The organism is Halomonas sp. HAL1, from assembly GCF_030544485.1.
Classification (GTDB): Bacteria; Pseudomonadota; Gammaproteobacteria; order Pseudomonadales; family Halomonadaceae; genus Vreelandella; species Vreelandella arctica.
On the sequence record NZ_CP130610.1, the window covers coordinates 343,139 to 802,978 of the forward strand.

The following is a 459,840-nucleotide window of genomic DNA, read 5'->3' on the forward strand; positions in this document are numbered from 1 at the left end:
CCGGGTTAAAGTCGACGGCGACGTCGTTGCCAAAGACACCATGCTGGCAACAGGTAAGAGCTATGTGATTCAGGCGGGTAAGAAACGTTACGCACGTGTGACACTTATTTGAACTTTCTGTGCTTATTTTTCAACAACCCCATTGCCAACCCGTCAGTGAGATCGTATAGTACGCATCCGCTGCCGGGGACGCCTAGCGTTGCCAGCGGTGAATGAGGTGTAAAAGCCTTGGTTTGTCAGGAAGTTAGCGCATTTTTTATCGCTCGCTTCAGTCGCTAAACACAGCGGTTGACAACCACCAGGAAATGCGTAGAATACGCCTTCCTCGCTGCGGCAGGCCAGTTCAACGGTTCGCCAGTCAAACACAGCGAAACAGCTCTTTAACAATTTGATCAGGTAATTCATGTGGGCGCTTGCTGACGTTGGTGACAAATCACCAAATATCAAGGCAAGCGGTCATGACAATGTAAATTGAAATGAATTCGTTTGAACCTTGAGCCAAGTTTGATCCGCTTTTGCTGCCTTCGGCTAGTCCTTAGGTAGGCGAGTAAGGATCACAATGATTGTAAACTGAAGAGTTTGATCATGGCTCAGATTGAACGCTGGCGGCAGGCCTAACACATGCAAGTCGAGCGGTAACAGATCTAGCTTGCTAGATGCTGACGAGCGGCGGACGGGTGAGTAATGCATAGGAATCTGCCCGATAGTGGGGGATAACCTGGGGAAACCCAGGCTAATACCGCATACGTCCTACGGGAGAAAGGGGGCTTCGGCTCCCGCTATTGGATGAGCCTATGTCGGATTAGCTAGTTGGTAAGGTAATGGCTTACCAAGGCGACGATCCGTAGCTGGTCTGAGAGGATGATCAGCCACATCGGGACTGAGACACGGCCCGAACTCCTACGGGAGGCAGCAGTGGGGAATATTGGACAATGGGGGCAACCCTGATCCAGCCATGCCGCGTGTGTGAAGAAGGCCCTCGGGTTGTAAAGCACTTTCAGCGAGGAAGAACGCCTGTCGGTTAATACCCGGCAGGAAAGACATCACTCGCAGAAGAAGCACCGGCTAACTCCGTGCCAGCAGCCGCGGTAATACGGAGGGTGCAAGCGTTAATCGGAATTACTGGGCGTAAAGCGCGCGTAGGTGGCTTGATAAGCCGGTTGTGAAAGCCCCGGGCTCAACCTGGGAACGGCATCCGGAACTGTCAGGCTAGAGTGCAGGAGAGGAAGGTAGAATTCCCGGTGTAGCGGTGAAATGCGTAGAGATCGGGAGGAATACCAGTGGCGAAGGCGGCCTTCTGGACTGACACTGACACTGAGGTGCGAAAGCGTGGGTAGCAAACAGGATTAGATACCCTGGTAGTCCACGCCGTAAACGATGTCGACCAGCCGTTGGGTGCCTAGAGCACTTTGTGGCGAAGTTAACGCGATAAGTCGACCGCCTGGGGAGTACGGCCGCAAGGTTAAAACTCAAATGAATTGACGGGGGCCCGCACAAGCGGTGGAGCATGTGGTTTAATTCGATGCAACGCGAAGAACCTTACCTACCCTTGACATCTACAGAAGCCGGAAGAGATTCTGGTGTGCCTTCGGGAACTGTAAGACAGGTGCTGCATGGCTGTCGTCAGCTCGTGTTGTGAAATGTTGGGTTAAGTCCCGTAACGAGCGCAACCCTTGTCCTTATTTGCCAGCGAGTAATGTCGGGAACTCTAAGGAGACTGCCGGTGACAAACCGGAGGAAGGTGGGGACGACGTCAAGTCATCATGGCCCTTACGGGTAGGGCTACACACGTGCTACAATGGCCGGTACAAAGGGCTGCGAGCTCGCGAGAGTCAGCGAATCCCTTAAAGCCGGTCTCAGTCCGGATCGGAGTCTGCAACTCGACTCCGTGAAGTCGGAATCGCTAGTAATCGTGAATCAGAATGTCACGGTGAATACGTTCCCGGGCCTTGTACACACCGCCCGTCACACCATGGGAGTGGACTGCACCAGAAGTGGTTAGCCTAACGCAAGAGGGCGATCACCACGGTGTGGTTCATGACTGGGGTGAAGTCGTAACAAGGTAGCCGTAGGGGAACCTGCGGCTGGATCACCTCCTTAAACGATGCGTCACGCGTCAGTAAGCGTCCACAATGAATTACCTGATCAGAATGCTGTTGATACGCAGTGATAAGTGACTCTTTTTTCACGTTAAAAAGAAAAAATAGCTTTTGAATTTTAAAGGTCTTTTCTTTTTTTAATAGGAAAGAACGCTTATCACTGCTTATAGCAGTCGCTCTTTAACAATGTATATCATGCTGACAAGAACACTTCGCAAGAAGTGGTCTTAAATTGTGATACGCGTCAGCGTATCCGGCAAAATGAAACGTGATCATTGCGAGATACCAGACTCCTTCGGGTTATAGGGTCAAGCAATGAAGCGCACACGGTGGATGCCTAGGCAGCCAGAGGCGATGAAAGACGTGGTAGCCTGCGATAAGGCTCGGTGAGGTGGCAACAACCTGTGACCCGGGCATTTCTGAATGGGGAAACCCACCGATCATAAGATCGGTATCGTGCACTGAATACATAGGTGTACGAGGCGAACCAGGGGAACTGAAACATCTAAGTACCCTGAGGAAAAGAAATCAACCGAGATTCCCCTAGTAGCGGCGAGCGAACGGGGACCAGCCCTTAAGCATGTGACTGATTAGGCGAATGCGTTGGGAAGCGCGGCCGTAGCGGGTGATAGCCCCGTAGTCGAAAATCTGATCATGTGAAATCGAGTAGGTCGGGGCACGAGAAACCTTGACTGAAGACGGGGGGACCATCCTCCAAGGCTAAATACTCCTGGCTGACCGATAGTGAACCAGTACCGTGAGGGAAAGGCGAAAAGAACCCCGGAGAGGGGAGTGAAATAGATCCTGAAACCGTGTGCGTACAAGCAGTAGGAGCAGACTTGTTCTGTGACTGCGTACCTTTTGTATAATGGGTCAGCGACTTATATTCAGTGGCGAGGTTAACCGTATAGGGGAGCCGTAGGGAAACCGAGTCTTAACTGGGCGACACAGTCGCTGGATATAGACCCGAAACCGAGCGATCTATCCATGAGCAGGGTGAAGGTTGAGTAACATCAACTGGAGGCCCGAACCAGGATCTGTTGAAAAAGATTTGGATGACTTGTGGATCGGAGTGAAAGGCTAATCAAGCTCGGAGATAGCTGGTTCTCCTCGAAAGCTATTTAGGTAGCGCCTCACGTAGTACCGCCGGGGGTAGAGCACTGTTTCGGCTAGGGGGTCATCCCGACTTACCAACCCGAGGCAAACTCCGAATACCGGTGAGTAACGCGTGGGAGACACACGGCGGGTGCTAACGTCCGTCGTGAAAAGGGAAACAACCCAGACCGTCAGCTAAGGTCCCGAAATCCTGGTTAAGTGGGAAACGATGTGGGAAGGCTCAGACAGCTAGGAGGTTGGCTTAGAAGCAGCCATCCTTTAAAGAAAGCGTAATAGCTCACTAGTCGAGTCGGCCTGCGCGGAAGATGTAACGGGGCTAAACCAGGTACCGAAGCTACGGGTTCATCCTTTGGATGAGCGGTAGAGGAGCGTCGTGTACGCCAATGAAGGTGGATTGAGAAGTCTGCTGGAGGTATCACGAGTGCGAATGCTGACATGAGTAACGATAAAGGGAGTGAAAAACTCCCTCGCCGGAAGACCAAGGGTTTCTGTTCGACGCTAATCGGAGCAGAGTGAGTCGGCCCCTAAGGCGAGGCCGAAAGGCGTAGTCGATGGGAAACGGGTCAATATTCCCGTACCGGACATGGTTGCGATGGGGGGACGAAGAAGGCTAGGTGAGCCAGGCGTTGGTTGTCCTGGTGAAAGTGAGTAGGCTGAGGGTTTAGGTAAATCCGGACCCTTTTCAGGCCGAGACACGAAACGAACTGACCACGGTCAGGAAGTCACTGATGCCACGCTTCCAGGAAAAGCCTCTAAGCTTCAGATCATGTGCGACCGTACCCCAAACCGACACAGGTGGTCAGGGAGAGAATCCCAAGGCGCTTGAGAGAACTCGGGTGAAGGAACTAGGCAAAATGGTGCCGTAACTTCGGGAGAAGGCACGCCGGCGTAGGGTGATGAGACTTGCTCTCTAAGCCCGAACCGGTCGAAGATACCAGGTGGCTGCAACTGTTTATTAAAAACACAGCACTCTGCTAACGCGCAAGCGGACGTATAGGGTGTGACGCCTGCCCGGTGCCGGAAGGTTAAATGATGGTGTTAGCCGCAAGGCGAAGCTCTTGATTGAAGCCCCGGTAAACGGCGGCCGTAACTATAACGGTCCTAAGGTAGCGAAATTCCTTGTCGGGTAAGTTCCGACCTGCACGAATGGCGTAATGATGGCCACGCTGTCTCCACCCGAGACTCAGTGAAATTGAAATCGCCGTGAAGATGCGGTGTACCCGCGGCTAGACGGAAAGACCCCGTGAACCTTTACTATAGCTTCACACTGGACGCTGATGTTGCCTGTGTAGGATAGCTGGGAGGCTTTGAACTTTGGACGCCAGTTCGAAGGGAGCCAACCTTGAAATACCAGCCTGGCATCATTGGCGTTCTCACTCAGGTCCGTTATCCGGATCGAGGACAGTGTGTGGTGGGTAGTTTGACTGGGGCGGTCTCCTCCTAAAGAGTAACGGAGGAGCACGAAGGTACCCTCAGCACGGTCGGACATCGTGCATTGAGTGCAAGAGCATAAGGGTGCTTGACTGCGAGACAGACACGTCGAGCAGGTGCGAAAGCAGGTTCTAGTGATCCGGTGGTTCTGTATGGAAGGGCCATCGCTCAACGGATAAAAGGTACTCCGGGGATAACAGGCTGATACCGCCCAAGAGTTCACATCGACGGCGGTGTTTGGCACCTCGATGTCGGCTCATCACATCCTGGGGCTGAAGTCGGTCCCAAGGGTATGGCTGTTCGCCATTTAAAGTGGTACGCGAGCTGGGTTTAGAACGTCGTGAGACAGTTCGGTCCCTATCTGCCGTGGGCGTTGGATGTTTGAGAAGGGCTGCTCCTAGTACGAGAGGACCGGAGTGGACGACCCTCTGGTGTTCCGGTTGTCACGCCAGTGGCATTGCCGGGTAGCTATGGTCGGACGGGATAACCGCTGAAAGCATCTAAGCGGGAAGCCCCCTTCAAGATGAGACATCCCTGAGGCCTAGAGCCTCCTGAAGGGCCCAGCGAGACCAGCTGGTTGATAGGCACGGTGTGGAAGCGCTGCAAGGCGTTGAGCTAACGTGTACTAATGGCCCGTGAGGCTTGACCCTATAACACCCAAGGGGTCTGGTCGCGATGATGACGTAACATTAAAAAAACCGGATACGCAGCGTGTGGCCTAGCTCAAGAAGAGCCCAGGCGGCACGATGAGACGATCACAATTTAGCAATAGTCAGCATGATGTACATTACCCGTTACGCCTGACGACCATAGCACGCGTGAACCACCTGATCCCTTGCCGAACTCAGCAGTGAAACCGCTTAGCGCCGATGGTAGTGTGGGGTCTCCCCATGCGAGAGTAGGTCATCGTCAGGCACTTATACCGCAGAAAACCCAGCCACCCGGCTGGGTTTTTTGTGTGCGTGGAAGGAAAGAAAAAAACCATGTCATGGCGAGGAGCGCAGCGACGCGGCCATCTTAACCCGTGGCACCATGCCCCCGGAGATTGCGTCACTACGTTCGGAAGGACAAAGCTGTCGTTATTTGTAATATTAAAGCAGTTGTTTTAAATATATCTATAACAATAAGTTGCGTATTAGATATGGTATTGTTGCCACGCAGCATCTAGTATTATGCTGCAGGTACCCAGAAGTAAATTCTCAGGAGGAGAAGCGGTATGATGACGCAAGTAGCCAAGAAGTTAGCAATTGCCCTATTTATGGCTTTGATGGCGGGCGGACTGATCGCTTGTGACGATCAAGGCCCTGCTGAAGAAGCGGGTGAAAACATTGATGACGCCGCAGAAGATGCCGGTGAGAGCATGGAAGAGCTCGGCGAAGATATGGAAGAGTCGGCCGAGAACTAGGCCGAGCATTTTTTTGGTGAGTTAACCGAAGCAGTCGCTGAAAAGCGGCTGCTTTATTGTTTGTATCGCGTCTATTATGGTTCGTCTAAATAACGATAAAAATGAGGTGGCAACGTGCTACTACAACGCGATAAAAGCTTGCTGTTAATGGTCGATTTCCAGGCGGGGTTACTGCCTGTGATCGATGGTGGTCAAGAAGCCGTTAACGTGGCTGCTTGGCTAGGTGAAATGGCGTGCTTGCTTGAGATACCTGTATGGCTAACCGAGCAGTCTCCAGAAAAACTGGGGGGATCCTCGGCGTCACTGCTCGCCTGCCTAAATGACTATCAGCTCTGGCAGAAACAGCATTTTGGGGCCATGGCGGAAACTGAATTTCGTGAAGCGTTAAACGCATCAGGAAAAGCGCAGATTGTACTGTGTGGAACAGAAGCGCATATCTGCGTGCTGCAAACGGGGTTGGGGTTATTAGACGCAGGCTACGAGCTGTACTGGCTGAGTGATGCCTCTGCCAGTCGACGCCCGCAAGAGGCTGCTTTTGCCCGTGAGCGCGCCTGCGCGAGCGGTGCTGTGGCGGTGACGGCAGATATGGTGGCTTATGAGTGGCTTCACCGCTGCGATACAGCGCTGTTTAAAGAGGCGCACCAGCGCTTTTTAAAGCCGCGCGCGTCACGCCCCGTACGTTTCTATTAGGCCATTCGCTCTAGCGATCGGCTTCTTTGCGAGTAAAAACGAAGGTATCACCCTGGGATGCCGATGCATCGAGGCGATAGCCTGCCACATCGAACGCCTTGAGTTCATCTGGATCGTTCACTTGTTCCTGGATAAGCCAAGCGCTCATCAGTCCACGCGCTTTTTTGGCGTAGAAGCTGATGATTTTAAAGGTGCCGTTTTTCTCATCTTTAAACACTGGCGTAATGATCCGGGCATTGAGCTGCTTGGTATCTACCGCTTTGAAGTACTCATTCGAGGCGAGATTAACCAACACGTTGGAGCCGCTTTCAGCAATGGCTTCATTAAGTGCAGGTGCAAGGATGGGCTTCCAATAGGCATACAGATCCTTACCGGCACTGTTAGGCAGCTTGGTGCCCATTTCAAGACGGTAGGCCTGAATCAAATCCAGCGGCCGTAGCAGGCCATATAGGCCAGAAAGTATGCGCAGATGCGACTGTGCGTAACGGTTCTCCGCTTCGCTGAAGCTTTCCGCTTGCATGCCGGTATAAACGTCGCCCTGAAAAGCCTGCGCAGCAGGTTTGGCATTGCTCAGCGTGAAAGGGGGGCGCCACTCCTCAAAGCGCGCTGCATTCAGCCCCGCCAGTTTATCGCTGATGCCCATAAGTTCACTGATTTGCTGGGGCGAGTAGTCGCGCAAAATAGTGATCAGCGCTTGGCTGTGTTTTAGAAAGTCAGGTTGTGTCACCTGCTCTGTGGTCGGTGGGGTTTCAAAATCCAGCGTTTTAGCGGGAGAGATAACGCTCAGCATCGCATGCTCCTAGGGCCATCATAAGTGAACGTAGTATACCAAGCCTCGGCCAAGGCCGAGGCTATAGCTTCGATAGTTCTGGCAGAGCCGCTTACTGCCTGTAGGCGGAGCTCAGCAGCCGCTTAAGGGCAGGGATTCGGCATGCGGCGGTGAATGTCTTCGATTGCCTCTAGCACGTCGTTGTCCAACTTGAGGCTCTCGCTGGCAAGATTGCTTTCCAACTGCTCCATGGTGGTCGCACCAATAATATTGCTGGTCAAGAAGCTGCGCGAGTTAACAAACGCCAGCGCCATTTGCGCAGGCTCTAGCTCATGCTTTTCAGCAAGCGCAACGTAAGCCTGGGTGGCCGCTTCGGCTTCGGGCGAAGTGTAACGCTTAAAGCGCTCATAAAGCGTCAAGCGACCTTTGGGTGGCTGCGCGCCATTCAAGTATTTACCTGAGAGCACCCCAAACCCTAGCGGTGAATAGGCAAGTAGGCCGACTTCTTCACGGTGGGAAATTTCAGCCAAACCAACTTCAAAAGAGCGGTTGAGAAGGTTATAGGGGTTTTGGATAGACGCCACGCGCGGTAAATCCAGCTTATCGGCAAGCTGCAATGAGCGCATCACTCCCCAGGGCGTTTCATTAGAGAGTCCAATAGCTCGCACCTTGCCTGCATCAACCAGCTCTTTAAGAGCCGAGAGCGTTTCTTCTAGCGGCGTCGCATCTTCGTCTTCGCTATGTACGTAGCCCAGCTTGCCAAAGAAGTTGGTTTGACGGTCGGGCCAGTGCAGTTGGTAAAGGTCAACGTAATCGGTGTTCAAGCGCTCCAAGCTTGTGTCGATGGCCTGATGAATCTGCTCACGGGTTAAGCGCGGGCCACCCCGTATATGGTCAAGCCCTGGGCCTGCGGCCTTGGTGGCTATGATCAGATCGTCCCTGGCGCCACGCTGCTTTAGCCAACTGCCGATATAGCGTTCAGTTAAGCCCTGGGTCTTGGCCATGGGGGGGACGGGGTACATTTCTGCGGTATCAATGAAATTGATGCCAAACGCCACGGCTCGGTCAAGCTGCTCATGGGCTTCGGCTTCGCTATTTTGCTCGCCAAACGTCATCGTGCCTAAGCAGAGTCGACTGACCTCCATGCCGGTTCTGCCAAGTGGGCGCGTTTGCATTTTTATCTCCTTACTAAGGCGGAATTGCCAAAAAATAAGCCACCCTGGCAGGGTGGTAAACGGCGTATGCATGGCATGTTAGCGAGGCTCTTGGAAAGCAGCAAATTAATGGGGTTGAGTCGTCGCAAAGGCAGGCGTATGCTTGCCAGCCCATCGATCGGCTAAAGGCCGGTTTCTCGTGTGGTTGGTAGCTATTTTGGTGGCTGCTGGCCCAAGGTTCCAACAGATAGGCAGGGTGGTTTGCCATGCTGCAGGCATCAACGTTGTTTACTCGGCTAGAGTTTCGCCTAGCTGAACGGCTGTTTCATAATCACTGGCTGTTGCCGCGTTCACCGCGCACCCAGCGTTTAACGATGCGCTTGTTTAAGCGCTGTGCGGAAGCGGGTCATCCTGATGCGCTCTCTGTATACGGCCATATGTTGTTTCATCGCAGTCAGACGCCGCAAGACAAGGCGCGCGGTGCGCGATATGTCTTGGAAGCGGCGCATGCCGGGGATGTAAAGTCACAATATCAGGTGGCACAAATCCACGAGCATGGCTGTGCCCAGTACCCGCGCCGTGAAGATTATGCGGTGACCTGGTATGCCCGCGCTGCCCAGTCTGGGCATTTTTTAGCCGCAGAGCGTCTTGCCCGAGCTTATCGCCTGGGTGAGCTAGGCTTGACGGTAGATGATGAGCGAGCCGCTTATTGGCAACGACGGGCCGAACAGCAGCCGCTAGATGACGTGGCCGTCGCATAAGCGCTTTCACGTTTTGATTGAGTGAGGAAGGTTGTGTCCGAGACGCTACCCACAGTACTAGATATTGAAGCCTCCGGATTTGGGCGTGGCAGTTACCCCATTGAAGTAGGCATCGCACGGGCTGATGGAAGCTGCTGCGCCTTTCTCATTCAACCGCTAGATGAGTGGACGCACTGGGATCCAAAGGCGGAGCTGCTGCACGGTATCTCTCGTGAGCGCCTCATTCAGGAGGGCTATCCGGTGCGTCAGGTTGCCCACTGGTTAAATGATGAGCTGCGCGAGTTAGGCAAGGCCTACAGTGATAGCTGGGGCTACGACAACACTTGGCTTTCCCTGCTCTTTCATCACGCGGGTATGCTGCCGCGTTTTCGCCTTGAGGCGCTAAGAATACTGCTCAGCGAAGAGCAGCAAGCGTTATGGAGCGACACCAAAGAAGCAATGATCGCCGAACGCGGCATTCACCGCCATCGGGCAGGTGAAGATGCACGTTTGCTGCAATTAACTTATCAGCATACCCGCCAGCTCACCGAGCGCATGGGTCGCTAGTAACTTCTCCCTCACTCTTCTCTTTTGTCAGTACTACAGCTGAGCTTCTAGTGCATCAAGCAGTTCATTGGATGTTGATGCGTCGAGCAGCATGTCACGAGTGGCGGATGCCAAAAAGCCATGGCTGACAGTGCTGTCTAAAAAGGTCAGCAGCGGTGAATAGAACTCGTCGATGTTAAGCAACCCCATGGGTTTTTCATGCAGGCCCAGATAGCCCCACGTCCATATTTCAAACAGCTCTTCAAAGGTGCCAATCCCGCCGGGTAAGGCAATAAAAGCGTCGGCATTAGCCGCCATGGTGGCTTTGCGTTCATGCATATTACGCACCCGAATCAGCTCGCTTAACCCAAAGTGTGCCTGTTCTCGCTCCACTAAGTGTTCGGGCATTACACCAATGACGTCGCCGCCTGCCTCCAACACTGAATTCGCCAGTTCTCCCATCAGGCCAATGCGTGCCCCGCCATAAACCAGCGTGTGACCACGCTCGGCAAGCGTGCGCCCTAGTTTATTGGTCGCCTGCCGGAAAGCTGGGCTATTACCCTCACGAGAGCCAAGGTAGACACAAATTCGAGCCATTCGTTTTTTCCTAACGCTAAAAATGAGAAGTGACTAATCCGTTGCTTAGGGCAGGCAGCGGTCGACCTGATGGTGTTGATCCATCCACTGCCCTATAACGTTGTTACCACAAAGGTGATGAGCATATTGAGTGTGCAGACAGCGTACTTGGTGCCAATTGCTAATACCGCCAATGCCGCGTTCGGTCATTACGTCGGTATAGCCCAACTGAGCGACTTCTTGGCGCTGGGCATCGCTCATATAGTCCCAGCGAGCAGCCACATAATCACGGTGACTTTGCAAATAAGCCTCAAGAAAGTCTGGTTCTTCCTGCAGCCGCTGTTCGAGCGCTTTGATAACGCCCACCGCTTCAATGCGAGAAATTTCTACTTTAAGTACATCTGAGCAGAGCCAATACAGCGTAGGAAAAGGTTTGCCATCGACGATAGGAGACATGCGTAGCACCAGCGGCGTCCCTTCGCCGTCAGTAGCTGCCACTGCCTCAATGCCACGCGGTGCGCGGCCAAGCTGTTGAGCAATAATAGCGAGCTGACGTTCGTCAGGCGCCTGATTGGTGCGTATCACCATCGGGTTGGTCTCTCACAAATTTGTTTGAGCGGCCAACGGCACGGAAAAAGCAGCGATTGAGCTGTTCGGGCGACGCAACATAGCACCACGTCCGCTCACAGTATTCAGCGGCTCGTGCCATTAGCACATCATAAAGGCGGTTGAAGGGGGCATCATAATCGTAGGGGTCTGCCCCAAACAAGCGGATATGCGGATAGTCGGCGAAGCGCTCAACAAAGTAGTGCTCAAGATCCGCTTCAACGGCACGGTGCTGCGCAACGTTGTCAGGGTCTATCCAGAGGTTGTAGCGGATGGCCATAAGCGTGGCTCCTATTGCTCCGGCAGCGCGGGGCAGCGTCGGTCAGGCGTGTTCATTCAGGGGCATCTTGCAGGTGGGCCGTTAACGCCTCACGTAGATTCCCCTCGATGGGCTTGGCGCACTTAGCCTGATGGTCGTACTGCACCATGACGGTGTGACCCAGGTTAGTAAGTGTGCCGTGCTGGCGCGCCTCTTGGGTCACCGTAAACGAACTGTTGCCCAAGCGTGTTAAATACGTACGTATTTCGATATCGTGACCGTAAAACAGTTCAGCTCGGTAGTCGACTTCCATACGCGCCATAATTAAGCGCCACTTCTGCGGGTTTAAATCAGGCGTGAAGAGTTTGAATAAGTCGTTACGGGCAAGCTCAAACCACGCGGGTAAGCGAGTATTGTTGATATGCCCTAGGGCGTCGGTGTCGTAAAACGCTGGCTCAATGGTACGCGTAAACATGGCATGTCCTTGTTATTAAAGAAGAGTTGTCAATGACTGGTGATTGATGAACGGGATTAGCAGCAGGTCTTCAGGATTAACTCAAGCAAGTGCTTGGTCAAGTAAAGCGGCGTCGGTACCACGCCATTAGTTGCATCCAGCCCAGTAGCCATAGCGTCGCCGCAGCAAACCCTGCCAAGCTGCCCCACAACAGGCCTAGCGTTGGGTAAGTATAGGAAACACATAGGGTATAGCTCAGCAATGAGCCAAGCCCCATCGGGTAATGTTTAATGACAGTGGCTACAGGGGCCGCGCCGTGATTTAGATGAAGAATCAGCAAAAAAGGCAGCATGGTGACCGGAAAGGCGGCCAGCGTTCCCGCCCAGGCGGGCGGAAGCCAATGCGCTAGGCTCGTAATGGCAAATATGATCGCGGCGGCAAGGCAGGCCCGTGCAGCAAGAGCAGGGAGCGAAAACGATCGACTGGGGGGACTTTTTACATCTGGAATAGCGCGGAACAGGCCACTAAATGCGGCAATAGCCCCTAGTGTTACCAGCGTGCCGCTGAGCCGGGTGAAATCAAACTGGGCGAGTAGCGTGCTGGCGGCCAGCCACGCAATGAAACCGCCTAGCACACCGCTGGCCATGCCTTTAACACCTGGTTGACGTCCTGCTACCCAATAACCGGCGCCTAGCGCCATCGTCGCGGTAAACCCAGCCAGCGTATGTAATGCGCTTTGGGTCGCAAAGGCAGGTGAAATTTCTAAGCCGATAAAAAATAGCGCCAACGCCGTGCCTAATGGGTAACCCGCCAGCAGCCCGGCCATGCGTGGACTGGCGCGCACCGCAATCGCCCCTAGCCCCAGTACCATACTGATTGATAGGCCGAGCTTTGCTAGCTGCCAAGTGAGCGGAATTTCTATCATGCGGCGTGTTCCTTGCTGTTATTGTTTTGGTGCTATTACTGGTCGTTGTTTTATTACGCCATTTTAATGGCCTTCACCGTTTCGGTTTTCTAAGCGTGCGTTCTGAAAATTACACTAAACGCAGCCCTTGCTGGTCGCGCCAAGCGGCCTCTAACGCCTCTTGCAGAGGGGCTTTTAGGTGTGCAGGGAGGGCGTCCTGAGCGGCTTGCAATGAATCAAAAGAGCGATTGCGTAGCCAGCAGTATGCCCATGCGCAGGCTTCGGCATCGCTATCGGGGGTCGGGCGAGCGGGCATTTGATTAAGGAGGAATACCGCGGTGCGTGGCGCCCAAAGCGGCATCTCACCGCGCTCATCCTGGCTCCACTCTTCCAGCGTAGCGCCGCTCGGCGTGGCATCGGGCGTACCTAATTTCGCAACCCGGGCCGTTTCGGCCAGAATAAGCGCAAGCTGGTCAGTACTCGCTTGGCCAAGCGAGCGCCACTGCCGCAGCAGCGCCGGCAGCCCTGCCCGCATCTTGGTATAAAAGTCATCTTGCGGCATGCTTGGCAATACCCTTGTTAAATAAGTGAGATTTTTCATGGTCTACGATTTTGCCACGCCTTTGGAGCGACGCCACCCAGAAGGTGGCTGGGCATCGCAAAAATGGCACCGCTACGGCGACGACGTATTACCCCTTTGGGTCGCCGATATGGATTTTCGCTCCCCGCCAGCAGTCGTTGATGCGCTGCAGTCGCGGGTGGCTCACGGTGTTTATGGCTATGGTGAAGTGCCTGCTACGTTAACAGAAACGCTATGCCAGTGGAGCGCCCAGCATTACGACTGGCCCATTCAGCCCGAGTGGCAGCAGTGGTTGCCAGGGGTAGTGCCTGCCTTGCATTTGGCTGCGCTCGCGTTGACCGTGCCAGGTGATGGTGTATTAACAGTCACACCCATCTATCCGCCGTTTCTAGCAGTGGCAGAGCGCACCGGGCGTCTGCCCCAGCAGGCGATGCTCCAAGCGCCTTCGAATCCCGGTGAGCCTTGGCAGCTCGATATTGCCGCCCTGGAGGAGGCGATTACGCCGCTTACCCGCCTGTTGCTATGGTGTCATCCCCACAACCCGACAGGGCGCGTATGGCATCAGGAAGAGCTTGCTGCGCTGGCTGCGCTGGTAGAACGACATGATCTTTGGGTGGTCTCCGATGAGCTTCACTGCGACCTGCTATTAGATGAAGGCGCGTGCCACCGTCCGCTGGTGGCAGCATTTCCTGAACTGGCCAAGCGCACAATCACCCTGTGGGCGCCCTCTAAAACCTTTAATTTGGCTGGGTTGACTAGTGCCTGCGCGGTGATCCCTGACCCTGCTCTGCGTCAGCGCTTTGCAGCCGCAGCAAAAGGGCTACTGCCCGATAGCAACATACTCGGCTTGGTCGCGGCGGAAGCGGCTTATCGTGACGGTGAATCGTGGCGGCAGGAACTATTAAACGTACTACGTGAGCATCGTGCGACGCTGGAGGAGCGGGTGGCTAGCTGGCAGGGCGTTCATTGGAGTGCGCCGGAATCAACGTATCTAGCCTGGCTGGATATGCGCGAGGCGGGCCTGGGCAATGCGCCCCATAAAAGGCTGCTGAACGAGGCGGGGGTGGCTCTTTCAGACGGGACTGCCTTTGGCTGCCCCGGCTTTGTACGGCTTAACTTCGGCACCACCGCTACCCAACTAGAAACGGCATTGTCACGCATGGATGCTGTGCTAAAAAAGCAGTGAGACCCGTTAGTAGAGCATGGCAAATAGTTTACGGCGGTAGGTAACGGTCAGTGGGTGATCGGCGCCTAATGCATCGAACACCTGCAGCAGCGTTTTACGCGCTGCGTCATCATTGTAGGCACGGTCGTGTTTCATCAGCGCCAGCAGTGCTTCCAGGCCTGCATCGTAATGACCGTCAGCCACTTGGCGCAGGGCGCGCTGGTACTGAGCTTCGCTGTCGGTACGATCGCCCAGGGCTGCGATCTCTTCGGCTGAGAGCGCCTGTTCGCCAAACTCAATGCTGGCGCGCACGCCCCGTGCAGGTGCCGCGTCGCGCTCTTCCGGCGGCAGGTTATCGAGCACTTCACGCGCCTCGCTGCCACGCCCTTCGGCTACCAGTACCCGGGCGAACGCGACTTGATAAGCGTAGTGTTCCGGGTACTGGCTCATCAGGGTTTGATAAATTTCGCGCGCGCCCGCGATATCGCCTGCCTGCAATGCTTCTTCCGCCTGCTCTTCGGGGGTGGGGGGCGCTTCGCCGGGGGCGGGGAAGTAACGATTCAACCACTCGCGGACTTCTTTCTCCGGCAGCGCTCCCTGGAAACCATCCACCAAGCCGCCCTGGCTAATCAGCTTCACATCGGGCACTGAGCGCACGCCCAGTTGGCCGCCGATTTCTGCATTCGCGTCTATATCGAGCTTTCCGAGCAAAAAGGCGCCTGCGTATTCCACTACCAGTTTCTCGAGCACTGCGAGCAGGGTGCGACTGCTATCGGTGGAAGGCGAATAGCAACCCATCAGTACCGGCACCTGCATGGACGCTTCCAGCACCTGCTGAATATTGCCTGCGTTCAATTCAATGATGACATCTTCAGGACGCACCGACGCACGCTCATCGGTAGGCGCGGTAGCATCGGTATTTCCAGTATCCGCGGTGAGCGGCTTACCTGAACGGGGATCAATAATCGACATAGGTAGACTCGTCAGCAAAAAATGAATAATAGTTACCCATGATATGCAGGCATGCCCCGGCGGATTCAAGGAAAAGGCAGGAAAATAAAAAGCCATAGGTGAAAAAATCGTACCTTTCGGTAACAGATTTTTCTGGGCGTTTTTACATAACTAGCGGACACAAAAAAACCAACACCCGGTGGATGCAGTCTCTGAGTGCAACGCTACTTAATGAATGGCTGGTGGGCTTTCTTGGTGTTTCGCCAATATTTCGCCCAGCACTTCAACTGGGCACCTGAAGTCAAAGCGCTTTCGAGGCCGCATATTCAGCTGTAATGCAATGGCATCAAGTTCCTCTTGGGTGTGGTGCGACAGATCCGTCCCTTTCGGTAAATACTGCCGTATCAAGCCATTGATGTTTTCATTGCTACCGCGTTGCCATGGGCTGTGAGGGTCACAAAAGTAGATTGCAACACCCGTTGCTTGGGTAATCTGTGCATGCTTAGCCATTTCTCGGCCTTGGTCATACGTCATGCTCTTGCGTGCGGCTAGTGGCATTCGGTTGAGTGCTGCGCTAAATCCCTCAACAGCTGAGGTCGCTGTGGCGTCATGTAATTTGGCGAGGATGACGTAGCCACTGCTGAGTTCAACTAACGTGCCGACGGCAGAGGCATTGTTCTTACCTTTGATTAAATCGCCCTCCCAGTGGCCTGGCATTTCGCGCTTCTCTATCTCCGGTGGACGAAGGTGAATGCTCACCATGTCGGGTATTTGGCCACGGCGATCGACCTGACCACGGCGAGGCTTACGGGTCGATTTGCCTTGGCGCAGGCAGTGAATCAACTCTTTCTTAAGCTGGCCCACAGGCAAGGCGTAAATGGCGTTGTAGACCGTCTCACGGCAGACGTAAGCATCTTCAAAACTGGGCGTCATCATGCGTTTGAGCTTGCCTGCTATTTGTTCTGGAGACAAGCGGTTGCGAAGCATATGAATGACCAGCTCAAAGCGTTCACTCCCCAACAGCAGCTTACGTTTTGGGCGACAAACCATGCGTCGAGCGCAGCGGTGCGTCTGCGCACTATGAGCACAGTAGGCACCTGACTGAGTTTGGTTGCGCCGTACTTCACGGCTGAGGGTAGACGGAGAACGCCTCAACATGTGAGCAATCTGGCGGAGACTCATGCCTTGCCTGAGGCTTACCTGTATGGTGGCACGTTCTTCGATGCTGAGTTCTGAATAGGACATAAATCCAACACCTTACTAAAATTCTTAGGTGTTGCACTCAGTTTCTGCGGCCAAGCCCGTAAAGGTATTGGTTTCTTCTATATTGGTAGCGGGCTAGACGGTTATGAGACTGATGAAATAGGGACATATTATATGTCCTAAAATTACGTTTAATGATCTAAAATCATCATTAGGAAGCGTTTTTCCTGGGTTGCGTTCGTGGAGGTAGCGTCACTTAATAGCACATGAGGGAGCTTATAGTTGGCACAAAGCTTGGGGAAATTGCCTTGGCAGAAAGTGACCTTCAGGCATCTTGTCGGGCTTTGACAAGACAGTGACGACAGGAGTTATCGATACTCCCACGATCAGTTAGAGGAAGTTGATTAGCTGCATGCGTACTGAGAAAATTCTTGAGACGATTGGGTTGTTGATAGAGGCTTGGTGCGACTCTAAAGCCAGAATCTGGAAAGGTATACATTTTCAAGGCAATGATGTCACCCATTGCCTCGCGTCATTTTCTCTGTTTGAGCCTGTGGCAGTATAACTATCTTGTTAATTCTCACTTGACCTCTGGCTAAAGAGATCTTCGAAGAATGTCTTACCGGCATCTGTGAGTACTAGATTGCCCTTGTCATTGAAAAAGGCAATATCACGGTCCACCAGTGCGACCTTGGCAGCATCTGGTAGTGACTGATCCATTTTGCAGGCCTTGAGGATCAGCACCATTGTAGGGTCGCTGCCGATGCTCTCGAGCGTCTCGCGGGAGATGCCCGCTTCCGGTAGCGTCATGGCCTCGAACATGAAACCTTTCTCCAGCACGCCTCGCCCCAGCACCAGCAACACCCCCTGAATCTGGCGAATCGATACGCTGCTTTCCTGATCCCGGCTGTCGTCATCGCCCTGGGATTCTATGAGAGAGCGCACATAGAAGAAGCCTCGGCGTTGTACCAGTTCCATCCCCATGTTGGAGTAAGCCTCTACGTAGTAGCGATCCCGCTCCTTGTAGAGTTCATTGAACAGAGGGTTGGGCGCCAGCTGGCCGTTCACATACTGGGTTTGGTTGATGACCTGTCCAGAGGTCAACTTGCGAAAGGCTTCCTGGCTCAGGCGACGATCGACGACTGGTCGCCCGGGATGTGTCTCTTGAGTGAAGGGAGTGTCGCTCATGCGGTGATCTCCTTGGCGGGGGCTTCCTGGGGAATGAGGGGGTGATACGACAATGCCAGCTCGCCATGGGCAATTTCGTGATGGAGGAAGCGGGCATGGAACTGGAAGTCTGGGAGTGCCATGACCCAGTCCAGGGCTTCGAGAAGATCGTTGAGGGCGTAGCCCGCCAGGTGGCTGCTGAGGTAGTCGTGCAGGGAGGCGTGAAGGTCCTGGCAGTCGCCCGGTATCGTCCATGCTTCGAGTAGCGCCTGAATCTCGTGCTGGCGCAGTTGTTCTCGCAGCTCTGCCTCTGAGAGTCCCGCTCGTGTAGGGTCTACGGTGACAGTCCCGGCGTGGTCCAGCTGGGCGCGCAGCTCTGCTATTCGCCGATCGGTGAACTCCTCAATGTCAGCCCGGTGGTCGATGTCGTGCCATTCCAGGCGGGTAAAACGCATCCGCTTAATTCCTTCGAAGGTGCCGGGCGACTGGATGGCGGGGTGGCGTACCGGGATGTAGAGGTTGCGTAAGTGGTCGTCGTGGCGCTCCTCCGTGGCGAGACGGATGGCATTGAAGGCGCGCTCGATGGCGTCGTACTGCTGGCGCTGCTGCCGATCTTGGCGGACGTAGCGTTCAAGTGAGAGGCGTAGTGCATCGATGTCTTTGACATAGCTCTGGATGGCATTGGCCGAGAACTGCAGCTCTTCATTCAGCGCCGGTTGGTCGCTTTCGGCGGCCAGTTTGGCGATACGGCGTATGGCCGTAATCGCCGGGATGCCCTGCTTGAAGAGCGTCTTGGGATCGAGAAACTCAAGGGCAGGCAGGATGTAGCGCTGGTAGATGCGGTTAATGTGCTCGAGGGCCCTTCGGGTTTCCGCCGAGCCCTCGAGGCTCCCTACGTCCTGCTGCTCCACCAGATCCGCCAGGTGGTCCCCCTGTGCTTCGAGCGCCGCGACGCTCTCCTGCATCTTGCCGAGAGTATCCTGTATCCGACGCCGGAGCAGGCGCAATTCATCGGTGAAGTTGTCGTTTTCCAGGTCGATCGGCTGCTCCTGGAAGGCCACGAGACTCTGGTTGAGACCGTCGCGTAGGCCCTCAAGCTCGGCTTGGCTCAGCCCTCGCATTCGCCCGACATCGAAGTGACGCAGCATGTCTACGACGAAGGGCGCGAGCACCAGCGTGCCGCGGGCAGGGTCTATGCGAATGATAAGCCGTTCACGTAACAGGTTTTCTTCAGCGAGGGTGTAGCGAATTCGCTCGCACTCTCGGTGGTTACCTTGGGCGGCCTCCGCCTTAATGGCCTGGCGCACGATGGAGCGGTAGAGTCGGGAGGGAATCTCCACGTCCCCGTCGTGCTCCTCAATGTAGGCCACCAGTTCGGTGAAGAGTTGTCGATGCTCGATGATCTGCTTGAGTACGAAGGGCGACTTGATGTTCACAGATGGTCCTCCTCTTCAGGGAGGGGCGCTCCTTCGCTATCGGTGTCTGCCGCGCGCACGGTGAGCATCCCTTTCCGGGTGAGAGACTCGCAGAGGCCGTGGTGAACGACAGTGCGATTCTCGGCATAGGCTCGGCTGGCATGGAACAGACCCAGGTGGACGTAGTTGCTAAGTACCTGAGTGATTTTTGAGTCTCGGTTGGGGTTGGCCACGAATAGGCAATAGCCGTGCTGCTCGGCCATCTGGCGGGCGGTGCGCATGTTGCGGGTAGCCAAGGAGCCGAATTCGTCCATGACCAGCGGCATGGTCACCTGGGCATCCCCGTCCATCAGGCGCGACATCAACACCGAGAGCAGGTTAGTGGTGATCATCATGGTGGTGCCGTTGGACTGGGCATTCGTCGTCCAGCCTTCTTTGCCCCGCTTGCGGTACTTGTAGTGCACGCTGGCGAGTATCTTGTCTAGGCTGAGCAGGATGCCGGTACGTCGGGCATCGGCGTTGAAAAAGTCGGCCTGAAACGCTTTGAGCTGCTCGTAGACCTTGCTGTCCTGCAGTTCGTCGCTGAGGAGGTCGGCTTTCTCGAGGTCAGCCAGTAGCTGCTCGAAGCGCGGGTGAAGCCGGTAGTCCACTCGCACTTCCTCAAGGTCGGAGATCGAGAACTGTCCCATCTCCGCGTTGATACGGCTCATGAAGGCAGAGACCTGCTCCTTGGCAGTGCGCAGAATCTCAACCTGGGAGTGTGTCGTCTTGTTATGGCGATCAACCTGATGGCGGTAGTTGGCCTCCTGGGTGTCGAGGTTGTCGAACACCGCCTTCAGCTGGTCGTGGAAGTCTGCCACCTGATCGCCGGTGAAGGATGACAGGTGAGCCTGGCTGTTGGCGTTGGACAAGATGCTCCTAGCGAGAAGCTGGCGGAGTAGTTCGTGCACCTTGTTGCGCAGTGTACTCAGCCCATCGACATCTTGCTCGAGCGCCTCGATGTTGGCCTCGCTGACCTCGCAGGGGGTTGGCGTCAGCACCTTGTGGCGTCCTTCGAGAATGTTATTAGCATCCTTGCCGATGCGATCGAGGCGCTGCTGGATCGAACGAATCTGCTGCGCCTGCTCTTGAAGAATCTTTTGAGCCTGCCGAGCCGTCTTGCGCTGGACATCGACTTCGTTCCAGTCGGTTTCTGCCTTCTCTTGCTGGCGCTGTTGCTCTTCCAGCTTGGCCTCGAGTTCCCGTAGGTCACCCTCTAGGGTCTTCAGTTTCTGGTTGTTGGCGTCCAGGGCGTTAAGGGCGTTCTTGTCATCCTGAGCCTTGATCAGCTCCTGCTCAGCCTGCTTGCGCCGTCTGGTGATCTCCTCGGGGCCCAGGGTCGCCTCTTCCCTTAGCTTATCGCGACGGCTTTGATCGTGAGCGATCGACTCGTTAAGCATATCCAGATTGTTCTGCATTGTCTGGTGGGTCTGCTCGGCGTCATATCGTTGGTGGAGAATGTCGCCGAGAGCGATGCGTTCTGGAGGATGACCCAGCATTAGGTGGCCATCTTCGGAGTGGAACTGCTGACTGAACTGGACGAATGCCTGCTTTTGCTCTGGGGTCAGTGTCCCATGGGTAGTTCCTAGTGAGCGGTTCAAGGAGAAGAGAATATTGGCGTCACGCACGCTGAGATCATCCAGTAGGGTGGGGGCGCGATTGGATAGTTGTTCTTCCAGGTGCTTAGCCTGGCGCGTGTTCTTCTCGAGGCGTTGACAAATCAGGGAGTATTCTTGCTGGGCCACGGCCTTATTGTTGTAACCCTCTATGTCTTTGACCTGCTCGGCGATATGCTCCTCTAGGTTTTCTATGATCTCCTGGCGAGGCGTGCCAGTGGGAAACTCATTCAGAGTGGCGTTGGCGTCGTTGATATCCTTGCGCAGGTTGTCTGCCTGCTTGCCAGTGGCCTTGATCTCCGCGGAAGTGTTGGTGACCGCTTTGCTACTTTCGCGCTTGATGCGCTCGAGGTTCTCTGCCCTATTTTCGGCGTTAGTGAATGTGTTGGAGGCGTGTACCAGCGCCTCCGTCAGCCGTTCCTCCTCGACGGCAACGCTGTCATGCAAGTCGGCATAGGCCTTTGCGGTTTGGCAGCGTAGCTGCTGCTCGTGAAGGAACTGCTCGTGGAAAGTCATCCAGTTATCGGAGGCGTTACGAATGCGCGTGATGCGATCGCCTTCGTCGCGCAGCTGATTGGCTTCCTCCACGATGGCGTTGAGGTCGAGGTTCAGCTCTTCCTGCTTTCTGCTTTTCTGTCCCTCAATGATGGTGGCCAGGGTGTCTGGCAGGGTACGGTCGTTCGATGCCGAAATGTCGAAGGCAAGGTGTACCAGCTTGCGCCAAGCGTCCATTTCTCTCTTGCCGGCACCGTTGCGCAGGGGGAGCAGGCTAAAGCGGCCAGCTTTCTTGTTATAGGGCTGGTTGGTGAACAGGCGCTCCTGAATGGTCTTCCAGTCACTCAGCGGTTCACCACCCATCTCCCGCAATGCCGTTTTCACTCCCTGGAGGGTCATGCTTTCGACTGGGGCTCCGATCCCGCCGTCAGCGCCAGATTTGACGTCCCAGAACAGCGGTTCGAGCTCTGCGTAAGGGCAGGGCACCACCATGCGGGCGTACTCCATCTTTTCGGTGGCACCGCCACGATGCAGGACAATGCAGAAGTCGTCGTGAGAGTTCTCGGCTTCGAGGATGATAAAGGCCCTGTCCTCGGGAAAGTAGTAGCGAAAGCTCGCCATCCCGTCGTAGAGCTTGCCGTTGGTGCCCCGGAAGTTGAACTTGTTGCCGCAGTTTCGGAAGTTGACCTCGGGAAGCAGAAACAGTTTGAGGGCATTGAGCATGGAGGTCTTGCCCAGGTTGTTCTCGCCGAACAAGGCCGTGTGCTGGTCGATGCGAATCTGGGTGTACGCGTAGGCGGCGCTGTTTACGAAGATTAGCTGTTTGAAACGAAAGGTATCAAAGCCCAGATTCATTGGGGAGCTCCGAGGTAGGGGGTGACGAGATTAGGTAGGTTTCCTGTTCGAGGTGCTTGCCGGTCTTGAAAATCAGTCCGCCGACATGGGCACAGGGCGGTGAGCGGCGTATATGCATGGCCAGCTGCTCGCGCTGGTCCTTGTCTATGGTGCGAAGGGAGGCTTCGAGCCGTGCCGGCAGATCAGCTGGCGCGAGGAAGTACAGCGGCGGAAGGTTGCCTCGCTGGAAGAGGGTGTCGCACATGCGAACGCCGCCGATGTCAGGATCGAACAGGCACCCAATCTCCCGGTACTGCTGAAATGCTGGAGTCAGCAGGTGGTTGGTGATGCTGTTGCCGCTACCGTAAATGATGTCAGCGTCCTGCCACTCGGGGCTGAGCCCGCACTCGGGGAGTAGCTCCAGCGTGCCGGTGAGGTTCAGAAAATTTTCGAGGTTCTCCACGATCACTGCGCGCTCAGCGGGCGGGCCGACCGTGCCGGCATTGATGGTACCTTTGGCGTCGATCAGCACTACCTGCGGGTGGGCCTGGCGCTGACTGCGCACCGTGAGCATGACCCCGCTAACCCGTGCGTTGTGGCTGTTGCCCAGTGCGGCCTGATCGATTCGGGGGGAGGCGTGCTCTGTCGAAACTGCGGCTTGCCATTCAGTAATCACAGCGGGGTCGATGCCGGTGAAAACGACGAGGTCACGTTTCACATGCTGACGCTCGGCGCGGTCAAGCAAGGCAGTGATTGCCAGACCAAATTGTTGAGCTGCTTGCCTTAGCCGTTGCTCAGGGACAGGCTGACCTTGCGTCAGCTTGTTCAGGTAGCCGAGAAATTGTGCCCGACTGACACGGCGATGTGGAGCCATAGCGTCTCCCCTTTCGTAGATATAATTGTTTTATTTCAATGTTTTATGTTGCCATGCCTTTCGCCTGGATGCCTCGTTTATAAATTTTAAGTTAGGTTTGGTGCCTGTCGCTACATGTTAGGTTTCTTTTTCTTATATAGTAAAAGGCTATGTAATAAAGAATAAGTCAACATGCCCGTGCAAGCCGAAGCGGTACCAAAAGATGCTAAAAGCATTGAAGATCAGATAAACCGATTTGGCAGCCATTATGCTGTTCTATGCCATTGGGCCGCCCAGCAGGATCTCAGTGGCGCACTGGAGCTTGCTTTCTGGACGTTGGGACTGGATCAGCACATCGTCGCGATTGGCAACCTGGTTAATGAATTTCACCATCCTGAATCAAAAGACATTCTGGCTCGATGGCGGCAAAATCCCACCCTTGCCTCGCTAGATGATCTGGCGAAAGCCATTCGTCAAGATCCCTTGATCAACCCTCAGTATTCTGCATTTCTTCATGCAGGAGACGCTACAAAAACGAAACAAACATATAAAGGCAGCCTTAAAGAGCAAACGTTTCTTATAACGTTAATTACTTACCCGCTGCCTGGGGCGGAGCAATCATCTGAATACGTGTTAAGGCGTGCGCTACGCTTGTGGTTGATCGCGCAGGCGGCGAATCGGGTAGTGACAGAGCATTGCTTAGCGGATCGAAATATCAGTACCGCAGCGCGCTTTTTGATTGCAGACCGCTATAAAGCGCAGTGGCAACTCGTTGATGATGTTTTGCGCCGTGCCCGACGTTACCTGACACCTGATACTTGGACATTTGAACGTTTTACTGACGCGTTGTCTTTGGCAGCTGAGCAGTACAAGCAAAGCCATACATTTGGTAAAAGTGGCACCGCATTCATCAATGCCATTATCGAGATTGCCAGTGGTGATACAAAAGCTTTCACCACTCAGCGCGATTTCCCTCCGCAGCCTTTTGTGCATGCTGAGTTATCTGCACCCATTTCTGAGCCGACACCGTTAATAAGCCTTGATGAGTCATCTGAACAGTTCATAGAAGTATGTCCTAACCCGGCGGGGTTGTTAGATGAAGAGGCTGATGAGGCGATTTACTTACTGCCGGTTGATGCAACAGATACCCAGGCTCAACAAGAACTGACAGGGCGTAGCTTTTATCAACAACAAGCGGAAACGTCCCATTACCTACCGTGGAGCTATTCCAAGCTTTTGCCACCTGAGCGTTTACTGATTGAGCAGTGGATTGCCCAGCAGCTCAAGCATGCTGATCAACGAGAGCGATTGGGCGGAGCGTTAGTGTGGCTCGCGATACGTTTTTCGCGGCCTCTTAGCCAAGTGCTTGCAATGGGCATTGGAGACGAGGCCCAAGGGGAGTGGTCTTTATCATCAAACCTCAAGCAAATGCACCGCCTGCCACCGCGTCGACGTAATGCCTGGAAACCCGATATCGCCGCGCAACCTTACGTGGCAGCTGTTCACGAAAAGCAGCGTATTGGACTAATCCCTGAAGTAAGAGAGGCGCTTTTAATCAGTAGTCAAAGCGTCATCGCTGGCAGAGCTTTGGCAAAGCGCATCACCAGCCCAGAAAATTGAGGTGTGGTTTAATGAATGCATGAGCATAGCGTGCCCACGCGTTACCAGCGGTAAGCTGACTGAGGTATGGGGCCAAACTGTTTTTGATGCCTCAGGCAATCACCATTTCGCGAGGATGCTAACCGCTCACCCCAATAGCGCGTTACCTGGTGCATGTAGCTATGCCAGCTGGGATATCGAGGCGATTGAGCAAGGGCTTGCATTACCTTATCAATTCCAGGGTGCCGAAACGTTACAATCGACGAATCAAGGCAGCTTGTTGGTACCGCTTGAAGCCCAGCTCAATAGGGCGATTAACGAAGCGACTCAGCAGCTCAAAGAAACGTTAGAAGGCAATGATCTGGTGCGTCTACATAATCAGTGGACCAGCTACTGTGTCATGGCCCTCTATGCGGCAACGGGGAGCCGGTACCTTAAAGACCCTTTTGAAAGCCCACGGTTTTTTAATCACGACCTCCCAGCTGTGTTTATTAATGATAAAGCGGAAGGCAGCGGTGTGCGGAATGGTCGTATGGTGCCATTGGCCGATAAGGCGATTAAGTTTGTCGAGGCTTACCTTTCGTACCTCCAACGTCTCGCCGAGCATTTGTTGAGCACCCACCCTGCAATATCCTCACGAATTAACACGCTATTAGAATTGCCTGCGAAGGCTGAACAGCCCCTGTTCTTTTTACTTGATGAGTCGCTCAATTGGCACTCTATGTCAGCGACTGATCTACCAGGTGCCACCTTATTCGACTGGCCACTACCCCCCAATCTTTTCCGTCACCGACTAGCACAGCAATTACCCTTATTAGGCGTCGATAACGAAGTTGTGGATGGTTGGCTGGGGCATGCGGAAAAAAGTGTCGCCACCTATGGCGACACCTCGGCCCGCTGCTGGATGGACGATTGGACAGCATATCGCAAAGAGGTCAACGAACTCTTTGAGCGACTATCGTTTGATTTGCTAGCACCACCTGCCTCATTGCCAGTAGCTGCCGTGAGCAGCTTGCGTGATTCCGCGACATCTTCCCGGGCATTTGGGCAGCGGCTACGCGAAAAAAATCGTCGCTTGGCAACACGAAACGCTATCAGAGCAGCGCTTAACGATATTGAGTTGTTTCTAAAAGGGCGTGATACGGCCACGCTGTCCGCTGATGAGATCAATCAACTGGGGCGGCAAATGTTGCTTCAGCAGGGAAAAACGCCTTACCCCTCTGCAGCCTTACGGTTTAGTGTGCTGACACGCTTGCTAGAGCGGCATGAGTCACCGCATCGCCAAGCGTTTCAGCGCCGTTACATTCCGATGTTGCCGGAAAAAACGCTGATTCATGAGCACGCACCCGCTTACGCTGCATTAATGACTCAATTGACGCATTGGGCATCGACTATGCGTCCATACGCCACCCGAACCCACTGTTCTAAACGCCAGGCATTAGCGCTCGGTGCGTTACTTTTGTGTATTGAAAAACGTATTTGTTATATGCGCCTGCTGAAGGATGTGTGCCAAGGGGACAACTTTCGGCTGTTATATCACCGTAAAACCTATTACTTGGAGTATAGCGAACAGTTAGATAGCACCAGCTGGCAAGCCCCCGTACAGCGGCACACAGTGTCATATCATGTGGCATCACTACTAACTTACGGCCAACGCCTAACATCTACCAAAGCGCTCGACGATCCTTGGACGATCCCAAAACAAGCGCCGCCTTTGCCTGAGGCGTTGATCCAGTGCTGTGAGAGTCAAGAGTGTATAACGATCCAGCAGATACTTGGGCAGGCGGCCGCTATTGTCGATCAAGCCAATCTTCTGAGATTACCGGGCGTATTGGCTGGCGCGTTAGCAGGGCGGACAGTGGCCACCAGCCTCCCTATGCAAGCGCACATTCGTATGGTGCACGGCAAATCGCTGATGTTCCCACCTTCAGCAGTCAACACTGACGATTTGGAGCTCTCGACAGCGTTGCCAGCGCTATTACGAGCTAATGGCGATAAACATGAGCTGCAGCAACAGGCGGTACTTCTTTTTAAAGAGGTGAAGCAAATCTTGGATGGCTACACCAAGGCGCAGGCTAAAATAACGGCAAAAACACTGGAGCAACTAGTAACCCAGCGAAACGGTAAAGTAAGTAGTGCCATCATGCTGTTGGTCATCTGGATCGCGACGGTTATCCGGAGTGGTAAGGGGCGAGCGGGCAGGCGCTTTAAGCCGTTCGAAAGCAGTAGTATTCATCGTTACTGGGGCGCGTTGCGTAAGCTTTTTGAGGAGCTTGCGTACGGTGTCGACCTGATGGCGATCGGTAGTGAAGAAATCACCGCCTTTTATGCAGGTCTGATTGATTATCAAGAAACCCAGTTGAGCGATATGAGCTATTTTAGCCATCGTCTACGCTCTTTTCACCGCGTAGCCGCCTCTCTCGGCGTTGAAGAACCGGATTGGGATGAGCTACCCGTTGTAGAGCAAGGAAGACACGTGCGTGCTGAAATGCTCTCAGAACGAGAATACCTTGAGACACTGAAGCGGATAGAAGCATCGCAACGAGACCCCGATATTGCGTGTTTACTTCAGTTTGTATTGCTATGCGCGTATCGCTTTGGTTTGCGGCTGGATGAAGCGAGAGGGTTGCTCAGGCGAGATTGGTGTGAATCTCATGGCTACTGCTGGGTTTTGATTAGGAACAATCGTTATCGAACATTAAAAAGTGAGGCCTCTCGACGTGCTGTGCCGCTTTTGTTTTCTCTCGAGGCGACAGAGCAACGTATGCTTAACGCTGTGCTTAATCGTCATGATGCGCTACTGGGGGGCGAGGCGTCCCTACCGCTGCTAGGTGAGATACGCGATGGGAAAGTCGAAGTAGCGCTTAGTGCATCAGCAATCAGCGCTGCTGAGATAGATGCGTTACGTCACGTGAGTGGCAGCCCAACACTATCACTACATCACGCCCGTCATGCGTTTTACAATATAACGGCAGCCTCTCTGCTACAGCTAAAAACGCCTGTCGCCACCAAAATAACCCAGCATATAGATAGCGCTGACATTCGTCAGATGGTGATGGGGCAGCAACATTACTGTTCGCGTCGCGTGATGATGGGGCTGGCGCGCTTAATGGGGCACCGCCAGCCATCGACTGGGCTGCTTAACTATAATCATTTAATTCTAGAATGGGCGGATGCGCTGACACCTGTTAAAGGGACAAATGGCAGCATTCTCAAAGAAGCAATCAAGCCGCAGGATTTTAAACGTTACACGCCGGCTGCTGTGCTACCTCAAGGACTTACTTTATTTAACGAGCCAACACCGCATTTATTGATGAAAGCGTTGCGATTAGGCGCGCTACGGCAGAATGTGCGACGATCGAGTGAGGCGTTGGGATTGTCCCCGGTACATGCTGCTATCCTTGAAGGTGTTATTCAGGAAGCTGAAAGCAATATGCGCTTCAAAATTCGGGGAAAAGACCAATGGATAACATCGCAAGAATACCCCTTAGGACTGCTGCGCAGTATCAGCGACGCTGCATGGGATCGCCTGCTCGAGCAGGCTAAAAAAATTGATGGCGAAACCTTAACGATTAATGGGGCACTAGAGCTCAGTGAGTTAGCTTGTCAGGTTGGACGGCACCGGCATCTACTGATGAGTGAAACGAGGCACGTGGCAGTTATCGCTCTTACTGTCAAAGCATTTAAAGTGTCTTCATCCAACTACGTCATTGTTGGAAAAAACTGCAGCGATGACGTAAAGCGAATGCTGCACTCGTATGGGTTGAAAGAGATAAGTGATACGGGTGTTCAGCTAGATATGTTTGAAGTTGTAAAGGGCGGTAGAGAGATGAAGTATCAGCAGTATGCCGGGCTACTACTAGGTAAAAATGAACGCGATATTGTTAGAAATCGGTATGAGTTGGCAGTCGCTTACATAGTGACTGCCACTTATTTGTATATGAATAAAAGGTAGTTTGGCGTTAGCTAGATTGCAGCTGAAAGGTTTCGTACGGATTGTCATCGCTCGCAATAGAAAGAGTAGACAACACATATGTCTTTTGTTTGTTGGGGCCTTTGGGGTTTTCAAAACGATCGCCGGTATAGTATAGAATGTCGTTATTAACTTTTGCACAGGCTAATGTCATTATATGATCAGCATGGTTGCAGATTAGCGTGAAAGGTTTGCTTGATATTTTATTAGTTGAATCGATGCTGTAAAGAGAAATTGTGTTGTCGTATTCATCATATCCTGCTGGTACAGCATACCCTTCCATTGGCGTCGGTTTATGTGTTGAAAACGTTGGTGCACAATACTGACCGCTAACTAGGAGTTCCACTTTTGGTTGTGTTTTGTTATCTATTTCAGGTGATACGGTAAACGGATGCTTAATAGATCGTGCATTTTTTTTGTTAATGAATTTTTCAGAGTGTTCTGTAATAAATGCTTTGTCGTCTGATGATTTTTGATCGGTATAGGTGACGCTTAAAATATCTTTTTGCGTGATAACGGAGTACGTTATTTTGTAAGCTAAGAGGGCAAGCTTATGTGTGAGCGCTTCTTGATGGGGTTGGTTTTCTAAAAACAGCATGCCAATATATTTGTTTTTATGCTCGCCTTCTGTTTCTATGAAAAATTTATTTTCAATGCGGTCTTCGATGTCAGGTGATAGATCTTCGATGTATTTGGTTAAAATACTTTGTAAGTGGTAAGTGAAATCTTTTATTTCAGTATTTGCTAGATTTTCTGGGGTGCATTCGATGCCGTTGATATATTGAAGTTTTATAGCGTCTTCTAAAGAAACTACTTTATGATGAGGTTTTCAGGATACTGAAAATGCGTTTTCTTTTGTTCTTTGGGCATGTTGTTCCTCAATACTTTAGGATCGAAAGGTTTAGGCTCTATGCTAAGGAAAATTGATATTGTGCAGTGAGATGTACTACCGCCTCCTTCTTAATTTTTACTATATATACGCAAAAATAATTTATCAGCTACTACATGTGCTCAAAAGGTTAAATAAACACAGTTTTTAATGCTATTTCCTAATTTAGCAACTATAGCTTCCGTACGCGTGATTAGCGTACATGCGGCAGTTCTTCCCATCGAGTGGTGTAGCTCGGAGTCCGGTGTTCAGAACGTAATGCCCAGGCATCGCCTGCCCGTGGCAACCCTAGCTGTATTGTCCCTTGTCCTAACTCTCGATTGAACTGGTCGACAGTGGCCATCAGCCGATGCTGAGTTTTGCTTCGGCTTCTATTTGCGATGTTTCCGTTAGTGTAAGTTAACAGTTGGCTTTGGGAGAAAGGTCGAGGAGCATGACGTCGGCTTTATGGTAGGCGTAACCCTTACAGCCACAGCTGTCGAAGTCCTTGTGTGGCATGAAACAACTCGCGGCTTTCCCTCGTCGGGCGTTCTGATGTCGCCACTGCTGCTGGGTAAGACCAAGGCTAACGATAGACGTGATTCATGGATAAACGGAACCTAATGGAGCATTGGCACCCCGTAGTTTTCGACATCAAGCTTGAGCTATTTAATTGATGAGTCTATTATATCGGTATTGATATAAATATTATGAAAATTGAGGAGTCAGCGTGGCGCGCAAGAAACCTGTTGCATTCGTCGGAGACTCTAAGGATAGGCTGCGCGACTTCCCTCTGGATGCCAAGAGAGAAGCGGGGTTTCAGATAGACAAAATTCAGTCTGGAGGTCAGTCAGACGATTTTCGTCCGATGCCAAGCGTTGGCTCTGGTGTGATGGAAATCCGTGTTCTAGAAAATAACGGTGCCTTTCGGGTTTTTTACGTGGCCAATCGAGGTGATGTGGTATTTATTCTCCACTGCTTCCAGAAGAAAACCCAAAAGACGTCCCAAAAAGACATCAATTTGGGCAAACAGCGATACAAAGAGCTGCCCTGAGTCCAGCTACTAAGTGAGGTGAGATAATGGCCATTGAGTATTACAACAGTGTGTGGGATGCCATTGAGGATACGCCTGAGGAAGCGTTGAATATGAGGCTCCGTTCCGAGCTCATGGCAAAAATTGCTGGCCGTGTGAGGGAGTGGAACATTACTCAGAAAGAAGCAGCCGACCGATTAGGAATTACTCAGCCGCGCCTCAATGATCTGCTGAACGGTCGCATTAACAAGTTCAGCCTTGATGCCTTGGTCAACCTGACAGGGCCGGCTCACTTCCATCTCGAACTAGAGATTGAAGACGAGAAAGAGGTTGCTGCCTGAGAGTGACCAGCTCAGCGCGCCGTGTTTGTGTATTAGCCATCAGTGGATCGCAATGCACCACGTGGCGTATTTTTATTGCGAGCTACTCAAGCAGAAGGTCATTGAGCCAAGGTTTACGGTCGCCTGTGGGCAATCATTCAGGCGATCGGGTTTGTTGGTCTATCACCCGCTGACTGAAGCGCCATCTGCAGTGGCTTGGAGCTGAAATCAATCTGGATCAGCTCGATAGCTTGGTGGAGGATATAGATATGTTGGCAGAGAACTTAGGTTTTGTACGAAAAGTTGGCTCGCAAGCAACGGTTGATGCACGCTACGCATACCATCGCCTTAAAGCTACTTGCCAGCTTTTCATAACGTGTGGCAATGCGGCGTAATTCTTTAAGCCAGCCAAAGCAGCGTTCTATCGCATTTCGTTGCCGATATTTGGGTTTATCGAACCGCCTGGGTAGCCCCGGCCGGGTTCTTCGGTGCATGTTGCGCTGAGCAATCACGGTTTTCATGCCGTACCTGTCGCAATAATGACGCAACTCATCGCTGTCGTATCCTTTATCAGCCACCATATAGCGACTACGTTTGCGAGGACGCCCGACGCTACTTGGTAAATGAATTCTCTCTAATGTCGAAACGAAGTGCCGAGAATCTGCCTCTTGACCAGAAGACAGCGTGAACGCCAGTGGCCAGCCATGGCGATCACAAACCAAATGAATTTTGGTTGTTAGACCGCCGCGGCTACGGCCGAGCGCGTGGTCTAACGGTTCTTTCGAGCCCCCTTTTTACCGCCTCCGGCGGCAGCGCGCGTGGCTCGCACGGAAGTAGCATCGATCATCCACGTATCCAGGTCCATAAGCCCATCTTCACGTAACTTGAGCTGCAAGCGAGAAAGAACCACTTCAAAGGTGCCGTCATCACGCCACTTGCGGAACCGGTCATACACCGTCGACCAAGGACCATATCGCTCGGGTAAATCACGCCATTTGGCGCCAGAGCACAACACCCAGAAGATACCATTGAGCATTTTTCGGTCATCCCGCCTGGGTCTGCCCATGGTTTGAGGAGGCGACACGTTATCTTCAATCTGTGCCCAGCCGTCGTCAGATATCTCGTAACGTCCGACCATTGCTTTCCCCTATGCTGCTTTTGCATAGGTAAATAAGCAGATAAGGCTTTTCGTACAAAACCTAGTCGGCGTAGGTCTCCAGTAAAGGTATCAAAGCGTCGAACTGGTTGGGGGACCCGGTCTGGGGAAACGCCACAACATGGAAACGGGAACCGATATCTATCGCTGCAGCATCAGGATGGACGATTGTAATTTGTCCCGTCGACGAGAGAAACGGGAGGATTGACGTGCCATGATGTATCTCCTCAGCAACCGTTCAGAACGGAAGGACCAGAGGAGGTGGCGTTGACGACATCTACCTTCCTAACCGGGATCACCTCAGACGGTGTCACCACTTTCAAGTCCAGAACGCCACCCAAGCCACGTTTTTTAACGGGGTCGACCTCCAAAAAGCCAACGGCTGCACCCCTCGTGCCCAGGCTGAGTATAGGCCGCCGTCGGTGTTCTGTACCTACAAGCGGGTGCCAACCCATAACGGTTTTTTAGGATGTCTTTTTCCCTCTCAATGTCACGGATGCGCTTTTCAAACTCGCGAATCTTGAACTGACCGGGTGTCATGGGCGTTGCTTTAGGGCTTAGGCCATCACGCTCTTGGCGGAACTGACGAACCCATTTATCCATGCTCGAATGCCCCACATTCATGGCTTCAGCTGCTTCACGAGCAGTGTAGTGTTGACCGGCAACCGTGAGGTCAGGCCCTGAAGCACGTCAAAAGTTAGCCAATGAATACTAAACCGCTTGATGGTCATCTTATGTGACGTCGCAACCTCGCTTGGACAGCTCGGTTCCGTGCAATCACTTCCAATCCCTCCGCGGGAGAGGGAAGATCAGCCGAGCCCCCTGAAACCCTTAAAGCCAAGTCACGGGTATTTAACGCCGTGGCGAACCCGACCTTCTCGCTCCGTGCATTTATGATGAATCCAATGAATCGAGTTATGCCTCCAGCGTCTCGAGGTTAGTTATGAACTGCGATTTTTGAGTAATCCAGGGTTTCGAATGGGCCTCATTGCCCGGCTCTGCGTCTTATCATCCTTGAAGTTAAAAAAGCATTTAATCACTTTTGTGCTTTTTATGTGGGCTCATAGCTATGATTGCTGGCGCTTTAGACAAAAGTATAATATTACATTGTGATATTTAGCTCTATGAAAAATAATATTGTATTCCTAGCGAGAATCATTTTTTTTGATCCGTTATAAATGGCCTGTATTCGATTTATATATTTGTTATTAAATGATTAATTTGTATATCCTATATGCTTTCCTTGCCTGGGTTCAGCTCGTCAGGATGTTAGTGAATACCATGAGATTAGCAGGAATGACGTCAAGAGATACCAGTTGGTTTGTTATCCATCTATCATATATTGATAAATGAGATTCTTTGAGATAAGTTGGGAACATGAGCTTCACCAGGGACATTGATTTTGCTCGGGTGCGCTAGAAGTGGCTTAGATGGCCGCAACAACAGATTAAGGGCGAGAGAAGATGGCGGATAAAGAGTGCAGGGCCAAGGAGCCCGTCATTCGTTTGGACTCCCACGACAATGTGGTGGTCGCTAGGGTGGCCATCGAAGCGGGCACCGAGATAGTTAGCGAAGGTATTACCTCACTGCAAGACGTGCCGGTGGGTCACAAAGTGGCAGCACGGTTGATCCGTGAAGGCGAGCCGGTGCTCAAATACAACACCGTGATTGGCTATGCCAGCGAGGATATACCGCCAGGTAGTTGGATGCACAGCCACAACATCGCCTTTGGCGAGACCGCGCGCGATTATCGCTATAGCGAAGACTACGTGCCTACCGAGTTGCTGCCACCCGAGCAGCGCGCCACTTTCCAAGGCTTCGTTCGAGAAGATGGCCGGGTCGCAACGCGCAACTACTTGGGTGTATTCATCGTTGGTAACTGTGGTGCCACTGTGGCGCGCAAAATTGCCAACCATTTCACCGATGAGCGTCTTACGGGGTTCCCTAATGTCGATGGTGTGGTGCCCTTTGTGCATGAGATGGGCTGTGGCATGGAAATGACAGGCGAGCCCATGGATCTACTGCGCCGTACCTTGGCCGGCTATATTCGGCACCCTAATACGGGAGGCGCCCTGTTGATCGCGTTAGGTTGCGAGCGCAACAACATCTGGGGATTCCTTGAGCAGGAGGGTTTGAACGAAAACGAAATGCTTAGGACCTTAGTGATTCAAGAGGTCGGCGGAGTCGGCAATGCTATCAAGCAGGGAGTCAGTCTGATCGAAAGCATGCTTCCAAAGGCAAATGAGGCGCGCCGAGAGCCTGTCCCTGCCGAACACCTGGTGATTGGCATGCAGTGTGGCGGCTCTGATGGCTTTTCGGGACTCTCCGCCAACCCAGCGTTGGGGGCAGCGGTGGATATCCTAGTGCGCCACGGCGGTACTGCGATTCTTTCCGAAACGTCCGAGATTTTCGGTGTTGAGCATACTTTGACCTCGCGTTCCGTCACGCCCGAGGTAGGTAGGAAGCTCGTCGAGCGCATCGAATGGTGGCTCGAGTACAACAAGGGGCGCGATACCCAAATTAACGGACGCGTCAGCCCCGGCAATAATGCTGGGGGGCTCGCAAATGTACTGGAGAAATCATTGGGTGGGGCCAAGAAAGGTGGTAATGCGCCATTGATGGAGGTGTACAAATACGCCGAGCCGGTCACGCAGCATGGCTTAGTCTTTATGGACACTCCGGGTTACGACCCAGTCTCGGCGACGGGGCAGATCGCCGGTGGAGCCAATTTGATCGCCTTTACCACTGGACGCGGTTCCTGCTTCGGCTCTTTCCCCGCCCCGACCTTCAAGCTGGCCAGTAACACGCCTATGTATCAGCGTATGGAAGGCGACATGGATATTAATTGCGGCGTTGTCATCGACGGTGATGCCACCATCCAGGAGATGGGGCAGCGCATTTTTGAGCGTCTACTGGCGCATGCTTCCGGTGAAAGAACCAAGAGTGAAGATAACGGCGTGGGCGAAGATGAGTTCGTACCCTGGCCAATTGGTGTGCTGGCTTGATAAAGCCTTTGACGAAAGGCAGTGCCTTGGGCCTGCCGAACGTAATCTGAAACTGCCATATGAGAGTACTCATGATAAATACAATGAAGAAGTGTGCCGCCATCGCGTTTGTGACTGCCGGACTGGGGGGCTTTTCGAGCACCGCCTTGGCTGCCGAGCTCGATTACCCTGTCGACAATTTGCGCCTGTTCGTGCCGGCATCGCCGGGTGGTGGAACCGATGCCTTGGCGCGCGAATATGCCCGTGAATTCGAAGCTCTCACAGGGACATCGGTTGCAGTGGTCAACCAGAGCGGCGGCGGCGGGGTTTCTGCCCTCCAGTCTGTAATTAATGCCAAGCCCGACGGAGGCACGCTGCTCTTCTACCACAGTGCCCTGCACGTGGCGAGCAATTCGGGCCGGTCACCTTATTCTTACGAAGACATGAAGCCCATAGCAACGCTAGGCGACCTTAATGAGGTCTATGTAGTACCGGGCGATGCACCTTATTCGACGCTTAACGAGATGCTGGAATACATAGAGAAGAACGATGAACGCCTAACCATGGGTGTGCAGATGGGGGCTGGTACGCAGCTCAAGGGGCAGGCTCTTGCCGAAGCCGCTGATGGCCAAATTCGCCTGGTTGATGCTGGCAGCGAAGGCCAGCGCGTGCCTATGCTGCTCGGCGGCCAGCTAGACATCAGTGTGTTTAGCATCGCCAACGGCCTGCAGTATGAAGAGAGTGGTGACATTCAGGTTCTGGCCGTGGTCAGCGACAAGGAAGACCCAGCTGCGCCACACTGGCCGACGACTGTCTCTCAGGGCCTCGATATTTCTCTGCCGCTTGTATTCACCATATATAGCCAGAAAGAGTTGAGTGACGAAATTGTGCAGTCCTTAGGTGAAATCAGCGCCATCATTATGGAGCGTGAATCCTTTCAGACAGGCATGGAACGAGTCGGCGTGGTGCCCGCCTTCCGCCCTTCAGATGAAGCCGAGGAGTTCGTCAGCCAGGAAGAGCATATGGTCAGCAAGTTGCTGGAAGAGTAAGCGTTACCTGGACGGCATTGTGAACACTATGCCGTTTTATCCTTCCTGAGCACAATCTACATAACCGTATCGGTGTAATTATGGCGATATATGAACGTGGTACTGGCATTGCCTTTATGCTGCTTGCAGTAGCGGTATTTGTGGTCGCCAGGCAGTATCCCTCCGGCATGATGGGGGATCCCGGTCCGCAATTGATGCCCATCACGATTGCAGTGCTGATGTTTCCACTGGGACTCGTGTTGGCGCTCAAGAAACCTGAACGGCAAGCTTCGAGCCAGGACGAGGAAGTCGGTGACGTTGGTGGTGGTGAAAAGCTTGACCTAGGACGCCTGGTACTGGTCGGTGTGCTGCTGCTCAGTATGGTGGGGTTCGTGTTAATGGTCGAGTACCTCGGTACGATTGTTGCCATCATGATTTATATCTGGATCGCTACACTGCTGCTAGGTGAGCGTTCTCTCAAAGCCGCTGCCCAATATCTAGTTTTTGCGCTAGCTACTGGCGCGGTTTTGTACGCGGTTCTCTATCAATTCTTCAGAATGTCACTGCCCTCGGGCATGTTTTTCTAAAGCGAGGGAGTGACTATGTTCGATATTTTCTTGATCAGCCTTACTGAGCTGATATCCCCCGTCAATCTCCTGTTAATCATGGGGGCATGTATTCTTGGCCTGGTGGTCGGTTCTCTGCCCGGCCTCAACGCGTCGATGGCGGTGGCCATCATGCTTCCGTTAACCTTCAGTTTGTCTCCCGGGGTTGGACTAGCAGTGATGATTGCCGTGTATATCGGCGGGCTTTCCGGCGGTATGGTTTCTGCCGTATTGCTCAATATGCCGGGGACGCCCTCGTCGATCGCCACCACCTTTGAAGGCTACCCGATGGCGCAGCGCGGCGAGGCCGTGAAGGCGTTAGGAACATGTGCGCTGGCGTCATTTGCCGGCGGTCTTTTTAGTCTGCTGTTGTTGGTCATGTTCGCGCCAATCATCTCACGCGTAGCGATCAAGCTGGGCCCGGCGGAGTATTTTTCGCTATCGCTAATGGCGCTGACGTTGGTGGTGGCGCTATCACGGGGTTCGATGATTAAGGGGATGCTAGCCGGTCTGCTGGGCTTGCTGATTGGTACGGTAGGCTTCGCTCCAGTGGACGGCACGGCACGCTTTACCTTCGGCTCGATCAGCATGATGTCTGGGCTTGGCATCATTCCGGTGATGATCGGCCTGTTCGCCATTTCCCAAGTGCTGCGTGATGCCTACGAAAGTAAGGAGTTGCCGAGCATAAATCTGGATATCAAGGGAGTTGGTGTGACTTTGCGCGAAGTGCGCAACAACATAGTGAATGTTATCCGCTCATCGCTGATCGGTGTGGGTATCGGGGTATTGCCGGGTATCGGTGGCACGGCTTCCAACATGATCGCCTACGGCGTGGCGCAGCAGTCCTCTAGGACTCCTGAAAAATTCGGCAAGGGAACCGTCGAGGGGCTGTGGGCCACCGAGTCAGCCAATAATGCCAGTATAGGCGGGGCCCTGCTGCCACTGATTACTCTGGGAATACCTGGCGACGGAGTCACTGCGATTCTGATCGGCGCCTTCATGATCCATGGGCTGCAGCCGGGGCCGCTGCTGTTTGTCAACAATCCGGGCGTCGTGAGTTCGGTCTATGCCGCCTTCATGCTGGCCGTGCTTTTCGTAGTGGTTTTTCAGCTACTGACATTAAAGATATTTCCGCGTGTGCTTAGAATACCCCAGCACTACATGCTGCCTGTTTTGGTAGTGCTGTCGGTTATTGGTGCCTATGCATCCGACTATCGCCTGTTCGATGTCTGGATCATGCTGGCAGTGGGTGTAACCACTGTGGCCATCGGCCTAGCCAAGCTTCCGCTAGGCCCTCTGGTGTTGGGTTTCGTGTTAGGGCCGATCGTCGAGACCAATCTGCGTCGCGCACTGATGCATTCCGACGGAGCAGTGGACATCTTTTTCACCCGGCCGATATCGGTCAGCTTCTTGGCCATCGCGGTGATCGTGGTGACCCTTTCGCTGTTCCCGAACCTGCTCAAGAGTCTGGTGCCCAAGCGCTTCAGGCGTACCAAGACTCACTGACATACTGAGCCAAGCAGCGTGGTTGTATTATGGGCGGCCACGCTTCCGTCCCCTGTCACATCATGCTACGGGTTGAGCGGGTATGGAGTTTCCATTCAATAGGAGTGACAGCATGTCTACGCAACAGAGCATTTCTTCTGATGAGATCAGTGGGGTCAAAGTATCGCTGATCTATCTGCCACTAGCGGCACCGATCAGTGATGCCAAAGTGCTCACCGGACGCCAGAAGCCACTAACCGAGATCGCCTTCGTCTTTGCTGAGATTCGCACAGAAGTCGGCTTCGAGGGGATCGGTTTCGGATATTCCAAGCGCGCAGGTGGTCCCGGCATGTACGCCCACGCCAAGGAGATCGCTGATAACCTGATCGGCGAGGACCCTAACGATATCTCCAAACTATGGGACAAGCTGTGCTGGGCCGGCGCTTCCATGGGGCGCAGCGGCTTGGCGACTCAGGCCATAGCGCCGTTCGATATCGCTCTGTGGGATCTCAAGGCCAAACGTGCCGGCCTGCCGTTAGCCAAGCTGCTCGGCGCCCATCGCGACTCGGTACAATGCTACAATACCTCGGGTGGCTACCTTTCCACCCCGCTGGAGCAGGTATTGGAGAACATTGAAAAATCGTTGGGCAATGGTATAGGGGGCATTAAGCTCAAGGTCGGCCAGCCCGACACCGCCACAGATCTCAAGCGAGTCCAAGCGGTGCGCGAGAAGCTTGGGGACGGCTTTCCGTTCATGGTAGATGCCAATCAGCAATGGGATCGCTCCACAGCGCAGCGCTTCGGAAAGGTGCTCGAGCAGTTCGATCTGACTTGGATCGAGGAGCCGCTGGATGCCTATGATCATGTTGGGCACGCCGCTTTGGCTGCGTCGCTAGATACGCCGATCGCTACTGGCGAAATGCTCACCAGCTTCGACGAGCACAGCCATTTGTTGACTACAAATGCTTGTGATTTCGTACAGCCCGACGCCCCGAGGGTGGGCGGCATAACGCCGTTTCTGAAAATTATGAGTTTGGCCGATTTTCATCGCATCAAGCTGGCACCACACTTTGCCATGGAAATTCATCTGCATCTTGCGGCGGCATTCCCTCAGGAGCCTTGGCTAGAGCACTTCGAATGGTTGGAGCCGATGTTCAACGAGCGTCTTGTACTACGTGAAGGGCGCATGCTGGTACCCAAACGGCCAGGTCTAGGTTTCAGCTTGAGCGATCAGGCGCTGGCATGGATGGTGGATTATCAGTCGTTTGGCAGCTTTGCCTGATATTACTATTTGTTATCCCCCTAAACAGAAGATCCCTGCTGTGATATCGGCGGGGATCTTCTGTTTAGGTAAGCCGCTCAGTCATTGGTTGGCAGCCGGTATAGAGAGCCCGGGATGTGGGTGCTTTCGTCATCAAGTACGGCGTCGAGGTTGGCTCCGGCCAAGTAAATGTGATCACCCACTCGTGCAATTGCGGTGATATGGCATTCGGGAGCAATCAGATAGTCCTGACTACCGGTTTCGATATGAGTCTGGCGAATATAGCGTGCGTGGTCGCCCGTGGTGAACAGCGTCTGGTTATGCAACATCAGACCGCATAAATCGCCAACGCTGGCGTCCTCCCTGACATGTGCTAGAGAGGCGCCGTCGGCAAGCTGCAGAAGCTCGACGCTGGCATCCTCACTATGGCTCACCGCTACCCTGCCTTGGTCGCAGACCATTAGGCGCGGCATATTTGCCAGCATGATAGGAGGTGTTTCGCATTCTGCCGCGACGATGCGCGGTGTATCGCCATCCAGTCCCAGATAGAGTCGTTCGCCATCGAAGGCCAGGGCGCTGATGGCTGACTCCTGCTCGCCTCGCGCGACTAGTGTTTGCGTTGTTGATATCCACTCGAACCATTCACGTCCCCGAGCCAGCATGATCTGTCCGTTGGCGGAGATGGCACCATGGCGAGGTGTGAAAGGGAGTTCTCTGGTTTCGACGAGCATTCCATCCGCCGTGAAGAAGTGCAGCGCCGGCGCCATGGCGTCCATGACTACTAGGTGCTTGCGATGCATGCCGATCGCCAGCGGCTTGAACAGGCCACCTTCGTGCAGGCAGCTGAGCTGTGAGGCAGGAGCATCATAGTGTTGGCTCGGAAGGCTCAGACGCTCTGCCAAGGCGTTGGAGATATGACCGAGCGCGATGGCGATCGTGCGTACACGATGAGGCGGCATGCGGTAGGTAGGAGCCGAGAGGCTGATAGCGCCTATCAGCTCACCTTGCCGACTCAGCAGTGGTTGTGCCACGCAGCGTACGCCTTCGATGATTTCCTCGTCATCAATGGCGTAGCCGCGAGCGCGAATCAATCGCAGCTCTTCTTCTAGGGCATCCTCGTTCTGCAATGTCCGAGGAGTCAGGGCCTGGAAGTGGATACGCTTCATGTGCTGTGAACTTTGCTCGGCAGGCAGGAACGCGAGTGCAACCTTGCCGATGCCTGAGGCGTGAAAGGGGCGCTTACTGCCGCTCGAGGCGCCTACTGTAACCTCATAGCCTAGGCTGTAACGACTGACAATGCGTACTGAATCCTTTTCGGCAATGCCCACAGTGACAGTTTCGCCGGTGCGTGCCGAAAGATTGATCAAGTCATTCTCTATGAGCATCAAAAAGCGATGACTAGAGCGCAGGCTGGTGGTGAGTTCGGCGAAACGTAGGCCCAACTCGTAGGCTTGGTCTCGATTGTCCAGTGACAGCATGCCGCGTCTCACCAGGGCGGCGAGAATGCGATAAGCGGTGGGCTTGGTGTAGCCCATCTCGATAGCGATGTCGTGTGCGGTAAGGCGCTTGTTAGAGTGCGCCACCAACTCGACGATATTGAGAGCCTTGTCGAGTAGTTGTGTGCCTCCGCCGCCGCCGTCGTTAATGGTGGCCTTTTGTGCCCGCTTGGAGGGCGCCTGGATGGCTTGGGTCATGATGAGTGCCTGTTGCGATGTTACCGTGCAGTACTTCATGATACACAGTCGGCACCGTCTCTGTCAGAGTCGATTGATGGTTTAGCGTCGCCCTAAGGCGAGTGTACGAATCAGGAACTCAGCAGGGTGTCCCAGTCGACCCTCTTTACAGGGTAGATCTTCACCTCTTCCCAAACGCCCTCTCGCATGTAGACCTCTTTTTCAAGATAGTCCTCAAGAGCTGCGCGGCTTTCAAAGTCGCAGAATACCGCAGAGCCACACATATGCCCCTCATCATCGAGAATGGCGCCACCGTCGACAATGCTTCCATCAAGCTTATGGGCCTTAATGCCCTGCATGTGCTCTTGGCGAGCCGCTAGGCGTTTTTCCAAGGTGTCTGCCGCTTTAGCATCCTGTGCAATGATCATGAAGTGCATTTTTATTTCCTTGTTTTAAATATATGGTAATGAGCGATACGCATGGTCAAGCCCGACGGTAGCGCGCCAGCACTTCGTGATCGGGAGTAACGCCCAGGCCAGGCCCCTCGGGAAGCAGGAACTGATTATTTTGGCGATGCCCCTCCACGTCGAATAGCCACGCCTTTGGCTCAACAAAGAGGTATTCGAGTTGGATAGCCTGGGGGAAGGCTGCCGCCAAGTGGAGGCTCGCGAAAAGGCCAGGCCCGAAATAGGGCGTATGGGGCATCAAGGCAACGTTAGCCTCTTCGGCTTTACGGGCGATGCTCAGCCATTCGCTGATACCACCCACCTTAGTCACGCTGGGCTGCACATAATCCACCGCCCCCCTCTCGATAGCCGCTGAGAACTGCATGGAGGTACACCAGTTTTCGCCGCAGGCCAAGGCCACACCGCCGCCCCTCACCTCGGCGAGCTTGGCATAGTCTTCCGGTGGGAAAATGGGCTCTTCCAGCCAGGCGATGGATAACTCTTTAAGTTCAGTAAGACGTGAATGAGTTTCCGCTTCGCTCCAACTACAGTTAACGTCCACAGCCATAGGCGTGCTGTCCCCCACGACTACTCGGCAGGCACGAATCTCTTCTAGCGTTATTTCATGTAACTTGAGATCAGTGAAACCACTGGCTAACGCTTTCTGGCATATTTCAGCAGCAAGCGGGCCATCCGCATAGCGAACCAGGCTTGCGTAAACTGGTATTTGCGAACGTGCTTGGTTACTAAAGAGTTGGTGCAAGGGAACTTGTTCGCGCCGAGCTTTAAGGTCCCATAGGGCAATATCGATACCGGAAATGGCGAATAGGGTAATCCCGTAGCGGCCAAATAGATGGAGTCGTTGCTGCAGGGCTTGATTGTAACTAACGATATCCTCGATTGTGGCTCCCACGATAAGAGGAGATATCAACCTGTCGAGAACGGCCTTAACAGCATCGGCGGTGAAGTAGCCAAAGGCCTCCCCCCAGCCGACATTGCCGGCCTCGTCTTCCAGGCGGATCAGAACTGTTTCCAAGCTGTTCCACGTCGTGGGCGTAATGCCAATGCCCTTACCGCCATCGAAAAAAGGGATGTCGACGATAAAGGTATCAAGTGAGCAGATCTTCATGGTGACCTCCTAATCATTTCAGTTGGCTCCCAGCGTAGCCACCGCCAACATAGTCGGGCCCCTCAGCCTCGGTCATGGCATCAAAATTGATGAATTTTGGGTCGATGAAATCCTCAGCATTGTCTTGAGGGCAGTACCCTAACGTCTGGGCAATTGTGTTTTTGAACATGGGGTCGGGGCTGCGTGAAATGCCGTAGACGATGGCATGCTCAAGTTGCTCATGGGTCATGCCGATGTTAATCAGTTGTGCGAGGTCACGGGCGCTGATCCAGAGGCGCCGACGGCGCGCGTCTATAACTCTCGGATCAGCATTGCCAATACGGATAGATAGAGTGGCGATACCGAAACGCTGAGCATACATGGCGCAAGCCGCTTCCCCAAAAGCCTTACTTAGACCGTAGTAGCTGTCGGGTGCGGGTGAAGCATCGTCGCCAGGGAGGGCGTCTGCTCGATATTGGCCTACCACATGGTGGCTGCTGGCGAAAATAAAGCGTCCTACCGCTGCATGTCTGGCGGCTTCGAGTAGTGCGAGAGTGGCACGGTAGTTAACATCCAAAGTGTCGTCAAAATCGAGCTCAGTCCCATGGACGCATGCCAAATGCAGGATGCCATCTACCCCCTGTACGGCTTGCTGGAGAATATCCGAATCGCGTAAGTCGCCAATGATGCCTTCTTCTTCGGAAGTGGTCACCTCGATAGGTTGGGTATCAAGCAGGCGAAGGCGGTAACGCTGGCGAAGAAGAGGACGGAGTATCTTGCCAACGCGTCCCCCTGCACCGGTGATCAGCAGTGTTTTCATAACGATCTTCTTTTCCATTGTTCAAAAGCGGGCCGGAAGTGCGCATTAGTTTATCTTTGTACTGGAGGCTCCAGTGCGTAACCACGGCCAGCGTAGTCGAAACCTTCTAGCTCATTCATTGGGCGTTCCTTGTCCGCTCGTGAAGCATAATAGGCGCGGATCTCTGTAATCAGTCCCGTGTCAGCATCAAATCGGTACCACTCATCGCCACGTAGGGCCTCGCCCAACTTGGTTTTCCAGTGCGTCCACTCAATAACCGCCTCAAGTCCGTCGCTACCCACCAGTACGTTTTCAATAGTCCAACTGGAGCCGAAGTTTTCTACACACCAGACCCATTTCTCTGCAATGGTGCGGGCGCTGCGCCACGGAATATCGGGCAAGCCGGGGGGGAAATAGTGCACGGCATCTTTAGTGAAACATTGCATCATTTTTTCGACATTGGCTTCATTACAGCCATCGAAGTATTTACGAATAATTGCTTCACGCTGTTTGGCTATATCACTCATTTCAGACTCCTTGCTGGCGGGTAAGTGACAGTTCATTCTGCTCTGCACGGTAGCGTTCATACTCGGCGAGAGTCTTGGCATTGGGTGGATAAGTGCCCCACAGCGGTGCACCGGCCTCGATTTTCTTGTGCAGATACTGTTCGCGCTGCTCCTGCTCGTAGGCATCCACGGCCAGGTCGTCGGCAATGCTGCGAGGAATGACCACTACACCGTTCCCGTCGGAGACCACCACATCCCCAGGATAAACAGCAACACCAGCGCAGCCGATTGGCACCTGCATGTCTATAGCACGCAGAAAGGCAGGCCGGGTTGTGGCCGTGTTTTCACGGCTGTAGGCGGGAAGGCCTATTTTGGCCACTTCTGTGCCATCGCGAAAGGCGCCATCCGTTACCGCACCGACGGCGCCACGCTTGAGCAAGCGGGTCAGCAGCATATCGCCAGCGGATGCTGCGCGCGGATCCTGACAGCTGTCGATTATTAGTACTTCACCCTCGCTGACACTCTCTATCGCTTCCCACTGCAGATTGTCCTCGCCTCGCTTGGCAAGATCACCCAGGTCCCAATCCTTATCTTCACGGGAGGGGATAAAACGCAGTGTAAACGCGATGCCTGCGAAGCTGGCAACATCGGGATTCATGGGCCTCAGGCCGACCAGGAATTGCTGTCGGTAGCCGCGCTTGAATAACTGAGTAGTAATAGTGGCGGTACTGCTCTTGACGAGTAGTTCAAGTGTGTCACTTGCCAAGGGTGAAAGATCGCTCATGCTCTGCCTCCTTTATTTATCATAATGTGATTTTTAACGAATAAAATAAGATTGTCAATGATTAGATTGAAAGTCGATCATGCTTCCATTAACCTTTTAAAAGTATCTTTTTAGATTAAATAATTAAATTTATTCAATGACTTATAGTATTTCCGCTTGGAAGGTTATCCTTTGGTCTAATCGTATTGCATAATGATACAGATTGGTTGATATTTATAATGTGATAACAAATCAAGCAGAGAGAGGCAGAAAACATGTGGAAGAAAGCGCTTACAACAGCCGTCATCGGATACATGGTGGGCGGATTGACGTCCGCCCATGCTATGCAACTGAATGTCAGTACCACCCAAACTGCGGATGACCCGCTGATAGCTGGGTTCGAGCTCTTCAAGCAAAACGTGGAGGATCGCACCAATGGAGATATCCAAGTACGTATCTTCCCTAGCTCCCAGCTGGGTGATACGCAGGATGTGATGGAGCAGGCGATGGCCGGCGCCAATACCGCAGCACTGACCGATGCAGCCTATCTCGCGGACTACGTTTCAGAAATTGGAGTACTTAACTCCCCTTACGTCTTCGACGGCTACGAAGAGGCCGCCCGCTTCGTAGAAACGGAACTTTTTAATGAATGGGAGAAAGCGATCGAAGAACAGGCAGGGATCGTCGTTTTGTCTTTTAACTGGTATCAAGGTGCTCGACACATTTTCAGCAAGGAAGAGATCCATGAACCATCAGACTTAGAGGGCATGCGGGTTCGAACTCCTCAAGCACCGATCTGGACGGAGTCCATGGCGGCATTGGGCGCCACGCCAACGCCCTTGGCGTGGGGGGAGGTGTATTCAGCCATGCAGACCGACGTTATCGATGGAGCTGGCGCTCAAATAATGGGGGGATATGGAACTCGGTTTCATGAGGTCTCACCGTACATTTCATTGACACGCCATATTGAATTGATTACAGCACTCGTCGTCGGTAGAGATTGGTTCTATAGCCTACCTGAAGAGTACCAAATAGCGCTAAAGGAAGAAGCTCGAAACGGAGGGCGACATGCATCAGAGGTACTCCTCCAACGTATCGAAGAAGTCAAGAGTGCCATTCCTGAAGAAACGGGCACTCAATTAATTGAGGTAGATGAAGAGGTCTTCAAGCAGTCGGTTTCAGATTACGGCTACTACGACAAGATGGAGCTACAAGAAGCTTATGACGCTGTTCAAGAAGCGCTCTCTTCTTCTCAGTAAATGAGTGGCATTGCCGAGTGGCGGGGGTGTGTCACCGTTGCTCGGCCTAAGTTATAGGGGCTATTAACATGACTGACTTCCTTACCAAGTGTGAGGGTGTAATCACAAAACTGTTGTTCAGCATACTGGTAGCAGTGGTGTTGGTGGGCTCTATCGCTCGCTACTCTGGTTATCCGGTTACCTGGTCGGTAGAACTATCACAATCAATTTTCGTCTGGCTGGGCATACTATCTGCAAATCAAGCCTTACGCCTTCATGCGCATGTAGTCGTGGACCTTTTTAGCGGACTTATCAACAAGGTGCCTCTTGTGGCGGTGTCAATAAACATTATGCACCGATTGCTTATGTTTTCATTCTTGCTTTTTATCGTTATTCACGGCTATCACCTAGTAATCGTTAGCGCGGGAAGAACGGTGTCATCTATCGGCTTTAGTTATGGATGGGTGGTCGCTGCTATTCCGGTGGGGTGTCTACTGTTATTGATAACAATGATGGTGCAATGCGCCACCGATATAAATGAATGGCGCAAGATCCGTAGATCGACAACCCAGGGGAAAGTGATATGACTTTAGTATTCCCAGTTTTTTTGATCTTGCTATTTACAGCAATGCCAGCAGCTTTCGCTATAGGCATTGCGAGCTTACTGTACTACCTGGTAGATAGCCCTATTCCTGTCAGCATTGCCGTTCAGAAACTGGCCACTGCGACACAGTCGTTCCCTTTGCTGGCAATCCCGCTCTTTATTCTTGCTGGCAATTTGATGAACCGAACCGGTATCACTCATCGTTTATTGGATTTTTCCAAAATGCTCACCGGCTGGATGGTCGGAGGGATGGCCCAAGTAAGCATCGTATTATCAACGCTGATGGGGGGCGTTTCGGGGTCGGCAGTCGCAGATGCTTCCATGCAGTCACGGATCCTCGGCGGCCACATGATTGAAAGCGGCTATAGCAAGGGATTTACTGCGGCAGTCATTGCGTATAGCGCCGTTATTACAGCTACCATACCGCCCAGTATTGGCCTGATTGTTTTTGGGTTTGTGGGAAATGTGTCTATCGGTAAATTGCTGCTGGCAGGTATCGTGCCTGGTCTCCTGTTAATGGTTATTTACATGTTCGTTACGTGGGGCATATCCAAGCGTAATAACTATCAACCGGAATTGGAGAGCCTTCCGACGCTTAAAGAGCTAGGGAACTCATTTGTTAGATCCATTTGGGCGCTTATGTTTCCCGTTCTTCTTCTTGTTGGGATTCGGTTTGGCGTCTTTACGCCCACTGAAGCTGGGGCATTCGTTGTTCTTTACTCCTTAATAGTCGGTATTTTTATTCATAAAGAGCTTAATTGGAAAGCCGCTATGGAGGCGCTCCAAGACTCAGTGACTGATGTTGGTGTGGTGACTCTCATCGTCATGACTTCGGCTATGTTGGGGCATGTATTTGTGCTTGATCAAGTACCTCAGACTATTTCCCAACTGATATTAGGCCTCTCGGACAACACCTTGATTGTGTTCTTGTTGATGATGCTGTTCATGATCGTGGTCGGCATGCTGATGGAGGCAACGGTGAATGTGTTGTTACTGACACCAATTTTACTTCCGCTGGCAACAGGCATCGGCCTTGATCCTGTTCACTTTGGGGTGATTTTCGTGACGATGGTCTCTTTGGGGGGGAATACACCACCAGTCGGTGTGTGTATGTACACTGTGTGTGGGCTTTTGAAGGTGAGTACCTGGGATTACTTCGTTGCCTCGATTCCTTTCATATTAAGCTTTTTGGCCCTGATGGTGGTCTTGTTATTGGTTCCGGATTTGGTCATGTACCTACCCAACCAGTTCTCGGGCTTCTGAGCCGTTCATGGACGTAATAAATTAAGAGCGGAGAGAGTCGATGAATCTTTCTTACACAACACTCAACCCTTTGCAGAGCGACGAACTACCAGCGACTCGCAACCTGCTTGAGGGACAGATTCAGGGTGCTACGGTACTCCACCATATGCTTCCGCCTGCCGGGGAACGAGTATTGTCTGAGCGACAAGACAGATTGAGCATTCTGTTCTTGCTGGAAGGGGATCTATCTTGCAAGCAGGCTGATCAGGAGCATGTCCTTTCTGAGCGGGGCGCGCTCGTGCCGTTGCCGGGAACCGATATTCCCTTGGCGTCCATTGATGGGGCTAGTCTTCTTGAAATTGTGCTAGAGCTAACGCAGGGGGAGTGGAATGCTTTACAGCAGGATGCCGACAGCTTTCCTTATTTACAGCTCTACCGCACTAGTGCTCGCTATCGTGATGCCTCAAAGAGTGAGAAAACCACTAGTCGCAAGGTTATCCCCCCAGGTGTAGTGCCACGTTTCTGCATGGGTTCAGTGGAAGCGAGTGGGCCAGACCAGGTTGCATCTCATGCCCACCCCATACTGGATCAGCTATTCCTGGTTTTTCCAGAAAGCCAGATCACCCTACAAATAAATGGAGAGCCACATACGGTCCTAGGTAATTCCCTAGTGCACATCCCTTTGGGATCTGAACATGGCGTCGTCGTAGAGTCTGGGCATCATCTGCATTATTTATGGTTGGACTTTTTTTTTAATCAAGACGACATGTCATTTATTACCCAAAGCCACCAGGAACTCGATCATTAAACACAATTAATTCAACCACCTACTAAAGATGGTGTACTAACTCAGGAGAATATCTGTTATGACGATGATGGGCAAATTACTTATTGGACAGAGTGACGTTAGCGGCAGTGCTAAGCCCATTAACGCTATCAATCCCGCCACTGGTGAAACGCTGGAACCCACCTATGCTGGCGGCAGCAAGGCGGAGGTAGAAAGCGCCTGCGAATTTGCCGAGGCGGCCTTTACTACTTATCACGAAACAACCCTCGAAGATCGTGCTGTGTTTCTTGAGACCATCGCCAGCGAAATCGAAGGTATTGGCAATCAATTGATTGAGCGTGCCATGGCCGAGACCGGCCTGCCCCAGGCACGCCTGGAGGGCGAACGTGGTCGCACTTGCGGTCAGCTGCGCCTGTTCGCCTCGGTGGTACGGGCCGGTGAGTGGCTTGATATGCGTATCGACTCGGCAATGCCGGATCGCCAGCCAATGCCGCGCGCTGATCTGCGTCAGCGCCATATTGGCCTAGGACCGGTAGCCGTGTTTGGCGCTAGCAATTTCCCACTGGCCTTCAGCGTGGCCGGTGGTGATACCGCCTCGGCTTTGGCTGCTGGTTGCCCGGTCATCGTCAAAGGCCACTCTGCCCACCCCGGCACCTCAGAGCTGGTCGGCCGCGCGGTCCAGCGTGCAGTGAAGGCGTGCAATCTGCCGGAAGGCACCTTCTCGCTACTGTTTGGATCGGGCAGGGAGATAGGCCAGGCACTGGTCTCCGATGCGCGCATCCAAGCAGTAGGCTTTACCGGCTCAAGGGGTGGCGGCACCGCTTTAATGAAGACCGCTCAGGCGCGCCCACAGCCAATCCCGGTCTATGCCGAGATGAGTTCGATTAACCCGGTGTTTCTAATGCCTGAGGCGCTCAAGGCGCGGGGCCAGCAACTCGCCGAGGACTTTGTCACTTCGCTCACTATGGGCGCAGGGCAGTTTTGCACCAATCCTGGCCTGGTAATAGCGGTTAAGGGCACCGAGCTTGACGACTTTGTCGAGGCTGCTGGCAAAGCGGTGAAAGGAAGCGCTGCCCAGACCATGCTCACTCCCAGCATCCATAAAGCCTACGAGCAGGGCGTCGGCCGGCTCACAAATAGCTCGAGGGTCAAGGAAGTGGCGCGCGGCCAAGCCGGTGAGTCGGCTCATCCGTGCCAGGCCATGCTATTCGTCACCTCGGCCTCCGATTTTCTCAGTGATCCCGAGCTGCAGGATGAAGTCTTCGGCTCAAGCTCGCTGGTGATCGAATGTAGTGACCAGGAAGAGGTGAAGCAGGTCGCTAGACAGCTCGAAGGCCAGCTTACTATCACGTTGCATATAGATGACGGTGATATCGAAACAGCCAAGGCCCTGCTGCCGATACTCGAGCGCAAAGCCGGACGGATACTGGCCAATGGCTGGCCAACCGGCGTAGAGGTATGCCATGCCATGGTTCATGGTGGGCCGTACCCGGCGACCTCTGATTCCCGCTCTACCTCAGTAGGCAGCGCGGCAATCTACCGCTTTCTGCGCCCAGTATGCTACCAAGCGCTTCCTGAAAGGCTGCTGCCCGAAGTGCTTAAAGACGGCAATCCACTGGGCGTCTCACGGCTGGTGGATGGCAAGCGCGAGCTGTAGTAACACCTTCGGGTCACGTAAAGCCTTTTTAGCGGCCTACCGGCCGCTTTTTTTATTAGCTGTTATCGAGATCGTAGCGCGTATTTTCTGAAACACAATTGGGCCTACCAGCTTTGCCGCAATCTGTAACTGAATAGCCCCGGGTTTCGTAGACACCCCTAGGCCATATACTAAGGCATCTAGGAGGGCCCATAAGCCATCCCCGTTACACTGAAGAATTCAAAATCGAAGCCGTCAAACAGTCGGGTAGTGCCTTCTTTGGGGTCCCGTCCATAACGTTGGAATGTCTTTGTTATCGATCACATGTACGTCAGGAGGGCTGGCTATTGCTATTAAAGCTTCAGTTAAATAAAACAGCCCCGCAGCGGCGGGGCAGAAGCGCATAGCATTAGTTAAACACTAGCGGGCGAATAGCCTTTCTACTAAGCATGCATCAGCCATTCATGGTCGGGATCGTTGTGGAATTTCCACACTCTATTAGGGCCCGCCATCACATTTAAGTAGTAGAGCGAGTAACCATGAGAGGCCCCGACAGGGTGGTAGCCCTTGGGAACCAACACACAGCAGCCGTTCTCCACCGCCATGGTTTCATCAAGGGTTCGGTCGTCGGTATAGACGCGTTGAAAGGCAAACCCCTGTTCAGGGTTGATGCGGTGGTAGTAGGTCTCTTCAAGGAGTGACTCGTTAGGTAAGTTATCCTCATCATGTTTGTGGGGCGGGTAGCTAGACCAGTTACCCGCAGGGGTAAACACTTCCACGACCAGCAGACTATCGGCGGGCTCAGTTTCAGGCAAAATATCATGAACATGGCGAACATTAGTTCCTTGGCCACGGGTACTCTGTTTGACGTTGTCTGGAGCGATCAGTCTTGGGGAATGATTACCCTGCCCAGGAGCGGCGCACACCGCTAGCTCTAAGTCCGTTGTCGCTTCTACCGAGTAACTAACATGGTCAGGCAGATAAACCGCATAGGGGGGAATCTGCTCAAAGATATCCATGCGTTTGCCGATATCATCGAAATGATGCTCGCCGCAGCTCACATTGGCGCGACCAGTCAGCAGCACCAGGCATACTTCCTGATCATCGCTGCTGGCCTCCAGGCGCTGACCCTTGGCGAGTTTATGCACCCGAAAGCCGACATGCTGCCAGCCAGCCGATTCAGGGGTAACGTCAATGACGGTGCCTTGGGTATCTGGGGCGGTGGGGCGTACCAGTAGGGATGACATAGTTCCTCCAATTTCAACTGCGTGTAGGCAGTAGGGATATGTAAAATATTAAGCGGTTTTTAAACGACGACGTTGGCGATATTGATCGATGACCACGGCTGCAATGATGATGGCGCCCTTGACGATGTCCTGGTAGTAAGCATCGACTCCCAGGAAGGTGAAACCGCTTAGCATTACCCCAAGAATCAGTGCACCTATCACAGTGCCAGCAATACGCCCGACACCACCCGCTAGGCTGGTGCCGCCGATGACAGCGGCTGCAATGGCATCAAGCTCGTACATCAAACCCATACCCGCCTGACCGGTGCCCGCGCGAGCCGATGCAACCACACCGGCCAGACCTGCCAGCAGGCCTGCAATGGCATAAACCATGATGAGGTGGCGACGCACATTAATGCCGGAGACACGGGCTGCCTGGGGGTTGGCACCGATGGCATAAGTATATTTGCCGTAGCGGGTGTACTTCAGCGCGATGTGGAAGAGCACTGCTACCGCCAGGAAAATAATCACCGGATTGGCGCCTGAACCGATCCAGGTGAACTGATCAGTCAACATGCTGACTGGCTGGCCATCGGTATAGGCGCGTGCCACGCCACGAGCGCTGACCATCATGCCTAGGGTGGCAATGAAGGGCGGGATCATGGCGAAAGCGATCAGGGCGCCATTGATCAACCCCGCCAATGCGCCGATCAACAGCCCGGCCAATAACGGCAATACCCAAGGAAGGTCGGTGAGTGCCGGGTAGACAGCGCGCAGGTAGTCTGATTGCTGAGCAAAACTAGCGGTGACCATGGCCGTCAACGCAAGTACCGACCCGGACGAAAGGTCTATACCGCCAGTGATGATGACCTGGGTAACCCCGATAGCGATAATGCCGATGATCGACATCTGTAAGATCATGATCAGCAGGCGTTGTGGATTCATCAGGAAAGAGTCGCCACGCACGATCCAGCCGAGCAGCTCGAAGAGTAGTGCAATGCCGACCAGCACCAGGAGAATGCTCACCTCGGTGGGAATCTTTTTCTTGCGCTTCTTGACCACCTCCAGGTGATCAGTGTGTTCCATTGTATTGTTCATTGTTTTCTACCTCATTGGTACCCGTTGCCGGGAAGGTAATTAGGCTTCGACGACCGGTGGTGTCACCGGTGATGAGGCGAGTTGCATGATGTTGACCTGGTTGGCCTCGCTGCGGTCGAGGAAGCCCGTCACTCTGCCTTGGTGCATCACCATGATGCGGTCGCTCATGCCTAACACTTCTGGCAATTCGGAAGAAATCATGATCACTGCCACGCCTTGCTTGACTAGCTCAGTGATCAACTTGTGGATTTCGGCTTTTGCCCCCACATCTACCCCGCGGGTGGGTTCGTCAAGGATCAGGATGCGTGGCTTGGTCATCAGCCAGCGGCCGATCAGTACTTTTTGCTGGTTACCGCCGGAGAGGTTACTGATACGTTCTTCCATGGAAGGTGTTTTGACACTCAAGCGTTCCTTCATCGAGTCGCACTCTTGGTCGAGTCGGCTCTGCTCAACGAACGTGCCGCGGGTATAGCCGTCTCGCAATACGGCCATTTCCATGTTCTCTTCGACCGAAAGGCCAAGAAACAAGCCTGTCTCCTTACGATCTTCAGTGAGTAACGCCAAGCCGCGCAGCATGGCCTGGTGCGGTGAGCTGATGACTTCCTTTTTGCCGTCGATGGCAATGCTGCCGGAGGAGGGCGGCGTCACGCCGAACAGCGTCTCGGCGATATTGGTGCGGCCAGAACCTACCAAGCCCGCCAGGCCGAGTATCTCGCCGGCGCGCACCTCAAAGCTGACATCCTGGAAGACACCATCCAAACAGAGGCTGTCGACCGACAGCACCACCTCGCCGATGGGAACCTCTTCCTTAGGGAACATCTGGGTTACCTCGCGACCCACCATGAGCTTGATAATCTCGTTGGAGGTCATGTCGCGGGCGGCGGCGGAGTGGATGAATTGGCCATCGCGGAAGACCGAAATATCATCAGCGATCTCGAATACCTCATCCATCTTGTGGGTGATGTAGATGATGCCTTTGCCCTGTGCGCGCAGGTCATTGATGATTCGGAATAGCTGTTCCACCTCGCGGTCAGCCAGCGACGAGGTAGGCTCATCCATGATGAGTACGTCAGACTCATAGGAGACCGCCTTGGCAATCTCGATCATCTGACGACCTGCCACCGTGAGGTGGCGCACTTGGGTTTCTGGATCCATATCAATGCCCAGACGCTCAAACAGTGTCTCGGTCATCTTGTTCATCTTGTCGTGATTGACCATGCCGAACGCGTTGAGCGGTTCACGACGAATCCAGATGTTTTCGGCGATGCTCATATAAGGCATCAGGTTGAGTTCCTGATGGATCATGGCAATGCCGGCTTCCAGTGCGTCCAGAGGGCCGTGCAATTGCAGTGGCTTGCCTTTCAGGCGAATTTCGCCCTGATCGGGAATGTAAACGCCAGCGATGATCTTCATCAGTGTCGACTTGCCCGCGCCATTTTCGCCCATCAGGGCATGTACGGTGCCTGGACGTATCTTGAGCTGGACATTGTCCAGTGCCACCACGCCTGGAAAGGTCTTGCGGACATCGGCCACCTCGAGAATGAACTCGGCGGCTTCGGGAGTCAGGTTTTCTGCGGTCATTGACGCCATGCTGGTTTCTCCTGAAACATTAAGACAGACTCGCCGTTAGGCGAGCCTAACGCCTCATTGATTGGCAAGAAATTCTTCAAGCGTCTCGGGGGTGACCAGTTGGAAAGGCACCATTGTGGTTTTCTCGACCTCATTGCCTTCGGCTAGATCGATGGCTGCCTTCACCGCACCGCCGCCCTGGCCGACCGGATCCTGGAAGACGGTAACGGCGAGCTCACCGCTTTGCATGGACTCGAGTGCATCACGAGTGGCATCAATACCCCCTACGATGATCTCTTCAGGGCTGATCCCCAGCTGGCGCATGGCGTTGAGGGCGCCAATCGCCATCTCATCGTTGTTGGCCGCAATAGCATTAATTTCCTGGCCGCCAACGATCCAGTTAGTCATAAGATCGATGGCTTCAGTGCGCTGATAATCTGCGGGTTGTTCTGCAATGATCTCAATACCCGGATACTCGGCAGCGACTTCCTTGACGCCGTTGGTACGTTTATGTGTAGCTCCAGATGCAAGGTTCCCCAACATGATGGCAACGTTACCTTCGCCACCAAGCATCTCGGCCAGTGCCTCCATCTGGAGAGTGCCCGCACGTTTTTGATCCGAGCCGACAAAAACCACGCCGTCGTTATCTAAGTCATCCCCTTCGGGTTCACGGTTTACATACACTAATGGAATGTTCTGCAGTACGGCTTCTCCTGTCATGCGTGATGTTGCTGCCGTATCAACGGGATTAATAATGATGGCATCCACTCCTTGAGCAGCAAGGCTTTGTACTTGGCTAAGCTGACGGCCAATATCCTCTTGAGCATCCAGAAACTGGATATCGTAACCCTGCGCTTCGGCTTCGGCTTCCATCGCCTGGCGCATAGAGGTAAGGAAGTTATCATCGAAACGGGCGACGGAGACGCCGATAGATTGAGCCATGGCAGACGTGCAAGTGACGGCGAGGGCCGCACCGAGTAGCAGGCGTTTCATAAGTATTCTCCTGAGCAACGTTGTTGTGGTTGTTATCATCATTCGAGTGGGTAAGTGTGAACATATCCCTGTTATGGAATTTAGATTCTATTGAGCAGTAAAGCAAAATTTTAATTCCATACTTTGGTATAAATGGAATTTTTGTTTCTTTTTTACGAGGCCGTTTAATTAGCTATTATTGGAAACGTACGGCATTGAAAACGTAAGGTAAGCGACCGGTGAGTGACTGACATATCTATGACAGCTGGTTAATCAGCCACTCTTACCGGCGCTCTTAGAAAAGGGAAAAGCCAGATGCGTCAGTGGCAAGGTGCACCGGTGGGCAGGGGCATTGGTTGCAAAGGTATATCGGTGGACAGGTACATCGGTTGAAAGGGGCAATACGGTATCCGTGGTGCCCGTCATTATGGTGCCCGCCATTAAGGTTGGGCCGGCTGGCTAAGGCTTTTTTGCAAATCCAGTGCTTTGTCTTGGCGAACGCCGAGCGAAATAGCCAGTGTTTGAGTGAGGCACAGCGAAGCGGTCAGCCCTCGGAAGCTCTTCACTTCCGCTTCGTGCACTATGAGGGCTACGTCTGACAAGCGCACCAGTGGGCTGAGAGTTGAATCAGTCAACACCACCAACGGGATGCCTCGCCGATTAGCCTCTTCTGCCACACTGCGGGATTCTTGAGCGTAAGGGGCAAAACTGATAACCAGCAGCGCGTCATGCGTATCCACCGCTTTTATTTGCTCGCTGTACATACCGCCAAGGCCGTTCATCAGGAATGCAGGTTTTTCTATGTGATGAAGGGCATAGGTCATATAGCTGGCGACGACAAAACTGCGGCGAGCGCCCATTACATGGATGGCTTTTGCCTTTTCGAAAATATCCAATACCTGTTCCAGGTGTTCCGGATTAATCCGGTCAGGAAGCTGTTGGAGGACTTCTTGATTGGCACTGGCAAATTCCCATAGCAGCTGGGTGCTGTCCGGTGTTTCCCCTGTCGCTGTGCGTACCGCACGGATGCGTTCGTTGTAATTGGGCAATTCATCAAATAAACGTGCACGAAACAGCTGCTGCATCTCGGAGAAGCCTGAAAACCCAAAGCTATTAGAGAAGCGAATGAGGGTTGAGGGCGTAACGCCCGCTTGTTGGGCTAGCTGAGCAACGGTCGCGAAGGCAACTTCTTGAGGATGATCCAAAAGAAACCGCGCTGTTTGCTGCAAACGACGGCTCAGAGTGGGGTAATCAGCGGTTATACGCTCTTCTAGGGTTGTAAAGCTCTGCGGTACTTGGCTCATAAGGGCTGTCCTGCCGGTCACATTTGATGTTGTCATCGTATAAGTGATCCATAGCGTAGTTAAATGGGAATATAAATTCTATAAATGCTTTTCGATAGCACTAGGGTAATCGCTAGGGTTTTATATGAGCGGTTTTTTTGAGCTTAAAAGATACTGCTTTGGTCGAAGGTGAAGCCTGTGGTTAGCTCAATAAAAACAATAAGCTATTGATTTTATTATTAGTATATAAGCTTGATGCCAAGCAGTGAAAGAATTGAATATTCTGTATGTTGATTGAATGGAATGTATGTTCTATCCTCGTTTTATCGTTGGACGCCCTTGCTTGACTAGCCCAACAGCTGAGCTCGCTGTTTGTCCTATTTTAGAAAAACGCCAAGTTAAGAGAAACACCAGGTTAAGAAAAACAACCAAGCCACATTATTGGAGACCACCATGGCGCAACACACACTTAAATTCGCGCTTAACCACATGGTTAACCCTCGCTGGTCGCCCCAGCAGCTTATCGAGGCCGCCGCCGAAATGGGGTTAGGCGCAGTAGAGTTGCGTAATGACGTGGGCGACAACAGTGTGGTTGATCTTGATTCTGCAAGCAGCGCTGGTCAGCGAGCACGCGAATTGGGTATTGACGTGCTAAGTATCAATGCGCTTTACCCGTTTAATGTATGGAACGACGAGCGCGCGAGCCAGGCAGAGGCTTTGGCGCAGCAGGTCGATGCTGTCGGCGGTCGTGGATTGGTACTTTGCCCCTTGGTAGACGCCCACAATACCGCTACTGCTGAAGAGCGGCGAGCACAGCTAGAACAGGCGCTTAGCGCTTTGGATGCCATACTGGGGCGTTACAATCTGCAGGGCTTTGTTGAGCCACTGGGGTTTCCCATTTCCTCGTTACGCACCAAGCGCGAAGCGGTAGAGGCCATTAAGGCGCTTAACCTGGGGTCTCGTTTTTCGTTGGTACACGATACGTTCCATCACCAGGGTGCCGGTGAAACGGCGTTTTTTGCTGAGAGTACCGGACTGGTGCACATTTCCGGCCTGGAAGATCCCGCCATTACCTTTGAAGACATGTTAGACGAGCATCGTGTGCTGGTTGGTGAGCGTGACAGGCTGGATAACTTGGGGCAATTGAAGCGTTTGCTGGACGACGGCTACGACGGTTATATCTCTTTTGAGCCCTTTGCTGAATCAGTACACAAACACAACGATCCCGTGGCAGCGCTGCGTGACAGCATGGCGTTTATTGAAAGATTCTTGAAGTGAAACCATCGCTGTACTGGCCGCCTCATCAACAATAAAGACAAGGAGCATTCGATGAAAATCGCTCTCGATCCGCATATGCATCGGCATCTTTCGCTGCCAGAAACATGCCGGCTAACCAAAGAGCTCGGTTACGATTACATTGAGCTGTCGCCCCGCCCCGATTTCATGGTGTGGTGGACTCGGCCACGTACTTATCCTGATGCTATCAGGTCATTTAAAAAAGCCATGAAAGAGCATGATGTTGGCCTTGCCACCATGCAGCCGATGTACCGATGGTCCAGCCCCTATCGCGACGAATGGGAAATGGCCATGGATAACTGGAAAAGAATTATCGAAGTGGCGGTAGAGCTTGATAATCCGCTGCTGATTTCCGAGTTCGGGCGCGGCGGTTCAGTGGAGCGTTCTCAGGCAGACCGAGCAGGAATCCATACGCCGGAAGCGTGCGAAAACGCCTTCTGGCGCTCAATGGATGTATTGGTACCCATTCTGGAGCGTGAAGGGCTAACACTAAGCATCGAGCCGCACCCCGAGGATTGGGTTGAAACCATGGCGCCTGCGGCTGAGATCATCAAGACCATTAACTCGCCTGCCATTAAAAGCTCCTATATTGCCCCTCACAGCTTTTTCTACGGTGACGACCTAGCGACCACCATTCGCGCCACCAAAGGTGAGTTGGTTCATGCCCGCGTGGCCGATACGTTTAACCACAAAGCCTCTTCAGAACTGCGCTATATCGTTAATCCCCCTGGCTCCACTGCCCGTGTCCATCAGCACCTTGATATGGGGGAAGGGGAAATAGATTGGGACGTGTTCTTCAAGACGCTGCATGAAATTGGTTTTGATGGCGTGCTTTCCAGCTGTGTCTTTGGCTGGGAAGAGCGGGCGGAAGCCTCCAATCGGTTTATGCGCGGCGAGATTCAGCGCTACGTCGACAAGTACTGGAAATAACAAGGAAAACAACTATGTCCGTTAATATTGGAATCATCGGCACCGGAATGATCGGTGAGGAACACGCTCGTCGTATTACCGAGCAGCTGACAGGCGGCGTGATTGCGGCAGTCACTGACGTGAACCTCGATCAGGCCCGCGATGTGGTCAAACACCTGGGCATTGATGCACAGGTGTTTGAGGACGGCCAATCACTGATTGCCGCTGATAATGTCGATGCGGTGATGGTGACGTCGTGGGGCCCGACCCATGAAGAATATGTGTTGGCGGCGATCAAGGCCGGCAAGCCCGTCTTTTGTGAAAAGCCCCTGGCGACCACGGCCGAAGGCTGCCGCCACATCATTGATGCCGAAATACAGGCTGGCAAGCGGCTCGTCCAGGTTGGCTTTATGCGTCGCTACGACAGTGGCTATCAGATGATGAAAGCAGCGATTGATGGCAACCGACTGGGAGAGCCGTTGATCGTACATGCGGCCCACCGCAACCCGGAAGTGCCTGAGCGCTACGTTACCCCCATGGCGATTCACGACACGCTGATCCATGAGCTGGACACGTTCCGCTGGCTGCTGGACGACGACTACAAAAGCGCGCAGGTACTGTTTCCACGCAAGACACGCCATGCCCACAGCAAAGTGGAAGACCCGCAGATCGTGCTGCTTGAGACAGTGAAAGGCGTGCGCATTGATGTCGAAGTGTTTGTGAACTGTCAGTACGGCTATGACATTCAATGTGAGGTCGTGGGCGAGGAAGGCATCGCTCGCTTGCCGGAACCTCAGTCGTTGCAATTCCGCCAATCCGGACAGCGTTCCAACGAGATATTGATGGATTGGAAAAAACGTTTCGGTGAGGCATTTGATGTCGAGCTGCAAGCGTTTATCGATGGCGTGGCGGCTGGCAACCTTGGCGGCCCTTCATCCTGGGACGGCTATGCGGCGGCTATTACAGGCGATGTGTGCGTCAAGGCGCAGGAGAGTGGCGCTATTGAACCTATCGAGATGCCCGAACGGCCGGCTTTTTACGGATAACCATCAAGTAGCTCCTTTAGACGGCTCCGTTGCTTGGCACGGAGCCGTTTTTGTATGCGTTGGCGTGGTGGGTTTGATGTACAACCAAAGCACTATGCAAAACGTCTTGGATCAATAGTTTCATGACTTGATATTTTGGAATATAAATTCTATATTTAATAAAACGCCAATAAACAACAACGCCCATTCCTGAAAAGCCACAGCAACACGATTTCTCTTTGTGAGTAACGCTGGGTGAAGGACTGGCTACGTGTAGGAAGTGATGCGATGAAAGATAACAAGACACTTGACCTAATCTGCCTCGGGCGAGCGGCCGTTGACCTCTACGGCAACCAAGTGGGTAGCCGTTTGGAAGATATGAGTAGCTTTGCCAAGTACCTGGGGGGGTCGTCGGGCAATATCGCCTATGGCACCGCTCGCCTGGGTCTTAAAACGGCGATGCTAACGCGCGTGGGTGACGAGCACATGGGCCGCTTCGTACGTGAAGAGTTGGCCAGAGCCGGTGTCGACACCAGCCACGTCGTCACCGATAAAGAGCGACTCACGGGGATGGTGGTGCTGGGCATTAAAGACCGCGATACGTTTCCGCTGATCTTTTATCGGAATGACTGTGCCGACATGGCCGTTGATAGTGACGATTTCGATCCTGCCTTTATTGCCTCCAGCAACGCGCTGCTGATTACCGGTACGCACTTCTCGACAGAACAAACCTACAAGACCAGTAAAACAGCGATTGAATACGCCAAAGCCGCTGGCACCAAAGTCATTCTGGATATCGACTATCGCCCGGTGCTGTGGGGGTTAACCACGCTGGGTGATGGTGAAACCCGGTTCGTTTCTGATGAAGGTGTTAGCCGCCATTTGCAGACAATTCTGCCTGACCTTGATCTGGTCGTAGGCACCGAAGAAGAAGTGCATATCGCGGGCAACAGCACCGATACTCTTACCGCACTGAAGCGTATTCGCGAACTCACGGATGCCACCATCGTGCTCAAGCTAGGGGCTCAGGGCTGTACGGTGCTCGACGGTGATATCCCCGGTAGTGAAGAAGACTTCGTGGTGCATACCGGGGTGCGCGTCGATGTGCTGAATGTATTGGGGGCAGGCGATGCCTTTATGAGCGGCTTCTTGCGAGGCTGGCTGCGTAATGAAACTCATGAACGCAGCTGCGCGTATGCCAACGCTTGTGGTGCTCTTGTGGTCTCCCGTCACGGCTGCGCACCGGCGATTCCCAGTGCCGAAGAGCTTGATGATTACCTCTCCAGAGCGGAGTCCATTGCCCGTCCAGACCTGGATGCCCGGCTTAATTACCTGCACCGCGTGACCACTCAGCGCAACCCACAGCAGTGGGATGATCTCTGCATCATGGCGTTTGATCACCGCAAACAGCTCTTTGATATGGCCCGTGAAGAAGGGGCCGATATCGCCAGAATTCCCTACCTGAAGCAACTGCTTGTGAAAGCGACAGAGCGCGGTAGCGAGCAGTTGGGCAACAGCCACGTGGGGGTATTGATTGACGATACGTACGGTCAGGATGCGCTTAACGATGTCACCGGGCGAGGCTGGTGGATCGCCCGGCCGGTGGAGCTGCCTAGCTCCCGGCCCATCGAACTGGAAGGCGGGCGCAGTATCGGCTCACGCCTTCAGCAATGGCCGAAGGAACATATCGTCAAGTGCCTTGTTTTCTACCACCCAGAAGATCAAGTGACCCTGCGGCAAGCCCAGGAAAGACAAGTGATAGAGCTTTATCACGCCTGTGCCGAGTCGGGCAATGAATTATTGCTGGAAGTTATCCCGCCGCGTGACCTGGCTGCCGATGACGATATGTTCATCAATGCGATGCAGCGTTTTTACAATCTGGGCGTGCAGCCTGATTGGTGGAAACTTCCGCCGCAGTCGCCAGACGGCTGGCAGCGTATTGGCAGGTTACTCCAAGCCCGTGCGCCTCACTGCCGCGGTGTTGTGATGCTGGGCTTGGATGCGCCGTTGGATGAGCTTAAAAAAGGGTTAATGGATAGTGCCGGCGTCGATGTGTGTAAAGGCTTTGCCGTTGGTCGCACCATCTTTGGTGAGCCAAGCCGCCGCTGGCTACGTGGCGATTATGACGATGAGCAGCTGATTGAAGCGGTGCTGGCCAATTATATGACCCTGGTTGATGCCTGGCAGATGCGCCAGCGCGCAGCCTAGCGCCTTCCAGTTTATGACAAGTGCATTCCAGTTTATGACAAGAGTGACAAGGCTATGAACACGATTCGACTCACCATGGCGCAAGCGGTCGTGCGCTATATGCTGGCCCAGAAAGTAGACATTGAGGGCGAGATTAAGCCGCTCTTTCCAGGAGTTTGGGCCATTTTTGGTCACGGCAACGTCGCCGGGCTAGGCGAGGCGCTGTACCAGGCGCGCGAGTATCTGCCCACCTATCGCGCGCACAATGAGCAGGGCATGGCCCATGCCGCCATTGCTTATACCAAAACACTCAACCGTCAGCAGGTAATGGCCTGCACCGCCTCGGCGGGCCCAGGCGCTACGAACATGGTGACGGCAGCCGCAGTAGCGCATGTGAACCGCCTGCCGGTGCTATTCCTGCCTGGGGATACGTTTGCCACGCGCATGCCTGACCCTGTCCTTCAGCAGGTGGAAAACTTCCACGATCACACACTGACCTCTAATGATTGCTTCAAACCGGTCAGTCGGTTTTTTGACCGCATTACGCGGCCCGAGCAACTGCTCACCTCGCTGCCCCAGGCGGTGCGGGTGCTAACGGATCCGGTCGAGTGTGGGCCGGTCACGCTGGCGTTGCCACAAGATATTCAGACGTTCGCCTTTGATTATCCCGAACACTTCTTTGCCGAGAAGGTGCACCGGCAGCGTCGCCAGTCAGCAGATCGCCATGAGTTGGAAAGTGCAGTTCAGCTTATCCGTCAGGCCAAAAAGCCGCTGGTGGTGGCGGGCGGCGGCGTGCACTACTCAGGGGCTTTACCCGCCCTTGATGCGTGGGTTTCCCGCTATCAGCTACCTGTCGGCGAGACCCAGGCGGGCAAAGGGGCACTACCGTGGGATCACACCCAGAACGTAGGCACGATTGGCGTTACCGGCGGCGCGGCCGCCAACGCGTTGGCGGCCGAGGCGGATCTGATTATTGCTGTCGGTACCCGGCTTGGTGATTTCGCCTCTGGCTCGCGCGCCATCATCAACCCGAATGCCAAGCTGCTGAGCATCAATGTGGCCTCTTTCGATGCGGTTAAGCACAAGGGGCAGGCGCTGGTAGGCGATGCCAAGCTGACCCTTGAAGAGCTAATCACTGAGCTTGAGGGTTGGCAGCCAGAGGATAGCTGGGTTGAGCAAGCCGCTGGGCTACGTGCTGACTGGAACCAGACGGTCGATAAGGTAACTACCGACCGAGGAACCAACCTGCCCTGCGACGCAGAAGTGGTCGGTGCTGTTAACCGCGCAGCGGGTGAGCGTGACATTGTGGTGTGTGCGGCTGGAGGCCTGCCGGGTGAGCTGCAAAAACTGTGGCGCACGCGGTTTGATCGCGGCTATCACATGGAGTACGGCTACTCCTGCATGGGTTACGAGTTAGCCGGTGGTGTCGGCGTCAAAATGGCCAAGCCCAACTCTGAAGTGTTTGTGATGGTGGGCGATGGCTCTTACCTGATGCTCAATTCAGAAATTGCCACCTCCGTCATGTTGGGTCACAAGATCGTCGCCGTCGTCCTAGATAACCGTGGCTATGGATGCATCCACCGCCTGCAGCAGTTCTGCGGCGGGCCCGGCTTTAACAACATGCTGGATGACTGCTTAACCGTTGATGAAGGCGCCCCCAAGACCGACTTCGCAGCGCATGCGGCCGCATTGGGCGCACTCAGCGAGAAGGTCGGCAATATCCAGGAATTAGAACAAGCACTTGAGCGTGCCAAGGCCGCTGACCGTAGTTACGTGATTGCTATCGATACCGATGGCTCGACCGATACTCAAGACGGTGGTGCCTGGTGGGACGTGGCGGTGCCAGAGGTTTCCGAACGCGCCGAAGTGAATACGGCCCGCGAACGCTATGAGGCGTACAAAGCGCGCCAATTCCAGAATCTTTAAGGCTTTAACACCTACTTATTTTGAACTTTAAATAACAACAGTAACGGAGACCGCCATGAGCGTAAGACTCGGTATTAACCCACTGACCTGGACTAACGATGATATGCCCGCGCTAGGCGGTGATACACCGTTGGATACCTGCCTTGCCGAAGGTAAACAGGCGGGGTTTTCGGGCTTCGAGCTAGGCCATAAGTTCCCCCGGGTGCCAGAAAAGCTTGGCCCCATTCTTGAGAAGCACGGCCTCTCGTTAGTCTCAGGCTGGTACAGCAGCGAATTATTGACCCGCAGTGCCGAGGACGAGATTGAAGCGCTCAAGCCGCACCTGCACCTGCTCAAATCGCTGGGCGCCAACGTCATGGTGTTCTGTGAAGTGACCCACTGCGTGCACGGCGAGCGCGACACGCCTCTCTCGCATTCGCCGCGTATGAGCGAAGCGGACTGGCAGATGTTTATACCGCGTCTCAACAAGGTGGCTGATTACTGCCTGGAGCAGGGGGTGCAAATCGCCTACCACTACCACTTAGGCACAGTGATTGAAACGCCTGATGAAATTGATCGGCTGATGGCCGAAGCCGCTCCTTCGCTTGGGCTGCTGCTGGATACCGGGCACCTGGTGGCGGCGGGCGGCGATCCGGTGGCGTTGCAGAAGAAGTACGCGGATCGCATCAATCATGTGCACTGCAAAGATATCCGCAAAGACGTACTGGCGGACGTGCGTAATCGGGATCTCAGTTTTCTTGACGGCGTGCTGAACGGCATGTTCACCGTGCCGGGCGATGGCTATATCGACTACACCACCTTATTTGAAGGGCTCCGGGATAGTGACTATTCGGGCTGGATGGTGGTAGAGGCGGAGCAGGATCCCGCCGTGGCCCATCCGCTTACCTACGCCTGTTTAGGGCATGACAATTTACGCCGTTTCTGCGCCGAAGCGCGTTTAACCGTAGATGCGTAAACCGAACACCAAGAGGAGTTGAGCGATGAGTATCTTAGGTAATTTTATCAATGGTCAGGCGGTTGCGAGCCAAAGCGGCCGCACCGCGCCTGTCTATAATCCCGCCACTGGCGAGCAGAGCCTGCAAGTGGCGCTCTCTTCTGCGCAGGAGACCCAGGAAGCCGTGCGCGTTGCCGATGAGGCTTTTGCCACTTGGTCGAAAATGTCTCCGCTTAAGCGCTCGCGTATTCTGTTTAAATTCAAGGCGCTGGTGGAGGAACACACCGACGAGCTGGCGCGGCTGATTTCCCGCGAGCATGGCAAGGTATTTTCTGACGCCAAAGGCGAAGTGACCCGTGGCCTGGAAGTGGTTGAGTTTGCCTGTGGCATTCCGCACTTGCAGAAGGGCGAGCACTCCATGAACGTCGGCACCGGCGTTGATAGCTACTCCATGATGCAGTCGCTCGGCGTGTGCGCCGGTATTTCGCCGTTCAACTTCCCGGCAATGGTGCCCATGTGGATGTTCCCCATTGCGCTGGCCTGTGGCAATACCTTTGTTATGAAACCATCGGAGAAGGATCCCTCTACGCCGATGCGATTAGCAGAGTTGCTGAAAGAAGCGGGCTTGCCGGATGGCGTCTTCAATGTTGTCAATGGCGATAAAGAGTCGGTGGATGTGCTGCTGACCGATGAGCGCGTGCAGGCCGTCAGCTTTGTGGGTTCCACGCCTATTGCAGAGTACATCTATGCCACGGCATCAAAACATGGCAAGCGTGTCCAGGCGCTGGGCGGTGCCAAGAATCACATGGTGATCATGCCGGATGCTGATCTTGATCAGGCGGTTGGCGCCCTGATGGGCGCCGCCTACGGCTCCGCAGGTGAACGCTGCATGGCCATTTCGGTAGCGGTACCTGTGGGCGAGGAGACCGCCCAGAAGCTGCGCGAGAAGCTTGAGGCTGAACTCGCGAGCCTGCGCGTCGGGCCTGGCTTGGTCGATGGCCCCGATAACGATATGGGCCCGCTGGTGACTCGTGAACACCTGGAAAAGGTCAAAGGCTATATTCAAACCGGCGTGGACGAAGGCGCTGAACTGGTGGTGGATGGCCGCAAAACGGCGGTGGACGGCGCCGGTGATGGTTTCTTTATTGGCGGCACGCTGTTTGATCACGTCAAGCCCGGTATGCGTATTCACTCTGAAGAGATCTTCGGCCCGGTGCTGGCGATTACCCGCGCGGCAAGCTTCGATGAAGCGGTCAGCATGGTTAACGCGCATGAGTACGGCAACGGCACGGCGATCTTTACCCGTGATGGGGATGCTGCGCGCCAATACTGCGAGCAGATTCAGGTCGGCATGGTCGGCGTTAATGTCCCCATTCCCGTGCCCATGGCGTTTCACAGCTTTGGCGGCTGGAAGCGCTCGCTGTTCGGCCCGCTGCACATGCACGGCCCGGATGGCGTACGTTTCTACACGCGAATGAAGACCATTACCCAACGCTGGCCCAGCGGTATCCGTGAAGAGACCAATCACTTCACGATGCCCACGCTTTAATTTTTTCTTCACTTGCTTTGCGCCGAGCCCTATTGGTTCGGCATTTTTTTTGAGTCCTCTCTTATGTTTCCAAACACTTACCTTACTCGTAACAAGGTAAGCGGCGAAGCAGTGAGCAATATCTCCAGCCTAATGGAACACTTTTTCCACACTGAAAGCGCGTAAAGGCTATCTAGCGACTAAAGTATAGAATAAATAATTTGATTATCTATTTTATAGAATATATGTTCTATTCAGAGGTTAAAACAATTCGGAAATATCCATATCAATAAATACAAAACATACGTACGAGGAAACTCGGCATGAAAACGACTAAGTACAATCTAAGGTACCTACTGACGATATGTGGTGTAGCCGCGTTAGGTGGTCTTTTGTTTGGTTATGACACAGCGGTAATTTCGGGTGCGATTGGACCCATACAGCGTTATTTCGACCTTAGCTCATTTGAGACGGGCTGGGCGGTTTCCAACGTTGCTATTGGTTGTATTATAGGTGCTTTTGCTTCCGGCGCCGTTGCTGCAAAATTAGGGCGCAAAAAAACGCTTATCATTGCCGCATTGTTGTTTACGGTCTCTGCGATCGGAGCCGCCCTGGCGGCCACTTTTTATTGGTTTATCGTCTATCGCTTCATTGGCGGTATTGCTGTTGGTCTCGCCTCGGCTGTTTCACCGATGTATATGAGCGAGGTGTCGCCGAAGAGCCTTCGTGGCCGTGCACTTAGTATGCAGAATATTGCTATTGTTTTTGGCCAAGTTGTAATTTTTGTGGTCAATTACTTGATTGCTAAAGGTGCGTCCGATGCTTGGCTAACCGATGTGGGCTGGCGTGTGATGATTGGCTCAGAGGTTTTGCCCTGTATCTTATTTTGTCTGATTGTATTTTTTATTCCAGAGTCCCCGCGCTGGTTGGTTATGAAGGGCCGTGATCAAGAAGCGCTGAAAACCCTAAGCCGCATTGGGGGGACAGTTTATGCTAAAAGCGTTCTTGTGGAAGTGCATGAGTCGTTGGAAAGTGATCGACTACGTCGCCAGCAGGCTGACCGCAAAAGCGATTTGATTCGTGATCGTCGCTTTTGGTTTATTGCATCCATTGCCTGTTTAATTGCATTCTTCCAACAGGCTAGCGGCGTTAACGTGATGATGTATTTCGCCCCGGTAGTTCTCGGTAATGTAACCGGTAATACCGAAGTCGCTATGTTTCTTACTATCTGGATCGGCGTTGTCCAATTAATTGGCAACCTGATTGGCATGATGCTGATGGATAAAGTTGGTCGTGTACCGCTGTTTCGGGTTGGCACTCTCGGCTGCGTTGTCGGCTTACTGGTAACGTCTTTCTTCCTCTATCGTTCGGCTGGCCTTAGCGGAGATGCGGCTATTGTTCAGGGCTATCTCACTTTGGCCGGCATGTTGATTTTTATGTTGTTTTTTGCGTTTTCCTGGGCGCTGGGGGCGTGGATTATCGTTTCGGAAATATTCCCAAATAGAATGCGTGCGTTTGGCATGTCGCTATCGGTTACTGTACTTTGGATAAGCAACTTCTTAATCGGCCAAGGTTTCCCTGTGTTAAACCAGAATACCTGGCTAAATGAGCAGTTTCATGGGGCTTTCCCAATGTGGATATTCGCTGGTTTGATGGTGCTGGCTTATTTATTTATTCGTCGCTTTCTGCCAGAAACTAACGGGGTTGCCTTGGAACATATGGAAGACCATGTGTTGGCTAAGCGTAGCGGTAGCAGCAACCAACTTCGCGTCAATAACCAAACCCTGGCAGAAGCTGTGCGCTAAATCACAAGTGATAAAGTGGGGCAATGACTGCCTCGCTCATTTAATGGGATTGACGGATGATCAACTCCCCAGGCAAGAGAAGTTGGCGCGTTGCTTCCTTGTTTCCCTCTAAGCGACGAATTGCCTCGTCAACCAACTGCTCTAATGGTTGCCGGTAGGTGGTTAGTGCGTAGTGAGGAGAGGATGCTTCGTCTATATCGTCAAAGCCCACAATACCGATTCTGTTTGAGTTTCCTCTATTGTGCAGCGCGTCAATCGCACCGATAGCAAGAATATCGTTCTCACAAAATAGGGCTTCAATACGGAGACTCCCGCCTAGAGTTGCCAAGTACTGATTCAGCGTATTAAAGCCCGCTTCGCGCCCATAGTGGCCAGCTTCTAAGATTAAATCGACCTCTAGATCATGCTTGGCAAGGCCATCCCGGAATCCTTCTAAGCGGTTGAGCTGCGTCGACTCGCTAACTGGTCCGCTCATATAACCAATACGTTGGTAGCCTTGCCTTGCCAGAAACGTGGCGATCTGGATTCCAGCACTGTACCCGTCGGTTGAAACAACCTGGATATGAGGGGTATTACTGTTGCGATAAAGAACGATCAACGGAATATGCTGAATTTTCTGAGCTAGGTCTACCAGTTCTTCGGTCAAGGCGGTGCCTAGAAAAATTAGCCCATCAATTTGAAATTGGTCAGCAAGTGAAATCTGTTTCTCTTGTTCCCCAAGCTCGGAGATATTGATCAGCATCGAGAGATATCCACGCTTCTGGAGCTTTAAGCTTGTTTCGTTTATCAACCGTAAAAGGTTCGGATTGTCCATTTCATCCACAACTAAGCCAATGAGACGGGTTTTGCGTTTAGTGAGGCTACGCGCCAACAAGTTTGGGCGGTAACCAAGCTCTGTTGCCGCCTTCAGTACTTTTTCACGAGCCTTGGGAGAGATAGAAGCTCCTTGAGAAAAAGCACGAGACACCGTCCATTTGGACACACCTGCCTGTTTTGCTACGTCGCTAGCAGTAACTTTATTCGAATAACCCATTTCACTCTCAGGTTTGGACTTTTTGATCATTTTTTACCCTTGACGGAATTTTTGTTCCAGTCTAGTCTTTTTGCAACCGGGTGCAGCTTGATGGTGAGTTTAGCAAACACAGCGTATTTTCTCAGCAATCACTCCCTATTTGGATTTTATTGCAACCGGTTGCAATAGCTACTCAGTGAGAAAAGAGATTTTGAACATAACAATTGACAAGAAGGTGTAATGCCATGTTAAACGGCGAAAAGAAAATTGAACGTCCACTACGCTGGGGAATGGTAGGCGGTGGCCGCACTGGTCAGGTTGGCTATAAGCACCGTACTGGTGCCTTGCGTGATGGCACCTATCAGTTGGTAGCGGGTGCTTTTGATCTGGATGCTGAGCGCGGAAGAGATTTTGGCACGAATCTAGGGGTGTCCGCAGATCGTTGTTATGCAACCTACCAGGATCTTATCAATGGGGAAGCAAATCGAGAGGATGGCGTTGAAGTTGTTTCCATTGCCACACCCAACTTTACCCATTATGAAATCACTAAAGCGTGCTTGAACGCCGGTTTACATGTGATCTGCGAAAAACCACTGTTCTTCACCGTTGCGGAGTGCGAAGAGATTGCTGTGCTTGCCGACGACAAGAATTTAATCGTAGGCGTTACCTATGGGTTCTCGGGTCATCCTCTAGTGCATCAAATGGCCGCGATGGTACAGAAAGGGATGCTGGGTGATATCCGTATCGTCGACATGCAATATACCCACGGTTTCAACTCTGGAGATGATGCAAACGCCGGGGAAGCCGTTAAATGGCGCACTAATCCTGAAACCGCTGGCCCTACCTTCGTGCTAGGGGATATTGGTACCCATCTTTATTATCTTTCCGAGGTAGTGCTGCCACATTTAAAGATCGAGAAATTACTTTGCGATCGCAAGGCTTTTATTCCGACCCGGCAGCCGCTTGAAGACAATGCCACAGTATTGACTCACTACGATAACGGTGCCCGTGGCCGACTTTGGGTGTCATCAGTTAACGCGGGCCATATGGGCTCTCAGCGTTACCGTTTTGTGGGCTCCACAGCTTCTCTTGAGTGGTCAGATGCTCATCCCGATCAGTTGATCTATGAAGTGCAAGGTGAGCCTCCTCGCACCCTACACCATGGCATGCCTTATCTCGAAGAGGAGAGCCTGGCGATTGATCGCATGGGCGCACTGCATGCCGAGGGTCTGGGCGATAGTTGGGCCAATATTTATCTATGGATTGCCCAGGCTATTGATGCCAAGCAGCGCGGTGATAGTGAGTTTCTTAACACTCACCATTACCCCGGTATTAAGGCGGGGACTGAAGGCGTGCGCTGGCTCGAAAACTGCGTACGTTCTGCTGACGCTGGTTCGGCATGGGTCGATTTCCAATAAAGATAAAGGCTATATCATGAAACTTTCTATTTGTACTGACGTAATGGCGGATCTGTCCTTCACCGATATGCTCGACAAGTGCATTGAACTAGGGGTTGAAGGCATTGAAATGACAGGTGGCGGCTGGTCACCAGCTTCCCATTTTCGTGCTGATGAGCTATTGGCTGACAAGAGTCTTCTGAACAAAAAAATGCGTGAGATTGAAGCCAGGGGCCTCAACATTGCTGCACTTAATTGTTCTGGAAACCCTCTCGATCCCGGTGGACTAGGCGAGAGGCACCGAAAAGAAATTGAACAAACCATCCGTCTTGCTGGCGAGATTGGAATAAAGAAAGTCGTCACCATGTCAGGATTGCCGGCAGCAGCACCGGGCGACAGCGTGCCCAATTGGCTGGTTTACACCAAAAGCTGGCCGGAAGAGATGCCTGAGCGCGACCGCTATCAGTGGGAAGATTGCGCTTTTCCTTATTGGCACGGACTGGTCAAGCTAGCCGATGAAGTGGGGGTTGAGAAATATGCCCTGGAGAATTTTTCGGCAATGCTGGTGTGGAACCCCGAGACGCTTTTCCGTCTACGCGACGAAGTAGGCCCCAAAGTGGGCATGAATCTAGACCCATCGCATTTGTTCTGGAAAGGGGCTTGCCCAATCGCGGCTGCCCGAGCTCTGGGCGATGCCATTCATCATGTCCATGGTAAAGACACTCGAATTGAGCGCGGACTGGCTGATGTGAATGGACTGCTCGAACTGCGAGAGGTCACCGATGTGGTCAACCGCGCCTGGAACTATGTAGCTGTGGGGGCTGGGCATGACCTGCAATGGTGGAAAGAGTTTTTCTCTGTTGTTCGCATGCTGGGCTACAACGACTGGGTTAGCCTCGAAATGGAAGACTTCACAATGTCTACAGAAGCAGGCATTCAGTCTTCGATTGATGCGCTACAGCAAACTATAAGCAAGTAACCACCTCTCATTAAAGAAGACAATAACAAGAGGATTAGACCATGAAAAAGCTAAGTATGATTCCGCTTATGATGACATTGGTCAGTGCGCCGACGTTAGCCGAAGAGCTCAACATTGGCGTAAGTTTCTTTAATCTTGATGAACGCTTCATCATCGGTTTGCGCGAGAGCCTTGAAGAGGCTGCAGAAGCACAGGGCATGGACATAAATGTTGAAGATGCTCGCAACGATATTGGCCGTCAACTTAGCCAAGTACAAAACTTCATTGCAGGGGGAGTCGACGGCATTATTGTCAACCCTGTACATTCTGACTCCACTAGTGCCATGAGCCAAGCTGCTGCCAATGCGGGTATACCACTGGTCTATGTTAATCGTCAGCCCGTCGATATTGAGTCGCTGCCCGAGGGACAGGCTTTTGTCGGTTCTGATGAAAAAGAGTCTGGCACCTTGCAAACTCAGGAGGTCTGCCGCCAATTAGGTGGAGAAGGGGAACTCTTGGTCATGATGGGCACGTTAGGCGACAACGCCGCCGAGGTTCGTACCCAGGATGTGCATGATGTCATCGCTACTCCAGAGTGTAGTGGGCTTGAGATCGTGGAGCAGCAAGAGGCTGACTTCCAGCGGATCGAAGGGAATAACTTGATGACGAATTGGCTGACTTCAGGCCTCGAGTTCGATGCTGTGATTGCTAATAATGATGAAATGGCTATCGGCGCTATCCAGGCGCTAAAAAACATTGGTTACGACATGGATGATGTCATCGTTGCTGGCATCGACGCCACCAGCGACGCATTGTCTGCCATGCAGGCTGGCGAGTTGGATATCACCGTTTTCCAGAATGGCCCAGCTCAAGGGGAGGGAGCTGTCAATACGCTGAACCGGCTTATCGAAGGAGAAGATGTCGATAACGCCGTTTGGGTACCTTTTGAGTTAGTAACACCAGATAACCTAGACGAATACATCGGACGTAACTAAGTTATTGTCGCCAGTGGCATGGGCCAGGTGCCCATGCTTCTTTTTGGGTGCCTGATATTAGATTTGGCGCATTGAAGCCTGCATGGTGGCTGCACAAAATAGAGGCATCCTGCTTGATGCTTTAAAATCGCAAGAATATGTAGTAGTAGCAGTGAGTAATACCGTTTTTATTGTTAAATATCTGATTATTAATAATAATTTTCTTTAATGTGAGGTTAGTAATAACAAGAAAGTGACAGTGAGTGCCGTGAATAACTGTTTTAATAAAGCCTGAATCAGAACCGTCAGGTATAAAAATAATCGTATAGGAGGCACTTAATGAGCATGCAAATCGCCAGCGCGCCTTGTTGTTGGGGCGTCGACGACGTTAATAACCCGAATTTACCACCCTGGCAGAAAGTGCTGGATGAGGCCGCACAAGCGGGCTACCAGGGCCTAGAACTTGGGCCTTACGGCTACTTGCCGCTAGCTCAAGGGCACCTTGGAGAAATGCTTGAGGAGCGTGGTTTGAAAGTCGTCGCGGGTACTATTTTTGATGACCTAGTTGATCCCGCCAATCGAAATAACCTTATTCGTCAGACTCATGAAATTTGTACCTTCCTGAAACAGCTTCCAGAGCTACCAAGTCAGCCAGGCAAAGACTACCCTGCACCCTACTTGGTATTGATCGACCATGTTCATGATGAGCGCAGTCTATATGCGGGCCACTCCGACAAAGCGCCGCGTCTAGATAATGTGCAGTGGGACACCCTCATGGATCATATTCGCATCATTGCTGAGCTAGCTAGCCGCGAGTATGGCATCCGTGCCGTCATTCATCCCCATGCTGGAGGGTACATCGAGTTTGAGGATGAAATACTGCAATTGATGGCAGATGTTTCCTATGACACAGCTGGATTGTGCCTGGATACTGGCCATCTCTACTATTCGGGCATGGATCCCGTAACCTGGATTCGCGACCATGCTGACCGAATAGATTACCTGCATTTCAAAGATATTGAGCCAAAAATCTTTGAAAATGTCATGGCCAGCCAAGTGGACTTTTTTGATGCCTGCGCACGTGGAGTCATGTGTCCGATTGGAGAAGGAGTTATCGACTACGAAGCTATCTATCAACTCCTTCAAGAGATTGGTTATAAAGGCTATATCACGATTGAACAGGAGCGCGACCCTCGCGATGCCGATGGTAGCCTCGCCGACGTTACAGCCAGCTTAGAGTATTTGAAACGCCGGGGCTTTCAGAACGAGTTTTGATGACAGGATACAAGACCATGATACAGGGTGATACAAAAGTGACTGTGCCAGTTCGTTGGGCGATGGTGGGCGGCGGCCAAGGAAGTCAGATCGGTTATATCCATCGTTGTGCGGCGCTGCGTGACAATAGCTTTCAGCTGGTGGCCGGTGCATTCGACATCGACCCAGCAAGGGGTCGTGAGTTTGGCGTGTCGCTACGGCTAGCCTCCGAGCGTTGCTACCCAGACTACCAGACGCTGTTTGCCGAGGAGGCGAAACGAGAGGACGGTATTCAGGCAGTTTCCATCGCAACGCCCAATAACACCCACTTCGCCATCTGTAAGGCAGCGTTGGAGGCTGGCTTGCACGTAGTTTGTGAGAAGCCTCTATGCTTCAATGTGACAGAGGCCGAAGAGCTCCGGGCGTTGGCTACAGAGAACCGCTGCATCGTAGGTGTTACCTATGGTTATGCGGGCCACCAGCTGGTGCGCCAAGCCCGAGAGATGATAGCCAACGGGGCTCTCGGTGATATTCGCATGGTACATATGCAGTTTGCTCATGGCTTCCACAGCGAAGCCGTTGAGAATGCCAGCCCCAGCACCCGTTGGCGGGTCGACCCTCGCTACGCCGGGCCCAGCTATGTGCTAGGTGATTTGGCAACTCACCCGTATTACATTGCAGAAATGATGTTGCCAGAGCTTCGCATCAAAAGGTTGCTTTGTTCTCGGCAAAGTTTTGTCGCCAGCCGGGCACCGCTTGAGGATAATGCTTACGTACTTATGGAATATGAGGGTGGTGCCATGGGGCATTTGTGGGCTTCGGCAGTCAACGCTGGCTCCATGCATGGGCAAAAAGTTCGCGTCGTGGGCTCTCGAGCAAGTATCGAATGGTGGGATGAGCATCCCAACCAGCTGCGTTACGAAGTGCAAGGTGAACCTGTGCGTCTCCTCGAAAGAGGCATGGAGTATCTCTATCCTCAAGCGCGGGAGGATGATCGCATTGGCGCTGGTCATCCAGAAGGTTTATTTGAAGCGTGGGCTAACCTCTACTATCGCTTTGCACTCGCTATGGAGGCGATGGATCGTAATGATGTTGCTGGTGTTGAAGCGCTAGGGGTGCCGGGTATTGATGCAGGGTTAGAAGGCGTGCGTTGGGTAGAGAACTGCGTGCGTTCTGCCGATGCTGGAGCGACTTGGGTCGATTATTTCTGACTTGGCTAGAGTTTGAAGCTACCTTGAGCTACTAGGTTATATTTTAATACCGTTAAGAATAAGGCTAACGCCGTGATTCAGCGCTTTAAGAAACCTAACCGTAGTAGCTCTCTGGTGGTTGAACAGCCCGGTGAGTTGCTCTATATGTGCATGGTTGAAGGCAAGCAGAGCGAGATGCCGCGAACAATGCATCGCCATAGCAACTGTACTGAAATCGTTTTTATCAGCGAAGGGCAGGGAGCCCACATAATTGGCGGCCAGAAGTATGCTACTCAAGACGGCGACGTGCTGATTTATAACAGTGGTACATTACATGATGAGTCTGCTCAGCCAAGCGTCGGTGTTGTGGCCTATTGTTGTGGTTTTCAAGGGCTTAAACTTCGAGGGCTGCCTGCCAACCACCTTATATCTGCGCAGGATCAACCTGTGCTTAGCAGCGGCGAGCATTACGATTCAATTAAAAGTTTGATGCAGTTGCTATATGATCATGTCGAAGTTAGTAGAAGCGCTGATATTTGTCATCATTTGTTGCAAGCGTTGATTCAATTAGTAAATCGTATGACGGTTCAACCTGACGCGCAGCTTAATATTCTAGGTTACGACCTTGGACAGGAAGTAAGACGTTTTATTGATGAGCGATATGCCGACGAGCTTGATCTTCAGGCTCTCGCTAAGCGTTTTAAAGTAAGTCGCTATCACCTTGCTCACTGCTTCAAGGCCTCAGTAGGCTGCTCACCTATCCACTATATGATTCGGCGCCGAATGGGAGAGGCGCAGACTCTCCTTATTAATACAGGTCTGAGTATTACCGAAGTAGCCGAGCAGGTTGGTTATCATTATCCCAGCTACTTTAATACTGCTTTCAAGAAGGTTGTTGGAGTGCCACCTAGTACCTACAGAAAATATTATCTTGGCAAGTAGGGCTGTCACCCCTGAATGCTTCCCAGCTTACATCCATCTTTAATCCTTACTCTATTTCTTGATTATGAAGATACGGTCGCGCCGGCACGCTTAACGCGATCGGCTGTCCGTCGCCAGCAGTACCCCGAAAATAACCAGCAGGCCGCCGAAGATCCTGTCTATCCAGTAACGCGCTACTAGTAAGCGGTCACGGATGATACCCGCTGAAAAGCAAAGTGCCACTAGGCCAAACCATACTATGTGTGCCACCGAGGTAAAGAGGCCATAGCCAGCCTGTACCATGAGCGGCGTCTCTGGCTTCACCACCTGCATAAACAGGCTGACGATAAAAATAGTGGTTTTGGGATTCAGCACGTTTGTCAGAAAACCGGTGCGCAGGGCGGCCAGATCCGACAGGGGGGCAACACGGTTGTCAGACACTGTGCTGCCCGGCTTTGTCCGGAGCATTTTAACGCCCAGATAAACTAGATAAACGGCCCCGGCCAGCTTGATGGCGTTAAACAGCCAGAGCGACTGCTGGATCAACAGACCCACGCCGAGCAGCGTATATGAAACGTGGACGAGAACGCCCAGCCCAATCCCGAATGCCGTGAGCAGGCCCGCACGGCGCGACAGAATGAGGCTGTTGCGAGAAACCATTGCAAAATCCGGTCCCGGGCTGATAACGGCCAGTAGAGTAATAGTGATAACAGCTAGTAATTCAGTCAAAATGGTCTCCGGTATAAATTAATGAATATGCAAGATTGGCGACCTCAAATTCTAAGTGCTCAGGCCATTATGCCGGCAGGCAAATCTCCGCTTTCATGAATGTGGCTGCCTTCCCTTCGATAACTACCCTGTCTTCTTTCAGCTCGCAGGCCAGATGGCCCCCTCTCTGGGAGGCCTGCCAGGCAGAAAGGCACTTTTTATCCAGTTTCTCTGCCCAGTAAGGAACCAGGGTGGCATGTATTGAGCCGGTCACCGGATCCTCCGGGATGCCCGCCCCCGGCGCAAAGTAACGCGAGACAAAGTCATATTGGCTGCTCGTGCTCTGACCCGTGATCACAACGCCGACCGGCCCCAGTCCCGCAAGTGCGCTTAAATCAGGCTGGCAAGCTCTGACCGCATCTTCACCGGACAGCACCACAAAGATATTTTCGAAATTCCTGAACCAGCTCTCAGCCTGATTACTGAAGATAGGGCTGATAATGTCTGGAAGCTGCGCCAAGTCTTCCGGAGGAATGCACGGCAGATCGAGCAGGTAGCCGTTCTCTTTCACCTCAACCTTCAGATGTCCGACGCGGGCTGAAAACGAGAGCGGTCCCGGTATGCCATATTCCGTTACCAGAATATGCGCGGTCGCAAGCGTGGCGTGGCCGCAGAAATCCACTTCCACCGTAGGTGTGAACCACCGCAGGTTCCAGCCGTCACCGGCGCGCTTCACGAAGGCCGTCTCCGCAAGGTTATTTTCTGAAGCTATAGACTGCATCAGGCTGTCCGGCAGCCAGTCTTCAAGTACCAGAACGGCAGCGGGGTTTCCGCCAAAGACCCGGTCAGAAAAGGCGTCAACCTGGTACATCTTAAGGAACATAGTAAGCATTCTCTCTTTGCAATTGGGGTCCATGCCTTTTGGAAATAAGATATTGAAACCTCTGACTACCGTTACCTATTGGTGAAGTTCAACAACGGTCATCATAAAGACAAGCCTGGATTCGCCATCATTAGCGTACAGATGGGGTACGTCCGTCCTTGCCACGGCTGAACAGCCAGTTGGAACGACAAGCTCGGTTTCACCGACTTCTATCCTCAGTTCTCCTTGCTCTACATGAAACAGCTCATACGTTCCATTCGGATGGCTGAGCGCCTTGAATAGCTCCCCAGGTTGCATCTCCCAACGCCACATCTCGATCATATTGGGGCCACTCGTACCCGCAAGCAGCCGAGCGGTGCCTCCCTTGGGGCCCGTCCATAGCGTCGGGATGTCCTGGCTCTCAATAAGGTGCACCGCCGGAGGGCTGGCGACATTCACGATATCTGCTACCGATATGCCGAGTGCTGCTGCTACCTTGCACAAGCTAGCGATACTGGGATTGGCGAGCCCTTTCTCCATCTCGACGAGCATTCCCTTGCTGATGCCCGCACGCCGGGATAGCTCGTCGAGGGAAAGCTTCTGTTCTTTTCTATACGCTTTGAGCTTGGTGGCGACGGCCTGGCTGATGAATTGTGCATCGGCTCCGGGGTCGGTCGTTATATTGACTTTATTGGTCATTGGTCACTATCATAGAATAAAATGGTCACTAGAGTGATTCTCCAATGAATGTTGTCTTACCGTCAATCGATTCAGGGATATCTCGCATCGCACCGGGATTTCGTGCACTTAGCATTAGTGTGGAAGCGGCGAAGATCGCCGACCCAGGTATAGCAACTGAGGCCCTGTCCCGTGCCTGCCGGTCGCTAGCCGAGGGGGATGTTGCCTGGGCCAAGGCACATTCGTCGGCTTGGGCCGACGTGTTCCGTGCCTTCGGCGCCAAACCACAGCGCACCCCCAGCTCCTCCGATGCTCTACGCAAGCGGGTGTTGCGCGATGGCAGCCTACCGAGCATTGATCCCGTCGTTGATCTATACAACGCGATCAGCATTGAGTATGCCTTGCCGGTCGGTGGCGAGAATATTGCGGCCTATGTTGGAGAACCCAGGCTGGTAATTGCCAACGGAACGGAATCGTTCGACACGGTAATCCCCCCATTTATAACCGAAGCGATAAGTAGAGTTGGTTAGGCCGCCATGGCCACCTTCTGTTTCGGTGTTATCCCACCCAATGCCATGTTCGGTCGCTCGTGGTTGTACGTCCAGAGCCAGCGTGTGGCAAAATCCTGTACTTCAGCGATCGAGTCGAAAAGATAATGGCTCAACCAATCATAACGGACTGTTCGGTTGTAGCGTTCAACATAAGCATTCTGCTGCGGATTCCCCGGCTGGATATATCGAAGTTCAATGCCTTCCTGCCTTGCCCAGGTAACGAGCTTACCGCTGATGTATTCCGGGCCGTTGTCACAGCGAATGGCTTTTGGCTTGCCGCGCCATTCGATCAACTGCGTGAGAGAGCGTATTACGCGCTCTGCCGGCAGCGAGAAGTCTGCATCGATGATCAGACCTTCCCGGTTGTAGTCATCGAGCACGTTGAACAATCGATACGTTCGGCCGTCTGCCAACTGGTCGTGCATGAAGTCCATAGACCAACAGCCGTTCAGAACCTGCGGTACCGACAAGGGTTCCGGCTTTTTCCGCACCAGTCGCTTCTTGGGCTTGATCCGCAGGTTAAGCTCCAGCTCCCGGTAAATCCGGTAGATGCGCTTATGGTTCCAGCCGAAGCCCTTCACGTTGCGCAGATACAGGTAACACAGCCCAAACCCCCAGTTACGCTGGTTATGGGTTAAACGCACCAGCCAGTCGGCAATCACCGCGTTCTCATGGCTCAGCTTTGCCCGGTAGCGATAACAGGTCTCACTGATACCAAAGGCCACACAGGCCAGCCGTACACTGCAGCGATCGGCATCAACTGCATTTTTTGCCATCTCTCGGCGTTGAGATGGCTTTACCACTTTCCCTCAAGGGCCTCCTGGCGAAGCTCGGATTTCAAGCGCTCTTCGGCGTACATCTTCTTGAGTCGACGGTTTTCGTCTTCCAGGTCCTTGAGGCGCTTCATCATGGACGCGTCCATACCGCCATACTTCGAACGCCATTTATAAAACGTGGCACTGCTCATACCGTGCTCGCGGCAAAGTTCAGGAACCGGCACGCCAGATTCGGCTTGCTTCAGAATCGCCATGATCTGGCTGTCGGTAAAACGTGATTTTCGCATGTGGAATCTCCTGTCTGTTCAGAGTACAAAATTCCACTTATCACCGCGATTATTTTTCGGGGGGATTACCTCTGTACCTACAAGCGGGTGCCAACCCATAACTGAATCGCCCCGAGTTTCGTAGACACCATTAGGTCTTGTACTTGGATTTTGAGGAGGCTCCCCGGTTGCTTGGCCGGATAATTTGAGCTCTGAGTAAGGATGTTTCATGTAGTAAGGTGGTGTTACATATCATTTCGCTAAACCACCCAGATAGAGCGTACAAAAAGGCCGCCAAGCGAAACTTTAGGCGGCATTAGAACGGTTTAATACGCGGTGCTATTGAGGCTGTGAGGTGGATACTTCTGGCCGCCAGAATAAATTTTGGCCAAGGCGGCTGAAGCCCCAGTGGCTTTTGGTACAAAACGCTCGCATTTGGTTGTCGGCCATTGCACTTTGTCCATCAGCATCACGGATATATCGAGCGAGCGTTATGGCTGCTTTCTGGCCGTAGCGCGCACCAGGTGAGGCGCATGTCCACACATGCCGCAGGATGATGGCAAGGTCAGGGGCGTGCTTATCCAAATACGCCAGCCCATAGGCGCAGGCTTCCAAGGTAAAGGCATCGTGGCTGCAAAGCTTCCAGGCGGCGTTCGGTTTGCCTTTCGAGTCGTAGGTATAGGTCTTCCCAATATCGTGCAATAACCCCGCCACAAAGCATGCTTCCTGCATTAGGCGCGGCATAGTAGGCTCGTTCAGGCGCAGCATTGCTACGGCGTTATTAGCGACGTTCAGCGAATGCTCTAGCAAGCCGCCCGGGTAGGCATGGTGATAATTGACGCTGGCCGGCGCATTCAAAAAAGTTTCAAGACGATCCTTGCGTTCCAGTACCCGCGTTAAAAACTCGCGAAGACAGTCTGATTGAAGCGACTGCACGGTCGCGACTAACTTATCGAATACTTCTGGCATCGGGGAGTACACTCGCGGCAACGACTGCAGTGTATTCAACGTGATCACTTCCTCTCGGGTCGCCTTGCGAAACTCATCAAGTAAGAATTGGCCTGACAAACACTTCACTCCGGAAGCGGTAACAAAGTCTAGATGGCCGATGCGCTCCGGTACCGTTATTTTGCTCAAGTTGAGCACCGCGATTTGATCCCCCACACAATCGCTTAGCCGCAGCTTTAAGAAAGGCGTTTTCGAGTTGTCGAACTCCACCACGCGGCCAGTAAGGCGATAAGTGCCCGTGAAGGTGCGAGACAGGTGAGTAGGGACGTTATCAAGCCGTTTCATGATGCTGCTCCTTCTGGGGCTTGGTAGGCGTGGTATTGCCGAGCAAACGCTCAAAGGCTGAGCCATCCATACGGGTGGCATTGGGGACGTAACGCGAATACACCTTAAACAGCATCTCGGTGGAGCTGTGGCCCAGCATTCGCGCCACCCATTCAGGGTTTTCACCTGAGGCCAGAAAAAGCGTCGCGGCGGTATGGCGCGTTTGGTAAGGGCGCCGCTTGGTCAGCCCAAGAGTCTTCAACAAGGGATACCACACGCGCTTCGTCACGTTATTGTGATCAAGAGGCTGCCCCAACTGATTGCAGAACACGTACTTACTCATATGCCCAGTGGCGGCGTACTGCGTTTTTAGCGCGTCATACACTTGACCAAACATAGGGATTTCACGCTGCGAGCCATCGGTCTTGGTGTATTCTGTTTCGCCATTAATCAGTGTTTCGCGTACCAAGATTTCCCGCTTAGCAAAATCAATATTTGTCCACTTCAACCCATCGACTTCACCGGTGCGCATGCCGGTAAAGAAGCGCACGGTGTAATAGTTGCAATAGTCTGCGCGGACGTTATCGATGATGCGTTGCACCTCGTGTAGCGAAAATGGCTCGATGTGCGTCTTCTGTAGCTTTAACGGCTTGATGTTTTTGTACGGCGTCTCAAAATCGAAACGCTCGGCCGCCTCATCGAGCACCATACGCAAAATGGACATATGGCTGTTGATCGTTTTAGGCGATACCAGCCCCGTGGCACCACGGCCCCTGCGCTTGGCTAGTTTGGTGCGGAACGCCAGGATGTCCGCCTTGGTGATATCTCCGATGTGCTTTTTCCCAAACGCTGGCTTAAGTGAGCTATCCAGGATCGAGCTCACATTGCGTACGTGGGAAGCACGCCATTGGATTTTGCTTTCGTCGAACCACTGATCAGAAAAATCGTTGAAGAGCGGTGTCTCCACAGCCGGTTGAGTGTTCTCGATCTGTGCAGGTTGAAGAGATTGATTTTTAGCGGCGTTATTTAACCCCAGCTTCTGCAAATTTTTACTGCCAGGGAAAAATTCAGCATAGTCGAGATCATCTAGCAAAATTTTTGCTTCTACCTTTGCCAGTAATTGCTCCACCTTTTTTCTGTTAGTAGGCGTGTCTTTCAGTGCAGTTTGCTCACGTAACCGCAGGCCTTGGTAGAAAAAATCCAGATAGAGCTTACCCGTCTCTTTACGTTGGCGAACCTTACCCATGGCTATAGCCTCCATTTGCCATCGGAATGGAAATGTTGCCATGAGCGGCTTTCAGCATTTCTTTTTCAACGGCTTCCCACAAGAACAAAATTTTCCGTCGGCCAAATGGCTTGATGTAGTGGGTGCCCTCGATAAGGACGCTGTCTTTTAGTTGCTGTCGGATAGTACGGCAGTCGTACTTGATGCGCTGGGCAAGCTCTTCGGTCGTGAGATAGGTATAAGATGAATCCATCGAAAACCTCCAGAAGGAGTGGTATTCTGCGTGACTAAAAGGCATTCCAAGTATCAGAATGTCATCCTGAATGACATTTTAGACAGCAAAATACCATTTGCAAGCATTTTTTGCCATTCAGGATGACAAAAAGCATTTACAGGAGATTTTGATGGTTCGTTGTCATCTCGCGCGCTTGATGGGTGAGCACAAAATGAAGATCGTGGATGTTGCGCGTGAAACAGGCCTTAACCGCAATACTGTTACGCTTCTTTATAAAGAAACCGCTCAGCGAATCGAGCTGGATGCATTAGATAAGCTATGCAAACTTTTCAATTGTAAGGTGGGTGATTTGCTTGAAATTCAAGAAGATCATGAGAAAAATGAGAAATGATTAATGCTGACAATCGTTGACTGAAGGTCATAAGAGTAATTTTAAAAGGCAAGCAACGGAGCGAATGTGTCACATATACGTCACAGATGTGTCACAGGAAGTTAGCAGACGAACGAAAACAAAAAAGGCAGATCAGTAAGTAACTGATCTGCCTCTCAAAATATTGGTAGCGGGGACCGGATTTGAACCGATGACCTTCGGGTTATGAGCCCGACGAGCTACCAAACTGCTCCACCCCGCATCAACGTGTGGCGTATTCTACAGAGATCTAGCATGAAGTCAATAGGGGTATTAACACGTTCGGCTTATGGCAGTAGCGAGCATCCTGCTGCAACATGAGAGGAGTGCAGCTATGCTTTAGATAGCCATAACAAAAAGCTTACGTTGGTGCCTTGCTCAAGCCAGTAATGCACTAGGGTAATACAGGCGCAACCGCGCTTATTCACAATGGCTTGTGACACAACCCATATACTTTTAGACCCAAGCCATTTGTCATTTCAGGGAGGTAGTCAATGACCAATCAAGCCCCCGTCGCCTGGGTAACTGGTGGAACTGGTGGTATCGGTACGGCAATTTGTCGTTCGTTGGCAGATGCGGGATATTTGGTCGTCGCGGGTTACCACAACCCCGATAAGGCCAAGACCTGGCTAGAAACGCAGCGTGCTGACGGCTATAACAATATCGAATTGTCCGGTGTCGACCTTTCTGACCACAACGCCTGCCTGGAAGGTGCCCGCGAAATTCATGACAAGTATGGCCCCATCAGTGTACTAGTGAACTGTGCGGGTATTACCCGTGATGGCACCATGAAGAAAATGTCTTACGAGCAGTGGTACGAAGTGCTCGATACCAACCTCAACAGTGTTTTTAATACCTGCCGTAGTGTCATTGAGATGATGCTAGAGAATGGCTATGGTCGGATCATCAATATTTCATCCATCAATGGCCGTAAGGGGCAGTTTGGTCAGGTGAACTACGCGGCGGCGAAAGCTGGCATGCACGGCTTGACCATGTCGCTGGCGCAGGAGACGGCGACCAAGGGGATCACGGTTAACACGGTATCGCCTGGTTATATCGCTACCGATATGATCATGAATATTCCCGAAAAAGTGCGCGAAGCCATTCGGGAAACAATCCCAGTGAAGCGCTATGGCACGCCAGAAGAGATTGGCCGCTTGGTCACTTTCTTAGCCGACAAGGAATCAGGGTTTATTACCGGTGCTAACATTGATATCAACGGTGGTCAGTTTATGGGCTAGTGGTTCGCCACTGGCTGATAAAAACCAGCTCCTTTTACTTAGAGGAGAACGCAAACGGGAGGCGCTCAGCCTCCCGTTGTTATTGATATTTCATCATTTGCTAAGGCAGGGGAATTCTTGCCAAGCGGCTTAGCAGGTTATCCAGCTCTTCTACTTCTTCAGCCCATAGTGCGGCAGGCATCGGTCCCAGTGCCAAAAGCGCGGCTAGAATGTCGGTGACTTCTTCATCACGACTGCGCTCCTGGCTGAAACCCTCGTTCAAGCGTTCTACCTGGATGGCTAGCCGCAGCGGCTCATCGCTTTGCCGCACGCTACCAACAGCCAACATAGAGAGATGTACCCTCAAGCGGGCGAGAGACTCCGCCAGCTTGGCATAGTTATTATCAGATAATGGCACCGCTACACGATGGCGCTGCTGATTGCGGGTGGTGTGTGCCTCTTTAAAGGCCGCCGGAAGGGGGGCGCTGAGCAACACTTGCGCATCCACTTGGGTGAGAGTTCCCTCGCTCAGGTAGTTCTGGTCGGCGGCCAAGTGAGCATTCACTAGCGGCATAATGGCGTGCCACTGCTGAACCGTATTGACGACGGCGAGCCGATTTAAGCGTTCGCGACGTGCCCGCACAATGCCGCTCATGCGTCGCTGCATGCCTTCGCTGCGACGATTGCGTGGCAGCGGCTCGAGCTGGTTGGCCTGGTTTAGAAAGTTATCCAACGTGGAGGCTTCGCTGGCCTCAATGGGCTGCCAGCTATCCATTTGATCGATGAGCGTTTGCATCTCATCAAGCTGCTGTTGTTGGCGTGCCGCTTGCTCATTTTTATGCGCATCGCGCTGGGCAAAAAGCTGGTCACACTCATGTCGAAAGGTTTGCCACAACGTTTGCTCTTCGCCTTTTGGGGCTCGCCCGAGCGCTCGCCACTGCTGTTGTAGCTGTTTGGTGTGGTGAATGCGTTGTGCCAACGGTTGGCTGTCATCACTGCGCAGTGCGGTTACCTGACTGATCAGCTCCCGTTTCTGTGAGGCAATCGTATCGGCACGCTGATCAATTAGTGCCTGTAGCTGATGACGAATAGTGCCAAAGCGGCGACCAACGGCTTCTGAGCGGTCACGGGGGACGGGGCTGTAGTGACGCCATTGGTGGCGTGCCTTGTCGCGAATTTGCCGAAGTACATCGGGGTCGGCGTTTTCAGCTGGCTGGGCCAACAAGCTTTCAAGTTGAGCGCATAGCGCTTCACGGGCTTGAAGGTTAATCTCGCGCTCTTTGCTAAGCTGATCTCGCCAAGGAGCGAGACGCTCATGAATACGGTCCGAGGCGCTGCGAAAACGAGCGGACTGCTCGCGGTTGGCCGCTGCATCACCTAGTGATTTCCACTCTTTAACCAACTGACGATGGTGACGGTCAAGCGCTTCTTCTGCCATGTGAAGGTCGTTGGCTAACGCTTCGATGCTGGCACATAGCTGCTCACGCTTTGGTCCGGCGACAAATCCACGCCAATCGCGTAACTCCGCTAGCCGTGCTGCTAAGTGCTTCAGGCGAGTTTTGAGCGGTTGAGCGGCAGCGCTTTCTAGCCCTTCAATACGAGGTTTAAGCCGCTGGTGTAGGCGGCTGGCGCTTTTGAAGGCGCCACGCTCTAGTAAGTGCTCAAAGGAATCGAGTTCGCCCGCATAGGTCGTGAGTGTGGCTTGATCTTCCGCCGGAGGCGATGGGGCGTTAGTTTCGTCGCTAAGTACCGCATGGGCACGACCCAGCAGCGCGGGGGGCGTTAACGTGTCGGGCCACTGGCACTCGCTAACCTGTGTCGCCAAGGTGGTGTGGTCACCATTAGCCAGCGCCGTTTCCATATTGGCGCTAACCTTGCACCAGCGTTGCCAAGCTTCCAGGCATTGGTCATAGTGTTGAATCGCTACCGTATAACGCTGGCGTATAGTATCGCTCGGCGGATGCATGTCGGAAAGCGCTTGCCAGCGCTGGCCGAGTAGCTGGCGCTGAGCGCGCAGGCTGTCTATATCCTGTACGGTCATGGCAGACGCGTGACGTAGGCCGTCTAGGGTTTCTTCAATCCCTTCAAGTAACTGTTCGCGCGTGGTTTCGGCTTCGTCGCGGCGCTCTGCGCTCTGTTGGCGAGCCTGCTCTTGAGTCTCATGATCGTGCAGTGTTTTGCGGCAATTGAGCAGCGCTTGGTGAAAACGCTGCTCCTGCTCAACGGTTGGTGGTTGAGTGAGTTGTTCCCATTGCCGTTCAAGATGCCGGAAACGACCGCCATAAAGCGGCTCCCACGGCGCGCGAGCATGCTGTTCCAGTTGGCACAGCAGCGTTTCACGCTGCTGTGCTTCAGCTTCTAGCCACTGCGCATCGCTACGTAAGCGGTTAAGGCGTTCCCGCGCTAAACGAGCTACTTGGCGGTCACGGCGTGCTTCTTTCAATAAGCGTTTGAGTCCCTCTTCATCCTCAATGCGCTCAGCAGCCTGGTGACGAACCGCGGCCACGCCGTTATGGCAGGCCTGATGTATCAGGTCGTTCTCATCAGTAAGCTTGCTCAATGCCATTAAGCGTAATGTTAGATTGTCGGCCTGTAAGGCTACCGCGTTTAACGCTCGCGGCTCTTCAACAAGCTCAACCAGCACTTGACGCTGCTGCAGGTCGGTATGGCCTTCAAGCCCGCTTAGCCGTTGGCAAACCGCATTAAACCAGGCTTCATTTTGCTGATGATGCGGATAAGCATCGACTAAGCCTGCGCAGTCATCCAACGCCAGCAGCGCAGCAAGGCGTATCTGGCTATCGGGATCTTGAGAGAGCGACTGCAGCGCTTGGCGCTGTTCTGATTGCTCAGGGTCGAGTCGCTGGAGGGCCTGACGACGTACTTCGGGGTCGGGATGCTGCCACCGAGGTGCGAACAGGCGTCTTAACAGTCCGTGCATGGATCATCCTGCTGGTGCGTAGCGTGAAAAAAATCGTTAGTCAGCAATGCGGCGGTTGCAGTCGCCGGCGCTGTCGCTTAGCTTGGCCTTACTATCTTGTAATAAGCATGGTGTGGTAAGCGACTATTTTCTAGACCACAATGCGTGATAGTACGCTACCTTTATCTTATCTGAACATGACAGGGAGTTCGGCCATGAGCCTTAACGTGGATAGTGCCGCAGTGGCCTTTACCTTCAAAGGCGGCATGCTGCCGATGACCGTCATGGAGCTAAGTAGCGCTGACCCGGAACGAATCCGGCAGCAGTTGGCTGGCAAACTTTCCCAATCGCCTGCTTTCTTTCAGCATACACCGGTTGTGCTCAGCGTGGAAAAGCTAGATGAACCGCACTTAGCCCTTGAGCGTATTTGTGCCGTGTGCCGCGACCATAAGCTATTGCCGGTAGCAGTGCGCGGTGGCGCTGAGCCTGTGCGCCAGTCGGCCTGGGCGCTGGGGTTGGGTTGGTTCCCGCCGGTCGAAGAGGGGCGTCCGCGGGTGCTCGAAAGCGTTAATAGCTCTCCCGTGCAGGAAGTCAGCCGTGAAGAGGCTCCCATAAGCGACGTAGACGCTCCGGCACTTGCCACTCGCCTATACCGTGGTACCGTTCGCTCGGGGCAGCAGGTTAGTGCTTCTGAAGGGGATTTGGTCGTGATTGGGGCGGTAAATGCGGGGGCAGAAGTGCTTGCAGCAGGCAGTATTCATGTTTACGGCGCGCTGCGTGGCCGTGCTCTCGCAGGTATCCATGGCAACACCCAGGCGGGTATTTACTGCCGTGAGCTGGAAGCCGAGTTGCTGTCAGTGGCAGGCAATTACAAACGTTCGGAAGATATTGATGCACAGCTTCTGGGGCGCCCCACAGAAGTTCACTTTACAAAAGAACAGCTTGAAATTAAGCCATTAGGCTAATGTATTGGTATGAGGCTGCGTTGGTGTTTCATGACTAGCGACGCCGAAGACGCTATCCGTTACAGTATGGCTTGTTGATGACATTGACGTTCCCGTTATGCGCAGAGCGGCATAATGACTCGCGCTCGCGAAGAACGACTTCAAGAAGGAAGTGACTCTTGGCCAAGATAATTGTAGTGACCTCTGGTAAAGGAGGGGTCGGCAAAACCACCAGTGCGGCGGCAATTTCCACAGGGCTTGCGCTGCGCGGTAAAAAAACCGTCGTCATCGATTTTGATGTAGGTCTGCGTAATCTTGATCTCATCATGGGCTGTGAACGGCGTGTGGTATATGACTTAGTCAACGTGATTCAAGGCGAAGCGGGGCTTAATCAAGCGCTGATTCGTGATAAACGCGTCGAAAATTTGTTTATTTTGCCGGCTTCTCAAACCCGCGATAAAGATGCCCTGACCCAGGAAGGCGTCGCGGAAATTCTCGAGAAGTTGAAAGAAGACTTCGATTACATTCTTTGCGATTCACCCGCCGGTATTGAGCGTGGTGCTCAGTTGGCGATGTATTTTGCCGATGAAGCCATCGTGGTTACCAACCCTGAAGTATCGTCAGTGCGCGATTCTGACCGTATTTTAGGGCTGCTTGCCTCTAAAACCCGGCGTGCGGAGCAGGGCGAAGACCCTATCAAGGAGCACCTGCTGGTTACCCGTTATAACCCGGAACGCGTTACCTCCGGCGACATGCTGACGCTGGACGATATCCGTGAAATACTGGCGATCAACCTGTTGGGCTTGATTCCTGAGTCAGAAGCCGTACTGCGTGCTTCCAACCAGGGCGTACCAGTGACTCACGATATCGCGAGTGACGCGGGCCAAGCCTATAGCGACACCGTATCTCGCCTGCTCGGTGAAGACATGCCGCTGCGTTTCCACGAAATGCAACGTAAAAGCCTGCTGAGCCGCATGTTCGGGGGAGGTCGTCGATGAAACTGCTGGAGTTCTTGAAGCGTGAGCGCAGGAAATCCGCCTCGGTAGCCAAAGAACGTTTGCAAATTATTGTGGCGCATCAGCGTAGCCAGCGCGGTCAGCCCGACTATATGCCGCTGCTTGAGCGCGAACTGCTTGAAGTAATTCGCCGTTACGTGCATGTAGATGACGATGCCATTCAGATTTCATTGGATAGCGAAGACAACTGCTCCGTGCTGGAGCTAAACGTTACGCTTCCCAAGAGCGGATCTTAAGAGCGTAAGACGCGGCGAAAGGGGTAGCGGGTGTGCTACGCTTGGGCTTTTCATTGCCCAGCGGAGTGTTTGTTCATGGCGCCACCCAATGCTGCCCCTGCCAGTTTTCTCTGGCATGACTATGAAACCTTCGGGGCTGACCCGCGTCGCGATCGTCCAGCCCAGTTCGCAGCCCTGCGCACTGATGCCGAATTGAACGAGATCGGCGAGCCGATTGAGCTCTACTGCAAACCGGCCGATGACTATTTACCGCACCCCGCCGCCTGTTTGATCACCGGCATTACCCCTCAAAAAGCGCAACGCCATGGCTTGGCTGAAGCAGAGTTCGCGGGCGAAATTCAGCGCCATATGAGTGAACCGGGCACCTGCGTAGTCGGCTACAACAGCCTGCGCTTTGATGACGAAGTGTCCCGCCACCTATTTTACCGAAATCTGCTCGACCCCTATTCCCGCGAGTGGCAAAACGGCAACTCCCGCTGGGATTTGATTGATGTGGTGCGCGCTTTTTATGCGTTGCGCCCTACGGGCATCGAGTGGCCGCTGCGCGAAGATGGTGCGCCCAGTTTTAAGCTTGAGCACTTAACGGCAGCGAACGGTATTGCCCATGAGGGGGCTCATGACGCAGTGGCCGATGTGCGCGCAACAATCGCCTTGGCGCGTCTTCTCAAGGAGCGCAATGCGAAGCTGTTTGATTACTTGCTCGGCCTGCGCGGTAAGCGTGCGGTGGCTAAGCAGCTCGACTTGGCCAATGCCAAACCTCTATTGCATATTTCCCGCCGTTATCCCGCTAGCCGTGGCTGCAGCGCCCTGGTGATGCCGTTGGCTGAACACCCGACCAACCCCAACGGGGTCATCGTTTACGATTTAAGCATTGATCCCAGCGATATGCTTAGTATGTCGGTGGAACAGATTCGTGACCGTGTGTTTGTTAGTCAGCAAGATTTGGCCGAAGGCGATGTACGCATTCCGCTGAAAGTGATTCATATCAACCGCTGCCCGGTGGTCTTTCCTGCCAGTGCCTTAAAAGATGTCGATGGGCCACAAAAGGGGGAGTATGGCTCTATCGTTGAACGTTTAGGCTTGGATGTGACGGCCTGTCGGCAGCATTGGAAAACCCTGCGTGATGCCAGCGGTGTGGCTGAGAAGGTCGCAGAGGTATTTAACGCAGGCTATGAAGATGCACCGCAAGACCCAGATCTAATGCTCTATTCAGGCAGCTTCTTTTCCGCCGCCGACCGCCAGCAGATGGAGCGTGTGCGTGAAATGGAGCCGTGGGACTTAGTGGGGCAGCGTTTTGCGTTCCAAGATCCACGCTTGGAAGAGATGTTGTTTCGCTTTCGTGCGCGTAGCTACCCCGACACCTTGGAAGGCGAAGAGCGTGAGCAGTGGGAGGCGTATCGCTGGATGCGCATTAATGACCCTGCGCTAGCGGGCTTTACATTAAAGGCGTTTGCGCGGGAGATCGCTCAGTACAATCAGCAAACGCTTACTGATCGCGAGCGGCAGATTCTGGAAGAGCTGGTCATGTTCGTCGAAGCCATGATGCCAGCTCAGGCGTTTGACGCCTGAGCCGCTATCAATAACGAGTCGTTACAATTAAGTGTTACGGGGTGGCTTGCTGCTCATGCACGCTGGGCAGTGGTGAGCGGGCCTCCCGATAATCGGCGACATCGCTGGGTTCATCGCCTGGATTGAAACGCACGTCTAGCATGTGTTCACGTAGCGATGGCCAAAGGGCCTTGATGTCATCAAGGCTAACGTTAAGGGCTAATTCCGCCAGTTGTTCACGGCGGTCAAAGCGCACGTCTTCCAGAGCCGTGGCCTGCCAGTAGCGGTTGGCCATGCCCGATAAGCTCGTGTCGCGCTGGCGCAGCTGGTCGTGAACTGCTTGGCGGTGGGGCGCTAACGCTTCGTCGCTTAACTGATCGAGTCGCTGGCCAGCGTCCTCAAGAAACGCATCCATCCGCTCGGCGATCGTATCGCTGTCGGCATCTGGCGATTGCACCACTAACGCAATGCCCGGTGCTTCTAGAAGGGGCGAATAGCCAGCGTTAACGATGTAGCCAAGTTGCTGTTCAGTGCGCAGCTGCTGGTAGAACGGCGTATCCAACCACTGGGCAATCACGCTGGTTGTCGCTTGCTCTTCAGGGGTGTGATCACGCGCTTGCAGATAGCGCAGCACCAACGATTCATCTCGCGAGCTATGAGGGTGAAGCACAGTGTGCTCTTTATTTACCGCCAGCGGGGTTAGGCTGGGTATCTCCTCGCGGGTTAAGCGTGGACGTAGTTCGGCGCGTATCAGCTCTGCTTGTTCGCGAGCCAGCTCGGCATCAAGATTGCCGACTGCCATGGCATCGACATAGAGATCATCCAGAAAACGTTGGCGGAAATTCTCTAGGTGGTGACGGTCAAAGCGTTCACTGGCGGCGAGTAGATCCGCAGTCGACCACTGAGGTGTAAGCAAGGCTTCGCCCAGTGTACGGCTGGCTTGGCCATATAACGACGCCTGGGGCGCGTTGCGCCATTCACGCTGCAGCTGGTAACGCACGCGCTCAAAAGCACCGTCGTCAATCTCTGCGTTTTTAAGCTGCTCAATCGCCTGCTCGATTAGGGGCGTTTGCCCGTCCCGCCAGCCTGAGAACGAAAGCGTCATGCCGCGGGAGTGCGGGTAAGCGCTAAACGATTGGCCTGCCAGCCACGCCGGGTAGAGAGATTCATTCAGGCTGTCGTTAAGCCAACTGGCGAGCAGCCGGGTAAGCACTGCCTCTTGGGCGGAGTAGCTAGCGGTTGGGTTTTGCAAGCTGACACGCCACTCGACGCTGGGGGTGTTAAAGCGCGCAGCTTGCATATGCCAGGTAGTAAATGATGGCGTATCGACCAGCAGGCTGGGGTGCTCATCCTGCCCTTCCAGCAAGGTTAAGTCATTGGCGATAAACGGGTTGGGGCCGGGCAGCGCTAAGCCGCTTAAGGCTTGACCCGGCTGGTCGGGCGTTTGCTCGCGCCACTCAGTGTTGAACCAGGGGGACACGGTATCGCTCTCCACGTCCGGCGCTGAGTAGAAGCGCAGCATATTATCCGCCGTTAGTGCGTCCAGGTACTCTTGTTGACGCTCGGCATCAGGGCCATCCATGCGGTAAGCCGCGTACTGCACATCTTCTACCGGGTAGCGCGAGAGGCTCATGGAGAGGCGCGTCGCTTCCTGCTGAGGTGCACCATGCTGCTGGAAACGGAACCCCTGCTCGTTAAGGTCTGCCTGTTCCTCGTAGCGCCACTCGGCGAGGCCGTCGTTACGCAGCTGCTCAATGGCCGCCAACAGGGTGGCTTCAATATCGTCCAGACGCCCGGCGCCCGCCGGGGTCAGACTGATGGAAACAGTGAACAGTGCCTCGTTTCCGTCGCCCCGGCCAACGCCAGCGGAAAGACCGTCGGCAAGCCCTGCATCGCGCAGTACCGCCAGCAGGCTGCCATCGCCTTCATCGCCGAGTAAATGGGCGATCAGTTGTGTTGGTTTTGTACGGTAGTCGTCGGTGGGGTCGGGTACTGGGAAGTAGAAGCGTAGCTGGCGCCGGTTTTGCAGCGATTGGCGTTCGATATAGCGGGGGAGGGTATCCGACTCCACTAACGGCGCTTCTATACTCGGCACGTTCAAATCGTTGTCGGGAATAGCGGCAAAGCGTTCGGCGACCCACTCTTCCAGCTGATCCAGTGGTTGGGGCGCGACAATGGCCAGATTCATGACATTGGCGTCGTAATGCCGGTGATAAAAATCAATCACTCGCTCGCGCAGAGGTGTTTCGCCTTCAGGTGGGCTGGCTAATGTCTCGCGGCTACCGACGGCAAACCCGGTGGTGGGGTTGTCAGGGTTGAGTAGCTGATTCAGGACATCGTTTTCACGCCGCGATTCGTCACGGATCCGCGCCATATACTCCGAGTGAACAATATTGCGCTCGCTTTCCAGGTGATCCGCATTGAACAGCGGCGAAAGGAAAAACTCGCTGAAGCGGTCAAGCGCGCCCTGCAGTGCCGATGGCTCAATATCAAAGAAGTAGTTGGTGTCCTGCTGCGCCGTAAAGGCGTTATGAGAACCGGCGTTATTGGAGATGTAGCGCTGGTAGCCGTCGGATTCTGGATACGGTTCGGTGCCTAAAAACAGCATATGCTCCAGAAAGTGGGCCAAGCCCTGGAGATCATCAGGATCTTGCGCGCTGCCCACGCGGACGTTCATTGACACTGCTGCTTTATCTGCCTCGGGGTCGCTGACCAGTAGCACATTAAGCCCATTTTCAAGCGTCAAAACGCGGTAGTCGCGGCTGTCATAAGGACTGGTAATCGGGGTGACTGTTTCTTTAACAGCGTCTACTGCATCCGTGTCGGCAAGGGCCTCATTGTCAGCGCCTAACGCAAGCGGCGCTACCCAAAGGCTTATGATGACAGCGAGCAGTGCACGCTGAGGCAGGTGATGCCAGTGCTTGAAACAAGGGGATCGCAACATTACAGCTCCTGAGACACAGCCCAGCGCAGCATCGACCCGGTGGGGTGGGCACAAGCCGATGACTGATAGGCGGGATTATTGACATATTTAGATACCGGAAAAGCGCCCAACAGTTCCAAAGGGGCGGGCGCTAGTAGTGAGTTAAGCGTTTCAGTATCGGTATCGGGGTTGAGCCAGGTGGATAGCGCATGATTGGGAATGACCACCGGCAGGCGATCCGTTAGTGGTGATAGCAGAATATTAGCGGGCACGGTAATCAAGGCAGAGGAGTCGGTGAACGCCGTTAAGGTGGTGTGATAGCGGCACCACAAAGCGCCCAGCAGTAGCGGTGCCCGGGACACCTGAGTCACTAGAAAAGGCTGTTTGCTGCGTGATTGGGTTTTCCATACATAGAAACCGCTCACCGGAATAACGCAGCGGCGTGCGCCGAAAGCATCGCGAAACATCGCCCGAGATTCCAGGGTTTCAGACCGGGCGCAGTGGGGTGCGTGATCCAGCACTTCCAGCCAGGGCGGCGTTAGGCCCCAGAAAACCGACGAGAGCCGATACTGGCCCTGCTCAAGGCGAATCGCCGAAATGGGCCGTCGAGGCGCGAGGTTCGGGGATTCAATCAGCGGTTCCTGGAGGCCAAGCGATGGCAATAAACGGGTTAGCGGTAAGTTTTGCACATGCAGTCGTCCCGTCATGCCTATCTCCTTAAGCAAAATCGTCGTGGAAGTGGCCCTGGATGTGAGGGACTTCGCGCAATTAAGCACGAATTGTAGTGTTTTAGTGTCGAAAACAGTGTTCGATGTAAGGTATCCTATAGTAACCCTTACTCCCGCTAAAGTGCAGTGAGGCATTCCTCCTCGTTTGCCGTTGACCTTAAGAGATCGCCATGGCCCGTCCTAGACAGCATGCGCCCGATGCCCTCCATTCGCAGGTCATGCACGCTTGTGATGAGTGGTTGGCTGAGCAGCCAGTCCATGGTCTTTCACTGCGTGCCCTGGCCAGGGAAGTCGGCTGCGCCCCCAGCACGCTACTCAAACTATATGGCAGCTTCAATAACTTATTGCAGCACGTCAATGTGGAAACGCTGGCGCGCTTGCAGCACACCATTACTAGCTTAGTGGATGATGATCCTGAGCCATGGTTACGTTCGCTAGCCCGTGCCTACTGGCTTTTCGCTGAACAAGACTGCTACCGCTGGCAATTACTTTTCGATTACCCGTTAGCAAAAGAGGGTGAGCTTGATCAGCGCCAGAGCGATTTGATTGAAGCGCTGTTTACGCAGGTGGAAGCATCGCTCAAATCCTATCAGCCTGCGTTGGATGACCTTGAAGCGCGTCGATTGGGGCGCACTCTGTGGGGCAGCGTACACGGACTCGTTCAGCTTGGCCTTAATGAGCGCTTGGGCTACTGGCAGGGGCAGCAGTTAAAAGTGGACGAGTTGCTCGACCAACTGATGAGCACCATTCTGGCTGGCTTACGCCACCGTGAGGCGGCAACGTGACGGGGTGGGTCAATGTGACTCGACAAGTGTTGCGCTGGCTGATTTTTATCTCCATGCGCCTGTGCTACCGGCTGCAGGTTCATGGGCGCCACCATATTCCCAAACACGGCGCGGCGCTGGTGGTGTGTAACCACGTAAGCTTTATGGATGCCTTGGTGCTCGGCGGTGCTAGCCCTCGGCCACTGCGCTTTGTTATGGATCAGCCGATTTTTGATTCCCCTTGGCTGAAGTGGTGGTTCCAACTGGTGGGCGCTATTCCTATCGAGTCTGAGCGGCGCAGCCCCGGCGCGCTCAGGCGCGCTTTGGATGACGTGAGCGCAGCCCTTCGTCAGGGTCAGGTCGTGATGGTATTTCCTGAAGGTCGATTGACCCCAGATGGTGAGATTCACGCTTTTCGCCGTGGCTTGGAGACAATCCTGGCGCGGGACGATGTGCCGGTAATCCCTGCTGGATTGGCGGGTCTATGGGGTTCCTGGACGTCTCACCATGGTGGTAAGGCGCTGAAGAAATACCCCAAGCGTTTCCGGGCGCCGGTCAGCTTGCACTTTGGCCCACCGCTCAATCGCCTGGATGCCGATGATATGGCGCTGCGGCGGTTTCTAGAGGCAAGGGTAAGGGCGTTAAAAGCGGCAGCTGACCAGGATCTGGCCAACCGTCATTAACACTTGCTTGTAACTGACTAGCGGCGTGGCAGGCGTATTTTTTGCCAGCAGCGTGCTGAGGTGATGAGATTGTCTCGGATCTCTAGAATCTCCATGCGCATATTGTCGATCTGCAGGCACGCTGGGCCTTCCGGAAAAGCTTCAAGGTGTTCAAGGATTAGCCCGTTAAGCGTCTTGGGGCCATCGGTAGGAAGCTGCCAGCCGAGCATCTTATTAATTTCGCGAATATTGGCGGTGCCTTCGATCACATGGCTGCCGTCGTCCTGCTGGTGAATCTCTTCATCTTCAGAGACATCGGTGGTGAATTCACCAACGATCTCTTCCAGAATATCTTCCAGCGTGACCAAACCCTCAACATCGCCATACTCATCTACCACGATGCCAATGCGCCGCTTCTGCTTTTGAAAGTTGAGCAGCTGGGTATGGAGAGGTGTCGACTCGGGAATAAAATAGGGCTCGCGGGCTTCCTGAACAATGGATGCCTTGGTGACTTCATCCCGAGAGAGAAAGCGTGCCGCATTACGCAAATGCAGCATGCCGATAATATTATTGATGTCGCCTTTATAGACCGGCAGCCGGGTGTGCTGGCTGGTACGAATCTGCGTCAAAATATCCTCAAGCGTGTCATCCAGGTCGATGCCCAGGACTTCATGGCGAGGCACCATAATGTCATTAACCGTAACGTTCTCAAGGTCAAGAATCGACAGCAGCATGGCGCGGTGACGGTAGGGAATCAACGTGCCGGCCTCGTGAACCACCGTACGCAGTTCATCACGCGTTAGGCTGTCACCGCCGTTATCGACGCTTTTAACGCCCACTAGTCGGAGTAGGCCGTTAGACATCACGTTAACCAGCCATACCAGCGGGTAGAGCAGTTTCAGCAGCGGCTCAAGGGCATAGGACGTCGGGTAAGCAATCCGCTCGGGCTTAATCGCGGCGTAGGTCTTCGGCGTCACTTCGGCGAAAATCAAAATCGTGATGGTCAGCAGGGCGGTGGAGATAGCAGGCCCTGATACGTCACCAAAGAAGTGAATGGCAATAATAGTGGCGATCGACGCTGCCAAGTTATTGACGAAATTATTGCCGATCAGGATAACGCCGATCAGGCGGTCTGGGCGTGTGAGCAGGCGCATGACCCGTTTGGCTCTGCGATCCCCGCTATTAGCCTGATGGCTCAAGCGGTAGCGGTTAATCGACATCATGCCGGTTTCAGAGCTGGAGAAAAAAGCAGAAAGCACTATCAGTAAGGCTAGCAGGCCGAACAGTAACCCCAGGGGGAAGTCGTCGCTCAAGTCGAAAAGTCCTTTGTGGCGTATTAGGCTCGATTTGTAGAAGGTAGCGAGTGGTGTGTCAAGACAACCAAAGGCGTGGTGACGCCTAGTTAGCGGTTGAGTAGCTATTGATTGAGTAAAATCTCAAGTACGAACTTACTGCCAAAATAGGCCAGTACGAGGAGGCCGCAGCCACCGAGTGTCCAACGCACGGCACGCATGCCGCGCCAACCAAAGCGATAACGACCAATTAGCAGTGTCGTGAAGATTACCCAAGCCAGCAGCGAAAGCACGGTTTTATGCGCCAAGTGCTGGGCAAAAAAGTTATCCAGAAAAATAAGGCCACTCGCGATGGAGAGCGTTAATAAAATGATGCCCGCCCAGACCAACTCAAAAAGCACTCGCTCCATGGTGGTCAGCGGCGGTAACGACTGCACAATGCCGCGAATATGATGATGGCGTAACGCCTGGTTTTGCAGGCCGACCAGCACGGCTTGTGCGGCGGCAATGGCCAATACGGCAAACGCTAGGGCAGAGCTCACGGCATGTAGCAAAATGCCGGGCGTAAGCCCTGTATGGCCGCCTTGATTCGGTAGCCAAGTGGCGGCAATGAGCGCAATACCTGCTAGCGGAAACAGCGCAATGCCCGCATTAAGCACCGGTTTAAACAGGCTGGCGACCAACACAACATTAACCGCCACCGCCATCAGTAGCGTGGCGCTGGTGGTAAAGCCGGGCAGAAACCCAGGGGACTGGCCGACTAATTTGACCACCACAGGAATATGCAGCAGCAAGCCCAGCACGGCGAGCAGGCGCACCATGCCTTGGCGGGGCGGTACACGCCGGAACAGCGTCATGCCCTGCCAAATAGCAGCGGCAACGTAAAAAACAAAAGCAATCGTGGCGAAAGGGAGCGCCTGCATGATGCTATCCGTGCGCCTTGCAGCGCGTTGCTGTGAATAAATAAACGAATTAAGTGTGATTACGACGAAAATCTATCCAGCTACTATAACTAATCCAAGCGGCGTCGCCCAGCGGGGCAAACGCACGAAAATAGGTAAAGACTCGGAGTAAGTATGCATTAATGCCAGGGAAAGCTGTAAGCAAGGGTCTTTCGCCATGGATGGCGAAAGTAGCGCCCATGGATGGGTTAACAGCGCCCTTGCGTGAGCTTGCCCTGGCAGGATCGCTGGCACTCCCCCATGGAGACTCTAAGCGTGAGCGCGTATAATCTTTTTACTAATTAGTCCAGGGCGTGCGCGCCGACGGCAGTGACGGAGGCAGAGAGGCCCCATGTTCCAGAATCTAAGTGAGCGTCTTTCCCAGACGTTAAAGTCGATTAAGGGTCAGGCTCGCCTGACTGACGACAATATAAAAGACACCCTGCGCGAAGTGCGCCGCGCACTGCTTGAGGCCGATGTAGCACTGCCGGTCATCAAGGAGTTTATCGAGCGCGTTCGCGAGCGTGCGGTCGGGCAGGAAGTGTCCAAAAGCCTGTCGCCAGGGCAGCAGTTCGTCAAAATCGTCCAGCAAGAGCTGGAAGCGATTATGGGCGAAGCCAACGACGGCTTTGTGCTTAAAGGCTCACCCGCCGTTGTATTGATGGCTGGTCTGCAGGGTGCGGGTAAAACCACCTCTGTGGCCAAGCTGGCCCGCTACCTGCGCGAGCGCGAGAAAAAGAAAGTCTTGGTGGTGTCTGCGGACGTCTATCGCCCGGCGGCCATCGACCAGCTCGAAACCCTGGCCAAAGAGGTCGAGGTGGATTTCTTCCCCTCGCGCTCTGACCAGCAGCCGGTAGCCATTGCCGAAGCGGCGATCAAGCACGCCAAAATCCAGTTTCACGATGTCGTGCTGATCGATACCGCCGGTCGTTTGGCGATTGATGAAGCCATGATGGCGGAGATCCAGGCGCTGCATAAGGCAGTCTCGCCTCAGGAAACGCTGTTTGTCGTTGATGCCATGACCGGCCAGGACGCTGCCAATACCGCCAAGGCGTTCAGCGAAGCGTTGCCGCTAACCGGGGTGATCCTCACCAAGGCGGACGGTGATGCTCGTGGTGGCGCGGCGCTGTCGGTACGCCACATTACCGGCAAACCCATTAAGTTTATGGGTGTCGGTGAAAAGGTTGACGCCCTAGAGCCTTTCCACCCAGACCGGGTCGCCTCGCGCATCCTGGGCATGGGCGACATGCTGTCGCTGATCGAGGAAGCCGAGCGCACCGTCGATAAGTCCAAAGCCGAGAAGTTGGCCAAAAAGGTCAAGAGGGGTGACGGATTTGACCTGGAAGATTTTCGCGACCAGCTCCAGCAGCTCAAGAAAATGGGCGGTATGGGTGGCCTAATGGGCAAGTTGCCGGGTATGGGGCAGATGGCCGAGATGGCGCAAGGCCCTGGCCCTGAGAAAGAGCTGGGCAAGTTGGAAGCGCTAATTAACTCCATGACGCCTAAAGAGCGCCGCAAGCCCGATATTATCAACGGCTCGCGCAAGCGCCGTATTGCCTCGGGGGCCGGCCTTCAAGTGCCTGATCTTAATCGTCTGCTCAAGCAGCATAAGCAGATGCAGAAGATGATGAAGAAAGCGGGCCAGAAGGGCGGCATGCAGAAAATGATGCGCGGTATGTCCGGCATGATGGGCGGCGGTGGCCCAGGTGGGCCCGGAGGAATGGGCGGACCCGGCGGCATGGGCGGTATGGGTGGCCCAGGCGGATTGCCACGGCGTTAAAACACTAACAGTAACGTGCTGATGCGCTTGGTGAGGTTGACGGCCTGTGAGTTTTCTGGCTGTCAGGCTTTCCAAGCCGAGCGCATTTGCGTAGAATGCGGCCTCTTCATGCGTGGGTGTTGCCTAAAATACGTTAAAAACGTAGCGGTAATAGTCTCAGTGAAGGCCCTAATGGTACTAAGCATGCCTTATGCGAGCTTAGCGCCAAGAAAACAGCACGAAGAGTGTTCCGATAGCGGTTTGCGCTATAACCACACTCTCGTAACCTCAACCGAAGGATAGTTATCGTATGGTTACCATTCGTTTGGCCCGTGGTGGCGCCAAGAAGCGTCCCTTTTACCACTTGACCGTTACTGACTCTCGTAACGCCCGCGACGGTCGTTTCATCGAGCGTATCGGCTTCTTCAACCCGGTTGCCCGTGGTCAGGAAGAGCGTCTGCGCGTTGACCTAGATCGCGTTGTTCACTGGCAGAGCCAAGGCGCCCAGTTGTCTGGTCGTGTTGCTGAGCTAGTTAAAGAAGCACGCAAACAGGCTTAAGCCTGCATTGTGGGTTCTGTAGTGTGACATTAGATGAATGCTGGGTTAGCTGAGGTCGTCAATGACGCGTTTTGAAATAAGCCAAACTGACGACACGCATGTGGTGCTAGGCAAGCTGACTAGCCCTTATGGGGTGAAAGGTTGGCTCAAGGTGTACTCCTACACTAGCCCGATGGACAGCATTCTCGAATACCCGGAATGGTGGGTGCGCCAAGGTGAAACCCTTAAGCGCATGAGCATTGTTCAGGGGCGTCGACAGGGCAAGGGAATTGTAGTGCAGCTTGAAGGGGTCGATGACCGTAGTGCGGCGGAAGCATTAGCCCAAACGGACATTCTGATGCCTAAAGAAACACTGCCTAAGCTTTCTGACGGCGAATACTATTGGCATGAGCTTGAAGGCATGACGGTCTTCACTCAGGCCGGCGAGCGGTTAGGGCGGGTAAGCTACCTGTTTGAAACCGGCGCCAACGATGTCATGGTGGTTCGCGGCGATTCAGACGCAATCGACAAGCGCGAGCGACTGCTGCCATTTTTGCCAGATGATGTCATTGTTGAAATCAGTTCCCAAGAGGGCCGCATGGTCGTCGATTGGGATCCTGAATTTTGACCAAACTTATGAACAGTTTGAGTAATGATGCATCTCCCGACTCCACTGAGTTGGATAGTGGCAACGCTCCGGAAACGGGGAGTGAAGCAGTAGCGCCTGCGATGTGGATTGGGGTTGTATCGTTGTTTCCCGAAATGTTCGACGCGTTAACGCAACAGGGCGTAGTCGGGCGAGCGGTAGAGAAACAGCGTATCGCACTGGAGTTTTGGAACCCGCGAAATTACGCCACTGACCGCCATCGTAGCGTAGATGACCGCCCTTATGGCGGTGGTCCAGGGATGTTGATGAAAGTCGACACTCTGCGCTCAGCGATCTTTGCGGCTCGTGAGCGGGCGCAACAAGCCACCGGCTTAGTGCCGACGGTGATCTATCTATCGCCTCAAGGGCGCAAGCTGGATCAGCAGGGCGTTCAAGCACTGGCTTCCGCCGGGCCTTTAGTGGTCGTGGCGGGGCGCTATGAAGGCATTGATGAACGCGTGGTGGAGAGTGACATTGATGAAGAGTGGTCGATTGGTGACTATGTGCTGAGCGGCGGTGAGCTGCCAGCGATGGTGCTGATCGATGCAGCGGCAAGGCTGATTCCCGGCGTGCTGGGCCATCAGGATTCCGCTGTCGAAGACTCGTTTAATGACGGTCTGTTAGACTGCCCACATTACACTCGTCCGGAAATAATTGACGGGCGCCAAGTGCCAGATGTGCTGTTAAGCGGTAATCATGCAGCGATCAAGCGCTGGCGATTAAAGCAGTCACTAGGCCGGACATGGCAACGCCGTCCAGACCTATTGGAAGGGCGACCGTTAGACGCCGAACAGCACAAGCTGTTAAATGAGTTTATCGAGGAACACGCTCTGTCCACTAAGTAAGTTGTTTTCAATTAGATTGTTCTCAACTACTTAGGCCAGAGCGGCGGTGCAGGGCGAAAAAGCGCACCTGTGTCACCCATAACGACTCCCGCGAAGCTCGTTTCGAGCGCCGGGATCACGGCTTCCGCCACCCATGATTGAGCGGTCAAGCCAACACGTTATTCAGGAGTATGATGATGAGCAGCAAAAGCAAAGTGATCCAGGCGATCGAATCTGAGCAAATGGGCAAGGAAATTCCTGCCTTTGCCCCCGGCGACACCATTGTCGTTCAGGTTAAAGTAAAAGAAGGCACTCGTGAGCGTCTTCAGGCGTTTGAAGGTGTGGTCATCGGTAAGCGTAACCGTGGCCTGAACTCCGCGTTCACCGTGCGTAAAATTTCTCACGGCGTTGGCGTTGAGCGTACCTTCCAGACCTACAGCCCGCTGGTTGACTCGATTGAAGTCAAACGTCGTGGTGATGTTCGTCAAGCCAAGCTTTACTACCTGCGCGAGCGCAGCGGTCGTTCTGCACGTATCAAGGAAAAGCTGGCTTAAACGCCACTGTTCCATGGGCGTGCGCTGTGCTTCTATATGCGTGGCGCCCAGATACCAAAACCCCGTCACCGCTTTGCGGGGCGGGGTTTTGTTTATACAGCTGCTTGATAATAAACAGCCGGAGACTGCTACCGTATGAGCGTGATTGATGCTTTCCTGGATGCCCTCTGGCTCGAACAGGGCGCCAGTGATCATACGCTAGCTGCCTATCGGCGCGATTTAACCGCGTGGCAATGTCATTTGGAGAGCCATGGCGAAGCGCTGCTAGCGCCACCGCCGGAACGGATTAGCGAATGGTTTGCCAGCCGCCGTGAACAGGGCTATCAACTACGTAGCAATGCCCGACTATTATCGACACTGCGCAGCTTCTATCGTTGGGGGCGCTTAAACAACCAAGTGGAAAGTGACCCACTCACCGACATCAAGCTGCCGCGAGTAATCCCCGGCTTACCTAATACCTTGGAAGAGGATGAGGTGGAACGCCTACTGATGGCGCCGGATACGGAAACGCCTTTAGGCGTGCGCGATCGTGCCATGTTGGAGTTGCTTTACGCCTGTGGCCTACGGGTATCTGAGCTGGTGGGGCTGACCGGCGATGCCGTCAACCTTCGCCAAAACGTGGTGCGGGTGCGCGGTAAGGGTGATAAAGACCGCCTGGTGCCGATGGGGGAAGAGGCCGCGGATTGGATTGCGCACTACATGGCGACCGCACGGCTGGCGCTGATGAGCGACCCGACGCGCCCAGCGCTGTTCCCAGGGCGGGGCGACAAAGCCATGACCCGGCAAACGTTTTGGCACCGTATTAAGGTGCATGCCATCACCGCCGGGATAACCCGGCCACTGTCGCCACATACGCTTCGCCATGCATTTGCGACTCATTTATTGAATCATGGGGCCAATTTGCGGGTCGTACAGCTGCTGCTGGGTCATAGCGATTTATCGACGACCCAAATTTATACCCATGTAGCCCAAGCGCGCTTGGAAAGCCTACATGCAGAACATCACCCACGAGGTTGAATTGATGATGCGTCAACGCCGTTTTTTAGTATTTCCCTTACTGATCGCGAGCAGTCTATTACCGGCTGTCGCTCAGGCTGATGAGATAACAGACCGCCTTTCAGAATCCCTTAGCGTTAATGGTCAGGCGATGCCTGTGGAAGCGGTGACAGAGACGCCCATGAGTGGCGTTTACCATGTGCGGCTGGAGAGCGGAGAGTCTTTCTACTCCAATGCGGACGGTAGCCACTTTCTTGTCGGCGACCTATATGAAAATGCGCCCGATGGGTTGGTCAATTTGACCGAGCAAGAGCAAAACCAAGAGCGTGCCGATGCGTTGGCGGCAGTGCCTGAAAGTGAGCTAGTGGTCTTCCGCGGTGCCGACGAGCCGAAGGCGACTGTCACGGTGTTTACCGACCCCACATGTCCTTACTGCGCCCGCTTACACGAAACGATTCCCGAGCTAAATGAGCGCGGTATCGCCGTTCACTACATGGCATTTCCACGCGCAGGCATGGGTAGCCAAGCCGCCACAACGCTGCAACAGGTGTGGTGTTCGGACAATCGCAGCGAAGCGATGACCCAAGCCAAGGAAGGAGAGGCTATTTCCAGCGCAGCAGACTGCGACAATCCTGTGGCAGGGCAGTATGATCTGGGTAAGGCGCTGGGTGTACAGGGCACGCCAGCGATTATTTTGCCCAATGGGCAGCTAGTGCCGGGTTTTGTGCCCCCTGAGCGACTCTCCGCCATGTTAGGCTTAGATGACGAATAACGTCACATTGAAAGATAATGCAAAGCGCTGAGACACGGTCTTTAAGATCGTATTCAAAACCGTAATTAAGGCCAGCACCACCAGGTGCACAACACGAAAGGGGAAGTATTTTGAAACCGGTAAGAGTAGGTATTTGTGGTTTAGGCACTGTCGGTGGCGGCACCTTTAACGTATTGACCCGCAACGCTGACGATATTTCGCGTCGTGCTGGCCGCCCTATTGTGATTGAGCAGGTTGCTCACCGCAGTATTCATCCTGACTGCGATATTACCGGCATCAATGCTACCTCTGATGTGTTTGAAGTTGCCACCAATCCCAATGTGGATGTCCTGGTGGAGCTAATTGGCGGTTACGATATCGCTCGCGAACTGGTGCTGACGGCGATCGCCAATGGCAAACACGTGGTCACCGCCAACAAAGCGCTGATTGCCGTGCACGGTAACGAAATCTTCAAGGCCGCTCATGAAAAGGGCGTTATCGTGGCATTTGAAGCCGCGGTCGCAGGCGGCATTCCGGTGATCAAATCGCTGCGCGAAGGCTTGGGTGCCAACCGTATCGAATGGGTGGCGGGCATTATCAACGGCACTGGCAACTACATTCTTACCCATATGCGCGACGAAGGCCGGGCATTTGAAGACGTGCTCGCGGAAGCCCAGGCGCTGGGCTACGCCGAATCCGACCCCACGTTTGATGTGGAGGGTATCGATGCTGCGCACAAGCTGACGATTTTGGCCTCGATTGCTTACGGCGTGCCGCTGCAGTTCGAGAAAGCCTTTACCGAAGGCATTTCACGGATTACTGCGGAAGACGTCGAGCAAGCCGACAATCTGGGCTATGTGATCAAGCACTTGGGTATCTCTAAGCGTACCGATCAAGGCCTTGAGCTACGCGTTCACCCCACGCTGATTCCTAAAGAGCGCCTACTGGCCAATGTGCATGGTGTGAAAAATGCCATTGCGATCATGGGCGATGCCGTTGGGCCGACGCTTTACTACGGTGCTGGTGCGGGCGCAGAGCCGACTGCTTCAGCGGTCGTGGCCGATTTGCTCGACGTAGCGCGGGATATCTCCACCGATCACCACTACCGAGTGCCTTACCTGGCGTTCAGCGGCATTGACGAAGATGTCACTCAGCTACCCATCATGCCGATGGAAGATATCATCACGGCGTACTACCTGCGTCTGCTGGCAGTAGACCGCCCCGGCGTGCTGGCGCGAGTAGCAACGATTCTGGCCGAGCAGGGCATCTCTATCGAAGCGCTGATTCAGAAAGAGGCCACCGAGGGTGAACTGGTGCCGATCATTCTGCTGACCCACCGCACCAAAGAGAGACAGATGAACGAAGCGATCCGTGAAATTGAATCGATGGCCGATATCGCCGGGCCGGTAACACGCATTCGCGTGGAAAGCCTGGACGAAGGGGAGTAAGCCAAGATGCGCTATATCAGCACGCGTGGGCAGGCGCCCGCGCTCTCCTTTGAAGAGGTCGTACTCACCGGCATGGCCAGCGACGGCGGACTGTATGTGCCAGAGACGCTGCCGGAGTTTTCCCGTGAGGAGCTCGCCGATATGGCCGGGCTATCCTACGCGGAGATTGCCTTTCGGGTGATGAAGCCGTTTGTGAACGGTGAAATCGACGATGCCACGTTCCACAGCATTGTGACCGAAGCCTACGCGACGTTTAATCACGATGCGGTCGTGCCACTTAAGCAGCTAGATGCCAATCACTTCCTGCTCGAGCAGTTTCATGGCCCGACGCTGGCGTTCAAAGATGTGGCGCTACAGTTGCTCGGCCGCTTGCTGGATCACTTTCTGAAAAAGCGCGGCGAGCGCGCAGTGATTATGGGCGCCACCTCGGGTGATACCGGCTCCGCGGCGATTGAGGGCTGCCGCCACTGCGACAACCTGGATATCTTTATTCTGCACCCGCACAACCGGGTCTCAGAAGTTCAGCGTCGTCAAATGACCTCGGTACTGGCCAATAACGTCTTCAATATTGCCATCGAAGGCAATTTCGACGACGCCCAGGCGATGGTCAAGGCCAGCTTTGCCGATCAAACGTTCCTGAACGGCACGCGTCTGGTAGCGGTCAACTCGATCAACTGGGCGCGCATTATGGCTCAGATCGTTTACTACATCGCCTCAGGCGTCGCGCTGGGTGCACCGCACCGCGAGGTGAGCTTCTGCGTACCGTCCGCCAACTTTGGCAACGTGTTTGCGGGCTATATGGCCTACAAAATGGGCCTGCCGGTGAAGCAGTTCATCATCGCCACCAACGCCAACGATATTCTGCACCGTACGCTGGCCGCCAACGACTTCTCCAAAAAAGAGCTGGCGGCGACGCTGGCGCCTTCCATGGATATCGTGGTGTCGTCTAACTTCGAGCGGCTGCTGTTTGATGCCTATGATCGCGACGGCTTAGCCGTGGCAGCCCTGCTTGAGCGCTTCCAGCAGGAGCCCTCGGCTCTGGCCGATGCGCCGCTGGCCAAGCTGCGCGAGAAGTTCTCAAGCTATAGCGTGGACGACGCAACGATTCTGGAAGTGATTCGTGACGCTCATAAACGCACCGGTGAGATGCTCGATCCGCATACGGCGACCGGTTATATTGCCGCTGAGCGCGCCCGGGCTGATCAGTCAACGCCGATGATTACCCTGGCGACTGCGCATCCGGCCAAGTTTGCCGAGGCCGTGGTAAAAGCGGGTTTCTTAGGCGTGCCGCTGCCGCCACATATGGAAGACCTGCTAGAGCGCGAAGAGCGTTACACCGTGCTGCCAGCAGAGCTTGCCGCTGTGCAGCAGTATGTTGCGGAAAACCGGCGTTGAATGCCCGTTCGTTGAGACAGCGATGACCTCAGTGACCGATTTACCCCATAGCACGCTGACGTCTAGCAAGAGCGAACCGCGTTTAGAGCCTCGTCCTGTGGACGAGGCGCTTTATGCCCGTGCCCAAGCCGAAGGCTTAAGCGAACTGCAGGCACGGCTGCTGGCGTCCCGGTTGCCCGGCTACAGCGGCGAGCTGTTGCCGCTAATCTCGCCTAGCCTGCGCTATCTGGCGCATCCCGAGAAGCTTGCGGACGGTAAGCGCGCCGCCGAACGTATCGCTCAGGCGGTGGCAGAGGGCGAAGCGATCGGTATTCTTACCGACTACGATGTGGACGGCATCACCTCCCATGTGGTGATCCGGCGCACGCTGGTGGAGCTGTTTGGGGTGCCGGAAGGCAAGCTGCACAGTCTGATCGGCCATCGTATTCACGACGGCTATGGGATTAGCCTACCGCTGGTAGAGCGCACCCTTGCGCAAAAGCCGTTTCCGACCCTGGTGATTACCGCCGACTGTGGCAGCTCCGATGAGCCGCGTATCGCACGCCTAAAAGCGGCGGGTATCGATGTGGTGGTCAGCGACCACCATGCGCTGCCTATCGAGGGGCCACCATCTTCTGCTTATGCCTGTGTAAATCCTACTCGCTCGGACTGTGACTACCCTGACAAAACCATCGCCGGCTGTATGGTGGCGTGGCTGTTGATGTCACTGGCGCGCGGTGTGCTGATTGAGTGGGGAGCGCTGTCAGAGTCGACGCCCAAGCTGTCGCCCTGGCTCTCCTACGTTGCGCTAGGCACAGTAGCGGATTGCGTCTCCTTGGGCGGCAGTCCTGCCAACCGCGCGGTGGTCAATCAAGGGTTAAAGCTGATTAATCGCATGGACGCCGCCTGCTGGCGGGCCATGGCCACGCGGCTAGGTGCCGACAGCGTGCCGTTTAACGCCGAGACGTTAGCGTTTCAGATGGGGCCGCGTATCAACGCCCGCTCGCGGCTGGACGACCCCTACGCGGCGCTGCACTTTATGCTGGCCGAGAACGATGGTGTCGCCAATCGTCAGCTCGACGTGCTGGATCAGGATAACCAGTCCCGCAAAGCGATTGAGGCCGATATGGCCGCCGAGGCGCGCACTCTCGCTGCGGCGGCTCTGGACGCCGACGAGCCCGCCGTGGTGGTGCTGCTGGAAGACGGGCACCCCGGCGTACAGGGTATCGTCGCCTCGCGATTGGTGCAGGCCTACGGACGCCCGGCACTAGTGCTAACGCAAGCGTCGGCGCCGGGCATGCTAACCGGCTCTGGCCGCTCGATTGACGGGCTGCACCTGCGCGATGCCCTTCAGCGTACCTTTGAGCTTGCTCCTCAGGCGTTACCGCGGTTTGGCGGCCATAGTGGCGCGGCAGGGGTAGGCGTGCCACGGGATCAGCTTGAGGCCTTTAAAACGGCTTTCTTGCAGGCAGTGGGCGAGCAGTTGGAGGGACGAACGCTCTATCCGCGCCTTTGGACGGATGGCGAACTCTCCACGGCGCAGCTTTCGCTGACGACATTAACGGAGATCGAAACACTCGGCCCCTACGGGCGTGAATTCGACCCACCGCTGTTTGAAGGCCGCTTTATTGTTGAGGCGCTGCGCCCGGTGGGAGCTGATGGCGCGCACCTGATGCTAGAGCTTTCCACTGGCCCCGTGACCTGCAAAGCGATCTGGTTTCGTGCCTTAACACCGGGGGAGCTGCCAGGGTTTAACGTGGGCGATACGCTGCACTGTGCCTATAAGCTCAATCGTAATCGTTGGCGTGGCCGCGAAACGCTGCAGTTAATGGTTGAGCACGCTAGCGCTATCTAAACTAATCACTTGATAACCTCAACAGCCTAAGTAAGGACGCTCCCATGCGTGTTGAAGATTTACCCAAGGATCAACATCGCCCCTATGAAGATGTGATGGCGATGCTGCTGGGCACGTTCTTTGTCGCGCTGGGGGTGACTTTTTACACCCATGCGGTGTTGCTGACCGGCAGTACGGCAGGTTTGGCGCTGCTGCTCAGCTATATGACCAGCAGCGTGACTGGCTGGGGCTTTGGGGTGTACTTTTTTGCCATTAACCTGCCGTTTTACTACTTGGCGGTGAAGCGCATGGGCTGGAGTTTTACCCTACGTACCTTCGCCGCTATTGGTCTGGTATCGCTGTTTTCGGAGCTAACCCAAGGGTGGGTGCAGTTTGACAGCGTGCCCTCAATCTACGCTGCGTTAATGGGCGGCGCGCTGATGGGCATTGGTATGCTGATGCTGTTTCGTCACCGCACGAGCCTTGGCGGTATCAATATTCTTGCGCTCTACTTGCAGGATAAACACGGCTTTCGTGCAGGTTACGTTCAACTGGCGATTGATGGCGTTATCCTGCTGATTGCGCTGACCCAACTACCGCTGGATCGTGTGGGGTATTCGGTACTAGGGGCGCTGACGCTCAACCTGATTATCGCCCTGAACCATAAGCCAGGGCGCTATATTGGGGTGAGCTAAAAGCGTTTAGTCAAGCCAGAACCACCACACTATCAGTGCGATGAGTCCCAGGCCTGCCAAGTTGATCAGTAAGCTCATGAGTACTCCTCCTGGCTAGCTTTCCATAGCCGCAAGCGATTGGCGTTACTCACCACGGTGATGGAAGAGAGTGACATGGCAGCGCCCGCTATCATCGGTGAAAGCAGCATGCCGGTGATCGGGTAGAGCACCCCCGCCGCGATGGGAATACACAGCAGGTTGTAGCCAAAGGCGCCCACCAGGTTCTGTTTGATATTGCGCAGCGTGGCGCGGCTGATCTCTATCGCAGACGCCACCCCGTGCAGCGAACCACGCATTAGCGTGATGCCCGCGCTCTCAATGGCCACATCGGTGCCTTGGCCAATCGCAAAGCCCACATTTGCTCGGGCCAGCGCTGGGGCATCATTAATGCCATCGCCCACCATGCCAACGATTTCCCCCGCCTTTTGACGGCGCTCGATCTCGGCGTGCTTGTCTTCAGGCAACAAGCCCGCGCGAAACTCATCGATGCCCACTTCCCGAGCAATGGCTTTGGCGGTGTGCTCGTTATCCCCGGTTAACATCACGATGGTTAAGCCGTCTTTTTGCAGGCGCTTGATCGCGGCCACGGTATCGTGGCGAAGTGGGTCGCTTATGCCAAAAAGCGCAGCTAGTTTTTCATCCACCGCTAGATAAACCAGCGTGCGGGCCTGCTCCTCCAGAGCGCGGGCCTGCTCTTCACCTGCTTTGAGATCCACCCCCGCCTCGCTTAACAGACGCGCATTGCCCAGCAACAGTGCTTTGCCGTCGGATGTTTGAGCTTTCACTCCGCCGCCGGTCACGCTGTCGAAACCATTAACCTCGGCAGGGGGAGCGTTGTGTTCATCTGCGTAATTCATTAACGCCGCTGCCAGTGGGTGTTCAGAGCCACGCTCAAGTGCGTTCACCAGCCCCAGCACGGTGGATTGCTCCACGCCAAACATCTGTGCATCGGTAACGCTGGGCTTGCCCTGGGTGAGCGTGCCAGTCTTATCGACGACTAGCGTGGTCAGCTTGCTAGCGGTTTGCAACGCTTCGCCGCTGCGCACCAGCACCCCATGTTCTGCCGCTTTACCGACGCCGATCATGGTTGAGATTGGGGTGGCCAGGCCCAGCGCGCAGGGGCAGGCAATGATCAGCACGGTGGTCGCTGTCACCAGCATATGGATCACCTGGGGGGCGGGCCCTAGGTTGAACCACACTAGAGCTGTCAGCACGGCAATAATCATTACCGCAGGCACAAAAACGCTGGAGACCTGGTCGGCGAGCTCGCCAATCGGAGGGCGCGAGTTCTGAGCGCTCGCCACCTGTTCGGTAATTTGGCCCAGCCGGGTATCGGCGCCTACTCGCGTTGCTTGATATACCAGCCCGCCACGGCCATTCACCGTGCCAGCGCTGACATCATCCCCTTCGCGCTTCGCTACCGGTAAAGGCTCGCCGGTGAGCATCGACTCATCTATATAGCTTTCGCCTTCGGTCACCTGACCATCCACAGGCAGTCGTTCGCCAGGCCGCACTCGAACGTGATCACCCGTTTGCACGGCATCGATCTCAATCTCCTGCTCGTGGCCGTCGCGAATAACTCTCGCTGTTCGGCTCTGTAGGTCAAGCAGGCGCTTTAAGGCATTGCTGGTGCGCCCTCGGGCGCGCAGTTCCATGGCATTGCCGAGCAGAATCAGCCCGATCACCATGGCGGAGGCTTCAAAATAGATGCCTTGAGCGACTTCCGGTAACCAGGGCGCGAACAGCACCACCGCCATGGAGTAGAGCCAGGCAGTGCCGGTGCCTATGGCGACTAATGTATCCATATTGGCTTGGCGGTGCTTAAACTGCTTCCAGGCGTTGACGAAAAAGTGCCGCCCTGGGAAGGCCATAATGCCCAGGGTTAATAGACCAATTACCAGCCAGTAGAGACGCCCTAGCCCCATAGGATGAGGGTGGAAAAACAGCATGCTCAACATAAGTGGAATCGCCAGTGCCAACGAGATGGCGCTGCCACGCAGGCGTTTTTGGTATGTCTTGGCATCCTGCTCTGCCCGGGTGCGCTCGGCCTCCCGCATATCCACAATCGGCTCGGCGCCGTAGCCCGCTGACTCAACGGCGGCGATCAATGCTTGGGTCTCGGCACTGCCGAATACCTGGGCGGAGTGGCTGCCAAAGTTGACGCTGGCGGTGTCCACACCCTCGGTACGTTCAAGCGCTTTTTGAACGCTTTTGACACAGCTGGCGCAGGTCATCCCGCTAATCGCCAAGCGCTGCTTTTTGCCTTGGCCATGCCCTTGAGAATGGGGGGGATTACTTGCAGTCTTTTCAGCTTCAGCGGGTGGCGCGTTATCCCGCTGCTTATCAGCATCATTTAGGGCTGTTTCCTCCAGCGCTGCTTCGCCTGGTGGATAGCCCGCCTCGGTCAAGCATTGATCAAGCTCGGTGTCGGTTAACGTCGAAACCACCTCAAGACGTTTTTCGCTAGGCGTGCCGATCACGTCAGCTTTAGGATCGCTACTTTGAATCGCCTCGCGCATACGCTTAACGCAGCCCTGGCAGCTCATGCCGGGGATGGTTCGTGTGGTGGCGCCATTGGCAGTGGTGCTTACGCTTGAGGCGGCTTCGGTGGATTCGATAGAGGAGTCACTCATGGGGCCTCCTGGGTAGATGGTGAGTCTGGGAAGCTTTCAATCAAGCGGCATACGCTATGCCCATCGGGAGTGCCATCGGGCATATGCTGCCAACTGGTCAAGGCATGCTCCATACGTTCAGCCAGAGCTTCGAGCTCAGCAATACGCGCTCGTATTTGTGGCAAACGGCTAGCGAGTAAATCGCGGACTAACGGGCAAGGGGAGTCGCCTTGGTCGGCGTGGGTCAGGATGTCGCGAATCTCCGCCACGCTAAAACCTAATTTGCGCGCCCGTTGAATAAAGCGCAGCCGCTCTAAGTCAGTATCGGAAAAAAGTTGATAGCCATTATCCGGGTGCCGCTGGGGGGCAAGCAGCTGTTCACGAGCGTAATGGCGCACGGTCTCAGCGGTGACGCCGCCTCGTTTGGCAAGCTCATTAACTTTCATGACCTATTCTCCCAGCTCGTTAACTAATGGCTATCTAAGTGTAGAACCTATGGGTAACCCATAGGTCAAGGGTGTCTATGGCTATCAGTTAAAATAACTAAAACACTGATTTAAAACGGCTGTGCGACTAATGTATAAGACAAAAATTAAATAAAACGAACGTTTGCCCTTGAACCTTTGGCTCAGTTGCGAGAAAACAGTCATGTAAAAAATAAAGAGGGTGGATCGTCGGTATCCACTGGATCATCGGGAAGAGAGGCCCACTATGAATAATAAGTTCAATAAGCTCACCCTGGCTGCTGCCATCACAGCCGCCTTCGCCAGCCAAGCCCATGCGGGCGGGTACCAAATCAATGAGCAGAGCGTTAGTGGGCAGGGCTATGGCCATGCAGGCCGAAGCTCGAATGTACATGATGCCACCATCGTATACGGCAACCCGGCGGGTATGTCGTTTTTAGACCGGGCGCAGATTACTGCAGGTGCTACTTATCTAAATGTTAGTACTGATATTTCTAACGCCGAAGCTTCTCGTACTTTAGACTCAGGTTTGGCCACTGGTGTAGGGCCAAGCGGTAGCCAAATTCCTGTAGGCAGTATCCCTGGGGGTAATGATGGAGATATGGTGCCGGGTACAGCGATTCCCTTTGCTTTCTATGCGCACCCAGTCAATGATCAGCTAGCGTTTGGTTTTGGTGTATATGCGCCGTTTGGCTCTAAAACTGATTATGAAGATGATTTCCAAGGCCGCTATTTTGGCAATTACACCGAGCTGACGGTAGTCAGTGCCCAGCCGACGGTTTCTTATCGCTTTAATGAGCAGTGGGCGGTAGGTGTGGGTGTGACCTATAACCAAGTAGAAGGGGAGTTGCGTCGTCAGCTTCCTTCAGAGGCAACGTTTAATCCAGCTAACGACATTGACTCTCGTGTAGACGGTGAAGACGAGGCGTGGGGCTATAATTTGGGGGTAATTTATCGCCCGGCGCCTGAAACAACCTTGGGTTTAACCTATCGCTCGAAAGTTGACTATGAGCTAGAAGGTAATTTTACTGCGACTGACCCGTTAGGAAATTTGGTTCGCGCTGATAACGCAAACTTGGATCTAACGACACCCGAAACTGTTAACTTCTCTCTAACTCAACAGATGACTGACCGCCTTAAGCTGATGTTTGGTGCCTCATGGGTGCGGTGGAGCCAGTTTGAAGAAATCCGGGTTGTTAATGATCAGGGTGGTCCAATTACCGACGAGCAGCAAAATTACGAAAATGTTTGGGCCTTTGCTACCGGCGGCGAGTATCAGCTAACCCCCACATTGGCGCTACGCGCTGGGGTAACGTTAGATTTCACACCATCCAATGATGAAGATCGCAGTGTGCGCATTCCTTCGGATGATCGTCGAATTTTCTCTTTAGGTGCTGGATGGAGTCCAACGCCTGATCTGACGGTTGATGTTGCATACTCCTATCTGACCGAGCGTGGCACTTTTGTTGAGCAAGATCGTAATGACTTGTTGGCAAGCGCTGCTACCGGCGGCGCGCCAGTAGGCGGAGCCTCCTACGCAGCTGACTATAAAAACGAAGCCCACGGCTTCGGCGCGCAGTTAACCTATCGCTTTTAAGACTTAAAGAACCAGTTCCCACCGAAACCCGGCACCCGCCGGGTTTTTTATTGCTTACTGGCAGGCCATTGGATGCGGGGCGTGTCGGCTTTCGTTACACTATGCGCTTTTCTGATCGATACGCTTCTGTACGATCAGGCACAGCAAACGCTAGGGCGACCCCATGTTGGAAACCAACCCGATTCACAACCAGATCAAGGACCTGTCTGAGCGGACAGACGTTCTTAGGGGGTATCTTTGACTATGCCGAGAAGAAAGACCGGCTAGAAGAGGTTACCCGCGAACTGGAAGACCCCAATGTCTGGAATGATCCAGACTACGCGCAGAAGTTAGGCAAAGAGCGCGCCTCCCTCGAAGCCATTGTGGCCACCATTGATGACCTTGAGCAGGGCCTGGGCGATAGCCGGGACCTGCTAGAGCTGGCTGAAATGGAGGAGGATGAAGGCACGGTTGATGAGGTGCGCCAAGAGTTGGACAGCATGCAAGCCGCGTTAGAAAAGCTTGAGTTTCGGCGCATGTTCTCCGGTGAAATGGACCCAAATAACGCCTATCTGGAAATTCAGTCCGGTTCCGGTGGTACGGAAGCCCAGGATTGGGCCAATATTTTGCTGCGCATGTACCTACGTTGGGCAGAGAGCCACGGCTTTAAAGCCGATATCACCGAAATCTCCGCGGGTGAAGTGGCGGGTATTAAGTCAGCGACGGTCCATGTTCAGGGCGATTACGCCTTCGGTTGGCTGCGTACCGAAACCGGCGTGCATCGGCTAGTGCGTAAAAGTCCGTTTGATTCCGGTGGTCGTCGGCATACTTCTTTTGCCTCGGTATTTTTGTCCCCTGAGATTGACGACAGTTTCGAGGTGGAGATTAATCCCTCGGACTTGCGCGTTGATACCTACCGCTCCAGCGGCGCGGGCGGTCAGCACGTAAACACCACCGATTCGGCCGTGCGGATTACCCACGAGCCGACCGGTATCGTCGTGGCCTGCCAGGGCCAGCGCAGCCAGCATGCCAACCGCGATTTTGCCATGAAGCAGTTGAAAGCGCGGTTGTGGGAACACGAGATGCAAAAGCGCAACGCCGCCAAGCAGGAGGCCGAGGACTCCAAGGCTGATATCGGCTGGGGCAGCCAGATTCGCTCTTACGTGCTGGATGATCAGCGCATCAAGGATTTGCGCACCAGCGTGCAGTCCAGTAACTGCGATAAAGTGCTCGACGGGGATATTGATCAATTTATCGTCGCCAGCTTGAAGCAAGGTTTGTAATCTTTTTAGCGTTTGAACATGAACAGGGTGCCCAATGGCTAACCAAGACGCGTCTCCTGCAGACAACGAAAACCACCTGATCGCCGAGCGCCGTGCCAAGCTGACTGCCCGCCGTGAGCGCGCCGCTGAGCAGGGAAAGAGTGCGTTTCCCAATGATTTTCGCCGCGACAGCTTAACTGTCGAGCTGCAAAACGCCTTCGGCGATAAAGACAAGGCCGAGCTTGAAGCGCTGGATCACCATGCCGCTGTGGCAGGTCGTGTGATGCGTCAACGTGGCCCCTTCATCGTCATTCAGGATGTGGCTGGGCAAATCCAGCTCTACGTGGATAAAAAAGGCCTGCCCGCCGACGTGCTTGAAGACGTTAAAAGCTGGGATATCGGTGACATCGTTGCCGCCCACGGGCCGGTGCATAAATCCGGCAAGGGCGATCTGTACGTGATAATGAAGGAGGCGCAGCTGCTCACCAAGAGCCTGCGCCCGCTGCCGGATAAGTTTCACGGCCTCACCGATATGGAAGCCCGCTATCGCCAGCGCTATGTGGATCTGATCATGAACCCGCAGTCGCGTAAGGTGTTTGAAACCCGCGCAGCGGTGATCAGCTCCATGCGCCGCTTCTTTGAAGCCCGCGGTTTTATGGAAGTGGAAACGCCAATGCTCCAGCCGATCCCCGGCGGCGCGGCGGCACGGCCGTTCATTACCCACCACAATGCGCTGGATATCGACATGTATCTGCGCATCGCGCCGGAGCTTTACCTCAAGCGTCTGGTGGTGGGCGGTTTTGAAAAAGTGTTCGAGATTAACCGCAACTTCCGCAACGAAGGGTTATCCACGCGCCATAATCCAGAATTCACCATGGTGGAGTTCTACTGGGCCTATGCGGATTACCGTGACCTGCTGGATATGACCGAAGCGATGCTGCGCACCGCGGCTGAAGAAGTGCTGGGCAGCGCGGTGATTGAGTATCAGGGTGCGAGCTACGATTTCGGTCAGCCGTTTGTCCGCCTGACGCTGCGCCAAGCGATCCTTGATCATGGCGACGGCATTGTCGACGCTGATTTGGATTCGCTGGAAGCGGCGCGGGCAACTGCAGAGAAACTCGGCATCAAGGTCAAAGAGAGCTGGGGCCTGGGTAAGGTGCAAACGGAGATATTCGAAGAGGTTGCCGAGCATAAGCTCGATCAGCCGACCTTTATCACCGAGTACCCTGCAGAGGTCAGCCCCTTGGCGCGGCGTAACGACGCTAACCCGTTCGTTACGGATCGGTTTGAGTTCTTTGTTGGTGGTCGCGAAATCGCCAACGGTTTCTCGGAGCTTAACGACGCTGAAGACCAGGCGGAACGCTTCCGCGCCCAATCAGCGGAAAAAGACGCCGGTGATCTGGAGGCAATGTATTACGATGCGGATTACGTGCGTGCTTTGGAGTACGGCATGCCGCCCACCGCTGGCGAAGGCATCGGTATCGACCGCTTGGTGATGCTGTTCACCGATAGCGCCTCAATTCGCGATGTACTGCTGTTCCCGGCGATGCGCCCTGAAGTGGACTAACACGCTAAGATAGCGGATGAGAAGTTGGTAAGGGCGCGTTATAGCGCCCATAATGGTCAACGTTTCGACGGCGAGGAGAATCCCATGAAACTGCTTAACCGCTCCGCACTGAGCGTCAGGCCGACCCAGCCCTTTGTGGACTGGATCAACGCGCTGGAACCCACCATGGGAGACGACGACCTGACCCTGGACGACGTCGAACGTGAAAGTACCATTTATCTGATTCCAGAGATGGATACTCCAGAGGCGCTGGAAACGTTTGTGCGCGAGCGCTGCGTGGAAATTCTCGAGACTGAGTTGCGCGCTTGGGAAGAGGATGAGCGCCAGTGGCCGGACAAGATCGATTGGGCTCTGTTTCAAGAATTTGTGCGCGTTGAACATAGCTACCTAGCAATTGATTTGGACGACGAAACAGCCCTTGAGATTTCCGAAGTCGATGATGCATTGTTATTAGACAGTGAGCAGGATTAGCGTGCTAATATTTTAGGCAAGCTCAGTGCTGCCTGCGCGGCTGTTTAATACAGCCATTTAGCGCACTAGGAAACCGGCTTAGGCCGGTTTTTTTGTTTTCAAGTTAATTGTTTTCGAGATAATTGTTTTGAAAACAATGGTTTTGAAGACAGCGGTTTTGAAAATAAGCATTCTGAAAACAATGGTTGGCGGCCTCAAGTTCCAAGTGCAACACTATTGAAGAGTGCTCGGGCCGGCGACGGATTTCTTGAGCACCTCGGCGTAGACTTCCAGTGGCGAGCGCCAATCCAGTGTCTTGCGCGGCCGTGTATTGAGTGAGTCGGCGATCTCGTCGAGTTCTTCCTGGCTGTAGACCGACAGATCCGTGCCCTTTGGCAAGTACTGTCTCAACAGCCCGTTGGTGTTCTCATTGGAACCCCGCTGCCATGGGCTATGCGGGTCGGCAAAGTAGATCGCTGTCCCCGTCTTCTGAGTGATCTCGGCATGTTTCACCATCTCTTTGCCCTGGTCATAGGTCATGGACAGGCGCAGGGAGCGCGGCACCTCATTGAGCTTGTCGCTGAAGCCGACAGCCGCCGCTGTGGCCGTGGTGCCATCCACTTTCGCCAGAATCACTAAACGCGTCGTGCGCTCCACCAATGTACCAACGGCAGAGCGATTGTTAGCGCCCATGATGAGATCCCCTTCCCAGTGGCCGGGCATCAGGCGATCTTCGATTTCAGGCGGCCGCAGATGGATGCTCACCAAGTCTGGAATCTGTTGTCGCCTATCCTTGCCACGGCTGCGAGGGCGTCGTTTACCTTTACCCTGGCGCAAACAGGCAATCAGCTCTTTCTTGAGCGAGCCGCGCGGCATGAGATAGAGCGCATTGTAGATGGCTTCGTGCGAGACGTGGCGGTCAGTATTATCAGGAAACATACGCTTTAGTGTGCGGGCTATTTGCTCTGGTGACCAGTACTTGCGCAGCAGGTAGACCACCAGTTCGAACAGCTCACCGTCGAGAGGAAGCTTCAAGCTACGGCGAGGCCGACAGCGGGTCAGTCGGGCGCGATGTCCAGCGAGGCTGGCGTCATACGCTCTGTTAGGGCTAACAGTATGACGCACCAGTTCTCGTGAAATAGTACTGGGCGAACGCCCTAACTGACGGGCGATAGCGCGAATCGAGTGGTTAGCCCGCATCAGCATGATGGCGGCTCGGTCTTCGGCAGAAAGATGGCGATAACAGTGAGTCATGGCAATACCCTACCTGATAGGTTAGGTGTTGCACTTGGTCATTGAGACCGCCGTTTTGAAGACAGCGGTTTTGAAAATAAGCATTCTGAAAACAATGGTTTTAGCCGTTTCGTTTAGGAACACTCTTCCCTAGGACTTCGCTATGCGACTGTTTGAAACCCGCCCTGGCGACGATGGCCTGCCTGGGCCTGAGCGTGCCTTGGCCGTGCTGGCGTTGGTAACCGGTACCTTAATGGCGGTGGTGGACACCACCATGATCAATCTGGCGCTGCCCACCATCGCCGCGGATCTAAATGTGTCGGCATCCCGAGCGGTATGGATCACCAACCTCTTTCAAGTGGTCTGTGCGGCGTTTTTACTCGTCTTCGCAGGCATCAGTGAGCTGATCACGCGGCGCAGGCTTTACCTGTTCGGGCTGGCTACCTTTGTTGCTGCTGCGCTGGGGGCGGCGCTATCACGCAACCTGGAAACGCTGCTGGTGTTTCGCGCTTTCCAGGGGCTAGGCGCCGCTGCAACGCTCTCCATTGGTCCGTCGCTCTATCGGGCTATTTTCCCTTCGCGATTGCTGGGCAGTGCGCTTGGTTTGAGTGCGCTGGTCGTGGCCGGAGGTTACGCCGCGGGGCCCACATTGAGCGGCGTAATCTTGTCCTTTGCTGACTGGCCCTGGCTGTTTGCTTTAAATGTGCCGCTTGGTCTCTGCTCGCTATGGCTGGCCAAGCGTGCGTTGCCCCGAGAAGAGCCGCGCAAAGGCAGTTTTGATGTTGCTGGGGCATTGCTCTCGATCGTTATGCTGGCCAGCTTCTTTATTGCCATGGACGCCGTGAGCCACGCCGCGCCGATTTGGCAAAGCGGTGGCTGGGCGCTACTGACGGTGCTGGCCTGTGCCGGATTTATTGCCCGCCAGCGACGTGCGCCTTATCCATTACTGCCGCTTAGCGTATTTGCCGAGCCGCGCTTTACGCTGGCCGTTTCTGCCTCTGGGCTTGCCTTTATTGGCCAGGGTCTTACGTTTGTTGCCCTGTCATTTTTCTACCAGGAACAGATGGGGTTTTCACCGCTGGAAACCGCTTGGCTATTCACTCCCTGGCCGCTGGCTATCATGTTCGTTGGCCCTGTGGCCGGGCGCCTAGCCGACAGGATCAATCCCAGCATCCTTTCCAGCACAGGGCTTAGCTTGCTGATCATTGGCCTGATAGCGCTGGCGTTAGTTGATGAGTCGACTGGTGTGGCCGGCAGTTTATGGCGTACCGCATTATGCGGTATTGGCTTTGGGCTGTTCCAGCCGCCCAATAATCGCGAAATGATGGGCAGCCTGCCACCGGAGCGCAGCGCTAACGTTTCAGGGGTAATGAGCACCACGCGCACGGTGGGCCAGTCGTTCGGCGTCGCTCTGGTCGGCGCCGCCCTGGCGTTGGGGTGGCCGGTGCAGGTAACGCTCTGGTTGGGGGCGGTAACCACGCTGCTAGCGCTATTGGCAAGCGTTGCACGTATGCCACTGGCAAGGCGTGCATTACACGCTCGTCGGGCATCGTCTGCCGGGCAGTAAGCGCGTACAATAAAATGGTTTGTAATCTCAAGGAGGCTCCCATGACGCTGCAGACACAGATTGAGCAGAAGTTAGCGGCACTCGCGCCCGATGTGCTGCAGGTTGAAAACGAAAGCCATATGCACAGCGTGCCCGCGAACTCTGAAACCCACTTCAAAGTAACGCTGGTAAGCGATGCCTTCGACGGCATGATGCCGGTGAAGCGCCACCAGCAGATTTATGCGCTGTTGGCCGATGAACTGTCAGGGCCGGTGCATGCCCTGGCGCTGCATCTTTATACGCCCGCCGAGTGGCAGGCGCGTGGCGGAGAGCGTCCGAATTCGCCCAACTGCCGTGGCGGCGAAAAGTGAACCAGGAAGTTATTCGGCGTCACTATCTGGACGCCATGGGCATTACCGCCTGGGGCTCGCGCTACCAACTGCCCAATGCACTGCCTACTGAAGCCTGCGAGTGGGACGATGTGGCGCCAGCCCCTACGCCACCCCGGGAGCGGCTGCAGGCGTTGTTGGATGATGCTCCTGCGCCACGGCGGAGCGTGCCTGAGCCTCAGGCGTCAGGCGAGGCGATAGCCTCGCCCTCGGCGGTACGCGCGTTGTTGCTGAAGGATAAGCCCAGCCCAGAAAAATCGGATCAAACCAACCAGAGCCAAACCAAGCAGGCTGGCGCCCAATCCGATACGGCTGAGCCTACCGTTGATGCAACACTTGCTACGCCCGCCAAGCCCCTTAAGTTCTCCCTCTCCTGTCTATGCCTTAATGCCCGCTGGTTAGTGCTGCAAGCGGGCGAAATGAGTGCGCTTGAGCAGCAATTGTTGGCTAATCTACTTCAAGCAGCGGGTATTCAGCAGAGCGCGTTGCCGGAAGTGACGCACTTTACGTGGCCGCAAATGACCAATGCCTTTGCTGTTGAGGACCCACTAGATGAAGCGCGTGAAGGGTTAGCGGCCTTTATTGCTGGCCAAGTAAGTCGGCAGGAGTGGCAGCTAACCCGGCTGCTCTGGTGGGGCGAGCTGGGCGCTGAACAAGCGCCGCTGGATCGTATACTGAACGTGAACGAAGGCCAAAGTCACACGCTCTCGCTGCCTGTCTGGCAGGGGCCAGCGCTTGCTGCACTTCTCGACGGCACCCGCAGTAAGCGCGATCTATGGCCAGAGCTGCAGGCCTTAAACCAAAAGTGGACGCGCGATAGTTCAACCGGCGCTGAGCCAGCAGTTGATGATCACTGAACTTAGCGTTGAGCATCTAGCCTTACTCACGGCTCTTGAGGGTCAGGCGCAAAGCGGTACCTCCGACTCGCAAATGCTGGAAGCGCTGGGCAGTCAAGATACCTGTGTAGTGGGCTGGTGGCAGGGTGAACAGCTGCAAGGTTATGCCATCGTGGCGCGACTGCCGTTTGAGGCGGAGCTTCAAGCGATAGGGGTTGTGCCTGAGTGCCGCCGAAGTGGGGCGGGCTTGGCATTGATGGAAGCCGTTTTAACGCAGGCTGAGCGCTGGTCAAGCGAGCGTTTGCTGTTGGAAGTGCGAGTGGGAAATCTAAGCGCTATTCGGCTCTATCAGCGCATGGGGTTTACCGAAGATGGGTGCCGGAAAGGATACTACCCGGCTCAGGCCGCTCATTCGGCCCAAAGCGACCCAGCAGCACAAAGTGCCGCTGGGCGCGAGGATGCACTGCTGATGTCGCGGACACTCTAAGCTGGTCGTGAGACTCTGTCGGCCGCGAGTGGCGTCAATTAAGAGGCGCTGGACGTGTCGAGACTATCGAATTTGCTGAGTAGGCTATTGAGGCGACGCTCCCACTCTTCGCGCTCCTCTTTCAGCTTGGCGTTTTCGCCACGCAGCTCTTCATTTTCCAGTTTCATCATTTCCAGCGCGTCAACAGTATCGGTGACTTTCTGTTCAAGCTGATTAAATAGTTCCAAGCTCATGTATATCTCCCTAGCGTAAAAACGAGAACCCAAAAAACGGTAGTCAAAAAGTACCCAAAAAAACAAGCGGAAAGCTTGCCAGCAGGCACGAATGACGCGAGCGTAACGCCACCACCGCGCGGCGGCAAGTGCTGTTTGCCGCTATTGACGTTGATAAAGCCGTGCGGTGCTTTCACCCGCCTGGGTTTCGCGGTGTAACTGCCAGTTGGCGGGCACCTCAGGCGCAAGCGATGTCTCGGTTTCGAGGTAAATCATTGCCCCGTCACTCAACCAGCCGCCACTCTCCAGCGCCTTACAGCACGGTTCGGCCAACTGCTGATGAAAGGGCGGATCGAGGAACACTAGTGAATAGGGCTGTGCAGGACGTGTCAGGTAGGCCTGAACATCGTTAATATGCACCGTGCTTGAGGTAATATGCAGAGATGCCAGATTAGTCGACAGCTGCGCTGCCACGCGCGGGTCGCGCTCGACAAAATCGACACAGGCCGCACCGCGAGAGACCGCTTCAATGCCGAGTGCGCCGGTACCGGCGAAGAGGTCGAGCACCTGCTGACCATAAAGCTGCTGTCCTAGCCAGTTGAACAGCGTTTCACGCACGCGGTCAGGTGTTGGACGCAAGCCTGGGCTATCCAATATAGGCAACTGACGGCGGCGAAACTCACCGCCGATAATGCGCAGTTTGCCAAGCGATTTGCCACCTCGCTGAGCAGGCGTGCGGCGGGAGGCGGATGAGCGGGAGGAGCGTTGTCGTGTCATGAGGCGGATTGTAGCGGGCTGCTTATCCAAAGTCTCGGGTTAGGGTGTTAGCATAACCTTAATGTTCACTATTTATATCGAGTAACACACATGTTTGGTTTTTTTAAGCGTAAGAATAAGCAAGACCCGCAGCAGGCGCCCCAAGACTCGCAGCAGGCGCCCCAAGACTCGCAGCAGGCGCCAGAGGAAGAGCAGCGTCTAAAAGATCAGCCTCAAAAGCGAGCTGATGAGGGTGACATCGAGGCGCCAGATACTTCTTCGGAAGCCGTTGAAGAGACTCCGCCCGTGCCGGATACTTTGCCAGAGCCAGAGCCAGAGCCAGAGCCAGAGCCAGAGCCAGAGCCAGAGCCAGAGCCAGAGCCAGAGCCAGAGCCAGAGCCAGAGCCAGAGCCAGAGCCAGAGCCAGAGCCCGTTCGTGAAACGGCGCAACGTCCTGCTTTACAGGAAAAGCCCGTCGCCGAAAAAAGTAAACAGCAAGGCGAACAGAAAGGCTGGTTTGCACGTATCAAATCAGGCCTAGGGAAAACCCGTGCCAATTTAACCGACGGCATCGCCGATCTGTTTTTAGGCAAGAAACAGATTGATGACGAGCTGCTGGAAGACCTGGAAACGCAGCTGCTAATGGCCGATGTCGGTATTGACGCGACGACCGAGATTATTGGGCGCCTGGAAGCGCGCGTCTCACGCAAAGAGCTAAATAACCCTGAGGCGCTTTACCGTGGCTTGCAGGAAGAGCTGTCTACTATGCTGGCGCCGGTCGCCAAGCCGCTGGTGCTGGAGAAGGCGGGCAAGGGGCCGTTTGTTATTTTAGTGGTAGGCGTTAACGGCGTGGGTAAAACCACCACCATCGGCAAACTTACCCAGCGCTTTCAGCGCGAAGGCAAAAGCGTCATGTTGGCGGCCGGTGACACTTTCCGTGCCGCGGCCGTTGAGCAGCTCAAAGTATGGGGCGAACGCAACCATGTGCCGGTAATCGCCCAGCACACTGGCGCGGACAGCGCCTCGGTGATTTACGATGCGGTAGCGGCCGCCACTGCGCGAGGTGTTGATGTGCTGATCGCCGACACCGCCGGGCGGCTGCATAACAAAAGCCACTTGATGGAAGAGCTGAAAAAAGTCCACCGAGTAATGCAGAAGCTAGATGACACCGCGCCACACGAGGTGATGCTGGTGTTGGATGCGGGCACCGGACAAAACGCTATTTCCCAGGCCAGCACCTTTAATGATGCCGTGCCAGTTAGCGGGATCACGCTAACCAAACTGGATGGTACCGCCAAAGGCGGCATTATCTTTGCACTGGCCAAACAGTTGGAAACACCCATTCGCTTTATCGGCGTAGGGGAGGGTATTGACGACCTGCGCCCCTTCGAGGCTAATGATTTTGTCCATGCGTTGTTTGACCGCCAAGGGGACGATGCCAGCGCATGATCGCCTTTGAGCATGTGGGAAAACGCTACGGCGGTCGCTTCGAAGCGCTGGCGCATCTCAATTTTCGGGTCGCTCGGGGCGAGATGGTGTTTCTGACCGGCCACTCCGGTGCGGGGAAAAGCTCGCTACTACGCTTAGTGATGCGCCTTGAGAAACCTAGCCGCGGACGCGTGGTCGTGGCGGGGCACGATATTGCCCAACTGCATGCCAGCCAGGTGCCGTTCTATCGGCGCCAAATTGGCGTGGTCTTTCAGGATCACCAGCTGCTATTTGATCGCAGTATTTTCCACAATGTCTCGCTGCCACTGGAGATTCAGGGGGTTGAGCCCCGTGAAGCCGCCCGCCGTGTGCGCGCAGCGTTAGATAAAGTGGGGCTGCTGCACCGTGAAAAGGCCTTGCCGATAGAACTCTCTGGTGGCGAGCAGCAGCGCGTTGGCATCGCCCGGGCGGTGGTCAATAAGCCTGCGCTACTGCTCGCCGATGAGCCTACGGGTAATCTGGATCCACAGCTGTCAGCGGATATTATGGCGCTGTTTGAGGATTTTAACCGAATTGGTACCACGGTAATGATCGCCAGCCACGACTTGGCCCTGATTGCCCAGTTGCGCCACCGCATCCTGCGTTTAAGCGATGGTCGTTTGGTGGCCGACGAGGGGGCAGCATGAAGTCCTCCGCGACCCCAAGGCGCCAGCAGGGAGCGGCATTAAAAACGCCGCGAAAAACCGCTGCTAAACCACCGGCCGATAAACCCTCGCAGCGAGGTGCACGTTCCCAACAAACGCGCTTTTCCAGCCGTCTGCGGGCCTGGGGACGCCACCATCGCAGCATGGCATGGGATAGTTTTCAGCGCTTGGTGCGTTATCCTTTGGGTAATCTGCTGACGATGCTAGCCATCGCCATTGCCCTGGTGCTGCCCGCTGCGCTGTGGTTGACCCTGGACAGTGCGCGCCTGCTGGATGCCGAGCTTGATGAAAGCGCCACGCTCACCGTTTATTTGGAATTGAGCACCGATGATGCCCAGGCACAACGTATAGAAGAAGCGGTCAGCGCCGAGCAGAGCGTGCTTGAGACGCAGTTGATTAGCGCTGAGCAAGGCATGGCTGAGTTTCAGCAGTCGCTGGGGCTGGATAATGCCTTGGCGGGTCTGGAGAGCAACCCGCTGCCCATCAGTATCGTGGTGCACCCGTCAAGCATCGAACCGGCCGCCATGCAACAGTTGGCTGCTACGCTTGAAGCCTTTTCCGGGGTTGATGAGGTGCGTCTTGATCTGGCCTGGGTGGAGCGCCTGAGAAACCTGGCTGAACTGGGAAGGCGCGTTGCGCTGGCGCTGGGAGCGCTGTTTGGCCTGGGCGTTTTGCTGGTGGTTGGCAACACTATTCGCCTGTCGGTGGAAAGTCGCCGCCGTGAGATTGAAGTGGTGATGCTGATTGGCGCCACTCACGCCTTCGTCAGACGCCCATTCCTGTACAGCGGCGCTTGGTACGGTGTTGGTGGTGGGCTGTTAGCGCTGGGTCTGTTAGGCCTGGGCAATCATTGGCTTTCCCTCCCGGTAGCTGCCCTGGCGGCGAGCTACGGTGCCAGCTTCTCATTACCTCAACTCGACGTGACAGGCTCTACAATTCTGCTATCTTGCAGTACACTACTAGGCTGGTTGGGTGCTTGGTTGGCGGTAACTCGCCATCTCTCAAGTATTCGCCCAAAATGATTCAGCAGGCCGATTCAATAGCGCGTGAACCTTATTCTCGCGATAAGGTCTTTGTAAGACAGAATTTAAGGTAATAGGTTATTGATAACGTGCTACGTCAACCACGATGGGTTACAGGGGAGACCACCTGCACATGAGCACTAGTCTTATACCGGTGGGGCAGCTTTCACCCGGCGGTGATCTGGGCGGCTATATCCGCGCAGTCAATGGAATTTCGGTTTTAACCGCCGATGAAGAGCGAGAGCTCGCCTATCGTCTTTACGATGACGGTGATCTAGAAGCTGCTCGGCGTTTAGTTATGTCACATCTGCGCTTTGTGGTTCACATTGCGCGTAGTTATTCTGGCTATGGGTTACCCCAAGCAGATTTAATTCAAGAAGGTAACGTCGGCTTAATGAAAGCCGTCAAGCGCTTCGATCCTAATCAAGGCGTTCGATTGGTCTCTTTTGCCGTGCATTGGATCAAAGCGGAAATTCACGAATTTGTGCTGCGTAACTGGCGCATCGTCAAGATTGCCACCACCAAAGCGCAGCGTAAGCTGTTCTTTAATCTACGTAGTGCGAAGAAGCGTTTGGCGTGGCTGAACAACGACGAAGTGTCCGCCATTGCCAAGGATCTCGACGTCAAGCCTGAGATAGTGCGCGATATGGAAGGGCGTCTCTCCTCTTACGATGCCGGTTTTGACGCGCCCGCAGGCGATGATGAAGAGAGTACCTATCAGGCGCCGGTGCATTTCCTGGATGACGCCGCATCAGACCCTGCCACGCAGTTGGAAGATAGCAACTTCGAGGAAGACTCGACGCGTCGGTTGCAGGTTGCTCTTGAGGGGCTTGATGAGCGCTCGCGGGATATCCTACAGCGCCGCTGGTTAGCCGATAGTAAAGAGACGTTGCATGATCTGGCCGATGTTTATGGGGTTAGCGCTGAGCGTATTCGTCAGCTTGAAAAGAACGCGATGAAAAAGCTGCGCCAGAAAATGGGCGAGCCGATGGTGGCTTAAGTATCAGCTGGCTAGTATTTGTCGTCTTAAAAAACCGGCCCCTGCAAAGGGAGCCGGTTTTTTGTGTAGCCTTCACCTGCGGCTTAGCCTATGCGGGCTGTACCGCCGCGCGTAGTAATTGCGCAGATAATAGCGACCATTGATCTTCCCAGTGTTGGGTGGGCAGGCGCTTAAAGTCGCTGCGTACGTACTGCGAAATCCGACCTTCTGCCTGGGCCGCTAGTAAATTAGCAGCGGCGGAAGCGGGAATCGTAGGGCGCAGACCTTCACGCAGCTCGGCTTCGCGCAGAATCTGTTTGAGCTGCATCTCCAGGCGTTCAAACAGTTGGTTGACCCGCTGGCGTAGCCTTGCGGTTTCGCCGGTGAGTACGTCGCCTCCCATTACCCGGGCCAGCCCAGGATTTTTCTCGGCGAAGCCCAGCAGCAGCGCCAAGATGGTGCCGCAGCGGGTAGTGGCGTCGGGTACGTCGTCTAAAATACGCGTAATGCGCTCAAAAATGCTCTCTTCAATAAAATCAATCAGCCCCTCAAACATACGTGCTTTGCTGGGGAAGTGGCGGTAGAGCGCTGCTTCTGAAACACCTACCTGACGAGCGAGAGCGGCGGTAGTAATGCGTTTGCCACTGTCTTCTTCAAGCATTAATGCCAGTGCTTGGAGTATCTGCTCGCGGCGGCGAGGTTTTTGATCTTCGCTCATGATGTGCCCTCCGTCGCGGTTAGCTCGCGTCCGTGATTAGGGTGCCCACCCCAGCATTGGTGAAAATTTCCAGCAATACCGCGTGGGGGACACGGCCATCAATAATGTGCGAGCTATTCACACCGCCTTTCACCGCATCCAGTGCGCAGCGAATTTTGGGCAGCATGCCGCCATAGATAGTGCCATCTTCGATCAGGGCATCGACTTGTGCGGTGGTTAAGCCAGTGAGCACCTCGCCTTCAGCGTTCATGAGGCCGGCGACGTTAGTGAGCAGCATCAGCTTTTCAGCGTTAAGCGCTTCGGCAATCTTGCCTGCTACCAGGTCAGCATTGATATTGTAGCTATGGCCCGCAGCATCGACGCCAATCGGGGCGATTACCGGAATAAAGTCGCGCGCCGCCAGCATCTCAATCAACTCGGTTGAGATCGACTCCACTTCGCCCACGTGGCCGATATCGATAATCTCCGGGGCCGTCATTTCAGGGCTTTGGTGCTCGACCTTAAGTTGGCGGGCACGAATTTGCGCGCCGTCCTTGCCGGTCAGACCGATCGCCTTGCCGCCGCTCTGATTGATCAGGTTGACGATGCTTTTATTAACCAAACCGCCCAGCACCATCTCGACCACGTCCATGGTTTGCGAGTCGGTGACCCGCATGCCGTTGACGAAGCGCGACTCGATGTTGAGCTTTTTGAGTAGGTCACCGATTTGCGGCCCGCCGCCATGCACCACTACCGGGTTGATGCCGACTTCCTTCATTAGCACGATATCGCGGGCAAAGGAGTCAATCAGGGTGCTTTCGGTCATGGCGTTGCCGCCATATTTGACCACCACGGTTTTACCGGAAAACTGCTGAATATAGGGGAGGGCTTCGGAAAGCACCTCCACAACGACCTGCGGGTCGCGACTGGCTGAACTCATGAGGTTGTCCCTTGCGAACGTTTATTATGCTGCTAACGTTTATGTCGATTGTGTCGTGATGGTCGCGCTTTCTAAGCGCGCGATCCCTTCAGCGCCTGACCATGTAAAGAGCTATGTGAAGAGCTATTTGAATAGCTATTTCAAGAGCTATCTATCCAACAATTTGCTTACTGGGGTAGCTCGATATCTGGCGCGACGCGCTGTAGCGCGTTATTAAATACCGCTTTGATACGTGCGAGGGCGGCATCGTCCTTCCCTTCAAAGCGCATGACCAGGGCAGGCGTGGTGTTGGAGGCGCGGCACAACCCCCAGCCATCCGGGTAATCAACGCGAATGCCATCTAACGTGGTTTTGATACCTTCGCCGAAGTCGCCCTCGCGAGCAAGCTTATCCATTAGAGAAAATTTGTTAGCGTCGGTAACCGCAATATTAATCTCTGGGGTACCAACGTCTTGGGGAAATGTGGCGAAAAAAGTATCCGCATCGTCAGGCTGGTTGGCGAGAATTTCTACCAGCCTAGCGGCGGCATAAAGGCCATCGTCAAAACCATACCAGCGCTCTTGGAAAAAAATATGTCCGCTCATCTCTCCGCCCAACTGAGCGCCGGTCTCTTTCATGCGCGCTTTGATCAGGGAGTGACCGGTTCGCCACATCTCAGGCTCGCCCCCAGCATCACTAATCACTTTGACTAGATTGCCGGTGCACTTGATGTCAAAAATCACTTTGGCCCCGGGCTGGCGCGTGAGCATATCGGTGGCAAATACCATCAGCAGGTGGTCAGGATAAATCAGCTTACCGGTGGAGGTGACCACGCCTACTCGGTCGCCATCGCCATCAAAGGCAAGCCCGATATCAGCGCCCGTTTCTTGCACCTTGCGCATCAAATCCTGCATGTTTTCCGGTTTGCCAGGATCCGGGTGGTGATTGGGAAAGTGGCCATCGATCTCATCGAACAGCGCAGTTGTATCAATGCCCAAGCGGGTCAGCAGCTGCGGGCCTAGCTCGCCAGCAACCCCGTTGCCGCAGTCGACCACGGCTTTGATCGGTCGGTTGATCTTAACGTCACCTAAAATACGCGCTAAATACGTTTCGCGAAGATCCTGCTGGGTGATGCTGCCTTGGCCGCTCTCCAGGTTGCCAGACTGGATGCGCTCAAACAGGGCGGTAATTGCATCGCCAGAGAGCGTTTCGCCGCTCAGCACGATTTTAAAGCCGTTATAGTCAGGCGGGTTATGGCTGCCGGTAACCATCACGCCTGACTGGGTGTTTGGCAAGATGTGGGTGGCGAAGTACAACACCGGCGTGGGGACCATGCCGATATCAATAACGTCTCGTCCTGCAGCATTCAGGCCACGCATCAGCGCTGCTTGCAGCCGAGCGCCCGAAAGGCGACCGTCGCGTGCGACTACCACGCTGGATTCTCCCCGCGCGGCGGCTTCCGAGCCCACGGCGCGTCCGATCATTTCTACCGTCTCTTCGGTGAGCGTGTCGTCAACGATACCGCGGATATCGTAGGCGCGAAAAATCGAAGCGGGTACGGTCTGTGCGTTCATAAGCTTCCCAGCTAAACAGAAATTGCCTTGCAAAGGTTTCTTAACCACGTCCTGCCAATCGCTACTGCTAATGGCTATTGCTAATAGCTACTGACTGCCGGTGCTGCCAAACCCGCCGCTGCCCCGCAGGGAGTCTTCAAACGCGTCCACAAGAGCGAGTTCGGCTTGCACAACAGGCACAAGCACGTACTGTGCCAGGCGGTCGAAGGGGGCAAGGGTAAAGTCGCTCTGGCCCCGGTTCCAGACCGAAATCATCAGCTCGCCCTGGTAATCGGAGTCGATCAAGCCGACCAAGTTGCCCAGCACAATACCGTGCTTATGCCCCAAACCGGAGCGCGGCAGAATCATGCCTGCTAAGCCTGGGTCTTCAATATAGATGGCAATGCCCGTGCGCACGAGCTGGCAGTCGCCGGGCGCTAAGGTCAGCGGCGCGTCCAGCAAGGCGCGTAGATCCATGCCTGCAGAGCCTGCCGTTGCATAGGTGGGGAGATAGTCGTGCAAGCGTTCATCTAACACTTTGCACTGCAGGCGGGGGCGGGCACTCATTGGGATTCTCCAGAAGCGTTAGTAGAAGTTGTTTCAGGTGCTGTCGTCGATAGCAGGGCGAGCGCCTGGTGAATGATCGTAGCGGCCAGCTGGGTTTTCGGCTGGGGGGCTTCCGCCCGGCTTTCAACACCTTCTGCGGTGCGCCACAGTAACCATGCGGCATTCTGGTCGCTGCCAAACCCGAGGCCCGCCTGGGAAACATCGTTAGCCACGATCATATCCAGCCCTTTGCGCTGCAGTTTATCCTGCGCGTAGCGCTCTATTTCTTGGGTTTCGGCGGCAAAGCCAACTACCAGCGGGCGCTGCCCAGCGGGAAGCGCCGCTATGCTGGCGATAATGTCAGGATTTTTCACCAGGGTTAGGGTGAGAGTGTCGCTATTGTCCTGCTTCTTGAGCTTGTGCTCGGCGGGGGCTGCCGCACGATAGTCAGCCACCGCCGCACAGCCGATAAACAGTGCCGCTTGGGGCGCTAAGCGCTGTGCTTCACTGTGCATCTGTTCGGCTGACTCAACGTCAATCCGCGTAACGCCCGGCGGGGTGGGTAAGTTAACTGGCCCGCTGATCAGCGTCACCTTAGCGCCTTGCGCCACTGCCGCTGCGGCTAACGCAAAGCCCATTTTTCCCGAACTGTGATTGGAAATATAGCGTACTGGGTCCAGCGGCTCGCGAGTTGGGCCAGCGGTGATCACTACATGAGAAGCGCTGGCGGAGGAGCCGTAATGAGAAGAAGATTGCGCTGCAAACAGTGCCATCACAGCGCTAAATATCTCTTCAGGCTCACTCATGCGGCCAGGCCCTACATCGCCACAGGCTTGATCACCCGCGTCGGGGCCTATCTGCTGCCAACCATCTTGTTGAAGCTGCGCCACATTGCGCTGAGTGGCAGGGTGGCGCCACATTGCCTGGTTCATGGCTGGGGCAATTAGCTTAGGCGCTTCTGACGCTAGGCAGAGCGTGGTAAGCAAATCATCAGCCATGCCGTGCACCAAGCGGGCGATTAAGTCGGCGGTAGCGGGGGCGATGAGTACTATATCCGCCCAGCGGGCGAGCTCAATATGGCCCATGCCTGCTTCGGCTTCCGGGTCGAGTAAGGAAGTGCGCACCGGCTCACCGGAGAGTGCCTGCAGGGTGAGCGGCGTAATAAAGGCCTGAGCCCCATCGGTCATCACTACACGCACCTCGCAGCCCGCTTGCTTGAGCAGGCGCACAAGCAACGCGCTCTTGTAAGCAGCAATACCCGCGCTAACCCCGAGTAGCACCCGTTTGCCGACGAGTGTTGAGGCAGCGGTGAAAGCGTTTATCGGGGTGCTTGTTGTGTCAGCAACAGAAGCCATGTTCAGTCATCCGCATCAGCGTTCGTGAGGAGGCTTACCATACCACTGGCACCACCAATTTGGCATATTGAGAGGAAACAAGGGTAAGCTAGGTTTACTGAGGTTGATCGCGTGATTAGGTTTGAAGGCGGTTTGCGTTAATTACCAAAGGCGGACAACGCGGGAAGGTGCGATGGGAATCAATCACTGGCCAGAGGGTGAGCGGCCGCGGGAGAAGTTATTAAACACAGGCGCCCAGGCGCTTTCAGATGCGGAGTTGCTGGCGATTTTTTTGCGCGTCGGCGTGCAGGGGCGCTCAGCGGTTGATTTGGCGCGGGATTTGCTCACAAGCTTTGGTGGCTTACGCCAACTGCTGGAGGCTGATCAAGCAAGCTTCTGCGCTGCCCATGGGCTAGGTACCGCTAAGTATGCCCAACTACAGGCTACGCTTGAGTTGTCGCGGCGCCATTTGGCTAGCCAAATGGCGCGTGGCAATGCACTGACATCGCCTGCCTTGGTGCGCCATTATCTGAGCTCCCAGCTGCGTCATTTAGGTCATGAAGAGTTTGCTGTGCTTTTTTTGGATACACAGCACCGAATTATTCGCTATGAATCGCTGTTTCGCGGTACCCTAGACAGCGCATCTGTTTACCCCCGCGAAGTTGCCAAGCGCGCTTTAGAACTTAGCGCTGGCGCCGTTATCCTGGCTCACAATCACCCATCGGGTGTGGCAGAGCCAAGCGATGCTGATCGACGAATCACCGAACGCTTAAAAGACGCGCTCGCACTGTTTGAAGTGCGCGTGTTGGATCATTTCGTGGTGGGAGATGGAGAAGTGGTCTCTTTTGCCGAGCGTGGCTGGCTATAAGCAGAATCGACGCGGAGTACATTGCGCGACATTATCTAAGTTAAATGAGCAAAAAGGCGTTTATTTAACCTTTTTAGTGGGTTTTGCTTGCTGCTAGTCGGGTGCTCTGGTATAAAGTGCCACCTTTAAACTTGGGTTGAATAACGGATTTGGATAAAGCTTGGCGGTTAACGGCGCCGACACCTTCCCTGCTCCGGTTTGCCCGACAGTTTTGAACACTCAGGTTCTTATATCCTGGCCAAGCAGTTGGAGGCTCTAATGTCCAAAGTATGTCAGGTTACCGGCAAGCGTCCGGTAACTGGAAATAACGTTTCACACTCAATGCGTAAGACACGTCGTCGTTTCTTGCCGAACCTGCATACCCATCGTTTTTGGGTTGAGTCTGAAAACCGCTTCGTCAAGCTGCGCGTTTCCACTAAAGGAATGCGCATTATTGATAAAAACGGTATCGACGCAGTGTTGGTTGATATTCGTAAGCGCGGCGACGCTATCTAAGCCAGCTTATGGCCAAGCGTTTCGGACCAAGCATTTTGGAAGGATTAAACCATGCGCGATAAAATCAAGCTGGTGTCTAGTGCCGGTACAGGTCACTTCTACACTACTGATAAGAACAAGCGGAATACCCCGGATAAGTTCGAATTCAAGAAATTCGACCCGGTTGTCCGTAAGCACGTTATCTACAAGGAAGCCAAGATCAAGTAATCGCGTAAGCGATGATGATCGGCTTTCTCTGCAGGCTAGCGTCTGTTCAAAAACCCGGCCTCAAGCCGGGTTTTTGCATGCATGCTTTTTATGCGCAGCATGCCTAGCGAACCCATCTTCATTAGGCTGTCATCACAAGCCGTTACGATGCTTAAATATGCCCGAACTCCCCGAAGTTGAAACCACCCGCCGCGGGATTGCGCCTTATATTGAAGGTCAGGAAGTCACCGAAGTGCTGGTGCGTCAGCCGCGGCTACGCGTACCCGTGCCGGATGACTTGGCCGAGCGGTTGGTGGGCGCACGCATTGGCGTACTGAAGCGGCGGGCAAAATATCTGCAGATTCCAATTCAGCCGGTTAGCGCGCTTGCAGATGATGCTGGCGCCACGCTGTTATGGCATTTGGGCATGTCGGGCAGCCTGCGTATTGCCCAGGTGGGGGATTTGCCTAAAAAGCATGACCATGTCGATGTGGTCACCGCTAACGGCTATGTATTGCGCTATCACGACCCTCGTCGGTTTGGCTTTGTGGATTGGCAGGCCGCAGACGCAGCGCAGGATAAACGGCTTGCTCATTTGGGCCCAGAGCCACTGTCTGATGCGTTTAACGGTAAATGGCTCTACACGCTTTCGCGCAACAAACGCGTGGCGGTAAAACCATTTCTGATGGATAACCAGGTGGTGGTGGGTGCGGGCAATATTTATGCTGCGGAAGCGCTGTTTATGGCGGGTATTGATCCGCGCCGTGCAGCGGGGAGAGTGTCCCGCGCCCGCTATGATGCCCTCGCCTTGGCTGTGAAAGAGGTATTGGCAGCGGCGATTACCCAGGGCGGCACTACGCTGAGAGACTTTGTTAGCGGCCAGGGTGAGCCCGGCTACTTTGCTCAGCGGCTAAATGTTTACGGCCGCCACGGTCAGCCCTGTTTGCGCTGCGGCGCGGAGCTTCGCCGCATTACGCTAGGCCAGCGAGCCAGTGTGTTTTGCCCCGGTTGCCAGCGCTAATGCCTGCCTAATAAGTGCTAATGTTTTACTGACGTTTTGCCTTGGCTAATTTTTGCTTTGCCTAGGTTTTTAAAACAAAGTTTTTGGAGATTGCTGTGACCCAACGCCTGCGCCTGAATAAAAATGCTGACCGCCGCCTGAAAGCGGGCCATCTCTGGATCTACTCCAATGAAGTAGATATCAAAGAGACGCCGCTGAAAAACTTTGCGGCAGGCGAAACCGCCCTGGTAGAAGCCTCCAACGGAAAAGTCATGGCGGTGGCTTACGTTAATCCCCATTCCTTAATCGCGGCCCGCGTCATGTCACGTGACCCTGAAATGCGCTTGGATCGTTCGCTGTTTGTGCACCGCTTTAACCAAGCGCTGGCACTACGTCAGCGTCTTTATGAGCAGCCGTATTACCGCTTGATTCACGGTGAAGGCGATTTGCTGCCAGGCTTGGTGATTGATCGTTTTGGCGATGTTCTCGTCGTGCAGCTCAATACGGCTGGCATGCAGGCGTTGGCTGATGAGATTGTTGATGCGCTTGAAAAAGTCGTCAAGCCTGAAGTGATCGTTTTCCGTAATGACACTGGCGGTCGTCGTCAGGAAGGTCTCGAGGCCCACGTTGACGTTATCAAGGGCACGTTGCCTGACGAAGTGGTGCTGGAAGAGAACGGTGCACGTTTTGTCGTGCCGGTACTTAATGGCCAGAAAACCGGTTGGTTCTTCGATCACCGTGTTAATCGAGAATGGCTCAATCGCCAAGTGGCCGGTAAGCGCGTGCTGGATGTCTTCAGCTACGTGGGCGGCTGGGGTGTGCAGGCAGCCGTTCACGGCGCGAAAGAGGTGATTTGCCTAGACTCTTCGGGTCCAGCGCTAGATCAGGTTGCACGTAACGCCGAGCTCAATGGCGTTCAGGAAAAAGTGGCTGTTAGTGAAGGCGATGCATTTGAAGCCTTAGCAGCATTGAAGGCAGAGGGTGAGGAGTTTGACGTGGTCATTCTTGATCCGCCTGCGTTCATCAAAAAGCGTAAGGATATCCCTAACGGCGAGCGTGCCTATGCCCGCTTGAACCGCGAAGCCATGCGCTTGCTGGGTCGCGACGGCCTGTTGATGTCCGCCTCCTGCTCAATGCACCTAGCGCCCGAGCGGTTGATGGATGTGGTCCGTGGCGCCGTTCGCCACCAGGATCGCCATGGCCAGGTGATTTTCCAAGGCCATCAAGGCCCTGATCACCCAGTACACCCAGCCATTCCTGAAACGTCTTACCTGAAAGCGTTGGGAGTGCGTGTGTTCCGCGACTAATTCACACGAGAGTCAGGATAAAGAGGAGCCAAGGATGGAGTGGGCGCTGCCCGATCCTTTTGTGATCGATATCCGTGTCGCTGATGAGGCAATTGATGCTTATCAGCACGTTAACAACAGCGAGTACCTGCGCTGGGTTGAGCAGATTAGCTGGGCGCACTCTGAAGCGCTCGGCCTCTCGCTTGAGCGTTACCGAGAGCTTGACCGTGCGATGGTGGTTCACCGTCATGAACTGGACTACCTCGCACCTGCTTTTGCAGGCGATGAGCTACAGTTGGCGACCTGGATTGTCGATTGCGATGAACGCTTCAGTCTGACGCGGCGTTTTCAACTAGCGCGTACCAGCGATTCCAAAACACTGCTTTATGCCCGCACGCGCTTTGCCTGCGTGGCGCTCTCAACGGGGCGGCCCAAACGCTTGCCCGAGGAGTATCGGCGCATCTATGGCGGCGCCGTTATCGTTGAGTGATTGAAAGAAGAGTGGAATTTTTCGTGCAGAACCGGCAATCGTTAGATTTTTCTCCTAAAAAACGCCTTAACTGGCGTTTTTTTTGTTTTGCTTTGCTGGGGTGGTGGTCAACGTTAGCTGTGCTGTAATTTGCTTAACAAGACGACTGACCTTTAAAAGCACAGAGAAAAAACCAATGAAAATCGCCGTCCCCAAAGAGATCAAAAACCACGAGTATCGTGTCGCGTTGACGCCCACTGGTGCGCGAGAGTTAGCCGGTCGTGGTCACCAGGTCAGCGTTCAAGCTAGTGCCGGTGAAGGCGCTGGCTTTACCGATGCCGATTACCAGGCCGCCGGTGCTCAGGTCGAAGCCGATGTGGACACACTGTGGCGCAATGCCGAGCTAATCCTCAAGGTGAAAGAGCCCCAGCCTGACGAGGTAGCGCGGCTCACTCCACAGCATACTCTGTTCACCTATCTTCACCTGGCCGCCGAAGAGCCCCTCACCCGCGGATTAATGAAAAGCGGCGCCACCTGTATTGCCTACGAGACGATTACTGATGCCCGCGGCGGCTTGCCGCTACTTGCGCCTATGAGCACCGTAGCAGGGCGAATGGCCGTTCAAGCCGGTGCCCATAGCCTGGAAAAAGCCCAGGGCGGTGCAGGCGTGCTGCTGCCCGGCGTGCCCGGTGTGGCGCCGGGGAAAGTGACGGTTATCGGTGGTGGCGTCGTCGGGGAAAACGCCGCTCGCATGGCGCTGGGGTTGGGTGCGGAAGTGACCATTCTGGATAAATCCCTAGCGCGGCTGGAAGTGTTGGATGACCGCTATCAGGGACGCATCAAAACGGTTTATTCCACCGCCGATGCACTTGAAACGGCTACCCGTGAGTCGGATATGATCATTGGCGCGGTGCTAGTGCCCGGCGCCGCTGCACCTAAGTTGATCACTCGCCGCATGCTAGCTGATATGAAGCCTGGTAGCGTGTTGGTCGATGTGGCGATTGATCAGGGCGGCTGTTTTGAAACCAGCAAGCCCACCACCCACGCCGAACCGACCTATATCGTTGAGGGCATTGTTCACTACTGCGTCGCCAATATGCCCGGCGCCGTGGCCCGCACCTCTACCCAGGGGCTGACTAACGCCACGCTGCCCTTCGTGCTCGCCCTGGCGGATAAAGGCTGGCAGCAAGCGCTACGTGACGACCCGCACTTCCTGCCCGGGCTTAATGTGCATGCTGGCCAAGTTACTTATCAAGCCGTGGCAGACGCCTTTGGGCTAGAAAGTAGTAATCCCGCAAGTGTTGTCGGAGGTTAATAAATATGCAGTCGTTGGCGCTATCATTGGCTTAATAGTGTGGCGGAAGTTCATCCTCGGGGCGCTGGCCGCCCTGAGGTTCGCTTGCTTGAAGTGCTTGATGCTGCTCGCGCAGGCGTTCGCGCATCAGCCCACTCAACTGTTCCAGTTTTTCCAGGCGGCGCTCCTGCTGAATCACCGCTTGGTCCAGCGTGTCCAGCCAGTGCTCTTGATGCGCTAAGCGGTTTTCTAAAGATTCAACAAGCTGGGTTAGCTCGGCAGGCGATAATTCGTGGGTCATGATAACATTGCAACCTTATGTAGTAGTATGCCAGTGCTATTGGGAATGGGCCTGATAGTGCGGGTATTGTCCTTCGTCTGTTACCCATACAACAAGAGAGCTTTTATTTTCTATGAACCCAAAAGTTGTGTTTCGCTGTTTCTTAATCAGTGTATTACTTGCCGCCCCCACGCCACTTCTGTTGGCGGGGATTGTTCGTTTAACCAATAGTGCCCTCGCCGAGCAATTAATGGAGGTGTTGGCAGACAGTAGCGGTGTCTATATTGCTGTTGCTATCGGGTGTTTTATTGTTCTGTGTATTGGCACATTAGCGTCTGCTGCTTTTGCGCCCTCAGTAGTGGTGGCGTCTGATGTGGTAGCACGTCCTAAGCCTGCAGCGCGCCAGCCTCAAGCGGCTGCTCCCATGGACGATGATGAGGAAGAAGATATCATTGACCCCAATGATGGCCGTGAAGAGGGGGAAGTGAAGTGGTTCAATACTAACAAAGGCTATGGTTTTATTACCCGCGATAATGGTGAAGATGTCTTTGTACACTTTCGCGCCATTCGCGGCCGTGGCCCGCGTATGTTAGCTGAAGGCCAAATTGTGCGTTATCACGTGATTAAAAATGAGCGTGGTTTGCAGGCCGACGATGTGAGTATTATTGAGTAAGCTTAACGACTAGCTAAATTGATCGTAGGATAGTAAACGACCCCGCTTCGGCGGGGTCGTTTACGTTTATAGGGTCTGTTAACGACCCGAATCAGGCCACTCGATGGCTCCCTCTTTGCCGCCTGGAAGCACTTGCCAGAAGCGGTCAGGGTCATCGCCGGGGTTCCAGCTGCCCAGTGAGCATCGCACCTCGGTCTGAAGCGCCTCTGCGGCTTGCTGAGCGCACTCTTGGTCGGTCATCCAAGGGGTGTGGTTGCTATCAAACCATAGGCTGGCAAAGCCATCGGCGGCTTTGTCTACTAATAATACCGGCACGCAGTCGCCCTGATACTGCCCTCGGGTTTGCCATTTGCCTTTGCCTGTCGGGCTGAGCGGCGGTGCGATTAGCGTGCTTTTTAGCCACTCATTGAGTGCCTCCAGCGAGACGCTAGCCAGGTAGATTTCTATATCGGGATAACGCTCCATCATACGTTTACCTCGCCGGAGATGAGCAGCGCTTGCAGCGTCGCTTCGTAAATCCGGCTTAAGTCGTCGAGGTCGCTAGCGCGAACGCGCTCATTGACCTTGTGGATGGTGTCGTTCAGCGGGCCTAGCTCGACCACCTGAGCGCCCAGGGTAGCAATGAAGCGGCCATCCGAGGTGCCGCCGCTGGTAGAAAGCGCTGGGCGCTCGCCAGTCACTGCTTCAACGCCTTTAATGGCGGCGTCAACCAGCGCGCCTTCCGCGGTTAAAAACGGCTCGCCGTTGAGCGTCCAGTCTACCTGATATTCCAATCCATGCTGGTCGAGAATGGCCTCGGTGCGCGACTGAAGTTGATGATGGGTAACCTCGGTGGAGAAACGAAAGTTAAACACCACTTCCACATCGCCAGGAATCACATTAGTGGCCCCGGTGCCTGCGCGCAGGTTAGAAATCTGAAAGCTGGTGGCAGGGAAGAAGTCGTTGCCCGCGTCCCAATGCTCATTGACTAGCGCGTCGAGTGCTGGCATCGCTTGATGGATAGGATTGCGTGCTAAATGCGGATAGGCCACGTGGCCTTGCACGCCCTTGATGTGTAGCGTGGCGCCGAGCGATCCGCGACGTCCGTTTTTGATCACATCACCCAGCCGATCGGTGGACGAAGGCTCGCCGACAATGCAGTAATCGAGGCGCTCATTGCGCTCGCGAAGATGTTCAACCACCGCGCGGGTGCCGTCGACCGCCGGGCCCTCTTCGTCGGAAGTGATCAGAAAGGCAATGCGGCCGTCGTGCTCTGGATGATTCGCGACAAAGCGTTCAACGGCGGTCAGCATGGAAGCGAGGCTGCCTTTCATATCGGCAGCGCCACGCCCGCACAGCATTCCCTCTGCGTCGATGCAGGGCTCGAACGGGGGGTACTGCCAGTTGATATAAGGGCCGCTGGGCACCACATCGGTGTGGCCCGCGAAAGCCACGACGGGGCCGTGATGACCGCGCACTGCCCAAAAATTCTTTACATCGCCAAATGGCAGCCGCTCAACATTGAAACCGAGCGCTGTTAAACGCTCGATCATGAGTTCCTGGCAACCTTCGTCGTCCGGCGTTACCGAGGCTCGGCTGAGCAGCTCAAAGGCAAGTTGCAGCGTCGGCGACAGCGCTTCAGGCTCAGTTGTGGGCATGCAACGCCTCGTTCAGGGCGATGGCACTTTTGTTGGTCAGGCACTCAATGCGGCCGTTCTGCGAGTTGCGGCGCCACAGCTGATCGTCCTGGCTTGCCAGCTCGCGGGCAGAAACGGTTTTTACTTCCTGGCCCTGATCATCCAGCAGCGTTACTTTGGAGCCAGCAGTAATATAGAGACCCGCTTCCACCGTGCAGCGGTCACCCAGGGGAATGCCGATGCCAGCGTTGGCGCCGATTAAGCAGCCTTCGCCGACTTTAATGACGATATTGCCGCCGCCGGAGAGGGTGCCCATGGTCGAGCAGCCGCCGCCGAGGTCTGAACCTTTGCCGACCATTACACCCGCCGAAATGCGGCCTTCGATCATGCCGGGGCCTTCGGCGCCTGCATTGAAGTTGACAAAGCCTTCGTGCATCACGGTGGTGCCTTCGCCCAAGTAAGCGCCAAGACGCACGCGGGCAGTGTCGCCGATGCGGATACCGGTAGGCACCACGTAGTCGGTCATTTTGGGAAATTTGTCGACGCAGTCCACGGAGAGCGCGCGCCCCGCCATGCGCGCCTTCAAGCGGCGTGCAGGCAGCTCTTCAATATCGATCGCGCCTTCGTTGGTCCAGGCAATATTGCGTAGCAGACCAAACATGCCGGTCAGGTCCAGCCCGTGGGGCTTTACTAAACGGTGGGAAAGCAAATGGAGCTTGAGGTAGACCTCGGGAGCGGTCTGTGGTGGCTGGTCGGTGTCCAGAAACATGGCCACCAGCGGGCGCTGGCTAGCGGAAAGCGCTTCAGCGAGCTCTGCTTGAGCGGAGTGGCCAGCGGCCTCTAAGGCTTTTGCCAGGTGTGTGCAGTCTTCAGGCAAAAAGCTAATCGCAGCGTTGCCTTGCGGCGCATCCAGCGCTTGCTGAGCAGCGGCTACCAAGCTCGCATCGGGATTGAATAGCGGTGCCGGGTAGTAGATTTCCAGCCAATCGCCCTGAGTGTTTTGGGTGCCAATTCCAAGCGCAAAGCTCAGCATAAGAGAGTGTCCTGTAGTGATGAAAGGTGGAGAATGAAGAATGAGTGCGGCTAGCGACTAACCGCTCAGCTTGTCGTAATCGCCGTCGCGGTAGCCAACCAACATGGTTGAGTCGTCTACTTCTAGTAGCGGTCGCTTCAGTAGCGTGGGATGTTTCACCAGCATCTGGCGAGCTGACGTATCAAAGGCATCTTTCTCTTCTTGAGGGAGGTCGCGCCAGGTTTTGCTACGTTTGTTGACGACATCGACAAGCGGTACGCGTTCTAAAATATGCTCAAGCAGACCCGCCGAAAGGCCATCTTTGCGCAGGTCGTAGGTCTTGAACGCAATACCTTTGCCTTCCAAGGCTTTTCGCGCCTTACGGCAGGTGTCGCAGGTATTAATAATATAGAGCGTCAGCATACAGCCTCCATGAACCAAAGCGTTATCGCGGTTAACCGCGCTCAATAAGATGACGGATACGCTGCGCCGCTTCCAGCGTAGGCGCCAGTTCGGCTACCAGCGCTAATCGCACACGTCCTGCGCCGGGGTTAATGCCGTTTGCCCCCGTGCGGCCCATTAAGCTGCCGGGTAATACGCTTACATGCTGCTCGGCAAACAGGCGCTGGGTGAAAGCGATGTCATCGCCGCCCGGTACTGCGGGCCAGAGATAGAAACTGGCTTGAGGCGCTGGGAAGCTCATGACAGGCGCAAGCACATCGGTCACTGCGCTAAATTTTTCCCGGTAGGCGTCGCGGTTAGCGCGCACGTGCTGCTCATCCTGCCAGGCGGCGATTGACGCGTGCTGAATGGGTAGCGACATGGCGCAGCCGTGGTAGGTGCGGTAGCGCTTGAAGGGGGTTAGCAGAGCTGCATCGCCCGCCACAAAACCCGAGCGCAGGCCGGGCAAGTTAGAGCGTTTGGAGAGCGAGTGAAATACTACGCAACGCCGATAATCGTTACGGCCCAGTTCGGCGCAGGCTTGTAATAGACCGGGCGGTGGGGCGGTCTCGTCCAGATAAAGTTCCGAATAGCACTCGTCTGAGGCAATGATGAAATCGTGCTCATCGGCCAGTGCAATGAGTTGCTTGAACTCCTCAATGGGCGTGACAGCCCCGGTGGGGTTGCCCGGTGAGCAGATAAACACGATCTGCACTTCACGCCATGTCTCGGCGGACACAGCGTTAACGTCAGGTCGGAAATTGTTCTCAGCGGTGCAGTCTAGATAGAGCGGTTCACCGCCTGCCAAGAGCGCCGCGCCTTCATAAATCTGATAAAACGGATTGGGTACCGCGACTTTCGCCGGGCGTGTGCGATCCAAGGCTGCCTGCACAAAGGCAAAAATCGCTTCCCGGGTGCCGTTGACCGGAACGACATGCTGTTCGCTGTCGAGGTCGCGTAGCTGAAAGCGCTGCGTTGCCCAGTTAGCGATGGCTTCACGAAGCGCTGGCAGGCCGTTGGTGGCCGGGTAGCGGGCCATTTCCAATTGGTGCGCTACTAGGGCATCAAGCGCTGCTGGGTAGGGCGCGTGCTGTGGTTCGCCAATGGTCAGCGGTATATGGGCGAGCTCGGTGGGCGGAGTGAGCGTCGCCTTTAGCGCCGCCAGCTTTTCAAACGGGTAGGGATGCAGGGCGTCGAGATCGGCGTTCATGATGTGTCCGTTAGTGGCTGGCTGGCGTAAGGCGACGATTATAGGCAAGCCCCGGTTCGGGCTCAAACCTAACTGGGTGATCATGGTTCGTGAACTGGCTTGCCGGTGCCGAGGGCAGGTTTCCGCGAGGGCGCTGTGAACCCGTCCGTGGGCGCTACTTCCGACATCTGACCGCCATGGATGGCGGAAATGCCGGAATTGTTAGGAACATTTTCCGGCCCTGGAAAAAGATCCTCGCTTCCACCTGCCCTCGCACCTAGCTATTTGCATGTGAGCGCAGCTGCTTAAACCCCCAGTACCTCAATCAGCCGCTCGCGTAGCTGCTGTTGGCGTTCAGGGTCGGTCAGTGGTTCGCCAGCCTTGGTGGTAATGAAAAAGACGTCTTCCACCCGCTCGCCGAGAGTGGCAATTTTTGCCGCTGAAAGGGAAATATCCTGCTCCATGAAGATCCGCCCCACGCGGGCTAGTAGGCCAGGTCGGTCTGGGGCGGTTAGCTCTAGCAGCGTGCGTTCGTTGGCCGGGTCCTGCTCAATAAGTACTTCTGTGGGCACTTTAAAATGCTTGAGCTGGCGCGGCGTGTGACGCGTCACGATAGTGGGGTAGTCGTCGGGGTCATCCAGCTCTTCGACCAAGTGCTGGCGCATCTCTTCGATGTGGTTCGGGTCACGAATGGGCTGGCCGTGACTATCGAGCACAATAAAGGTATTCAGCGTCCAGTCATTGTGGGAAGTGGCGATGCGAGCATCGTGGATCGACAGCCCTAGCTGCTCCATGGCGGCAGCGGTGGCAGCGAATAGATCATCCACCGAACGGGTATGGATAAACACCTTGGTGCCGCCTTCGGCCATGTCGGCGGTGGGCGCGCTGATCAGTACCAGCGGCAGCGGCGACTGGTTGTGGTTCAGGATGCCTTGGGTCTGCCAGACAATCTCGCTGGGCGCATACTGGAGAAAGTAATCCTCCCCTAGCGACTCCCAGAGCTGGTCGATTTGGGCCCGATTAATCCCAATGGTTTGCAGCAGCGAGCGCGCCTCGGTGCGCGTTTCGCGTACCCAGTCATCTCTGTCAGGTGGGTTGTTCAGGCCGCGTCGCAGGGCGCGCTTGGTCTCAGCATGCAGTTGGCGTAGCAGTGTCGCCCGCCAGCCGTTCCATAGCGTTGGGTTGGTCGCGTTGATGTCGGCAACGGTGAGCACATACAGGTAGTCCAGGCGCGTTTCATTACGCACCACCAGGGCAAAGTCGCGAATCACATCGGGGTCGCTGATATCGCGCTTTTGTGCGGTCATCGACATCAGTAGGTGGTGCTCCACCAGCCAACTGACCAAGTTCGTATCGTGAGGCGAGACGTGATGCCGCTGGCAGAACTGTTCCACGTCCCGGGCGCCAATTTCCGAGTGGTCGCCGCCACGGCCCTTGCCGATATCGTGAAATAGCCCGGCAATCCACAGTAGATCCAGCTTGGGCAGCTGCTGCATCAGCGCTGCCGCCACGGGGAAGTCGCCTTTCGCTTCCGGCTTACGGAAACCATGCAGAAACTTGAGCAGCCGCAAAGTGTGGGCATCGACGGTGTAGATATGAAACAGGTCGTGCTGCATCAGTCCCACGGCACGGCCAAACTCGGGCAGGTACTTGCCCAAAATGCCGTAGCGGTTCATGCGGCGAAGCTGGCGCGGTACGTTGCCAGGGGCGCGCATAATGGCCATAAACAGCCGCTGGTGGCGCGGGTCTTCCCGATAGTGGTCGTCAATTTGGTGGCGGTGATCACGGATCAGTCGGATGGTGTCGGCGCGCACCCCTTCAATTTCGGGGTGCTTGGCCATCAACAGAAACAGCTCCAGCATCGCTGCCGGTCGCTCGCTGAACAGGTTGCGCGAGCGAACCTGAATATAGCCGCCTTTGGTCTCGAAACGCTCATTCAGCTTGACGGTTTCCAGTGCCTCTTTGCCGCGCAGGATCACTTCGTCAAAATGCTGCAGCAGCATGTCGTTAAGGCCCGCGAGCGCGGTGACGTGGCGGTAGTAGCGCTTCATGAATTGCTCAACTGCGAGGCGCTCAGGCGTATCGCGAAAGCCAAACATTTCGGCAATGGTGCGCTGATGGTCAAACAGCAGGCGGTCTTCGGCGCGGTCGGTGAGCATATGCAGGGCGTAGCGTACCTGCCATAAAAACGCCTGCCCCTGGCTCAAGATGCGTAGTTCGGCGTCGTTCATAAAGCCGTTAGCGACGATGTCGGTGTACTGCTCGGTGCCGAAGTGACGCTTGGCGACCCAACCAATCATCTGGATATCGCGCAGGCCGCCAGGGGAGCTTTTAAGGTTCGGCTCCAGGTGGTACTCGGAGTTGTTGTAACGGTAGTGGCGGGAGATCTGCTCCTGCCACTTGGCCTCAAAGAAGCGGTCAGCGGGCCAGATGTGTTCCGCACTGAGGCGCTCGCGCATCGCGTCGCGCAATGCCTCCGGCCCCGCGATCAAGCGGGATTCGAGCAGGTTGGTGATCACGGTCACGTCCGCTTCGGCTTCCCGTTCGCAGTCGTTGAGCGAGCGCACGCTGTGACCAATCTCTAGGCCAATATCCCACAAAAACGTGATAAAGGCGGTAAGCGGTTCACGATAAGCGGTGTCGTCGTCCTGCTCCAGCAATAGCAGCAGATCAATGTCGGAGTGCGGGTGCAGTTCGCCCCGGCCATAACCGCCGACTGCGACCAACGCGATGCCGTCATCGGGCCACTCATGCTGCGCCCAGGCAATTGCAAGTAGTTGGTCGAGATACCAGGCGCGGCCGCGCACCAGGTCACGGATATCCGCACCGGCGCGAAACTGGTCGTCGAAGCGTGCCTGTAGTTCGCGCAGCGCGGCTTTGAAAGGGGCGACCGGGGAGCGCGAACCAGCAAGCTCGGTGCGAAACAGGTCTAAATCGAAAAGCGAGGTGTCCGGCTCAAACCGGTAGTGGTGAAGGAGCATCAGTTGGTCAAAAAACTGAAGTCTTCATCGCGACGCGCGGTCAGCACTTCAACGCCAGATTCAGTGACCAGCAGCGTGTGTTCCCACTGGGCGGAGAGACTGCGGTCCTTGGTGACGGCGGTCCAGCCATCGCGCAGTACCTTGGTTTTATAGTCACCGACATTAATCATCGGTTCGATGGTGAAGCACATGCCAGCAGCAAGCTTGATGTCGGCGTCCGGCGCGTAGCCGTCGTAGTGCAAAAACTGCGGCTCTTCGTGAAAATCAGCGCCGATACCGTGTCCGCAGAAGTCGCGCACCACCGAGTAGCCGTGCTCTTCGGCGTGCTTTTGAATCACTCGAGCCAGTTCGGAAAGACGTACGCCAGGTTTTACTAACTCAATGCTCTTGTACAGGCACTCCTGGGTGATGCGGCACAGTCGTTCGCCCTGAATAGTATCACCGACCACGAACATCACGCTGGAGTCGCCGTGATAGCCGTCCTTGGTCTTGACGGTGATGTCCAGGTTCATGATGTCGCCGTTCTTGAGTTTCTTGGCGTCATCGGGAATGCCATGGCACACCACATGATTAATAGAAGTGCAGGTTGCCTTGGGAAAACCGTGGTAGTTCAGCGGTGCCGGGGCCGACCCCAGTTCGTTAACGATATAGTCGTGGCAAAGACGGTCGATTTCCCCCGTACTGACCCCTGCCTGGACATGAGGGGTGATCATTTCGATAACGCTAGCCGCTTGGCGCCCGGCTTCGCGCATGTGTTCGATTTCAGAAGGCGTCTTGATAGGAACGTTCATGAATACTCGATATGGATTCAGAATGGAAAAATTGAATGGCGCAATTTAAGACCGTCAAACGGGGTGCGACTTCATCTTGGCAATGATCTATGGTATAAAGCCGCGCGCTTTCCTGCAATCGTGATTCCGAGCTTCTTGGCTGGGAAAGACGGCAGTAGGGCAGGGCGATGAATCCGCAGCGTGCCCATTAAAGAGCACACTGCTTACTATCAAGCCTTAAAAACACACATGCACCGGCACATGGTCCCGGGTGCCGCTGGCAGCGTTTAACGCGGTCAACGGTCGGATCCATGGGGTGCGTGGAGGCCTAACCCGAGTTTGAGGAGTTTTACCATGTCTCACGTTAATATGCGTGACCTGCTGAAAGCAGGCGCTCACTTTGGTCACCAGACCAAGTACTGGAATCCGAAGATGAGCAAATTTATCTTCGGCGCGCGCAACAAGATTCACATCATCAACCTTGAGCACACCCTTCCGGCGCTGAATGAAGCGATCGATGTGGTCGAGAAGATGGCGGCATCCAACAACAAAATTTTGTTTGTTGGCACCAAGCGCAGCGCTAGCAAGGTAATTAAAGAAGAAGCGAACCGTGCAGGTCAGCACTTCGTCAACCATCGCTGGTTGGGCGGCATGTTGACTAACTTCAAGACCATCCGTCAGTCGATTAAGCGTCTGCGCGATCTTGAAACCATGCGCGAAGACGGCACGTTCGAGAAGCTGACCAAGAAAGAAGTCCTGGTAGCAACTCGCGAGCAAGAAAAGCTTGAGCGTTCTATCGGCGGTATCAAGAACATGGGCGGCCTGCCGGACGCACTGTTCGTTATCGACGTTGACCACGAGCGTATCGCGATTAACGAAGCCAACAAGCTGGGTATCCCGGTTATCGGCGTGGTGGACACTAACTCCAACCCCGATGGCGTTGATTACGTAATCCCAGGCAACGATGACTCCATCCGCGCTATCCAGATCTACGTTAAAGCGATTGCGGATGCGTGTGGTCGTGCCAAAGAAGGCAACGCACAAGAGTTTGTTGAAGTGACCGAAGAGGCCGCTGCAGCTGAAGACAACACTGCCGCCGAGTAATCGCAGCAGTGGGTGCGGTAAGCAGGTGTGCCGCATCAAGATAAAGGGGGCTATGCCCCCTTTTTCCCGCGACAGATGAACTGTCTGAGCGGACGAATTTGCCGGCACTCAATACCGGCCCCGCAATACAGAGAGACATAGGGCAGTGTGATACATGATGGTCATTTATCATGCCTATACTCTGTGTTGCGTTTAACTCTCATAGAACCATTTCAGAGGTGAATTCTCATGGCAGCTATCAGCGCCTCTCAGGTCAAGGAACTTCGCGAACGTACCGGTCTCGGCATGATGGAGTGTAAAAAAGCACTCACCGAAACCGACGGCGACATCGAAGTTGCGATTGAAAACCTGCGCAAAAACTCAGGTCTAAAAGCGGCTAAGAAAGCCGACCGCATCGCCGCCGAAGGTGTTGTGGTAACGCGTGTAGCGGAAGATGGCAGCTACGGCGTAATGGTCGAAATCAACTCCGAGACTGACTTTGTTGCTCGTGATGATAACTTCATCACGTTTGCCGACAAGATTGTCGGTGCTTTCTTCGCTGCAAAAAATGAAGATGTTGCCGCCGTGATGGCGGGCGAGCTGGAGACGGCACGCGAGCAGTTGGTTCAGAAAATCGGTGAAAACATCGGCGTACGTCGTGCCGTGGTTGTTAACGCTGCAGACGGTGGCTTAGTAGGTGAATACGTCCATGGTGGTCGTATTGGTGTTCTAACCGTGCTGACCGGTGGCACTTCGCAAGTCGCTAAAGACGTTGCAATGCACGTAGCTGCGATCAATCCTGCGGTTGCCCATCCTGCCGACATGCCCCAAGAGCAGTTGGATCAGGAAAAAGCGATTATTCTGGCGCAGCCGGATATGGCTGGTAAGCCGGAGCAGATCGCTGAGAAAATGGTTCAAGGTCGTTTGAAAAAGTACCTGGCTGAAAACAGCCTGACCGAGCAGCCGTTTGTTAAAGACCCGAACCAGACCGTTGCTGAATTCGTCAAAGCAGCCGGCGGGGAAGTGGTTGGTTTCACGCGCTTTGAAGTTGGCGAAGGCATCGAGAAAGAAGAAGTCGACTTTGCTAAAGAAGTTATGGAACAGGCTGGCCGTCGCTGAGGTCAGAGGTTTCAGAAAGAAGATGGCGTGCGCGCGAGCGCACGCCTTCGCGTATCCGGCCTCTGTATAATTGATGCTAGTATAACCGGCTCTTTTTTTATCGGTTTTATATGTTGTCAGTTTTATACACAGGGGCTGCCCCGCCTGCCTGTGTTCAGGTCTGCCTCAGGAGAGATGCCATGTCACGTGATGTTGAAGAACCTACCCCCCACGTAGCACCCAGCAAAGGCAAAGCTGAGAGTTCGAAGTCAAAATACAAGCGTATTTTGCTCAAGCTTTCTGGTGAAGCGTTAATGGGTGAACACGATTTTGGTATTGACCCTAAGGTGCTTGACCGGATGGCGCTGGAAATTGGTCAGCTAGTCGGCATTGGCGTGCAGGTGGGTATCGTCATTGGCGGTGGCAACCTGTTCCGCGGCGCGGCGCTCAATGAAGCTGGCATGGATCGCGTCACGGGTGACCACATGGGCATGTTAGCCACCGTGATGAACGCGTTGGCTATGCGCGACGCTTTAGAGCGCTCCAACATCCGTTCGCGGGTGATGTCTGCTATCCCGATGAGCGGTGTGGTAGAACATTATGACCGCCGAACCGCTATTCGTTATTTAACCTCCGGGGACGTAGTGCTGTTCTCTGCAGGAACGGGTAACCCCTTCTTCACCACCGATTCGGCAGCCTGTTTACGCGGCATTGAAGTGGACGCAGATGTGGTCATCAAAGCGACCAAAGTGGATGGCGTCTACAATAAAGACCCGGTAAAACACCCAGATGCTGTGAAGTATGACCAGCTCTCTTACGATGACGCCCTGGATCAAAAGTTGGGCGTGATGGATTTGACCGCAATCTGCCTGGTACGTGACCATAATATGCCGGTGCGGGTATTTGATATGAATAAGCCTGGTGCTCTACTGAATATGGTAGTAGGGGGCAAGGAAGGCACGCTGATATACAGAGGGTAATGACGTGATTAACGATATTAAGAAAGATGCCGAATCGCGCATGAAAAAAAGCGTTGAGGCGCTGAATAGTAACTTCAACAAGATTCGTACCGGTCGTGCTCACCCGAGTATTTTAGACGCCGTTACGGTGGAGTATTACGGCAGCCAGGTGCCGCTTAGCCAAGTGGCGTCGGTTAACGTTGAAGATGCTCGCACGCTGAGCATTGTGCCGTGGGAGCAAGGCATGGTGCCGAAAATTGAAAAGGCCATCATGACCTCTGACCTTGGTTTGAACCCGGCCAGCGCCGGTACGGTGATTCGGGTGCCGATGCCGATGCTCACCGAAGAAACCCGCAAAGGTTACATTAAGCAAGCACGTAGCGAAGCCGAAAATGCCCGCGTTGCGGTGCGTAATGTACGTCGTGATGCCAACGGTGATTTCAAGTCGTTATTGAAAGATAAAGACATTACCGAAGATGATCAGCGTGAAGGTGAAGACGCCATCCAAAAGCTGACTGATAAATATATTGCTGAGATCGATAAAGCGCTGACTGCAAAAGAGCAGGATTTGATGCAGGTATAAACCTGTGATTTATGCAGCCACGGGCAGCTTATGCTGCCCGTTTTGCCACACTCTGGCTGGTTTTTTTATGAATGACCTTTGGGGCAAGAACTGATGACGCCACCGCAGCTTCCTGAAGAACAGCCGGACGATGCCGGTGCGCTTACTCAGGCCGGGGAGGCGCCGCCGTCGCACGTCGCCATCATTATGGATGGCAATAATCGTTGGGCGCGCGCGCGTGGGCTTTCAGGCGTCCGTGGGCACCGCGCGGGGGTAGAAACGGTGCGTGCAGTGATACAGCGGGCCGCCGAGCGCGAAGTGCAAACGCTCAGCCTGTTCGCTTTCTCCAGCGAAAACTGGAAGCGGCCCGCCGCAGAAGTGAATGCGTTGATGGAGCTTTTTTTGATGGCGCTTAAGCGTGAAGTCAAAAAGCTCAGTGAGCGCAATGTTCGCCTCTCGATTATTGGCGAACAGCGCGGTTTCTCCCATGCGATACAAAAGCATATTCAGCGTGCTGAAGCGTTAACTGCACAGAATACGGGCATGCACTTGGTGATTGCCGCCAACTATGGTGGCCAATGGGACATTGCCCGCGCGGCGCGCACCCTGGCCGAACAAGCCGCGGCAGGCGATTTGGCCCCCTCGGATATTGACGAAGTTTGCTTTGATAAAGCGATGGGGATTGATAATGTGCCGCCCATCGATCTGTGTATTCGCACCAGTGGTGAACAGCGGCTATCTAATTTTATGCTTTGGCAAATGGCCTATGCCGAGCTGCATTTTTCACCGCTGCTATGGCCTGATTTCGGTGCTGATGCGTTCGATGCGGCATTAAACGACTTCTGTCAGCGCCGTCGTCGCTTTGGTATGACGGACGAACAAATAGAGGCGCAAGGTGCTTAAACAGCGGATTATCACCGCAGCTTGGCTAGCACCGCTGGTGTTAGCTGGCCTGTTTGGATTGGACGGTGGCGCCTTTGCGCTGTTTACGGCGCTGATTGTGCTACTCGGCACCTGGGAGTGGGTCAATTTAGCCGGTATCACCCGCACAGCGCAGCGTGCTCAACTAGTGGCCGGTATGGCGGCGTTAATGCTGGTGATGTGGCTAATAGATGCCGCAACCTCGGCATGGCCGCTTTGGCTGGCCGCTGCAGGTTGGTTAATTAATCTTTACTGGGTAACTCGCTACCCTGCCGCTGGTCAGCAGTGGCAAGCTATCTCGCGACGACTGGCGATGGGGCTTTGGGTGCTATTGCCTTGCTGGGTCGGTTTTAACGTGCTGCGTGAGAGCGGTATGGCGTGGCTGTTGTTTGTGCTGTTGCTGGTGTGGTGTGCTGATATCGGCGCCTACTTTGTAGGCCGCAACTGGGGTAAGCGCAAACTGGCACCTCGCGTCAGTCCTGGCAAATCCTGGGAGGGCGTGTACGGCGGCTTAGCAGCGACGGCTATTCTGGCCGTTGTGTTTGCCGTGTGGCTATCACTGGGTATGGCCAGTAGCCTCACGCTTATCCTCGTGACAGCAGTCGTTACATTGACCTCTGTGCTTGGGGATCTGCTGGAGAGCATGCTCAAACGTCACCGCAATATCAAAGATTCAAGCCAGCTTCTGCCAGGCCACGGCGGGGTGCTGGATCGCATTGATAGCCTGACGGCGGCGATTCCGCTATTTGCGCTGTTTTATCTTGAAGTGCTTATGCCGATGCTGGTTCAGGGGCAGCCGCTATGAGCCAACGGCAGCATCCGCAAACTAAACCACCTACGCAGCGTGTGACGGTGCTTGGATCGACAGGATCCATCGGCACTAGCACGCTGGATGTAATCGGTCGCCATCCCGACCGCTATAGCGTCCATGCGCTTACCGCGCATACTTCAAAAGAGTCCCTGTTAGCTCAGTGTTTAACGCACCGTCCTGCAGTGGCTGTGCTGGATGATGATGTTGATGCTGCTTGGCTACGCCAAGAGCTCAAGCGTGCGGGTCTGCCAACCGAGGTGAGCGCAGGGCCAGAGGCGCTGTGTGAGGTTGCCCGTGACGCTAGTGTCGATTGCGTGATGGCGGCTATCGTGGGCGCAGCAGGCTTGCTGCCTGCACTGGCCGCCGCCGAAGCGGGCAAGCGCGTGTTGCTGGCCAATAAAGAGGCACTGGTGATGAGCGGCGCACTGTTTATGGACGCTGTTTCGCGTTCGGGTGCGGCGCTATTACCGATTGATTCCGAACATAATGCTATTTACCAGTGTCTACCAGCAGAACATCGCGGCGGCTTGGCGCGCCACGGCATTAGCCAGCTGTTGCTGACGGCCTCCGGCGGCCCCTTTCGTACCTGGAGTCAGGCTGATATTAATAACGTCACCCCCGAACAAGCCTGTGCTCATCCAAACTGGTCAATGGGGCGTAAAATCTCCGTTGATAGCGCCACGCTGATGAACAAAGGGCTCGAGCTCATTGAAGCCTGCTGGCTGTTTGATGCGACGCCTGAGCAGATCCAGGTGGTGGTACATCCACAAAGCGTGATTCACTCCATGGCGGCGTATCATGATGGCTCGGTGATTGCGCAGCTAGGTAATCCCGATATGCGCACACCTATCGCCTATGGGTTAGCATGGCCTGAACGTATTGACGCTGGGGTCGAAACACTGGATCTATTTCAGGTGGCGCGGCTAGATTTTGAAGCCCCCGATGAAGTCCGTTTCCCGTGTTTGGGACTTGCCCGTGAAGCAATGCTACAGGGCGGTATGGCGCCGGTAGTACTGAACGCGGCTAATGAAATAGCGGTTGATGCTTTTCTACAGCGTCAGCTCAGTTTTACGGCGATTGGACAACTGGTGGCCGACGTCTTATCACGCCCCTATGAAGGCCGGGTCGATAGCCTTGAAAGCGTTTTAGCAACCGATCGATGGGCACGACAGCAGGCGTTGGAACTGGTAACAAGGTGGTCCGCTTAAGCATTCGCTGGGCTGGTCTTTAAGCACGGGACGTTTAGGAGTGTAGTGTGGGCCTGATACAGAATATTTTAGCGGTCATTGTAGTGCTGGGCCTATTGGTAACCTTTCACGAGTTTGGCCACTTTTGGGTGGCAAGGCGTTGTGGCGTCAAAGTGCTGCGTTTTTCGGTAGGCTTTGGCAAGCCACTATGGTCACGTGTTGACCATCAAGGCACGGAATATGCGATAGCCGCGATTCCGCTTGGCGGCTATGTCAAAATGCTCGATGAGCGTGAGGCGCCGGTACCCGAAGATCAGCTCGATCAGGCATTTAATCGCAAGACAGTCTGGCAGCGCATTGCTATTGTGGCCGCGGGGCCGATCGCTAATTTCTTGCTGGCGATTGTTGCCTACTGGGTGCTGTTTGTCGCGGGAACCACCGTGGTCTCGCCGATGGTCGGCAGCATCGTGCCTGACTCACCAGCCGCCGAGGCCGGGCTTGCCAATGGCGATGAGATTATCGCCATTCAGGGCGACGAAATGCGCTCTTGGGAAGATGTGAATCTGAAGCTAGTGTCTATTATTGGCTTCAGTGGTGAGCTGTATATCGACGCACGTTCTGAAGGTGCCACTGACGTACAGCGCTTTGAATTACCTGTTACCGATTTTTTGGTTCGCCAAGATCCACCACAGCCGCTGCAAACGCTGGGTATTACCCCTTGGCAGCCGGAGTTTCCGGCAGTTTTAGGTCAAGTGGTCAGTGGTGAGGCAGCGGAACAAGCCGGCCTCATGGCGGGCGACACAATGGTCGCCATTAACGGCGAGCCAGTAGATGATTGGATACACTTTGTTAATATTGTGCGTGGTAATCCAAGCGAAACGCTGGAGCTCACCTACGAGCGCGACGGCGAACGGGCAACTGTTGATTTAATCCCAGGGCGTAACAGCCTGGATACTGGGGTCGAAATTGGGTATATCGGTGCCGGTGCTCAGCAAGTCGAGTGGCCAGCAGCGTTTCAGCGTGAGATTCGCTATGGTCCTATCGAAGCGGTAGGCCAAGCGTTATCACGTACTGGTGAGATGACGTTACTCACCGTTGACGCCATTCGAAAGATGTTGGTGGGGCTTATTTCACCTTCCAATCTCTCGGGGCCCATCACCATTGCTCAGATCTCTGGCGATTCGGCTCGTGCTGGGATGGAAGCGTTTATCGGTTTTCTAGCGTATCTTTCTATCAGCCTTGGGGTGCTTAACTTATTGCCTATCCCGGTGCTCGATGGTGGCCACTTGCTTTATTATTTTATGGAGATCGTACGTGGACGGCCAGTATCTGAAAAAACCCAAGCGGTAGGATTGCGCATTGGGCTTGCCATGGTCGGCTCCCTGATGTTGATGGCCCTCTATTTTGATCTGATGCGCCTGTGGTAATGACGCGTGTAGCGCGCAGGATGCCTTGTCATCTGCCTGCACAAATGTATATGGTGCCTTTCTGGAATGAACGGCAGACCAACGCGAGCGAATTGACTGCATGAAAATCAAGACCCTTGGAATGGCGGCACTCTTGCTGGCAGGCGCCAGCGGCGCCCAAGCACAATCCTTTGATGTTTCAGACATTCGAGTGGAAGGACTGCAGCGGGTATCCGCCGCCTCGGTCTTCAATGCATTTCCGGTAAGCGCCAATGAGCGTGTCAGCGAAGCAGAGTTAGCTGCCGCTGCCCGTGACTTGTTTGCCACCGGGCTCTTTGACGATGTCTCCCTGGCCCGAGAGGGGGACGTGCTGGTCATTCAAGTCGTCGAGCGTCCGACCATTGCACGACTGGAGATTAGCGGCAACGATCAGATAGCCGAAGAAGATTTGCGTAATGGCTTGCGTGAGTCGGGACTCTCGGAAGGCCAAGTACTGGAGCTCTCTACGCTTGAAGAGATTCAGCGTGAACTGGAAGGCGTCTACCAGTCTCAGGGTCGTTATAGCGCCAGTATTGATACTGAAGTTGAAGAGGTTGATGAAGGCCGTGTTCAGGTCAATATCAATATCAATGAAGGGGAAGTGGCCAAGATTCGTCAAATCAATATCGTGGGTAATGAAGCTTTTGACGATGAAACGCTGCGTGAGGTGTTCGAGCTAAATGATCGGCCAGGACGTATTTTCGGCTGGTTCTCAAGCGATGAGTACTCCCGTGAAGCGCTATCCGGTGATATAGAACGACTACGTTCGTTCTATTTAGACCGTGGCTACGTCAACTTTGATGTGACGTCGTCTCAAGTGTCAATTGGCCCGGAAAAATCTGAAATCTTTATTACCTTGAACGTCGATGAAGGCACTCAGTACCGCGTTGGAAATATTCGTTTCGCCGGTGATCTACAGATCAGCGAAAATGAAGCCCGCCAACTGCTGACTGTTGAAGAGGGTGAGATTTTTTCCCGCGGCGATGTCAATACGTCTACTGAAGCGCTACGCCAGCGTTTAGGTGCGGAAGGTTTCGCCTTTGCTGATATTCAGGGCGTGCCTGAAATGTCAGATGATGGTGAAACGGTTGATCTGGTCATTGCCGTCAACCCTGGCGAGCGTGCCTACGTGCGTCGTATCGAATTCTTCGGCAACACCACGACTCAAGACGAAGTGCTGCGCCGTGAGATGACTCAGTTGGAAGGCGCGCCGGCTTCCACCGAAGCCATTACCCAATCGCGTCAGCGGCTTGAGCGGCTGGGCTTCTTTAGCCAGGTAGAAGTAGATACGCAGCCTGTGCCAGGCGAACCTGATTTGCTCGACGTCACCTATAACGTTGAAGAGCAGCCTTCAGGCTCGGTTTCTGCCAGCGTTGGTTTCTCACAAAGTGCCGGCGTTATTTACGGTGTAGGCCTATCGCAGAATAACTTCCTGGGCACGGGTAACCGTGTAAACGTGGGCGCGCAGCGCAGTGATACCTTTACCAGCGTTAACTTTGGTTTTACCAATCCTTACTGGACGCTGGACGGGATTTCTCGCGGTTATAATGTGTTCTACCGCGAAACCGACTATGCCGATTCGGATATTTCGACCTTCTCGACGGATGCTTATGGGGCCGGTATCAACTTCGGTTACCCCGTTAGCGAGCTGTCGCGGCTTAACTTCGGTGCCAGCGTTGAAGACCTGTCGGTGAAAACCTACTTCGACACGGCCTCGGAAATTCGCCGTTATGTAGAAGACCAAGGCGAGGATGCGCAGAGTCTCAAGCTGACCGCCAGTTGGACTCGTAACAACCTCAACCGCGGCATTATGCCGACGGATGGTAGCTATCAGCGTCTGTCGGTAGAAACAGGTGTCCCCGGTAGCGATGCTGAGTATTACAAGCTGCGCGCGCGGGCTCAGCAGCTTTTCCCGATTAACAATGACGAGACCTGGGCGTTCAAATTTACCGGTAATGTCGGCTATGCCGATACGCTGGGTGGTAACGATCCTTATCCGTTCTATGAAAACTTCTACGCGGGTGGTCTTGGCTCAGTGCGTGGCTTTACGTCGAATACCCTGGGTCAACCCACCACGCCTGCAACTGAAGGCGGTCGCGATCGTACTTTGGGCGGTAATGTTTCAATTGAAGGCAGCGCTGAGATCATTTTCCCGATGCCCTTTGTTGAAGACCAGCGTGCGCTGCAAACATCGCTGTTCTTGGATGGCGGTAACACGTTCCTGAGTTCGTGCTACGACGTGCTTGCAGAAGATGCTGGCCGTCAGCAGTGTAACTCCGGCGTTGATCTTGGTGATTTACGCTACAGCGCTGGTATTGGCCTCTCATGGCTGACGCCGGTAGGCCCGTTGACTTTTAGCGTCGCCGAGCCATTGAACGATGAGAGTGGAGACGATACTCAGTTCTTCCAGTTCTCACTGGGCCAAACGTTCTAAGGGATGGTTGTTCTAAGAAGCAATTGTTCAAAAGGGCAGTCGTTCTAAAATTGCTAGACCGCGTGCCATGGTGGTGCGCGCTAGCGTGACCTAAGGAGTTAACACAATGCGTAAGCTGACAGCGGTTGTATGCCTGTTGGGCGCTATGATTTTGCCTGCCCACGCTGCGGAAGTCGCCGTATTGGACTGGCGCGCGGCGCTGATGAATACTCAGTCTGCACAAGCGTCACTGAGCAGTCTTGAAGGGCAAATCGGTAATCAGCAGCGTGAAGCGCAGAACCTGGGTAATGAGCTCCAGCAACTCCAGCAGCGCCTTCAGAACGAAGGCGAAACCATGGCGCAGTCCCAGCGAGAATCATTGATTGCCGAACTGCAGCAAAAAGGCAGCCGCTTTGAACAGCTTCGTCAGGAAGTGATGCAGGCCCAGCAGAGCTCTGAACAACAGTTTTTAGAGGGTGCTGAGGCGAAGCTGGAGCAGGCGGTTGCCCAGGTGCTCGAGCGCCACGGTATTGATGTGCTGGTCGAGCCTCAGGGCGTACTGCACTCAGGGGTTGACCTACCTAACGTGACCAACGAAGTCACCCAGATTTTTGATACCTTGAACTAATTTTAAACGATAATTGATGTGGCCTAGCCACACCAACGCTTCTCTGGGCTCCCATGACGCACGCTTCTCATCACCTTACCCTCGCAGACATTGCGCGCCAATTGGGCATCGCCGTTAGCGGTAATGCCCAGCAGCCGATACGTGGCTTGGCGACGCTAAAAGAGGCCCAGCCGGACCAAGTGGCCTTTCTAGCCAATCGCGCCTATTTGAAAGATTTGGCGACGACGAAAGCGGCGGCGGTGCTTCTGCACCCTGAGCATGGCAAGTACTGCCCTGTGCCTCGCCTTGAGATTGATAACCCTTATTTAGGCTACGCCAAACTATCGCAGCTGTTTGATCCCTTGCCCGCTCGCGACATTATGGGGATACATCCCACGGCAGTAGTGGCGGAAGACGCTCAGTTAGGTGCCTATGTCTCCATTCAAGCCCATGCTGTGATTGAAGCAGGTGTGGTACTGGGTGATCGCGTGGTGATCGGGGCTGGCAGCGTGGTAGGCGCCGACAGCATTATCGGCGAGGGAACGCGGCTACACGCCAACGTCACCCTCTGTCATGGCGTAGTGATTGGCAAGCGGGGAATCTTGCAAAGCGGCTGTGTGATTGGCGGTGATGGGTTCGGTTTTGCCCACGACGGCGCAGGCTGGCATAAGATTGCCCAGCTGGGCGGCGTCGTGCTGGGTGATGACGTTGAAGTAGGCAGTTGTTCCAGCATTGATCGCGGCGCGCTGGGTGATACGGTGATTGGCGATGACGTCAAAATTGATAGTCAGGTACAAATTGCTCATAACGTCATCATAGGCGACCACAGCGCTCTAGCGGGCTGTGTAGGTATTGCGGGCTCTACCAAGGTTGGTAAGCACTGTATGCTCGGGGGTGGCGTCGGTTTATCGGGCCATCTGACTATCTGCGATGGGGTGCAGGTGACAGGGATGAGTTTGGTCACGAATTCAATCCATGAGCCAGGGGTTTACTCTTCCGGTACCGGCGCCATGGCCAATACCCAGTGGCGAAAAAATGCAGTGCGTTTTAAACAGCTTGATGACATTGCTAAACGCCTAGCGAGGCTGGAAAAAAAGCAGCGTGATTAGTCTATGTGATGAGTGGTCGCTGAATGATTTATCCGCTGCTGGCTTGAGACTGGTTAGCGGCGGGGTATAATCCTCAACCTTTTAACCAGCAGGCGTGCTGGTGTTTACCTGACTCTCTTCATGAGTTCCAGGTTTTTTGTAATTTTAGAGGTCGCTACGATGGTTATGGATATTAATGAAATTCGCGAGTACTTGCCCCACCGTTACCCCTTTTTGTTGGTGGATCGAGTAACGCAATTAACCACCGGCGAATCCATCGTTGCGTACAAAAACGTCAGCATTAATGAACCGTTCTTCAACGGCCATTTCCCCCATCACCCGATTATGCCCGGTGTATTAGTGCTCGAAGCCCTTGCTCAGGTATGTGGCATTCTCGGTTTTAAAACGGTTAATAAACTGCCTGCTGATGGTTACGTTTATTATCTGGTAGGCAGTGATAACGTGCGCTTTAAGCGTCCTGTCATGCCGGGTGACAAACTCACGTTAGAAGCCGATGTGATCAAAGGCAAACGGGGTATCTGGAAATTTGCATGCCGTGCCACGGTGGATGGCGAACTGGCCTGCGAAGCAGAAATTATTTGTGCCGAGAGGAAGGTGGCTTGATACATCCTACTGCACTGGTCGACCCGACGGCGCGTCTTGCTGACGATGTTGAGGTAGGCCCTTTTAGCATCATCGGGCCAGACGTCACTATCGGCGCTGGCTCGGTGATTGGCCCGCATGTGGTGGTGAAAGGCCCCGCCACGTTAGGCGAGCGTACGCGTATTTTTCAGTTTGCCTCGGTAGGCGAAGACTGCCAGGACAAGAAATACGCAGGCGAGCCGACGCGGTTAGTCATGGGCGATGATAATGTGATTCGTGAAGGCGCCACGATCCATCGTGGTACCGTTCAGGATCGCAGCGAAACTACTATTGGTTCGCGCAATTTGTTGATGGCCTACGTGCATGTCGGGCATGACTGCGTGATCGGTAACGACTGCATTTTAGCCAATCAGGTCACCTTGGCGGGGCATGTCACTGTTGGCGATCATGTCATTTTGGGTGGTTTGGCGGCAGTGCACCAGTTCTGTCACTTTGGCGATCATGCCATGGCCGGTGGCGGTTCGATCATCACCAAAGACACGCCCGCGTACATTATGATTAATGGCAATCCTGCCGAAGCACGTGGCCTCAATCTGGTGGGCTTGAAACGGCGTGGCTTTAGCCGCGAAGCGATTAGTGCATTAACCGCCGCCTATAAAATGGTCTATCGTCAGGGGCTGACGACAGAGCAGGCGCTTATTGAAATGCGCAGCCGCTTTGAACTGCCTGAAGTCGAGCATTTTGCCGCCTCTATTGAGCGTTCGACCCGCGGCATTACCCGCTAACCCATGCTAAACCGTCTGTGATCTTGCAATGATGACCCTGCACCGCGTTTACCTCGTGGCCGGAGAGCTCTCCGGCGATATTCTTGGCGCTGGGCTGATGCGTGAACTCAAAGCACGCCATCCAGATGTCGAGTTCCGCGGTATTGGTGGGCCGCGCATGCAGGCAGAGGGCATGGAGAGCCGCTTTCCTTTAGAGACCCTCGCGGTAATGGGGCTGGTGGAAGTGCTCAAGCACCTCCCAGAACTGATCCGCGTGCGTCGCATCCTGAAAGCCGAAGCGTTGGCCTGGCAGCCAGATATTATGCTAGGTATCGATGCGCCTGATTTCAATTTGGGCCTGGAGCGCCAGCTTCGTGAAGCGGGCATTACCACCGCCCACTACGTGAGCCCTTCCGTGTGGGCGTGGCGACAGGGGCGGGTAAAAGGTATTGCCAAGTCGGTAGACGGCATGCTGACACTGCTGCCTTTTGAAGCCGCCTTCTATCGCGAACACCGTGTCCCCGTCGCCTTTGTGGGTCACCCTCTGGCCGACGAAATGCCGCTGGAAAATGACCGTGTTGCCACCCGTCAAGCGCTGGAGCTGGCGCCTGATAGCCAGGTGTTGGCGCTGTTGCCAGGCTCTCGGGCCAATGAAATTCGCTTTTTGGGCGATACCTTTCTTAACGCTGCCGAACAGCTCTGCCAGCGCCACCCCACGCTGCAAGTGGTGATTCCTGCGGCCACCTCTGATCGTCGCCGGGAAATCAGCGAACTGCTGACTAAGTATCCGCTGCTGATGGAGCGCACTGCGTTGCTAGATGGTCAGGCCCGCGAAGCGATGGTAGCCAGCGATATCGTGCTGCTGGCCTCGGGTACCGCCGCGTTGGAAGCCATGCTGTGTCACCGCAGCATGCTGGTGGCCTACAAAATGGCCCCAGCCACCCACTGGCTGGCTAAACGAATGGTGAAAACCCAGTGGGTGTCGCTACCCAATTTGATTGCCCAGGAAACGCTGGTGCCCGAACTGATTCAAGAGGCCGCTTCACCCGAAGCGATTGCCGACCAGCTCAGTGCCATGCTGTCAGATGGGGCAGGCCGCCATGCATTGGAAGCGCGCTTTGCCGAGATGCACGCCACCCTCCAGCGCAACGCCAGTCGCCGTGCCGCTGAGGCGATCAGCCTGTTGGCCGCGGGCCAGCCTCTGGAGTCTGTTGATGACCATTGAACACTGGTTGCTTGAACACAAGGATTTTCCGACGCTTGATATTGCCTATAGCGGTGAGATGTTAGCGGGTGTGGATGAAGTAGGGCGTGGCCCGCTAATAGGCAGTGTGGTCGCGGCCGCGGTGATTCTTGACCCCGCTAAACCGATTGAAGGTCTCAGCGACTCCAAAAAGCTCACTGCGCGCAAGCGTGAAGCGCTGGACAGTCAGATTCGCGAGCGAGCGTTAGCCTTTGCCGTGGCAGAAGCCAGCGCTGCCGAAGTGGATGAGCTGAATATTTACCACGCCACCCACTTGGCTATGCGTCGAGCCATTGATGCACTGGCACCGGCGGCGGAATATCTACTTGTCGATGGCAATAAATTACCTGGCCATCTGCTGCCTGGGCAGGCCGTGGTGAAGGGCGATGCGCGCCACGCGGCCATCGCCGCCGCTTCGATTCTGGCCAAGGTTGCCCGGGATGCCCAAATGGTTGCCTTGGATGAGTGCTATCCTGAGTATGGTTTTGCGCGCCATAAAGGCTACCCGACCAAAGAGCACCTGACGGCGCTTGCAGCTCACGGGGCACTGGCCGAACATCGTCGTAGCTTTGCGCCGGTGCAGCGTCAGTTGGCGCTGCTTTAACGTATTTCTTCTTCATCTAGCGTATTTCTGAGAGTCTCATGACGGTCCCGTTCGTTCATTTACGTTTGCACAGTGAATACTCCCTGGTCGACGGCTTGGTTAAACTCAAATCGCTGGTCAGCACTACTGCTGAGCGGTCGATGCCAGCGCTGGCGCTGACGGATGAAACTAACCTGTTTGGTTTGGTTAAGTTCTACAAAGCAGCCCAGGGGGCGGGGTTGAAGCCGATCATCGGCAGCGATTTATGGCTGCAAAACCCCCACGACGAATCGCACCCCTATCGGCTAACGCTGCTGGCCATGAATGACGTTGGCTATCGCAACCTTACCGAGCTGATCTCTAAAGGCTGGACCCGTGGCCAGCGCCAGGGGCGGGCCATTCTCGATAAACAGTGGGTGTTAGAGCAGAGCGAAGGGCTGATAGCGCTTTCCGGTGCGCGGGAGGGTGAGATTGGCCGACACCTGCTCTCTGATCATGAGCCTGAAGCGCGTCAGCTGCTCGAAGAGTGGCAGGCTGCGTTTCCCGAACGTTTTTATTTAGAGCTAGTGCGCACTGGGCGCCCATTGGAAGAGGCCTGCGTTCACGCCAGCGTCAAGCTGGCCATTGAGACAGGCACACCGGTGGTGGCGACCAACGACGTTCGCTTTTTAGAGCGCGACGATTACTGGGCCCACGAAACCCGCGTCGCCATCGGCGAAGGTAAAGCGCTGGATGACCCACGCCGTGAGCGCCGTTACACCGAAGAGCAGTACCTGAAAAGTCCGGAAGAGATGGCGGCCCTGTTTGCCGATATCCCTGAAGCGCTAGAAAACAGTGTCATGATTGCCGAGCGCTGTAGCGTCAACGTGCGTCTGGGCGAGATTTTCCTGCCCGAGTTCGAAATTCCTGAGGGCATGACCCAGGATGAGTTCTTCCGCAAGGTCTCCCACGATGGGCTGACGGATCGCCTCGATTTTCTGTTTCCCGCTGAGCGCTATCCCCGCGACAGCGATGAGTATAAAGCGATCGACCAGCGCTACCGCGATCGGCTGGAGTTTGAGCTCAACGTTATTATCCAGATGGGCTTTCCTGGCTACTTCCTGATCGTGATGGACTTTATCCAGTGGGCCAAGGATAACAGCGTACCGGTGGGGCCGGGACGTGGCTCGGGTGCTGGTTCGTTGGTGGCCTACGCGCAAAAGATCACCGATCTGGATCCGATTGGCTACGATTTGCTGTTTGAGCGCTTTTTGAACCCTGAGCGTGTCTCCATGCCCGACTTTGACGTCGATTTCTGTATGGAGAAACGCGACAAGGTAATCGAGTACGTGGCCGAGCGCTACGGACGTAACGCGGTGTCCCAGATCGTGACGTTTGGCACCATGGCCGCCAAGGCCGTGGTCCGTGATGTTGCCCGTGCTCAGGGGCGCCCCTACTCGCTGGGGGATAAGCTCTCCAAGCTGATTCCCTTTGAAGTGGGCATGACCCTGGCCAAAGCTATTGAGCAGGAGCCCGCGCTTAAAGAGTTTATCGGCAACGACGAAGAGGCCGAAGAAATTTGGGAGATGGCCCTCAAGCTGGAGGGCACCACCCGGGGTACCGGTAAGCACGCCGGGGGCGTGGTTATCGCGCCTACCAAACTGACGGACTTCTCGCCGCTGTTATGCGACGAAGATGGCTCAGGGCTGGTGGTGCAATTCGATAAAAACGATATCGAAGAGGCGGGGCTGGTTAAGTTTGACTTCCTGGGCTTACGTACGCTGACGATTATCGACTGGGCGCTGGAGATGGTCGATAAGGTGCGCAGCGTTAATGGCCAGGGGCCGCTCAAGATCGAGAGCATTCCGCTGGACGACGCGCCGACCTTTGAGATGCTCAAACGCGCCGAAACCACGGCGGTCTTCCAACTTGAATCCCGCGGCATGAAGGAGCTGATCAAGCGCCTGCTGCCCGACTCGCTGGACGACATGATCGCTCTAGTAGCATTGTTCCGCCCCGGCCCGCTGCAGTCGGGCATGGTTGATGACTTTATCAATCGTAAGCACGGCCGAGCCGAAGTCTCTTATCCCCACCCGGATTACCAGCACGAGCTGTTGAAGCCAGTGTTGGCGCCTACCTACGGCATTATCCTCTACCAAGAGCAGGTCATGCAGATCGCTCAGGTAATGGCAGGCTACAGCCTCGGTCAGGCCGATATGCTACGCCGGGCCATGGGTAAGAAAAAGCCTGAAGAGATGGCCAAGCAGCGTGACGGCTTTATGGAGGGTTGTGCCGCCAACGGCATTGATAAAGATCTTGCCGGTAACATCTTTGACCTAGTAGAGAAATTCGCCGGTTACGGCTTTAACAAGTCGCACTCGGCTGCCTACGCCTTGGTTTCCTACCAAACTGCGTGGCTAAAGGCCCACTATCCTGGGCCTTTCATGGCCGCGGTAATGTCCACAGAGATGGACAACCTGGATAAAGTGGTACCGCTGATTGAGGAGTGTCGTAACCTCAAGCTCACTGTGACCCCACCGAACGTTAACGTCGGTGGCTATAAATTCACCGTCGATACCGATGCTCGTGTGGTTTACGGCCTGGGCGCGATTCGTGGCGTGGGCGAAGGACCGATTGGCGCCATTGTCGAAGCCCGTGAGGCAGACGGCCCGTTTAAGGATATCTTCGACTTCTGTCGTCGCATGGACCCCAAACGGATGAATAAGCGCACCCTGGAAGCACTGATTCGCTCCGGCGCGCTGGATACCATCGGCCCTAATCGCGCGGTGCTATTCGCTGCCATGGAAGATGCGCTGAAAGCCGCCGCCCAGAACCATACCAATCAAAACCTGGGTATGCTGGATATGTTCGGCGACGCCTTCGTTGAAGCCGACGACAGTGATAGCAACGTTTACGCCGAATATATCAACGCCCGAGAGTGGACCGATCGCGAGCGTCTCTCAGGGGAGAAAGATACTCTGGGGCTCTACCTCACGGGCCACCCGATTGACGAGTACGAACGGGAATTGAAGCGCTTTGTGTCTACGCGAATCAGCGACCTGAAACCCTCCCGCGACCCCCAACGGGTGGCAGGGCTGGTGGTCGGCGTGCGTACCATGAAGTCCAAGCGTGGCGACACCATGGCGTTCATTACCCTGGACGACCGCACCGGGCGTATTGAAGCCTCGCTGTTTGGGGAGCTTTTTGAGCAGTTGCGCGGTCAGATTGAGGCCGATCAAGTGTTGATCGTTGAGGGCGAGGTCTCCAGTGATGAATTCTCCGGTGGTCTGCGTTTGCGCGGTAAAGACGTTACACCAATGGTGACGGCGCGCATTCGCTACGGGCAGGCGGTAGAGCTGGCCCTGGAAGCCGGGGAGATCAATGGCCGCTTAATTGAAACCCTGCGCGATAGCCTGACGCCGTATCGCGATCAGGAAGGCTTACCGGTACGGCTGCAGTATCGCCACCCGGCAGCGGTCGCTTGGCTGGAACTTGCCGATGAGTGGAAAGTCGCGCCGAGCGACGATTTACTACTGGCGCTGCGGGATGTACAGGGCCAAGCGGGCGTGCAGCTACGTTATCGTTAAAAGTATCGCCAACGGGTAATCGGGCGAGCACCCACCTTGCGCAGCAGGGTCAGGGTGCGATAATGCTCTTTATACTCTCTACACACATATGCATGCTTATTTTGACCAGGCAGAGCCGATGAATCCTAATTATCTCGATTTTGAACAGCCCATTGCCGAACTTCAGGCAAAAATTGAAGAGCTGCGTTTGGTCAGCTCTGATAGCCAAGTAAACCTTTCTGACGAGATCTCTCGGCTGGAAGAGAAAAGCCGTAAGCTGACGGAATCGATCTTCAAGGATTTGACTCCCTGGCAGGTTTCGCAACTATCCCGGCACCCCCAGCGCCCCTATACGCTGGACTATCTCGAACACGTCTTTACCGATTTCGACGAATTGCACGGTGATCGCAATTTTGCCGATGATGCCGCGCTAGTGGGTGGCATTGCGCGGTTGAACGACTCGCCGGTGATGGTCATCGGCCACCAAAAAGGTCGCGATGTAAAAGAGAAAGTTCGCCGCAACTTCGGTATGCCCCGCCCGGAAGGCTATCGCAAAGCGTGCCGCCTGATGGAAATGGCCGAGCGCTTCAAAATGCCGGTCCTGACCTTTATCGATACCCCCGGCGCCTATCCCGGCATCGACGCCGAAGAGCGCGGCCAGTCCGAGGCTATTGCCTACAATCTGGCTGTTATGTCGCGACTGAAAACGCCGATTATCTCGACCGTGGTGGGCGAAGGTGGCTCCGGCGGCGCGCTGGCCATTGGCGTATGCGATGAGCTGCAAATGCTGCAGTACTCCACCTACTCGGTGATCTCACCGGAAGGCTGCGCCTCGATTCTCTGGAAGAGTGCCACCAAGGCTTCTGATGCCGCTCAGGCCATGGGGATCACTGCCGAGCGCTTGAAGGAGCTGGGTTTTGTCGATTCGCTGATCAAAGAGCCGTTAGGCGGCTCTCATCGCCATCCTCTCTCTACCGCCGAGCGCGTCAAGGAAGCGCTCACCGCGAGCCTGGAGCGTTTGCAGGCGATGGATACCGATGCGCTGCTAGAGCGCCGCTATAAGCGGTTAATGAGCTATGGCGCCCCAGCCGCATAATTTACTGCAAGGCTTGCTCAACGACGCCCTGGCTGAAACCCCGTCGGGGCGCTCTATTTGGGTGGCACTCTCGGGCGGTTTGGACTCTTGTCTGCTGCTCGCGTTAGCCGCACAGGTCTGTGAACAAGCAGAACGTCCCCTGCGAGCCATTCATGTCAATCATGGCCTGCAAGCGGCAGCATCGACATTTGAAGCTCACTGTCGGGGGCTTTGTGAGCGTGCCAACGTTCCCCTCACAGTCGCCGAGGTGGCAGTGGATACCCAAGGCGAGGGCATTGAAGGGGCGGCGCGCAACGCTCGTTATGAGGCTTTCTTCGCCACTCTTCCCGCCGGTGACACGCTTTGGCTCGCCCAGCATCAGGACGATCAGGCGGAAACCTTCCTGCTTGCTGCCCTGCGCGGCAGTGGCGTACGCGGCCTGGCGGGTATGCCCTATCGGCGTGATGCCCACGATATTACGCTGCTGCGCCCGTGGCTTACGGTAGGGCGGGCCGCGCTTGAGAAAGCCGCGCAGTCACTTGATCTCTGCTGGTGCGAAGACCCTACCAACAGCGATATCAGCCTTGATCGCAACCGCCTGCGCCACCGGGTGCTGCCGACGCTTCGCGAACGTTGGCCAGAGGCAGATGAGGCCTTGGCGAGTAGCGCCCAACATGCCAGCGAAGCCGACAACTTGCTGAGTGAGTATGCCCAGCAAGAGCTGCAAGCGTTACTTACCATTGATGACCAATGCGTCGATAACCAATACTTGAAAGCCGCAGCGCTACGCGCGCGTTCGCGCCCCCGTCAGCGGCTGTTGGTGCGTACGCTCTGCCAGCAGCAAGGGTTGCCGACGCCACCGCAAAAGCGCCTAGAGAACCTGCTGGATCAATTAACAGCGAAGGTGGATGCCAAGGTATGCGTCGAGTGGCAGGGCGCTCAAGCGCGCCTGTGGCGTCAGCGGCTCTATCTGATGGCACCTCTTGAGCCGCTACCGGCGTGGGAGGCTAATTGGGATGGTCAAGCGCCCCTGGGAACGCCCATCGGTCCGCTGGGCTGGCAAGTATCTTCGTTACCAGCGTCCTCCCAGCCGTCGTCTCAACCGCTTAGGGTCACTTGGCGACAGGGAGGCGAGGTCATTCAACTACTAGCGCGGGGTAGGCGCGATGTAAAGCGGCTTCTTCAGGAGGCAGAGGTACCGCCCTGGGAGCGCGAACGGTTGGTGGTGATCATGCAGGCATCAGCGTGTATCGGAGTAATTGCCCCCCCTGGCAAGCTGCTATGGCAAGCCGAGGGGGCGCGCTTCATCCGTCAGACTTTCCCTGCTGTATCAAAAGCTTGAAACCGGCGGCTTCCATAAATGCCTGCTCCTGCTCCAAGTCGGTACTCAGCAGGGTGGGTTCATCACTGGCAGGCAGCGTAATTGTCAGGCTATCGCTGTCAGCGCTTATCTCCGGCAGCGAGGGAGCGGTTTCAGGGCGCGAATGGTTGAGCAGTACGGCTAAACGTAGCAGCCGGGCGAGCTTCTGCGTCACTCCCTGTTGCGCGTCGGGCAAAGCCTGCCACTCTTTAAGCGGAAATTTGCGTCGATGAGCGCGCACTAAAAACGCCAGCCGACGCTGTTCAGGGCGGGAGAAGCCGGCGAGATCGGAGTGCTCCAGCAGATATGCGCCGTGGCGATGGAACTGGCTGTGGGAAATCGCCAAGCCGATTTCATGCACATGGCTAGCCCACTGCAAATAGCGCGCTTGATCGGGGTTGAGCGACCACGCATGGCGTATTTGATGAAATAAGCGCTCAGCGGTGTCGGCGACATTAAGCCCCTGGCGAGTATCGACATCGTAGGTGCGCTGCAGCGACTCCAAGCTTTTCGAGCGCGAGTCTTCTGCAGTATTACGCCCAGCCATATCGTAGAGCACGCCTTCACGCAGAGCGCCGTCGGCGAAGCGCATCTGAGTTAAATCGAAGGCTTCAAAAATGGCCCCGAGAATGGCAATCCCCGCCGGGAAAACCTTGGCGCGGTCGGCTTTGAGGCCCTCTAGCTCGACTTTTTCCAGCTGTTTGCACTTGAGCAGACGCTCGCGCAGCTTCTTTAAGCCGCCGCGGGTAATGACACCCTCGTGGGGCGTATCGCCGTAGGCATAAAGCACGCTGGCGGCGGCCTTGATCGTGCCGCTGGAGCCGACCGGGTCATCCCAGCCCAGGCGCTGGTAGGGGCGCTGAATATTGGCAAGCTCCGAAAGGGCCGCCAGTTCGGCGCGGCGCATGCGCTTTTCGTTCAACTCACCGTCGGGGAAGAAGCGTCGGGAAAAAGTGACGCAGCCCATGCGTAGGCTTTCTAGCGCCTTGGGTTCAAACGCCTCGCCAATGATAAATTCGGTCGAGCCGCCGCCAATGTCGACGATTAATCGACGGCCACTTTCGGCCAGAGCGTGGGCGGCGCCCAAATAAATCAGCCGAGCCTCTTCGCGCCCAGCAATAATTTCGATGGCGTGACCTAATTGGGCCTCAGCGCGTTCGATAAATGCTTGGCTATTATGCGCATCGCGTAACGCGTTAGTGCCCACGATACGCAAATTGGCGTTGGTAATATCGCTTAAAAAGGGCGCGAAGCGGCCTAAGCAGTCTAGCGCGCGCTGCATAGCGGCCTCGCTCAGCATCCCGTCATCGTCTAAGCCTGCGGCGAGCTGCACTTTTTCACCCAAGCGGGCCACCACCTGGAGGCGTTCATGCTGGTAGTTGGCCACCAGTAGGTGAAAGCTGTTAGAGCCCAGGTCGATGGCGGCGAAACGCTGCGGCGCACCGCTGTCTGCCTCGGCGTTAGAGGCGGCAATGGGGAGCGAAATGTCCTTGGGCATGAGCTTTCCTTCGTGTTGGCTGTGCCAAGGTTGCGGTGACCTTTATCTATTGTCAATTGCAAAGACTTGCGTTTGTCGCGGGGCTTGACTACCATCGACCTACTGGCTTGATCTGACCTGGTTAGTTAGTGTGTCCAAAAGTACGTCGTTGTTAAGATAGTTTGGATAGACCGTTTAGATAGACGGCTTAAATAAACAGTTTAGATAAATCATCTTGCATGCGTCGTTCAAGTACGGCACCTTGGTCGCCCCAGACGTTATTCATTGTTTATCCCGTTAGCGTCAGCCAGAATTCCAAGTCGTCAGATAGCCCACTGGTTCAACCACTCTTCCTGTGTGAACCAGAGTAGACAAGTGTTAGCACCCTCGAGTTGAGTCTTAATAACAACTAGCAGCAGCGTTGTTAATTAAGTCCAACGCCGTTCCTTTCATCTTCGAGCGCGTGCCTTTACCGGGGTCTGAACGCATCACACGGCGTCACTTTCACGCCTCCTGTCTTACTCCCGGCGCCTGGCGCCCAGCTTCCATGAGCAACTTTCTAACACACCGATGAATCTCACTGAACTCAAGCAAAAAACCGTTCCCGAGCTCCTCGATATCGCCCGTGAAATGGGTATTGATAACTTGGCCCGTTCGCGCAAGCAGGACATCATTTTCGCCATCCTCAAGAAACACGCCAAAAGTGGCGAGGATATTTACGGCGACGGTGTGCTGGAAATTCTTCAGGATGGCTTTGGCTTCCTGCGTAGCGCTGACAGCTCCTATCTCGCCGGTCCCGACGATATCTACATATCGCCTTCGCAGATCCGCCGCTTCAATCTGCGCAAGGGTGACTCCATTTCCGGCAAAATCCGTCCGCCGAAGGAGGGTGAACGTTATTTCGCCCTGCTGAAGGTCAGTCAAATCAACTTTGACCGTCCGGAGAATGCCAAACACAAGATCCTGTTTGAGAACTTGACGCCCCTGTTCCCAGACGATCGTATGCGTATGGAGATCGGTAACGGCTCCACGGAAGACCTTACCGCTCGGATCATTGATTTAACCGCGCCGATTGGTAAAGGCCAACGTGGTTTGCTGGTATCGCCGCCCAAGGCGGGTAAAACGCTGATGTTGCAAAACATTGCGACCTCCATCACGCGCAACAACCCAGAGTGTCATCTGATCGTACTGCTGATCGATGAGCGCCCAGAGGAAGTGACCGAAATGTCGCGCACCGTGCGTGGCGAAGTGGTGGCGTCGACCTTTGATGAGCCGCCCGCGCGTCACGTGCAAGTGGCCGAAATGGTCATTGAGAAAGCCAAGCGCTTGGTTGAGCACAAGAAAGACGTGGTCATCCTGCTCGACTCGATTACTCGTCTAGCGCGTGCCTACAACACCGTGGTACCCAGCTCCGGCAAAGTACTTACTGGTGGTGTCGATGCCCATGCGCTTGAGAAGCCGAAACGCTTCTTTGGTGCGGCGCGTAACATTGAAGAGGGCGGCAGCCTAACGATTATCGCCACGGCGCTGGTCGACACCGGCTCCAAGATGGACGAAGTCATCTTCGAAGAGTTCAAGGGTACCGGTAACATGGAAGCCCACCTGGACCGCAAACTGGCCGAGCGTCGCGTATTCCCGGCGATCAACATCCGCCGCAGCGGCACCCGTCGTGAAGACCTGTTGGCATCCGAGGAAGAAATGCAGCGCATGTGGATTCTGCGCAAGCTGCTCAACCCGATGGAAGACACCGCCGCGACTGAATTCCTGATTGACCGTCTGAAAGATACCAAGACCAATCTTGAGTTCTTTGAAGCGATGAAGCGCCGCTAGCTTGTAGTCCAAAAGAGCGCCGCTAACGCGGCGCATTCGCCAGTCAGGGAGCGTGCCTTGAAGTACAAAGACTTGCGCGAGTTCATCGCGGCGCTTGAAGCGCAGGGTGAACTCAAGCGTATCCACGTCGAAGTCGATCCTTACCTGGAAATCACCGAAATTTGTGACCGCACGCTGCGTGCCGGTGGCCCGGCGTTGCTGTTTGAAAACGTCAAAGGCCACGACATGCCGCTGCTGGGCAACCTGTTTGGTACGCCCAAACGGGTGGCGCTGGGTATGGGGCAGGATTCGGTCGAAGCGCTCAGAGAAGTCGGTAAGCTGCTGGCGTTTTTAAAAGAGCCTGATCCACCTAAAGGCTTGAAAGATGCCTGGGACAAGCTGCCGATCTTTAAGCAAGTGCTTAGCATGGGGCCTAAAAACGTCAAGCATGCACCGGTGCAAGAGGTGGTGTATGAAGACGATGAGGTCGATCTTGGCATGCTGCCGATTCAGCACTGCTGGCCCGGCGATGCAGGGCCACTGGTGACCTGGCCACTGGTGATTACCAAAGGGCCGCTCAAGAAGCGTCAGAATCTTGGGATTTACCGTCAGCAGAAAATTGCTAAGAACCGCCTGATTATGCGCTGGCTCTCCCATCGTGGCGGCGCGTTGGATTTTCTGGAGTTCCAGAAAGCCCACCCAGGCGAGCCTTTCCCGGTCGCGGTGGCGCTTGGCGCCGACCCGGCGACGATTTTGGGCGCCGTGACGCCGGTGCCAGATTCACTTTCAGAATATGCTTTTGCAGGGCTGCTGCGCGGTTCACGGACGGAGTTGGTGAAGTGCGGTCATGCGGATCTGGATGTACCTGCATCGAGCGAGATCATTCTCGAGGGTTTTATCTACCCGGATGATATGGCAGCGGAAGGTCCCTTTGGTGACCACACCGGTTACTACAATGAGGTCGACCACTTCCCGGTATTTACCGTCACGCGGATGACCATGCGTCGTGATGCGATCTATCACTCCACCTACACCGGACGACCACCGGATGAGCCCGCGATTCTTGGGTTAGCGTTGAACGAAGTGTTTGTGCCGATCCTGTGTAAGCAGTTCCCCGAAATTGTCGACTTCTATCTTCCACCGGAAGGCTGCTCTTATCGTATGGCGGTCGTGACGATGAAGAAGCAGTACCCCGGCCACGCCAAGCGCGTCATGATGGGGGTATGGAGCTTTCTGCGTCAGTTCATGTACACCAAGTTTGTGATTGTGCTGGACGACGACGTGGATGCTCGCAATTGGGAAGATGTGATCTGGGCGATTACCACTCGGATGGATCCCGCACGGGACACCGTGATGGTCGAGAATACGCCGATCGATTACCTCGATTTCGCCTCGCCGGTCTCAGGCCTTGGCTCGAAAATGGGGCTTGATGCCACCAACAAGTGGCCGGGAGAGACCGATCGCGAATGGGGCACCCCTATTGTGATGGACGAAGCGGTTAAAGCGCGGGTAGATGAACGCTGGGAAGCCCTGGGCATAGGTCTGGAGTTACCGCCCTCTCGCCTTTGATAGACTGAAGACAGCCGTTGATCATGCGTATCGCTGACCGAATTTGTTAAAAGAGGCTTTCATGAGTGCAAGGACGTTGACTTGCCAAGTCACCGAGGTTGAGAACTTAAACCCCGATGTGTTTGGTGTAACGCTAGCCGGGCGCGCCGAAGCCATGCAGCATGCGCCGGGGCAATATTTAGAACTAAAGATAGACGACACAACCTGGGTACCGTTTTCGATTGCCAGCGCTGAACGGGGTGATGGCATCATTGAGCTACATATCCAACACTGGCCAGAGCGGGATAACTCAGCGCGGTTACGTGAGCTGCTTCAGGTGGCCAACCAGCTTACCTTGCGTTTGCCGGGTGGGGATTGCGTGTTGGATCGTCAGAGCGAGCGGCCACTAATGCTGATAGCCGCTGGCACCGGTTTCTCGCAGATGAAAGCGATTATTGAAGCAGTACTCCACGAGCAGCCAGAGCGTGAAATTTCGCTATGGTGGGCAGCGCGTGAACACCGCGACCTGTACTTGGAGCAATTGGCGAGTTCGTGGGCGCAAACCCATGCTAACGTCTCGTTTCATGCAGTGACCGAGCTTCCGTTAGAAGAGCCGATGGCAGTGGGCGAGCGGATCAACCACCACCAGGGGCGTATTGACCAGGTCTTGAAAGACGCAGAGATAACGCCGGCCACCCATGATGTATATATCTCGGGTTCACCAGGCATGGTATATGCCTGCTTGGATGTGCTCGACACGAAAGGCGTGAAGCTTGAGCGAGTGTTTTCGGATGTGTTTGCCTACGCCCCTCGAACTACTTAATATGGCCGCAGGTTTTTTGAGGCTCCCCTGATATAGCGTTGATAAAAAAGGAGGCTAACATGGCCCATCACGACGAAGACTATAAAGACGAATCTGGCTTTTTATCCATTTTTCTCGGCATAGTGGTATTGGTTAGCATGGCAGCACTGCCCGCGACGATTGGCTGGGTACAAGCTTTTAGCGGTTGAGTGTTGCCATTTGCAGCGCTTGCAGGCAGGATAAAAACCACAAAATCATTGCGGCAGCCTTAGCGGACGATTCTTTCGGGCGAGCCATTACTAACGGAAAATAGAAACATGCAGCGACTCACCACGCCACACACGATGAAACCACTGCCAGACATGGCTGATGGCGTGTGTGCACTCATGAGTAGCACAGGCTCTTATTGGTATTGGTTTAGCCACGGTGTGCCCTTGGCCGACGCCTAACGTCGCGCCATCAGGCACACCACTCGGTTGCCTGCCGCAAGCACAGAAGCCCCGGTCGGTAACCCCGCCGGGGCTTTTGGCATTTTTAGTCCCTACTACTGACGGGGTTGGTTAATTTTCATCACTATTTCATCGAGGAGCAGCATCATGATTTATCGTGCACTGACTAACGCGTTCGCTACCGGCTATGTGGGCTATGGCTATGGATGGCGATTTAGCGACGCGCGGTCGGTGCTAGCTGCCACCTCCGACCGCGTGCGCCTGGGTGGTCACCTAGTCAAACGATGTACGATTGCGGAGAATTAATCATGAATGCGCCCATCAGCTCTGTTGTAAATAAACCAGCCGTCAATACTGCCCAGGTCACATCGCGGCTTACGCCTACCACCCCCAAAAGGCTGCCTACCCCCGCCGAACTGCGTCAACGTGTCTCGTTAAGCGACCCGCTAAGCGAGCAAATTGCCCGCCAGCGTCACGCTGTACAGCAAATTTTAAGCGGTCACGATGACCGTCTACTCGTGGTGGTCGGCCCCTGCTCAGTGCACGACCCTGATGCCGCGCTTGAGTACGCCGACCGCTTGGCAGCACTCAGTGAAGACGTGAGCGGGCAGATATTACCCGTGATGCGTGTCTACATTGAAAAACCCCGCACCACCGTGGGTTGGAAAGGGCTGGCCTACGATCCTGATTTAGATGGCAGTGGCGATATGCCCCGCGGCCTGGCGCTCTCCCGTGAACTGATGCACGCCGTGGCGGCGCGTGGCCTGCCGGTGGCCACCGAGCTCTTGCAGCCGATGCTGGCACCTTACCTGGACGATTTGTTGAGCTGGGTCGCCATAGGCGCGCGCACCACTGAATCGCAGCTGCACCGGGAGCTAGCCAGTGATTTAGCCGCGGCGGTGGGGTTCAAAAATGCCACCAGCGGCGATGTTCAAGTTGCGATTGATGCTATGAGTGCGGCGGCCCACCCGCACCAGCGTTTTGCCGTCGATCCTCAAGGCTATCCGATCGTCCAGCAAACCACGGGCAACTCACATACCCACGTAGTACTGCGCGGTGGTCACGGTGAACCCAACTACCAGACTCAGCACGTACGTGCTGCTACCACCGCACTACGTAACGCGGGCCAAAACCCACGGCTGATGGTGGATTGCAGCCACGCTAACGCACGTAAGGATCACCGTCGCCAGAGCGAAGTGATGCTGGATGTACTCGCCCAGCGCCAGTCGGGGGAAGCCAATCTGGTGGCATTGATGTTGGAAAGCCATCTATTCGAAGGCAAGCAGCCGCTCAAGCCAGGCGCTATGCGCTACGGTGTTTCGGTGACCGATGCCTGCGTGGGCTGGGAGACTACCGAGCACTTACTTAAAACAGCCGCGGAGCGTTTGAGTTAAGCCTCGCTAACACTAGTACTTGTTTGCCATGGCCAGCCCCGTATCATAAGTAACTTATTTTGATGATGAGGCTGGCCATGGTATTTGCCCTAGAAGATCACGACCCTGAGACTTACCGCCGTAAAGCCCGCATGATCAGTTTTGCCATGGCAGGGCAACTGATTATTTTTGGCCTGCTGTTCTCCATGCTGCTCACGACCACCTTTGGCAGCAGTCTTTGGCTCAACGCCCTTGGTGTACTACTTGGGTTACTGGCCACCAGTGCACTTTTTGCCGTGCTGCGTGAGCGCCCGTGGATGACCGAAGTACGCTATGTCTGGCAGCTCAAACATCACTTGTCGCAAGTCAGCGGCTACCTTTCCCAGCTACGTAAAGCAGTGGAAGAGAATAATCGCACAGCCTTGGACCTACTCACTTTCTATCACCAGGGCATGTCGCAGTTGGCAGAGCTTAACGGGCGTACCACCGACGACGACTCGGAGCGGCTGGCTGAAAAAATGCAGGTTAAGATCAAACGCGAAGAGCTGGGGTTGCCCCCCCAAGTTGAGAGCATTGATACGCATGACTTGCAGGCATTCAAGCGCGGGTAATGAATACGAGTCATCATAGAAAAAGTCATACAGGGAGCGCGGTAAATGAATACGTTAAGAGTATGGAGTGGTGCTGTTTTCGCAGCAGGCGTGATGGTCGTGCTAGGAGGGTGTGCAGCGACGCCCACCGCCGAAACAGCAGTTGCCAATCAAGCCACGCTAGATAACCGGGCTCCCTTCCTGCCTTCGGCGCTGTTTCCTGGCTCCGCTGAACAATTTGCCGCATGGCACTGCGAGCCTGCGAAACAACACTTAGTGACCGCGACCAATACCAACGATCTGCGCCTGTGGTCGCTGCACGGCGCATGGCGACTGCCACAAGCCGTTGTGGCCAGCGGTGCCCGTTATCAAGATGGTGAAATCAGCTTCTGGAATCGGGGTGACAAAGCGCTGGTAGAAACTCCGCGGGGGCAACTGCAGTGCTCTCTGGCCGAACAGCGTGACGCCTTAACTCGAGCGGTGAAGCCTGGCGTGATGTTCTTTGGCCAGGGTAACGAGCCGGGTTGGAGCGTTGCGTTAGCGCATGATACGCCGACGCTGACCATGGAGACGAACTATGGGGAAGAGCGCCTCGAATTACCTTATATGGTCAGTGTGATGGACAATGAAGCGGGACGAGTGGTTATCGAAAACGCCGACGTTGAGCCGTTTTTCCGCGTGCGCATTGACGCCGGTGCCTGTTTTGACAACATGAGCGGAAAGCCTTTCCCAGCAAGGGTCACCCTGACCTACGGTGGTGAGCAGTATAGCGGCTGTGGCCAGGGTATTGCCCCCTAGGTTTATCCAATAAAGAGGTCGCTCAGCAGCGATAGATGACACGCTCGGCCCGCCACTCCTGCGCTACAAAGTCGCTGGCGCAGAGGGCCGAGGAGTTGCCCGCGGCGCGAGCGGCAAGCCGGGAGAGCGTTGTCATCTGAATGCCGCTTGAGCTTTCCACTTGTTCGCTCACCGCCAGCGGTACCCAGCGCTCCTCTTCTAACGTAGCCAGGGTGAAACTAAACGGATGAAACCCTGGAAAGCCGAGCCGTATATCGGTGGCAATAAGCGTCTCTTTACCATCCAGCCAACGCTCTTCATAGCGCAGAAAAGGCCCTGCAAACCACGCCAAGCGCTGCCCTTGCAGGCTAGCTAAAAGAGGGGCTTCCAGCGCTGCGTTACGAATCAGTGGTTCAAGACGTGGCGGGCTATTACCGTCAAGCACACTAATCAAACTTTCATAATAGCGATCCCCATCCATCACTGTGGCGCGCCATAGTACAATATTGAACGGGGTTGGCTGAATCAGCAGGGGAGCCTCTTGTAGCCCCTGCTCCGCCAGCACTGGGGCGATACGCTGTTCAATCATTACTTTCGCCCCAGCCGCCATGGTCAGATAAACACAGCTGATGGCCAGCCCCCAAGTGCAGGCCTTTCTTACCCGCGAAGAGACCAAACCGAATCCCAGGGCGATGAGCAAGGCAAGGGTATAAAGCGGGTCGATAATGAAAATGATCGGCCAGGCCGTAGGCGTTACATCAAGTGGCCACAACAGCTGGGTACCGTAGGTGGTAAGGGCATCAAGCAGCGGGTGCGTGACCAGAATAAGTGTATAAAAGCACCACCAGCGGGGCAGGCTAATCGCCTTGATAGGCGCAAAGCGTGCGCTCAGTAGTGCCAGCAGCGTGGCCAAGCCCGTTAGCACAAACAGTGAATGGCTAAAGCCGCGATGCTCGGTAACATTGGCCACGGCATCGCCGTAATCGATTATCACATCAAGATCAGGCAGGGTGCCCAGCACGACACCAATGAGAATGGCTTTTCGGCCCAAGCGCCGGCCCAGCACGGCACCGCCAATGGCTGCGCCAAGCGCAGCTTGCGTGACTGAATCCACAGGTTTCTCCGACGGGTAAACCCAGCTAAGATAAACGTTATGGTTTAATTGTACAGCGTTGCGGCGTTTTATGTACGCTGTCACGTTTTTGTAAAGTATGGCTACGGTCGTTTTTTGAGGAGTCGATATGCAATACCTACATACCATGGTACGTGTTAGTGACCTAGATGCTTCGCTACGTTTTTACTGCGATCTGCTGGGCCTTAAAGAAGTCCGTCGTAAAGAAAACGAGAAGGGCCGCTTTACGCTGGTGTTCCTTGCCGCCTCCTTTGATGAAGCGCGCTCGGCGCGTCTCACCGCTCCTGAGCTAGAGCTGACCTACAACTGGGATCCTGAAGAGTATACGGGCGGGCGCAACTTCGGCCACTTGGCTTACCGGGTCGACGATATTTATGCACTTTGCCAAAAGCTTCAAGACAACGGTGTAACCATCAACCGTCCGCCTCGCGATGGCCACATGGCGTTTGTAAAATCACCAGACGGTATCTCGGTTGAACTGCTGCAAAAAGGCGATGCACTCGAGCCACAAGAGCCCTGGGCGTCGATGGAAAATACCGGTAGCTGGTAGCTATTCCAGAAAGGTTATCAAACAAGGACGATTCACCATGACTATGAAAGGTTGGCGTTTATTGCCACTGCTCGCCTCCACTGTGCTCCTTTTAAGCGCCTGTAGCAGTGCGCCAGGGCCAAGCACATCGCCGCAAGGGCCGAGTGGTTCCTCGCTTTCGGGCGCGATTGTCGATCAGCGTTGGAATCTACTCTTGTTGGGCACCGATGAGCGGCTGTCGATGCCGGAAACGCCATTTTTCCAGATATCTCGTGATGGTAGCGTTAGCGGCCATGATGGCTGTAACCGCCTTACCGGTAAGGTGACGCTAGGGGAAAATCAGCGCATCGAGTTTAGCGAGTTGGCCACTACACGTATGGCATGCCCGCAAATGGATGATGCCAAACGCGTCACGGATATGATGGAAACCGCTTACCGTTACCTGATTGATCATGACCGTCTGGTCTTCTTTGGCCCGGATAGTCGGGTTTTAGGCGGTTGGCGCGAAGGCAATTAGATTCTACTGAAAACTATCTGCGCTCGACCATGCTGTGTTAAGAATTGACTCAAGGTACTCATTTACAACCCCGTAAATTCCGTCCTTTCGTCATTTTTTGCCTTGCCTGATCATCGCTCAATTAGTTTTTAGCTAGAATCTGATAGCAGTAATTAGTCCTCAAAAGGCGGGTTGAAGCGGGCGATAAAGCGCGCATCAATCCGCTTTTTCCATTCCCACACCCACCTGCCTGAAAAGCCGAGGGCACCTCGGCTGGCGATCGCGTGACCATCGCCGGTGCCGATCAATGCCAGTACGCGTTTGGGTGGTCGCCAGGTCGCCAGCGCTTCGCGGTGGCAGGCCCTGCGCAGGTTGTCCGCCAAGTGCGGCCCCATGCGTACAGCATAAACTCCCGCGTTGGGCAGGGGTGGATCTAACGCTGCGCAGTCGCCCGCCGCGAAAATGCCTGCTTGACCCACGACTTCCAGCGTCTTTTCTACTTGAATAAACCCCTGAGTATCCAGCGGCAGTTGGGTGTCATAAAGCCAGTTGTGGCCCACTGCGCCTGTCGCCCACAGCACGATGTCGCCGGGAATAAAGCCACCCTGGGTAGTGGATACACCCCCCTCAACCAGCGATTCCCCGCGCCGCTGAAGATGCACCTGAATACCTGCCCTGGCGAGGGCGCGCCGGAGCAGCCAGCGGGGCAGCCGTCCTGAGTCGGGCAGTAGCGTGCGCGATGCGCTGAGCAAGTGCCCCGACCAGTGAATATCCGGGCGTTGGTGGCGCAACTGAACTAGCACACTCAGCAGGGTTTCGCAGCCCGCTGCACCGCCGCCGACGCTCACCACGCGCTGGTCTCCTCCTTGAGGTAGCCGCTCAATGCCATCGCGCAGCGCCTGCCAGCGATGGTGTAGCGAGCCAAGCGGGCGCATAGCGAGAAGATGAGGAAGGTTGTTGCCATGCTGCGTAGGCAACGCCAGGGTTGAGCCGATGTTGAGGGAGGCTACGTCAAAGCTCAGCGCGTCGCCGTTGGCCAGTGTGACGTGGCGCGCTGCGGTGTCCAGGGCTACCACCGGCGCGGGCACAAACACTGCCCCTGCCCGCTGGCACAGTGCCGCGACGTCGATCTGGGTGTCGCGCAGTGTACATTCTCCCGCCAGCCAAGCCGGGACGCTGCCGGAGTACGCTGCTAAAGGACTATCGCTTACCACGGTGATCGCGATGGCCGGGTCGGGCTGCTTGGCAAAGGCTTCCAGCACAAAGGCGTGGGCATGACCCGCCCCAATGAGTAACAGCTTTTTGATAGGACAGGTCATTTTGCCTTGCCGCGACGCCAAGTGAAGTAGCGCTTCAGCAGTTTCAATACCCGTTCAGGCTTATGGGCGTTTTTCCATACGCCTGCGGTGGCTTTGGCTGCCTCGCCCAGCGTTGGGTAGGGATGAATGGTGCCCAGCAGCTTGTTGAGCCCCAGCCCATGTTTCATGGCAATAGTAAACTCGCCCAGCCATTCGCCGGCGTTTTCGGCAACGATCGTCGCCCCCAGGATTTTATCCTTGCCGGGCACGGTGAGCACTTTGATAAAGCCTGCTGTTGCGCCTTCGGCAATGGCGCGGTCACTCTCTCTCATGGCGTAGCGGGTGACTTCAAACGCGATCCCTTTTGCTTTGGCCTCTTTCTCATTCAATCCCACCCGTGCCACTTCCGGCTGCACATAGGTGACAGCGGGCATAAAGCGGTAATCTACGGCAAAACTCTTGAACTCACCAAACAGCGCATTGACCGCAGCGTGCCACGCCTGATGTGCCGCCGCATGCGTCAGTTGGTAAGGCCCGGCTAAATCACCACAGGCCCAGATATTAGGTAGGCTGGTTTGAAGACGCTCGTTAAGCTCTAATGTCCCCGCTTGGGTCGTCGTGAGCCCCAACGCCTCCAGCCCCAAGCCCTCCACATTGGCTTGGCGGCCCGCACTCACCATTAAGTAGTCAAAAGGAAGCAGCTTACGCTCGTCGTGATGCATGACCACCAGTTGATAGCCTGTCTCGTCGTTGAGAACCTCCAGCGCTTTGGCGTCGGTCATCACCTTGACACCTTCATCCGCCAAGGTCGTTTCGACCAGTTCGCCGACTTCCTGGTCCTCGCGGCCTAACAACTGAGGAAGTCCTTCGACCAGCGTCACTTGACTGCCCAGGCGGTTAAAACTTTGGCTTAGCTCGCAGCCAATGGCTCCACCACCGAGCACCACTGAACGTTTAGGCAGCTCCGTTAGTGACCAAAGGTTTTCAGAGGTCAAAACGGGCGCACTCTCAATTCCCGGCAGGGGCGGCACCCGAGGACGAGCGCCCGTGGCCAGAACGATATGGCGAGCGGTGAGGATTTGATCGCCCACCTGAATCTCCCATGGCGAGGTAAGTGTGGCGTGATCTTGGTACACCTCAACGCCTAGGCTGCGATAGCGCTCAACGCTGTCATGGGGTTCGATATCGCTAATCGCTTGATGCACATGCCCCATCACCTTGGCAAAATCAATCTGGGGTTCGTCGGCAGTTACCCCGAAGCGTGAGGCGTTGCGAATTTCGTGAGCGGCGCGGGCAGCGCGTATTAACGCCTTGGAGGGTACGCAGCCGGTATTCAGGCAGTCACCGCCCATCTTGTGCTTTTCAACCAGCGCTACTTTGGCGTTAACGGCGCTGGCGATGTAGCTGGTGACCAACCCCGCCGAACCGCCACCAATGACCACAATGTCGTAGTCAAAGCGCTTGGGCCGGGTAAAGCCTTGGTAGGCTTTGCGCTTTTGCACCAGCAGTACGATGCGCCGGGCAATCCAGGGAAAAACTGCCAGCAACGCAAATGAGGCCAATAGCGTTGGTGAGACGATACCCCCCAGGCTTTCAAGCTCTCCCAATTGGCCACCAGCGTTCACGAAAACGGCCGTGCCTGGCAGCATCGCTAACTGGCTCACCCAGTAGAACGTCACGGTTTTAATCCGGGTTAATCCCATGACCAAGTTGATCATGAAAAATGGGAATACCGGTACCAATCGAAGCATAAACAGATAAAAAGCGCCGTCGCGCTCTACGCCGCGATTGACCGCTTCAAACTGGCGCGGAAAGCGCTGCTCAATTGGGTGGCGAAACAGAAATCGTGAGAGTAAGAAAGCTAACGTCGCCCCCAGTGTGCTGGCGAAAGAGATAAACAACAGCCCCCAGCCCAGCCCAAACAGCGCGCCCCCCAGCAGTGTTAATAGTGTGGCCCCCGGCAGTGAAAGGGCGGTCATCACTACGTAAACGGCCAAAAAGAGGCCGGCCACCTGCCACGGGTTTTGGTTAAACGCGGCTTGAAAGTCGTTTTGGTAAGCCTTTAGGGTCTCTAGCGTGAACCATTGATGGGCGCCGCTAAGAAAAAACACGCCAATGGCAATGACGAGTAGCGCTGCAATAATCAAACGTTGTCGGGTCACGGTACGCTCCAGCGCCAGGGGTAAACGAGTGAGTGGTGCTCACTGAGTAGTAAGAGAGTCAGATTCCTTACACCGAAATCGCTAACGCTTTCCAGCGTTGCCAATCCTCGGGTCGGTCCACATCCCAAATAGTCGCCGGGTAAGCCGCGTTGAGCCCCAACGCCTCAATGCGCTGCCGCGTGGTTGTAAGTACGCTTTGGGTGCCCCAGGGAATGTCTTTAAAGAGTGTTGGGTAGTCTTGCTGGGTGCCAATAAAGCCGTAACCGCCGTCTTCGGCGGGTAAAATGACCACGTTGTGGCTGGTTAATTGTTGCGCACAGGTGGTAATCAGCGCACTGGTAATACTTGGGCAGTCACTGCCCATCAGCATGGCTGGACCCAGTGTACTCTTGAGGGCGTAACGAACGCGCGCCCCTAAGTCGCCATCCGGCTGGGCGCTTAAGATCAAGCCAAACTGCTCACGAAGCTCGATAAACAGTGGGTGTGCGTGATCAAGCGCGGTCCAAAGGGTGACTTGTTCTGCGGGTAGTGCTTTACACGCAGTCGCGACGCAGTGGCGCAGCAGTTCGGCATGGGCCTCAGCGGCGCCCTCACTGCCCAGCAGTGGGGCTAGGCGCGTTTTGGCCTGGCCTGCCAGAGGCGCCTTCGCCAGTAGATGGAGGTGGGGCAGCAGCCTGGTCTTTACCGGCGTTTCAGCGGGCATCACGATACTCCTTAATGAGTTGGGTTGCGCTAACGCCGCGCCAGTAGCGATAGCGCAGCCGCCACATCAGGCGGATCGTTTTCCAAGCGCCGTAGTGATCCCAGCGCCTGCCTGAGCTTACCACTTTCGCCTTTAAACAGGCGGGTCGAGACACCCGTTTGAGCCGTTTAGCGAGTTCGATATCTTCCATCAGTGGCTGCTCAGGAAAGCCACCTATAGCCTTGAATGCGCTGGCGCATACAAAGATGCCCTGATCGCCGGTCGCAATGCCGGTAAGCCGCGAGCGCTTGTTCATCATCCAACTGATGACCGGGAGCCAGCCGCTTCGGCCTGAGAGTTGAATATCAAAGCGCCCCCAGGCATGGGGCTTCATGGCATGCGGCTTCAAAGCATGGATAATCTGCTCAACGGCGTCCACAGGCAACTGAGTATCCGCATGCAGAAACAGTAACGTTGAAGCGCTAACGTGTTGCGCCCCTAAGTTCATTTGCACGCCTCGCCCTGGGGGGCTGCTGAGCACACGGTCAGCCAGCGATTTGGCAACGCGAACGCTGTCGTCACAGCTTTCGCCATCGACCACCACCACCTCTACCCCATGAGCACGCAGCGACTGCAGCGCTGTTAAATGCTGAGCCAGTGTTAGCGCTTCATTAAGCACGGGAACCACGATGCTAAGACGTGGAGGTTTTTCAGCCGAGCGCAATAACAGGTCCTCCCGCTGCGTTGGCATCTGCGTGGTCGTGGGTGACCAGTAGCGCTGGCAGGCCAGCTTCTCGCAGCTGGCTAAACACCAGCGATCGCATCTCTTGGCGCAGCGCTGTGTCCAGCTTGGAAAAAGGCTCGCCCAGCAGCACTGCTCGGGGTTTTGAAAGCAGCAGGCGCATTAACGCCACCCGCGCTTTTTGGCCGCCGGAAAGGGTGGCCGGATCGCGCTCTGCAAAGCCTGCCAGCCCAATCTGTTCAAGCGCGTGGGTGACTTGCTGGCGCTGATCACGGCTATGGCGAGGTAGCCCAAAACGCAAGTTGCCGCCGACACTTAGGTGCGGAAACAGCAGCGGGTCTTGAAACAGTAGCCCTATGCCACGCTTCTCAGCAGGTAGTTCCAGTAACTGATGTTCGCCCAGCCATACGTCGCCACTGGCGCTAAAGTCGCGCTCAAGAAAACCGGCAATATACGCCAGTAGGGTCGATTTTCCCGACCCGGAAGGGCCCATTACCGTCAGCACTTCACCAGGGGCAATCATGGCGTCTACCGCCAATAGCTCGCGGCCTGCCAAGGCTATTTTTATCTGTTCCAGACGCAGTGGCGCGGTTGATAAAGCGGTCACGGTGGCTCTCTCTTAGGTAGCGTGTTCACGGCGCTGCGCGCCCAGAAAGCGGGGCAGCGTTAGGGCAAGCATAAAGCCAATTAATGGCAAACCCGCTTGTACTAGCGCCCACACGCCGATTAAGCGTCGGTTGCTGCCCGCAGCAAGCGCAACGGCCTCCGTCGTTACCGTTGTGACACGCCCGGCCCCGAGTAGTTGAGTGGGCAGGTACTGGCCAATACTGACCGCTAAACCCACGGCAAAGGCCGTTAACAGCGGCGCTAATAGTAGCGGCAGGCGTACGCGCCAAAATGCAGCGCTGCGTGACACGCCCAATGAGCGTGCTACCTGCAGCCAGCGAGGATCCAGTTGGCGGTACGCCTCGGCTAACGAAAGATAGACATAAGGTAGTACAAACAGTAAGTGGCCCGCGATAACGAGGCTTAACTGAGGACGAATGCCCACGCTTTCAGCCGCGACAATCAGCCCAAAAAGAAAGGCGATTTGCGGCACCAGCAGCGGTAAGTAGAGCAGCCACAGAGCCCGTTTGGGCTGAAGGTGCTGGCGGTGCTCGTTCTCTAGGGTGGCGAGTACCAGCGCGGTGGCCAGCGTCGTGGAAATAAGCCCAATCAGCGCTGTATTGAGCAGCGGTGACGCCAGCATAGAGCCACTGCGCTGCCAATGATCGAGTGTCAGCATCTGCGGCAGCACTTCAGGAAACCGCCAAAAGCCAGCCACAGAGAAAAGCCCCAAGCCGATCAGGGCAGCCAGTGCCGTACTGCTTGAAATCAGTAATGCTGAGCGGCCAAACAGCCGCAGTGCGGTCTCGCCACGCTGGCGACTGCCGTTGGTCAACCAGCCACGCGTTAGTGTGCAGATAAGTTGTTCCAGCAGCCACCAGCAGAGCAGCGCAGCGAGCGTAATGCCAAGTTGCAGCACCGCCGCTGACGAAGCCATAAAGCGGTGGCTAATATCGGGGTCGTTAAACCAGCCAAGAATCGACACGCTGAGCGTGGGGGGAAGCGTTGGGCCCAGAATCAGCGCCATATCGACGACCGACGTGGCATAGGCGATCACCGCATACACCGGCAGGCGAATCAGCGGATAAAGCGAGGGCAGTACGGTTTTTAGCCACGCTATCGTCGGTGAATAGCCCAGCGACCGCGCTAGCATTAAGCGCTTTTCAGGTGCTAGCTGCGGCAGCGCTGCAAGGCTCATCAATAGAAGAAAGGGCACCTCTTTCAACACCAGTCCGGCCATCAGGGAAAGCCCCCAGGGATCATTGACGATCAGTGCATCCGGCGGACGCTCCCACCCCGTCAGTGAGGGCGATATCAGCCTCGCCACAAGGCCTGAAGGGGCAATCAAAAAGGCAAATCCAAAGGCAATAGCGGCATGGGGAATGGCGAGCAGCGGTGAGACCAGCCGCCGAATACCACGATCTAACCAAGTGCCTCGACTGGCCGCCAAAAACAGCACTACCATCATTAGCGCGATGGCGGTGCTCACTAACCCGCTGGCAAAGCTGATGGCTACTGATCGCTCTAGCCCTGGCTGGGCGAACAGCATCTGCCAGGGGGCTAAACTAACGCTATCACCGCCTAGCGCGGGCAGGTAGCCAAATGCTGGCAGCAGAACCATCAGCAACCCTGCGCCTACCGGCAGTACGAGCAGGGCAATGATGAGTGCCGGGGCCAGTCGCAGCATGGTCTAGTTAACGCCGTAACGCTCAAGCCATGCGTCTTGCAGGGCGGTCATCCAACTGGGGTGCGGCTCGGGTAGCGTGTTTGATAGCGCATCCGCCGCTAGCTCAGAAGGGTGCCGGTCACTCTGTTCAAACAGGGCCTGATCAGCCGCTTCTAACTGATCGATATCCAGTACGCTGCGGTCTCCCCACATCGCCAGCGACTGTTTTTCGGCCTGGGCTTGCGGTGAAAGCAGAAAGTCGGCGAGTACCATGGCACCGGCTTTATGGGGCGAGTTGTAGGGAATGGCCACAAAGTGAACGTTCCCCAACGTGCCGCCTGCCAGGACGTAGCTGCGCACGCTTTCAGGCAGTTCATACTCCATGACGGCCACGGCGGCATCGGTAGGGTAGAACGAAAACGCCAAGCTCAACTCGCCATCGCTCATCAGCGTGCGCAAATGAGGGCCTGAGTCGGGAAAGGTTCGCCCGCTGCGCCACAGGTGAGGGTGCAGTGCATCCAAGTATGCCCATAACGGCGCTGTTACGGCGTCGAAATCGCTCTCTGAAACCGGCTGATACAGCGCCTCATCCCTATCGGTTAGTTCAATCAGCGCCTGCTTTAGGAAGGTGCTGCCGGTGAAGTCGGGAATGCGGGGATAGCTGAATTGGCCTGGATTCGCTTCGGCCCATGGAAGCAGCGCCTGCATATCCTGGGGCGGTGTTTCGGTTTGAGCGCTGTCGTAATAGAAGGTGATCTGCGCTTTTCCCCATGGCGACTCATAGCCCTCGGTGGGTAGCGTAAAGTCGGTGACCACCTCCGGGTTTTCGGTCGCGTTGGTGAGGCCAAAGTTGGGCAGTGCCTCGGCGAAGGGGCCAAACAGCAGGTCGCTTTCGCGCATAGCGGCAAAGTTTTCGCCGTTGATCCAAATCAGGTCGATACTGCCATCATCGTGGTTCCCCGCCTGTTTTTCCGCCAGCACCCGCGCCACTGCACTGCCGGTATCGTCCAGTTTTACGTGCTCAACCTCGATGCCGAACTGTGCCTGCATCTGCTGCGCCACCCAGTCGATATAACGATTGGTGCGCGTATCGCCACCCCAGGCATTCCAGTAAACGGTTTGGCCTTCGGCGTCTGCTACCACGCTTTGCCAATCACTAGGGGCAGGGTTGGCCATGGCAGGCAGCGAAAGGGCTATCAGCGCTGAGGCAAGCGTCGCGGTATACGTTGTGGTAAGCGTCTTACCCAGGCAGTAACGGTTAATCGGCATCGCACACCTCATATCAGTAATGAAAAACGTTATAGGGAGGCTTGCAAGCACTGAAGCTCACTATGCACGTGGTCAATAATCGGCAGCGAGAGGTAGTGCTCAACGCGGTCGCGCACGTGGTCAATCACTGTGGGGTCGGTGAGTTCTGCCGACCAATCTTCACCGAGCTGCAGGGCATCCTTGGCGTTTAAGTGCTGGGCGCGCCATTTAGCACACCACGTCAGCGACCAAAGCCAGGTGGCCCGGCGGCAGGCGACCAGTGTGTCGGTATCTGGAGACACTTCAATGGCGGCTTGCCAGCGGCGGTAAAAATGAATCACGTCGCTTAGCGATAGCTCGGCTTGGCTGTTGATATCCCAGGTGGTCGAGGTGTAGAGCGAGGTGTGGGCCAGGTCGATCCCTGGAAGGCCGTAGCGGCACTTCTCTAAATCCACCAATACGGCGCGGCCATCATCACGGATCAAGAAGTTGCCGGGATGCGTATCAAAGCTAATCAGCGTAGGGGTGGCATCGCTTAGGTGGGGTGGGAGGAGATCCAATTCCTGCTTAATGCGTTGAGTCACTTTGCTGGAAAGCTGCGCATCCCCTAACCAGTTAGCCTGCTGGCGCACTTCATCGACCATCGCCTGCCATGGGTTTTCAGGCGCGAGCAGAGGTGCCCGTGCCGGAACACTAGGCAGCGGTTGACCATGTAAGCTCGCGAGAGCATCGGCGATGGCGGGCAAGTCTTCAGGTAGTTTGGCCAAGCGGCCACGGATCGCCTCAACCAACAACCCGCCACGGGGCAGCGATTCGCTTGGTGGCAGGGTGTCATACAGCACAGGCGTATGTCCGCCAGGGCTAGAGCGCTGATAACAGGCGGCCTGATAGGCAAGGTTCGCTTCCGGAGGCAGGTTCATCTGGCTCTGTTTCGGTAGCCGCGCCACCCAATCATCGCCATCGGTGCGATGCACCCAGACATGATCATGAGCTAGCCCGGTATCCGCCATTGGCGAAAGCTCTCGGTACGCAATCCCGGCCCGCTCAAGTTCGGTCGCCAGCGCTTCTAATCGCGCCACAGTTGGTGTCGGCATAGAGCAGTCCGTATTGTTGCTGAATCAGCGATGCCACGTCGTGGCTGTTCTTGTACCAACTTTACACGTTTCGTAAGAAAAAGTGATTAAGACTGATTAAAACAGAGCAGAAGGCGCTATACATACCAGACAGAGAGCTCACATAGTGCCCCATAACGCAAAGCGCCCACCTTATGATGCGGTGGGCGCGTAAGCTAAAGACCGTTATTCACTTGCCTATCCAGGGGCGATAGGGCCGCCGCTGGAAACGAAAACAGCGATACTCAGCTTCGGTTCGTTGAAGCTACCACGTTTCGCGGTTGTTTTTCCGTAGTAAGACTGGCGCCAATCTCAATGATGCCGAGAATCACATGCGGCAAATAGACCGTATCCGCGAAGCCGAACAGCCACGGAGAAACCAGCAACAAAATACCGCTGATCAGATCCATGGTGAGGTGGAGTGGCATGGGGATCATGTGCATAAGCCCAAGCTCATACTTGGTCATAATGGCTGACGCTAGCATGACCACACCCAAGATGATCGGCACCCACTGAGCAGCGCCTCCCGTGGCGAAGCCGAGCAGGAAGGGAGCGACGATAAGCAGCAGGCCCATTAGATAATCGACCATCCCGTGTACCCGAGTTGAAATAAAGCGCATGGCTATCCTCCTTAATATGCCAAGTGGTTTAAATGCCGATTTAATACAGCATTAACCGACATCACTATTAACATAGTAAAGGAGGTTTGGGTTTCCAGCGGTAAGCATGCTTTTTGGCAGGTAATTGCTTAATTAAAAAGGATTTATAACATTCGTTAATGGGCGGCACCGCTAAGCACCGCCCTTTTTAGCTGCACGCTATGAAAGTGTTATTACAACGCCTCGATCTTCGCCCGTTGCTCTTCCAACAACTGTTTGGCAGCTTGGAACTCGGCCAGCTTGCCGCGCTCTTTATCGACCACCGCAATCGGTGCTTTGGCGATAAAACCATCGTTATCGAGTTTTTTCTCGATGCCGCCGATCAGCTTGTCCTGCTTGTCGATCTCTTTACTGAGGCGAGCGATTTCGGCGTCTTTGTCGATGAGATCCGCCATCGGCACCAATACTTCCATATCGCCTACCAACTGTGTGGCTGAGAGCGGGGCATCGTCTGGGTTTTCAAGCCAAGTGACGCTTTCCAGCTTGGCGAGTTTGGAAAGGAAGTGGCGGTTGCTCTCTAGGCGCTCGGCGTCTTCGGGCTTACCTTTGGTCAGCAGCACGTCGAGGGGTTTGCCAGGGGCGATGTTCATTTCGGCGCGGATGTTACGCACGGCGATAATGACGCCTTTGAGCCACTCGATATCCAGGCTGGCCTGCTCATCGATTTTGCTCTCATCGGCTTCTGGCCAAGCTTGCAGCATGATCGATGCGTCGTCACCCATAAACACACCTGCCAGCGGCGAGACGCGTTGCCAGATCTCTTCGGTGATGTAGGGCATCATCGGATGGGCCAAGCGCAGGATAGCTTCAAGTACGCGCACCAACGTGCGGCGAGTGCCGCGTTTGGCTTCGGCCGTCGCATTTTCGTCCCACAGTACGGGCTTGGATAGTTCCAAATACCAGTCGCAGTACTCGTTCCAGATGAATTCATACAGCGCTTGGGAGGCGTGGTCAAAGCGGTACTCGTCCAGCGCCTTGGTGACCTGGGCTTCGGTTTTCTGTAGCTGCGAGATGATCCAGCGGTCAGCCAGGGAAAGCTCAACTTCGTCTCCGTTAGTGCCGCAATCTTCGCCTTCGGCATTCATCAGCACGTAGCGTGAGGCGTTCCACAGCTTGTTGCAGAAGTTGCGATAGCCGTCCAGGCGGTTCATATCAAACTTGATATCACGCCCCGTGGTGGCCTGGGAAAGAAACGTAAAGCGCAGCGCATCGGTGCCGTGGGCTTCGATGCCGTCTTTAAATTCGTCCTTTGTGGCTTTGGCAATCGCCTTGGCCTGTTTCGGCTGCATCATATTGCCGGTGCGCTTTTCGAGTAGCTCTTCCAGCGTAATACCGTCGATCAAGTCGATAGGATCGAGCACGTTGCCCTTGGATTTGGACATCTTCTGGCCCTGGCCGTCGCGTACCAAACCGTGCACATAAACCGTCTTAAATGGCACCTCTTTGGTGAACTTCAGGGTCATCATGATCATCCGGGCTACCCAGAAAAAGATGATGTCAAAGCCAGTGACCAGCACACTAGAGGGATGGAAGGTCTCAAGCTCTGGGGTTTTTTCCGGCCAGCCGAGAGTACCGAAGGTCCATAATCCCGAACTAAACCACGTATCGAGTACGTCTTCATCCTGCGTCAGCACGACATCGGGTTCGAGTGCATGCTTCTCGCGGGCTTCTTCTTCGCTACGGGCAACGTAAACATTGCCTTCCGCGTCGTACCAAGCGGGAATGCGGTGGCCCCACCACAGCTGGCGGGAAATACACCAATCCTGCAGGTCACGCATCCAGGCGAAGTACATGTTTTCGTAGTTTTTAGGCACGAACTGGATATCGCCGTTTTCCACCGCTTCGATGGCGGGCTTGGCGAGGCTTTCCACCGCCACAAACCACTGGTCGGTTAGCAACGGCTCAATGACATCGCCAGAGCGATCACCATAGGGCAGGGTGTTGTTAACGGCTTCGACTTGCTCCAGCAGGCCCAGCGCATCCATATCGGCAACGATCTGCTTGCGCGCTTCAAAGCGGTCAAGCCCTGCGTATTTGGCGGGCAGCGTGGCGTCTTCGTCGAGCTGGGGTTGACCTTTTAGATTGAAGATCTCAGCTTGCTCAAGAATCGTCGCATCTTTGGAGAGGACGCTGATCAGCAGATGGTTCTGGCGCTTGCCGACCTCGTAGTCATTGAAGTCGTGAGCCGGGGTGATCTTGACGCAGCCGGAGCCTTTCTCCATATCGGCATGCTCATCCGCCACTACCGGAATACGGCGGCCTACCAGCGGCAGTTCGATAAACTTACCGACCAGCGAGGCGTAGCGCTCGTCTTCTGGATTAACCGCCACACCGGTATCACCCAGCAGGGTTTCCGGGCGAGTGGTGGCGACCACCAGGTAATCCTTGCCATCGGCGGTTTTAACACCGTCCGCTAGCGGGTAGCGGAAGTGCCAGAAGCTGCCTTGCTGCTCTTTGTTTTCGACTTCCAAATCAGAAATGGCGGTGTGTAGCGTCGGGTCCCAGTTGACCAACCGCTTGCCGCGGTAGACCAGCTTTTCTTCGTGCAGGCGCACGAACACTTCCTGCACCGCTTTATAGAAGCCGTCGTCCATGGTGAAGCGCTCGCGGCTCCAATCCACGCTGGCGCCCATGCGGCGCAGCTGGCGGGTGATATGGCCCCCAGACTCTTCTTTCCACTCCCACACCTTGTCGATAAATGCATCGCGGCCAAGGTCGTGGCGGGTCTTGCCCTCTTCAGCCGCTATTTTACGCTCGACCAGCATTTGCGTGGCGATACCCGCATGGTCGGTGCCTACCTGCCACAGGGTATTGTTGCCCTGCATCCGTTTCCAGCGCGTCAGGGTATCCATGATGGTGTCCTGGAACGCGTGGCCCATGTGCAGGCTGCCGGTCACATTGGGCGGGGGAATCATGATCGAAAAGGGCTCGCCCTGGCCGGAAGGGGCGAAACGGTTGTCGGCCTCCCAGCGCTCGTACCAGCGGGTTTCGATCTGTTCGGGTTGGTAGGTCTTTTCCATGGAGAGTCGGCTCACGGCTGGCAAGAAATGTGAAATTGTATAGCGCGAGAGTATACAGCGTGAGTGCCGGGGTCGTCAGGTGCTACTCACGCTCGTTGTTAATGTTAACGGTTGCCGCGCACCGTCTTTACAAGGTGCTGATGCGAAGAAAAACCGCGCATGGCGATGAGCCCCAGGATAGGACCCGGCACTAGCCACCAGATCACCGCCAGCGACTGGCTCGACCACAGCGCGGTAACCAGCGCAATCGAAGGAATGGTGAGCCCAAAGCCGATAGCGTTCATCATCGCCAGCGCTGCCCCCAGACGCTCGGGTGGGGCGGTGGCCGATGCCAGCGCTGAAAACTGAGCAGAATCGGCAATCACGCTAACGCCCCATACGCCGAGAAGCGCTAGCAACAGCCAGGGCGATGCGCTGCCCAAAAGCGGATAAACCAAACACAACGTGCCCGAGACAGCCAACGCCACGCAGGCTACGCGGTCGCTGCCAATGTGACGGCTCCATTTGCCCGCGAGTACGCAGCCGGGCAAGCCTAACGCAATAACGGCAAAGCTTAGCCATGGCTGGGCGCCGTTGGCAGCGCCAAGACGTTCCAATTCCCTAGCGACCAGAAACGGCACCAGCGCCCACAGCGCATACAGCTCCCAACAATGGCCGAAATAACCTAGCGCGGCGGCGCGAAAACGCGGCTGTTTAAACGCGGCCAGCCCTGCCCAAGGGCGCCCGCTTTTGGCGGTGGCCGGGAGGTGCGGGCCAACGCCCAGTTTGAAAATCATCAGCGCGGCGATCAGCGCCAACAATGAGGCCAGCAGCAGCGGCCACTGCCAGGGCAGGTGCAGCGTTAACCCGCGCAGCAGGTGCGGCGAGGCAATGCCCAAAGTCAGCATGCCCACCAGCCAGCCCAGCGCTGCCCCGGCGTGGCTGGGAGTCCAGCTCACCACCAGTTTCATGCCGAGCGGGTAGATGCCCGCCAAACAGAGTCCCGTCGCAAAGCGCGCTACGGCTGCCAGCGTGACGCTCTCGGCGACGCCGATAAAGGCGGCGTTGATCAGTGCGCCAAGAACGGCAGAAAACGCAAACAGGTGGCTGGCACGAATTCTGTCAGCAAGGCCGGTGGTGGCGATCAGCAGCGTGCCGCTAATAAACCCGGCCTGAACGGCGATAGTGAGCAGACCTAAATCGCTTTCGCTGAGGCCCACGGCCTCCTGAAGTGCTAAGCCAACGCCATTAACGCTAAACCACAGTGAGGTGCCAAACAGTTGGGCGATAACAATAACGGCTAAAGGGTAGCGCGTGAGCACGTTGACGTCTCCATGGATGCGAATAGCGCGGCAAGGCCCCGCTTATGGTAATCAACAATTTGCCGTTACGACGAATTTTTTGAAAATAGCATTGTCGGACCACAAGACCCGTCAGGATTTCGTCGGGCAGGAAATACAAATTTGTAAGTAATTGGAGTCTTTATGCACGTAGCTAAGCTTTTCGTTCCGGCAGTCGCAGCACTGGCATTCAGTGTCCCCGCCATGGCCCAGCAGATGGGTGGCGGCACCCCAAGCGTCGATGACCAAGTTAATCAACTCGACGAAATGGTGGATCTGGATGAAGGCCAGAAAGAAGAGATGAGCAACCTCTTGACCCAGATGCAAGATGAAATCAGTGGCAAGGAGCAGGAAGCCCAGCAACTTCAACAGCAACTCAGCGAGCAGGTTAAGCCCGATTACGATGAAGCTTCCATTCGTGCGGACGCGCAGCGTCTTGGTGACCTAACGGCCGAGATGACCGCTGATAGCGCCATCATACAGTCTCAGATCGAAGGTGTATTCACCCAGGAGCAGCGTGAACAACTGGATGAGGCCATAGCTCAGCAGCAGGAGCAAATGCAACAACAGATGCAGCAGATGCAGCAACAGGGCGGCTAAGGCGAAGACGCCTTGCAGGTAATCGAGAGCAGTGATGGAGAGCAGGTCAGGCTGACCGCCTGGCCGCACTGACCGCGATTGCCTAATGCTGTTGATGGCCCCGCCAAGTGCGGGGTCACGTCTTTATGGTATATGGTCTCCCCAGCCATTTACCCCAGCTTATGTGGCACGACCTCATGGCCCATTTCTTTATAGCGCTGCCAGCAGGCGCGTTTGGCGACCAGCACTTGTTGGTGCTGATTAATGATCTCGGCGATTCGCGCATAGCGTTCTACACCTTCGGGAATGTCGGGGTGTAGATTAAGCAGTGCGGTCTCTTCCGTGGGCACCGGCAGCTGCTGCCAGCCTAGCGTGATCGGTACGCTGGTGGCCATTTCGCTATCTTCCAGGGCGTGGGGCAAGTAGGCGTCCGGGCGAAAATTCCACAGCGCGCTATCGGCCTGCTCGGCGAGGGCTCTGTCTTCGCAGTGCAGATGCAGGCGGTAGCCTTTACGCCAGATGGTCTCGGCCAGTTTGCAGGCAAACTGCAAGCGCGCCTCCAAGGTCGTATCGGGCAGAATATAGAAATCAATACGTGCCATCGGCGGCTCCAGCGATTGCAGATAAATGTGCTACTTACAAACAGCGCCGCCGCAAACGTTGCGGCGGCGTTGAAAGGTGAAGCGTTGGTTTTAAACCCGCTTAAACCAGCTGGGTTAGCCAGCCGTACTTATCTTCACTGCGGCCGTACTGCAGGTCGAGCAGTTTGGTACGGATACGCATAGCGATTTCATTGTTGCCGCCCGCGGTGAGCTTGATACGCTCGTTTTCAGTGACCAGTTCACCTACCGGAGTGATCACTGCAGCTGTGCCGCAGGCAAACACTTCGGTGATCTCGCCGGACGCCGCGCCTTCGCGCCACTCGTCAATGCTAATCGGCCGCTCTTCTGGCGTTAGACCTTCATCTTTGGCCAGCGTGAGTACGGAGTTGCGCGTGACGCCTTCGAGAATGGTATCGGTCAGGCGCGGGGTCACCAAACGGCCATCTTTGAAGACGAAGAACAGGTTCATGCCGCCCAGCTCTTCCACCCACTTGTTTTCAGCAGCATCGAGAAACGCGACCTGACCACACTGATGAGCTTCGGCCTCTTTCTGTGCTGCTAATGAAGCCGCGTAGTTACCGCCACATTTAGCAAAGCCGGTGCCGCCGGCGGCTGCACGCTTGTAGTTCGAGGAGAGCCAGATCGACACCGGGGCAATGCCGCCTTTGAAGTACGCCGCGGCGGGAGAGGCGATTACGTAGTAATCGACTTCCTGTGAGGGGCGTACGCCAAGAAATGCTTCAGAAGCGATCATAAACGGGCGCAGGTAGAGGCTGCACTCATCAGAGGCGCTGGCAGGCGTAGGTACCCAAGTCTGATCCTGGGCGAGCAGCGCTTTCAGCGAGCCGATGAAATCCTCATCGGACAGTTCCGGCAGCGCTAATCGGCGGGCGCTGCGGCGGAAGCGCTCGGCGTTTTTCTCGGGGCGGAACGTCCAAATCGAGCCGTCAGCATGACGGTAGGCTTTGATGCCCTCAAAAATCTCCTGGCCGTAATGCAGCACTGAGGAAGCGGGATCGAGCGTTAATGGGCCGTAAGGGCGCACCTGATGGCCGTGCCAGTCGGCGTCCACAGTCCAACGAATATGGGCCATGTGGTCGGTAAAGTAGCGACCAAAACCTGGGTTTTTAAGGATGTTTTCACGGATCTCATCGGCCGTCGGCTGGTTGGACGGCAGTATTTCAAAACGCGATTCTGACTGGTTATCTGAAGCTGTGGGCACGGCGTGTTGTCTCCGCTAGAGCCAGACCCCGAAGGGCAAAAGTAAGCAATGTGTGTAGCACAGCGTGTGCCCAAGGGCAGGGCGCACGCTTATGTGTTCAGGTTTAACGGTTGCCGCGCTGAAAGGCAACCGTTGAACGAGGGATCGTGATGCCGAGTGGTGATATTAGTCGTCGCTATTTTCTACCTGGGCATCGGTTTCACGGTCCAGCAGGTACTGGGTTAACAGCCCAACGGGGCGACCGGTGGCGCCTTTTTGCTTGCCTGAGTGCCAGGCGGTACCGGCGATATCCAGGTGTGCCCAGGGGAAATGATCGGCAAAGCGCGATAAAAAGCACGCGGCGGTAATCGTACCTGCGGGGCGGCCGCCAATGTTGGCCAGATCGGCAAAGTTGGAATCCAACTGCTCTTGGTATTCATCCCACAGCGGCAGGTGCCAGGCGCGATCCCATGCCCCTTCGCCTGCATCCAGTAGATCCAGCGCTAGGTCGTCGTCGTTGGAGAGCAGGCCGGTGGCGTGATGGCCCAGGCCGACAATTACTGCGCCGGTAAGAGTGGCGATATCGACCACGCTGGCGGGAGTAAAGCGCTCGGCGTAGGTCAGCGCGTCGCACAGTACCAGACGGCCTTCGGCGTCGGTATTGAGTACTTCGACGGTCAGCCCTTTTAGCGTTTTGATGATATCGCCGGGCTTGGTGGCGCGGCCGTCGGGCATGTTTTCGGCGGCGGCGACGATAAACACCAGATTGAGCTTCGGCTTGATATTCAACACTGCTTTGACGGTGCCGAATACGCTGGCAGCGCCGCACATGTCGAATTTCATTTCGTCCATGCCTTCGCCGGGCTTGAGCGAAATACCGCCGGTATCAAAGGTTATGCCTTTGCCGATCAGCACATGTGGGGCTTCATCGACGTTGTCGGCGCCTTGGTACTTCATAACGATCAGGCGTGTCGGTTCCTTACTGCCGCGCCCTACAGAAAGCAGCGAGCCTGCACCCAGGGCTTCCAGCGCTTCTTCATCGAGAATGTCGACCTCAAGTGCGCCCTTTGAATCGCGGCCCAGCTGCTCTGCCTGATCGGCTAAATAGCGAGGCGTACAGATATTGGCAGGCAGGTTGCCCAAGGTGCGCGTGTAATTGATGCCTTGACCAATCGCGTTGCCTATTAAGGCGCCCTGCTTAACCTGCGAAACCGCGTCGGCATCGCTGATCATTAACGTCAGCTTGGCTAGGCTGAGGGCCGGGGCGGGCGATGATTTGAACTGATCAAAGCGATAAATGGCCCGCTCAGCCGCTTCCATCACCTTGCGCGCTTTCCAGGCCGGGTCGCGGTCGGCGAGAGGCACATCGCCGAATACCACGCTCGCTTCATCGATAGGCAGTTTGACTAACGCTGCCATGGCCGCATCCAGCGCCTTGATGAAGGCGGCTTCCTGGCATTTTTCGGGCTCACCCAAGCCCACTAGCAAGATGCGCTCAGCGCCCAGGCCCGGTGCAAAGGGCACCAATTGCACATTGCCCAGCGCGGCGTCAAAGTCACCGCGTTCCAGCAATTGGCCAATCAGGCGCTCGCTGGCGTCGTCCAGTTTGGCAACGGTGGGCAGAAGATCGCTACCTTTGAAAACCGGTACCAAAAGGCAGGCCGTTTCGGTTTTGGCCGGGTTCGCAGTCTGAACGGAAAATTCCATGACGGCTCCAACAAGACAAGCAGCGAGGGAATCGGGATAATGCCCCGTTGCTTTTGATTGTGAAAAGGGACTGAGAATAATTTGTTTAGTGTACCCAAGCCATTCGCTTATTGCATGGCATCCTGCACGACTAGCCGGAGAGCGCGTTGATTTTATTTCGATATCTAACTCGCGAAGTGTTACTCACCATGTCGGCGGTCGCTGGCATCCTGTTGCTGGTGATCATGGGCAGCCGCTTTATCCGCTATTTTTCGGACGCAGCGGAAGGCGATATTCCGGTCACCATGTTAGGCAGCCTCATGATGTTTCACCTGCCCGGCTTTATGGAACTGATTTTACCGCTGTCTTTTTTTCTGGGCATCCTGCTGGCCTATGGGCAGCTCTACATGAACAGCGAGATCACCGTGATGGTCGCTTGCGGGATGAGCCCTACGCGGCTGTTGAAAGTGACTCTACTGCCCGCCAGCGTGGTGGCGGTGCTGGTCGGTATTTGCAGTCTGTGGCTGACGCCCTATGGCGCGCTGCAAACTGAAACCGCGCTGGAAGAGCAGCGTAGCCGCCTGGACGTTTCCGTTCTGGCGCCGGGGCGCTTTCAGGAGTTTGGGGGTGGTCGTACCGCTTACATTGGTGGCTTTTCCAGCGATGGCACGGAAATGCAGGATGTGCTGGTGCACGAGCAGAACCAGTTGGGTGATGAAGGCACCCATGACTACGTGACCCGCGCTGCATCGGGCTTTCAGGAAACGCGGCTTGAAACCGGTAGCCGCTTTCTGGTGCTGGATGACGGCGAGCGTTACGGGGTGACGCCAGGCGATAAGAGCGCCGAGCGGCTCACCTTTGAGCGCTATACGCTGCGCCTGGGGCTAAATCGTGACCGGCAGGAGCTCGATTCTCTGGAGTACGCGACCACGCCCGCGCTATGGAATAATCCAAGCCCCCGCGCCCAGGCTCAATGGCAGTGGCGTGCGGGGCTGCCTTTAATGGTCTTTGTACTGGCCTTAATGGCGCAGCCGCTTTCCCGTGTCAATCCTCGCCAGGGGCGCTTTGGCAAACTGCTGCCCGCGGTCTTTTTATACGTCGCGTATCTCAGCCTGCTGCTGGCGGTGGTCGATGCGGTTGGCAGCGGTACTTGGTCCAGTATGCTGGGTGTGTGGCCGGTACATGGGCTGTTCTTAGGGTTGGGCCTGCTAATGCTGTGGCGCTCGCAACGTAAGGGGATGCGCTAATGGTGCTTGACCGTCTTGATCGTTATATCGCCCGCAACGTGCTGGCGGCCATTGTTGTCGTCCAGTTTGTGCTGCTCGGTTTGGATATTACCATTGCCTATATCGATGACTTAGGTGATGTACAGGCTGGCTACACTGCTCTGGACGCGTTGGTTTACCTGTTAATGCGCACGCCCTGGCGCTTTTATCAATATGCGCCGGTGGCAGTGTTAATCGGCGCGCTGATTGGTTTGGGCAGCATGGCGTCCAGCAACGAGCTCACCGTTATGCGTGCGGCTGGGCGCTCGCTGGCGCGCATTGTGTGGGGCGTGATGAAGCCGGTGCTGGTGGTGGTGGTCGTGGTGCTGCTGGTCGCCGAGTATGTGAGCCCGCGAACTGAGCAATACGCCGAAGCGTGGCGTCTGGAAAAACTCCAAGGCGAAGGCGCCATGCTGACCAGCCGCAGCGGCTGGCAGATCGAGGGTGATAGTGTCTACCGTTTTGGGGCGATCCGTGCGGATAACGTGGTGCTTGATTTAACCCGTTATCGCTTTGATGATCGCCAGCTAGTCGAAGCCACCTACGCACAGCGTGCCCGTTGGGAAGGCGATGCGTGGCGGTTGGAAAATGTGGCTACCACGCGCATTTTCGACGATCACACTGAGTCGGACCAGGCGGCCAGCATGGATTGGGACACTGCGTTTACCCCCACCCAACTGGAGCGATTGCTGCGCGATATTGAGAGCCAGGCACCCAGCGAGCTTTGGGCCTATGCCCAGTTCCTTGAGGAACAGAACCTGCAGAATGACCAGGCGCTGCTGTATTTTTGGCAGAAGATGCTGATGCCGCTCACCATGGGTTCGCTAGTGCTGATTGCAGCTTCCTTTGTGTTTGGCCCGTTGCGCACCGTGGCCGCAGGTACGCGCGTGTTTTACGGCGTGGTCACCGGGCTGAGCTTCAAGTATGTACAGGATCTGCTGGCGCCCGCCTCGACAATCTTTGGTTTTTCCCCCGTGTGGGCCGTGCTGGTGCCAACATTGGCGTGTGCCGGGGTAGGGATCTACTTTCTACGTCGCAACGGTTAGGCGTAGTTTGCTAAGCCAAAAAATTTCATCACCGCCAAGTGGCAAGCAAGAACTAATAAGAGAGAACTATGCGAATACGACGCTTTGCTCAGTTGGACAGCGTATGGCCAGCGGGTCTTGGACGCCGCCTGGGTGCCATGCTCTATGACGGCTTTCTGGTCACCGCGATCTGGATAGCCGTGACCGTCGCGCATATGGTTTTTTTCCGCTATGTGCTTGGTCAGCAGCCAGAAGAGATTGGCACTACGGCCGGTGATATCTGGAGCCTGCGTCTCTTGCTGCTGTTTTTTGTCACCCTGTTTTTCGTTTTTTCTTGGTCGCGTGGGGGAATGACCTTGGGCATGCAGGCGTGGCGGTTGCGGGTGCAAACACTGGATGGCTATTCGCTGAATTTGAGGCAGTGCCTCATTCGCTGCGCGGTGGCGTGGCTCTCACTGCTGGCATTTGGTTTGGGCTACTTATGGGTATTGTTCGATAAACAGCGGCGCAGTTGGCCGGATATTGCTTCCAATACGCAAACGGTGGTTTTGCCGAAAAAATAATAGTTACTTGCGCAATGCCTTATGAAGGTAGAAAACATTGCTAAGCCAATAGGTTATCGTGCTTTGATTATTCTTTAAGACGAATAGATACCAACAAGCAGTCATTTCTACTTGAAAAGACCTATGCGAATCATTTACATTCACCTCATGACTTTTATGAGGTGTCGCCATGTACGTTTGTGTGTGCAAGGGAGTAACCGACCATCAGATTCGCCAGCACGTTAGCGACGGAGCGCGCAGCTGGCGAGAAGTACGCGAGGCAACCGGCTGCGCAACGCAGTGCGGTAAGTGCGCGTGCTATGCTAAATCTATTACCCGCGACGCCGTACAAGAAGCACGCCAAGAAGCCGATATGGGCCTTGCCTACGCCGTGTGACGCGAATCACTATTGTTAGGGTTACCTTTAGCAAATATATGATTTGCTTGAACTTTTAAATACCTTATCTATACTCTCAGGAAAGCTGGGAGTATAGCTATGTACGCCTATACCTCTCTCCAAACGTAACTGCTTGATCGCGTTATTAAAGGCCAACTTAACCATTGGCATATACATTAGCATTACAGTAGAAAAGGTGACGTCATGAAAGGTGATACTAAAGTTCTTGAGCATCTCAATAAGGCGCTCGGCAACGAACTGGTTGCGATTAATCAGTACTTTTTACATGCCAAAATGTACAAGGATTGGGGTCTGAAAGCGCTGGCTAAGTGGGAATACGATGAATCCATCGAAGAGATGCAGCACGCTGACAAGATCATTGAGCGCATCCTGTTTCTAGAGGGCATCCCCAACCTGCAAGATCTTGGCAAGCTGCACATCGGCGAAAACGTCAAAGAGATGCTCGAAAGCGATCTGAAAATCGAGCACGACGGCCGCAATGACTACATCGAAGCCATCACCTACTGCGAGAGCGTTAAAGATTACGTTACCCGCGATATGCTGCGTGACTTGCTCGCCGATGAAGAGGGTCATATTGACCACATCGAAACTGAGCTGAAGCTAATCGAACAGGTCGGTATTCAGAACTACCTGCAGCGCCAAATGCAGATGGCTGGCGAAGAGTGATCTCTCTAGCCAAGTCTGTTTGGTTGGCTTTTTAGTTCAGCTAAACGTGCAGAATAGAAAACGGGCAGCCACTTGGCTGCCCGTTTTCTATTGCTGGTATTTCCTCTCAATCACGCTATGAGCTGGTGGCTAGCGTATCGCCCGCCTTGCCTGTACCAAGCGCCTGTTCTGCAGGTTCATCAACCGCAAAGGTCGTGCGGCTCAAACGGCGTACACGCTTCATAAATAGCGCAATGCAGATAAGTGTACCCAGTGCCGCTACCACATAGCTCAAGTGCAGCGGTAGACCAAAACCGATAGGGGCATAGGCCAAGTAGGTAAAGGTAGCCATGGTCATAAAGGTGGCTGGGATTGATGTGATTAAGTGAGGTTTACGCGACAACACCAAGTACATGGTACCTACCCATAGCGCGATAACGGCGGTGGTTTGGTTCGCCCATGAGAAGTAACGCCACAGTAGCGTGAAGTCCATATGGGTTAATGCATAGGACACTACAAACAGCGGTAGAGCGACCATGACGCGCTTCATAATCGGCTTTTGATCGATCTTAATGTAATCAGCAATGATCATTCGTGCGCTGCGGAAAGCGGTATCGCCAGAGGTGATCGGCAACACAATAACGCCGAGTATGGCCAGGGTGCCGCCGACAGCGCCGAGCATGGTGGTAGACACCTCACTCACCACTGCAGCAGGGCCACCCGCCGCCAGCACATCGGCGAGTGACTGGTCGCCGTAGAACAGGCTCATCGCCGCCGCCGCCCAAATCATCGCAATGATGCCTTCGGTGATCATCATGCCGTAAAAGATTTTACGCCCATTGGTTTCATTTTCAGTCGTACGCGAAATAATCGGCGTTTGAGTGGCGTGGAAGCCGGAAAGCGCCCCACACGAGATGGTTAAAAATAGCAGCGGAAAAATGGGCGCGGCGTCAGGGTGCATGTTCTGGAACGAAAGCTCGGGGATGGGGGCGCCCGTTACAATCAGGCCAATACCAATACCCGCCGCACTAAACAGTAGTAATGCACCGAAGTAGGGATAGATACGGCCAATGACCTTATCAATCGGTAGCAGCGTGGCAATCAGATAGTAAATAAAGATAGCGACAATGATGAGTGTTAACGACAGCGACGTCATATTGGCCAGCAGCGCTGCGGGTGAAGTCACAAAAACCGTACCCACCAGAAGAAGCAGCAGAATCGCGAAGCCATTCACGACGTGCTTCATCGCTTTACCGAGGAACTTGCCTGCTAACTGTGGCAGGTGAGCGCCGTGGTTGCGAATCGAGATCATCCCGGTCAGATAGTCATGGACAGCACCAGCAAAGATGCAGCCGACCACGATCCATATAAAGGCAACAGGGCCATACAGTGCCCCCAGAATGGGACCGAAAATGGGGCCGACACCGGCAATATTAAGTAACTGAATAAGCGAGTTACGCGTGGTGTTCATCGGCACGTAGTCGATGTTGTCGCGCATGGTGAATGCTGGCGTACGTCGTTTGCGGTCTGTCACAAACACACGCTCAACGAACTTCCCATAGGTAAAGTAGCCCACTATTAGCAGCAGGATCGATACGATAAAGGTGATCATCTAAGGTACCTAGAGCAGTGAGGCGGATAGGCGAGCATGCTAATAGCACACAAGGAAAGGCTTCTTTAGCCATGGCGAATGTACAGATAAGCGCTATAAAATCACAGTTAGACTTTAGTTGGTTGCAGGCAAAAAACGGGCAGCTCAATGGCTGCCCGTTTTGTTTGTTAACAACGTTGGTTAATCTACGACTCAACCACGCCGCAGGCCATGCGGGTGCCGCCACCGCCCAGATGCGGCTCATCCTCGTAGGTATCACCGCCTTCATGAATCATGATACTGCGGCCAGGCATATCTTCCATGCTCAAGCGGGGCGCCAGTACCGGCAGGTTGGCTTCGCCATCCTCATTCACGGTCAGCACCGGTAGGTCACCTAAATGACCTTCACCATACGGGCCTTGGTGGGTGCCGGTTTCCTCGGGGTCATAGTGACCACCTGCGGACAGTGCAGCGGTCATTTCGCCACTGTCGTTTTCGGCAGGATCGCAGCTGGCGTTCTGGTGAACGTGAAAGCCGTAAACGCCGGGCTCAAGATCCGTCAGCGAGGGTGTCAGCAATAAACCGTGATCCGTATGTTCAAGGGATACGGTGCCAATAGACTCTTCACTTCCTTCGGTGCTGACTTTATGCATCTCCACATCAAGGGTTTCATTGGCCTGGGCCGACGATGTGGCGAGCAGTAATGAGGCAGCAATAGCAGTAAGTGGTGTTGAATAGCGCATAGAGTTTTCTCCTTCCGAATCCATGGAAACGCTGTAGCAGCGTTGCTTATTCAAGGTAGCTGCCGAGCGGTTTCTTCGCCAATTAACCCGACGGATGACATCGGCTCGTCAAGCCGCGACAATAGCCGCCTATTTTTATACTGATATGTTAGTCACCAGCTGTTACCAGGGAGCGTTATGACGCCACTCAACATCCTCTATCAGGATGAGTTTCTCGTTGCAGTGTATAAGCCGTCAGGCCTATTAGTGCACCGCTCGGCGTTAGCGCGTGGCGAAACTGAATTTCTGCTCCAGCGGCTTCGCGACCAGCTCGGTAAGCGGGTGTATCCCGTTCACCGGTTGGATCGACCGACGTCAGGTGTGATCGTTTTTGCGCTCTCTTCAACGGTGGCTGGCCTGCTCAGCGAAGCCTTTAGCGAGCGTCAGGTAGAAAAGCGCTACCTGGCGGTGGTGCGGGGTAAAGCACCGGAGAGCGAACGTTTGGATTACCCACTGCGGGAAGAGGATGGCTCGCGGCCTAAAGCTGAGATGCCTGCCATGCCTGCGATGACCGATATTCGCCGTCTGGATAGCGCTGAGTTGCCGGTACAGGTCGACCGTTACCCAGTGGCGCGTTACTCCCTGGTAGAGGCTCGGCCATTGACGGGTCGGCGCCACCAAATTCGTCGTCATCTTTCACGGCGGGGCTATCCCATTATCGGCGATGCGAAACACGGTAAAAGTGTTCACAACCGCTTTTTTGCCGAGCAGTTGGGCGCGCCGCGCTTACTGCTGGCCGCCACCTATTTAGCCTTTGACCATCCGCTGTTGGCCAAGCGTGTACAATTGAGCTGCGCCTTGGACGAGACCATGATCGCGCTGTTTCATCACCTAGGCTGGGCAGGGCATTTGCCGCTGGATAGCGTACGAACGCCGCCTCTTGCAACGCCTTCCGCTCTCCAAGCACTGTGAGTCTGTTTCTATGCCTTTGAACGAGCCATCAACCTCCCTTGCTACCGCCTCAGTTTCTAGCGCCTATTCTTCTAGCGACTATGACTTCCGCTTTGGCGGTATTCGGCGCCTTTACGGCCAGCGTGCGGCGCAGGCATTTCGCCGTGCCCATGTAGTGGTAGTCGGCGTTGGCGGCGTAGGTAGCTGGACGGTAGAGGCGCTGGCCCGCTCGGGCATCGGCAAGCTTACGCTGATTGATCTGGACGACGTATGTGTCTCCAACGTCAACCGCCAGCTCCACGCGCTGGATGGCACGATTGGCCAGCCCAAAGTAGATGTGCTGGCCGAGCGCTGCCGCCTGATTGCCCCAGAGATTGAGATCATCGCGGATACCGCCTTCGTCACGCCCACCAACCTGGCCGAGCGCATTCCTGAGGATGCCGACCACGTGGTGGATGCCATCGACAGCGTGATCGCCAAGGCCGCGCTGATCGCCTGGTGCAAGCGGCGCAAAATGCCGATTACCGTGACCGGCGCGGCGGGCGGGCAGACCGACCCGACGCGCATTCAAGTGGCGGATTTGACCCGCACCGAGCACGACCCGCTGCTCTCCAAAGTGCGCTCGCGGCTGCGTCGCGATTACGGCTTCTCCCGCAACCCCAAGCGGCGTTTCTCGGTGGAGTGCGTCTACTCCGATGAGCAGTTGATCTACCCCAGTGCTGACGGCGAAGTGTGTCTGCAAAAGCCCGGCAGCAATGAGGCCACACGGCTCGACTGCGCCTCCGGCTTTGGCGCCGCGACGTTTCTGACCGGCACTTTTGGCTTCGTGGCCGCCTCCAAAGTGCTGGAGCGCCTCGCCAAGAAAGCGAATCAGCCCGCCGCCACTCAGGCCATCCAAGAGGAAAGCGAATGACCACTCCCGTTCCCGGTATTTACCGCCACTACAAAGGCAGCCTTTACGAAGTAATGGGCACCGCCCAGCACAGCGAAAGTGAAGAACCGCTGGTAGTCTACCGCGCGCTATATGGCGACTACGGTCTTTGGGTGCGCCCGCTGGCGATGTTCATGGAGAGCGTGACGAAAGAAGGGAACACCCAGCCGCGCTTTGCGTTGGAGAAAGCGTTCTAGCCCGTATTGATTGCTCCATCGTCGCTCTTATTGTCCGCCGCCCCCTGTTAGCAGGGATGCGGCGTTTTTGTGGTTGTTATTGCTTATATTCCATAATCAGCTATCTTTATAACAATTATTGACGCTTTGGCGTCAGGCAACACTACTTAAGTAGCCGGGAGATAAGCATGCAGACCTTTGCCCTTTCTCAAAGCTCAGGCACAGGCGCACCTGATGTGGCGGGCTTTTTTGATCCGCGCACCTTTAGCATCCAATACATCGTCAGCGACCCTGCCACCAAGCAGTGCGCGATTATTGATCCGGTGCTGGATTTCGACGAAAAGTCTGGCGCAACGGCCACCTTTTGCGCTGACGCACTGTTGAAATATATCGAGGAAGAGGGGCTGACAGTGGCGTGGATTCTGGATACGCACCCCCACGCGGACCACTTTTCAGCAGCACAGTACCTAAAAGAGAAAACCGGCGCACCGACGGCGATTGGCCAGTACGTCACCAAAGTGCAGGCACTATGGAAGGAGATTTACCACTGGCCGGAGATGCCGACCGATGGCCGCCAGTGGGACACGCTGTTTGTCGAGGGCGATACGTTTGCCATCGGTGAACTCAGCGCTCGCGTGCTGCACTCGCCTGGCCATACGCTGGCCTCCATCACCTACGTAATCGGTGATGCCGCCTTTGTGCATGACACCCTTTTTCAGCCTGATTTTGGGACGGCGCGAGCCGATTTTCCCGGTGGGGATGCCAAGTCTCTATGGAGCTCCATCCAGCAGATTCTCGCGCTACCGGGCAATACACGGCTGTTCACCGGCCACGACTATATGCCCGACGACCGTGAACCGCAGTGGGAGAGCAGCGTCGATGAGCAGCGAGCCAACAACCCGCACTTGGTGGGCAAAAGCGAGGAGGAGTACATCGCACTGCGCCACAAACGAGATAGCGAGCTGCCCATGCCCAAGCTGATTTTGCACGCGCTGCAAGTGAATATCCGCGGTGGTCGTTTGCCGGAGCCTGAAACCAACGGCAAGCGCTATCTGAAAATCCCCCTGGATGCCCTGGAAGGTGCGGCCTGGGATTGATGTTATCCAAACCAATATGAGGTGTGCTCGGTCATGCAAACGAAGCCATTGGAGCCAGGCGTTGAGATCACCTCAGCGCTGACGGTGGATGAGTTGGAGGAGGTAAAAGCCCGTGGTTTTCACGCGGTGGTGTGTAACCGCATCGAAGGTGAGAGCGAGGACTTTCCAGACGAGGCGCGCTACCGCGAAAAAGCCGAGCAGCTTGGCCTTGCCTGGGTGCATATCCCTGTGAAGCCAGGCGAGTACAGCGAAGCTGACATCCGCGCCTTTGCTGAAGCGCTCCAACAGCTGCCGCGCCCTCTCTTGGCGTTTTGCCGCTCAGGTAAGCGGGCCACGCACCTGTGGGCCTATGCCAAGCGTCAGCACGAGCAGTGCGAATTGGCGGAGCTGTTTACGGCGGCCCATGCGGCAGGGGTTGACTTGGAAGACCAGCGCCAAAGTCTTGAACGGAGCGCCCAATAAAAATCGAAGATGAGTGAAACCCTACTACGAAGGCCCCGTATCAGCATGTACCTATTATGAGACTGCATCATGATCATTGAGCGCTGGGTGCCGCTAATCGGCTGGCTGCGAACTTATCATCGGGGCTTGCTCGCGCGGGATGTACTTGCCGCAGTGATCGTCACGCTGATGCTGGTGCCGCAAGCGCTGGCCTACGCCATGCTGGCAGGGTTGCCGCCGGAAATGGGGCTCTATGCCAGCATGCTGCCGCTGGTGCTGTACGCCGTCTTTGGCACCAGCGCGAGTTTGGCAGTAGGGCCGGTGGCGGTGGCAGCACTCATGACGGCCTCGGCGCTGAGCAGTTTTGCCGCGCCGGGTAGCCCGGAATATATCGGTGCGGCACTGGTGCTGGCCGCGCTCTCTGGGCTGATTCTTATCGCGATGGGCGTGCTTCGGCTGGGCTTTTTAGTCAACTTTCTCAGCCACCCGGTGATCTCCGGGTTTGTGACCGCCTCGGGAATGTTGATCGCGATCAGCCAGTTGAAGCACATTTTTGGGGTCGAAGCATCCGGCCATAACGTGGTGGAACTGCTGAGAGCGCTATTGGGTCAGTGGCAGCAGGTGAATGTCATAACGCTGCTGATTGGCCTTGGCGTTTGGGCGTATCTATGGGTGTGTCGCAAGCGCCTGAATGGTTGGCTGACCAAGCTGGGAATGCCTGCCAGTTGGGCAGGGTTAATGGTCAAAGCCGCGCCTATTTCGGCCGTGGTAGTGACCACCCTGTTGGCCTGGGGCCTCCAACTGGAGCAGCGCGGGGTCGATGTGGTGGGCTTTGTGCCCAGTGGCCTGCCTGCCATTACGCTGCCGAGTCTGGATCAATCGCTGTGGCTCGATCTGCTCCCGGCGGCGCTGCTGATCAGCTTGGTAGGGTTTGTAGAGTCGGTGTCCGTGGCGCAGACCCTGGCCGCCAAGCGCCGTCAGCGTATTGACCCTAACCAAGAGCTGATTGCGCTCGGTATGGCGAATCTTGGCGCTGGCATTAGCGGCGGCTCGCCGGTATCGGGCGGTTTCTCGCGTTCGGTGGTCAATTTTGAAGCCGGGGCGGCGACGCCGCTGGCGGGAGCTTTTACCGCGCTTGGGATTGTGTTGGCGACGCTGCTACTCACTGACTTACTGGTCTTTTTACCCACCGCCACGCTGGCCGCCACGATTATCGTGGCAGTGGGGACGTTGATCGATTTGCCTGCGGTAAAGCGAACCTGGCAATACTCCCGAAGCGATGGCATTGCGATGGTCGCTACTTTGCTGCTGACGCTTCTTCATAGCGTGGAAGTGGGCATTATCAGCGGGGTGGTGCTCTCGCTGGGGCTACATCTTTACCGCACCAGCCAGCCCCATAGTGCGGTGGTAGGGCGGGTGCCGGGCACCGAGCATTTCCGGAATGTGAAGCGCCATCAGGTAGAAACCGACGAGCATGTGGCCATGCTGCGCATCGATGAAAGCCTCTATTTTGCCAACGCCCGCTATCTAGAAGATACCGTCATGGCGCTGGCCGCCCGCTCGCCGTCGATCAAGCACATTGTGCTCACCTGTCAGGCAGTGAATGTCATCGATGCTTCGGCCCTTGAGAGCCTGGAGGCGATCAACGGTCGGCTGAAAGACGCTGGTGCTATGCTCCACTTGGCCGAGGTGAAAGGGCCGGTGATGGATCGCCTAAAGCACACGGCGTTCTACCACGAGCTCACCGGCCAAGTGTTCTTTACCACCTATGACGCTTGGCAAGCGTTGGCGCATCCGGTGGTGGATAGTGCGGTATCGGTTTAACAAGATGTGCCGCACACCACCCGGGAAGCGAGTGGTGTGCAATTCATGCAGGTTAAGGAAGTGCGGCGGAACTGAGCTTTAAGTGCAGCAGCTCGGCGGCACTTTTGCCGGCCACTGCGCCTAACACGACAGCACTCAGCAGCCCGTTGCCGGAAAGGTAGCCGCTGTCGTTGGAGCCAGACACTCCACGTGCTGCGCCTCCTGCAGCAAACAGGTTGGGCAGCGCTTGCCCCTGAGTATTGAGCACGCGGGCTTTGCGATTCACTTCTAAACCGCCCTGGGTATGAAATAGTGCCCCTGTCACCCGAATGGCGTAGTAGGGGGCTTTCAGCAGGTTGGCGGGGTCAAAGCGGCGGCCAAATGCATCGGCCGTTTGCTGCTCAGCGTGCTGCTGCATTTGGGCGAAGGTGGCTTGCAGTGCGCCAAAGGGAAGTTTCAGGCCAGTGGCCATCTCTTCAAGGGTTGAGAAACTGCGAACTGCGCCGCTCTCCTGAGCGTTGCGGTAATCCTCAAACGCCTGAGCAGATTCATGAATGCGGGCATCATAAAGATTCCAGGCCACTTGCTCCGGCTGTGCCAGCACCTTGGCTGCCTGTTCGGAGTAGCCACCGTGCTCATTGGAAAAGCGCTCGCCCTTGATGTTGACCTGAATACCTCCTTGCATCATCAGCGCCCAGCTAATCAGCGTTTGATGGGGTGTAGCGAGCGAGCCGTGGCCTTGGCAGGCACCTAAGTCTTTGGTACTCGCGCCCATTTCCTGGCCCCATAGCAAGGCGTCGCCCTGGTTGCCCTCGTGGCCGTAATACAGCGCGTGTTTCAGCGTGGGCAGATAGCGCTCGACCAGCTCTGGGTTGCCGCCATAGCCGTTGCAGGCCAGAACCAGCGCATCGCAGCCAATGCTTTCGCGGCTGCCGTCTGGGCGCTCCAGCGTGACACCCCTTACGCGCTGGCTGCTATCCACGTGCAAATCCACCACCCGTGCCTGAGTCAGGATATCAATGCCTGCCGCTTCAGCGGCATTGAGCAGCGCGCCCATCAGCTCTTCCCCGGTGCGCCGTGGCGTGGCGTGGCGTGCATGCGCAGGTGACGGTGGCCGGGGTAAAGAAAGCCTTCCACCAGCTCAAAGGGCACGCCGTGCTGATCCGTCAGCCATTCGATGGTTGGGCCGGATTGGCTGGCCAGCAGTTCGACGATGGCCGGGTCGGCCTCAAAGCCATTCTTCTTTTGAATATCTTCTGCCATGGCCTCGGCAGAGTCCGTGACGCCTAGCTCATGCTGAAAGCGCGTATTGGCGGCGGGAATAAACCCCGACGACATCGCTGTGCTGCCACGGGGCAGGGCGTCGCGCTCTAAAACAGCCAGCTCAACGCCCGCTTCCTGGGCGGCCAGGGCCGCTACCAGGCCGCAGGCCCCCGCTCCGATAATCAGCAGCGGCAGGTGGGCATCAAAGCCTTCGTGTGTGTAGGAAATGATCGCCATTACGCCTGCTCCCCAGCTTGGTGGAAGGCATCTAGAATCTCACCCGCCGTGGCTTGCCAGACGTCTGGGTGCCCGCTGATATGCACCAGCACTTCTTCCAGGCAAGCAATTCGGTGGGGCTGACCCACCAGCCAGGGGTGTAGGTTCAGCGCAAACAGTCGCCCACCCTGTTCGCGGGACTCTTCCAGCAGGAAGTCGAAGGCGTCTTTTACCTGCGTCACCCAAGAATCTTCAGAGTGCAGGTTTTGGCTCATTACGAACTGGTCTTCGATCTCGGTGGCCAACGGCATCATGGTCAATCTGCCGGTGTTGGTTTCACAAGCATACGGCATGTCGTCGTTCACCCAGTCGGCGCAGTACTCGATGCCATTTTCTGCCAGCAGGTCAGGGGTATTGAAGCTCTGGTGCTTGGCAGGGCTTAGCCAGCCGCGAATAGGTTGGCCGGTCACCCGCCGCAGCGTGTCCACGGAGCGTTTGACCAGCTCGGCTTCTTCTTCAATCGGTTGGCCGCCGTAGTGCAGGTGATCCATGTTCCAGCCGTGGGCGATAAATTCACCGCCATGCTCTTTCAAGCGCTGCACCAGATAAGGCGTCTGCTCAGCCAGTTGCGCGTTGATCGCAAACGTAGGCGTGATGTTATGCGCGGCCAGCGCTTTCAGCACGCGATAGATACCCACCCGGTTGCCGTAATCCCGCAGCGAGAAGTGGCGCAGGTCCGGGTAGGGCATGGTCATGCCGTTGGGTACTTTGAACGGCTCGCCGCGCTGGTTGAGCGGGTAGAACTGCAGCGAAATATTGATCCACACCGCCAGGGTTTTACCCTCGGGCCAGGTGACCGGTGTACGTTCACTTAGCATCGACCATGCATAGCGGTCATGGTCGTAGCCGTGGCGGCGTAAAGGGTAGTCGAGATAGTCGTCATTAAGCGCCATAGCGTTATCCCTTTTTGCCTGCAGTGGCGGACTGGGCCGCCATGCTGTCAAGAGCGGCATCGTAATAGTGGGTCATGTAGTAGTCGGCAATCTCGCGCCCGGTGGCGACCCACACATCTGGGTGGCCGGTGATGTACTCAAGCGCCTCTTCAAACGCCTTGATGCGGTGCGGGCAGCTCACTTGGTAATTGTGAGTGGGAATGCACATCACGGTGCCGGACTCCGCGCCCTCTAGATACAGACGGTCAAAGTGGCGCTTGAGCATAGTCGCGTACTGGCGCGGCTCCACTTTATTCACCGCGTAGACGATGGTGTCATTCATCTCCAACGAGTAGGGCATGGAGATAAAGCGCTTGCCGGAGCGAACGCTGACCGGCGTTGGCTGATCGTCATGGAACAGGTCGCAGGTATAAATCCCGCCTTTATCGCCGAATAGCTCTTCGCCCACTTCGGCAAATAGATCCAGAGTGCGCTCGGAATGCGAAAGCGCAGGCGCCAGATACCCCGCGCAGGCTTGGCCGGTATGGCGATGGATGGTTTCCATGCTGTCGCGAATCATCGCCCGCTCCTGGGCTTCGCTCAGCCCATAGGTGTAGCGGGTGTTGTAGATGCCGTGGCTGAAGAACTCCCAGTCGCGCTCTTTGCACATCTGGATAATCTCGGGATGGTGCTCGCAGAGCGCCACGGAAAGCGATACCGAACCGCGAATCCCGTACTTATCCAACAGGGCCATCTGGCGCTGGTGGCCCACCCGGTTGCCGTAATCGCGAATACTGTAGCCGGGTACCGACGGGTGAGGGTGCGGCCACGGCTTGCGGCTCGGGTTCTGCGGCGGGTCGAGTTCGTAATACTCGATATTAGGGGCGACCCAGAAGGCCACCTTTGCGCCGCCGGGCCAAGTAATTTTGGGGCGCTGGTCGTAGGCCCAGTAATCGTAAACGCCAAGTGACTCTTTCATCGCTAGCTCCTCGCCTTATGCATCGCCCTCAAGCCACGCCAGCACCTCAGCAACGGGCATGACATCGGCGTATTTGAGGTGCAGGTCGGTCAGGTTGGCGTAGTGGTAGCTTTCGTGTTTATCGGAGACGCACTCCATCGGGACGATGGTGCGGTAGCCACGGGACAGGCTCTCCACGGCAGTGGCGCGAATGCAACCCGAGGTAGAGCCACCGGTGATGATTACTGTGTCGACCTGGTGCCATACCAGCAGTGACTGCAGCGGCGTTTCAAAAAAGGCCGAAGGCATGCGCTTGGTGTAGATCACGTCGCGGCTGCGGTCGATTTCGCAGCGCTCGTCGAATTCGGCGCGCTCGGAGCCGTACTTGATGTTTTGCAGTGAATCGGGAGTGTCGGTGCGGGTGCCCCACACGCCCGCATCTTCGGCGGAGTCCAGAAAGGCGACATGAGTCCAGACCACCGGCCAGCCTTTCTCCCGGAAGCCGCGCGCCAGCTGGTTCGTATACTCCAGCTGTTTGGGGTCGGTTTCGTAGGCGGTCTTGAAGAGATCAGTACGGGTGTAGGCCTTTTGGGGGTCTACATTGACCAGCACGGCTTTTTTGCCAAAGCCAAAGGGCACCCGCTGGGGGTTGGCCATCACGTCGTGAAAGATCTCTTTTGCCGTTTTATCAGTGGTCTGCATGGTTGTCTCCTGACTAATCATTATTGGTGGCTAAGCGGTGAGTGCTTGGTTAGCGATTGTCGTACTGCTCGCCAAGCTCCAGCATCGCCTGGGTGCCTAGGTAGTCGTTGAGCTGTTTGAAGTCGAGCATCTGTTCACGGAAGGCGTCGGTGGTGCCGTCCTGTTTCAGCGTGGCAAAGAAACGACTGGCCATGTGGGTAATCGCTCGCACCAACGCGCCAGGGAAAATCACCAGCGAGAAGCCCAGCGCTTCCAGCGCCTGAGCGTTCTGCAGCGGTGTGTCTCCACCCTCGACCATATTGGCCATGATCGGCACTTTGCCTTTGAACTGGGTCATGATCTTGCTGATATCGTCGTCGCTGCGAATACCTTCGATAAACAGCATGTCTACGCCCGCTTCATAGTAAGCCTGGGCGCGCTCGATGGCGCTGTCGGTGCCTTCCACGCCCAGTGCATCGGTTCGTCCAATAATAAGCGTGCTATCATTTTCTCGCGCATCCAGTGCCGCGTGCAATTTACCGACCATTTCGCTCTTGGAGACCAGCGTTTTGCCGCGCAGGTGGCCGCAGCGTTTAGGGTAGGTCTGGTCTTCCAACTGAATGGCATTGGCGCCTGCACGCTCCAGCAGACGCACGCTGCGCATCACGTTCATGGCGTTGCCAAAGCCGGTGTCGCAATCCACCACCACGGAAAGATTGGTTCGCTCGCGAATATGCGACATCGCGGTGCAAATCTCGGTAATGCTGAGCAAGCCAATATCGGGTCGTCCCAGCTGGGTATAGGCCAGGCTAGCGCCAGAAAGATAGACGGTATCAAACCCTGCTTGTTCGGCCAGCGACGCGCCGAGTGCGTCAAACACGCCGGGAGCGACCACAATGGGGGTGTCCTGCAACAGCTGTTTAAGTTGGGCGGGCTGGTGTGAAGCCTGTGGTGAAGCAAGGTGTTGGCGTGTCATAACGGTCTCATCATTGTTGGGTAAGCGTCAGCATCTGATCAGGGTATTAGCGGCGCACGAGCGCCAAGTCGTTCCACACATCCTGGCGGGTAATCAGGCCATCGGTTAATTCAAAGCGATCAATAAAACGCACGCCGGTCGACGTGCTGCCATCTAGCCACTCCACTGTTAGCTCGCCATGGCAGACCACCACACAGTGGTTTGGATATAAGCATTGATCTACTGCGTGAAATGTTTTGCTCACACGGCGATAGCGGGTTTTTGCCCACTCCGCGACCTCGTTTAGTCGCTGCATGGGCGGCGCGCCAGGGAATTGCATCACCACGTGAGTCGCAAGGAAGCGCTCGGCACGGCCTAAGTCGCGCGCTTCCATGGCGCTTAAGAAGGCGCGCACCTGCTCTGTGCTGTGGTTATCTGGGTATGACATCGTCAATTCTCTTTATGCCAGCGGTGCCTTTTAGATCGTGTGGTAAGCGATACCCAAGGGCGCCGATTCTGTAATAATGGCTTTCAAGCGTCAGTAATTGTGTTATTGATTGGCTGTCGATATGTATTATATGTAATACATTTTTATGTCTATTATTGTCCCTGCGTCAAGCCTGTTATGAATTTTTTGAACCACATCCTGAGGAGAGGCATGGATGAGTGAGGCAAAAACCTCTGCGGTGGGTGGCACAAAATCACACCGTATTTATCTGCTACTGAAAGATGCCATTTTGAGTGGGCGGCTGCCTGCGGGCAGTAAATTAGCAGGTGAAAATAAGCTGGCGGAGCAGCATGGCGTTTCGCGAGTCACCGTTCGGCGTGCCATGGAGGCGTTGCAAGCAGCAGGCATGGTAGAGCGGAAGGCGGGAGTGGGTACGGTGGTGCTGGAGCAGCCGCTGGACGCTACAGTGATGACCGCCAGCGTGTCTAACCTGATGCCCAACATGGTCAAAATGAGCCAAGCGTCCCAAGTGCGCTTGTTGGAGTTTGCCTATGTGCTACCACCGGAAATGATCCGTGAGCGGCTAGGTATGGCCCAGAACGGCAAGGTACAGCGCTCGGTGCGTGTCCGTATGGTCGACGATAAGCCATTTTCCCATCTGGTGACCCACGTCCCGGAAACTATTGCTCTGCACTACAACGAGATGGATTTAGCCAATACGCCGCTGTTTGTGCTGCTTGAGCGTAGCGGTGTGAAGGTGGATCACGCTTCCCAATCGATTTCCGCTACGTTGGCCAGCCACGAGGTCGCGGAAGCACTGGATGTACCGGTAGGTTCGCCGCTGATCTCGCTGACCCGTGTGGTGTTTGATGAGCAGGGTCGAGGCGTTGAGCATCTGGATGCGCTCTATCGTCCGGATCGGTATCGCTTCCAAATTGATCTGGAGCGTAATGGCGACGATAACTCCCGCTACTGGGAGCCCAGGGTAGGTGGAATGCCCACTACCGGGAAGGATGAGTAGTGTGATTAGTTGATTTTTTAATGTATTAAATTTAATACAGATTTAAAATTACAAAAAATACATTTGACCTGTGTTATCAAATTGCGCTAGTTGTATTGAGTGAGAATGATAAGTCCAACGAAGGCCGAGGCAACGAGCGAAGACCATGAGTACCCCAACAACGCTGTTTGACAAAGTTTGGCGCGCCCACGAGGTTCACCGAAGTGAAAGCGGACAGAGCCTGCTGTGGATTGACCGTCACTTTGTCCATGAAGGCTCTTTTCATGCGTTCAATAAGCTCGGTGAGCGAGCCCTGCCCGTTGCCCGGCCCGATCTGACCTTTGGCATTGCTGACCACTACGTACCGACGCTAGCCCGTGATTTGGCAGGCGTTGCCGATCCCAAAGTGCGCTCAATGATCGAGCAGCTCTCCCAAAATACCCAGCAGCATGGTGTGACGCTGTTTGGCCTGGATGACCCACGCCAGGGCATTGTGCATGTGCTAGGCCCAGAGCAGGGGCTCACTCAGCCTGGGATGGTGATGGTGTGTGGCGATAGTCATACCGCTACCCATGGTGCTTTTGGCAGCATTGCCTTTGGTATTGGCGCATCAGAAGTCGCCCACGTGCTGGCCACCCAAACGTTGTGGCAAAGCAAGCCCAAGGTGATGCGCATCACGGTGGAAGGCCAACTGGCCGAAGGCATCACCGCCAAGGATATCGCGCTCACCTGGATTGCCCGTTTGGGCGCCGATGGAGCACGGGGCTACGCCATCGAGTACGCCGGTGAGGCGATTCGCTCGCTCTCCATGGAAGCACGGCTCACGCTGTGTAATCTCTCCATAGAGGGCGGTGGCCGCTGCGGCATGATCGCGCCGGATCAAACCACCTTCGACTATTTGCGCGAGCGCCCCTGGAGCCCGAAAGGCGATGCCTTCGATCAAGCCTGCGCTTACTGGTCCACGCTCTACAGCGACCCAGGCGCCAGCTTTGATCTTGAAGTGACGCTGCATGCCGATGAAATTGCGCCGACAGTGACCTGGGGCGTCTCGCCGGAAGAGGCACTGCCGATCGACCGGGCGGTGCCTGATCCTGATCAATTGAGCGATCCAGCGAAAGCGCGCCAAGCCCGGGATAGCTTGTCCTATATGGGGCTAACGGCGGGGCAAAAACTTACTGATATCACCATTGATCGAGTATTTATTGGCTCATGCACCAACGCGCGTATTGAAGACTTGCGCGCTGCGGCGGCGGTGCTGGCGGGTCACAAAAGCCGCGTACCCGGTATGGTCTCGCCCGGCTCCACGCTGGTGAAAACCCAGGCGGAGGCCGAAGGACTGGACCGCATATTTATCGATGCCGGGCTTGAGTGGCGCCACTCCGGCTGCTCCATGTGTGTCGGGATGAACGGTGATTTGGTGGCGAGCGGCGAGCGCTGTGCTTCCACCACCAATCGCAACTTCAAAGGCCGCCAGGGGCCAGGGGCGCGTACGCATCTGATGTCACCTGCCATGGTGGCTGCGGCGGCGGTCAGTGGACGGTTGGCCGATGTGCGGACGCTAACGGCGGGCAGTGACTCATCCGTTCAGGCTTCAGGAGCGCACTAATGCAACCAATTACCGTACTAGACACCCTTGGCGTTGCCCTTGCTGCGGCTAATGTGGATACCGATCAACTGATTCCCGCGCGCTTTATGAAAGAACCGCGCAGCGTCGGTTACGGCCAGTTTCTGCTTTACGACGTTCGCCACGATGAGCAGGACACACCTAACCCCGAGTTTATTCTTCATCGCCCTAACGCAAATGATGCCGAAGTGATGGTTAGTCGCCGCAATTTTGGCGCGGGGTCATCTCGTGAAGCGGCGGTTTATGCGTTGGTCGACTACGGCTTTCGCTGTGTGGTGGCGCCGAGTTTTGGCGATATTTTTGCGTCGAACGCCGTCAATAACGGCTTGCTGCCTGCGGTGGTGGAAGAGGACGACGCCGAGCGTTTGTTAGCAGCTCTAGGCGATGCACCCGCCGCGATACACGTTGACTTAGAGAAGCAGGTCGTCCGTGTGGCAGAAGTAGAGGTCAGTTTTTCGATTAGCCCCGTTTGGCGCACTAAATTGCTAAATGGCTGGGATGACATTGATATGACCCGTCAGCATGCTGACACCATTACCGGTTTTGCCGCTCGGTATACAGCACAGTTTCCCTGGACATCGGCGCAGCCGCCAGAAAACGCCATCATCAGTAAAGGGTAGTGGCAGCAATGGCTACCCCCAGAATGAGCTTCAATAAAAACAGCACGCACGCTTGCAGCAGACGTTTATAAGAAAGGTTAATCAAAAGCAGCTTTATAAAACGACTTATAAGAATGCAACAGAAACAATAAACGCTATAACGCAGACTACCTCGTGCAGGAGACTAACGAATGAAAAAAGTAACGCTTACCCTGGGCATGCTCACCGCCCTAGCTTCCGCTCAAGCGCTGGCCGTTGATGAAATCACCGCCGTGCATGCCTTTCCACCTTCGCTCATCTATACCCAGAGCTTTCTGGAGTTTGTCGATAAAGTAAACGAGCGCGGTGAAGGCGTGGTGCAGATTAACGTGCGTGGCGGTCCTGAAGTGATCGGCCTTTCCGAGCAGCCTGATGCAGTGCGCAACGGCGTGGTGGATATGGCCTATACCGCCGCAAGCTTCTACGCAGGTACCGTGCCAGAGCGCGATGCAATGGTGGCCTCTAACACCAATGCGATCTACGCGCGTGAAAATGGCGGCATCGACCTGCTCAATGAGATTCATCAAGAGAAGATGGGCACCTACTACTTGGGCTGGTTTGATAGTGGCGTCAGCTACAATTTTTATACCATCGAAGAGCCTTCCGTTGATGCCGACGGCAATCTGAGCGTTTCAGGCCTACGCCTACGCAGTAACCCGGTGTATGACGCCTTCTTCCAGGACTACCTAGGCGCGCAGCCGATTAGTCTGCCGACAACGGATGTTTACGCTGCCCTTGAACGGAGTGTGGTGAATGCCACCGGCTGGACCCAGATTGGTTTGAAAGATCTTAACTGGGACCGTTTCCTTAACTACCGAGTTGATCCTGCTTTCTTCTCCACAGACATGGGGGTCATCGTCAACCTGGACAAGTGGAAACAGCTCAGCGAAGAGTCCCAGCAGATCCTGCAGGAAGTGGCAATTGAGCATGAGCGCGAAAGCGCCGAGAAACTGGCTGAGCTAGCTGAAGAGCAGCAGGCGCAACTAGAAGCCGATGGCATGCAGGTAGTGACGCTTGAAGGTGAAGCTGCACAGCGTTTCTCAGATGCTGCCCGCGATGCTACCTGGGAGCGTATGCGCCGCCAGATGGAGCGCCATCCATCTGGTCTGGAGCACTATGATATGTTGATCGAAAAATTTAACGACCTGTAAAGACATGCGGGGTGCTGCACTAGTGAGCGCCCCATTTTGTGTGGCTATTTTCGTTAGGGCCTTTTATGCGCTACGCACAACGCGGCTATTTGCTGCTACTTAATGGCATGGCTCTTCTGGCCGCTATCATGCTGGTATGGCTGATGGTGGCCGTAGTGCTCTCGGTAGTCATCCGTAATTTGGGGCTCCAGCCCTCTGCGTGGTTTTTTCTTTCCACCGAGTACGCCATGTTTTACCTCACCCTGTTAGGGGCACCCTGGTTGGTGCGTCAAAAAGGGCACGTGCATATTGAGTTGCTGACCTCCGTCCTGCCTCTGCCAGCGCTCAACATTCTAAGCCGAGGAGTATCGCTGCTATGTGTCGTGGTGTGCGGTGTGCTGGCGTGGAAAGGATTGGATCTATTTCTGCTCAACATTGAGCGCACAGACTATGACGTGCGTGCCTACTTTGTGCCGAAGTGGATACTGACCATCGTATTTCCTATTAGCTTTACGTTAATGGCGATTGAGTTTGGCCGCTTTGTAGTGGGCCATGAAATACTTCACAGCGGCGAAGCGGGGATGAAAGAATAATGGAATGGTACTTTGCGCTCGCTTTTCTGCTATCGCTGATTCTTATCTTTATGGCGATTGGCACTCCGATAGCTTTGGCATTTTTAGCCGCTAACGTCATTGGTGCCTGGCACTTTATGGGTGGCCAAACTGGCATCTTACAGATGCTCAACAACGGTTTCGGCGCGCTTTCAAGCTTCAACCTAGTCCCCATCCCGCTCTTTCTACTGATGGGCGAACTGTTTTTCCGAACCGGATTGGGCATGAAAATGTTCAATGCCGTTGACCAACTGATGGGCAAGCTACCTGGACGTTTGTCTTATGTGACAGTCGTGGGTGGAACAGCGTTTTCTACTTTAAGTGGCTCTTCTATGGGCTCCACAGCCTTGATGGGGTCGCTATTGGTACCGGAAATGGAGCGACGCGGCTATAAGAAGAAAATGGCCATTGGCCCCATTCTGGGGACCGGCGGTTTGGCGATCATTATTCCGCCTTCTGCGTTGGCGGTACTGCTGGCAACCTTGGCAAAAGTGGATATTGGCGCGCTGCTCATCGCTGGCATTTTGCCTGGGCTGACGCTGGCGGGGTTCTATATTGTCACCATTTTTATCCAAACCAAGCTGGACCCGGATGCCGCACCTGCTTATGAGTTAGAACCGGTGCCGCTAAGCGCTAAGCTCAAGCTGATAGTGACCGATATTCTCCCTATGCTGAGCGTCATGGTGATCATTGTTGCGATGATGCTGATGGGGTTTGCTACACCGTCGGAAGCCGCAGCATTTGGGGCATTGGGTGTGATTATCCTGGCGTTTCTTTTCCGCTGCATGACCTGGGAGGCGTTTAAGCTTTCGGTCACCGGCGCGCTAAAAGTCACGCTGATGGCTTATCTGATCGTATTTGGTTCGGCCACCTTCAGCCAGTTGCTCGGTTTCTCGGGCGCTTCGGGCGGTTTGATCGGTTGGGCAACAGGCTTTGATCTTTCCCCCATCCTGATGCTGTTAGCCATGTTTGCGGTACTGCTGGTGCTGGGCACCTTTATGGAGCAAATCTCCATCATGATGCTCACCGTGCCGATCTTCTTTCCGTTGGCGCAGGCACTTGGCTTTGATTTGGTGTGGTTCGGTATCGTCGTGTTGCTGGCACTGGAAATCAGCTTCTCAACACCACCATTAGGGCTGTTACTGTTTGTGATGAAAGGGGTAGCACCGCCGGGCACGACCATGAGTGAAATCTACTCGGCCGCGATTCCCTATATTCTCTGTTCGATGCTACTGGTCGCCGTGTTGATAGTGTTCCCAGGGCTCGCTACTTGGTTGCCTAGCATGCTGCAGTAAGTGTCTTAGCTTGCAAAAAAGTAGCTTGCACAAAATAGTTGTCAATAAAAAAGAGAGGCTTCGGCCTCTCTTTTGGTCGTTGAGGATTATGGCTATCACCTACTCCCAGGAAGGGAACGGGTCAGATAATTTTTTCCACGTTTCTATGCCTTCCAGTAGTTCTGCCTCGCTTAGCAAGCAGTCGTCCAGCGCTTCGCGCATTTTAGCTTGATCCAGGTTCTGGCCGATAAAAACCAGCTCCTGGCGCATATCGCCAAACGGTTCCTGCCACTTCTCCATGATAAACTGACGCGTTTCTGGGTCGGTTGGCCAACGCTCTTCGGGGATCGCTTTCCAGAACACACCTGCCGGGCCGTGGTGAGCGATACCGCCTGCTTGGCTCCACTGACCAGCGGCCTGGGGGCGGGTGGCAAGCCAGAAGAAACCTTTGGAACGTAACAGGCCTTTGCCGAACCACTCCTGGTTGAGTAAATCGTGGAATTTCTGCGGATGGAAGGGCCGACGGGCGTGGTAAGCGAAGCTGCCAATGCCGTACTCTTCGGTCTCAGGCACATGCTCGCCGCGCATCTCTTTCAGCCAGCCGGGGGCCAGTTGGGCCCGCTCAAAGTTGAACTTGCCGGTATTGAGTACTTTATCCAACGGCACGCCACCTTGGGTGATCGGCACTAGTTCTGCATCAGGGTTCAGCGAGCGTAAAATCGCCTGCAGGGCTTCCAGCTCTTTTTGGCTGATTAGGTCTGTCTTACTAATGAGCAACACATCGCAAAACTCGATTTGATCGACCAGCAGGTCGGCGACATTGCGCTCATCCTCTTCACCCAAGCTTTCACCGGCTTCTGCTAGGCTTTGCGCTTCGCGGTACTGCTCAAGAAAGTTGGCCCCATCGACAACGGTCACCAGGGTATCTAACCGGGCAACGTGGGAAAGGCTCTGGCCGCTTTCATCTTCAAAAGTGAAGGTTTCCGCCACGGGCAACGGCTCGGAAATCCCAGTGGATTCAATCACCAGATAATCGAATTTTCCTTCTCTGGCCAGCTGGCTGACTTCTTCCAGCAGGTCTTCGCGCAGGGTGCAGCAGATGCAGCCGTTACTCATCTCTATCAAGCGCTCTTCAGAGCGGTTCAGAGCAACATCTCTATCCAGCGTCGATTCGCCAGGGCCACCGCGCACCAGTGCACCATCAATGTTGATCTCACTCATGTCGTTAACGATCACTGCCACCCGACGACCTTCACGATTGGCCAAAATATGGTTGAGTACGGTGGATTTACCAGCACCTAAAAAACCCGAAAGCACGGTGACGGGTAGGGGAGAAAACGCAGTCATTGCTAGCACGCCTCTAAACACATTTATGTTATGTGATAATATAACAATAAAGAGGCGTTTAGATAAAGGCTTGTTTTGGTAACTGAGTATCAGCGCTTATATTGCGTGGGACAGTAGCCGCGTAGAACATCCGGTGAACGCAACGCGGTATGCTTTGTCGCGCGGCCGGTGACGCGTTTACGCCATAGGCGAAACGAAGCGGGTTTGAGCTGGTGACGCATTACCTCTATGACATCCGGTTCGGCTAAACCAAACAGCGTTTCAATCGCTTCAAATGGCGTTCGGTCTTCCCAGGCCATCTCGATAACGCGTGACTGCTCGTCATCGGGTAAGCGACGAAAGCGTTTAACGGGTGCTTTTGGCATCGATCACCTCGATGTATTTGAAGGGTGGGCATTTAGGTGGCGGGCAGTGTAACGCTTTGTCACATACCAGCGTAACGCATCGATCACGATGAACAGCGCAAGGCTGACGCCTAAAACGGGTAGCGCCAGACCTAACGTGATAGCAACTAACAGCACGCTGAGCTTGGCTTTGATCGGGAGCAGTAACCATGGCTCTGAAACCGTCGGGAAACGCTGACCACTCGCCTTGCGCAGCCGCCGCCATGCCATGGCGTACCCCCAGCCCATTAGCGTCACAAGCCCTGCAGCGATCAATGCCAGCACTACTTGATTGACCAAGCCAAAGAGAACGCCCATGTGCAGGTCAATCCCCCAGCGGGTGAGCTTGGCGGCTAAGGGGAACGTCTCAAAGTCGGTTTGATCGGTGACCGCCATGCTGCCCGGGTGCAGCGCGACCTGGTCCACTTGGGTGGGCCAACGCCGATCAATTTCTGCTACCCGCCAGGCCTGGTTTTCACTGGTTGGTGGGGAGAGTTGAATGCGATCTGCCGTTAGCCCTGCCGCACGTGCCGCCGTGAGCGCACGATCAAAATCTTCTGGCAGCAGCTGTGTACTGGCTGAAACGGGGGCTGTATGGCCGTGATGTTCGGCATGCTCGTCAGTGGTTTGGCTATCAGTATCGATCAGCGCTGTTGAGGCGCTAGGCGTGTTCCAGCCCCAGGCATTGCGCAGCTCCGCGATATTGCCCCCCGCCCATTGCGACCAAGTAAGCCCCGTCGCCGAGAAGAACAGCAGTCCGATGGCAAGTACCAATCCTAGCGTGGCGTGACGTCGCCGGGTTGTTTGGGCTCCAGAAAGCGCTTTCAGCGCCGGGCGCTGCCACATCCATAATATGACGCCACCCAAGGCAGCGAGCCAAAGCCAAGACGCGGCTAATTCGCTGTAAAGGCGGCCTACATCGCCCATTAACAGCTGACGGTGCAAATGATCAATCGCCGTGCGTAGCGGCAAAATACCGCTGGTGCCGTAGACCGTTGTGTCTCCCGTTATTTCCAGCGAAATCGGGTCAACAAACAGCGCGCGATGTTCCGAAGGGCCGAGGCCAGGAGTGGTAAACATCAGGCGGGTGGTGTCGCCGAGGGCTGGAGCGGGACGTACGGTACTGGGTAATGCTGGATTCCCGAGGTGGCGCTGTACAGTGGCAATCTGGGCTGCAAGCGGCTTTGGTTCACCTTCTGTTACCCCATAAAGCGTGTCGTGATAGAGCCACGTTTCAAGAGGCGGGCTAAGCAAGTAAGCTATTCCTGATAGCGCTGCAATGAGAATAAAAGGTCCAATAAAAAGACCAATATATAAGTGCAGGCGACTAAGCAGGGCAAACAGAAGCCTTTGGGTGCGAGCGGAAGAGGGCGGTGGCATGGCAAGAATCCGAGCATGATCGGCGAAGAAGTTTGCCAGAGTAGCCAATCCCCTCGGCAATCACCAGCGTGCAGGCAGCGGTGAAAGGTCACATGCTTAACGGTTAGAAAGCGCTGGTTTGGCAGCTAACAGCGCACGGAACAGGCCATTCATCAGCACGGGTTCATCGTGGCGAATCGTGAAGCCAGCCTCCGCAAGCAGTGGTTGTGCTTGGCGGGTAATATCGGTGGCAAGTGCTGAGGTCAGATGGTTCAACAGACGTCGGCCCACCCCAGCAGGCTGTTCATCCGGCTGGAACTTATCCATCACACACAGCTGGCCGCCGGGTTTAAGCACACGGTGCGCCTCTGCAAGCCCTCGCTGTGGGTTAGGCATGACCGCAATGATCAGATGCATGATGACGGCGTCAAAGTGCTCGTCGGGGTAGTTGAGCGCCTCGGCATCCATCACCCGGCACTCCACATCGCGGCGTAGCGTTTCAGCCCGTTTAGCCGTGCGTTTAACCATGGCTGGGGCTAAGTCGGTGGCGTGTAATTCGATATCCTGCGGCAGAAAAGGCAGGTCTAGCCCTGTGCCGGCGCCGACCAATAACACCCGCATACCCGGCTCCCAATCCACCTGGCCTAGCGCAATACGCCTTGGCCTGCGGAAAGCACGAGCAGCAACCACATCATAAAAAGGGGCGTAAGCGGTATAGCGCAGTCGGTTCCAAGCAGTCGTGTTGAACATAACGCCTCTTTGCAGCGCAACGCTGCGATGGCTGAATAGCAAAACCTGACTATTTACATCAGGCTTTTCTATAGCATAAAAATGGCTGTGCAACCAAATAGAACGCACCAGTGTTTTAAAGTTGTCTTATAAAAGAATCCAAGAATAGAGGTGTAATACATTAAATACCAATAAAGTGCATTCAATTTATTTAAGTTATTGTTGAAATAATTGGAGAAGTAATAATTACCTTAATAGGTTTATATAGCGATTGCCACGATTTACTTTATATTAAGATGACAAGAATATGCGCTTGTCATCTTATACAGTTACCCTTGCTGCAGGCGCGCGGTTAAATTCTCCACTAAATCCATCACAAGTTGTCGGTCATTTTGGTTTAAAGGTGCTAGAAGCTGCTTCATCCTGCTTGACTGGTCATCAATATGAAAGCTTGCTTGACCGAGTAATTCTGCAGCTTCGCAATTAAAAACCTCCGCAAGTTCTATTAGACGCACAATATTGGGTATCACCCGCCCGCGCTCAATGCGAGAAACGGCTTCATTGCCAACGCCTAAGCGCTCAGCGACTTCTTCTTGAGTCATTTGACTGCGAACCCTCTGTTTGGCAATGGCTCTGCCAATACTGCCTGCGAGCCGATCCTGTTCTGTTTTATTCACAACGTCCTCCATTAGACCTAAATGGTTGAGGAACGACCTATTGACATGAAGGGCTGTTTGGGTTGAATATCAACCTCTAAGGTTGGTTTGGATGATGAAGGTAACTTTTTGTTTCATATGGTTGCTGTTTGAAGTATTAGTTGTTGATGAAATAAGTTTAATTGGGCGTTTGAAAAAGAAAAAAGCCTAAATGCACAGCGTAAGGCCTGGAAGTTTGAAGCGGATAGGTTTATGCCGCAAAGAAAAAGAGAATTTTATGACAATGTTTAATAATAAAGTATGAGTTAGTTTTGGTAGTGTTGAGCTTCTAGCTGGAAGGTTTTTAAAGTGAATGGGTGTCAGTGATCTGGTTTTTTCATTAAAGCTTTTAAAGCCTGAGTAGATGCTGGAATATTTTATATGGCGGGTATAAGTGATGTTTTCAAAAGTGCTGTTAAGAAAGAGCTGGCAAGTAGCCTGATTTTGGCACGACTAATCCGAAGGCGTTTAATAACATGTCCCCTACCTCGGCACCAGAAATTTTTCGACAGTTAGCGGATAAGCTATCTTACGTCAGCGAAGAGGGTTTTTTTCACCACCTAGTGAGGTCCTTAGCGGATATTCTCAAGGTGAATCATGCCGTTGTAGAGCACATCGATAGCCACCATGAAATGGCGACCACACTGGCCATGTGGTCACAGGAAGCATTCAGTGAGGGGGCTCCTTATGCTTTGGAAGGCACGCCATGCCAGCAAGTAGTTGATCTCTCAACATATTTTATTTCCTCTCGGGAGTGCCAGCACTTCCCGAATGATAAGCGGCTAAATTTACTCAACGTTGAAGGTTATTGGGGCATCGCTATCACAGCGCCTGATGGCAGCTTTTTAGGCGTTATTGCGCTGATGCACTCCTCTCCTTTGGTACTACCAATATATGCCGATGACGTATTACGTATCGCTTCTGCGCTGGCAGGGGCTGAACTGGCACGTCAGTTAGCGGAAAGCCATACCCAAGAGCGGCTACTGTATAAGAAGCGGGCATTGCAGCGTATTGGTCGGCACAATGAAACTCTGGTTCATACCATTAATGAACAGCAACGCTTTCAGCAAGCTGTTGTTAGCGTTGCAACAGCGGTCTCAGAAACAAGTGGCGATGCATTTCTGCATCAACTGACCGCCCATATGGCGGAGGCGCTGTCTGCCGACGTGGGTTTTATCGCGTTATTAGATGAGCACGATTCTGATATCGCGCATACCTTAACGCTATATGTAAATGGTCAGCTTCAGGATAATTTCGCCTATTATTTGCCTGGGGTTCCCTGCCATAAGGTGATGGTTGAGCAGGAGTGTATCGTTCATGAAGGAGCCGCCATCATGTTGCCTAAAGAGAGCAACGGGGCACTGAGCTGGGTGAACGGCTATGTAGGGCGTCGGCTTGATAACAGTCATGGTCAGCCGATGGGCCTTATTGGCGTCATGTTTAAAAAGCCGCTAGACGATGTGGATATCGTGCGTAATGTGTTGCAGATATTTGCGGCGCGGGCAGCGTCAGAGCTTGAGCGTCAGCGAGACGAAGTACGAATACGCCAATTAGCCTTTTGTGATCCTGGCACTCAATTGCCTAATCGGGCCGCTTTTATGCGCCACTTAGAGCGAGTCTTCGCCGATACGCAGATCCCTGAACTGGCGCTATTGCTGCTGGACCTGAATCATTTTAAAGAGATCAACGATACCGCAGGGCACGATTTGGGCGATTTAGTCCTTAAGGCCGTTGCTAGCAACTTTGCTGCGTCGCTAACGAAGGATGAGTTTTTGGCCCGATTAGGGGGCGATGAGTTTGTCGTCGTTTGCCCTGGAGTAGGAGCGATTGGTGCGTTAGCTGCCGCTCAGCGGCTGTGCGATAGCATTGCATACCCGATGCTGGTTGAGGAGCACTCCTTTGAACTCTCAATGGGCATCGGTATTTCGCTTTATCCCCAGCATGCGGCAACGCCCTTGGAGCTTTTGAAGCATGCTGACATCGCCATGTATCAGGCTAAACGGCAAAAACTTTCCACCTGTGTATTTGAACCCTGGATGGGGCGCGTCGTCGCTGAGCAGTTGAATATCGCCAAGCGCTTAGCGTCCGCTATTGCAGAAAAACAGTTAAGCTTGCACTTTCAGCCCCAGGTGGATTTAAACAGTGGCCAGTTGATTGGTGCCGAAGCGCTGTGCCGGTGGCACGATGAAGAGCTTGGCGACGTATCGCCGGGTAAATTCATTCCCATTGCCGAAGAGCGTGGGATGATTGTAGCGCTTGGTTATTGGGTGATTGAAGAAGCTTGCCGACAGCTGGCTGAGTGGCGGGCGCAGGGCTATTCCATGCCGGGGCAGCTAGCGATCAATATTGCCGCCCAGCAGTTCGAGGAAGAAAACTTGGTCGCCAACCTGCTCGATAGCTGTGCTAGTTTCAGCATCGAGCCCTCGCAACTTAGCTTGGAAATTACCGAAAGCGGCATCATGGAAAATCCTGAAAAAGCGATCGCCATGACCGAAGTATTAAAGGGAAAGGGGTTGGGGCTATCTATCGATGATTTTGGCACCGGCTACTCATCGCTTGCCTACCTGAAGCGCTTTGCCGCCGATAAAATAAAAATCGATATCTCCTTCGTCCGCGATATGCTCACTAGTGACAATGACCGTGTCATCGTGGCGACGATTATTGCCATGGCAAACACGCTAGGGCTTGAAACCATTGCCGAAGGTATTGAAAGCCAAGATCAAATCGCCGCCTTGCTTTCACTTGGCTGCAGCCAAGGGCAAGGTTACTACTTTGACCGGCCACTGGCCGCTGAGCAGTTTGTGCAGCGCTGGCTCTGCTAATCTAACAGGAAGAGATTGGTTAAGTATTTGCGAAGGGTTTTCGCAAAACTACGGCTTGTAACCGACCACCCGCTTAATGTAGCGCCTCTCCACGCGGTTCAACATATTGAGTAAGTTCTAATTTTTTGCCTCAGTCCTTTCAAAAAGCTCGGTCAGTCAGGGTGCCAAGTAGTCTAGACTCATGCTATACCTAAAATGTAATCTAATCTTTACATGCGTGCATGGTGTGTATTTTGGCGATAGCGAGCAATAGCAGAAGGACGCAATTAGCTGATCGAATGGTCTCTAACGTATGTCGATTCGGCAAATAAGCGTATTTGAATTCAGTCAAAGGATTGTACAGGAGGATTACGCTAAATGAGTGGATCGACCCCGCTAAGCAAATTTTCACGCCGCAAAGGTTTTTTTTCGCTAGCCGCTCTAGGCGGGCTGCTGGTTGGAAGCTTCCCTCTTGAGGCTTTTGCGTTTGGTTTTGATGATGTCGCTAGAAAAGCAGAAGAGCTAGCCCAGCAGGGCTATCGTGCTCCAGAAACGTCGTTGCCCAATGAGCTGCGCGAGCTCAGCTTTGCGGAATATGCGCAAATACAGTACAAGCGAGATCGTGACGTGTGGAGCGGTAGAGGCGCACCTTTCACCCTGAGCTTTATCCATGAAGGGATGCATTACGACAGCGCTATCCAATTAAACAGCATTGATCAGGAAGGCGAGGTTCATGGCTTTGCGTACAACCCTGATGACTTCACTTACGGTGACTTAGGCATCTCCGACGAAGTGAAGAACAGCGATGGCGTTGGTATTGCCGGTGTCAGGATCAACCATGCGCTCAATGAAGGTGGTCGCAATGAGGAGATGATGGTCTTTCTGGGGGCAAGCTATTTCCGCGCTATTGGCGGAGGGCAGGTTTATGGGCTTTCAGGGCGCGGTTTGGCCGTTGATACAGGGCTACCTTCGGGCGAGGAGTTTCCTCACTTTACAGAAATGTGGATCATCGAACCTAGCCCAGAAAGCCAGTACTTGACGATTTTTGCCCTGCTTGATTCGCCTAGCGTTACTGGCGCCTACCGCTTCGTGCTGCGTCCTGGAGAAGACACCTTAGTCGACGTGCAATCGCGGCTATATTTGCGCCGGGCGGTCGAGAAATTGGGGATAGCACCGCTCACTAGCATGTACCTTTATGGCCCGGAGCAGCCCTCTTCGACACAACACTATATCCCGGCAATTCATGATTCTAATGGCCTATTAATCAATGATGCGCAGAATGGTTGGACATGGCGCCCGCTAGCCAATCCAGCCAGATTGATGATGAATCGTCAGGCAACGCCTCAGTTACGCGGTTATGGCCTGATGCAACGTGGTCACAATTTTAGCGATTATCAGGATATTGCCGCACGCTATGACCTGCGCCCAAGCGCTTGGGTTGAGCCACAAAATGAATGGGGGGCCGGTAGTGTTGAACTGATCCAGATTCCGACGGACAACGAGACCAACGACAACATCGTTTCGATGTGGCTGGCTGATGAAGCGCATGACCCTGAAACCCCGCTGGCGTTCGATTACCGTATTACGTTCACAACCGATGAAAGCCGTCACCTTGATCCTCAGCTTGCGTGGGTTGAAGAAACACGTCGCTCACGGGGAGAGGTGATTCGCGATAACCTGGTGCGCGAGCCCGACGGTACGCTCGCTTTCGTCCTCGATTTTATCGGGCCCTCGCTTTCCGGTATCGGCAGCGATGCCAATATGGCCGTTGAGGCAAGCGTTGGCGATAATGGTGAATTAGCCAATAGTCGCGTTGTTCATAACCCGGCGACCAACGGCTGGCGTGTATTTGTCAACGTGAAGCGCAGTAATGGCAGCCAGCCTTTGGATATCAGGGCCAAGCTAATGCTCGATGGCAAGCAAATGTCCGAAACGTGGTACTACAGGCTGCCCGCTAATGGCTGAAACAATATCTCCCTCCCAGGCAGCGCCAACGGATCTGTATTTAGAGCGATTGGCGTTGGAAACCCAGGATCGTAAGGAGCGCTACACGCTATTAGTCGGTGACCTTGATCAACACGATATGGCTTCGCTACATGCTGCGTTGGGTGGAGATAGCGAGGGCGAAGGTGATTGGCAGAATAAAAATAGTGATGATCCAGCGGCCTTATCAGTGGGCCGACGCTTGGCGCTTGCCTATGCAGAGCCGCCGCTAGCGCCACCAGACGTGCTAACGACGGATGCTTCCAACATTACGCGACTGCGAACGGCGCCACCGATGAAACGAACGCCATTGGCGCCCCAGAAGTGGTCGACCAATCCTTTCGTCAATATTGGGCGACGTTTCAAGCGCTGGGCTAACGGTGATTTTCGAAAGCGCAGAAGAGAGTCACCCTCCGCGTCCTGGAAGTGGGTCGCCAGAAGGCGTCGTTGGATTTTGCTGGTGTTGATTTTCGGTCAAAGTATTATCGCTGCCAATCAGATGCGTACCGTACTCCCCGGCCAGGGCCTGCAGTGGCTTGAGGTTACTATTCTGTCGCTGTTTGTGCTGCTGTTCGCCTGGGTGTCCGCGGGATTTTGGACCGCTTTGATGGGATTTTTTCAGCTATTACGAAGCCATGATCGCTACGCCATTGACAGCGAAGTGGGCGACGAGCCGATTGATGATGAAGCGCGCACAGCACTGCTGGTGCCGATCTGTAATGAGGATGTTGCCAGAGTGTTCGCCGGCGTGCGCGCCACCCTGGAGTCCCTGCGCAGTACAGGCAATGACCGGCATTTCGATATCTTCATCCTGAGCGATACGTCTGATCCCGATATTGCTATTCAAGAAACCTACGCTTGGCTGGGGTTGTGTCGTGACCTGAATGCTTTCGGCCAAGTTTACTATCGCCGTCGACAGCGCCGTGTCAAACGCAAGAGCGGTAATCTGGACGATTTTTGCCGCCGGTGGGGAGCGCTATATCGTTACATGGTGGTGCTGGATGCCGATAGTGTCATGAGCGGCAAATGCCTGACCCGGTTGGTGCAAATGATGGAGGTGCACTCGAGGGTTGGCATTATCCAAACAGCGCCACGCGCTTCGGGGCGCCTCAACCTGTACGCTCGCATGCAGCAGTTTGCGACGCGGGTTTACGGGCCGCTATTTACCGCTGGGCTCCATTTTTGGCAACTGGGCGAGTCGCACTACTGGGGCCATAACGCGATCATTCGTCTGGCCCCGTTCATGCAGCACTGCATACTGGCGCCGCTGCCCGGTAAGGGCTCCATGTCCGGTGAGATATTATCCCATGACTTTGTCGAAGCAGCGCTGATGCGGCGTGCGGGTTGGGGGGTATGGATTGCTTACAAGCTGGAAGGCAGCTATGAAGAAATGCCGCCTAACCTGCTTGATGAGCTCAATCGCGACAGGCGCTGGTGCCACGGGAATTTGATGAATTTCCGGCTGTTTTTCTCGCAAGGTATTCACCCCGTTCACCGTGCCGTCTTCCTGACCGGTTTAATGTCTTATCTCTCAGCGCCGCTATGGTGTCTTTTCTTGGTCCTTTCTACCGCACTTTTAGCCGTGCATAGCTTTAGCACGCCCGACTACTTTCCTGAGCCGGGAATGTTATTTCCTGTTTGGCCGCAGTGGAATCCTACTTTGGCGGTGGGGTTATTCGGTGTGACCGCGTTACTGCTGTTTTTACCTAAGCTGCTCAGCGTACTGCTGGTGTGGATAAAGGGCAGTCGTCAATATGGTGGGCCGCTCAAGGTGCTGGCGAGCATGGTTCTTGAGTCGCTATTTTCGATGCTATTAGCGCCGGTAAGAATGCTGTTTCACACCCGTTTTGTACTGACGTCAGTGATGGGGTGGGCGGTTCAGTGGCGCTCACCGTCCCGGGAAAATAGCGACACGACGTGGGGTGATGCCATTCGTGCTCATTGGACACAGACTCTCATAGGGGCTGTATGGGCAGCGGGTGTTTACGTGATGGAGCCCACTTTTCTTTGGTGGCTCTCGCCCATTGTCGTTGCTTTGATGCTATCCATCCCGGTGTCGGCATTATCGAGCCGTGTTTCATTAGGGCAGCTCAGCTTTCAAAAGCGGCTGTTCCGGATTCCTGAAGAAACGCAGCCACCAAGGGTGCTGCGACGCATGGTGAGCTTGCTTGCCCAGATGAACACCGGGATGTCGGCTCCCTCTTTTGTCCGAGTGGTGGTAGAGCCCGTGCCTAATGCGTTAGCGACAGCTTTAGGCACATCACGGCACACCGATGTCGAGCCCATACGCCAGCGCCGAGCCGAGCGGGTTTCTCGTGCCGTATTGATGGGGCCAGCGGGGATGAGTCGATTGGAGCGGCTGGATTTTCTAGATGATCCAGTGATGATGTCTCAATTGCACTATCACCTATGGGTCGATAGTAAGGCGCATCACAGTTGGTTTGAACTGGGTCTGCCAGGGCGTGAATCCACGCATCTACCGACCTTTAGCTAAGCTTACTTTTGCATTAAGCGTGTGTGACGGACACTCACCAAACTGCTGCTTATAGTCGTGGGCGAATTGGCCCAGGTGCCAGAAGCCCCAGTAAGTGGCTATTTCCGTTACTGACTGCTTGGGTGATGCGGCTCGCAGCGCCCGACGGACACGATTGAGCCGCGTTAAACGTAAATACTGCAGCGGGCTAATGCCCAAAATGGCCGTAAAGCTGTACTGCAGCGTGCGCCGGCTAACATGGGTCAACTGGCAAAGCTCATCCATGGTCACCGGGCCATCCATGTGCTCGTCCACATAACGCTTTACCCGGTCAACCACTTCTTTGCGATGCGCGTAGCTGGGCGGCAGCTCTGTACTAGGCTGTTCGGCTTGCAGGAGTTCCAGTAGCGCCATCAGCAGAATGTCTTGATGGATATGGCTAGCAATAGACAGCGTTTGGCTAGTCAGCAGGCGCTCGATAAGAAACGCGACGGCATTGAGCGTTTCGTTTGCTGCTTGTCGACGGGGCATGACGTCCCAGCCTGTATCCAAACTCATCCCCTGTCGCTTAGCGGCCTCTGCTAACGCTGGCAATTGAATCACCAGCCCATAGATATCGAATTCTTCCGGCGTCACCAATTCAAAATCCCGCCCACCGGGGCGGCACATTACGTCGCCCTCGCTAAGCGCTTGGCCATTGATCCGCGTGCCATGTCGCGTCGTGGGAATGCCGATCCATAGCGAGTTTGGCCATACCCGACACTGCTGGCGTAGCGCTTGCCCAGTGTGCTCCTTGAACACTTGCATCGTCTCTAATGCCACTTCATCCAGGCGACCATAGAAGCTGCCTGGGCTGAGCTGGTCGTACTCCTGCTGCCAGCGCGTCAGATTTTGCGCGTGCTCATCGGCATCGAACGCTTCCTGAACGCATCTTTTTGGTGCAAATGCGCTTTCGAGCGTGGTCATAGGGCTCTCCTCAAGCGTTATATGGGCTCAATAGTGCTGGGTGAACGCCTTAACTTGCTGTATTTAATTGAATTTATTAAATATTCAAGGGTTTGCCAAAACTCGATACTCCCTCTCTAGTGATAGCGCTATGGTGGAAACAAGCAAGTTTTATACCTCAACGCGCAGTCAGCGCGATAAAAAGCAGTCGTTAAAAAGGAAAGCTCCATGGCGCAGACCTATCACACCACGGTGGGGAGTCGCAGCTACCGCTTCGCAAGCCTAGCCGAGCTGATGGCCAAAGCCACACCGCCTCGTTCTGGCGACCGATTGGCTGGCGTAATGGCGGAGAGTGCCGAAGAGCGGGTGGTCGCTCAAATGGTACTCGCCGAACTCCCGCTGACCACCTTTTTGAATGAGGCCCTGATTCCTTACGAAGAGGATGAGATCACCCGGCTGATTATGGATGATCATGACGCCGACGCCTTCGCTCCCATTCGTCATCTCACCGTGGGCGATTTTCGTAACTGGCTACTCTCCGATCACGCGACTAGCGATGTATTAACGGAAGTGAAAGCGGGGATTACCCCAGAAATGGCCGCTGCCGTCAGCAAGCTGATGCGCAATCAGGACTTAATTCTGGTGGCCAAAAAGTGCCGGGTCACCACCGCCTTTCGCAACACGATTGGACTGCCGGGGCGGCTCTCGACCCGATTGCAGCCCAACCATCCCACCGACGATGTGACCGGTATTGCCGCCAGTATCTTGGATGGTCTGCTCTATGGCAGTGGCGATGCGGTCATTGGCATCAATCCCGCGACTGATAACGTCGCCCAGAGCGTCAAGCTGATGCGCTTGATGGACGAAGTGATTCAGAAGTATCAAATCCCCACCCAGTCCTGCGTGTTGACCCACGTAACGAACACCTTAGAAGCGATCGAGCAGGGCGCCCCGGTCGATTTGGTCTTCCAATCGATTGGCGGCACCGAGGCCACTAACCGCAGCTTTGGCTTTGACTTGAGCACTCTCGCCGAAGCCGAAGCAGCCGCGCAGACGCTCAATCGCGGCACGGTGGGGCGCAATGTGATGTATTTCGAAACCGGCCAGGGCAGCTCGCTCTCCGCCGATGCTCACCACGGGCTCGACCAGCAAACCTGTGAAGCCCGCGCCTATGCGGTGGCGCGCAAGTTCAACCCCTTGCTGGTGAACACCGTGGTGGGTTTTATCGGCCCGGAGTATCTCTTTGACGGCAAAGAGATCACCCGTGCAGGGCTTGAGGATCACTTCTGCGGCAAGTTGTTGGGCGTGCCCATGGGCTGCGATGTCTGCTACACCAATCACGCCGAAGCCGATCAAAACGATATGGATAACCTGCTCACGCTGCTCGGCGTGGCGGGCTGCAACTTCATTATGGGGATTCCTGGCTCCGACGACATCATGCTCAATTACCAGACCACCTCTTTTCACGACGCGCTCTATGCACGTCGGGTGCTGGGGCTAAAAGCCGCGCCGGAATTTGAGCGCTGGCTCGAAGAGATGCAGATTTTCCAGGATGTCAGCACCCACCGGCTCAATGACCAGCTTCCGGCCGCCTTTGCCAATAGCCTGCGCCATCTGCCCAAGGAGACGCGCCATGGCACATGATCCGTCATCTCCCATCGTGGTGGAGAACTCCTGGGAGAGGTTGAATGCCTTTACCGACGCGCGCATTGGCCTGGGGCGCGCTGGGGTTAGCCTGCCGACCAGCAAGCTGCTGGCGTTTCAGTTGGCTCACGCCCAAGCGCAGGATGCGGTGCACTGTCCGCTGGATGTGGAAACGCTCTCCACTGAGCTGACCCAAGCCCTCAATTTGTCTGAACCACCGCTTCGCCTGCACAGCCATGCTCAGGATCGTGCCATGTACCTGCAGCGGCCCGACTATGGCCGACGCCTTAACGACGAGAGCCGTGAGCACCTGCAGCAAGCCGCCGCGTCCCAGCAGCGCTATGACCTTGCGATTGTCGTGATCGATGGGCTTTCCGCGCTGGCCGTGCAGCAAAACAGCGCGCCGTTTCTTAGCACGCTTTATCAGATGTTGAGCAGTGACACCGCTGATTGGCAGCTAGCGCCGATAACGATTGTTGAGCAGGGGCGGGTGGCCATTGGCGATGAGATTGGTGGGCTGCTCAACGCGGACGCAGTGCTGGTGATGATCGGTGAACGGCCGGGGCTGAGCTCACCGGATAGCCTGGGATTGTATATGACCTGGGCGCCGGAACCGGGGCTCAAGGATGATCGGCGAAACTGCATTTCCAACGTGCGCCCGGCGGGTTTGCAAGTAGAGGAGGCCGCCCGGCGTTTCTTTCTGCTGTTAAAAGAGGCCCGTCAGCTCAAGTTGTCTGGCGTTAAGTTGAAAGACCGCAGCGAAGACGATGTGTTGGAAGGTGAATCAGCATCAGGCTCGACACGTAACTTCCTGGTGGCGGATTAACGTCACCCAAAAAGCGATATCCCATAACAACGATCACATAACAAAACGGAACAACGTTGGTAAACAACAGCACGCCGCTGACGACGATTTCGTTCCACACTGAAAGGGCAAAACGATGACACAACCATCGATTGATCAGGCGTATCTGGCAAAACGCCAACTGCGCAAAGGCACCGCTGGCTGGATACTGCTGGCGGGGCTTGGGGTTTCCTACGTCATTTCCGGTGACTTCGCCGGGTGGAACTTTGGTATCGCCGAAGCGGGCTGGGGTGGCTTTGCGATAGCGGCCTGTTTGATGGCGCTGATGTATCTGGCCCTGGTGCTGTCCCTCGCGGAAATGTCCGCGGCGATTCCTGCAGCGGGCGGTGGCTATAGCTTTGCCCGCCAGGCAATGGGGCCTGCCGGTGGTTATTTAACGGGGCTTGCAGTATTGATCGAGTACGCCTTGGCCCCAGCGGCGATTGTGATCTTTATCGGTGCCGCGGTAGAGGCGTTAATCGGCATTAACGGCCCGCTGGTTTACCTGATTTTCTACGCCGTGTTTATTGGTATCCACTTGGCAGGCGTGGGGGAAGCGCTCAAGGTCATGATGGTGATTAGCGGCCTGGCGGTATTCGCTATTCTGGCAACTGCTGTCGCGCTAATTGGCAGCTTCGACGCTGCCAACCTGTTCGATATTGCCCCTACCGATGCGACAGGAGCGAGCACTTTCATGCCCTTTGGCTGGTACGGCGTCTGGGCGGCACTACCCTTTGGTATGTGGCTGTTCCTGGCGGTGGAAGGCGTACCGCTAGCGGCAGAAGAAGCCAAAGACCCCGCCCGGGATATGCCCAAAGGCATTATCGCGGCGATGCTGTTTCTGCTCTTCACTGCGTTGTTAGTCGTGGTGCTACTGGCCGGTGCGGCGGGTGCCGAAATGATTGGCCAAAGCGGCGTACCGTTGGTGGATGCACTGAACGCGGCGGGCAACCCGACCCTGGCTACGCTGGTGAACGTGCTGGGCTTGGCGGGGCTGATCGCCTCTTTCTTCTCGATTATTTATGGCTACAGCCGTTTGGTCTTTGCGCTTTCTCGGGCGGGGTACCTCCCCAAGGCACTGTCGCTGACCAGTGGCCGTAAAGTGCCTTATTTGGCACTGATCGTGCCTGGCGTGTTCGGCTTTCTGGTGTCGTTGAGCGGGGAGGGCGACCTGATGCTGGGAATGGCCGTGGTCGGTGCAACCATTTCCTATGCATTGATGGCACTGAGCCACATTATGCTGCGCGTACAGCAGCCTGACCTGCCACGTCCGTATAAAACACCTGGTGGTGTCGTGACGTCAGGCATCGCGCTTGTGCTGTCGCTAATCGCGCTAACCGGGGTCTACGCTTTTGACCCGCGTGCCTTTAACTACACCATCGTGCTGTTCATTGTTGGCGCAGCCTACTTTTTCTTCTATAGCAAGAATCACCTCGTAGCGAAAACCGCCGAGGAGGAGTTTGCACTGGTGGTCGCGTCACCTGAAGAGCTGGATGGTAGTGATTCAGACCCAGCGGTCTCGACAGCGAAGCTGTAACTTACAAGGCTAATCGCCTAGGCTGAACAAGCCTCTTTGCCCTGCGGCAAAGAGGCTTTTTTTGGCTGATGAGAAGGAGTCGTTATGGCGTTAACATTTGATAGTCCCAATGAACAACAGCGCTGGTATGCCGTGGATGATGGCGTGATGGGGGGCGTTTCAAAAAGTGGTTTTTGCGTTAGCGATGGCGTAGGTCGCTTCCAGGGCGAGGTATCGCTGGAAAACGGCGGTGGTTTTGCCTCCGTTCGCCGCGAGCCCAACGGGTTCGAGCCAACGCTAGCGGATGCCCAGGGCATAGCGCTAACCGTGCGGGGGGATGGGCGCACCTACCAACTTCGCCTAAAAAGTACCTCCCTTGGCGATGCCTCAGCGTACCGAGTGAAATTTACGCCTGCTCAGGATAGCTGGGAAACGCTGCATTTCCCCTGGAGCGCCTTTGAAGCGGTGCGGCGAGGAACGCTATTGAGTTATGCCCCAGCCGTAACGCCCAGCGAGATTCACCAACTCGGCTTTTTAATTGCAGACCGCACCGCAGGGCCTTTTTGCCTTCAGATCAAACGTATCGAACCCATGCGCTAACTAGGCATTGGCTACCCACCAAGGTCGTCTCGCATGTAGTTTCCAGTTACGCGAAGCTGGTAAAAATGATCAGGAGCCCGGCCCGTGAAACACTCACCTGCGTACCGCTTAGCGACAACGATTTTGCATGGCTTCGATGAGTATCGTGCGCGCTTTAAAGAGATCACTGCCGATGCCAGTCGTCGTTTCCGCGACGCAGCCTGGCGTGACGCTCAGCAAGCCTCGGCGGAGCGAATTAATCTCTATCAGGAAAAGATCGACGTTACGCTTGGGCGCCTGAAGCGCACTTTCGATCCTGAAGTGGTGTCCCACTGCGAGTGCTGGCGCGAGGCGCGCAACCACTACGCCGAACTGATCAGCCACCGGCTCGATTACGAACTAGCCGAGACCTTTTTTAACTCGCTATTCTGTGCGATTTTCCATCACCGCCATATCCGTAACGATTGGATGTTTGTGTATAGCTCCCGTGAGGATGCCGCCCACCGCTCGGGAATTGACCTATGCCGTCGCAAACAGGTTAACGGCGACTGGCAGGCCGCGCTCAAATGGGCGCTTATGGACGCTCCCTTCGGCAATCGCTTTGCGGACATAGACCAGGATACCCATCTCGGCGCCACCTTCTTACAGCAGCACTTACCCTCGGCGATGCTGGACGCCGATGATACTGAAATCGAGCTGTTGAATAGCGTCTTTTATCGCAATAAAGGGGCTTATCTGGTGGGACGGATTATCGGCGGCGGTGAGCAAGTGCCACTGGTGCTGCCGGTACTCCACGGTGAGGGTTTTGGTGAGCAGACAGGCGGCGATTCCGGACTGCACCTGGATACGGTATTGATCGAAACTGACGAGGTGTCGATTATTTTCTCCTTCACCCGCGCCTACTTTCAGGTCGAAGTGGCGGTACCCAGGGAGTTTGTCGATTACCTTCAGCAGTTGATGCCGCATAAGCCAGAAGGTGAACTCTATGCCTCAATCGGCTTCTTCAAACATGGTAAAACCGAGCTTTTCCGGGCGCTGAATCGTCAGGTCGCCAAGCGTGAAGATCAGTTTATTATTGCCCCTGGCGTTCGTGGCATGGTGATGGCGGTGTTTGTGCTGCCCAGTTTTCGCACCGTGTTTAAGATCATTAAAGATAAATTCGACCCGGCTAAAGACGTGACCCACGCCGTGGTGCGCGAAAAGTACCGGCTAGTAAAACGCCATGACCGAGTAGGGCGCATGGCCGATACTCAAGAGTTCTCCAATTTTATTGTCCGACAGGATCATTTTGCGCCGGAGTGCCTAGCGCATTTACTGGAAGTGGCGCCCTCTACCGTTGTGTTGAAAGACGATAAGGTGATTATCAAACACTGCTATACCGAGCGCATGATGACGCCGCTGAATATCTATCTGGAGCAGTGCAGCGACCAAGAGAAGGAGATGGTGCTTAAGGATTACGGCAATGCCATTAAGCAGATGGCCGCAGCGAATATCTTTCCCGGCGATATGCTGCTGAAAAACTTTGGCGTGACGCGCCATGGAAGGGTGATCTTCTACGACTACGATGAGGTCTGCTACCTCACCGAATGCCGTTTCCGGCAACTTCCGAAGTCCTATGGCAATGACTTCCAGGGGGGCGATACGTTATCCATCGGCCCTAACGATATTTTCCCAGAGGAGTTTGGCCCTTTCATGTTCGCGAATCCTCAGTTACGCCGCCTGTTTATGGAGCAGCATCCAGAGTTATTCGACCCTGACTACTGGCTGGAACTGCAGCAGGCAATCATCGATGGCCGGATTATCGATGTCTACCCATACCGCAACAAGCAGCGCTTTGCGGGCAGTATCGGTCAGCTTGTATATTAGTGGCATACTTAAGAGTCAGTGAAACATAAACAACGAGGCCTTCATGGCAGCAAGCCCGCATTTGGTGGTATTTACCGGCTCGGGAATTAGTGCTGAGAGTGGTATCAAGACCTTCCGTGCCAGCGACGGCCTATGGGAAAACCATCCAGTCGAGGATGTTGCCACTCCCGAGGCGTGGCAACGGGACCCGCAGCAAGTGCTGGATTTTTATAACCAGCGTCGTGAACAGATCCGTCGTGCCAAGCCCAACGCGGCGCACAAGGCGCTGGCTGCCCTGGAGCAGGATGGCTTCAACGTCAGCATCATTACCCAGAATATTGATGTCCTTCATGAGCGTGCAGGCTCTCGTCATGTATTGCACCTACACGGCGAGATTTTAAAAGCCCGTTCATCAATCGATGAGCGCATGCGCTACCCGCTGCCGAAAGGGGGCATCGAGCTGGGCAACGTGTGCGACAAGGGCAGCCAGCTGCGACCCGACGTGGTCTGGTTTGGCGAGTCGGTGCCGCTGTTTGCGGAGGCCTGTGACCTTGTTAGCCAGGCTGACTTTCTGTTGGTCGTCGGCACGTCGCTGGCCGTTATGCCTGCCGCTTCGCTGCTCTCGTACATTGACTACGACACACCTTGCGCACTGGTCGACCCGGAGGCGGATATGCTCAGCCCGCCGGGCGTGCTGGCAATCAATACCACCGCCGGAGAAGGCGTTCCGGCGTTGGTAAATCGCTGGAAGCAGCAGGGTAATTTGCTGTTGTCTTAAAAATTCGAGACCGGATCGGCACAGCCTTCTGCGGGGGCGCTTCAATCACTGTGGTGGCGCCGAGCACGCGAACATAAAGGGAAAAAAGCACGTGAAGAGCGCAATCTGTAGCATTTTTATCGTGATGGCTTGGGCGGGCGGTGTTGCCGCGCAGGATGTGACTTATTCGGACGAGGCAACGGAGTCCTGCCTTGCTGACGCATTAGATGACGCGCGTCTGGCCTGCGTCGGTGAATCCGCGAATGCCTGCATGGCCGGTACAGAGGGCGGTTCCACGACGGTCGTTATGGGTGGTTGTCTAGATCGGGAACGGCAGTTTTGGGACGATCGGTTAAACACCGCTTACAGCGACCTGATGGCGATGTACGCCTCAGCTGACGCTGAGGCAGAGGCTGACAGTTGGAACACACCGGCACAGGCGCCGACGCTGAAGGCAATGCAACGGGCCTGGATCGGCTACCGCGATGCCCGCTGCGATTTCGAGCGGGCGAAATGGGGTGGCGGCACCGGCGGTAGCCCTGCAACCGCGCAATGTCTGATGCGGGTCACGGCAGAACAGACACTGGTGCTGATCGACGGTCTGGACGGATTGCAGTGACACGCGCCGAGAACGAGGCCCGCCGTGTTGCTGGCAATCAATACCACTGGCGGAGAAGACGTTCCGGCGCTAGTGAATCATTGGAAGCAGCAGGGTAATTTGCTGCTTTCCAGAGCCATTAAGACTCAAGAAACCATGCTTTCATCACGCTGGTAATCTGAGTGATTTCTGCTTCAGAGGTGATATAGGCGGGCATGGTATAGAGCCAGCGGCCAATGGGGCGCAGCCACACGCCGCGCTCCCGGGCGAAATCGCCTACGCCCTTTAACGCTTCAGCGGAGTGCGCTTCGATCACGGCGGTGGCGCCGAGCACGCGAACGTCGGCCACGGCCGGGTGCGCGTTCAACGCCTGGTCTTCGAGTAGCTCATGCTGTAACTGCTGGCTGAGTATCGCGATTTTTTCCAGGTAATGTTCTTCCTCGAAGACGCGCAGACTCTCTAATGCCACGCGGCAGGCCAACGGATTGCCCATAAAGGTAGGCCCGTGCATAAAGGCGTGATGAGCGCTGTCGCCGATAAAGGCGTCGTGGACACGATCTGTGGCGAGCGTTGCTGCGTGACCCAAATAGCCGCCGGTCAAGCCTTTGGAGAGCACCATGATATCCGGCGTGATGCCCGCATGGTCGGCGGCAAACAGTTTGCCGGTGCGGCCAAAGCCGGTGGCGACTTCATCAAAAATCAACAGCACCCCAAACTCATCGCACAGTTCCCTGGCGCCAGTGACATAGTCCGGCGAGGTCATGTTGAGCCCGCCTGCTGCCTGTAAAAGCGGCTCCATCAGCAGGGCGGCGATCTCATCATGGTGGCGCTCAAGAACGCTACGCAGGGCGCTAAGATCGTGCTCGACCTGTTCAGCGGTGGCATCAAAAGGGGCCGTGGGCGCCGGGGCGAAATGGTGCTGGGGCAGTAGGCTGGCGAACAGGCTGTGCATACCTTCTTCTGGGTCGCACACTGCCATGCAGCCGGTGGTGTCACCGTGGTAGGCCTTCATCAACGAGAGCATCTTGCGCTTGCCGGGGTGGCCGGTGAGTACCTGGTACTGGAGGGCCATTTTCATCGCCACTTCCATGCCCACCGAGCCGCTATCCGAATAGAACACATGATTCAGCCCGTCCGGGGTAATGCGCACCAGCTCTCGAGCTAATTGATCGGCGGGCTCATGCGTCAAGCCGCCGAGCATCACATGGCAAAGCTCACCTGCTTGTTCGCGGATGGCCGCCACCAGACGGGGGTGGCCGTAGCCGTGAATCATGCACCACCAGGAGCAGGTGGCATCTAGCAGACGCTCGCCGCTTTCGAGCACAAAGTGGGCACCGTCACCGCCAACCACCTTGGGCGCGGGCGTCTGGGTTTTTAAGTGGGCATAGGGGGGCCAAACATGGCGGTGCCAAACCGGCGTAGTCATAACGGCTCCAGGGAGAGATAGGGGGCGGCAGTCGCGGCGTTGGGGGCATCAAGATGAGGAATAATGCCTAAACAGGGGGCCGCCAGTTTGGCGTTCAAATGGGCGATATTGGCCTCAAAGCGGGCTGTGTCAGCCGCAAAGGCGGGGTCTACCACGCTGCCTGCCCATCCTGCTACTACCAAGCCGTCGGCGCGAATGGCTTCTGCTGTTAAGCGGGCATGGTTTAAGCAGCCCAGCTTTAGGCCAACCACCAGAATCACCGGCAGCTCAAGCGCCATCGCCAGGTCGGCAAAATCTTCCTGCTCGTTTAACGGTACGCGCCACCCACCGGCGCCTTCAATTAGGGTGAAGTCTCTGGATGTTTGGGTAAGCGTTTCACGCAGCAAGCTAACGATGGCGCTAATTTCAAGCGGCTTGCCCGCTTCAAACGCGGCAAGATGAGGCGCAATGGCCGGGGCAAAGGCGATGGGGTTCACCGTGGCGTAGTCGACCGGCGGCACGCTTTGATGCTGAAGGGCGAGGGCATCACTATTCCGCAAGCCTTCAGGCGTGGCTTGGCTGCCCGAGGCGATAGGTTTTAAGCCTAGCGTGCTCAACTGCTGTTGGCGGGCGGCATATAGTAACCCGCTGGTCACCAGGGTTTTACCCGCATCGGTATCGGTGCCAGTCACAAACCAAACGTTCATAGCGATTTTTCCAATTGCAGCGTTAAGCAGTGGTAGCTCACGGGTAGGCCGTCCGGCTGGCGGAGTTGTTCAAAGCGCGCTTGTGCGGCGGCGATGTCATTTCGGCTAAGGCTGGTCTGTGGCCGGGCAATCTGGGCGCCGACACCTTTGATAGATGCCATCACCGCCTTCAAATCAGGGTAATAGAAGCGTTCAACGGTGGCCGCCTGGCGGGAAATGGTTAAGCCGCTTTCATCGATGGCCCTCTCGACACTGGCGCGATCAGGTGTTTGCAGCAGCGCTTCGGGGCGCTGCCAGGCAAAGGCGATCTCCTCCAGGGTGCCGGGCAGCAGCGTCGTAATATATGCCAGCCCACCGGGCGTGAGAATCCGGTAAAGCTCAGCCATCACCGCACCAATGTCGCGACACCATTGCACCGCCAAGTTGGAAAACACCAGATCAAATGAACGCTTATCAAATGGCTGGGCAGCCGCGTCGCCCGGTTGCCAGTGGATGCTTTCACCGTGGCGTTGTCGAGCCTGTTCCAGCATGCCAGGTGCTAAGTCTAAACCGGTGATCTGAGCGCAGGGGTAACGTTCAGCCAAGCGCTGTGTCCAGACACCGGTGCCGCACCCCATATCCAACACGTTAAAGGCGTGTGGAGGTAACGACCCCCAAAGCATCTCGCCTATGTGGCGTTGTGCAGTGGCTAGTGCATCGTAGCGGGGAGCGGCTCGTGAGAAAGCGTGGGCGACCCGTGCCTGCCAGTTTGCCTCCGTCTTCAGCGTTAGATCGTTCATAAAGCCGCCGTACTGACGTTGGTCATCTGGTTAGCATGACGAACAATCTCGGCGGCGAGCACCTGGGGTTGCGAGAGCATCGGGCAGTGGCCGACATCGCTTAGGGGGGCGCTGATGCGGCGCTGGGCGGGGCTGATAAAGGGATCATGGTCGCCAATAAGACGTACTACCGGGCAAGGGGGCGCCGCTAAGCGTGGACGATTATCAATCGACGCCAACCACTGCAGACCGGTAGCCAGGGTGGTGCTGTCGGCGGGGGGCGTATCACCCAGCAAATCATGCAGTTGCCGAGCAGCCTGCCGAGGGCCGGGCTCCCCTTGGGTCTGCCAGCGCAAGAAATGTTGCCACGTCGCGGTGGGGGCACGTTGAAAGGCGCGCTGAAAGGCACTCAGCTCGGCACTAGTGACGCCCCCTTTGGCACTGACCTCGTCTTTGACACAGAATGCATCCCCCGCACCGAGCAGAATCAGGCCCCGTGGTGGGGGGAGATATGCCAGTAGCGCCGTAGCCAGTAGCCCACCCAATGACCAGCCGACCCAAACCGCATCGCTGGCTAACGACTCGGCCATAGCCTCGGCCAGTTCTTCCAGCGTCGCGTTGGCCTCAAGTGAGGGCGTATCGCCGTAGCCGGGCCACTCTACTGTCTGGGCAGCTAGACAGGTGGGCCAGTGCGCCTCGAGCGGCTGCCAAATACGCTGGTCGATTCCCCAGCCGGAGAGCAGGATTAAGCGCAGGGGCTGCATAACGCCTCTTGGTGCTGGCAGTGGTGGAGCGCGGCTAACAGTTGATCAATATCGTCGTGCTGGTGGCGCGCACTTAAAGTCACACGCAGACGGGACTCACCCTTGGGCACCGTTGGCGGTCTAATCGCCCCCACCTGTATGCCCTTTTGCTGGAGCTGTAACGCCCAGCTTAGGGTGCGCGCTTCGTCCCCCAGGATCAGCGGCTGAATGGGGGTGGTCGAATCGCTGAGAGGTAGTCCCAAGTGCAGCGCCTCATGGCGAAAGTAAGCGATATTAGTGTTTAGCTGGGCGCGGAGTCCCTGTTCACTCTGAACGATCTCCAGCGCTTTTAACGTCGCGGCGGCGATGGCCGGAGGCTGTGCGGTGGTGTAAATATAGCTGCGTGAAAACTGAATCAGGTGCTCGATTAGCTTGGCATCCCCGGCGACAAAAGCCCCGGCGGTACCTAATGCTTTGCCCAGAGTTCCGACCAAAATCGGCACCTCGGAACTGTTCCAAGTGCTGCCCACGCAGCCGCTGCCATTGTCGCCTAGCACGCCTACCCCGTGGGCATCATCGATCATCAGCCAGGCGCTGTGCTGCCGACTGACTTCGACCAGCGTGGCAATGTCGGCGATATCGCCATCCATACTGAAAACGCCATCGCTGACCACGAGCTTATGCGCGCACTCACTGCGCGCCAGCAGGCTTTCCAGATCAATAGCATCGCGGTGATGAAAGCGACGCGAGCGGGCAGCGCTTAACGCGGCGCCATCGATTAGCGATGCGTGGTTGAGGCGATCCTGGAAAATAGCGGTATGGCGATCTGCCAGCGCTTGCAGCACGCCTAGATTGGCCATATAGCCGGTAGAAAACAGCAGCGCACGTTCGCGGCCTGTCCAGCGCGCTAACGCTTCTTCCAGGGCGTCGTGAATCTCCAGATGACCGCTGACCAAATGCGAAGCGCCTGCACCTGCACCGTAACGGAGAGCGCCAGCCGCCTGTGCCTCGCTAACGCGCGGGTCTTGAGCGAGGCCCAGGTAGTCGTTACCCGCAAAGTCGAGGGTATTGCTTTTGGCTACCTGACGAGTTCGCCAACGCTCCGTCTGTTGACGATGAGCGCGGGCGTCGGCCAGACGCTGTTGCCACGCTTCAGACACTGGCATCTACCGCCAGCTCGGCAACGCGTTCGGCGTGCACCTGCTGCTGTGCCTGTTGGGCAAGGCGTGCCGCTTGGATATCCTCGCTTTCGCAGGTCTCGCGCTTCTCAGGGTGCAGGCCCAGCTTGGCAAACAGCGCGCGGTCACGATCCACCTGGGGGTTGCCGGTGGTCAGCAGTTTGTCGCCGTAGAAGATCGAGTTGGCGCCTGCCAAAAACGCCAGCGCCTGGGTCGATTCGTTCATCTGCTCACGGCCAGCGGAGAGCCGCACATGGCTTTGCGGCATCATGATGCGGGCGACCGCAATGGCGCGGATGAACTCGATCGGGTCTAAATCCTCGACGTTTTCCAGCGGCGTGCCGGGCACTTTCACCAGCATATTGATAGGTACGGACTCCGGATGTGGCGACAGCTTAGCCAGTTGTTGCAGCAGGGCGCTACGATCCTTGGCATCCTCACCCATACCCAGAATGCCGCCGGAGCACACTTTCATGCCTGCATCGCGCACGTTGGAGAGGGTTTCCAGCCGGTCGCTGTAGGTGCGGGTGGTGATGATTTCGCCGTAGAACTCCGGCGAGGTATCCAGGTTGTGGTTGTAGTAATCGAGTCCCGCCGTGGCCAGTCGGCTGGCCTGTTCGCCGTCGACCATCCCCAGCGTCATGCAGGTCTCCAGGCCCACGGCTTTTACCTGACGAACCATCTCTTCGACCAGCAGTAGATCTTTATCGCGAGGGCTGCGCCATGCGGCGCCCATGCAAAAGCGGCTGGCGCCTGCCTCTTTCGCTGCCTTGGCTTGTTCGACGACCTTTTCAATTTCCAGCAGCTTCTCTTTTTCCAGCTGAGTGTTGTAGTGGCCGGATTGGGGACAGTATTTGCAGTCTTCGGGGCAGGCGCCGGTCTTGATCGACAGCAGGGTAGAGACCTGCACCGCGTTAGCATCGAAGTGGGCACGGTGAACCTGCTGGGCTTGAAACAGCAGGTCGTTGAACGGCAGCGCAAAAAGCGCGTTGATCTCGTCCAGCGTCCAGTCGTGGCGTTGTTCATGAAGGAACTGTTCGTGATGCACGGTCATCTGTAAACCTTATTATCTGTATTAGTTGACGAGACTTTAGCGGCGTTGCGCTTTGGGTGTCAACGTTGAGATATTTTTAGGTTTACGGTGGTGTTGGAAATATTCGTCAAAGGACGCCGTGCTCATTTATACTCTGCGCCCTTTTTCACTCTTAGTTTCCCCCACTCTTTGGAGCGCGGATGTCTGCTTTTAAAAGCTCTGCTGATGAGAGTGCTTTGAACGATCACTCTATTGATCATGACACCGTAAATCATTACTCAGCTGCTGAGCATCCGCGCCCGCCCAGGCGTGAATTCAAAGCGCGCGGCAGTTTTGTCACGCGCTGTGAAGGGTGCAATTTACCGGTGCTTAATTGTTTGTGCCCCTATCAAGTGAAGGCGGAAAGCGTCGCTCAGGTATGGCTGTTAACGCATTCGATCGAGCACTACAAACCGACGAATACCGGTCGCTTGATTGGTGATGTGCTTAGCGAGACGCGAATCTTTACCTGGTACCGTACGGCGCCGGATGCGCAGCTGGCAGCGCTGTTGAAAGACCCTCGCTATGCTCCCTTTGTGATTTTTCCCGATGACCAGCCCGACTACGCGGATCGGGTGGTGGGTATCGAAGCGGTGCATGCGGCGAAAGCGCAGACGCGCATTCCGGTATTTATCATTCTGGATGGCACCTGGCGTCAGGCGCGGCGCATGTTCCGTAAAAGTGCCTATCTGGATGCATTGCCTGTGCTGCCATTGAGAACCGAGCGGGAGACGCGTTATCGGCTGCGCAAACCGGCGTCAAAATCGCACCTCTGTACTGCGGAAGTGGCTATCGAGCTGCTGCGACAGGGCGGGGATACGGTCGCTGCGGATGTGCTGGATGATTACTTTGAGGTGTTTAACGATAGCTACGCGGCGAGCCGTCTGCATCACAGAATCGCCTCACCGACCGCGGCGATGCGGCGCCTATTAGCTCAGCAAGAAGCAGCGCCCATAGAAATATGAGCGCTGCGAGGGTCGTTTTACGCGCTGCCACTGCCAAACAGGGCACCGGCGATTCTGAACCCAGCTACCCAGGTACCCACCGCGGAGCCTAGCGTGGCGAGAATAAACACCAGCAGGGTGCGCGATACGCGGTTTTGCCACCAGCCTTTTAATTGCGTCACATCGTGGCGCAGCGATGAAAAATCGCGCACTTTGGGTTTGCGCATATACAGCTCAACCCCGGCGGCCACAAAGCCCGCGCCGATGGTGGGGTTCAGCGAGGTGAGCGGGGCGGCAAAGAAGGTGGCAATCACGGTAACGGGGTGTGCCAGGGCGATAATCGTCGCTCCGCCAGAGAGAATGCCGTTAATCAAGAACCACTCAAGCACCAGCTGCCAGCCCAGGCCGGTATTGCGCGAGAAGCCAATCGCAAAGCCGGTGAGCACTAACGCGGTAATCAGCCAGGGCAGCGCCTTCCAAATTTTGGACGGTGGCGGGGTGGCCTCCAATGATTCGCGCTCTACTTTTGGGTCGGCGGGCAGCGGTGCTTCCAAGTGTTCGCCGGTGCCTTTTAAGTGGCCTGCACCGATCACCACCAGCACGTGCTGGTAGCGCCCCGGCGGCGCCTCTTCGGCTAACCGTAGCGCCATGTAGCGGTCACGCTCGCGAATCAGCGGCGTATACAGCGCTTCGGATTCGGCGGCAAACTCGCTGAAGGTGGCTTCCAGCATATCGCCTTCTTTGAGTTTTTCGATATCCTCTTTGGAAACGTCCTGACGCGAAAGCACGCTGCCGATAAGCCCTGAAAAGAGCGAAAAGCGCTGCCACCAGGGCACGTTGCGGTAGATGCGCTTTAGCGTTACGCCTACATCGCGGTCGACCAGCAGCAGTGGCAGTTGGAGACGGCTGGCCTCTTCAACGGCGGCGCGCATCTCAGCCCCTGGCTGAATGCCGGATTGATCGGCAATACGCTGTTGAAAGGCGCCAAGCGCTAAGCTCGCCGCGACCATGCCCGCTTTGCCTTCCCGGAACACTTGAAACAGGTCCTGTTCGCCCATGGCATCCGGATTCGACATGCTCTGGTGACGGGCATCGCAAAGCTCGATGGCCACCGCATCAAAGGCGCCGCTATCTATCAGTTTGCGCACATCGTCGGCACTTTCCGCCGACACATGAGCCGTACCCAACAGCGTGTAGCGGGTTTCACCGATAGTGAAGGTTTTTAACGGCCCGCTAGTGGCCGGGAGTGAAGTCGGGGTTGCCGTCAGTGGCCCGCTCTCTTCCTGAGAAGCTTCTTGGTGAGACGTATCATCTTGGTTCATTTACAGCTCTCAAATCGATCAATAAGGGGTCAGGCGTGAAGTGCTTAACGCCGCCAGAAGGCGGGTGTGAATAGCACGAGCACCGTAAAAATTTCCAGCCGCCCGAGCAGCATGGCGAGTACCAGAATCCATTTTGCTAGCGTGGGCATCTCACCATAGTGGGTGCTTGCTTCCCCCAGCGCTGGGCCTAGGTTGTTGAGTGCTGACCCCACCGTGGACCAAGCCGTTACCTGATCAACCCCAGTCGCCATCACCCCAACCAACATTATAAAGAACAGCAACATGTAAACTGAAAAGAACCCCCATACCGCTTGGGCAATGCTGTCGGGCACGCTGACTTTGCCCACTTTGACCGCAATCACCGCATTGGGGTGGATCAGCCGCATAATCTCACGCATGCCCTGTTTAAGGATCAAGATAATCCGAATGACCTTCATGCCGCCACCGGTAGAACCGGAGCAGCCACCGACGAACGCCGCGACAAACAGCAGAAAGGGTAGGGCGCCAGGCCACATGGAGAAGTCGGCGACACTATAACCCGCCGTGGTGGCGACCGAGACGACTTGGAAAACCCCATGGCGCAGCCCGCGCAGTGTGTCATAGGTATTGGTTAACCACAGCGACAATACGGTGATCACAGACAAGGCGAGCAGAAACAGCATCAAAAAACGTGCTTCGGGGTCATGAAAATAGTGCATCAGGCTCTTTTCACGCCAAGCGATGAAATGCAGGCTAAAACTGAACGCAGAAATAAGCATGAAGGCGATGCAGATCATTTCAATCGTGGCGCTATCAAAATAGCCGATACTGGCGTCATAGGTAGAAAACCCGCCGTTGGCGACGGTCGAAAAGCTATGACTTAACGCATCGAACCAGCTCATGCCCGCTAACATATAGGCGATCATGCAGGCGAGGGTGAGCGTGGCGTAGATATACCACAGTGCCTTGGCGGTTTCGGTAATACGTGGGGTGAGCTTGGAGTCTTTCAGCGGCCCCGGTATTTCGGTGCGATAAAGGGCCATGCCACCAACCCCTAGAGTGGGCAAAATGGCGACGGCCAATACGACGATCCCCATGCCGCCCAGCCACTGGAGCTGCTGGCGGTAGTAGAGAATCGATTCGGGTAAAAAGTCGATGCCGGTAATCACGGTAGCGCCGGTAGTGGTTAAACCGGAGAACGATTCAAATACCGCATCGGTAATATTCAGCGAGCCTTCGCCGAATAGCATTAGCGGCAGCGAGCCAAATAGCGCCAGCACCGTCCAGAACATCGCGGCGATAATAAAGCCATCGCGGATACGCAGCTCTTTTTGCGCGCGGCGGTTAGGCAGGTAAAGGAGCAGTCCGGTCACCACCGAAATTGCAATGCCGCTAATAAAGGCACTCCATACGCCGTCGCGAAACCAGAGTGAAATCAGCGTTGGAGGAAGCATAGTCAGGCTGAATAGCATCAGCAACAGCCCTAAAATGCGCAAAATAACCCGCAGACTCATGGTTGTCGCATGCTCCTGTTATTGGCTGCCAGCGGCAGTGGTTCGGGGGTTATCAAAAGAACGTGAGACCGACTTGGAACAAGCGCTCTACGTCTCGGATGCGGCGCTTGTCGATCACAAACAGAATCACGTGGTCGCCGCTCTCAACCATCACATCGCCGTGGGCAATGATGACCTCTTTACCGCGCACAATCGCGCCGATGGTGGTGCCCTCGGGCAGACCGATCTCGCGGATAGTACGGCCGACCACTTTGGAGGACTGCTTGTCACCGTGGGCAATCGCTTCGATGGCCTCGGCGGCGCCCCGGCGCAGCGAATGCACGTTGACGATGTCGCCGCGGCGTACGTGAGTCAGCAGGCTGCCGATGGTCGCCTGTTGGGGCGAAATGGCGATATCAATCTCGCCACCCTGCACTAGGTCTACATAAGCGGCGTTGTTAATCAGCGTCAGCACCTTCTTGGCGCCTAAACGCTTGGCGAGCAGCGACGACATGATATTAACCTCGTCGTCGTTGGTCAGCGCGCAGAAGATATCGCACTCTTCGATGTTCTCTTCTTCCAGCAGGCGCTTGCTGGTGGCGCTGCCGTGGAGTACCACGGTGCGATCCAGCCGCTCGGAAAGCGTGGTGCAGCGCTCCAGGTTGTGCTCGATGATCTTGACCTGGTGGCTATGCTCTAAATGCTCCGCCAGCCGCTCGCCGATATTACCGCCCCCAGCAATGACGACGCGGCGGAAATCTCGCTCGACCCGGCGCAGTTCGCTCATGACCGCGCGAATGTCGCGGCGAGCGGCCAGGAAGAAAACCTCGTCATCGGCTTCGATCACTGTGTCGCCGCGGGGAATAATCGGTCGGCTACGGCGATAGATGGCGGCCACGCGGGTATCCACGTTGGGCATATGGCGGCGCAGAAAGGCTAAATCCTGACCCACCAGCGGGCCGCCGTAGAAGGCTTTCACGGCTACCAGCTGCACCAGGCCACCGGCAAACTCCAATACCTGCAATGCGCCGGGGTGCTCAATCAAGCGGCGCACGTGGTCGGTGACCACCTGCTCGGGGCTGATCAGCACGTCGATGGGAATCGCTTCGTGGGCGAATAGCCCTTTGCGGGTCAGGTAAGCCGTCGCGCGCACCCGGGCAATTTTGGTTGGGGTGCGAAACAGCGTATGGGCGACCTGGCAGGCAATCATGTTAATTTCATCGCTGTTAGTGACGGCGATCAACATATCGGCGTCTTCGCAGCCTGCTTGGCGCAGCACAATAGGGTAAGAGCCCGCGCCGGTCACGGTGCGGATATCGAGTTTGGTGTGTAGGTCACGCAGTTTTTTGGCGTCAGTATCAACGACGGTGATGTCGTTCTCCTCGCGAGCGAGGTGTTCAGCCAGGGTGCCGCCGACTTGGCCGGCGCCGAGAATGATGATTTTCATTGCTGAGCATCGGTTCCATTAAAAGCGCCAGCGCGATGTCGCTAAGACCAGGAGGCAGTCTTAAGACCCAGTCCTGACGTTCAAGACGTAAACTTTCATTCAGGAGCGTCTATCATGCGCTGCAATAAAGACGGCGGCCAGTGTAAACCAGCCGCCGCTGAAAAGCAGGTGAGGATTATTCTAGCGTAAAGCCGACTTTGACCGTGACCTGCCAGTGGGCCACTTGGCCATCTTCAATGTGGCCACGGGTGTCGACCACTTCTAGCCAACGCATGTGCTTAATCGTTTCTGATGCTTTGGCCAATGCATTCTGTACCGCTTCTTCAATACCTTTCTCGGAAGATCCGGTCAGTTCTACATGCTTGTAGGTGTGATGACTCATAATGTCTCCTTCCTTGTCATAAATTCACTGCCCCGGCATCAGTCAACGCCTAGGCAGACCGCTTCTCTAGTCTGGCATAAAAAAAGCCATCGTGACTGCTCTGCGCCGGAAACAATTGGCGCCCTGCACCGCTGGGAATGCCCCAGGCAACGTCGTTAGGCGTGGTGACATGAGCGTCAGGCGTGCGGGCAAGAAACGCCTCAATCTGCTCACTGTTCTCTTCCGGCAGTACCGAGCAGGTGGCGTAGAGCAGGGTGCCGCCTTCGCGCAGCATTGACCACAAATTATCCAACAGCTGGCGTTGAAGCTTGGCCAGCGGGCGAATATCGTCTTTACGGCGCAGCTTTTTGATATCCGGGTGGCGTCGAATCACGCCGGTACCCGAGCAAGGGGCATCAAGCAGAATGGCATCAAACGGTGTGCCGCTCCACCAGTCGCGCTCGGTGGCATCGGCATGCTGAAGAACGGCCTCTACGCCTAGTCGGTTAAGAGTGTCTTCCACCCGTGCCAGGCGCTGATTATCGCTATCGATCGCGGTTAGGTTGATGTCGAATTGTTCGAGCAAATGGGCGGTTTTGCCGCCGGGCGCGCAGCAAGCATCCAAAACGTGCGCGCCTGGCCGTGGCGCGAGCACCGGGCCTAGCAACACCGCCGAGAGCTGAGCGGCCTCGTCCTGAACGCTGACATGCCCCTCTTCAAAGCCAGGCAGCGACATCACATCGCAGGGTGTTTCCAGCGTGATGGCGTCTGGTGCGTGAGGGCACAGGTGGCCACTTAGCCCTTGCTCGGTGAGCAGCGACAGGTAGGCTTCACGATCATTGTGGTGCTGGTTCACCCTCAATGTCATCGGGCCTGCGTGGTTGTTGGCTTCAATAATAGCGCGCCACTGCTCCGGCCACGCCTGACGCAAGGCATTGAGTAGCCACGGCGGGTGCTCTAGCGCGACGCTCTCATCCCGATCTACCTGGGCCTGGAGCGCCTCGGATTCGCGCTGCAGGCGACGCAGGCAGCCGTTGAGCACGCGGGTGGCCCACTCTTTGTTCAGTAAGCGCGCAGCGCCCGCGGTTTCGCCTACCGCCGCGTGTGCGGGGATGCGCATATAGAGCAGTTGATAGATACCCACCAGCAGCAGCGCCTGAACATCGCTGTCGCGCTTCTTAAACGGTTGCTTAAGCAACACGCCCGCTAACGCTTCAAGACGCGGTAAGCGACGGCAGGTACCGAAGCAGAGCTCTTTGAGCAGCCCGCGGTCGCGGGCAACGACGCTGTGCTCGTCCAACCCCGCCAGTGAGCCTTGGTCGCTGAGTACCGGGGCCAGCGCGCGGGCCGCAGCAGCGCGTACTTCCTGACCACTGCCACCGCTTTGAGGGGAGCGCTTTTGGCTCATGGTGTTTCTCCTTCGCTGGCCTGAGCCGCAGAACTTTCAAAATGAGCACCAAGACGAGCACCAAGACGAGTGCCGGTGGCAAGGCGCGCGTGGCGCGCATTTAGTAGCTCTCGCACGGCCATGGCTTTACCGCCGGGCAGCTGTGCACTGGTGATACACAATACTTCGCGCCCGTCGGTGCCGCAGGCAATGCGTAGATGATCGTCGCCATGCTCAAGCAGCGTGCCTGGGGCGCTTGGTGGCTGCTCGCCGTCTTCTACGTTCGCCATCAGCAAACGTAGACGATCATCACCCAGCGCGCACCAGGCCACCGGCCAGGGGTTGAAAGCGCGAATTTTGCAGGCGAGTTGCTGCGCGGGCTGAGTGAAATCGAGCTCGGCTTCCGCTTTGCTGAGTTTGGCAGCGTAGGTCACACCTTCGTCCGGCTGAGGTGTGGCGTGAGCGGCGCCGATGGCCAGTGCGTCCAGTGTATTGATCAGCGCATTGGCGCCTTGAAGGGCGAGGCGGTCATGCAAATCGCCGCCGGTGGTGCTTAGCGTAATCGGCGTGCGTACTTCTGAAAGCATTGCGCCGGTGTCCAAGCCAGCGTCCATCTGCATGATGGTCACCCCCGATACGCTATCGTCCGCTTCGATTGCCCGCTGGATGGGGGCAGCGCCGCGCCAGCGGGGCAGTAGCGAGGCGTGCACGTTCACGCAGCCTAAGCGCGGTATATCCAACACGGCCTGGGGAAGCAGCAGCCCGTAGGCGACAACGACCATGATGTCCGCATTAAGCGCGGCCAGCTCGGCCTGGGTATCGGGCTCTTTTAGCGACTGGCGCTGATAAACGGGCAGACCGTGCTCCAGCGCCAGCTCTTTGACTGGACTGGGCGTGAGTTTGCGCCCGCGCCCAGCGGGTCGGTCGGGCTGGGTATACACCGCGACCACCTCATGCTGGCTTTCCAGCAGCGTTGCAAGACTAGAGGCGGCGAATTCAGGCGTGCCGGCAAAAACAACGCGCAATCGTGACATAAGTTGAGGGCTACCTGGCGTATCTGGAATGTAAGTAGGAAAAGAGATCGGTAGAAAAGGGCTTAGGCGTCCTGGATCTGCTTATGGCGTTTCTGCATCTTCTTGAGGATGCGGTCACGCTTGAGCGGCGACAGGTAGTCAACAAAGAGCACGCCTTCGAGGTGGTCGTACTCATGCTGAATACAGTGCGCCAGCAGGCCTTCCGCCTCTAACTCGTAGGCATCGCCATTGCGATCAAGCGCGTTGAGCTGCACTTTCAGAAAGCGCGGCACTTCAGCGTAGTAGTCAGGAATCGACAGGCAGCCTTCTGACAAAGGCTCTTTTTCATCGCCAATCGGGGTATAGCGCGGGTTGATGAGCACCAGCGGCTGGGAGTTATCGTCGCTGACATCCATGACGACAACACGCCGATGAACATCAATCTGCGTCGCGGCGAGACCGATACCACGGGCGTCATACATGGTCTCCAGCATATCGTCGACGAGTTTACGCACTTCATCATCGACGGTTTCCACCGCAGCAGCCTTGGTGCGCAGGCGCTCATCGGGGAATTCAAGAATAGGAAGTTTGGCCATGGCGTTACAATCACCGTTATGCTGAGTCTAAATTAAGTCAAGCTAGGCAGTGACGAGCGTCTTCTCACCTAGGTACTTTATGATGGGTCACTATATCATGCTGTCAACGTTTCTGGGCATGGGTGGCCAAGGCGAGGGGCGTGTTATCAATAATAGAATATTCAAAATGACACACTCACAGGGGAGGGTAGGATGGCGGCGAAAAGACGCGCCTATGGCGGGGCTTTAAGTGGTTTGCTGCTGAGTGCAGTGATGCTGGTAAGTTTCGATGCTGCCGCTTGGGAGCGTCTGCGCAGCGATGCGCCCGAGCGCTATCAAGTGGTGTCAGGTGACACGCTTTGGGATATCGCCGGGCGTTTTCTGCACACCCCCTGGCAGTGGCCCCAGCTATGGCAGCATAACCCCCAGATCGCTAACCCGCACTTGATCTACCCAGGTGATGTCCTGGTGCTTAACGACTGCCAGGGTTCCCCCTGTTTATCGCTGGAGCGTGGTCAAAATGTGGTGAAGCTTTCGCCGCAGGTGCGTACCTTGCCTCATCGGGAGGCGATTGCGCCGATTCCCATGGAGGTGGCGCGGGCTTTTTTACGCGAACATCGCGTCGTGGATGATGTTGCTGCGTTGCAGGAGCTGGCTTATGTGGTCGCCGGTAATGATCGCCGCTTGATCAGCGGTGCCGGGGATCGAATCTATGTGCGAGGGGAGGTGCCGCGTCATGGTGAGGTGGGTATCTACCGGCAATCGGAGCCCTATCAGTCGATGAATGGCACACCGCTTGGACTGGAGCTGATCAATGTAGGCGTCGCCCGACATATCAGCAGTGAGGGCGATATTGTCCAGCTTGAAGTCATTAGCTCCCATCAGGAAGTGCGGGTTAACGATATTGTCTTGCCACTGGAAGAGCGCGAGCTGAGCAGTGAGTTTATGCCCCGCGCACCGTTAAACCCGGTTGAAGGGCATATTATTGCCGTACCCGGTGGCGTGCGTTTTATTGGCCGCTACCAAATTGTCGCGTTGGATCTGGGCACCCTGGATGGCTTGCAGGCGGGGCATGTGCTGCGGGTTAATCAGCAGGGTGAGCTGATCAACGACCCACGTACCCAGGAGCTGATGCAACTACCCAGCACCGAGGCAGGCATTGTGATGGTGTTTAAACCCTATGATCACGTTAGCTACGCATTAGTGATGCAGGCATCCCGCGTATTGGAAGTAGGTGATCAAGTAGCGTCACCGGCTAACTAGCGGGCGGCAAACGTGTTGATTAAGGAGGTGGTATGGATGCTCAGGCGTGGCTGGCGGTCAATGCATTACCCGGTATGGGCGCGCTGCGTATTGCACAATTAGTAGCCCGCCAGCCACAGTGGCCAGAAGGGTGGTTGGCAGCATTACCTAGTCGTGCGGCCAGCGAGCTGCGTCTGTGGCTAGAACACCCGGCCCGAAGCCCGTTGCAAAAGGTCATTGATGAGACCCAGGTGTGGCAGCAAAGCGGCGCAAACCGGCACCTGCTGCATCGTGACCACCCCGCTTGGCCTGCACTACTGAATGAGTTGCCCGACCCACCCGTGGTGCTCTGGGCTCAGGGTGATCTTGGTGCGCTGGAAGGCCCCAAACTGGCCATGGTGGGCACCCGCCGCCCGACGGGGGAAGGCACCCACAATGCTCAAACGTTTGCCCGTGACCTGGCCCGCCGCGGCTGGTGCGTGGTGAGTGGCATGGCGCTAGGGGTGGACGGCGTTGCCCAGCGTGCGGCCTTAGCCGCCGGTGGAAGCACGGTGGCGGTACTCGGCTGCGGTGTGGATGTGATCTATCCCGCCTCCCATCGTGATCTTCATGAACAGCTCAGTCGTCTGCCCGGTGGGCTGTTGTTGTCAGAGCACTCGCCTGGAACCGTGGCCCGCCCAGCGTTTTTTCCGCGCCGCAATAGAATTGTCACCGGTCTCGCGCTCGGCACACTGGTGGTCGAAGCTACCGAAAAAAGCGGTTCGTTGGTCAGCGCGCGGCTCACCTTAGAGCAAAACCGCGAGCTGTTCGTGCTGCCGGGTTCGCTGCACAACGTGCAGGCCCGCGGCTGTTTGGCGCTATTAAGGCAAGGTGCAGCTCATCTGGCGTGTAGCGTCGACGATATCATCGCCGATCTTGGCCACTGGGCGGAGGCGTTTATCCCGCCCACGACAGAAGACAAGCCAGCGGAGCAAGCACCTCTTTCCGATAGCTTGTCTGGCGATAGCTTGTCCGCCGAAAGCTTGTCAGACGAAAGCTTGTCAGACGAAAGCTTGCCCGATTCCTTGTTAACGTCATTATCGGCCACGCCAACGCCGATTGATCTCTTGGTGCACACCACCGGTGTGACGGTCAGCGACTGCCAGCAGCGCCTGCTGATGCTTGAACTAGACGGCTGGGTAAGCCAGCAGGCGGGAGGCTGGGTGCGGTTGCCGAGGCCATGATAGGATAACCCCATTAAAGGCATGTTAGCCGTGAGGAGAGACCATGAGTTTGGCGACTGATCTAGCCCCAGCGATTAGCGCGCTGCGTGCCGGGGGAGTGATAGCTTGCCCCACCGAAGCGGTTTGGGGGCTTAGCTGTGATCCCGAAAACGACGAAGCCTTGGCTCACTTGATGCGCATGAAAGAGCGTGACCCGGCTAAAGGGGTCATTCTCGTTGCCGCCAGTATCGAGCAGTTCCAACCCTGGTTGAGTCAACTTCCTCTAGCGCTGCATGCACCTCTCGCGGCAAGCTGGCCAGGCCCCAACACATGGTTAGTACCTGATAATGGCCGCAGCCATGGGCTGGTGCGTGGCGCCCACGAACGTGTGGCGCTGCGTGTCACCGACCACCCGCTGATGAAAGCCCTGTGCGAAGCCTTCGGTGGCCCATTGGTATCGACGTCGGCTAATCGTGCCGGGGAGCCGCCCGCCATGAGTGCCGCTGACATCGCTTCAATCTTTGGCGATGAAGTGGCGTATGTGGTGAAAGGCGAGCTAGGCGGCAATGCCAAACCGAGCACTATCAGGGATTTAGCCACTGGCAAAGTCATGCGTTCTTAGCCGCACTTTGGTTCGCTACTCACCACTGATTAATATTCACCGCTTACTACTCTTCACTCACGATTCACCACCCAGGAGTTACCGTGGCACACGAGCACCTTGATGACGTTAAACGCTACCTTCTTGATCTGCAGGAAAGGCTCTGCGCTGGATTAGCCGAAGCCGATGGGGCTGCCCAGTTCCAAGAAGATAGTTGGGAGCGTGAAGAGGGGGGCGGTGGCCGTTCGCGGGTGATGACTAATGGCGGCGTATTTGAAAAGGGCGGCGTCAACTTTTCACATGTGTATGGCACTCAGCTGCCGCCATCGGCTACCGCCGCGCGCCCTGAACTTACCGGGCGTAGCTTCCACGCGGTGGGCGTTTCCTGGGTGCTGCACCCTGAAAATCCCCATGTTCCCACCAGCCATGGCAACGTGCGCTTCTTTATTGCTGAGAAAGTCGGCGAGCCACCGGTATGGTGGTTTGGCGGCGGTTTCGACTTAACACCGTTTTATCCTGTGATGGAAGATGTCGTCCACTGGCACCGGGTAGCAAAAGCCGCCTGTGACCCCTTTGGCGATGACGTTTACGCCCGCTACAAATCCTGGTGCGACGAGTACTTTTATCTCAAACATCGCGACGAAACCCGCGGCGTGGGCGGGCTGTTTTTCGATGACTTAAATGAAGGCGAGTTTGCCGACTGTTTTGCCATGCAGCGGGCGGTGGGCGACAGCTTCCTAGAGGCTTATTTACCCATCGTGGAGCGCCGCAAGAACGATGCCTGGACCCAACACGAGCGCGAGTTCCAGCTTTACCGCCGAGGCCGCTACGTGGAGTTCAACCTGGTGTGGGATCGCGGTACGCTGTTTGGCCTACAGAGTGGCGGGCGCACGGAGTCCATTTTAATGTCGATGCCCCCCTTGGCGCGCTGGGAGTACGCCTTTGAGCCACAGCCCGGTAGCGCCGAAGCGCGTTTGAGTGACTTTTTACATGCTCGCGACTGGCTCGGTGAATCCGCTGCGGATGCAGGTGAAAGAAAAAGCGGAGAGCTCTCATGACCGATCGTTACTGCGTATTTGGCAACCCCATCAAGCACTCCAAGTCACCGCTGATCCACGCTGAGTTTGCCCATCAAACCCAACAAGCGCTTGAGTACACCGCTGAAGAAGCACCGTTGGATGGCTTTGCAGGCGCGTGGCGCGCCTTTATCGATGCGGGCGGTCGCGGCGCCAATGTCACCGTGCCGTTCAAAGAGGATGCTTTCGCGCTGTGCGATACGTTGAGCCACCGCGCACGGCGGGCGGGCGCGGTCAATACGTTGATTCTTGGCGGCAATGGCCGCACCTACGGCGATACCACCGACGGCATTGGCCTAGTGCGTGACTTGACCTTTCACCGCGTTGCATTAGCCGGAAAACGTATCCTGGTGGTAGGCGCCGGTGGCGCCGTGCGTGGCATTCTGGAACCCTTGCTTGTCGAGCAGCCCAGCGAAGTCGTCGTGGTTAATCGCACTGCCGCCAAGGCCGCGCAACTGGCCAGCGATTTTGTTGATCTGGGAACCGTTCATGGCGGTGGTTTTGACACCGTCAGTGGTGTCTTTGACGTGGTAATTAACGGCACCAGCGCCAGCCTGACGGGGGAGCTACCACCGTTACCTGATACCTTGTTTGCCCCACACGCCTGGGCCTACGACATGATGTATGGGGCCGAACCGACGGTATTTTTACAATGGGCAGGCCCGCGTGGTGCGAAGCTGCTTGACGGCCTAGGTATGCTGGTAGAGCAAGCCGCCGAGTCGTTTTTTCTCTGGCGTAACGTAAGGCCGGATACCGTCCCTGTGCGGGAAATACTGCGCCAATCGCTTAATTATTAATCATTGAGTCTGGTAATCATTGCGCCTGGTTAGTGCAGCGAAAAAAAAACGGGGCGGATAATTTATCCGCCCCGCTTTTTTGATGCTAAAAACGCTTCATTTAGCGCGTTTTATATACAACCCCACCATGCACATCACCAGGCCTACTACCGAGAGCACCATTCCACCGTTGACGAGCAGTGGAGAGCGCTGCAGCCAGGAGACGAACGGCTGCGGTGTGTCAACGCAGACACTCTCGATATAGTTCCAGTGACCGCCGTCTAGCTGGCACGCACGTACATCGTTCAACTCCCAGAAAAAGACGCCCATCAGCACAAACAGCGGCAACACCAGCAGCAGTAACCCTAGTCTAATCATTGAAACCTCAAGAGCCGAATGTCAAACCTCAACGCAAACCGTTAAGGGCGTGGGCAGTTCGGCGTGCGACCATTGTTGCGGGCTTGCTCATAGAGGGCCATCGCTTGATCCATGTTGCCTTGCAGGCCTTCAATGCGTTGACCTTGGCCAGGGTGGGTCGACATCCACTCGGGCGGAGAACCGCCGCCGGTGGCTGCCTGCATATTTTCCCACAGAGTGACGCTCTCACTTGGGTTGAAGCCGGCTTGCGCCATTAGGTCCAGACCAATCACATCGGCCTCGCTTTCATGCGCCCGCGAGAACGGCAGCACGATGCCATACTGTGCGCCCATACCAAGTACGCCCATCAACTGCTGGCCACCGGCGGACTGCATGCTAGAAGTGCTGGAAATCACTGACAGGCCCAATGAGGTAGCGCTCTCGGTAGAGGCGCGTTCATTCGCGTGGTTCGCCAGCACGTGGCCAATCTCATGGCCGATGACGGAAGCCAGCTGGTCTTGTGTGGTCGCGATATCCAGCATGCCAGTGTTGACGCCCATATAGCCGCCGGGTAAGGCGAAGGCATTGGGCTGTTCCGATTCAAATGCGCGAATCTGCCAATCTAGCTGCTGCTGCTCGGCGGGCAATTCCGCGACGATGGCATCGGCAATGCACTGTACATAGCGCTGGCTAGCCTGGTTGGCAGTAGGAAGCTCCTGCTGATATTGAGAAAATGCCTGCCGTCCCATCTCATTAAGCTCACCATCAGAAAGCAGCAATAGCTGCGAACGTCCGGTGGGAGACGTGGTACAAGCGGCGATAGAAGCGCATAGAGCGGTAACGGCGATAGGGCGAAGCCAACGCATGAGACGGTTTCCTTATAGACGAGTGGGTTTCTTGCTCACAAGATAACCGCTGATAACAGTAAATCAATCCCTCCCATCATAACCTACCTGGAGGGTGAGGTTGGAGGCTGAACTGAGCAACCCTCAGCGCTGAGGGACTAGCTGCCCATCGGCACCCACGTTTAGGCGAATCGTGGGCGTCAACAAACCTGCAGGGAGCCGCATACCTAAACCGCGCAGATCGCCTGGCGTAATCGCCAGTTGGCTACCGGGCGGTAGCTCGCCTTGAGACGCCAGCTGACTGGCAAGCTCAAGCATCGGCGCCATTTTTTGGGTGTCGGTTCCCAGCACATCAAAGGCAACTGGCAGGCGTAAATTGGCATCGTCGCCGGAGGTAAGCGTGACATCCTGCTCATAGTTACCCTGCACAGGGTCAACGCCCGGCATATCCAGCGACCAGCGAAAGCCTGACATTTCCACCGGCGGCATGCCAGCAGGTAAGCCAAGGCCCATGGCAATGGTGGCTTGTATGGGCAGGCTGCCCGCGCCCAGGCTGGAAGCAATCAGGCTGGTTAAGTCACTCGTATCTAGCCCGGCATTAATGCTGTAAGGGCCGATGCGCACATCTTCAATGCCCAGCGACGTCACCGCCAAACGAAAGGCAAACAGGCCTGTTTGCGGCAGGGCGAGACAGCCCGTTAACAGGCTGGTTAAGCCCAATAGAATTAGCCAACGGCGAGCAGCATAAAGCATAACGTTCTCCCCCTACGCAGCGCATAAGCAGCATACAAGTAGGGCAGCAAGAGTGGTGATGGGGGTGGGTGATATGGAGTGGGCATGAATGACAGCTGAGTAAAATCGCGGCTATTTGAGGGCCGAAAGCGGGCGCTGTCAAGCGAAACTATTATCGTGAGTGTTACTTGGAAAAGGGGTTAACCAAAACGCCCGCTTGACGGTGCAAACGGGCGAATTTAAATAACCAAGATAGCGAATTAACGACGGCTCTTGCGCGCTTCTTTAGTGCGGTTCAGCTCGCGCTTTTTGGCTTTCTCTTTATCGCTGGCGCCCGCCATGGTGTCAAACGGATTGCTGCCCGAGCGAAACTCAAAGCGAATTGGTGTGCCGCGTACCTTCAATATCTTGCGGAACGTATTGGTGAGATAACGGCGGTATGCTTCAGGCAACGACTCTGTTTGGTTACCGTGGACGACGATAATCGGCGGATTGCTGCCACCCTGGTGAGCCATGCGCAGCTTGATCCGTCGGCCTTGTACCATCGGCGGCGGATTCTGGCTGACGGCATCCTGCAGCAGGGTCGTTAAACGGTTGGTCGACCAGTGAGCATTAGCGGCATCAAAGGCGCGGTCAATCGACGGGTAAAGATCACCCACCGCCGTACCGTGAAGGGCAGAGATAAAGTGGAGCTCGGCGTAATCGGCAAAGCCCAGGCGGCGCTTCACTTCGGCGCGCATCTTGTCCTTGGCTTCGCTCTCCAGGCCGTCCCACTTGTTAACCGCCAGCACCAGTGCGCGCCCGGTGGTTAATACGTAGTCCAGCAGGTGCAAATCCTGCTCCACCAGACCGCTGGAACCATCCAGCACCATGATCACTACATGCGACTCTTTAATCGCATCCAGCGTCTTGATGATGGAGAACTTCTCAGCGATTTCGCTCACGTTTTTACGCCGCCGGATACCCGCGGTGTCAATCAGTACATAAGGCTTGCCGCGGCGCTCGAAGGGGATCTCGATAGCATCACGGGTCGTGCCCGCCTCATCAAAGACCACCACACGGTCTTCGCCCAGCAGGCGATTGACCAGGGTTGATTTACCCACATTGGGACGGCCAATCACGCCGATACGAACGCCTTTGCTGCCGGTGTCGGCAGGGATGCTGGCATCGCGCTCGGGAAACGGTTCAAGTACCACGTCCATCAGCGTAGATACATTGCGCCCGTGGGCAGCGGCAATCGGCCAGGGGTCGCCTAAGCCCAGCGACCAGAAGTCGCCCATCGCCGAGTGCTCTTCCAGCCCGTCGGTTTTATTCACCACCAGCCAAGTTTTTTTCTGATTAACCCGCAGGTGATTAGCAATCGCCTGGTCAGCGGCGATAAGGCCGGCGCGAGCGTCGACCATAAACAGCACAATGTCGGCTTCATCAATGGCAGCAAGCGACTGCTCGGCCATCGCAGCGTCAATACCCTCTTCGTCACCGCTGATACCGCCGGTGTCGATCACCGTATAGACCTTATCGCCCAGCATGCCATTGCCGTACTTGCGGTCGCGAGTGAGGCCGGGAAAGTCGGCCACCAGTGCATCACGCGAGCGCGTTAGGCGGTTAAACAACGTCGATTTGCCCACATTGGGGCGACCGACTAAAGCAATGACGGGTGTCATGGAGTTACTTCCAGGGTTTCCAGGCGACCATTGTTGGCCTGGACATGAATGGTGCTGCCTTCAGTGACCGGGCGAACGGTAATGCCCGAGCTGTGCACGCGAGTGCGTCCTACAATATTGCCTTCACGAGCGTCAATCAGGTGAAGATAACCGTCAAAATCGCCCACGACCAAGCGGCCATCGGCAAAGGCGGGCGCGGTCAACCAGCGGTCTTGCAGGTCGTCATTACGCCAGATTTCACGGCCACTGTTAGCATCTAACGCGACTACTTGGCTGTTATCGGTAACCACAAACAGTAAATCGCCGACCAGGATGGGCGTATGGCGGCTAGACAGGTTTGCTTCCCAGAGTAGATCGCCTTGGGTGGCTTCAAGCGCCACAACGCGGCCATTGTAGCTGGTCACGAACAGGCGGCCATCGGGGCTGATGATCGGCTGGCCGGAAAGATCAACCAGACGCTCAACTTCGCTACGCCCCTGCGGCGTGGCAATCTGCATATCCCATAGCGGTTGGCCACTGCGGTTATCCAGCGTGGCGAGACGGCCATTGGCCAGGCCGACAAAACTAACCGGGTCAATCACCATCGGCGTGCCTGTGCCGCGCAGGGTGAGTGAAGGTTGCGAACTGGTGTATACCCAGCGCTCTTGGCCGCTGGCGCGATCCAAGGCTGTCACGCGGCCATCGACACTTTGCACGACTAGCAGTTGCTGATTGGCCTGAGGCGCGGCAAGCACTTCACTAGAGACCCGTGAACGCCAGCTTTCGCTGCCATCATTTTGGTCCAGCGCAATGACCTCGCCGTTACCGGTCGCCAGATAAACCTGACCGGCAATCGCCGTTAACGCGCTGGAGATGGTGGTATCGAGATCGATTTCCCACTCAACATCGCCACTGTTGGCATTCATGGCCATCACCACCCCTTCGACGTCGGCGGCAAACACAGTATCGCCTTCACGGGCAGGTGCAATGGGGTAGCGAGCGTGGCCTAAGCCATCGCCTACGGTACGCTTCCATTGGGTGTTTAGCGAGGAGGTCTCGTCGAAGCTACGCAGCTCTTTGGGCGTAAAAGCGGGTTCGCCTTTGCTGGCGCAACCGGCCAGCAGTGCCAGCGTCAGTGCACCCACACTTACTCGTGCCAGCTGTTTGGAAATGCCCCGATTAATTACAGTGCTCATAGTCATTGTGTCGCCTCCTCAGCGCCGAGATCGTCAAGCTTGAACTGCACGCCGTAAAGCGGCTGGTCTTGGGTTTGTGACACTTCCATCGCGGTCTCCCAGGCATCACGGGCCGCGTCAGTGTCGCCTTGAGCAGCAAAGGCATCGCCCCGCACATTCGCCCGTTGGGCTGCCAGGGCGTCGCTGATCGGCTCGTCCAGCAGTGCATGTGCCTGAGTGGGGTTGCCATCGGCAAGCTCTACACGTGCTAAGCGCAGCCATGCCAGGCTCTGCACGTAACGGCGAGATGATTCGGCAGCACTTTCAAGCGCGGTACGCGCACCTTCAAGGTCGCCTTGCTGCACCGCTAAGCGAGCATCAAGCAGTAGGGCGAGTTCAGCATAGAGCGTGTCGCCATGCTCGTCGGTCAGTTCGACGACCATTTCACGCGCGCTTGCCAGTTGGTCGTCTTCAAGCTCGTTACCAGCGGTCATATTGACCAACTGCTGGTAACGCATGGAAGCGGCTTCTGACTGACCTTGCTGATAGTTCTGCCAAGCATTCCAGCCGAATACCCCCGCCGCCGCCAGGACAGCGCCTGCAATCAACGACATGCCGTTCTCTTTCCACCAGCGCTTTACCGCGTCTAGCTGCTCTTCTTCGCTTCTCAGCTCCACCACGGGCGGGCTCCTATTTCTCAATGTTCGTAGGCACAAACAGTAGGCAAAAACAGTCGTATGTAGCAGGCACGGCGCCTGCAGGGGTTACGCGAGACGTGGGCTTAAGCGCCAGGGGCTAATAGCTCACGCAGCGTAGACCCTAGTTGGGCTAACGGCACACGCTGCTGTTCGCGGTCATCGCGTAAAAACTTGAGCGTTGCCGACTGCTGTGCAATCTCATCTTCGCCGAGCAGGATCGCCATGGAGGCGGTACTCTTATCGGCTTTTTTGATCCGGCTTTTAAAACTGCCGCCCCCGCAGTGAAGTTGCAGTTGCAGTTCAGGCAGTTCACCGCGCAAATTCTCAGCCAGCGTGATCGCCGCCGTGGTAGCGTTATCGTCCATCGGGAGCACATACACATCGCAGCCGCCGAGCGCACCCTGAGGAATCAGTTCCAGGGTGTCGAGCAGCAGAATCAGCCGCTCAATGCCCATGGCAAAGCCGACAGCAGGCGTAGGTTTGCCGCCCAATTGCTCGACCAAGCCGTCGTAGCGGCCGCCTGCGCAAACAGTACCTTGGCTGCCCAGTGCGGTAGTAGTCCACTCGAACACGGTGCGGCAGTAGTAGTCGAGCCCACGCACTAGGCGGGGATTGATCACATAATCTATACCTGCCGCTTCAAGCATCTTGGTGAGCTGCTCGAAGTGTTCGCGGGATTCCACGTCCAAGTGATCCATCAACTGCGGCGCGGCATCCAGCATTTCGGCCATGGCCGGATTTTTGGAGTCAAGAATGCGCAGCGGGTTGCTGGTTAGGCGGCGTTTGGAGTCTTCATCAAGCACATCATGGTGCTGTTCAAAATAGGCTACCAGCGTGTCGCGATAGGCCGCACGCGCCTCAGATGAGCCCAACGAATTCAGCTCAAGGGTAACGTGCTCCATTAGCCCCAGCTCTTTCCAAAGTCGCGCCGAAAGCAGAATCACCTCAGCGTCGATATCCGGGCCATCAAAACCGAAGGCCTCGACACCAATTTGGTGAAACTGGCGATAGCGGCCCTTTTGCGGGCGCTCGTAACGGAACATGGGACCCTGATACCACAACCGCTGGGTTTGGTTATACAGCAGGCCGTGTTCCATTGCCGCACGCACGCAGCTGGCGGTGCCTTCAGGGCGCAGCGTCAAACTTTCGCTGTTGCGATCGTCGAAGGTGTACATCTCTTTTTCGACAATATCGGTCACTTCGCCAATAGAGCGCGCAAACAGCGCGGTTTGCTCAACAATCGGCGTGCGAATTTCGTTGAAGCCGTAGCGCAGCATGAGCTGGCGTACTTTGGCTTCAAAAAATTGCCAGCGCGGGCTGTCGCTGGGCAATAAGTCGTTCATACCACGGATGGCTTGAATCTTTTTAACGGCGGACTTGCTCAATGAAAACTCCTTATTCTGCCAGTTAGCGCTGGTTGCCCAGGCTGGCAGCTAGCCCCAGCGATTAAACGCTGCGGGCAATCATAGCGTCTTGCTGCTGCTGTTTTTCGCGCACTTTCTCGCGAATCAGCTGCTCCAGGTCGTCGACCAAGTGGTCGTTACGTAGCTTGCTGGCCGGTTTTCCATCGATATAGACCAGGTTGGCGGGGCTACCGCCGGTCAGGCCAATATCGGTCTCTTTGGCTTCGCCGGGGCCGTTGACCACGCAGCCAATTACCGAGACGTTTAGCGGCGTCATCACATCTTCTAACCGCTCTTCGAGCTGGTTCATGGTGCTGATGACGTCGAAATTCTGGCGTGAGCAGCTGGGGCAGGCAATAAAGTTAATCCCTTTAGAGCGCAGCTTGAGGCTTCGCAGCATATCGAAGCCGACTTTAATCTCTTCCACCGGATCAGCGGCCAGCGATACACGGATCGTGTCGCCGATCCCGTCCATCAGTAGCATGCCCAGGCCAATCGATGATTTCACCGTGCCTGAGCGCAGCCCACCGGCTTCGGTAATGCCCAGGTGCAGCGGCTGTTCAATGCGCACGGCAAGGTCGCGGTAGGCGGCGACCGCCATAAACACGTCTGAGGCTTTTACGCTGACCTTGAATTCTTGGAAATCGAGGCGATCAAGGTAGTCGATATGGCGCATGGCGGATTCCACCAGCGCGGCAGGCGTTGGCTCGCCGTATTTCTTTTGCAGGTCTTTTTCAAGCGAGCCCGCGTTGACGCCGATGCGAATCGGAATCCCATTGTCACGGGCCGCACTTACCACCGCGCGCACGCGGTCTTCGCGGCCGATGTTGCCTGGGTTGATGCGCAGGCAGTCGACGCCTAACTCGGCAACGCGCAGGGCAATTTTGTAATCAAAATGGATGTCGGCAACCAGCGGGACATTGACCAGCTTTTTGATCTGGCCAAAGGTTTCGGCGGCGTCCATATCTGGCACGGAGACGCGCACGATATCGGCACCGGCTTTTTCCAGCTGCTGAATTTGCGCTACGGTCGCGGCCACATCCAGAGTGTTGGTGTTGGTCATGCTTTGTACGGCAATGGGCGCATCACCGCCCACGGCTACATTTCCAACCTGAATCTGACGGGAATGGCGGCGTTTTATCGGAGAAGGGGCGTGCATAGGACGGGTCACTCTCCCAAGGTGAATCGGGCAACATTGTTGGCGCCTGCGCGGGCGGGAAGATCAACTTCCTCGCCTTGGTAGCGCAGTTCAACGCCGGTGGCATTACCCACGGTTAAACGAAAAGGGGGTTCACCTTCGACGCTTGTCGAGGTGCCGGGCGTTTGTAGACCAACGAAAACGCGCTGGTTGGTGGCATCAAAAATTTCAGTCCACGACTGCTCGTTAAACGTCAGCTCAAGCACATTGGCATTGGTAGCTGGCTCTGCAGCGGCGGTTTGCTCGCTGTCAGCGCCATTCTGCTCAGTACTGCTTTCTTCACTACTCGTCTCTTCGCTATCAGTTTCTGCAGTAGTGCTGAGTTCATCATTTTCATTGGCAGCGCTATTGTCGCTATCCTGCAGTGGCTCATCTAGCCCAGCAATGGCGTCAGCGTCATCTTGCGCGCTGGGGGCTTGGTCTTGTGAAACTGTAGGTGTAACGCGAGCAGCATCGCTTTGCAGCGACGCGCTTTCGTCGCCACTGGTAAAGCTCGAATCAGAGCTCTCTTCTGCGTCAGCTGGTTCACCTGCTGGCTCTGCAGAGCCGGGAGCGGTCTCTTCCGTGGAAGTGGAGCCAAAGCCCGGCGGCTCGTTGCCGCCTCGGCTTTGCCACCACATCACGGTCACGGCGATAAGGCCGACGATCACTAACAGGGTAACCAGCTTAAATAGCCAAGCGCCAACGCGGGAGGGCGGCCTGGCGGTAGAGACAGGCGTCACTTTGCGTTCGGTGTCGGTACCGCCACTGCGGGCTTGATACGCCTCAAGCACCAGCCGGTCATCCATTCCCAGGTATCTGGCGTAAGAGCGCAGATAGCCGCGCCGATAAGCGGCGACGGGTATCTCTTGATAATCATCTTGCTCAAGCCCTTCCACCACGGCGGGGCGCAGATTTAGCGCTCGGGCCGCATCGGTGAGTGGAATGCCGAGCTGCTCGCGTTGGCGAGCAAGCAGTTCGCCAGGCGAAGCGCTACCAGTAGTGTTAGGACTATCGATAATGTTTTCTTGTGACTGTGTATCGCTCATGGCTGAGCATCCTTCATTAAATAAGCGGTGATCAGGGCGTCAATCAGTCAGTCGTTGCCTAGCAAGCGCTGGTATTCGGCGGCAACATCATGCTCGCCGCGTGCGTGGGCGATATCAACCGCCATTCTTAGCGCTGCTTGGTCGGGCTCGGCGAGCTGTAAATAGGTTTGCAGCGGCGCCCAGGCCTGAGTGTAATGGCCCTGCGAATATTCGAGTTCAGCTAACATTAAATAGCCGCGTGCATTACGCGGATCAATACTCTGCGCGCGCTCCAACCGAGCGCGCGCTTTATCAAATTCTTCCAGTGCCAGATAACACTGCCCTAAATTAGTAAATAGCTGGGCACGGTTGGCGTACTGGGCATCCTCGGATGCGGTCTCTAACTGTTCGCAGGCAGCGTTGAAATTGCCCTGCCCGTATAAAAACGCCGCATAGTTGTTGCGGGCGCGTGTGTAATCCGGCTCAGCATTAACCGCCTGTTGAAAATAGTCGTTGGCAAGCGCGCTCTCGCCCTGGCGTTGGTAAACCAGCGCTAGTGCTTGCAATGCTTCTGCATGGCGTGGGGCAATCTCTAATGCCCGGTCCAGTGCATTGAGTGCGCGAGGAAGATTGTTACGTTCCAGGTAAGCAACGCCTAATTGGGTATAGGCGTCTGCCGCCGCTGGGTTGGCCTGAGATGTCTGGGTACTGGACGAAGCACAGCCGACTAGCCACAGGCTGCCGATAAGAACGGCTAGCATGGGCACCCGTGATGGGTGTAGGCGCCTGCGGTGAGCGATCATGTAAATCCTCTTGTGGTGAACGTCCAACAACTAACCTGATGCTACATAAAAACCGTGACCATCAAAGCGCCGTGCTAGGCGGAAGTCAAGATAAGCCCTGTTTACGTTTAGTCAGCATCAAGCTGTACCGACTGAATATAGCGTTCGCTGCGTTTGGTGCGGTCTTTCACGCGACCAACGAGTTGGCCACAGGCGGCGTCGATATCTTCACCGCGGGTCGTTCTGACCGTGGCGTTGTAATTCAAATCGTACAACCACTGCTGAAAACGCATGACTTGGTTGCGCGATGGCTTTTCGTACCCTGAGTTGGGGAACGGATTAAAGGGAATCAGATTGATCTTACACGGCAGCTCTTTAAGCAGTGCCGCGAGCTGCTCAGCGTGTTCCTGCTGATCGTTGATGTCTTTGATCAGCGTATATTCGATCGTGACCTGACGATTGTCCGGGCACTTGGCAAGGTAGCGATGGCACGCATCCAGCAGCGCACGAATATTATATTTGCGGTTGATGGGCACCAGCGTATTACGCAACTCATCATTGGAGGCGTGCAGCGAAATCGCTAAGCTGACATCCATTTCATCGCCGAGCTTGTCGATCATCGGTACCACACCGGAAGTCGACAGCGTCACGCGGCGTTTGGATAAGCCATAGCCGTTGTCGTCAAGCATCAGCTTCATGGCGGGCACGACGTTATCAAAGTTAAGCAGGGGCTCGCCCATGCCCATCATTACCACGTTGGTGACTGGGCGGTTGGCCGTATCGCGACGCGGGCCAACGCTACGCTGGGCGACCCATACCTGGCCGATAATTTCAGCGGCGGTTAAATTGCGCTGAAATCCCTGTTTGCCGGTCGAGCAAAAACTGCAATCCAGCGAACAGCCCACCTGGGAGGAGACACACAGCGTACGGCGTTTACCGTTTTCGGCCGGGATCAACACCGTTTCGACGTAGCTGCCATCTTCTACCTCAAGCACCCACTTACGCGTGCCGTCGCTAGAGGTGCCTTCGTAGATCACCGCTGGGCCACGAATTTCAGCTACCCGCGCCAGTTTTTCACGCAGTGGCTTGGAGAGATTCGTCATGGCAGCAAAGTCATCACTGCCTTCCTGGTGAATCCACTTCATCAGCTGCGCAGCACGGAATTTCTTTTCGCCAATCGACAGAAAGAAGTCTTCCATCTGCTCGCGGGACATGCCAAGCAGGTTGTGACGTTCAGGCGTCGCTTTGGCAGCAGGCGTGCTGGCGGCGTCTGAGCTATCAGCGTCAGTACGGGGGGCGGGCGTATGTTGGGCTACAGTGGTGGTCATGGCGGTCAGCGTTTTAGAAAGGGGCGGGGGCGAGGCCCCCGCAAAATGGCCGGCAACGGAAGTAGATGCGGCGGCGCTACCTGAAAGGCTTAGCGCGGGCAGATTTCGTCGTTGCCAAAGAAGTAGCTAATTTCGCGCTCAGCGCTTTCCGGAGAATCAGAACCATGGACAGCGTTCGCATCGATTGTTTCCGCAAAATCAGCGCGAATAGTGCCTGGTGCTGCTTCTTTCGGGTTAGTTGCGCCCATCAGATCACGGTTTTTAGCGATGGCGCCTTCACCTTCAAGCACTTGTACAACGACCGGGCCAGAGGTCATGAAACCGACCAGATCTTTAAAGAAAGGACGCTCTTTGTGCTCTGCGTAGAAACCGCCAGCCTTCTCTTCAGAGAGGTGAACCATCTTCGCGGCAACAACGTTCAGGCCGGCTTTTTCAAAGCGGGCGATGATCTCACCGATCGCATTTTTAGCAACGGCATCAGGCTTGATGATAGAAAGAGTGCGTTCAGTAGCCATGTAAATGGTCTCCATAAATGGGGGCTAAGCAAAATTGCCGCCCCAGAAAGCCGGGGCGGCCTAGAAAATAATTCGGCTAATAGCATTTCAGCAGCTAGCGTTTCACAAGCGTACGGGAGTACCCGGCGGCCTGATGTTAGGTATTCAGGGGCGCGATTATAACGCTTAAGCCGGGGGATGAATACCGGTGATGAGAGCTGTCCGCGCAAAGGCTAAACAGTAAAGCTTTCGCCGCAACCGCATTCGTCTTTGACGTTAGGGTTGTTGAAGCGGAAAAAGCGGTTTAAACCTTCGCTGACATAATCCACTTCGCTACCGTTGAGCATCTCGACCGCATCGGGCGCCACATAGACACTGGCGCCGTGCTCTTGAAAATGGACTTCTTCTTCGCTAACGGTGTCGGCGAAATCGAGTACGTAGCTGTAGCCGGAGCAACCGCTTGGCTTGACCGAAACGCGTAGGCCTAGGCCTTGTCCGCGCTCATCAAGCACATGACGAATCTGTTGTGCGGCAGCCGGGGTAATGTTGAGTGTTGCCATGAGGCGTTCTCCTTAAAAATAGTCAGCCGCTTAACCGGGCGGTGTACGTAAACCGCTCACCGCGTGGCGTATGAGCGTTAGCGCATGATCGATTTCTGCTTCGGTAGTAAAACGCCCGAAGCTAAAGCGCAGCGACGAGAGCGCCAGCGAGCGGGGCGTGCCGATGCCAAGCAGTACATAAGAAGGGTCAACGCTTGCCGAGTTGCACGCGGAGCCAGTAGAGACCGCTACATCGCGCAGCGCCATCAGTAATGACTCACCGTCGACGCCTTCAAACGCCAGGTTGAGAATGTTGGGAACCGCATTATCTAGTGGTGTGTTAGCAAAAACACCTTCAACGCCTTCAAGTCCGCGCAAAAAACGCTGCTGCAAACGGCTAATGTGAGCGTTGTCGTCATCGTACTGCTGCTGCATCAGCGCGAAAGCTTCGCCCATGCCAGCAATTTGGTGCGTCGGTAGCGTGCCGGAACGCATGCCGCGTTCGTGACCGCCGCCATGGATCAATGCCTCTACGCGAATGTCTGGGTGGCGCTTCACATATAGCGCGCCGACGCCTTTGGGGCCGTAGGTCTTGTGCCCAGAGAGCGACATCAGGTCAATCTGCTGGGCCATTACGTCTAAGGGGATGCGACCTACCGCCTGGGCGGCATCGGTATGAAAGACCGCACCAAACTCATGAGCAATGGCTGCCAAGGCGGCAATATCGTTGATGCTGCCCAGCTCATTATTAACCGCCATGAGTGAGACCAGTGCAGTATCGTCGCGCATGGCTTCGCGCAGCTTTTCAGGCTGAATACAGCCATCCCGCCCAGGCGTGAGCCACGTCACCTCAAACCCCTCTTTTTCCAATGCATGGGCCGTGTCTACGATGGCTTTATGCTCAATCGTCGAGGTCACCAAGTGTAGGCCGCGCTCGCGGTTAGCGCGCATAAAGCCGATCAGCGCCAGGTTGTCCGCTTCGGTGGCACCGCTGGTCCAGACAATTTCTCGTGGGTCGGCGCCAATCGCGTCGGCCACTTGGCGGCGGGCCTGCTCAACCACCTGTTCTGCCTGCCAACCTAACATATGGCTGCGCGAAGCCGGGTTGGCGAATAGCTGGTCAACCGTTAGGTAGCGCTGCATAACCTCAACCACGCGGGCATCCGCCGGCGCGGTGGCGGCGTAATCCAGGTAAATGGGCAGCGTGGGTGTGGTCATCGTTACGTTCCGGCGGTTGATCGGTCAGGGTAATTGGGTATGTGTCTTGGGTCAGGGTGAGGAGGCGAGAATCCCTGCCTCGGCACGCTGTTTCTGTCGTGTCGCAATACGTATGACATCAGGACGCAACATCAGTTGTGCCAGCGTCATGTCGTCAAGAAAGTGACGTATCTGAACAGAAAGCTCGCACCACAAATGGTGCGTTAGGCAGGTGTCGCCCTGCTGGCAGTCGGAAAGCCCTTGGCAGCGGGTGGCATCAACGCTTTCATTCACTGCGTCAATCACCTTGGAAACGCTAATCTCTTCCGCAGGTTGTGACAGCAGATACCCGCCACCTGGGCCGCGTACGCTGTTGACCAAGCCTGCACGGCGCAGGCGAGCAAAAAGCTGCTCTAAATAGGAGAGCGATATCTCTTGGCGCTGGGAGATATCGCTTAGGCTGGTCGGGCCGTTGTGGGCATGCAAGGCTAAATCGAGCATGGCGGTAACGGCGTAACGGCCTTTGGTGGTCAAGCGCATGGCAAGCCCCTCGACGCTGAACGCTCAGCGCACTGACGGCAAATGTGTTGCCATTATGGGAAAACCTGAGTGCTTTGGTCAACCATTACGCGGCGGCAGTGTTTCTTGCTCGGTCTCTTGCCCATCCTCTTGCTTAGCTGATGGCGGTGTCGCCGAGCGTTTGCCAACGCCTGGGCAGCCGGTGTCGTGCTCATCCAGAATGCCGGCAAAATCTTCTTCGCGTAGCGCCGGGAGCTGGCCGTCACGGTAGTTGTCGTCTAGCTTGCGCAGGGTTGAGCACATGCGCTCAATACGTTCATCCACGGCGTGCATATGGTCGAGCATGGCCTGCATTGAGCGGGCTACGGGGTCGGGCATATCCTGGCTGACACCATAAGCATCAAAGCCAAATTTCTGGCAGATAGCCTCGCGACGGGCGGGGTCGACATCCAGCGCCTCTTCCACATCAGGGTCGGTGCGTTTGACAATTTTACCGGGAATACCGACCACTGTGGCGCCCGGCGGTACTTCTTTCGTCACCACCGCGTTAGAGCCAATTTTGGCTCCGGCGCCCACGGTGAAGGGGCCCAGTATCTTGGCGCCCGCGCCGACAATCACTCCATCGCCCAGCGTCGGGTGGCGCTTGCCCTTGTTCCAACTGGTGCCGCCTAGCGTAACTCCCTGGTACAGCGTGACGTTATCGCCGACCTGAGCCGTTTCACCAATCACCACGCCCATGCCGTGGTCGATGAAAAAGCGTCGTCCGATGGTGGCGCCCGGGTGGATCTCGATACCGGTCAGCCAGCGTGAAAACGTCGATAGCGTCCGCGCTAGCCATTTGAGGTTTTTTTTCCACAGCCAGTGGCCGCAGCGATGCAGCAGTAGAGCGTGCAGGCCGGGGTAGTTGGTCAGCACCTCAAGAAAGTTACGTGCGGCTGGGTCGCGGTCAAATACGCTGTTGATGTCTTCACGTAGACGTTGAAACATGAGGTGATCCTTGGGCGGTAGAGGTGCAGTCACTCAACTAAGTGCATCGCATGAAGATAACTAAACAGACCTTCAACGTGGGGGCGTTAGATAGCGTCTTCAAGTCAGCATCTTCAAGCCTAATCAATTATGACTTGGTTTGCTTGGTGTTGGCGGCCTTCTCGGTGGCCGACAGTATTCCACGCAGAATATTCATTTCCATCCGCTCCGGACGGGCGCGCAGATACAAGCGGCGCAGTCTCGCCATCAGTTGCCGCGGCTGATCGGGGTCATGAAAGTCGATACCGATCAGCGTGCGCTCCAAATGCTCAAAATAGCGCTCAAGCTCCGCGTGAGTGGCCAGATCATCGTTATCGCTCGGCGTCGCTGAAGGCGCATCCGCCTGGCTTAGCCAAGCCATGCGACACTCATAGGCAAGCACCTGCACCGCCGCCGCCAAATTGAGCGAGCTGAAATCGGCATTAGTCGGAATATGCACGTGAGCATGACAGCGCTGTAGCTCAGCATTGGTCAGGCCGCTGTCCTCGCGGCCAAACACCAACGCCACGCGTGACTCAGCCGTTTGGCACTCGGCGGGCAGCCGGTCGGCTAATTCTCGCGGTGAGAGCATCGGCCATGGCAGGGTGCGTGAGCGCGCACTGGCGCCCACGGCCAGGGTGCAATCAGCCACTGCTTCTTCAAGATTAGCGTGCACACTGGCTTGATGAAGCAGGTGGTCAGCGCCGGACGCGCGGGAAATGCTGTCCTGGGTAATGACCTCGCAGCGGGGGGCAACAAGGGCTAAATCTGCCAAGCCCATATTGTGCATGGCGCGTGCCACGCCGCCGATATTGCCAGGGTGGCTAGTGCCGATAAGAACAATGCGAATGCGCTCAAGCATGATAAGGCTCGGTAAATAGTCTTTGTTAATAAGATCCGGTTAATAAGATCCTGCTAATGAGGCCCTGTTAATAAAAACAAGGGATCATTAAATGCGTAAAACGCGCAGTCTAGCATGAGTCGATGGCATGCCCGAGAGTGGTCTGCTAGAATTGCGCGCCAAAGGCGGCACCTGTGCCTACTTATGCTCTATTATTAGCATCACGTTCTTTAACATCACTGTCACAAGGCCCAACCATGAATCCGATGGTCCAATTTACGCTGCGCGCTGCGCGTGGCGCTGTTGAACACTTTCTGCGCGTACGCGAACGTATTGAAAACGCTCACGATGAATTTAACCTTGATCGCCTGCTCGATGAGACAGCGCGCAAGGCCGAGGCGACGATTGTTCAGCAGTTGGAGCGCGGTTACCCCCAGCACGGTGTGACCGGCCGCTTTACGCCACATCGCGCGGGTGAAGGCGAAGGCGCGGATACCGTCTGGAAAATTGAACCGATGCACGGCTACTCCAACTTAGCCGTTGCCGGTAAGGGCTTTGCACTCTCAGTGGTGTGTCTAGTCAAAGGTCGTCCCGAGCACGCAGTGATTATCTGCCCGTTCTCCGACGACGAATATATCGCCAGCCGCGGTCGCGGTGCCCAGCACAATGACAAGCGCATGCGTGTTAGCAAGCCGACCGCCATCAGCGGTACGCGCATGGCCATGAGCCTGCCGGAAGTTTGGCTGCGTCCGCGTAATTTGCCTGCCTATCTAACCGTTTCACAGCAGCTTGCCCCACAGGTAGAAAACCTGCTGGCAACAGGCTGTGGGTTGCTGGATTTGTGTGAGTTAGCCACTGGGCGAGTGGACAGTGCTTTCGTGCTCGGCTTGGAAGAGCAGGACATGCTGGTAGGCACCCTGTTCCTGAAAGAGTCAGGCGCCTTGATGGGCACGCCGGATGGCCAGCCCTCGGTGAAAGTGGAAGGGCAGTTAATGGCTGCTGGGCCGCGTCTTTATAAAGCACTGATCAAGCAGCTAACGCCACACTTTTAAGCAGCAATGCTGAGCTTTTAAAGATAAAAGCTGTAAAGATGAAAAAAGCCCCTGCTGGTAACCCAGCAGGGGCTTTTTTGTCGGCTAAAGAAGCCATCTAAATGGACGAGCCGTTAAGGCAACTCCTCCTCTTCTTCATCAAGCTCTTTCTTGGTGGGAATCAAATCTTCCCGCGACAGCTTCAGCGGTAGCAGCAGCGCCGCGGCAATATAGATAGAAGAGAACGTACCCACGACGATGCCGACCAGCAGCGCAATGGCAAAGTTCTCAATCATATCCCCGCCCAGCAGCAGTAGCGCAAGCAGCACCAGAATAGTGGTGCCCGAGGTTGCGAGGGTGCGCGAGAGCGTGGCGTTAATCGCTTCGTTGAAGATCTGCGGCATATCGTCGATGCGCGAGGTGCGGATGGCCTCGCGCACACGGTCATAAACCACGATGGTATCGTTCAACGAGTAGCCGATAACCGCTAGGATTGCTGCGAGCACGGTGAGGTCGAAATCGAGCTGAAACAGCGCGAAAACGCCCACCACAATGATCACGTCATGCAGCAGTGCCAGCAGTGCGCCAATCGCAAACTTGTACTGAAAGCGGAAGGCCACGTAGAGCATCACCACGCCAAGGGCCACCAGCAGGCCCAGGCCGCTTTGATCGCGGAGTTGGTCACCGACTTGGGAGCCAACAAACTCAGAGCGCACTAGATTGACCGTATCGCCATCATTACGCAGCAAGTTGACGACTTCGCCACCGACATCGGCATCAAACGCTTGTTGTAAGCGGATCAATACTTCTGTTGACGCCCCAAAGGTCTGCACGGAGACATCTTGGAAACCGCTCTCTTCAAGCAGCACACGAATAGCATCAAGTGAGGGCGCAGCGCCATAACGCACCTCAACCAATGTACCGCCGGTGAAATCCAGCCCCAGGTTGAGCTGCTGGAACAGAATGGCGCCAATCGACACGACCAAAAGCAAAGCAGAGACGACAAACGCGATATTGCGTCGTCCCATAAAGTCGATTTGCAGGTGTGATAGGGGTTTCATTACCACCTCTTAAGTTCTGGGCTAAGCACGTGGATTAGATCCACAGCTTTTTGACGGGTTTGCTGCCATAGAACAAGTTGACCATGGCGCGAGTCACCATCAGAGCGGTGAACAGCGACGTCAAAATGCCGATAGAGAGCGTGACGGCAAACCCTTTCACCGGGCCGGAGCCAATCGAGAACAGGATAACGGCCACCAGCAGCGTGGTGATATTGGCGTCGACGATGGAGGTGAAGGCGCGCTCATAACCGGCTTGAATCGCCTGTTGCACCGACATGCCGTTGCGCAGCTCTTCGCGTATTCGCTCAAAGATCAGCACGTTGGCATCGACCGCCATGCCCAGCGTCAACACGATACCGGCAATACCCGGCAGCGTTAGCGTGGCGCCCAGCATTGACATCACCGCGACCAGCAGCGTTAAGTTCAGCGCCAGGGCAATGTTGGCAAACACGCCAAACACCTTGTAACGCACCAGCATGAACAGCACGACCAGCAGCAGACCGATCTGCACCGAGAGCAAACCGCGTTCAATATTCTCAGCGCCCAGGCTTGGCCCAATCGTGCGCTCTTGCACGAAGTAGATGGGGGCTGCAAGGGAACCCGAACGCAGCAGTAGCGCAAGTTCAGCGGCTTCTGTCGGCGAGTCCAGACCGGTGATCCGGAAGCTGTTACCCAGGGCGCTTTGAATCGTTGCCAGACTGATTAGGCCGCGCTCAACATAGGGTTCGCGCTCAATGGTTTCTTCACCCGTTTCCGGGTCGGTCACCACGGTATCTTCGCTCTTGTGCTCAATGAACAGCACCGCCATGTTGCGACCAATGTTGGTGCGCGTCGCGCGGTTCATCAGCGTACCGCCGGTGCCATCCAGGTCAATATTGACCTGAGGACGGCCATTTTCATCGAAACTGTTGCTGGCACTGGAAACGCTATCACCGGTAATGATCACATCGCGCATTAGCTCAGCGGTGCGCGCAGGCTCGTTACGAAACGTTAGGGTTTCTGTTTCGTTTTCCGGGGTGTCGGGGCGGGCTTCCAGGCGGAATTCCAGATTGGCCGTTGCGCCTACAATGCGCTTGGCGGCCACGGTGTCTTGAATGCCGGGAAGTTCGACCACGATTTGGTTGGGCCCCTGGCGCTGCACCATGGGCTCTGCCACGCCCAGTTCATTGACCCGGTTGCGTAGGGTGGTCAAGTTCTGGTTGATCGCGTAATCCTGAATTTCGCTGACCGACTGATCGCTAAGCGTCATTACCAGCGTTGAAGCGCGGCCATCGCCTTCGCTGCTGTATTCAAACTCAGGAAAGTCGCGGCTAATCAGGCTGCGGGCTGTGTCGCGGTCTTCGGTGCTGGCGAAATCGATCGAAAGCGAACGCTCTTCCACCTCAGTATTGCGGTAGCGGATACGCTCACCACGTAGCAGTTCACGCATGGCACTGCCGTTGACTTCCAGGCGCTGGGTTAGCGCGGCGTCCATATCTACTTCCAGCAGGAAGTGCACGCCACCGCGCAAATCAAGACCTAACGTCATGGGGGAAGCAGAGAATGCCTGTAGCCACTCCGGCGTTGCTTCAGCAAGGTTTAGCGCTACCGTTGCCTCATCGCCTAAAAGGTCGGCGGCAATGTCGCGTGCGGGCAGTTGATCATCGTCTTGGCGCAAACGAATGAGCCACTGACCGTTCTCTTCTTCGAGCGCTTTGATCGCAATGCCGTTTTCGCTGAGCGCGGTTTCAACACGGTCTATCTGTTGCTCATTCAGCGAATCGCCTTGGGCGCTGCTGATTTGAATAGCGGGATCTTCGGGGAACAGATTGGGAAGCGAGTAGATAAGGCCAACCACCAGGACGACCAGTATCAGCAGATACTTCCACAGGGGGTAACGGTTGAGCATGCAAGCCCTGCCTTCAATTACAAACGGAATGCTGTGCACGGACTCGCCGTGCACAGCAAAGTTCACCATCATTTATACCATGTCACCCCTGCCGGGGTGGCTGGCACTGGCTCGGCAGGGGTAATGCAAGGTTTAGATGGACTTGATGGTGCCTTTAGGCAGTACGGCGGCAACGGCGTTCTTCTGCACGTTAACTTCGGTGCCTTCAGAGATCTCGATGGTCAGGAACTCGTCGCTCACCTTAGTGATACGACCCACCAAACCGCCACCAATGACGATCTCATCGCCTTTGTCCAGATTGGTGACTAGCTGCTTGTGCTGCTTAGCGCGTTTGGCTTGCGGGCGCCACAACAGGAAGTAGAAAATCAGCACGAAGCCGACCAGCATGACGATTTGCGCAATACCACCGCCAGCGGCGGCTTCTTGGGCATGGGCTGGTGAGATGAAGAAATCCAGCATTGTAGAGAGCTCCTGAGTTAGAAAAAGTTTAGGTTTTTAAAGGCTTAGTTATAAAAGCTTGGTTGTTAAAAGCTTGGTGCAAAAAAACATAGTCGAACAGTTTAAACCACGCGCCAAGGCGCGTGGCGATTAATTCGCTAGATTTTAGGTAGCAAGGGGAGGCACTGGCAGGCCGCGCCGTGCATAGAAGCCTTCCACAAAGGTCGTCAATGTACCCGCTTCAATTGCCGCGCGCAAATCAGCCATCACACGCTGGTAGTAACGTAAGTTGTGGATGGTGTTGAGCATTGAGCCGAGCATTTCATTGCAGCGGTCTAAGTGGTGCAGGTAGCCCCGCGAGAAACTCTTGCAGGTATGGCAATCGCACTCTTCGTCAAGCGGGCGGGTGTCAAAACGGTGCTTGGCGTTACGAATTTTGACCGTGCCTTCTGAGGTGAACAGATGGCCGTTACGCGCGTTGCGGGTGGGCATCACGCAATCGAACATATCCACGCCGCGACGAACGCCTTCCACCAGGTCTTCGGGTTTGCCGACACCCATTAGGTAGCGCGGCATCTCATCCGGCATCCAGGTGGGCAGGTAGTCGAGCACCTTGATCATCTCTTCTTTCGGCTCGCCGACGGAAAGCCCACCAATCGCCAAACCATCAAAGCCGATCTCCAGCAGCCCTTTGAGCGAGCGTTCGCGCAGTTCAGGATGCATGCCGCCCTGAATAATACCGAACAGCGCGGAGGGTGAATCGCCGTGGGCATCCCGCGAGCGTTTGGCCCAGCGCAGCGACAGCTCCATCGATTTCTCGGCTTCCTCAAAGGTGGCCGGGTAGGGCGTGCACTCATCAAAGATCATGACCACATCGGAGCCCAACGAACGTTGAACCGCCATGGACTCTTCCGGGCCCATAAAGACTTTGCTGCCATCCACCGGTGAGCGGAAGTGCACGCCCTGCTCGGTGATCTTGCGCGTCTCACCCAGGGAAAAAACCTGGAAGCCGCCGGAGTCGGTCAGAATCGGTTTATCCCACTGGGCGAAGTCGTGCAGGTCGCCGTGGGCTTCAATTACCTCGGTGCCGGGGCGCAGCCAGAGGTGAAAGGTGTTGCCCAAGATGATTTCGGCACCGATCTCTTTGACGGAATCCGGCGTCATGCCTTTCACCGTGCCGTAAGTGCCTACTGGCATAAACGCCGGGGTTTCGACCGTGCCACGGGGGAAGTGGAGGCGGCCACGGCGGGCGCGGCCATCGTCGGCCAAGCGCTCAAAGCGCATAAAGCATTCGTTTCGCATAAAGGTAACTCGTTAATCTCGTTCGTTTGGCGCGACTGGAGCAGGGCAAACAGGGCAACAATCAGCAGTCAATATCTAGCGGGTCAGCAGCATGGCGTCGCCATAGCTAAAGAACGCATAGCGCTCGGCCACTGCCCGTTGGTAGGCGTGCATGATGGTGTCGTAGCCCACAAAGGAGGACACCAGCATCAACAGTGTCGATTCAGGCAAATGGAAGTTGGTAATTAAAGCATCCACGCAGCGCCACTGGTAACCGGGATAGATAAAAATATCGGTATCGCCACTATAAGGCGCGATCTGCCCATCGCTACTTTTCATGCAGGCGCTTTCCAGGCAGCGCACGCTGGTGGTGCCTACAGCGATCACTCGCTTGCCAGCCGCTAGGGTCTCGCGCACTTGCTGGCAGGTGGCTTCCGTGACCTCAATCCACTCGCTGTGCATATGGTGTTCAAGGATGTTATCGACGCGCACCGGCTGAAAAGTGCCCGCGCCCACGTGCAGGGTGACAAAGGCACGGTTAATGCCTTTATCGGCAAGGGCATCCAACAGCGGCTGATCAAAATGCAGCCCGGCGGTCGGCGCCGCCACTGCGCCGTCACGCCGGGCATAGACCGTTTGGTAGCGCTCACGGTCGCTGAGTTCGTCTTCGCGGGTAATGTAAGGCGGCAGTGGCATATGCCCGTGCTTTTCAAGCAGCGCGATCATCGGCGTATCGCCTAAAAAGTGCAGCTCGAACAGCGCGTCACGGCGGCCTTCTACAATAGCGTGAACATCGCCCTCGAAAATCAGCTCGGTACCAGGCTTGGGCGATTTACTCGAGCGTATATGCGCCAAGCCACGGTGAGCATCCAGCGGGCGCTCCAGCAGCATCTCCACCTTGCCGCCGCTGGCCTTATGGCCGTGCAGGCGCGCCGGAATCACGCGGGTGTCGTTAAACACCAATAGGTCGCCGGGCTCAAGAAGCTCAAGCAGATCAGGAAAGCGGCGATGTTCCAACGCGCCGCTCTGGCCATCCACGCACAGCAACCGGCAGTCGCTACGTTGTTCAGAAGGGTAGCGAGCAATTAATTCGTCGGGTAGCTCGTAATGAAAATCCGCGCGCTGCATGGCGTATAACTCTTAACGTTGATCAAACAGGCGGCATAGGATAGCGCTTTGGCTGCATAAAGTCAGTCAATGTGATTGACCTACCTCGAAATTTACGTATACTACGCACGCATTGCCGGTATGGCGGAATTGGTAGACGCAGCGGATTCAAAATCCGCCGCCTTTACGGGTGTGCCAGTTCGAGTCTGGCTACCGGCACCAAACATTAAAAATCAGGCGCTTAGGCGCCTTTTTTTGTGCCTGTCATTTGAGTTTTCCTCTCCTGAATGTCTGAAACTGTCCACTTTTTGTCCACCTCGGTTTTCGAGGCTTACTGCATAGCGTTGACTAGCTATGCTTAGTTCTAACTGCAGCACTGTAGCTTCTAGGCTACTATTTTTGCTTAGATGTATTTATGCGAGGCAGGCTGGCTAATGCTTTAGCCCATTCTCGCATCGTGAGGGTGAAAAAATGAAAAGCCATGATGATGCTGTGATTACAATGCTTCGAGAAGACCCTGATATGGCTATCGATTATTTACGCACCGCTTTTGATGAGTTGGATGAGGAAGGCGGCGAAACGACCCTTCTTATGGCGCTCCGCCATGTGGTGAAGGCCCAAGGTGGAATGGCAGTCGTTGCTGAACGTGCCAAGCTATCAAGAGAAAGCCTTTATCGTGCATTATCGCCTAAGGGTAACCCTACCTTGCGTACTATGACTGCCGTCATCAAAGCCACTGGCTTATGACTTAACCCGGCAGGCTTCGTGAGCGAACCACTTAGAAGCCATGAGATAGAGAGGAAGCGCCGCGAAATTAAACAAACAGGGACGGGTACTAGCTAGGACAACGGATTGTGGATAGATGGTATTCAGGGGGAAGGCATTGTGGATAAGAACAGAAGGAAATAAAGCGTTGTGGATGATTAGTATTTAAAACGACGACTTAATAAATAAAAGAAGGGAATGATGGAATGAATCCACTTATAGGCGTTGAAGATTTTTTTATTAAAACTGTTGTTTTTGTAATTATAGTCGCGTTATGTACAGCAATATTGCAAGGCTTGTTAAGCAAAAGAATAGTAGCTAAAAAGAGAAAAAATAAAGCGCGTAAACAATACGTAAACGCAATGAATTATAGGCGTGATGGCGTTGTAAGGGACGTAAAAGAGGAAGTGGAAGATAAACGAATTGAAAAACTTAAAGAGAGTTATGAGAAAAAGGATAAAAATTATTCTGAAAAATTAATAATGGATGGCGGTGCATACGTAGCTAAAGCAAAAATGATGAGCGCATCAGAACAAGGCGTGTATAAAATTCTAGAAAAAGCCTATGGGGATAAGTATTACATCTTTTGCCAAGTAAGGGTTGTGGATATAGTTCAGCCAAATATCACTAAATATCAGACGTGGACAAAAGAGTATAAGTCTCTCTTTTGGCAAATATCACAATGGCACTTTGATTATGTCATGTGTGATAAAAGTAGTTTTAGTATATTTTGTGCGCTTGAGCTTGATGACGCAAGCCATGAGAGAGCCGATAGAGTGAAAAGAGACCGTATTTTAAATGCAGTATGTAAAGATGCTGGTGTTGTTTTAAAGAGAATGAAGTTAAATCATGAAAGTAAGAGAGTAGAGGTTATCTCTTGATATGAAAAGATAATGGCTGTTTAAGATACCTCAAGCTGTACATGCCCAGGTTTAGAGCGTGGGCGAGCTGGCCCCACCACAATGCGTACATCACGACCCAGGCGAGCGAGAGACTCAAGCATCTTGAATTCGCTGATGCCCCGAAACTGGCCTTTAAGAAGGGCAGACACTTTAGGCTGAGACAGGCCAGTCAACTCGGAAACTTTGACATGCGTTAAACGGCGCTGCTTGATGACCTCACCGATCTTGGTAGCAAGCTGTGCTTTGATCAGCATTTCATCGGCATCATTGCTGTGGATATCGTCGTAGACGTTGCCGGTGCTTTCTTCATTGATCATATAGTTAATTCCCTGAATAACTCGACACCTCACCATTGCAGATCCTCACCGAATGATGACCGTCCTGAAAAGGGCGACTTCCATCCCAATAGAGATAACGGCATAGGTTGCCACCAAAAGTGCGTGTGGATCTCCTCGAAGGCTGACCGAGAATACGAATGGCCTGGCTTTCAGTCATACCAGGAAGCACGATCCCCCTTGCTGCTGCACTCACCTCAGCATTTCGACGTTCAGTGCTCGATTGATAGGTGTTATTGCGGCTGTTGTAGCTAGGGCGTTGGAATTGCTGCGCAGGCTGATAAACACGCGAAGCAATAGGGCGGGTAGCCGGGGCAGGGATCGGCAGGGTTGATAACGTGCCGGTATTAGAACGTGGTGCAGCACCTTGCGAGCATGGAAAATCTTGAAAGGTGGTATGGCCACTAATGATGCACTTGTGGACATCAGCGCTGGCAGTGAGCGGGGAGAGCACCAGGAGAGCAAGCAAAGCGGCTTTTTTCATCGCTCTAAACGCCTAACTTAAAATAGTCTTCTGATCCTAACAAAATATTGCCCTAAAGTGTCCACATTGAGACAACAAAACTTTGCTCTAGCGAGCCAAAACGAGCATTTTACGAGGTTAAAAACCTTTAAAATCAATCCAGTGTGCCAGTGTGCCAGTGTGCCAGTGTGAGCCGGTGCGCTAAGGCTTCAAAATCCGCCGCCTTTACGGGTGTGCCAGTTCGAGTCTGGCTACCGGCACCATCTTTAAAAAAAGCACTTAGGTGCCTTTTTTTGTGCCCGTCTTTTATGTTTTCTCTCTCCTAAATGCCTGCATGTGTCCACAAAGTGTCCACGTAGGTTCTGGCTTTTACTTGCTCCCACGAGCCAAACTCTCAGCCGCAATCTGGCGATAAAGACTCACGAGCTCTGCGCTCTTTGCATCCTCGTGCCAACTAGCAGCGTAAGCTTGAGCTCGTTTGGCAAGTTGTTGGCAGAGGGCGTTATCGCGTAGCAGGCGGTTAACTTTTGCGGCGAAGTCGTCATGGGTATCCTCGGCGATCAGGCAGCCTTCTCCTTCTTTCAGTACGTCTAGCGTGCCCATCATGGCGGTGGAAACCACCGGTGTGCCGAGTGCCATCGCTTCAAGCAGTACCAGCCCCTGGGTTTCCGTGCGGGATGCAAATACAAAAACGTCGGCGGCGCGGTAGGCGGCTTGCAGCGGGCCGTGGCGGTCGAGATAGCCAAGGAACAGCACCGATTCTGCCACGCCAACTTCCTGGGCGCGCCGGACAAGCGAGTCATGGGCCGGGCCTTCGCCGGTAATGATTAGCCGGGCGGTGGGGTGTTCGGCTAATACCTTGGGCAGCATATCGATCAGAAAATCGATGTTCTTCTCAAAGGCGGCGCGGCCGACATAGAGCAGCAGGCGCGCATCTGTAGGCAGATCGTAATGAGCACGAAAGTCGCTATCATCCTGGGCCCCCTGGGGGTGGCAGAACGACTCCAGCGACAAACCGGTGGGAATGACCGTAGAGGGCGTGGTCACTCCGTAGCGGGTAAGGGTTTCCTGCATGGCCCGTGAAGGAGCGACCAAGGCGTCGAGCTGCTGGCACTGGTGCACTGAAAGCCGACGCGCGGCAAGTCGTAGCCAGCGTCGTGGAAGCCAGCGGATATAGTGGTGAACATACTCCTCAAAGAGGGTGTGGTAGGTCGCTATCACCGGAAGCCCGAGTCGACGCCCAAGCGCTACACCGGCATAGTGGGCGGTAAACGGTGTATGGACATGAATGAGATCAAAGGCTTCACCTGCCAGCGAAGGTGCCAGGGCTAGCAGATCACGGTAGCGCATCATGCGGTCTTCAGGATCGCCGGGCACGCGGCGGGTAGGAATACGCAGCACGCCCGGTTCGTCCACTTGGCCCACCGGGTAGTCGGGGCAGATCAGCGTGACCGAGTGGCCCAAACGCTCAAGGGCACCGTGAAAACTGGCAATGGAGGTGGAAACGCCATTGACACGGGGGAAGTAAACATCCGAAATCATCAATACTTTCATACCGCTCTGCGGCATGTTGGTCGTTGACGCTGCTGGGTGAAACAGCGTTAAAGTCGATGCTAGCCGCGCCTTGCGGTCAGCTTCACGTTGTAGATGCAGGGCATTACCGTTGGCTAATTGAGTTAGGGCCGCGAGTTCTGGGTCACTGAGAGGAGAGCTGAGATAGGGGCGTCGGCGCTGTGGCATGTTGTTTGGACTCTTTTGGCAGCTTATTGCCACGCTAACCCGAGTCCATGACTGGCGGATGACAGCCAGTACCCAGCTTGCGCCCATGGAGCAGAGCGTTTGCGCACAATGGGCGGTTCCCTCGCTTTTTGTTGCCTAGCCGTTTTATAGTGCTTCAATAGCACTCAACGAAAGACGGTAATCGACCATGGCCCTTTTTGAGCTGCATAGCCGCAACTTAGCCCAGGAGCAGGTGGCCCATACCCACGATTTCCATCAGCTTATTCTGGCCACTTGTGGCGTCACGGAGCTTTCGATGGAAGGCCAGGGGGAGCGGGTTACCGCTCGCCGTGGCTGTCTGATTCCTTCCTCGCGCCATCACGAGTACCAGGGTGATGGCAGTAACCGCACTCTGGTGTTGGATATTCCCGTTGCGCATTTGGCGTCGCTTGAAAAGGGCAGCGAGATTGAACGCCTGTTTGATAAGCCGCGCTTTTTCAGCGTGCCGCCCGCGTTAAACCAACTGACCCACGCCCTGGCCAATCAGCTTGAACAGTGCCCTGGGCTGCAGAATGAAATCGCGATTCTGCTTTTACGGGCGCTGACCATGTACCTGCAAGATGCCTCTCCCTCAGAGGTCGGGCAATTGGGTCAGCACTGCATCAGCGAACGACTCGATCTTGCCCGCCTGGATGCTTGGTTGGATCAGCATCTTGCCGATGAGATCCGTGTCGAGCAGCTAGCTGCTTTATGTGCCTTGAGCCCAGGACACTTTCACAGCTGCTTTCGTGAGCTGACCGGCGTTACGCCGCTGGCCTACGTGCAGCGCAGGCGCTTAGAGCATGCCCGTACCTTGGTTCGCCATAGCACGCTCAGCTTAGGGCATATCGCCATGCTGGTCGGCTTTCGCGATCAAGGCAGTTTTTCCCGCGCCTATCGGCGTTATTTCGAGCTTTCCCCATCTTCAGATCGTTAGGTCCTCATCTGGCCGCTAGCCCCTCGCCGAACCGTTAGTGATAAAATTTTCCTGCCTGCATGACTTGCGGGCAAATCTACCTCAGCTTCGGGCAAGTAATTTGCCTGCTAGCGCTTTAGTCTTTGACTAATCCCTTATATCAACACCCTTTATATCAGCAGCACCGCTTTCAAGGAGCAACACCATGGGCGTTACCTATCAAGACAGCAATGCACGTATGAGCCAAGTGGCGATTCACAACGGCACCGTTTATCTAGCAGGCCAGGTTCCCCCTGATGCCACCGCGGATATGCGTGGCCAAACTGAGCAAGTGCTGGCGCGTATTGATCAACTGCTAGCCCAAGCGGGCACCTCGAAAGAGCATTTGATATCGGCGCAAATCTGGGTCACCAGCATGGCGGAATTCGATCAAATGAACGCGGCTTGGGATGCCTGGGTCGTGCCCGGTCGCCCGCCGGTGCGTGCCGCGCTTGAAGCCCAGCTCGCCAAGCCCGAGTGGAAAGTTGAGATCATGGTGGTAGCCGCGCTGCCGGAGGCCTGATATGCGGGTTGTTACTGCCGAAGAGGTCACTCGCCACCTGACGTGGGATGGCTTGATCAAGCGGCTACACACAACGTTCGTGAACGGCGTGGAGTCACCTCCCCGCCATCACCACGCGATGCACCGGCCCGATGGCGAAGCCACCATGCTGCTAATGCCCGCCTGGGAAGCGGCGGGCTATATCGGCGTGAAAATGGTCAACGTGTTTCCGCAAAACGCCGACCACGGTATCCCGGCCATCTCTGGTCTTTATTTGCTCAGCGAGGGCAAACATGGCCAGCCGCTGGCCTGTATCGATGGCAGCGAGTTAACTCGGCGTCGTACGGCGGCGGCCTCCGCGCTGGCCGCCCAAGCCTTGGCGATTGAAAACGCAGAAACGCTGCTAGTGGTGGGCACCGGTAAGTTGGCGCCCATGGTGATTGAGGCTCACGCCAGCGTGCGCCCTATCAAACGTGTGCTGATCTGGGGCCGTAATCCCAGTAAAGCAGCAGCCATCGCCGACGAGTATGCCGAACGCTTTGAAACCCACGTAGTGGAAGAGTTGGCGGATGCGGTGGCTGAAGCGGATATCGTCAGTTGTGTGACGCTCTCTACCCAGCCGCTGATCAAGGGCGAGTGGCTGACGCCCGGTACCCATCTGGATTTGATCGGCGCGTTTCGGCCACAGATGCGCGAAACCGATGCGCTGTGTTTGCGACGCTCAGAGGTGTTTGTGGACACCTACGCCGGTGCCAAAGGCGAAGCGGGCGATGTTCTGCAAGCCATTGAAGAGGGCGAATTCCAGTTCGACCAGATCCAAGCGGAGCTTGCCGAGGTGCTAAGCGGGGCTAAATCGGGGCGCTCTGGGCCAGAGGCCATCACGCTATTCAAATCGGTGGGCGCCTCGCTTGAAGACTTGGCCGCTGCTATTGAAGTGTGGGAGTCACTCCCCGAACAGCCATAATTTTTTCAGCAGACATGGCTTTAATAATAACAACAGTAACAACGACATCGTCACCGATCAGGTGGCCACGCCAGTCATAACGAAGACCGACCAATAATCAAAACGAGGTGTGTTATGAACGCTAAAAAATCTGCACTTTTCGCCGCCTTGGCGGCACTTCCGCTAGCCATTGCCAGCGCTAATGCTCAAGCGCAATCCTATGAAATGGTGATCGCCACGCAGTTGCCCGAGGATATGAGTAATAACGAAATCTATCCGGCGCTGGTGCATTTCAAAAATTTGGTAGAGGCGCGCACCGATGGAGATCTAGAGGTCACCATCTTTGGTGGCGGCCAGCTGGGCTCTGAAGTGGAAAACGGCTCGGAAGTGCAGGGCGGGCGAACGCTACAGTCGACCATTATGTCCGCCGGGGCGATGTCATCCTTCTACGAAGACTACCAAGTCGTTACGGCGCCTTTCCTGTTTACCAACTGGCGCCAGGCGTGGAGCTTCTTTGACAGCGAATGGTTCGCCGACTTTATGTCCGGCACCGTCGAAGATGCCGATATGCGCTATTTGGGCACCTTCGACGATGGCGGTGGTTTTGTCGCTTTCACTAATAACGTGCGCTTGATCGAGACCGTTGAAGATTTAGAAGGCCTTAATATCCGTACCGAAGAGAACCCTGCCCACGTGGCGATTATGCGCTCGCTAGGCGCTTCTGCTACGCCACTGCCCTGGGGCGAGCTGATCACCGCGCTGGAAACCGGCCTGGCCGATGGTCAGTTCAATGCGCCGGTACTTAACACCACCTTTAACTTTGATGCAGTGACCGACTACACCACGCTCACAGGGCATGTGTATAACAGTGCGCCCTGGGTCGTCAGCGAGTCGTGGTACCAGTCGCTACCCGAAGAGCATCAGCAGGCCGTGATTAGTTCTGCGCGGGAGGCGATTCAGCTGAGCCACGGTATGTCTGGCGCGTTAGCGACCGCCAGTTGGGTCGAGTCCTGCGAGCGCTTCGAGGAGTGCTACCTAATGCCCGACGCCGAACGCGAGCGGATGGCGGAAATTGCTCGTCCCGCCTGGCAGGCGTGGATCGTCGATGACTTCGGCATGGACGAAGCCCGCGTGCAGGGGCTGCTGGGTGAAGTCGAGCGTGTCGGCCAGCAGTTGGCAGACGACGACTACCGCATTTATGGTCAATAAATTCAGAGTCAATAAATGCAGGGCCAATAAGGCTAGGGATAAAAAGAACCAGGCCAATAACGGTTAGCGAACGATATACGCTGGGGCGATGTGTGGCCCCAGCGTGAGGAAAAACCATGAGTGTTTTAACTCCTTTGCGCCGCGTGAGTGATCTCGTCAATCAGGTGGCCATCGTGGTGTGTGTGGGCTGTATCCTGGCGATGCTAGGCATCTCGTTCACTGCCTTTCTCTACAAGCTGATCACCGGTAGCACGCTGAGTTGGACCTACTCGCTGGCGCGGCTGTTTCTGCCCTGGATCGGCTTTCTTTCCATGACGATTTCGCTGCGCTACGGCGAACACGTCGCCATGACCCTGCTGGTTCGCAGCTTGCCCCGCGTGATGGTACAGGTGGCGGCCGGGCTCTGCCTGGCGGTGATCGGCCTGTTTGCACTGATGCTGACCTGGTATGGCTGGGACTACTTTATCAGCGCCACTCAGGTTTACATGGTCTCCGATCAAATCCGTATTCCCAGCAAGTTCACCGCCATTGTCATTCCCATTAGCGGGGTGATTATGCTGCTGCACTTGGTGCACGGCTTTGCCCTGCTGGAGCACTTCATCGATGAGCAGGACGTGATTGGCGAACTCATCGACACTACTGACGGGGAGCACCGCTCATGACTCCTGCCATTATTGCGTTTGTCGTGCTGCTGTTTATCGGTGCGCCGGTAGCGGTGGTGATGGCCATGTCGGGGCTCGCGGGCGGCTTTGCGATGGGCGGCGAGCGCATGCTCGGTATTATTGCCGACCGCATGTTCTCCGGCGTCTCCGGCTTTCTGCTGATTGCCGTTCCCTACTTTATTTTCACCGCGGAACTGATGAACCAGGGCGGGCTGACCCACAAGCTGATCGCGTTCAACAATGCGCTGTTCGGCCGGGTGCGCGGGTCACTCTCTCACGTGAATATCTCGGTCTCGGTGTTCTTTGCGGGTCTCACCGGCGCGGCGGTCACTGATACCGTGGCCATCGGCAAAATTATGATCCCCGAGATGAAAAAACAGGGCTACGATGCCGAATACGCCGCTGCGGTTACCGCCTGTTCTTCCATCATCGGGCCGATTATTCCCCCCAGCGTGGTGATGGTGGTGTACGCCACACTGCTGCGGGATATTTCGGTGATTGACCTGTTTGCCGGTGGCATTATTCCTGGCCTGTTGATGGCGCTGGCGCTACTGGGCGTCAGTTTCTTCCTGGCCTGGAAGCGCAACTACCCGAAACAGGCACCCACACCCTTTAAGGCGGCCATCATCGCGCTGTTAGTCGCGCTGCCTGCCATGGTGGTGCCGCTGATTATCCTCGGGGGGATTCTCTCGGGGCTCACCACGATTACCGAAGCCTCGGGCTTTGCAGCGGTTTACGCCATTGTGATTGGCGTGGTCTTCTACCGTAATCTTACCTGGCGGAAAATTTGGGATTCGCTGGTGACCACGGTGCGCTTCTCCGGGGTAGTGTTTTTTCTGCTGGCAACCTCGGCGGTACTGGGCTGGTTCGTTACCCGCTCGGGCATCGCGAGGGATGCAGCCAGCATGATCACCACTTTTAGCGATGTGGCCTTTGTGCAATTGATGCTGGTGTGTCTGCTACTCTTGGTGATTGGCACCGTGATGGACGTGCTGCCTGCCCTGGTGGTCATTGCGCCGGTGCTGGTGCCTGCGATGATCCAGCTGGGCTTTGACCCGCTCCACTTCGCGATCCTGATGATCGTGGTGCTCAATATCTCCAACGTGACACCGCCAGTGGGGATGACGCTGATGACTGCCGCGCGAATAGCCGAGGTGCCGTACGAACGGGCGATCGTGGCCTCGCTGCCGTTTTACGTGTCGTTTTTAGTAGTGATAGTGCTCCTGGCGGCGTTCCCAGCACTCTCCACCTGGATTCCGTCACTGCTGTAATTTAGCTAAGGACTGCAACCCATGAAGTGTTTTTATCACCCTGACCAAGCGTTGCATGCGCCGCCGACCTTCCTGCTGCGCGGTCAGCCCGTGCCCTCGCCGGAAGGCCCGGTGCGCGCCGAGCTGCTTACCCAGGGGCTAGCAACGGCAGGGCTGACCCTGACCACACCTGCCGAGGCCGATTCGCCTACGCTGCGCAAGCGTCTGGAACAGATCCATACACCGCGCTACCTTACGTTTTTGGACACCATTTACGCTCGCTGGCAGGCGCTGCCCAACGCGGCGGAATTTGTTGCACCCAATATTCACCCTTGCGGCGGTGGTCACCACTACCCGCGTCACCCGATTGGGCAGGCGGGCTGGCATTTGCACGATATGGCCTGCCCGCTAAGTGCCACCAGCTTTCAAGGCGCGCTGGCCTCAGCCGCTAGTGCCGAAGCCGCGGCAGAAGAGGTGCTTAATGGCGCGCCAACGGCCTACGCGCTGTGCCGCCCGCCGGGCCACCATGCCGGGCCGGAGCGCGCCGGGGGCTTTTGCCTGCTGAACAATTCAGCGCTGGCCGCCACCGTGCTTCGTGAACGCTTTGCCAAGGTGGCGATCATCGATGTGGATCTGCACCACGGCAACGGCACCCAGGATATTTTCTATCACCGCAGCGATGTCTGGACGGGCTCGCTGCATGCCGACCCCAGCGACTTCTACCCGTTTTTTTGGGGTGGCGCTGATGAAGAGGGCTGCGAGGAGGGCGTAGGTGCTAACGTTAATCTACCCTTGCCGGTAGGCAGCGACGGGGATGTCTATCTGGACTCCCTGGCAGTGTTAATTGATCACCTGCAGCGCTACGAGCCCGATGCCGTGGTGGTGGCGCTCGGGTTAGACGCCCATAAAGATGACCCGCTCGCGGGGCTTACGGTGGAAACCGAGGCGTTTATCGAAGTAGGAAAACGCTTAGCGGCACTCTCGCTACCCATGGTGATTGTGCAGGAAGGGGGCTACCCCACCGAGCATCTAAGCGCCAACCTGACTGCCTTTATGCAAGGTTTTACAGCATGAGCAGAACCGGTTTTTACTGGCACGAACGTTGCTTTTGGCACGACCAGGGCGCGATAGGGGTATTTTCCGCGCCCGGTGAGTTTTTACAGCCTCAATCCGCCTCGGAAAGCCCGGAGAGCAAACGGCGGCTGAAGAATATACTCGAAGTCAGCGGCCTGATTGACGAGCTGAACGTGGTTAAACCTCCCGCCGCACAGCTTACTGACTTGCTGCGTTTTCACACCCCGCGATATCTGGATGAACTTCAGGCAGGGGATAAAACGCGGGGTGGCAACGGCGGCGACTGCGCTCCTTACATGCCTGGCAGTTGGGCAGCGGCCACGCAGTCCGCAGGGCTGGCCATTGCCGCCGTTGAAGCCGTGGCACTGGGCGAGCTGAGCAACGCCTACGCTCTATGCCGCCCGCCCGGGCATCATGCCGAAGCCGATCAAGGCCGTGGGTTCTGCCTGCTGGGCAATATTCCCGTGGCGGTAATGCGCGCCCGGGCCTTGGGGCAGGTTAACCGCGTGGCGATACTCGATTGGGATGTTCACCACGGTAACGGTCAGCAGGCTGCGTTTTATACCGAGCCTGAGGTTTTTACCGTTTCGATGCATCAAGCGGCCAACTACCCGCTGGAAACAGGTGGCTTTGACGAGCAGGGTGAAGGCGCAGGCCTGGGTGCCAATCTCAACCTGCCGCTGCCGCCGGGCTGCGGCCTGGGTGCCTACGCCTATGCTATGGAAAAATTGGTGCTGCCCGCGCTTGAGGGGTTCAAACCTGACCTGATCGTGGTGGCCTGCGGTTATGACGCCTGCGCCAAAGACCCATTAGGCAAGATGTTGCTCAATAGCCAAGCGTTCGCCACCATGACCGCCCAGCTTAAAGCGCTGGCCGAGCGTTGCTGTGAAGGCAAGCTGGTATTTATTCACGAAGGCGGCTATTCGGAAGGCTATGTGCCGCTCTGCGGCCACGCAGTGATCCAGACGCTGGCAGGTAGCCAGATTGCCGTGCCTGACCCGCAAAACGATGAAATTGCCGCCTGGGGCTATCAGGCCCAGCAACCGCACCAGCAGTTGTTAATCGACGACTGGTGCCAACAGTGGGAGCAACGCAAACAATGACACCGCTTTATGACCGCGATGGCTGGATTTGGCACGATGGTGAATGGCTGGAGTGGCGCGAAGCCAAGGTGCACGTATTCACCCATACGTTGCACTATGGCATGGGCTGTTTTGAGGGTGTACGCGCTTACGCTGGCCCTTCGGGCACGCATCTATTTCGTGCTGCTGAACATACCCGCCGCTTAGCAGAAAGCGCTCATTCGCTGGATATGCCGCTGCCGTTTAGTGAAGCGGAACTTATCAATGCCCAGCGCGAGTGCCTGACCAAAAACGGCCTGAGCAATGCCTACCTGAAACCTACCGTGTTTTTTGGTGCAGAAGGTTTAGGACTACGCGCCCAGGGGCTAACCACTCACGTAATGGTCGCCGCCTGGGATCTAGGCCCCTATATTTCACCCCAGGCCGCCACACACGGTTTGCGCGCGCTGACCTCTTCCTGGGCGCGTCACCACGTCAATATCAGCCTATGTCGTGCGAAAACCAACGGCCACTACGTTAACTCGATACTGGCGCTGAATACCGCAATCAAGGCTGGGTTCGATGAAACCATTATGCTCGACCCGGAAGGCTATGTAGCCGAGGCATCGGCGGCGAATGTCTTCTTGCTGCGCGATGGCGTGCTGCACACCCCGGAAGTAACGTCGTGTTTGCAAGGCATCACCCGGGATAGCGTTATTCAGCTGGCGCAAAAGGTGCTGGGTATTGAAGTGCGTGAGCGGCGGATTACCCGTGATGAGCTCTACACCGCCGATGAGGCATTTTTAACTGGCACCGCCGCCGAAATACTCCCGCTGCGCGAGCTGGATGGCCGCCGCATTGGGGGTCGCGCTGGCGCACCACCCACCAACGAACCCATCAGCCAAGACAGTGTGACGGCTCAGCTGCAGGGCTTATATCGCCAGGCGGTGCGCGGCGAGCTGGATGATTTCAGGCATTGGTTAACGCCTTAGGACTATTGGGGTTGGAAGTAAGAACTATGCAACCCCTGTCACCCGCTGCGAGGGCAGGTTGAAGCGAGGGTCTTTTTCCAGGGATGGAAAAAGTAGCGCCCAGGGATGGGTTCACAGCGCCCTCGCGGAAACCTGCCCTCGATGCTTACAGCTATCTGCATGCATACATCCTTTATCAAATTTACTAATTTAATCAGGCGTGCTCTTTAATAGCCTGTTCGAGAGCCGCCAATCTCCCCGGCTCCAGCGCTGCTTGTACCGCCGTAATACGTATCACATTGGCAAGCTCTGGATGCGCCAAGCGAGCAACTAATACGCCTTTGTCTAGCAGTTGCTGGTGAACCTCAGTGGCGAGGTCGGCGCTGGGCAGGCGAATGCCGATAAAGTTGGTGGCGCTGGGGAGCACGTCGGCACCAAGTGCGCGAAAGTGCTCAGCCAACTGCTCACGGCGGGCTTTTACATCGGCGACGTGTTGGTGAACCTCGTCAGGGTGATCAAGCACCACTTCGGCGGCGGCCAGGGTCAGCGACGACACCGCGTAGTGAATACGCACCTTCATCATCATCGCCAGCACCTCAGGGTCGGCGATGGCGTAGCCAATGCGCAGGCCCGCCAGGCCATGAGCCTTGGAAAGCGTGCGCAGTCGAATCACCCCAGGTATTGCTTTGGCAGCAAACTCGCTGCCCGCGTCATCACGAAAATCCCCATAGGCTTCGTCTAACAATAGCCAGCAGGTGTCGGGCAGCGCCTCGCGCAGTTTGAGGATGGCGCTGTCGCTGTGCAAATGGCCACTGGGGTTGTCCGGGTTGGCCAGGTACACCAGCCGCGCGTTTTCCTGATGTGCCGCTGCGATAAGGGCTTCCAGATCGGGAGCCAACACGCCGGGTGCCTCAAAATAGCTGGGCTCAATCAAGCGGCAACCCTGGCCTTTGGCGAAATAGCCCAAGGTGGGGTAGGTGCCTGCGGTGCTCACCACGGTGTCGCCAGGTTCGCAGGTGGTGCGCAGGGCCAGGGCAATCAAGCTGTCAGCACCGGCATCCACTAGCATCGTTTCCAGCGGAATACCTTGCTGTGCGCTCAAGCGCTGGCGCACGCCCAGCGCTTCGGCATCGCCGTAGCAGTAAACGTGTTCGGCCAGGGCATCGCCAAAGTGTTCGCGCAGGGCGCGGTGGGGCATATCCAGGCCTTCGTTAGAGCCCAGCCGGTGGGGGATTTCCTTTCCGATGCGGCGTTCTAATACTTTGATACCGGGGAAGGGGTTATGCGGGCCTTCGCCAGTTAAGTGCTCGGGATAACGGGGCATAGAAAGTCCTAAAATAGTAAACAGTGTTGATGAGCAACTTAAAACGTTTCTAGAAGTACTTTACCGCGATTCAATAGATTGAGCGGGTCTAGCGCTTGCTTGAGGGTATGCATCAGCTCGATCTCGGCGCTGGAGCGGCAGGTACTCAGCCAGGGCCGCTTCTCCAGGCCAATGCCGTGCTCGGCGGAGACCGAGCCGCCAAGTGCTGCCAGCGGCTGATAGACCATGGCTTCCACCTCGCGTCGAACCGACAGCTCGGCACTCCCCGCACTAACGGAAATATGCAGATTGCCATCGCCCAGATGGCCAAACACTACCAGGCGCGCCTCGGGCCAGCGCTGGGTTAGCTGCGCTTCCAAGGCATCGGTGTAGCGCTGCATATCGGTAATCGGCAGGCTGACATCGAAAGTGAGCACTGGTGCGAGCCCCTTGATCAGCCCCTCAATATCTTCACGAATGGCCCATAGCCCATCGCGCTGGGTAGTCGACTGCGCAATCACCGCATCGACGATCAGCTCGTTCTCTAACGCGCTTTCTAACGCCTCGCTGAACTGGTTGGCGTTGCGCTCGGCGTCGCTGCCCAGGGAGTCAATGATCACATAAAACGGGTACTCGGTGGCAATCGGCGGGGTGTGGCGGTCCAGGGTTTCAGTGAGCAGACGGTAGTGGTTTTGCCACATCACCTCAAAAGCACCGAGGCCGCCGCCGAGCGCTTTGCCCATATGGCTGAGTAGCCCTGTGAGCGCCTCAAATGAGGGGCAGGCCACCATTGCCGTTTGTTCGCTGGGGGTCGGTGGCTGCAGGCGCAGCACTGCGCGGGTCACAATCCCCAGGGTGCCTTCGCTACCGATGAACAGCTGCTTCAAATCGAAACCGGCGTTGTTTTTCAGCATGTGATTCATGGAGCTGACCACCCGGCCATCGGCCATGACCGCTTCTAACCCCAACACCTGCTGGCGCATCATGCCGTAGCGAATCACCCGAACGCCACCGGCGTTAGTGGCGATATTGCCGCCAATGGTGCAGCTACCCCGAGCGCCCAGATCCAGCGGGAACTGCAGACCGACCTCTTTCGCGGCTTCTTGAACCCGCTGCAGCGGTGCCCCCGCCTGCACGGTGAGGGTGCCGCCCACTTGGTCGATCGCTTCAATCGCGCTCATACGTTCCAGGGAAATCACCAGCTCATCCGGGCTAGCCTCTGCACCGTGAACCAACCCGGTTAATCCGCCGTGGGTCACCACCGGCTGCTGCAATTCATAGCAGGCGCGCATCACTGTGGAAAGTTGCTCGGTATCCGCCGGGCGAACAATCGCCCCGGCCTGGCAGGGGGCGCCGGTCATCCAATCCACGCGTCGGCTGTGCACATCATCGCCGGTCAATACATGGGCCGGGCCAACAATGGCGCGCAGCGCCTCCAGGGTTATCTGCATTGGGTATCCTTTTTTACCATTAAATAATTTACACAGTGGCCGCCACGGGGGCTTCGCGGCCGGGAATCGCCCTTAGCAGATCCTGGGTATACGCCTCACGTGGGGCGAGGAAAATCTGCTCGGCGCTGCCTTGCTCGACGATGCGGCCGTGTTGCATCACCACGATGCGGTCGCAAATCTGCGCGGCAACGCGCAGGTCGTGGGTGATAAATAGCAGCGACAGGGAGAGCCGCTGTTTCAGCTCCTCCAGCAGCTCTAAGACCTGGGCTTGAATCGACACATCCAGCGCCGAGACGGCCTCATCCGCCACGATCAGCTCGGGGTTGAGCGCTAGTGCTCGGGCAATGCCGATGCGCTGACGCTGGCCGCCGGAAAACTCGTGGGGAAAGCGCTCCACGGCGCTGGCGCCCAAGCCCACCATGTCGAGCAGCTCGCCCGCCTGCTTGAGCGCTGCAGCTTTGGGCGTGCCGTTGGCAATGGGCCCCTGAGCAATCGCCATTCCCACTTTGGTGCGTGGGTTGAGCGAGGCGTAGGGGTCTTGGAATATCATCTGCACCCGGTGGCGTTCCCGGCGCAGCGCATCGCCTTTGAGCTGGGAAAGGTTCACCCCATCGAGCAGCAACTCGCCGCTATCGGGGTGCTCCAAACGCACCACACAGCGCCCAAGCGTGGATTTTCCCGAACCAGACTCACCTACAATTCCCACCGTTTCACCCCGCGCCAAGGTGAGCGACACATCCTCAAGGGCGCGCACTTCGCGAGAAGGTTTAAGGAACCCGCCTCGGGAGCGAAAGACCTTATTGAGCTGCTTGATCTCCAGCAGCGGGGCGACTTGGCTGGTTTCACGGTGGGGCGGCACCGCATTGCTGGGAATCGCGGCAATCAGCGCTTGGGTATAGGCGTCTTGAGGATTCTCAAGCACCGACTTGGCGTCACCCAGCTCGACGATCTTGCCGTGACGCATGACGCAAACTCGATTGGCAATTTCGGCCACCACGCCAAAGTCGTGGGTGATAAACATCACCGACATGCCGCGCCGCTGCTGAAGGTCGCGAATCAGCTCCAGAATCTGCGCTTGCGTGGTGACATCCAGCGCCGTGGTGGGCTCGTCGGCAATCAGTAGAATGGGCTCCAGTGCGAGTGCCATGGCAATCATCACCCGCTGGCGCTGGCCGCCGGAAAGCTCGAACGGGTAGGCGCGAATGGCTTTCTCCGGCTGTGGAATGCCCACTTCGATCAACAGCTCCAGCGCGCGGGCTTGACGCTCTTTGGGGTTGAACTGGCCGTGGGCCTCAAACACCTCGGCAATTTGCGCGCCTACCCGCATCAGTGGGTTAAGGGCGGTCATCGGCTCCTGGAAGATCATGCCAATTTTTAGCCCGCGCAGGGCGCGGTGCTGCTTTTCCGTCAGGGCAAGTAAATCCTGCCCTTCAAAGAGTATCTCGCCATGGGTGGCGTTCACGCCTTTGGGCAGCAGCCCCATCACGGCGTTGGCGGCCATCGATTTGCCGGAACCGGACTCGCCCACCACGCACATGATCTCCCCGCGCTTCACGTCGTAACTGACGTCCTCCACCGCCAGGGCGCGATCCGCCCCTTTTGGGAGCGCAATGTTCAGATCGCGAATGCTGAGGACGGTGTCAGCCGATTGATTCTCTGTAATAGGCATATAAAGTCCTTAGCGCTCGCGTGATAGTTTGGGGTTCAAAGCGTCGTCTAACCCTTCACCCACCAGATTTAACGCCAGTACGGTGAGCAGAATCGCCACCCCTGGGAAGAAGCTCAGCCACCACGCTTGGCGAATCACTGTGCGCGCCGCGCCGATCATATAGCCCCAGGACATCACGTTAGGATCGCCCAAGCCGAGAAACGACAGCGCTGACTCCAGCAAAATCGCGGTGGCGACCATGAGTGATGCCAGCACGATAATCGGCGACAGCGTATTGGGCAGAATCTGACGCAGAATGATCGTGGTGTTGGACTGGCCGACCAAGCGCGCCGCTTCCACGTATTCCCGGTTGCGCAGCGACATAAACTCGGCGCGCACTAAACGGGCTACCGGTGGCCAACTGACAATCGCAATCGCCAGCACAATCGAGGTGATGCTGGGCTGCATAATCGCCACCAATACAATTGCCAGCGCGAAGTTGGGGATGGTCTGGAAGAACTCGGTAAAGCGCATCAGTACGTCATCAATAATGCCGCCGTAGTAGCCTGCAATGGCCCCCAAGGGAACGCCAATCAGCAGCGCCACACTGGTGGATACCAGCCCAATCAACAGCGATACCCAGGCGCCGTGCATTAAGCCTGATGCCACATTGCGGCCCATGGTGTCGGTGCCCAGGGGAAAGCCGTCTTGCGAGAGCGGCGGCAAAAAGGGCCGCTGCACCATCCGCCAGGGCGATTCAGGAAATAGCAGCGGCGCCAGTATGGCCATGGCGATAATCAGCAGCAGGATGATCAGCCCGACGAGGGCGCCACGGTTTTGCGCGAAGCGTGCGAAAAAGCTCATGAGGCCCCCTTCTTGATGCGTGGATCAGCCAGGCTGTACACCAAATCGGTGATGATATTGAAAACAATGACCAAGGCCGCCGAGAAGAAGAAAATACCCAGCAGCAGGTTGTAGTCGCGCTGTTGCAACGCTTCGAACATCAGCCGCCCGATGCCGGGCCAGGCAAACACGGTTTCGGTCAGGATCGCCCCGCCGACCATCTGCCCCGCCTGCAGGCCTGCTAACGTGATGATCGGCAGCAGGGCGTTACGCAGCACATGACGGCGCTGAATAATGCTGGGCTTCAAACCTTTGGCGCGGGCGGTTTTGACGTAATCCTGTTGAGCGGCATCGAGCATTGAGGTGCGCGTCATGCGGGTATAAATCGCCATAAAAAACAGCGCTAAGGTGGTCGCCGGGAGCACTAGGTGCTTGGCGACATCGAGCACCAGCGCAAACCCTGTATGGCCTGCCCCCACGGTGTAAAGCCCATAGGCGGGCAGCCAGCCAAGGTAGACGGAAAACACCACCACCGACATCAGTGCAACCCAGAACAGCGGCGTGGCGTAGAACACCAGCGCTAGCGCCATGATGATCGAGCCGGAAGGCTTCTTAACCCGTGACGCGGCCATGGAACCCGCCACGATGCCCAATACCAGCGAAAGCACAAAAGCGGTGCCGGTGAGCAGTAGGGTGGCGGGTAAACGATCCATAATCAGATCAAATACCGGGACGCCCAATCGGTAGGAGTAGCCGAAATCGAGCATGGCGATACCCGACACGTAGCGCCACAGCTGCACGTACATCGGCTGATCGAGCCCAAACCGCTCGCGCAGTTGGTTGAGAAACTCCTGGTCGGCGGCACCCGCTTCGCCAGCCAGAATCGCGGCCGGGTCACCGGGGGCCAGCTGAATCAGCAAGAAGTTAAAAATAACGATTAAAAACAGCACAATCACGGCTTTAAACAGCCGCATCAGAATGAGGCGCGCGTAAACCATAAGTCGTTTCCTGGCTAATACCTTCAAGACATAGCTAAAAAACCCAGGTAGCTCTCGCTACCTGGGTAGCCTGGGTTTAGCGATCTAGCCAAGCATCTTTAAAGCCGTCGTTAACACCTACGCCGGAAGTAACCAGGTTCTGCACATCACAGCGGTACAGGGTCGGGAAGCCCAGTTCCATCAGCCAGCCAACGGGCACATCTTCGTGCAGGATTTCCTGAACTTCACTGTAAAGCGCTTCGCGTTCTTCGTCGGGAAAAGCCGTGGCAGCCTCATTGAACAGCTCGTCGACACGCTCGTTTTCGTAGCCTTCCACGTTATTCCAGGGCGAGCCCTTGGCAATATTGTCGGAAAGGTAGGTGCGTGAAATGCCCAGTGCCGGGTCGCCATACTGGTAGAGATAGGTAAAGGCCAGGTCGTAATCCCAATCGCCCAGGCGCTGGTTCCAGCCGCCCACATCGGTGGCTTGGGTTTCAACGTTAATGCCTACTTCGCGCAGGTTCTGCTGCACGGCTTCGGCCCAACGGGTCCAGGTTTCGCCGTAGGGCAGCGGCAGGATCGTGATCTCTTCACCGTCGTAGCCCATTTCATCCAGCAGCTCACGGGCGCGGTCAGGATTGTAGTCGTAGGGTTCCAGGTCATCATTCTGGAAGCGTGCATTGGAACCAAAGGCGGAGAGCGGCACATTGCCCAGGCCGTTCCACAGAACATCTTTGGCGAACTCGCGATCCATGGCGTACATCACCGCCTGGCGGAAGCGCTTATCAGCGGTGGGGCCTTCGCGGTTGTTCATCCACAGCATGGCGAAGGGACTGAAGTACTCGTGGCCCTCTTCGGTCATGCAGACGTTATCCATCTCGGCCAGGCGGGGAATATCGAAGTTCTCGACGGTACCGCTGGGCAGCACGTCAATGGTCTCGTTCTCGAACGCCACCGCACGGGAAGCGCCGTCAGGAATGATGTGCCAGTTCACGCCATCCAGGTAGGGCAAGCCCTCTTCGTAATACTCTTCGTTCTTGACCAGTTCGATCACCGTGCCGCGCTCCCAGTTGGAGAACTTAAACGGGCCGGTGCCGATGGGGTGGTCGTTGTGCTCGTTATTGCGGAAGTCGGTACCTGCATAGAGGTGCTCAGGCACCATGGTAAAGGTACCCGCCTCAAAGGAGATCAGGAACGGACCGAAGGGTTGGGTCAGGGTAAATACGACGGTGTGGTCATCGGTGGCTTCGATGCTCTCTACATGCTGGAGCACGGCGCGGGCACTGGGGTTCAGCTCGCGGTGGAAGACATCGGCGGAGAACACCACATCATCAGCGGTAAAGGCTTCGCCGTCGTGCCAGGTAACGCCTTCACGCAGGTGGAAAGTGTAGGTACGGCCATCGTCGCTGACCTCCCACGACTCCGCCAGTTGTGGCATGGGTTCAAGGTCGGTGGAGTAGCGCAGCAGGCCTTCGTAGATATTGCCCGAGACGGTACGGGTGGGCGCGTTCTGAACCATGCCCAGCACCAGGCCAGGCGGCTCCGGCTGGATAATGGTGTTAACCACACCGCCCTCTTTAGGGTCATTGGCTAGGGCGGCGGAGGTAAAAGCGAGTGCTGCAGCGGAAATAGCCAAAGCTAAAGGTTTTTTCATGTTTCCTGCTCCTCGGTTATTAGCACGTAATAGGTTTACGTAGTCGTTAGGCGAGCGAGGCGTGACGTGTCAGGCCCGATTGTGATGTTTATTGGGGACCTGTTTTGACCATAGCAGCACTTGGTAAAACTGTCGACAGTCGGCAATCGTTCGTCGACAGGCAGCTTTTTTTCGTCATACTTAAGGAAACGCGTCATACCCCACGAGTGAACTTTATGGCCTTATCAACGGCGGCTCCCAGGCCCTTTATTCAGCAGCAGAACCTTGTCGAGCAGGTGGCTGACTATTTGACCCAAGCGATTATTCAGCAACACTTTTTACCCGGCGAACGGCTTTCGGAAGTACAGCTTTCCCGTGACTTGGGCGTTAGCCGCGCACCGGTGCGTGAGGCCGCTCGTTTGTTGGAAAGCCGTGGTTTATTAATATCAAAACCTCGCCGGGGCTTCTTTGTACGCGCGTTGAATGCCGTTGAACTCGAAGATGTGTTTGATTTGCGGCTATGCCTTGAGCGTCATGCGATTCAGCGCTTAACGGAGCGCTATACGCCTGAAGCTCAGCGCGCGCTCAAGCAGCAGGTTGAGGTGCTTTGCGAGGCCGCAGCCGGTAACGATGGCACCCGTCGTATTGAAGAGGATCTGCAGTTTCACCGCCTGATGCTGCACTACGCCGGCAACGAGCGACTGTTGCGCGCCTTTGACGACCTGACCCATGAACTGCGTCTCTGCATCACCCTGATTACCAAAACCCATGAAGCCCCCGACACCATCGCCACCAGCCACTTTAAGCTGCTCGACGCGCTGGATAGCGGCAGCCCGGCCGCATGCCGTGAGGCGATTGACTACCATATCGGCGTTGCTCGTAAGTTCGTGGTGAAGGGGGTGGGCGAAACCGGAGATAGTTCTGATGAAGGATAGTTCTGATGAATAGAGTGCCGATGAAGACGTTCTTTCACGATGATCAATTGCTTCATCAGCCGCAAACCTACTTCTCCCGCGGGAAGATGCGCACGCCCCAGGAAGTGCCGGAGCGCGCCACGCACCTGCTGGCCGCCGCCAAGCAGCTAGGGTTTGATATTCAAGCACCTGCGGATCAGGGCGTGGCGCCATTAAGAGCCGTGCATTCGCTGGCCTATTTGCGCTTTCTGGAAAGTGCCCACCGGCGCTGGCACACGCTTGACGAAGACTGGGGAGAAGAAGTGATCTCCAACATCTTCGTGCGTTCGCCCAACGCCTTGCGCGGCATATTGGCGGAAGCCGGGCGCTACTTGGCTGACGGTAGCGCCCCGGTGGGCCAGCACACTTGGCAGTCTGCTTATTGGTCAGCGCAAAGTGCGGTCGCCGGGGCTGAGGCTCTGTTAGCTGGCGATCGGTTTGCCTATGCGTTATCCCGCCCGCCGGGCCACCACGCGGGCATCGATTCCGCCGGTGGCTTCTGCTTTCTCAATAATGCCGCCATTGCCGCGCAGCACCTCACCTCGCGCTACCCGCGCATCGTCGTGCTCGACCCCGATATGCATCACGGCCAGGGCATTCAGGAGATTTTCTATCAGCGTGACGATGTGCTGTATATCTCGATCCACGGCGATACCACCAACTTCTACCCCGCGGTCACCGGCTTCGAAGACGAGCGCGGGCAGGGCGCAGGGCTGGGCTATAACCTCAACCTGCCAATGCCCCATGGCTCAGATGAAGCGGTATTCTTTGACCGCCTGGAGCAAGCCTGCCAAGCCATCCGCCTGTTCGAGCCTGACGCCATCGTGCTGGCGCTTGGGTTCGATATCTACGAGCTTGACCCCCAAGCCAAGGTCGCCGTTTCTACCGCGGGGTTTGGTGAGCTTGGCCGCCGGGTAGCGGGCCTGAACGTACCCACGCTGGTAGTACAGGAGGGCGGCTACTACCTGGAAGGGTTGGAAGCCAATGCGGTGAGTTTTTTTGAGGGGTTGCTAACCAACAGGTAATGAGAAAGACAAGTCATCAAGGTGTCTGGCAAGATAGCCACTTTCAGCGATCAGCAAGACAATTCGGATAGTCATTGAAAAGACGGCATATGGCCATTGGGAGGGCGTGAGCCTGCTGCCGCAAGGCTGGTTTAGGTGGTCATCAATTTTTTAAAGTCCGCGTCGTATAGGGAATGCACAATCAAAAGGTTATATACATTCTCCTGAATCAACGAATTGGTTTAAATATAGCGAAAAATATGTGTTCGGTTATTTAGCATTCCTAGAAAAGGTCTAAACGATAGAGTGAAAACGTTGAGAGCGACATTCAGGCGCCCGCTGCGTTGTATTAGACAGCCCAGTTCTGCCAAGCTTTTAGCCTATGTCTTAATAGAATAACGCCCATAATAACTAACCATACATCGCACTAGCTTGACTAATGCACTTAATGCATTCATAATTAATTATTGTTTTTAAATTTAACCTACCGTGCCAATAAGTGCCTGTACACCAGTACATGCATAGGTTTAGAGAATATCGATCATGGATAAAATTAGGCAGAACACACTGCATGGTGAGGTCGCCGAGCGAATTCGTGTCATGATCACTCAAGGGGTGTTAACACCTGGTAGCCGTGTTCCTGAAAAGCAGCTATGCGAGCAGTTTGGTGTATCTCGAACTCCCCTCAGAGAAGCTTTGAAGGTTCTAGCCCATGAAGGTTTTGTTGAACTTTTACCTAATCGTGGAGCAAGAGTTGCTAAATTGACCAAAACCACCCTTAAAAATACCTTTGAAGTTATGCAGAGCCTAGAGTCTCTTTCGGGAGAGTTGGCGTGTGCACGGATCTCTGATGATGAGCTTACGAATATTGAAGCACTTCATTATCAGATGCTGGCTTACTATAAGAGTGGCAATATGAAGGAGTATCTACTGGCTAATCAGCAGATACATGAGGCCATCGTAGTAGCCTCTCAGAACGACATTCTTATCGATGTTTATAAGAACCTTAATCAGCGAGTGCATCGTGTACGCTTCACCGCTGAGCTCAGCAATGACTATTGGTCCAAAGCGGTAGCGGAGCATGAAGCGATGATTGTAGCGCTCCGAGAGCGTGATGGCGCTAACTTAGGCCAGGTATTGCGCCGCCACTTACGTGACAAATTAGAGGTGTCTGCTTTTGATGAGATGGCTGAGTAGTTCAGAAGCCTCCACTAATAAGGTAAGTGACAAAGCCAGTCCAGTTACCTGCATGCTTATGTTAAGGATGTAGTAACGCTAGTTTGGCTCAGACGTTCAGGTGCAATACGATAAACCCTTTGTGCAGTATCATGGAAGAGCTGGCGTTGCTCGGTATTGGTTAGTTCGTTTGTGATCTTAAGAAAACCTGAAAAGATAGTTTCAAATGTTGCAACCAAACTATCTACAGGGAAATTGCTGGCGAACATGCAACGCTCCACGCCAAAGAGCTCGATAGTCTCAAGTACGATTCGACGGTTAGCCTCTTCTGTCCAAGCTGCTCCCTGTACTCCAATTCCTGAAATTTTTACTTTTACATTGGAATGGTAAGCCACTTCAGCCATAGCCTTACGCCACCCCTGGAGCCCTTCTTCGCTGCGATCTGCAGGTAAGCCGGTATGATTAATGATGATCGTCGTATCGGGATGGGCAGCGGCGAGGTCGGCTGCTTCATGGAAGTGCCACCATGGACTCTGTAGGTCGAAAGAGAGGTTATGGGCGGCGAGCCGAGCGAAACCGCGACGCCAGGCCGGATCACCCATGGAACCTGGGGCGCCGGTCTCCACCGCGTTGGGCGATGGAGCGGCGCGGGGCTTATGGCGAATTCCGCGCACCCGTGGATAGGCGCAGTGGGCTGCCAGTACATCCTCGATATCCGGTTGGTCGAGACGTGCCTGGGCCACCATTACACTGGGCAGCCCCTCCCGCTCGGCTAGTTCATGGACCCAGCGGGTTTCCTGAACCGGCGTTTTGGCATCCCACTCGGTCTCAATGAAGACTGACCCTACCACACGATAATTTGTCGTATCGCGTCTGTAATCTTCAGGCAAATAGTTGCGCCGGATGGCGCTGTAATCGCCATAGCGAAACGGAATCATCGGATCATCGCAAAGCCATGGCAGGTAATTGCGTTCAAGGTCCCAGAAGTGCTGGTGCGCATCGATGATGGGAAGTGTCGTCATGACGAGCGCTCCGGTGTGACACCTTCTAGCAGCGATACGATGGCGGCGCCATCAAGTTCTCCCTTGCCCTGGGAAACCAGCATGCTATAGAGGGAGTTGGCGGTGCCCGCCATGGGCATGGAAACATTTAAGGCATTGGCGGCGTCCTGCAGCATATGCAAGTCCTTGAGAATCTGCCGGGCGTAGCCACGCGGCTCGAAGTCGTTCTCCACCATGCGGGGCAATAGGTCGTTGAGCAGGTTGCTGCCGGCATAGCCCGAGGAAAGGGCGTCGGGAATTTTGCTGACATCAATACCGAACCGGTTACCAAGGTTGCAGGCTTCGGCGATCACACAGTAGTTGGAGAGTACCAGCGCTTGGTTGATCAACTTGGTGGCTTGTCCAGCGCCGACTTCGCCCATACGGGTGAATTTTCCCAAGGTGCTCATCAATGGCTCGATGGCATCGATGGTAGCTTGCTCACCGCCGGCCATAATGGCCAAGCGTCCCTCTGCGGCGGCGCCGGGGCCGCCAGAAACCGGAGCGTCTACAAATTGCATGCCGTTACGTTCCAGCAGGGTTTTTGCCAGGCGTTTGGTGGTTTCGAGTTCCGTTGTGGAGTGGTCGACCACGGTCTTGCCTTGGCCCTGGGTGACCTCGACGATCCCGCCTTCCCCGAGGATGACCGCCTCTACGGCAGTCGTGGAGATAACGCACACCTGAATGATCTCGGCGCGCTCGGCGACCTTGGCCGGTGACTCGGCAATCTCGACGCCCTTGGCCTTGGCGGCCTGGCAGCAGGCGTCGTCGATATCATAGCCAATGACTGTATAGCCACTTTCGACGAGGCGCGCGGTGAAGCCAGCCCCCATCTTGCCGAGTCCAATGAAACCGATAATTGATTTGCTAGTCATTTTACTACTCCTTCATACCAGTACAGTCGCTGATTGGTTTAGGCCACGCTCTTTAGCGCAAGAAGCCTGGTAACCAAAGCACTAGGTCTGTTGCAAATGTAATAATTGCCAGTGTGATAAGCAGCGGGATATAGAAAGGAATAAGTGCTTTCAAAAGCTGGCGCAGTGAGACTTGAGCAATCGATGATACGAGGAATAACGAAAGGCCCATGGGAGGGGTCAGCAACCCAATCATCAGATTGAAAATGGCGACAATGCCCAGGTGTACCGGGTCAACTCCTGCAAGTACCATGGGCGGCGCCACAATAGGCACGATCAACAGGGTTGCAGTGGTCGAATCGAGAAAAATACCTGCGATGAAGAATATTAGATTCGCGATGAGCAGTAGCATTAACGGATCTTGGGATATCTGCAATATGAAGGCAGCGAACTGCTGTGGAATCTGCTCAACCGATAATATCCAACCAAACATGGAGGCCGCGGCCACGATGATCAGTATCGCGCTGGTTGTCTTTAGCGTGGCCATCATCGAGTTTATCAAGTGTGGCCAAGTCAGCTCCCGGTAAAAAATCGAGCTAACCAACAGCACATAGGCTGCTGTCACAGCTGCTGCTTCGGTGGGCGTAAACAAACCCAATAACATCCCTGAGATCATTAACGCCGGTGCTAGAAGTGCGGGCAAGGCGGGGATGAATGACTTATATAGTTCGCTGGCCGTGGGGAGTCTCGGAGCGCGAGGCATGTCGTATTTGATCGCCAAAATTGCTGCGGTGATCATTAATAGCGCCGTGCAGATCAAAGCCGGAACGATACCGGCGAGAAGAAGCTGCACAATGGAGACGCTAGTGACCGATCCATAAACTATCAGCGGAATACTAGGTGGGAATATCGGGCCGACGACGGCCGATGAGGCAGTGACCGCCGCCGAGAAGGGAGCGCCATACCCCCTTTTCTTCATGGCTTCGATCTCTATCTTGCCTAGCCCACCCACATCGGCAAGTGACGCGCCTGACATACCTGAGAATATCAAGCTTGAGAAAATATTGACCTGTGCCAATCCGCCAGGCGCCCTCCCAACCAAAGTGTTGGCAAAATGGAAGATTCTGTCTGTAATACCAGACTGATTCATTAAATTCCCGACAAAGATGAAGATTGGTACTGCAACCAATGGAAAGCTGTCGAGAGAATAAGTGATGCGCTGACCGAGAAGCCCGATTGGAAACCCTTCAATAAGAACATACATCACCGAAGGAATGAGAATGGCATAGACCACAGGGAAGCCGAGTAGGAAAAATACCAAGAACAAAGCCAGTATCATAAAGCCCATTTTTTTTATCCTATAAACCAATGCTGGGTTTAGGGCGAGGGGACTTAAATCCCTGGTGGAAATGCATGAAGGCAGCTCCAGCGAAACCCAGGAAAGTAGTGCTGAAGAAGATCCAATAGGGAATTTTGAGAACAGGCGTAGCTTTATTCAAATTTGCTTGTACGGTAATAAATGCAGCATATGCAATGAAAAGACACGTAATGATGGATAACAGAGCGATAATCTTGTATAGCCATATTTTTATCGTGCTAGGTAATGTCTCGCGAAGCTCTGCCATTTCGATGTTTTCATCACTTGAGATTGCAAGTGGGTAAGAGGAGAACACCAGACAAATGAGCAAGAATCTCGTGAGTTCTCCCGCTCCTGGAATAGAAAACCCAAATACGGAGCGAGTTATAACCTGCATAAAAGGAACAATTATCATGCCTGCTAGCAAGGCTAAGCAGAAAACTTCCAACAGCCTTTTTCCGGTTCTCATGCTGGCGACCCTATGTGGTAGTAAGTAAGGGCAGCGAGGAGTACGGTCTTCCTCGCTGCCAAACTATTACTCTATTTCCGCTATTTGTTCGATATAGGGTTGAAAGTTAGGGTAGTCCTCGTTTATTTGTGCCAAGACCTGTTCACGGAAGGCTTCCAACTCAAGCCCGTTCTCTTCAGTGATGAAGGTCATGCCCTTTTCCGTCAGTTCTTCCACAAGGCTGGCTTCCCGCTCTTGTGCCCATTGGAGCGATTCCTGAGCTTTCTCTTCGAGTATTCGCGTAATGGTTTCTTGATGGCCTTCGTCCAAAGACTGCCATGTGTCCTCGTTGATGAAGACGGCTAATATGGAGTGCATGTGCCCGGTCATTGATACATGAGACTGTACTTCATAAAGGCTATTGGACATGAGCATGGTCAGTGGGTTTTCTTGGCCTACCACAAGCCCGGTCATCAATGAGGTGGGAAGTTCCGAAACCTCGACCGGCGTCGGATCGGCGCCGAATCCGTTGACCATGGAAATCCATATATCAAGCGGCACTGCCCGGAAGGGTTTGCCTTCCAGGTCGGCGGGGGAGTAGACGGGGAAGTTGGCGGTAATATGCCGGGCCCCACGGTACATACGCCCGATGATACGCATGTCGCCTTCTTCAACAAGTTGCTCATTCATTTCGCTGATGACGGGTGATTGAGGGTCCGTGGCTTTCAATGCATGTTCGGCATCGCGATAAATGAAAGGGGCGTTGAATACGGCAATATCTGGAACGACTTGGGCGAGCGAGGCGAATTCGTGATGTGCCAATGAAATCGATCCAAGTGACACACCATCGACCATTTCGGCGACACCCCCAAGCTGGCTTGACGGGAACAGGTTAAACGTGATCTCACCGTCGGTTGCTTCCTCAATTGAGGCAGCCGCTTCGGACGCATAGCGTGTCTGCGAATCTCCTTCTGCACCAACATGGGCATAGCGTAATGTTTCGGCTGAAACCGACAAAGTTGTAACACTAACGGCTAAAGTGGCAATTGTTAGTGTGAGCTTTTTCTTAAGAAACATGATGCACCTCTCTTTTTTGTTTTGTTTTCGTGTAGTTCAGGCTAATTTTTATTGCTTTTATAAGCTTAGCTTCTTGCTATTACTTTAAGTTACCTATGAGTTACCCTACTCTTGAAAAATTTATTATGCACTCATAATTCATTTTTGGGAGTTGTACTTTCGTCGATGATTTCTGATCATCGACTTACAGAATTTAGCCCCATCCGACAGGCGATATAAAAGGCGTGGCGTATGGCTTCGACGTTGGCTTTTCCTTTTCCTGCGATATCAAAGGCGGTGCCATGGGCCGGGGTAGTGATGGGGATCGGTAGTCCACCCTGAACAGTGACGCCGCGCTCGAAGCCCATCAGCTTCAAGGCGATTTGCCCCTGGTCGTGATACATGGTCACGATGCCATCGAATTCTCCATCCCGGGCGCGCCGAAAGATCGTGTCGGCAGGGAAGGGGCCCTGGGCTGCGTAGCCAGCGTCGCGGCATGCGTCGATCGCTGGTGCAATGATGTCTATCTCTTCGCGGCCGCAGGTTCCTCCCTCTCCCGCGTGAGGGTTTAGTGCCGCTACACCGATACGGGGCTGCTCTATGCCAGCGGCTACCAGTGCATCATGAATCAACCGGGTAGCGCTGAGGATGCGTTCAGGTGTCACATGAGACGCCGCCTCGGCAAGCGGGATATGCGAGGAGATGCGCGACGTCCAGAGGTTGCCTAGAGTGTTGAATTCGCAGACGGGGGTCTCGACCTTTAGGTGGTCGACGAAGAAGTGGAGCTCATCCTCGTGTTTCAGTCCGCCCTGTTTCATTGAGAGCTTGTTGAGCGGGGCGAAGCAGATCGCATCGACATGTCCATCACTGGCGCCATCCATACACTGTGCCAGCACTTTGAGTACCGAGGCGCCGCACAGCCCACTGACCCTGGCGTATTCGACGTCTTCCTGCTTAATGGCCGATATCGGTAACAGCACTGGGCCTGTCTGTCCGCGCGCCTCGGCAAAGCTTGCGATTTCAGGGAGTTCATGACGGATGCCAGCCACACGTTGACCTTCCTCCCATAGCCAGCGGTCACCGACGACCACGATGTTGGCTTGGTCTATCGCATTGTGGTCTCCCAGCAGTCTGGCCACCAGTTCGGGCCCGATGCCGGCCGGGTCGCCGAGTGTCAGGGCAATACAGGGTTGTACTTGGGGCATGTTACGAATCTCCTCAGTGGTTGTGTTCACTTTTCTTTCCATGCGTTACCGTCAGGGTAAACATGGCGAGACAGCGAATCGGGATGCATGGTGATACTGTAGCCGGGCGCCATAGGGACCTGATAGCGGCCATTGCGGATCAACACCGGGTTTTCGAAATGCTCGTGCAAGTGGTCGACGTATTCCAGGATACGTCCATCCAGCGAACCCGAAACGGCGATGTAGTCGAACATCGAAATATGTTGGACATGCTCACAGAGGCCAACACCGCCTGCATGGGGGCAGACCGGAACGCCGAACTTGGCGGCCATTAATAGTACGATGATGACTTCGTTGAGTCCTCCCAGGCGGGCGGCATCAAGTTGGCAGTAGTCAATGGCTTCGGCCTGTAGCAGTTGCTTGAACATGACCCGGTTATGACAGTGTTCACCGGTAGCGACACCGATCGAACCGAGGCGTTGACGTATTGCGGCATGCCCTAGTATGTCGTCGGGGCTGGTGGGCTCCTCGATCCACAAAGGGTCGAATTCAGCCAGTTGGCGCATGTTGGCGATGGCTTCATCGACATCCCACATCTGGTTAGCATCCATCATCAGGGTACGGTTCCAGCCGATCTCCTCCCTGAGAATTTGGGCGCGCTGGCAGTCTTCGGCGAGATCTCCGCCCACTTTTTGCTTGAAGTGTGTCCAGCCTTCCGCCAGGGCTTCGCGAGCGAGACGACGCACTTTGTCAGCGGAGTAGCCGAGCCAGCCAGCCGAAGTGGTATAAGCAGGATAGCCTTGCTCACACATTTCCTGTTCGCGGCTAGCCTTGCCGCTAGCCTTGCGCCGGAGAATGGCCAATGCCTCCTGAGGCGTCAGTGCATCGCTGACGAAGCGGAAGTCGAGGCAGTTGACGAGCTGTTCTGGGGACATGTCGACGAGCAGTTTCCATACCGGTTTCTGCTCTGACTTGGCCCATAGATCCCAAATGGCATTGACGATGGCTGCGGTGGCCAAATGAATGGCGCCTTTTTCGGGCCCGGTCCAGCGAAGCTGGCTATCGCCGCTGGTCAGATGGCGCCAGAAGGTTCCCATGTCGGCGGTGATGGCCTCGAGATTACGACCCTCAATCAGGTAGGCGAGCGATTCGACCGCTTTGACACAAATCTCGTTACCACGTCCGATCGTGAAAGTAAGTCCGTTCCCCACAAGCCCGTCACTGGCGTCGGTATGCAGGGTGACATAGGTGGCCGAATAGTCCGGCGCAGCATTCATGGCATCAGAGCCATCCAAAGATCGAGAAGTGGGAAATCGAATGTCCTGAACGTCCAGGTGAGTAATCATGGTCATCGGCAATGGGCCTTTGTGATATTTGTTGGCATGGCTTGCTCCAGCTTAGTCTTGCCATTCAATAACCTTCCAATCGAAAATTAACGAATAGCGATTACCTCTAGTTATCAGGTGTTGTATCGGCATGAGATTGCTTTGAATACATGTGATGGTGAAGGAGACTTAATGGATAAGCTGATGTCCGCCAGCCTTAACAGCTGGTTACGTTTCAAGCATCTGCAATTGCTTGTGAATCTCGAGCAGAGCCGTAACATGCACGCGGCCGCTAGACAGATGAATCTCAGTCAACCTGCGGCGAGCAAGATGTTGCGCGACCTGGAGGCCTACTTCGGATTTTCGATCTTCGAGCGTCAGCCTCGCGCCATGGTTACGACCGACCTCGGTAAAGCTGTGGTAAGGCATGCGGAACGCCTTTTGAACGACGTTCAACGACTGGTCGATGACGTTCAGGTCTTGCGAGAAGGGGGATACGGTCATCTTGTGATCGGCGCGATACCTGCCGCAGCTCCCGAAATTCTGCCCGCTGCTATCGCCGCCCTTAAAAAGCGGCGACCAAGGCTCTCGGTGAGTATTGACGAACAGAGCAGCGATCGCCTGCTCCTAGCGCTCGAGTACAAGCGGCTTGATCTGGTCATCGGCCGTTTAACACATGTCAGTCAACACAATCTTTTCGACTTCGAGCCACTCCTTGAAGAACCGTTGCGTGTCGTCGCTCGTCGGGGACATCCTCTCGCAACTGCCGATGGTGTGACACTAGATGGACTGAGCGGCTGGCCATGGATTCTGCATCCGCTGGCCAGCCCTATGCGAGGCATATTCGAGGAAGCCTTGGCTGACGCAGGGATTCCTTCACCTGTGAACACCATCGAGACCACCTCGACCCAGTCCATTCTGCAATTGTTACTGGCCTCCGACATGCTGGCCATATTGCCTCGCTCGGTATTACACCGGCCGCTGGCCAGCGGTCAGTACGTCACGTTATCTATTACCGTCGGCAAACCCCTGGATTACTACGGCATCATTACCCGCAAGCATGAACCTCTTTCTCCGGCAACAGCCGAGTTGATCGTCGAGTTGAGGCAGCAAGTCGAGTTGGCAACTACTCGTTGACGTACGTTATGGAGAACGCTTACTGGCGCCGGGGCTCATTTTCGTGTTTGGTCGGTTAGAATGCTGACAAGCTCGGGCATCGTCGAGTGGGCATGACCCGAGGACTCAGCATCGTCCAGCACTTGGTAAATTCCTGCAGCCGCGCCCTTTGCGGCACCGGTATCGTTCGCCATGGCTAGGTAGTAGCCCATATCCTTGTGTGCGTTAGCGATACTGAAGCGGAACCCGCTGTCATCCCGCGAAAGAATATACGGACGCAGCCGCTCTAATACGGTACCTGCGCCACCACCATGTGCCAGGACGTCGATCAAAACCTCTGCTTCGATGCTGCCTTGTTCCGCACAGGCCGCCGCTTCCGCCAATACCGTGGAAAAGCCGACCGAGACGAAGTTATGCAGCAACTTCAGTTTATGACCCGAGCCCACCGGTCCGGCATGAGTGATATTTTCCGCATAACTTTGTAACAGGGGGAGTTGGGCTTCGAAGAGCTCACGGTCGCCCCCGACGATCAGGTTGAGCCGGCCCTCGGCGGCTTCCTTGGGTGTGCGAGTCATCGGGGCATCTAGGAAACGGCCCCCCGCTGCTTCCACGGCCTCGGCGATCCGTAGGGTGGAGCTGGGTATCGCGGTCGAACAATCGATGACAACTGTACCCGAGCGAAGGCCCTCCAAAACGCCACCGTCACTGAACAACACTTCTTCCACCTGGGGCGTGCCGGTAACACAGAGGATGATGATGTCGGAGTGGGAAGCGAGAGCCGCCCCAGTGGGATAGGCGGTCGCACCCTTGGCGATCAGATCCTCGACCGGTTGGTTGCCGGGATGTTCCAGGAAGCTCAGGGGCCAGTCATTGCGTTGAAGGCTACTGGCAATTCCGTGCCCCATTAAACCGACGCCGATCATGCCGACCCGTTGTTGCTTGCTGCTCATATGTGATGTCCTTTGTTGTTTGGTCGGTCGGGATTCAAAGACCACCCATGCAGAGATATTTGATTTCGATATAGTCATCGATGCCGTACTTAGAACCCTCGCGGCCAATGCCGGACTCCTTGACCCCGCCGAAAGGAGCCAGCTCGCTGGAGATGATGCCTTCGTTGATGCCCACGATGCCACACTCTAAGGCTTCCGCGACGCGCCAGACGCGTCCCACGTCACGGGTGTAGAAGTAGCTGGCCAATCCCAGCGAGGTGTCGTTGGCTTGGCGAATCACATCGTTTTCATCACTGAACCGCAACAGCGGGGCCACCGGGCCGAAGGTTTCGTCGTGCATAAGCAGGGAATCGGGTGAGACATTGGTCAGGATCGTCGGCTGAAAGAAGTTACCCTGCAACGCGTGGCGTTGCCCGCCTAGATGAACGCTAGCTCCCTTGGCCTTAGCATCCTCGATATGTTGCTCGACCTTTTCGACGGCCGCTGGGTTGATCAAGGGCCCCAGAGCGACGCCCTCCTCGAGGCCATTACCAACCTTTTGCGCGCTGACGGCAGTGGCCAGCCGGTCGGCAAAGTCTTCATAGACCTTGTCGTGGACGAAAATCCTATTCGCGCAAACGCAGGTCTGGCCGGTATTGCGAAACTTGGACGCCATGACTCCTGCAACCGCCTGGTCAAGGTCAGCATCCTCAAAAATGATGAAGGGCGCATTGCCGCCCAGTTCCATCGAGACCTTTTTGACGGTTTTCGCACACTGGCCGAGCAATATTTTGCCGACCTCTGTGGAGCCGGTGAAGGAGAGCTTACGTACTCGCGGGTTGGCGGTAAGCTCGCCGCCCACGACGCTCGCACTCCCCGTCACCACATTCAATACACCCTGAGGAACCCCTGCTCGCTCGGCAAGTTCGGCCAATGCCAAGGCCGAATAGGGTGTGCTGGAGGCAGGCTTGACGACCACGCTGCACCCCGCCGCCATGGCCGCAGCGGCTTTGCGAGTGATCATGGCGTTGGGGAAGTTCCAGGGGGTAATGGCGGCCACCACGCCGACGGGCTCCTTGGTGACGACGATGCGACGATCATTGGCATGGGCCGGGATGACGTCGCCATATACCCGCTTAGCTTCTTCACCAAACCATTCGATAAAGGAGGCGCCGTAGGCGATTTCACCCCTGGCCTCCTGGAGTGGCTTGCCCTGTTCGAGAGTCAGTATCTGTGCCAGATCCTCTTGATGCTCCATACATAGATCGAACCACTTTCGCAGGATCGAGGCGCGCTGCTTGGCTGTCTTGGCTTTCCATAAAGGGAAGGCGCGATCAGCGGCATCGATGGCCGCGCTAACCTCGTCCTTGCTTAGCTTTGGCACAGTCCCCAATCGTTCATTGGTGGCTGGGTTGGTGACTTCAATGGCAGCCTGTGCTTCGGCATCCGTCCAGCGACCATCGATATAGCAATGCTGCCGAAATAGAGCAGAATCATTCAGCTTCATTTTATTTTCCTATAGGAGAGTGTGCATAAATCAGAAAAAAGCTCAGGTCACGTGTAAGTAAGGGTGCGGCTTTTCCCCGAGCTGGATAGATTCTTAATGTGCATTATGAATTCAATTCAATATATTATACTTTCGTCGTGAGTATGCCTGGCGCGAATTAGGAAGAGCAGGAGTGAGTCGTAGTTGGGATGCTTTGTGACCTCTTTTCCCATGCTTGACGCAGTTGCCATAACGATTTTCTTATGGCTTTCGCTTGATGGTTAGGGGCGCATCGAGGGCTCAGAAGGTGTGTCGTCGACTAAAGTCTACGTTGAAAGAATGAATTATGAGTTCAAAATGATAAAGCCTAGGTAGTATAAGGTATGCGAGGTACGCGGCTTTCCTTTGCGAGCCGAGGCGGGCTGTTAGCGAGCTTTCATACTACGGGTTCATCCATATTCGAGGATGAGGGCGTCGAGTCAGTTTGTTGCAGTCGTGAAATATGACGGAAAAGCCACAACAACAATTTGGGTGAAAACATGACCATAGTGAAACAGCTTGGCAAGGTCGCGCTTTCAGGTGCGGTTGGTATCACGCTTATCAGCGGTAGTGCGAACGCTTGGGAACCCGAGCGTAACGTGGAGTTTGTCGTTCCCTATAGTGCCGGTGGCGGTAGTGACATCAATGCTCGCATGTTGGTGGAGACGTTTCGGCAGAGCGGTCTTGTCGACGAAACCATTCTGGTCAACAACCGGCCCGGCGGCTCTGGCGCTGTCGGTAATAGCTATACCTATAACAAGGGCGACGACAACCACACCATCATGACCTTCAATGGAGGTCAGATGATGAGTATGGTGACCAATGACGCCAATGTTCAACTGGAAGACTTGACCCCCCTCGGCACGCTCGCACTTGATACGCTCCTTCTGGGCGTTGCCGCTGATAGCGATGTCGAAAGCCTCGACGACCTCATCAAAAAGGCAGAAGAAGACTCCGATAGTATCGCAATTGGCGGTGCTGGCCGTGGGGGAGAAGATCATCTTGCTTTCGCCATGATCAATTCTAGCCTGGGCACGGATTTCCAGTACGTACCCTTCGGTGGCACGGGTGAAGTGACGTCCGCCTTGCTGGGTGGTCATATCGATGCTGCTGTATACAAGCTTGGGTCGCGAATGGATCCGACTCAGGTGCGTAGTCTTGCAGCGCTTTCTGATGAGAGGCTTGAAGCGCCTTACGATGATGTTCCTACCTTTGCTGAACTTGGTTATCCCGATACCCAGTTGATGATTTTCCGTGGCTATGCGGGCCCTCCTGAAATGTCAGATGAAGCGGTAGCTTACTGGGAAGGCGTTCTGGAAAAGGCGTCTGAGAGCGAGCAGTGGAATTCCGATTATATCGAGAAGAACAACCTGATCGGCACCTTCATGGGAGCCGAGGAGAGCGCCGAGTTCTATAGCTCAGAGAAAGCCCGCTATACGGAGAAGTTCAAGGAGGTCGGCATCATCGAGTAATGTCTTTGGTGGCCATAGGCGGTTTTGACTGCCTGTGGCCGTCCATGGCGTTCATGCATTCTGTTAAAGCTCTTGGGTACTTTAGGCTTTCATGGAAGTTAGGAGAGAAATGAGTATGGAAGTAGAGCGATCTTCTGAGAGAGAAAGCCTTTCCTGGCTGCCGGCTTTAGTCACCATCGGAATCGTGATAATGGGGCTTTTCTGGGCAGCGTTTGGCATTTTCAAATACGGTATCTGGGTAAATAATGGACCTGGAGGCGGCTTTTTTGCAGCGGTAGCAGGTATCGGTGCTGCTTCACTTGGCATTTATGAATTCTTTTTCTCTCCTGTTAGTGCAAAACCTATTGGAGGGAGAAGCCTATGGCCAGCGGCTGCAATGGCTTTGGCGATACTGTGTATTCCTTTGCTTGGCATGGTTCTTTCCATGTCACTCTTTATCTTATTGTGGATTCTGCTAGTCGAGAAGAAGTCCTGGAAGCAATCGATTTTTACTGGTGTTGGCGCAGGGGTGGCGCTGTATTTACTGTTTGGCCTATGGCTGAAGGTTCCCTTTCCTCAAGGCATGTTCCTTGAAATGTTACAATAATAAGGTAAGTCTCATATGGATATCCTTCAATCCCTGATGTCGGGTTTCGCGACGTCGCTGACTTTCTCAAACATACTCGCTGCTCTTGTCGGGGCAGGCTTAGGTATCGTGATCGGCGCGATTCCGGGCCTTGGCTCCGTAACTGGCGTTGCCTTGTTGTTGCCACTGACGTTTCAGATGGACCCTATCACCGGCATTATTATGCTGGGTGCCGTATATTACGGTTGCATGTATGGGGGGTCCTACAGTGCCATCATGCTCAATATACCTGGTGATGCACCGGCTGTCGTAACTGCCCTGGATGGTTACCCGCTTTCGAAAAAGGGGCAAGCTGGTAAGGCACTATTTACAGCTAACATTGCCTCTTTCATTGGCGGAACCATTGGTATTGTCATGTTGACGTTCATGGGAGCCGCGTTGGCAAAGATAGGGTTATTGTTTGGCCCGGCGGAAGTCGCAGCACTGGTGGTTCTTGCGTTGTGCTCCATTGGCTGGTTGTTGGGAGATAGTCCCAAGAAGGGCCTGATTTCTACGTTCATAGGCATCATGCTTTCGATGGTAGGTATTGGTTTGGCTTTTGGTCAGCCAAGATTTACTTTTGATTCGATGTATTTGCTGAATGGTGTTTCTTTCATTCCATTGGTCATCGGTATGTTTGGCTTCAGCCAGGTTCTGGAAATGATGGTCAACAGAGTAGATGCCGCCGGTTTGATGACAAAGCTATCTCTTCGCGAAAGCTTATTGGACCGTAGTGAATTGCGGAGCATCATTCCCACCTCCCTTCGCTCGGGCGTGCTAGGTAATCTAGTGGGTATTCTGCCAGGCGCAGGGGCCACGACCGGGTCTTTCTTGGCTTACGTGCTTGAAAAGAAAGTCGGCCGGCACGGTGCTGAGATGGGAACGGGTAGAATCGAAGGGGTTGCAGCTTCCGAAGCAGGAAACAATGCGGCTGCCGCAGGCTCTTTCGCTCCCCTGCTTTCCTTGGGTATTCCGGGCTCTGGGACAGCCGCCGTGCTGCTGGGCGGTTTGATGATGTGGGGAGTGCAGCCAGGCCCGATGCTGTTCCAAAATAGCCCTGATTTCGTCTGGGGGCTGATCTCATCCATGTACCTAGGCAATGTCATGGCGGTACTCGCAGCACTCGCCATTATTCCTTTCCTTGTTAAGCTGTTACGCGTTCCTCCAGCATTCATGATACCGGTCATTGCTGTGGTCTGTGTAGTGGGTTCCTATAGCGTCAACAATAGTATGTTCGATGTGTGGTTCATGCTGGGGGCGGGCGTGATCGCCTTTTTCATGAATGTCGCCAAGTATCCGGTAGCGCCCCTGTTATTGGCATTTGTATTGACGCCCAGGTTGGAAACAAGCCTGCGACAGGCCCTGGATATTTCGCGTGGTGATCCGTCGATCTTCTTTGGCAGCCCGATTGCGACAACTCTTTTGTCCATTACCCTGCTTTTTTTCTTATATCCCTTAATAGCAAAACTGGCCAGGGCATTGGTAAAGAAGCGGCAGCTGGCAAAGTAGCACCTAGGCGCATTCACACTGCTACAGCTTGATGTATTTCCTTGGTGAGGCAACAAGGCCTCACCAAGGGAGGGGTAACTTTTCCGCTTTGTAGATATGGCGAAGGTGCTGGCAAGATTTTCGTCTCTTCGAACATGTCCCCGTAAGTCAGACACATCTCTTTGTTCATTCCCTCTTCATCGATGGTGGCCACGTCACGGGCCACTACCAGACGTGTCTTCGATATGTTTTGTCACGCCGTCGAGTGCTTGAACGCTCGTCGTAAGGTGGCTGTGTTTTTTAATCATAATTCTCTGGAATATAAGAAATTGTCTTTACGTTTTCACGTAACTCTAGACAAAAGTCGATATTGAAAAAATGAATTATGAGTTCATTATTACATTTAGGTGGATACGATAAGTCTCTGAGTTGAGTACTTGTCATCCAGCAATCAAGTAACAGAGAAACAAAAATAAGGAGTGTGGGTGATGAGTTCGACGGATGAGCTGTTGTACGAAAGAGAAGGACGCGTTGCCTGGCTGTCTTTCAACCGCCCCCAGGTTCGTAATGCCATGACCTGGGGAATGTATGACTCGCTCGAGCGTCTCTGTCTCGAATTAAATGAAGACCCCGAGATTGATGTCGTGGTACTGCGTGGAACTGGTGGTGAAGCTTTTGTGGCGGGTACTGATATTAAGCAGTTCAGCTCTTTTTCCCAGGCACAGGACGCCCTGGATTACGAGAGACGTATCGATAGGGTAATGGCAACCCTGGAGTCGCTTTCAAAGCCCACGATTGCTCTGATCGAGGGGTACTGTATCGGGGGTGGCGCGGTCATCGCCATGGCTTGCGATTTTCGCTACTGCACGCCAGACCTCAAATTCGGCGTTCCTATTGCCAAGACTCTGGGTAACTGCGTTTCGATGAATAATGTGTCTCGTCTAGTAGATCTGGCCGGGCCTGCAAGAGCCAAGGAAGTCCTGATGCTAGCCAGTATCCTAAAGGCTGATGAGGCGAAACAGGCAGGTCTGGTGACTGCTGTTATCGACCAGAAGGACATTGAAAGCGAAGTCAGGCGGGTCATCGAAAAGCTTCAGAGCTTCGCACCCTTGACGATTCGTTCTTCCAAGGAGGCCATCAGACGCTTCCAGAAGTATCACTCTCCTGAAGATGGCCAGGATGAGGACCTTATAGCACTTTGTTATACGAGTCAGGATTTTCATGGCGCTGTCGAGGCGTTTATCAATAAGACGTCGCACACTTGGCGCGGTAGATAACTCCCCTATTGAATTAAGAGGTATTGAAGCATGCTTCCCTTGACTAACATGAAAGTTCTGGATATTTCCCAGATCATGGCCGGTCCTTACTGCACCATGGTGCTAGGTGACATGGGTGCTGAGGTCATCAAGGTCGAGAAAAACGGCGGTGATGATAGTAGGCAAATGGGACCTTATATCAATGAAGAGTCCACCTGTTTCGCTCAGATCAACCGTAACAAGAAGAGTATCTCGTTGAACCTGAAGGAGGAGGAGGGACGCGAGCTGTTCTATCGTCTAGCCGAGACCGCAGACGTCATTGTCGAAAACTATCGTCCTGGTGTCGCCAAGTCACTCAAGGTCGATTACGAGACCATCAAGGCATTCAATCCGGGCATCATCTACTGCTCCATTTCTGGTTATGGTCAGACGGGCCCCTATAGTCACAAGGGCGGTTTCGACCTAGTGGCTCAAGGTATGTCGGGCCTGATGTCCATGACCGGGGAGCCAGGGCGTCGTCCATTGAAGACCGGTATCGCCGTCTACGATATCGGTGCTGGCATCACCGCGACCTACTCGATTCTCGCCGCCTATATCCACAAGATGAACACCGGCGAAGGGCAGTTGGTTGATGTCTCCATCGCCGAGTGTGGGCTACCCTGGTTTACCTGGGAGGCGGCTGCATACTTCGCCGAGGGCACTATCCCCGAGCCAACTGGCTGGCGTCATCGAGTATCAGCACCGTATCAGGCAATCAAGGTCAGAGATGGCTACATCATGCTGGGTTGTGCCAATCAGCGTACCTGGGAGCGTCTGTGCCATGAGGTGATTCATCGACCGGATCTGGTCGAGGAACCACGTTTTGCGACCAATTATCAGCGCGGTCAGAACGTTGAAGCTTTGGAAACGATACTAGAAGAGATCTTCGTGACGCGTGACAAGCATGTATGGCTGGATGCTTGTGATAAGGCTGGGGTGCCAGCGGGTCCGATCAATAACTTTGCCCAGGCCATGGAAGATCCTCACTATCAAGAGCGTGGCATGATCCAAGAGATGGAGCACCCAGTCATCGGCACGATGAAGACAATAGGATTTCCCGGGAAGCTTTCGCGGACTCCTGCGCAGATTCGTCGACCAGCCCCGCTCTACGCTCAGCACACCGATGAAGTCCTTGATCAGTTGGGCATCGACAAGTCTCGCTGCGATGCGCTCCGGGAGCGTGGCGTCATTATGTAATCATAATTCACGCTCAGCTTAGTGGGATGGTTGTTACCATGAAAGTACTATTTATACGCCGGTAACGCCATTGCCACGGTGAAAAGTGACGATGCGCTGAAAGTGATCACTATTCGTACCACCGGCTTTGATGCCGTCGGCACCAGCGGCATTGCCGACAAGCTGGGCGCCTCCATTGGCGCCTCCCGTACGGCGGTCGACGCCGGTTTCGTACCCAACGACATGCAGGTCGGCCAGACCGGCAAAATCGTCGCGCCGGACCTGTCCATTGCCGTGGGTATCTCTGGGGCCATTCAGCACCTAGCGGGCATGAAAGATTCCAAAGTCATCGTCGCGATTAACAAGGACGACGAAGCGACTATCTTCCAGGTGGCCGACTATGGCTCGGTGGGGGATCTGTTCGAGCTCCTGCCAGAGCTGGAAAGCAAGTTGCCACAACTGTGAGTTAATAAAATAACCCAATGGTAGATTTGTCCCGTCACGATGGCTGTGGCGGCAAAAATACACTTATTTGAGTGTTCCAATCCAGGGCCGCCGCCTCCAAACCGGGATTTGCGGAACTTGGCCGCAGGGTAGCGGGCCTGAACGTACCCACGCTGGTGGTACAGGAGGGCGGTTACTACCTGGAAGGGCCGGAAGCAAATGCAGTGAGTTTCTTTGAGGGGCTGCTAACCAATAGGTAATGAGTAAGACAAGCCATCAAGGTGTCTGGCAAAATGGCTGTTTTCAGCGATCAGCAAAACGATCCGGATCGTCATTAAGAACGTCATTGAAATAGTCATTGAAAGGACACGGCATGGCCCACCTGCTACGTATCGTGATGATTCACGGCCACCTGGAAGGGGTGGTGGAACTGAGTGTGGACGGTCACACCAATATTTGCGGCACCAACGCCTCCGGTAAAACCACGCTACAGCGGCTGGTGCCGGTGTTCTACGGCGAATTACCCAACAAGGTCGTGCCCAAAACGCGCATGAAGTTCGACGCGTTTTACCTGCCCCACCGCAACAGCTACCTGGTGTACGAATACCGCCGCGAAGCGGGCAACATCTGCCAAGCGGTGCTCACGCGTAAACAAGAAGGCGGGGTGGAGTACCGCTTCGTCGGCGCGCCCTACCAGCCGGAAGACTATCTGGTCGAGAGCGACGCGGGCGTGGCAGCGTTAGACTACACCCAGTGGGCCAGCGGCCTGCGGCGCAACGGCACGCCCGTTTCTCCTAAACTGGGCGCGACCTCTGAATTTCGCTCTGTGATCCAAAACGACTTTACCCAACTGCACGGCAACAGCCGCGACGGCCTCAAGCTGCGCCAGATCGCCGCGCAGTTCAGTCTGGTGAAACCAGAGCGGCGCATCCGCCATATCGAAAAGCTGGTCTCGGCGGTGCATGCCAAAGAGGGCAAGATGGATACCCTCAAAACCATGCTGGCGGCGATTTTCGAAGAGGATGGCGTTGAGCTGCCGGTGACCCGGATTCGCAACACCAAGGCGCGGGAGTGGATTGCCCAGATGCGCCAATCCATGCGCCTGGAACCGCTGCAGGCCTCACTCGCCCGGCTCGCCGGTATCGACCGTGAACTCGCCGACCTGGATGCCACGCTGTGGCAACTAAAGCCCCAACTGGAAGATGACCGTCAGCGGGCCGAACGCCAAATGGCCGATCTGGATGCCGAGCTTGCTCGACACCAGCGCGAATTCCAGCAGCGAGAGAGCGACTATAGTGAGGCGCGGGATAAGCTAAACGACCGCCATAGCGAAGTGGTCAGCGATTTACAGCAGACCCAGCGCCGCCTCAACGACCTGCAAACCCAGTACGAGCAATACGCCGAGGCGGATATGCCTGCCTTGGAGCGCGACATCAACGCGCTGCCCCAGTGGCGGAATCAGTACGAAGAGCTAAAGAAACATTTGCAGCTTCTTCAGGATAAGTTCAAGGAAAGCCAAGCCCGCCTGGATGGTCGACTGCGCGAGCTTTCCGAAGCCTTGGCCCGCCAGACCCGTGAATCCCAGGAACTGATCGACGCTCTGGTCGAAGAGAAAGCCCTGCGCCGGGAGCAGCAGTGGGAGTCCGAACAGCAGCTTAACGAACGCTATCAGCAGGAGCGTCAACGCCTGGAGGGCGAGTATCAGGCGCAGCTGGAACTCGGCGTTGAACAGCTAGCCGAACTAAAAGCCCAGCTCTCGCTCTCGACCCAGACCGCCGAAGAGGCTTCCGAGGCGGAGCTTGCCCAGGCGCGCCTGGATCAGGCCCAGCAGGAGCGCAACGCATCGGCCGCTACCATGGATGGCCTGCGCCGCGAGTTTGAAAGCCGCAAACGCGAACGCGACAGTGCCGAACAGCAGCTGGTGCAGCTTCGCCAGCAGTTGGAACGCGCCGAGCAGCGCTGCTACGCGCTCTATCAGCAGCGCGACCCGGAGCAGGGCAGCCTGCGCCACTTCCTGCGCTACCATCGCCCTGGTTGGGAGCAGCAGCTAGGCAAGGTGATTGCGCCGGAGTTGCTGGAGCGGCGTGACCTCGCCCCTCAGCTGGCGGAAGGCGCAAGCGATGACTTGTTCGGGCTGGCGCTGGATCTTTCTGCCATTGCTTTGCCGGATTACGCTCAGGATGAAGCCAGCCTGCTGGCGGCCATCGAAGAAGCCGATAGCGCCAAACGCCGGGTACAAACGGAGAGCCAAGCCGCCGAGAAAGCGCTCAAACAACATAACGAGCGGGTGCAGCAGGCCGATGAAGCCCAAGACCAGGGCCGCATGGCCCACAAGCGCGGCGAGCAGGAAGTCGAGTTTGCGATAGAGGCCCGCCGCCAGCAGCAGGAGCGCCACACCAAGCGCCAGCAGGAGCGTCGCACTGCCCATCAAACTGCGTTAGCCAGCCAGGAGCAGGCACAAAAGGAGCTGCGGGAAGAGAAGCAGCAGGCGCTCGCCGCCCTTAGCGAGACCCATCAAAGCCAACTGCTGGAGCTAAAAGCCGACGGCCAGAGCCAGGTGGATAGCCTGGATGCCCAACTGCGCCAGTATAAGCAGCAGCTGAGCGACGCCAATGCCGAACACAAACGCCAGCGCGCGGAACTGGAAGAGGCCTTTAGCCAGGAACTGGCCGAGCAGGGCGTCGACCCCGCCAAGCTAAAAGATACCAAGGAGCGGCTGGCAAGCCAGGATGAACGCATCCGCGTCACTGCCGCCCGTCAGGAGGAACTGACCGAGTACACCCGCTTTATGCGCGTTGAGTGGGGGCAGCATAAACCGCAGCTGGTCGCCCAGGAGGCCGAGCTGGAGCAGGCGGAGCAAAAGCTGCAGCGTGATAAAGAGCATTTGAAAAACGATTTTCAGGCCGCGCGCAAAACCCACCAAAGCACGGTCAGCACGCTGAAAACCCAACGGGAGAGCGAATACGCCTGTCTGGAAGCCTTGAAGCCACTACTTACCCAACTGGAAAGCCTGGCCATTGAACCCGACGGCCAAGCGCCGAGTGCACCACTGGGCGATGTGGACGAGCGCATTGAGCGCGCCCGCCAGGCATTGGGCAATCGCCACCAGCTCATCGAGCAACTGCGCCGTGGCTGCCTGGAGGTGGAAAGCCAACTGATCAAGGACGCCAGCAGCGGCTTCGCCGAAGCGCTGGAGAGCGAGCGTAGCAAGCTACAAAGCGACAACCCACGCCTACAGCTGCCGCTACTGCGCGACATGCTTAAACTGCTCGAAGACCAACAGCAGCAGTTGATTCAGGAAGGCCGCAACCTGAGCGACGACCTGGATAAGTTCTTCACCGTATTCCGGGATTTGAACCGCCGCATCAGTGCCCAGAGCCGTCGCCTCTCTGAAGAAGTTGCCGATGACCTGCGCCTGGAAGGCATCACCAAGGCCGAAGTGCGCATCCAGTCCACCATCGATGAGCTGGGCTTCTGGGAGCCGCTGAAGCTGTTCGCCCAGCGCTATAAAGAGTGGCGGGAATCCGGCCAGACGCTACCCAGCGACGACTACCTCAACGCCCTGGCGGACGTGGTCGATTTACTGCGCAGCGACCAGCAGTACAGCTTCGAAAGCCTGCTGCGCCTGGAACTGCACCTGAACGAAGGCGGCACCGATCTGGTAATCAAAAACGACCGCCAGCTGCTGGAGTCCTCCAGCCACGGCATGGCGTATCTGATTCTTTGCAAGTTCCTACTCGCCTTTACCCGCCTGCTGCGCGGCGATGCGGACATCGCCATCCACTGGCCCATTGATGAGATCGGTACCCTGGCGTACCACAACGTGGAAAAACTGTTCGACGCCTGCGACAGCAACCACATTCATATCGTCGGCGCCTTCCCCAACCCCGAGTCCGATGTGCTGCTGCTGTTCGCAAACCGCTACCTGATCGATCGCGATGAGGCCAACCCCAACAAGCGGGTGTTAAAACGCATCGAGCCACGGCTAAGCCGTCTGGCCGAACGGCTCCAGGAACGCCAGCAGGAGGTGACGGTATGATCGAACATGGCCCACTGCTTGAGCGCCTGCTGGCCGGGGAGTTTGTCTGCCCGATCAGCGATGAGAGCGGCTATCGTCATCTCACCAATGAAGAAACCCGGGAGGAGATCGACACCTACCTGCGGCCGCTTAACCGGCGGCTGGCCAGTAATGAAGATGGCAGCGTCTATTTTCTCGCCTGGCGTCAGCTCAATGACAACGCCCGGGATCAGCTCTCCCGCCAGCTCGGCGATACGCTCAACAGTCTGCTGCCGCTGCTGGAGTGGCTGCAACTGGTTCAAGAGGCCCTGGGCCGGGATACCCTGGCCGCTCCCGGCGACGTACTCAAACCCGCCGAATTCAGCGCCAAGTGCGAAGACAACCAGAGCCTGCGCGAACGCCTGGAGCGCCTGGCCACCGACAGCTTTTTCGGCTCCCAAAGCGACCAGCTCGATGCCCAGGTAAAGCAGGTCTTCAAGCGCCTGAAAGAGCACGGCTACCTGCTTCAGCCCCATTCAGAGCGGCAGGCGTTCGTGGTCACCGGCAAGATCGACTACCTGGTGGATCTGGTGCGCTTTATTCGCGATGAAGAGAACCTGCCCATTGAAGAGGGCAGCGAAGAAGGCTCCGGTTCCCAGGAGGCCCTGTTGTGAGCATGGGGTCTAACGGAGAACACGCCCTGGAAAGCCGCCTGCTCAAAACCGGCAGCGAACGGCTGGCGCTGCTCGGTAAGCACGCCGATGTACTGATGCAGGCCTACACCCGCGATGAAGTGCCGCTGGAATCGCTCAGCGACAGCGCGCTGCGTAAGCTACTGGCGGCGCGCATTCTATGGCGTCCGGATGAGCAGAGCGGCGTGAAGCTGGCGCCCAAGGTGCGCGAACTGATCGCCGAGATGCTCGCCGACGAGACCCGCCGCCATGTGAATGCGGATGTAGCGGAAACCCTGGAACTGATTCGTGCGCTAGTTCACAGCTACCGGGAGGCGCGCAGCCGCGGGGAGCACTGGCGGCTGGAGCAGCAGCTAATGCGCCTGCGCCAGGAAGTTGACGACCTGAACGGGCGCTTCGCCGATGCCATCGACAGCTTATGGCAGCGGCTCAATAGCGATTTTGGCTTTGTCAGCCAGCTCAACGACAAGATTCGCGAAAACGACCGCGCCCAGAAACAGATCGCTAGGCTGCTGGATGGCCTGGCGCTGATCGACTTCGACGAGTTGATCGAGCTGGTAGGTAGCGACGGCGGCCTGCGCAAACTGTTGATCAGCCAGCTTCAGCAACAGTTGAGCCACCACTACACCAGCCTGCGCGAAGTGCAGCGCCGCTTGATCGAACTGATGGCGCGCTTTCGCAAGCAGCAGGCGCGTAGCCGCCTGATCAGCGGCATGGCCGCCTTTATGCGCGAACACCCCGGCTTTGTGCCGGGCAACTACGCCCGGCGCAGCGAAGTGCCAGGGCTGGTCAATCAGGCCGCACCGCTAAGCGCCGCCGCCGCCCCGGCGCTGGATCGCAACCTGGAGTGCCGTTTACTCGCCGAGCTGCTGCACCAGCTCCCCCAACCGCGCCACACCACGCAAACCGTTGAAGCCGCGGCCCCAGCCCAAGCCCAGGAAAGCAGCCTAGCCGCCGCCCGCCAGCAGGCGCTTAAGCAGGATGTGGAGCACTTCTATTTGAGCGTGATCGACCAGCCACAGGCAGAGCCGGTCAGCGCCCTTGCGTACCTGCACGCAAGCCCGCTGGAGTGGCCGGATGAGATCTGGCTTTTCCAGGTGATTTCCGAATACCAGGGCCTGCCGCGCAGCGACCAGAAGGCGTTTCGGCTCAAACAGCAGGAGAGCCAGGCGAGCCAATTCAATCACCTGCGCCTGATCCACGATGTAGAGCTGCAGCTGGCCGTATGAACCTACCCAGCCGCGCACGCAATGGCCTTAACGGTGTGGCCCGCGAACTTCTCCGCCAGCCCGCGGTGGAAAAGCCGCGCCGCCAGTGGGTAGACGACGTAGTGGCCTGGTGCCACCAGCACGACATTGACCTGGCCACGCGAATCAACAGTAAAGCGCTGCGCTTTGACGCCGCATTGCTGGCGCAAATCAATGACGTATTAGAGAGCGCCCGCATCGCGCCGCTAGGCCGCTCACTCAGCGGGCTGAACAGCAGCGCCCAAGCGAAAGAGGGCGTAGAAGAAGACAAAGCAACACGAGAAAGCCCCCGTGCGCGGCGGGTACTCGTCAGCTTTCCGCCACAGCCAACAACCGGGCTTACCAACGAGCCCCGCGCCGTTCGCGATGTGGATGTGCTGGGGTTGAAGCTAAGCGCGTTCAGCGCTCTAATCCAGGTCGAAAACCTGGATAGCTTCTATGAGTTTTCGCCGGAACAGCCAGCGCTAAGCGGCTACGCAAACCCGCTGGTCGTCTACCGCGGCGACAGCCACTACGGCGGCGGCTTTGCGTTACTGGCTAATGCTTGGCACAAAACCAGACGAACACATATTTACGCCGGTGACTTCGATGTTAAAGGCGTTACGCTAGCGCTCGACAGCAACGCCACTCACATGCTTCTGCCCAACATCGAGTGGCTTACCCAAAACGCCACACCGTTGCATGTGCCTGCTGAACAGTTTCCTTATCAGCGCAGGCTACGCAAACACCTTGCTGCGCTACCATCTGCCCATCCATTGCGAGACTACCTAACGTTGTTGTTGGAAAAGCAGCGGGGGCTAAAGCAGCAGTGGTTTGGTGGGGTTGTAGTTTGTGTAGAGCTTAGTTAGAAGCCTCAAGACCATCACCCATCAAATAGGCGGTAAATCTTTCGCCCTCAAAGCGGTTATATTAGGCGCTACTTTCAATAGCGAAAATATGAAAAATCTGCATTAAGTAACTGATTTTATAAAAAAATAAATGTTTTAGTGAGCCGTTTTATTTGGCAGAGCAAAACGAATCGATCCACGACTTTCGATTATGTTTCCAATATTTTCTTTGCCTCGCAGCGAATCAATGGGATAGAGTCGATTCAGATGATTACATGACCACAATGAATGCGCTGATACCTTTATTAAGGTTATGCAGCTTACCGTATAATCACTGTTAAGCGCTTTAATAAAGATTGGAGTAAGATTAATGGATTGGAAATTTTCTCTTCCAACTCAATGCCCACCGAAAGAAGCCAGAAATGATGACATTGAACTATATAGGCTAATCAAAAATTCTCCACCTAATCCTGAGGATTTTGTACCACTAGCTTATGAGTTAAAGACTCCACATCAGGAGTTTGAAGATGAATTCTTGAAGTGTTGCTCCCATGGGCTATCTGTTTTCAAGAGTATAGATGGAGCAATTAAATGGAGAAGAAAATATAAAAAGAAATTTAAAAATCATAAGATATCAAAGGGTGTGGTAACTCGTGAGGATGGAATGATTCTTGAAACATTTAAAAATCCTCACGTAACATGGTGGGTTTCTACAGACCAGCCTGAAAGAGAGTTTGTTGAGGTATAGAGCATGTCGCAGCATAGCTATTTGAACATTGAGATTAAGAAACTCAAGCCATGGGAAGTGTTTGATTTTTTTGAAGGTCCAAGGTTTTACAGCTGCAAAAATCAAACGGGCCAGATTTATCTTGTTCATTGGGTTGACGAAATAAATTATTGTGATGTTTGGCTGTACTCAAAAGTTAGCTTTGAGAAATACTGTGCCCTTAAAAATAAGAAAATCGACATTCGTTCATGCTTTGAGAATCCAGAAGAAGGGTTTTCATATCTAGTTTCTGTCGCATCATGCAATGAGTTCAATATTAACCTGATTAAACCAGAAGAGTATGACTCAGAATGGTTGCCTGATGATGGTGAGTTCTTAGACTACGATACTCCATCAACGTCTCTTCCTACTAAAATTGTTGATGTACAAGAGGCTGCAGTGGCTAATTCAAGACAAGTTTTGGATTTGGCATTTAGTAAAAAGCACCAAACATATGAAATTGCATCCGAGACGTTAGGTAAAATTCTTACCTCAGTACAAAACTTTATATATTCGTCCGCTTGCCCCAATGATTTAGATGTTCGGAGGGTTCCAGAACATGTCAAAGATGAAAATATGCTGATGGTATCTGGACTGTTTGCAAGTTCTTTTGGCGTTAGGCTTCAAAGTAAAAATAGTGATTTGTTTTCCGGTTCGCACCAAAATAATAATCTACAACGTTTCATGGAACTGCTTGCTACTACAGAAGAAAGTGATCAAGTACTGAAAGAAGTTAAAAACTACAATTTACTGTCACGAGCTAGATATAAGGCTGTACTTCAAGAGTTAGTTACAGCCGAGCTCTCAGTGAAAGCCGAATGGTCTGACCCGTATGGTAATTCTAAAATTTCAAGAATCTCCTATCATCAAATAAAAGAATCATTGAGGAAACTCGAAGAAGGTGAGTCGAGCAATACTCAAATAGTGAAATATAAAGATATAAAGCTTGTGGGCGTAGACATTGAAAATGATTTCTTTGCAGTCGTAAAAAATGATGGTGAATTGTTGAAAGGAAAGCTCGATAAATCGCTGGAATCCTATCAGTTTAATGTTCCAAGCATAATCAACGTAAAAATAGAAGAAACATGCAAAATTAATCCAGTAACAGATAAAGAAAAATGGTCCTATAAGCTCATCGAAATAAATTAGTCGACACTTAGCAAGTAAGCTTTGGTGACACCTTTGTCTCAGCTGATTTAGACGATGTTTATTTGAATAATTTCATGTTTTGTGTGCTTAAAAAAAGGAGTAGTCGTTTTGAAGCAAAAAGACTTTCTCACTAAAGGTTTTCTGCCAAAAGAATTTCCCGGGTTATTTGATTCGTCTGATCTTTCAAAAACACTTAGTTTTAATGATGACGTGTTAAAGTCTGAACCAAAAGTAAGCAGGCCAACTAAAACTAGTATACCTAAATTTTCAGGCTTTAGACGAAGCATTACTGTGCCGAATCCAAAACATTATTCGATGTTGGTGAAGTTTTTGGTTAAGCATTCTCGTGATATTGAAAGATTTTATGATGTTAGTAAGATATCTATGAGCAAGGCCATTTACAAGGATGATAGCAGCAGAGCGATAGCTAATGAATATAACTTTGAACAAGTTATGCAAGAAAAACTTGTGAAAGGCTTTTCGTCTCGCTTCCTGTTAACAGCAGATGTATCAAAATTTTATAATACTATATATACGCATAGTATACCTTGGGCTATACATACAAAAGATGTATCGAAAAGAGACAGAACAGATAATTTATGGGGAAATGAATTAGACCGCCTAGTTAGGAATATGCAGGATGGACAAACACTAGGCATTCCTATTGGTCCTGATGCTTCAAGAGTGATTTCGGAGTTAATAGGTGTAGCACTTGATCGCTCAATTCAAAACTCTGAACCAAGTCTTAATGGCATTCGATTTATTGATGATTTTTTCTTCTTTGCAGATACTGCATCAGAAGCAGAAAATTTAGATTTAAAAATTAGTCGAGCTCTTGGTGAATTTGAATTAACCACCAACGAAAATAAATCTAGTATTGAGGCTATGCCGGTTCCTATCGAGAGTATTCAACAACAAACTATTAGACACTACAAAATTAGGAAGAATCCACCAGAACAAAGGCTAGACATCATACATCTCTACAACATTGCAATTGATGTCCATAAAAATCATCCGCAAGAAAGCTCTTTTCATTATTTTTTAACAAAAGTTATGCCTGTTAAAATACATGAAACTAATTGGAGAATAGGCGGCCTCAAGTTCCAAGTGCAACACTATTGAAGAGTGCTCGGGCCGGCGACGGATTTCTTGAGCACCTCGGCGTAGACTTCCAGTGGCGAGCGCCAATCCAGTGTCTTGCGCGGCCGTGTATTGAGTGAGTCGGCGATCTCGTCGAGTTCTTCCTGGCTGTAGACCGACAGATCCGTGCCCTTTGGCAAGTACTGTCTCAACAGCCCGTTGGTGTTCTCATTGGAACCCCGCTGCCATGGGCTATGCGGGTCGGCAAAGTAGATCGCTGTCCCCGTCTTCTGAGTGATCTCGGCATGTTTCACCATCTCTTTGCCCTGGTCATAGGTCATGGACAGGCGCAGGGAGCGCGGCACCTCATTGAGCTTGTCGCTGAAGCCGACAGCCGCCGCTGTGGCCGTGGTGCCATCCACTTTCGCCAGAATCACTAAACGCGTCGTGCGCTCCACCAATGTACCAACGGCAGAGCGATTGTTAGCGCCCATGATGAGATCCCCTTCCCAGTGGCCGGGCATCAGGCGATCTTCGATTTCAGGCGGCCGCAGATGGATGCTCACCAAGTCTGGAATCTGTTGTCGCCTATCCTTGCCACGGCTGCGAGGGCGTCGTTTACCTTTACCCTGGCGCAAACAGGCAATCAGCTCTTTCTTGAGCGAGCCGCGCGGCATGAGATAGAGCGCATTGTAGATGGCTTCGTGCGAGACGTGGCGGTCAGTATTATCAGGAAACATACGCTTTAGTGTGCGGGCTATTTGCTCTGGTGACCAGTACTTGCGCAGCAGGTAGACCACCAGTTCGAACAGCTCACCGTCGAGAGGAAGCTTCAAGCTACGGCGAGGCCGACAGCGGGTCAGTCGGGCGCGATGTCCAGCGAGGCTGGCGTCATACGCTCTGTTAGGGCTAACAGTAGTAAGCGAGCCACTAACCACATCTAGGCAGATTTCGCTTAGACCGGTAATGTCTCTTTCCACTGCCAGGGCAGCAGCGTGTGGAGCTCATCATCGTTGAGGGTGGGCAGTGTCGCGAAGACATACTGCAAGTAATCGTAAGGCGAGAGACCATTGGCTTTGGCGGTTTCGATCAGGCTGTAGATCGCCGCGCTGGCATGAGCGCCGCTCGGCGTATGGCTGAACAGCCAGTTTTTACGGCCGATGACGAACGGACGGATGGCGTTCTCCGCCGGATTGTTGTCCAACGGGATCAGGCCATCGTCCAGGAACCGGGTCAGCCGGGGCCACTGGTTATCCAGGTAGTGTAAGGCTTTACCCAGTGCACTTTTGGGCAATACCTGGGCCAGTGACTTGTCGAGCCAGGTGCGCAGTTGGTCGATTAACGGACGGCTCTTCTGGTCACGCAGCGCGTAACGCGCATCGGGCTCACGTGCCTTCGCCTGTTTTTCCACGCCGTACAGCTTCCGGATCTGGTTCAGCGCCCAGTCCGCTTTGCCGGTTTTGTTTTTGGGCTGCACTTTCTGGGCCTCAACGAACTTACGCCGGGCATGTGCCCAGCAGCCCGCATGGGTGAGCCCATTGCGACGCACGACCTCGGCGTAGCCTTCATAGCCATCGGTGATTAAGCGCCCCGCATAGTCGCCTAGCAGATCAACGGGCACCCGTCCGGCGCGGCTGGCCGCGTAGTCGAACAAGACCACCTGCTGGCCCGGCGGGCCACCGCGCTGCACCCACATATACGACGTCGCACGGGCGGCACGATCCGCTTCTTGATTCACCTGGAGCGTCGTCTCATCCATGTGGATCAGCGGGGCGTTTAAGAGGTGTTGGCGCAACGCGTCGATCAGCGGGATGATCCGTTCTCCCGCCTGCACCATCCAGCGTGCCAGGGTATTGCGGGGGATCTCGGCGCCATGGCGGGCAAAGATCTGGCTTTGCCGATAAAGCGGTAGCGCGTCCTGGTATTTAGCCGTCGCGATATAGGCGAGCAGCGTGGCGCTGGCATTGCTCTTGGGCAACAGCTTGGCAGGTGCCGAGGCGATCTTAACGCCCTCTTCGCACGTCGGGCAGGCATATTGGTGTCGCACATGACGGATCACCTCGATCCGGGCGGGCACCACATGCAACTCCTCGCTAACCTCTTCACCGATCACCTTCAGCGCGGTGCCGTCATCGTGGCAGTGGCGCGCATCGTCGGGCAGTTCATGGATGACCTCGACGCGCGGGAGTTCTGGCGGTAGCGCAACACGCCCGCCGCGCGTGCGACGCTTAGCAGGCGTAGCGGTGTCGATCGTCGCGTCATCAGCGGTGGTGGTGCTCTCCGATGCGTCTTCCTCGTCAACCACCACTTCCGCTTCATTGATCAGCAGGTCCCGCTGGTCGACACGGTACTTCTCGGTGGAGGGGCCGAACTGACGCTCCAGGGCAAGCCGGAACTGTTCAAACAGCGACTGTTTGGTGGCTTCCCACTGCGCTTCCTTTTTCTCCATCAACGCCAACAGCCGCGCATTTTCAGCGTCAGCAGCGGCCAGCTTGCGCTCAAGCTGGGTAACCGTAGGTGAAGAAGAAGCGGCGTTTTTCATACCGCTCAGTGTACCAAAAACGTCGCTAACATAGGAGCGCTACGGCTATCCAACCCGCTGAAAATCCAACGCTTTGTGAGGCTGCATAGCCTTCAGGTTATAGCCATCCAGCAACCAGTTAAGTTCTTGACCCGTTAGCGTCACTGTGTCGTCCTTCAGGTGCGTTGGCCATTTAAACCGCTCACGCTCCAAGCGCTTGTACCACACCACAAAGCCGTTACGTTCCCAGAACAGTAGCTTCACTTTATCGCGCTGGCGATTACCGAACACGAACAGCGCTTGATCAAACGGGTTCAAGGCCATGGCTTCCTGAACCAGCAGTGCTAATCCATCAATTTGCTTGCGCATATCGACGGGTTCTCGGCACAGGTACACCCTCAGATCAGTGCTTGGGCGTATCATGCGACGACCTCCACGGCGACAAACCGCGCGGGACGACAACGCGGTGGCACGGGAAACCCCTGCACGATTAACCGATTTTCCCATGCCATCAGGTCGGCTAACGTCACGGTTTGTGCATTGGCATACGCACTTAACGGCATCTGTAACGCGGCAGCATAATACAGATGGCCTAGCCAAAATGCTTGAGTGGAATTGAGTTCGCGGCTCATGATGATCTCCAAAATTAAAGAGACCATCAGTGTGATCAGCCAACGTTAATGTGGGTAGATGGGTTTTATGGCCTTGCAATTACCCACAAGTCATCAGCTACATAAGCATACCGTTGATAAAGTAAAGCCCGATGTGTTTTTTTGGCTTCTCAGTTCGTTCGATATGATAAGAGGTATCAATATGGGACAACACTGGGTGAACGAGGAAATGACTGGCTGCGACTTGGGGGACGCGCGACTGAATCAAAGGTTGGCTGTCATGCTGGAAGCACTCGGTGATCGGCCAGACAAATCACTACCCACCGCATTCCAGGACTGGGCCAATACCAAGGCCGCCTATCGCTTCTTCGCGAATGAGAATGTCAGCGAGGACAAGATTTTGGAGGGACATTTTGCCGCCTCTGCTTTGCGCATCCAAGCCACCGATGGCCCCATATTGATCCTGCAGGATACAACCGAATTTTCCTTCAAGCGCTCGTCACCTGAGAAGATTGGTTTCATCAATGAATCAACCGGGCGCAAGATGAAAGAAGGACGGCACCTTAAACATACCGTCTGCGGGCTTTTAATGCACGCTAGTCTGGCTATCACAACGGAAGGGCTGCCCTTGGGCCTGACAGCTGCCAAATTCTGGACGCGGAATAAATTCAAAGGCACAGAAGCTCTCAAGCGCAAAGTTAATCCGACCCGCGTACCCATCGAGCAGAAAGAAAGCATGCGTTGGCTCGACAACCTGCAGCGTTCTACTGAGCTTGCAGGTTCACCTGAACGGTGCGTGCATATCGGTGATCGCGAGAGTGACATTTTTGAACTCTTTTGTCTGGCTCAAGATCTTGGCACTTACTTTTTGATCCGCAGTTGCGTTGATCGTCTCGCCGAGGAGGGAGGCACTACGATTTCTCAAGTGATGGCCGAGACTCAGGTCAGTGGAACACACGATATTCACTTTCGTGACAAGCGAGGCAATCAACAGCAGGCGACCCTATCGGTCAAGCATGCAAAGATGACAGTTTGTCCACCGATTGGAAAACAGAAAAAATACCCAAAACAGAAGCTTGGTATTATTTTTGCAGAAGAGAAAAACCCGCCCGAAGGGCGTTCCCTATAATCTGGAAGTTGGCCACTAACCTTCCCGTTGCCACTCACGCCGACGCAGTGCAAAAGCTTATTTGGTATTCACGGCGTTGGAATATCGAGACATTCTTCAAGACGCTGAAAACGGGTTGCCGCATTGAGGATATACGTCTCGCTACCGCAGATCGACTTGCCAACTGCATTGCGCTCTGCTGTGTCGTGTCCTGGCGAATATCATGGTTGACTATACTGCGGCGCCAATCCTCAACGACCTCTCCTGCAGCTGTTTTTACTGATATTGAAAGAGCTCTTCTCGACCGATCAATGCCGTCAAACAGACAAGGCACACGACGCGATACAGCTTTTTATATGACCGCTGTCGCTCGCCTGGGTGGTTATCTGGATCGCTCAAGTGATCCTCTCCCAGGATCCACCGTTCTATGGCGAGGCTTCATCCGCTTAGCAGATCTCGTTGCTGGATTCCAAGCTGCCAATCCAGATGCATCATCGACTTGTGGGTAATTGCAAGTTTTATGGCGCGCTTACTAACAGTATGACGCACCAGTTCTCGTGAAATAGTACTGGGCGAACGCCCTAACTGACGGGCGATAGCGCGAATCGAGTGGTTAGCCCGCATCAGCATGATGGCGGCTCGGTCTTCGGCAGAAAGATGGCGATAACAGTGAGTCATGGCAATACCCTACCTGATAGGTTAGGTGTTGCACTTGGTCATTGAGACCGCCATATTGGAATCAATATTATTACAGATAAGTATCTGTGAGCCTAAGTCTATTACTATAGTGTCTAAAATACTCATCTCTTATAAGTCTTATGGCTATCCACTAAATCTTTTAAATATAAAGGCAGCTTTTTTGAAAGTGGCAAAAAAAGGGGTTGATAATAATTTTGGTTATGAGGTTTGTTGGTCATTTTGGGTGTTAACCCAATTGGATATTGCAATTAATGAAGAAATAGCTGGTCTGACAGGCGTAAATGATTCTATGGCAATATTGTCGATTCTGACAGCTAGGGAGAAAGGCATTTATACAGGGCGATTAGATACTAACCACTGGGATGCGATTATTACTAATGATGGGTTGTATGACTCTAGTTGGATGCTTTGTTATGAGGCAGAAAAGAGAGGTTGGCTTACAAACCAAAATGGCATTGATGCAATTGATAATGATCAATATTTCAAAAAACTTAAAAATTCCGATGTCTCATTTTTAAATATGGATAGCACAATAAATCCAATGGATGAGGATGATTTGCATGATGAAACGGAATTTGATACTGAAATAGATATCTTCGATTTAATTTATGGTAATTGAATATAATTAGCATCCATAATGCGAATTTGCATGCGCATATTCGTTTTTAGATTAATTGAGGTTAAATGCTTATGATTGATCATTTAGTTCGTGCGCAGTATTATCGGCTATTTAGCACAGTTTTATGAGCTGTATGTGCTAATGTTTTAACTACAAGTGGCGTCAGAAAAGAGTTATGGATATAAGTAGTCTTTAAATTCTTTAATGCACGTCTAATCTTGATTGTGAAAATATTACCCCTTAATTTTGGCTAGCAGGTAGTCCTTTCGTTTTACTCTAAAGTGAGTACAAATGAGAGCATGGAAGCGCTATGAATCTACTGTTCCTCGGTACCTCCGCCGGTGTACCCTCTAAGCAAAGAAACGTCTCCGGGGTCGCTTTGCGAGAAAGCAAGGGGAAGGGCTGGTACCTGATTGATTGTGGTGAGGGCACCCAGCATCAGGTTTTGCACACAAAGCTGTCGTTCCATTCCTTGAAAGCCATCTTTATTACCCACGTGCACGGCGACCACTGCTATGGGCTACCGGGCATACTGGCGAGTGCGGGAATGGGTGGTCGGCAAGCGCCGCTTACCATTGTGGCACCCGCAGGTATCAAGGCATGGTTGGAGGCCACCTGCGAGGCTACACAGCTATGTTTGCCCTTCGTTCTGGATTTTATCGACTCGGACGAGCTGCCAAGCGTTGAGTTTGAGAGCATCACGGTTACCACCTACCGACTTTCACACCGGGCGCCGTCCTACGCTTATGGATTTACGGAGACAAAGGTCGACGCCGCTTTGGACGTAGATAAGCTAGCGCAGAAGGGGATTCCGAGAGGGCCGTTGTGGGGGCAGTTGAAGCAAGGATTTGATGTAGAGTTCGAGGGGGAGCAATTAAAAAGCCATGACTACTTACTCTTCAAGAATAAGCCGAGAAAGGTGGTGATTGCTGGAGACAATGACCAACCTGACTTATTAGGTGAGGCATGCGTGGGCGCGCAGGTGCTGGTGCATGAAGCCACCTACACTGAAGAGATGGCCCAAAAGGCCGGTGATGTAGGCCATAGCTACGCCAAGCTTGTCGCCGCGTTTGCCGAAACCGTGCAGCTGCCCAACCTAGTGCTGACGCACTTTAGCCCCCGTTACCAGCTCAACCCCCATGCGTCGCCTTCCATTGAGGACATCCGGCAGGAGGCCCTGCGCGTCTATTCGGGCTCGCTTTACCTGGCGCGGGATTTTGGCGAATACACCCTGGATAAAGCGGGTCAGTTTTCTGAAGTGGCGGGCGAATAGTCTTTTCGTATGTCGATCAATCTTGGAAGCAGAGGGCTACTCGAAAATGTATAGCTGAATTGCTTCTGCTCGCGTTGGTTCATAAAGTCATCGGTAGCGCTTTCGCCACCTGAATCCATTGAATCACGGCAACACTTTGGCTAGTGAGGTATGTGTGAGATCACCGCAGTCGGTTAAGACACTCGAAAGTCTAGGACGCGTTCGTCTTTCAGAGTCTTTTTTTATGCGAGATTTCTTATACTCCGAAATCTCCCAGATTGAAGGGATACCCAATATCCCCGACGATCCTGATCTTGCGATTGAGGCTGGTAGGTCTCTTTGCGAAGAGGTTCTCGAACCTATCCGCAGCACTTTGGCCGTATCAGTATTCGTTCCGCTTACCGATCAAGTGCCGTTAATGCCAAAGGAGCAGAAAATAAAAACCAATATAACTGTGGAAGCAACGAGCAAAACTATGCTCATCACATATGGGATTTTCCTGACAAGAGCGGTCACATTGGGGCAATGGCGTGTATCGTCGTTAATAAGTACGTGCCGTACTTCGAGCGGACTGGGAACTGGCAAGCACTTGCTTGGTGGGTGCATGATGCCGTGCCAGGTTATGCGTCGATGTATTTCTTTCCCAAGCTCTGTGCCTTCAACATCGGCTGGCATCAGAAACCTGAAAAATCCATACGAAGCTATATTTCGCCAAAGGGGTGTCTCACCAAACCCGGTATGTCCAATTTCGAAGGAGATCATAGTGCGGAGTATTCGGAAATGCTCCGCGAGTTAGGGTTAGGTCTTTAACTTTATACACGTACCATGCTGGACGTTACCTGATTTCGGGCGCCCAGCTAGCCGATATGTTGGTCGATGTGCTTCGTCAGGTGGCCGAGGAAAACGCTAGCCGCTAACGTCAGCCGCCCCTTGAGTGCTTGCCGCGCAGGTCAGTCGCGGCAATAACCTTCGCCTGTTTTCACTACCAGGCAGTCTTCCTTTTCCAATAGCCACTTCATGCCGGTGGCTTCGCCGTCGCCCGCTCGAAGCAGCTGTTGACCATCCTCGCGGTTGAAGCGAATGCCCTCGGCGGTGGCCTGCCCTTCGAAGGTGCCGCTTTGATCGGCATCCAGGCCGTACTGCATTTCAAGCAGATAGTGGCCAGGGCCTGCAGCCTCGTTCTTGCTGATGTCCAGAAATAGCCCTTCCACGCCTGTCCACCGGCCTACCCATTGATCGGTCTCCTGGTGGTGGGGCTGGTTTTGCTCGGTTGATGTACCTGAGTCCGGCGTGCCTGATGCGGTGGTATTGCTGTTTTGGGCGCACCCGCTGATAAGCAATAGGGTGCTTAGAGCTAACGCTGTTTTGATCATAAGTAGTGATACCTTCTGGGGGTGAATGGCCGTCTAAATCCAATCCTCTACTCGAAGCCCTGGGACGCGACTAAACTCCCCTAGATTATTGGTTACCAGAATCAGGCCTCTTGAACGAGCGTGTCCGGCAATCATCTGATCGTATGGGCCGATGGGTGTGCCCGCTTTGGCCAGCTCGCTACGCAGCTGGCCACTGTGGTAAGCGGCACTGGGGTCGTAATCGAGAACTTCCAGCCGCGCCGCAAATCCTTCTATCACACCCAAGTTTTTCTCGGGAGAAGCGGACTTCTCAGCACCATACACCAACTCCATGAGTGTCACGGTGCTGATGCAGAGCTGGTCGCTATGCTGGTTAAAGGTCTCACGAACATGGGGAGGTTTATGTTTGATGGTGAAAATGCAGATATCGGTGTCAAGCATGTACTTAAGCATCAAAGCGCCTCTCGTTCCTGTTCGTTTGGCTGCTCACGTTCACTCATAAAGTCTGCAGTGACACTTTGGCCATCAAACCAGCTGTCCCACGCCTCACCTACGGGGGTAATTAAGCGCGCGCGACCCAAGGCAATAACATCAACACGTGTAACGTTCTCAGGCAGCGCGAGGGATTTCGGCATGCGCACCGCTTGACTGCGGTTACTTTTAAACACCGCTGCTTTTTCCATGGCTGTCTCCTTTAAGTACTGCCGTTACTCAATCTATACGCGTAACATACTTTCTTTAGTTTGATCGAATTTTGGGATATGTCAAAGGGATATACAAATGCAAAAGGTAAAAATTGACCTAGTATCCGATGTAGCCTGCCCGTGGTGCGCGATTGGCTACCGGCGCTTAGAGCAGGCGTTAGAGACACTTGATGGCGAGATCGACGTCGAGCTGGTCTGGCAGCCTTTTGAGCTGAACCGCGATATGCCGCCCGAGGGCGAGCCGATCCTTGAGCACTTATGCCGCAAGTACGGTAAGGATGCTGCCAGCATGGAGCAGTCCCAGCGCGAGATCATGGCCGCCGCCGAAGAGCTTGGGCTGAATTTCCGCGGTGCTCTTGAGCGTCGGGCGAACAATACTTTCGCTGCCCACCGCGTGCTGGCGTGGGCTGGAACGCAAAATCAAGAGACAGCCCTGCAGTTGGCATTGTTTGAGGCTTATTTTGGTGAAGCGAAAAACCCGGCCGACCCAGAAGTGCTTCGCGAGAAGGCCACTAAGGTGGGACTTGACGGCGACACCGCCGAGGCCATCGCCCGATCGGATCAGTACGCGGACGAAGTGCGAGCGGCAGAGCAGCGATTCATGGACGCAGGGGTAAGCGCCGTGCCAGCCATAATCCTAGATGGCCGCTACCTGATTTCTGGCGCCCAGCCCGCCAATGTGCTGGTCGATGCGCTTCGTCAGGTGGCTGAGGAAAGCGCGAACGGCTAACGTCAAGCCTTAGTGGTCACCGAGCCGACTCGTTTTTGCTGAGATCCAAAAATAGACTTTCTACACCGGATCATGTTCCGACCCATTGATCGGTAATCTTAAACAGAGATTAACCGTAAAATGAGGTAACCACTGAAACCAGAGACGCCGAGCCTACTGATTTCAATTCAACTGTGAAAAATGCCCATGACGACATCACTTCATCGCCTTTACTCTTTTCGTCGCTGTCCCTATGCCATGCGTGCCCGTCTCGGCACGTTGTTTGCTGAGTTAAAGGTGGAGCTGCGGGAGGTCATATTGAAAAACAAACCGGCCCAGATGCTAGCGATTAGCCCGAAAGGTACTGTGCCTGTTTTACAGCTTTTTGATGGTACCGTGATCGAAGAGAGCTGAGAAATAATGGTGTGGTCGCTTGAGCAACAAGATCCGCAGGGGCTGTTAGATGCGAAGGTTAGGGATCAGGCCAATGCCCTGATCGACCAAAACGATAATGAATTTAAACATTGGCTGGATCGTTATAAATATGCCGACCGACATCTCGAAATGACTCAGGCAGAATATCGGCAACGGGGTGAGACTTTTTTACAGGTTTTAGAGGAGCATCTGACTCAAAAGCCTTATCTTCTGGGGGATAACGCGACCATTGCTGATATTGGCATCATGCCTTTTATCCGCCAATTCGCCCATGTAGATCGCGATGTTTTTTATAGCCTACCTTACCCGCACCTGCAGCGGTGGTTAGAAGACTGGTTGGAGCACGCCTTCTTTCTGCAGGCCATGACCAAGTTTCAGCCATGGCAAGAGGGGGATGACGTGGTAGTTTTCCCTTCGTAAACATAGCGCTACCTATTAATTTCTAGTCGGGTTTCTTCCTTTCTGCATAAACGCCCGCAGCGTATCACTCGCTTGGTCGATGGGTAGCACGCCATCCCAGTGTCTGCGATTGCCTTACCTGTTTTGGGCATAAGCTGCATTAAGCTGTTTTATAATTCTCTTTGCGGGATGCCCGGCTTGTAGCCCTGTGGCCAAAATGCTTGACCCTTCGGCTTGAAAGTCCATGTAGCCGTTGTGGCGTGGCCGCACCCAGGCTCTTTCAAGAGTCGCTAATGTATTACGATAAAAGCCATATACCGGTTTATTAACCGCTTCATCTTCCCAGGCTGAGGCATATCCCGGCTGCCCCCAGCTTTTGCGAGAATCGTTTTCTGCACATCTTCGCCGGCCACCCAAAAGGCATAAAAGGTAAGAATCGACCTAGTGTCCGATGTGGCTTGCCCGTGGTGCGCAATCGGCTACCGACGCTTGGAGCAAGCGTTAGAGACACTCAATGGCGAGATCGACGTTGAGCTGGTTTGGCAGCCCTTCGAGCTGAACCGCGATATGTCGCCCGAGGGTGAGCCGATCCTGGAGCACTTGTGCCGCAAGTACGGCAAGGACGCGGCCACCATGGAGCAGTCCCAACGCGAGATTATGGCCGCCGCCGAAGAGCTTGGGCTGAATTTCCGTGGTGCCCTGGAGCGTCGGGCGAACAATACCTTCGCTGCCCACCGCGTGCTGGCGTGGGCCGGAACGCAACACCAAGAAACGGCGCTTCAGTTAGCCTTGTTCGAGGCTTACTTCGGTGAGGCGAAAAACCCCGCCGACCCAGCGGTTCTGCGAGAGAAGGCCATTGAGGTTGGGCTTGACGGTGATACCGCCGAGGCCATCGCCCGGTCGGATCAGTACGCAGACGAAGTTCGCGCGTCAGAGCAGCGATTCATGGACGCAGGGGTAAACGCCGTGCCGGCATTTATCCTCGATGGACGTTACCTGATTTCTGGCGCTCAGCCCGCTGATGTGTTGGTCGATGCGCTTCGTCAGGTGGCCGAAGAGAACGCTAACCGCTAATTTCCCGCCGCTCCATAGTGATCACCGAGCGGTTCAGTCGCGGCAATAGCCTTCACCTGATTTCATTACCAGGCAGTCTTGCTTTTCCATTAGCCACTAGAATAGCAAATTGATGTGCTATAAATATGCGCATATAGTAAGTGCATAGTTATGTGCGAGGAGTGAATCATGCAAGCCGCCGAAGTGACCAAATCCATACGCAAGCCAACCAACCTATCGCTAGATAGTGCCCTTCTCAAAGAGGCAAAAGCGCTGGGAATCAATGTTTCACGATCAGCAGAGGCAGGGATTGCGGAGGCGGTCAAGCTGCATAAGCAGAAGCAGTGGTTGGAGGATAATGCCATAGCCCTTGCAAGCTCGAATGCATACGTTGAAGCGAATGGATTGCCTCTTGCACGGCACCGTCAGTTCTAATGGCCCGTTTCGATATCTTTGAAAATAAGGGTGGGGATGGCTATCTGCTGGATGTTCAGACAGATCTTCTCAGTGGCTTGAACACTCGAGTGGTCGTGCCCCTGCTGCCCACATCCTCGGCGCTGTCTCCTGCTCAGAGGTTAAACCCGGTGTTCAACGTTAAGAGCCAAGAGGTTGTCATGGCGACTCAGTACATGGCTGCTGTGCCTGAAAGCGAATTGCGTTTTATTGCGGGTAGCCTTGCTGAGCAACAAGACGAAATTTCTGCGGCGTTGGATATGCTGTTTTTGGGATTTTAAGGTTGAGCTTGTCGGAAGGCTCTCGGGCTGATTCGGGAGAGTTGCAGCGAGCGACAGATGTTGAGTACACGAATACAAGGCATCCGCAGTATGCTGAGGCGATGCTCAAGAAAGATGCCAGCGACCAGCGCGCTAACGGCCCACACCCTTTAATCTGCTGCGACTGAGTGGGCTATCCGATATATTGCTAGTGGCAATGTATCGGAGACAGACATGGTTGATTTCGCATCCCTGTTAATAGTGGCGGGCACATTCTTGATTGCGGGAAGCGTCAAGGGCGTCATCGGCCTTGGACTCCCGCCAGTTAGCCTAGCGCTGCTTACCGTCGCGCTGGATTTGCCAACGGCCATGGCGCTAATGCTTATTCCCTCATTTGTTACGAATATTTGGCAGTCAACGGTGGGCGGAAACGCAAGAGCAATCTTGGCTCGCATTTGGCCATTCCTGGCGATGGCGACTCTTACTGTCTGGATTGGTGCGGCCGCACTGACTCGCGTCAATCTCACGTATCTGACGGCGCTCCTGGGCAGTTTGCTGATTATTTACGCTGTCGTGAACCTGGCCGGGATCAAGATTGTTGTACCTAGCCGCCATGAGGTTTGGGCAGGGCCGTTAATCGGCTCTGCGAATGGGGTGCTTACCGGGATGACAGGGTCATTTGCTGTGCCGGGCGTGATGTTTCTTCAGGCCATTGGCCTTCCGAAGAATATGCTGATTCAAGCGATGGGCATGCTATTTATGGTCTCCACGGTGGCTCTCGCGGCGGCGCTGCAACAGGCCAATTTTTTGACACTCCAAACGGGCGTAATGTCGGCAGTAGCGGTGCTACCCGCGCTCGCTGGCATGGTGATTGGCCAGCGAATTAGAGAACGCTTATCCGAGCAGATGTTCCGCAAGGTATTCTTCATTTCACTTCTGATTCTGGGTGCTTACATTATTATTAATACGCTTCAGAAGCTTTAAGTGCCTTTCAAAACCAATAGTGGGCGCACTAGGGTTTGTACGAAAAGTCGGCGAGCGATGGCTAGACAAGGCAAAAATCAACGAAAAACGGACCGGGCTCGCGTGCGAGTTTACAGGGTGTAAATGATCATTTTGACCGGACTCGCGCACGAGATGATTTTTAACGCCGTATAGACGAGTGCAAGCAGTTTTTGTACAAAGCCTAAGTGGTTAAGACGACACCAGAATCCAGCGCTGGCTTTTACCTAAAGCCAGCGCTGGATATCCCTTACTGCAAAAACTCACGCAACGTATCACTCGCCTGATCAATGGATAGCACGCCATCCAAGTGGCCTCGATTACCTTCCAGGGTTTCAAGCGTCACGTCGGTGCCGTCTGCTTCAATCAGCTCGGCGGTACGGCGCACGCCTTGGGGCGCGAAGACGAGGTCGTTTTCGCTGTAGAGCATCAAAGTGGGCGCTTCGATGGCGGCAAGTCCTTCCTCTAGCGAGTCGCCGTGGCCCGCCATAAAGGTTTGGTTGGCACGCACTAGGTAGAGCAAGTGATTGGCATCAGATAGTTCTGCACGGGCGGCGGCGATGTCATCCAGCGTTTGCTCGATCGCGTAGCGGGCGTTGATATCCTGGGTGGGGTCGCGCGCTTCGTCGGCCCAGTCACGGGTGAAAGTCTCGTTGGCCCACTGCCAGTGGTTGGCGTTGAGCGTCACCAGCTTCAGCGCTTCTTTTAAGCCGTCGGTGGGTGGTTCGCCGTCGTAGTAATTACCCTCGTTCCAGTTGGCATCCAGTCGAATCGGCGCTGCCCAGGCGCTTAGGGCTGCCTTAAACGAGGGGTTATTGTGATTGTTATGGGCCACCGGCAGTGGCCGCCCTCTCAGCGTAGTCGACCCTAGCGCATTTTGAATGGATTCAAGCCGTTGGCTTGTTGCATCATCATGCGTTTGGCGAACGGGAAGCGCTCGGCAATTTGCAGGCTTAGATCGCCTAGCTGGCGCAGCGGCTTGGCACCGGTAAACAGGTGATGAAAGCTGTCGGTGGCGGCGATCATGGCCTGGTTGGCGACGCGGCGCTGGCACTCAAAGCGAAGTAGGTCAATCGGGTCACCTGGATCGCGGCCTTTGACGATGATCTCAGCAAGGGTGTCGGCGTCGTGAAGGCCGATATTCAACCCCTGGCCTGCCAACGGGTGCACCACATGGGCGGCATCGCCAATCAACGCCAGGCGCTTGCCGATATAGCGCTGAGCGTGCTGGCGCTTGATGGGAAAGCTGGCCCGCGCCACGATGCGAGTGATTTTGCCCAGGCGTTTAGGAAAGGCCATTTCGATGGCCGCTGTCAGCGCGTCATCGTCGAGCTGTTCGCGGGCTTTGGTGGTTTCGTCGCGGTCATACCACACCAGGGAGGCGCGCTGGCCGGGAAGCGGCAGCATGGCCAGCGGGCCGGTGGGGGTAAACACCTGCCAACTGACATCCTGCTGGGGCAGTTCGGTTTCCACGTTAATGATCATTGCCCGCTGATGGTAGTCATAGCGGGTCACGCTAATGCCGGCCAGCGAACGCAGCGTCGATGTTGCCCCGTCGGCGCCGACAATCAGGCGGGCGCTTAGGGTTTTGCCGTTATCCAGCTCCAGTAGGCGGCTGTTCGTCGCCGAGACGGTGCTTAACGGCGCGCACTGGGTGTAGCAGGTAACGCTGGGCAGCTGTTCCAGGCGTTGCCATAGCGCATACTGCAGGGTGCGGTTTTCGATAAAGATGCCGAAGTCTTCCATTCCGCTATCTTCAGCGGAAAACAGCGAGTGGCCGGTGCCATCCTGGTTGGAAACATCGATATGGCGAAACGGGCAGCTACGCTCTTCCGGCAGAGTGGTGCCGCTTGCTTTGATAAATGCCAGCGAGCGCGCATTGAGCGATGAGATGCGCAGGTCATAATCGCCGCTGGGCGGGGTGGGGGCATCGCCCTGTTCCACCAGCCCGACAGAAAAGCCGGTTTGGCCCAAGCGCGCTGCCAGCGCGGCGCCGACCATACCGCCGCCGACAATGATGACATCATGGTCGTGCTGCCCAGAACGTTGCTCAGACTGTTGCATCATATGCTCCTTAAAATGAGGTGCCGTTGTGCATTGCGCAGGCGTTGGTTGTCATACAGTATCGTTGAGTTTGAGCAAGATTGCCTAGAGGTGAACGATTGACGCAGGCCGTGGAAATAGTAAATAGCGTTGCCCAGGCGGGTAAGGAGCTGGCAGCGTTTATCCAGCAGCACCCCAAACTGTGGGTGATTACCGGTGCGGGCGTAAGTACCGACAGCGGCATTCCGGACTATCGGGATGCGGATGGGCAGTGGAAGCGCCCGCCGCCAGTGCAGCATGGCGACTTTATGAGTTCTCATCATGTTCGTCAGCGCTACTGGGCGCGTGCGCTGATCGGCTTTAGCGCCTTGCGCGAAGCCCAGGCGAGTGGTGCGCACCATGCGCTGGCTGCGCTGGAGTCGCGGGGTTATATCCAGCAGTTAGTGACCCAAAACGTTGACCGTTTGCATCAGCGCGCTGGTTCGCGCCGGGTGATCGACCTGCATGGCCGGGCGGACATGGTGAAGTGTATGGTGTGCGACTATCAAATGATGCGCCACGCCATGCATGCCGAAATGGCGCGCATGAATCCTAGCTTTACAGGTTTACAGGCGGGGCACGCTCCGGATGGCGACGCCGATCTGGAAACCGACTTCAGCACTTTTCGTATTTTCGACTGCCCGCGCTGTAGCGGCATCCTGAAGCCTGATGTGGTGTTCTACGGCGATGTGGTCCCCGCCGAACGGCGGCTGGCAGCCCAGGTGGCGCTGGCCGAGGCAGATGCGGTGCTGGCAGTGGGTACCTCGTTGATGGTGTTTTCCGGCTACCGCTTCTGCCGCGCCGCCCATGAACGGGGCATGCCGCTGGCATCGCTCTCGCTCGGCGTCACCCGGGCGGATGCGCTGTTGACTCATCAGTGGCGCACGCCGTTAACGCCGGTGCTTGAACAGGCCGTTCGCTGTTTGCAGCCCTCTTAAAGATCGCTATTAGCGTGCTTTCGATACCCATGCATTATCTTCCAACCAGAGCCGCCAGGGTGCATCACGGTGCTCGGGCTGGGCGTAATCGATGCCTACACGGGGCCCACTGACGATCGAGGCGTCGTGGGTTGCTGCGCTAATCCACAGCTTGTCACCCTGGGTCATATCATGGCCATACAGCGCTTTATCAATCGTTAAAGCGCGCGTGAGCTTGCCGGGGCCATTGCTGAGTTGTTTGCCCGTTGCCTGACGAATAGCGCGCATGGCGGCCTCGTTGGCCGTGGGCTCAACAGCACGAATCAATACCGCGCAGGGCGAGCCTTCCGGCTCAGTCACCACGTTCAGTAACCAGTGCATGCCGTAAACCAGATACACGTAGGCGTGGCCAGCGGGGCCGAACATCGCTTCTGTGCGCGGTGAGCGGCGACGGTGAGCATGGCAGGCCGAGTCTTCCGCGCCGCAATAAGCCTCGGTTTCGACAATTCTTGCCGCCATCTGCTCGCCGTTATGCTCGCGCACCAGCCAGCAGCCGAGCATGGCTCGAGCCACTTCAAGCGTGTCGCGGTTATAAAAATCCCTTGGAAGTGGCGTCAGCTCGCTGTTTTTAACATTTGGCATGTTTGGCAACATCGTCTCGGCGTTTAGTTGAGTAGAATGCTAGGGTATTAGCTAAGGATAGACATTAGTCATTGCCACTAAAAGCGGAGCCTACCGTGCTGCCATTCGAACATCTCTATTCCACCTTGCCGGAACCCCTCTGGGTCGCCACCCAAGCAACACCCGTCGCTAGCCCAGAGCTGATCGCGTTCAATGCGCCGCTTGCCCATGAGCTGGGCGCTCAAGAGATACCTGATCCCGCCACGCTCGCCGAGTGGTTTAGCGGCAACCAGCCCATGCCGGATGCCAAGCCGGGCGCATTAGGTTACGCAGGCCACCAGTTCGGCAACTTCGTGCCACAACTAGGCGATGGCCGTGCGTTGCTGCTGGGCGAAGTGATCGACCAGGCTGGCATTCGCCGCGATGTGCAGCTAAAGGGCAGCGGTCGCACGCCGTTTTCCCGCGGTGGCGATGGTCGTTCGCCGTTAGGCCCGGTGCTGCGTGAATATCTGGTCAGCGAATTTATGGCCGCGATGGGCATCCCCACCACCCGTGCTCTGGCGGCGGTGACCAGCGGCGAGCGGGTGGTGCGGCAGATGGCAGAGCCTGGCGCTGTGTTTACCCGTGTGGCCAGTAGTCATATTCGTGTAGGCACTTTTCAGTTTGCCGCTGCGCAACGGGATGAAACACTGCTCAAAGCACTGGCGGATCATGTGATTGCGCGCCACTACCCGGAGGCCGCCAAGGCGGAAGACTCCTATATGGCGCTGCTGGAAGCGGTGGTCGCCCGCCAGGCCGTGCTGATCGCCCGCTGGATGAGCGTCGGCTTTATCCATGGTGTGATGAATACCGATAACTGCAGCATTGCCGGTGAAACCATCGATTACGGCCCCTGTGCCTTTATGGAGCAGTTCGATCCGCAGAAGGTATATAGCTCCATCGACCAAGGCCGCCGCTACGCCTTTGCCAACCAGCCCACCATTGCCCAGTGGAATCTGGCCCGCTTTGCTGAAACGCTGCTGCCGTTAATGCGTGAAGAAGGCGAGACGGTGGTAGAGCAGGCCACCAATGCCATTCGCCGCTTCGATACGCTGTTCAGTGCAGAGCAACTCCGCCTGCACGCCGATAAACTCGGTTTAGCGGCGGAAAGCCCCCAAGCTGAAGCCCTAATGGAAGGCCTCGAAAGCCAGATGCACCAGGGGCGGATGGATATGACCGCCACTTTTGATGCGCTCACACAATACGCTTCCTCGCCGAATGATGAACACCGCGAGGCGCTGCTGGCGCTAACGACTCAGCCTAATGAGCTAACCGCGTGGCTAGATACCTGGCAGCACGCGCAGGTAGCCAGCCAGGATAGCGAGCGTTTTGCCGCCATGCGTCGCGCCAACCCGGTCATTATTCCCCGCAACCACCGGGTTCAAGAGGTCATCGATGCCGCTTACGACGGTGATTTTGTGCCTTTTCATACGCTGTTAGCGGTCGTCACCCAACCATTCGATGACTCCGTGGAAGCGCGCCGTTTAGCGGCGCCCGCCACGGATAATGAGCAGGTGCTAAGGACATTCTGCGGCACCTGATGCTGTGATAAACTGTGGTTTTTTACAGGTGGAAGGGTAGCCGGTGCGCAAAATCATTCACTGCGACTGTGACTGCTTTTATGCAGCAGTGGAAATGCGCGATAACCCCGCGCTGCGGGATATCCCGATTGCGATTGGCGGCAGCGTCGAGCAGCGCGGGGTGGTGGCCACTTGCAACTATCCCGCCCGCGAGTTTGGTATTCATTCGGCCATGCCCATGGGACAAGCGCTCAAGCGTTGCCCGCATCTCACCGTGATTCGCGGTGAGATGGCCAAATACAAAGAGGTCGCCCGCCAGGTCTTCGCCATTTATCGCGATGTGACTGAACTGATCGAACCGCTCTCCCTGGATGAGGCCTTTCTGGATGTCTCGGAGGTCACCCAGCACCGCGGCAGCGCGACACTTATGGCCGAAGCGATCCGCGAACGGGTCAGTCGAGAAGTGGGGATCACCGTTTCAGCGGGCGTCGCGCCCAACAAGTTTCTGGCCAAAATTGCCAGCGACTGGAACAAACCCGACGGCCTGTGCGTGATTACGCCGGATAAGGTCGATAGCTTCGTACAACAGCTGCCGGTCAAGAAAATCCATGGGGTGGGCCCGCGTACGGCTGAGAAGTTAGCGGGGCTGGATATTCATACCTGCGCTGACCTGCGCACCCGCACGCTGACCGACCTGGTCGAGCACTTTGGCCGCTTTGGGCGGCGGCTGCATGAGCTAAGCTGGGGGCGGGACGAGCGCCCGGTGAAAACCCACCGGGAGCGCAAATCGGTTAGCACCGAGCAGACCTACGCCCAGGATTTACCCAACCTCGATGCCTGTCACCGAGAACTACCCGCGCTGATCGAAGATCTGGAGCGTCGCTATGCGCGTCTAGACCCGCCATTGGCGGTGCGCGGCCTCATCGTCAAAGTAAAATTCAACGACTTTACTCAAACCACGGTCGAACACGCCGACCCAGCGCCCAATCTTGCTCAGTTTGAAACCTTGCTCAATATCGGCTGGTCACGTGGTGAGCGCCCCGTGCGCCTGCTGGGTGTCGGGTACCGGCTGGCGGAAAGCGCGCAGGAACACCAACTACCGCTGTTTTAATTAGCCTGTTAACCCTTCGCCTGATTGACCCCGTGGCAGGGGCGCGCTAAAACAGACGTATGATAGTTTGAGTTGTTCATTTTTCCGTTTGGTCACCCACGAGCTCCGCCATGTCTGCTGATGCCGCTTCACGCCCCCGTTTAGTGTTTGCCCACGCCAATGGTTTTCCAGGGTTAAGCTACCGCAGCCTGCTGAACCCGCTGGCAGAGATGTTTGATCTCCACCCGCTGGATCGGCTGGGCCATCACCCGGATTATCCGGTGAATCATAACTGGGGCAACCTGGTGGATGAGCTGCTGAGCTACCTGCCGCAGAGTGATAAACCGCTGCTGGGCGTGGGGCACTCGCTGGGCGGCACTTTGATGGCCATGGCCGCCGACAAGCAGCCCGAGCGCTTTTGTGGGGTGATCATGCTCGACCCACCGCTAATGCTGGGGTCGGATGCCTGGGCGATGAAAGCGGCCAAGCGGTTTGGCTTTATTGACCGAATTACACCTGCCGGTAAAACCCTGGGGCGGCGAAGTGTATGGCCGAGCCGTGAGGTAATGGCGAGTTCACTGGGACGTCGGGGACTGTTTAAGCGCTTTACCCCCCAAGCACTCAACGACTACATTGAAGCAGGGACACGCTTGTTAGACGACGGCAGCGCTGAGCTGACCTTTGATCCTAGCATTGAGGTGGAGATTTTCCGCCATCTGCCGGATCACCTTTCGCGCTTGCCGCAGCGGCTTGGCGTGCCGCTAGAGCTGGTGGCGGGTAACGAATCCCACTTGCTGACGGCGTCGCGCATCAAACGCTTGCGGCGAAAGGGGTTATCGGTGAGCGAGGTTCCCGGTACGCACATGTTCCCGATGGAGCACCCGGATGAGACGCGTGCCGCCATTTTGACTGCCTGGCAACGTATCGCCAACGCCAGACAGACTTCTCATACAGCGTAAGGAGGCGTTATGTACCTTTCCGTACAACTTAGCTATTACCCGCTGGCCGATGACTTCAAGCCGGTAGTCAAAGAGGTGGTGAAACGCCTGGAGGCGACGGGACTGGAAGTGCACCCGAACCGCATGAGCACTCAGGTATTTGGCGAGTTCGATGAGGTAATGGCAGCATTAAGCGATGTGATGAAGTGGTCGTTTGAGACCCATGGTAAAGCGGTATTTACGGCTAACTTTTTGGAAGGCGATCGTCGGCCTCGATAGCTGAGCCGAGATAGCTGAGTCGATGTCGCTGCGACGGAAGCTCTGTGCGGGATCAGCCGTGGCCATCGCTTAAGCGCCCACAGTGGCGAAACTGTTGGGTTGCGGAAAAACCGGCCCTGGCGGAGCTTTCGCCAATGGTGGTCATAGTCGCCTGTTGCAGGTAGTCGCGCTGTCCTGCCTATCATCGCTTTAGATGACCCTTCGATTACCTACACCAACGAGACGCGTTTTTTAGGGCCTATTCGTTAGTAAGCGGGTTAGATAAGTTATCATTAAACTACATAAGACATGGGGCGAGGATATCATCATGTTAACAGCGCTTGTTTTTTTGATGATTTTGGTGGGAGTGACGATTTCTTGGTATCAAATCTATCAAATGCATTTCAATATTAATACATATGATAGCGCCAAACTTTCGGGTAAGAAAAACAGGCAGTTCGAAAAGCTTAGAGCCTACGAAAAGAGAGCAGTTGAAAACCAAGATGCCTCCCTGCTTGATGAAGCGGCTGTGGATGTATTCGGTGATGATTTTAATGTGGCAGCATTACGGATTGCTTTTTCTAAAGAGGGGGGGGAGATTTATGGAGTACCACTTTTAAGACGTAAAAAGGGTTTGGTTTTAAATTCGTCGAGCAAAAAGGGGAGGGGTAGTACAAGTGCTCGCCATGCTCTTTGCTTCAAGACTGGGCTGCCTTCAATCAACCTGAGAAGCTTTTTTATGGTCGCCGTCATTGCTAATGGTGGATTGATTCAATTGTTGGCGGCCATGAGTATCTATACCATTCACTATGAAGTTAGTGTGTCGGTTTTAAAGTGGATTAATCAACCTGTGATGATAATGTCTGCGATATTTTTTATTGTGCTCTTGAACTACTTGATCTCTAAAGTGGATGCTTATCTGCATGACCTTTATCAGGTTGGAAAATTGAATCAGCTGGCGCCTTTATTCAAGTGATGTTGTCAGGTTTGACGTTCTTTTAAATGAGGCGGTAGCCTCATTGGCTAGACAAAAACTGGCTAGACAAAAACGCCGCCCGATTGGGCGGCGTATGTTTGAATATTGATAATGCTTAGGTCAACGATTCCAGGCAGGACTCAATGATATCCAAACCTTCGTTAAGTACGTCGTCTTGAATGGTGACAGGCATCAGGAAACGGATGGTGTTGCCGTACATACCGCATGACAGTAGGATCAAGCCTTCTTCACGGGCTTTCTTGCACAGCGCCGCCGCCAGCTCAGCATTAGGCGTGTGATCTGCTTTGTTCGATACCAACTCAAATGCGGCCATCGAGCCCATATTGCGCACGTTATCGATGCAGTCAAACTTGCCCGCCCATTCATTGAAGCGCTTCGCCAGCTTGTCGCCCAGCGCTTGGCTCTTCTCCAGAATGTTCTCTTCTTCAAACACTTCCATCACGGCCAGCGCTGCGGCACAGGCGGTGGGGCTACCGGTGTAAGTGCCGCCCAGTGAGTTAGGGCCTGATGCGTCCATGACTTTGTCGGTACCGACAATCGCGGAGATCGGCATGCCGTCAGCCATACTCTTGGCCATGGTCATGATGTCCGGTTCAACGCCGCTGTGTTCGATGGCAAACATTTTGCCGGTACGGCCAAAGCCTGACTGCACTTCGTCGATGATCATCAGGATGCCGTGCTCATCGCAGATTTCACGGATCTTGGTCAGGAAGCTGGTAGAGGCTGGGTAGAAACCGCCTTCACCTAGTACCGGCTCAAGCACGATGGCTGCGGTATCTTTGGGGTTGGCATCGGTTTTTAGCGTCATCTTAAGGCCACGAATGGCTTCATCTTCGCTAACGCCGTGGTAGGGCACTGGGTAAGGGGCTCGGAAGACGGTGCCCGGCATCGGGCCGAAGTCGCTCTGGTAAGGCGCTACCTTGCCGTTCATGGCCATGGTGAAGAAGGTACGGCCGTGGTAGCCGCCGTCAAAGCAGATAACGTTGGAACGGCCGGTGGCTGCGCGGGCGATCTTGACGGCGTTTTCCAGCGCTTCAGCGCCCGAGTTAGCCAGCATGACCTTGGCGTGGCCACGAACAGGCACGATCTGGCTGAGTTTTTCAGCGACTTTGACATAGCCTTCATAAGGCATGACCGTCTGGCAGGTGTGCATCAGCTTATCAAGCTGGGCTTTTACCGCCGCGACTACTTTCGGGTGGCGGTGGCCCACGTTAAGTACGCCAATGCCGCCTGCAAAGTCGATGAAGCGGTTGCCGTCAACGTCCCAGATTTCAGAATTTTCAGCGCGGTCGGCGAATGCCGTTGCGGGGCTAGCAGCGCCAGCAGCGACATATTTGTGTTTCAACTCGTTCAGTTCGGCATTGCTGCTCATGGCTTACTTCCTAGATTGATGAGAGATGTTCTTTCAGCATAGTGCGTATCTGTAAGCATAGTGCCTAATAGCGTTACTTACATGGGTGACGATGCAATGACAACCTTGCTACATAGCGGTTGCGGCCTGTCCTAACGATAACGGAAGAATTAAGCCCTGTTTAGCGTTTTAACAGCTAGGCGCAACTCTTGAAGGTGCTCCGTCAAGTCGCCGCTAAGGGCGTTCACTGCGGGCCTGGCAAAATAAAAGCCCTGCTGACGGACAATGCCGGCCCGGGCCAGCCACAATGCCTCGGCTCGGGTTTCTACGCCTTCGGCGATCAGTCCCATGTCGAGCTCTTGGGCGAGTAAAATGATGGCGTTCAACAGTGCTTGGCGGCGTAGGTCGCTATCGCAGTGCATCACTAATTCACGATCGATTTTGAGCGTGTCAGGGGTTAAGTCAGTGAGCAGATCCAGGTTGGCGTAACCGTTGCCAAAGTCATCGAGTGCCGTTTTGAAACCCATCGAGCGATAGGCATCAATGATATTGCATAGGTGCTGGCGGTCGCGGACTCGCTCAGTTTCGGTGATTTCAAAAATGAGCCGGTTCGTTGGCCAGCCCACCCGCTTTGATACTTCTAGCGTTGCCTGTATACAGGCTTCGGGTTCGTAAACGGCGTTGGGCAAAAAGTTAATCGAAAGATTGGTTTGCATGCCCAGTGCACTGGCCATTTCGATCGCTTTCACTCGGCAGGCCTGGTCAAAGCGGTAGAGCAAATCACTTGTGACTTGCGAAATAACGCTCCCAGCAGACTCGCCTTGCATACCGCGAACCAGCGCCTCGTAAGTGACGATTTCAGCCAGTGATAAATCCACAATCGGTTGAAAAGCCATGGTGAATGCAAAAGGCAATTCGCCTTCACAGCGTTTACAGCTGCCATTAACGCGTGCGCACTGGCTCATTGCTGCTCCTGATGGTGTCAGTAACGGCGATTGCCGCTAAAGCGTTTATTAGAAAAAGCGCTTTCTTTACGCTATATGGAAGCGCTTTGCGATGCATATTTTTCTGATGCTCAGTTTTTGTAATGTCCAGTATTTGCAATGCTTAGTTTTGCAATGCTTAGTTTAAATATTAATACAGTGTTGGTATAGGTTTTGTACAGAAATGTTGCCTGTATCGCGCTTTTGCTTACCGCTTTTCTTTCAGTAAAAAGGCATAAAAAAGCGCCTATTCAGGCGCTAAAGAAAGGAAGTGGTTTTGACGACAAAAAGCGGCTAAATAATGCCCGCTTCGCGAAGCGCCGTACGCTGCTCCGGAGTAATCCCAAGCTCTTCCAACACGCTTTCTGTGTGTTGGCCCAAGTGGGGCGGCGCCGTGGTGGCACTCAGTTGAGCGCCATTAAAGCGGATAGGGTTAGCCACTAGATCAACGTGGCCCGCTTGGTCGTGGGGCAGGGTCTGTTTGAGCCCGCGCGCTTTTACATGCGGGTCATCGAACACCCGATCGAGCGTATTGATCGGCCCGCAGGGCACACCGACCGCTTCAAAGGCGGCCAGCCATTCATCGGTGGTGCGTTGGGCCAGCGCCGCTTCCAATTGCGGTACCAGCAGTGCCCGGTGATTCACCCGGGCACCGTTGGTGGCAAAGCGTGGGTCTTCAGCCAAGGTCGGTAGCGAAAGCACCGTGCAAAAACGCTTGAACTGCTCGTCATTGCCGACCGCCATAATCATATGGCCATCTTGGGTGGCGAACGCCTGGTAAGGCACGATGTTGGGGTGGGCGTTACCCAAGCGCTGGGGCACATTGCCGGAGGTCAGGTAATTCAACGCCTGATTGGCGAGCACACCCACCTGGACATCCATCAATGCCATATCAATATGGCAACCAACGCCGCTATCGCGGCGCTGATAAAGCGCGGCGAGTATCGCATTGGCCGCATACAGCCCGGTAAAAATATCGGTAAACGCGACGCCGCTCTTCACTGGCCCGCCGCCAGGTTCGTCATCGGGCTTGCCGGTTAGGCTCATAATCCCGCCCATGGCTTGAATCATAAAGTCGTAACCCGCCCGGTGGGCGTAAGGGCTTTCCTGGCCAAAACCGGTAATCGAGCAGTAGATCAGCTTAGGATTTAGCGCTTTCAGGCTGGCGTAATCCAAGCCATAACGCTTGAGGCCGCCGACCTTGAAGTTCTCTATCAGCACATCCGATTGCGCGACTAACTGCTTAATTACCGCTTGGCCTTCGGGCTTGGCCATATCGACGGTCACCGAGCGTTTGCCGCGGTTAGCGCACAGGTAGTACGCCGACTCTTCAGTGCCCGCCAGCCAAGGAGGGCCCCAGTGGCGAGTGTCATCGCCGCTGCCGGGGCGTTCAACCTTGATGACATCCGCGCCCATATCCGCAAGCATTTGACCGCACCACGGCCCGGCCAGTACGCGGGAGATATCGAGTACTTTAATGCCGGCCAGTGGTTTGGTTGGCTCACTCATAGGGGGCTTGCTCATAAAGGCGGTTTCCTTGGCTGTTGGCGTTTAACGGGGCGTCATTCAGGGGTTCTTAAAAGAATGCCTGAATACCCGTTTGTGCGCGGCCCAGAATCAGCGCGTGCACATCGTGAGTGCCTTCGTAGGTATTCACCGACTCCAGATTGACCATATGGCGAATCACGCCGTACTCATCAGAAACGCCGTTGCCGCCGTGCATGTCGCGCGATTGACGGGCGATATCCAGTGCCTTGCCGCAGTTGTTGCGCTTGATCAGCGAGACCATTTCCGGCGCCCAGTTGCCGCTATCCATCAATCGGCCGACTTGCAGCGCTGCCTGCAAGCCCAGAGTGATCTCGGTTTGCATGTCGGCGAGTTTTTTCTGGATCAACTGATTGGCGGCCAGCGGGCGGCCGAACTGCTTGCGGTCGAGGGTGTACTGGCGTGCCGCGTGCCAGCAGAATTCAGAGGTACCCATGACGCCCCAGGCAATGCCGTAACGGGCTTTGTTCAGGCAGCCGAATGGGCCTTTCAAGCCGCTGACGTTGGGCAGCAGATTCTCTTCGGGAACGAAGGCGTTATCCAGCACGATCTCACCGGTAATCGATGCGCGTAGTGACACTTTGCCTTCGATTTTAGGGGTCGTGAAGCCTTCGGTGCCGCGCTCAACGATAAAGCCTTTAATCTGATTATAGTGGGCTGCTGATTTCGCCCAAACCACGGCGATATCGGCGATTGGGCTGTTGGTGATCCACATTTTTGCGCCGGTCAGGCGGTAGCCACCGTCAACTTTTTCCGCCCGGGTAATCATATTGCCGGGGTCGGAGCCGTGGTCGGGCTCGGTTAAACCAAAGCAACCCACCATCTCGCCACTGGCAAGCTTAGGCAGAAATTTTTGCTTCTGCTCTTCAGAGCCGTAAGTCTCAATGGGATACATCACCAGCGAGGACTGCACGCTCATGGCGGAACGGTAGCCGGAGTCAACGCGCTCGACTTCGCGAGCAATCAGGCCGTAGGCGACGTGATTAACGCCTGCACCGCCGTACTCGGGGGAAACGGTAGCGCCCAGCAGGCCAAGCTCGCCCATTTCGGTCATGATCTCGCGGTCAAAACGCTCTTCGCGGAAGGCGGTCAGCACGCGGGGCTGAAGGTTTTCCTGGCAGTAATCGTAGGCGGCATCGCGGATCTGGCGCTCTTCGTCGGTGAGCTGTTGTTCCAGTAGCAGCGGGTCGTCCCAGTTAAAATGTGTCATGGCGTGATTCCTAAGTTCGTGGGCAGGAATAAATGCAAGATAGCTGACAATCAATGTATCGCCGTTTTTATAAAATATCTACATTTTTTTAAAACGCAGAATTTAACTTTTGAAAGGAAGCGATTAACGGATGCCGCGCGCCTCAAGCACCCGAGTAATAATCGGCACTGGGGTCATCAAGTGGTCCCGCATCAAGGTGTCGGCCTGGGCAGTGTCCCTGGCTAGAATGACCTCCACCAGCGCGGCGTGCTCCTGGCGCTTTAGCTCCAGCGCTTGGGGTGACATCACGGTTTCTTGAAGCCATAGATGACGGTAGCGCTCCACTTGATTAAACAGGGTGTCGCGCATCTGCAGCAGGTGAGGGGAGTTGCAGCCACTGGCGATGGCAGTATGGAATGCCTTGTGGCGTTGGTCCCAAATGTCGAGCAGCTCATCCGGGGTGCTGACATCGGTGACCTTGGCCAGCCGGTGAGCCGTGGCCAGCACCATGGCTTCCCAGTCGTCGTCGCCGCGCTCGATGGCTAGACGCAGGATTAACCCCTCAAGCTGTGCTCGGGCGTCGTAAATGTCGTTGAGTTCGGCCAGCGACATCGGGGCCACTCGGTAACCGCGCTGGCTGATCGCCACCACTAAGCGGTCTGCCACCAGCTGTGAGAGTGCTTCCCGCAGTGGCCCGGTGCTGGCGCCGTAATGCTCTTTCAGGTGGCTCATCAACAGCTTCTGTTCTGGAGCGTAGCGGCCTCGGATAATGTCATGCTTGAGTTGCTGATAAGCACTGATGGCCAGATTCTGGCGCGGTGCGCCTTTCTCAAAAACATTGAGCTCCATAGCGGTAAGGCTCCTGGGCAACTGACGAAAGGGAAAAATTATCGGCTATAATGACCAAATAATAACAATTTGGCATAGAGGAATATATTTATGCAGAATTTCATCATTTTTCTGCGTCGACCTCTGTCAAGGTCTGGTCTCAAGATCAAAGCCTAATTAAGGGTGGCGCTGAGCTGATAACCCTCATTAGCATCTAACGCATCAGCCGTGCTAACTTCTCCTCCACCGCTTCTGGTTACTTTTAGATAGTTAGCAGAAGCTGGGGCTTCAACACCTCCTTTTTCGTCAACCATACCTATAAGTCCAAGCAGGACGGAGGAAACGCTCATGCGAACTCTACGCTCTCTATACACCACAGCCGCTGCCGCTTCTATGCTCGCAGTGGCGCTTCCCGCAAGCGCTCAACAACTTTCAATCGCTACCGGCGGTACTGGCGGCGTTTATTACCCGATCGGTGGTGGTTTTGCCGAAATGATCAACAACCACATCGAAGGCGCCCAGGCGACCGCTGAAGTGACCGGTGCCTCGGTTGAGAACATGGGCCTGATCATGCGCGGCGATGCGGATCTTGCGCTGGCACTGGCTGATACTGTCTATCAGGCCTACACCGGTACCGGTGACTTCGAAGGTCGTCAGATCGAAAACACTCGTGCGCTGGCGTCGGTTTACCCTAACGCAGTACAGCTGGTCACCCTGGCCGAGTCGGATATCGAGTCGATTGCCGACCTGGAAGGCAAACGGGTTTCCGTTGGTGCGCCGGGTAGTGGCACCGAGCTGAACGCGCGTGCACTGCTCGAAGCCAACGGCGTCAGCTACGACGATTTCACTCCCCAGCGCCTCAACTTCAACGAAACGGCCGATGCGATTCGTGACGGTGATATCGATGCAGGCTTCTGGAGCGTTGGCCCGCCGACCAGCTCCATTCTTAACCTAGCCGCCACGCGTGATATTCGTCTGATCGGTCTTTCCGATGAAGAAGTGGCCAATGCCCAGGAAGAAGAGGCGGTATTTGCCCCTTACGAACTGGCAGCCGGTATGTATGACGGCATGGATGAAGCCGTACAGACCATTGGTATTCCCAATGTTCTCGTCGTCAATGCCGATATGGACGAAGAGCTGGCCTACCAGCTGACGCAACTGCTGTTCGAAAACACCGATGAGCTGATTGCCGTTCACCCGGCAGCGAACGACACCACCGTTGAGTTCACCATGGACTCTACCCCGGTGCCGCTACACCCAGGTGCACTGCGCTACTTCGAAGAAGTCGGTGCTGAAATTCCGGATCGTCTGCGTCCGTAACCGCTAAAGTGCATTGAAGGATAGTGCATTGAAGGATATTGCCATGCAGTGGCAGCAACGACTGTTGGCGCTACTGATTGCATGTTCTCCGTTCGCCGAAGTGGGGGCTTCCCCCGCTTCGGCGTCGGCGTTTATGCGCCTAACCGCCGTGACTGAGCAAGGCGACACCCTGGTGGATGAAGCGGTGCCTGCTGGTGGTCGCTGGTGTATAAAGTGGCAGCACTCCGTTGAGCATTTTACGGTGCTGGATTGCTATCGTAATGCAGCGGGCGTCATGCAATTGGAGCGTAGTCATCAACCCGATTTTGCCGCGGGGCTCGGGCATATTTTTGGCCGCGGCGAGCAGGTGTCAGACGGTGAAGGCGGTTACTGGATTAATGCGATTAACGAGCCTGTCACCAATAACCGGTATGTATTGAGAGTTGGCTCCCCAGCTGTCAACCATCGCGTAGTATGGCCTGGCGGTGAGCATGCGCCGGTGAGCCTAAGTGATCACGCTGCTGGGCAACGCGTGACCATTCAGCTAATAGCCCCTCACGCATCCCCGCGTGAATAAAAACGACATTAGTTAACGCTTCCGAGGACTTCATGAACGAATCCAAGCAACCGCCAAGCGTGATGCCGGGCGGTAATGCGATTCAACCCCGCATGGTGCTGTGGTCGATCACCATTGTGGCGGTGGGTCTTTCCCTGTTTCAGCTTTATTCAGCCGGTATTCAGCCCTTGGGGCTCTTTTATCAGCGCAGTATTCACCTGGCATTGATTATGATGCTGGCGTTTTTAATGTTTCCTGCCTTTGGCCCCACTCGCAAACGCGGGGTGTTGGGCTGGGGACTTGATCTGCTGTTCTTTGCCGGTGCGTTGCTGACCGGTGGCTACCTGGTACTCAACCTGGATGAGATATTCAGCCGTGCCGGATTCTGGAACAGTACCGATATTCTGGTCGCCTGCATTGCCACGGTCACGGTACTGGAAGCCAGCCGCCGGGCGGTGGGTTTCGGGATGACCGTGATTGGCTTGCTGGCGATTGTCTATGCGTTTGCCGGGCCACGGGGCGAGCTACCATGGCTTGGTGAGTGGATGCCGGGCATTTTGGAGCACCGCGGCTATACCATCGACCGGGTCGCTGGTCAGCTCTATCTGGGGCAAGAGGGTATCTTTGGCCTGCCGTTAGGCGTTGCGGCGACCTATATCTTTATCTTTGTCCTGTTTGGTGCCTTTCTTGAGTGTACCGGGGCGGGCAAGTTCTTTATCGATATGGCCTATGCGGCCACCGGCCGCCAGCGCGGCGGGCCCGCCAAGGCAGCAGTGCTGGCCTCGGCGGGCATGGGCTCTATTTCCGGCAGTGCGATAGCCAACGTGGTCACCACCGGTGCCTTTACGATTCCGCTAATGAAGCGCCTGGGCTATAAGGCCAAGCAGGCGGGCGGTATCGAAGCGGCGGCCTCGACCGGCGGGCAGATTATGCCGCCATTGATGGGCGCCGGGGCGTTCTTGATTGCTGAGTACACCAATACGCCATACCTGGACATCGTCAAGGTCAGTATCCTGCCGGCGATTATGTATTTCGCGACGGTTTACCTGTTCGTCCATATCATCGCGCTTAAGCAGGGCATGCAGGGGCTACCCAAGGACCAACTGCCGCAGATGCGCCAGGTCATGAAGGATGGCTGGCACTTCCTACTGCCGCTGGCAGTGCTGGTTTGGCTGCTGGCGATGAGCATGTCGCCGATGCGGGTAGGCTACTACGCCGTTGTCACCATGGTGGCTGTGGCGGTGATTCGTTATGCATTGTGGTTCTTGTTTGTCGCACCTCGTCAGGGGCAGCCGGTAACCGCCACCGCGATTAAAGACGTCATACGTGCTGGCTTTGCCAAGCTGATCGAAGGCCTTGAGTTAGGCGCGCGCAACGCTGTAGCGGTTTCCATGGCCTGTGCGGTCGCCGGGATTATCGTCGGCGTTGTCGGGCTAACCGGCCTGGGGCTGAAGTTCTCGTCAATGATGCTGGCCTTCTCCGGCGGTAACATCCTGCTGGCGCTGTTAATGGTGCTGCTGGCCAGTTTGATCCTGGGGATGGGGCTACCGGTCACCGCTAGCTACATCGTTTTGATTGTGCTGGTGGGTCCCGCGCTTACCCAGGAGTTTGGCATTCCGCTACTGGTCGCGCACTTAGTGGTGTTCTGGTACTCCCAGGACTCCAATGTGACGCCGCCCATCGCCTTGGCAGGCTTTGCCGGGGCGGCGATTGCGGGCAGTAAGCCGATGGAGACCAGCTTCCAGGCGTGGAAGTTTGCTAAGGGCCTCTACTTGATTCCGCTGTTCATGGTCTTCAATCCAGAGATCATTATGGGCGGGCCGGTACCCGTGGTGATCTGGAATGCAGTGATCGCTATTTTGGCATTGGGTGCTTTTGCTGCCGCCTTGGAAGGGTACTTGTTTACCCGCATGTCTTGGCTGCCGCGCATCGCGATTACTGCAGCGATTATTGCCGTGTTTTACCCCAATCTGCTCAGTGAGATTGCCGGTGTCGCAGTGATGATCGTCGCCATTGGCGCCAACTGGCTGGCTAGCAAGCGCGAATCGGAGGTGACGCCCGTTAGCGGTTAACTCTTGGTGCTGGACGCTGCTTAATCACAGCGATTAGAACGCTATTCAAAGGCCCTGGGTTTATCGCCCTGGGCCTTTTGCTATTGCTACCGTTATATCTTGCTATCCATACAACCACTCTGTTTAAATATATTGCTATATTTCTATATATAAAAGGACGAAAGTGATGTTATCTAAACAGAACCTATCGGCACCTCTCTTTGAAACGTTTACTCTGGGCAACATGACCCTAAGTAACCGTATCGTGATGGCACCCATGACGCGTAACCAGTCGCCTGGCGGGGTGCCCACTGAGGACGTGGCGGCTTACTACAAAAGCCGTGCCGTAGGTGGGGTGGGGTTAATTATCACCGAAGGTACCTATATTGATCACCTAGGTGCTAACGGCTACCCCGGCGTACCCGCTTTTTACGGTGAGCAGGCATTAGCAGGCTGGAAGCGCGTCGTAGAAGAGGTTCATGCCGCGGGCGGTAAGATTGCACCGCAGCTTTGGCACGTAGGCCGTGAGCGGCGCCCAGGCGTTGAGCCAGATACCAGCGTGCCCGGCTTTGGCCCGATGAGCATCGTGGAAGACGGCGTTGAAGTAGTTCGGGCCATGAGCGAAGACGACATGCACGAAGTCGCCGCCTCGTTTGCCCGCGCGGCCAGTGACGCTAAACGCATTGGCTTTGACGGCATCGAACTACACGGCGCCCATGGCTATTTGATTGACCAGTTCTTATGGGCCGAGAGTAACCAGCGCACCGATACCTTTGGCGGCAGCGCGGAAAATCGCTTGCGCTTCCCACGTATGATTGTAAGTGCAGTGCGTGAAGCAGTGGGCCCTGAGTTTCCGATTATGTTCCGTTTTTCACAGTGGAAGCTCTCCGACTACGACGCCATTATCGCTGAAACCCCTGACGCGCTTGGTGAAATACTCAAGCCGCTGGCCGATGATGGTGTGGATATTTTTCACGCCAGCACACGCCGCGTCTGGGAACCTGGTTTTGAGGGCAGTGATAAAACCTTGGCAACGTGGACTCGCGAATTAACCGGCAAGCCGGTTATCGCCGTGGGCAGCGTTGGTCTCGATAAAACGTTCCGTACCGGGCACTTTACCCGCACTGAAGACCCGACTTCCAAAAGCCGTGTCAATGTGGAAGAGCTGGCCATGTGGCGCGCGCGTGATGACTTTGACTTGATTGCCATTGGTCGCGCGCTGCTTTCTGACCCGCAGTGGGCTAACAAAGTACGTGATGGACGCCTTGACGAGCTTTCTGACTTTGACAGCAGCGCGCTCGACACCCTAGTACGTTAAGTTCAATCCTTTGATGCGAAAGGGGCAGGCTGCCTCGGCAGTCTGCCCCTTAACGCGTATAATGATCTGGCTATCAACGAACGGCTGTGATCATGGATATCAATACCGTTTTAAGCGCGCTGGCGAACCCAGCACGTCTCGACATTCTTTACTGGCTTAAAGAGCCGGAGCGTCATTTTCCGCCGCAAAAAGATACGGCGCCGAAGGGCGGTGTTTGTGTCAGCCATATTCGTGATAAAACCGGGCTATCTCAACCGACGGTCTCACTTTATCTTTCTACGCTTTATCGCGCGGGTTTGGTTTCTTCCACTCGGGTCGGCCAGTGGACGTACTACCGTTACGAGCATGATGTGGCAGAAAGCTTTTTGCACGAGCTGAGCGAGCGACTATAAAACGTCCTTTCGTTAAACGATAAAACCCCGCCAAAGCGGGGTTTTATCGTTGGTGTTGCTAGAAAATCAATACTGGGCCCGGTTTACGCCAGGCCCTTTTCAGTTGCTTCAGAAGATCGACTCGGCGGTGCCTGACCCCTGTGAACCGCTGGCTTCTTCCAGCTCACGGCTGATGCGGCGCTGCTGGTAATCCGGCAAGTGATCCTGATGGAACAGCTCAGAGATGCCACCAGACTGACCGTCCGCTAAACGCTGGCCTGTGCTCGGGTCCACACGTGCCGTAACGACAGTCTCTGGGCGTTCGGGCACGGCACTCGGCGTTCCTTCCAGGGCATCACCCATAAACGCTACCCAGATAGGTAGTGCGGCCTGAGCCCCATATTCAGAAATGGTTTCGTTACTATCCTTACCCACCCATACCGTGGTCACCAAGTTGTTATTAAAGCCTGCAAACCAGGCATCACGCTGGCTGTTAGTCGTACCGGTTTTGCCGACGATATCGTCACGGTTAAGGCTCAGCGCACCGCGGCCAGTGCCCGAGGTAATAACGTCACGCAGCATATCGCGCAAGATGTACACAGCGGCCGGGTCGGCTACTCGTTTGGCGATCGGGTACTCGCGACCATCGATCTCCACCGTCTCCTGGTCTTCGGCACAGCTCGGGCAGGCGACCTGTGGAGTGGCTTCATCGATAATTTCGTTATCGTCGTCACGGGTTACACGCTCAATGAACCATGGAGCTACTTGGAAGCCGCCATTGGCGATAACGGCATAAGCATTGGTCATCTCCATGGGCGTTAAGCTCGCACTGCCTAGTGCTAATGATAAGCCGTTGGGAAGTTGGGCGGGGGAGAAGCCGAAACCTTCCAAAAAGTTAATCGTGTAATCCAGCCCCATGGTCTGCAGCACACGGATCGTCACTAGGTTGCGCGAACGGGCCAGGGCTGGGCGTAAGCGCATGGGGCCTTGGAAGTCGCGGCTAGAGTTGACCGGCCGCCACAATGAGTTACTGCCATCGTCAAGCACCACAGGGGCATCGTTAACCACGCTGGCAGCGTTCATTTCGCCATTTTCAAGGGCCGCTAAATAAATAAACGGTTTGAAGATCGAGCCCGATTGACGCCGGGCCTGCACGGCACGATTGAACTTGCTCGCATTAAAGTCGAAGCCGCCCTGCAGGGCTAAAATAGCGCCTGTTTGCGGGTCTTGGACCACCAGCGAACCTTCGGCATCCGGGCGCTGAGAGAGGCGCAGCGAGCCGTCATCATTCTCAATCACGCGGATTAGATCGCCACGTACCGCAATCTCAGCCGCTGAGCTTGGCTCGGCACCACGGCTACGCGGGCTCAGATAAGGACGAGCCCAGTTCAAGCCCTCCCAGGCAATAGTCTGTAGGCCACCACGGCGGGTAAGCACCTGCATTTCGCGATCGCTGCTCTCGACCACAATGGCGGGCTGTAGAAGGCCGTAATTGGGCGTGCGCTCAAGCACCTGGACCCAGTTGCTGACGTCACCCTCGATCCCCTCGACTTCTGTTTGGCTGCGCTGGGCGGCCTGGCGGGCGGTCTGACGAATTTCCGGCGACTCGGAAAGCTCCTCTTCAAGCCCTTGGGTCGCGGTTTGCTCCTGTGCTTCCACAAGACTGGAAGCAATGTCGCTCTGCTCTGGCCCGCGCCAGCCGTGACGCAGGTCGTAGTCCGTCAAGCCATTGGCCAGTGCTTGGCGGGCATAGGGCTGCAGCTCACTATCAATGGTGGTGTAGACGCGATAGCCGCCGGTGTAAGCCTCATCGCCAAAGCGCTCTACTGCGTACTGCCGCGCCATTTCCGATACATAAGCGGCATCAACCTCGGCTTGGGTAAAGTGGCGGCGGGCGGTGACGGGATCCTGCACCGCGACTTGATAAGTCTCGTCGTCGATATAGCCCAGTTCACGCATGCGGAACAGAATCCAGTTACGACGAATCAGCGAACGCTCGGAGTTGGCCAGCGGGTTGAAGGCAGAGGGCGCCTTGGGCAAGCCAGCAATCATCGCCGTTTGTGCCAAATTCAATTCGGCGAGCGGCTTGTCATAATAGGTTTCAGCGGCGGCAGCGATACCGTAAGCGCGATTGCCCAAGAAAATCTTATTGACGTAAAGCTCGAAGATCTCCTCTTTATTGAGTACCTGCTCCATTTGCAGTGCCAGCAGAATTTCGCGAATTTTACGCGTAAAGGTCTGGTCCAGCGTCAGCATGTAGTTACGCGCGACCTGCATGGTGATGGTCGAGCCACCGGATTGGATGGTGCCGCCACTCTGCGCAAGCTCCACTGCGGCCCTGGCTAAGCCGCGCGGGTCGACACCTGCGTGGTCGAAATAACTGGCATCCTCGGCGGCAATCAAGGCATTGATCATATCCTGAGGAATTTGATCAAAATTGATCGCCATGCGACGCTCTTCACCAAATTCGCCAATCAATTTACCGTCCTGGGTAAAAATACGTAGCGGCGTGTGTAGTTCGAAATCCTGCAGTTGGCGAACGTCGGGCAGCCCCGGTGCAAAGTAAATGGCGGCGCCTACTACGGCTAACGCAGTGGCACCGACTAACGATACAATCAGGAAAAAGAGCGACACAATAAGGGTTCGAAGAAACGTCATGTACGAAGGGCACCCTGGAAAGAATAAAAAGATAGGCATCTAAACGGCCGTATCATGCAATTGGCTGCCATTATAGGAACCTGAGGCGGCGGCCACCAGTGTTGATATGCCGTAAGTTGGTTCGCGTGTGACTTAACTAAAAATCATGTAACCTCAAACGACATGTGAAGACGGGCGACAAGTAGGCGGAGCCGAACCCAATATGCGCTTTCTGAAATCTGGTAAAGGGTTGATCGGCGTCGATATTACATCAGCGACCGTAAAGCTGCTTGAGCTAAAACAGTGCCACGATAACTACCAAGTAGAAAGCTACGCGGTGAGGCCGTTACGCGAAGGCGCGGTGGTCGAACGCCGTATTCGCGATATTGATGACGTTGCCAGTGTACTGAGCCGCGCCGTGGAGCATGCCAAACCTTCTACCCGCCAAGCAGCAGTGGCCGTTCCCGCCAGCGCCGCGATTACCAAAACGTTGACCTTTCCTATCGGGCTAAGCGAAGAGGAAATTGAAGAGCGCATTGTGGCTGAATCCGACCGCCATATTCCTTTTCCGTTCAATGAAGTGGCGTTCGACTTTGAGTGCCTTGGCCCCGCCCCCTTTGACGATGAGCAGCAGCAAGTCATGCTGGTGGCCTGCCGTCAGCAGGATGTTACCCAACTCACGGAAACGTTAGAGCGCGCTGGCTTAGAGCCCGCGGCAGTGGATGTGGAAACCTTTGCCATGGAGCGTTCGCTTGCCGAATTGCGCCGCCAGCTAAAGGTAGAGAATGACCCTACTGCCTGCGTTGGCTTGGTGGACATTGGCGCCAATATGAACGCCTTTCACGTTGTTCGTGGTGGTCATATCGTTTATACCCGCGACACCGTTTTCGGTGGCCGCCAGCTTACCGACTCGATTCGCGAACGCTACGATTTGAGTATGGAGGAAGCGGGCTTCGCTAAAAAACGTGGCGGACTACCTGATGATTACCATGAGCGCGTCCTCAATCCTTTCCTGGAAACCGTAGTGCAGCAGGTCGGGCGCTCCTTGCAGCTTTACTACACCGCCGGGCGTCAGCAAGAGGTGCAACACATTGTGTTGGCAGGCGGGTCGAGCGTGATTCCCGGGCTTGCCGAACGGATTGCTGAAGACAGTGGTATGTCGGTGACCATAGCCAACCCCTTCCAGCGCATGCGGGTCAATAAGCGCTTAAACCTTCAGGCGTTGACCAATGATGCGCCAGCGATGCTCACCGCGGGTGGCTTGGCAATGCGGGTGAGCCAATGAGCATGAACATTAACCTGCTGCCCTGGCGGGAAGCGCAGCGTGAGCGAAATACCCGCAAATTTTATGTTGTCGTGGCCGGTATGCTGATACTGGGCGTCGCGCTGGGGTTGCTGATCTCCCATTATTACCAGCTTAAGTTGGCGGCCCAGCAGCAGCGCAATGCTTATGTTAGTGACCATATTGAACGCCTTAATGCGGATATCGCGGGCGTGTCACGCTACGCCAGTGATGCCGCACGCCTAGGTGAGCAGATTGCGGTGTTTCAGGCGTTACAGAGTGAGCAAGCAGACACTGTGCAACTGTTCAATGATGTGGCTAACAGCGTGGCTAACGGCGTTATTTATCAACGGTTAGCGAAAAACGGCGATCAAGTCAGTGTCACTGCGGTAGCCGGCAGCGAACGACAGGTCTCTGAGCAGCTGCGCCGTATTGCAGCGCTGCCAGGGATGGGAGTGCCTTCATTATCGGCGGTAGAGAGCGAACAGAACGGCGCTGGTCGCGTGTTTCGTTTTGACGTGGAGCAGACCACAGTAGCGGTGCCGCAAGGTGTTGCCCAAGATGTGGAAGAGCAGGGTGTGGCAGAACTGGGTGAGGAAGAAGAGGGTTCGTCATGAGCCTTAATCGCGAGCAGTGGGCTATCGAGTGGCAGCGCCTGCGCGATGTCGATTGGCGCGATCTAGATATTAAGGAAGCCGGTGGATGGCCATTGCTGCTAAAAGTGTTGAGCTGTTGTTTGGCACTGCTGGCAGCATTGAGCGTCATGCTGTGGTTCGTAGTAAGCGAGCAGCGGGAATCCTTTAGGGCGGCGCAGCGTGAAGAGGTGAGGCTGCTAAGCGAATACCGCAGTAAAGCCTCGGAAGCCGCCTTTTTACCGGAAATGCGCGAACAGCTGACGACCCTGGAAGGGCAAATAGCGCGTTTGCGCACAATGCTGCCCACCGATGCCGAGATCCCTTCTCTGCTCGATAGCATTAGCGATGCCGCCGTTGACAACCGTCTCACCATTGAAACGATTCGGCTGCGTCCAACGCTAACCCAGCCCCATTATGTCGAGCAGCCGCTGGATATACAGGTACGCGGTGACTATCACCAGTTGGCACGCTTTAGTGCTGATATCGCGTCGTTACCCCGCATGGTGACCCAGCACGATTTTACCTTGGAGCCGGTAGAGGAGCGTGGCGATACGCTGCGCCTTTCGCTACTGGCCCGCACTTATCGTTACCTGGAACCGGGCGACCAGCCCCCAACTGACGGGGCGGAGCCACTATGACGCGTACAGCTAAGCTCATAGGAATGATGGTAAGTGTGGTGCTGCTCACGGCCTGTGCGGATGCCGAGTTAACTCAGCTGGAACGCACGTTGGCCAATATTCGTCAGTCGCCAGGCGGTCAGCCGCCGGTCATTGCGGTTGCGCTGCCTGAAAGTCGTACCTTGGCTTATTTATATAGCGAAGACCGCAGCCCCTTTTTACCGCCAGATGCTATTGCTCAGGATGACGCTAATCGTAGCGAGGGCGCGCTTGCGCCTGACCAGCAGCGTACCCCTGAGCCACTAGAGCGCTTTTCTCTGCAGGAGCTGCGTTTGGTCGGTACGATGCGTATGGCGGGGCGGCAAGTGGCGATGATCGCCTCTCCAGATGGCAATGTGACCAGCGTGAAAGAGGGCAACTATATGGGCACCGACTATGGACGCATTGCCCAGATAAGCGCTCAAGAAATTCGTGTTACCGAGCGTGTCTTTACCCAGCGGGAAGGTTGGCAACAGCGGCAAGTGTCGCTTGCTATCAACGAAAACAACGAGTAAGCGGATATTAGCTCATGGCAGTTACAGTTTGGCGAATCACTTTTTTAATGACCATGGCCGCCCTATTTTCACTGTTGCCTTCATTGGCAGTAGCGTCAGTGTTGACGGATGTTGACGTGCAGCCCGCCGACAGCGGTGGCGCCAACGTTGATCTTAGCTTCACTGGTGGCGTGCCCGAGCTGCGCAGCTACCGTTTGGAATCACCGCCGCGTGTCACGTTTGATTTGGCTGGCACCCAAAATGGGCTCGCCACCCGACGTTTGAGCATTAATAGCCACGGCGTCGAACAAATTACCGCCCTTGAAGGCAATGGCCGCACGCGCTTGGTGGTCAATCTCAGCGAACCGCAGGCATTTACGACCAGCGTGCAGGAAGGTCGGTTACGTATTACCTTTGCATCTGGCGCAACCCCCGCGCCGACCGCATCGCCTAACCCTTCTCCCACGCCCTCAGCCGGTGTTTCTTCGGCGGGGCTTGAAACCGACGAAGGGCCACAAATTGAAAATATCGATTTCCAGCGCGGTGCCGATGGTGCTGGTCGCTTGTTGGTTACCTTTGACCGCGAAGGGGTTGAGGCGAACGTCCGAGAAGGTGGCCCTGACCAAGTGCTGGTTGACCTGCGCGACGTGGCGATTCCGGATTCGCTTAATCAGGTCTACGATGTCACCGATTTTGCCACGCCAATCACCCGGATTACGCCCCGCGCCAACCAGGGCGACACCCAGTTAGCCATCGCCACCCAGGGCGCTTATGCGATGATCTCTTCGCAAAGTGGCCGCACGCTGACAGTGGAAGTGCAGCCCGCCAGCCAGGAGTCACAGCCCTCTCAGGCGACAGGCGAGCGCTTCAATGGCGAACGCTTGAGTCTTAATTTCCAGGATATCGAAGTGCGTTCAGTGCTAGCGACGCTGGCTGAATTTACCGGGCTGAACTTGGTTGCCAGTGACAGCGTCACCGGCCGTGTGACGCTCAACTTAAATGATGTCCCGTGGGATCAGGCGCTCGCACTGATTCTGCAAAGCCAGGGGTTATCGAGCCGTGAACAGGGCAATGTGATTGTGGTGGCGCCCGCCAGTGAGTTGGCTGAGCTAGAACGCCAAGAGCTAGAGGCGCGTAACCAGCGTGAAACCCTTTCCCCGCTGGTGACTGAGTTTATCGAAATCAAGTATGCCAGGGCTGAGGATTTGGCCCTGCTGCTGCGTGGCGGTGACGGCGATGGCTTTGGGCTGCTCACCGAGCGCGGCCGTGTCAGTATTGATAATCGCACCAATACGCTGCTAGTGCAGGATACCGCCGATCAGGTGCGCGATATTGTACGCACCATCGACCGTTTGGATGTTGCCGTTCGCCAGGTACAAATAGAAGCGCGCATTGTCATCGCCCGAGACACCGCTTCACGCGAATTGGGTATTAACTGGGGGATGTCGAGTACACGCGGTTTTCAAGAAGGTGAAGATGGCAATTTCACTCGACGTGATATCAATCCTAATGGCATCAACCGTGCCCAAGGCGGTTTGGCCGTCGATTTGGGTGCCGCGACGGGGCCAGGCACCGGTTTTAGTTTTGGCTATTTATCTGGCGATATCTTATTGGATTTGGAGCTGCGCGCGCTGGAGAGCGAAGGCAAGAGCCAGACTATCTCCCAGCCTCGCATTATTACCGCCAATCAGCGTACTGCCCGCATCAGCCAGGGTGAAGAGCGCGCCTTCCAGAGTGTTGATGGCAACGACAATCCGGATACCGAGTTCAAAGAGGCTGAACTCTCGCTGGAAGTCACGCCGCAGATTACCCCGGATAACCGCATTATCATGGATCTGGTCATCAAAAATGATAGCTTCCGTGAATCAGAGTTTGGCGGCGAACCACCGATTGATACCAATCAGATTGAGACCCAAGTGCTGGTCGATAACGGCCAAACAGTGGTGTTAGGCGGTATTTTGACCACCGAAGAGCTGCGTCAAATCGCCAAAACACCGTTGTTGGGCGATATTCCTTTGCTAGGTAGACTGTTTCGCTATACCGAAGAGAGCAATGAGAAGGTAGAGTTGTTAGTCTTTATTACTCCACGACTCCTAGACGATGGCTTAACGGTTCGCTGATGCAGGATTTACCCAATTTATTTCTTATAGGCCCCATGGGGGCCGGCAAAAGCACCATTGGTCGCCTATTGGCGGCGGAGCTTTCGCGCCAATTTTTTGACAGTGACCACGCCATTCAAGACCGCTGCGGGGCGGATATTCCGTGGATTTTCGATGTTGAAGGCGAGCAGGGCTTTCGGCTGCGTGAAATCCATATGATTGATGAGTTAACCCGTCTCTCCCCCGTGGTTGTCGCTACCGGCGGCGGGGCGGTGCTGCGCGAAGAAAATCGCCGCGCACTGCGCGAGCGCGGCACCGTGGTGTATCTGTTGACCACCGTCGACCAGCAGCTAAAGCGGACGGCGAAAGATCGCAATCGTCCGTTGCTACAGTGCGCTAACCGCGAACAGGTACTCAATGACATGTTTGCTCAGCGCGACCCGCTCTATCGTGCCACGTCGGATATTGCTGTGCGCACCGATCGGCGTAGCCCACGGGCGGTGGTGAATGAGATCCTGCGCCGGGTGCATCGGTTGGTGGACCCGCTGGAGCCCTCCTCTTCGCCTCATTCGGCTGGACCGCTTAACCATAATAAGGTATCGCAATGACCTCGACCGCCAGCGCGCAACGCACACTTCAGGTTGCTTTAGATGAGCGTAGCTACCCGATTCATATTGGCACCGGGCTGATCGGTCAAGCCGATACGTTGACGCCTTACCTTGCGGGCCAGCAGGTGATGGTAGTCACTAACGAGACTATCGCGCCGCTCTACCTGGAAACACTCTGCGCTAGCCTGCCGGCGCATTTAGATGTGCGCACGGTTGTGTTGCCTGATGGCGAACAGTACAAAACCATTGAGCAGGTCAGCCGCATTTGGGATGCACTGCTTGAAGCTGGTTTTAACCGTCGTTGTACCCTGATCGCCTTAGGAGGCGGGGTGATTGGCGATATGGTCGGCTATGCCGCCGCTTCCTATCAGCGCGGCGTGGCGTTTATCCAGGTGCCCACCACGCTACTTTCCCAGGTGGATTCGTCGGTAGGGGGCAAGACCGGCGTCAATCACCCGCTGGGTAAAAACATGATCGGCGCTTTCTGGCAGCCCAAAGCCGTGCTGGTGGACATCGATACCCTGAAGAGCCTGCCGCGTCGCGAGCTTTCCGCTGGCCTTGCCGAGGTTATCAAGTACGGTTTTATCCGTGATGAAGCGTTTTTAAGCTGGCTGGAAGCCAATATGCCCGCGCTACTCGACGTAGAGCCGGAAGTAGTCGCCGACGCTATTGCGCGCAGTTGCCAAATCAAGGCAGATATCGTTGCCGAAGATGAAACCGAGCAGGGTGTGCGTGCACTGCTCAACCTGGGTCACACTTTTGGCCACGCCATTGAAGCCCACCAAGGTTACGGTAACTGGTTACACGGTGAAGCAGTGGGCGCGGGCATGGCCATGGCGGCAACGCTTTCAAACCGGCTAGGCTGGATCGATGAAGCAGCACTAGCGCGTAGCCTGGCGGTAATCGAGAGTGCCGAGTTGCCGTTAGTGGCACCGCTCAACATGTCGAGTGATGACTTTTTAGCCCGTATGCGGCTGGATAAGAAAAATATCGATACGCGGCTGCGTCTGGTGCTACTTAACGCCCTGGGCGATGCCTGCGTTAGCGATGCCACGCCCGTTGATGTTCTCCGCACGCTGCTGGATGACTATCCGCGCCGCTAAGTGGCCTATCAATCCTTTCTATTACTTTCTTCTTCCCGGCAGAGCTGCTTCCTAGTGGGGCAGTTTTGACAGTATTTTTGCGCTGATAAAACTGTCTGTGAACTTAACCCGGTTGCTACGCTTTCAATAATCCGTATGCCTTATGCGCTATCGGCATGGGTGGTTTTCCGTGAATAAGACTAAAGTCTAATGGAAAATAAAGAGTCCTAAAGTGGTGTTTCTTTTCCTTACAAGCCTTTGAAGTATATGTATTTTTTTCTTGAATGAGAGTGCAAATACAGGATTTGAAAAGAGTTTCTCTAACGTTATAAGCACCAAGCGATTGCGCAACGTGGGCGCTAATCGCTATGCTGACCGGCCATTTTCTTGCGGCAGCGAACGTGGGAAACACCCCATTCTGGGCAGGTTATAAGCATCATAAAAAAAGCAAAACCGTCCTTTATACCATAAGCACGCTGCTAAAAAAATACGTTGACTAGTAGAGGCACGCCCATGAATAGAGGTCTTCACCAGCCTGGCGAGTTTCGCGATAACTGTGGTTTTGGCCTGATTGCCCATATGGAAGGCCAGGCTAGCCACGATTTGCTGAAAACTGCCATTGAATCACTGACCTGCATGACCCACCGGGGTGGTATCGCTGCCGACGGAAAGACCGGCGACGGTTGTGGCTTGCTACTTAAAATGCCCACTCCCTTTATGCAGGCGCTGGCCAAAGAGGCATTTGACGCTGAATTGGGCGAACGCTTTGCTGTGGGCGTGGTGTTTCTGCCCAACGATGACGCCCGTGAAGCAAATGCCCGCGATATCTTAACGCGTGAGCTTGAAGCGCGCGGCCTCAACGTATTGGGCTGGCGCGATGTGCCTACCGACCCCAGCGTTTGTGGCCCCATGGCGCTGGACTGCCTGCCGCGTATTCGTCAGCTTTTTGTACAGCCGGGTCTGGGTGAACACTTCGATGTTGACCTCTTTATGGCTCGTCGCCGCGCTGAGCAGGCGCTGCGTGACGAAGAAGACTTCTATGTCGCCTCGCTATCGTCGGAAGTCATCTCCTATAAAGGCCTGGTGATGCCGGAAGATCTGCCGGCCTTTTATCACGACTTGAATGACCCGCGTCTGGAAACTGCCATTTGCGTTTTCCACCAGCGCTTCTCGACCAATACCGCGCCGCGTTGGCCGCTGGCACAGCCGTTCCGGCTGTTGGCGCACAATGGTGAAATCAACACGATTGAAGCCAACCGCGGCTGGGCGAACTCGCGTAAAGCCAACTTCGTTAACGAGCGCCTGCCGGATATCGCCGAGCTGGACGAAATCGTCAACACCACCGGTTCTGACTCCTCAAGCATGGACAACATGCTGGAAGTGCTGCTGACCGGCGGCATGGAACTGCACCGCGCGGTACGCATGATGGTGCCGCCTGCGTGGCAGAACGTTGAAACCATGGACGCCGAGCTGCGCGCCTTCTACGAATACAACTCCATGCACATGGAACCGTGGGACGGTCCTGCGGGCGTGGTGATGACCGACGGTCGCCAAGCGGTCTGTATGCTGGACCGTAACGGCCTGCGCCCGGCGCGCTGGGTGATTACCAAAAACGGCTATATCACGCTGGCATCGGAAACGGGCACCTACGGCTATAAGCCGGAAGACGTGGTGGCCAAAGGCCGTGTTGGCCCCGGTCAAATGCTTGCCGTAGACACCCAGACCGGCGAAGTGCTGCATACCACCGATATCGATGAGCGCCTGAAATCCGCCTACCCTTATAAGCGTTGGTTAAAGCAGGAAGCCAATTATTTAGAGTCGGCGCTAACCGAGTTGGCACGTTTCCAGAGCATGGATACCGATTCGCTCAACGTGCAGCAGAAACTGTTCCAAGTGAGCTTTGAAGAGCGCGACCAAGTGCTGCGTCCGCTGGCGGAAAGTGGTCAGGAAGCCGTTGGCTCTATGGGCGACGATACACCGATGGCGGTGCTCTCCAGTCGTCCGCGCCTGCTAACGGATTTCTTCCGGCAGAAGTTTGCCCAGGTCACCAACCCGCCGATCGACCCACTGCGTGAAGCGATCGTGATGTCGCTGGAAACCTGCTGTGGTGCTGAGCTGAACGTCTTTAAAGCGACGCCTGAGCACGCGCATCGCTTGATCTTGACCACGCCGGTACTGTCCCCACGCAAATTTACCGCGTTGGTCAGCCAGGATGATCCGGCGTTTGCCAGCTATACATTGTCGTTGGGTTACGATCCTGAACAGCAGAGCCTGCACATAGCGCTTAAAGCGCTATGTGAAGAAGCCGAAGCTCAAGTGCGCGCCGGTAAAGTCATTCTGGTACTCACCGATGCCGAGCTGGCGAAAGGGCTGATTCCCATACAGGCCGCCCTGGCCGTGGGTGCCGTGCACTCTCACTTAGGCCGTTTGGCGCTACGCCCCAACGCCAATATCGTGGTGGAAACCGGTTACGCACGGGATGCACACCAGATGGCGGTGCTGTTTGGCGTGGGTGCGACGGCGGTTTATCCGTGGCTCGCTTATCAGGTCATGGCGGATATGCATCGCACGGGCGAGCTAACCGGTAACCCGGCTGATGGCCGCGAGAATTACCGTAAAGGTCTGCAGAAAGGCCTGTTCAAGATCCTGTCTAAAATGGGTATCTCGACGCTGGCCTCCTACCGCGGCTCAATGCTGTTTGAAGCCGTGGGCTTGGCGGACGAAGTAATGGATCTGTGCTTTGTCGGTATGGCGTCGCGCATCCAAGGCGCCGGTTTTGCCGAGCTGCAGATGCAGCAAGCGCTGCTGGCGAAAGACGCCTGGATTCCGCGTAAAGGAATTTCTCAAGGTGGCATGTTCAAGTATGTCCACGGCCACGAGTACCACGCTTATAACCCCGATGTAGTGATGTCGCTGCAGGCGGCGGTTCAGGAAGGCAGCTACACCAAGTGGAAGAAGTTCGCCCAGTTGGTGAACGAGCGTCCGGTTGCCACCATTCGTGACTTGCTCAAGCTCAAGCCGGCAGAAACGCCGATTGCGCTGGAGGAAGTAGAGCCGGTTGAAGAGCTGCTGCCGCGCTTTGATAGCGCCGGTATGTCGTTGGGCGCGCTCTCGCCGGAAGCTCACGAAGCGCTGGCCCAGGCCATGAACGAAGCGGGCGGCCGCTCCAACTCTGGCGAAGGCGGTGAAGACCCGGCGCGCTACGGCACTATCCGTAGCTCGAAAATCAAGCAGATCGCCTCCGGCCGTTTTGGCGTGACGCCCCATTATCTGGTCAACGCAGAAGTACTGCAGATCAAGGTCGCCCAGGGCGCCAAACCCGGTGAGGGCGGGCAGCTGCCTGGCGGCAAAGTGAACGAACTGATTGCCCGGCTGCGCTACGCGGTACCCGGCGTCACGCTGATTTCACCGCCGCCGCACCACGATATTTATTCTATCGAAGATTTGGCCCAGCTGATTTTTGACCTCAAACAGGTCAATCCGGATGCCCAGGTGTCGGTGAAGCTGGTATCGGAACCGGGGATCGGCACGATCGCCACCGGTGTGGCCAAGGCCTACGCGGATTTGATTACCGTGTCCGGCTACGATGGCGGCACGGCGGCCAGCCCGCTGACCTCGATCAAACATGCCGGTTCTCCTTGGGAGCTGGGGCTTCCTGAAGTGCATCAGGCGCTGCGTATCAACGGCCTGCGCGACAAGATTCGCCTGCAGACCGATGGCGGCCTAAAAACTGGTCTCGACGTTGTTAAAGCGGCGATACTCGGTGCAGAGAGCTTCGGTTTTGGCACCGCGCCGATGGTCGCGTTGGGCTGTAAGTACCTGCGCATCTGTCACCTCAACAATTGCGCCACCGGTGTCGCCACTCAGGATGATTTCCTGCGCGGCGAGCACTTCCGTGGCACCGTGGATATGGTTAAAAACTACTTCCGCTTTATTGCCGAAGAAGTGCGTGAGCTGATGGCGGTATTGGGTGTGCGCAAGCTGACCGATCTAATCGGGCGTACCGATTTGCTTGAAGTGTTGGAAGGCAACACGGCTTCCCAGCGTAAGCTTGATCTTACGCCGCTGCTAGCGAATGATTTTGTGCCTAAAGATGCACCGCAGTTCTGTAAGGTCAGCCGTAACGTGCCGCACGATCCGGGTGCTAAAAACCAGGAAGTGCTGGCGGCGCTGAAAGACGCCATCGAAAATCGCTCGGGCGGTGAGTTCGATTTCACCATCACCAACTGCGACCGCAGTGTGGCGGCGCTAACCTCTGGCGCGATTGCCAAGCGCTATGGCGAAGAGGGCCTGGAAACGGCACCGATCACCGCTCGCTTTACTGGCGTAGCAGGCCAGAGCTTTGGGGTGTGGAATGCGCGTGGCTTGAATTTATATCTCGAAGGCGACGCCAACGATTACGTCGGCAAGGGCATGAACGGCGGCAGCATCGTGATTGTGCCGCCCAAAGTCAGTCAGTTTGAGAGCCATAAAACGGCGATTATCGGTAATACCTGCCTTTACGGTGCCACCGGCGGTACATTGTTTGCAGCCGGTACGGCGGGTGAGCGCTTCGGGGTGCGTAATTCCGGTGCTTCTGCAGTCATTGAAGGCGCAGGCGACCACTGCTGCGAATACATGACCGGCGGTTTGGTCTGTGTGCTTGGTGAAACGGGCGTTAACTTCGGCGCAGGTATGACCGGTGGGTTTGCCTATGTGTTGGATGAAGATCGCACCTTCGTGGATAAATACAACCATGAGCTGGTTGAGATTCATCGCGTCAACACAGAGGCCATGGAGGCGTATCGTCGTCACCTGCGTGAAATGATTGAAGCCTATGTGGCCGCGACGGGTTCCGCGCGCGGGGCGGCTATTTTGGAAGACTTCAGCGACTATGCGCGCCACTTCTGGCTGGTGAAGCCAAAAGCGGCCAGCCTAGGTAGTTTGCTGGATCAGTCTCGGCGTCAGCCGCAATAACTCGCTTATGCCCCTCACGCTGACAGGAGAGAGATCATGGCTAACCGTTTAAATAACGATTTTCAGTTTGTCGATGTGGGTCGTAAGGACCCACAAAAGAAAGATGCCCGCGCCCGTGCTAAAGAGTTCGCGGAGATCTACGAACCGTTCAAGCCCACCGACGCGGCAAGCCAAGCGCACCGCTGCCTGCACTGCGGTAACCCGTACTGCGAGTGGAAGTGCCCGGTGCACAACTACATCCCCAACTGGCTGCAGCTGGTGGTGGAAGGCAACATCATTGAAGCCGCTGAGCTCTCGCACAAAACCAACTCGCTGCCCGAAGTGTGTGGCCGTGTGTGCCCGCAGGATCGTCTGTGTGAAGGCGACTGTACGCTGAACGATGGCTTTGGCGCGGTGACCATTGGTTCGGTGGAGAAGTACATCACCGATACGGCGTTTGCCATGGGCTGGCGTCCGGATATGTCCCACGTTACCTGGACCGACAAGAAGGTCGCCATTATCGGTGCAGGCCCTGCGGGCCTGGGCTGTGCCGACATTCTGGCCCGTAACGGCGTCAAGCCGGTGGTGTTCGACAAGTACCCGGAAATCGGTGGCCTGCTGACCTTTGGTATTCCCGAGTTCAAGCTGGAAAAGAGCGTGATGGAGCGCCGCCGCGCGGTGTTTGAAGAGATGGGCGTCGAGTTCCGCCTCAATACCGAAATCGGCATCGATATCGAGTTTGAAACCTTGATGCAGGAGTACGATGCGGTATTCCTGGGGATGGGCACTTATAAATACATGGAAGGCGGCTTCCCTGGCGAAGACCTGCCGGGCGTTTACAAAGCGCTGGACTTCCTGATTGCCAACGTCAACCGCTGTCTGGGTTTTGAAAAAGATCCCAACGACTATATCTCCATGGAAGGCAAGCGTGTGGTCGTTCTGGGCGGCGGCGATACGGCGATGGACTGTAACCGTACGTCCATTCGCCAGAACGCTACCAGCGTGACCTGTGCCTATCGTCGTGACGAGGGCAACATGCCGGGGTCGCGTCGTGAGGTCTCCAATGCCCGTGAAGAGGGCGTTGAGTTTCTGTTCAACCGTCAGCCGGTCGCGGTCGTCGGCGAAGAGAAAGTCGAGGGCGTGAAGGTGGTGCGCACGCGCTTGGGCGAGCCGGACGAAAATGGCCGTCAGCGTCCTGAAGTGGTGCCCGGCTCTGAAGAGATCATCGCGGCGGATGCAGTGGTCATTGCTTTTGGCTTCCAGGCCAGCCCCGCGCCGTGGTTCGATAGCTCTAATATCCAAGTTGACGAGCGCGACCGCGTCACCGCACCGGAGCACGGCCAGTACGCCTTCCAAACCAGCAACGAAAAAATCTTTGCCGGTGGCGATATGGTGCGCGGCTCTGATTTGGTGGTCACGGCGATTTACGAAGGCCGTCAAGCGGCGGAAGGTATTCTGGACTACCTGGGCGTGTAAAAGCGCTGCCTTTATAGGCTTCATGTCATCGCGAGCGAAGCGTGGCGATCTGGGGTTAGATTGCCGCGTCGCTGCGCTCCTCTCAATGACAGGGCGCGATGCTTCAGAATGACAGCGCATATTTAGCTTCATGTCATCGCGAGCAAAGCGTGGCGATCTGGGGTTAGATTGCCGCGTCGCTGCGCTCCTCAATGAAAGGGACTCCTCCCCTCTCGAAGCTTCAGCGAGCTACATTGATAGTTGAACCACATCAATGCGGAGGGGAAGAGCCATGAACAAGCATACGACGATAGGTATTGATCTGGCAAAGCGTGTTTTTCAAGTGTGTGTTGTCGACACCCGCTCCTCGCGTGTTCAGGTCAACAAAGAGCTTAAACGGCATCAGGTCTTGGATTTTATGCGCCGCCAACCGGCCTGTCGGGTATTTATGGAAGCGTGCGGTGGATCGCATTATTGGGCGCGACAACTGCAGGCCCTCGGCCATACCGTTGCCCTCATTTCGCCCCAGTTTGTGACGCCTTTTCGCAAAGGGCACAAGACAGATGCCAATGACGCCCTCGCTATTGTAGAAGCCGGATGTCGTCCGGACATGCGCTTTGTACCACTCAAAAGCGTAGAGCAGCAGGATATTCAGAGCCTGCACCGCATTCGGGAGAGGTACATCCATCAGCGCACCCAGTTGATCAATCAGGTTCATGGGTTATTGCAGGAATATGGAGTGATCAGCGGTCGGGGACAGAAAGCGTTAAAGCAACGTGTCTGGCTCGCCCTGGAAGATGCCGATAACGAGCTTTCGATGCTGATGCGTGACTTGATTGCCGAGCAAATGGCGGAGCTGGATCGACTCAACGAGCGTATTCAGTCACTGGATAAGCGCGTGGAGCAGATGAGCCGTGCGGTGATGCCTTGTCGCCAACTGTTGGCGATTGAGGGAGTGGGACCGGTGGTCGCCACCCAGCTCTATAGCGCCCTCGGTAACGGCAACGCCTTCAAGAAAGGTCGCCAAGCGTCAGCCTATCTGGGGTTGACGCCGACACAACACAGCAGTGGTGGCATCGCGAAGATCAAGGGCATTGGCCGAACGGGGCAAATCTCGCTGAAAGCCGCCCTGATACGCGGCGCACACTCGGCCATCAACACCGTGGGTGACAAGCAGGATGCCAAAAGCCGTTGGCTACGCGCGCTGGTCGCACGCGTGGGCAAGAACAAAGCGGCTGTCGCGTTAGCGAACAAGACAGTACGAACCGCCTGGGCGGTTCTGCACAGCGGACAGTCCTATTGTAGAGAGTTTAACGACGGTTCAGCGCTGATGGTGAGCTAAGCGGTAGCACCATCAGCGGCTAAGCGCCGAGAGGCGGCTACCTTGTTGCCGGGCAACGATCGATGAAAAACAGGTCAGACCGACCTTCTCGCAACCTGATCATTGCGATGGCTGAAAAAGCCTACGCCTCGTTGAGGAGAGAAGGTGCGCGACGTTCATCAGGGTCAGGGGATAGCGTCCCCATCAAGAGACCGACTATACGCACGCATCGGCTTATGTTTTTCCATCATCGTCGTTTGCAACCGGGGAGGAGTCCCTATACGCAATGACAGGGCGCGATGCTTCACAATGACAGCGCATATTTAGCTGCATGTCATCGCGAGCAAAGCGTGGCGATCTGGGGTTAGATTGCCGCGTCGCTGCGCTCCTCTCAATGACAGGGCGCGATGCTTCACAATGACAGCGCTTACTTTAAGCAGTGCAGTTCAAATTGAGCCTTAGGTCGTAATCTGCTAGTCTGTCGACCCATCCTGGCGTGGCTTTCTGCCGTGCCTTCTGATCACGTTTCGACAGGTTATCCATGACACGATATATCTTCGTGACCGGCGGCGTTGTGTCCTCTCTTGGCAAGGGCATCGCCTCCGCCTCGCTTGCGGCGATTTTAGAGGCCCGCGGCCTTAAGGTCACCATGCTCAAGCTCGACCCGTACATCAACGTGGATCCGGGCACCATGAGCCCTTTCCAGCACGGTGAGGTGTTCGTCACAGAAGATGGTGCCGAAACCGACCTTGATCTCGGGCATTACGAGCGCTTCATTCGCACCAAGATGACCCAGCGCAATAACTTTACGACCGGCCGTGTTTACGAGCACGTACTGCGTAAAGAGCGTCGTGGCGACTATTTAGGCGGCACCGTTCAGGTCATCCCGCACATCACCGACGAGATCAAGCAGCGCGTTTACGCGGGCGGCGAAGGTTTTGATGTGGCGCTGGTGGAAATCGGCGGTACGGTCGGTGATATTGAATCGCTGCCTTTTCTTGAATCCATTCGCCAAATCCGTAGTGAACAGGGCGCTAACCGCGCGCTGTTTATGCACCTAACCCTGGTGCCCTACATCAAAACGGCGGGTGAGACCAAAACCAAACCGACCCAGCACAGCGTGAAAGAGCTGCGCTCCATCGGTATCCAGCCGGATATTTTGATTTGCCGCAGCGAAGTTGAGCTGGAAGAGAGCGAGCGTCGCAAAATCGCCCTGTTCACCAACGTCGAAGAGCGTGCCGTGGTGCCGCTGCAGGATGCCGATACGATTTATCGCATTCCGCTGATGCTCCATGAACACGGTCTGGACGAGATCGTTTGCGATAAGCTGCGCCTGGAAGCCCCGGAAGCAGATTTATCCGAGTGGGTGAAGGTGCTCGATGCCAAGCTCAACCCGCTCAAGTCCGTCAGTATCGCCATGGTCGGTAAGTACATGGAGCTGCTGGATGCCTACAAGTCGCTCAACGAAGCGCTGATTCACGCCGGCATCCAAGGTCGCATTAAGGTCAACGTCGACTATATTGACTCCGAAGACATCGAGCGCCACGGCACCGAACGCTTGGCGGGCAAAGACGCCATTCTAGTGCCCGGCGGTTTTGGCGAGCGTGGCGTGGAAGGCAAGATTATGACCGCCCAATTCGCGCGTGAAAATAACGTTCCCTATCTGGGTATTTGCCTGGGCATGCAGGTAGCGGTGATTGAGTTCGCTCGCAACGTGGCGGGTTGGAAAGATGCCAACTCCACCGAGTTTACCCACGATACCCAGCATCCGGTGGTGGGCCTGATTACTGAGTGGCTGAATCCGGAAGGCAAAATCGAGTTACGCGATGCAGCGTCTGATTTAGGTGGCACCATGCGCTTAGGTGGGCAGGTATGCCATCTGGAAACAGGCACCAAAGCGCGCGAAGCCTACGGGGCTGACGAGATTGTTGAGCGCCATCGTCACCGTTTCGAGGTCAATAACCAGTTTATTGATGAGCTTGAAAAGGCAGGTTTGGTTATTTCGGGTAAGAGCGTTGACCAGTCACTGGTCGAGGTTATCGAGCTGGCGGATCACCCTTGGTACGTGGCTTGTCAGTTCCACCCGGAATTTACCTCCACGCCGCGTGATGGCCACCCGCTCTTCTCAGGCTTTGTGAACGCCGCGTTAGAGCATAAAACAGCGCGTAATCGCGCCCATGCGCATTCTCAGGAATAAGAGGGCAACAGCATGGCTTCTCAAGAACGAACTCAAGAGCGTCACATCAACGTTGCCGGCTTAACCGCCGGCAATTCCTTGCCGCTTATGCTGCTGGGCGGCATGAATGTGCTGGAATCTGCTGAGCTTGCCGACGAAGTTGCCCAAGCCTACGTCACGGTGACTAAAAAACTGGGTATGCCCTACGTTTTCAAGGCCAGTTTTGATAAAGCTAATCGTAGCTCGATTCACTCCTATCGCGGCCCGGGTATGGAGAAAGGGCTGCAGATATTGGCCGATATCAAAGCCCGCCACAACGTGCCGATTATCACCGATGTGCACGAACCCTGGCAGGCTGAAGCAGCGGCGGAAGTGGCCGACATTATCCAACTGCCAGCCTTTTTGGCCCGCCAAACCGATTTGGTAGTCGCTATGGCCAAAACCGGCGCGGTCATCAACATCAAGAAGCCGCAGTTTTTGGCGCCCCATGAAATGCGCCATATCATCAGCAAGTTCCAGGAAGCGGGTAACGATCAACTGATGCTTTGCGAGCGCGGCTCAAGCTTTGGTTACAACAACCTGATCGTTGATATGCTTGGCTTTGGTGATATGAAGCAAACCGGGTATCCGGTATTTTTTGATGTGACCCACGCACTGCAACGCCCAGGTGGGCGTGCAGACAGTGCCGATGGTCGTCGGGCTCAGGTGGCTGAATTAGCGCGCGCAGGCGTGGCTGTTGGCCTTGCAGGGCTGTTTTTAGAAGCTCACCCTGACCCTGATAACGCCAAATGCGATGGTCCTTGTGCACTCCCGCTGGATCAGTTGGAGCCGTTTTTAACTCAGCTTGCCCAACTGGATGCGCTGGTAAAAGGGTTTGAGCCGCTAACCATTCGTTAGCGTGTGGCTTGATAGGCCGTGTTTTGCTGATTAGGGCGTTATATTAATAATTTTATCTGACTTACCGTTAAGGAAACTGCCATGACCAAAATTGTTGCTATCAGTGCGTTGGAAGTGCTGGATTCGCGTGGTAACCCCACCGTACAGGCGAACGTACGTCTTGCCAGCGGCGCTGTTGGTGAAGCCTGCGCGCCCAGCGGTGCTTCTACCGGCTCACGTGAAGCATTAGAGCTGCGCGACGGTGACAAGTCGCGCTATCTGGGCAAAGGCGTGCTGAAAGCAGTCGATGCGGTTAATGGCAAGATCCGTGATGCGTTGCTGGGTATGGATGCGCGTGATCAGCGCGGCTTAGACGATGCCATGCTGGCGTTGGACGGCACGGAGAATAAAGCGAACTTGGGCGCGAACGCGATTCTGGCTGTTTCCCTGGCGGCGGCTAAAGCCGCTGCTAACGCCAAAGGCGTACCGCTATATGCCCACATTGCCGAGCTTTACGGCCAGCCGGGTCAGTACAGCATGCCGGTGCCGATGATGAATATCATCAACGGTGGTGAACACGCGGATAATAACGTTGATATCCAAGAGTTTATGGTTCAACCGGTAGGTGCGCCTAACTTCCGCGAAGCGCTGCGCATGGGCGCGGAAATTTTCCATGCCCTGAAAAAAGTGCTGTCGGCGAAAGGCCTTTCCACCTCCGTTGGCGACGAGGGCGGCTTTGCGCCGAACCTGGCGTCTAACGCTGATGCGCTGGCAGTCATCAAGCAAGCCGTTGCCGATGCTGGCTACGAGCTGGGAAAAGACGTCACGCTGGCGCTGGACTGTGCTTCTTCAGAATTCTACAAAGACGGTCAGTACAACCTTTCCGGTGAAGGCAAAAGCTACGACGCCCAAGGCTTTACTGATTACCTAGCAGGCCTGTGCGCCGATTACCCAATCGTGTCCATCGAAGATGGCATGGACGAGTCCGACTGGGCAGGCTGGAAAGCGCTGACCGACAAGCTGGGCGCTAAAGTACAGCTGGTGGGTGACGATCTGTTCGTGACCAATACCAAGATTCTTAAGCGTGGTATTGATGAGCAGATCGGTAACTCTATCCTGATCAAGTTCAACCAGATCGGCTCGCTCTCCGAGACGCTGGATGCCATCAAGATGGCCCAGGATGCAGGCTTTACAGCGGTAATTTCGCACCGCTCTGGTGAAACGGAAGACACCACTATTGCCGATTTGGCGGTAGGTACCTGCGCCGGTCAGATTAAAACGGGTTCACTGTGCCGTTCTGATCGCGTTGCTAAATACAACCGTCTGTTGGTGATTGAGGCCGAGCTTGAAGATGTCACGTATCCTGGCCTGAAAGCGATCAAAGGTCAGTAAAGCGCCAATATTGAGTGAGGTTTGTAAGTAATATCTCAAGATTTTGTAAGAGATGTCTTACAAATGCCGACGAGAATCGCTTGGTTTGGGGTAAGATGAAACGAAAATTTCCACTAATTCAAATTTAAGCTTTTGTTTTTAAAGATAATTGTGGAATTAAGGCGAGTCGCTAAGACTCGCCTTTTTGCATTTTGGCTTTGTTGAGAAGCCGACGTGATCTGCCACAATACACGCAGGACAAGGGGAGGCAAGGATGCTTCAGACAGGATGCAACGGGATGTAGGACGGATGCGCCGGGCGATACAGAGAGGTGAGCCCCGGCAGGGAAGACATCTGAGGAAGTTGATACAGGGAGTGGTCAGAGGAAGTGCTTGGAGCGGGCGGCCTACGGGTCGCCTTTTTTTTGCCTCTTATTTGGCAATGCACGCTTGGCAACCCCATAAAAAACCAGCGCTTTTTTCAAAAAAAAGCGCTGGTTATAAAGTAACAGCAGAGCAGGCGTGAGTTAAGCTTAACGCTCTAACTTCTCAAGCTTACCGGGCTTGCCGTCCCACTCTTCGGCGTCAGGCAGCGGATCCTTCCTTTCGGCAATATTGGGCCATACTTCTGACATTTCAGCGTTAATCTCAATAAACGCCTCTTGCCCATCTGGCAGCTCATCCTCTGAGAATATCGCCTCAGCGGGGCATTCTGGTTCACACAGTGCGCAGTCAATACACTCGTCAGGATGAATGACCAGGAAATTCGGGCCCTCGTAGAAACAGTCGACCGGGCAGACTTCCACACAGTCGGTGTATTTGCACTGGATGCAGTTCTCGGTAACGACAAACGTCATCTTGCTATCCCTCTTGCAGGGCCAGGTAGCTCCTGGCCATGGTCAATCGTGAATGGTTATAAATCAGCCGTTTTTTATAAGCTAAAAGTTTGAGCGACATTCTAGTGGTGCGCCTACCTGGCGGCAAGCGCCTTATGATTCCAGTTGGTAGCAATGCCAGTACAGGTTTCCGCGAGGGCGCTGTAAACCCGTCCGTGGGCGCTACTTTCGACATCTGACCGCCATGGATGGCGGAAATGCCGGAATTGTCGGGAACATTTTCCGGCCCTGTCGAAAGACCCTCGCTTCAACCTGCCCTGGCACCTGAATCTCACTTATCGCCTTTCATTCTATAAGCACCATTAGATCAGGTCTCGCCACTGATACAACAGCGATAGCGCTTCCCGCGGCGTTAAACCATCCATATCGACATTTTCCAATGCCTCCACCACCGGGTGCGGTGCGGCTGCAAACAGGTCGTTTTGCTGGGGAGCCGTTCGCGGCGCTTGCGCTGTGTTATCTACATCGCGCTGCTCCAGGCTCATCAGCTTCTCACGGGCCCGTTTAATCACATGACCAGGTACGCCCGCTAATTGAGCGACCTGCAAACCGTAACTCTGGCTAGCCGGGCCTGCTTCAATGCGGTGCATGAACACGATGCTGTCGCCATGCTCGGTCGCCGTCAGGTGTATGTTGGCCACGCCCTCCATATGTTCGGGTAAGGCGGTCATCTCAAAATAGTGGGTGGCAAACAGCGTTAGCGCGCGCCCTTTGGCAAGATATTCCGCACTCGCCCAGGCCAGCGATAACCCGTCAAAGGTGCTAGTGCCGCGGCCAATTTCATCCATCAAAATCAAGCTTTGCTGGGTGGCATTGTGCAAAATATTGGCCGTTTCGGTCATCTCGACCATAAAGGTGGAGCGTCCGCCTGCCAGATCATCCGACGAGCCAATGCGGGTAAATATCCGATCCAGCGGACCGATCTCGGCGGCATCGGCGGGCACAAAGCTGCCGCAGTGGGCGAGCAGAGCAATTAGCGCTGTTTGCCGCATATAGGTCGATTTACCACCCATATTAGGCCCGGTAATAATCAGCATATGCTGGTCGGGGTTAAGCGTAACGTCATTGGGCACAAAGGGCGTTTCGCTAACCTGTTCAACCACAGGGTGCCGCCCCGCCTCGATACGAATGCCTGTGGCCTCGCTCAGCGTCGGGCGCACCCAGCTCAACGCCTCGGCGCGTTCGGCAAAGGCGCACAGCACATCCAACTCCGCAAGCGCTTGAGAAGTGCTTTGTAGCGCGTGAAGGCTGTCATTCAGCTCGCCCAGCAGGCGGTCATAAAGCCATTTTTCACGGGTCAGTGCGCGGGATTTAGCCGACAGCGCCTTATCCTCAAACTCTTTGAGTTCAGGAATGATAAAACGCTCGGCGTTTTTCAGCGTCTGGCGGCGAATATAGTCAGCGGGTGCTTGCTGCGCCTGGGAGCGCGGCAGCTCGATAAAGTAGCCATGTACCCGGTTATAGCCGACTTTGAGATTAGCAAGTCCGGTACGCTCGCGCTCGCGGGTTTCCAGCCGAACAAGATAGTCGCCCGCGTTCTCGGCCATGCCCCGGTGCTCGTCGAGCTCGGCATCAAAGCCGTTGGCAATCACCCCGCCATCGCGGATCACCACCGGCGGATTCTCAACTAGCGCGCGGCTGAGCATGTCAGCCATTTCAGGGTAGGGGCGGATATGCGGGCGCAGGCTATCCAGCGCGCTGCCGTTCTCTACCTCGCCCAACTGCTGTTCAAGGGTAGGCAGAGTGACCAGGGCGTCACGCAGACGCGCCAAATCCCGTGGCCGGGCGCTGTACAGCGCGACCCGGGCCAGAATGCGCTCCACATCGCCCACATCGCTCAACGTCTCGCGCAGTGACATGTAAGCGGCAACTAGGCTTAGCAACGCCACGCCTGCATGGCGGTTTTGGACAATCTCTCGTTGGCGCAGCGGACGATTCAGCCAGCGTTTGAGTAGCCGCGAGCCCATAGCGGTGGTGCAGGTGTCCAGCACGCTCGCCAAGGTGTTGTCGCTGTTGCCACCCAGGTTAATATCGATTTCCAGATTACGCCGGCTGGCGGCGTCGATCACTACTGCATCGTCGCGATTCTCAACGCTAATCGCGGTCACGTGGGGCAAGCGCGAGCGCTGAGTGTCGCGGGCGTAATCAATCAGCACTCCGGCGGCAATCAGTGCGGTGGTTAAGTGTGCGCAGCCAAAGCCGCGTAAATCCTGCACTTCAAACTGATCGCACAGGCTGCGGGTGGCGCTCTCCAAATCAAACAGCCACTCGCCCTGGCGACGCAGGCTGCGCTTTTGCGACCAGGCATCGGGTAGCGTCAGGCTTTCGGGCACCAGCAACTCAGCAGGGGAGAGGCGAGTAAGCTCGGCGAGCATTTCGGCTTCGCTCTCAACTTCCAATACATTGAAGCGGCCGCTAGAGAGTTCTAGCCAGGCAAGGCCCCAGCTATCTTTACCGGGGGAGACCGATACCAGTACGTTGTCGCGGCGGGCATCGAGCAGCGCTTCATCGTGGAGCGTGCCGGGGGTGACGATACGTACTACTTGGCGGTCAACAGGCCCTTTGCTGGTCGCGGGGTCGCCTATCTGTTCGCAGATCGCTACCGATTCACCGCCAGCGACCAGACGCGCCAAATAGCCTTCAGCGCTATGGTAAGGTACACCCGCCATCGGGATCGGCTTCCCCCCCGACTGGCCGCGCTGGGTAAGGGTAATATCCAGCAGTGCGGCGGCGCGCTTGGCGTCGTCGAAAAACAGCTCGTAAAAATCCCCCATTCGGTAAAACAGCAGAACCTCGGGGTGTTCGCGTTTGATCTTTAAATACTGCGTGATCATTGGCGTGTTAGGGGGAATGGCCTGTGACATGGGCGTCCTGATTGAGCAATTTCTTTGAGAAAGCTAAACACAGTATTCTACGCTGAACAGACGACTCACTTGAAGGAGCGACCATAGTGCCCAGCGTATCTAGCCTGAAAAATCTTGATTTGACGCTGCTAGCTCAGCGCCTAGGGCGGCTTTGTCAGCAGTTGAAGGTGGAAGTGACCGCCGCTGAATCCTGCACGGGCGGTGGTATTGCTAGTGCGATTACCAGCACGGGGGGTAGCTCTGCTTACTTTACAACGGGCTATGTGACCTATGCGAACGCGGCTAAGAGCCGCCTGCTCGGCGTGCCAGACGCTATACTGGCAGAACATGGGGCGGTGAGCGAAGAAGTAGTGAAAGCGATGGTGCAAGGCGCCTGCCGGGAAAGCGGTGCGGGCTTGGGCGTTGCCGTTAGTGGGGTGGCCGGGCCGGATGGTGGTAGTGCTGAAAAGCCGGTGGGTACCGTTTGGCTCGCCTGGGGTGATACCGCTGAGCAGCAAGCCGAGTGTTTCCACTTCCCTGGGGATCGCCAAGCAGTGCGCGAGCAGGCAGTGCGGCAGGCGCTGGCAGGGCTGGTGGCACGCCTGGATGCGCGGGTGAAGGCAGGCAAGCAGGGGTAGGGGTAGGAAAATAGTTAAGAGAAAGCGTGATCAAGGATTTGTTTACGGCACAATCTTTGGCATACTACTGGGTAATTATACAGCTTGTTATGAGGAATCTCTGAATGGCTCAGGATGACAACCGCACAAAAGCGCTAAACGCTGCACTCACCCAAATCGACCGTCAGTTCGGCAAGGGCACCGTCATGCGTCTAGGTGACGCACCGCGTGTGGTCATGCCGTCGGTTTCCACGGGTTCGTTGGGTCTGGATATCGCACTTGGCATCGGCGGGCTGCCGTTTGGCCGCGTAGCTGAAATTTTTGGTCCGGAGTCCTCGGGTAAGACAACGCTGACCCTTTCGGTGATTGCGCAAGCGCAAAAGCAAGGCAAAGTGTGTGCGTTCGTGGATGCCGAGCACGCTCTGGATCCGAGCTATGCCGAAAAGCTAGGCGTCAACCTGGATGATCTACTGATTTCCCAGCCGGACACTGGCGAGCAGGCGTTAGAAATTACCGATATGCTGGTGCGTTCCGGCGGTGTTGACGTGATTGTTATCGACTCTGTCGCTGCGTTGACCCCGCGCGCTGAAATCGAAGGCGAAATGGGCGATACCCATGTTGGCCTACAGGCACGTTTGATGTCACAGGCGCTGCGTAAGATCACCGGTAATATCAAAAACGCCAACTGCCTGGTGATCTTCATCAACCAGATCCGCATGAAGATCGGCGTGATGTTTGGTTCACCCGAAACCACTACCGGTGGTAACGCGCTTAAGTTCTATGCCAGCGTGCGTCTGGATATTCGCCGCACAGGCTCGGTGAAAGTGGGCGATGAAGTCACCGGTAACGAAACCCGCGTGAAAGTAGTCAAAAATAAAGTGGCACCGCCATTCCGTCAGGCTGAATTCCAAATCCTTTATGGCAAGGGTATCTACCACGCTGGCGAGGTCATCGACCTGGGCGTGCAGTGCAACCTAGTCGATAAAGCCGGTGCTTGGTACAGCTATAAAGGCAAGAAAATCGGCCAGGGTAAAGCAAACTCCGCGCTTTACCTGGAAGAGCATCCAGACATTATGCTCGAAATCGAAACACAGATTCGTGAGCAGCTCTTGGCCAAGCCTGATCCTAAAAAGGAGAAGGAAGGTGCACCTACCGAAGCAGCGGCCGAAGTGGATGCCAACGATGACGATCTGCTCTAAGTCTGTTCTAACTGAGATAATCTAATGGCCTTTATGTCTCAGCGCGATGCCACGCCCCGTGACATCGCGATTGGCCTACTGGCTCGGCGCGAATACTCTCGCGCCGAGCTAGCACAGCGCTTGAAGAAAAAAGCCTTCGACGATACCGCTATCGATGAGTGTTTAGACGCTCTGGCCGAACAGGACCTGCAGTCTGATGCGCGTTTTGCGGCTAGTTTCGTACGCTCGCGCATTCTGCGCGGCCAGGGTGTTATTCGTATTAAAGGCGAGCTTCGCCAACGCGGCGTTGATCAGGAAACCCTTAATACCGCTTTTGAAGAGGTGGAAGAAGGGGAGCAGGTTGACTGGTTCGAGCTAGCCCGGGAAACGCTGGCGCGACGCTTCGATAGCCCTGGTGAGACGCCTAAAGAGCGCGCTCGACGCGAGCGCTTTCTGGCTAGTCGTGGCTTCGATTTTGAGCAAATCCGCTACGCGCTCTCCTGTCTGTAATAATTTTTCTCCTGCTTGTAATATATTTTCTCTTGTCTGTAATACTTTCCCCCTGCCTGTAAAACGCCTTCTCTTACCTTTCTAATAGCGCTCTCCTACGCTTTTCTACCTAGTAGTTTGCCTCTCTGCCACTAAGTGCGGCTTTAGTCGTTTGACAACTGCGCTATAATGGCCCCTTTGCGACCCCTGAGGGTAGCGTCGACAGCGCCCTGGGACACCACGCTTTCTTGTTACGGATACCCTATGAAAAGCGCAGAAATCAGACAGGCCTTTCTTACCTTCTTTGAAAAGCAGGGACATACGATTGTACCCACCAGCTCTTTAGTGCCGGGCAATGACCCGACGCTGCTGTTTACCAATGCCGGCATGGTGCCTTTCAAAGATGTGTTTCTGGGTCGCGACCCACGCCCATACGTGCGTGCAACATCTGCGCAGCGCTGCGTACGCGCAGGCGGTAAGCATAATGATTTAGACAATGTCGGCTATACCGCACGTCACCACACGTTTTTTGAAATGCTGGGCAACTTCAGCTTTGGCGACTACTTCAAGCACGACGCCATACGCTTTGCCTGGGTATTTCTGACCGAAACGCTGGGTCTGCCTAAAGAGAAGCTGTGGGTCACGGTGCATGTCAGCGATGACGAAGCTGAACGTATCTGGAAAGACGAGATCGGTATTGACCCCGAGCGCTTTTCCAAATTAGACGAAGATAACTTCTGGCAAATGGGCGACACCGGCCCTTGTGGTCCGAGTTCGGAAATCTTTTTTGACCACGGTCCAGAGGTATGGGGCGGCCCTCCCGGTAGCCCGGAAGAAGATGGCGACCGCTACATCGAAATCTGGAACCTGGTGTTCATGCAGTTTGATCGTGATAGCCAAGGTACGCTGAATCCGTTGCCCAAGCCCTCTATCGATACCGGTATGGGCTTGGAGCGCGTGGCCGCCGTTATGCAGGGCGTGCACTCTAACTACGAAATTGATCTGTTCCAGAGCTTGCTGCAGGCTGCCGCTAAAGCTACCGGGCACCCAGACACCGCTACACCTTCGTTGCGCGTGATTGCCGATCACATTCGCTCCTGTGCCTTCCTGATTGCCGATGGTGTACTGCCTTCCAACGAAGGGCGCGGCTATGTGCTGCGTCGGATTATTCGCCGTGCGATTCGTCATGGCCACAAGCTGGGCGCCGTAGAGCCGTTCTTCCACAAGCTGGTGGACGCGCTGGATGCTGAAATGGGCGATGCGTATCCAGAGCTTCGCGAGGCGAATGACCAGATCACTCGGGTGCTGTTGAAAGAAGAAGAGCAGTTTGCGCGCACCCTGGACCACGGCATGGGATTGTTAAATGCAGCCTTAGCCGAGCTGGATGGTAAGGTGCTGCCGGGTGAAACGGTGTTTAAGCTTTACGACACCTACGGCTTTCCTTTTGATCTCACCGCTGATGTGTGCCGCGAACGCGGCGTCACGCTCGATGAAGAGGGCTTTCAGCAGGCCTTAGAGGCCCAACGCGAGCGTGCCCGGGCGGCTAGCCAGTTCGGCGCCGACTACAGTGCCTCTATTGAGCTTGACGGTGAGACGGCTTTCACTGGCTATGATCGCCTGGAGGATCAAGCCAAGGTAACGGCACTGGTTGACAGCGAAGGCAATGCACTGGCTGCGCTGGAAGCGGGGCAGAAGGGCGTTGTGGTGCTAGATCGCACGCCATTTTACGGTGAGTCAGGCGGCCAGGTGGGCGATACCGGCTACCTGCATGTCGACGGCGGTCGTTTCCAGGTGACGGATACCCAAAAGCAGAGCGGCCATCACTTACACCAGGGCATCATGGTGGAAGGTTCGCTAAGTGTCGGTGCTAGCGTACGCGGCGAAGTGGATGCCAGTCTGCGTACCGCCACGATCCGTAACCACTCGGCGACCCACCTGCTGCACAAAGCGCTGCGTATGGTGCTAGGCGATCACGTGCAGCAAAAAGGCTCGCTGGTTAATGCTGAGCGGCTGCGCTTCGACTTTAGCCATTTTGAGCCGATGACTGCCGAGCAGTTGGCGGAAGTCGAACGGCTGGTCAATGAGCAGATTCTGGCTAATGCGCCGACTAAAACCGAGCAAATGAGCCTGGATCAAGCCAAAGCCAAAGGGGCGGCGGCGCTGTTTGAGGCCAAATACGCCGAGAACGTGCGGGTACTGACGATTGGTGCCGACGACTTCTCTATCGAGTTGTGCGGTGGTACCCACGTGACACGTAGTGGCGATATCGGCTGCTGTCATGTGATTAGCGAAGTGGGCATTGCCTCCGGTGTACGCCGTATCGAAGCGATCACCGGTGAAAATGCGTTAGCCTACTTCCGCGAGCAGGAAGCCCGCCTTGAGCGTTTGGGCGAACGTTTGAAGACCAAGCCTGAGCAAGTTGAAGCGCGGGTAGAGTCTCTGGTTGAGCGCAATCGTAGCCTAGAAAAAGAGCTTGAGCAGCTTAAAGCTAAACTGGCCAGTGCTGCGGGTAGTGACATGCTGAGTCAGGTGCACGAGGTCAACGGCGTTAAACTGTTAGCGACACAGTTGGAAGGTGTCTCTGGCAAAGACCTGCGAGGCATTCTTGACCAACTGAAGAACAAGCTCAGTTCCGGGGTTATTATCCTTGGGGTTGCCGATCAGGTAGCGGGCAAAGTCAGCCTGATTGCTGGGGTAACCCAAGACCTGACCGGCCGGGTTAAAGCCGGTGAGCTGGTTAACCATGTTGCCTCTCAGGTAGGAGGTAAAGGTGGTGGTCGCGCGGATATGGCTCAGGCAGGAGGTAGCCAGCCCGATGCTCTGCCGGATGCGTTGAAGAGCGTACCGGCATGGTTAGAAAACGCACTTAGCTAAACCCCAAGGCCGGTGGCATGATTGTCGTCGGCCTTATTATTTATTTAATACTTGTGACAACTTCACCCTCCATTCCCGAACGCATAGGAAAAACGGCATATGGCACTATACGTACAGAAGTTCGGCGGCACTTCGGTGGGCTCTGTCGAGCGTATCAAGGCCGTAGCGGAAAAGGTTAAGGGCTTCCGCGATCAAGGCCATCAGGTGGTGGTTGTGGTCTCCGCTATGAGCGGCGAAACCAACCGCCTCACGGACATGGCTCAGGCACTTAATGACGATCCCGCACCGCGCGAGATGGATATGCTGCTGTCGACCGGCGAGCAGGTGACGATCTCACTACTCGCTATGGCGCTGCAGCAAATTGGCGTGCAAGCCACTTCACACACTGGCGCCCAGGTAGGTATCCATACGGACAGCGCCTATACCAAGGCGCGTATCCAGCGCATCGAAACCGACGATCTAAAAGCTGACCTGGAAGCAGGGCAGGTAGTTGTCGTTGCCGGTTTCCAAGGGGTCGATGAGGACGGCAACATCACTACCTTAGGTCGTGGTGGCTCTGACACCACGGGTGTAGCCCTGGCCGCCGCACTTGGCGCCGATGAGTGCCAGATTTATACCGATGTCGACGGGGTATACACCACTGACCCCCGCGTATGCTCCAAGGCCCAGCGTCTGGAAAGCATTACGGTAGAAGAGATGCTGGAGCTGGCTAGTCTTGGCTCTAAAGTACTGCAGATCCGCGCGGTAGAGTTTGCCGGTAAATACAACGTGCCCCTGAGGGTGCTGTCTAGCTTTCAAGACGGCCCCGGTACCCTAATTGTTGCAGAAGCAGACAAAGACGAGGACGCTATGGAAGAACCACTGATCTCCGGTATCGCCTTTACCAAGAATGAAGCCAAACTGACCCTGCTCAATACGCCGGATGTACCAGGCGTCGCTTCACGTATTCTTGGCCCGATTGCCGATGCCAATATCGAAGTCGATATGATCGTACAGAACGTTGCCCCGGCTGGTGACTATACCGATTTCACCTTTACGGTTGCCAAAGGCGATTACAAAGCTACCAAGAAACTGCTTGAAGAGACGGTAATCCCGGATCTAGGTGGTGGTGAGCTGCGTGGTGATGACAACATCGCCAAGGTCTCTTTGGTCGGTGTGGGAATGCGCTCCCACGCGGGTGTGGCATCAAAAATGTTCCGCGTGCTGGCTGATGAGAACGTCAATATTCGTATGGTCTCCACCTCTGAGATTAAAATCTCAGTCGTCATTGATGAGAAGCATATGGAACTTGCCGTCAATGCATTACACAAAGCCTTTGGTTTAGATAAGGCAGATATCGAATCTGAATAACATTAATGCCTTAAATCTTCTACGCTGAAGGGGTACTTGCTGCCATGTGGTGGTGAGCTTTCTTTCAACGGGAAGTTGAGGTGTCATGGAGCCGGAGCCGTTGGTGACAGGCAACGCTATGCCGCATAATGGCCTAGTGTTGCCTCGGGCTGACACATCCCGTTGCATTAAACGTCTGAAAAGGAGATCAGCCATGCTCATCCTAACTCGCCGTGTTGGCGAAACCTTGATGATCGGTGATGAAATCACTGTCACCGTCTTAGGTGTGAAAGGCAATCAAGTGCGTATTGGTGTTAATGCGCCTAAAGATGTTGCGGTTCACCGGGAAGAGATTTATCAGCGCATTCAGCGTGAAAGAAATAGTGAAAACGAAGTGGAATAAGACTTGCGGGTTTGCATGATGACGCGATGCTTAAGACGTAAGCTGATAGGTAAGATATGGTCGGCGCGAAAAAAATCGGCAGAGGACTAGACACAAGATCCCTAAATCGGTAATATTCGCGCCGTGCCGTTGAGGAGAGGTGGCCGAGTGGCTGAAGGCGCTCCCCTGCTAAGGGAGTATAGGGTTTATAGCCCTATCGAGGGTTCGAATCCCTCTCTCTCCGCCAATAGCATGACCATTAAGTACTTAAGTTATAGAGTACTTAAAAAAGTACTTAGCTAGAAAGTACATGGTCACAAGGTATGCGCCCGTAGCTCAGCTGGATAGAGTACCTGACTACGAATCAGGGGGTCGGAGGTTCGAATCCTCCCGGGCGCGCCACCTACTTAGTAGCAGTATTAGTATAGATTAGTTGTAACATTACGCGCCCGTAGCTCAGCTGGATAGAGTACCTGACTACGAATCAGGGGGTCGGAGGTTCGAATCCTCCCGGGCGCGCCAGATTTCAAAACCCGCTCTCTTAACGAGAGCGGGTTTTCTGTTTCCAGTCTGCCTGCTTGTTTCTAACCTGACTGACTATTTTCCAGCCTGACCGGTATATAAGCTCGCGCTCCGGTCTTGCGATCGTGTGTAGCGCCCCCGCTTTGCGGTAGGGCGCTTTTTTTTGGCTATAAATTGATAAGGCGTTGCAGAAAGGAGCGCTAGGGCTCTGCCTGAAAGGTCGGCTAGCGAAGACAAGACAAGGCAAAAATTGGCGAAGAAACGGAGTTTACGGGGTGTAAATGAGTATTCTGAGCCAATTTTTAACGCCGTATTGTCGAGCTCAGGCACTTTTCAGACAGAGCCTAAGCCAGGGTGGCGTGCTGCTCGTCAACCACAAGGCTATCGAGCAGGTGATCCAGTTCGGTAATGCGCTTCACCCGCTGAAAGTTCTGCTCGGCTTCGGCGCTGCCTTGGCGCATTTGGGCAAGCCACTGCTTTACCAGAGAGACGACAACGCGGTCAGGCAGCTGTTGGCGCTGCAGAGCGGCGTACTCCTTGAGTACGTTGGCGCGCATGGACCAGCTGCTTTCGGGCAGCCGCTCGCCGGTCTGTAGCCAGTGGCGGATGCGTGGCGCTAGCCAGGGGTCTGCCAGTGCACTGCGGCCTAACATCACATCGCGACAGCCTGAAAGCGTGCGCGCTTTCCAGTAATCCTCCAGCGTCCAGATATCCCCATTGGCGACAACGGGGATACTGACATGGCGGCGTATTTTGCCAATCCATTCCCAGTGCGCAGGCGGTCGGTAGCCTTCATCGCGGGTGCGGGCGTGTACGACCAGCTGCGCTGCGCCACCCGCTTCGGTGGCTTGGGCGCAGGCAACCGCTAAGCGGCGGTTGGCGAAGCCCAGGCGGATCTTGGCAGTGACCGGGATTTGCCCGTCTAACGCATCGTGAACGGCTCTAACCGCTTGGTAGACCCGATCGGGCTGGCGTAAAAGCGAAGCGCCGCCATCGTGTCGATTGACCAGTTTGGCTGGGCAGCCGAAATTAAGGTCAACGCTAACTGCGCCAAGTTTGAGCGCCTGCTGCGCATTGGCCGCTAGGGCAGCAGGGTCTGAGCCCAAAAGTTGTAAATGCACAGGAATCCCGCTCGGCGTTGCCACCGGCGGTTGCGCAAGTTCCGGGCAATGCTTATAAAACACTCTTGGCGGTAGGCGTTCATCGACGACGCGGACAAATTCGGTAACCGTCCAGTCGAACCCCGCGTGACGGGTTAACAGGTCACGCGTCAGTGCGTCGATGACCCCTTCCATAGGGGCTAGGCCAATTCTGCCGTTTTGTAGTAAATTAACAACCATGACTTCCACTATCGCGCCATTGCATTCTATTCTGGGTGTGGCAGGTTAGTGTATTCCCCTCACTGCGCCAAGGGGCTTTAATAGCCGCTGGTGAAATAACGTGTCTAGCAACTGTACTTCGAGAGGTAGGAGCGTCTTATGCAGGATTATGAACTATTGCAGGACGGGTTGGCGTTAATGGCGCTTGGTATGGGCGTTGTGTTTGTTTTTCTTACTATTTTAGTTATTAGCGTTACGCTAATGTCGAAGTTGATTGGCCGTTTTCAGCCTGCCCCCACCGCGGCTGAAGTGAGCAAGAAGTCGCCGTCATCTTCAGCGCCTGCCAGCCAAAATGACGAGATGTTGGCGGTGATCAGTGCTGCAGTGCACCGTTATCGCTCGACACGACGTCGTTAACTTTCTCATTTTTTTCTATCTCAGCCCTCTCTAGGCTATTTTTTTGTTATTTTTACTACAAACTGACAATTCTCTACGGTGAGCTAAGACCATGAACGAAACAAAACGCCCTCTAGGCATTACCGATGTCGTGCTGCGCGATGCCCATCAATCGCTATTTGCGACGCGTATGCGTTTGGACGATATGCTGCCGATCGCCGAAAAGCTGGATCGCGTTGGCTACTGGTCGCTGGAAACCTGGGGTGGGGCGACCTATGACGCTTGTATCCGCTATTTGGGTGAAGATCCATGGGAGCGTATCCGCGCCCTGAAAGAAGCCATGCCAAATACGCCCCAGGCAATGCTACTGCGCGGCCAGAACCTGCTGGGTTACCGCCACTACGCCGACGACGTCGTCGATAAATTTGTCGAGCGGGCAAAAACCAACGGTGTTGACGTCTTCCGCGTTTTTGACGCCATGAATGATCCGCGTAATTTGGAGCGCGCCATTCAGGCGGTGCGTAACGTCGAAGGCCACGCCCAGGGCACCATCTCTTATACCGTGAGCCCGGTACATACCCTGGATAGCTGGGTCGATCTCGCCAAAACCATTGCCGGTTTGGGTGCAGATTCATTGGCTATCAAGGATATGGCGGGGCTACTCACTCCCTACACAGCCTTCGACCTTGTTTCGCGGCTCAAAAAAGAGCTATCGATTCCAGTGCATCTGCACTGTCACGCCACCACCGGCCTGTCTACGTCGACCATTTTGAAAGCAGTAGAGGCCGGGATCGATAACGTCGACACCTCGATCTCGTCCATGTCGATGACCTATGGCCACAGTCCCACCGAGTCAGTGGTGGCAATGCTCAAAGACACCGGCCGCGACACCGGATTGGATCTCGAGCTGCTGGAAGATATTGCCGGTTACTTCCGCGAAGTGCGCAAGAAGTACGCCGCCTTTGAAGGCTCGCTGCGCGGTATTGATTCACGCATTCTGATTGCTCAGGTGCCCGGCGGCATGCTGACCAACATGGAAGGCCAGCTCAAAGAGCAGGGCGCGGGCGATAAGCTTGACGATGTGCTGAACGAGATTCCTCGCGTACGCGAAGACCTTGGCTTTATCCCGCTGGTAACGCCCACGTCGCAAATCGTCGGCACCCAGGCGGTGATGAACGTGATGATGGGCGAGCGCTATAAGTCGATCTCCAAGGAAGTTCAGGCGCTGCTCAAGGGTGAATATGGTGCTGCACCAGCGCCCTTCAATGCCGAGCTGCAAAAGCGCGTGTTGGAAGGCGGCGAGCCGATTACCTGTCGCCCGGCGGACAATCTCTCTCCTGAAATGGATAGATTGGCTGCCGAGCTGAAAGAGAAAGCCAGCGCTGACGGTATCCGCTTGGCCGAAGGCAAGCGCGAAGTCGATGACGTGCTGACCTATGCGCTGTTTCCGCAGATTGGTTTGAAGTTCCTCAAGAACCGCGACAATCCCGATGCCTTTGAGCCCGTTCCCCAGGTTGCTGAAGCAAGCGCTGAAAAGACACCCGCAAAGGTAGACAGCAAAGCGCCCGCCGCGAGCAGCGGCCCGGAAACCTACACCGTGAAACTCAACGGCAAATCCTTCGTGGTGGAGGTTTCTGAAGGCGGTGAGCTGGGCGAGGTGCAAGAGCAAACGTCAGCCAGTACTACTGCACCCAAAGAGGAAGCTCCGGCACCCAGCGGTGAAAGCATCGATGCGCCGCTGGCGGGCAATATCTTCAAGGTCAATGTACGCCCTGGTGAGCAAGTCGCGGAAGGTGATGTGGTCATCATTCTTGAAGCGATGAAAATGGAAACCGAAGTGCGTGCCAGCAGCGCAGGCACTGTGTCTAAGGTCAACGTCAGCGAGGGCGACAGCGTAGCCGTAGGCGATACGCTGATCGAGCTCTAAGGGCCCAGTAATGGATAAATTAGTGACGTTATGGGAAGGCTCGGGGCTATATAACCTTGAGCTCGGTCAAGCGGCGATGATCATGGTGGGGCTACTGCTGCTTTACCTAGCCATTTATAAGAAATTTGAGCCGCTGCTTCTGGTACCCATCGGCTTTGGCGGGATTCTTGCGAATATTCCTGAAGCCGGGCTGGCCATTTCAGCGCTCGATCAAGCGATTGAAGTGGCTAAACCCGCGGTGCTGCAGCAAATGGCGGCAGCATTAGGCGCGAGTCTTGATCCACTGGCAAACGTTGAAGCATGGCGTGAGTCCCTTAAGGTAATCGCCCATGATGCTGCGGCGCCAGATCAGGTTCGTGCCGCGCGAGATATCGCCATTGGCGTCGGCTACAGCGATGGCATGCTCTACAACTTCTACAAAGTTGCCATTGCCTCTGGTATCGCGCCGCTGATTATCTTTATGGGTGTCGGGGCAATGACTGACTTTGGCCCGCTGTTGGCCAATCCGCGCACGCTATTTTTAGGCGCCGCCGCCCAGTTTGGTATCTTTGCCACGCTGTTTGGCGCTGTGGTGCTTACCTCGATGGGCGTGATGGACTTCTCGCTTAATCAGGCGGCCGCCATTGGTATTATTGGTGGCGCCGACGGCCCAACGTCTATTTACGTTTCTAGCGTGCTGGCGCCTGAGCTATTGGGGGCGATTGCCGTGGCCGCCTACGCCTATATGGCGTTGGTGCCGCTGATTCAGCCGCCGATCATGCGTCTTTTGACGTCCCAGAAAGAGCGGGAAATCAAAATGACGCAGTTGCGGCCAGTGTCCAAGCTGGAAAAAGTGATCTTTCCGCTAATGCTGCTGATTCTGGTTGCCCTGTTTCTGCCTGATGCCGCGCCGCTGCTGGGGATGTTCTGTTTCGGTAACCTGATGCGCGAGTGCGGCGTGGTAGAGCGCTTATCGGATACTGCACAAAACGCCCTGATCAATATCGTGACGATAATCCTAGGCTTGTCGGTGGGCTCCAAGCTAATGGCCGAGAGTTTCCTGGCGTTTGAGACTCTGGGGATATTAGGGCTGGGCATTGTGGCCTTTGGAATAGGCACCGCCGCGGGCGTATTGATGGCAAAGCTGATGAATTTAGTCAGCAAAATGCCCATCAATCCGTTAATTGGTGCTGCGGGTGTTTCTGCGGTGCCGATGGCGGCACGGGTTGCCAACAAAGTGGGCCTGGAAGCAAACCCGCATAACTTCCTGTTGATGCATGCCATGGGCCCCAACGTCGCAGGGGTTATTGGGTCGGCAGTCGCGGCTGGGGTAATGATTAAATACCTGGGTTAACGCAAAAAGAGTGAGACTACGAGCGCGGCGTACTGACAGGTTCAGTATGTCGCGTTTTTTTTGAAGGGCTTTTTTGAAGTGCTATTTCTAAGAGTTGTTTCGAAAAGCTGTTTCGAAAGGCTATCTAGCTAGCGAGTGAGAATATCGATAGCGCTCTTCAAGCGGTTTTCTAGCGGGGAAAGGTCAAATGGGTTGTCCCGTGGCCAACCAATGGTCAGACGAACACCGTCGCCATCGTAATCCGCTTGCTCAATGGGGATAGCCTGCTCTTCGCACCAGGCGCGGGCAATCGCTTCATTGGCAAAGCCGAGCCGCAAGGTATAAAGATCGCGCTCGACCACTTCCCGGGTAGGTAGCGTCTCCAAAGCATGACTAACCGCCTGAGCGTAAGCGCGGGCCAAGCCGCCGGTACCTAACTTCGTCCCGCCAAAATAGCGGATCACCACGCAACCGATTTGACCTAATTGGCTGCCCTGCAGAACTTGATACATTGGGCGACCTGCGGTGCCGCCAGGTTCGCCATCATCAGAGAAGCCAATCAAATTTTGCTCGCCGGGTGGGCCAGCAATATAGGCCGTGCAGTGATGGCTCGCATTGGGATGCTCGGCTTTAGCCTCCGCCAGCATGCGAGTGAATGCATCAATATCTGAGGCGTGGCAGGTCCAGGTAATAAAGTGACTCTTTTCGACTTCGATGTCGGTTGTCTGCCAAGACGAAAGAGGGAGTTCCGGCACCCGGTAGCGCATTAATGCTCCGTGATAGTAGGCTTGTTTTGCAGGCCAGCTCTTGGATGAGATTCAACACCCATCACCATGCCGAGCACCTGAATATCACGGTTATGCAAAAAAAGCGCTGGCTGCAACGTATCCTCAGGCCATAGCTCTACGCCAAAGCGGCTGATCGAAAGTTGCTTTAAGACGATTTTTTGCTGGTTGATTTCGGCAACGGCGGTTTCTGTTTGGGCATCATGCTGATAACGCCGAATAATAATGACATCGCCATCGAACAAGTTGCAATCACGCATTGCGTTACCACGCACTTTAAGCGCATAGGTATTGCGACGGGTAATGCTAGGCGTTGGCGCATAGGTACGCGGAACCGAGCGTAAGTGGTTAGGCTTAACGGTAGATGCTGCCATCGATATGGTCATTGAGAAATCTCCATTGCATGTTCTTTCATACAGTGTTTTTCAGTATAGACCTGTTTTTGCATACAGTGCTAGCAGTAATTGGTCTTACGCCATATTGATTGAGGTCATGCTGCGACCCAGCGCCGCATAGAGTGAGTGGCGAGAAACGGGCTTTCCGTGTAGAGTTCGACGCGAAATCAATGTGCCTGGAGAGACTCTTGAGCCTGTGTCTACAAGCCCGACAGCTGTCCTGCGAACGTGATGATCGCTCACTGTTTAAGGGGCTGGATCTCGATATTCGCAGCGGTGAAATCGTGCGAATTGAAGGGCCTAATGGCAGTGGTAAAACTAGCCTGCTTAAAATTCTCTCCGGGCAACTGAGCGACTATGAAGGCGAGCTGTTCTGGAATGGCGCTGCAATGCAGAGTGTCCGTGAACATTTTCTCGCTAATTTGCTCTATTTAGGACATGCCCCAGGCATCAAGTCTGGGCTATCCCCCTTAGAAAATTTAGCGTGGTATCAGGGGCTGAGTGGCGAGAGCAGTGGAGGACAGGGCCGCGGGGCACAAGAGGGCGAGGAGCAGCGCCTGGATGCCCTTGAACAGGTTGGCCTGGCAGGCTTTGAAGACGTGCCCGCCGGTCAACTCTCGGCAGGCCAGCAGCGCCGTGTGGCGCTGGCGCGATTGACGCTGACCCCCCGCGCGCTGTGGGTGCTAGACGAGCCCTTCACCGCCATTGATCGCCACGGTGTTGCAGCCCTTGAAAGGCAACTGATTAGGCATGCTCAAGCGGGCGGCTGCGTGCTAGTAACGACACACCACGAGTTAGCCGCGTCATCGCTGTTAAGACGCATAGCGCTGGGGTAGAGGAGACCGGATTGCAGGAAACAGGGTTGCAGAAAACAGGCTTGCACAGCTCTTCAGATAGCTCTCTAAACGGATCAGACTCCGTCATGGATGCCCCTTCAGTGCCATTGCTTGAGCATCAGGGCGGGCTGATGATCGCGGTGAAGGCCACGTTGGTGCGTGATTTGACGCTGCTGCTGAGACGTCGCGGTGAAGTGCTCAATCCGCTGGTGTTTTTTGCTCTGGTGATCACCCTGTTTCCGATCGCTATTTCACCCGACCCGGAGCTGTTGGCGACGATTGCGCCGGGGTTGCTATGGGTGGCGGCACTGTTAGCCGCGCTGCTGTCACTAGATAGCCTGTTTCGCAGTGACTACGACGACGGCAGCCTTGAACAGCTGTTACTCGCTCCGCAGCCGTTGGCTGCATTAAGCGTGGCGAAAGTGGCCGTGCATTGGCTGCTGACCGGGCTGCCATTGGCACTGATGGCGCCACTGCTGGGCATTATGCTCGCACTGCCTGCGGGTAGTTACGCGGTGTTGGCGCTATCGCTGGCGCTGGGCACGGCGAGCTTGAGCCTGATTGGTGCCATTGGGGCGGCGTTAACCGTCGGCTTGGCGCGGGGCGGCGTACTGCTCTCGCTGCTAGTGCTGCCGCTGTATATTCCGGTACTCATTTTTGGCGCAGGTGCCGTCCAGGCGGCTATTTTGGGCGACGGTGTCTCTGCGCACTTGGCTATCTTGGGCGCGCTGCTGGCCGCTTCACTTATGTTAGCGCCGTGGGCGATTGCCGCATCGCTGCGTATCAGTATTAACGGTTAAGGATAGGACACGCTATGTGGGCCTTTATACACAAACTGGGATCACCCAAGTGGTTCTATGGCATTAGCGCCAAATTACAGCCCTGGTTTTGGGCCGCAGCGGTGCTGTTATTGGTCACTGGCTCGCTGTGGGGGCTGGCGTTTGCGCCTGCGGATTATCAACAGGGCAACAGCTTCCGGATCATTTATGTTCACGTACCGGCGGCCTTTTTAGCTCAATCGATTTTTATTTCCATGGCAGTGTCTGGGCTGGTGTTTATGGTCTGGAAAATTAAAGTCGCCGATATGGCGGCGGCAGTCATGGCACCGCTGGGCGCTGCGATGACCTTTGTCGCGCTATTTTCCGGTGCTGTATGGGGTGTGCCGACCTGGGGTACCTGGTGGATGTGGGATGCCCGACTTACCTCCATGCTGATTCTGCTCTTTCTCTATTTAGGCGTGATTGCCCTGCGCGGTGCGTTTACCAGCCGCGATAGCGCCTCACGGGCAGCCTCGGTGCTGGCCATGGTGGGCGTCATCAACATTCCCATCATCAAATACTCGGTGGATTGGTGGTACACCCTTCACCAGCCAGCCTCGTTTACATTAACCTCGCGCCCAACGATGCCCACCGAAATGTGGCTACCGCTGGTCATTATGGTGCTGGGTTTCTACAGCTTTTTTATTGCCTTGACGCTGATGCGCACGCGCAGCGAGATCCTACGCCGAGAGTCGAGCAAGCGCTGGGTACAGGAGCTCGTTAACGGCCAGGTAGTGAATGCACAGGCAGAGGAGACGCGCTAATGGCATTTGCCTCATTTTCCGAATTTCTCGCCATGGGTGGCCATGCACCTTACGTATGGTCTGCCTGGGGAGTAACGGCACTGCTGCTGGTGGCCACCGTTTGGCATGCACGTGTTGAACAACGTCAGTTACTGAATGGCATAAAGCGTCGGGCACGGCGCGCAAATAGCTTGAGAGAGAACGCCCAATGACCCCTAAACGTAAACAGAAACTCTTCGTCATTTTGGGTTTGGTATCGTTAACCGCGATTGCTGTCGGGCTAACGCTGTATGCGCTACGTGCCAACATTAATCTGTTTTTTAGCCCGGTGCAGATCGCCCAGGGCGATGCGCCCATGGAACGACAGATTCGCGCGGGTGGCATGGTGAAAGAGGGCTCGGTGTCCCGTAACCCTGACAGCCTGGACGTCGCGTTTACCGTGACTGATTATGTCGATGACCTAGAGGTCTACTACAGCGGCATCCTTCCCGATCTATTCCGCGAAGGCCAAGGTGTGGTGGTGGTCGGGGAGCTTCAAACCGATGGCCGTTTGTATGCCGATAAAGTGCTGGCGCGTCACGATGAGAACTACATGCCGCCTGAAGTAGCGCAGGCACTTGAAGAGGCGGGCTATTCGCCAGCCGACTATCAGGCCAAAGCTGCCGAAGTGGGTAAGCGGCTTGATGAAGAGGGCGTCCCTCAAGCAAGCGAGTATTAACCCCCCATCGTTTAACCGACTTGCCCTACCGCCAGTGCTAATTCGGAGCGCACATGCTGATTAAAATGATTCCTGAAATTGGCCACTTCGCCCTCATCATCGCGCTGTTGATGGCGATGGTGCAGGCAGTGATGCCCCTGGCCGGTGCAGCGACCCGCCGCCCACTGTGGATGGCGTATGGTCAGCCCATGGCGGCCGGGCAGTTTCTGTTCATTGCCATCGCCTACGCCTGTTTGACCGCGAGCTATATGCTGGATGACTTTAGCGTGGCTAACGTAGCGAATAACTCCAATTCGCTGCTGCCGTGGTACTACAAATTCAGCGCGGTGTGGGGCAACCATGAGGGCTCTGTCCTGCTATGGAGCCTAATGCTGGCAGGCTGGGGCTTTGCGGCGAGCCTGTTCACCGGCAACTTGCCGCGGGATATGGTCGCTCGGGTGATGGGCGTCATGGGCATGGTATGTGTCGGTTTCTTACTATTCATCCTGATCACCTCTAACCCTTTTGAACGCTTGCTGCCCGACATGCCTCAAGACGGTGCCGACCTCAACCCGCTGCTGCAAGACTTCGGGCTAGTGGTGCATCCGCCGATGCTTTACATGGGCTATGTGGGTTTTTCCGTGGTCTTTGCCTTTGCGATTGCGGCTCTCATGGGAGGGCGCCTAGACGCCGCCTGGACGCGCTGGGCACGTCCCTGGACGAATCTGGCCTGGGCGTTTTTGACCGTGGGGATCGCCCTGGGCAGTTGGTGGGCCTATTACGAGCTTGGCTGGGGCGGCTGGTGGTTCTGGGACCCGGTCGAAAACGCGTCGCTGCTGCCCTGGTTAACGGGGACTGCGCTGGTGCACTCGCTGGCGGTGACCGAAAAGCGCGGCTCGTTTAAGAGCTGGACCGTGCTATTGGCGATCTCGACCTTTTCGCTGTCGCTGATGGGAACCTTCCTGGTGCGCTCCGGCGTGCTCACCTCGGTACATGCGTTTGCCAACGACCCTGCCCGTGGCTTCTTTATCCTGATGCTGCTGGCGATTACGGTGACGCTCTCGCTGCTGGTATTCGCACTGCGAGCCCCGCGGGTCAGCCACAAAGTGGGCTTTAATTGGCTCTCTCGCGATGCGCTGCTGCTGGTCAATAATATCTTCCTGGTCATCATGACGGTCACCGTTTTGCTTGGCACCGTCTACCCGCTGATTCTTGACTCCCTGGGGCTGGGTAAAATCAGCGTGGGCCCGCCTTACTTCAATGCGCTGTTTGTACCGCTCACCGTGATGATGTGCATCTTTATGGGACTAGGCTCGGTAACGCGCTGGAAGGGGATGGCGGTGCGCGACCTAGTCCGTAAGCTCTGGTTGGCGGGCGTTGCTGCGCTGGTGTTGGGCATACTGATGCCGCTGCTTTATCGCGGTGAGTGGAACCTGTTTGTCTCCCTGGGGATCGTCTCTGCGCTTTGGATTGTGCTACCGATGGTGCGCGATGTATTCGATAAAACCCGCCACGCCAGCTCGTTCATCGCCGGGTTACGCAAGCTCTCACTCTCTTACTGGGGCATGGTGTTAGGACACATTGGTGTGGCGGTCACGATTGTGGGTGTTGCGGTGGTTTCCAACTACAACATCGAGCGTAACGTGCGTATGTCGCCGGGTACCACGGTTGAAGTGGCGGGCTATCAGTTCACCATGACGGAGTTAGCCGAGCGTCGCGGGCCGAACTTTTTGGCAGACACCACGATCCTTCAGGTACAGCGTGGCGACACCGGTAGCAGTTTCACCATGCGCCCTGAAAAGCGCCTTTATCTCGCGACCGGTATGCCGATGACCCAGGTGGCTCTGCGGCCGGGGCTGTTCCGTGATCTCTATGTGGCCATGGGCGAAGACCTTGGCGACGGCAGTTGGGCGATGCGTGTCCAATACAAACCCTTTGTACGCTGGCTATGGCTGGGCGCTCTGTTTATGGCATTTGGCGGCGTATTGGCAGTGCTCGACAAGCGCTATCGCCGCGCGACGGTCACTCGTGAGGCACCGAAAGCGTCCGGCAAAGGCGATACTGCGCAGGAGGCCGCTGTATGAAGCGTCGGTTACTGCTATTACTGCTGCCGGTTTGCTTTTTAGGCTTGGCGTTGTTCTTTTTCCAGGGCCTATCGCTGGATCCTTCCCAGCGCGATTCCGCGCTGATGGCGCGAGAGTTCCCGGCCTTTGAAGCCACCACGCTGCGCGATGAGAATCGACGCGTGGATCAATCGCTGCTTCAGGGCGACGTCACCCTGGTTAACGTATGGGGCGAGTGGTGCCCCGCGTGTAAGCAGGAGATGCCCCAACTGCTGGAGCTGGCCGATCAGGATATTCGGATGGTCGGGGTTAACTACCGCGATACCCGCGAGAAAGGCATGGAGTTTCTCAGCGAGTTTGGCGATCCGTTTGAAGTGAATATTTTTGATCCAGAAGGCGAACTGGGTTTTGATCTTGGCGTTTACGGCGCTCCGGAAACCTTTCTGGTCGATGCCGACGGCGTTATTCGCTATCACCATAAGGGCTACGTATCGCCACAAGACGTCCGCGAACGAATCCTGCCGGAGGTGGAAAAATGGCGCTAATGCGAACCATGGCAGCGCTACTTCTGCTGGTCATAGCGTTTGGTGCAGCGGCGGGGGGGATCGAGCTACGCGAGTTTGACGATCCGGTCACGGAGAAGCGCTATCACGATTTAACCGCCTCGATGCGCTGCCCGCTGTGTGAAAACCAGGCCATTGACGATTCCGATGCCCCTATCTCGGGGGACATGCGCGAGCGTGTCTACCAACTGCTGCAAGACGGCCAGTCGGACATCGAAATCATCAATCATATGGTCCAGCGGTTTGGCGAATATATTCTCTATAACCCGCGTTTGGAAAGCCGCACCTATCTGCTTTGGGGGCTGCCTATTGCGCTGGTGCTGCTAGGCGCGCTGGTGGTTGTGTTAATGATTCGTGCCCGCCGAAATGCCTCTGCTAAAGCGTTGAGCGCCGAAGAGCGCCAGCGTATAGATGCGCTGATTAACCGTAAGAGGTCTTCATGACGCTGCTCTGGATTGCGATTGCCGTTTTACTGCTCCCCGCGCTGTGGCTGCTGGTAGCGCCGCTAAGAAACGCACGTCGATTACATGATCAACAACATGCGTTTGAAACCAATGACACCTCTGCCGAGCAGAACGTGGCGATCTTTAAGCGTCGCTTAACGTCCTTAGAAGCGGCGCGAGAGCGTGGCGACATTGACGCCGAGCGCTTTGAAGAAGACCGCTTGGAGCTTGAGCGTAGCCTGCTGGAAGACACCGCCGTGCGTGCGCGCCGGCCGCTCAAACCAGCGGGGGCGGGTCGCCTTGTGGTGCCGGTCGTTATGGTGGCTGTGGTGGTGGTCAGCGTGCTTTGGTATCAGCAGAAGGGCGCCGAGGGCGACCTCGTGTTACTCGCCGTTCAGCAAGAAGTACAGAATGACCCCGAAGGCTCGCTGAGTATGTATATCGAGCGCATGGAAGAGCAGGCCGAGCGTCAGCCGGATAACCCAAACGTATGGAGCGCGCTGTTTCCGGTCTATCGCGAAACTGGACAGATGCCCCAGGCCGTCGATGCGCTTGAACGCTTGATGGAGATTGAGGGCCGCATTCCACCGCTGCTTGCTCAACTAGCGCAAATTCGTTTCTTTATGGCCGAGCGCGAACTCACCGATGAAGTGCAGGCGCTGGTCGATGAAACGCTGGAACAAGATCCACGCCAGCCGACCGTGCTAGGCATGTTAGGTATTCATGCCTTTGATAACGGTGACTATGAACAGGCTATCGACCGCTGGCGCCGTGCTGTGGCCAACATCGAAGACCCCAATACCGCTGCCTCGCTGCGCGATGGCATTCGCGTTGCCCAAGAGCGGATGGGCGTTGCGCCTGAAGAGGCTGCCGTGGAAGCCGCCCAGAGTTCAGGTGTCCGTGTGAGTGTCTCGTTAGACGAAGAACTCGCCGATCGCGTTGACGGCGACGACACGGTGTTTATCACCGCTCGTGATGTGGAAGGTGAACTACCACCGCTGGCTGTGGTACAAGCACAAGTGTCTGAACTGCCCATGACCGTCGTGTTAGATAATAGCGTCGCCATGTCGCCCCAAGCGCAAATCTCTCAGGTACGGGAGGCACGTTTGGTGGTGCGCGTTTCGCCCTCTGGGCAAGCCATGCCCCAACCGGGTGATCTATTTGGTGATCTTGAGAGCGTCAGCGTCGGATCAATCTCAGATGATGAAGCCGCTGAGGTGGTCATTAACCGTGTCTTTGAATAACCCTGCTTTGAATAACAAGAGCACTATCTCGACATGCGCTTAACCTCGATTCGCTTAGTCGGGTTCAAGTCGTTTGTGGATCCCGTGACGGTACCCTTCGATGGCAATATGACCGCCATCGTGGGCCCCAACGGCTGCGGTAAATCCAACATTATTGACGCTGTGCGCTGGGTCATGGGGGAGTCCTCCGCTAAAACCCTGCGCGGCGAGTCCATGGCCGATGTCATTTTCAACGGCTCCACTGGCCGAAAGCCGATTAGCCAAGCCTCCATAGAGCTCAAGTTCGACAACCGCGACGGCGGTATGGGCGGCGTTTATGCGCAGTATGCCGAAATCGTCGTTAGGCGCTTGGTAACGCGGGATGGGCAATCCAACTACTTCTTCAACGGTCAAAAGTGCCGTCGGCGCGATATCGCCGACCTATTTATGGGCACCGGCTTGGGGCCGCGCTCCTACGCCATCATCGGCCAAGGCATGATTTCGCGGTTGATCGAGGCTCGCCCCGACGACCTGCGCTCGACGCTGGAAGAGGCCGCGGGTATCTCCAAGTACAAAGAGCGCCGCCGGGAAACCGAAAACCGCATGCGGCGCACCCAGGAGAACCTGGAGCGTCTGGACGATATTCGCGAAGAGCTGGATAAACAGTTAGAGCGCCTTAAACGTCAGGCCGAAGCGGCCAAACGCTATCAGGATCTCAAGGAGCAGGAGTATCGGCTCAAGGGTGAGCTGGCGCTGCTGCGCGGCCGCACCCTGCGGGCGGAGCAGTCCCATCAGGAGAGCCGCGTTCGCGAGTTGGAAATCGCGGTCGAAAAAGATGTCTTCGGCGTTCGTCAGTGCGAAACCCGTCTGGAACAAGCCCGGGAGCAGCACGACGAACTTTCTGAGGTGCTTGATCGCCACCAACAGCAGTTCTTTGAAACCACCACGCGCATCGCTCGTTTAGAGCAGGATCAGGCCCACCGGCGCAGCCGCGAAACCCAGCTGGCCAGCGACATTGCCACGGCTCGGCGTGATTTGGATGAGCAGCGCCGCGTAAGCGAAGGCGATCAGGAACGTTTAGCCGCGATTGACGAGCGCTTTGATGATCTGCTCCCCGAACACGAAGCGTTGGAAGAGCAGCTCGAAAGTCTGGAACAGGCGCTGGCCGACGCTTCCCCCGCTCTGGAAGCCGCCGAGCAGCAGTGGACCGATGCCGAAACCCGCTGGCGGGATGCCAGCCGCGACGCTGATCGTAGCCAGGATCAACTGCGCGACCTGGAGCAGCGCATTCAGCGGCTGCAAGCCGAAAATCAGCGCCGCCGCCAGCAGCGCAGTGAGGTCGCCGACCTCACAGGGCTACGCGAAGAGCATGCCGTATGCGAAGAGCAGTTAGCGGATGCCCAGCAGCAGGCGGAAGGCTTTCAAGCCCAGCGCGATCAATGGCAGCAGCGCTACGGTGATGCCAAGGCGGCCTACCAGCAGGCGACTCAAACGCGCGATCATCAGCGCGCTGAACTGAGCCAACGTCAGGGGGAGCTGGCCTCGCTGCAAGCGTTGATTGATGCGGCACTGGTGGATCACGACCCTGCGATAGGCACAACCCTGGAAGCGCATGGTTTGGCAGAGGCTCCCCAGCTGGGCGAGGTATTACAAGTAGCACAAGGTTGGGAAGCGCTTACTTCCTGGTTGCTTGCGCCATGGCTCAATGCACGTTTAGTCACTCGCCACCAGTTGGCGGCCTTGCCCGAGGCCTTAGCCACCGATTGGCGTTTGATCGATCAAACCTCGCCAGCTCCCTCAACCTCAGGACAGCGATTAGACAGTTTGGTCAAAGGTGCAGGCGCGCTGGGCGAGTGGTTAGCAAGCATTCACTATACGCAAACGGCCGAAGAGGCAGAGGCGCAGGTAGCGCATTTGGCGCCCGGCGAAAGCGTGGTGAGCCAGGATGGGGTTTGGTTGGGCCGTGGCTGGCTGCATCAGCAGGCCAACGGTGAAGGCATCGACGGGCTTCTATTGACCCGCCGCCGCTACGACGAGCTTTCCGCTCAGCGCGAAAGTGAAGAAGAGGCCTTGGTGCTGGCAGAGGAGCAGTGTGAGGCGGCCAGTGAGACGATTGAAGCGCTGGAGCAGGCTCGCGAGCAGCAGGCCGAACAGGAGCGTGCTCACGCCACCACCCTGCAGCAGTTGGCGGTGAAAGAGCGTAGTTTGGCCCAGCGCTTGGAACACCTTGAAGGTCGTGCGACGGAGCTCGATGAAGAGCTTGCCCAGCTACAAGAGGATGAAGCAGAGTTAGCGCTTACTCTTGATGAGCAGCGCGCCCGCTGGCATGTAGCGATGGAGCAGCTGGAGAGCACCGCCGAAGCACGGGAAACCAGTGCGGAGCAGCGCAACCGGCAGCGCGAGGCGCGTGATCAACTGACCCAGCAGCATGCGCCGCTCAAAGCGCAGCAGCAGGCGTTGGCACTTGAGCGTGAACGTTTAAGCGCTGAGCGGGATAGCCTGCGCTCTCAGCAGGCGCGCTCAAGTGATTCTGAGGAGCGCCTCTCGCTGCGTATTGCCGAGCTTGAAGAGTCGCGGGAGATGTTGGTCGAGCCCGACGAGCTGGCGGGGGAAGAACTTGAAGAGCTGCTTCATCAGCGTGAGCAGCAGGAGGGGCGCTTAAACGCGACTCGTCAGCAGGCCCAGGCACTGGCTGAGCAACTGCGCAGTGACGAACTTGCCCGTCAGCAGCATGAACGTAACCTGGAGCAGAGTCGTGAGCAGCTCCAGCAGCGGCGTATGGACGTGCAGGCGCTGGCACTTAAAGCCGCCACCCAGGATGAGCAGCTAACGGAGCTTGGCCATAACGTCGAGACCCTCACTGAGCAGTTGCCCCAGGACGCGACGGAAACCCGTTGGCAGGAACTTCTGGAAAGTACCACGGACAAGATTCGCCGCTTGGGGGCGATCAACCTCGCCGCCATTGAGGAGTATGACCAGCAGGCCGAGCGACGAAATTATCTGGAAGCGCAGCACGCCGAACTGACCGAAGCGCTGGAAACTCTTGAACGGGCGATTAAGCGTATTGACCAAGAAACCCGGGTGCGCTTCCGCGAGACCTTTGATCAGGTCAATGCCGGGTTGCAGGCGCTGTTCCCCCGTGTATTCGGCGGCGGTGCGGCATGGTTAACGCTAACCGGCGATGACCTGTTGGAAACCGGCGTGGCGATTATGGCGCGCCCGCCGGGTAAGAAAAACAGCACCATTCATCTGCTATCGGGCGGTGAAAAAGCGCTGACTGCACTATCGTTGGTATTCGCTATCTTTCAGCTCAACCCTGCGCCGTTCTGTATGCTGGATGAAGTGGATGCACCGCTGGATGACGCCAACGTGGGCCGTTACGCCCGGTTGGTGAAAGAGATGTCTGAGAACGTGCAGTTTATCTATATCACTCACAATAAAATTGCCATGGAAGCCGCAGAGCGCTTGATGGGGGTGACCATGCAAGAGCCCGGCGTATCTAGGTTAGTCTCGGTGGGTATTGAAGAAGCGGCAGCGCTGGTCGATTAAGCGCCTTTTTCCTTCACCTTCAAAAGTCTTGCTGAGCAAGAAATTAACGATAGCCGCTTAGTGCGTGTACTGGATGAGCGTTGGGATATTACGGTGCATATATATCTAACACGACCGGCCGCCCCATCAGTGCGACAGCAGAAGAATTTTGGAAGAGACTGTAACTATAAACAGCAGTTTGTTAATCATGGAGTGATAAACGTTATGCAAATACGCAAAAAAATGTCCTAACGCGCTCAAGTTAACTATATTACCTCTATTAATGTTTGGTATGAGAACGTTAAGCAGCTTATAAATGGATCTTGCCAAGGGGGATGATTAGCACGTTAGTAAGCAAATGGCTGAAACGGTTATGCACTTCCCAACGGTCAAAATGGCTTTTGTAGCTTTCGAGCTTCCTTTATAAAGCGATGTATAACGATTAGATCAAAGGCTCGTGGCACTTTTGGCTGAAGTTAAGGTCGGACTTTTGCCTTAACCGGCTTCAATAACAGTCTCAAAAGCGTGAAAATAGCGTAATTATCAGCAAAAATTGGCCCTTTTCATAGCAATCGCGCTATGCTTGGTGGCAAGTACTTATTAAATAGCAGTTACCCATATTTAGGCATGGTGCCTTAGCAACCGGCAAGATGACCATGGAACGTTCGACATGGAACTAAGAGAGTGGCTAATCATTTTAGGGCTGGCGTTGGTATCGCTCATCGTTATAGACGGTGCGCGAAGACTTCAACGTCAGCGTCGTGTACCCCGTCTGGATCAGGCGGAAAAGGATCTTTCAGCTAGTCAGCTAGAAGATGATCCCGATGAAGCTGCTAAAGCAGCAGAGATCAATTGGGAACTACCCAATGGCGGTGCACGAGTCGTTAAGCCCGCTGACTATAGTGGCTTAGGTAATAAACCAAAGTTAGAGCGTCAAGAGCATCCTGGCCCTTCCAGAGTGCTTTCTGAGTTTAGGCGTTCGGCGTCAGCTAAAGCAGCCAAACGCAAAGCTGCAAAAGCGGAATCCATCGCTAATTCCCAATCAATAGCAGCAGAAAAAGCGGAGCGCCCAGCCGTCGCTAAAGCAAATACTGCGACGACTTCACCCTCCATGCCGACTGAGCATGAGCGCCTTGAGCCCAGTATTTCTATGGCAAGTACTTCAATGAACAGCACTTCAAAGGCCAGTACCTTAAAGGCTGCTGAGGTTCCTCAAGATAGAGAGGCCGTATCGCAACACGAAGCCGAGCCAACGGCGGCCGCTGATTCTGCTGCAATGGCTAACGCAACCGCTTCTAACGCGAACGCTGAAGCAACTGAGCCTGCTCCACAGGACGCTATAAAAGAAGACTCAACGACCCGTGAGGCAGCTGCTTCGCCTGATGACATGTCTATTCGCGCAAGCGAAATGGATACGGAAGCCTCTGTTCAGCCTGATTATGACGCTGAACCGGTACTGCGTGCTGAGCCAGAAGATGCCGTATTTGCAAAACATGCTAATGATCACTCTCCTAAACGTCGTCAGTTGCGTTCCGATACAGCCGGTGAGCACGACGAGCTGGACGATGACGAAGTGGATGAGTACCGGTTAATCGACTTTGAAGGCATGGGCCGCTCATTGAAGCGCCGGTTGATCGAGCGTCGTAAAGAGAAACAACGTAAAAAGGCTGAGAAAGCGCTGCGAGATAAGGAGCTGGCCAAGCAGAAAGCTGAGCGTAAAGCAGTGGAAGCGGAACAGCGGCGTGAAGCGAAAGAAGCCGCCGATGCTGAGCGTGCTCGCGTAGCCCAAGAGCAGGCGCAGGCACGTGAAGAGGCAGCAGCCAATGCAGCGGCCGCGGATAGACTGGCTGCTCAGCAGCGAGCGGATGATCAAGCTCGTGAAGCGTCTCGGTATGAAGAGCCCCTTTATGAAGAGGGCTACTCTGCTGATTTTGACGAAAACGCCGATTATGCCAGTGATGCTGCTTATGACGATCGCGCTGCTGAGGAGCGCGGGGGGAATGATAGCGTCCGCATACATCCCACATTAGAAAAAGCCCTACGTCACGATGTGAGCGGCGAACACGCCAAAGAGACGCTTTCCAGCGCTGAAGAAGTGGTTGTTATCAGCGTTCTCTCCCGTGATCCCGAAGGGTTTGACGGTAGCAAGCTGCTGGAACTCATGATGGTGTGTGGCTTGCGCTATAGCCGTGAAATGGGCATTTTCCACCGCTTTGAAACGGAAAGTGATGACAGCGAACTGCAGTTCTCCATGGTCAATGTCGTTAAACCAGGCACCTTCCCCATTGAAGAGATGGGCGAGTTCATGACCCCAGGCATCACCTTACTGATGCCACTGCCGGGTGCACTTGATAGCGCAGCCGCGTTCGAGGCGATGGTTGAAACCGCCATGGTCGTGGTACGTCATATGGGCGGCGAACTGAAAGATGAAAACCGCAGTGTGATGACCGCACAAACGATCGAGTTTGCCCGTCAGCGGGTGCGTGAATTTGAGCGTCGCCATCGTCTGCATCGGCATATGCAAGTCCGCTAAATCACACTGGCTGTTCAACACCCGCCTTCTTGCCAGAAGGCGGGTGTTTTTGTTCAATAAACGCTAATTTTACAGTCGTTCAGTTTTCACGTTCGTTCAATTTTTAAATTGCTTAGGTTTTGCGTTGTCGCTGCCGAGTACTGGAACCCATTCTAATGAGCAAGTCTGATTCTCAACCGTTGGAAGAGATTACCCAGCTGCGGGCCGCCCTTGATGAGGCAAACTACCGCTATTACGTGCTGGATGATCCCACCCTTACCGATGCCGACTACGACCGTCAGCTGCAACGTTTACAGCAATTGGAAGCCAGCCATCCAGAACTGATCACCAGCGATTCACCCACCCAGCGCGTAGGCGCCGCCCCCGCCGATGGCTTTCCATCAGTGGCGCACGCAATCCCTATGCTGTCGTTGGATAATGCCTTTAGCCGCGAGGATATCCATGCCTTTGCCGAGCGGGTGGCGGAACGCTTGGAGTGCAGTGCGGACGAGGTTGAATTTACCTGCGAGCCTAAGCTGGACGGTGCGGCGGTGTCGCTGGTTTTTGAGCAGGGCGTGCTGGTGAGCGGCGCCACCCGGGGCGATGGACGTACCGGTGAAGGTATCACCTCTAACCTGCGCACTTTGCGTTCGGTGCCGTTAAAGCTGATGGGCAAAAACGTACCCGAGCTGCTGGAAGTGCGTGGTGAAGTGATTATGCGCCATGCAGGGTTTGAGGCGTTGAACGAGCGCGCTCGGGAAGAGGGCAGCAAGGTATTTGCCAATCCGCGCAATGCGGCGGCAGGCAGCCTGCGTCAGCTCGACCCGCGTATTACCGCGAAACGTCCGCTGGAGTTTCACGCCTATCAGGCAGCGCGCTTGGAGCCTGATTTAGGCGATACCACCCACAGCGAACTAATGGCACGGTTATCCACGCTAGGATTTCGCGCCAGTGCAGAGCTGAAAGTCGTCAAAGGCCCGCAAGCTGTCGCCGACTACTGCGAGCAGTTGGGCGAAAAACGCGATGCGCTTGGCTTTGATATCGACGGCGTGGTGATCAAGGTAAACGATCTGCGCTACCAGCGTGAGCTGGGCTTTGTCGCCCGCGCGCCGCGTTGGGCGGTGGCGTTTAAGTATCCTGCCCAGGAAGAAGTCACCACGCTTAACGATGTCGAGTTCCAGGTGGGTCGCACCGGGGCAATCACCCCGGTGGCACGCCTTGAACCGGTCACCGTGGCAGGCGTCACGGTTTCCAATGCCACGCTGCATAACGCAGATGAGATAGAACGACTCAGCTTGCGAAAAGGCGACTTGGTCAGTGTGCGCAGAGCCGGTGATGTAATACCTCAAATAGTTAGTGTAGTTAAAAAAAATAATGGCGATAAAATAGTATTTCCTACAATTTGCGAAATATGTGGCTCCAATATAGAAAAAGTTATTTTATATAAAAAACTTAAAAATAAAAAAATACCGAAGCCTGGAGCAGCCTATAGATGTGTAGGTAAATTAGTGTGCCCTGCACAACTTGTTGAAACTATTAAGCATCACGTTTCTAGAAATGCTATTGATATAGAGGGTGTTGGGGTATCACTGATTAAAAAGCTTGTTGATGATCACAAATTGAATAATCTTAGTGATTTATATCTTTTAGATGAATGCTATTTGAAAGACCTGCCTGGTTATGGAGAGCTTTCTGCAAAAAATATTAAGTTTTCTCTCGATAGTGCAAGAAATATAGAGCTGGGAAGATTTATATTCTCGTTGGGCATTCCTAATGTTGGCGCAGAAGCTTCTCGGGTTATTGGTGAAAGCTTAGGCTATGTGAAAAGATGTTTTTATATATATCCAGAAATTCTTTCTTTGGTTCCAGACGTTGGCTGGTCTGCTGCTGAAAGCTTCTACGAATTTTTTAAAGATTCGCATAATATTGAAGATGTGAAAAAGCTTGTGAGCATGGGCGTTCCCGATAACAAAGATTATGGTGTTAGTTCTGAACTAGCTTCTAGTGTGAGAATGAGTAAGATAATTTCACAAATGGAGTTTGATGGTGTTGCTTCAGGTACGGCGAGCAAGATTGAAGCTGCTTATGATTCCATTTCAGATTTTTTTGAAGATGCAAGATCTTGTTTTTCTTCGAATAAAATAAGATTTTCGAAAAAGGCTGTTGTTGGTATTGCTTCAAAAGTTGAGGATGAAGGATTTTATCAAAAGTATTTAGAAATAGAAAAACAATTAATTGAGTTGGGTGTTCACTGGACTCAGGCGTTGGCTTTTTCCGAGAAAGGCTCCCAGCCGTTAAAGGATCAGATCTGGGTTATAACCGGAACTTTGGTAAATCTCACTAGAGATGAAGCAAAGAAAAAGCTTCAAATGGGAGGCGCTAAGGTTTCATCGAGCGTTTCGAGTAAGACAAGCTTTGTACTTGTAGGTGATAATCCCGGTTCTAAAAAAGACAAGGCTGAAAAATTAGGTATTGAAGTGGTTGATGAAAAGAGATTTCAAGAAATCGTTGGAGGTCTGAGTGATTGAAGTTCTTTCAGCCGTATATCGTGGTAGCAGGGACTACGCAGTAAAGTTATATGATGTTTCAGGTAGCTATAAAGTCTCTTGCTCTTGTCCTGCTTACCAGCTTGGTGAGAAAAGACCTTGTAAACATTTAAGAGATTTAGCTAGTGGAGCCTTTAATGATGGGGCCAATGAAGAACAACTGATGAACTTTATTGTTGAAATGTCATCTTCAGGTTTGGCGGAGAAGGTGGTTAATGGCAATAGTGAAGCTTTTTTTGGAAGAACCTCGGCGGGTAAAAAAAGAGTATCTTCATCTATACCTAATAAGGTTTCATTACTTACTGCAAAAGATAATAATTTTAAAAAAAATCTAGCATCTACTACATGGGTTCTCACCGGGAAGCTAAGCACCATGACCCGAAATGAGGGCAAGGCGCGCTTACAGGCATTGGGGGCGAAGGTGGCGGGCAGCGTATCGAAGAAAACGACCTGTCTCGTCGCTGGTGAAGCTGCAGGCAGCAAACTTACCAAGGCCGAACAGATGGGCGTTGAAGTAGTGGATGAAGCGACCTTTATTGAACGTTTGGCAGAGTGGGAGCAGAGTTAATGAGCCGTTTTATTGAAGTGCCCGCAAGAATGCTGCCACCGGAAACCCTCAATGCGCTGCTTGAGGCGTTTGTGACCCGCCAGGGTTACGACACGACCGATACCACGGGCGAGGGCATGCATGGCTGGGTAGCCGAGCTCAAAAAGCAGCTTGAGCGTAACGAACTGATCATCGCCCATGACCTTGAGCTGGAGATGACCGAGGTCATGACCCTAGCTCGCTGGCGCTCGTTTGGCCGTGATATCGCCGATGACGAGGAAGAGGGTGATTTTTAGACGCATCTTCCGAAAAGCATTCCGGTATGTCGTTGCGAGGAGTGCAGCGACGCGGCAATCTTTGCTGGCAGTGGCAGGCAAATCCGAGATCGCCGCGCTTCGCTCGCGATGACATTTAGCTGTAGCATCGAGTCCTGTCATTGCGTATAGGGACTCCTCCCCGGTTGCAAACGACGATGATGGAAAAACATAAGCCGATGCGTGCGTATAGTCGGTCTCTTGATGGGGACGCTATCCCCTGACCCTGATGAACGTCGCGCACCTTCTCTCCTCAACGAGGCGTAGGCTTTTTCAGCCATCGCAATGATCAGGTTGCGAGAAGGTCGGTCTGACCTGTTTTTCATCGATCGTTGCCCGGCAACAAGGTAGCCGCCTCTCGGCGCTTAGCCGCTGATGGTGCTACCGCTTAGCTCACCATCAGCGCTGAACCGTCGTTAAACTCTCTACAATAGGACTGTCCGCTGTGCAGAACCGCCCAGGCGGTTCGTACTGTCTTGTTCGCTAACGCGACAGCCGCTTTGTTCTTGCCCACGCGTGCGACCAGCGCGCGTAGCCAACGGCTTTTGGCATCCTGCTTGTCACCCACGGTGTTGATGGCCGAGTGTGCGCCGCGTATCAGGGCGGCTTTCAGCGAGATTTGCCCCGTTCGGCCAATGCCCTTGATCTTCGCGATGCCACCACTGCTGTGTTGTGTCGGCGTCAACCCCAGATAGGCTGACGCTTGGCGACCTTTCTTGAAGGCGTTGCCGTTACCGAGGGCGCTATAGAGCTGGGTGGCGACCACCGGTCCCACTCCCTCAATCGCCAACAGTTGGCGACAAGGCATCACCGCACGGCTCATCTGCTCCACGCGCTTATCCAGTGACTGAATACGCTCGTTGAGTCGATCCAGCTCCGCCATTTGCTCGGCAATCAAGTCACGCATCAGCATCGAAAGCTCGTTATCGGCATCTTCCAGGGCGAGCCAGACACGTTGCTTTAACGCTTTCTGTCCCCGACCGCTGATCACTCCATATTCCTGCAATAACCCATGAACCTGATTGATCAACTGGGTGCGCTGATGGATGTACCTCTCCCGAATGCGGTGCAGGCTCTGAATATCCTGCTGCTCTACGCTTTTGAGTGGTACAAAGCGCATGTCCGGACGACATCCGGCTTCTACAATAGCGAGGGCGTCATTGGCATCTGTCTTGTGCCCTTTGCGAAAAGGCGTCACAAACTGGGGCGAAATGAGGGCAACGGTATGGCCGAGGGCCTGCAGTTGTCGCGCCCAATAATGCGATCCACCGCACGCTTCCATAAATACCCGACAGGCCGGTTGGCGGCGCATAAAATCCAAGACCTGATGCCGTTTAAGCTCTTTGTTGACCTGAACACGCGAGGAGCGGGTGTCGACAACACACACTTGAAAAACACGCTTTGCCAGATCAATACCTATCGTCGTATGCTTGTTCATGGCTCTTCCCCTCCGCATTGATGTGGTTCAACTATCAATGTAGCTCGCTGAAGCTTCGAGAGGGGAGGAGTCCCTTTCATTGAGGAGCGTAGCGACGCGGCAATCTTTGCTGGCAGTGGCAGGCAAATCCGAGATCGCCGCGCTTCACTCGCGATGACATTTATCTGAAACATCGAGTCCTGTCATTGCGTATAGGGACTCCTCCCCGGTTGCAAACGACGATGATGGAAAAACATAAGCCGATGCGTGCGTATAGTCGGTCTCTTGATGGGGACGCTATCCCCTGACCCTGATGAACGTCGCGCACCTTCTCTCCTCAACGAGGCGTAGGCTTTTTCAGCCATCGCAATGATCAGGTTGCGAGAAGGTCGGTCTGACCTGTTTTTCATCGATCGTTGCCCGGCAACAAGGTAGCCGCCTCTCGGCGCTTAGCCGCTGATGGTGCTACCGCTTAGCTCACCATCAGCGCTGAACCGTCGTTAAACTCTCTACAATAGGACTGTCCGCTGTGCAGAACCGCCCAGGCGGTTCGTACTGTCTTGTTCGCTAACGCGACAGCCGCTTTGTTCTTGCCCACGCGTGCGACCAGCGCGCGTAGCCAACGGCTTTTGGCATCCTGCTTGTCACCCACGGTGTTGATGGCCGAGTGTGCGCCGCGTATCAGGGCGGCTTTCAGCGAGATTTGCCCCGTTCGGCCAATGCCCTTGATCTTCGCGATGCCACCACTGCTGTGTTGTGTCGGCGTCAACCCCAGATAGGCTGACGCTTGGCGACCTTTCTTGAAGGCGTTGCCGTTACCGAGGGCGCTATAGAGCTGGGTGGCGACCACCGGTCCCACTCCCTCAATCGCCAACAGTTGGCGACAAGGCATCACCGCACGGCTCATCTGCTCCACGCGCTTATCCAGTGACTGAATACGCTCGTTGAGTCGATCCAGCTCCGCCATTTGCTCGGCAATCAAGTCACGCATCAGCATCGAAAGCTCGTTATCGGCATCTTCCAGGGCGAGCCAGACACGTTGCTTTAACGCTTTCTGTCCCCGACCGCTGATCACTCCATATTCCTGCAATAACCCATGAACCTGATTGATCAACTGGGTGCGCTGATGGATGTACCTCTCCCGAATGCGGTGCAGGCTCTGAATATCCTGCTGCTCTACGCTTTTGAGTGGTACAAAGCGCATGTCCGGACGACATCCGGCTTCTACAATAGCGAGGGCGTCATTGGCATCTGTCTTGTGCCCTTTGCGAAAAGGCGTCACAAACTGGGGCGAAATGAGGGCAACGGTATGGCCGAGGGCCTGCAGTTGTCGCGCCCAATAATGCGATCCACCGCACGCTTCCATAAATACCCGACAGGCCGGTTGGCGGCGCATAAAATCCAAGACCTGATGTCGTTTAAGCTCTTTGTTGACCTGAACACGCGAGGAGCGGGTGTCGACAACACACACTTGAAAAACACGCTTTGCCAGATCAATACCTATCGTCGTATGCTTGTTCATGGCTCTTCCCCTCCGCATTGATGTGGTTCAACTATCAATGTAGCTCGCTGAAGCTTCGAGAGGGGAGGAGTCCCTTTCATTGAGGAGTGCAGCGACGCGGCAATCTCAAGCTTGCCTATTGAGCGTTCTCGCCCCGAATAATCGCGCTGATAATGCGTCGCCCTGGGTGCAAGTGATCGACCAGGGGCGCTTCCAGCGGCATCGGTTCATCGCACATTCTTGAAGCAATCACCTCGGCGCATAGCGGCGCGCTGGCTAGCCCGCGTGAGCCATGAGCCGTCGATATCCACAGGCCTGGGTGGTGCTCGCCTGGCGTCTCTGGCACCCGAGTAGCATCTTTAGCTAGCCGCGCATAGTCGGCCTGCCACGCCTCTGCTACCGGCACAGGCCCTGCATAAGGGGTTTTGTCAGGGCTGGCCGCACGCACCGCCGCGCGACCTTGAAGGTGTTCAGGCGTTAATTCACTACCGGCTTTTTCCAGCTCGGCGACTAAGTTGGGCAATGTCTGACGCAGCTCATCAATATTGCGTTGATGATCGTCGGCGGTTACATCGGTGGTTGCGTTATTGGGTACAAAGCTGGCGCCAAATGTCAGTACGCCATCCAGAGCAGGCGATACATAGCCACCGGCGCATATCACGCGGGTTGGGCCTGCTACCCCATCGGGTAGTTTTATCTCGCTAATCTGACCGCGGACCGACTGCAGCGGCAGTTCGCTGGTTTGCGCAAAGCGGTTAGCCAAATGCGCACTGGCAATCACTACCTGATCGACATTAAGCGTGCTGGCATCGTCTAGATTGAGCTGCCACCCGGCGGTTGTGCGGGTAAGGGAGCTAACGTCACCCTGCTGGAAAGTCACTCCTGGCTGACTAAGTAAGTGCTCACATAGGGCCTTGGGCTGAACCCATCCCGCTTGTGGGTAAAACAGCCCATGGGGTGCGTCAATGGGCATGGCCGCTGCTTCGCTTAGCGCCGGGTTGTTTAGCGCAGTGACAACGTCGCTGGGCAGCGGGTGTTGTTCAATAAAACGCTGCTGGCGGCGTGCTTCTTTATCACTACTCGCCAACTGCACCACGCCGCAAGGCTGCCATAAAGGGGGTGTGGATAACGGCTGTGTGGATAGCTGTTGGGTAAGCCAACGCTGGCTGTACAGCAGCCCGGCAAGGTAAACACGGCTCTGGTGATTAGTCTCGGCAGCCAGCTTTACATACAGCGCGCCCTGACGATTGCCTGAGCCGCCCGCGCCGGGGGCTTCGCGCTCAACAACCGTTACCTGAATGCCGCGCCGCGCTAACGCTGCCGCCATCGTGCTGCCCGCCAGCCCAGCACCGACTATCGCAACGTGCTTTACAGCCGCCACGGGCGGCGGGGTAAACCAGGGTGTTGCCTGGCGGCGCTGCTCCACAGGCGGCGTTTCGATACTGCCCGCGAGCATTTCCCGCTTGCGACCATAGCCTGGCACTTTCTTCCAGCTAAAGCCTGCGGCTTTTAATCCCCGTTTGACGATACCAGCGCAGGTAAAGGTGGCGAATGTCGCGCCGGGGCGTGAACGGGCGGCCATGGCGTTAAATAGCGCTGGCTGCCACATATCGGGGTTTTTAGAAGGCGCAAAACCGTCTAAAAACCAGGCGTCGACTTGGCCATCTAACTGCTCCAGGCGCTCTGTGGTATCGCCGAAATGCAGATCAAGCGTGACGCGCTCGGTTAAGTGCAGGCGGTGAATGCCGCTCACGGCAGCGGGCCACTGGGCGCATAGCACCTGTGCATAAGCCGCTAGCGAAGGCCAGGCACTAAGCGCCTGTTCCAGCGCCTCATGCTCAAGAGGAAACTTCTCTGTGGATAACAGGTGCAGCCGCGCATTGGGCGCTGCATGCTGCTCAAAACAAGCCCAGGCGCAGAGTATGTTCAGCCCGGTACCAAAGCCGGTTTCACCAATGACGAACGGTCTTGCTGCTTTCCACTCAGCAAAGCGCTGGGGAAGATGGTTGGCACCCAGAAAAACATGTTCGGTTTCAGCGCGCCCATCGCCACGGGTGAAATAGATGTCATCAAATGCGGTTGCGTGGGGTGCTCCCTCGTTCCAGGTAAGTAAAGGCGTGGTTAACGCCGCGAGGGCAGGCAAAGCATTGGGACGTTGGGTCACGCAGATATCCGTTTAATGAAGAATTGGTTAAAAAATGATCAATTTGTCGCCGTCGGCGCTGGCTCTGGCTTAGCGCAAAGCGTCCGCCGGGTTTGCACAGAGTTTTCCACAGGCTCTGTGAAAAAGCGGGCGGACCCTCCACACTCGCCTATTGGGGTCAAGGCAAAACTTTCTTGAACGGCTTAACAATTACCTTGGCATAGACCCCCGCAATCATGTATGGGTCGGCATCCGCCCATGCGGTAGCCTCTTCCAGGCTCTCAAACTCCGCCACGACCAAGCTGCCGGAAAAGCCAGCATCGCCGGGATTTTCAGCGTCGATGGCAGGGTGAGGACCCGCTAATACCATCCGGCCTTCGTCACGCAGCGCTTCCAGGCGGGCGAGGTGATCAGGGCGAGCCGCTAAACGACGCTCTAAGCTATTGGGCACGTCTTCACTCATAATGGCGTACAGCATGTGGATATAACTCCTTGAAAAGAAGGGGATGAAAAGTGAGCGTTCATTGACCGCGCAGACAGATGCGCGCACCATATCTTACCCATTGCGAACGATTTATTCACAGCTGAAAAGCGCATTCTGACAAACTGCTCACACGGCGTCATGCTTATGTCTCGACTTCCTTATACCTTTGATGCCGATCAGCGTTACCCGGTTGATTTGCACATGCACTCCACCGCTTCTGATGGTGCGCTATCGCCCACTGAGCTGGTAACGCTGTGCGCCGAGCGCGGGCTGACGCACATGTCGCTTACCGATCACGATACCATGGACGGCATTGAAGAAGCGGGCCGCGCCGCCGAGCAAGCAGGGCTGTGTCTTATCCCCGGCTGTGAGTTATCCACACGCTGGCAAGGGGTCAATATTCATGTCGTGGCGCTGATGCCCGGCGGCTTGCAGGGGCCGATGGTGGAAGGCTTGATTCAGCAGCGTGAGGCGCGTATCCAGCGTGCGGAAGTCATTGCCGAACGACTGGAAAAAGTAGGTTTACCCGACGCCCTAGAAAAAGCGCGCCTTCACGCAGGCAGCGACCGCCCCCTAGGCCGCCCGGATTTTGCCCGCGCGCTGGTAGCAGAAGGAGTGGTGCCAGACTGGGCAAGTGCCTTTAAGCGTTACCTAGGCAGCGGCAAGAAGGGCGATGTCAAAGCCCACTGGCCGGAAATCAGCGAAGCCGTGAGCTGGATTGTGGAATCAGGCGGCGTTGCCGTGATCGCCCATCCATTGCGCCATGGCCTCACTCGACGCAAGCGTGGCCTGTTGATGGATACCTTCCAGGCGGCGGGCGGCCAAGCGGTTGAGCTGGTTAGCGGCCAGCAGAACCCGGATAGCACCCGTGACTTGGCGCGCCAACTGGTCGAGCGTGAGTTATACGCTTCCTTGGGCAGCGACTTTCACTTCCCCGGCAGCCATGCAGCACCCGGCAGTATGAGCTTGGTACCGCGCACGGCAGCGCCCCCGATATGGCAGCATCCGCGCTTGGTGCATCTACGCGATGCCGCCCCCGGTCTGTTAGCGATTGGCTAAGTTATCGTTAGCTTAAGTTCTCGTCAGCTTAAGTTATCACCAGCTAAGGTCAGCTATGCTGTAGGAACCGCTAAGACAGTGAGCTATGAAAGGAGTAGTTTTATGAGCCAATATTTCCAGATTCACCCCGAAAACCCGCAAAAGCGGCTGATTGATCAGGCGATTGCGATCATTCGTAAAGGCGGCGTAGTGGCGTACCCCACCGATTCAGGTTATGCCTTGGGCTGCCATCTGGGTGAGAAGAAAGCCATTGAAAAGATTAAATGGCTGCGTTCACTGGACGATAAACACAACTTCACCCTGGTGTGTTCCGATTTATCTGAGATCGGCACCTACGCTAAGGTAGATAACGACGTTTTCCGGTTGTTGAAAGCGCATACGCCGGGGCCGTACACCTATATCCTGGATGCTACTTCAGAAGTGCCGCGGCTATTGTTGCACCCCAAACGCCGCTCCATTGGTGTACGCGTGCCTGATCACCGCATTACGCATGCGTTGCTGGCAGCCTTGGGGGAGCCGTTGATGAGCGTGACGCTCATTCCGGTGGGCGATGATTTTCCCATGAACGACCCGGAAGAGATCCGCGAGCGTTTTGGCGCGCATCTGGATGCCATTATCGACGGTGGCGCCTGTCATCTAGACCCCACCAGCGTTATCGACCTGCGCGAACTGCCGCCTACCATCATTCGCGAAGGGCGCGGTGATATCACGCCTTTCGTTTAGATTGAGTCTAGTCAGACGAAGGTTCTTCTTTGGCTTTGCGCGGGTCTTCGCTATTTTCATCAAGCCAAGTACCGCAGCGCAGGCAGTAGCGGGCACGCTTCTCATGGCGGTCGTGCCCGCAGCCGGGGCAGGCTTCCTCGGAGTAACGATCCTCACGTATTGAGCGGATCACCTGAGCGGAGAATACCCCGGTGGGCACAGCAATAATCGAGTAGCCCAGCAGCATCAAGATCATGGTAATCGCTTTACCCAACGCGGTGGCGGGGACGATGTCGCCGTAGCCCACGGTGGTCATGCTAACGATGGCCCAGTACATCGACATTGGAATACTGGTGAAGCCCGCTTCCGGTGACTCAATGGTGTACATCAACGCCGCGAACAGCGTGACCACCATGAAAATGGCAGAAAAAAATAGCAGTATTTGACGCAGGCTGCGTTTTAACGCGTCGAGTAGCAGGCTGGCTTCACCGACAAACTCCATCAGGCGCAAAATGCGGAAAATACGCAGCACTCGCAGCAAACGAACAATCACCAGCCCATGAGCGCCAGGGACCAGTAGCACTAGCCAAGTGGGTAAAATAGCGATTAAGTCGACGATTCCATAAAAGCTTTTTAGATAGAGCAAGGGGCGCTCAAGGCAGTAAATGCGAACTAACAACTCTAAGCTGAACAGTATCGTTAATGCCCACTCAATGTAGAAGAAAATGGGCCCGTAGCGTTCGGCGTAAATCTCGATACTACCCAACAGGATGACCGCGACACTCAACAAAATAGCCCCGATCAAGGCAATATCAAAGGCTTTAGCGCCCGGTGTGTCGGATTCGAAAATAATATGAAAAAGTTGAGCGCGTAGGCCTTCCGCACCGGGGGTTAAGTTTAAATTCATCGCATCATCCTGAAGTGGGCCTCAATTCGGTCCTTAAAAACAGTCCTGAAATAGCATTAAGCCGTTAGCGTAGCTCGGTTTGGTACGCCAAGCGATGGGCCAGTGCCAACGCAGCGTTACCGTAAGCCGTGCTGGGCTGACCATTGGCATCTAAGCTGCCGGGTAACGCCTGAGCGTACACGCGGGCGTTGTCATCCAGCGCGGGGTGGTCAGCGAGAGTGACTAACGCCTGTTGGGCATCGCTTAGAAAGCTTGCCTGCTGGCTGTCGTGGTAGGCATCCAGCGCCAGCGTTGCGCGGTGTAGCCACTCAGCCGGTGAGTGCGCCTTGGGAAGTGGCCAGTGCTGGTTGCTAAGTGCATTGCCCCGAGATGCTTTGCTGCTATCTGAAGGGCGCAGCGGTACCTGTTCTGAAAGTGTCAGTGCCAATGCCCACAGCGCTTCCGGGTCGCCGTCCTTTAATTCAAGTTCTACCTCGCGGATGGGCGTGCGGTAGCCACCGCTGATAATTTCGCCCTCATCCAGCACCAGCTCGATATGACTGCGCTGGCCTATTGCGCCTGGGTTTACTAAGCCATCGGTTAGCTGCCAGCTGCGCCGCGTGAAATCGGTGCTGAGTTGGGGGGCAAGGGCATGTAGCACGCTGCTAAGCTGGCCTTGAAAGGGGAGCAGTTCGGCAAGAGCTACCAGATCCAGTTCGTGGTCAGGAACTTGCCACTCCCACTCCTGTCGTTGAGATAATCCGCCGCCGCCCTGGCCTGCGGTTTTCACCGTTTGTAGCACTTTGCCATCTATTTTGCGCAGGCGTAGCGCAATATGCGCCTTCGCTAAATCGCCTTCCGGGGTGTCAAAATAGGTATTGGTTAACGTGTGCTGGTGTGAGGGTTTCGATACTAGAAACGGGTGGTTACACAGCGCGGCAGGTCCCTCTGGTGCAAGGGCAAGTTTCAGTTCTACTTCCATGGGGATTGGGTTTTTCATGACGCTCGCCACCTCGTTATCGTGACATTTAAATGAATATTTGATTACATTTATGAACTTTTCATGACGGCGGCGGGCGCACTCTTTATACTGGCGCCGCCATTTCCAGGCTTCCCGAAAACAGGCTAAAAGGCATTATGGTTACCTCCAATCCTTTTTCTTCGATGTTTGGCCGCTCGCCATTCCAGCCGTTATTGGCCCATATCGTCAAGGCAAATGAATGTGCCGATCTGCTGTTGCCGTTTTTTGAAGCAACGCTGGCTGATGACTGGGACAAAGCGGCTGAGCTGCGCGAAAACGTCACCCGCTTAGAGCATGACGCCGATACGCTGAAAACAGAGCTGCGGTTGAACCTGCCCAACACCATGTTTCTTCCGGTGTCGCGCTCCGATCTGCTCGACCTGATCAGCGTGCAGGACAAGATCGCCAACAAGGTGCGTGACATTACCGGCATTATGTTGGGGCGTAAAATGCGCGTGCCGGATGAATTGGCCGATGCAATGCGCGATTACATCCGTACCAGTGTTGCTTGTGTTGCCCAAGCCCGCCAGGCACTGGAAGAACTCAAGGATCTGCTTGAGTCCGGCTTTGGAAAAAACGTCTCCGACGTCATGCAGAACATGATCCGTGAACTGCACACCCTTGAGCACCAAGCCGATGACCAACAAGTGACGATCCGTCGCCAACTGTTCTCGCTTGAGAGCCAGCTACCGCCAGTGGACGTGATCTTTCTCTACAAAATCATTGAATGGGTTGGCGAACTATCCGATCGCGCTGAGCGTGTGGGTAGCCGTCTGCAGATACTGACCGCCCGCTAAGGGGATCTTCATGCTGATTATTGCCCAGTACGGTGAAATCTTCATTATCCTGGCCTGTTTGTTTGGCTTCTTTATGGCCTGGGGCGTTGGTGCGAATGATGTCGCCAATGCGATGGGAACCTCGGTGGGGTCGAAAGCGATCACCATCAAACAAGCGATCTTGATCGCTGTTGTTTTTGAATTTCTCGGCGCCTGGCTAGCCGGTGGCGAGGTTACCAATACGATTCGTAAAGGTATTATCGACCCCGAACTACTGCAAGACGATCCTCAGCTGTTGGTATACGGCATGCTGGCAGCACTGCTGGCGGCGGGTACGTGGTTGCTTGCAGCGTCTATGAAAGGTTGGCCGGTTTCCACGACGCACTCGATTGTCGGCGCGATTGTGGGCTTTGCTGTTGCAGGGTTAGGCCCCTCCACAGTGGACTGGGGCGCCGTAGGCACGATTGCTGCGAGCTGGGTGGTTTCTCCCTTACTGGCGGGCACCATTGGCTTTTTGCTGTTTAAATCGGTTCACCACCTGATTTTTGAAGATGCCAACCCGTTCACGGCTGCTAAACGCTACGTGCCGGGCTATGTGTTTCTGGTGGGCTTTATCGTTTCGATGGTCACGCTGACGAAAGGGTTGTCCCATGTGGGGCTGGACTTAACCTTTAATCAGAGCCTGCTGCTGTCAATTTTGCTGGGGTTGGTGATTATGGGCATCGGCTTGATTATGCAGCGGCGTATCAAGTTCGAGCACAACGCAAATGATCACTTCGGCTATGCCAACGTAGAGCGCGTGTTCGGCGTGTTGATGATCTTCACCGCCTGTGCCATGGCCTTTGCACATGGTTCAAACGATGTGGCGAATGCGGTTGGCCCGCTGGCAGCGGTGATCAGCGTAGTACAAACCGGCGGCGAAATTGGTGGTTCTGCGCTGGTGCCTTGGTGGGTGCTGGTACTTGGCGGCGGCGGTATTGTCGTGGGTCTGGTCACCTATGGCCATAAAGTCATCGCGACCGTGGGTACCGGTATTACCGAGCTTACCCCCAGCCGTGGCTTTGCTGCCACGCTGGCGGCGGCCACCACGGTCGTACTGGCTTCTGGCACGGGCCTGCCAATTTCCACTACCCACACGCTGGTAGGGGCGATTCTTGGGGTGGGGCTTGCACGCGGTATGGCGGCGTTGAACCTGCGGGTTATCGGCACGATTGCCATGTCGTGGCTGATCACGCTACCCGCCGGTGCTGGCCTTGCGATTTTGTTCTTCTTTATGTTCAAAGGCATGTTCGGCTAACCACTGGTTGGCTAATAGCTAATAAGCAGTGCCTATAAAACGCAGTACGCCACGGCTCGAAAAACGTTAAGAAGTACCTGAGCGGGAACATCACAGCGGCATCTTCATGTTTATCTGCATTAGATTCAGCAGATTTGCATTAGAAGGTGCCGCTGTTTTTTGTGCTCTGTTAAAGTAACCCAGTTGGATGTGGTAAACGTCTGATGTTTCTTTCACCTGCTGCCGGAGAGCGGCCCTTGGATACGCGCTTCCCCTTTGTTGATTGGTTTCGTAACGCCTCCCCCTACATTAATGCTCACCGGGGGCGAACCTTTGTCATCTTAATTGAAGGCGAAGCGATGGCGTCTGGCCGCGGGGAGCAACTGATTCAGGATTTAGCCCTGTTGCACACCCTGGGCGTGCGCTTGGTCGTGGTGTTTGGTATTCGTCCCCAGGTGCATGAATCGCTCACCGCCGCGGGCGTTGAGCCCACGCGTATCGACGGCCGCTGGGTAGCGGATCGCGCCGTGATGGCCCATGTAGAGCAGGTCGCCGCCCGCCAGCGGCTGTGGCTGGAAGCGCGGCTGTCGCTGGGCCTGCCCAGCACACCGCTGCACGGTGTAGAGCTCAGCGTGATCTCTGGCAACCTGGTGACCGCCAAGCCACTAGGCGTGCGTGAAGGCGTCGATTTCGACCACAGCGGTGAAGTGCGTCGGGTGCGTGCCAACGCCATTGAAGGTCTGCTGGAAAAAGGTTCATTGGTGCTGCTGCCGCCGCTGGGCTTCTCCAGTACCGGCGAAGTGTTCGATTTAGACGCCTCCGAAGTCGCCCAGCACGCCGCCGTCGCGCTGAAAGCCGACAAGCTGATTCTGCTCGGTGAGTCGGAAGGGCTGGAAGATGAGCACGGCGCGCTACTGCGCCAACTCTCGCCAGCAGAAGCCGAGCCGCGTTTAACCAATGCCGTTCCTGGCAGTGAGTTAGCCCGCCATTTACAGGCCGCCTGCACCGCCGCACGGGAAGGCGTGGCGCGTACGCACCTGCTCTCCTGGCACAACCATGACGCCCTGCTGGGTGAGCTGTTCACCCGTGATGGCGTGGGTACCATGATTACCCAGCACCGCTACGAACAGCTGCGCCCCGCAACGCTGAACGATGTGGCGGGCCTGCTGGAACTGCTGGAACCGCTAGAGCGGCGGGGCATGCTGGTCGCCCGCTCCCGGGAGCGCCTGGAGCACGAAATCGATGATTACATGGTGATCGAGCGCGACGGCATGGTGATCGGCTGCGCCGCGCTGCATGTCTTCCCCGATACCAGTATTGCCGAACTCGCCTGCGTAGCCGTGCACGACAGCTACCGTGGCGGCGAGCGCGGCGAGCGCTTGGTGGAAGCCATGGAGCGCCGTGCCCGCCAGCGCGGCTTAAACGAAATGTTCGTGCTGACCACCCACACCGCCCACTGGTTTGTAGAGCGCGGCTTCCGCGCCGCCAGCCTGGAAGATCTCCCGCCACTAAAGCGCGAAACCTACAATCACGCGCGTAAATCGAAGGTGTTAGTCAAGCAGTTAGCGTAATGCGCTTATTCACAGCGCTGGATTAACGGGTTGGATCAACTAGCTTCACGCGGCATCAGCGAAAACATCGCCGGCTGTTGTCGCGCTTCTTGTTGAACAGCTTCATCGATCGGTGTGTCGTAGGTGTTGAGCAGGTAGCCCAGCACCGAATAGAAACCCACCATGGCGATCAGATCGATTACTGCCTTACGCCCGATCGCCTCGGCAAGTTCTGCTTCCTGCGCCTTGGCCAGCATGCGCTCATCGAATAACGCATCCACAGCGTTGACGATAAGGCCGTCGATGCCTTCGGGTGTACCGCGAATAGCCGTAATGCGGTGTTCGGAGAACCCCAGGGCGAGCGCCCGGCTCACATGATGGGCCCACTCGTAGGCGGAGCCCATACGCAGAGCCGCGCGTAATATCACCACTTCGGTCAGCGCTGGGCCTAACGCATTCTCCTTAACGACGTGTTGGCGCAAGGGCGCCCAGGCGCTAAGCAAAGCCGGGTGATGGGCCATGGTGCGATACACATTGAGCGCGCCAGCAAAGCCCTCGCGTAAGTCAGCGATCTCCTCAGGCCAGTTGGCGTCAGAAATGGGCGGGCAGGGGGACAGTGGCATGGGTGAACTCCAGTTAGATCGTTATTCAGATAGTTGTCGTGTTATTACTCTGCAATGGCGGCGTCGATGGCCCCGACGATACGCTCAATGATCAGATCTACTTCGTCAGGCGCAATGATATAAGGCGGTGCCAGCAGGATATGGTCGCCGTGAATGCCATCAATGGTGCCGCCCATCGGGTAGCTGATCAGGCCACGCGCCATCGCCTGCCGCTTGATCTTAGCGTGAAGCTTGCGAGCCGGGTCAAAAGGCGTTTTGCTTTCCCTATCCGCGACAACCTCGATACCGCGAAACAAGCCCCTGCCGCGAATATCACCCACATGGGGCGATGCATCGAGCGCCGCTTCAAGGCCGCTCTGCAATCTCATGCCCATTTTATTAACATTCGCCAGTGTCTCCGGCCGGGCAATGATCTCCACCACCTTGTTAGCGGCTGCGGCAGCCACAGGGTGGCCAAGATAGGTATGGCCATGCTGAAAAAGCCCAGACCCATTGGCGAAACTGGCGTAGAGGTTGGCCGATAGCATCACCGCGCCGATCGGCTGGTAGCCGCCACCCAAACCCTTGGCGATCGTGATGATATCCGGGACGACTCCATCTTGCTCACAGGCGAAGACGGTGCCGGTTCTTCCCATGCCGCACATCACTTCGTCGAGAATCAGCAGTACGCCGTATTTATCGCAAATGGCACGCACGCGCTTGAAGTAATCCGCCTCGGAGGCGACCGCCCCTAAGGTGGCACCGACCACGGGTTCGGCAACGAAGGCCATGACCTCTTCAGGGCCAAGTTCGAGAATTTTCGCCTCAAGCTCTTCGGCAAGCCGCGCCGCGTAGGCCTCGGGCGATTCATCGCTGCCCTTATCGCGATACGCATAACAAGGCGATACATGGTGGGTTTCTGGCAGGATAGGCTGAAACTGCTGGCGCCGCATGGCGTTGCCACCAGTGGCCAATGCGCCGATGGTATTGCCGTGGTAGCTCTGGCGTCTGGCGATGATATGCCGCCGCTGAGGCTGATTGATCTCGACAAAGTACTGCCGGGCCATTTTCAGCGCCGCTTCAACGGCTTCTGACCCACCCGACACCAGGTAGACGTAATCCAACCCGTCTGGAGCCAAATCCACCAACTTTTCGGCTAGCGCTTCGGCGGCATCGGTAGTGAAGAATGAAGTGTGGGCGTAACAGAGGCTATCGATCTGTGAGCGCATGGCAGCCAGCACTTCCGGGTGGGCATGACCGACGCTGGTGACCGCAGCGCCTCCTGAGCCATCCAGATAGCGGCGCCCCGTAGTATCCGTGATATAGACTCCCTGTGCTGATGCAGCATGAGGCAACTGCGCGCCGATACTGCGGTGAAGAATACGCGTCATAGTCTCTTTTCCTCATGATCAAAACGGTGAGCAGCTCACATGACAATGAGATTGACATACTCACAAAGATATTTGCAACAAATAAATCATTAAAATAACATATGAAACATATAGATCATTTGTTCGCAGAGCCAACCCTTATTTCTTCACAGAGCCAACGACTATGCAGCCGAGCTATTCGCTGAGAGAGCAGATGATTGCCCAGTACGATGCCATGTCTGCACAGCTGCAGCAGGCCGCGCGCTACGTTCTTGAGCATCCGCAGGACGTGGCGCTGGTGTCCATGCGCGAAGTGGCGCGCCATGCCGCTGTACAACCCGCCACCATGACACGGCTGGCCAAATTCTTGGGGTTGCCAGGCTACGACGAACTGCGGGCGCAGTATGCCGCGGCGTTACGCGAGGGGGGCGATGGCTTTGCGGCCAAGGTTCAAAAGCGGGTGGATGAAGGCAGTGAAAGGGGAGTAAGCGATATCGCCTCGCATATGCTTCAGGGGCTAAGTGTCCAGCTTGAAAAGCTGTGTGAGCCCGATTCGCTACGGCGGCTGGAAGCAGCGGCCGATAGGCTAAAGTCAGCGAGAAAGGTGTACGTGCTGGGTTTACGTTCCAGCCATGCCGTTGCCTGGCACTTCCATTACGTGATGACCCTGCTAGGCGAGCGTTCGGTGCACCTGGATGGGCCTGGAGGAACCGGCGGAGACGCGTTAATCCGCGCTACCTCTGAGGATGTCTTGCTCGTTATTTCCATCAAACCTTATGCAACCGGGGCGCTGGAACTGGCCCAGTTGGCAAAAGCGCAGGGGGTAGGCATTGTTTCCATTACTGATAGTGAAGTCTCGCCGCTGGTAGCGCTGTCAGAGCAGGCCGTTTTTTGCCCCACAGAAAGCGATAGCTTTTTCCATACGCTAACCCCGGCATTAGCCGTCTCCGAAGTGCTTTGCAGCTTATTGGCGGAGTTCGATCGGCCCAAAACGCTAGAGGCGTTGCAGCAAGCGGATGAACACCTCTTGCATCTCAATACCTATGCGACGGCTATCCCCAGGCGGCGGTGAGAAGCTGACTTAAACCGACCAGCGTTTTGTCATTTTTTGGCAGTTTTGTTTAATGCGCCGAGACAGGCGCTCTAACAATACATGCTCTGTACCTGGCGTTGCGACCTCCTGCAATGCCTCTATCACAGTGGGTAAAACGCTGAGTATTTCATCGGCGAGACGTGCGCCTAAGCTCATGAAGTATGCAGGTTTAAATCCCAACGCCTGGGCGAGAGAAGCAAGGTGTGAGCGTTCGATACTGCCGGGCTGATCAATGCCAGACACTCGAAATGCAAAGCGGTTCGAGAGACCGCTATAGAGCGTCGTGCACATGAGATCGTAAAACGGGGCTAGTTGAACGCCCTGAGGCGTTTGCAATATAGAGAGGTTTTTGGCGTGGCTGTCATTGTTACCAATAAACAGGTTGAAAAAAAACCACTGCGAAAAACGCAGCAGGTCTTTTGCGGGAACACCCGCCGCCTGAAGTAACTGCCGACACTCAATGAGGCCAGGCCCTCCGTCGCTTTCGTATTTGAGGGTGGAAGGTGTCCCTGCTAATTGGCAAATATCTAGCTGGTGATAACGCTGTAAGTTGCCGTGCTCATCATAAAACCGGTCATAGCGCTTAACTAAACAGGCGCGTGTTTGAGGCTGGAAGGTAGCTTCAGCTACCCCTAGCGCTAACGCGGCGGCTAGTTGCATACAGAGCGTTTCATTAAGCGCAGAACACCACACGCCTTTCAAACCACGGATATCCGGTTTCAAAATATGGCTTGAAGGCGCGGCCCCTTCAGGCAGCGCCGGGCTGCCATCAGCGAGTACCATTAGCAGCAGTTTAGTTTGAGCGCCCGCTAATGAAATTCGCGCTTGGGGAGCAAGTTGCCCGGTTAATTCACCCTGGGTTTCATTATGCAGAAAGTCGTTTATAGCTTCCCAGTCCGTCTTGCGATAGCTGGCTGGTCGAGGCGTTTCACCTTGCGGGAGTAGGGTGTAGCCACTCGCCGTATCACCGCCAATCGACTTTAAAAGACCAAAAACAGTGGTGGTGTGGTGGCGTAGCTCAATATAGCGACGTAGTTCGCCCTCAGGCAGTAGGTTTTCGAAGTAGGCCAGCACACTATCGCCGCTATGTCGTTGTTGAGTCAGCGGTAGCTGGGGCGAAAGGCTATTCGCTTGGTTATTGGCTAGCCACTCCTGAGTATAGTCAAACCGCAACGGCTGAGTGTTATGCAAACGCCCGACATGCAGTTCCCCCCAGAACAGGTCAAGCGCTTCGCTATGGGCGGCCATGGTGATTCCCTTTGCGCTGTATAATCACTTCCAATCCCATTAGATCCAAAACATCGAGTACTTTTTGTAGCTGCAGGGTTGGCTTGCCGCGTTCAAGATCGACGATAAAGCGGTTGCCTGTACCCGCAAGCCCGGCAATATCACTTTGCAGCAATGATTGATCACGCCGGGTTTGTTGAACTAGCTTGCCCAGCTCTTCACTGCTGCGAATACGTTTTGCACTCTCTATCTGGGAGGTCATAGCGACTGTCCGATAAAATTACCGTACGGTAATGATAGACCATATTAGTGATCAAAACGCTATGATTATTCCCGATCGGTAACTTTCAGTGATTAGAGAGGCTTTCTGGAAGGAAATATTACCGAACGGGAATATTTCGGTGGTCAGTGATTTTATACGAAACGCATTAACGGGGCGGCTCGAGGCCGCCCCGTTAATGTGTGCGCTATATCTGAATAACAAACGCTTAGGTGTTTAAAATCACGCCACCATTGAGGTGCATGGTCTGGCCGCTCATGTAGGAAGACTCTTCGCTGGCCAGATAAACATACGCAGGCCCCATTTCGCTGGGCTGGCCTGCGCGATTCATCGGTACCTGACCGCCGAATGAGGCTACTTTTTCATCCTCAAAGCTGGCCGGAATCAGCGGGGTCCACACAGGCCCTGGCGCCACGGCGTTTACGCGAATGCCGCGATCCATCAGCGACATCGCCAGCGAGCGCACTAACCCCTGAATAGCGCCTTTGGTGGCGGTGTAATCGATCAGCGTCGCGTTGCCCTTAAAGGCGTTGATAGAGGACGTGCAGATGATCGTATCGCCCTTGTCGAGATGCGGCAGGGCAGATTTGGTGAGATAGAAATGGCTGAAAATGTTGGTCTGAAACGTACGCAGCAGCTGTTCATCGGGGATCTCGGTAATATCGTCCCAATCATACTGTTCAGCGGCATTATTGATCACAATATTAATCTTGCCGAAGTGATCGAGCGTGCGCTTAACAATATCGCGGCAAAAGTCTGGTTCAGCCACATCGCCTTTTAACACCAAGCAACGGCGGCCTTCCGCTTCGACTAACCGTTTGGTCTCTTCGGCATCTTTATCTTCGTCTAAATAGGCAATCGTGCAGTCCGCGCCCTCGCGGGCATAGTGCACGGCCACGGCACGACCAATGCCGCTGTCGCCGCCGGTAATAATCGCGACTTTTTCCAACAGCTTGTCAGTGCCGCGGTAGCTTTCGCGAATGTACTCAGGCTCCGGGTGCATCGCGTACTCATCACCCGGCTGCTTATCTTGATGCTGGGGAGGTTGCTTTTGATCACTCATGTGCGGTCACTCCATTGTTGGCACGGATGTGTGTCGTTCAAACTGATGGTTACTACCTATGACTGATGGTTAACATTGATGGTTAACACCTAAGGCAAACAGCAAATATTCACTCCTCGAATATTCGCCAACCTTCAACGTAGACCAAAGGCGTAGAAACAAGCAAGCCGCCGTTAATTAATGGACTTTTATAGATTTCAGGGATTTAGCTGATATTCGATAACAGGCGTTAAGGTAAAACCCCATTCTGATAAATAAATAACCTATGTTAAGTAAATAAATGGGTTTTTAAATGGCGGCGCGCATAAATTGACAATAATAGAAAGAGCGCTATGTTTTAAAAGTGCTCGGTTTTAAAAGAGCTAGGCTTTAAAAGACTAACTTTTATAAGCGCTATATCAAGCACTATGTTTTGAAGGTAATCAATCTATTAAGGAGGATGAGGATAAGTTCACTAGGATAAGTGCTTATTTTCTCTAAGTGCATAATTTTATTAACGTATTAGGTATTAACATCGTAGCGTTAATGAGGTGCACCCGATAGATTCGCAGTGACGCTGATTGTGTTTCACCACGGATGCTGACAAGTGAGACGACAAGGAGGAAGTGACAGATGACCGATCAAGGAAAGCAGCCCAATCCAGGCGCACCCAACCAGACAAGCCACTCAACGGAGTCGCTCAAACAGCAAGGACGCGATACCGCACATGAGGTGAGTGATGCGGCCCATCATCAGGCTGAAAGCTATTTCAATCAACAGCGCGATACTGCTGCAGATCAGTCCCACAAGCTAACCGGCGTTCTGCAAAAGATGGCCGACGAGTTTGATAATCAGCAGCAGCCTTATTTTTCTAAACAAGCACGAAAGTTTGCTGATACCACTGAGCGCTTTTCGCATGGTTTGCGGGATAAAGATTTAAACACCGTATGCAATGAAGCGAAGAGTTTTAGCCGCCGCGAACCCGCGCTGTTTATTGGTGGTGTTATTGCCGCGGGTTTCTTGGCTTCCCGCTTTCTGCGTAGTTCTGGCCAGCACTCGCATAGTGACGATTCGCACTCACGTTATTCAAATACCACCGACGAGCGCGCAACGGGTCTTCCGATGCAGGAAAACGTACCTGCCGGGCAGGCGTCACCAGTTAGCCAATCATCAAGTCTTTCAGGCAGCTCCGTTGCCGGTAATGCAGCAGTAGGTTCATCGGGTCGAGAAAATGGAATGCCCTAACGTAAGGGCCAGGGAGGCATAGAATGGATTCGGATAACAAACCCACGTCGCAAAGTTCATCGGTCGGTACGCTACTGTCGACGGTGATGCAGGAAATTAGCTCGCTGGTGCGCAACGAAGCCGCGCTCGCCAAGACCGAGATGACCGAGAAAACCCATCAAGCGATGGGCGCCATCGCTTCGATTGCGATGGCCGGTGCGGTACTGATGGGCGGCTTTTTAACCCTGTTGGCAGCGTTAGTCTTTCTGCTTAATGAGGTGCTTCCGCCCGAGACCACACCGTGGCTCTCTGCGTTGATTGTCGGCGTCGTTGTGTCGGTTATCGGTGTGATGATGCTTAAAGCGGGCCAGAAGAAACTGCAGGCGCGTAATTTGATGCCCAGCCGTACGATGCATAGTTTGCAAAGCGACAAAACAACGGCGAAACAGCATCAGCACAACGTCAAGGAGGAGTTGAAATGACGGATCATGACCATCAGCGCAGTCCCGAAGAGATTGAAAAGGATATCAATCAATCGCGCGAGCGCCTTGATTCTACCCTGCATGAAATCGAAGAGCGCTTCTCTCCTCAGCAGCTGTTGAATACCTCCTATGAGTATATTCGCCATGGAGGCGCTAACGAATTCGTGTCTAATTTAGGCACCACCATTAAGCAGAACCCGCTGCCGTTTCTGGTCACCACTGCCGGTCTTGGCTGGTTAATGCTGGCACAGCGTCACCCAAATGAGCCACACCACAAGCAGCAGTACGCATCTGATATCGACCAGCGCTTTTACACCGGCGGGCAGTCTTCATCGGGCACTAGCGGCTCCCATGGCGCGCCAGGTATACCCGTGCATGAAGGCACGCATCCCAACGCTGGAACGCCCACCTACAGCGGTAGTTCAGAAAGCCATAGCGATGGTCAAGGCCGTATGAGCCGGGCGAAAGAAGGTGCCAGCAGCATGAAAGACGGTGCCAAAGGCAAAGCCCAACACTTAGGCGAAAAAGCCAAGCACACCGCACAGCAATGGGGCAGTAAGGCTCACCAAATGGGGGATAATATGCGCAATTCTTCATCCCATCTTCAGCACAGTGCTCACGATCGCATGCACGATATGGAGCATCGTGCTCACCAGTCCGGGAGCCAAGCCTCCGATTTTATCCAGGATCATCCGCTAGTGGTCGGCGCACTTGGGTTTGCGCTGGGTGCTGCCTTAGGCGGTATTTTCCCCGCCACCAAGAAAGAGGATGAGTACATGGGTGAGTATCGCGACCGCGTTATGCATAAGGCAGCCGAAACCGGGCAAGCGCAAGCGGATAAGGCTCAGCATACGATCCATGAAAAAGCCGAATCTGCTAAGGGCGATTCCCATCGCGCTAATGATGCGAACGTAAACGCCCCACAGCATCAGGAAGCGGGAGTTGCAGGCTCACCCACCCCAACGCCCACAACGGAGCGCTCTGCACCTGAGAGCCATGACCAAAAGCATGACCATCAGAAACATAGCCAGGGCTTGGCGGGGTCGAGCACACCTTCCGGCAACACCCAAGGGTCGGGGACTAACCAAACGCCCTAACATTGCTGATGTGGCTGATAAAAAATGAGTGAAACCAGTGGCCGCTTAATGCGGCCACTGCTCTTTAGCAAGAACGGTTTAGCAAGACCGGTTTGGCTAGAACAGTCGGCATAAAAAGCCAGCACAAAAGCCGCTAACAGCGCTAATCGATAGCGGCAAACCATAAGCATTATTGGGATTCCCAATACGGTCCGTTTAATACGCTATTAATTATCCAACTGTCTGTTTTTAAATGGTTATATTTAAAATGGTGATTGGTTGGACGCCGCGCTGCTGCATTGCAAGTTAGTCAGTAACAGCTACAGTAAAAGCAGCTTGGATAGGAGGTGAGATTGATAGCCTTCATTCTTGCGTTTATCACGCTATTCAAGGAGCCCGGTTGGCTGAGATAGCCAGGGCAATAAGGAAACCCAGACCCTCACCATAAGGAAAAAGCGATGACTCAAGCCTCCGAGCACGACAAAAAAGCGCCTAAAGATCGCGACGATCACCACGATGATGCCAATCCAATGCCGGATACCCATCACGTTAATCCCGATTCCGACAGCCAGAAATCAAAGGATGACCAGAAAAAAGGTCACTGAATATGCTTTGAGCGCTGCTGATAACAGCGCTGATACCGCTAAGGCGCTACTGATGAGTAGCGCCTTTTTCATTTAACGCTAAACCTCGATGTTGATAGACGACGTTGATACGGAAACGTCACCTAACGAGGTAGGCAGCAACTGCCCCAATGAGGAGTAGAGGGCGTCAGAAGAGGAGGCTGCAACCGCTTGATCCGTCTTTTCCATGGCTTCTTCCGCTTTCTTTAGCTCACGACGAGCTTCCTTGTCTTCTTCACTCAGCCGAATCTTGAGTTCGTTAACCGCTTCGCGAAGCGCTTTCTGGGCGTCAGTCAGTACGCCGCGTAGTGCATGTTCACTAGCGCTGGCGCCATTGGATTTCGAGCGGTTGTCTTCATTCTGAATGGGGCTGGGTAGGCTAGGTAATAAGCCGAGCTCGCTGGATTCATCGCCTTCAGGCTCGCCCGCTGCTTTTTCGGCCTCTTGTTCCGCCTCTTCCTCTGCTGTTTGCGCATTGGCCTCGGCTTGCTGCGCGTCACTCGACACCGTTGCCTCAGCGCTCTCATCGCCACCCGTTTGGGCCGCAGCTGAATCGGCCCCGCTGGCTTGAGCGACTGTTGTTGGCGCTGCTGCTGCTGGAACCATTGAAGGGATAGCGGTCATGCCAGCACCGCCGCCACCTTGATTGCTCAATAGTTTAGCCGCACCGGCAAGTTCACGAGCGATGCTCTTGAGCTCCTTGGCCATGTTTTTAAGCTGTTCAGGAGAGGCGAAGGCCATCATGGCTTTCAGCATTTCAATCCGCTGCCGCAGGAAGCCCACTTTATCGGTAGCCTGCTGCTGGGAGGCTTCCTTTGGCGTAGGTAAAGACGCCAAGCTCTCCAACGCTTCCTGCTGCTTTTTAAGACGTTTAGTGAACGGGTCGTCTTCAGCGGGCTCGCTCTTTTGGGGAGCGACACGAGTAGGCGTTAAAAACTGTGGCTTATCCTGGCGCTGGTTAATCAGTGTAAATAACGAAAATCCTATCTTCATGGCGATGGCCTCTTCTCATTGTTATAAGGTATCGGCCATTTGGCTTAGGTCTTTAAAACCCGGTCTTTAACCCCCGGTCTTTAGACGTCGCTTAACTTCCACGCTTAGCCTGCCTTCACCTAGCTTCAGTTTCAGCTTCTGCCCAGGCTGGGTATCTTCCGCGCGTCGAATGACCTGGCCCTGTTCATCCTGGGCAATCGCGTAGCCACGCCCCAATACCGCCAGCGGGCTGACCGCATTGAGTTCCCGTGCAGCACTGGTTAATCGCGCCTGACGGTTTTCGAGCTGGCGCTGCATGGTCGCACCCAAGCGACGCTGAAGCTGGCTCACCCGCTCGCTTTCTGCCCGATGCAGCCGCGTCATATCCTGGCTGGCTAAGCGCCTGCTCAGCTGTGTTAGCTGGGCTTTTTGCAGGCTGAGCGTTTGCTGAATGGCGCGATTCAAGCGCTGATCAAGGGCGGTTAAGTGCTGGCGCTGGCGGTTGAGCTGCTCGCCGGGGTGGCGCAGCTTGGCGCGCAGGGTATCCAGCCGCTGGCTGTCGCGCTCTAACCGTGCCTGCATGGCCCGCTGCAAACGGCTGTGCTGATGCTCCAGTTGGCGCTTGAGGGTGTTCTGATCCGGCACTAATCGTTCGGCAGCGGCAGACGGCGTAGGCGCGCGCATATCCGCGGCGAAATCCGCCAGGGTGACATCCACCTCGTGACCTACCGCTGACATCACCGGCAGCCGGGAGTGAAAAATCGCCCGCGCTAGGTGCTCGTTATTAAACGCCCATAAATCTTCCAGGCTACCGCCGCCACGGGTGATCAAAATCACATCCCGCTCGGGGTCCAATCGCGCCTGACGGTTGAGCAACGCCAGCGCCGATATCATCGCCGGAGCGGCTTCAGCGCCCTGTACCGGCACCGGAATCAGCGTTACATCCGCCAGCGGCCAGCGCGCTTCCAGCACCGCCAACACATCGCGAATGGCCGCCCCGGTGGCGGAGCTCAAGATCAGCAGCTTGCGGGGCGGGAAGGGCAGTGGCCGGGCGTTGGCAAACACGCCTTCGCCTTCCAGCTGCGCTTTCAAGCGCTCAAACGCCGCCAGCAGTTCTCCCAGGCCCGCGGCCTGAACGGCATCGGCAATTAGCTGATAGTCGCCTCGCGGCTCGAACAGCGACACCCGCCCGCGAAGCTTGACCTGATCGCCATCTCGCATCGGCGCCGAGACAAATCGCGCCCGCTGACGAAATAGCGCACAGCGGATCTGCGCGCGGTCATCCTTCAGCGTGAAATAGACATGCCCAGAGGCCGGGCGGGAAACGTTAGAGAGCTCGCCCTCCACCCACACCTCGCCCACATCGCGCTCAAGGGTCTGCTTGGCGCGCTGGTTGAGTTGGCTGACGGAGAGTGCCTGGGGAGTAGGGGAGGCCATAGGGTTATGCCCGCTCTAATAAATAACGTTTTAACGCGGCAGGATCAGGCACGCCCTGAATCACTTCGCCATCGATCACCAAGGTCGGCACCGACTGAATGCGTGCCTCTTCCACCGAGTGACGTTGTGCCGCCTGGTGCTGCTCGCGGTAACGGCCTTCGGCCAGGGCATCCAACACCGCTTGGCGCTCCAAGCCCACTGACTCACCAATATCCGCCAGCACTTCCGGATCGCCAATATCGCGCTCCTGCTGGAAAAACGCTTTTAAGGCCGCCATTGAATAGGGGTGACCCAATCCCTGCTCTTCGGCCATGGCAAATACTTCAAAGGCTTTATCCGTACGTGGCTGCGGGGAAATGTTGGGCAGCGTAATGGGCACGCCGAGTTTTTCCGCCATGGGGTAAACCGAATCGCGCCACACCTGGGGCAGGTAAGGGTCTTCCACTTTCAGCGTAGGCACCGGGGCAGGGCGCAGCTCGAAAGGCCGCCAGCGAATTTCTACATCCATACCGTCGGTTGCTTGAACAATGGCTTCTTCAGCCAGCAGGCAGAAGGGGCAAACATAATCGGTGTAAACAATAATTTTTTGAGACAAAAGGCCCCCTTTGGATGAAAAAAATAACCGACAAACAGCCTACCAGCATTCGTCATTAGCATTTGGTATAAGTCTAACAGCGTCACTGCATTGCTGGGGTGGCCCTCAAAAAGCTATAATAGGCGATTAACCTTTCACGCCCCACTTCCTCTCAATCAGGGTGTTGCCGCTATGCTACGTATGGCCCAAGAAGCACTAACGTTCGATGACGTTCTCCTCGTTCCCGGCTTCTCCGATGTCCTCCCCAAGGATGTCAGCCTCAAAACCCGCCTGACCCGCAATCTATCGCTCAACATTCCGCTACTTTCTGCTGCGATGGACACCGTTACCGAAGCGCGTCTAGCGATTGCGATGGCTCAGGAAGGGGGCATCGGCATCATCCATAAAAGCATGACCATGACCCAGCAAGCCGCTGAAGTGCGCAAGGTCAAAAAGCACGAAAGCGTGATCGTGAAAGACCCGGTCACCGTTAGCCCCAAGGCCAAACTGGAAGATTTGCTCTCCATGGCGCGGGAGTACGGCTTCTCCGGCTTCCCCGTGGTAGAAGGCGAAACCCTGGTGGGCATTGTGACCGAGCGCGACATGCGCTTCCAGCCTAACCACGGCGACAGCGTCGAAGCGATCATGACGCCGCGTGACCGGCTGGTTACCGTTAAAGAAGGCACCGACCTCGAAACCAGCAAAGCCAAAATGCGCGAACACCGCATCGAGAAAATGCTGATCGTCGATGACGAATTCCATCTGCGTGGCCTGGTCACCTTCCAGGATATCGAAAAAGCCCGCACCTACCCGATGGCCGCCAAAGACAGCGATGGCCGTTTGTTGGTCGGCGCGGCAGTCGGCACCGGCCCGGAAACGCCGGACCGCGTCGCCGCGCTCGCCGAAGCTGGTGTGGACGTGATCATTGTCGATACCGCCCACGGCCACTCCCAAGGCGTGATTGACCGCGTACGTTGGATCAAACAGAACTTCCCGGCCATTCAGGTGATTGGTGGCAATATTGCCACCGGCGCCGCTGCCATAGCACTGGCCGAAGCGGGCGCCGATGCCGTGAAAGTTGGCATCGGCCCTGGCTCGATCTGCACCACGCGCATCGTCGCCGGTGTTGGCGTACCGCAAATCACCGCGGTTTCCAACGTGGCCGAAGCGCTCAAAGAGTACGACATTCCGCTGATTGCCGATGGCGGCGTGCGTTACTCCGGTGATTTGGCCAAAGCGATTGCCGCTGGCGCGAGCGCCGTGATGGTCGGTGGCCTGCTGGCCGGTACCGAAGAAGCCCCCGGCGAAGTCGAGCTTTACCAGGGCCGTACCTATAAAGCCTACCGTGGCATGGGCTCCATGGGTGCCATGTCCCAGAACCAGGGCAGCGCTGACCGCTACTTCCAGGATAAGAGCGAAGGCGCCGAGAAGCTGGTGCCGGAAGGCATCGAAGGCCGCGTACCCTATAAAGGCATGATGAGCGCCATCGTTCACCAACTGATGGGCGGCCTGCGCGCTTCCATGGGCTACACCGGCTGCCGCGATATTCAGGAAATGCGCACCAAGCCGGAGTTTGTACAAATTACCGGCGCTGGCTTCAACGAATCCCACGTCCATAACGTGCAGATCACCAAAGAAGCTCCCAACTATCGGGTGAGCTAACCAGCGTATTTAGTTAAAACGGCGGCGGGCACAACAGCTCGCCGCTTGCTTTTTGGCCTTACCAGCGGCACCCACACCGCTTAACCGAGACCCCGCCATGAGTGACATTCACGCCCACAAGATTCTGATTCTCGACTTCGGCTCGCAGTACACCCAACTGATCGCCCGCCGCGTTCGCGAGATCGGTGTTTACTCCGAAGTCCGCGCGTTTGATATCACCGAAGAAGAGATCCGCGAGTACAACCCCAACGGCATTATCATGGCCGGTGGCCCGGAATCCGTGACGGAACTGGACTCCCCGCGTGCGCCGCAGTGCGTGTTTGAAATGGGCCTGCCGGTGTTTGGTATCTGCTACGGCATGCAAACTATGGCCGAGCAGCTGGGCGGTAAGGTAGAAGGCTCTAATCAGCGCGAATTCGGCTACGCGCAGATCCAGATCGACGAAAACAACGCGCTGTTCAAAGACATCAAAGACCACGTAGACGCTAAAAGCGGCAAAGCCCTGCTGGACGTATGGATGAGCCACGGTGACAAGGTCGCCCAAGCGCCCGACGCGTTCACCGTGACCGCCTCCACGCCGAGCTGCCCGATTGCCGCCATGGCCTGGGAAGAGAAGCAGTTTTACGGCGTACAGTTCCACCCGGAAGTGACCCACACCCTGCAGGGCCAGCGGATTCTCGAGCACTTCGTGCTGGATATTTGTAAAGCCGAAAAGCTCTGGACGCCCGCACAAATCATCGAAGACCAGGTACAGCGCGTGCGCGAGCAAGTGGGCGACCGCCACGTACTGCTCGGCCTCTCCGGCGGTGTGGATTCCTCTGTGGTTGCTGCGCTGCTGCACAAAGCGATTGGCACCCAGCTCACCTGCGTGTTCGTCGACAATGGCCTGCTGCGTAAAGCGGAAGGCGACCAGGTCATGGAAACCTTCGCCAAGCACATGGGCGTGAAGGTGATCCGCGTAGACGCCGAAGACCTGTTCCTCGGCAAGCTGAAGGGCGAAAAAGACCCGGAAGCCAAGCGCAAAATCATCGGCAACACCTTTATCGACGTATTCGATGACGAAGCCAGCAAGATCGACGGCGTCGAGTTCCTGGCCCAGGGCACCATCTACCCGGACGTGATCGAATCCGCTGCCTCTAAAACCGGCAAAGCGCACGTGATCAAATCCCACCACAACGTAGGTGGCCTGCCGGAAACCATGAAGCTCAAGCTGGTCGAGCCGCTGCGCGAACTGTTTAAAGACGAAGTGCGCAAACTCGGCCTGGAACTCGGCCTGCCCTACGATATGGTCTACCGCCACCCGTTCCCCGGCCCCGGCCTGGGCGTGCGTATTCTGGGCGAAGTGAAGAAAGAGTACGCCGACATCCTCCGCGATGCCGACGCTATCTTCATCGAAGAGCTACGCGCCTCTGGCTGGTACGAAAAAACCAGCCAAGCCTTTGCCGTGTTCCTGCCGGTGAAATCAGTAGGTGTCGTTGGCGACGGCCGCCGCTACGAATGGGTTATCGCGTTACGCGCGGTAGAAACCATCGACTTCATGACCGCCCGCTGGGCGCACCTGCCCTATGAGTTGCTGGAGAAGGTTTCTAACCGGATTATCAATGAGTTGGAAGGTGTTTCGCGGGTGACTTATGATGTTAGTAGTAAGCCGCCTGCTACTATTGAGTGGGAGTGATTTTCGCGAAGTGATTTAGCCTAAAGGTAAGTAAAGCCATCCAGCGTCCGGGTGGCTTTTTCTTTGCACAGCTGTTTAGGCTGCCGAGAAGCTAGTACGAGTGCGGCAACGTAAAACTAGCAAAGATTTCCGGCTCTACGACTATTTTGTAAGGCCTGTTCGGTATGTGTTGAGTGTAGGTAATGTAGCAGCATGGTGTATGTTGAGTTAATATAAGTATTTGAATTTTATTGTTTTTATTCTGGGGTTTTAGTTATGAATATGTTGATACATGACCAACTGAAAGGCCACGTTTGGGAAATCGCCAATCGACTGCGTGGCCCTTATCGTCCACCGCAATACCGTTTAGTCATGCTGCCCATGGTGGTGCTACGTCGACTGGATTGTGTTCTTGAACCAACCAAGGACAAGGTGCTTGCCGAGCACGAGAAACTGCTTGCCCGCAATACGCCTGAAAACGCCATGGAGAAGCTGCTGGGTAAAGCCGCTGACCCTAAGCGATCACATCCGCTATATAACACCAGTCCCTACACCTTCGAAAAGCTGTTGGGTGACCCCGAAAATATTGCCCCCAACCTGGTTGCTTACATCAACGGATTTTCACCTACCGCGCGTGCCATTTTCGAGCGTTTTAAATTTACAGATCAAATTGAAAAGCTCGATGCCAGCAACCGCTTATTCACTATTGTAAAAGCAATGGCCGAGGTGGATTTGCACCCTAAGCGTATCGACAACCTGCAAATGGGCTATTTGTTTGAGCATCTGGTGATGCGCTTTAACGAACAGGCCAATGAGGAGGCTGGGGATCACTTTACTCCGCGTGAAGTCATCCGTCTGATGGCTAACCTCGTTTATACTGGCGAACAAGACGTTTACAAGCCTGGTATTTTTCGCACCATTTATGATCCGACCTGTGGCACGGGCGGCATGTTGTCGGAATCGGAAAAATTTATTCTGGATCAAAACGACCAAGCGAATCTGGCCCTATACGGTCAGGAGTATAACGACGAATCCTGGGCTATCTGCTGCTCGGACATGCTGATCAAAGACGAGGACACCAGCAGCATCGTGCTGGGTGATACTCTGGGTGATGGCAAAACCCGCGACGGTTTTCAGGGCCATAGCTTTCACTACATGCTCGCTAATCCACCCTTTGGCGTGGAATGGAAAGATCAGAAAACCGTTGTCGAGAAGGAGCAAAAGGAAATGGGTTTTGCCGGCCGCTTTGGGGCTGGGCTACCCGCCATCAACGATGGCTCGCTGCTGTTCTTGCAGCATATGATCGAAAAGATGCACCCCTATGCCGAAGGCAGCGAAGACGCCACCGGCTCTAAGATTGCTATCGTCTTCAACGGCTCGCCGCTGTTCTCCGGTGATGCAGGCTCTGGCCCGTCTAATATTCGCCGTTGGATTATCGAAAATGATTGGCTGGATGCCATCGTTGCGCTCCCTGATCAGTTGTTCTACAACACCGGTATTTTCACTTACGTCTGGCTGGTCACCAACCGTAAAGCACCCGAGCGACGCGGCAAGGTGCAGTTAATTGATGGCACGCGTTTTTCCCAGCGTATGGGGAAGAGCCTTAACAATAAGCGCAATGAAATCACCGAAGAGCAGATCCGCGAACTGACCCGCCTTTACGGCAACTATCAGGATGGTGAACAGACAGAAGTGGCCACCGATCATAAAACGGGCAAGCGCGAAATCCGTGTGGTATCGCGTGTTTTCGAAAACCGCGAATTTGGGTTCCTTAAAGTGACGGTAGAGCGCCCACTGCGCATGAACTTTGAGGCCACAGCGGGACGCATTGCTCAGTTGGACGAACAGACGGCCTTTACTAACCTTGCTGCTTCCAAAAAGCGCAAGAACGAAGCAGCGGCTGAACGAGAGATTGAAGAAGGGCGAGCACTACAAGCGGCGATTAAAAACATGTTGTCGTCCTTGGCAGCCAAAGGCCAATACAGTGACCGCGCCATCTTCGATGCTGACCTGACGGATGCCAGCAAAAAAAGTGGGCTAAAAATTTTAGGAACGATCAAAAAAGCCATCTTTAATGCTTTGGGTAAGCGTGACCCTAACGCTGACATTTGCCGTGACAGCAAGGGCCGCCCAGAGCCGGATAGCGAACTACGTGACACGGAAAACATTCCGTTACCCCAAGGCACACAACTGCCTCTACCCATGCAAATGGGGCCGGATAAGCCCAACGATGAGTTGGTGGAGGCTTTCCGCACCCACATTGAAGCCTATATGGCGAGCGAAGTACTACCGCACGTGCCGGATGCCTGGGTGGACTACAGCAAAACCAAGGTCGGGTATGAGATTCCCATCAACCGGCATTTCTACACTTATAAGCCACCACGTCCACTGGAGGAGATCGAGTCGGAGATCAACGAGTTGGAAGGTGAGATTGCCGGGCTATTGAAGGGGGTGGTGGGATGAGCTATTTCGCCAGAAGCGATGAACTGCCCGCTTGGGTTGGGGCCTTACCAGGTGGCTGGAAAAGCGATTGGCTCAAGTGGAGTGTTCGACTATCAACTGAGAGGCCCACGGATGAGGAGCAGGTGCATCTGCCATATATATCGAACGAAGACATCGCTTCGTGGACAGGAGAGCTGTTGAACGATCAACCACTGCCTGCGGAGTCGGATGGGCGGAAGTTTCAGGTTGATGATGTGTTGCTGAACAAACTTCGACCGTATCTTGCCAAGGTTTATCACGCCGGTTTTAACGGTGTGAGCTCTGGTGAACTACTTTGCCTCCGGCCCTCGGATATCGTTCTTCCCCGTTTTCTTTTCTATGTCCTCGTTTCCAAAGGATTCATCGACAGCATTGATGCGGAAACCTTTGGGTCAAAAATGCCTCGGGCTGATTGGGAAATTGTAGGTCACCAACCACTCCCTTTGCCTTCCTTCGAAACCCAACAACGCATAGCACAATTTCTGGATAAAAAAACCGCCCAGATTGGCGGTTTGATCGAAAAGAAGCGCACTTTACTAAATCAGCTGGCTGAAAAACGCCAAGCCCTGATCACTCGTGCCGTTACCAAGGGACTAAACCCCGACGTTCCAATGATGCCCTCCGGCATTGATTGGCTGGGGGATATTCCGGCACATTGGGAGGTGAAACGACTAAAATTTGTTACCTCGGCTCCTCTTTCTTATGGAGCGAATGCTACGGCTGAGTTTGATGAACCTGCATGGCCACGTTTTGTCAGGATTACTGATGTTGATAAGTTGGGACGATTACGCGACGAAACTTACCGTTCGTTGCCTCCTGAAGTTGCGAAAGGGTATTTGCTACAACCTAATGACATCCTTTTAGCGCGGAGTGGTGCAACCGTTGGGAAGAGTTTTATCTACAAGGAATCGTGGGGTGTCGCCTGTTATGCTGGCTACTTGATTCGCGCTCGAATTAGCAAGAAGTATGATGCTAGGTTCTTCTACTGGTTTCTTAACTCTAAGCACTATTGGGAATGGGTGCAGTCAACTTTTATACAAAGTACGATTCAAAACATCAGTGCTGACAGGTATGGGAACCTTCAAATACCTCTCCCCGTAAATAAAATCGAACAAGAGCGAATCGTAAATTTTATCGAAAATACTTGCGCGGAGCTTGATGGCCATTTTGAGAAAGTGATGTTCTCTGTCGAACGTCTTGAAGAATACCGCTCAGCACTAATTACTGAGGCTGTAACCGGTAAAATTGGAGGTTTGCAATGACATTGGCAGCCTCCACCTATCTTGAACATCTAAAAGCGTATATTAACAGCGAGTATGTAGTGCATGATGGCGCGGAGGGGAAGATTATTTTAACTGAAAAATATTTTCGGCCCGAGGATACCAAACCACAAGTGCGAAATATTGAGTTATTGCTGCCCGGTGAGGGCATCGCATTCAAGCTAGATAAAGATGACTTTGAAACTGATAAAAAAAAGAAAAAGAAAGGAGAGCCTGAAAAACCAAGCAAGCCACCTCTTTTTCACTTTCTCGATGATACGGCCAAACAGTGGTCAAAACGCTGCGATTTCGTCATTTTTTATGTGAAGGGCCAAAAATTCTGCGCCGACTGCATTGAGTTTAAGTCCAAAAGTCTGACCGCTGAAAAAATCGTACCACAGCTTAGGGCAGGCATGTGCTGGGTTCAAAGTCTCAAACGAACTATAGAGATTTATACTGGAGACAAGCGCAAAATTCATCTGCGTAAATTTGTCTTTGCAGAGAATGATCAGCCTGATGCCTATCTAGAAGCCAACCGACAGCTTAGAGCTGATCCTTCCATTCGCTATTACCATTTTGATGAGGTTCATGGCCAAGCATTGGCTGATTTACAGAATACCTCTGTGCAGGAGATTTAACCATGGCTAGCCATACAGAACTCGACTTTGAGGTCGCTATAGAAGCGGGACTGATCGGCGAGAGTGGCTATGCTAAGCGCGAAGCCTCTGCTTATGATGAGACGTTGGCTTTATTCCCTAATGACGTTATCGGTTTTCTACAAGACAGCCAGCCCAGCAAATGGGCTCAGCTAGAAGCGCTGCTGGGCGATAAAACCGGCGCTACAGTGCTCGGTAGTCTGGCTCAAGAGCTGGAGATTAAAGGCACGTTGCACGTGCTGCGCTACGGCTTTAAGTGCTACGGAAAAACCTTTCGTCTGGCACACTTTCTCCCCAACTCGACTATGAACCCAGAGGCGGCAGCTGCCTACCGTCAAAATCGCCTGACCATTACTCGGCAGGTAGCGTTTACTTCGGTGATGAAGAAGGCAGATAGTAAGAATCGCCGATGCATTATCGATGTGACCCTGAGCCTGAACGGCTTACCGGTAGCCACAATAGAACTAAAAAATCCGCTGACCGGCCAGCGCGCGGCGGATGCGGTGACTCAATACCAAAACGATCGAGATGAGCGCGATCTGCTATTCGCCTTCAAAAAGCGTGCGCTGGTGCATTTTGCCGTAGACCCTGATGAAGTGTGGATGACTACTCGGCTCAAGGGTAAAGAAACCACTTTTCTACCCTTTAATCGCGGTCATAACCTGGGGGCGGGCAATCCACCGGTAGAGGATAACTGGAAGACACATTATTTATGGGATGAGGTGCTGCAAGGCGATAGTCTGATGGATATTTTGCAGCGTTTTATGCACTTAGAGGTAAAAGAGCGGCAGGTTAAAACCGATAAGGGCATGCGCACCATCCGTAAGGAAACTATTATCTTCCCGCGATACCACCAGTTGGATGTGGTGCGCAAGCTGGTAGGCCATGCACAGGTGAATGGATCGGGACGGAACTATCTGATTCAGCATTCGGCGGGCTCCGGCAAGTCGAATTCGATTGCTTGGCTGGCGCATCGGTTGGCCAGTCTGCACGACGGTAACGACGAAAAAGTATTTCATTCCGTCGTGGTAGTCACTGATAGGCGTGTACTCGACCAACAGCTACAAAACACGATCTATCAGTTTGAGCATAAAACGGGGGTGGTAGAGAAAATCGATGAGAATACCCAGCAGCTCGCCGCGGCGCTGTCTAACGGTACACCGATTATTATCACCACCTTGCAGAAATTCCCGTTCATTTCCCAAGCGCTAGCGACGCTGGAGAGCAAAGGAAGTGGTATCAAGATCAATACGGCAGGTAAGCGCTTTGCCGTGATTGTCGATGAGGCGCATTCCTCCCAGAGCGGAGAAACCGCCACCGCACTGCGCGGCATGCTCAATAAGGATGGCATCGAATCTGCCATTGCGGCGCAAATGTCGGAAGAAGAGGATGATGCGCTGTCTGACGATGCCAAGGCGGCTATTCTGCGCGATTCACTACGCCGGGCACGGCAACCCAATCTAAGTTTTTTTGCCTTTACCGCTACCCCCAAGTTCAAGACAAAAGTTTTGTTCGATGAGCCAGGCCCCTCAGGTACTTCTCCATTTCATGAGTACTCCATGCGCCAGGCCATCGAAGAAGGCTTCATCATGGATGTGTTGCAGAACTACACGACTTACAAGCGCTTCTTCGGCCTGATCAAGCAGGTGGAAAACGACCCAGAAGTGCCGCGCAAGAAAGCGGCTAAGGCCTTGGGCCGCTATCTGGAGCTGCACCCCGTCAACATCGATCAAGTAGTCTCGGTCATTGTCGAACACTTCCGTATGTATGTGATGAGCGAAATGGCTGGGCGGGCTAAGGCGATGGTGGTCACTGGTTCGCGCTTGGCAGCCGTAAAATACAAGCTGGCGTTTGATCGTTATATTAAAGACCATGGCTACAGTGGCATTCGCTCGCTGGTGGCTTTCTCAGGCAGCGTGGAAGATCCCGACGACCCCGGCGCATCCTACACCGAAGTAGCGATGAATGAAGGCTTGGCCGAGAGCGAATTGCCGGAGACCTTCGAGCGCGACGATTACCGTGTGCTGTTAGTGGCCGAAAAATACCAGACGGGTTTTGACCAGCCTTTGCTTCAAACTATGTATGTGGTCAAACGCCTAGCTGGGGTCCAGGCAGTACAAACACTCTCGCGGCTTAACCGCATGGCTCCGGGTAAGGCACGTACTTTTGTGTTGGATTTTGCCAATGAAGAAGACGATATCTATCAAGCCTTCAAACCCTACTATGAAGCTACCACTATTGGCGAAAATGCTGACGCTCACCAGCTATCCGAACTGCAGCATAAGTTATTAGCTTGGGCGATATTTGCGCCAGACGATATCAATGCGTTTGCCGAGATCTGGTACAAAAGCAAACGTGATCATTCGGCAGCAGACCATCGGGTAATGAATGCGGTGCTGGACGCGGTAATTGAGCGTTTTGGCGAAAAAGATGAGGCCGAGCAAGAAGAATTTCGCGGACAATTGACCGCCTTCCGTAATCTTTATGCGTTTTTGTCCCAGATTATACCGTATCAGGATAGTGAGCTAGAAAAGCTTTACGCCTTCGTGCGTAATTTAATGGCGAAATTGCCTCCCCCAAGCGATGGCCAGGCTTTTACACTGGATAACGAGATTGCTTTGCGTTATTTCCGTTTACAACAGATGACCGAAGGTTCTATTGATCTTGGTCAAGGCGAAGCTTACCCCTTGAAAGGGCCAACCGATGTGGGCACTAGCGGAGTTCGAGAAGAGCCTGTGACGCTCTCTTCGTTAGTAGTAAAGCTTAATGAGCGTTTTGGCACCGACTTCACAGAAGCCGATCAGCTGTTCTTCGACCAGATCACCGCCAGTGCGGAGAACAATGAAAATATTGTCGAAGCAGCTAAAGCTAATAACCTACCAAATTTTTCGGCTTATCTTGAGCGCATGTTGGATGAATTATTCATTGACCGCATGGAAAACAATGAAGAGATCTTCTCTCGCGTGATGAGTGACAAAGAGTTCAGAGGCGCTGCCCATCAACATCTAGCCTTAGAAATATTCAAGAAAATACGACAATAATCACGCGTACGCTAAATAAAAGGTAGGTTTATTAGCATGCATAAAGTTCAACCCCGCCCAACCTCTATTCGCATCTTTCTGGCTGATGGCACGCCAGAAGGCTTGCGTATAGTCGAGAAATCCAACTGGACGGGCAGGGCGGTGGTGGCTAACCGCTCCCAGCTTGAGCGTGCGCTGGCAAGAAGCGAAATGGCGCAGCCGGGCGTGTATGTGCTCACCGGTCAAACAGAAGATGGTGCGGCCAAGTTGTACGTAGGCGAAGCAGATGCTCTAGGGGAACGTATTAAGCAGCATGTGTCAGGTAAGGAGTTTTGGACGCGGATGGTAGCCTTCACTAGCACCAACGAAGGCTTGAACAAAGCTAACGTGCGTTACCTGGAAGCAAGTTTACTGGCTTTGGCGAAGACCGCTAACCAGTGGGCGCTAGATAACGGCACCTTTCCTGCGCCGCCCCCGCTTTCTGAAGCCGACCGAGCCGATGCCGAGTGGTTTTTAGCTGAAATGCTGGTGATTTTTCCGCTGCTAGGCATTGATGCGTTTGAATCTGCCAGCAATCAGGCCTCTACCACGCAAACAGAAAAGGCTGAGCCGCCGTTAACGCTTTATCTAAATGAGCGTGGAGCTGAAGGCACTGGTAGAGAAGTAGCCGATGGCTTTGTGGTGTTAAAAGGCTCCTATGCTCGCGCTGAAGAGACGGTTTCTATTCACGATTACATGCGCGAGCAGCGTCAACTTCTGCAAGAGCGGGGCGTATTGGCGCCGCTAGATGGAAAGCTGGTCTTCACCCAAGATTTTCGTTTTTCGTCGCCATCAACCGCGGCGGGTGTGTTGGTCGGTGGCGCTTCAAACGGGCGGATTGCCTGGAAAGATGCGAGCGGTAAAACACTGAAGGCTATTCAAGAAGTGAGATTGGAAAAACTGAAAAAATGATTATAGGCGTTACGATATTTTCGTCTGTCACGAAAATCACAGAATTGCCTCGTGTTGGCCGAGTGGTTCTCTAAGCTCAGAGTAAGTTTATATGTCTGAAATTCATCACTACTTGCAAGAGTTCGATGACGCTTTCGATCAAGTGCGACATTATCAAGCCTACCCGCGTATGCGTCCTTTCATCGGGCGCCTTTATGGCCAGTATGGCCCAAAAATCCTATTGGTCGCTGAAAGCCATTACCTGCCAGCGGGAAGATCGCTTCACCTTGATGCACAACGCTGGTATGCGGGCTCTGAGAAGGATTTTGGAACTGACGACATGCCAGGTTGGATACACACGCGCAACATCATCGATAAACCAGACGGTAAGTGGAGTGCGAGGGGCCACGAGATCTACCGGCGTATGAACCGCGCGCTAAATGAAGCGGGTTATTCGGGAGGCGGCAACCTGTTCAGATACGTCGCGTTCATGAATGGGTTTCAACGGCCAGCCGTTAGCGGAAAAAGCCTCAACGTCCAACGGGAAGATATTGAGGTTGCTTCACAAACACTCAATGGTGTGGTCGATATCATT

420 protein-coding genes, 6 tRNA genes, 3 rRNA genes and 5 pseudogenes (2 of these 434 only partly in view) are annotated in these 459,840 nt (G+C 55.2%); 253 read left to right on the forward strand and 181 right to left on the reverse strand.

Annotated features, from left to right (window positions below; translation table 11 throughout):
• The 6 genes from tyrS to Q3Y66_RS01680 form a co-directional block, all read left to right on the forward strand.
• Window positions 1–112, forward strand: the 3' portion of a protein-coding gene (gene tyrS, locus Q3Y66_RS01655) for a tyrosine--tRNA ligase (protein WP_008958825.1). 1,088 nt of this gene lie to the left of the window's left edge; only the last 112 of its 1,200 coding nucleotides appear in the window; the start codon falls outside the window, past its left edge; its stop codon occupies window positions 110–112.
• Window positions 113–567: 455 nt separating this feature from the next.
• A 16S ribosomal RNA gene (locus Q3Y66_RS01660) occupies window positions 568–2,100 on the forward strand.
• Window positions 2,101–2,405: 305 nt separating this feature from the next.
• Window positions 2,406–5,296 (forward strand): 23S ribosomal RNA (locus Q3Y66_RS01665).
• Window positions 5,297–5,445: 149 nt separating this feature from the next.
• Window positions 5,446–5,561: ribosomal RNA gene (gene rrf / locus Q3Y66_RS01670) — 5S ribosomal RNA — on the forward strand.
• Together the 16S, 23S and 5S rRNA genes form the textbook arrangement of a ribosomal RNA operon.
• A gap of 301 nt (window positions 5,562–5,862) precedes the next feature.
• Window positions 5,863–6,051, forward strand: a complete 189-nt coding sequence (locus Q3Y66_RS01675) for a hypothetical protein (protein ID WP_008956376.1) — start codon at window positions 5,863–5,865, stop codon at window positions 6,049–6,051.
• A gap of 114 nt (window positions 6,052–6,165) precedes the next feature.
• On the forward strand, window positions 6,166–6,741 hold the full coding sequence (locus Q3Y66_RS01680; RefSeq protein ID WP_008956375.1) for an isochorismatase family protein: 576 nt from the start codon (window positions 6,166–6,168) through the stop codon (window positions 6,739–6,741).
• 10 nt (window positions 6,742–6,751) lie between these two features.
• Here Q3Y66_RS01680 and yaaA read toward each other — a convergent pair whose 3' ends face one another.
• Together yaaA and Q3Y66_RS01690 are read right to left on the reverse strand one after the other, a co-directional pair.
• A complete protein-coding gene (gene yaaA / locus Q3Y66_RS01685; RefSeq protein ID WP_008956374.1) occupies window positions 6,752–7,531 on the reverse strand; it encodes a peroxide stress protein YaaA in 780 nt (259 codons plus the stop codon).
• Between the two features lie 122 nt (window positions 7,532–7,653).
• Window positions 7,654–8,685 (reverse strand): NADP(H)-dependent aldo-keto reductase, encoded by a 1,032-nt coding sequence (locus tag Q3Y66_RS01690; protein WP_008956373.1) that lies wholly within the window; start codon window positions 8,683–8,685, stop codon window positions 7,654–7,656.
• Between the two features lie 245 nt (window positions 8,686–8,930).
• On the opposite strand from Q3Y66_RS01690, the gene Q3Y66_RS01695 reads away from it, so the two are divergent.
• Together Q3Y66_RS01695 and Q3Y66_RS01700 are read left to right on the forward strand one after the other, a co-directional pair.
• Window positions 8,931–9,425, forward strand: a complete 495-nt coding sequence (locus Q3Y66_RS01695; protein ID WP_008956372.1) for a tetratricopeptide repeat protein — start codon at window positions 8,931–8,933, stop codon at window positions 9,423–9,425.
• A 33-nt stretch (window positions 9,426–9,458) separates the two neighbouring features.
• The gene (locus tag Q3Y66_RS01700; protein ID WP_008956371.1) at window positions 9,459–9,971 is read left to right on the forward strand and encodes a hypothetical protein; all 513 of its coding nucleotides are present in this window, start codon (window positions 9,459–9,461) and stop codon (window positions 9,969–9,971) included.
• Window positions 9,972–10,004: 33 nt separating this feature from the next.
• Here the strand turns inward: Q3Y66_RS01700 and Q3Y66_RS01705 are convergent, their stop codons facing one another.
• The 6 genes from Q3Y66_RS01705 to Q3Y66_RS01730 form a co-directional block, all read right to left on the reverse strand.
• Window positions 10,005–10,547 carry a TIGR00730 family Rossman fold protein gene (locus tag Q3Y66_RS01705; protein WP_008956370.1) on the reverse strand — a complete coding sequence of 181 codons (543 nt, stop codon included), beginning with the start codon at window positions 10,545–10,547 and terminating at the stop codon, window positions 10,005–10,007.
• Window positions 10,548–10,592: 45 nt separating this feature from the next.
• Window positions 10,593–11,114 carry a DUF501 domain-containing protein gene (locus tag Q3Y66_RS01710; RefSeq protein ID WP_035586146.1) on the reverse strand — a complete coding sequence of 174 codons (522 nt, stop codon included), beginning with the start codon at window positions 11,112–11,114 and terminating at the stop codon, window positions 10,593–10,595.
• Entirely contained in the window at window positions 11,086–11,412 is a 327-nt protein-coding gene (locus Q3Y66_RS01715) for a hypothetical protein (RefSeq protein WP_008956368.1), read from the reverse strand. Before Q3Y66_RS01715 ends, Q3Y66_RS01710 begins: the two co-directional genes overlap by 29 nt.
• Window positions 11,413–11,464: 52 nt before the next feature.
• Entirely contained in the window at window positions 11,465–11,866 is a 402-nt protein-coding gene (locus Q3Y66_RS01720; protein ID WP_008956367.1) for a thioesterase family protein, read from the reverse strand.
• Between the two features lie 97 nt (window positions 11,867–11,963).
• Window positions 11,964–12,770, reverse strand: a complete 807-nt coding sequence (locus tag Q3Y66_RS01725) for a hypothetical protein (RefSeq protein WP_008956366.1) — start codon at window positions 12,768–12,770, stop codon at window positions 11,964–11,966.
• Between the two features lie 109 nt (window positions 12,771–12,879).
• Window positions 12,880–13,311: a hypothetical protein gene (locus Q3Y66_RS01730; RefSeq protein WP_008956365.1), complete on the reverse strand. Its 432-nt coding sequence runs from the start codon at window positions 13,309–13,311 to the stop codon at window positions 12,880–12,882.
• 37 nt (window positions 13,312–13,348) lie between these two features.
• Between Q3Y66_RS01730 and Q3Y66_RS01735 the strand changes: the two genes are divergently transcribed.
• Entirely contained in the window at window positions 13,349–14,515 is a 1,167-nt protein-coding gene (locus Q3Y66_RS01735; RefSeq protein WP_008956364.1) for a MalY/PatB family protein, read from the forward strand.
• A 6-nt stretch (window positions 14,516–14,521) separates the two neighbouring features.
• On the opposite strand, the gene Q3Y66_RS01740 is transcribed toward Q3Y66_RS01735, so the two are convergent.
• The 6 genes from Q3Y66_RS01740 to Q3Y66_RS01765 form a co-directional block, all read right to left on the reverse strand.
• Window positions 14,522–15,466 (reverse strand): tetratricopeptide repeat protein, encoded by a 945-nt coding sequence (locus Q3Y66_RS01740; protein WP_008956363.1) that lies wholly within the window; start codon window positions 15,464–15,466, stop codon window positions 14,522–14,524.
• Window positions 15,467–15,673: 207 nt separating this feature from the next.
• Window positions 15,674–16,690 carry an IS30 family transposase gene (locus Q3Y66_RS01745; RefSeq protein WP_008958868.1) on the reverse strand — a complete coding sequence of 339 codons (1,017 nt, stop codon included), beginning with the start codon at window positions 16,688–16,690 and terminating at the stop codon, window positions 15,674–15,676.
• A 531-nt stretch (window positions 16,691–17,221) separates the two neighbouring features.
• Window positions 17,222–17,836, reverse strand: a complete 615-nt coding sequence (locus Q3Y66_RS01750; RefSeq protein ID WP_008958876.1) for a hypothetical protein — start codon at window positions 17,834–17,836, stop codon at window positions 17,222–17,224.
• Entirely contained in the window at window positions 17,833–19,251 is a 1,419-nt protein-coding gene (locus Q3Y66_RS01755) for a hypothetical protein (protein ID WP_008958877.1), read from the reverse strand. Before Q3Y66_RS01755 ends, Q3Y66_RS01750 begins: the two co-directional genes overlap by 4 nt.
• A complete protein-coding gene (locus Q3Y66_RS01760; RefSeq protein WP_008958878.1) occupies window positions 19,248–22,235 on the reverse strand; it encodes a hypothetical protein in 2,988 nt (995 codons plus the stop codon). Before Q3Y66_RS01760 ends, Q3Y66_RS01755 begins: the two co-directional genes overlap by 4 nt.
• The gene (locus Q3Y66_RS01765; protein ID WP_008958879.1) at window positions 22,219–23,088 is read right to left on the reverse strand and encodes a hypothetical protein; all 870 of its coding nucleotides are present in this window, start codon (window positions 23,086–23,088) and stop codon (window positions 22,219–22,221) included. Before Q3Y66_RS01765 ends, Q3Y66_RS01760 begins: the two co-directional genes overlap by 17 nt.
• A gap of 171 nt (window positions 23,089–23,259) precedes the next feature.
• On the opposite strand from Q3Y66_RS01765, the gene Q3Y66_RS01770 reads away from it, so the two are divergent.
• Window positions 23,260–24,687, forward strand: a complete 1,428-nt coding sequence (locus Q3Y66_RS01770) for a hypothetical protein (protein ID WP_008958880.1) — start codon at window positions 23,260–23,262, stop codon at window positions 24,685–24,687.
• Window positions 24,688–24,706: 19 nt separating this feature from the next.
• On the forward strand, window positions 24,707–28,621 hold the full coding sequence (locus Q3Y66_RS01775) for a phage integrase (RefSeq protein ID WP_008958881.1): 3,915 nt from the start codon (window positions 24,707–24,709) through the stop codon (window positions 28,619–28,621).
• Between the two features lie 7 nt (window positions 28,622–28,628).
• Here the strand turns inward: Q3Y66_RS01775 and Q3Y66_RS01780 are convergent, their stop codons facing one another.
• The gene (locus tag Q3Y66_RS01780) at window positions 28,629–29,237 is read right to left on the reverse strand and encodes a hypothetical protein (protein WP_008958882.1); all 609 of its coding nucleotides are present in this window, start codon (window positions 29,235–29,237) and stop codon (window positions 28,629–28,631) included.
• A gap of 484 nt (window positions 29,238–29,721) precedes the next feature.
• A complete protein-coding gene (locus Q3Y66_RS01785; RefSeq protein ID WP_082116821.1) occupies window positions 29,722–29,871 on the reverse strand; it encodes a DUF4113 domain-containing protein in 150 nt (49 codons plus the stop codon).
• Window positions 29,872–30,237: 366 nt separating this feature from the next.
• On the opposite strand from Q3Y66_RS01785, the gene Q3Y66_RS01790 reads away from it, so the two are divergent.
• Together Q3Y66_RS01790 and Q3Y66_RS01795 are read left to right on the forward strand one after the other, a co-directional pair.
• Window positions 30,238–30,561 (forward strand): type II toxin-antitoxin system RelE/ParE family toxin, encoded by a 324-nt coding sequence (locus Q3Y66_RS01790; protein WP_008958884.1) that lies wholly within the window; start codon window positions 30,238–30,240, stop codon window positions 30,559–30,561.
• A 26-nt stretch (window positions 30,562–30,587) separates the two neighbouring features.
• Window positions 30,588–30,881, forward strand: a complete 294-nt coding sequence (locus Q3Y66_RS01795) for a helix-turn-helix domain-containing protein (protein WP_008958885.1) — start codon at window positions 30,588–30,590, stop codon at window positions 30,879–30,881.
• A 263-nt stretch (window positions 30,882–31,144) separates the two neighbouring features.
• On the opposite strand, the gene Q3Y66_RS01800 is transcribed toward Q3Y66_RS01795, so the two are convergent.
• A protein-coding gene (locus Q3Y66_RS01800) for an IS5 family transposase (protein WP_085942807.1) occupies window positions 31,145–31,998 on the reverse strand; the annotation gives its coding sequence in 2 pieces (ribosomal slippage) (window positions 31,145–31,656 and window positions 31,656–31,998; 855 coding nt in all).
• Window positions 31,999–33,479: 1,481 nt separating this feature from the next.
• Here Q3Y66_RS01800 and Q3Y66_RS01805 point away from each other — a divergent pair.
• The 5 genes from Q3Y66_RS01805 (at window position 33,480) to Q3Y66_RS01825 (ending at window position 39,400) form a co-directional block, all read left to right on the forward strand.
• Window positions 33,480–35,021 (forward strand): UxaA family hydrolase, encoded by a 1,542-nt coding sequence (locus Q3Y66_RS01805; protein WP_008958889.1) that lies wholly within the window; start codon window positions 33,480–33,482, stop codon window positions 35,019–35,021.
• A gap of 71 nt (window positions 35,022–35,092) precedes the next feature.
• Window positions 35,093–36,049 (forward strand): tripartite tricarboxylate transporter substrate binding protein, encoded by a 957-nt coding sequence (locus tag Q3Y66_RS01810; RefSeq protein WP_008958890.1) that lies wholly within the window; start codon window positions 35,093–35,095, stop codon window positions 36,047–36,049.
• A gap of 80 nt (window positions 36,050–36,129) precedes the next feature.
• Window positions 36,130–36,615 (forward strand): tripartite tricarboxylate transporter TctB family protein, encoded by a 486-nt coding sequence (locus tag Q3Y66_RS01815; RefSeq protein ID WP_008958891.1) that lies wholly within the window; start codon window positions 36,130–36,132, stop codon window positions 36,613–36,615.
• Window positions 36,616–36,630: 15 nt separating this feature from the next.
• Window positions 36,631–38,139 carry a tripartite tricarboxylate transporter permease gene (locus Q3Y66_RS01820; protein ID WP_008958892.1) on the forward strand — a complete coding sequence of 503 codons (1,509 nt, stop codon included), beginning with the start codon at window positions 36,631–36,633 and terminating at the stop codon, window positions 38,137–38,139.
• Between the two features lie 112 nt (window positions 38,140–38,251).
• A complete protein-coding gene (locus tag Q3Y66_RS01825; RefSeq protein ID WP_008958893.1) occupies window positions 38,252–39,400 on the forward strand; it encodes a mandelate racemase/muconate lactonizing enzyme family protein in 1,149 nt (382 codons plus the stop codon).
• A gap of 77 nt (window positions 39,401–39,477) precedes the next feature.
• On the opposite strand, the gene Q3Y66_RS01830 is transcribed toward Q3Y66_RS01825, so the two are convergent.
• The 6 genes from Q3Y66_RS01830 to Q3Y66_RS01855 all read right to left on the reverse strand — a co-directional run bounded on the left by Q3Y66_RS01830 (window position 39,478) and on the right by Q3Y66_RS01855 (window position 44,695).
• Window positions 39,478–41,073, reverse strand: a complete 1,596-nt coding sequence (locus Q3Y66_RS01830; protein WP_008958894.1) for an IclR family transcriptional regulator — start codon at window positions 41,071–41,073, stop codon at window positions 39,478–39,480.
• 110 nt (window positions 41,074–41,183) lie between these two features.
• Window positions 41,184–41,489, reverse strand: a complete 306-nt coding sequence (locus Q3Y66_RS01835; RefSeq protein ID WP_008958895.1) for a YciI family protein — start codon at window positions 41,487–41,489, stop codon at window positions 41,184–41,186.
• Between the two features lie 46 nt (window positions 41,490–41,535).
• Window positions 41,536–42,627 carry a mandelate racemase/muconate lactonizing enzyme family protein gene (locus Q3Y66_RS01840; protein WP_008958896.1) on the reverse strand — a complete coding sequence of 364 codons (1,092 nt, stop codon included), beginning with the start codon at window positions 42,625–42,627 and terminating at the stop codon, window positions 41,536–41,538.
• Window positions 42,628–42,640: 13 nt separating this feature from the next.
• Window positions 42,641–43,426 carry an NAD(P)-dependent oxidoreductase gene (locus tag Q3Y66_RS01845; RefSeq protein WP_008958897.1) on the reverse strand — a complete coding sequence of 262 codons (786 nt, stop codon included), beginning with the start codon at window positions 43,424–43,426 and terminating at the stop codon, window positions 42,641–42,643.
• A 50-nt stretch (window positions 43,427–43,476) separates the two neighbouring features.
• A complete protein-coding gene (locus Q3Y66_RS01850; protein WP_008958898.1) occupies window positions 43,477–43,932 on the reverse strand; it encodes a nuclear transport factor 2 family protein in 456 nt (151 codons plus the stop codon).
• Between the two features lies 1 nt (window position 43,933).
• Window positions 43,934–44,695 carry a demethylmenaquinone methyltransferase gene (locus tag Q3Y66_RS01855; protein WP_008958899.1) on the reverse strand — a complete coding sequence of 254 codons (762 nt, stop codon included), beginning with the start codon at window positions 44,693–44,695 and terminating at the stop codon, window positions 43,934–43,936.
• Window positions 44,696–44,949: 254 nt separating this feature from the next.
• Between Q3Y66_RS01855 and Q3Y66_RS01860 the strand changes: the two genes are divergently transcribed.
• From Q3Y66_RS01860 to Q3Y66_RS01880, 5 genes are all read left to right on the forward strand, one after another.
• Entirely contained in the window at window positions 44,950–45,933 is a 984-nt protein-coding gene (locus Q3Y66_RS01860) for a TRAP transporter substrate-binding protein (RefSeq protein ID WP_008958900.1), read from the forward strand.
• A gap of 68 nt (window positions 45,934–46,001) precedes the next feature.
• Entirely contained in the window at window positions 46,002–46,499 is a 498-nt protein-coding gene (locus Q3Y66_RS01865; protein ID WP_008958901.1) for a TRAP transporter small permease, read from the forward strand.
• Entirely contained in the window at window positions 46,496–47,779 is a 1,284-nt protein-coding gene (locus Q3Y66_RS01870; protein WP_008958902.1) for a TRAP transporter large permease, read from the forward strand. The genes Q3Y66_RS01865 and Q3Y66_RS01870 overlap by 4 nt, the downstream gene beginning before the upstream one ends.
• A 40-nt stretch (window positions 47,780–47,819) precedes the next feature.
• Window positions 47,820–48,566, forward strand: coding sequence for a cupin domain-containing protein (locus Q3Y66_RS01875; protein WP_008958903.1), 747 nt, complete (start codon window positions 47,820–47,822; stop codon window positions 48,564–48,566).
• Between the two features lie 58 nt (window positions 48,567–48,624).
• A complete protein-coding gene (locus Q3Y66_RS01880) occupies window positions 48,625–50,202 on the forward strand; it encodes an aldehyde dehydrogenase (NADP(+)) (protein WP_008958904.1) in 1,578 nt (525 codons plus the stop codon).
• Window positions 50,203–50,624: 422 nt separating this feature from the next.
• On the opposite strand, the gene iolB is transcribed toward Q3Y66_RS01880, so the two are convergent.
• From iolB to Q3Y66_RS01905, 5 genes are all read right to left on the reverse strand, one after another.
• On the reverse strand, window positions 50,625–51,428 hold the full coding sequence (gene iolB, locus Q3Y66_RS01885) for a 5-deoxy-glucuronate isomerase (protein WP_008958905.1): 804 nt from the start codon (window positions 51,426–51,428) through the stop codon (window positions 50,625–50,627).
• Window positions 51,429–51,476: 48 nt separating this feature from the next.
• A complete protein-coding gene (locus Q3Y66_RS01890) occupies window positions 51,477–52,493 on the reverse strand; it encodes an ABC transporter permease (RefSeq protein WP_008958906.1) in 1,017 nt (338 codons plus the stop codon).
• Window positions 52,494–52,544: 51 nt separating this feature from the next.
• Window positions 52,545–54,095, reverse strand: coding sequence for a sugar ABC transporter ATP-binding protein (locus Q3Y66_RS01895; RefSeq protein WP_008958907.1), 1,551 nt, complete (start codon window positions 54,093–54,095; stop codon window positions 52,545–52,547).
• 54 nt (window positions 54,096–54,149) lie between these two features.
• Window positions 54,150–55,067, reverse strand: coding sequence for a sugar ABC transporter substrate-binding protein (locus Q3Y66_RS01900; RefSeq protein WP_008958908.1), 918 nt, complete (start codon window positions 55,065–55,067; stop codon window positions 54,150–54,152).
• A gap of 419 nt (window positions 55,068–55,486) precedes the next feature.
• Window positions 55,487–56,350: a MurR/RpiR family transcriptional regulator gene (locus Q3Y66_RS01905; RefSeq protein WP_008958909.1), complete on the reverse strand. Its 864-nt coding sequence runs from the start codon at window positions 56,348–56,350 to the stop codon at window positions 55,487–55,489.
• A gap of 432 nt (window positions 56,351–56,782) precedes the next feature.
• On the opposite strand from Q3Y66_RS01905, the gene Q3Y66_RS01910 reads away from it, so the two are divergent.
• From Q3Y66_RS01910 to Q3Y66_RS01945, 8 genes are all read left to right on the forward strand, one after another.
• A complete protein-coding gene (locus tag Q3Y66_RS01910; RefSeq protein WP_008958910.1) occupies window positions 56,783–57,607 on the forward strand; it encodes a TIM barrel protein in 825 nt (274 codons plus the stop codon).
• 51 nt (window positions 57,608–57,658) lie between these two features.
• Window positions 57,659–58,555, forward strand: a complete 897-nt coding sequence (locus tag Q3Y66_RS01915) for a sugar phosphate isomerase/epimerase family protein (RefSeq protein ID WP_008958911.1) — start codon at window positions 57,659–57,661, stop codon at window positions 58,553–58,555.
• 14 nt (window positions 58,556–58,569) lie between these two features.
• Window positions 58,570–59,580, forward strand: coding sequence for a Gfo/Idh/MocA family protein (locus Q3Y66_RS01920; RefSeq protein ID WP_008958912.1), 1,011 nt, complete (start codon window positions 58,570–58,572; stop codon window positions 59,578–59,580).
• 267 nt (window positions 59,581–59,847) lie between these two features.
• Window positions 59,848–61,767, forward strand: coding sequence for a 5-dehydro-2-deoxygluconokinase (gene iolC, locus Q3Y66_RS01925; RefSeq protein ID WP_008958913.1), 1,920 nt, complete (start codon window positions 59,848–59,850; stop codon window positions 61,765–61,767).
• Between the two features lie 54 nt (window positions 61,768–61,821).
• Window positions 61,822–63,672, forward strand: coding sequence for a 3D-(3,5/4)-trihydroxycyclohexane-1,2-dione acylhydrolase (decyclizing) (iolD, locus tag Q3Y66_RS01930; protein ID WP_008958914.1), 1,851 nt, complete (start codon window positions 61,822–61,824; stop codon window positions 63,670–63,672).
• A gap of 55 nt (window positions 63,673–63,727) precedes the next feature.
• On the forward strand, window positions 63,728–64,627 hold the full coding sequence (gene iolE / locus Q3Y66_RS01935) for a myo-inosose-2 dehydratase (RefSeq protein WP_008958915.1): 900 nt from the start codon (window positions 63,728–63,730) through the stop codon (window positions 64,625–64,627).
• A gap of 25 nt (window positions 64,628–64,652) precedes the next feature.
• The gene (locus Q3Y66_RS01940; protein ID WP_008958916.1) at window positions 64,653–66,155 is read left to right on the forward strand and encodes a CoA-acylating methylmalonate-semialdehyde dehydrogenase; all 1,503 of its coding nucleotides are present in this window, start codon (window positions 64,653–64,655) and stop codon (window positions 66,153–66,155) included.
• Between the two features lie 302 nt (window positions 66,156–66,457).
• Complete coding sequence (locus Q3Y66_RS01945) at window positions 66,458–67,939, forward strand: sugar porter family MFS transporter (protein ID WP_008958917.1); 1,482 nt, start codon at window positions 66,458–66,460, stop codon at window positions 67,937–67,939.
• A 40-nt stretch (window positions 67,940–67,979) separates the two neighbouring features.
• Here the strand turns inward: Q3Y66_RS01945 and Q3Y66_RS01950 are convergent, their stop codons facing one another.
• A complete protein-coding gene (locus Q3Y66_RS01950) occupies window positions 67,980–69,002 on the reverse strand; it encodes a LacI family DNA-binding transcriptional regulator (protein ID WP_008958918.1) in 1,023 nt (340 codons plus the stop codon).
• A 194-nt stretch (window positions 69,003–69,196) separates the two neighbouring features.
• On the opposite strand from Q3Y66_RS01950, the gene Q3Y66_RS01955 reads away from it, so the two are divergent.
• From Q3Y66_RS01955 to Q3Y66_RS01980, 6 genes are all read left to right on the forward strand, one after another.
• Window positions 69,197–70,369 carry a Gfo/Idh/MocA family protein gene (locus Q3Y66_RS01955; RefSeq protein ID WP_008958919.1) on the forward strand — a complete coding sequence of 391 codons (1,173 nt, stop codon included), beginning with the start codon at window positions 69,197–69,199 and terminating at the stop codon, window positions 70,367–70,369.
• A gap of 16 nt (window positions 70,370–70,385) precedes the next feature.
• Window positions 70,386–71,327, forward strand: a complete 942-nt coding sequence (locus Q3Y66_RS01960) for a sugar phosphate isomerase/epimerase (RefSeq protein ID WP_008958920.1) — start codon at window positions 70,386–70,388, stop codon at window positions 71,325–71,327.
• A 41-nt stretch (window positions 71,328–71,368) separates the two neighbouring features.
• Window positions 71,369–72,301 carry a sugar ABC transporter substrate-binding protein gene (locus Q3Y66_RS01965; RefSeq protein WP_008958921.1) on the forward strand — a complete coding sequence of 311 codons (933 nt, stop codon included), beginning with the start codon at window positions 71,369–71,371 and terminating at the stop codon, window positions 72,299–72,301.
• 318 nt (window positions 72,302–72,619) lie between these two features.
• On the forward strand, window positions 72,620–73,555 hold the full coding sequence (locus Q3Y66_RS01970) for a TIM barrel protein (protein ID WP_008958922.1): 936 nt from the start codon (window positions 72,620–72,622) through the stop codon (window positions 73,553–73,555).
• Window positions 73,555–74,745 carry a Gfo/Idh/MocA family protein gene (locus Q3Y66_RS01975; RefSeq protein WP_238528566.1) on the forward strand — a complete coding sequence of 397 codons (1,191 nt, stop codon included), beginning with the start codon at window positions 73,555–73,557 and terminating at the stop codon, window positions 74,743–74,745. Before Q3Y66_RS01970 ends, Q3Y66_RS01975 begins: the two co-directional genes overlap by 1 nt.
• A 72-nt stretch (window positions 74,746–74,817) precedes the next feature.
• Window positions 74,818–75,666 carry an AraC family transcriptional regulator gene (locus Q3Y66_RS01980; protein WP_008958924.1) on the forward strand — a complete coding sequence of 283 codons (849 nt, stop codon included), beginning with the start codon at window positions 74,818–74,820 and terminating at the stop codon, window positions 75,664–75,666.
• A 90-nt stretch (window positions 75,667–75,756) separates the two neighbouring features.
• Here the strand turns inward: Q3Y66_RS01980 and Q3Y66_RS01985 are convergent, their stop codons facing one another.
• The 3 genes from Q3Y66_RS01985 to Q3Y66_RS01995 all read right to left on the reverse strand — a co-directional run bounded on the left by Q3Y66_RS01985 (window position 75,757) and on the right by Q3Y66_RS01995 (window position 77,914).
• Window positions 75,757–76,374, reverse strand: coding sequence for a LysE family translocator (locus tag Q3Y66_RS01985; RefSeq protein WP_008958925.1), 618 nt, complete (start codon window positions 76,372–76,374; stop codon window positions 75,757–75,759).
• Window positions 76,375–76,441: 67 nt separating this feature from the next.
• Entirely contained in the window at window positions 76,442–77,236 is a 795-nt protein-coding gene (locus Q3Y66_RS01990) for a PhzF family phenazine biosynthesis protein (RefSeq protein WP_035587174.1), read from the reverse strand.
• Between the two features lie 75 nt (window positions 77,237–77,311).
• Window positions 77,312–77,914 (reverse strand): helix-turn-helix domain-containing protein, encoded by a 603-nt coding sequence (locus Q3Y66_RS01995; protein ID WP_008958927.1) that lies wholly within the window; start codon window positions 77,912–77,914, stop codon window positions 77,312–77,314.
• Window positions 77,915–77,958: 44 nt separating this feature from the next.
• On the opposite strand from Q3Y66_RS01995, the gene Q3Y66_RS02000 reads away from it, so the two are divergent.
• Window positions 77,959–78,423, forward strand: a complete 465-nt coding sequence (locus tag Q3Y66_RS02000; RefSeq protein WP_303319520.1) for a B3/4 domain-containing protein — start codon at window positions 77,959–77,961, stop codon at window positions 78,421–78,423.
• Here Q3Y66_RS02000 and Q3Y66_RS02005 read toward each other — a convergent pair.
• The 4 genes from Q3Y66_RS02005 to Q3Y66_RS02020 form a co-directional block, all read right to left on the reverse strand.
• Window positions 78,420–79,507 (reverse strand): IS3 family transposase gene (locus tag Q3Y66_RS02005; RefSeq protein WP_085942797.1). Its coding sequence is split into 2 segments (ribosomal slippage): window positions 78,420–79,252 and window positions 79,252–79,507, totalling 1,089 coding nucleotides; the frame shifts between segments, so codons are not numbered across the junction. The genes Q3Y66_RS02000 and Q3Y66_RS02005 overlap by 4 nt on opposite strands.
• Window positions 79,508–79,825: 318 nt before the next feature.
• Window positions 79,826–80,779 carry a TraI domain-containing protein gene (locus Q3Y66_RS02010; RefSeq protein ID WP_008958745.1) on the reverse strand — a complete coding sequence of 318 codons (954 nt, stop codon included), beginning with the start codon at window positions 80,777–80,779 and terminating at the stop codon, window positions 79,826–79,828.
• Entirely contained in the window at window positions 80,766–82,004 is a 1,239-nt protein-coding gene (locus Q3Y66_RS02015; RefSeq protein ID WP_008958744.1) for a tyrosine-type recombinase/integrase, read from the reverse strand. The genes Q3Y66_RS02010 and Q3Y66_RS02015 overlap by 14 nt, the downstream gene beginning before the upstream one ends.
• Complete coding sequence (locus Q3Y66_RS02020) at window positions 81,997–82,236, reverse strand: hypothetical protein (protein ID WP_008958743.1); 240 nt, start codon at window positions 82,234–82,236, stop codon at window positions 81,997–81,999. The genes Q3Y66_RS02015 and Q3Y66_RS02020 overlap by 8 nt, the downstream gene beginning before the upstream one ends.
• A gap of 151 nt (window positions 82,237–82,387) precedes the next feature.
• Here Q3Y66_RS02020 and Q3Y66_RS02025 point away from each other — a divergent pair, with 151 nt between their 5' ends.
• Window positions 82,388–82,609, forward strand: coding sequence for a helix-turn-helix transcriptional regulator (locus Q3Y66_RS02025; RefSeq protein ID WP_008958742.1), 222 nt, complete (start codon window positions 82,388–82,390; stop codon window positions 82,607–82,609).
• Between the two features lie 164 nt (window positions 82,610–82,773).
• Here the strand turns inward: Q3Y66_RS02025 and Q3Y66_RS02030 are convergent.
• A tRNA-Met gene (locus tag Q3Y66_RS02030) sits at window positions 82,774–82,850 on the reverse strand.
• A gap of 271 nt (window positions 82,851–83,121) precedes the next feature.
• Here Q3Y66_RS02030 and phbB point away from each other — a divergent pair.
• Window positions 83,122–83,868: an acetoacetyl-CoA reductase gene (gene phbB / locus Q3Y66_RS02035; RefSeq protein ID WP_008958741.1), complete on the forward strand. Its 747-nt coding sequence runs from the start codon at window positions 83,122–83,124 to the stop codon at window positions 83,866–83,868.
• A 100-nt stretch (window positions 83,869–83,968) separates the two neighbouring features.
• Here phbB and Q3Y66_RS02040 read toward each other — a convergent pair whose 3' ends face one another.
• A complete protein-coding gene (locus Q3Y66_RS02040) occupies window positions 83,969–86,785 on the reverse strand; it encodes a DUF349 domain-containing protein (protein ID WP_008958740.1) in 2,817 nt (938 codons plus the stop codon).
• Window positions 86,786–86,979: 194 nt separating this feature from the next.
• Between Q3Y66_RS02040 and minC the strand changes: the two genes are divergently transcribed.
• From minC to sbcB, 4 genes are all read left to right on the forward strand, one after another.
• Window positions 86,980–87,729 carry a septum site-determining protein MinC gene (gene minC / locus Q3Y66_RS02045; protein WP_008958739.1) on the forward strand — a complete coding sequence of 250 codons (750 nt, stop codon included), beginning with the start codon at window positions 86,980–86,982 and terminating at the stop codon, window positions 87,727–87,729.
• Window positions 87,730–87,887: 158 nt separating this feature from the next.
• Window positions 87,888–88,706, forward strand: coding sequence for a septum site-determining protein MinD (minD, locus tag Q3Y66_RS02050; protein WP_008958738.1), 819 nt, complete (start codon window positions 87,888–87,890; stop codon window positions 88,704–88,706).
• The gene (minE, locus tag Q3Y66_RS02055) at window positions 88,703–88,960 is read left to right on the forward strand and encodes a cell division topological specificity factor MinE (protein ID WP_008958737.1); all 258 of its coding nucleotides are present in this window, start codon (window positions 88,703–88,705) and stop codon (window positions 88,958–88,960) included. The genes minD and minE overlap by 4 nt, the downstream gene beginning before the upstream one ends.
• Before the next feature lie 75 nt (window positions 88,961–89,035).
• Complete coding sequence (gene sbcB / locus Q3Y66_RS02060; RefSeq protein ID WP_008958736.1) at window positions 89,036–90,529, forward strand: exodeoxyribonuclease I; 1,494 nt, start codon at window positions 89,036–89,038, stop codon at window positions 90,527–90,529.
• A gap of 34 nt (window positions 90,530–90,563) precedes the next feature.
• On the opposite strand, the gene Q3Y66_RS02065 is transcribed toward sbcB, so the two are convergent.
• Both Q3Y66_RS02065 and Q3Y66_RS02070 read right to left on the reverse strand, forming a co-directional pair.
• On the reverse strand, window positions 90,564–93,452 hold the full coding sequence (locus Q3Y66_RS02065) for an insulinase family protein (RefSeq protein ID WP_008958735.1): 2,889 nt from the start codon (window positions 93,450–93,452) through the stop codon (window positions 90,564–90,566).
• Window positions 93,452–94,138 (reverse strand): SOS response-associated peptidase, encoded by a 687-nt coding sequence (locus Q3Y66_RS02070; RefSeq protein ID WP_008958734.1) that lies wholly within the window; start codon window positions 94,136–94,138, stop codon window positions 93,452–93,454. Before Q3Y66_RS02070 ends, Q3Y66_RS02065 begins: the two co-directional genes overlap by 1 nt.
• A 191-nt stretch (window positions 94,139–94,329) precedes the next feature.
• On the opposite strand from Q3Y66_RS02070, the gene Q3Y66_RS02075 reads away from it, so the two are divergent.
• Complete coding sequence (locus Q3Y66_RS02075; RefSeq protein ID WP_008958733.1) at window positions 94,330–94,944, forward strand: TetR/AcrR family transcriptional regulator; 615 nt, start codon at window positions 94,330–94,332, stop codon at window positions 94,942–94,944.
• Window positions 94,941–95,606 carry a 1-acyl-sn-glycerol-3-phosphate acyltransferase gene (locus Q3Y66_RS02080; RefSeq protein WP_008958732.1) on the forward strand — a complete coding sequence of 222 codons (666 nt, stop codon included), beginning with the start codon at window positions 94,941–94,943 and terminating at the stop codon, window positions 95,604–95,606. Before Q3Y66_RS02075 ends, Q3Y66_RS02080 begins: the two co-directional genes overlap by 4 nt.
• Before the next feature lie 17 nt (window positions 95,607–95,623).
• Here the strand turns inward: Q3Y66_RS02080 and Q3Y66_RS02085 are convergent, their stop codons facing one another.
• Together Q3Y66_RS02085 and ccsA are read right to left on the reverse strand one after the other, a co-directional pair.
• On the reverse strand, window positions 95,624–96,898 hold the full coding sequence (locus Q3Y66_RS02085) for an HlyC/CorC family transporter (protein WP_008958731.1): 1,275 nt from the start codon (window positions 96,896–96,898) through the stop codon (window positions 95,624–95,626).
• A 104-nt stretch (window positions 96,899–97,002) separates the two neighbouring features.
• On the reverse strand, window positions 97,003–97,800 hold the full coding sequence (gene ccsA, locus Q3Y66_RS02090) for an inner membrane protein YpjD (RefSeq protein ID WP_008958730.1): 798 nt from the start codon (window positions 97,798–97,800) through the stop codon (window positions 97,003–97,005).
• Between the two features lie 161 nt (window positions 97,801–97,961).
• On the opposite strand from ccsA, the gene Q3Y66_RS02095 reads away from it, so the two are divergent.
• The 12 genes from Q3Y66_RS02095 (at window position 97,962) to Q3Y66_RS02150 (ending at window position 109,237) form a co-directional block, all read left to right on the forward strand.
• Entirely contained in the window at window positions 97,962–98,108 is a 147-nt protein-coding gene (locus Q3Y66_RS02095; protein ID WP_161598809.1) for a hypothetical protein, read from the forward strand.
• A gap of 62 nt (window positions 98,109–98,170) precedes the next feature.
• Window positions 98,171–99,598: a signal recognition particle protein gene (gene ffh, locus Q3Y66_RS02100; RefSeq protein WP_008958729.1), complete on the forward strand. Its 1,428-nt coding sequence runs from the start codon at window positions 98,171–98,173 to the stop codon at window positions 99,596–99,598.
• Window positions 99,599–99,887: 289 nt separating this feature from the next.
• Window positions 99,888–100,136: a 30S ribosomal protein S16 gene (gene rpsP / locus Q3Y66_RS02105; RefSeq protein WP_007111767.1), complete on the forward strand. Its 249-nt coding sequence runs from the start codon at window positions 99,888–99,890 to the stop codon at window positions 100,134–100,136.
• Between the two features lie 61 nt (window positions 100,137–100,197).
• Entirely contained in the window at window positions 100,198–100,743 is a 546-nt protein-coding gene (gene rimM, locus Q3Y66_RS02110) for a ribosome maturation factor RimM (protein WP_008958728.1), read from the forward strand.
• A 101-nt stretch (window positions 100,744–100,844) separates the two neighbouring features.
• Window positions 100,845–101,606, forward strand: a complete 762-nt coding sequence (gene trmD, locus Q3Y66_RS02115; RefSeq protein ID WP_008958727.1) for a tRNA (guanosine(37)-N1)-methyltransferase TrmD — start codon at window positions 100,845–100,847, stop codon at window positions 101,604–101,606.
• A gap of 176 nt (window positions 101,607–101,782) precedes the next feature.
• Entirely contained in the window at window positions 101,783–102,139 is a 357-nt protein-coding gene (gene rplS, locus Q3Y66_RS02120) for a 50S ribosomal protein L19 (protein WP_008958726.1), read from the forward strand.
• 135 nt (window positions 102,140–102,274) lie between these two features.
• Entirely contained in the window at window positions 102,275–103,156 is an 882-nt protein-coding gene (gene xerD, locus Q3Y66_RS02125) for a site-specific tyrosine recombinase XerD (protein ID WP_008958725.1), read from the forward strand.
• Entirely contained in the window at window positions 103,131–103,907 is a 777-nt protein-coding gene (locus tag Q3Y66_RS02130; RefSeq protein ID WP_008958724.1) for a DsbC family protein, read from the forward strand. The genes xerD and Q3Y66_RS02130 overlap by 26 nt, the downstream gene beginning before the upstream one ends.
• Before the next feature lie 110 nt (window positions 103,908–104,017).
• Window positions 104,018–105,334 (forward strand): homoserine dehydrogenase, encoded by a 1,317-nt coding sequence (locus tag Q3Y66_RS02135; protein WP_008958723.1) that lies wholly within the window; start codon window positions 104,018–104,020, stop codon window positions 105,332–105,334.
• Between the two features lie 6 nt (window positions 105,335–105,340).
• Complete coding sequence (gene thrC, locus Q3Y66_RS02140) at window positions 105,341–106,729, forward strand: threonine synthase (protein WP_008958722.1); 1,389 nt, start codon at window positions 105,341–105,343, stop codon at window positions 106,727–106,729.
• A gap of 22 nt (window positions 106,730–106,751) precedes the next feature.
• Entirely contained in the window at window positions 106,752–108,563 is a 1,812-nt protein-coding gene (locus Q3Y66_RS02145; RefSeq protein ID WP_008958721.1) for a DHH family phosphoesterase, read from the forward strand.
• Window positions 108,564–108,607: 44 nt separating this feature from the next.
• Window positions 108,608–109,237, forward strand: coding sequence for a YitT family protein (locus tag Q3Y66_RS02150; protein ID WP_008958720.1), 630 nt, complete (start codon window positions 108,608–108,610; stop codon window positions 109,235–109,237).
• 74 nt (window positions 109,238–109,311) lie between these two features.
• Here the strand turns inward: Q3Y66_RS02150 and Q3Y66_RS02155 are convergent, their stop codons facing one another.
• Together Q3Y66_RS02155 and Q3Y66_RS02160 are read right to left on the reverse strand one after the other, a co-directional pair.
• Window positions 109,312–111,822 carry a heavy metal translocating P-type ATPase gene (locus Q3Y66_RS02155; protein WP_035587096.1) on the reverse strand — a complete coding sequence of 837 codons (2,511 nt, stop codon included), beginning with the start codon at window positions 111,820–111,822 and terminating at the stop codon, window positions 109,312–109,314.
• Window positions 111,823–111,905: 83 nt separating this feature from the next.
• Window positions 111,906–112,334 carry a MerR family DNA-binding protein gene (locus tag Q3Y66_RS02160; RefSeq protein ID WP_008958718.1) on the reverse strand — a complete coding sequence of 143 codons (429 nt, stop codon included), beginning with the start codon at window positions 112,332–112,334 and terminating at the stop codon, window positions 111,906–111,908.
• Window positions 112,335–112,599: 265 nt separating this feature from the next.
• Between Q3Y66_RS02160 and Q3Y66_RS02165 the strand changes: the two genes are divergently transcribed.
• The 4 genes from Q3Y66_RS02165 to Q3Y66_RS02180 all read left to right on the forward strand — a co-directional run bounded on the left by Q3Y66_RS02165 (window position 112,600) and on the right by Q3Y66_RS02180 (window position 117,228).
• Window positions 112,600–113,949, forward strand: a complete 1,350-nt coding sequence (locus Q3Y66_RS02165; protein WP_008958717.1) for an OmpP1/FadL family transporter — start codon at window positions 112,600–112,602, stop codon at window positions 113,947–113,949.
• A 163-nt stretch (window positions 113,950–114,112) separates the two neighbouring features.
• A protein-coding gene (gene prfB / locus Q3Y66_RS02170) for a peptide chain release factor 2 (protein ID WP_101147687.1) occupies window positions 114,113–115,211 on the forward strand; the annotation gives its coding sequence in 2 pieces (ribosomal slippage) (window positions 114,113–114,187 and window positions 114,189–115,211; 1,098 coding nt in all).
• 34 nt (window positions 115,212–115,245) lie between these two features.
• A complete protein-coding gene (gene lysS / locus Q3Y66_RS02175) occupies window positions 115,246–116,757 on the forward strand; it encodes a lysine--tRNA ligase (protein ID WP_008958715.1) in 1,512 nt (503 codons plus the stop codon).
• An 84-nt stretch (window positions 116,758–116,841) separates the two neighbouring features.
• The gene (locus tag Q3Y66_RS02180) at window positions 116,842–117,228 is read left to right on the forward strand and encodes a hypothetical protein (protein ID WP_008958714.1); all 387 of its coding nucleotides are present in this window, start codon (window positions 116,842–116,844) and stop codon (window positions 117,226–117,228) included.
• Between the two features lie 213 nt (window positions 117,229–117,441).
• Here Q3Y66_RS02180 and Q3Y66_RS02185 read toward each other — a convergent pair whose 3' ends face one another.
• Window positions 117,442–118,413, reverse strand: coding sequence for an IS30 family transposase (locus Q3Y66_RS02185; RefSeq protein WP_303319548.1), 972 nt, complete (start codon window positions 118,411–118,413; stop codon window positions 117,442–117,444).
• A 190-nt stretch (window positions 118,414–118,603) separates the two neighbouring features.
• On the opposite strand from Q3Y66_RS02185, the gene Q3Y66_RS02190 reads away from it, so the two are divergent.
• From Q3Y66_RS02190 to Q3Y66_RS02205, 4 genes are read left to right on the forward strand one after another with little or no spacing between them, the layout of a single operon-like run.
• A complete protein-coding gene (locus Q3Y66_RS02190; protein WP_008959909.1) occupies window positions 118,604–120,007 on the forward strand; it encodes an MFS transporter in 1,404 nt (467 codons plus the stop codon).
• Window positions 120,008–120,048: 41 nt separating this feature from the next.
• Window positions 120,049–120,357, forward strand: a complete 309-nt coding sequence (locus Q3Y66_RS02195; RefSeq protein ID WP_008959908.1) for a BolA family transcriptional regulator — start codon at window positions 120,049–120,051, stop codon at window positions 120,355–120,357.
• Window positions 120,354–121,232 (forward strand): hypothetical protein, encoded by an 879-nt coding sequence (locus tag Q3Y66_RS02200; protein ID WP_008959907.1) that lies wholly within the window; start codon window positions 120,354–120,356, stop codon window positions 121,230–121,232. Before Q3Y66_RS02195 ends, Q3Y66_RS02200 begins: the two co-directional genes overlap by 4 nt.
• Window positions 121,222–121,698, forward strand: a complete 477-nt coding sequence (locus Q3Y66_RS02205; RefSeq protein ID WP_008959906.1) for a GNAT family N-acetyltransferase — start codon at window positions 121,222–121,224, stop codon at window positions 121,696–121,698. Before Q3Y66_RS02200 ends, Q3Y66_RS02205 begins: the two co-directional genes overlap by 11 nt.
• A 38-nt stretch (window positions 121,699–121,736) precedes the next feature.
• On the opposite strand, the gene zapB is transcribed toward Q3Y66_RS02205, so the two are convergent.
• Together zapB and rsmD are read right to left on the reverse strand one after the other, a co-directional pair.
• Window positions 121,737–121,931, reverse strand: a complete 195-nt coding sequence (gene zapB / locus Q3Y66_RS02210) for a cell division protein ZapB (protein WP_008959905.1) — start codon at window positions 121,929–121,931, stop codon at window positions 121,737–121,739.
• A 141-nt stretch (window positions 121,932–122,072) separates the two neighbouring features.
• Window positions 122,073–122,687: a 16S rRNA (guanine(966)-N(2))-methyltransferase RsmD gene (rsmD, locus tag Q3Y66_RS02215; protein WP_008959904.1), complete on the reverse strand. Its 615-nt coding sequence runs from the start codon at window positions 122,685–122,687 to the stop codon at window positions 122,073–122,075.
• Window positions 122,688–122,777: 90 nt separating this feature from the next.
• Here rsmD and ftsY point away from each other — a divergent pair, with 90 nt between their 5' ends.
• The 4 genes from ftsY to rpoH all read left to right on the forward strand — a co-directional run bounded on the left by ftsY (window position 122,778) and on the right by rpoH (window position 126,820).
• Window positions 122,778–124,115, forward strand: a complete 1,338-nt coding sequence (gene ftsY, locus Q3Y66_RS02220) for a signal recognition particle-docking protein FtsY (RefSeq protein WP_303319521.1) — start codon at window positions 122,778–122,780, stop codon at window positions 124,113–124,115.
• A complete protein-coding gene (ftsE, locus tag Q3Y66_RS02225; RefSeq protein WP_008959902.1) occupies window positions 124,112–124,780 on the forward strand; it encodes a cell division ATP-binding protein FtsE in 669 nt (222 codons plus the stop codon). Before ftsY ends, ftsE begins: the two co-directional genes overlap by 4 nt.
• On the forward strand, window positions 124,777–125,820 hold the full coding sequence (gene ftsX / locus Q3Y66_RS02230) for a permease-like cell division protein FtsX (RefSeq protein WP_008959901.1): 1,044 nt from the start codon (window positions 124,777–124,779) through the stop codon (window positions 125,818–125,820). Before ftsE ends, ftsX begins: the two co-directional genes overlap by 4 nt.
• A 133-nt stretch (window positions 125,821–125,953) precedes the next feature.
• A complete protein-coding gene (gene rpoH, locus Q3Y66_RS02235) occupies window positions 125,954–126,820 on the forward strand; it encodes an RNA polymerase sigma factor RpoH (RefSeq protein WP_008959900.1) in 867 nt (288 codons plus the stop codon).
• An 88-nt stretch (window positions 126,821–126,908) separates the two neighbouring features.
• Here the strand turns inward: rpoH and slmA are convergent, their stop codons facing one another.
• The 5 genes from slmA to coaBC all read right to left on the reverse strand — a co-directional run bounded on the left by slmA (window position 126,909) and on the right by coaBC (window position 131,869).
• Window positions 126,909–127,517, reverse strand: a complete 609-nt coding sequence (gene slmA, locus Q3Y66_RS02240; RefSeq protein WP_008959899.1) for a nucleoid occlusion factor SlmA — start codon at window positions 127,515–127,517, stop codon at window positions 126,909–126,911.
• Window positions 127,518–127,536: 19 nt separating this feature from the next.
• The gene (gene argB, locus Q3Y66_RS02245) at window positions 127,537–128,436 is read right to left on the reverse strand and encodes an acetylglutamate kinase (RefSeq protein ID WP_008959898.1); all 900 of its coding nucleotides are present in this window, start codon (window positions 128,434–128,436) and stop codon (window positions 127,537–127,539) included.
• A gap of 167 nt (window positions 128,437–128,603) precedes the next feature.
• Window positions 128,604–129,989, reverse strand: coding sequence for a phosphomannomutase/phosphoglucomutase (locus Q3Y66_RS02250; RefSeq protein ID WP_008959897.1), 1,386 nt, complete (start codon window positions 129,987–129,989; stop codon window positions 128,604–128,606).
• Window positions 129,990–130,076: 87 nt separating this feature from the next.
• Window positions 130,077–130,535: a dUTP diphosphatase gene (gene dut, locus Q3Y66_RS02255; RefSeq protein WP_008959896.1), complete on the reverse strand. Its 459-nt coding sequence runs from the start codon at window positions 130,533–130,535 to the stop codon at window positions 130,077–130,079.
• Window positions 130,532–131,869, reverse strand: coding sequence for a bifunctional phosphopantothenoylcysteine decarboxylase/phosphopantothenate--cysteine ligase CoaBC (coaBC, locus tag Q3Y66_RS02260; RefSeq protein WP_008959895.1), 1,338 nt, complete (start codon window positions 131,867–131,869; stop codon window positions 130,532–130,534). Before coaBC ends, dut begins: the two co-directional genes overlap by 4 nt.
• Before the next feature lie 172 nt (window positions 131,870–132,041).
• On the opposite strand from coaBC, the gene radC reads away from it, so the two are divergent.
• From radC to ald, 7 genes are all read left to right on the forward strand, one after another.
• On the forward strand, window positions 132,042–132,716 hold the full coding sequence (radC, locus tag Q3Y66_RS02265; RefSeq protein ID WP_008959894.1) for a DNA repair protein RadC: 675 nt from the start codon (window positions 132,042–132,044) through the stop codon (window positions 132,714–132,716).
• Window positions 132,717–132,974: 258 nt separating this feature from the next.
• On the forward strand, window positions 132,975–133,211 hold the full coding sequence (rpmB, locus tag Q3Y66_RS02270; protein ID WP_008959893.1) for a 50S ribosomal protein L28: 237 nt from the start codon (window positions 132,975–132,977) through the stop codon (window positions 133,209–133,211).
• 51 nt (window positions 133,212–133,262) lie between these two features.
• The gene (gene rpmG / locus Q3Y66_RS02275) at window positions 133,263–133,418 is read left to right on the forward strand and encodes a 50S ribosomal protein L33 (RefSeq protein ID WP_007111734.1); all 156 of its coding nucleotides are present in this window, start codon (window positions 133,263–133,265) and stop codon (window positions 133,416–133,418) included.
• 157 nt (window positions 133,419–133,575) lie between these two features.
• Window positions 133,576–134,418: a bifunctional DNA-formamidopyrimidine glycosylase/DNA-(apurinic or apyrimidinic site) lyase gene (gene mutM / locus Q3Y66_RS02280; RefSeq protein WP_008959892.1), complete on the forward strand. Its 843-nt coding sequence runs from the start codon at window positions 133,576–133,578 to the stop codon at window positions 134,416–134,418.
• A 95-nt stretch (window positions 134,419–134,513) separates the two neighbouring features.
• Window positions 134,514–135,704 carry a class I SAM-dependent rRNA methyltransferase gene (locus Q3Y66_RS02285; RefSeq protein ID WP_008959891.1) on the forward strand — a complete coding sequence of 397 codons (1,191 nt, stop codon included), beginning with the start codon at window positions 134,514–134,516 and terminating at the stop codon, window positions 135,702–135,704.
• Between the two features lie 34 nt (window positions 135,705–135,738).
• Window positions 135,739–136,173 carry a thioesterase family protein gene (locus Q3Y66_RS02290; protein ID WP_008959890.1) on the forward strand — a complete coding sequence of 145 codons (435 nt, stop codon included), beginning with the start codon at window positions 135,739–135,741 and terminating at the stop codon, window positions 136,171–136,173.
• A 175-nt stretch (window positions 136,174–136,348) separates the two neighbouring features.
• Window positions 136,349–137,467, forward strand: a complete 1,119-nt coding sequence (ald, locus tag Q3Y66_RS02295) for an alanine dehydrogenase (protein WP_008959889.1) — start codon at window positions 136,349–136,351, stop codon at window positions 137,465–137,467.
• A gap of 31 nt (window positions 137,468–137,498) precedes the next feature.
• Here ald and Q3Y66_RS02300 read toward each other — a convergent pair whose 3' ends face one another.
• Window positions 137,499–137,747, reverse strand: a complete 249-nt coding sequence (locus tag Q3Y66_RS02300; RefSeq protein WP_008959888.1) for a SlyX family protein — start codon at window positions 137,745–137,747, stop codon at window positions 137,499–137,501.
• 112 nt (window positions 137,748–137,859) lie between these two features.
• Here Q3Y66_RS02300 and Q3Y66_RS02305 point away from each other — a divergent pair, with 112 nt between their 5' ends.
• Window positions 137,860–138,399, forward strand: a complete 540-nt coding sequence (locus tag Q3Y66_RS02305; RefSeq protein ID WP_008959887.1) for a cold-shock protein — start codon at window positions 137,860–137,862, stop codon at window positions 138,397–138,399.
• A gap of 78 nt (window positions 138,400–138,477) precedes the next feature.
• Here Q3Y66_RS02305 and Q3Y66_RS02310 read toward each other — a convergent pair whose 3' ends face one another.
• From Q3Y66_RS02310 to map, 7 genes are all read right to left on the reverse strand, one after another.
• Window positions 138,478–138,867, reverse strand: a complete 390-nt coding sequence (locus Q3Y66_RS02310; protein ID WP_035587449.1) for a hypothetical protein — start codon at window positions 138,865–138,867, stop codon at window positions 138,478–138,480.
• The gene (gene dapE / locus Q3Y66_RS02315; RefSeq protein WP_008959885.1) at window positions 138,864–140,036 is read right to left on the reverse strand and encodes a succinyl-diaminopimelate desuccinylase; all 1,173 of its coding nucleotides are present in this window, start codon (window positions 140,034–140,036) and stop codon (window positions 138,864–138,866) included. Before dapE ends, Q3Y66_RS02310 begins: the two co-directional genes overlap by 4 nt.
• Window positions 140,023–141,048 carry a 2,3,4,5-tetrahydropyridine-2,6-dicarboxylate N-succinyltransferase gene (gene dapD / locus Q3Y66_RS02320; RefSeq protein WP_008959884.1) on the reverse strand — a complete coding sequence of 342 codons (1,026 nt, stop codon included), beginning with the start codon at window positions 141,046–141,048 and terminating at the stop codon, window positions 140,023–140,025. Before dapD ends, dapE begins: the two co-directional genes overlap by 14 nt.
• Window positions 141,049–141,105: 57 nt before the next feature.
• The gene (locus Q3Y66_RS02325; protein WP_008959883.1) at window positions 141,106–141,450 is read right to left on the reverse strand and encodes a Spx/MgsR family RNA polymerase-binding regulatory protein; all 345 of its coding nucleotides are present in this window, start codon (window positions 141,448–141,450) and stop codon (window positions 141,106–141,108) included.
• Window positions 141,451–141,481: 31 nt separating this feature from the next.
• On the reverse strand, window positions 141,482–142,678 hold the full coding sequence (gene dapC, locus Q3Y66_RS02330; RefSeq protein WP_008959882.1) for a succinyldiaminopimelate transaminase: 1,197 nt from the start codon (window positions 142,676–142,678) through the stop codon (window positions 141,482–141,484).
• Between the two features lie 284 nt (window positions 142,679–142,962).
• Window positions 142,963–145,638 (reverse strand): [protein-PII] uridylyltransferase, encoded by a 2,676-nt coding sequence (locus Q3Y66_RS02335; protein WP_008959881.1) that lies wholly within the window; start codon window positions 145,636–145,638, stop codon window positions 142,963–142,965.
• Window positions 145,638–146,429, reverse strand: a complete 792-nt coding sequence (map, locus tag Q3Y66_RS02340) for a type I methionyl aminopeptidase (RefSeq protein WP_008959880.1) — start codon at window positions 146,427–146,429, stop codon at window positions 145,638–145,640. Before map ends, Q3Y66_RS02335 begins: the two co-directional genes overlap by 1 nt.
• Window positions 146,430–146,762: 333 nt before the next feature.
• Here map and rpsB point away from each other — a divergent pair, with 333 nt between their 5' ends.
• The 18 genes from rpsB to tilS all read left to right on the forward strand — a co-directional run bounded on the left by rpsB (window position 146,763) and on the right by tilS (window position 167,737).
• Window positions 146,763–147,512: a 30S ribosomal protein S2 gene (gene rpsB, locus Q3Y66_RS02345; protein WP_008959879.1), complete on the forward strand. Its 750-nt coding sequence runs from the start codon at window positions 146,763–146,765 to the stop codon at window positions 147,510–147,512.
• Between the two features lie 228 nt (window positions 147,513–147,740).
• The gene (gene tsf / locus Q3Y66_RS02350; protein ID WP_008959878.1) at window positions 147,741–148,610 is read left to right on the forward strand and encodes a translation elongation factor Ts; all 870 of its coding nucleotides are present in this window, start codon (window positions 147,741–147,743) and stop codon (window positions 148,608–148,610) included.
• A gap of 179 nt (window positions 148,611–148,789) precedes the next feature.
• Entirely contained in the window at window positions 148,790–149,569 is a 780-nt protein-coding gene (pyrH, locus tag Q3Y66_RS02355) for a UMP kinase (RefSeq protein WP_008959877.1), read from the forward strand.
• A gap of 4 nt (window positions 149,570–149,573) precedes the next feature.
• Window positions 149,574–150,131: a ribosome recycling factor gene (frr, locus tag Q3Y66_RS02360; protein ID WP_008959876.1), complete on the forward strand. Its 558-nt coding sequence runs from the start codon at window positions 149,574–149,576 to the stop codon at window positions 150,129–150,131.
• Between the two features lie 93 nt (window positions 150,132–150,224).
• Window positions 150,225–151,013 (forward strand): polyprenyl diphosphate synthase, encoded by a 789-nt coding sequence (gene uppS, locus Q3Y66_RS02365; RefSeq protein ID WP_008959875.1) that lies wholly within the window; start codon window positions 150,225–150,227, stop codon window positions 151,011–151,013.
• A complete protein-coding gene (locus tag Q3Y66_RS02370; RefSeq protein ID WP_008959874.1) occupies window positions 151,006–151,836 on the forward strand; it encodes a phosphatidate cytidylyltransferase in 831 nt (276 codons plus the stop codon). The genes uppS and Q3Y66_RS02370 overlap by 8 nt, the downstream gene beginning before the upstream one ends.
• On the forward strand, window positions 151,833–153,050 hold the full coding sequence (ispC, locus tag Q3Y66_RS02375; RefSeq protein WP_008959873.1) for a 1-deoxy-D-xylulose-5-phosphate reductoisomerase: 1,218 nt from the start codon (window positions 151,833–151,835) through the stop codon (window positions 153,048–153,050). Before Q3Y66_RS02370 ends, ispC begins: the two co-directional genes overlap by 4 nt.
• A gap of 47 nt (window positions 153,051–153,097) precedes the next feature.
• Entirely contained in the window at window positions 153,098–154,456 is a 1,359-nt protein-coding gene (gene rseP / locus Q3Y66_RS02380; protein ID WP_008959872.1) for an RIP metalloprotease RseP, read from the forward strand.
• 100 nt (window positions 154,457–154,556) lie between these two features.
• A complete protein-coding gene (gene bamA / locus Q3Y66_RS02385) occupies window positions 154,557–156,908 on the forward strand; it encodes an outer membrane protein assembly factor BamA (RefSeq protein WP_368411720.1) in 2,352 nt (783 codons plus the stop codon).
• Window positions 156,909–157,014: 106 nt separating this feature from the next.
• The gene (locus Q3Y66_RS02390) at window positions 157,015–157,515 is read left to right on the forward strand and encodes an OmpH family outer membrane protein (RefSeq protein ID WP_008959870.1); all 501 of its coding nucleotides are present in this window, start codon (window positions 157,015–157,017) and stop codon (window positions 157,513–157,515) included.
• 53 nt (window positions 157,516–157,568) lie between these two features.
• Window positions 157,569–158,603 (forward strand): UDP-3-O-(3-hydroxymyristoyl)glucosamine N-acyltransferase, encoded by a 1,035-nt coding sequence (lpxD, locus tag Q3Y66_RS02395; protein ID WP_008959869.1) that lies wholly within the window; start codon window positions 157,569–157,571, stop codon window positions 158,601–158,603.
• Between the two features lie 159 nt (window positions 158,604–158,762).
• A complete protein-coding gene (gene fabZ / locus Q3Y66_RS02400) occupies window positions 158,763–159,206 on the forward strand; it encodes a 3-hydroxyacyl-ACP dehydratase FabZ (RefSeq protein WP_008959868.1) in 444 nt (147 codons plus the stop codon).
• The gene (lpxA, locus tag Q3Y66_RS02405) at window positions 159,203–159,970 is read left to right on the forward strand and encodes an acyl-ACP--UDP-N-acetylglucosamine O-acyltransferase (RefSeq protein WP_008959867.1); all 768 of its coding nucleotides are present in this window, start codon (window positions 159,203–159,205) and stop codon (window positions 159,968–159,970) included. Before fabZ ends, lpxA begins: the two co-directional genes overlap by 4 nt.
• 31 nt (window positions 159,971–160,001) lie before the next feature.
• The gene (lpxB, locus tag Q3Y66_RS02410) at window positions 160,002–161,174 is read left to right on the forward strand and encodes a lipid-A-disaccharide synthase (protein ID WP_035587468.1); all 1,173 of its coding nucleotides are present in this window, start codon (window positions 160,002–160,004) and stop codon (window positions 161,172–161,174) included.
• Window positions 161,164–161,796 (forward strand): ribonuclease HII, encoded by a 633-nt coding sequence (gene rnhB / locus Q3Y66_RS02415; protein ID WP_008959865.1) that lies wholly within the window; start codon window positions 161,164–161,166, stop codon window positions 161,794–161,796. The genes lpxB and rnhB overlap by 11 nt, the downstream gene beginning before the upstream one ends.
• A 38-nt stretch (window positions 161,797–161,834) precedes the next feature.
• Window positions 161,835–165,341 (forward strand): DNA polymerase III subunit alpha, encoded by a 3,507-nt coding sequence (gene dnaE / locus Q3Y66_RS02420; RefSeq protein ID WP_008959864.1) that lies wholly within the window; start codon window positions 161,835–161,837, stop codon window positions 165,339–165,341.
• A gap of 118 nt (window positions 165,342–165,459) precedes the next feature.
• Complete coding sequence (accA, locus tag Q3Y66_RS02425) at window positions 165,460–166,416, forward strand: acetyl-CoA carboxylase carboxyl transferase subunit alpha (protein WP_008959863.1); 957 nt, start codon at window positions 165,460–165,462, stop codon at window positions 166,414–166,416.
• On the forward strand, window positions 166,397–167,737 hold the full coding sequence (gene tilS, locus Q3Y66_RS02430) for a tRNA lysidine(34) synthetase TilS (protein ID WP_008959862.1): 1,341 nt from the start codon (window positions 166,397–166,399) through the stop codon (window positions 167,735–167,737). The genes accA and tilS overlap by 20 nt, the downstream gene beginning before the upstream one ends.
• On the opposite strand, the gene ppx is transcribed toward tilS, so the two are convergent.
• The gene (ppx, locus tag Q3Y66_RS02435) at window positions 167,700–169,253 is read right to left on the reverse strand and encodes an exopolyphosphatase (protein ID WP_008959861.1); all 1,554 of its coding nucleotides are present in this window, start codon (window positions 169,251–169,253) and stop codon (window positions 167,700–167,702) included. The two genes, tilS and ppx, sit on opposite strands and share 38 nt — an antisense overlap.
• 549 nt (window positions 169,254–169,802) lie before the next feature.
• On the opposite strand from ppx, the gene rho reads away from it, so the two are divergent.
• The 8 genes from rho (at window position 169,803) to Q3Y66_RS02475 (ending at window position 176,601) form a co-directional block, all read left to right on the forward strand.
• Entirely contained in the window at window positions 169,803–171,062 is a 1,260-nt protein-coding gene (gene rho / locus Q3Y66_RS02440) for a transcription termination factor Rho (RefSeq protein ID WP_008959860.1), read from the forward strand.
• A gap of 57 nt (window positions 171,063–171,119) precedes the next feature.
• Window positions 171,120–172,610: a 4-hydroxy-3-polyprenylbenzoate decarboxylase gene (ubiD, locus tag Q3Y66_RS02445; RefSeq protein ID WP_008959859.1), complete on the forward strand. Its 1,491-nt coding sequence runs from the start codon at window positions 171,120–171,122 to the stop codon at window positions 172,608–172,610.
• Between the two features lie 61 nt (window positions 172,611–172,671).
• On the forward strand, window positions 172,672–173,412 hold the full coding sequence (locus tag Q3Y66_RS02450; protein WP_008959858.1) for an FAD-binding oxidoreductase: 741 nt from the start codon (window positions 172,672–172,674) through the stop codon (window positions 173,410–173,412).
• Between the two features lie 59 nt (window positions 173,413–173,471).
• Window positions 173,472–173,600, forward strand: a complete 129-nt coding sequence (locus Q3Y66_RS02455) for a hypothetical protein (protein ID WP_008959857.1) — start codon at window positions 173,472–173,474, stop codon at window positions 173,598–173,600.
• A 387-nt stretch (window positions 173,601–173,987) separates the two neighbouring features.
• Window positions 173,988–174,146, forward strand: a complete 159-nt coding sequence (locus Q3Y66_RS02460) for a hypothetical protein (RefSeq protein ID WP_008959856.1) — start codon at window positions 173,988–173,990, stop codon at window positions 174,144–174,146.
• A 2-nt stretch (window positions 174,147–174,148) separates the two neighbouring features.
• Window positions 174,149–175,234, forward strand: coding sequence for a 3-deoxy-7-phosphoheptulonate synthase (locus tag Q3Y66_RS02465; protein ID WP_008959855.1), 1,086 nt, complete (start codon window positions 174,149–174,151; stop codon window positions 175,232–175,234).
• A 77-nt stretch (window positions 175,235–175,311) separates the two neighbouring features.
• Window positions 175,312–175,824 (forward strand): DUF3087 family protein, encoded by a 513-nt coding sequence (locus Q3Y66_RS02470; RefSeq protein ID WP_008959854.1) that lies wholly within the window; start codon window positions 175,312–175,314, stop codon window positions 175,822–175,824.
• 45 nt (window positions 175,825–175,869) lie between these two features.
• Window positions 175,870–176,601, forward strand: coding sequence for an MliC family protein (locus Q3Y66_RS02475; protein ID WP_008959853.1), 732 nt, complete (start codon window positions 175,870–175,872; stop codon window positions 176,599–176,601).
• Between the two features lie 22 nt (window positions 176,602–176,623).
• Here the strand turns inward: Q3Y66_RS02475 and Q3Y66_RS02480 are convergent, their stop codons facing one another.
• The gene (locus tag Q3Y66_RS02480; protein ID WP_008959852.1) at window positions 176,624–177,694 is read right to left on the reverse strand and encodes a metal-dependent hydrolase; all 1,071 of its coding nucleotides are present in this window, start codon (window positions 177,692–177,694) and stop codon (window positions 176,624–176,626) included.
• Window positions 177,695–177,821: 127 nt separating this feature from the next.
• Here Q3Y66_RS02480 and gloA point away from each other — a divergent pair, with 127 nt between their 5' ends.
• On the forward strand, window positions 177,822–178,262 hold the full coding sequence (gene gloA / locus Q3Y66_RS02485; protein WP_008959851.1) for a lactoylglutathione lyase: 441 nt from the start codon (window positions 177,822–177,824) through the stop codon (window positions 178,260–178,262).
• 37 nt (window positions 178,263–178,299) lie between these two features.
• On the forward strand, window positions 178,300–178,758 hold the full coding sequence (locus Q3Y66_RS02490; protein ID WP_008959850.1) for an META domain-containing protein: 459 nt from the start codon (window positions 178,300–178,302) through the stop codon (window positions 178,756–178,758).
• A gap of 152 nt (window positions 178,759–178,910) precedes the next feature.
• On the opposite strand, the gene Q3Y66_RS02495 is transcribed toward Q3Y66_RS02490, so the two are convergent.
• The 11 genes from Q3Y66_RS02495 to Q3Y66_RS02545 form a co-directional block, all read right to left on the reverse strand.
• Window positions 178,911–180,056 carry an FAD-dependent oxidoreductase gene (locus Q3Y66_RS02495; RefSeq protein ID WP_008959849.1) on the reverse strand — a complete coding sequence of 382 codons (1,146 nt, stop codon included), beginning with the start codon at window positions 180,054–180,056 and terminating at the stop codon, window positions 178,911–178,913.
• Window positions 180,053–182,197 (reverse strand): FAD-dependent oxidoreductase, encoded by a 2,145-nt coding sequence (locus Q3Y66_RS02500; protein ID WP_008959848.1) that lies wholly within the window; start codon window positions 182,195–182,197, stop codon window positions 180,053–180,055. Before Q3Y66_RS02500 ends, Q3Y66_RS02495 begins: the two co-directional genes overlap by 4 nt.
• Window positions 182,198–182,264: 67 nt before the next feature.
• Window positions 182,265–182,900, reverse strand: coding sequence for a TIGR04282 family arsenosugar biosynthesis glycosyltransferase (locus Q3Y66_RS02505; RefSeq protein ID WP_008959847.1), 636 nt, complete (start codon window positions 182,898–182,900; stop codon window positions 182,265–182,267).
• Window positions 182,890–183,630, reverse strand: coding sequence for a TIGR04283 family arsenosugar biosynthesis glycosyltransferase (locus Q3Y66_RS02510; protein ID WP_050805327.1), 741 nt, complete (start codon window positions 183,628–183,630; stop codon window positions 182,890–182,892). Before Q3Y66_RS02510 ends, Q3Y66_RS02505 begins: the two co-directional genes overlap by 11 nt.
• Complete coding sequence (locus Q3Y66_RS02515; RefSeq protein ID WP_008959845.1) at window positions 183,590–184,228, reverse strand: ATP-binding cassette domain-containing protein; 639 nt, start codon at window positions 184,226–184,228, stop codon at window positions 183,590–183,592. Before Q3Y66_RS02515 ends, Q3Y66_RS02510 begins: the two co-directional genes overlap by 41 nt.
• Before the next feature lie 12 nt (window positions 184,229–184,240).
• Window positions 184,241–185,914: an ABC transporter permease gene (locus Q3Y66_RS02520; protein WP_008959844.1), complete on the reverse strand. Its 1,674-nt coding sequence runs from the start codon at window positions 185,912–185,914 to the stop codon at window positions 184,241–184,243.
• Window positions 185,915–185,917: 3 nt separating this feature from the next.
• Window positions 185,918–187,162, reverse strand: coding sequence for an ABC transporter substrate-binding protein (locus tag Q3Y66_RS02525; protein WP_008959843.1), 1,245 nt, complete (start codon window positions 187,160–187,162; stop codon window positions 185,918–185,920).
• Between the two features lie 29 nt (window positions 187,163–187,191).
• Window positions 187,192–188,235, reverse strand: coding sequence for an aminoglycoside phosphotransferase family protein (locus Q3Y66_RS02530; RefSeq protein ID WP_008959842.1), 1,044 nt, complete (start codon window positions 188,233–188,235; stop codon window positions 187,192–187,194).
• A 263-nt stretch (window positions 188,236–188,498) separates the two neighbouring features.
• Window positions 188,499–188,873: an SPW repeat protein gene (locus Q3Y66_RS02535; RefSeq protein ID WP_008959841.1), complete on the reverse strand. Its 375-nt coding sequence runs from the start codon at window positions 188,871–188,873 to the stop codon at window positions 188,499–188,501.
• Between the two features lie 212 nt (window positions 188,874–189,085).
• Window positions 189,086–191,932, reverse strand: a complete 2,847-nt coding sequence (locus Q3Y66_RS02540) for a valine--tRNA ligase (RefSeq protein ID WP_008959840.1) — start codon at window positions 191,930–191,932, stop codon at window positions 189,086–189,088.
• A gap of 104 nt (window positions 191,933–192,036) precedes the next feature.
• Window positions 192,037–193,233 carry an MFS transporter gene (locus tag Q3Y66_RS02545; RefSeq protein WP_008959839.1) on the reverse strand — a complete coding sequence of 399 codons (1,197 nt, stop codon included), beginning with the start codon at window positions 193,231–193,233 and terminating at the stop codon, window positions 192,037–192,039.
• A 162-nt stretch (window positions 193,234–193,395) separates the two neighbouring features.
• On the opposite strand from Q3Y66_RS02545, the gene Q3Y66_RS02550 reads away from it, so the two are divergent.
• Window positions 193,396–193,851: a Spy/CpxP family protein refolding chaperone gene (locus Q3Y66_RS02550; RefSeq protein WP_008959838.1), complete on the forward strand. Its 456-nt coding sequence runs from the start codon at window positions 193,396–193,398 to the stop codon at window positions 193,849–193,851.
• Between the two features lie 149 nt (window positions 193,852–194,000).
• Here the strand turns inward: Q3Y66_RS02550 and Q3Y66_RS02555 are convergent, their stop codons facing one another.
• From Q3Y66_RS02555 to Q3Y66_RS02565, 3 genes are all read right to left on the reverse strand, one after another.
• Window positions 194,001–194,432 (reverse strand): DNA polymerase III subunit chi, encoded by a 432-nt coding sequence (locus Q3Y66_RS02555; RefSeq protein WP_008959837.1) that lies wholly within the window; start codon window positions 194,430–194,432, stop codon window positions 194,001–194,003.
• Window positions 194,433–194,532: 100 nt separating this feature from the next.
• On the reverse strand, window positions 194,533–195,654 hold the full coding sequence (locus tag Q3Y66_RS02560; RefSeq protein ID WP_008959836.1) for a branched-chain amino acid aminotransferase: 1,122 nt from the start codon (window positions 195,652–195,654) through the stop codon (window positions 194,533–194,535).
• A 165-nt stretch (window positions 195,655–195,819) separates the two neighbouring features.
• Window positions 195,820–197,340 (reverse strand): leucyl aminopeptidase, encoded by a 1,521-nt coding sequence (locus Q3Y66_RS02565; protein WP_008959835.1) that lies wholly within the window; start codon window positions 197,338–197,340, stop codon window positions 195,820–195,822.
• A gap of 146 nt (window positions 197,341–197,486) precedes the next feature.
• On the opposite strand from Q3Y66_RS02565, the gene lptF reads away from it, so the two are divergent.
• From lptF to bfr, 5 genes are all read left to right on the forward strand, one after another.
• Entirely contained in the window at window positions 197,487–198,566 is a 1,080-nt protein-coding gene (gene lptF, locus Q3Y66_RS02570) for an LPS export ABC transporter permease LptF (RefSeq protein ID WP_083832293.1), read from the forward strand.
• Window positions 198,566–199,630 (forward strand): LPS export ABC transporter permease LptG, encoded by a 1,065-nt coding sequence (lptG, locus tag Q3Y66_RS02575; protein ID WP_008959833.1) that lies wholly within the window; start codon window positions 198,566–198,568, stop codon window positions 199,628–199,630. The genes lptF and lptG overlap by 1 nt, the downstream gene beginning before the upstream one ends.
• Before the next feature lie 68 nt (window positions 199,631–199,698).
• Window positions 199,699–200,172: an RDD family protein gene (locus tag Q3Y66_RS02580; RefSeq protein WP_035564688.1), complete on the forward strand. Its 474-nt coding sequence runs from the start codon at window positions 199,699–199,701 to the stop codon at window positions 200,170–200,172.
• Between the two features lie 169 nt (window positions 200,173–200,341).
• Window positions 200,342–200,548, forward strand: coding sequence for a (2Fe-2S)-binding protein (locus tag Q3Y66_RS02585; protein WP_008959830.1), 207 nt, complete (start codon window positions 200,342–200,344; stop codon window positions 200,546–200,548).
• Window positions 200,549–200,752: 204 nt separating this feature from the next.
• Window positions 200,753–201,235 (forward strand): bacterioferritin, encoded by a 483-nt coding sequence (bfr, locus tag Q3Y66_RS02590; RefSeq protein ID WP_008959829.1) that lies wholly within the window; start codon window positions 200,753–200,755, stop codon window positions 201,233–201,235.
• A 115-nt stretch (window positions 201,236–201,350) separates the two neighbouring features.
• Here the strand turns inward: bfr and Q3Y66_RS02595 are convergent, their stop codons facing one another.
• Both Q3Y66_RS02595 and sodC read right to left on the reverse strand, forming a co-directional pair.
• Complete coding sequence (locus Q3Y66_RS02595; protein ID WP_008959828.1) at window positions 201,351–202,826, reverse strand: carbon starvation protein A; 1,476 nt, start codon at window positions 202,824–202,826, stop codon at window positions 201,351–201,353.
• Window positions 202,827–203,011: 185 nt separating this feature from the next.
• Entirely contained in the window at window positions 203,012–203,548 is a 537-nt protein-coding gene (gene sodC / locus Q3Y66_RS02600) for a superoxide dismutase family protein (protein ID WP_008959827.1), read from the reverse strand.
• A 177-nt stretch (window positions 203,549–203,725) separates the two neighbouring features.
• Between sodC and Q3Y66_RS02605 the strand changes: the two genes are divergently transcribed.
• From Q3Y66_RS02605 to Q3Y66_RS02630, 6 genes are all read left to right on the forward strand, one after another.
• Window positions 203,726–204,499 carry a pseudouridine synthase gene (locus Q3Y66_RS02605; RefSeq protein ID WP_008959826.1) on the forward strand — a complete coding sequence of 258 codons (774 nt, stop codon included), beginning with the start codon at window positions 203,726–203,728 and terminating at the stop codon, window positions 204,497–204,499.
• A 10-nt stretch (window positions 204,500–204,509) separates the two neighbouring features.
• Entirely contained in the window at window positions 204,510–205,391 is an 882-nt protein-coding gene (tcdA, locus tag Q3Y66_RS02610) for a tRNA cyclic N6-threonylcarbamoyladenosine(37) synthase TcdA (protein ID WP_008959825.1), read from the forward strand.
• Complete coding sequence (locus Q3Y66_RS02615) at window positions 205,388–205,606, forward strand: DUF1653 domain-containing protein (protein WP_008959824.1); 219 nt, start codon at window positions 205,388–205,390, stop codon at window positions 205,604–205,606. Before tcdA ends, Q3Y66_RS02615 begins: the two co-directional genes overlap by 4 nt.
• Before the next feature lie 167 nt (window positions 205,607–205,773).
• Complete coding sequence (locus tag Q3Y66_RS02620; protein ID WP_008959823.1) at window positions 205,774–206,682, forward strand: MBL fold metallo-hydrolase; 909 nt, start codon at window positions 205,774–205,776, stop codon at window positions 206,680–206,682.
• A 33-nt stretch (window positions 206,683–206,715) separates the two neighbouring features.
• Window positions 206,716–207,144 (forward strand): TIGR01244 family sulfur transferase, encoded by a 429-nt coding sequence (locus tag Q3Y66_RS02625; protein ID WP_008959822.1) that lies wholly within the window; start codon window positions 206,716–206,718, stop codon window positions 207,142–207,144.
• Window positions 207,145–207,213: 69 nt separating this feature from the next.
• Entirely contained in the window at window positions 207,214–208,947 is a 1,734-nt protein-coding gene (locus Q3Y66_RS02630; protein WP_008959821.1) for a SulP family inorganic anion transporter, read from the forward strand.
• A 52-nt stretch (window positions 208,948–208,999) separates the two neighbouring features.
• On the opposite strand, the gene Q3Y66_RS02635 is transcribed toward Q3Y66_RS02630, so the two are convergent.
• From Q3Y66_RS02635 to Q3Y66_RS02665, 7 genes are read right to left on the reverse strand one after another with little or no spacing between them, the layout of a single operon-like run.
• Entirely contained in the window at window positions 209,000–209,983 is a 984-nt protein-coding gene (locus Q3Y66_RS02635; protein ID WP_274377725.1) for an FAD-binding protein, read from the reverse strand.
• On the reverse strand, window positions 209,983–210,426 hold the full coding sequence (locus Q3Y66_RS02640; protein WP_274377724.1) for an FAD-dependent oxidoreductase: 444 nt from the start codon (window positions 210,424–210,426) through the stop codon (window positions 209,983–209,985). The genes Q3Y66_RS02635 and Q3Y66_RS02640 overlap by 1 nt, the downstream gene beginning before the upstream one ends.
• A complete protein-coding gene (locus Q3Y66_RS02645) occupies window positions 210,426–211,358 on the reverse strand; it encodes a polysaccharide deacetylase family protein (protein ID WP_008959820.1) in 933 nt (310 codons plus the stop codon). The genes Q3Y66_RS02640 and Q3Y66_RS02645 overlap by 1 nt, the downstream gene beginning before the upstream one ends.
• A gap of 4 nt (window positions 211,359–211,362) precedes the next feature.
• Window positions 211,363–212,316, reverse strand: a complete 954-nt coding sequence (locus Q3Y66_RS02650) for a polysaccharide deacetylase family protein (protein ID WP_008959819.1) — start codon at window positions 212,314–212,316, stop codon at window positions 211,363–211,365.
• 15 nt (window positions 212,317–212,331) lie between these two features.
• Complete coding sequence (locus Q3Y66_RS02655) at window positions 212,332–212,997, reverse strand: isochorismatase family protein (protein ID WP_008959818.1); 666 nt, start codon at window positions 212,995–212,997, stop codon at window positions 212,332–212,334.
• Window positions 212,998–213,046: 49 nt separating this feature from the next.
• A complete protein-coding gene (locus tag Q3Y66_RS02660) occupies window positions 213,047–213,952 on the reverse strand; it encodes an oxaloacetate decarboxylase (RefSeq protein ID WP_008959817.1) in 906 nt (301 codons plus the stop codon).
• 46 nt (window positions 213,953–213,998) lie between these two features.
• The gene (locus Q3Y66_RS02665; RefSeq protein WP_008959816.1) at window positions 213,999–214,379 is read right to left on the reverse strand and encodes a nuclear transport factor 2 family protein; all 381 of its coding nucleotides are present in this window, start codon (window positions 214,377–214,379) and stop codon (window positions 213,999–214,001) included.
• A 214-nt stretch (window positions 214,380–214,593) separates the two neighbouring features.
• On the opposite strand from Q3Y66_RS02665, the gene Q3Y66_RS02670 reads away from it, so the two are divergent.
• The 6 genes from Q3Y66_RS02670 to Q3Y66_RS02695 all read left to right on the forward strand — a co-directional run bounded on the left by Q3Y66_RS02670 (window position 214,594) and on the right by Q3Y66_RS02695 (window position 220,677).
• Window positions 214,594–215,400 (forward strand): GntR family transcriptional regulator, encoded by an 807-nt coding sequence (locus Q3Y66_RS02670; RefSeq protein ID WP_008959815.1) that lies wholly within the window; start codon window positions 214,594–214,596, stop codon window positions 215,398–215,400.
• A 145-nt stretch (window positions 215,401–215,545) separates the two neighbouring features.
• Entirely contained in the window at window positions 215,546–216,985 is a 1,440-nt protein-coding gene (leuC, locus tag Q3Y66_RS02675; protein ID WP_008959814.1) for a 3-isopropylmalate dehydratase large subunit, read from the forward strand.
• Window positions 216,985–217,623: a 3-isopropylmalate dehydratase small subunit gene (gene leuD / locus Q3Y66_RS02680; RefSeq protein WP_008959813.1), complete on the forward strand. Its 639-nt coding sequence runs from the start codon at window positions 216,985–216,987 to the stop codon at window positions 217,621–217,623. The genes leuC and leuD overlap by 1 nt, the downstream gene beginning before the upstream one ends.
• A gap of 170 nt (window positions 217,624–217,793) precedes the next feature.
• A complete protein-coding gene (gene dctP, locus Q3Y66_RS02685) occupies window positions 217,794–218,792 on the forward strand; it encodes a TRAP transporter substrate-binding protein DctP (RefSeq protein WP_008959812.1) in 999 nt (332 codons plus the stop codon).
• Window positions 218,793–218,857: 65 nt separating this feature from the next.
• Entirely contained in the window at window positions 218,858–219,364 is a 507-nt protein-coding gene (locus Q3Y66_RS02690; protein ID WP_035587466.1) for a TRAP transporter small permease, read from the forward strand.
• On the forward strand, window positions 219,364–220,677 hold the full coding sequence (locus tag Q3Y66_RS02695; RefSeq protein ID WP_008959810.1) for a TRAP transporter large permease: 1,314 nt from the start codon (window positions 219,364–219,366) through the stop codon (window positions 220,675–220,677). The genes Q3Y66_RS02690 and Q3Y66_RS02695 overlap by 1 nt, the downstream gene beginning before the upstream one ends.
• A gap of 99 nt (window positions 220,678–220,776) precedes the next feature.
• Here Q3Y66_RS02695 and zigA read toward each other — a convergent pair whose 3' ends face one another.
• The 5 genes from zigA to Q3Y66_RS02720 form a co-directional block, all read right to left on the reverse strand.
• Window positions 220,777–222,003, reverse strand: coding sequence for a zinc metallochaperone GTPase ZigA (zigA, locus tag Q3Y66_RS02700; RefSeq protein WP_008959809.1), 1,227 nt, complete (start codon window positions 222,001–222,003; stop codon window positions 220,777–220,779).
• Window positions 222,004–222,092: 89 nt separating this feature from the next.
• Window positions 222,093–222,368 (reverse strand): TIGR03643 family protein, encoded by a 276-nt coding sequence (locus Q3Y66_RS02705; RefSeq protein WP_008959808.1) that lies wholly within the window; start codon window positions 222,366–222,368, stop codon window positions 222,093–222,095.
• Between the two features lie 3 nt (window positions 222,369–222,371).
• Window positions 222,372–223,766 carry a PepSY domain-containing protein gene (locus tag Q3Y66_RS02710; protein WP_008959807.1) on the reverse strand — a complete coding sequence of 465 codons (1,395 nt, stop codon included), beginning with the start codon at window positions 223,764–223,766 and terminating at the stop codon, window positions 222,372–222,374.
• Window positions 223,767–223,862: 96 nt separating this feature from the next.
• Window positions 223,863–224,495: a class I SAM-dependent methyltransferase gene (locus Q3Y66_RS02715; protein WP_008959806.1), complete on the reverse strand. Its 633-nt coding sequence runs from the start codon at window positions 224,493–224,495 to the stop codon at window positions 223,863–223,865.
• 308 nt (window positions 224,496–224,803) lie between these two features.
• On the reverse strand, window positions 224,804–225,151 hold the full coding sequence (locus Q3Y66_RS02720) for a helix-turn-helix domain-containing protein (RefSeq protein WP_008959805.1): 348 nt from the start codon (window positions 225,149–225,151) through the stop codon (window positions 224,804–224,806).
• A 494-nt stretch (window positions 225,152–225,645) separates the two neighbouring features.
• Between Q3Y66_RS02720 and Q3Y66_RS02725 the strand changes: the two genes are divergently transcribed.
• The 3 genes from Q3Y66_RS02725 (at window position 225,646) to mdoH (ending at window position 232,447) form a co-directional block, all read left to right on the forward strand.
• The gene (locus Q3Y66_RS02725) at window positions 225,646–227,991 is read left to right on the forward strand and encodes a bifunctional diguanylate cyclase/phosphodiesterase (protein ID WP_008959804.1); all 2,346 of its coding nucleotides are present in this window, start codon (window positions 225,646–225,648) and stop codon (window positions 227,989–227,991) included.
• A 357-nt stretch (window positions 227,992–228,348) separates the two neighbouring features.
• The gene (locus Q3Y66_RS02730; RefSeq protein ID WP_008959803.1) at window positions 228,349–229,935 is read left to right on the forward strand and encodes a glucan biosynthesis protein G; all 1,587 of its coding nucleotides are present in this window, start codon (window positions 228,349–228,351) and stop codon (window positions 229,933–229,935) included.
• Window positions 229,928–232,447: a glucans biosynthesis glucosyltransferase MdoH gene (mdoH, locus tag Q3Y66_RS02735; protein ID WP_008959802.1), complete on the forward strand. Its 2,520-nt coding sequence runs from the start codon at window positions 229,928–229,930 to the stop codon at window positions 232,445–232,447. Before Q3Y66_RS02730 ends, mdoH begins: the two co-directional genes overlap by 8 nt.
• On the opposite strand, the gene Q3Y66_RS02740 is transcribed toward mdoH, so the two are convergent.
• Window positions 232,430–233,392 carry a helix-turn-helix domain-containing protein gene (locus Q3Y66_RS02740; RefSeq protein WP_008959801.1) on the reverse strand — a complete coding sequence of 321 codons (963 nt, stop codon included), beginning with the start codon at window positions 233,390–233,392 and terminating at the stop codon, window positions 232,430–232,432. The genes mdoH and Q3Y66_RS02740 overlap by 18 nt on opposite strands.
• 207 nt (window positions 233,393–233,599) lie before the next feature.
• On the opposite strand from Q3Y66_RS02740, the gene Q3Y66_RS02745 reads away from it, so the two are divergent.
• From Q3Y66_RS02745 to Q3Y66_RS02775, 7 genes are all read left to right on the forward strand, one after another.
• Window positions 233,600–235,015 carry an ethanolamine ammonia-lyase subunit EutB gene (locus Q3Y66_RS02745; protein ID WP_008959800.1) on the forward strand — a complete coding sequence of 472 codons (1,416 nt, stop codon included), beginning with the start codon at window positions 233,600–233,602 and terminating at the stop codon, window positions 235,013–235,015.
• Complete coding sequence (gene eutC / locus Q3Y66_RS02750; RefSeq protein ID WP_008959799.1) at window positions 235,005–235,841, forward strand: ethanolamine ammonia-lyase subunit EutC; 837 nt, start codon at window positions 235,005–235,007, stop codon at window positions 235,839–235,841. Before Q3Y66_RS02745 ends, eutC begins: the two co-directional genes overlap by 11 nt.
• Before the next feature lie 115 nt (window positions 235,842–235,956).
• On the forward strand, window positions 235,957–237,396 hold the full coding sequence (eat, locus tag Q3Y66_RS02755; protein ID WP_008959798.1) for an ethanolamine permease: 1,440 nt from the start codon (window positions 235,957–235,959) through the stop codon (window positions 237,394–237,396).
• A gap of 84 nt (window positions 237,397–237,480) precedes the next feature.
• Window positions 237,481–237,975, forward strand: coding sequence for a CIA30 family protein (locus Q3Y66_RS02760; protein ID WP_008959797.1), 495 nt, complete (start codon window positions 237,481–237,483; stop codon window positions 237,973–237,975).
• A gap of 84 nt (window positions 237,976–238,059) precedes the next feature.
• The gene (gene aceK, locus Q3Y66_RS02765; protein WP_008959796.1) at window positions 238,060–239,820 is read left to right on the forward strand and encodes a bifunctional isocitrate dehydrogenase kinase/phosphatase; all 1,761 of its coding nucleotides are present in this window, start codon (window positions 238,060–238,062) and stop codon (window positions 239,818–239,820) included.
• 43 nt (window positions 239,821–239,863) lie between these two features.
• Window positions 239,864–240,577 carry an NAD-dependent deacylase gene (locus tag Q3Y66_RS02770; RefSeq protein ID WP_008959795.1) on the forward strand — a complete coding sequence of 238 codons (714 nt, stop codon included), beginning with the start codon at window positions 239,864–239,866 and terminating at the stop codon, window positions 240,575–240,577.
• Between the two features lie 91 nt (window positions 240,578–240,668).
• Window positions 240,669–241,175, forward strand: coding sequence for a lysozyme inhibitor LprI family protein (locus tag Q3Y66_RS02775; RefSeq protein ID WP_008959794.1), 507 nt, complete (start codon window positions 240,669–240,671; stop codon window positions 241,173–241,175).
• Between the two features lie 118 nt (window positions 241,176–241,293).
• Here the strand turns inward: Q3Y66_RS02775 and bioA are convergent, their stop codons facing one another.
• Genes bioA through bioB form a run of 6 tightly spaced genes read right to left on the reverse strand, consistent with a single transcriptional unit; the run spans window position 241,294 to window position 246,999 of the window.
• Complete coding sequence (gene bioA / locus Q3Y66_RS02780; RefSeq protein ID WP_008959793.1) at window positions 241,294–242,580, reverse strand: adenosylmethionine--8-amino-7-oxononanoate transaminase; 1,287 nt, start codon at window positions 242,578–242,580, stop codon at window positions 241,294–241,296.
• Window positions 242,577–243,266 (reverse strand): dethiobiotin synthase, encoded by a 690-nt coding sequence (bioD, locus tag Q3Y66_RS02785; protein ID WP_008959792.1) that lies wholly within the window; start codon window positions 243,264–243,266, stop codon window positions 242,577–242,579. The genes bioA and bioD overlap by 4 nt, the downstream gene beginning before the upstream one ends.
• Window positions 243,263–244,045 (reverse strand): methyltransferase domain-containing protein, encoded by a 783-nt coding sequence (locus Q3Y66_RS02790; RefSeq protein WP_008959791.1) that lies wholly within the window; start codon window positions 244,043–244,045, stop codon window positions 243,263–243,265. The genes bioD and Q3Y66_RS02790 overlap by 4 nt, the downstream gene beginning before the upstream one ends.
• Window positions 244,042–244,788, reverse strand: coding sequence for an alpha/beta fold hydrolase (locus Q3Y66_RS02795; protein ID WP_008959790.1), 747 nt, complete (start codon window positions 244,786–244,788; stop codon window positions 244,042–244,044). Before Q3Y66_RS02795 ends, Q3Y66_RS02790 begins: the two co-directional genes overlap by 4 nt.
• Window positions 244,770–245,933 carry an 8-amino-7-oxononanoate synthase gene (gene bioF, locus Q3Y66_RS02800; protein WP_008959789.1) on the reverse strand — a complete coding sequence of 388 codons (1,164 nt, stop codon included), beginning with the start codon at window positions 245,931–245,933 and terminating at the stop codon, window positions 244,770–244,772. Before bioF ends, Q3Y66_RS02795 begins: the two co-directional genes overlap by 19 nt.
• Window positions 245,920–246,999, reverse strand: a complete 1,080-nt coding sequence (gene bioB, locus Q3Y66_RS02805) for a biotin synthase BioB (protein ID WP_008959788.1) — start codon at window positions 246,997–246,999, stop codon at window positions 245,920–245,922. Before bioB ends, bioF begins: the two co-directional genes overlap by 14 nt.
• Before the next feature lie 179 nt (window positions 247,000–247,178).
• Here bioB and Q3Y66_RS02810 point away from each other — a divergent pair, with 179 nt between their 5' ends.
• A complete protein-coding gene (locus Q3Y66_RS02810; protein ID WP_008959787.1) occupies window positions 247,179–247,982 on the forward strand; it encodes a tRNA-uridine aminocarboxypropyltransferase in 804 nt (267 codons plus the stop codon).
• 17 nt (window positions 247,983–247,999) lie between these two features.
• Here the strand turns inward: Q3Y66_RS02810 and Q3Y66_RS02815 are convergent, their stop codons facing one another.
• From Q3Y66_RS02815 to def, 7 genes are all read right to left on the reverse strand, one after another.
• Window positions 248,000–249,283, reverse strand: a complete 1,284-nt coding sequence (locus Q3Y66_RS02815) for a TraB/GumN family protein (RefSeq protein ID WP_008959786.1) — start codon at window positions 249,281–249,283, stop codon at window positions 248,000–248,002.
• A gap of 44 nt (window positions 249,284–249,327) precedes the next feature.
• Window positions 249,328–250,776, reverse strand: coding sequence for a TrkH family potassium uptake protein (locus Q3Y66_RS02820; protein WP_008959785.1), 1,449 nt, complete (start codon window positions 250,774–250,776; stop codon window positions 249,328–249,330).
• Between the two features lie 52 nt (window positions 250,777–250,828).
• On the reverse strand, window positions 250,829–252,202 hold the full coding sequence (gene trkA, locus Q3Y66_RS02825) for a Trk system potassium transporter TrkA (protein ID WP_008959784.1): 1,374 nt from the start codon (window positions 252,200–252,202) through the stop codon (window positions 250,829–250,831).
• A gap of 175 nt (window positions 252,203–252,377) precedes the next feature.
• Window positions 252,378–252,584, reverse strand: a complete 207-nt coding sequence (locus tag Q3Y66_RS02830; RefSeq protein WP_008959783.1) for a dodecin — start codon at window positions 252,582–252,584, stop codon at window positions 252,378–252,380.
• Between the two features lie 49 nt (window positions 252,585–252,633).
• Complete coding sequence (gene rsmB, locus Q3Y66_RS02835) at window positions 252,634–253,971, reverse strand: 16S rRNA (cytosine(967)-C(5))-methyltransferase RsmB (RefSeq protein WP_008959782.1); 1,338 nt, start codon at window positions 253,969–253,971, stop codon at window positions 252,634–252,636.
• Window positions 253,968–254,984, reverse strand: a complete 1,017-nt coding sequence (gene fmt, locus Q3Y66_RS02840; RefSeq protein ID WP_008959781.1) for a methionyl-tRNA formyltransferase — start codon at window positions 254,982–254,984, stop codon at window positions 253,968–253,970. The genes rsmB and fmt overlap by 4 nt, the downstream gene beginning before the upstream one ends.
• A 62-nt stretch (window positions 254,985–255,046) precedes the next feature.
• The gene (gene def, locus Q3Y66_RS02845; RefSeq protein WP_008959780.1) at window positions 255,047–255,559 is read right to left on the reverse strand and encodes a peptide deformylase; all 513 of its coding nucleotides are present in this window, start codon (window positions 255,557–255,559) and stop codon (window positions 255,047–255,049) included.
• 192 nt (window positions 255,560–255,751) lie between these two features.
• Here def and Q3Y66_RS02850 point away from each other — a divergent pair, with 192 nt between their 5' ends.
• The 5 genes from Q3Y66_RS02850 (at window position 255,752) to aroE (ending at window position 260,456) form a co-directional block, all read left to right on the forward strand.
• Window positions 255,752–256,801 carry a LysM peptidoglycan-binding domain-containing protein gene (locus Q3Y66_RS02850; RefSeq protein WP_008959779.1) on the forward strand — a complete coding sequence of 350 codons (1,050 nt, stop codon included), beginning with the start codon at window positions 255,752–255,754 and terminating at the stop codon, window positions 256,799–256,801.
• A 32-nt stretch (window positions 256,802–256,833) separates the two neighbouring features.
• Entirely contained in the window at window positions 256,834–258,003 is a 1,170-nt protein-coding gene (gene dprA / locus Q3Y66_RS02855) for a DNA-processing protein DprA (RefSeq protein WP_008959778.1), read from the forward strand.
• Between the two features lie 43 nt (window positions 258,004–258,046).
• Entirely contained in the window at window positions 258,047–258,604 is a 558-nt protein-coding gene (locus tag Q3Y66_RS02860) for an L-threonylcarbamoyladenylate synthase (protein WP_008959777.1), read from the forward strand.
• 83 nt (window positions 258,605–258,687) lie between these two features.
• A complete protein-coding gene (gene hemF, locus Q3Y66_RS02865; RefSeq protein ID WP_008959776.1) occupies window positions 258,688–259,641 on the forward strand; it encodes an oxygen-dependent coproporphyrinogen oxidase in 954 nt (317 codons plus the stop codon).
• A complete protein-coding gene (aroE, locus tag Q3Y66_RS02870; protein ID WP_008959775.1) occupies window positions 259,638–260,456 on the forward strand; it encodes a shikimate dehydrogenase in 819 nt (272 codons plus the stop codon). Before hemF ends, aroE begins: the two co-directional genes overlap by 4 nt.
• A gap of 96 nt (window positions 260,457–260,552) precedes the next feature.
• Here aroE and Q3Y66_RS02875 read toward each other — a convergent pair whose 3' ends face one another.
• The 17 genes from Q3Y66_RS02875 to Q3Y66_RS02955 all read right to left on the reverse strand — a co-directional run bounded on the left by Q3Y66_RS02875 (window position 260,553) and on the right by Q3Y66_RS02955 (window position 276,219).
• On the reverse strand, window positions 260,553–260,813 hold the full coding sequence (locus Q3Y66_RS02875) for a hypothetical protein (RefSeq protein WP_008959774.1): 261 nt from the start codon (window positions 260,811–260,813) through the stop codon (window positions 260,553–260,555).
• Window positions 260,814–260,854: 41 nt separating this feature from the next.
• A complete protein-coding gene (locus tag Q3Y66_RS02880) occupies window positions 260,855–261,658 on the reverse strand; it encodes a M48 family metallopeptidase (RefSeq protein WP_008959773.1) in 804 nt (267 codons plus the stop codon).
• A gap of 123 nt (window positions 261,659–261,781) precedes the next feature.
• On the reverse strand, window positions 261,782–262,390 hold the full coding sequence (locus Q3Y66_RS02885; RefSeq protein WP_008959772.1) for a hypothetical protein: 609 nt from the start codon (window positions 262,388–262,390) through the stop codon (window positions 261,782–261,784).
• Between the two features lie 239 nt (window positions 262,391–262,629).
• Window positions 262,630–264,033 carry a ribosome biogenesis GTPase Der gene (gene der / locus Q3Y66_RS02890; RefSeq protein ID WP_008959771.1) on the reverse strand — a complete coding sequence of 468 codons (1,404 nt, stop codon included), beginning with the start codon at window positions 264,031–264,033 and terminating at the stop codon, window positions 262,630–262,632.
• Window positions 264,030–265,208: an outer membrane protein assembly factor BamB gene (gene bamB, locus Q3Y66_RS02895; RefSeq protein ID WP_139041607.1), complete on the reverse strand. Its 1,179-nt coding sequence runs from the start codon at window positions 265,206–265,208 to the stop codon at window positions 264,030–264,032. Before bamB ends, der begins: the two co-directional genes overlap by 4 nt.
• A gap of 2 nt (window positions 265,209–265,210) precedes the next feature.
• A complete protein-coding gene (locus tag Q3Y66_RS02900; protein ID WP_008959769.1) occupies window positions 265,211–265,867 on the reverse strand; it encodes a tetratricopeptide repeat protein in 657 nt (218 codons plus the stop codon).
• Window positions 265,868–265,968: 101 nt separating this feature from the next.
• Window positions 265,969–267,270: a histidine--tRNA ligase gene (gene hisS, locus Q3Y66_RS02905; protein WP_008959768.1), complete on the reverse strand. Its 1,302-nt coding sequence runs from the start codon at window positions 267,268–267,270 to the stop codon at window positions 265,969–265,971.
• Window positions 267,271–267,331: 61 nt separating this feature from the next.
• On the reverse strand, window positions 267,332–268,447 hold the full coding sequence (gene ispG, locus Q3Y66_RS02910; RefSeq protein WP_008959767.1) for a flavodoxin-dependent (E)-4-hydroxy-3-methylbut-2-enyl-diphosphate synthase: 1,116 nt from the start codon (window positions 268,445–268,447) through the stop codon (window positions 267,332–267,334).
• 8 nt (window positions 268,448–268,455) lie between these two features.
• Window positions 268,456–269,514 (reverse strand): RodZ domain-containing protein, encoded by a 1,059-nt coding sequence (locus Q3Y66_RS02915; protein WP_008959766.1) that lies wholly within the window; start codon window positions 269,512–269,514, stop codon window positions 268,456–268,458.
• Window positions 269,515–269,561: 47 nt separating this feature from the next.
• Window positions 269,562–270,296 (reverse strand): type IV pilus biogenesis/stability protein PilW, encoded by a 735-nt coding sequence (gene pilW / locus Q3Y66_RS02920; RefSeq protein ID WP_008959765.1) that lies wholly within the window; start codon window positions 270,294–270,296, stop codon window positions 269,562–269,564.
• A gap of 107 nt (window positions 270,297–270,403) precedes the next feature.
• Complete coding sequence (rlmN, locus tag Q3Y66_RS02925) at window positions 270,404–271,603, reverse strand: 23S rRNA (adenine(2503)-C(2))-methyltransferase RlmN (RefSeq protein WP_008959764.1); 1,200 nt, start codon at window positions 271,601–271,603, stop codon at window positions 270,404–270,406.
• Window positions 271,604–271,692: 89 nt separating this feature from the next.
• Window positions 271,693–272,118: a nucleoside-diphosphate kinase gene (ndk, locus tag Q3Y66_RS02930; RefSeq protein WP_008959763.1), complete on the reverse strand. Its 426-nt coding sequence runs from the start codon at window positions 272,116–272,118 to the stop codon at window positions 271,693–271,695.
• Between the two features lie 212 nt (window positions 272,119–272,330).
• A complete protein-coding gene (locus Q3Y66_RS02935; protein WP_008959762.1) occupies window positions 272,331–272,657 on the reverse strand; it encodes an iron-sulfur cluster assembly accessory protein in 327 nt (108 codons plus the stop codon).
• A gap of 30 nt (window positions 272,658–272,687) precedes the next feature.
• Complete coding sequence (locus Q3Y66_RS02940; RefSeq protein ID WP_008959761.1) at window positions 272,688–273,854, reverse strand: aminotransferase class V-fold PLP-dependent enzyme; 1,167 nt, start codon at window positions 273,852–273,854, stop codon at window positions 272,688–272,690.
• A 51-nt stretch (window positions 273,855–273,905) separates the two neighbouring features.
• Window positions 273,906–274,373, reverse strand: a complete 468-nt coding sequence (gene iscR, locus Q3Y66_RS02945) for a Fe-S cluster assembly transcriptional regulator IscR (protein ID WP_008959760.1) — start codon at window positions 274,371–274,373, stop codon at window positions 273,906–273,908.
• Between the two features lie 78 nt (window positions 274,374–274,451).
• Complete coding sequence (gene cysE, locus Q3Y66_RS02950; protein WP_008959759.1) at window positions 274,452–275,339, reverse strand: serine O-acetyltransferase; 888 nt, start codon at window positions 275,337–275,339, stop codon at window positions 274,452–274,454.
• Window positions 275,340–275,466: 127 nt separating this feature from the next.
• Complete coding sequence (locus tag Q3Y66_RS02955) at window positions 275,467–276,219, reverse strand: RNA methyltransferase (protein ID WP_008959758.1); 753 nt, start codon at window positions 276,217–276,219, stop codon at window positions 275,467–275,469.
• Between the two features lie 236 nt (window positions 276,220–276,455).
• On the opposite strand from Q3Y66_RS02955, the gene Q3Y66_RS02960 reads away from it, so the two are divergent.
• The gene (locus Q3Y66_RS02960; protein WP_008959757.1) at window positions 276,456–277,250 is read left to right on the forward strand and encodes an inositol monophosphatase family protein; all 795 of its coding nucleotides are present in this window, start codon (window positions 276,456–276,458) and stop codon (window positions 277,248–277,250) included.
• Between the two features lie 113 nt (window positions 277,251–277,363).
• Here Q3Y66_RS02960 and secF read toward each other — a convergent pair whose 3' ends face one another.
• The 5 genes from secF to queA all read right to left on the reverse strand — a co-directional run bounded on the left by secF (window position 277,364) and on the right by queA (window position 283,025).
• On the reverse strand, window positions 277,364–278,290 hold the full coding sequence (gene secF / locus Q3Y66_RS02965; protein WP_008959756.1) for a protein translocase subunit SecF: 927 nt from the start codon (window positions 278,288–278,290) through the stop codon (window positions 277,364–277,366).
• A 34-nt stretch (window positions 278,291–278,324) separates the two neighbouring features.
• On the reverse strand, window positions 278,325–280,178 hold the full coding sequence (gene secD / locus Q3Y66_RS02970; RefSeq protein ID WP_035587458.1) for a protein translocase subunit SecD: 1,854 nt from the start codon (window positions 280,176–280,178) through the stop codon (window positions 278,325–278,327).
• 132 nt (window positions 280,179–280,310) lie between these two features.
• Window positions 280,311–280,637 (reverse strand): preprotein translocase subunit YajC, encoded by a 327-nt coding sequence (gene yajC, locus Q3Y66_RS02975; RefSeq protein WP_007111584.1) that lies wholly within the window; start codon window positions 280,635–280,637, stop codon window positions 280,311–280,313.
• A gap of 144 nt (window positions 280,638–280,781) precedes the next feature.
• Complete coding sequence (tgt, locus tag Q3Y66_RS02980) at window positions 280,782–281,918, reverse strand: tRNA guanosine(34) transglycosylase Tgt (protein WP_035587442.1); 1,137 nt, start codon at window positions 281,916–281,918, stop codon at window positions 280,782–280,784.
• A gap of 75 nt (window positions 281,919–281,993) precedes the next feature.
• Entirely contained in the window at window positions 281,994–283,025 is a 1,032-nt protein-coding gene (gene queA / locus Q3Y66_RS02985; protein ID WP_008959753.1) for a tRNA preQ1(34) S-adenosylmethionine ribosyltransferase-isomerase QueA, read from the reverse strand.
• A 114-nt stretch (window positions 283,026–283,139) separates the two neighbouring features.
• On the opposite strand from queA, the gene Q3Y66_RS02990 reads away from it, so the two are divergent.
• From Q3Y66_RS02990 to Q3Y66_RS03000, 3 genes are all read left to right on the forward strand, one after another.
• Window positions 283,140–283,226: transfer RNA gene (locus Q3Y66_RS02990), tRNA-Leu, on the forward strand.
• 249 nt (window positions 283,227–283,475) lie between these two features.
• A complete protein-coding gene (locus Q3Y66_RS02995) occupies window positions 283,476–283,751 on the forward strand; it encodes an addiction module antidote protein (protein ID WP_008959752.1) in 276 nt (91 codons plus the stop codon).
• Between the two features lie 224 nt (window positions 283,752–283,975).
• Window positions 283,976–284,650, forward strand: a complete 675-nt coding sequence (locus Q3Y66_RS03000; RefSeq protein WP_008959751.1) for a DUF2726 domain-containing protein — start codon at window positions 283,976–283,978, stop codon at window positions 284,648–284,650.
• Window positions 284,651–284,670: 20 nt separating this feature from the next.
• Here Q3Y66_RS03000 and Q3Y66_RS03005 read toward each other — a convergent pair whose 3' ends face one another.
• Window positions 284,671–284,988, reverse strand: a complete 318-nt coding sequence (locus Q3Y66_RS03005; RefSeq protein ID WP_008959750.1) for a helix-turn-helix domain-containing protein — start codon at window positions 284,986–284,988, stop codon at window positions 284,671–284,673.
• Between the two features lie 4 nt (window positions 284,989–284,992).
• A complete protein-coding gene (locus Q3Y66_RS03010; RefSeq protein ID WP_139041605.1) occupies window positions 284,993–285,490 on the reverse strand; it encodes a hypothetical protein in 498 nt (165 codons plus the stop codon).
• Window positions 285,491–285,651: 161 nt separating this feature from the next.
• On the opposite strand from Q3Y66_RS03010, the gene Q3Y66_RS03015 reads away from it, so the two are divergent.
• Window positions 285,652–285,732: transfer RNA gene (locus Q3Y66_RS03015), tRNA-Ser, on the forward strand.
• Between the two features lie 106 nt (window positions 285,733–285,838).
• On the opposite strand, the gene Q3Y66_RS03020 is transcribed toward Q3Y66_RS03015, so the two are convergent.
• Window positions 285,839–287,209 carry a glycosyltransferase gene (locus Q3Y66_RS03020; RefSeq protein ID WP_008959748.1) on the reverse strand — a complete coding sequence of 457 codons (1,371 nt, stop codon included), beginning with the start codon at window positions 287,207–287,209 and terminating at the stop codon, window positions 285,839–285,841.
• A gap of 187 nt (window positions 287,210–287,396) precedes the next feature.
• Here Q3Y66_RS03020 and Q3Y66_RS03025 point away from each other — a divergent pair, with 187 nt between their 5' ends.
• From Q3Y66_RS03025 to Q3Y66_RS03065, 9 genes are all read left to right on the forward strand, one after another.
• Window positions 287,397–288,164, forward strand: a complete 768-nt coding sequence (locus Q3Y66_RS03025) for an AraC family transcriptional regulator (protein WP_008959746.1) — start codon at window positions 287,397–287,399, stop codon at window positions 288,162–288,164.
• A 184-nt stretch (window positions 288,165–288,348) separates the two neighbouring features.
• Window positions 288,349–288,705 carry a RidA family protein gene (locus Q3Y66_RS03030; protein ID WP_008959745.1) on the forward strand — a complete coding sequence of 119 codons (357 nt, stop codon included), beginning with the start codon at window positions 288,349–288,351 and terminating at the stop codon, window positions 288,703–288,705.
• Window position 288,706: 1 nt separating this feature from the next.
• Window positions 288,707–289,648: an ornithine cyclodeaminase family protein gene (locus tag Q3Y66_RS03035; protein WP_008959744.1), complete on the forward strand. Its 942-nt coding sequence runs from the start codon at window positions 288,707–288,709 to the stop codon at window positions 289,646–289,648.
• Between the two features lie 114 nt (window positions 289,649–289,762).
• The gene (dctP, locus tag Q3Y66_RS03040; RefSeq protein WP_008959743.1) at window positions 289,763–290,836 is read left to right on the forward strand and encodes a TRAP transporter substrate-binding protein DctP; all 1,074 of its coding nucleotides are present in this window, start codon (window positions 289,763–289,765) and stop codon (window positions 290,834–290,836) included.
• Between the two features lie 116 nt (window positions 290,837–290,952).
• Window positions 290,953–291,498, forward strand: coding sequence for a TRAP transporter small permease (locus Q3Y66_RS03045; protein WP_008959742.1), 546 nt, complete (start codon window positions 290,953–290,955; stop codon window positions 291,496–291,498).
• A complete protein-coding gene (locus Q3Y66_RS03050; protein WP_008959741.1) occupies window positions 291,495–292,769 on the forward strand; it encodes a TRAP transporter large permease in 1,275 nt (424 codons plus the stop codon). The genes Q3Y66_RS03045 and Q3Y66_RS03050 overlap by 4 nt, the downstream gene beginning before the upstream one ends.
• A gap of 21 nt (window positions 292,770–292,790) precedes the next feature.
• A complete protein-coding gene (locus tag Q3Y66_RS03055) occupies window positions 292,791–293,822 on the forward strand; it encodes a histone deacetylase family protein (protein ID WP_008959740.1) in 1,032 nt (343 codons plus the stop codon).
• Window positions 293,819–294,925: a class II histone deacetylase gene (locus Q3Y66_RS03060; RefSeq protein ID WP_008959739.1), complete on the forward strand. Its 1,107-nt coding sequence runs from the start codon at window positions 293,819–293,821 to the stop codon at window positions 294,923–294,925. The genes Q3Y66_RS03055 and Q3Y66_RS03060 overlap by 4 nt, the downstream gene beginning before the upstream one ends.
• Window positions 294,922–295,875, forward strand: a complete 954-nt coding sequence (locus Q3Y66_RS03065) for a branched-chain amino acid transaminase (protein ID WP_008959738.1) — start codon at window positions 294,922–294,924, stop codon at window positions 295,873–295,875. The genes Q3Y66_RS03060 and Q3Y66_RS03065 overlap by 4 nt, the downstream gene beginning before the upstream one ends.
• Before the next feature lie 193 nt (window positions 295,876–296,068).
• Here the strand turns inward: Q3Y66_RS03065 and Q3Y66_RS03070 are convergent, their stop codons facing one another.
• From Q3Y66_RS03070 to Q3Y66_RS03095, 6 genes are all read right to left on the reverse strand, one after another.
• A complete protein-coding gene (locus Q3Y66_RS03070; protein WP_008959737.1) occupies window positions 296,069–297,178 on the reverse strand; it encodes a histidinol-phosphate transaminase in 1,110 nt (369 codons plus the stop codon).
• Window positions 297,179–297,216: 38 nt separating this feature from the next.
• Complete coding sequence (locus Q3Y66_RS03075) at window positions 297,217–298,608, reverse strand: FAD-binding oxidoreductase (protein ID WP_008959736.1); 1,392 nt, start codon at window positions 298,606–298,608, stop codon at window positions 297,217–297,219.
• 28 nt (window positions 298,609–298,636) lie between these two features.
• Entirely contained in the window at window positions 298,637–300,277 is a 1,641-nt protein-coding gene (locus Q3Y66_RS03080) for an ABC transporter ATP-binding protein (protein ID WP_008959735.1), read from the reverse strand.
• Window positions 300,278–300,286: 9 nt separating this feature from the next.
• On the reverse strand, window positions 300,287–301,120 hold the full coding sequence (locus tag Q3Y66_RS03085) for an ABC transporter permease (RefSeq protein ID WP_008959734.1): 834 nt from the start codon (window positions 301,118–301,120) through the stop codon (window positions 300,287–300,289).
• The gene (locus Q3Y66_RS03090) at window positions 301,117–302,097 is read right to left on the reverse strand and encodes an ABC transporter permease (RefSeq protein WP_008959733.1); all 981 of its coding nucleotides are present in this window, start codon (window positions 302,095–302,097) and stop codon (window positions 301,117–301,119) included. Before Q3Y66_RS03090 ends, Q3Y66_RS03085 begins: the two co-directional genes overlap by 4 nt.
• A gap of 76 nt (window positions 302,098–302,173) precedes the next feature.
• Window positions 302,174–303,730: an ABC transporter substrate-binding protein gene (locus Q3Y66_RS03095; RefSeq protein WP_008959732.1), complete on the reverse strand. Its 1,557-nt coding sequence runs from the start codon at window positions 303,728–303,730 to the stop codon at window positions 302,174–302,176.
• Between the two features lie 215 nt (window positions 303,731–303,945).
• On the opposite strand from Q3Y66_RS03095, the gene Q3Y66_RS03100 reads away from it, so the two are divergent.
• The 3 genes from Q3Y66_RS03100 to Q3Y66_RS03110 all read left to right on the forward strand — a co-directional run bounded on the left by Q3Y66_RS03100 (window position 303,946) and on the right by Q3Y66_RS03110 (window position 306,863).
• Window positions 303,946–304,644: a GntR family transcriptional regulator gene (locus tag Q3Y66_RS03100; RefSeq protein WP_008959731.1), complete on the forward strand. Its 699-nt coding sequence runs from the start codon at window positions 303,946–303,948 to the stop codon at window positions 304,642–304,644.
• A gap of 20 nt (window positions 304,645–304,664) precedes the next feature.
• The gene (locus Q3Y66_RS03105; protein WP_008959730.1) at window positions 304,665–305,687 is read left to right on the forward strand and encodes a histone deacetylase family protein; all 1,023 of its coding nucleotides are present in this window, start codon (window positions 304,665–304,667) and stop codon (window positions 305,685–305,687) included.
• A 522-nt stretch (window positions 305,688–306,209) separates the two neighbouring features.
• Window positions 306,210–306,863 (forward strand): GntR family transcriptional regulator, encoded by a 654-nt coding sequence (locus Q3Y66_RS03110; protein ID WP_008959729.1) that lies wholly within the window; start codon window positions 306,210–306,212, stop codon window positions 306,861–306,863.
• A gap of 56 nt (window positions 306,864–306,919) precedes the next feature.
• Here Q3Y66_RS03110 and Q3Y66_RS03115 read toward each other — a convergent pair whose 3' ends face one another.
• The 7 genes from Q3Y66_RS03115 to Q3Y66_RS03145 form a co-directional block, all read right to left on the reverse strand.
• Window positions 306,920–307,864 (reverse strand): amidohydrolase, encoded by a 945-nt coding sequence (locus Q3Y66_RS03115; RefSeq protein WP_008959728.1) that lies wholly within the window; start codon window positions 307,862–307,864, stop codon window positions 306,920–306,922.
• A complete protein-coding gene (locus Q3Y66_RS03120) occupies window positions 307,861–308,757 on the reverse strand; it encodes an NAD(P)-dependent oxidoreductase (RefSeq protein WP_008959727.1) in 897 nt (298 codons plus the stop codon). The genes Q3Y66_RS03115 and Q3Y66_RS03120 overlap by 4 nt, the downstream gene beginning before the upstream one ends.
• 52 nt (window positions 308,758–308,809) lie before the next feature.
• Window positions 308,810–310,084, reverse strand: coding sequence for a TRAP transporter large permease (locus Q3Y66_RS03125; protein ID WP_008959726.1), 1,275 nt, complete (start codon window positions 310,082–310,084; stop codon window positions 308,810–308,812).
• Between the two features lie 10 nt (window positions 310,085–310,094).
• Entirely contained in the window at window positions 310,095–310,562 is a 468-nt protein-coding gene (locus tag Q3Y66_RS03130; protein WP_008959725.1) for a TRAP transporter small permease, read from the reverse strand.
• Window positions 310,563–310,628: 66 nt separating this feature from the next.
• Complete coding sequence (locus Q3Y66_RS03135) at window positions 310,629–311,618, reverse strand: TRAP transporter substrate-binding protein (protein WP_008959724.1); 990 nt, start codon at window positions 311,616–311,618, stop codon at window positions 310,629–310,631.
• A gap of 176 nt (window positions 311,619–311,794) precedes the next feature.
• On the reverse strand, window positions 311,795–312,802 hold the full coding sequence (locus Q3Y66_RS03140) for a 4-hydroxythreonine-4-phosphate dehydrogenase PdxA (protein WP_008959723.1): 1,008 nt from the start codon (window positions 312,800–312,802) through the stop codon (window positions 311,795–311,797).
• Window positions 312,803–312,828: 26 nt separating this feature from the next.
• A complete protein-coding gene (locus Q3Y66_RS03145) occupies window positions 312,829–314,133 on the reverse strand; it encodes an L-fuconate dehydratase (RefSeq protein WP_008959722.1) in 1,305 nt (434 codons plus the stop codon).
• Window positions 314,134–314,298: 165 nt separating this feature from the next.
• Here Q3Y66_RS03145 and Q3Y66_RS03150 point away from each other — a divergent pair, with 165 nt between their 5' ends.
• Window positions 314,299–315,243, forward strand: coding sequence for a LysR family transcriptional regulator (locus Q3Y66_RS03150; RefSeq protein ID WP_008959721.1), 945 nt, complete (start codon window positions 314,299–314,301; stop codon window positions 315,241–315,243).
• A 35-nt stretch (window positions 315,244–315,278) separates the two neighbouring features.
• Here the strand turns inward: Q3Y66_RS03150 and Q3Y66_RS03155 are convergent, their stop codons facing one another.
• Both Q3Y66_RS03155 and Q3Y66_RS03160 read right to left on the reverse strand, forming a co-directional pair.
• Entirely contained in the window at window positions 315,279–316,250 is a 972-nt protein-coding gene (locus Q3Y66_RS03155; protein WP_337998528.1) for an NAD(P)-dependent oxidoreductase, read from the reverse strand.
• Window positions 316,207–317,658, reverse strand: a complete 1,452-nt coding sequence (locus Q3Y66_RS03160) for an NAD-dependent succinate-semialdehyde dehydrogenase (RefSeq protein ID WP_008959719.1) — start codon at window positions 317,656–317,658, stop codon at window positions 316,207–316,209. The genes Q3Y66_RS03155 and Q3Y66_RS03160 overlap by 44 nt, the downstream gene beginning before the upstream one ends.
• Window positions 317,659–318,176: 518 nt before the next feature.
• Here Q3Y66_RS03160 and Q3Y66_RS03165 point away from each other — a divergent pair.
• The 13 genes and pseudogenes from Q3Y66_RS03165 (at window position 318,177) to Q3Y66_RS03225 (ending at window position 333,955) form a co-directional block, all read left to right on the forward strand.
• Complete coding sequence (locus Q3Y66_RS03165) at window positions 318,177–319,148, forward strand: tripartite tricarboxylate transporter substrate binding protein (RefSeq protein WP_008959718.1); 972 nt, start codon at window positions 318,177–318,179, stop codon at window positions 319,146–319,148.
• Window positions 319,149–319,257: 109 nt separating this feature from the next.
• On the forward strand, window positions 319,258–319,734 hold the full coding sequence (locus Q3Y66_RS03170) for a tripartite tricarboxylate transporter TctB family protein (RefSeq protein WP_238528598.1): 477 nt from the start codon (window positions 319,258–319,260) through the stop codon (window positions 319,732–319,734).
• Window positions 319,735–319,749: 15 nt separating this feature from the next.
• Window positions 319,750–321,261, forward strand: a complete 1,512-nt coding sequence (locus tag Q3Y66_RS03175; protein ID WP_008959716.1) for a tripartite tricarboxylate transporter permease — start codon at window positions 319,750–319,752, stop codon at window positions 321,259–321,261.
• Between the two features lie 467 nt (window positions 321,262–321,728).
• Entirely contained in the window at window positions 321,729–322,517 is a 789-nt protein-coding gene (locus Q3Y66_RS03180; RefSeq protein ID WP_008959715.1) for an enoyl-CoA hydratase/isomerase family protein, read from the forward strand.
• Between the two features lie 30 nt (window positions 322,518–322,547).
• The gene (locus Q3Y66_RS03185; protein WP_008959714.1) at window positions 322,548–323,732 is read left to right on the forward strand and encodes a CaiB/BaiF CoA-transferase family protein; all 1,185 of its coding nucleotides are present in this window, start codon (window positions 322,548–322,550) and stop codon (window positions 323,730–323,732) included.
• A gap of 51 nt (window positions 323,733–323,783) precedes the next feature.
• Window positions 323,784–324,176: pseudogene (locus Q3Y66_RS03190) on the forward strand (FAD-binding protein); the annotation flags it as partial.
• A gap of 352 nt (window positions 324,177–324,528) precedes the next feature.
• Window positions 324,529–328,194: an ATP-binding protein gene (locus Q3Y66_RS03195; protein ID WP_008959712.1), complete on the forward strand. Its 3,666-nt coding sequence runs from the start codon at window positions 324,529–324,531 to the stop codon at window positions 328,192–328,194.
• Window positions 328,191–328,826: a hypothetical protein gene (locus tag Q3Y66_RS03200; protein ID WP_008959711.1), complete on the forward strand. Its 636-nt coding sequence runs from the start codon at window positions 328,191–328,193 to the stop codon at window positions 328,824–328,826. Before Q3Y66_RS03195 ends, Q3Y66_RS03200 begins: the two co-directional genes overlap by 4 nt.
• A 2-nt stretch (window positions 328,827–328,828) precedes the next feature.
• Complete coding sequence (locus tag Q3Y66_RS03205; RefSeq protein WP_035587439.1) at window positions 328,829–330,073, forward strand: hypothetical protein; 1,245 nt, start codon at window positions 328,829–328,831, stop codon at window positions 330,071–330,073.
• Window positions 330,070–330,939 (forward strand): hypothetical protein, encoded by an 870-nt coding sequence (locus Q3Y66_RS03210; protein ID WP_008959709.1) that lies wholly within the window; start codon window positions 330,070–330,072, stop codon window positions 330,937–330,939. Before Q3Y66_RS03205 ends, Q3Y66_RS03210 begins: the two co-directional genes overlap by 4 nt.
• A 349-nt stretch (window positions 330,940–331,288) precedes the next feature.
• Window positions 331,289–331,666, forward strand: coding sequence for a hypothetical protein (locus Q3Y66_RS03215; protein WP_008959708.1), 378 nt, complete (start codon window positions 331,289–331,291; stop codon window positions 331,664–331,666).
• A 3-nt stretch (window positions 331,667–331,669) separates the two neighbouring features.
• Window positions 331,670–332,833 (forward strand): DUF6575 domain-containing protein, encoded by a 1,164-nt coding sequence (locus Q3Y66_RS03220; protein WP_008959707.1) that lies wholly within the window; start codon window positions 331,670–331,672, stop codon window positions 332,831–332,833.
• Window positions 332,834–332,941: 108 nt separating this feature from the next.
• Window positions 332,942–333,955 (forward strand): RNA-directed DNA polymerase, encoded by a 1,014-nt coding sequence (locus Q3Y66_RS03225; protein ID WP_303319522.1) that lies wholly within the window; start codon window positions 332,942–332,944, stop codon window positions 333,953–333,955.
• Here the strand turns inward: Q3Y66_RS03225 and Q3Y66_RS03230 are convergent.
• The 4 genes and pseudogenes from Q3Y66_RS03230 to Q3Y66_RS03245 all read right to left on the reverse strand — a co-directional run.
• Window positions 333,949–334,785 (reverse strand): annotated as a pseudogene (locus tag Q3Y66_RS03230) (IS30 family transposase); the annotation flags it as partial. The gene Q3Y66_RS03225 and the pseudogene Q3Y66_RS03230 sit on opposite strands and share 7 nt — an antisense overlap.
• Window positions 334,786–334,868: 83 nt before the next feature.
• Window positions 334,869–336,455 (reverse strand): IS66 family transposase, encoded by a 1,587-nt coding sequence (locus Q3Y66_RS03235; protein ID WP_008958064.1) that lies wholly within the window; start codon window positions 336,453–336,455, stop codon window positions 334,869–334,871.
• 45 nt (window positions 336,456–336,500) lie between these two features.
• Window positions 336,501–336,857 carry an IS66 family insertion sequence element accessory protein TnpB gene (gene tnpB / locus Q3Y66_RS03240; RefSeq protein ID WP_008958063.1) on the reverse strand — a complete coding sequence of 119 codons (357 nt, stop codon included), beginning with the start codon at window positions 336,855–336,857 and terminating at the stop codon, window positions 336,501–336,503.
• On the reverse strand, window positions 336,854–337,066 hold the full coding sequence (locus Q3Y66_RS03245) for a hypothetical protein (protein ID WP_008958062.1): 213 nt from the start codon (window positions 337,064–337,066) through the stop codon (window positions 336,854–336,856). Before Q3Y66_RS03245 ends, tnpB begins: the two co-directional genes overlap by 4 nt.
• Before the next feature lie 67 nt (window positions 337,067–337,133).
• On the opposite strand from Q3Y66_RS03245, the gene Q3Y66_RS03250 reads away from it, so the two are divergent.
• Together Q3Y66_RS03250 and Q3Y66_RS20910 are read left to right on the forward strand one after the other, a co-directional pair.
• On the forward strand, window positions 337,134–338,174 hold the full coding sequence (locus Q3Y66_RS03250; protein ID WP_303319523.1) for a transposase DNA-binding-containing protein: 1,041 nt from the start codon (window positions 337,134–337,136) through the stop codon (window positions 338,172–338,174).
• Entirely contained in the window at window positions 338,078–338,662 is a 585-nt protein-coding gene (locus Q3Y66_RS20910; protein WP_368411716.1) for a transposase, read from the forward strand. Before Q3Y66_RS03250 ends, Q3Y66_RS20910 begins: the two co-directional genes overlap by 97 nt.
• Here the strand turns inward: Q3Y66_RS20910 and Q3Y66_RS03255 are convergent.
• On the reverse strand, window positions 338,592–338,831 hold the full coding sequence (locus tag Q3Y66_RS03255; protein ID WP_303319524.1) for a helix-turn-helix domain-containing protein: 240 nt from the start codon (window positions 338,829–338,831) through the stop codon (window positions 338,592–338,594). The two genes, Q3Y66_RS20910 and Q3Y66_RS03255, sit on opposite strands and share 71 nt — an antisense overlap.
• Window positions 338,832–338,865: 34 nt before the next feature.
• On the opposite strand from Q3Y66_RS03255, the gene Q3Y66_RS03260 reads away from it, so the two are divergent.
• The 4 genes and pseudogenes from Q3Y66_RS03260 to Q3Y66_RS20915 all read left to right on the forward strand — a co-directional run.
• Window positions 338,866–339,471: a hypothetical protein gene (locus Q3Y66_RS03260; protein ID WP_008958827.1), complete on the forward strand. Its 606-nt coding sequence runs from the start codon at window positions 338,866–338,868 to the stop codon at window positions 339,469–339,471.
• Window positions 339,472–339,781: 310 nt separating this feature from the next.
• Complete coding sequence (locus Q3Y66_RS03265) at window positions 339,782–340,744, forward strand: ribonuclease Z (protein WP_008958828.1); 963 nt, start codon at window positions 339,782–339,784, stop codon at window positions 340,742–340,744.
• Window positions 340,745–341,062: 318 nt separating this feature from the next.
• Window positions 341,063–341,533 carry a hypothetical protein gene (locus Q3Y66_RS03270; RefSeq protein ID WP_202945551.1) on the forward strand — a complete coding sequence of 157 codons (471 nt, stop codon included), beginning with the start codon at window positions 341,063–341,065 and terminating at the stop codon, window positions 341,531–341,533.
• Between the two features lie 20 nt (window positions 341,534–341,553).
• A pseudogene (locus Q3Y66_RS20915) lies at window positions 341,554–341,640 on the forward strand (DsbA family oxidoreductase); the annotation flags it as partial.
• A gap of 33 nt (window positions 341,641–341,673) precedes the next feature.
• Here Q3Y66_RS20915 and Q3Y66_RS03275 read toward each other — a convergent pair.
• Genes Q3Y66_RS03275 through vapB form a run of 3 tightly spaced genes read right to left on the reverse strand, consistent with a single transcriptional unit; the run spans window position 341,674 to window position 342,758 of the window.
• Window positions 341,674–342,096 (reverse strand): hypothetical protein, encoded by a 423-nt coding sequence (locus tag Q3Y66_RS03275; protein ID WP_008958830.1) that lies wholly within the window; start codon window positions 342,094–342,096, stop codon window positions 341,674–341,676.
• A gap of 33 nt (window positions 342,097–342,129) precedes the next feature.
• Entirely contained in the window at window positions 342,130–342,528 is a 399-nt protein-coding gene (gene vapC, locus Q3Y66_RS03280) for a tRNA(fMet)-specific endonuclease VapC (RefSeq protein WP_008958831.1), read from the reverse strand.
• Entirely contained in the window at window positions 342,528–342,758 is a 231-nt protein-coding gene (vapB, locus tag Q3Y66_RS03285; RefSeq protein WP_008958832.1) for a type II toxin-antitoxin system VapB family antitoxin, read from the reverse strand. Before vapB ends, vapC begins: the two co-directional genes overlap by 1 nt.
• A gap of 97 nt (window positions 342,759–342,855) precedes the next feature.
• Here vapB and Q3Y66_RS03290 point away from each other — a divergent pair, with 97 nt between their 5' ends.
• The 7 genes from Q3Y66_RS03290 to Q3Y66_RS03320 all read left to right on the forward strand — a co-directional run bounded on the left by Q3Y66_RS03290 (window position 342,856) and on the right by Q3Y66_RS03320 (window position 347,072).
• Window positions 342,856–343,509 carry a DsbA family oxidoreductase gene (locus Q3Y66_RS03290; protein WP_008958833.1) on the forward strand — a complete coding sequence of 218 codons (654 nt, stop codon included), beginning with the start codon at window positions 342,856–342,858 and terminating at the stop codon, window positions 343,507–343,509.
• 186 nt (window positions 343,510–343,695) lie between these two features.
• Window positions 343,696–343,902 carry a glutathione S-transferase N-terminal domain-containing protein gene (locus Q3Y66_RS03295; protein ID WP_238528561.1) on the forward strand — a complete coding sequence of 69 codons (207 nt, stop codon included), beginning with the start codon at window positions 343,696–343,698 and terminating at the stop codon, window positions 343,900–343,902.
• Window positions 343,903–343,908: 6 nt separating this feature from the next.
• Window positions 343,909–344,343 carry a glutathione S-transferase C-terminal domain-containing protein gene (locus tag Q3Y66_RS03300; protein WP_238528562.1) on the forward strand — a complete coding sequence of 145 codons (435 nt, stop codon included), beginning with the start codon at window positions 343,909–343,911 and terminating at the stop codon, window positions 344,341–344,343.
• Between the two features lie 414 nt (window positions 344,344–344,757).
• Entirely contained in the window at window positions 344,758–345,396 is a 639-nt protein-coding gene (locus Q3Y66_RS03305) for a DsbA family oxidoreductase (protein WP_035587127.1), read from the forward strand.
• A 168-nt stretch (window positions 345,397–345,564) separates the two neighbouring features.
• Window positions 345,565–345,810, forward strand: coding sequence for a type II toxin-antitoxin system CcdA family antitoxin (locus tag Q3Y66_RS03310; RefSeq protein ID WP_008958835.1), 246 nt, complete (start codon window positions 345,565–345,567; stop codon window positions 345,808–345,810).
• The gene (locus tag Q3Y66_RS03315) at window positions 345,810–346,109 is read left to right on the forward strand and encodes a CcdB family protein (protein WP_008958836.1); all 300 of its coding nucleotides are present in this window, start codon (window positions 345,810–345,812) and stop codon (window positions 346,107–346,109) included. The genes Q3Y66_RS03310 and Q3Y66_RS03315 overlap by 1 nt, the downstream gene beginning before the upstream one ends.
• A gap of 213 nt (window positions 346,110–346,322) precedes the next feature.
• Window positions 346,323–347,072: a sulfite exporter TauE/SafE family protein gene (locus tag Q3Y66_RS03320; RefSeq protein WP_008958837.1), complete on the forward strand. Its 750-nt coding sequence runs from the start codon at window positions 346,323–346,325 to the stop codon at window positions 347,070–347,072.
• Between the two features lie 268 nt (window positions 347,073–347,340).
• Here the strand turns inward: Q3Y66_RS03320 and Q3Y66_RS03325 are convergent, their stop codons facing one another.
• Window positions 347,341–347,925, reverse strand: coding sequence for an alpha/beta fold hydrolase (locus tag Q3Y66_RS03325; protein WP_008958838.1), 585 nt, complete (start codon window positions 347,923–347,925; stop codon window positions 347,341–347,343).
• A 32-nt stretch (window positions 347,926–347,957) separates the two neighbouring features.
• A complete protein-coding gene (locus Q3Y66_RS03330; RefSeq protein WP_008958839.1) occupies window positions 347,958–349,154 on the reverse strand; it encodes a UbiH/UbiF/VisC/COQ6 family ubiquinone biosynthesis hydroxylase in 1,197 nt (398 codons plus the stop codon).
• 110 nt (window positions 349,155–349,264) lie between these two features.
• Between Q3Y66_RS03330 and Q3Y66_RS03335 the strand changes: the two genes are divergently transcribed.
• Window positions 349,265–350,110: an NAD-dependent protein deacetylase gene (locus Q3Y66_RS03335; RefSeq protein WP_139041577.1), complete on the forward strand. Its 846-nt coding sequence runs from the start codon at window positions 349,265–349,267 to the stop codon at window positions 350,108–350,110.
• Between the two features lie 9 nt (window positions 350,111–350,119).
• Here the strand turns inward: Q3Y66_RS03335 and Q3Y66_RS03340 are convergent, their stop codons facing one another.
• A complete protein-coding gene (locus Q3Y66_RS03340) occupies window positions 350,120–350,731 on the reverse strand; it encodes a DNA-3-methyladenine glycosylase (RefSeq protein ID WP_008958841.1) in 612 nt (203 codons plus the stop codon).
• Window positions 350,732–350,826: 95 nt separating this feature from the next.
• Between Q3Y66_RS03340 and Q3Y66_RS03345 the strand changes: the two genes are divergently transcribed.
• The 5 genes from Q3Y66_RS03345 (at window position 350,827) to Q3Y66_RS03365 (ending at window position 355,531) form a co-directional block, all read left to right on the forward strand.
• Entirely contained in the window at window positions 350,827–352,290 is a 1,464-nt protein-coding gene (locus Q3Y66_RS03345; protein WP_238528563.1) for a YdiU family protein, read from the forward strand.
• A 43-nt stretch (window positions 352,291–352,333) separates the two neighbouring features.
• Window positions 352,334–353,380: a DNA polymerase IV gene (gene dinB, locus Q3Y66_RS03350; RefSeq protein WP_008958843.1), complete on the forward strand. Its 1,047-nt coding sequence runs from the start codon at window positions 352,334–352,336 to the stop codon at window positions 353,378–353,380.
• A 110-nt stretch (window positions 353,381–353,490) separates the two neighbouring features.
• Window positions 353,491–354,318: an alpha/beta fold hydrolase gene (locus tag Q3Y66_RS03355; RefSeq protein ID WP_008958844.1), complete on the forward strand. Its 828-nt coding sequence runs from the start codon at window positions 353,491–353,493 to the stop codon at window positions 354,316–354,318.
• A 9-nt stretch (window positions 354,319–354,327) separates the two neighbouring features.
• Complete coding sequence (locus Q3Y66_RS03360) at window positions 354,328–354,576, forward strand: YkoF family thiamine/hydroxymethylpyrimidine-binding protein (RefSeq protein ID WP_008958845.1); 249 nt, start codon at window positions 354,328–354,330, stop codon at window positions 354,574–354,576.
• Window positions 354,577–354,883: 307 nt separating this feature from the next.
• Window positions 354,884–355,531, forward strand: coding sequence for a hypothetical protein (locus Q3Y66_RS03365; RefSeq protein WP_008958846.1), 648 nt, complete (start codon window positions 354,884–354,886; stop codon window positions 355,529–355,531).
• 115 nt (window positions 355,532–355,646) lie between these two features.
• Here Q3Y66_RS03365 and gabT read toward each other — a convergent pair whose 3' ends face one another.
• From gabT to Q3Y66_RS03395, 6 genes are all read right to left on the reverse strand, one after another.
• Entirely contained in the window at window positions 355,647–356,924 is a 1,278-nt protein-coding gene (gene gabT, locus Q3Y66_RS03370; protein ID WP_008958847.1) for a 4-aminobutyrate--2-oxoglutarate transaminase, read from the reverse strand.
• 149 nt (window positions 356,925–357,073) lie between these two features.
• The gene (locus tag Q3Y66_RS03375) at window positions 357,074–357,868 is read right to left on the reverse strand and encodes an EAL domain-containing protein (RefSeq protein ID WP_008958848.1); all 795 of its coding nucleotides are present in this window, start codon (window positions 357,866–357,868) and stop codon (window positions 357,074–357,076) included.
• A 312-nt stretch (window positions 357,869–358,180) separates the two neighbouring features.
• Complete coding sequence (locus Q3Y66_RS03380; protein WP_035587139.1) at window positions 358,181–359,395, reverse strand: CaiB/BaiF CoA-transferase family protein; 1,215 nt, start codon at window positions 359,393–359,395, stop codon at window positions 358,181–358,183.
• A 67-nt stretch (window positions 359,396–359,462) separates the two neighbouring features.
• Entirely contained in the window at window positions 359,463–360,641 is a 1,179-nt protein-coding gene (locus Q3Y66_RS03385) for an acyl-CoA dehydrogenase (RefSeq protein ID WP_008958850.1), read from the reverse strand.
• Window positions 360,642–360,764: 123 nt separating this feature from the next.
• Window positions 360,765–361,469, reverse strand: a complete 705-nt coding sequence (gene csiR / locus Q3Y66_RS03390; protein ID WP_008958851.1) for a DNA-binding transcriptional regulator CsiR — start codon at window positions 361,467–361,469, stop codon at window positions 360,765–360,767.
• 152 nt (window positions 361,470–361,621) lie between these two features.
• Window positions 361,622–361,798: a hypothetical protein gene (locus Q3Y66_RS03395; RefSeq protein WP_008958852.1), complete on the reverse strand. Its 177-nt coding sequence runs from the start codon at window positions 361,796–361,798 to the stop codon at window positions 361,622–361,624.
• Here Q3Y66_RS03395 and Q3Y66_RS03400 point away from each other — a divergent pair.
• The 5 genes from Q3Y66_RS03400 (at window position 361,797) to Q3Y66_RS03420 (ending at window position 367,064) form a co-directional block, all read left to right on the forward strand.
• Window positions 361,797–362,768, forward strand: coding sequence for a TAXI family TRAP transporter solute-binding subunit (locus tag Q3Y66_RS03400; RefSeq protein WP_008958853.1), 972 nt, complete (start codon window positions 361,797–361,799; stop codon window positions 362,766–362,768). The genes Q3Y66_RS03395 and Q3Y66_RS03400 overlap by 2 nt on opposite strands.
• Window positions 362,769–362,811: 43 nt before the next feature.
• Window positions 362,812–363,324, forward strand: a complete 513-nt coding sequence (locus Q3Y66_RS03405; protein WP_008958854.1) for a DUF1850 domain-containing protein — start codon at window positions 362,812–362,814, stop codon at window positions 363,322–363,324.
• Between the two features lie 32 nt (window positions 363,325–363,356).
• Window positions 363,357–365,375, forward strand: coding sequence for a TRAP transporter permease (locus Q3Y66_RS03410; RefSeq protein WP_008958855.1), 2,019 nt, complete (start codon window positions 363,357–363,359; stop codon window positions 365,373–365,375).
• A 166-nt stretch (window positions 365,376–365,541) separates the two neighbouring features.
• Window positions 365,542–366,672, forward strand: a complete 1,131-nt coding sequence (locus tag Q3Y66_RS03415; RefSeq protein WP_008958856.1) for an NADH:flavin oxidoreductase — start codon at window positions 365,542–365,544, stop codon at window positions 366,670–366,672.
• A gap of 92 nt (window positions 366,673–366,764) precedes the next feature.
• Window positions 366,765–367,064, forward strand: a complete 300-nt coding sequence (locus tag Q3Y66_RS03420; RefSeq protein ID WP_008958857.1) for a helix-turn-helix transcriptional regulator — start codon at window positions 366,765–366,767, stop codon at window positions 367,062–367,064.
• A 108-nt stretch (window positions 367,065–367,172) separates the two neighbouring features.
• Here the strand turns inward: Q3Y66_RS03420 and Q3Y66_RS03425 are convergent, their stop codons facing one another.
• Entirely contained in the window at window positions 367,173–369,701 is a 2,529-nt protein-coding gene (locus Q3Y66_RS03425; RefSeq protein WP_008958858.1) for a penicillin-binding protein 1A, read from the reverse strand.
• Between the two features lie 202 nt (window positions 369,702–369,903).
• Here Q3Y66_RS03425 and pilM point away from each other — a divergent pair, with 202 nt between their 5' ends.
• The 13 genes from pilM to eno all read left to right on the forward strand — a co-directional run bounded on the left by pilM (window position 369,904) and on the right by eno (window position 388,691).
• Complete coding sequence (pilM, locus tag Q3Y66_RS03430; RefSeq protein ID WP_008958859.1) at window positions 369,904–370,965, forward strand: type IV pilus assembly protein PilM; 1,062 nt, start codon at window positions 369,904–369,906, stop codon at window positions 370,963–370,965.
• Window positions 370,962–371,579, forward strand: a complete 618-nt coding sequence (locus Q3Y66_RS03435; protein ID WP_008958860.1) for a PilN domain-containing protein — start codon at window positions 370,962–370,964, stop codon at window positions 371,577–371,579. Before pilM ends, Q3Y66_RS03435 begins: the two co-directional genes overlap by 4 nt.
• A complete protein-coding gene (locus Q3Y66_RS03440; RefSeq protein ID WP_008958861.1) occupies window positions 371,576–372,235 on the forward strand; it encodes a type 4a pilus biogenesis protein PilO in 660 nt (219 codons plus the stop codon). Before Q3Y66_RS03435 ends, Q3Y66_RS03440 begins: the two co-directional genes overlap by 4 nt.
• Window positions 372,232–372,768, forward strand: a complete 537-nt coding sequence (locus Q3Y66_RS03445) for a pilus assembly protein PilP (RefSeq protein WP_008958862.1) — start codon at window positions 372,232–372,234, stop codon at window positions 372,766–372,768. Before Q3Y66_RS03440 ends, Q3Y66_RS03445 begins: the two co-directional genes overlap by 4 nt.
• A 14-nt stretch (window positions 372,769–372,782) precedes the next feature.
• Window positions 372,783–374,867 (forward strand): type IV pilus secretin PilQ, encoded by a 2,085-nt coding sequence (gene pilQ / locus Q3Y66_RS03450; protein WP_008958863.1) that lies wholly within the window; start codon window positions 372,783–372,785, stop codon window positions 374,865–374,867.
• On the forward strand, window positions 374,867–375,454 hold the full coding sequence (gene aroK, locus Q3Y66_RS03455; RefSeq protein ID WP_008958864.1) for a shikimate kinase AroK: 588 nt from the start codon (window positions 374,867–374,869) through the stop codon (window positions 375,452–375,454). Before pilQ ends, aroK begins: the two co-directional genes overlap by 1 nt.
• Window positions 375,451–376,557, forward strand: coding sequence for a 3-dehydroquinate synthase (gene aroB, locus Q3Y66_RS03460; protein ID WP_008958865.1), 1,107 nt, complete (start codon window positions 375,451–375,453; stop codon window positions 376,555–376,557). The genes aroK and aroB overlap by 4 nt, the downstream gene beginning before the upstream one ends.
• Window positions 376,558–377,049: 492 nt before the next feature.
• On the forward strand, window positions 377,050–381,492 hold the full coding sequence (gltB, locus tag Q3Y66_RS03465; protein WP_008958866.1) for a glutamate synthase large subunit: 4,443 nt from the start codon (window positions 377,050–377,052) through the stop codon (window positions 381,490–381,492).
• A gap of 36 nt (window positions 381,493–381,528) precedes the next feature.
• Entirely contained in the window at window positions 381,529–382,947 is a 1,419-nt protein-coding gene (locus tag Q3Y66_RS03470) for an FAD-dependent oxidoreductase (protein ID WP_008958867.1), read from the forward strand.
• A 271-nt stretch (window positions 382,948–383,218) separates the two neighbouring features.
• Window positions 383,219–384,268, forward strand: coding sequence for an IS110 family transposase (locus Q3Y66_RS03475; RefSeq protein WP_303319501.1), 1,050 nt, complete (start codon window positions 383,219–383,221; stop codon window positions 384,266–384,268).
• Window positions 384,269–384,788: 520 nt separating this feature from the next.
• Entirely contained in the window at window positions 384,789–386,444 is a 1,656-nt protein-coding gene (locus tag Q3Y66_RS03480) for a CTP synthase (protein ID WP_008957521.1), read from the forward strand.
• Window positions 386,445–386,456: 12 nt separating this feature from the next.
• On the forward strand, window positions 386,457–387,320 hold the full coding sequence (gene kdsA / locus Q3Y66_RS03485; protein ID WP_008957520.1) for a 3-deoxy-8-phosphooctulonate synthase: 864 nt from the start codon (window positions 386,457–386,459) through the stop codon (window positions 387,318–387,320).
• An 81-nt stretch (window positions 387,321–387,401) separates the two neighbouring features.
• A complete protein-coding gene (gene eno, locus Q3Y66_RS03490) occupies window positions 387,402–388,691 on the forward strand; it encodes a phosphopyruvate hydratase (protein ID WP_008957519.1) in 1,290 nt (429 codons plus the stop codon).
• Between the two features lie 511 nt (window positions 388,692–389,202).
• Here the strand turns inward: eno and fdxA are convergent.
• Window positions 389,203–389,526 (reverse strand): ferredoxin FdxA, encoded by a 324-nt coding sequence (gene fdxA / locus Q3Y66_RS03495; RefSeq protein ID WP_008957517.1) that lies wholly within the window; start codon window positions 389,524–389,526, stop codon window positions 389,203–389,205.
• Between the two features lie 341 nt (window positions 389,527–389,867).
• Window positions 389,868–392,429 (reverse strand): DNA mismatch repair protein MutS, encoded by a 2,562-nt coding sequence (gene mutS / locus Q3Y66_RS03500; RefSeq protein WP_008957516.1) that lies wholly within the window; start codon window positions 392,427–392,429, stop codon window positions 389,868–389,870.
• 83 nt (window positions 392,430–392,512) lie between these two features.
• Here mutS and Q3Y66_RS03505 point away from each other — a divergent pair, with 83 nt between their 5' ends.
• The 9 genes from Q3Y66_RS03505 (at window position 392,513) to Q3Y66_RS03545 (ending at window position 399,799) form a co-directional block, all read left to right on the forward strand.
• Window positions 392,513–393,046, forward strand: coding sequence for a CinA family protein (locus Q3Y66_RS03505; RefSeq protein WP_035586689.1), 534 nt, complete (start codon window positions 392,513–392,515; stop codon window positions 393,044–393,046).
• Window positions 393,047–393,150: 104 nt separating this feature from the next.
• Entirely contained in the window at window positions 393,151–394,224 is a 1,074-nt protein-coding gene (gene recA / locus Q3Y66_RS03510) for a recombinase RecA (protein ID WP_008957514.1), read from the forward strand.
• Window positions 394,225–394,248: 24 nt separating this feature from the next.
• Window positions 394,249–394,713, forward strand: a complete 465-nt coding sequence (locus Q3Y66_RS03515; RefSeq protein WP_008957513.1) for a regulatory protein RecX — start codon at window positions 394,249–394,251, stop codon at window positions 394,711–394,713.
• A 243-nt stretch (window positions 394,714–394,956) separates the two neighbouring features.
• Window positions 394,957–397,566, forward strand: coding sequence for an alanine--tRNA ligase (alaS, locus tag Q3Y66_RS03520; protein ID WP_008957512.1), 2,610 nt, complete (start codon window positions 394,957–394,959; stop codon window positions 397,564–397,566).
• Between the two features lie 99 nt (window positions 397,567–397,665).
• Window positions 397,666–398,916: an aspartate kinase gene (locus Q3Y66_RS03525; RefSeq protein ID WP_008957511.1), complete on the forward strand. Its 1,251-nt coding sequence runs from the start codon at window positions 397,666–397,668 to the stop codon at window positions 398,914–398,916.
• Between the two features lie 193 nt (window positions 398,917–399,109).
• Window positions 399,110–399,298, forward strand: coding sequence for a carbon storage regulator CsrA (gene csrA, locus Q3Y66_RS03530; protein WP_007111501.1), 189 nt, complete (start codon window positions 399,110–399,112; stop codon window positions 399,296–399,298).
• Between the two features lie 133 nt (window positions 399,299–399,431).
• Window positions 399,432–399,524: transfer RNA gene (locus tag Q3Y66_RS03535), tRNA-Ser, on the forward strand.
• 78 nt (window positions 399,525–399,602) lie between these two features.
• Window positions 399,603–399,679, forward strand: a tRNA-Arg gene (locus tag Q3Y66_RS03540).
• Between the two features lie 43 nt (window positions 399,680–399,722).
• A tRNA-Arg gene (locus tag Q3Y66_RS03545) sits at window positions 399,723–399,799 on the forward strand.
• A gap of 344 nt (window positions 399,800–400,143) precedes the next feature.
• On the opposite strand, the gene Q3Y66_RS03550 is transcribed toward Q3Y66_RS03545, so the two are convergent.
• Complete coding sequence (locus Q3Y66_RS03550; RefSeq protein ID WP_035586695.1) at window positions 400,144–401,094, reverse strand: tRNA-dihydrouridine synthase; 951 nt, start codon at window positions 401,092–401,094, stop codon at window positions 400,144–400,146.
• 183 nt (window positions 401,095–401,277) lie between these two features.
• On the opposite strand from Q3Y66_RS03550, the gene Q3Y66_RS03555 reads away from it, so the two are divergent.
• From Q3Y66_RS03555 to Q3Y66_RS03565, 3 genes are all read left to right on the forward strand, one after another.
• The gene (locus Q3Y66_RS03555; protein WP_008957509.1) at window positions 401,278–401,535 is read left to right on the forward strand and encodes an OadG family protein; all 258 of its coding nucleotides are present in this window, start codon (window positions 401,278–401,280) and stop codon (window positions 401,533–401,535) included.
• Between the two features lie 91 nt (window positions 401,536–401,626).
• A complete protein-coding gene (gene oadA / locus Q3Y66_RS03560; RefSeq protein ID WP_008957508.1) occupies window positions 401,627–403,441 on the forward strand; it encodes a sodium-extruding oxaloacetate decarboxylase subunit alpha in 1,815 nt (604 codons plus the stop codon).
• 10 nt (window positions 403,442–403,451) lie between these two features.
• Window positions 403,452–404,774, forward strand: a complete 1,323-nt coding sequence (locus Q3Y66_RS03565; RefSeq protein WP_008957507.1) for a sodium ion-translocating decarboxylase subunit beta — start codon at window positions 403,452–403,454, stop codon at window positions 404,772–404,774.
• 128 nt (window positions 404,775–404,902) lie between these two features.
• On the opposite strand, the gene Q3Y66_RS03570 is transcribed toward Q3Y66_RS03565, so the two are convergent.
• Window positions 404,903–405,520: a YigZ family protein gene (locus tag Q3Y66_RS03570; protein WP_008957506.1), complete on the reverse strand. Its 618-nt coding sequence runs from the start codon at window positions 405,518–405,520 to the stop codon at window positions 404,903–404,905.
• Complete coding sequence (locus tag Q3Y66_RS03575; protein WP_008957505.1) at window positions 405,520–405,924, reverse strand: LexA family transcriptional regulator; 405 nt, start codon at window positions 405,922–405,924, stop codon at window positions 405,520–405,522. Before Q3Y66_RS03575 ends, Q3Y66_RS03570 begins: the two co-directional genes overlap by 1 nt.
• Before the next feature lie 197 nt (window positions 405,925–406,121).
• On the opposite strand from Q3Y66_RS03575, the gene ccmA reads away from it, so the two are divergent.
• The 15 genes and pseudogenes from ccmA to Q3Y66_RS03650 all read left to right on the forward strand — a co-directional run bounded on the left by ccmA (window position 406,122) and on the right by Q3Y66_RS03650 (window position 422,748).
• Entirely contained in the window at window positions 406,122–406,769 is a 648-nt protein-coding gene (gene ccmA / locus Q3Y66_RS03580) for a cytochrome c biogenesis heme-transporting ATPase CcmA (RefSeq protein WP_008957504.1), read from the forward strand.
• 86 nt (window positions 406,770–406,855) lie between these two features.
• On the forward strand, window positions 406,856–407,569 hold the full coding sequence (gene ccmB, locus Q3Y66_RS03585; RefSeq protein ID WP_008957503.1) for a heme exporter protein CcmB: 714 nt from the start codon (window positions 406,856–406,858) through the stop codon (window positions 407,567–407,569).
• Window positions 407,570–407,583: 14 nt separating this feature from the next.
• Complete coding sequence (locus Q3Y66_RS03590) at window positions 407,584–408,351, forward strand: heme ABC transporter permease (protein WP_008957502.1); 768 nt, start codon at window positions 407,584–407,586, stop codon at window positions 408,349–408,351.
• Window positions 408,351–408,542: a heme exporter protein CcmD gene (ccmD, locus tag Q3Y66_RS03595; protein WP_008957501.1), complete on the forward strand. Its 192-nt coding sequence runs from the start codon at window positions 408,351–408,353 to the stop codon at window positions 408,540–408,542. The genes Q3Y66_RS03590 and ccmD overlap by 1 nt, the downstream gene beginning before the upstream one ends.
• Window positions 408,539–409,048, forward strand: a complete 510-nt coding sequence (gene ccmE / locus Q3Y66_RS03600; RefSeq protein WP_008957500.1) for a cytochrome c maturation protein CcmE — start codon at window positions 408,539–408,541, stop codon at window positions 409,046–409,048. Before ccmD ends, ccmE begins: the two co-directional genes overlap by 4 nt.
• Window positions 409,049–409,101: 53 nt before the next feature.
• Window positions 409,102–411,111: a heme lyase CcmF/NrfE family subunit gene (locus tag Q3Y66_RS03605; RefSeq protein ID WP_008957499.1), complete on the forward strand. Its 2,010-nt coding sequence runs from the start codon at window positions 409,102–409,104 to the stop codon at window positions 411,109–411,111.
• The gene (locus Q3Y66_RS03610) at window positions 411,108–411,635 is read left to right on the forward strand and encodes a DsbE family thiol:disulfide interchange protein (protein ID WP_008957498.1); all 528 of its coding nucleotides are present in this window, start codon (window positions 411,108–411,110) and stop codon (window positions 411,633–411,635) included. Before Q3Y66_RS03605 ends, Q3Y66_RS03610 begins: the two co-directional genes overlap by 4 nt.
• Window positions 411,626–412,096, forward strand: a complete 471-nt coding sequence (locus tag Q3Y66_RS03615) for a cytochrome c-type biogenesis protein (RefSeq protein ID WP_008957497.1) — start codon at window positions 411,626–411,628, stop codon at window positions 412,094–412,096. Before Q3Y66_RS03610 ends, Q3Y66_RS03615 begins: the two co-directional genes overlap by 10 nt.
• On the forward strand, window positions 412,093–413,340 hold the full coding sequence (gene ccmI / locus Q3Y66_RS03620; RefSeq protein ID WP_008957496.1) for a c-type cytochrome biogenesis protein CcmI: 1,248 nt from the start codon (window positions 412,093–412,095) through the stop codon (window positions 413,338–413,340). Before Q3Y66_RS03615 ends, ccmI begins: the two co-directional genes overlap by 4 nt.
• 33 nt (window positions 413,341–413,373) lie before the next feature.
• The gene (gene smc / locus Q3Y66_RS03625) at window positions 413,374–416,868 is read left to right on the forward strand and encodes a chromosome segregation protein SMC (RefSeq protein WP_008957495.1); all 3,495 of its coding nucleotides are present in this window, start codon (window positions 413,374–413,376) and stop codon (window positions 416,866–416,868) included.
• Between the two features lie 649 nt (window positions 416,869–417,517).
• Window positions 417,518–419,380: a cell division protein ZipA gene (gene zipA, locus Q3Y66_RS03630; RefSeq protein ID WP_008957494.1), complete on the forward strand. Its 1,863-nt coding sequence runs from the start codon at window positions 417,518–417,520 to the stop codon at window positions 419,378–419,380.
• A gap of 155 nt (window positions 419,381–419,535) precedes the next feature.
• Window positions 419,536–421,887 (forward strand): NAD-dependent DNA ligase LigA, encoded by a 2,352-nt coding sequence (ligA, locus tag Q3Y66_RS03635; protein WP_008957493.1) that lies wholly within the window; start codon window positions 419,536–419,538, stop codon window positions 421,885–421,887.
• Window positions 421,880–422,005, forward strand: a pseudogene (locus Q3Y66_RS03640) (hypothetical protein); the annotation flags it as partial. The gene ligA and the pseudogene Q3Y66_RS03640, both read left to right, overlap by 8 nt.
• A gap of 243 nt (window positions 422,006–422,248) precedes the next feature.
• A pseudogene (locus Q3Y66_RS03645) lies at window positions 422,249–422,473 on the forward strand (BRCT domain-containing protein); the annotation flags it as partial.
• Entirely contained in the window at window positions 422,473–422,748 is a 276-nt protein-coding gene (locus Q3Y66_RS03650) for a YheU family protein (protein ID WP_008957491.1), read from the forward strand. The pseudogene Q3Y66_RS03645 and the gene Q3Y66_RS03650, both read left to right, overlap by 1 nt.
• 406 nt (window positions 422,749–423,154) lie before the next feature.
• Here Q3Y66_RS03650 and Q3Y66_RS03655 read toward each other — a convergent pair whose 3' ends face one another.
• From Q3Y66_RS03655 to Q3Y66_RS03670, 4 genes are all read right to left on the reverse strand, one after another.
• Window positions 423,155–424,204, reverse strand: coding sequence for an IS110 family transposase (locus Q3Y66_RS03655; protein ID WP_303319501.1), 1,050 nt, complete (start codon window positions 424,202–424,204; stop codon window positions 423,155–423,157).
• A gap of 451 nt (window positions 424,205–424,655) precedes the next feature.
• Complete coding sequence (locus Q3Y66_RS03660; RefSeq protein WP_303319501.1) at window positions 424,656–425,705, reverse strand: IS110 family transposase; 1,050 nt, start codon at window positions 425,703–425,705, stop codon at window positions 424,656–424,658.
• Window positions 425,706–425,820: 115 nt separating this feature from the next.
• Window positions 425,821–427,848: a bifunctional tRNA (5-methylaminomethyl-2-thiouridine)(34)-methyltransferase MnmD/FAD-dependent 5-carboxymethylaminomethyl-2-thiouridine(34) oxidoreductase MnmC gene (gene mnmC, locus Q3Y66_RS03665; RefSeq protein ID WP_008959042.1), complete on the reverse strand. Its 2,028-nt coding sequence runs from the start codon at window positions 427,846–427,848 to the stop codon at window positions 425,821–425,823.
• A 157-nt stretch (window positions 427,849–428,005) separates the two neighbouring features.
• Window positions 428,006–428,305, reverse strand: coding sequence for a YciI family protein (locus Q3Y66_RS03670; RefSeq protein ID WP_008959041.1), 300 nt, complete (start codon window positions 428,303–428,305; stop codon window positions 428,006–428,008).
• Between the two features lie 144 nt (window positions 428,306–428,449).
• On the opposite strand from Q3Y66_RS03670, the gene Q3Y66_RS03675 reads away from it, so the two are divergent.
• Both Q3Y66_RS03675 and Q3Y66_RS03680 read left to right on the forward strand, forming a co-directional pair.
• Complete coding sequence (locus Q3Y66_RS03675) at window positions 428,450–429,370, forward strand: PHP domain-containing protein (RefSeq protein ID WP_083832269.1); 921 nt, start codon at window positions 428,450–428,452, stop codon at window positions 429,368–429,370.
• A 102-nt stretch (window positions 429,371–429,472) separates the two neighbouring features.
• The gene (locus tag Q3Y66_RS03680) at window positions 429,473–430,093 is read left to right on the forward strand and encodes an L-threonylcarbamoyladenylate synthase (RefSeq protein ID WP_008959039.1); all 621 of its coding nucleotides are present in this window, start codon (window positions 429,473–429,475) and stop codon (window positions 430,091–430,093) included.
• 7 nt (window positions 430,094–430,100) lie between these two features.
• On the opposite strand, the gene Q3Y66_RS03685 is transcribed toward Q3Y66_RS03680, so the two are convergent.
• Window positions 430,101–430,979 carry an ion transporter gene (locus Q3Y66_RS03685; RefSeq protein ID WP_008959038.1) on the reverse strand — a complete coding sequence of 293 codons (879 nt, stop codon included), beginning with the start codon at window positions 430,977–430,979 and terminating at the stop codon, window positions 430,101–430,103.
• A gap of 64 nt (window positions 430,980–431,043) precedes the next feature.
• Window positions 431,044–431,958 carry an inorganic triphosphatase gene (locus tag Q3Y66_RS03690; RefSeq protein ID WP_008959037.1) on the reverse strand — a complete coding sequence of 305 codons (915 nt, stop codon included), beginning with the start codon at window positions 431,956–431,958 and terminating at the stop codon, window positions 431,044–431,046.
• Between the two features lie 137 nt (window positions 431,959–432,095).
• Between Q3Y66_RS03690 and Q3Y66_RS03695 the strand changes: the two genes are divergently transcribed.
• The 3 genes from Q3Y66_RS03695 to argA all read left to right on the forward strand — a co-directional run bounded on the left by Q3Y66_RS03695 (window position 432,096) and on the right by argA (window position 435,602).
• Complete coding sequence (locus Q3Y66_RS03695) at window positions 432,096–432,776, forward strand: TIGR00153 family protein (protein ID WP_008959036.1); 681 nt, start codon at window positions 432,096–432,098, stop codon at window positions 432,774–432,776.
• Window positions 432,777–432,786: 10 nt separating this feature from the next.
• Window positions 432,787–434,052 carry an inorganic phosphate transporter gene (locus Q3Y66_RS03700; protein ID WP_008959035.1) on the forward strand — a complete coding sequence of 422 codons (1,266 nt, stop codon included), beginning with the start codon at window positions 432,787–432,789 and terminating at the stop codon, window positions 434,050–434,052.
• Window positions 434,053–434,288: 236 nt separating this feature from the next.
• Complete coding sequence (gene argA / locus Q3Y66_RS03705) at window positions 434,289–435,602, forward strand: amino-acid N-acetyltransferase (protein WP_035587199.1); 1,314 nt, start codon at window positions 434,289–434,291, stop codon at window positions 435,600–435,602.
• 35 nt (window positions 435,603–435,637) lie between these two features.
• Here the strand turns inward: argA and Q3Y66_RS03710 are convergent, their stop codons facing one another.
• Window positions 435,638–436,204 carry a carboxymuconolactone decarboxylase family protein gene (locus Q3Y66_RS03710; protein WP_008959033.1) on the reverse strand — a complete coding sequence of 189 codons (567 nt, stop codon included), beginning with the start codon at window positions 436,202–436,204 and terminating at the stop codon, window positions 435,638–435,640.
• 44 nt (window positions 436,205–436,248) lie between these two features.
• Window positions 436,249–437,574 carry an aspartate aminotransferase family protein gene (locus tag Q3Y66_RS03715; protein WP_008959032.1) on the reverse strand — a complete coding sequence of 442 codons (1,326 nt, stop codon included), beginning with the start codon at window positions 437,572–437,574 and terminating at the stop codon, window positions 436,249–436,251.
• Between the two features lie 163 nt (window positions 437,575–437,737).
• Here Q3Y66_RS03715 and Q3Y66_RS03720 point away from each other — a divergent pair, with 163 nt between their 5' ends.
• Window positions 437,738–438,625, forward strand: coding sequence for a MurR/RpiR family transcriptional regulator (locus Q3Y66_RS03720; protein ID WP_008959031.1), 888 nt, complete (start codon window positions 437,738–437,740; stop codon window positions 438,623–438,625).
• A gap of 9 nt (window positions 438,626–438,634) precedes the next feature.
• On the opposite strand, the gene Q3Y66_RS03725 is transcribed toward Q3Y66_RS03720, so the two are convergent.
• The 3 genes from Q3Y66_RS03725 to Q3Y66_RS03735 all read right to left on the reverse strand — a co-directional run bounded on the left by Q3Y66_RS03725 (window position 438,635) and on the right by Q3Y66_RS03735 (window position 441,216).
• Window positions 438,635–439,894, reverse strand: a complete 1,260-nt coding sequence (locus tag Q3Y66_RS03725; protein ID WP_008959030.1) for a type II toxin-antitoxin system HipA family toxin — start codon at window positions 439,892–439,894, stop codon at window positions 438,635–438,637.
• A complete protein-coding gene (locus tag Q3Y66_RS03730) occupies window positions 439,881–440,135 on the reverse strand; it encodes a helix-turn-helix transcriptional regulator (protein WP_008959029.1) in 255 nt (84 codons plus the stop codon). The genes Q3Y66_RS03725 and Q3Y66_RS03730 overlap by 14 nt, the downstream gene beginning before the upstream one ends.
• Before the next feature lie 226 nt (window positions 440,136–440,361).
• The gene (locus Q3Y66_RS03735; protein WP_008959028.1) at window positions 440,362–441,216 is read right to left on the reverse strand and encodes an SDR family oxidoreductase; all 855 of its coding nucleotides are present in this window, start codon (window positions 441,214–441,216) and stop codon (window positions 440,362–440,364) included.
• Window positions 441,217–441,828: 612 nt separating this feature from the next.
• Between Q3Y66_RS03735 and Q3Y66_RS03740 the strand changes: the two genes are divergently transcribed.
• The 4 genes from Q3Y66_RS03740 (at window position 441,829) to Q3Y66_RS03755 (ending at window position 444,582) form a co-directional block, all read left to right on the forward strand.
• Window positions 441,829–442,440 (forward strand): hypothetical protein, encoded by a 612-nt coding sequence (locus Q3Y66_RS03740; RefSeq protein ID WP_008959027.1) that lies wholly within the window; start codon window positions 441,829–441,831, stop codon window positions 442,438–442,440.
• A gap of 23 nt (window positions 442,441–442,463) precedes the next feature.
• A complete protein-coding gene (locus Q3Y66_RS03745; RefSeq protein ID WP_008959026.1) occupies window positions 442,464–442,901 on the forward strand; it encodes a phage holin family protein in 438 nt (145 codons plus the stop codon).
• Window positions 442,898–443,998, forward strand: coding sequence for a DUF3618 domain-containing protein (locus Q3Y66_RS03750; RefSeq protein ID WP_008959025.1), 1,101 nt, complete (start codon window positions 442,898–442,900; stop codon window positions 443,996–443,998). The genes Q3Y66_RS03745 and Q3Y66_RS03750 overlap by 4 nt, the downstream gene beginning before the upstream one ends.
• Window positions 443,999–444,435: 437 nt before the next feature.
• Window positions 444,436–444,582 (forward strand): hypothetical protein, encoded by a 147-nt coding sequence (locus Q3Y66_RS03755; protein WP_008959023.1) that lies wholly within the window; start codon window positions 444,436–444,438, stop codon window positions 444,580–444,582.
• Window positions 444,583–444,660: 78 nt separating this feature from the next.
• Here the strand turns inward: Q3Y66_RS03755 and Q3Y66_RS03760 are convergent, their stop codons facing one another.
• From Q3Y66_RS03760 to Q3Y66_RS03770, 3 genes are all read right to left on the reverse strand, one after another.
• Window positions 444,661–445,593, reverse strand: coding sequence for a hypothetical protein (locus Q3Y66_RS03760; RefSeq protein WP_008959022.1), 933 nt, complete (start codon window positions 445,591–445,593; stop codon window positions 444,661–444,663).
• 66 nt (window positions 445,594–445,659) lie between these two features.
• Entirely contained in the window at window positions 445,660–447,009 is a 1,350-nt protein-coding gene (gene xseA / locus Q3Y66_RS03765) for an exodeoxyribonuclease VII large subunit (protein ID WP_008959021.1), read from the reverse strand.
• Window positions 447,010–447,013: 4 nt separating this feature from the next.
• Complete coding sequence (locus Q3Y66_RS03770; RefSeq protein ID WP_008959020.1) at window positions 447,014–447,604, reverse strand: DsbA family protein; 591 nt, start codon at window positions 447,602–447,604, stop codon at window positions 447,014–447,016.
• A 171-nt stretch (window positions 447,605–447,775) separates the two neighbouring features.
• Here Q3Y66_RS03770 and guaB point away from each other — a divergent pair, with 171 nt between their 5' ends.
• From guaB to Q3Y66_RS03810, 8 genes are all read left to right on the forward strand, one after another.
• The gene (gene guaB, locus Q3Y66_RS03775) at window positions 447,776–449,245 is read left to right on the forward strand and encodes an IMP dehydrogenase (RefSeq protein WP_008959019.1); all 1,470 of its coding nucleotides are present in this window, start codon (window positions 447,776–447,778) and stop codon (window positions 449,243–449,245) included.
• A 97-nt stretch (window positions 449,246–449,342) separates the two neighbouring features.
• Complete coding sequence (guaA, locus tag Q3Y66_RS03780; RefSeq protein WP_008959018.1) at window positions 449,343–450,920, forward strand: glutamine-hydrolyzing GMP synthase; 1,578 nt, start codon at window positions 449,343–449,345, stop codon at window positions 450,918–450,920.
• 255 nt (window positions 450,921–451,175) lie between these two features.
• Window positions 451,176–453,362 (forward strand): class I SAM-dependent DNA methyltransferase, encoded by a 2,187-nt coding sequence (locus Q3Y66_RS03785; protein ID WP_008959017.1) that lies wholly within the window; start codon window positions 451,176–451,178, stop codon window positions 453,360–453,362.
• On the forward strand, window positions 453,359–454,642 hold the full coding sequence (locus Q3Y66_RS03790; protein WP_008959016.1) for a restriction endonuclease subunit S: 1,284 nt from the start codon (window positions 453,359–453,361) through the stop codon (window positions 454,640–454,642). Before Q3Y66_RS03785 ends, Q3Y66_RS03790 begins: the two co-directional genes overlap by 4 nt.
• Complete coding sequence (locus tag Q3Y66_RS03795; RefSeq protein ID WP_303319525.1) at window positions 454,639–455,277, forward strand: hypothetical protein; 639 nt, start codon at window positions 454,639–454,641, stop codon at window positions 455,275–455,277. Before Q3Y66_RS03790 ends, Q3Y66_RS03795 begins: the two co-directional genes overlap by 4 nt.
• A gap of 2 nt (window positions 455,278–455,279) precedes the next feature.
• Window positions 455,280–458,336: a type I restriction endonuclease subunit R gene (locus Q3Y66_RS03800; protein WP_008959013.1), complete on the forward strand. Its 3,057-nt coding sequence runs from the start codon at window positions 455,280–455,282 to the stop codon at window positions 458,334–458,336.
• 36 nt (window positions 458,337–458,372) lie between these two features.
• Window positions 458,373–459,266 carry a GIY-YIG nuclease family protein gene (locus tag Q3Y66_RS03805; RefSeq protein WP_008959012.1) on the forward strand — a complete coding sequence of 298 codons (894 nt, stop codon included), beginning with the start codon at window positions 458,373–458,375 and terminating at the stop codon, window positions 459,264–459,266.
• A gap of 91 nt (window positions 459,267–459,357) precedes the next feature.
• A protein-coding gene (locus tag Q3Y66_RS03810) for a hypothetical protein (protein ID WP_008959011.1) crosses the window boundary here: on the forward strand, window positions 459,358–459,840 show its 5' portion. It continues 177 nt past the right edge of the window; the window shows 483 of its 660 coding nt (coding positions 1–483); its start codon is at window positions 459,358–459,360; its stop codon lies beyond the right edge, outside the window.

Bases quoted from the DNA above. Each gene is read 5' to 3' on its own strand.
- Q3Y66_RS01675 (WP_008956376.1), top strand. From the start codon at position 5,863: ATGATGACGCAAGTAGCCAAGAAGTTAGCAATTGCCCTATTTATGGCT.
- yaaA (WP_008956374.1), bottom strand. From the start codon at position 7,531: ATGCTGAGCGTTATCTCTCCCGCTAAAACGCTGGATTTTGAAACCCCA.
- Q3Y66_RS01690 (WP_008956373.1), bottom strand. From the start codon at position 8,685: ATGCAAACGCGCCCACTTGGCAGAACCGGCATGGAGGTCAGTCGACTC.
- Q3Y66_RS01695 (WP_008956372.1), top strand. From the start codon at position 8,931: ATGCTGCAGGCATCAACGTTGTTTACTCGGCTAGAGTTTCGCCTAGCT.
- Q3Y66_RS01705 (WP_008956370.1), bottom strand. From the start codon at position 10,547: ATGGCTCGAATTTGTGTCTACCTTGGCTCTCGTGAGGGTAATAGCCCA.
- Q3Y66_RS01710 (WP_035586146.1), bottom strand. From the start codon at position 11,114: ATGGTGATACGCACCAATCAGGCGCCTGACGAACGTCAGCTCGCTATT.
- Q3Y66_RS01715 (WP_008956368.1), bottom strand. From the start codon at position 11,412: ATGGCCATCCGCTACAACCTCTGGATAGACCCTGACAACGTTGCGCAG.
- Q3Y66_RS01720 (WP_008956367.1), bottom strand. From the start codon at position 11,866: ATGTTTACGCGTACCATTGAGCCAGCGTTTTACGACACCGACGCCCTA.
- Q3Y66_RS01725 (WP_008956366.1), bottom strand. From the start codon at position 12,770: ATGATAGAAATTCCGCTCACTTGGCAGCTAGCAAAGCTCGGCCTATCA.
- Q3Y66_RS01730 (WP_008956365.1), bottom strand. From the start codon at position 13,311: ATGCCGCAAGATGACTTTTATACCAAGATGCGGGCAGGGCTGCCGGCG.
- Q3Y66_RS01735 (WP_008956364.1), top strand. From the start codon at position 13,349: ATGGTCTACGATTTTGCCACGCCTTTGGAGCGACGCCACCCAGAAGGT.
- Q3Y66_RS01740 (WP_008956363.1), bottom strand. From the start codon at position 15,466: ATGTCGATTATTGATCCCCGTTCAGGTAAGCCGCTCACCGCGGATACT.
- Q3Y66_RS01745 (WP_008958868.1), bottom strand. From the start codon at position 16,690: ATGTCCTATTCAGAACTCAGCATCGAAGAACGTGCCACCATACAGGTA.
- Q3Y66_RS01750 (WP_008958876.1), bottom strand. From the start codon at position 17,836: ATGAGCGACACTCCCTTCACTCAAGAGACACATCCCGGGCGACCAGTC.
- Q3Y66_RS01760 (WP_008958878.1), bottom strand. From the start codon at position 22,235: ATGAATCTGGGCTTTGATACCTTTCGTTTCAAACAGCTAATCTTCGTA.
- Q3Y66_RS01765 (WP_008958879.1), bottom strand. From the start codon at position 23,088: ATGGCTCCACATCGCCGTGTCAGTCGGGCACAATTTCTCGGCTACCTG.
- Q3Y66_RS01770 (WP_008958880.1), top strand. From the start codon at position 23,260: ATGCCCGTGCAAGCCGAAGCGGTACCAAAAGATGCTAAAAGCATTGAA.
- Q3Y66_RS01775 (WP_008958881.1), top strand. From the start codon at position 24,707: ATGAGCATAGCGTGCCCACGCGTTACCAGCGGTAAGCTGACTGAGGTA.
- Q3Y66_RS01780 (WP_008958882.1), bottom strand. From the start codon at position 29,237: ATGCTGTTTTTAGAAAACCAACCCCATCAAGAAGCGCTCACACATAAG.
- Q3Y66_RS01785 (WP_082116821.1), bottom strand. From the start codon at position 29,871: ATGGCCACTGTCGACCAGTTCAATCGAGAGTTAGGACAAGGGACAATA.
- Q3Y66_RS01795 (WP_008958885.1), top strand. From the start codon at position 30,588: ATGGCCATTGAGTATTACAACAGTGTGTGGGATGCCATTGAGGATACG.
- Q3Y66_RS01805 (WP_008958889.1), top strand. From the start codon at position 33,480: ATGGCGGATAAAGAGTGCAGGGCCAAGGAGCCCGTCATTCGTTTGGAC.
- Q3Y66_RS01810 (WP_008958890.1), top strand. From the start codon at position 35,093: ATGATAAATACAATGAAGAAGTGTGCCGCCATCGCGTTTGTGACTGCC.
- Q3Y66_RS01815 (WP_008958891.1), top strand. From the start codon at position 36,130: ATGGCGATATATGAACGTGGTACTGGCATTGCCTTTATGCTGCTTGCA.
- Q3Y66_RS01820 (WP_008958892.1), top strand. From the start codon at position 36,631: ATGTTCGATATTTTCTTGATCAGCCTTACTGAGCTGATATCCCCCGTC.
- Q3Y66_RS01825 (WP_008958893.1), top strand. From the start codon at position 38,252: ATGTCTACGCAACAGAGCATTTCTTCTGATGAGATCAGTGGGGTCAAA.
- Q3Y66_RS01830 (WP_008958894.1), bottom strand. From the start codon at position 41,073: ATGACCCAAGCCATCCAGGCGCCCTCCAAGCGGGCACAAAAGGCCACC.
- Q3Y66_RS01835 (WP_008958895.1), bottom strand. From the start codon at position 41,489: ATGCACTTCATGATCATTGCACAGGATGCTAAAGCGGCAGACACCTTG.
- Q3Y66_RS01840 (WP_008958896.1), bottom strand. From the start codon at position 42,627: ATGAAGATCTGCTCACTTGATACCTTTATCGTCGACATCCCTTTTTTC.
- Q3Y66_RS01845 (WP_008958897.1), bottom strand. From the start codon at position 43,426: ATGAAAACACTGCTGATCACCGGTGCAGGGGGACGCGTTGGCAAGATA.
- Q3Y66_RS01850 (WP_008958898.1), bottom strand. From the start codon at position 43,932: ATGAGTGATATAGCCAAACAGCGTGAAGCAATTATTCGTAAATACTTC.
- Q3Y66_RS01855 (WP_008958899.1), bottom strand. From the start codon at position 44,695: ATGAGCGATCTTTCACCCTTGGCAAGTGACACACTTGAACTACTCGTC.
- Q3Y66_RS01860 (WP_008958900.1), top strand. From the start codon at position 44,950: ATGTGGAAGAAAGCGCTTACAACAGCCGTCATCGGATACATGGTGGGC.
- Q3Y66_RS01865 (WP_008958901.1), top strand. From the start codon at position 46,002: ATGACTGACTTCCTTACCAAGTGTGAGGGTGTAATCACAAAACTGTTG.
- Q3Y66_RS01870 (WP_008958902.1), top strand. From the start codon at position 46,496: ATGACTTTAGTATTCCCAGTTTTTTTGATCTTGCTATTTACAGCAATG.
- Q3Y66_RS01875 (WP_008958903.1), top strand. From the start codon at position 47,820: ATGAATCTTTCTTACACAACACTCAACCCTTTGCAGAGCGACGAACTA.
- Q3Y66_RS01880 (WP_008958904.1), top strand. From the start codon at position 48,625: ATGACGATGATGGGCAAATTACTTATTGGACAGAGTGACGTTAGCGGC.
- iolB (WP_008958905.1), bottom strand. From the start codon at position 51,428: ATGTCATCCCTACTGGTACGCCCCACCGCCCCAGATACCCAAGGCACC.
- Q3Y66_RS01890 (WP_008958906.1), bottom strand. From the start codon at position 52,493: ATGGAACACACTGATCACCTGGAGGTGGTCAAGAAGCGCAAGAAAAAG.
- Q3Y66_RS01895 (WP_008958907.1), bottom strand. From the start codon at position 54,095: ATGGCGTCAATGACCGCAGAAAACCTGACTCCCGAAGCCGCCGAGTTC.
- Q3Y66_RS01900 (WP_008958908.1), bottom strand. From the start codon at position 55,067: ATGAAACGCCTGCTACTCGGTGCGGCCCTCGCCGTCACTTGCACGTCT.
- Q3Y66_RS01905 (WP_008958909.1), bottom strand. From the start codon at position 56,350: ATGAGCCAAGTACCGCAGAGCTTTACAACCCTAGAAGAGCGTATAACC.
- Q3Y66_RS01910 (WP_008958910.1), top strand. From the start codon at position 56,783: ATGGCGCAACACACACTTAAATTCGCGCTTAACCACATGGTTAACCCT.
- Q3Y66_RS01915 (WP_008958911.1), top strand. From the start codon at position 57,659: ATGAAAATCGCTCTCGATCCGCATATGCATCGGCATCTTTCGCTGCCA.
- Q3Y66_RS01920 (WP_008958912.1), top strand. From the start codon at position 58,570: ATGTCCGTTAATATTGGAATCATCGGCACCGGAATGATCGGTGAGGAA.
- iolC (WP_008958913.1), top strand. From the start codon at position 59,848: ATGAAAGATAACAAGACACTTGACCTAATCTGCCTCGGGCGAGCGGCC.
- iolD (WP_008958914.1), top strand. From the start codon at position 61,822: ATGAACACGATTCGACTCACCATGGCGCAAGCGGTCGTGCGCTATATG.
- iolE (WP_008958915.1), top strand. From the start codon at position 63,728: ATGAGCGTAAGACTCGGTATTAACCCACTGACCTGGACTAACGATGAT.
- Q3Y66_RS01940 (WP_008958916.1), top strand. From the start codon at position 64,653: ATGAGTATCTTAGGTAATTTTATCAATGGTCAGGCGGTTGCGAGCCAA.
- Q3Y66_RS01945 (WP_008958917.1), top strand. From the start codon at position 66,458: ATGAAAACGACTAAGTACAATCTAAGGTACCTACTGACGATATGTGGT.
- Q3Y66_RS01950 (WP_008958918.1), bottom strand. From the start codon at position 69,002: ATGATCAAAAAGTCCAAACCTGAGAGTGAAATGGGTTATTCGAATAAA.
- Q3Y66_RS01955 (WP_008958919.1), top strand. From the start codon at position 69,197: ATGTTAAACGGCGAAAAGAAAATTGAACGTCCACTACGCTGGGGAATG.
- Q3Y66_RS01960 (WP_008958920.1), top strand. From the start codon at position 70,386: ATGAAACTTTCTATTTGTACTGACGTAATGGCGGATCTGTCCTTCACC.
- Q3Y66_RS01965 (WP_008958921.1), top strand. From the start codon at position 71,369: ATGAAAAAGCTAAGTATGATTCCGCTTATGATGACATTGGTCAGTGCG.
- Q3Y66_RS01970 (WP_008958922.1), top strand. From the start codon at position 72,620: ATGAGCATGCAAATCGCCAGCGCGCCTTGTTGTTGGGGCGTCGACGAC.
- Q3Y66_RS01975 (WP_238528566.1), top strand. From the start codon at position 73,555: ATGACAGGATACAAGACCATGATACAGGGTGATACAAAAGTGACTGTG.
- Q3Y66_RS01990 (WP_035587174.1), bottom strand. From the start codon at position 77,236: ATGTTCCTTAAGATGTACCAGGTTGACGCCTTTTCTGACCGGGTCTTT.
- Q3Y66_RS01995 (WP_008958927.1), bottom strand. From the start codon at position 77,914: ATGACCAATAAAGTCAATATAACGACCGACCCCGGAGCCGATGCACAA.
- Q3Y66_RS02000 (WP_303319520.1), top strand. From the start codon at position 77,959: ATGAATGTTGTCTTACCGTCAATCGATTCAGGGATATCTCGCATCGCA.
- Q3Y66_RS02010 (WP_008958745.1), bottom strand. From the start codon at position 80,779: ATGAAACGGCTTGATAACGTCCCTACTCACCTGTCTCGCACCTTCACG.
- Q3Y66_RS02015 (WP_008958744.1), bottom strand. From the start codon at position 82,004: ATGGGTAAGGTTCGCCAACGTAAAGAGACGGGTAAGCTCTATCTGGAT.
- Q3Y66_RS02020 (WP_008958743.1), bottom strand. From the start codon at position 82,236: ATGGATTCATCTTATACCTATCTCACGACCGAAGAGCTTGCCCAGCGC.
- Q3Y66_RS02025 (WP_008958742.1), top strand. From the start codon at position 82,388: ATGGTTCGTTGTCATCTCGCGCGCTTGATGGGTGAGCACAAAATGAAG.
- phbB (WP_008958741.1), top strand. From the start codon at position 83,122: ATGACCAATCAAGCCCCCGTCGCCTGGGTAACTGGTGGAACTGGTGGT.
- Q3Y66_RS02040 (WP_008958740.1), bottom strand. From the start codon at position 86,785: ATGCACGGACTGTTAAGACGCCTGTTCGCACCTCGGTGGCAGCATCCC.
- minC (WP_008958739.1), top strand. From the start codon at position 86,980: ATGAGCCTTAACGTGGATAGTGCCGCAGTGGCCTTTACCTTCAAAGGC.
- minE (WP_008958737.1), top strand. From the start codon at position 88,703: ATGAAACTGCTGGAGTTCTTGAAGCGTGAGCGCAGGAAATCCGCCTCG.
- sbcB (WP_008958736.1), top strand. From the start codon at position 89,036: ATGGCGCCACCCAATGCTGCCCCTGCCAGTTTTCTCTGGCATGACTAT.
- Q3Y66_RS02065 (WP_008958735.1), bottom strand. From the start codon at position 93,452: ATGTTGCGATCCCCTTGTTTCAAGCACTGGCATCACCTGCCTCAGCGT.
- Q3Y66_RS02070 (WP_008958734.1), bottom strand. From the start codon at position 94,138: ATGACGGGACGACTGCATGTGCAAAACTTACCGCTAACCCGTTTATTG.
- Q3Y66_RS02075 (WP_008958733.1), top strand. From the start codon at position 94,330: ATGGCCCGTCCTAGACAGCATGCGCCCGATGCCCTCCATTCGCAGGTC.
- ccsA (WP_008958730.1), bottom strand. From the start codon at position 97,800: ATGCAGGCGCTCCCTTTCGCCACGATTGCTTTTGTTTTTTACGTTGCC.
- Q3Y66_RS02095 (WP_161598809.1), top strand. From the start codon at position 97,962: ATGCCAGGGAAAGCTGTAAGCAAGGGTCTTTCGCCATGGATGGCGAAA.
- ffh (WP_008958729.1), top strand. From the start codon at position 98,171: ATGTTCCAGAATCTAAGTGAGCGTCTTTCCCAGACGTTAAAGTCGATT.
- rpsP (WP_007111767.1), top strand. From the start codon at position 99,888: ATGGTTACCATTCGTTTGGCCCGTGGTGGCGCCAAGAAGCGTCCCTTT.
- rimM (WP_008958728.1), top strand. From the start codon at position 100,198: ATGACGCGTTTTGAAATAAGCCAAACTGACGACACGCATGTGGTGCTA.
- trmD (WP_008958727.1), top strand. From the start codon at position 100,845: ATGTGGATTGGGGTTGTATCGTTGTTTCCCGAAATGTTCGACGCGTTA.
- rplS (WP_008958726.1), top strand. From the start codon at position 101,783: ATGAGCAGCAAAAGCAAAGTGATCCAGGCGATCGAATCTGAGCAAATG.
- xerD (WP_008958725.1), top strand. From the start codon at position 102,275: ATGAGCGTGATTGATGCTTTCCTGGATGCCCTCTGGCTCGAACAGGGC.
- Q3Y66_RS02130 (WP_008958724.1), top strand. From the start codon at position 103,131: ATGCAGAACATCACCCACGAGGTTGAATTGATGATGCGTCAACGCCGT.
- thrC (WP_008958722.1), top strand. From the start codon at position 105,341: ATGCGCTATATCAGCACGCGTGGGCAGGCGCCCGCGCTCTCCTTTGAA.
- Q3Y66_RS02145 (WP_008958721.1), top strand. From the start codon at position 106,752: ATGACCTCAGTGACCGATTTACCCCATAGCACGCTGACGTCTAGCAAG.
- Q3Y66_RS02150 (WP_008958720.1), top strand. From the start codon at position 108,608: ATGCGTGTTGAAGATTTACCCAAGGATCAACATCGCCCCTATGAAGAT.
- Q3Y66_RS02155 (WP_035587096.1), bottom strand. From the start codon at position 111,822: ATGAGCTGCCAGGGCTGCGTTAAGCGTATGCGCGAGGCGATTCAAAGT.
- Q3Y66_RS02160 (WP_008958718.1), bottom strand. From the start codon at position 112,334: ATGAAAGTTAATGAGCTTGCCAAACGAGGCGGCGTCACCGCTGAGACC.
- Q3Y66_RS02165 (WP_008958717.1), top strand. From the start codon at position 112,600: ATGAATAATAAGTTCAATAAGCTCACCCTGGCTGCTGCCATCACAGCC.
- lysS (WP_008958715.1), top strand. From the start codon at position 115,246: ATGGCTAACCAAGACGCGTCTCCTGCAGACAACGAAAACCACCTGATC.
- Q3Y66_RS02180 (WP_008958714.1), top strand. From the start codon at position 116,842: ATGAAACTGCTTAACCGCTCCGCACTGAGCGTCAGGCCGACCCAGCCC.
- Q3Y66_RS02185 (WP_303319548.1), bottom strand. From the start codon at position 118,413: ATGCTGATGCGGGCTAACCACTCGATTCGCGCTATCGCCCGTCAGTTA.
- Q3Y66_RS02190 (WP_008959909.1), top strand. From the start codon at position 118,604: ATGCGACTGTTTGAAACCCGCCCTGGCGACGATGGCCTGCCTGGGCCT.
- Q3Y66_RS02195 (WP_008959908.1), top strand. From the start codon at position 120,049: ATGACGCTGCAGACACAGATTGAGCAGAAGTTAGCGGCACTCGCGCCC.
- Q3Y66_RS02205 (WP_008959906.1), top strand. From the start codon at position 121,222: ATGATCACTGAACTTAGCGTTGAGCATCTAGCCTTACTCACGGCTCTT.
- zapB (WP_008959905.1), bottom strand. From the start codon at position 121,931: ATGAGCTTGGAACTATTTAATCAGCTTGAACAGAAAGTCACCGATACT.
- rsmD (WP_008959904.1), bottom strand. From the start codon at position 122,687: ATGACACGACAACGCTCCTCCCGCTCATCCGCCTCCCGCCGCACGCCT.
- ftsY (WP_303319521.1), top strand. From the start codon at position 122,778: ATGTTTGGTTTTTTTAAGCGTAAGAATAAGCAAGACCCGCAGCAGGCG.
- ftsE (WP_008959902.1), top strand. From the start codon at position 124,112: ATGATCGCCTTTGAGCATGTGGGAAAACGCTACGGCGGTCGCTTCGAA.
- ftsX (WP_008959901.1), top strand. From the start codon at position 124,777: ATGAAGTCCTCCGCGACCCCAAGGCGCCAGCAGGGAGCGGCATTAAAA.
- rpoH (WP_008959900.1), top strand. From the start codon at position 125,954: ATGAGCACTAGTCTTATACCGGTGGGGCAGCTTTCACCCGGCGGTGAT.
- slmA (WP_008959899.1), bottom strand. From the start codon at position 127,517: ATGAGCGAAGATCAAAAACCTCGCCGCCGCGAGCAGATACTCCAAGCA.
- argB (WP_008959898.1), bottom strand. From the start codon at position 128,436: ATGAGTTCAGCCAGTCGCGACCCGCAGGTCGTTGTGGAGGTGCTTTCC.
- Q3Y66_RS02250 (WP_008959897.1), bottom strand. From the start codon at position 129,989: ATGAACGCACAGACCGTACCCGCTTCGATTTTTCGCGCCTACGATATC.
- dut (WP_008959896.1), bottom strand. From the start codon at position 130,535: ATGAGTGCCCGCCCCCGCCTGCAGTGCAAAGTGTTAGATGAACGCTTG.
- coaBC (WP_008959895.1), bottom strand. From the start codon at position 131,869: ATGGCTTCTGTTGCTGACACAACAAGCACCCCGATAAACGCTTTCACC.
- radC (WP_008959894.1), top strand. From the start codon at position 132,042: ATGGGAATCAATCACTGGCCAGAGGGTGAGCGGCCGCGGGAGAAGTTA.
- rpmB (WP_008959893.1), top strand. From the start codon at position 132,975: ATGTCCAAAGTATGTCAGGTTACCGGCAAGCGTCCGGTAACTGGAAAT.
- rpmG (WP_007111734.1), top strand. From the start codon at position 133,263: ATGCGCGATAAAATCAAGCTGGTGTCTAGTGCCGGTACAGGTCACTTC.
- mutM (WP_008959892.1), top strand. From the start codon at position 133,576: ATGCCCGAACTCCCCGAAGTTGAAACCACCCGCCGCGGGATTGCGCCT.
- Q3Y66_RS02290 (WP_008959890.1), top strand. From the start codon at position 135,739: ATGGAGTGGGCGCTGCCCGATCCTTTTGTGATCGATATCCGTGTCGCT.
- ald (WP_008959889.1), top strand. From the start codon at position 136,349: ATGAAAATCGCCGTCCCCAAAGAGATCAAAAACCACGAGTATCGTGTC.
- Q3Y66_RS02300 (WP_008959888.1), bottom strand. From the start codon at position 137,747: ATGACCCACGAATTATCGCCTGCCGAGCTAACCCAGCTTGTTGAATCT.
- Q3Y66_RS02305 (WP_008959887.1), top strand. From the start codon at position 137,860: ATGAACCCAAAAGTTGTGTTTCGCTGTTTCTTAATCAGTGTATTACTT.
- Q3Y66_RS02310 (WP_035587449.1), bottom strand. From the start codon at position 138,867: ATGATGGAGCGTTATCCCGATATAGAAATCTACCTGGCTAGCGTCTCG.
- dapE (WP_008959885.1), bottom strand. From the start codon at position 140,036: ATGCCCACAACTGAGCCTGAAGCGCTGTCGCCGACGCTGCAACTTGCC.
- dapD (WP_008959884.1), bottom strand. From the start codon at position 141,048: ATGCTGAGCTTTGCGCTTGGAATTGGCACCCAAAACACTCAGGGCGAT.
- Q3Y66_RS02325 (WP_008959883.1), bottom strand. From the start codon at position 141,450: ATGCTGACGCTCTATATTATTAATACCTGCGACACCTGCCGTAAGGCG.
- dapC (WP_008959882.1), bottom strand. From the start codon at position 142,678: ATGAACGCCGATCTCGACGCCCTGCATCCCTACCCGTTTGAAAAGCTG.
- Q3Y66_RS02335 (WP_008959881.1), bottom strand. From the start codon at position 145,638: ATGCTCCTTCACCACTACCGGTTTGAGCCGGACACCTCGCTTTTCGAT.
- map (WP_008959880.1), bottom strand. From the start codon at position 146,429: ATGAACGTTCCTATCAAGACGCCTTCTGAAATCGAACACATGCGCGAA.
- rpsB (WP_008959879.1), top strand. From the start codon at position 146,763: ATGTCTCACGTTAATATGCGTGACCTGCTGAAAGCAGGCGCTCACTTT.
- tsf (WP_008959878.1), top strand. From the start codon at position 147,741: ATGGCAGCTATCAGCGCCTCTCAGGTCAAGGAACTTCGCGAACGTACC.
- pyrH (WP_008959877.1), top strand. From the start codon at position 148,790: ATGTCACGTGATGTTGAAGAACCTACCCCCCACGTAGCACCCAGCAAA.
- uppS (WP_008959875.1), top strand. From the start codon at position 150,225: ATGACGCCACCGCAGCTTCCTGAAGAACAGCCGGACGATGCCGGTGCG.
- ispC (WP_008959873.1), top strand. From the start codon at position 151,833: ATGAGCCAACGGCAGCATCCGCAAACTAAACCACCTACGCAGCGTGTG.
- bamA (WP_368411720.1), top strand. From the start codon at position 154,557: ATGAAAATCAAGACCCTTGGAATGGCGGCACTCTTGCTGGCAGGCGCC.
- Q3Y66_RS02390 (WP_008959870.1), top strand. From the start codon at position 157,015: ATGCGTAAGCTGACAGCGGTTGTATGCCTGTTGGGCGCTATGATTTTG.
- lpxD (WP_008959869.1), top strand. From the start codon at position 157,569: ATGACGCACGCTTCTCATCACCTTACCCTCGCAGACATTGCGCGCCAA.
- fabZ (WP_008959868.1), top strand. From the start codon at position 158,763: ATGGTTATGGATATTAATGAAATTCGCGAGTACTTGCCCCACCGTTAC.
- lpxB (WP_035587468.1), top strand. From the start codon at position 160,002: ATGACCCTGCACCGCGTTTACCTCGTGGCCGGAGAGCTCTCCGGCGAT.
- rnhB (WP_008959865.1), top strand. From the start codon at position 161,164: ATGACCATTGAACACTGGTTGCTTGAACACAAGGATTTTCCGACGCTT.
- dnaE (WP_008959864.1), top strand. From the start codon at position 161,835: ATGACGGTCCCGTTCGTTCATTTACGTTTGCACAGTGAATACTCCCTG.
- accA (WP_008959863.1), top strand. From the start codon at position 165,460: ATGAATCCTAATTATCTCGATTTTGAACAGCCCATTGCCGAACTTCAG.
- tilS (WP_008959862.1), top strand. From the start codon at position 166,397: ATGGCGCCCCAGCCGCATAATTTACTGCAAGGCTTGCTCAACGACGCC.
- ppx (WP_008959861.1), bottom strand. From the start codon at position 169,253: ATGCCCAAGGACATTTCGCTCCCCATTGCCGCCTCTAACGCCGAGGCA.
- rho (WP_008959860.1), top strand. From the start codon at position 169,803: ATGAATCTCACTGAACTCAAGCAAAAAACCGTTCCCGAGCTCCTCGAT.
- Q3Y66_RS02450 (WP_008959858.1), top strand. From the start codon at position 172,672: ATGAGTGCAAGGACGTTGACTTGCCAAGTCACCGAGGTTGAGAACTTA.
- Q3Y66_RS02455 (WP_008959857.1), top strand. From the start codon at position 173,472: ATGGCCCATCACGACGAAGACTATAAAGACGAATCTGGCTTTTTATCC.
- Q3Y66_RS02460 (WP_008959856.1), top strand. From the start codon at position 173,988: ATGATTTATCGTGCACTGACTAACGCGTTCGCTACCGGCTATGTGGGC.
- Q3Y66_RS02465 (WP_008959855.1), top strand. From the start codon at position 174,149: ATGAATGCGCCCATCAGCTCTGTTGTAAATAAACCAGCCGTCAATACT.
- Q3Y66_RS02470 (WP_008959854.1), top strand. From the start codon at position 175,312: ATGGTATTTGCCCTAGAAGATCACGACCCTGAGACTTACCGCCGTAAA.
- Q3Y66_RS02475 (WP_008959853.1), top strand. From the start codon at position 175,870: ATGAATACGTTAAGAGTATGGAGTGGTGCTGTTTTCGCAGCAGGCGTG.
- gloA (WP_008959851.1), top strand. From the start codon at position 177,822: ATGCAATACCTACATACCATGGTACGTGTTAGTGACCTAGATGCTTCG.
- Q3Y66_RS02490 (WP_008959850.1), top strand. From the start codon at position 178,300: ATGACTATGAAAGGTTGGCGTTTATTGCCACTGCTCGCCTCCACTGTG.
- Q3Y66_RS02495 (WP_008959849.1), bottom strand. From the start codon at position 180,056: ATGACCTGTCCTATCAAAAAGCTGTTACTCATTGGGGCGGGTCATGCC.
- Q3Y66_RS02505 (WP_008959847.1), bottom strand. From the start codon at position 182,900: ATGCCCGCTGAAACGCCGGTAAAGACCAGGCTGCTGCCCCACCTCCAT.
- Q3Y66_RS02510 (WP_050805327.1), bottom strand. From the start codon at position 183,630: ATGCCAACGCAGCGGGAGGACCTGTTATTGCGCTCGGCTGAAAAACCT.
- Q3Y66_RS02520 (WP_008959844.1), bottom strand. From the start codon at position 185,914: ATGCTGCGACTGGCCCCGGCACTCATCATTGCCCTGCTCGTACTGCCG.
- Q3Y66_RS02525 (WP_008959843.1), bottom strand. From the start codon at position 187,162: ATGCCGATTAACCGTTACTGCCTGGGTAAGACGCTTACCACAACGTAT.
- Q3Y66_RS02530 (WP_008959842.1), bottom strand. From the start codon at position 188,235: ATGCCGACACCAACTGTGGCGCGATTAGAAGCGCTGGCGACCGAACTT.
- Q3Y66_RS02535 (WP_008959841.1), bottom strand. From the start codon at position 188,873: ATGCGCTTTATTTCAACTCGGGTACACGGGATGGTCGATTATCTAATG.
- Q3Y66_RS02540 (WP_008959840.1), bottom strand. From the start codon at position 191,932: ATGGAAAAGACCTACCAACCCGAACAGATCGAAACCCGCTGGTACGAG.
- Q3Y66_RS02550 (WP_008959838.1), top strand. From the start codon at position 193,396: ATGCACGTAGCTAAGCTTTTCGTTCCGGCAGTCGCAGCACTGGCATTC.
- Q3Y66_RS02555 (WP_008959837.1), bottom strand. From the start codon at position 194,432: ATGGCACGTATTGATTTCTATATTCTGCCCGATACGACCTTGGAGGCG.
- Q3Y66_RS02565 (WP_008959835.1), bottom strand. From the start codon at position 197,340: ATGGAATTTTCCGTTCAGACTGCGAACCCGGCCAAAACCGAAACGGCC.
- lptG (WP_008959833.1), top strand. From the start codon at position 198,566: ATGGTGCTTGACCGTCTTGATCGTTATATCGCCCGCAACGTGCTGGCG.
- Q3Y66_RS02580 (WP_035564688.1), top strand. From the start codon at position 199,699: ATGCGAATACGACGCTTTGCTCAGTTGGACAGCGTATGGCCAGCGGGT.
- Q3Y66_RS02585 (WP_008959830.1), top strand. From the start codon at position 200,342: ATGTACGTTTGTGTGTGCAAGGGAGTAACCGACCATCAGATTCGCCAG.
- bfr (WP_008959829.1), top strand. From the start codon at position 200,753: ATGAAAGGTGATACTAAAGTTCTTGAGCATCTCAATAAGGCGCTCGGC.
- Q3Y66_RS02595 (WP_008959828.1), bottom strand. From the start codon at position 202,826: ATGATCACCTTTATCGTATCGATCCTGCTGCTAATAGTGGGCTACTTT.
- sodC (WP_008959827.1), bottom strand. From the start codon at position 203,548: ATGCGCTATTCAACACCACTTACTGCTATTGCTGCCTCATTACTGCTC.
- Q3Y66_RS02605 (WP_008959826.1), top strand. From the start codon at position 203,726: ATGACGCCACTCAACATCCTCTATCAGGATGAGTTTCTCGTTGCAGTG.
- tcdA (WP_008959825.1), top strand. From the start codon at position 204,510: ATGCCTTTGAACGAGCCATCAACCTCCCTTGCTACCGCCTCAGTTTCT.
- Q3Y66_RS02615 (WP_008959824.1), top strand. From the start codon at position 205,388: ATGACCACTCCCGTTCCCGGTATTTACCGCCACTACAAAGGCAGCCTT.
- Q3Y66_RS02620 (WP_008959823.1), top strand. From the start codon at position 205,774: ATGCAGACCTTTGCCCTTTCTCAAAGCTCAGGCACAGGCGCACCTGAT.
- Q3Y66_RS02625 (WP_008959822.1), top strand. From the start codon at position 206,716: ATGCAAACGAAGCCATTGGAGCCAGGCGTTGAGATCACCTCAGCGCTG.
- Q3Y66_RS02630 (WP_008959821.1), top strand. From the start codon at position 207,214: ATGATCATTGAGCGCTGGGTGCCGCTAATCGGCTGGCTGCGAACTTAT.
- Q3Y66_RS02635 (WP_274377725.1), bottom strand. From the start codon at position 209,983: ATGGGCGCGCTGCTCAATGCCGCTGAAGCGGCAGGCATTGATATCCTG.
- Q3Y66_RS02640 (WP_274377724.1), bottom strand. From the start codon at position 210,426: ATGGCGATCATTTCCTACACACACGAAGGCTTTGATGCCCACCTGCCG.
- Q3Y66_RS02645 (WP_008959820.1), bottom strand. From the start codon at position 211,358: ATGGCGCTTAATGACGACTATCTCGACTACCCTTTACGCCGCCACGGC.
- Q3Y66_RS02650 (WP_008959819.1), bottom strand. From the start codon at position 212,316: ATGAAAGAGTCACTTGGCGTTTACGATTACTGGGCCTACGACCAGCGC.
- Q3Y66_RS02655 (WP_008959818.1), bottom strand. From the start codon at position 212,997: ATGCAGACCACTGATAAAACGGCAAAAGAGATCTTTCACGACGTGATG.
- Q3Y66_RS02660 (WP_008959817.1), bottom strand. From the start codon at position 213,952: ATGACACGCCAACACCTTGCTTCACCACAGGCTTCACACCAGCCCGCC.
- Q3Y66_RS02665 (WP_008959816.1), bottom strand. From the start codon at position 214,379: ATGTCATACCCAGATAACCACAGCACAGAGCAGGTGCGCGCCTTCTTA.
- Q3Y66_RS02670 (WP_008959815.1), top strand. From the start codon at position 214,594: ATGAGTGAGGCAAAAACCTCTGCGGTGGGTGGCACAAAATCACACCGT.
- leuC (WP_008959814.1), top strand. From the start codon at position 215,546: ATGAGTACCCCAACAACGCTGTTTGACAAAGTTTGGCGCGCCCACGAG.
- leuD (WP_008959813.1), top strand. From the start codon at position 216,985: ATGCAACCAATTACCGTACTAGACACCCTTGGCGTTGCCCTTGCTGCG.
- dctP (WP_008959812.1), top strand. From the start codon at position 217,794: ATGAAAAAAGTAACGCTTACCCTGGGCATGCTCACCGCCCTAGCTTCC.
- Q3Y66_RS02690 (WP_035587466.1), top strand. From the start codon at position 218,858: ATGCGCTACGCACAACGCGGCTATTTGCTGCTACTTAATGGCATGGCT.
- Q3Y66_RS02695 (WP_008959810.1), top strand. From the start codon at position 219,364: ATGGAATGGTACTTTGCGCTCGCTTTTCTGCTATCGCTGATTCTTATC.
- zigA (WP_008959809.1), bottom strand. From the start codon at position 222,003: ATGACTGCGTTTTCTCCCCTACCCGTCACCGTGCTTTCGGGTTTTTTA.
- Q3Y66_RS02705 (WP_008959808.1), bottom strand. From the start codon at position 222,368: ATGCCAAAAGCACCCGTTAAACGCTTTCGTCGCTTACCCGATGACGAG.
- Q3Y66_RS02710 (WP_008959807.1), bottom strand. From the start codon at position 223,766: ATGCCACCGCCCTCTTCCGCTCGCACCCAAAGGCTTCTGTTTGCCCTG.
- Q3Y66_RS02715 (WP_008959806.1), bottom strand. From the start codon at position 224,495: ATGTTCAACACGACTGCTTGGAACCGACTGCGCTATACCGCTTACGCC.
- Q3Y66_RS02725 (WP_008959804.1), top strand. From the start codon at position 225,646: ATGTCCCCTACCTCGGCACCAGAAATTTTTCGACAGTTAGCGGATAAG.
- Q3Y66_RS02730 (WP_008959803.1), top strand. From the start codon at position 228,349: ATGAGTGGATCGACCCCGCTAAGCAAATTTTCACGCCGCAAAGGTTTT.
- mdoH (WP_008959802.1), top strand. From the start codon at position 229,928: ATGGCTGAAACAATATCTCCCTCCCAGGCAGCGCCAACGGATCTGTAT.
- Q3Y66_RS02740 (WP_008959801.1), bottom strand. From the start codon at position 233,392: ATGACCACGCTCGAAAGCGCATTTGCACCAAAAAGATGCGTTCAGGAA.
- Q3Y66_RS02745 (WP_008959800.1), top strand. From the start codon at position 233,600: ATGGCGCAGACCTATCACACCACGGTGGGGAGTCGCAGCTACCGCTTC.
- eutC (WP_008959799.1), top strand. From the start codon at position 235,005: ATGGCACATGATCCGTCATCTCCCATCGTGGTGGAGAACTCCTGGGAG.
- eat (WP_008959798.1), top strand. From the start codon at position 235,957: ATGACACAACCATCGATTGATCAGGCGTATCTGGCAAAACGCCAACTG.
- Q3Y66_RS02760 (WP_008959797.1), top strand. From the start codon at position 237,481: ATGGCGTTAACATTTGATAGTCCCAATGAACAACAGCGCTGGTATGCC.
- Q3Y66_RS02770 (WP_008959795.1), top strand. From the start codon at position 239,864: ATGGCAGCAAGCCCGCATTTGGTGGTATTTACCGGCTCGGGAATTAGT.
- bioA (WP_008959793.1), bottom strand. From the start codon at position 242,580: ATGACTACGCCGGTTTGGCACCGCCATGTTTGGCCCCCCTATGCCCAC.
- bioD (WP_008959792.1), bottom strand. From the start codon at position 243,266: ATGAACGTTTGGTTTGTGACTGGCACCGATACCGATGCGGGTAAAACC.
- Q3Y66_RS02790 (WP_008959791.1), bottom strand. From the start codon at position 244,045: ATGAACGATCTAACGCTGAAGACGGAGGCAAACTGGCAGGCACGGGTC.
- Q3Y66_RS02795 (WP_008959790.1), bottom strand. From the start codon at position 244,788: ATGCAGCCCCTGCGCTTAATCCTGCTCTCCGGCTGGGGAATCGACCAG.
- bioF (WP_008959789.1), bottom strand. From the start codon at position 245,933: ATGCCAGTGTCTGAAGCGTGGCAACAGCGTCTGGCCGACGCCCGCGCT.
- bioB (WP_008959788.1), bottom strand. From the start codon at position 246,999: ATGACCGTGCATCACGAACAGTTCCTTCATGAACAACGCCACGACTGG.
- Q3Y66_RS02810 (WP_008959787.1), top strand. From the start codon at position 247,179: ATGTCTGCTTTTAAAAGCTCTGCTGATGAGAGTGCTTTGAACGATCAC.
- Q3Y66_RS02815 (WP_008959786.1), bottom strand. From the start codon at position 249,283: ATGAACCAAGATGATACGTCTCACCAAGAAGCTTCTCAGGAAGAGAGC.
- Q3Y66_RS02820 (WP_008959785.1), bottom strand. From the start codon at position 250,776: ATGAGTCTGCGGGTTATTTTGCGCATTTTAGGGCTGTTGCTGATGCTA.
- trkA (WP_008959784.1), bottom strand. From the start codon at position 252,202: ATGAAAATCATCATTCTCGGCGCCGGCCAAGTCGGCGGCACCCTGGCT.
- Q3Y66_RS02830 (WP_008959783.1), bottom strand. From the start codon at position 252,584: ATGAGTCATCACACCTACAAGCATGTAGAACTGACCGGATCTTCCGAG.
- rsmB (WP_008959782.1), bottom strand. From the start codon at position 253,971: ATGAGCCAAAAGCGCTCCCCTCAAAGCGGTGGCAGTGGTCAGGAAGTA.
- fmt (WP_008959781.1), bottom strand. From the start codon at position 254,984: ATGTCACGATTGCGCGTTGTTTTTGCCGGCACGCCTGAATTCGCCGCC.
- def (WP_008959780.1), bottom strand. From the start codon at position 255,559: ATGGCCAAACTTCCTATTCTTGAATTCCCCGATGAGCGCCTGCGCACC.
- Q3Y66_RS02850 (WP_008959779.1), top strand. From the start codon at position 255,752: ATGGCGGCGAAAAGACGCGCCTATGGCGGGGCTTTAAGTGGTTTGCTG.
- dprA (WP_008959778.1), top strand. From the start codon at position 256,834: ATGGATGCTCAGGCGTGGCTGGCGGTCAATGCATTACCCGGTATGGGC.
- Q3Y66_RS02860 (WP_008959777.1), top strand. From the start codon at position 258,047: ATGAGTTTGGCGACTGATCTAGCCCCAGCGATTAGCGCGCTGCGTGCC.
- aroE (WP_008959775.1), top strand. From the start codon at position 259,638: ATGACCGATCGTTACTGCGTATTTGGCAACCCCATCAAGCACTCCAAG.
- Q3Y66_RS02875 (WP_008959774.1), bottom strand. From the start codon at position 260,813: ATGATTAGACTAGGGTTACTGCTGCTGGTGTTGCCGCTGTTTGTGCTG.
- Q3Y66_RS02880 (WP_008959773.1), bottom strand. From the start codon at position 261,658: ATGCGTTGGCTTCGCCCTATCGCCGTTACCGCTCTATGCGCTTCTATC.
- Q3Y66_RS02885 (WP_008959772.1), bottom strand. From the start codon at position 262,390: ATGCTTTATGCTGCTCGCCGTTGGCTAATTCTATTGGGCTTAACCAGC.
- der (WP_008959771.1), bottom strand. From the start codon at position 264,033: ATGACACCCGTCATTGCTTTAGTCGGTCGCCCCAATGTGGGCAAATCG.
- bamB (WP_139041607.1), bottom strand. From the start codon at position 265,208: ATGAGCACTGTAATTAATCGGGGCATTTCCAAACAGCTGGCACGAGTA.
- ispG (WP_008959767.1), bottom strand. From the start codon at position 268,447: ATGCACGCCCCTTCTCCGATAAAACGCCGCCATTCCCGTCAGATTCAG.
- Q3Y66_RS02915 (WP_008959766.1), bottom strand. From the start codon at position 269,514: ATGAGCGATACACAGTCACAAGAAAACATTATCGATAGTCCTAACACT.
- pilW (WP_008959765.1), bottom strand. From the start codon at position 270,296: ATGATCGCTCACCGCAGGCGCCTACACCCATCACGGGTGCCCATGCTA.
- rlmN (WP_008959764.1), bottom strand. From the start codon at position 271,603: ATGACCACCACTGTAGCCCAACATACGCCCGCCCCCCGTACTGACGCT.
- ndk (WP_008959763.1), bottom strand. From the start codon at position 272,118: ATGGCTACTGAACGCACTCTTTCTATCATCAAGCCTGATGCCGTTGCT.
- Q3Y66_RS02935 (WP_008959762.1), bottom strand. From the start codon at position 272,657: ATGGCAACACTCAACATTACCCCGGCTGCCGCACAACAGATTCGTCAT.
- Q3Y66_RS02940 (WP_008959761.1), bottom strand. From the start codon at position 273,854: ATGACCACACCCACGCTGCCCATTTACCTGGATTACGCCGCCACCGCG.
- iscR (WP_008959760.1), bottom strand. From the start codon at position 274,373: ATGCGCTTGACCACCAAAGGCCGTTACGCCGTTACCGCCATGCTCGAT.
- cysE (WP_008959759.1), bottom strand. From the start codon at position 275,339: ATGTTTCAACGTCTACGTGAAGACATCAACAGCGTATTTGACCGCGAC.
- Q3Y66_RS02955 (WP_008959758.1), bottom strand. From the start codon at position 276,219: ATGCTTGAGCGCATTCGCATTGTTCTTATCGGCACTAGCCACCCTGGC.
- Q3Y66_RS02960 (WP_008959757.1), top strand. From the start codon at position 276,456: ATGAATCCGATGGTCCAATTTACGCTGCGCGCTGCGCGTGGCGCTGTT.
- secF (WP_008959756.1), bottom strand. From the start codon at position 278,290: ATGAAACCCCTATCACACCTGCAAATCGACTTTATGGGACGACGCAAT.
- secD (WP_035587458.1), bottom strand. From the start codon at position 280,178: ATGCTCAACCGTTACCCCCTGTGGAAGTATCTGCTGATACTGGTCGTC.
- yajC (WP_007111584.1), bottom strand. From the start codon at position 280,637: ATGCTGGATTTCTTCATCTCACCAGCCCATGCCCAAGAAGCCGCCGCT.
- tgt (WP_035587442.1), bottom strand. From the start codon at position 281,918: ATGCGAAACGAATGCTTTATGCGCTTTGAGCGCTTGGCCGACGATGGC.
- queA (WP_008959753.1), bottom strand. From the start codon at position 283,025: ATGCAGCGCGCGGATTTTCATTACGAGCTACCCGACGAATTAATTGCT.
- Q3Y66_RS02995 (WP_008959752.1), top strand. From the start codon at position 283,476: ATGAAAAGCCATGATGATGCTGTGATTACAATGCTTCGAGAAGACCCT.
- Q3Y66_RS03000 (WP_008959751.1), top strand. From the start codon at position 283,976: ATGAATCCACTTATAGGCGTTGAAGATTTTTTTATTAAAACTGTTGTT.
- Q3Y66_RS03005 (WP_008959750.1), bottom strand. From the start codon at position 284,988: ATGATCAATGAAGAAAGCACCGGCAACGTCTACGACGATATCCACAGC.
- Q3Y66_RS03010 (WP_139041605.1), bottom strand. From the start codon at position 285,490: ATGAAAAAAGCCGCTTTGCTTGCTCTCCTGGTGCTCTCCCCGCTCACT.
- Q3Y66_RS03020 (WP_008959748.1), bottom strand. From the start codon at position 287,209: ATGCCACAGCGCCGACGCCCCTATCTCAGCTCTCCTCTCAGTGACCCA.
- Q3Y66_RS03025 (WP_008959746.1), top strand. From the start codon at position 287,397: ATGGCCCTTTTTGAGCTGCATAGCCGCAACTTAGCCCAGGAGCAGGTG.
- Q3Y66_RS03030 (WP_008959745.1), top strand. From the start codon at position 288,349: ATGGGCGTTACCTATCAAGACAGCAATGCACGTATGAGCCAAGTGGCG.
- Q3Y66_RS03035 (WP_008959744.1), top strand. From the start codon at position 288,707: ATGCGGGTTGTTACTGCCGAAGAGGTCACTCGCCACCTGACGTGGGAT.
- dctP (WP_008959743.1), top strand. From the start codon at position 289,763: ATGAACGCTAAAAAATCTGCACTTTTCGCCGCCTTGGCGGCACTTCCG.
- Q3Y66_RS03045 (WP_008959742.1), top strand. From the start codon at position 290,953: ATGAGTGTTTTAACTCCTTTGCGCCGCGTGAGTGATCTCGTCAATCAG.
- Q3Y66_RS03050 (WP_008959741.1), top strand. From the start codon at position 291,495: ATGACTCCTGCCATTATTGCGTTTGTCGTGCTGCTGTTTATCGGTGCG.
- Q3Y66_RS03055 (WP_008959740.1), top strand. From the start codon at position 292,791: ATGAAGTGTTTTTATCACCCTGACCAAGCGTTGCATGCGCCGCCGACC.
- Q3Y66_RS03060 (WP_008959739.1), top strand. From the start codon at position 293,819: ATGAGCAGAACCGGTTTTTACTGGCACGAACGTTGCTTTTGGCACGAC.
- Q3Y66_RS03065 (WP_008959738.1), top strand. From the start codon at position 294,922: ATGACACCGCTTTATGACCGCGATGGCTGGATTTGGCACGATGGTGAA.
- Q3Y66_RS03070 (WP_008959737.1), bottom strand. From the start codon at position 297,178: ATGCCCCGTTATCCCGAGCACTTAACTGGCGAAGGCCCGCATAACCCC.
- Q3Y66_RS03075 (WP_008959736.1), bottom strand. From the start codon at position 298,608: ATGCAGATAACCCTGGAGGCGCTGCGCGCCATTGTTGGCCCGGCCCAT.
- Q3Y66_RS03080 (WP_008959735.1), bottom strand. From the start codon at position 300,277: ATGCCTATTACAGAGAATCAATCGGCTGACACCGTCCTCAGCATTCGC.
- Q3Y66_RS03085 (WP_008959734.1), bottom strand. From the start codon at position 301,120: ATGAGCTTTTTCGCACGCTTCGCGCAAAACCGTGGCGCCCTCGTCGGG.
- Q3Y66_RS03090 (WP_008959733.1), bottom strand. From the start codon at position 302,097: ATGGTTTACGCGCGCCTCATTCTGATGCGGCTGTTTAAAGCCGTGATT.
- Q3Y66_RS03095 (WP_008959732.1), bottom strand. From the start codon at position 303,730: ATGAAAAAACCTTTAGCTTTGGCTATTTCCGCTGCAGCACTCGCTTTT.
- Q3Y66_RS03100 (WP_008959731.1), top strand. From the start codon at position 303,946: ATGGCCTTATCAACGGCGGCTCCCAGGCCCTTTATTCAGCAGCAGAAC.
- Q3Y66_RS03105 (WP_008959730.1), top strand. From the start codon at position 304,665: ATGAAGACGTTCTTTCACGATGATCAATTGCTTCATCAGCCGCAAACC.
- Q3Y66_RS03110 (WP_008959729.1), top strand. From the start codon at position 306,210: ATGGATAAAATTAGGCAGAACACACTGCATGGTGAGGTCGCCGAGCGA.
- Q3Y66_RS03115 (WP_008959728.1), bottom strand. From the start codon at position 307,864: ATGACGACACTTCCCATCATCGATGCGCACCAGCACTTCTGGGACCTT.
- Q3Y66_RS03120 (WP_008959727.1), bottom strand. From the start codon at position 308,757: ATGACTAGCAAATCAATTATCGGTTTCATTGGACTCGGCAAGATGGGG.
- Q3Y66_RS03125 (WP_008959726.1), bottom strand. From the start codon at position 310,084: ATGGGCTTTATGATACTGGCTTTGTTCTTGGTATTTTTCCTACTCGGC.
- Q3Y66_RS03130 (WP_008959725.1), bottom strand. From the start codon at position 310,562: ATGAGAACCGGAAAAAGGCTGTTGGAAGTTTTCTGCTTAGCCTTGCTA.
- Q3Y66_RS03135 (WP_008959724.1), bottom strand. From the start codon at position 311,618: ATGTTTCTTAAGAAAAAGCTCACACTAACAATTGCCACTTTAGCCGTT.
- Q3Y66_RS03140 (WP_008959723.1), bottom strand. From the start codon at position 312,802: ATGCCCCAAGTACAACCCTGTATTGCCCTGACACTCGGCGACCCGGCC.
- Q3Y66_RS03145 (WP_008959722.1), bottom strand. From the start codon at position 314,133: ATGACCATGATTACTCACCTGGACGTTCAGGACATTCGATTTCCCACT.
- Q3Y66_RS03150 (WP_008959721.1), top strand. From the start codon at position 314,299: ATGGATAAGCTGATGTCCGCCAGCCTTAACAGCTGGTTACGTTTCAAG.
- Q3Y66_RS03155 (WP_337998528.1), bottom strand. From the start codon at position 316,250: ATGACTATATCGAAATCAAATATCTCTGCATGGGTGGTCTTTGAATCC.
- Q3Y66_RS03160 (WP_008959719.1), bottom strand. From the start codon at position 317,658: ATGAAGCTGAATGATTCTGCTCTATTTCGGCAGCATTGCTATATCGAT.
- Q3Y66_RS03165 (WP_008959718.1), top strand. From the start codon at position 318,177: ATGACCATAGTGAAACAGCTTGGCAAGGTCGCGCTTTCAGGTGCGGTT.
- Q3Y66_RS03170 (WP_238528598.1), top strand. From the start codon at position 319,258: ATGAGTATGGAAGTAGAGCGATCTTCTGAGAGAGAAAGCCTTTCCTGG.
- Q3Y66_RS03175 (WP_008959716.1), top strand. From the start codon at position 319,750: ATGGATATCCTTCAATCCCTGATGTCGGGTTTCGCGACGTCGCTGACT.
- Q3Y66_RS03180 (WP_008959715.1), top strand. From the start codon at position 321,729: ATGAGTTCGACGGATGAGCTGTTGTACGAAAGAGAAGGACGCGTTGCC.
- Q3Y66_RS03185 (WP_008959714.1), top strand. From the start codon at position 322,548: ATGCTTCCCTTGACTAACATGAAAGTTCTGGATATTTCCCAGATCATG.
- Q3Y66_RS03195 (WP_008959712.1), top strand. From the start codon at position 324,529: ATGGCCCACCTGCTACGTATCGTGATGATTCACGGCCACCTGGAAGGG.
- Q3Y66_RS03200 (WP_008959711.1), top strand. From the start codon at position 328,191: ATGATCGAACATGGCCCACTGCTTGAGCGCCTGCTGGCCGGGGAGTTT.
- Q3Y66_RS03205 (WP_035587439.1), top strand. From the start codon at position 328,829: ATGGGGTCTAACGGAGAACACGCCCTGGAAAGCCGCCTGCTCAAAACC.
- Q3Y66_RS03210 (WP_008959709.1), top strand. From the start codon at position 330,070: ATGAACCTACCCAGCCGCGCACGCAATGGCCTTAACGGTGTGGCCCGC.
- Q3Y66_RS03215 (WP_008959708.1), top strand. From the start codon at position 331,289: ATGGATTGGAAATTTTCTCTTCCAACTCAATGCCCACCGAAAGAAGCC.
- Q3Y66_RS03220 (WP_008959707.1), top strand. From the start codon at position 331,670: ATGTCGCAGCATAGCTATTTGAACATTGAGATTAAGAAACTCAAGCCA.
- Q3Y66_RS03235 (WP_008958064.1), bottom strand. From the start codon at position 336,455: ATGAAAAACGCCGCTTCTTCTTCACCTACGGTTACCCAGCTTGAGCGC.
- tnpB (WP_008958063.1), bottom strand. From the start codon at position 336,857: ATGATACGCCCAAGCACTGATCTGAGGGTGTACCTGTGCCGAGAACCC.
- Q3Y66_RS03245 (WP_008958062.1), bottom strand. From the start codon at position 337,066: ATGAGCCGCGAACTCAATTCCACTCAAGCATTTTGGCTAGGCCATCTG.
- Q3Y66_RS03250 (WP_303319523.1), top strand. From the start codon at position 337,134: ATGGCCTTGCAATTACCCACAAGTCATCAGCTACATAAGCATACCGTT.
- Q3Y66_RS03255 (WP_303319524.1), bottom strand. From the start codon at position 338,831: ATGACTCACTGTTATCGCCATCTTTCTGCCGAAGACCGAGCCGCCATC.
- Q3Y66_RS03265 (WP_008958828.1), top strand. From the start codon at position 339,782: ATGAATCTACTGTTCCTCGGTACCTCCGCCGGTGTACCCTCTAAGCAA.
- Q3Y66_RS03275 (WP_008958830.1), bottom strand. From the start codon at position 342,096: ATGATCAAAACAGCGTTAGCTCTAAGCACCCTATTGCTTATCAGCGGG.
- vapC (WP_008958831.1), bottom strand. From the start codon at position 342,528: ATGCTTAAGTACATGCTTGACACCGATATCTGCATTTTCACCATCAAA.
- vapB (WP_008958832.1), bottom strand. From the start codon at position 342,758: ATGGAAAAAGCAGCGGTGTTTAAAAGTAACCGCAGTCAAGCGGTGCGC.
- Q3Y66_RS03290 (WP_008958833.1), top strand. From the start codon at position 342,856: ATGCAAAAGGTAAAAATTGACCTAGTATCCGATGTAGCCTGCCCGTGG.
- Q3Y66_RS03295 (WP_238528561.1), top strand. From the start codon at position 343,696: ATGACGACATCACTTCATCGCCTTTACTCTTTTCGTCGCTGTCCCTAT.
- Q3Y66_RS03300 (WP_238528562.1), top strand. From the start codon at position 343,909: ATGGTGTGGTCGCTTGAGCAACAAGATCCGCAGGGGCTGTTAGATGCG.
- Q3Y66_RS03310 (WP_008958835.1), top strand. From the start codon at position 345,565: ATGCAAGCCGCCGAAGTGACCAAATCCATACGCAAGCCAACCAACCTA.
- Q3Y66_RS03315 (WP_008958836.1), top strand. From the start codon at position 345,810: ATGGCCCGTTTCGATATCTTTGAAAATAAGGGTGGGGATGGCTATCTG.
- Q3Y66_RS03320 (WP_008958837.1), top strand. From the start codon at position 346,323: ATGGTTGATTTCGCATCCCTGTTAATAGTGGCGGGCACATTCTTGATT.
- Q3Y66_RS03330 (WP_008958839.1), bottom strand. From the start codon at position 349,154: ATGCAACAGTCTGAGCAACGTTCTGGGCAGCACGACCATGATGTCATC.
- Q3Y66_RS03340 (WP_008958841.1), bottom strand. From the start codon at position 350,731: ATGCCAAATGTTAAAAACAGCGAGCTGACGCCACTTCCAAGGGATTTT.
- Q3Y66_RS03355 (WP_008958844.1), top strand. From the start codon at position 353,491: ATGTCTGCTGATGCCGCTTCACGCCCCCGTTTAGTGTTTGCCCACGCC.
- Q3Y66_RS03360 (WP_008958845.1), top strand. From the start codon at position 354,328: ATGTACCTTTCCGTACAACTTAGCTATTACCCGCTGGCCGATGACTTC.
- Q3Y66_RS03365 (WP_008958846.1), top strand. From the start codon at position 354,884: ATGTTAACAGCGCTTGTTTTTTTGATGATTTTGGTGGGAGTGACGATT.
- gabT (WP_008958847.1), bottom strand. From the start codon at position 356,924: ATGAGCAGCAATGCCGAACTGAACGAGTTGAAACACAAATATGTCGCT.
- Q3Y66_RS03375 (WP_008958848.1), bottom strand. From the start codon at position 357,868: ATGAGCCAGTGCGCACGCGTTAATGGCAGCTGTAAACGCTGTGAAGGC.
- Q3Y66_RS03380 (WP_035587139.1), bottom strand. From the start codon at position 359,395: ATGAGTGAGCCAACCAAACCACTGGCCGGCATTAAAGTACTCGATATC.
- Q3Y66_RS03385 (WP_008958850.1), bottom strand. From the start codon at position 360,641: ATGACACATTTTAACTGGGACGACCCGCTGCTACTGGAACAACAGCTC.
- csiR (WP_008958851.1), bottom strand. From the start codon at position 361,469: ATGGAGCTCAATGTTTTTGAGAAAGGCGCACCGCGCCAGAATCTGGCC.
- Q3Y66_RS03400 (WP_008958853.1), top strand. From the start codon at position 361,797: ATGCGAACTCTACGCTCTCTATACACCACAGCCGCTGCCGCTTCTATG.
- Q3Y66_RS03395 (WP_008958852.1), bottom strand. From the start codon at position 361,798: ATGAGCGTTTCCTCCGTCCTGCTTGGACTTATAGGTATGGTTGACGAA.
- Q3Y66_RS03405 (WP_008958854.1), top strand. From the start codon at position 362,812: ATGCAGTGGCAGCAACGACTGTTGGCGCTACTGATTGCATGTTCTCCG.
- Q3Y66_RS03410 (WP_008958855.1), top strand. From the start codon at position 363,357: ATGAACGAATCCAAGCAACCGCCAAGCGTGATGCCGGGCGGTAATGCG.
- Q3Y66_RS03415 (WP_008958856.1), top strand. From the start codon at position 365,542: ATGTTATCTAAACAGAACCTATCGGCACCTCTCTTTGAAACGTTTACT.
- Q3Y66_RS03420 (WP_008958857.1), top strand. From the start codon at position 366,765: ATGGATATCAATACCGTTTTAAGCGCGCTGGCGAACCCAGCACGTCTC.
- Q3Y66_RS03425 (WP_008958858.1), bottom strand. From the start codon at position 369,701: ATGACGTTTCTTCGAACCCTTATTGTGTCGCTCTTTTTCCTGATTGTA.
- pilM (WP_008958859.1), top strand. From the start codon at position 369,904: ATGCGCTTTCTGAAATCTGGTAAAGGGTTGATCGGCGTCGATATTACA.
- Q3Y66_RS03435 (WP_008958860.1), top strand. From the start codon at position 370,962: ATGAGCATGAACATTAACCTGCTGCCCTGGCGGGAAGCGCAGCGTGAG.
- Q3Y66_RS03440 (WP_008958861.1), top strand. From the start codon at position 371,576: ATGAGCCTTAATCGCGAGCAGTGGGCTATCGAGTGGCAGCGCCTGCGC.
- Q3Y66_RS03445 (WP_008958862.1), top strand. From the start codon at position 372,232: ATGACGCGTACAGCTAAGCTCATAGGAATGATGGTAAGTGTGGTGCTG.
- pilQ (WP_008958863.1), top strand. From the start codon at position 372,783: ATGGCAGTTACAGTTTGGCGAATCACTTTTTTAATGACCATGGCCGCC.
- aroK (WP_008958864.1), top strand. From the start codon at position 374,867: ATGCAGGATTTACCCAATTTATTTCTTATAGGCCCCATGGGGGCCGGC.
- aroB (WP_008958865.1), top strand. From the start codon at position 375,451: ATGACCTCGACCGCCAGCGCGCAACGCACACTTCAGGTTGCTTTAGAT.
- gltB (WP_008958866.1), top strand. From the start codon at position 377,050: ATGAATAGAGGTCTTCACCAGCCTGGCGAGTTTCGCGATAACTGTGGT.
- Q3Y66_RS03470 (WP_008958867.1), top strand. From the start codon at position 381,529: ATGGCTAACCGTTTAAATAACGATTTTCAGTTTGTCGATGTGGGTCGT.
- Q3Y66_RS03475 (WP_303319501.1), top strand. From the start codon at position 383,219: ATGAACAAGCATACGACGATAGGTATTGATCTGGCAAAGCGTGTTTTT.
- Q3Y66_RS03480 (WP_008957521.1), top strand. From the start codon at position 384,789: ATGACACGATATATCTTCGTGACCGGCGGCGTTGTGTCCTCTCTTGGC.
- kdsA (WP_008957520.1), top strand. From the start codon at position 386,457: ATGGCTTCTCAAGAACGAACTCAAGAGCGTCACATCAACGTTGCCGGC.
- eno (WP_008957519.1), top strand. From the start codon at position 387,402: ATGACCAAAATTGTTGCTATCAGTGCGTTGGAAGTGCTGGATTCGCGT.
- fdxA (WP_008957517.1), bottom strand. From the start codon at position 389,526: ATGACGTTTGTCGTTACCGAGAACTGCATCCAGTGCAAATACACCGAC.
- mutS (WP_008957516.1), bottom strand. From the start codon at position 392,429: ATGTCACAGGCCATTCCCCCTAACACGCCAATGATCACGCAGTATTTA.
- recA (WP_008957514.1), top strand. From the start codon at position 393,151: ATGGCTCAGGATGACAACCGCACAAAAGCGCTAAACGCTGCACTCACC.
- Q3Y66_RS03515 (WP_008957513.1), top strand. From the start codon at position 394,249: ATGGCCTTTATGTCTCAGCGCGATGCCACGCCCCGTGACATCGCGATT.
- alaS (WP_008957512.1), top strand. From the start codon at position 394,957: ATGAAAAGCGCAGAAATCAGACAGGCCTTTCTTACCTTCTTTGAAAAG.
- Q3Y66_RS03525 (WP_008957511.1), top strand. From the start codon at position 397,666: ATGGCACTATACGTACAGAAGTTCGGCGGCACTTCGGTGGGCTCTGTC.
- csrA (WP_007111501.1), top strand. From the start codon at position 399,110: ATGCTCATCCTAACTCGCCGTGTTGGCGAAACCTTGATGATCGGTGAT.
- Q3Y66_RS03550 (WP_035586695.1), bottom strand. From the start codon at position 401,094: ATGGAAGGGGTCATCGACGCACTGACGCGTGACCTGTTAACCCGTCAC.
- Q3Y66_RS03555 (WP_008957509.1), top strand. From the start codon at position 401,278: ATGCAGGATTATGAACTATTGCAGGACGGGTTGGCGTTAATGGCGCTT.
- oadA (WP_008957508.1), top strand. From the start codon at position 401,627: ATGAACGAAACAAAACGCCCTCTAGGCATTACCGATGTCGTGCTGCGC.
- Q3Y66_RS03565 (WP_008957507.1), top strand. From the start codon at position 403,452: ATGGATAAATTAGTGACGTTATGGGAAGGCTCGGGGCTATATAACCTT.
- Q3Y66_RS03570 (WP_008957506.1), bottom strand. From the start codon at position 405,520: ATGCGCTACCGGGTGCCGGAACTCCCTCTTTCGTCTTGGCAGACAACC.
- Q3Y66_RS03575 (WP_008957505.1), bottom strand. From the start codon at position 405,924: ATGACCATATCGATGGCAGCATCTACCGTTAAGCCTAACCACTTACGC.
- ccmB (WP_008957503.1), top strand. From the start codon at position 406,856: ATGGATGCCCCTTCAGTGCCATTGCTTGAGCATCAGGGCGGGCTGATG.
- Q3Y66_RS03590 (WP_008957502.1), top strand. From the start codon at position 407,584: ATGTGGGCCTTTATACACAAACTGGGATCACCCAAGTGGTTCTATGGC.
- ccmD (WP_008957501.1), top strand. From the start codon at position 408,351: ATGGCATTTGCCTCATTTTCCGAATTTCTCGCCATGGGTGGCCATGCA.
- ccmE (WP_008957500.1), top strand. From the start codon at position 408,539: ATGACCCCTAAACGTAAACAGAAACTCTTCGTCATTTTGGGTTTGGTA.
- Q3Y66_RS03605 (WP_008957499.1), top strand. From the start codon at position 409,102: ATGCTGATTAAAATGATTCCTGAAATTGGCCACTTCGCCCTCATCATC.
- Q3Y66_RS03610 (WP_008957498.1), top strand. From the start codon at position 411,108: ATGAAGCGTCGGTTACTGCTATTACTGCTGCCGGTTTGCTTTTTAGGC.
- Q3Y66_RS03615 (WP_008957497.1), top strand. From the start codon at position 411,626: ATGGCGCTAATGCGAACCATGGCAGCGCTACTTCTGCTGGTCATAGCG.
- ccmI (WP_008957496.1), top strand. From the start codon at position 412,093: ATGACGCTGCTCTGGATTGCGATTGCCGTTTTACTGCTCCCCGCGCTG.
- smc (WP_008957495.1), top strand. From the start codon at position 413,374: ATGCGCTTAACCTCGATTCGCTTAGTCGGGTTCAAGTCGTTTGTGGAT.
- zipA (WP_008957494.1), top strand. From the start codon at position 417,518: ATGGAACTAAGAGAGTGGCTAATCATTTTAGGGCTGGCGTTGGTATCG.
- ligA (WP_008957493.1), top strand. From the start codon at position 419,536: ATGAGCAAGTCTGATTCTCAACCGTTGGAAGAGATTACCCAGCTGCGG.
- Q3Y66_RS03650 (WP_008957491.1), top strand. From the start codon at position 422,473: ATGAGCCGTTTTATTGAAGTGCCCGCAAGAATGCTGCCACCGGAAACC.
- Q3Y66_RS03655 (WP_303319501.1), bottom strand. From the start codon at position 424,204: ATGAACAAGCATACGACGATAGGTATTGATCTGGCAAAGCGTGTTTTT.
- Q3Y66_RS03660 (WP_303319501.1), bottom strand. From the start codon at position 425,705: ATGAACAAGCATACGACGATAGGTATTGATCTGGCAAAGCGTGTTTTT.
- Q3Y66_RS03670 (WP_008959041.1), bottom strand. From the start codon at position 428,305: ATGCTGTACGCCATTATGAGTGAAGACGTGCCCAATAGCTTAGAGCGT.
- Q3Y66_RS03675 (WP_083832269.1), top strand. From the start codon at position 428,450: ATGCTTATGTCTCGACTTCCTTATACCTTTGATGCCGATCAGCGTTAC.
- Q3Y66_RS03680 (WP_008959039.1), top strand. From the start codon at position 429,473: ATGAGCCAATATTTCCAGATTCACCCCGAAAACCCGCAAAAGCGGCTG.
- Q3Y66_RS03685 (WP_008959038.1), bottom strand. From the start codon at position 430,979: ATGAATTTAAACTTAACCCCCGGTGCGGAAGGCCTACGCGCTCAACTT.
- Q3Y66_RS03690 (WP_008959037.1), bottom strand. From the start codon at position 431,958: ATGAAAAACCCAATCCCCATGGAAGTAGAACTGAAACTTGCCCTTGCA.
- Q3Y66_RS03695 (WP_008959036.1), top strand. From the start codon at position 432,096: ATGGTTACCTCCAATCCTTTTTCTTCGATGTTTGGCCGCTCGCCATTC.
- Q3Y66_RS03700 (WP_008959035.1), top strand. From the start codon at position 432,787: ATGCTGATTATTGCCCAGTACGGTGAAATCTTCATTATCCTGGCCTGT.
- Q3Y66_RS03710 (WP_008959033.1), bottom strand. From the start codon at position 436,204: ATGCCACTGTCCCCCTGCCCGCCCATTTCTGACGCCAACTGGCCTGAG.
- Q3Y66_RS03715 (WP_008959032.1), bottom strand. From the start codon at position 437,574: ATGACGCGTATTCTTCACCGCAGTATCGGCGCGCAGTTGCCTCATGCT.
- Q3Y66_RS03720 (WP_008959031.1), top strand. From the start codon at position 437,738: ATGCAGCCGAGCTATTCGCTGAGAGAGCAGATGATTGCCCAGTACGAT.
- Q3Y66_RS03725 (WP_008959030.1), bottom strand. From the start codon at position 439,894: ATGGCCGCCCATAGCGAAGCGCTTGACCTGTTCTGGGGGGAACTGCAT.
- Q3Y66_RS03730 (WP_008959029.1), bottom strand. From the start codon at position 440,135: ATGACCTCCCAGATAGAGAGTGCAAAACGTATTCGCAGCAGTGAAGAG.
- Q3Y66_RS03735 (WP_008959028.1), bottom strand. From the start codon at position 441,216: ATGAGTGATCAAAAGCAACCTCCCCAGCATCAAGATAAGCAGCCGGGT.
- Q3Y66_RS03740 (WP_008959027.1), top strand. From the start codon at position 441,829: ATGACCGATCAAGGAAAGCAGCCCAATCCAGGCGCACCCAACCAGACA.
- Q3Y66_RS03745 (WP_008959026.1), top strand. From the start codon at position 442,464: ATGGATTCGGATAACAAACCCACGTCGCAAAGTTCATCGGTCGGTACG.
- Q3Y66_RS03750 (WP_008959025.1), top strand. From the start codon at position 442,898: ATGACGGATCATGACCATCAGCGCAGTCCCGAAGAGATTGAAAAGGAT.
- Q3Y66_RS03755 (WP_008959023.1), top strand. From the start codon at position 444,436: ATGACTCAAGCCTCCGAGCACGACAAAAAAGCGCCTAAAGATCGCGAC.
- Q3Y66_RS03760 (WP_008959022.1), bottom strand. From the start codon at position 445,593: ATGAAGATAGGATTTTCGTTATTTACACTGATTAACCAGCGCCAGGAT.
- xseA (WP_008959021.1), bottom strand. From the start codon at position 447,009: ATGGCCTCCCCTACTCCCCAGGCACTCTCCGTCAGCCAACTCAACCAG.
- guaB (WP_008959019.1), top strand. From the start codon at position 447,776: ATGCTACGTATGGCCCAAGAAGCACTAACGTTCGATGACGTTCTCCTC.
- guaA (WP_008959018.1), top strand. From the start codon at position 449,343: ATGAGTGACATTCACGCCCACAAGATTCTGATTCTCGACTTCGGCTCG.
- Q3Y66_RS03785 (WP_008959017.1), top strand. From the start codon at position 451,176: ATGAATATGTTGATACATGACCAACTGAAAGGCCACGTTTGGGAAATC.
- Q3Y66_RS03790 (WP_008959016.1), top strand. From the start codon at position 453,359: ATGAGCTATTTCGCCAGAAGCGATGAACTGCCCGCTTGGGTTGGGGCC.
- Q3Y66_RS03795 (WP_303319525.1), top strand. From the start codon at position 454,639: ATGACATTGGCAGCCTCCACCTATCTTGAACATCTAAAAGCGTATATT.
- Q3Y66_RS03800 (WP_008959013.1), top strand. From the start codon at position 455,280: ATGGCTAGCCATACAGAACTCGACTTTGAGGTCGCTATAGAAGCGGGA.
- Q3Y66_RS03805 (WP_008959012.1), top strand. From the start codon at position 458,373: ATGCATAAAGTTCAACCCCGCCCAACCTCTATTCGCATCTTTCTGGCT.